This window comes from Streptomyces sp. NBC_00322, assembly GCF_036147535.1.
In the GTDB taxonomy this organism is placed as follows: domain Bacteria; phylum Actinomycetota; class Actinomycetes; order Streptomycetales; family Streptomycetaceae; genus Streptomyces.
This window is the reverse complement of sequence record NZ_CP108019.1, coordinates 1671104-2132476: the sequence shown is the minus strand read 5'-3', so window position 1 is coordinate 2132476 and position 461373 is coordinate 1671104. Positions and strand designations below refer to the sequence as shown.

Sequence of the window (461373 nt, the reverse complement as noted above, 5' to 3'; positions counted from 1 at the left end):
GGCGAGCCTGCGTGCGATGCTCACCGCGATCGGTCCTGCCCTGGCGGACCGGCCCTTCTGGGAGGTGCATCTGGCGGTGCGGCGTCCGGCGGTGGCCCGGGCCGTGCTCGACGTTCTGGCGGAGCACCGCCCGGCCAACACCCTGCCCAGACCCGGGGGACAGCCCGTTCCCGCCCCGGCGGCGGACGGCCGACGGGCTTGAATGGAAGGGGGCGCTCATCACGCGCGCGCGGCCGCGTCCTCGGACTCCCGGCAGGGAGGCAACCATGCGACGGCGGGAGGCGGCGTGGACGCCACGGCGACAGCACTGCTGGTGACGGTGGTCGGGGCCGCGACGACGACCATGACCGCCCTGATCACCCAGAGCCGGATCGACCGCTCCCGCCGTGACGATCGGCGTGAGGAGGAACGGCGAATGATGGACGACCGGTTCCTCCAGGAGCGCCAGGAGACTCTCGGCGCCCGTCGGTCTCAGTACGCCGTACTCAACACCTCCGCCCGTCAGTACCTGACGGCGCTTTCCGACTACGCGCACGCGCTGGGCCGTGGGTCCGTGGGCGAGCACACCGCCCGGGAAGCGCCGCAGCTGGAGCAGGCCCGGGCGGCTTACCGCGACTGCTACGCGGAGCTTCAGCTGACCTTGCCCGAACCGCTGTTGGCGAGTGTGCGGGCGATGAACCGCTCGCTGAACGCCACCTACGGTGTGCTGATACGGCTCACCCACGGCATGGCCCGCACGGGTGAGACGGTCGAGGGTGCACGGCTCCACATCGCCGGACTCTGGAACGAACTCGGAGAACTGCGCACCGGGTTGAGAGCGGATCTGGCCGACTGAGCCGCCCTCACGGCCTCAGCCCGGATCGATCACCTCTGTCAGGCGGTACGACTTCGTCTTGCCGGACGGCAGAGTGACCAGGACCTGTGATCCGTCGATCTCGTAGAGATAGTCCCCTTTGGGGGCCCGGTAGCCGGTGCTCGTCTCGGTGGCGGGGATGGTGATCGTGCCTGCATCGGGACTCTTCAGCAGGGCCCCGTGGTAGTACACGGTGTCGCCCGCCGTGCGGCACAGGGTGATGTCATGCCAGTTCGTGACGTAGTGGTGGAGCAGTACAGCGCCGGCGCCGTCAGGGATGTCCGCCGCGATCTCGGCCGGGCACGGAGGCGCGGCGGTGTCCGACCTCAGGTCCCCCTGCTCCTGTTGCTGCTCGTTCAGTGCCTTGTAGGCGACGCCTCCTCCCGCGGCGAGCACCAGGATCAGCATGACCGCCCACCAAGGGGAGGCGCTGTTCGAGGCCGTCCGGACTGGTGTGGCGCGGACCGGTGTGGCGCGGACCGGTGCGGCGATCAGCTGTCGAGCGGGCGTCTGCGGCGCGGGGACCGGGCGCGGTGCGGCGGGCGGAGCGGCGACCACGGGGGCGGGCGCAGGCGTCGGGGTCGCCGTACCTCTGCCCGCGGCCCCGGCCCGGAACTTCTGGGTATGCGCGTCCCGGTGCTGCTTCGCGTATGCGTCCAGCACGTCGAGAGGCGGGCGCTGGAAGTTGCCTGTGCCGTCCAGGAAGACGGAGGTGAGGGTCTGCCGCCACTGCGCCGCCGTGGGCCGTCCGTCCGTGGCGAGCGGCTTGCCCAGCGCGAGGGTGAACAAGTCCCGCAGCCGCGGGTCGAGCCTGCGCGGGAAGCCGGAGGCTCCGGTCCAGGTTCCGTTGTCATACCAGGGAGCGCCGGGGTTGAGGAAGAGGCCCTTGTACATGGCCAGCGCCAGCGCGTACCGGTCGCTGTACCGGTCGTGGGCTTTGATCTTCCCGGCCTGCAGACGAGGGTCCTCCCACCCGGGAGTACAGACACCGCTCGTCGGGGCGGGTGAGAAGGAGCGCATCCCGTCGCTGTCGATCAGGTACGCATGCGACGGTGACGGCCGCCAGACCACATTCTTCGCGGAGACGTCGCCGTGCACCAACTGCTCGGATTCGAGATACGCGAAGATGTCGCACACCCGGATCAGCACACCCACCCGGACCGATGCCTGCGGCGGGTTCGCGCGGGCGAGCGACAGGAAGTCGAGCGTGCGGGGGCTCTTGCCGTCGCGCATGAACTCGCCCGGTATCAAGGGCAGGACGACGCCCTTGACTTCGTGTCCGGAACGGACGAGGTCGATGGGCCAGTTCACCGAGGAGGAAGCCGTACCGGCGAGCGAGCGCTGGGCCTCGGCGCGGGCCACGATGTCGTGGCCCATGCGCTGGAGGCGGCTCAGTTGGGCGATGTCGGCGCTGTCGTGCAGCGGTTTCAGGTATTCCTTGTAGACCCGTACCAGGCCTTTGTCGTCACGGCAGCGATAGAGCTTCGCCTGGCCACCGCTGTTCAACTCGGTGTCCTCCACGGCGTACTGGCGGCCGGAGCCTGACATGACATGGCGCATGACCGTACCTCAGGGCCTGGGACGGGGATGCGCGGCCGCGGGATCGGCCTGGTCGGGCACGCGTGCCTCGGACACCGGGTGCGCCGATGCCGAGGCCGTGGGCCAGGCGACCAGCGCTGTCCGGTCGTCGTGGGAGCCCTGGCGGCGGTAGCGCAGCGAGTCGAGCATGCGGGCAGCGCCGCAGGGCACCGACCAGCGCGAGGCCAGCCACGTCCGTACCGAGGGCGAGTCGAACAGGTCGATGGCCAGCCCGTCGGTGGTGAGGATCACGGCTTCCACCCCGTCCAGCACGACCGGGGCGTACTCGGCCAGCCGGTGCACGTCGTCGTCCGGCAGATACCCCGTGACGAGGTTGGCGGGCCCCTCGTCCGCCGGGAAGGCGGTTGCGTACGTGCCGCGGGAAAGCGTGAAGACGTTGCAGTCACCCACCCGTACGGCATGTCCGTGACCGCTGCCCGCAGGGACCCCGCCCGGATGGATCCCCTGAGCTCCGTCGCCGGCGGCTTCGTCGTCGGCGGCCGGCAGTGGGAGCCAGCACAGGGCGACGGTGGACGCGAGGTCCGAGTCCGTCAAAGACCCCAGGACCGCGACACGATGACGCTGCACCGCGACACTGCCCGCCGCGAGGACGTCGCGGAGAACGTCCTGCGGCGCCAGGGCTATCTGCCGCCCGGTGATGTGCGAGGCGGCCTCACAGAGGTACGAGGCGAGCAGCTCCGCGCCGGTCTGTGCGGTGGCCGGCCGGGAGCCGAGGCCGTCGCAGACGACCAGAATCAGCCCGGAACCATCCTTTGTGACGGTGTACCGGTAGACGTCCTGGCCCGATGTGCCGTGCACCAGATGCGAGGTGCCGGTCATGCTGGCCGCGGCGATCCAGCAGCCCTGAAGAACTCCGCCGTCCGCGCGCATGCCGGGCAGGCTGGTGGGCACGTCGGTGAGACGGGGCACGGGCAGGTTCGCCAGCTGTCCCGTCCGAGGAGCGGAAGTGGGTAACTCCAGGTACTCGTAGCCCTGTTCGCGCTGCACCGCCGGTGCTCCGTCCGATGCGGGCGCCTGTGCCGACGCCTGGGCAGGCAGCAGCGCACCCGGTGGCTGTGCTCTGCCCGGCCGGGCAGCGGAGGTCGCCGGGGCGCCCGGCGCGGCGGACGACTCCGGGGTGGCCCCGGGCTGATCCGCCGAGGAGGCCGGGCCGGCAGGGGCAACCGGCTCTGGCCGGCTGCCCCTGGGCCACCACTTGGAAACCATCGTCGGCCCGTCAGACCGAGAGGACCGGCAGCGGCGTCAGCCCCGTGGACTGGGGAACGCTCAGCCCCGCCGCGCCCCCCGCCCGGAACGAGCCGGAGGTCGTCTTGATGCTCAGGAGCACGGTGTGCAGGATCTCCTTCACCGCCACTGCCGGATCCATGTCGGTGGCGAAGAAGGCGTGCTGGGTGGACACCTGCGCGATCACCTCCCGGTTTGCCTGGCCGAAGCCGAAACTGACCACCTCCGCTCCGTACTTGTCCTCCCTGCTCCGCAGCCGGTCGAAGTCGTCCTTCCAGCTCTGCCCGGCGTTGTGCTGACCGTCGCTGAGGAAGAAGACCACCGGCCGGTGGTACCTGGCCCCCCGGCCGAGGGCCCCGATGCCGTCCACGAGAGCCTCACGGGCGACCCTGAACCCCTCGGCGAAGTTGGTGCCGCCCTGGGGGGAGAGCGCAGGCATCTGCGCATGGGCCATGTCGCTGAGCGGCAGAACGCAGGCGGCCGAGTCGGAGAACGTGACCACCGCGATGCGGGCGATCTCACCGGTCGTCGGGTCGTCCAGGATCGCTCTCTGCATGGCGGGCAGGGCCGTGTTCATCGCTGCCATCGGGCCGCCCGACATCGAACCGGAAACGTCGATGACAAGACAGACGGGAAAGATCGCAGGTCGTTCGGATTCGGCGAATTGAGACACGAGAACCCCCAGAGTTTTCGGGCGCGAGAGAATCGCAGGGAAAGCGGACGGAGAAACGGGCGCGAATCGAAACGCAGAGCGATGGGCAACGGGTTCATGAGGCCGGGCGATTCGCTCTGCGCGAATTCCGTGCCCTGCGGCTCCGCATCCCCCGGAGTCCCCCGATTATCTCTTTCGAAGGCGCTTCGGTCGACTATGCACGACCGAGAGGTGCGTCCGGCTCATTTTTGCCTACTTGCGTGATAATTCCCGGACGTGGCCCGAACTTCGCCCAGGTTGTGCCCGGATGGCGCCCGGGTCTGACCGGTCGGGCCCGGGTGATGCCCGGGTCTGACCGGCCGGGCCGGTCCATGCCGGTCCGCGTGCGGAGCAGGGGCATGCCCGTCCGCCGCTCAGTCCGGGGGTGCGCCGACGCGTACGCAGTAGTCCGCCAGTGTCCTGTCGAGCCAGCGCATCCCCGCGCCGTCGTCGAGATCGATCGTGGTGTTCGGGACAGTTCGCAGGACCTCGTTCACGTTCTTGCCGAGGAGCCGGCCGAAGCGGTCGCCGAAGAGCACCGCGGTGGGCTCCGGGTGATCCTGCTTGGAGGTCCAGATCAACCCTTGTGCCCAGTCGGCCTGCAGCCGCAGCCAGTGCGCCCAGCGGCGGGTGAACGGATAGTCGGGTGTATCTGCCTGGATGAGCCAGGTGCCCTGGCTGACCGCGCTCATCGCGCGGCGGTCGAGCAGCGACAGGAGCGTGACATCGGTGAGCAGCTCCAGCTGGGACAGGCGCCGGTCCTCGATGGCGCTGTACGACACGGTGCGCGGCACGCCGTCGTCGATCGGCAGTTCCTTCAGCAGACTCTCGACGAGGGCCGTTTGAGCGGTGGGCGCCACGTACAGGTAGGAGTAGACGTCGTTGCGGGTGCTGTCGAACCGGGTGCCGCCGAAGTGATGATCGACCACGGTCGGGTTGAAGGTGGCGCCCGATCGGGTCTTCCTGTGCACCCGGTAGAGCCTCGTCCCGGCGGGCCAGATCACCTGGTGCGCCGTGCCCGCGAGTTTGTCGGGGAGTTTCGCCGGACGTACCACGTCAGTCCCCCTCGCCCACGGCTCGTGCCGCTGCCATCAACTCGTCGTCCGGGACGCTGCCCAGGACCTCTGCCGGCGCGGTGCCCAGCCAGTAATTGCGCCCCAGCCACCAGTCCGCGGCGCCCCACGGGTCCTTGGAAGCCCTGAGTACTTCGTTGATGGCCAGGACCAGCGGCACCGGCGTGCAGTCCTCCTGGAACTGGAAGGACGGCAGCCGCACTTCCCCGCCCTTCCGGGTCAGCCGGATCAGGTGCGGATGCCGGGGATCCTGCCCAAGGACGTCCCTGACCTGGGCCTCGGAGAGAGACGTGGCGGACAGCAGCCGGTCGCGGATGAGGTCCCACGGGGACGGCGCGAGGGACCCCTGCTGCTCCGGGCCGGGCCGGGGGGCCGCCCGCCGTGCGGTCGTGGGCCGGGCCGGTGCGGGGTGGTGACCGTGCCGTACGGCCATCCGGCGAAGCAGTCCGGGCGCCGCGGCCCGGTCGGGTGCCATGGTCGAGCGCCACTGCCGCAGGGCCGGGTCGTCGGCCGGGAGCCGGCTGCGTACATGGGACGCCACCGCCAGGCCGATCGCCCGGAGCCCTTCCTCGTCCGAAACATATCCGAACAGCCCCAGCAGCCGGTCGAGCTGTGCGAGATCAGCTTCCGTCAAACGTTCGCGTAATTCATCGGGATGTGATTCGAGGTCGGTCAGAATCGAAAGATCAATATCGTCCATGCATCGTCTCCCCTCACGGTTCAAGGCAGCGGAAGTTCTCCCCGCGAGCGTACTGGAAATGCACGGAGTGGTCCCAGGGTGCGTAATGCATTGCCAGGCTCGTACGTCACCGGGCAGAATCACGACATCGCAGTACCGTGCAGTGCTGCGGGAAAACTGCCGCAGGCGGCGCGAGGTCTTCACCGGAACGGAATTCCGGCTGCGTGATGGCGCCGCGGCAGGAGAAATGGGGGACACCATGCCTGCACCACCGAGTGACGTCCGCGGCGCGCTGCCGCTCCGCCCGCGCCGCGGGATCGGTCCGCGATGAGCGACGACATCGCCGCCCTGGAGGCGGAGATCGCCCGGTTGCGCCGGCGGGCCGCCGTACTGCACCCCGGCGGTCAGGACCGCTGGAACACCGAGGCCGACATCGCCGAACTGCTGCTTCTGCACGCCATGGAGACCGTCGACCTCTTGCCGGCACCGGCCGTGGATCCCCCGGACGGCCTCGTCCAGTCGCGCGCCCTGCTCGACCGCCTGCGGGCAGGGCACCGCACCGGCACCGCCTCCTACCATTGGGCCTGTCTGCTGGCCGCGCGGTGCGCTCAGTTCGAGGCCGACCTGACCGGCGACCCGAACGTGCTGGACACGGCGATCGAGCTCTTCGAGACCGCGATCGCGCCGTTACCCCCGCATGGGCACGCCGTCTTCCCGCCGCTTGTGGGGGAGGCGGAATGGTGGCCGCCCGGTGTGGCCGCGAACGCACGGTGCGATCTGGCCCTGGCCCTGTTCAACCGCAGTCGCAACCTTCCGGGCGAGCGCAGAAGCGGGGACCTGGACCGGATCATTGCGCTCCTGACACTTGTCGTGGACGGGCCGGAGGCAGGACTCGTCCACGACTCCGAACTGGCGCTCGCCTGCCTGGGGTTGGCGCTTGCCGACCGCTCGCGCGCCCCCGGCCCGCACACCGCGGCGCGGCAGGCCCACCGGGGCCAGGCAATCACCCGGCTAGGGGCAGCCCGCGCCGCCGCGTCGGACGCCGGGCCCCTGCCCGATGTCACCTTCCAACTTGCGCTGCTCCACTTTCTCCAGCACGACGACGGCTGCGACCTGACCGGCGACCACGGCGCGCGCTCGCGGCCGGCCCTTGAACTCGGCGCAGTGCTCGACCTGTTGCGGCCGCTGACCCGAGACCCGTCGACCGACGGCGGCGACGCGACGGATCTGGCCGTCATGGTCGCCCGTCACCTGTACGAGCACGACGGCGGACGGACCGCAGAGGAGGCCCTCATCGAGTGGCACCGCAGGGCGATCGACCATCCCGGCACGACGCGCCGCGATGTACGCGCCAACCGGGTCGACTTGGCGCTTCTGCTCATCGACCGGGCCGAACGCAACACGACCGCGCCGACGCCCGGGAATCCCGCCCCCCACAGAGACCTCGGCGAAGCCGCCGAGCACCTCGACCTGGCACTGGACGACCTGGCACTGTACGTGCCGGCCCTGCGGTCCGGGCCCGGCGAAGCATCCGAGACCGACGAGGAACGCGCCCAGGAACGGCTGAACATCCTCCACGCGCTGGTGACAGTGCTGAGCATGCTCCTGCCCGGCAGCACCGACGATGCGCGGCTCGACCGCCTGGTCCGGCGCGGGCAGGAGCTGATCGACGTCATCCCCGACGCCGACACCGACCGCGGCGATGCCTGCCTCCGGCTCGCCCTCGCCCTGTTCGAACGGACACACCGTCGCGCCCTGCCGCATCTGCACGAGCTGCTGCTCCGGGCGATGACGCCGGGCCGGGCGGACCCCGAGATCGCCCTGGCGGCCGGCGCCCCCGGTGTACGGGAGGACAACGAGCTGACGATCAGTCTGCTACGGACCGGCGTCGGCCTCTACGGCTACGAGGACGACCTCTACGAAGCGGCAGCGTGTGCGCTGGCGATAAGCCTTCTCATCGGCTATGCCATCCGGCTGCCGGTGAGGGACCGTGCGCTCATCCAGGAATCGGTGCGCTGGTTCCGTATCGTGCTCGATCGCGCGCACGAGGACGGAGACGGCTTCGCCCCGGATCCGGATTTCGACGTCCTTTTCATCGGGGCACTGGCCAACAGCATCTGGACCAGCGATCCCTTCGACCCGGCGCTCTTCACGTCCTGGGGGGAGCCGTCATGGGGTCCCGACGTCTCCCGCCACCCCAGCGTCGAGGACGACCTCCAGACCCTCAGGCACCTGCTCGAAACGTCGGCGAAGCGGCGAGAACAGCCCGTGCCCGTGTACGAACTACTGCTGCTCCTGGTCACATTCGTACGGAGCCGGGGCGAGCTGGACGACGGGGCATGCCGGCACTGGCGGGACCGGCTGCACCGGGCATCGGCGCACACCGACCAGACCGAGCAGCCACTGAAAGGATTCCTGCTGATGGCGGCAGGGGCACTCGGTCACGAGCTGGGGCGGCGCGGGTCGGCCAACCCGGCCGAGATCGCGTCGGCCGACCGGCTGCTGCGCGAGGGCCTGCGGTACATGCCGCCGGACAGCGACATCGCCCCGTGGTCCGAGCGGCTGCGGCCGGCCGGCTACGCCGGGCTGCTCCAAGGGTTGTTGGGCGCCTTCGCGGGGGGTGCCGGGAGTGTGGTGCACGGCAAGGACACATCCGTACGCTCCCCAGGCTCTGTGCGTCTCTCGGGCCACGAGCGAACCCCTGACCCTGCGCCTGCCCTCATGTCTGCTTCCGTGCCCGACGCCGAGCCGGAGGACATTCCGCTGTCCGCCGCCGCGATCCTGCCGGGGGACGGGAGCGTTTATCCCTTCACGGAGCCGGTCGGGCGAATCATCGAGATCGTCACACAGCAGACACGGCGAGGCAGCCACGATGACGGCCGCCGGCCGGCCGCCGTCATCGCCGTGCACGCTCTGGCGCTCCACCGGCGCTGGCTGCACGAGAGCGGGACCTCGGACCTGACCGACGCCATCGCCCTGACCCAGCAGGCGATCGCGACCCTGGACGACAGCGACAGACCCCTCGCCGACCGGCTGGCCATGCTCCTCGCGGGCATGCTGCTCGACCGCCACCTGCTGCTCGGCGACCGGATGGATCTCGCTGCCGCTCGGGAAGCCTATGGGCGGCTGCGTGACCGTTCGGACCCCCGCGACGCCCACCCCGAACTCGTCACTCTGCTGGCCCGGCCCGCCGCCGGGTCCGCCGTGGGACAGCCTGATCTCAGGGCCCTGCTGCGGCCGGGGCGACCGGCGCAGGCCGGCACCTTCTCCGCCGAACTGCTCGCGGCCTCCGGGCTGGTCGGTCTGCTCGCCGCCCGGCGGGACGGAGGCAGGGATCAGGCGGCAGGCCCGGGCGACGAGGCGGACCGGGCTGTGCAGGCACTCACGGAAGCAAGCTCCGCGCTGCCCGCCGAGCACCCGATGCTGCCCGCGGTGATCAGTGAGTCGGGCCTGTTCCTCGCCACCCGAGCGGCCCGCGACGGTGATGTCACGGCGCTACGTGCGGCGGTCGAGGATGTCGTCCGCGCGGCCGCGCTCTGCTCACCCGGCAGCGCGCACCGGGCGCCGCTGCTGCTCCGAGCGGCCGCCGTGCTCTGCGCGCACTCCCACGCGCTGGACGGACGCGGCCCGGCCGCCGCCACCTCTCCCGCTCGGACCTCCCTCGACCGGGGAATCGACCTGCTGGCCGCAGCCGTGGACGAGGCGGGTCAGGGTTTCCACGGGGCCCGCGCCCGCTGCCGGTACGGCCTCGGACGCCTGCTGCTCGCCCGCTTCCGACGGACGCACGACAAGGCGGACCTTCAGCGGGCGGTCGGGCTCCTGCAGGATGCGCGTACGGCCGTGCACTCCCGGCCCGGCGACCCCTTCACGGTGCTCCTCACGCGCGCGCTGGCCGAGGCGTTGCGGGCCTACGGTCCGCAGGACACGGACCGTCGCGCACAGTCGCGTGAGGCGGCCAAGTCGGTTCTGGCCGCGCACGGAAGGGCGGTTCTGCTCCAGACCGGCACCGAGGCCGCCCTCGACTCCGCCCGCACGGCCGGCGCCGACATGATGCGCCTGGTCGACTGGTGCCTCACCGACGGCTGTACCGAAGCAGCCCTGGACGCACTGGAGTTGGGGCGCGGACTCGTACAGAACGCGGCGACCGTGGCCGCCACCGTGCCCGACCTGCTGGAGCAGGCGGGCCGGGCCGAACTCGCCGATGAATGGCGCAAGGCAGACCACGGGCGACCCCCCGGAACGCCGTCCGGTGCCCCTTTTGCCGTTCCCGACGGACTGCGGCTGCGCGTACTGCAGGCGCTGGAAGGAGGCCCGGCCGAACGGCGCATCCACTCCGCACCCACGCCGTCCGAGATCGGACGTGCCCTGCGGGCCGTCCGTGCCGACGCCCTGGTCCACCTGATACCGGGCGCGGACGGGACGGGTGACGCCCTCGTCGTGACGGCCACCGGCAGGGTGGAGCGTGTACGACTGCCGGGACTGTCCGTCCCGGACGACGGCCCGGCGGCCGCCTACGGCGAGGCGCTCCTGGAGTTCAGCGCGGCCACACGCGAGCCGGGCGTGCTCCCGGCGGAGACCGATCCGCCCGTGATGTGGGAACTCCACCGGCGCAGCAGAAGGCGTGTGCGCAGGGCGTCGGACCGGTGGCGCAAGGCTCTGGACCCGCTCTGCTCATGGGCCGGTGAGGTGGCCATGACCCCGTTGATCGAACACTTCCGGTCGAGCCGGTCCCACCGGCTGCCGCGGCTGGTCCTGTCCCCGGTGGGCATGCTGGGGATGGTGCCCTGGCACGCGGCACGACTGCCCGACGGTCCCGACGGTCCCGTGTACGCCTGCCAGGAGGCAGTGATCTCGTACTGCTCCACACTCCGGCAGCTCGTGGACGTGGCGGCCCGCTCCCGGCTGCCGTGGGACGGTACGCAGGTCGTCGTCGCCGACCCGGGAGGCACGCGGGTGATGCACGACGAGGCGCGGCTGATCGCGGCACAGTATCCGAAGGCCACCGTCGTCGGACCGATCGACGACGTGCCCGAGCCCGACGGCCCGGGTACCCGTCCGCCTACCCGGGCAGCCACGGCCGCCGCAGTAGGCCCGTTCCTGCCGGGCCGCGGCGGGTCCAGCGCAGCCGTCTGCCACATCAACTGCCATGCCACCGCGCGGGCGACACCCGCCGGGTCGAGTCTCGACCTGCACCCCGCCGCGACGCCGCCCCAGACGTTGACCGTTGCGGAGATCCAGGCGCACGCCCACGGCCGCGACGCCCGGGCGCCGGGCGGCCTGTTGGTGCTCGCCAACTGCACCAGCGACCTGACCCTGGCCGACTACGACGAGGCACTGACCCTGTCCACGGCGTTCCTCACCGCAGGTGCCGCATCGGTGGTCGGCTCCCTCTGGGCGATCTCCGACGACGTTCGTACGTCGCTGGTGATGCACATGTTCCACCACTACCTCACCGGCCGGGGAGGGCCCGCACACCCGGAGACGCCCGGATCACCCGCCGACGCCCTGCGCGCCGCCCAACTGTGGATGCTCGACCCGAACCGGATCGTGCCGCCCGCCCTCGCCCACCTGGTGAAGGCGAACCCCGAACTACCTCTCGACACGCCGCAGATCTGGGCAGCGTTCACGCACCAAGGACACTGACCCGGACTCGGGCAGCAGCGCCCCGGCGTCGGCCGTCGGGGTTCACCTCCAGGCGTGTCGGATCGGTGTCGATCCGGAGGGATGCCATTCGTATGGAAGGTGGAGGACCCTTCACGCACACGCCCGGAGGATGCCATGTCGTTCACCGACGAAGAGATCGCCTACATGGGGTCACAGCCGCTCGCCCGCGTCGCGACGCTGTCTCCCGACGGCCGGCAGCCCGACGTGGTCCCGCTCGCCTTCGAGTACGACGGCACGTACTTCTGGGTCGGAGGTACCGGCTCGGCGGTCGCCAGGACCCGCAAGTTCCGTAACGTCCGAGCGGGCCACCACGAGGTGGCTCTCGTCATCGACGATCTGGTGTCCCTCGATCCGTTCGTCGCACGATGCGTACGGGTCTACGGCCGCGCGGAAGAGCCGGTCGAGCGCGTGGGGATGGTCGGCCCGGGCCTCTATATGCGCATCACGCCGACGGTCTCCTGGAGCTGGAACATGGAGGGCCGCCCGGCGGGCGGGGAGTGGTACCCGTCGCGGCGGACGGTCCACGAAGCCCCGCCTCGCGGCTAGGGCCTGTCGTTTGGATCAGGCCGGATCAGTGAGCGGGGTCTGGTGCGTGCGATCGCAGGCCGGAGGATGGGGGTCCCCCCGCCGAAGGCAGGGGGGAGCCGACGCGGAGCGTCGGCGACTGACGCAACGCAGCATGGGGGCACCTCCCGTGCCCGAAGGGCTACGGGGGAGTGCTTGCCAGGGCACGCGAGCCCGGCCTGATCCAAACGACAGGCCCTAGGTTCTGCCCGGGCGACAGCCGGGCATAGGTCGCCCCCTTGGCTGACAGAACCGTCGACCGTCCGGCGGCCGTACGCGGTTCACGCCGTGGCGTTCTGGTACTGGCCGAGACAGCGGAAGCGGCCACCGGACGCCTGGAAAAGGTACAGCCCGTCCACGTTGTAGCGGGTGCTCGATGTCGTGTAGTGCAGCCGTTTGGTGATCCCCCGGTAGTCGGTGTCGCGCAGCCGGTCCACGATCGCGCCCCGTTCTGCGCGGGATGCGCCCAGCGTCGTCATGACGTGGGCAACGAAGAGCGTCGCGTCATATGCCTCGGCGGAGTACCAGGGCGGGGCGGCGCCGTTGAAGCGTTTGCGGTAGGCAGTGACGAACGGCTGCGCGGCCGCCACGCGGGTCGGATCGAGGAAGGCGGTGGAGAAGACCCATCCCTCGGCCGCGTCGCCCGCCGAGGCGAGGAAGCGGGGGTCGAGGGCGCGCTGAGTGGCCAACCGGGTACCGGAGTAGCCGGCGGATCGCAGCTCACGGGCCAGCTTCGCGGCGCGCACGTACCCTCCCGCGAACACCACGGCATCCGCTCCCGAGTCGGTCAGCGTCTCGGCGAGGGCACGGAAGTCGTCGGCTGCGTCGCCCTTCGCGGCGAGGGTGCGCCGGGTCGTGGTGTGCTGCCCGGAGCGCATGGCCTCACTCACGCGTGTGCAGATCTCCCAGCTGAAGTCGCCCTCGGCCGTGTCGTCGACCAGCACCGTCTTGCGTGCCCGGGCGGTGCGGACGAGGTGGGCGACCAGGGGCGCCGCCAGGGTGCCGTCGGTGGGGCGGGTGGCCGCGTACACGCGGTGGGTGAAGGCGGACACGTCGTCGAGTCCGACCGACACGGAGACCATGGGGAGCAGCGCCTGCTGGTACCGGTCGAGGGCGGCCTTCGCGCAGGCGTCGGTGGTCGGCCCGATGACCGCGCGGACCCGGTCGTCGGACGCCAGTTGCCGCGCGACCCGTTCCGCCCGGGTCGTGCTGCCCGCGTCGTCGTGCACCTGGAGCGCCAGCTCGAAGTCGCGGTCGGCGCGGGAGTTGAGGTGTTCGACGGCGAGCCGGACGCCGTTCTCCTGGGCGCGGCCCACTGTCCGTTGGTTTCCGCTGAGATCGGCGTGCAGGGCGACAACGAGCTGCGGAAGCCGCGAGCGGGTTCGGGTTCCCTGAGTCGAGGCGCGGCCGGAGCGATCCGCGGTCCACCAGGCCGCCGTTCCGCCCGCCGCCAACACTCCGGCCGCCGAGCCCAGCACCAGGAAGCGGCGTCGCGTGGAGCCCTTCGGCGCCCCCTCCGGGCCGGGTACGGTCTCGTCGCCGGGCAGCGCACCGGCCGTCGTCGCCCCGGAAATCTCGGTCGCATCGACGGCGGGCAGGGCGAGGACGGCCGTCGAACCGCGTGCGATCAAGCGGGTGAGCGACTCCGGCAACCAGCCCCCGCCCTCGCCGTCCCCGCCGTGGCGCTCCGCCTCGTCCAGGGTCCGCCGTATCTCAGCCACGTTGGGGCGGGAGCCGGAGTCCTTACCCAGACAGTCCCGCAGCAGCGGCAGCAACTTCGCCGGAACGCCGTCCAGGTCCGGCTCGTCGTGGACCGTACGCACCAGCACTTCGGCCGCCGAGCCCCGGCCGAAGGGACGTGTCCCCGTCACGGCGTACGCCAGCAGACAGCCGAGCGAGAAGACGTCACTGGCCGGCCCGATCTCCCTGCCCCTTCCCTGAGCCTGTTCGGGGGAGAGGAACCCGGGGGAACCGACCACCATCCCGCTGGCCGTGAGCGCGGTGTCCTCCGGCATGCGGGCGATACCGAAGTCGATCATTCGCGGTCCGTCGACCGCGAGCAGCACATTGCCGGGCTTGACATCCCGGTGCACCAGACCCGCCCCGTGAACGGCGTCCAGCGCCTCGGCGAGGCGGGCTCCCAGGAACCGGACCGAGGCGTACGGCAGCGGCCCGCACTCCTCCACCGCCTCAGCCAACGAGGGGCCCGGCACGAATGCCGTGGCGAGCCACGGCGACTGGGCGTCCGGGTCCGCCTCGAGCAGTGGCACCACCCAGGGGCTGGAGACCCGGCCCGCCGTCTCCACCTCACGGCGGAAACGGGCACGGAAGCCCGCGTCGTCCGAATGCGCGGCGCGAATGACCTTCAGCGCGGCGAGCGAACCTCCGGTGGAGCGTGCCAGATACACCACACCCATGCCGCCCGCGCCCAGTCTGCGAAGCAGCCGGTAGTCCGCGATCCTGGCCGGGTCGGCGCCGCGCAACGGCTCCATCAACGCCCCATCAGGTGGACACCTGGAACGGCGCCACGCCCTGGTACCGGAACCGGCCGCCGGTGACCTTCCACAGGAAGACCCCGCTGCCGTCGACGACCAGAGCCCCGGTCTCCTTGTTGAACGCGAAGTTCTTCGTGATCCCCTTGTACGTCGCCGAGCGGAGCGCCGTCGTCAGGTTCTTGCGGGTGACGCCCTTGGCGGGCAGCGTGCTGAGGGTCTGCGCTGCCAGGCGGGCCACGTCGTAGGCCTCGACGGCATACCGCTCCGGCTCGGCACCGAAACGCTTGCGGTACGCCGCCGCGAACGCCTTGGCCTGGGGAGCCACGGAGGAGTCCATGACGGGGGCGACGATCACCCAGCCCTCGGCCGCGTCGCCGGCAGCGGACAGGAACCGTGTGTCGAGCACCCCCTGGGCGGCAGTCCGCGCCCCGGGGAATTCACGGTTCTTCAGCTCCCGGGCCAGCAGCGCGGCGCGGTCGTGGTAGCCGGCGAAGACCAGGGAGTCCGCGCCGCCGTCGAGAAGTGCGTCGAGGGTCGGCCGGAAATCGGTCCGCAATGCGCTGACCACCTTCGGCACGGACGGCGCTCTCTCCTTCCTCAGGATGTGGCTGAGCGTGCTGCTGATCTCCCAGGCGTGCGCGTCCGCCGCCCGGTCGTCGACGATCCCGATCGTGCGCGACTTCGCGGGGCCGCGCAGATACGCGCTGAGGTAGAAGGGCAGGATCGTGTCCGTCACGCGGGCGTGGAGGAAGGACCGGCTGCCCATCACTCCCAGCACGGTGGCTCCGGGCGACACGGCGATCACGGGCAGCAGCGCGGCGTCGTACGTCGCGAGCGAGGCCCGGGCGGTGGCATCCGTGGTGGGACCTATCACGGCCACGACGGAACGGTCGGCGACCAACCGGGCGGCCACAGCGGGCGCCTTTACCGGATCGCCGCCGTCGTCCACGGTGTTCACGGCGAGCGTGAAGGGCTTGTCCCCACGGGAGTTGAACTCGTCGACCGCGAGCCGCAGTCCCTTCTCCTGAGCCCGGCCGACCAGCTTCTGATCACCGGTCAGGTCGGCGTGCAGCCCGATGGTGTGCACGGGCCGGGCGGCCGTCGAGGCCGAGCCAGAACCGTCGCCCCTGTCCTTGCCGTCACCGGAAAGCGTCGCCCAGGCGGCCACGCCGCCTCCGACCGTGACAGCCGTCGCGCCACCGGCCAGAAGGAGGAAACGGCGTCTGCCGACGGCGCGGCCCTGCGGTGGGGCGGGAGCCGTCACGGCCGTGCTGTCCGCCGCACCGGAGCCGTTTGCCGCGGGGACGACCTCGGTGTCGTCGATACCGGGCAACGCGAGCCCGGCAGCCGACCGTTCGGCGATCAGCCGGATCAACGGCTCCGGCAACCAGTCGGCTTCGTCGCCGGAGACCTGGCCCCCGGGCACCTGGTCGGCTTCGCCCTCAGGCATCGGAGGGATCGCACCGGGCCCGTCCGAGGACTGCGAACGCACCCGCATGGCCTCCCGTGGGTCGGGAGGCGAAACGCCGGGCCCGGGAAGGAGGGGGGTGGTGGACGAGTCCGCCCCGGGTACGCCCTCCTGCTCCGAGTCGGCGTGCACCACGCCGTCCCGGCCGGAAGCGGTGGAAGCGGTGGAAGCGGCGGAGACATCGGAGGCGTCCGAGTCAGGCCCGGGGGCGGCGACCGCGAGGGTCCCCGACAGCGCCTCGGCCGTGGGCCGTAGGGACGGGTCCTTCTCCAGGCATCCGCCCACCACCTCGGCGAGCTCCTGCGGAACACCCTCCAGATCCGGCGCGTCGTGCACCGCGCGGAACAGCAGCGCGTCGAGTGTGCCGGTACCGAACGGAGGGCGGCCGGTGGCCGCGTAGGCCAGCACGCAGCCCAGCGAGAAGATGTCGGCGGCCGGTCCCAATTCCTGCCCGCCCTGGGCCTGTTCCGGTGACAGGAAGCCGGGGGTGCCGACCACGACGCCGGTCGACGTGAGCGCGGTGTCCTCCGGATCGCGGGCCACACCGAAGTCGATCAGCCGTGGTCCGTCGAGCGCCAGCAGCACATTGCCCGGCTTGACGTCCCGGTGCACGAGACCGACGGCGTGGAGGTCCCGCAGCGCCTGAGCGAGCCGGGCGCCCAGCACCCGGAGGCTCCGCGTGGGCAACGGCCCGTGCGCGGCAATGGCTTCACCGAGCGAAGGCCCCGGCACGAAGGTGGTGGCCAGCCAGGGCGCCGCCGCCTCGGGGTCCGCGTCCACGAGGGATGCCACCCACGGGCTGGTCATCCGGCGCGCCGTGTCCGCCTCGCGCCGGAACCGCTCCCGGAAGTCGGCGTCCTCGGCGTACTCGGCCTGGATCACCTTCAGCGCGACCAGTGATCCGCCGGCCGAGCGTGCCAGGTACACCACACCCATGCCGCCCGCGCCGAGCCGCCCGAGCAGCCGGTAGTCCGCCAGCTTGGCCGGGTCGGACGTACGGAGCGGTTCCATCACTTCCCCTTCAACTGCTGCTGGATGCGCGTCAGCATCTGTGCCAGGGCGTTGGTGCCCAGTTGATCGAGTTCCGGCTGGGTGCGCCCCTTCGCGCCCGTCACGGAGACGGCCACGACGACCGTGCCGAGCCGGGCGACCATCCACCGGTACGGCAGGGTGCCGCCGCCTTTCTCGATGTAGTCGCCTGCTTCGAGTACGGAGTCGTCGGCGTACTGCTGCTCGCGGGCGCCGAAGGGGGTGCCGAGCGACATCAGGCCCGTGATCCGCTCGTCGGTCCGGGGCTGCTGTTCAGGGCAGCGCAGAACTTCCTCGAGCGTGGTGCTCAGCTGTTCGTCGGCGCCGAGGACGGAGGTGTGCGCGGTGGCCGTGGCTGTCACCTTGACGGTGCCCTTGCCTCCAGCACCGGGCAGTCGGCTGTACCGGGACACGCCCGCCAGTACCCCGTGGGGGAGCTCCTCCCGCTGCCAGCGGCAGCTGCCGTCCAGCACGGCCCAGGTATTCGGAGTGCTCCTGGCCGGACTCTGGGCGACGAAGCCCCGGCCCCAGTCGCTCGGGGCGAGCACGACGGAGTCGACCAGTCTTCCCGCGTCCTTCGAGGTCCTGGGGACACGCGCGGCGTCGGGTGTAAAGCCGGAAGCAGCGCTCGGGCCATCCGAAGGGGTCGCCCCGGTTGCGGGCGAGGGGCTGTGCGAGGGCGACCCGGTCTTCCGGGACGCCGCCTCGTCCGGCTCTTTCGCCGACCCTCCCGAGCCGCCCGCACAGCCGGCCAACAGACTCACCGCCACCAGGACGGCCACCCAACTCCCCAGCACACCCCTGGCGTTGCTCTTCACCCAGTTCCCCCCGAAACTGCTCGCGTCGTCCGACTCCCCGAACGTAGACGGCTGCGAGGGAAGCAGCCTCAGTGGAAACACGTAACCGGCTACGTATTCCTCTGCGAGTCCATCAGCGTGTGGTCGTCCGTGAACTCCGTCCGCAGAACCATGACCTCATGCTGATCACCTACGATCCGGCTCCCAGCCCTATGCGGGTCATGAGGCCGGCCAGCGCCGAGCGGGACGGTACGGAGGCCTTGCGGTAGATCGACGACAGGTGCGTTTCGACGGTGCGCCGACTGAGGTGGAGCCGGGCGGCGATGTCCTGGTTGCTCAGGCCTTCCGCCACCAGGCCCGCCACCTCGAGCTCACGCGGCGTCAGTTCGGCCAGCTCCGCAGGAATCGCTGTCGCCTCCGCCATCACCTGAGGGCGAATCAATTCGGCCAGGTCCACAAGCAGGCGTGCGCCGCCGCCGACGACGATCCGGTGGGCGCGGTGCCACATCGCGACGGCGCGTGGGCCCTGACCGGCGCGCTGCACCAGGGGCGCCGCAAGCAGCAGGGAGTACGCCTCCCACAGGGGCTGGCCGCAGCGGACGTACTCCTGTGTGGCCGCGTCGAGGAGACGTACGGCCTCGCCGGTGTCGCCGCGGTGCTCGGCCAGCGCGGCACCAGCTCGCAGCGCGGCTGCGCGCTGACCGCCAAGGCCGAGCCGGCGCGCCTCGCGCGCCGCCTGTGCAGCCCAGCGTCCGGCCTGGTCGATGTCCCCGGCGGCGAGGGCCGCGCCCGCGAGGGTGTCCAGCTGGCCCGGACGGACCGACGGTTGCAGCAGGGGAAGTTCAGTGCCCCCGCCGGCCGTCATGATGGCCTCCTGGGCGCGGTGCGGGTCGCCGCTCACGAACGTCGCGTGCCCGAGCATGCACCAGGCCAGGGCGGACCACCAGCCCTTGCTCCCGCTGGTTGCCGCGACGGCCTCCTCACCGGTGGTCAGGGCGCTGCCGTCCCCCAGCGGACGGGCCAGCAGCAGCACCAGCGTCTTGATGGCGAGGGTGAACGCCAGGAGGTCACGGCTGCCCGCGGCCCGTGCGATGGACTCCGCTTCCTCGGCAGCCTCCAGCGCGGACGGCAGGCGGCAGGTGTTGAGGTGGACGAAGGCCCTGCTCGTCAGCAGGTGCGGCAGGACATGGAGCTGTCCACTGCGGCGGGCGATGTCGAGGCCCCGGGTGATGTGCCGTTCGGCGTCTGTGTAGCGCTCCAGCAGGGCTTCCGCCCAGCCCAGCCAGACCAGTGACTCGCACAGATCCGTAAGGCCGGGGTCCGTCAGGCCGTCCGCGAGTCGGCAGGCGGCGTCGGCGAACCGCGCGGCCGCTTCCGTCTCGCCCTCGTAGGCCTCTCCCAGGGCCGCCAGTGCAAGGGCCGCCGCTTCGCCCGTGGGGTCGTCGTCGGAGCGCGCGACGGCGACGGCTTCTGCGACGTCCGCGCGTACCTCGGGGTAGGACGCGGTCAGCAGGGCGGACATGCCGAGGGCGAGCCTCAGGGAGACCGCTTGGCCGGGGGACGGGCCCGGATGGCGGGACAGCTCCCGGCGCAGCAGGGCGGTGGCCTCGGGGGAATGGCCGAGGTGCCGTTCCATGACGGCGCACTGGGCGATGGCCTGCGTACGCAGCTCGGGATGGTCCTTGCCCGATGCCTCGATCAGGGTGTGCAGCAGGTTCCGGCTCTCCCGGGAGTTCCCGCTGACGCCGAGCGCACGGGCGCGCGCCAGGACGAGTTCGCCGCGCCGCCGGGTGTGGGCGGGTGTGTCCGGCATGCGCCTGAGGACGACGCCCAGCAGGTGGGCGGCCGTGGCCGGCGCGGTCGACGCGAACTGCGCAGCGGCCTCGCTCAGCACGGCCGCGGCCGCGGGATCCCAGTCGGTCAGCGACCGTTCGACGTGGTGGGCCCGCTCGGTGGCGGGAGCACCACGGCGGGCCAGTTCCTGCGCGGCGCGGCGATGGACCTCGGCACGGCGATGCGGGGCGATGTTCTCGTAGACCAGTGCCCGCACCAGCGGGTGGCGCAGGGCCCACCGGTCGCCCGGCCCGGCGCGCAGCACATCCCGCACCACCAGAGCGCCGGTCTGGTCCTCCACGTGTCGGACCGGGAGCCCGGTCGCCACGGCCAGCATGGCGGACGTGGCGTGGTCGCCGAGCGCCGCCACCGCTTCGACGACGCAGCGCTGCGGCTCGGTCAGCGCGGTCAGTTCGTCGAGCAGCAGCGCCGCGAGCCCGCTGGGCACGCCGACCGGGTCTGTGGCGTCGGCATGGGCGGTGATGCTGCGCAGCGGCGCCCCGTTGCGGTACGCGTGCAACAGCGAGAGCAGGTACAGGGGGTTGCCCTCGCTGGCGGCGTACAGCTGCTTGGCGTGGTCCTCGGGAACGTCAGAGGCCAGCGTCCGGATGGACTCCTGCTCGGCAAGCGGCTCCAGGGCGACGTGCAGTACGGCTCCGCTGTCGGCACCGCGCGTCAGCGCCGCGGTCAAGGACGTCGGTGTCTGCCGGGAGCGCCGCGCCACGACCAGGAGGACCCGGCCGTGCGCCGGGTGCCGGATCAGGTGGTCCACGAGTTCCCGTGACGCGGGATCCGCCCAGTGCAGGTCGTCGATGGCCAGCACCAGGCCGCGCTCGCCCATGCGCGCGAAGAACGCGGCGATCGCACGGTGCATCCCGAAGCGGGCAGCGGCGCCTGCGTGGGTCGCGTCGCCCGGCACGTGCCGGATGCCGTGCAGCACCGAGGCCGCTTCGGCGAGGTCTGGATCAGCGGCCGGTGAGCCGGGAGCGGCATCGGCCAGCGCGTCGGTGAACGCCTGGAAGGGAACGTGCTGTTCGTACTCCGTCGCCCGGCCGCGCAACACCGTGAAACCGGCCTGCTGAGCCCGGGTGCACGCTTCGCCGAGCAACCGGCTCTTGCCGATGCCGGGCTCACCGGCGATGTCGACGACCGCGGGCACTCCCGACTGCCCCAGCGAGGCGAGCACGGCGTCCAGCCGTGCGAGTTCGGCGGATCTGCCCACCAGTTGTGCCGCGTTCGCGCCCCCCACCGACAAACTCCCCCTGTCCAACGATCCCTGTCCCCACCGACAACCCTACGGTCAGGCGCTGACACATCGGTCACGTAGTACGAGGTCCCTCGCGACGTCCTTCAAAAGCCCCAGGTCAAGGGCCCTGACGGCGGGATGTCAGCCCCTTACACGCTCCGACAGTGGGACGAAAGAGCCCATGACTAGTTTCTTTCTCGTCGGCCGCGGACGGGGTGGTCCGGCGGTTCACGATCAAGAGATTCCGAGAGTGTCGGTGGGGAACCGCCGTGCTTTTGACAGGGGGGTTACCTGCCGATGACGGTGTTCACAAGTACCTTTGCGCCCGGTGCACAGGAGCTCGGATTCGTTCGGTCCGTCGACCGGCGTCTGCTTCATCGGCGGGCCCTGTCGGAGGTGTTCCTCACCGACACCTCGGCCGTGGACGGGCAGCGCTTTCTCGCCGGAGCCCAACTCCCCTCCTCGCACGCGTACTTCACCGATCACGTCGGCCACACGGTCGTCGACCCGGTCCTGCTCCTGGAGTGCGCCCGGCAGGCCGAGACCTACGGTGCGCACACCCACCTCGGCGTCGACGGCGACACGAAGTTCGTCCTGCAGTCGTGGTCCATGCGGCTGCCCGGCCTGTTCGTCGCGCACTCCGGCGATCCGGCGGAGCTGACGCTGCAGGTCACCACCGACCGGCCCGCCGACGCGACCGCGCCCGCCCGGTCCGTCACGTACGAGATTCGTTTCCTGCTCTCCGGTGAGGAGGTCGGCGAGGTGCGCATGGCGGTCGGCTATCTGTCGTCGGGGACGTACTCCTTCGTCCGGTCGAAGCGGCGCGGCAGCCCGCCCGTCTTGTCCGATGACGTCGCGACCGTACCGGCGACGGTCGCCCCTCAAGACCTCGGGCGCGCCAACCCGGTCAACGCCCTGCTCATCGACCCCGTGCACGACGGTGACGGAATCTCCGCCGGCGTACGGACCCCCAACGACAACCCGAGCATGTTCGACCATGTGCAGGACCATCTGCCGGGCATGGTGCTCACCGAGGCCGCGCGGCAGGCCGCACTGCTCGCCGGTGCCCGGCTCCTCGGCCGGCCGGCCGACCGGACCACGCTGGTCGGGTTCGACCTCGGCTTCGCCAAGTTCGCCGAACTCGACGTGCCGACCACGGTCAGCGCGGTCCCTGAGCGCGACCGCGACGGGATCCAGAGCTTCCGGATCGGTTTCCTGCAGAGCGGCGAGGAGGTCGCGTCCGGCACCGTGGAGACCACGGCCGTTCCCGCGTCGCACCGGAGCGCACGGTGAGTGGACGTGCGGCGGTTCTCGCGGGGCTCGGCGGCTGGCTGCCGCCGACGCGGATCACCAACGACGACCTTGCCCGGCAACTCGACACCACCGATGAGTGGATCACGACCCGCACCGGGATCCGGCAGCGGTTCGTGGTGCCGCCGGGTCTGTCCACCTCGGACGTCGCGGTCGAGGCGGGGGCCAGGGCGCTCGCCTCCGCGGGTACGGACTCGGTGGACCTGCTCGTTCTTGCCACGAGCACTCCGGACCATCCGTGCCCGGCCACGGCGCCCGAAGTGGCCAGCCGGCTCGGGCTCGGGGAGATACCCGCATTCGATGTCGCCGCCGTGTGCACGGGGTTCGTGTACGCGCTGGCGACCGCGTCGAGCATGATCCGGGCGGGGATCGCCGACAGCGCCCTGGTGATCGGCGCCGACACCTTCTCGACCATCCTCGACCCTGAGGACCGCACGACCAGGGCGATCTTCGGGGACGGCGCGGGTGCGACGGTGCTGCGCGCCGGACGCATGGGGGAGAGTGGTGCGCTGCTCGGGTTCGACCTGGCCAGTGACGGCTCCCAGGCCGATCTGATCACCGTGCCGGGCGGTGGGTCCGAGCACCGCTCGAAGGGGCTTGCCGCGCCGGGCGACGAGTTCTTCACCATGCAGGGCCGTTCGGTGTTCCGCAACGCTGTGACGCGGATGAGCGAGTCGTCCCGGCGGCTGGCGGAGCAACTCGGCTGGCCCCTCGAGTCCATCGACCGGCTCGTCGCCCACCAGGCGAACATCCGCATCCTGACCGCCGTCGGCAATGAACTCGGGCTGCCCGAGGAGAAGCTGGTGGTCAACCTCGACCGGGTCGGCAACACCGTTGCCGCCTCCATACCCCTGGCGCTGGCCGACGCCGTGCACACGGGCCAGGTCGCACCGGGCCACCGGGTGCTGCTGTGCGGCTTCGGCGGGGGCCTCACCTGGGGGGCCGCGGCTCTGGAGCTGCCCGAGGTGTCCGTCGAACCACTGCCGGGCCCCGCGGCGCCGGCTGAATCCGCCTGCGCGAAGTAACCCAGCCCGCGCGACGTGACCCAGCCCGCGCCAAGCAATCAAGCCAAGCCAAGCAAAGGAAGAAAGCCCCATCATGAGCGCTGTACAGGAAAAGCTGACCGATCTGCTCGTCTCCCAGCTCGGCGTGCCCGCCGCGAAGATCGAGCCGGTGATCGCCTACAAGGACCTCGCCCTCGACTCACTCGCGCTGATCGAGCTGACCATGCTCATCAACAAGGAGCTGGGGGTCGACCTCAACGACGACGTCCTCCAGGGCGAGACGACCATCGCGGACACCGTCGAGCTCATCGAGTCCCAGGGCGTACGCGCGTGACCCACCCATCGAAGGGGGCCGTGGCGATCACGGGGGTCGGACTCGTGACCGCCGCCGGCCTCGACGCGAAGACGAGCTGGGAGCGGGTGTGCTCCGGCCGGTCGACCGCCGCCCCCGATCCCGAACTCGCCGGACTCCCCGTCGACTTCTCCTGCCGCGTGCCCGGCTTCGACGCAGGGGCGCTGCTCGGGCCGGGCAACGCCTGGCGGCTCGACCGCTTCACGCAGCTGGCGATCGTCGCCGCCCGCCAGGCGGTGTCCGACGCGGGCCTCGACCCGGAGAACTGGGACGGCACACGCGTGGGCGTCATCGTCGGCAACTCCCTCGGCGGCACGGCGACGTGGGAGCAGCAGCACCGCAGGTTCCTTCAGGACGCGCCGAAGAGTGTCTCGCCGCTGATGATCCCCATGGGGATGTCGAACATGGTGGCGGGCCAACTGGCCATCGACGTCAAGGCGTTCGGGCCGAGCATGGTCACGGCCACCGCCTGCGCGTCCGGTTCCAACGCCATCGGCCTGGCCCGGGACCTGCTGCGGTCCGGCACCTGCGACGTGGTGCTCGCCGGGGGAGCCGAGGCCGCACTGACGCCCGCGACCATCACCGGCCTGACCCGGATGGGCGGCCTCTCGGGGCGGCGCGAGGACCCGGGCGCCGCGTCCCGGCCGTTCGACGCGGCACGCGACGGCTTCGTCGCGGGAGAGGGCGCCGGAATCCTCGTACTGGAGCGGCCCGAGGACGCGCGGGCGCGCGGTGCCTCGGTCTACGCCAACGTCATCGGCTTCGGCTCGTCGACGGACGCGTACCACGCCACCGCGCCCGACCCGAGCGGCGCCGGGATGGAGCGCGCCCTGCGCGCCGCCCTCGCCGACGCGGGAGCGGGGACGGACGAGGTGGACCACGTCAACGCGCACGGCACCTCGACCCCGCTCAACGACGTCACCGAGGGCCGCGTGCTGCGGCGGGTCCTGGGCGAGCGCCCGCTGGTCACCTCGACCAAGGGCGTCACGGGGCACACACTCGCCGCCGCGGGCGCCATCGAGGCCGTCTTCACCGCGCTGGCGCTGCGCGACGGCGTGGTCCCGCCCACGGCCAACCTCACCGAGCTCGACCCCGAGATCGACCTCAACATCACGACGGGCGCGGCGGCGGAGAGGGATCTGGAGGTCGCGGTGAGCACGTCACTCGGTTTCGGCGGCCACAACGCCGCACTCGTCTTCGCGGCCGCTTGAGATGTGCGGCCGTTCGACAACAGTCCGCGGCTCGAGAGCAGTTCACGGCCGCTTGAGAACAGAAGGAGGAAAGGTGCGCCTGAGGAATCTGGGCAACACAGGAATCAAGATCGGCAGCGTCGGCCTCGGGTGCATGGGCATGAGCTGGCTCTACCAGGAGTCAGCCCGGGACGACGAACGCTCCATCCGGGTCATCAACGAGGCACTGGACCTCGGCGGGAACCTGCTGGACACGGCAGATCTCTACGGGGCCGGCCACAACGAGACGCTGCTGGGCCGGGCAGTCGCGGGCCGCCGGGACGAGGCGGTCGTCGCGACGAAGTTCGGCATCGTCCTGGACGACCTCGAGCAGCGGGCGGCCCATCGCGACAACTCACGGGCCTATCTGCGTTCGGCGGTCGAGGCCAGTCTGCGAAGGCTGGGCCTCGACGTCATCGACCTCTATTACGTCCATCGCATCGATCCCGCCGTCCCGCTGGCGGAGACCTGGGGCGCGATGGCGGAGCTCGTCGACGAGGGCAAGGTGCGCTGGCTCGGCCTGTCCGAGCCCACGGTCGCACAGGCCCGCGAGGCTCACGCGATCCACCCGGTGACCGCCGTCCAGTCCGAACTCTCGCTGTGGACGCGCGACGCGCTGGAGGGCGAGTCGGGCGGGACGGTCGGCTGGTGCGAGAGCGTGGGGGCGAGCTTCGTCCCGTTCGCGCCGCTCGGCCGTGGCTTCCTCACCGGGACCCTGCACGCCGGCCAGTTCGAGGACACCGACTTCCGCACCGCCAACCCGCGCTTCCACCGTGCCGCGATGGAGGCGAACCAGCGCATCGTCGACGTGATCCGGGAGGTCGCCGACCGCCGCTCGGTCACGCCTGCCCAGGTCGCCATCGCCTGGACGCTCGCCCAGGGCGAGCGGGTGGTACCGATCCCCGGCACGAAGAACTCCCGCTATCTGCGGGAGAACCTCGCCGCGGCGGAGGTTTACCTCACCGAGGAGGACCTGGCCGATCTGGCCGCGCTGCCGGCCGCCGTCGGAAGCAGGTACTGAGCTCATGACAGGTACTGAGCCGATGTCAGGTACTGAGCGCACGGGTGACAGCACCGAATCCCTGGGTGAACTGCCCGTCCGGATCGCGTTCTTCGACGTCGACGAGACGCTCATCGACATCAAGAGCATGTTCTCCTTCCTGGAGTTCCACCTCGCCGATCGGGACCGATACCGCACGGCCGCCGGGGAGTTGACGCGTGCCGCGCGGGCCGGCGTGCCCCGCGAGGAGACCAACCGCGCCTACTACCGCAACTACGCGGGGGCCGGGCAGGAGGCCGTCGCCGAGAGCGGGCGCCGCTGGTTCGCCCGCGAGCGGCAGCGGGACGGCTTCCTTCACCAGGGCGTCGTTCGCGAACTGCGCCGGCTCCAGGCCGAGGGGTATCAAGTCGCCCTCGTCTCGGGGTCGTTCCGCGCCTGTCTCGACCCGATCGCGGAGCACCTCGGCGCGGACCACGTGCTGTGCAGCGAGCCAGAGGTGGCCGCCGGCCGGTACACGGGCGAGGTGCGTACCGCGATGATCGGCGCGGCGAAGGCCACGGCCGCCCGCGCCCTGATGGACCGGTCGGGCGCACGTCCCGATCAGTGCGTCGCGTACGGCGACCACGCCTCGGACCTGCCGCTGCTGACCTGCGTGGGCGGTGCGGGGGTCGTCGGGGACGACCCGGTGCTCGCCGAACACGCCGACCGGTACGGCTGGATCCGGTTGCCCGGGACCGCCGGGGCCGCAGCGGCAGCACAGGGGACCGCCGCTGCGGCCCCGGCCAGACACCCGGCCGCCCCCTCTTCGCACACCTCACCCGCTCCATCCACGTCGAGCACGGAGGAACTCACACATGCGACTCGGTAACGGGCTGGGGATCCGGGCGGTCAGGACCTGTCTGCCGGTGACCGTCGAGACCGCCCAGGACGCCCTCACGCGCGGCAGAATCAGCAATGAGGACCTGACGAACACCGGCGTCAGAGAAGTCCCGGTCTCGGGAACGGTCTCGGCGCCGGACATGGCGGTGGAGGCGGCGCGCGGCGCGCTCGCCGCGGCGGGCTGGGACGGCGCCGGCCTCGGGTTCACCGCGCACGCCTGGATCCACCACCAGGGCCACGACTTCTGGTCGCCCGCGCACTACGTCGCGCACCGGGTCGGCGCGGTGCGCGGCGTCCCGCTGGGCATCCAGGTGATGTGCAACGGCGGCGGCACCGCACTGGAGGCGGCCGCGTCCCGGCTGCGGGCCGACCCCTCCACCGGCACTGCGCTCGTCACCACCGGCGACCGTTTCCCCGACGAGGGCTTCGACCGCTGGGCGGGCGACTACGGCGTCTTCTACGGCGACGGGGCTACGGCGGTCCTGCTGCACGAACGCGACGAAGCTGTCGACGAGTTCACGCTGCTGGGTCTGTCCAGCGCCGCCGTCTCGGCGGCCGAGCAACTGCACCGCGGGCGGGACGAGTTCACCCCGTCGAGCCGGTGGATCAGCGACCGGATCGACGTCAAGCGCACCAAGAAGGCATTCATCAACGACGTCGGCCTCGACGGCTTCTACAGCGGGGTGCACGCGGCACTGCGCGGCATTGTCACGACCGCGCTGGGGGAGGCCGGCATCGACGTCGACGACCCCCGCATCCGGGTCCTCGCCCTCCCCAGGGTGGGCATCAAGGTCCGCCGCGAGACGTACCACCCGGCGGTCGAGGGCCTGACCAAGGCAAGGGTCGTCGAACTGGGCAACCACACCGGCCACTTGGGAGCCGGTGACATGGCGGCGAACCTCGCGGACATCCGTGAGCAGGAGCTGCTCGCGCCGGGCGAGATCGCCCTCGTCATCTCGGCGGGCGGGGGCTTCGGCTTCACCTGCGCGGTCGTCGCCCGGCCCGCCGGCTGATCCCCGGTTGGCCCGGCCCGCCGACTGACTCCACACGTACGCCTGTCCACACCTATCCCCCCAACAACCCCCTGAAAGGGGATGTTTCATGAGTACGGCTCGTCCGGACACCGGTCGCGGCAATCCGACACTGACGCTTGTCGCGGTCTGTCTCGCCGTCCTGGTCCTGCCCGCCTCGCTGACCGGTACCTCCGTCGCCCTTCCGGACATCAGCTCCGATCTGGACGTGGGTCTCGCCCCGCTGCAGTGGGTGGTCAACGCCTACAACCTCGCGTTCGCCTGCTTCATGCTCGGCTGCGGCTCGCTCGCGGACATCGTGGGCCGGCGGCGGATGTTCGCCGGCGGTACCGCCTTGTTCGCCGTGTCGACCCTGGTCAGCGCGGTGACGTCGAGCATCGAGGTGCTCGACGTGGCGCGTGCGCTCGCCGGGCTCGGGGCCGCGGCGGTGATGACCTCGGGTGCCGCGATCCTGGCCACGACGTTCGAGGGGGCCGCCCAGGCGCGGGCCTTCGCGATCCTCGGCTCGTCGGCCGGTGCCGGTCTGGCACTCGGCCCGTCCAGTGCGGGTCTGCTCGTCAGCACCTTCGGCTGGCGTTCGGTGTTCTTCTCGCACCTGCTCATTTCGGTGCTCGTGCTCGTCGCGGTGCCGCTGATGCCGGAGTCGAAGAACCCCGCCGCGACGAAGGTCGACTGGGTCGGCACCACCACGTTCACGCTGTCCCTGTTCTGCCTGATGTACGCCATCGTCCAGGGGCCGCAGCAGGGCTGGACGAGCAGTACGACGCTGCTGCTGTTCGCCGCGGCGCTCGTACTGATGGCACTGTTCGCCGCCGCCGAACTGCGCCAGCGGCAGCCCATGATCGATCTCTCGCTCCTCAAGCAGGGCCGGTTCATGGCGGTTTCGCTCATCCCCATCGCGCTGTCTTTCAGCTTCGTGTGCCTGCTGGTGCTGCTGCCCACGTACTTCACCGGGGTCACGGGGATGAGCACGAACGCCTCGGGCGCCACGATGCTGCTGCTCACCCTGCCGGTCCTGGCGGTTCCGCTCGTCGTCAGCAAGCTGGTCAAGAGCGGCGTGTCCACCCGGCTCATCCTCACTCTGAGCCTCGTGGCCGCTGCGGTGGGCGCGGGCTGGCTCACCGTGATCGACCCGGACGTGTCCGTGGTGGCGCTGGTCGGTCCGCTGCTGCTGCTCGGCATCTCGATGGGCATGACGGCCGGTCTGGTGGACGGCGCGGCGATCACCTCCGTGCAGCCGACGCAGGCGGGTGCCGCCGCCGGTCTCTTCAACACGATGCGGCTGGCCGGCGAGGCGTTCGCCATCGCAGTGATGAGCGCCGTGCTGCTCAACTCGACCCGCTCGCACATCTCCGACGGCCTGTCCGGGGTCGAGGGCGCGAACGGCGTCGACGCGGGCGGCGTGGCCGACCGCGTGATCAGTGGCGACCTGACCGGAGCGGCCGACACCGTCACCGGTTCCGCGCGCTCCGACTTCCTCGACCTGCTCACCGGGAGCTACACGGACGGCCTGCACCTGGTGCTGTGGGTGGTCGTCGCCATCTGCGCCGCGAGCGCCGTGCCGGTGAGCGTGATGCTGCGCGAGCGCGCCGCCCAGCCGGCCGCGCCCGCCGAAGCCGTCGCCGAGGAGGCGACCGTATGACGACCCCCGCGGGTACGTTGCCCGTGCTGGTCGCGGGCGCGGGACCGGCCGGGCTCACCGCGGCGACCGAACTCGTCCGGCGTGGTGTACCGGTCCGCTGCGTGGACAAGGCCGAAGGCCCCAGCACGCTGTCGAAGGCGCTGGGCCTGTGGCCGCGGACCGTCGAGCTGATCCACCGGGTCGGCGGGCAGGACCTGCTCGCCGCGCGTGCGCTGCCCCAGTCGCAGATGCGGTACTACTCCGCGGGCAAGGTCATCGCCAACCTCCGCTACAAGCCGGCGACCCGGCCGCTGATCTGCCCGCAGCCGGACATCGAGGAGGTCCTGCGGACCAACCTCGCATCGGTCGGGGGCAGTGTGCGGTGGGGGACCGAGCTGCTGGGCTTCGAGCAGCTCGACGACCGGGTGCGGGCTCGCCTGCGCCACCCCGAGGGCACCGAGTACGAGGAGGAGTTCGCGTACGTCATCGGGGCGGACGGGGCGAGCAGCATCGTCCGCGGTCATCTCGGCATCGGCTTCGAGGGATCCACGTACGAACTGCGGTTCGTGGTCGCGGACGTGAGGGTCGACACCCGCTTCGACCACCGCATGACGCACTACTTCTGCTCACCTCGGGGCATCCTGGTGGCCTGCGGACTGCCGGACGGCCGCTGGCGCGTCTTCACCTCGGCGCCTCCCGGGGTCAGCCAGGAGGACGTCGACCTGGCCATGGTGCAGAGCCTGGTCGACGAGCGCGGGCCCGGCGGGATCCGGCTGCGCGACCCCGACTGGATCAGCGTCTTCAACGTGCACGCGCGGCACGCCGACACGACACGGGTCGGCCGGGTCTTCCTGATCGGCGACGCGGCGCACATCCACAGCCCGGCCGGCGGGCAGGGCCTCAACACCGGTGTCAACGACGCCCACAACCTGGCGTGGAAGCTCGCCCTCGTCTGGCGCGGGCACAGCGCCGAGCGGCTGCTCGACACCTATGTGAGCGAGCGCGGGGACGTGGCGCGCGCGGTGGTGCGCCAGGCAGACGTGCAGACGAAGCTGTGGCTGCTGCGCAAGAGCCACCAGGTCGTCCTGCGCGACGGCCTGTTGCGGGTCGCGTCGGGCCTGCGCCTCTTCGACCTGGCGTACATACCGTGGCTCGCCGGTCTGCGGACCAAGTACCGGACCGAACCCTCGGCCGGAAGGAGGACGGCCGGGTTCGTGCCCGGCGCGCTGGTGCCGCTGCCGCAGCGGAACGAACTCGACGATCTCCGCCACACGTTGATCCTCACGGGGGCGCAGGACGCGTCGGTGCGGGAGCTGACCCGGTGGTGTGCGGACCGGCTCGACGCGGTACTCGACGTCCGCACCGAGGCGCGCCGCGGAAAGCCCGCGCTCGTCCTTGCCCGGCCGGACGGTCACGTGGACTGGATCGCCAAGGACACCGCCACCATGCGGGCACGACTGACGGACCTGTTCCGCCCCCTGCTCGGGGCCCCGCAGGACGAACAAGAGAAAGTGAAGGAACACACGGCATGAGTCTCATTCCGGACAGCCACAAGGATCTGCTGGAGCGGCCGCTCTTCGGTCATCTCGCCACGATCCGGGCCGCGGGCGACGGGCCGCAGGTGAACCCGATGTGGTTCTCCTGGGACGGCGAGTACGTCCGGTTCACCAACACGACGGTCCGCTACAAGTACAAGAACATCACGGCCGACCCGCATGTCGCGGTGTCGGTCAACGACCCGGAGCAGCCGTACCGCTACCTGGAGATCCGCGGCGAGGTGGTCCGGATCGACGACGACTCGTCCGGTGAGTTCTTCGCGCAGCTCGCGGAGCGGTACGGCATGAAGCTGGACGGCCCGCCGCCGGACGTCGCGCACCGCATCGTGTACGTGGTCAAGCCCACCGCGGTCAGCCACCAGTGATCCGGTCGGCCTGAGACCGGCTCGTGCCGCACCGCCGGACCGCGAGGGTCAGTTTCCGCTGACCTTCGCGGTCACCAGGTCCGCGACCACGGCGGTGCCCGCGCCGAGCGCGGTGAGGCGGTCGAGCGCCTCGCGGTGCTGTGCCTCGTCCACGCTGGCCGTGGCGTCGGAGACGACGACCACCCCGTAGCCCAGACGCAGCGCCGTCGCGGCGGTGGACGCGACACCGTGCGCGGTGGACAGTCCGGCGACCACGACCTCGGTGACGCCTTCGCCGCGCAGCCGGTCGTGGAGGTCGGTGCCCTCGAAGGCGTCAAGGCCGTGCTTGGTCACCAGGTGCTCGCCGGTACGCGGTTCGAAGCCGGAGATCAGCTGGTTGGGGGCGGCACTGATGCCGCCGTCGGCGCCGTCCTCTCGTACGTAGCGGACGAAGACGACGGGCGAGGAGCCGGTGTTCGCGAAGTGCTCGCGCAGCCTTGCGCAGGCGTCGGCAACCACGTCACCGCCTACTGGCTGCCACGGCATGTCGACGATCCACCGCTGCAGATCAACCAGGACAAGTGCCGTGCGTGCGCGGGTCATTCTGTTCCCCCAGGACGGATGATCAGCGGTCCACCGCACCCTACCAAGGGGAAGAGACAGCCCAATGGAGTGGCCAATCGCGACGCGGGACGGTCTGCGACTGTGGACGGAGACGTTCGGCAGCCGCGGCGATCCGGCGGTGCTGCTGGTGATGGGCGGCTCGGCGCCGGGCATCGTGTGGCCGGACGAGCTGTGCCGGCTCATCGCCAAGGACGGGTACTTCGTGGTGCGTTACGACCACCGGGACACCGGCAGGTCGGGGAAGTCCGACGACGAGTACGACCTGTCGACGCTCGCCGCGGATGCAGCCGACGTGCTCGTGGGGCTCGGACTTGGCTCGGCGCACGTGGCGGGCCAGTCCGTCGGCGGCATGGTGGCCCAGCTGCTCGCGCTCGACCGGCCCGAACTCGTCCGGTCGCTGGTGCTGCTGTCCAGTTCCCCGGACGCGAACGGCGACGTATGGCTGCCGCCGCGCACCGGACTGCCCGGTCCGCGCCGGCCGATGCTGGAGCACGCCGCCCGGCTCGCCGCGTCCCCGCCCCAGGGGCCCGAGGAGAGCCTGGCCGCTGCCGTCGACGGCTGGCAGGTGCTGGTCGGGTCCTACGTGCCGTTCGACCGGACGTACTGGATCGATCTGGTCAGGCGCGTGAAGGACCGCGACCACGGCCCCGACACTGCCTGGCGCCATGCGACGGCCCTGGACCGCACGCCCCCGCTCACCGGGCGGATCGCCGCCCTCGACGTGCCGACGCTTGTCGTGCACGGCGAGCGGGACCCCGTCCTGCCGTTGGAGCACGGCGAGGAACTGCGCCGGGTGATCCCGCACGCCCGCCTGTGGCGGATCGCCGGCATGGGCCACATCTTCCCGCCGCACTGGTCGTCGACCATCAGCTCGCTGGTCGTCGACCATCTGCGCAGGACATGAATGTCGCGTACGAAGGAGTCTGTGATGCGTCACGCAACCGACAGGACCGCCCCCTCGCGTATACAACCCAGGGTGCGGGTGAGTTCCGACACCGGGCGTCGGGACACGGAAACTCTGTTCCTCCAGGCACTGCGGAGTCGGCACGCCTCTTACCGCCTCGACGAGGCGTCCTTCGCGGATCCGCTGAGGACGACTATTTCCTGGTTCACCGGCACCGTATGAGCACGGTTGCCTATGGAACAAAGAGCCCGGAAGAAATTAAAGGTCAGTAGTTCGTCACGAGCCCGTCACTCCAACGCAACAGCCGTCAGGATGAGAAAATCCCGTACCGCCCAACGGCCGTGGAGCACTTCGTGGCGAAATTCCCGCGCCGCACCACTCCGCTCACTCGGGCGGACCCGGAAGGTCCCCTCTGCCACGTTCCCAGAGCCGCCCGCGCCATTGCCACAAACCCGCCCGGACAGCGTGAGTTCCGCGTCCCGGAAACCCAGCCGGATCCCGTGCAATGGATACCACGCCTTGTATGCAGCCTCCTTGGCGCTGAACAGCAGCCGGTCCACGCGGACGTGGGTGAGGAGCGCCGCCAACTCCCGCAGCCGCGCCCGTTCCCCGGCGGACGAGACAAGCTCCAGGACACCGTCACGCAACCCCAGGTTCGGCTCGGCGTCGATGCCGAGCGCCGTGATGTCGGCGCGGCGGGCGAGCACCGCGGCCCGGTACCCCCGGCAGTGCGTGATGCTCCCCACCAGCCCCGACGGCCAGACAGGAGCCCCCGTCGCGTCGGCGGGCACGGGCCCCGGCTCCTCGCCGAGCAGCTCCATGGCGCGGCGGGCGCAGCCGCGCCCGGCGGCGAACTGGTCCCTCCGCTCGGGCAACGCCGCCGCGATCAGAGCCCGTTCGGCCGGCGAGAGGACACTCTCGTCACCGGGGGCGTCACTGACGTCCTCGGCCACCGCAACACATTGCGGCAGCAGTCCTTCGATCACCAAGTCCCCCGATATCGGCCGCCGTTCAGCCCGAGCAGCGGCGGACGTTACCATGTGACCCATCGAACAAGGCGGCACCCCCGGCCCGCCTTCGGCATCCCCTAAGGTGGCAAGCGCACAACTGAACAGTCCCAGGCGCGCGTTCCGGCAATGACGCGGCTCGTAAGCGCGGGGGAGGCTGTGCACACGCCTACGGGGGATGGCAAGAACTGCATGGAACGAATCGAATTCGTCCCATCGCCTAGCGTCCCGGCGCATCGCGCCGGGGATAGCTTTGGGATACTCGGGACGCTCTCCGCGTGCGTCGCCGGCAAAGAACTGGCAATTGATTCCGGGAAGCTCCGGGTGCTGCTGGCGGCGCTGCTGCTGCGGTCCGGCGAGGTCGTCGACAACGACCGTCTCGCCGAATGGCTGTGGGACGAGCGCAAGCCGTCGAATCCACGAGGAGCACTGCACACGTACGTACGACGGCTGCGGATGCTGCTCGGCGACGCGGACCTGGTGGAGACGGCGGCCGGCGGCTACCGGATCGACGTGGCCGAGGCGGAGCTGGACCTCACGCGGTTCCGCCGCCTGGTCCGGCTCGCACGGCAGGCCGAGACGCCGGAGGAGCGGGCCCGGCTGCTGGCCGAGGCGCTGACTGTCTGGCGCGGTGCGCCGCTCGCGGACATACCGTCGGACTCGTTGCGCCGTGACGAGTCCCCGGCCCTGGAGGACGAGCGGCTCGGCGTGCTGGAGGCGTACTTCGAGACCGAACTCCACCTCGGCAGGCACGGGCAGCTGGTGAAGGACCTGCGCACCGCCGCCATGGACAACCCCTTACGGGAGAACTTCTGGAGCCTGCTGATGCTGGCTCTGTACCGCTCGGGGCGGCAGGCGGAGGCGCTGGACGTCTACCAGCAGGCCCGCCGCGAACTGGTCGAGCAGCTCGGCGTCGAACCCGGGGAGCGGCTGCGCGCCCTGCACACCGGCATCCTCGAATCGGACCCCGCCCTCGCGGCCCCGAACGGGCCGCGCCCCGGCGTCGGCGAGGCTGTCACGGTGCCCGCCCAACTCCCGCCGCTGGCCATGGGGTTCGTGGGACGGGACGACGTCGTCGACCGGGTCGAGACGATGCTTCCGCCGGCGCCGGACCGTACCGGTGTCCCCGTCGTGGTCCTGTCCGGGCCGCCCGGCGTCGGCAAGACGGCGCTCGCGGTCTGGCTCGGCAGCCGGGTGCGGGGCGCGTTCCCGGACGGACAGCTGTACGTGAACCTGCGCGGCTACGAGCAGGGCGGGGAGCACGCGCCGCTCCCGCCGGACCAGGTGCTCTCGCAGTTCCTGCGCAGCCTCGGCGTGCCCGCGGACCAGATCCCGGTCGACCCGGTCGAACAGGCCAACCTCTACCGGTCGAAGCTGACCGGGAAGAGCGTGCTGGTGGTGCTGGACAACGCGTCCAGCGTCGAGCAGGTGCTGCCACTCATCCCCGGGGACGCGGGATGCTCCGTACTGATCACCAGCAGGCGGCAGTTGCGCTCCCTCGCGGTCACCCACGGCGCTCAGGTGATCCGGGTCGGCACGCTCAGCCCACGGGAGTCGGCCGAGCTGGTTACCGGCATGATGCGGCAGGCCGCGGTGGCGATCGAGCCGGACGTGGTACGCGAAGTCGTCGCCCTGTGCTGCTACCTGCCGCTCGCGCTGCGGATCGCCGCGGCCAACCTGATCGGCGCCCCGGGCGGGCAGACCGAGGACTACCTGGAGAGTCTGCGGCGCGGCAACCGCCTCGCCGCCCTGTCCGTCGACGGCGACACCACGTCCGCCGTCTCCACGGCCATCGCCCTGTCGTACGACGCGTTGACCCCGGACGACCGCGCGGTCTTCCGCCTCGCGGGGCTCTTCCCCGGCTCCGACTTCACCCCCGCCGCCGTCTCGGTGCTCGCCGACATCAGCGAGGCGCAGGCGCGGACAGGTCTGAGCCGCCTGGAGACGGCGAGCCTGTTGCAGCAACCCGCCCCGGGCCGCTACCAGTTCCACGACCTGCTGCGCGAGTACGCGCAGGACCGCGCGCTCGCCGAGCATTCCGCGGGGGAGCGGGCCGAGGCCCTTGAGCGGCTCGGCCAGTGGTACCTCGCGGGCGCCTGCGCCGCGGCCGACGTCCTCTACTCGGAGTTCGTGCGGCTCGCCCAGCCGGAGCGGCGGAAGGCGACGTTCGACGCGCCGCAGTTCCCGAACGAGAGCCACGCGACGGCCTGGCTGCTGGCCGAGCGGCGCAATCTGATGGCCTGTGTGCGCCACTTCGGAACGCACGGCCCGCACCACCTGTCCTGGCACCTGGCCGACGCGCTGCGCGGCTTCTTCTGGACGGGCAAGTACCGCACCGAATGGCGGGAGACCACCAGTATCGGCCTGTCCGCCGCCGAGACCCACCACGACGAACGCGGCATCGCGGCCATGCATCGCAGCCTCGCCAACCTCCACAACACGCTCGGCGACTACGAGCGGGCCATCGCGCACCAGGAGAAGAGCCTCGCGCTGCACGACCGCCTCGGCATGGCCGAGGAGGTCGCGGCCACGCTCAACAACATGAGCCTCGCCCACCTCAGCCTGGGCCGGGGCGTGCGGGCCGAGGAGGCCGCACGGCGGGCGCTCGACGTCGCGCACAGCATCCGGTCACCCCGGCTCGAAGCCACCACCCAGGGCCTGTTGGGGTTCATCCACTGGACGCACGGCGACATGGCGCGCGCCACCGAATGCCTCACCGCGTCGCTGGCCACCGCAGGCGGCCTCGGCCTGCACCACATCAGCTCGTACAGCCTGCGCAACCTGGGCCTGGTGCGCCAGGCCACCGGAGAGCTGTCCGAGGCGCGGTCCTGTTTCACCCGGGCGCTGAAGGTGTCCGAGTCCATCGACTCCTCTTACGACAGGAGCATCTCGCTGTACGGGCTCGCCCTCGTCGACCTGGACATCGGCAGGCACGAGACCGCGCTCGACTCGGCGCAGCGGGCGCTGAGCTCCTTCCAGGAGTGCGGCGACCGCACCTACGAGGTGGAGACCCTGTGCCTGCTGTCGGCCATCAGCGCGGGCCTCGACTCGCTGCCGGAGTCGGCCCGTTACGCGGCCACGGCGCTCGACGGGGCCCGGCAGATCGGCTACGTCGACGGCGAGGCGTACGCGCTGGCCCGCATGGCCGTCACCGACGGCCTGCTGGGCCGTGAGGATGCCGCCGGGCACGCCGAGGCGGCCCGCTCCCTCGCCGAGGGGAGCGTGAACCACATCGCCCGCAGCAAGGTCCTCCTGGAACTCGCCCCGCTCTATCTGAGTCTGGGTGACCCGCACCGCGCCGAGGAGTGCGCACAGCTGGCGCTCGCCCTGTCGCAGCCGACCGCGCAGCGTCTGAACATCGCCAGGGCCCAGCACGTCCTCGGCACCGTCGCCACGTTCGACGGCGACCACCCGCGGGCGCGGGATTACTGGACCAAGGCTCTGGAGTCGTTCACCGAGATCGGCGTCGCCGAGGCGGACGACGTACGCGAACTGCTCGGCACCACTCCCGCCACACGCTCACAGAACGAGAGGACGGCATCGTGAACACCCTTGCCGCAGAGGCGAGTCGCGTATCCGTGAGGCGGGACCGCCTGCGGCCGGTGGTGGTCGCCTCCATCGGCAACGCAATGGAGTGGTTCGACTGGGCCACGTTCGTGACGTTCGCCGCGCTGCTCGGCCCGCACTTCTATCCGTCGGGCGATGCCACCACGAACCTCCTGCAGACCCTGTCGGTGTTCGCCGTCGGGTTCCTGTTCCGGCCGCTCGGCGGGGCGCTGATCGGCGGGTACTGCGACCGCAACGGCCGGAGCGCCGCGCTGAGGCTGTCCCTGCTGATGATGGCGGGCGGCAGCCTCGTGATCGCGCTCGCGCCGCCCTACCGGACGGTCGGCGTGCTGGCCCCGGTGCTGCTGGTGGTGGCCAGGGCGCTGCAGGGGCTGTCCGCCGGCGGCGAGGGCGCGGCGATGAGCACGTACGTGAACGAGATCGCGCCGCGCGGGCGCCGCGGCCTGTACTCGAGCGCCGTCTACATCAGCACCACCCTCGGCACGCTCGCGGCCACGCTGCTCGCGCTGCTGCTGCACCACACGCTCACCCCCGCCCAATTGGTGAGCTGGGGCTGGCGGGTGCCCTTCGCGCTCGGCGCGCTGTTCGCCGTGTACGGCTGGTACCTGCGCGGCCGGATGCGCGAGACACCCGTCTTCGACGCGGCACGGGAGCGGCCCCGCAACCCGGCGCGGCAAGTGCTGCGTACGCACCCGCGCGCTGCCGCCCGCGTGGTCGGGTTCACGCTGGGCGCGACCGTCGTCTACTACACCTTCGCCTCGTACCTGCCGCTGTACGCCCAACTCCAGTACGGCGTACCGGCGAACACCGCGCTGTGGGCCGCCGTCGTCGCGCAGGTGGTGTTCATGGCCGCGCTTCCGCTGTTCGGCATGGCAGCCGACCGGTTCGGGCGCCGTCCGCTGCTGCTGGTGTTCGGCGGGGGGTTCGCCTGTCTGTCGCCGGTGCTCTTCGGGCTCCTGTCGGGCTCGGCGGTGAGGCTGGGCGTGGTGATGACGGCGGCGCTGCTGCTGTTCGGCTGCTACGCGGCGGCCGCTCCGTCGGCGACGCTGGAGATGTTCCCGACGTCGGTGCGGTCGAGCGGCGTCGGCCTGCCGTACGCGCTGACGGTGGCTCTGTTCGGCGGTACGGCGCCCTACCTGATCGAGTACCTCGCGACGCACGGCCACGCCTCCTGGTACCGGTGGTACGTCGCGGTGCTCTGCCTGATCAGCACCGTCTCGTTCTTCCGGTACCGGGAGACGAAGGACGTGGACCTGGCGGCCGTCGGCCGGACCTGACCGCGCCGCCCATGCCCCGCCCCGCTGCAGGTCGCGGTCAGGTCTTCGGCCCCTGGAGGTGGGCCGATTCCGTCTGTCAGCCCTCCCGGATGAAGCCCTCCCGCACCAGCCAGTCCTTCGCCACCTCGTGCGGGTCCTCCCCGTCCACGTCCACCCGCGCGTTCAGCCGCTGGGCCTCCGCCCCCGTCAGCCGCTTGGTGATCGGGGCGAGGACGTCGGCGATGGCGGGGTACTTTCTCATCGTGGCGCTGTTCATCTCGGGTGCCGCGTTGTAGTTGGGGAAGAAGTGCCGGTCGTCCTCCAGCACCTTCAGCTCGAGTTCCGGAATGCGGCCGTCGGTGGTGGCCGCCACGCCGAGGGTGCAGGCGGCGCCCTTGGCGACCTGGGTGTAGACGATGCCGTCGTCCATCTTTTTGAAGTTCCCGCGCCGGAGGGCGAATCCGTACGTCTTCGCCACGCCCGGCAGGCCGTCCTCGCGCACCGAGAATTCGCTTCCGCCGCAGATCGTCGCCGCGCCCGGGTCCTTCTTCGTCAGACGTGCCACGTCGGAGAGGGTGCGCAGCCGGTACTTCTGCGCATTCGCCCGGTTCGCGACCAGCGCGTAGGTGTTGTTGAGCGCGGCGGCGGGCAGCCAGGTGATGCCGTTGCGGCGGCGGTCCTCGTCGCGTACGGCCTCCCACTGCTCGTACGGGTCGACGACCGGCTTGGTGTGACCGAGGTAGGTGATCCAGGCCGTGCCCGTGTACTCGTACATCCCGTCCGCCGCACCGGACTTGACCGCCTCGCGGGCACCGATCGAGCCCTGGATGTTCGTCCGGTCCAGGACTTCCGCGCCGGCCGCTTTGAAGACCAGCCCCATGATCTGGCCCAGGATGATCTGCTCGGTGAACTCCTTGGAGGTCACGGTCAGTTGGGCGCCCTCCAGCGGTCGCCCCTTGCCGATGGAGCCGGGCTGCACCGAGTCGGCCAGCGGGCTGCCGCTGGTCAGTCCGCAGCCGCTCAGCCCTGCGGCGGCGAGCAGCAGGGCGCCCGCTCCCGCGACGGCCGTCCGTACCCGGGTCAGGCGCATCAGTCCACCTCCAGGCCGCGTGGGCGCAGCAGCAACTCGACGAGCATCCCCAGCCAGTCCACGATCAGCGCCATGGCGACCGTCAGTACGGAGCCGAGCACCAGCACCGGCATGCGCTGGTTGGTGATGCCGGAGGAGATCAGGTCCCCGAGTCCTCCTCCGCCGCCGAAGGTGGCCAGCGTCGCGGTGCCGACGTTCAGCACGAGCGCGGTCCGTACGCCCGCCAGGATCAGCGGTACGGCCAGGGGCAGTTCGACCCGGAACAGCACCAGCAGCGGCGACATCCCGATGCCGCGCGCCGCCTCCACGAGTGCCGGGTCGGTGGCTCTCAGGCCGGCCACGGTGTTGCTCAGCACCGGCAGCACCGCGAATGCCACGATGCCGACCAGGGCGGCTCGTTGGCCGATGCCGAGCCAGATCACCAGCAGCGCCAGCAGGCCCAGGGCCGGGGTCGCCTGGCCGATGTTGGCCGCCGCGACGAACGGCGGTGCGGCCCGGCGCAGGACCCCGCGCGTCAGCGCGATGCCCAGCGGGATCGCGATGATGAGCACGAAGAAGGTGGAGATCGCGACGAGTTCGGTCTGCTGGAGGAGTGCGGTGCGCACGGCGCCGTCTGCGAGGGCGTTCCTGGCGATCGAGTCCAGCTCGGTGGTGCGGAGATACAGCGCGGTGGCGCCGAGGACGACCGCGACGAAGGCCGGCAGCGTCACCAGCTTCTGCCAGGTGATGCGGGGCGGGACCCGGTCCAGTGCGGCGAGCCGGGTCACGGGCTCGTCATGCCCTGGCCCTGGAGCCGGCCCCGGGGACCCGTAACCGGCCTCGGGGGCGGCTCCACCACCGGTCCCGACGTCGACCTCGCTCCGGCTCACGCGGGCTCACCCCGGCCGGTCGGCCGAGCCTTCTCGGCTCCCCGCTCGCCCGGCGCCCCGTGCATCGCGTTCAGCAGTGTCGACATGTCCACCACGCCGGTGTACGCGCCGTCCTGTCCCGTGACCGCGACGCGGCCCGCACCGTCGGCCAGCAGCGCCTCCAGCGCGTCCCGCAGCGTCATGTCCATCCCGATCCGGCTCCGTACGGGGGTGCCCGCCGACAACGGCAGTGGCTCTCCGCCGGGTTGCGCACTCCGGGCGCGCGTCAGGTCCTCGCGTCGCAGCCAGGAGTGCGGGCGCCGCTCCCGGTCCAGTAGCAGCAGGTGGTCGGCGGAGGCGGAGCCCGCGTCCAGCAGGTGCAGGGCGGTCTCGAGCGGGTCGTCGACGGTGGCGGTCGGGACGTCGGCGAGCTCCACCTCCCGTACGCGCTTGAGGTGCAGCCGCTTCACCCCGGCTCCCGCGCCCACGAAACCGGCGACGAAGTCGTCCGCCGGACTGGCCAGGATCGCTTCCGGAGTGTCTAACTGGGCGATCTGCGACCGGTCGCGCAGCACCGCGATCCGGTCGCCGACCTTGATGGCCTCGTCGAAGTCGTGCGTGACGAAGACGATCGTCTTGCGTAACTCGCGCTGCAACCGGATGAGTTGGTCCTGCAGGCGCTCGCGGGTGATGGGGTCGACGGCCCCGAACGGCTCGTCCATCAGCAGCACGGGCGGGTCGGCCGCCAGCGCCCGCGCCACCCCGACCCGCTGCTGCTGGCCGCCGGAGAGCCGGCGCGGATAGCGGCCGCGGAACTCCCCGGGATCCAGCCCGACCAGTTCGAGCATCTCCTCGACCCGGTCCCGCACCTTCGCGCGGGGCCAGTCGGCCATCTTCGGTACGAGCGCGATGTTCTCGGCGACGGTCATGTGCGGGAAGAGGCCCGTGGCCTGGATGGCGTAGCCGATGGTGCGGCGGAGCGCCACGGGGTTGATGCCGGTGACGTCCTCGCCGCCGATGGTGATCCGCCCCGAGGTCGGCTCGATCAGCCGGTTGATCATCTTGAGGGTGGTGCTCTTGCCGCAGCCCGAGGGCCCCACGAGGATCACGGTTTCGCCGGCCGCGACGTCCAGGGTCACGTCCTCCACGGCCGGGGCTTGGCTGTCCGGATAGCGCTTGGTGAGGTTGTCCAGCCGGATACTCGCGCCGGCGGCGGCCGGCCGGTCGGGCCCGGCGGATCGGGCGGATCCGCCGGGGCCTGCGGCGCCGGACGTCGGGGAGGTCGGTTCGACGATTTCGGCAGAGTCAGCCACGGATCCCCCGTGAGATGGTGAGCCGTCCGATCAGCACGTACCCGGCGTCGAACAGCAGGGCCAGGACGACGATTCCGAGCGTCCCCGACAGCACTTCGTTGAGCGCGTTCGCACTGCCCAGGCTGGAGATCCCGCGGAAGATCTGGTTGCCGAGCCCGGGCCCCGAGGCGAAGGCCGCGATCGCCGCGATGCCCATCAGCATCTGGGTCGACACCCGGACACCGGTGAGGATCGGCGGCCAGGCGAGGGGCAGTTCGACCCTGAGCAGCTGGGCGAACCGTGACATCCCCATGCCCTTGGCGGCCTCGACGAGGGCGGGGTCGACTCCGCGCAACCCGACGACCGCGTTACGGACCACGGGCAGCAGCCCGTACAGCGTCAGCGCGATGACGGTCGGCGCGACGCCGAGGCCGACGACCGGGACGAGCAGGCCGAGGAGAGCCAGGGAGGGGACGGTGAGGATGCTTGCGGTCGTGGTGATCGCGAGGTTTCCCGCCCATTCGGTGCGGTAGGTGAGGACGCCGATCAGGACCCCGAGCAGTGTGGCGACGACCATGCACTGGAAGACGGCGCTGGCGTGCTGATAGGCGTCCACCAGCAGTTGTTGGTAGCGGGTGCCCAGGTACTCCCAGAAGCTCACTTCTCGGTCCCTCCCTCAAGGCCGGTCCTCCAGCGGTCAGCGGTCCATACGGCGCCTGCCGCGGCGCCTGGCGCACCAGTGGAGTGATCCGGAGCGCACCGGATTCTCCAACGTGATCGCCGTCGAGGCCCGCACGTTGCCATCGAATCCCGCCATCCGGTCGATCACGCGCTGCAAGTCGGCACTTCGAGCGTGCCACCAAACGGCACAGCCTGTCACCACCCCCGCCGGCGGCGAGGAGTACGTGGGCCGCGCCCGACGGGCGATGTCGAAGGCCAGGACGGCCTGTTGCCGTGCCGCCCGGGTGACCGCCCGCCCGTTCGGGGGTGCCCGACACCGTCCGCCCGAGTTAGGGTCGGGGGCTGCGTGATGGCTGACGGCCGCACCCTGGCCTCCCGGCCCTTGTGAGGGCATATGCGTACGTGGTCTTCCCGGCCCCACCCGGGAAGGGCGCAGGGCATGCGCGCGTACGGGAACCCTCCGTACGCGCCGGGCACCGGGATGCGGCTCCGACGTCTCACGGGCAGTACAGCGGACCCCCGGGTCCGTACCCCCCACACACAAAGAGTCGCGCGTGCGCGGCCGCAGATCAGGAGCACCAGTGCAGGGCATCCCCCACATAGCCAGCACACCGCACGACGGGCGATTGTCGTCCGTACCCCCTGCCCGCAGGGAGCAGCACACGGGGCGGGACATGACACATCGCATGCCGCACCGGGTGGCGGCGCCTCGCGTGACCCCGGTGGCACAACGTCCCCAGGCCGCCGCCCCCCAACTCCCCGTCTTCATCGACCAGTCGGGCTGGCGCAGGCGGACGCTGCAAGGCGTGGCGCTGGCCGTGGGCTGCGCCTGCCTCGGGTATCTGCTGTTCGTCGGCACGCTGATCAGCGGACTCCGGCAGCCCGTCGGCACGCACCCGCCGAGTACGAACGGACCAGCGCCCTCCGGCCCGGACACCGGCAAGGCGCCGCACGGCCCCGCCGCACCGGCCCGAGCAGAGGCCCACCGGCCACCGGCCAGGGCCCACGCGGACCGGGACGACCGCCGCCGCCCGCCGGCCGGCAGATCCGTCCCGCCGGCCGGAGGCCTGAAGCAGTGAGCCGGCGCGCCGCTGTTCGCCGCCCGCCGCGCGGACACTGGCTCGTCCTCCTGCTGGTTCTCCTGGTGGTCGCCGTCACCCTCCTCTTCGAGGGCTGGACGACCCACCAGGTCGACGCCGCGCGCGCCAAGCCGCCGTGCACCCGGCCGATCCCGCGCGAGGCGGACGACGGGAAGCCGCTGCTGCGGTTCGGCCCGACGGGGGTCACCACCGCGGCCATGCGGCCGGGGACCGTCGCGCTCACTTTCGACGGCGGGCCCGACCCGGTGTGGACACCGCGCCTGCTCGACCTGCTGCGCAGGCACCACGCTCGGGCGACCTTCTTCGTCTACGGGAAGGACGCTGCCCGGCACCCGGAGCTGATGCGGCGGATCCTGTACGAGGGCCACGAGATCGGCTCGTACACCTACAGCGGCGGCGACCTCGGTGTCGCCTCGCCGCTGCGCGCGCGCCTTGAACTGTCGCTCACCCAGACGGCTTTCGCGGGTGCGGTCGGCATCAACACCACCCTGCTGCGGCTGCCGCACACCACGGCCGCGGACACGCTCTGCGGCGCCGAGTGGCCGGCCGCGAAGCGCGCGGCGGCGCAGGGGTACCTGGTGGTCGCCTCGGACCACAAGGACCGCAAGCCGTGGCGGGGGGTGGTGACGCAGCACAGCCAGACCGATCTGGGCTACCACGAGGCCGAGGAACTACTGCGGGACCACAGCGTGAAACGGTTCACCACCGTCAGCGGCGGCCTTGAACGCCCCTCCTTCATCGACCAGGTCCCGGTCGCCCAGGAGATCAAGGGCGAGGGCCTGATCTGGTCGCAGCGACTCGGGCACGCCTTCCTCACCGTGATGGTGTGGACGCTGACCCTCACGGGCGTGCTCGGCGTCCTGCGGATGCTCCTGTTCACGGTGTTCGCCCGGCTCCACGTGCGCAGGCTGCACCGGTACCGGCCCGGCGCACCACGGCTGCGCGAGGTGCGGGAGCCGGTGACGGTCCTGGTGCCCGCGTACAACGAGGAGGCCGGCATCGCCTCCACCGTGTACTCGCTGCTCGCCTCCACCCACCCGCACGTGCAGATCATCGTGATCGACGACGGCTCGACCGACGCCACCGCCGACATCGCTGAGGAGATCGACGACCCGCGGGTGACGGTGATCCGGCAGCCCAACGGCGGCAAGCCCAGCGCCCTCAACACCGGCCTGGCGCACGCCCGGCACGACATCGTCGTCATGGTCGATGCGGACACCATCTTCGAACCCGAGGCGCTGGCCCGGCTGGTCCAGCCGCTCGCCCACCCGGCGGTCGGTGCGGTCAGCGGCAACACCAAGGTCGGCAACCGGCGCCGCCTGCTGGGTAAATGGCAGCACTTGGAGTACGTCCTCGGCTTCAACCTCGACCGGCGGATGTTCGAGGTCCTGGAGTGCATGCCGACGGTGCCGGGGGCGATCGGCGCCTTCCGCAGGGACGCGCTGATGGGCGTCGGCGGCGTCAGCGACGAGACCCTGGCCGAGGACACCGACCTCACGATGGCACTCTGGCGGGCCGGCTGGCGCGTCGTTTACGAGGAGTCGGCGGTCGCCTGGACCGAAGTGCCCAGCACCGTGCGGCAGTTGTGGCGTCAGCGCTACCGCTGGTGCTACGGCACCCTCCAGTCGATGTGGAAGCACCGTCACGCGGTGACGGAGGTCGGCCCCGCCGGACGCTTCGGCCGTCGTGTGCTGCTCTACGTCACGCTGTTCCAGATCGTGCTGCCGCTGTGCGCACCGGTTGTGGACATGTTCGCCCTGTTCGGGGCGCTGTTCCGTGATCCCTTGGAGGCCGCCCTCGTCTGGTTCGGGTTCCTCGCCGTCCAGTTGGTCACCGCCGCGTACGCGCTGCGGCTCGACCGCGAACAGCTGCGCGTGCTGTGGGTGCTGCCGCTCCAGCAGTTCGTCTACCGGCAGTTGATGTACCTGGTGGTCATCCACTCCGTGACCACGGCGCTGCTCGGCACCCGACTGAAGTGGCACAGCATGAAGCGCACCGGAACCGCCGACCCGTATCTGCTCGAAATGCCGTCCGGGGAGACGTCCGGAGATCCGCTCGACGAGCCGCCCCCGCGGCGGAGCCTGTCGTCGCAGTGATCCAGGCGCGGGACGGGAGGGGAACCGGCGAGCGGCCGCGCGAGTCGGACCTGGGACATGACCAAGGGAGTTGACATGACAGACCCGCTTGACCAGCGGGCCGGACGCACCATACCCACGGGGGAGCACGGCTGGAACGGCGACGCCGGGAGCCGTCCCGTGCGCCGGGGGCCGGTGCAGATGACGGGCGAGCTGTGGCGCCCGGAGCCGAGGGCCGGGCGGGGGCCGACACCCGGCCCGGAGTCGTACGCTGCGCCGGATCCGTACGCTGGCCAGGGGCCGTACCCCGATCCGGATCCGTACGCGGCCCCGGAAGGCTCCGCCGCTCGTGAGCGGTTCGCCGAACGCCCCAGCTCCCGCTACGGGCCCCGGCGCGCCCACGCCCGGCGGCCGAAGAAGCGCAGGAGGCTGCGGCGGGCGGTGTTCGTCCTGCTGGCCGTTGTGGTCGTCGCGGTGGGCGGCACGTACGGCTGGGCCGATACCCGGCTCCAACGTGACGTCGACCTCGCGGCGTACGGGGACCGTCCGCCGCCCGGCGAGGGCACCAACTACCTCATCGTGGGCTCGGACAGCCGCGACGGGCTCTCGCCGGACGACGTGAAGGACCTGCACGCCGGCGGCGGCGGCGGGCGGCGCACCGACTCGATGATGCTGCTGCACACCGGAACCCACGGAACCAGCATGGTCAGCCTGCCGCGCGACTCCTGGATCACCGTGCCCGGCCGCCTCGACACATCGACGGGCAAGACCAAGCGGCCCGAGGGGGACAAACTGAACGCCGCTTTCTCCTACGGCGGCCCCGAACTGCTGGTGCACACCGTCGAGAAGAACACCGGGCTGCGCATCGACCACTATGCGGAGATCGGCTTCGCCGGGTTCGTGAACATCGTCGACGCCATCGGCGGCGTTCGCATGTGCCTGGACCGGGACATCAAGGACAAGAAGTCGGGCGCCGACCTGCGCAAGGGCTGTCACACCCTGAACGGCAAGCAGGCGCTCGCCTTCGTCCGCCAGCGGCACCAGGAGAAGGAGGGCGATCTGGGCCGGTCGAGGAACCAGCAGAAGTTCCTGTCGACCCTCGCCCACCAGGCCGCCCGCCCCGGCACCCTCTTCGACCCGCTGGAGATCGGTCCGGCCATGCAGGCCGGGCTCGACACGCTCATCGTCGACAAGGACATGAGCCTGCGCGATCTCAGCAGGGTGTTCCGCGCCGTGCAGAGCGTCTCGGGCGGACACGGCAAGCAGATCAACGTGCCCGTGTCCGGCATCGGCGTCCCCACGCCCAAGGGCAACGTACTGAAGTGGGACGCCGAGAAGTCGTCCCGGCTCTTCGACGACCTGCGGCACGACCGGCCGGTGACGGAGACGGGGAAAACGTCCCGGCACCGCCAGCGGCACCCGTCCTCCGGAGCGGCGAGGCGGGTGCCGTAGGTCCTATCAAATCCCCCCAGCAGTGTTCAGTGAAAGCACAGGGTAGGTCGCAGCACTGACAGTCGCGGAGCGCAAGTTGGGGCCTCGGGCCGTGTGCTGGCCGTTGCCAGTTCCCCTCGGACGCGGAGCTCGGGTAGGTGCTGGTGCGCTGCAGCGGCTCCCGGCGTACGGGAACCGTCGCAGCACCTGGTTGGTCCGACATGGGGAGCAGCGCATGACCAAGCTCTCCCCGACCTGACCCCGACCCTTGGCCGCGTCCGTCAGGCGAGCGCTGGCGCAGTTTTGCGGCCCAGGATCCGGGCTGCCAGTTCCGCCGCCTGGACGCGGATCTCCGGAATGGCGGTGGTCTCCCACAGGTTTCCGCGTCGCAACTGGCCGAGCGTCCACACGGGCGCCGCGGTGCGGGCGCCAGCTGCGGTCAGCCTCCCGTCGATTGCAGTGTCGAAGCCGAGGCCGTGCGGTCCGGGTACGGCGATCCCCAAGTCGAGCAGGCAACGGACGAGTGGATCGGCCAGCTCCTGTATCCGGCTCTCGGTTCCTGTGCAGTTGATGAGGGCACCGACCGTTGCCGACCACCCGTTGGACAGCTGTACGGACACCCCGCAGCCGTCGTCGCTCGTCCGTGCCTTGACCACTTCAGCCGCCTGGACGGTCAGCAGTCCGGCCCGCTGGGCGTCCGCCAGCGCCTGGTCGGTCGCCGGCGGCAGCCGGTGCCGGTGCACCTCCCAGTTCCGCAGCTCACCGGTGAGGAAGCGCTCCCGGTCCGCGAAGGAGAGCTGCTGCCACACCTGGGAGATGTGCGGCCGCAGCTCGTCGACGGCGGGGCGCCAGTCCCCGTAATGCCGCCGGTACAGCGCGGCACGATGTCGCACCCCGCGCTTCAGCTGCGCGAGGTCGAGCGGTCCGGTCACCGGGCCAAGCTGGAACGTCGTTCTCGACGGCGCGTCGGCGGCATGAGGGAGCGGCAGCAGACCACGCCGGGAGACGGCGTGCACTGTGCGGCCGGAAACAGCCAGCGTAAGGGCGATGTCACACATGGTCAGGCCGGTGCCCACGAGCAGCACATCGCGGTCGGTCGGTGCGTTCGCGAGCGCCCCCGGTCGCCAGGGGTCGGCGACGAAGTGGGGCGACTCCCGGAGCCCGGCCGGGATCCATTCGCCGCTGGGGGCGAGGTTCCCCAGTGCCAGGACCACCGCATCCGCGTCGAGCGCCCCACCCCCGCGCAGTTGGAGACGGACGCCGTTGTTGGTGCCCGCCGAGGGCTTGCGCTCGATCGCGACGACAAGGTCGTGCCGTCGTCGGACTGTCGCGGTACTGCCACCGGCCGCCTCGGAACGGTTCAGTGCATCAGCCAGATACGAGCCGTACCTCGCGCGTGGAACGTACTCGCCCGGGTCGACCGGGCGGGCTTCCCGCGCGGAGAGCCAGCGGACGAAATCGCCTTCGTCGTGCGGCAGCGCGCTCATCCGCCCGGCTGTAACGTTCAGCAGGTGCCGAGGGTCAGATGTGGCATAGGCGAGACCCCGCCCTGTCTCCGGCGCGGGATCGACCAGGTCGACCGCCACACCACGCCCGGCACGGACGGCGGAGTCAAGTAGCCGGGCCGAGACCAGGGTGCCTGCCGCGCCCGCCCCGACGACGACGACACGGAGAGTCCCCTCACTCATGGCTCACCCGATGCCGTCGGCCATGCCGGCCGCGAGCGTGGTGCCGTCGATTGGGTCGATGAGCAGGAAGGACCCCGTACGGCGGGACTCGGCGTACGTGTCGAGCGCAAGCGGCTCGGCGGTACGGACCAGGACCCGGCCGATGTCATTGGCCGTCAGCTGCGCCGGGTCCGCGTGCTGGGAGAGGTCTTCCAGGGTGAGCCGCGAGGGTATCTCCTCGACGATCGCCTTGACGGTACGGGTGGTGTGCTTGAGCAGCACCCGTTGGCCGACGGTGAGCGGACGGTCCGCGACATGGCAGACGATGGCACTGACCTCCCGGGTGACCGCGGGCGCCGAGTGGGCGTGGGCGATCAGGTCGCCGCGCGAGATGTCGATGCCGTCGCAGAGTCGTACGGTCACCGACTGCGGCGCCCAGGCGGTGTCCACGGTCTTGCCGAGCATGTCGATTGCCTCGATGGTGCTGGTGCGGCCCGAGGGCAGTACGGTCACCGGGTCACCGACGTGCCATGTGCCGGAGGCGATCTGCCCGGCGTAGCCCCGGTAGTCACGGTGCTCAGCGGTCTGGGGCCGGATGACGTACTGCACCGGGATCCGCGCGGGTTCGTCGTCCGGACGGTGGCCGACGGATACGGATTCCAGGTGCTCCAGGACAGTCGGTCCGCCGTACCAGTCCATGTTCCGGGAGGGCTCCACCACGTTGTCGCCGGCGAGCGCGGAGACCGGGATGGAGGTGATCTCCGGGACGCGCAACTCGTTGGCGTACGCGGTGAATTCCTTCGCGATGGCGGCGAAGACGGGTTCCGCGTACTCGACGAGGTCCATCTTGTTGACGGCGAGGACGACGTGCGGGACGCGGAGCAGGGCGGCGACGGCGGCGTGTCGGCGGGTCTGCTCGACGACGCCGTTGCGGGCGTCGACCAGGACGACGGCCAGCTCGGCCGTGGAAGCGCCAGTGACCATGTTGCGGGTGTACTGCACGTGCCCGGGAGTGTCGGCGAGGATGAACCGGCGCCGGGGCGTGGCGAAGTAGCGGTAGGCGACGTCGATGGTGATGCCCTGCTCGCGCTCGGCCCGCAGGCCGTCGGTCAGCAGCGCCAGGTCGGGGGCTTCCTGGCCGCGGTTGCGGGAGGCGTGCTCGACGGCCTCCAGCTGATCGGCCAGTACGGACTTGGAGTCGAACAACAGCCGGCCGACGAGCGTGGACTTGCCGTCGTCCACGGAACCGGCGGTGGCGAAGCGCAGTGTGTCGATTGTCATCTCTAGAAGTACCCCTCGCGCTTGCGGTCTTCCATCGCAGCCTCGGACAGTTTGTCGTCGGCACGGGTGGCGCCCCGCTCGGTGAGCCGGGAGGCGGCGATCTCGGCGATCACGGCGTCGAGCGTGGTGGCGTCGGAGTCGACGGCGCCGGTGCAGGACATGTCGCCGACGGTGCGGTAGCGGATCAGCCGCGTCTGGACGCTCTCCGACTCCTTGGGGCCGCCCCACTCGCCGGCGGTCAGCCACATGCCGCCCCGGGCGAACACCTCGCGCTCGTGTGCGAAGTAGATCTCCGGGAGTTCGATCTCCTCGCGGGCGATGTACTGCCACACGTCCAGCTCGGTCCAGTTGGACAGCGGGAAGACGCGGACGTGCTCGCCGGGCGAATGCCGCCCGTTGTAGAGCTGCCACAGCTCGGGCCGCTGCCGGCGCGGGTCCCACTGCGAGAACTCGTCCCGGAGGCTGAACACCCGCTCCTTGGCCCGCGCCTTCTCCTCGTCGCGCCGCCCGCCGCCGAACACCGCGTCGAAGCGCTCGGCCTGGATCTTCTCGGTCAACGGCACGGTCTGGAGCGGATTGCGGGTCCCGTCGGACCGCTCACGCAGCACACCCCGGTCGATGTAGTCCTGCACGGAGGCGACATGCAGCCGCAGACCGTGCCGCTCGACGGCCCGGTCCCGGTACTCCAGGACCTCGGGGAAGTTGTGCCCCGTGTCCACGTGCAGCAAGGAGAAGGGAATGGAGGCGGGAGCGAACGCCTTCAGCGCCAGGTGCAGCATGACGATCGAGTCCTTGCCGCCGGAGAACAGGATCACCGGCCGCTCGAACTCGCCCGCCACCTCACGGAAGATGTGCACCGCCTCGGACTCCAGCGCGTCCAGGTGGCTCAGGGCGCGGGGAAAGTTGTAGGCCTGGTTCCGAGTGACCTTCTGCCGCGGGCCGCCCCCCTGTTCCGAGGCCGACCCGGTCGTGGCAGCTGCCGTTGTCATGCCAGTCCCCTTTCTGTCAGCAACATGTGCAGTACCGCCGCGGATTCCTGCACGCTCTGGGTGTGGGCCTCGATCCGTAGGTCTGGGACCTCCGGATCCTCGTAAGGGTCGTCCACTCCGGTCAGACCGGTGATCTCCCCGGACGCCTGCCGGGCGTACAGCCCCTTCACATCGCGTTCGGAGCACACCTCGACCGGCGTGGCGACATGTACCTCCAGGTAGGGAGTGCCACTGCTTTCGTGGCGCTTGCGCACCGCTTCCCGGCTGTCGGCGTACGGGGCGATCACCGGCACAAGGGTGGTGACGCCGTTGCGTGCCAATACCTCCGCCACCAGGCCGATGCGCTGGACGTTGGCGTCCCGGTCCGCGCGGCTGAAGCCCAGACCCGTGGAGAGGAACGACCGGATCTCGTCGCCGTCCAATACCTCGACACGATGTCCGTCGGTACGCAGCTTCTCGGCCAGTTCGTAGGCAAGGGTGGTCTTGCCCGCGCTGGGCAAACCGGTCAGCCACACCGTCGCACCTGGCCAGCAGGTGCATATTCCTTGCTGTTTCATCGGGTCCTTTCCGATTGTGGCCGCGTCGATCGCGGTTGTGTGCCCGTGGGTGTCAGCCGACGGATTGGGCGGCTTCTTTGCCGATTCCGGGTGTCGCGGGTTTCCTTCCGATGGCGCTCTCCGCCGATCCCTCGCGGGGCAGTTGGAGGGTCAGGGCACCGAGAATCACGGCGGCCACTGCGACCACGACGTAATACCACATGAAATCGCCGGTGATGTTCTTCAGGAATCCCGCCGTGTAGTTTCCGACGATTCCGCCGATTCCCTGGGTCACATTGGTGACACCGAAGATGACCGTCGCGGCGGCGCCCGACGCCGACTTTGATACGTATGCCGGCACGAGCCCGTAGATCGGGTAGAAGGCGAGCGCGAAGAGGACACCGGATACCATCGGGAGGAATCCGACGGGGGCAACCACCAGCAGCACGGCGGAAGTAAAGAAGAGTGCGTAGCACATCACCAGTGAGGCGCGTACGCCGATCCGGTCGGAGAGCCAGCCGACCGCGAATCCGGCGAACATTCCGATGACGCCGATGGCACCCCAGACCTGGGCCGCGAAGTCGATGTCAAATCCCAGGCCCTCGCGCAGATAGGGGGAGAGGTAGTTCTGGAACGGCATGCAGGCGAACCCGTTCAGGAACTTCATCGTCCAGACGATGACCACCCAGCGCACCAGCACCATGCGCCAGCCGGCGCGGGCACTGGTGTTGTGGGGCATGCCTTCGTTGTCTGTGGAGCCGGGGTCCGCGGTGTCGGGTGTGCTCTCGTCCTCGCTGCGGAAGAGCCCGAGTCGGTGGAAGGTGAAGGCGGCCACCGCGGTCACCATCAGCGTTCCGAACCCGACCGCGTACCACAGCCCCCGCCAGTTGTCGTTCTGGACGAAGCTGGGGACCAGGAGGCTGTTGACGAAGACGCCGTAGCTGGTTCCGCTGGACACCAGTCCCAGCACCTTGCCGCGGTGCCGGTAGTCGATGACCCGGCCAACGATTTCGACCAGCGGCACGTACACGGAGGCCGCTGTGCCTCCCATGATCGTCAATAGGATCCCGATGAAGAGGATGCTGTTGCTCACCGGCAGCAGCACGAGGCAGAGTCCGCACAGCGCCACCGAGCCGATGACGACCTGGCCGCCGCCGATCCGCGTCGACAGCCAGGTGCCGAGCAGGGCGAACAGCAGGAAGCCGAGCTGCCCGGCCGCGGTGATCGTCCCGACCACCGTGTAGTCGAAGCCGAGGTCTTTGCGCATATCGGTGACGAGCTGCGCGAAGAGATAGAAGCCGAATCCGTAGGTCGCCGCTACAAAACTGGTCAGCAGTACGGTCGCGACGAATCCGGCGACTACCTTGGGACGGTTGTCGTCGGTGTTCACTTTACTCACCACCGTTGTGGGCCTTTCTGACTGCTTCATGACTCGCGGCTCACGGCTTCCGGGCGACGTGGATGACGAAGTCCACCTCGTCGATGTCGAAACTCTCCTGGAAGTCACCGAAGTTCTGGATGGTGTCGAATCCGGCTTCGATGAGCAGTGACGACAGCTCGTCCGAGAGAATGGGGTAGACCTCCAGATGGTGTGTGCTGCCGTCCGGGAAGTCGTACTGAAAGCGACACAGTTGCTCGTCGACATGTGCGACGGTCACTGTCGCCCCGGTCCCGCAGTAGTAGTAGTTGCCGGTGCTTTGGTACCGGTGCCGGCGGATCGCGTCAAAATTCCGGTGGTCGACGATGAGAATGCCGCCGGGATTCAGCGCCTCGTAGAACTCCGAGAGCACGGCACGCCGGTCGGCCTCCTGGAACAGGTGCGGGAACGAACTGCCCAGGCAGACGATCGCGTCGTAACGCCCGTCGATGTGCTCTCGCAGACTGCGCCAATCGGCCTGGAGGACGCGGAAGGACTGTCCGCGCCGCTCGGCGTTCCGCCGAGTCTGTTCGATCATCTCCGCGCTTCCGTCCGTCGCGGTGACATCGAAGCCCTGCTGTGCCAGAGCGACTGAGTGGTAGCCGGTACCCGCCGCGACGTCGAGTACACGGCGGGCCTCGGCCCCGTTCAGGAGCTCCACGAAGAAGTCCTGCTCACTCGCTTTGCGGCGGTCCCAGTCGATCAGCTCGTCCCAGCGGTCGACGAGAGTACGTACGTACTGGCCCTCGAAGTCGTCCGGAACGGCCGCTTCCGCGACGGGAACTGTGCCTGCGACCCGGGTTGCGGGTGTGGTCATTGTGATCCTCCGGCTCTCTCTGGCGGTGCGAGTCTCCGCAGACATACGGGCGTGGGACGGGCGGCCGTCCGAGGCCCAGTGCCCCGGTCGGCGTTCGGATCAGCTGAACTTCGCTGCGAACGCCCGGTACTTCAGGGCGAGTTCATCGGCCCATTCAGAGGCATCGCCGAGCTTCATGCTCAGGCACTCGTAGCCGAGCAGTCGCTTCATGACCGCCATCTCCGGCTCGGTGAAGTGCACCGTTCCGTCGTCGTCGATGCGGTCGATGCCGTCGGAGCGCTGGCACTCCTCGTTGATGCGGATCGCCTCGTCCTGTCCGAGGCCGTCGGGCAGGTCGAGCGTGCCGCCGCCCCGGTGGACCCGGACCGGATAGCCGCCGGGCAGGCCGTCCGGTGCGGGGGCGTGGGCGAGCACCCCGCTGTCGGTCGCCAGGCCCTTCAGCACCCGTACGGCGGAGGAGGCGGTCAGCAGCTGACCGTCGATGCCGCCGAGCCGCTTGAGCCGGTTGTCGAGCTGGGCGAAGAGCGCGCCGTGGTGAACCTCCGCGGTCCCGGGCCGGCCCGCCACCGTCACCGCGAGGTGGTATGCACCCTGCCCGGCGTCGCCGAAGCGCGGTACGTAGTGACTGAAGTAGTGCTGGGCGGTGAGCCGGAGCTCCACCTTCGAGGGGTGCGCGTTCAGCAGGTGTGCGGCGCCCAGGGTGAGCGCGGGGACGATGTTGGCGACGTTGCCCACACCGATCGTCGGCGCCAGGCCGACCTTGCCGAGGACCGGGCCGACCGCGTCGGGGAACGCGGCGTTGACGACCTTGGCGTCGATGCCCGCACCCCGTACCGCCTGCATCAACAGATGATTGAGCGTCAGATGCATCGGCAGCCACGGCCCGAACTGTGCCTCGTCGAGCTCCTCGAAGACCTCCTTTGGCAGGGCGGTGATGACCCGCCAGGATTGGAGCGACCCGCCCATGAAGATGATGTCGGGCCGAACCCTCGCGAGGGTCTCCGCCGTGGCGTCGACATCACGGAGGTCGACATGGACAGTGTCGACCGTGCCGTGTTGGCCGAGATTGGTGGAGGTGAAAAGCGCCAGATTGCCGCGCCTGCGGATCGTCTCGGTGTCACGGCCGGCCAGCACGACCCGGTTGGTCGCCGGGTCGCTCAGGAGCATGTTGAGCACCTTGGCGCTCAGGTCGCCCATGCCCACCAGCATGATGAGCGGCTTGCCGGAACCGTCGGTTGAGGAAGTCAAGGTTTTACCTCCAGGACGTACGGAGACGGAGACTCAGCGCGGGTAGGAGCCGTTGTCGGCGCGCAGCAAGGCGCCGGTCAGCGTCCGGGACTCGTCGCTGAGCAGGTAGGCGCACACATCAGCCACGTACTCGGGGAGGATGTCGCCGTCGAGCTGCTCCTGGCGCTTGTACTCGGCATAGCGGTAGTCCGGGATCCGGTCCGCGATGGCCGTATTCACGATGAGGCCCGGTGAAACCACGTTGACCCTGATGTAGGGGGCGAAGTTCATGGCGTTGGACTTCGTGAGACCGATGACACCGGCCTTGACCGTGCCATACAGCGCGTCCGAACTGCCGACCTCGCCCGCGACCGACGCCAGGTTCACGATGGCGCCGCGCCGCTTGGCCGGTAGCAGATGGTCCGCGAAACGGCGGGACAGCCACACCGGGCCCTTGACGTTCACGGCGATGACCCGCTCGATCGTGGCGTCGTCGTACTCCCAGACCGGCTGCCCGAGGTACAGACCGGCGTTGTTGACCAGGCCGTCCACTTCCGGGTGTGCGGCAAGTACCCGGTCCATGAAGGCATCGCAGTCCTGGTGCGAAGCGACATCGCTGACATGGGTCTCCAGCGCCCGGCCGCGATGTTCCTCGGCAAGCGACTTCAAGCCCGGTTCGTCGATGTCACAGGTGATGACGGTCTTGCCGGCGTTCAGCAGCCGGCCAACCAGGGCCCGGCCGACACCGCTGGCTCCGCCGGTGACGATGACAGTGGTCACGCTCATGTAGATGCCTCCTCTGCCGGCCGCAGCCGGTACCGGTCCAGGTGCTCGTAGAAGGGGCGGCAGTAGCGCTCGAACTCGCGCAGAGCTGGCCGCGTCTCGTATGTGAAGCGGTATTCGCGCTGCGGCGTGCTGAAGCCGCTGCTGGCCGCCACGTCCGTGTGCCAGCCGCTCCATGTGGTCCATTCGGGCTGCTCGCCCGCGGACCACTTCAGCGCTTCAGGGAGGAAGGGGATCCCGACTGCTTCGCAGTAGGCGGCGATGGTGGCCTCGGGACGGGCCGCGAGATCCGCTGCGTTGACGACCACCGGCGCGGTGCCCGTCAACTCCCGCACGAGGTCGAAGGCCTTGGCCAGCTGTTCGTACCCGAGTACCTCGCGGGTGAGCTCAGGGTGCACGGTGGCGTGGGAGAGGACGGCTTCCTCGGGATCACGGATCAGGAAGGTATTGACCTGGCCGAGCAGGTATGTGGGGTCCTTCAACAGATGGTCGAGACAGTGGTATGGGAAGTCCTTGTGGAACACCGGGCGTTCGAGCCGCGCGGCCTCCATCATGTCCTTGACCTCGAGATAGGTCAGCGGATGATCCGGATCCGGGTTCTTGTGTGGAATGGCGGCACGCTCTTCGTGCATGAAGAAGACGTAGGCGAAGGCTTCATGGAATACCTTGAAGTCGCCCCGCTCGATGAACGAGCGCTCCAGTGCGGTCGACATCGACCTGGGATGGCTCCAGAGCGCAATGGACTGTTGCATTCGGCACCTCCTCGATGATGGGGGGAATGTCAGCCTGTGGACGGCTCAGGTCAGCAGCAGGGGCTGCGCGGAGGTGGTGATGGTCTGGAACTGATGCGCGACGAAGTCGATCAACTTCCGGGTATTTGCCATGACTTCGGCGTACGTCGAGATGAATGAGCCGTAGTGGGCGAATTCCTCGGGATGCATGCCGGCCGGGTCGTACGCGCGATGGAACGACGGAAGCCACATCAGTTTCTCCAGGACGTTCGCCGGAACTTCCTGCTCGATGGCCCGCGTGTCGAAGGACGGCAGTTCATGCTCGCGGCGCATCACGTCGGCGATGAACTGGGGCTTGCAGGTATAGGCGACCGCGCCGCCGGCGCTCTGTTCCAGATGCATGCTCAGCGTGCTGCTGCCCTGGGCCGGGTCGTCGACCTCGAGGCTGGAGAGCAGCGGCTTGATGGGGTGGTCGTTCTCCTGGATGAGCGTGTGGATGCGCTTGAGAATGGCGACTTCGGCCCAGCGCAGATCGGTCTGGGAGAGTTCGATCTCGCGGATCGCCGCTTCGTAGCGGAGGTCGTTGTTTGCCCCGAAGCGCCCGATCATGTGCGTGAAGACCGCGCGCCACCGTCCGGTGTCGATTCCCTGGTCGTGCGCCCGCTTCAGCCCGGATTCCACTGCCTCGGCACAGGCCGCGAACTGCGGAACCGTATAGGAGAGCGTGGAGTTGATGGAGATTCCGCGGGCCACCAGCTGCCGTACGACCTCGTACCCCTGCTTGGTGCCGGGCACCTTCACCATGAGATTGGGGGATATTCGGGCGATGCGCAGTGCCTGTTCCAGCATGAGGTCGGCATTGAGCATGTGGCGCGGATCGAGCTGTCCGGAGACCCAGCCGAACTTGCCGTCGCTGGCCTCCCACATCGGCAGCATCTCGCGCGCCGCGCGGCGCAGCGCCTCCTCGTAGACGAGCGAGAAGGTGCTTTCCACATCAGGGGTCAGCTGATAGCGGATGAGCTCCTGGATGTCATTGCGCCAGCTCTCCGGGGACGCCAGGACACTCTGCGCGACCAGGGAGGGATTGGTCGTGATGCCACGTACCAGGGAACGTTCGGGCGTCGCCGGACACAGAAAGCGGTTGAGCTGCTCCTGCCAGCGTTCCCTGGTGTCCTGGTCGGGTGCGGTGGCCAGATGGTGATCGCACCACCGGGGAAAGTCGAGCGGTGAGGAATCCCACCAGATCTCCGCCGACTTACCGGCGTGCTGAAGCTCTTCAAGAACACTCGGCATGCGATTCATCCCTTTCCAACTCGGTGTCTCCGGAGGGCCAGGCAGTCGTCACTGGGTCGCGCGTACGGCCGGATTCCAGGTGTTCCACCCGTCCAGCAAGCGGGGAAGTTCCTTCATCGAGTCGAAGGCGATCGCTCCTTCGGCCATCAGGTCCGCTGCCGTCCCGCTCTCCTGCGGTGCGTAGGCGAACACCGACATGCCGGCCGCGAGGCCCGCCCGGACACCGACGAGGCTGTCCTCGACGACTGCGCAGTGCGCGGCGGGCACTCCGAGATCGGCCGCTGCGTGCAGGAACAGTCCGGGATCCGGCTTCCATGCGCCGACCTCGTACGCGCTGTAAATGCGGTCCTGGAAATATGGCAACAGGCCAGTCAGGCTCAGGGTGTTGAGGATCTTCTCGCGCGGTGCGCTGGACGCCGTACAGAAGGGCAGCCCAAGCTCCTCGACGACCTGCCGCACATGGGGAACGGGTCGCAGTTCGGTGGCGAATAGATCCGCGGATCTGCTGCGGAACTGCGGGATGAAACTGGCTGGCAGTGCCCGGCCCAGCCGCGCCTCAAGCTGTCCGACCCACTCTGCGACCTTTCGGCCCCGTATGAATTCGAGCGCCTGCTCCGAAGAGAAGTCGAGTCCCGCTGCGCCTGCCATTTCTCGCATGACTTGCGAGCTCAGTGTCTCACTGTCGACAAGGACCCCGTCGCAGTCAAATATAACCAGACGTTTCGTCACGGGGAACCCTTTCATTGCTTCGCGAATGCCCCGCAGTAGGCTTCCGACACCCTCTGCGGCGGGACGTCCCCAGCAAAGCAAAGCGTTCTATCGATTGGCTCATCGCTCGATACCTTGGCAACCAAGAGAGGGGGCAAAGGTGTTCAATTCGGGCACGGATGACAGAGTCACGGGCATTGCCTGGACCTGTCATTGGGGTGTAGCTAGCTTCTTCTCGGGGGCGCATGCTGATCACCCAAGTCTCAGGCATTGCCATCCCTGCCTATGTCGATCACCTTTGTTGTCGGATTCTTGATCAGGTGTCCGTGCGAGAGGGAGTTCAATGAAGTTCGGAGTCCTTGGCCCGCTGTCCTTGACGGAGGGAAGTGATTCCCTGCTGCCGTCCGCTCCCAAGACGCGTCAGCTCCTGGCTCTCCTGCTGCTCAGTGCGAACTCCCTGGTGACGCTGGACGCCTGTGTCCAGGAGCTATGGGGCGAAGCCGCACCACGCAGCGCCGTGCAGAGCGTGCACACCCGGGTGTTCCAGATTCGGCAGGCTCTGGGCGGCGGCTCTTCCGGAAGGACGGCGGACGAGAGCAAGCGCATTCTGGAGACGCATCACCAGGGCTATTCGCTACGCGTCGAGGACGGAGCCCTCGATCTTCATTCCCTCGACCAGTACTTGGCGGACTTCCGGCGAGCGCAATCACGCAAGGACGACCCTCTCGTTTCTGCGGCGCTTCGCTCGGCGCTCGGCCTCTGGCGTGGGCGCACCCTGCTGGACGTGCAGCAGGGCCCATGCATCCAGGCGTATGTCACGGGTATAGAAGATCTTCGGATGACTGCACTGGAGCAGTGCATCGATGCCGAATTGCGACTGGGTATGCACCATCAGCTGCTCTCTGAACTGAGCACCCTCGTATCCCGGCATCCGGTGCACGAGAATCTGCATGCTCAATACATGATCGCGCTCTACCGGTCGGGCCGTACAGCGGAGTCCCTCGAGGCGTACCACCGGCTCCACAAGAAGCTGACCGACGAACTCGGCATCGAACCGTCCCATCGGGTCAGGCGGCTGCAAACGGCCGTACTGACCGAAAGCACGGAACTTGATGTCACCGCGCCGGACAGAATGAGCCTTTCGCTGGGTCTCATGACAAGCCGATAACGGGGCGCGGTCATGCTGTCGGCTGCGCATTCTCTGCGGCTGGTGTCGGTCGCCTGGGCCAGGGAGACCAGAGGTCTGGAACTGGCGGAGGTCAGCCGCCCGGGCGCCCCTCACGAATCCCGTAGCACCCGCTGGCACCCCCTGAACAACTGTGATGAGGAGTTCCATGTCCCGCCGCCTGTTCACCTCGGAGTCCGTGACCGAGGGGCACCCCGACAAGATCGCTGACCAGATCAGCGACACGATCCTCGACGCGCTCCTCACGGAGGACCCCTCCTCCCGAGTGGCCGTCGAGACGCTGATCACCACCGGCCTCGTGCACGTCGCCGGCGAAGTGACCACCAAGGCGTGGGCCGACATCCCCACGCTCGTCCGCAGCAAGATCCTGGAAATTGGATACGACTCGTCCAAGAAGGGCTTCGACGGCGCCTCGTGCGGCGTCTCGGTGTCCATTGGCGCGCAGTCCCCGGATATCGCACAGGGCGTCGAAACCTCGTACGAGAAGCGCGTGGCGGGCGGCACCGCCGGTGACGACGGCGACCTGCTGGACGTGCAGGGAGCCGGTGACCAGGGGCTGATGTTCGGGTACGCCTGTGAAGAGACGCCCGAGCTGATGCCGTTGCCCATCCACCTGGCCCACCGCCTCTCCAGCCGGATGACTGAGGTACGCAAGGACGGCACGCTCCCTTACCTTCGTCCTGACGGCAAGACTCAGGTCACCGTCGAGTACCTGGGCAGCAGGGCGGTCCGGCTCGACACGGTCGTGGTCTCCTCGCAGCACGCGCCGGGCATTGACTTGGAGGGGCTGCTGACTCCGGACCTTCGGCAGTTCGTGGTCGAGGCGGTGCTCAAGGAGCTGGCGGAGGAAGGCGTCGACCTGGAGACGGACGGCTACCGCCTCCTGGTGAACCCGACCGGACGCTTCGAGATCGGCGGCCCGATGGGGGACGCGGGCCTGACCGGCCGCAAGATCATCATCGACACGTACGGTGGCATGGCCCGCCACGGCGGCGGTGCCTTCTCGGGCAAGGACCCGTCGAAGGTCGACCGCTCGGCCGCGTACGCGATGCGCTGGGTCGCCAAGAACGTGGTGGCCGCGGGCCTCGCGGCACGTTGTGAGGTGCAGGTCGCGTACGCGATCGGCAAGGCCGAGCCGGTCGGTCTGTTCATCGAGACCTTCGGCACCGCCGCGGTGCCGACCGCCGCGATCGAGAAGGCCGTTGCCGAGGTCTTCGATCTCCGCCCCGCCGCGATCATCCGCGATCTCGACCTGCTCCGCCCGATCTATGCCAAGACCGCCGCATACGGCCACTTCGGCCGTGAACTACCGGACTTCACCTGGGAGCGCACCGACCGCGTCGACGCCCTCCGCACGGCCACGGGGCGGTGAGCCGTGCTGGAGCACCACGGAAGGCGTACCGAGGCCGAGGACACCTTGCCCTTCGCCACCGGCAGTCACAAGGGCTCCTTCTCCTTCGAATTCTTTCCGGCGAAGACCGAGTCGGGAGATCGCGCGCTCTGGGAGGTGATCCGCCGGGCCGAGGCACTGTCCCCCTCGTTCATCTCGGTCACCTACGGCGCCGGCGGCTCCTCCCGGGACCGTACGGTCGAGGCCACTCGGCGCATCGCGGCCGAGACGACGCTCCGTCCGGTCGCCCACCTCACGGCGGTCGGGCACTCTGTGGCCGAACTGCGCCGGATCATCGGGCAGTACGCCGACGCCGGTATCCGGGACATCCTTGTGCTGCGCGGTGATCCGCCGGGCGACCCCACAGGCGCGTGGGCCCCGCACCCGCAGGGGCTGACCTATGCGTACGAGCTTGTCGAACTCGTATGCTCGCTGGGCGAGTTCAGTGTCGGCGTCGCCGCCTTCCCCGAACGGCACCCGCGCTCGGCCGACTGGGACAGCGAGATCCGGCACTTTGTGGCCAAGTGCCGGGCGGGCGCGGACTACGCGATCACACAAATGTTCTTCGATGTCGAGGACTATCTGAGGTTGCGCGACCGGGTGGCCGCAGCGGGCTGTGACGTCCCGATCATCCCCGAGATCATGCCGGCCACCGACGTTCGCCAGATCAGCCGATTCGCCGAGCTCAGCGGCGCGGCCTTCCCGGAAGATCTCGCGCACCGACTCGAAGCCGTCCGCGGAGACCGGGACGCCTCGTACCGCGTCGGCGTCGACCACGCGACCACCATGGGGCGCCGGCTGCTGGCCGAAGGCGCCCCCGGACTGCACTACATCACGCTCAACCGCTCCTCGGCGGCCTTCGAAATCCATCGCAACGTCCTCGACGTGCTCGATGCAAGGAGTCCACGACATGCCCTCGCCGTAGGCCACTGACCTCACGGAGCTCATGGGTTACGGGGTCGTCGGCCTTCCGGCGGGAAGGGGACCGACCGACCTCGCCGGGCATGAGATGTCCGGTATCCGCACCGGTGTCACCGCCGGGTGCGCCTGAAGAACCGGCCTCTGCCGTTGCAGAACAGCGGAGCGGCCGTCGTCGACCGCCGAGAGTGACTCCTGGGGGAGTTCGTGCGTCTTGCCATCACCGGTTCCATTGCCACCGACCATCTGGCGACCTTCCCCGGAAGGTTCGCTGACCAGCTGATACCCGATCAGCTCTCCCACATTTCCCTCTCCTTCCTCGTCGACGACCTGGAGGTCGGGCGTGGTGGAGTCGCCGCGAACATCGCTTTCGGACTCGGCCTGCTGGGGCTGACCCCGTATCTGGTCGGTGCGGTCGGACCGGACTTCGACGAGTATCGGATCTGGCTCAAGGAACACGGTGTCGACACCGAGCACGTGCGGGTGTCCAGCCGGTCGCGGACCGCGCGCTTCATGTGCACCACTGATCAGGACCAGAATCAGATCGCCTCCTTCTACGCCGGGGCGATGACAGAGGCTGCGCAGATCGATCTCTCCGTCATCTCCGGGCGGACGGGTGGAGTGGATCTTGTGCTGGTCGCCCCCAACACTCCTGAAGCCATGATCCGGCATACGCGGCAGTGCGAGGAGTTGGGCGTGCCCTTCGCGGCCGATCCCTCTCAGCAGCTCGCCCGGCTGACCCGCGACGAGGTGCGACTGCTCGTCACCGGCGCGCTGTGGTTGTTCACCAACGACTACGAAGCCGCGCTCCTATTGGAACTCAGCGGCTGGACGCGGGAAGAGATTCTCTCCCGGGTGGGTGCGTGGATCACCACGCGGGGCGCCGACGGAGTCACCCTCGCGACCGCCGACGGTACGGAGGAGTCCTTCCCCGCCGTGCCGTCGGCGGCCGTTGCGGACCCCACCGGGGTCGGCGACGCCTTCAGAGCCGGCTTCCTCGCCGGTACGAGCTGGGGGCTCGCGGTCGACGTGGCGATCCCGCTGGGCTGCGCCATGGCCACCAGGGCGTTGGAAACCGTGGGTTCGCAGCAGTACACCGTTTCGCCGACGGACCTGCTGACGCGCATCGCGGACACGTACGGCGGCCAGGTGGGTGCCCGGCTCGCCCCGTATCTGGAGCTGTCACCGTGATCGCGGAGGCCGCCATCCTCCTTTCTGCCGCGGAGTGTGGGACGTACGTCACGTTCGTATGCGGCCGCACCGTCCACTGGGACCAGTCGGCGATGACCACAGGCGCGTGGGCGTTTCCGGACCCCGGGACGGACGAGGGGGAACAGTCCGCTCCTACCCAACCAAAGGAACAGCGAGCGAGCAGTGCGAGAAGAAGAGACGCCTCGTAGGAGCACCATGCTGACGGATCTGGTCAATGAGGGAGTGTCCGTCTGGCTGGACGGTGCGAGCCGCCGGTCTCTCGCGGACGGAACCCTGAGCCAGCGGATGACAGATGCACATGTCACCGGAGCCGTACTGTCCCTGCGCGAGCTGGGGCGCGAAGTGCGCGACGGCACCGCGTACCGGGAGCAGATCGACATGCTCGGCACCCAGGGCGTCACCGCGGACGAAGCCGTGCGGGCACTGCTTTTCTACGATGCCCGCTGGGCCTGCGACGTGCTGCGGCCGAGCTTCACGGCGACACAGGGCGCCGATGGCTGGGTGTGCGCGGAGCTGGATCCCCGGTTCGCCGACGATGCCCGCGCCTCGGTCGCCGAGGCGCGCGCCGTCGCACTCGCCGTAAACCGGCCCAATCTGCTGATTGCCGTGCCCAGCACTCCCACGGGCATGACGGTGATCAGCGACTGCGTGGCCGAGGGAATTGGTGTGAACGCCCGTCACATCTATTCGGTGCGGTGCTACGGAGAAGTGATCGAGGCGTACTTCGAGGGCCTGGAACGGGCGCTCACCGCCGGACGTGCCGTCACCGCCGTTGCCTCGGTGGCCTCCTTCGAGGCCGCCCGGATGGAAGCAGCGGTGGACCTGTGCCTGAACGGGACGGAGCCCGCCGTTGCCGCGCCGCTGCGCGGCCGGTCGGCGCTAGCCCTCGCCCGAGCGGCCTACCACCTTTACGAGGAAGGGCTCGGCTCCGGCCGCTGGCGGAAGCTGCGGGCCGCCGGGGCCCGCCCGCAGCGCCTGGTCTGGCCCGGAGCCGACGCGCCGGATCCCGCGACGACGGTCCGTCAGGTCGAGGAACTGGTGGCCTGGAGCACCGTCCACGCGATGTCACAGCCCGCGCTTGACGCTGTGGCTCGGCTGGGCCGACTGCGGGGTGACACGCTTTCGGGGGAGTCCAGGGCTTCGGACGAGCTGTTGACGGGCCTGCGGCTCCAGGATGTCAGCGTCGACCGGACCGCCGTGGAGCTGGCTCGCTCGGAGCTCCGGGGGAGCGTACGCGATTGCCTGGACCTCGCCGACTCGGTACGGGACACATGGCGCCGCACGCACGGCTGAGGGGGGCTCGCCGGCTGTGTGCTGACCTTCCAGCACACGGCCGGCGAGCGCCCCTTTTCCAGCCCTTCGCCCATCCGTTCAGCGCCCGGGCGTGCTCCTGGAGACCGCCGTGGCCGGCTTGCGCCCTGGGAAGGCGCCTCCGGTCAGCGCGAGCAGTGGCTCCGCCTTGACGGCCGTCTCCTCGAACTCGGCCTCCGCGTCCGAGAGCCCGCAGGAGTCGATGAGGTTCAGATACGCCTGACGGTCGTGCCGCAGCTCCACCCGCGTACCGACGGCCGGCGGGGCGGGATCGGGGTTCGGCACCAAGCCCGCCAGGGCGTCGAGCCGGCTCGCTGTCCGGGTCAGCCAGGACCGCGCCGTGTCTTCGACCGCTACCTCCTGCCCGGCAAGGCCCGTGCCTTCGTCTGCAAGGGCGAGGAGATACGTCATTCCTTCCCGGTGGTCGAAGACCACGGCACGGTCGGCGAAAATCATCGCCGCATCCGGCTCCTCCGAGCGGTGTGTCAGGCCCCCTCCGGGCGCAGGCTTCAACTCGTACCCCAGATAGCCGACCCAGCCGAGCGCGAAGTCGAAGGGCAGTTCCGGTACCTGAGTGGCCGTGCCGCGCAGGTCCGCGTCGAGCCAGTCCAGGAACTCGCCGGTGACGATCTCCGTACCTGTGCGCGACCTGACCTGGACCTGCTGCTCAACACGTCCGCCGTGGCGACGCGGGCGAGGGGACCGGAGGCGTCACCCATGAGGGAGAAGCGGCCGAGGACGCCGTCGGTCCTGCTGCTGTCGAGCCAGAAGGAGTGCGAGCCCGCTCCGTACAGGCGCTCGAAGGCGATCTCATCACTCCAGCGGGTGCGCAACCGTTCCACACAGACCTTCAACCGACGCTGCTCCGCAGGTCGTTGTCGCATGGGCGCAGAGCTTTTCCCGGGATGACCGACGGCCTGCCGCGGAGAATCGGCCCGGGCGTCGGACGCCCACGGCGGCGTTCTCTTGGCGCAACTCCAAGAAATTCCTGAGGAGTTGCATGCCGTATTCCGTGCCGATCGACTCCGGATGGAATTGCACGCCGTGCAGCGGACGGTTCCGGTGCCGTATTCCCATCACGACGCCGTCGTAGGTCCAAGCTGTCGCTTCCAGTTCATCAGGAAGACGGGTGACGGCCAGGGAGTGGTATCGAACGGCTTCGAAGGGGGACGGGAGGCCCGTGAAAATGCCCGTTCCCGTGTGCAGCACGGGCGAGATACGGCCATGGCACGGTTCGGGCGCCAAGGTCACATGGCCCCCGCTCGCCAGGGCAATTCCCTGATGGCCGAGACACACGCCGAGCAGCGGGACCTTCGTGGAACGGATGATGTCCTGACAGATTCCAAAGTCCGCCGGGCGTGCGGGATTTCCCGCTCCTGGTGAGATGACCACCCGATCGAAATCCGCAAGATGGCGGGTGCGCCAGTGCGCGTCGTCATTCCGGACGACAGTCGGCTCATGACCGGAAATTTGGGCCAGATAGTCGAACAGGTTGTAGGTGAACGAGTCGTGATTGTCGACCAGCAGCGTACGCATCGGTAGGTTCGGTCCTCCCTCAGGGCCGCAGAGCGTGGGGGTGCGTGACCGTCAGGCGTGCACCGGCCCGGTTCCTGTCCGGCGCCGCTCCCGCCCTGTCGCGGCGCGCACCGCGCCGGGCGCCCGAGGCGGCGATCCGTTCGCTGGTACGGCTCCCTCGCTCGGCCTCGGCGAGCGGCCCCGGGAGGACTTCGAGCAGGGTGTGCTCGATCAGGTCTTGTCCTTCGAGGACCGTGCGGCGCCGCAGGACCCGCAGTTCGCGGCCGCACTCCTCGGCGATCCTCTCCAGGCCGGCGATGTCTCCGCGTTCGCAGAAATGCAGCAGCACTGACCCGGTGTCGGTCCGGTGGTGTACTGCTTCCTCGAGATATCTGCGGTGCGTGCGGTATCCGGCGTCCACGTACGCGCGTTCATGAACCGACCTGTAGGTGTAGTCCGCGGGAGCCAGTACGTAATTGGAGCTCCAGAAGATCCGGTCGAACCGGGCTCCGTCGTCGAGCGCGTCGAACACATCGCTGTGCAGCGCTGTGACGCGGTCGGAGACACCGTGCCGCTGGGCGTTCAGCCGGGTGTTTTCCACGGCATTTTCATTGATGTCCGCCGCAACGGTCGTACAACCGGCAAGCGCAGCCTGAATGGCAATCACTCCGGCGCCGCAGCCGATCTCCAGCAGGGATGACGACGGGGTCAGCGAGTTGGTTCCGGTGAGCCCGAGAAATTCGAGCGCAATGCCGGTCGACGGTGAGTAGGTCGGTGCGAATACCTCGTCCAGCAGATCCCACTCGCGGTTCACCATGGAGAACGTGCGGGGACGGTCCGGGTTTGTCATGGACCGGTTGCTGCGCTCCAGTGACTTGAGGTGACTTCGCACGTCGGACATTGAACCTCCGGGACTAGGCCGAGCACTGAATTTCTGACTCCTACTCTTCTCGGCTCGTGGCCGTCCCGGAAGGTGATCCGGTGACAAGCCGGGCCGCGCGAATGGTGGCGCGGACACCTCCCATTGCTTGTGATGTCAATCACATTTGGCAACATCGGTGAATGTTTGGGGAGGTTGCACGAGTGCACGATGGGTGGCCAACGGGTATGAGCGAAGCTCGCGTTCGCCCTACGGGGAAGGCAAGGAATAGATGAATTCGGCCGAATACTCAGGTATGAGTGAAATGCTCGACATCCTCGAACTGCTCGCCGCAGAGGCTCCGCCGACAGAGATCGAAGAACTGCTCCGGCGTGCCCGTGCGGGCGGTGCGGGCGCCGGCGTCATACCGCAGTTGGAACGGGCGGAGCGCATGGCTTTACAGGTTCACACCCTGTTCTCCCGCCGCCAGCAACGTGAGGCAGAGCTGTCCGCGCTGGTGGACACTGCCCGCGACCTGACCCTTCCGTACGACCTGGACGCCCTGCTGGAGACCATCACCCGGCGCACCCGGACGCTGCTCGGTCTGGACATGTCCTACATCAGCTTCCGCGACGCCGGGGACAGCTTCGTGCGCACTGCGGATGGCCATGCGTCGGCGCTCACCGTGGGATTCCGCGTCCCGAACTCCTACGGTCTCGGTGACGAGGCCATCAAGAAGTCCGTGCCGATATGGACTCCTGACTACCTGTCGGACGAGCGGGTGCGCCACACCGGGGTGCTGGACGAGGTGGTACGCGCGGAGGGGCTGCGAGCGATCATCGCGACCCCGCTGAAGTTCGGCGAGGACGTCTTCGGTGTGCTGTACGCCGCGGACCGGAACGTGCGGCACTTCACCATCGGCGATGTCTCCTTGATGAGCTCGCTGGGGGACATGGCCGCCGTAGCCATCGAGAAGACGCGCACGCTGGAACGCAGCCACGCCGATGTCGCCAGCCTGAAGTCTGGCTCCTCATGGGCGGAGTCACAGCTGATCGGATTCCGTAGGCTGTCGGAACTGCACATCAGGCTGGTGGACCACGCGCTCGCCGGCGGCAGCCTGAACGCCCTCGTCTCCGAGGTGGCGGAGGCGCTTCGGGGCGCGGTGCTGGTACGGGACATGGAGCACCGCCCGCTCTCGGGCAGCGGAACGATACCCGCCGCCGACGATGCCGAGGTGCTGGGCGCATGCCGAACCGCCTCCGCGCGACGCATGCCGATCGCCTTCGGCACGGGCACCTGGGTCGTGCCGGTCACGGCGGGGAACGAGGAGCTCGCCGTCCTGCTGCTGCACCCGCACGAGCCGCTGGACGACGTCGGCGAACCGCTCCTGCGGCTGGCTGCCCAGTCCATCGCGGTGCTGCTCCAGGTGCAGCGCGGCGAAGCGGCCGCGGCGAGCCCGTTTCGCGACGAGTTGTTCGAGGACCTGCTGGTGGCTCCGCACCGTCCCGCCAAGCAGTTCATTCAGCGCGCCCGCCGGCTGAGCATCGATCTCGAACGTCCCCATGTGGTCGTGGTCATCCGTCCGGAAGGCGGAGCGCAGGGCAGGGCGGCAAGCTGGGCGGCCGCGTACGCCCGGCGGATGGACGGGCTCAGGAGCATCCAGAACGGGTGTATAGCACTGCTGTTGCCCGCTGCCGACTCCAGCGCCTCGGCCGGGGCCGTGTCCGCTGAACTCACCCCGTTGCTCGGGCACCCTGTGACAGTCGGCGCGGCCGGTCCGGTCTCCAGCCCCGATCTGATCCAGCAGGCCCATCAAGAGGCCCTGCGATGCCTTGACGCGCTGGTGTCACTCGACAACGTCGGCGCCCATGCCTCCCCCGAGGACCTGGGCTTTCTCGGTGTGCTGTTGTCCGACAACCACGATGCCGCGAGTTTCATCAGTGCCACGATCGGGCCGATCCTTGACTACGACGCACAGCGGACGACCGAACTCACCAGGACGCTCGACGAGTACTTCGCCGCTGGCGGCAGCCCGACGTACGCTGCGGAGGCCCTGCACGTCCACCCCAACACCGTGTCCCGTCGGCTGGAGCGGATCACCGAACTGCTCGGCGCCGACTGGCTGAAGCCGGAACGAGCGCTTGAGGTCCAGGTGGCACTTCGGCTGCACCGGACACATGACGTGTTGCGGCAGAAACGTGACGGCGGCCCCGCTCAGGCGGACAGGCCGGAGCCATTTGCCGGGCCGGCCGATCGCAGCGCCAACATGGCGTAGGCACAGGACCCCAGCGTCATGTGGCGGTGCCAGCCCTGGAAGGAGCGGCCTTCGTAGTCCCGCAGCCCGATGGTCTCGCCCCGGGTCCGCCAGCCGCTGCTGACCGTATGGATCAGCTGTGTCATACGCAGCAGGGAGACTGCTGATGGTTGGTCAATGTTGGTGAGCCACAACTCGGCCGGGGGACGGCGGAGGTCGTGCCACACCCCCAGGAGGGTGAGGTGGCCGAGCCGACCGCGGGCGGAGCGCTCCGCTTCGCCGGAGGCGGGGAGGCGTACACCTGCCGTCGCCGTGGCCAGCGGGAGTTCCCCTGCCGGTTCATGACGTTCCTTGCGGCGCAGTACGCTGCGCAGCCGACGCGCGGGGTCGAGCACGGTGCGTGCCGGAGCCAGGTGCTCGCCGTGGCCCCCTCCCCGGCCCTGGTCGCCGAGTGTGAGCAGCGTCTGCCCGCTGATCCGTACGGCGACAGGGGATTCCCGCTCGAACAGCCCGGCCAGATGCCGCTGTTCGTCGGCTCCTCGGGCATCCATCATGACCAGACGCGTGGAGTTCCCCCACCGGCGGACGTCGTCGAGGAGACCCGTGACGCAGTCCTCAGGGGTGGCGGCGCTGAGTTCGTCGGGGTCCTCCGCCTCGGTCCTTCGCCGGTTGTCCCGGAGCCAGGCGTTGTGCAGGTTGAGGCGCCAGCTGACCGGTGCGACCACCCGCTCCGAGGCGTACCACATGCTGTACGCACGCTGGCCGTTCACCAGCTGTCCGCTGTCGGGCGAGAAGTGCCGGGACACACCCACGGTGTGCTCACCGGCCTTGGGGATGGACACCGGCAGGGCCACCCAGGCCGAGGGTAAGTCGTCTTCCTCCAGAAAGGCTGCCAGCGCCTTGCGCACCGGGTTCACGGCCCAGGGGGAACTGCTGACGAAGTGGTGCAGGCGCTGCTCGTCGCCGGGCACGCCGACCGCGGCCGCGATGTTCGCGATCGACTTGCGCCCTTCGGCACGGAGCAGTCCGTCCATGTACTGCCGCGCCCGGACGCGCTGGTCGTAGCGGCGGAACCCCGCGAACAGAGCGGCGCAGAGTTCGGTGACGATGTCCTCGGACCCAACGAGGGGAGGGGGCGTGATGCGCGTAAGGTGCGCGAGCTTCTTGAGGGATGTGTCGTCGGCCATCGCAGCGCCTCCTGTTGTACGGGATTTCTACGCCCGCACACCAGAGTTGCCGCGGCGGCCGCTTCCAGCGAGGTGTACCGGGCACACCACGGCGGGTTCGTGAGGTGACCGGACCACCGCTCGCGGACCGGAAGCCAGCCCGGAACGAGGGAAGGGCGGCTGTGGGGTGGTGATCCCGTCACCACCTCACGGTGAGCCGTGGCGCCACCAGCCCCCGGACATCACGGAACAAGCGTCACGAGATTCGCGTCATGAAACAGGCTCTACGGAAGAGCACGAAGGAAGGTCAGCAGAGCGGAGGTCAGCGTGGCGGGGGCGTCCACAGGTACGAGATGTCCGGCGTCCGGGATCACGGTGAGCCGCGCTTCGGGAATGGCCGAGGCCAGTTCATGAGCTTTGGCCACGGGAATCCAGATGTCTTCCGCGCCCCAGCACACCGTGACCGGAAGGTTGATCTGCGGGTACAGCGTCTGGATTTCGTCGGTGTATCGCTGATCAGCTTGCGCGATCTGCCGGTAGAAAGCCGCCTGGCCGCCTTCGTCCGACCAGGGTGCAATCAATTGTTCGGCCACATCGGAACGTAGTCCCGGGAAACTCGCCGAGCTGACGTATTCACGTACCAGTGCACGATGCAGAGGGGGCGGAAGCTGTTCGAATACTTCGGTGTTCTGTCCCACCAAACGGAAGAACGGAGAACCCCACGGGGCCAGGGCGACGGGGTCGACGAGGGCCAGCCCGCGGTAGGCGGCCTTGTGCAGCAGGTGAGCCCTCAGGGCGACGGCGCCGCCGAAGTCGTGCGCGATCACGCAAGGGGCCGACAGCTGCCAGTGCTCCAGCAGTTGGGCGAATACCTCGCCCTGCGCGGCCAGTGAGACGTCCTGCCCCTGGTACTTCTCGGAGGAGCCGTAGCCCGGCATGTCCCACACGAATACCTGGTACTGCTGCGCGAGCGCCTGGGCTATTTCCCGCCAGACGAACGATGAGAAGGGCGTGCCGTGCAGCAGTACGACGGACTCCCCGCTCTCCGGCCCCTGCCGGTCCCAGCGGACCGTACCGGACGTGCTGCGGAAGCTCTCGTTCAACTGCCAATTCGTCAATGCCCTAGCCCCTTCAGCGTGCGGGTAGCCCCAGGTACTTTCTCTGAAAATCGTCCGAGTTTTCGCTGCCTGTGAAAGGACAGGAGTCGCAAGGCACCGCCGCTTGGGAGGCGGCTGGCCGGCAGCTCAGCGCTTGGGTGTCCGGCGTCCGGCGGTCGATCCCTCACCGCCCCCCTGCTGACGGGCGCGGTGGTTGGCGACGTTGAGGCGGTTGCCGCACAGGCCGGGCATGCAGTAGCGGCGGCGGCCAGCCTTGCTGGTATCGACGAACATGCCGTCGCACACCGGAGAGGCACAATGCCGGAAGCGGTCATGGCTGAGGGTGTGCAGGACGCCGAGCAGTGCGGTGCCCACGAGGACGCCGAGTTCGTCCGCGACGGAGGAGCGCGGCGCGGTGGTGACGTGCCACTGCCAGCGGCCGTCGGCGTCCCGGAGCAGGGCTGGGCCGATGGCCGCCCGCCTGACAAGCGTGTTCGCGCCGTCGGCGACCTCATCCTCGGTGGTGGCCTCCAGCAGGGCGCGGATCTCCTGGCGGAGGGTGTGCACCTCGACAAGGTCGTCCTCGGTCGGTTGGCCATCCTGGGGTGTGGCGTCGAGGTGGAGGTCGTGCTCGCGGAGGAACTGCGCCAGGGCGGCCGGGTCGGTGAGGACCTCGCCGGTGCTGATGCGTACCGCGGCTGAGGTGTTGACGAGGTCGGTGGCTACGTTCGCCCCCAATGTGTAATCGGAAAGAAGCATCTTCAAGCCTTACTTCATGGCTACGGTAATCAGAGAAAGTAGATTATACCCCTTAGCTCTGGAGGGGGTGGTGTGCGCGCGAGATGCGACTGCACCGAGTGACGGAAGCACCGCCCACCCCGGCACCCATCGTCTGGGAAGGAATCGCTGCTCATGTGCGCTCTCCTCCGTTTCGCACTCCTGGTCACGAAGGACGTGGCCTACGGCATCAACGCCGGGCACGCGATCAGGCACGGCCTGAAGCCGCCCACGCCCGGCCACTCCCACGCACCGACGAGGTCGCGCTACGAACAGGTCGCGCAGCCCGCGACCTTCGCGGCACGCGGTCCGCCCCGGCCGTGGACCTGACGACGCTACGGCAGACCGCCGACTCCAGCCGATTTTCATCCGACTTCAGCTCAATGAGCTAACTCCAGGCCGCATGCAGCGACTCCCGCTTGAACCTCGCAAGGAGTACACCTTGGACAACGCAGCATTCCTCGCCTACCTCGATGGGCGCCAGGTGCGCTGGCGGCTCACCCTCGACGAATGCATCGAGGCGGCTGGCCGAGACCCGCGCGCCCGGCTGCTGGCCGTCTTCGACGCGCTCCGCGCATGGGCGCATTCGCCTTCGGGCGGCTTCCGCAGTAGTGCGTTCATCAACGCCCACTTTGAACTGGCCAAGCCGGAAAACCCTGGCCGCACCGTGATCACCCAGCACAAGCGAGCGCTGCGCGACCGGATGCTCGAACTCGCCGAGGTGACTGGCGCGCCCGAACCCGGCCCCCTCGTGGACCAACTGCTGCTGATCTACGAAGGAGCGGTCGCCAACTACTCCCTGGGTAACGTCGACGAGCCCGCGGATAAGGCGCACCGAACGGCCCGGCAACTCATCGCCGCCGCCACACCGCAGCCCATGGACGCCTTCTGGGTCGGCAACGCCGAGGGCGGCGGGGGATGCGGGCTTTGACCCGGCCTACGGTGCCCCCCGCGCGCTGCGCGAACCCGAAACGGCGGCCCAGCACCGGCTGGCCCCGGACAGGGCGGCGCTTGTCGGCCACAGCATGGGCGGCTTGGCCGCTCGGATGACCGCGGCCGCAGACACGCGGGTGTGCGCCGTAGCCTCCGTCGCGGGCTTCGACTTGGGTGCGGTGGCTGCAATTTGACCGGCGTGTGACGGGGTAGTTGGAGAGACCAGGTCCGGATCAGTGCCCCAGCGCCGTGAACACGCTCATCGCTCAGAGCAGGGGCGCGCGTGGATTTCACTGTCGGTGATGTGCCATAGGGTCGGAGACATCGCGTGGGTAGCGCCGAACAGGGATCCAGGCGAGCTCGTTGCGGGAAGCGCGAGGCGTGGGCTGCCGTTCGCTTCTCCCCGGATTCTCCCCAGCATTCGCCGGTACCCAAAAGGCCTGGTCAGGGGTCCGTCAAAAGCAGGGTGAGGAGATCACCCGCATCATTTCTCCCCAGGGGCTCCCCAGAGCCTGTTGTGGCTCTGTTTTCGGCAGGTGCGAGAGCAAACAGTGCGAGTAGCTTCAGGAGCGAGTGCAGGATCCTACAGCCAGTCCCGCCGCTTGAAAATTACGTACAAACTTGCGCAAACCACCCCCATCAGGCCGATCGCGAAGGGGTAAACGAACCGCCAACTCAACTCAGGCATGTGCTCAAAGTTCATGCCATAGATAGTTCCGACGAGCGTCGGAGCAAAGAGAATCGCCGCCCACGACGAGATCTTCTTGATCTCTTCGTTCTGCTCGATGCCCGCCTCGGCCATCGCGCGCATCTCGTCGTTCTGCTGCTGTGTCACCAGCGTCGCGTTCACGGTGAGGATGTCTGCCAGCGCCTGGCGGAAGCCGTCCACGCGCTCGCTCGTGTGGGTCACGTGGTCGGCGACGTCGCGGAGGTAGCGCTGGAGTTCCTCGTCCGTGCCGTATTTCGCGAAGCCCGCCATGAGGGCGTGCAGCATGCCGACGAGGGGGCGGGTGGCGCGCTGGAACTCGACCATTTCGCGGGAGAGTTCGTAGATGCGGCGCGACACGCCGGGTCGCCGCCGAAGACTTCGGTCTCGATCTCGTCGATGTCGTTCTGCACGCCCGCCACCACCGGGGCATAGCCGTCGACCACCGCGTCCAGGATCGCGTACAGCACCGCCTCCGGGCCCAGCGCCAGCAGTTCCGGGGTCTTCTCCATGCGGTGGCGGACCGCGGACAGGTCAGGGGCCGCGCCGTGGCGGACCGTGATCAGGAAGTCCCTGCCGACGAAGACCCTGGCCCGGGACCGTGAGCGCGCGAGCGTCGCCCAGCTGGTGGCCCAGGCACAGGCGGCGGGCAAGGCCGCTGAGGCCCAGACACGCGTGGCCAAGGAAGCGTCCGAGCGTGCCGTGGCGGCGTCGAAGCTCGCCAAGCAGCTAGCGCTCGAAGCGGCCGATGAGACCAGGAAGGCCGGCAAGGACTCGCTGAAGGCCGCGAGCGCCGCCCGCCGGGTGGCCGACGCCGCAAAGGGAGCCGCGGCTGCGGCGCAGCAGGCCATCAGCGCCGCCCAGGCCGCGAACGCCTCCCGCGCGCAGAGCGCCGCCGCCGCGGCGGCGCTCTGCGCAGGCGAGGTGGCGAACGTACGGAAGGCCTCCGAGGGCGCCCGGGCCGCGGCCGTGGGCGTAAGGAAGGCCCCCCAGGCCGCCGAACAGGCGGGCAAGGCGGCGACCCAGGCCGGCATTTCGAGCTCAACGCCTGGAGATATTTCCGGCGTTGGAGCTGGCACTGAACTTGAGCAAGAAGGGCCCGGTCATCCTGCTGACCGCATATCAGACACCTGCTGCGATCCGCCGAAGCGGGGCCAACGGATCGGGACCTGGCTGAAGAACCGCAAGGTCAAGAACGCCGCCACGCTCGCCGAGACCGTCGTCGAGGCGGCCCACTCTCAGCACACTGCACTGCCGAGAGAAGCTGGCTGCCGCGATGGTGGCCCGGATCGCGAAGGGGGTGATGGCCCTCGATGAGGAGATCGCCGAGCTCGACGCACTCATTGAGGACCGGTTTCACGAGCATGCGCACGCTGATGTGATCCGCAGCCTGCCCGGCATGGGCGCCCTACTCGGAGCCGAGTTCATCGCCGCCACGGGCGGCGACTTGGAGGTCTTCGTCGTCCTGCCCCGTAGATGGGTCGTCGAACGGACGTTGGCCTGGCTCATGCACGCCCGCCGCCACGCACGCGACTACGAACGACTCGTACAGCACAGTGAAGCCCTCATCACCTGGGCGCCACTACCCTCATGACCCCCCGCATCACCCAGAAGAAGAAGGCCCCCGGCAGTCTCCGCCGCCGACCTCACCTGGGCTGCCTGAGCCCGCAACGCAACCTCGGCAAGGAAACCCCAAGTCCCGAAACATGTCATTACCTGCTCGGATGCAGGTACTGAGTCCGGTCCGGCCTGGTTCCAATTCCTCTGTGGCAGTGCGTCAGGGCCAAGGCGCCGCAACGGGCTGGCACCCGTCAGCCTGAGACGGTGGTCCGTTCAGGGTGGTCCCGGAGGCAAGGCCGCGTGCCGCGCGACAGCCCTACGGCGAATCGGGGCCAGGTGAGAAGTATGAGGGGATAGATGGCATAGCCAACCCGGGTAGCTGGGGACAGCATGATGATAAGTCCTAGTCCGAGCGCCAGCCGGTTGGCAGCAGCCACCGTGTTGCGGGGTGGGCGCACCAGCAGCGACATCCCCAGGCCCACGGCGCTCAACAGGATGAGTGCCATAGTGACGGCCTCGCCGTTCGGAACGACGGACACGATCAGGTGCCCGAGCAGAGGGCTCTCCGCGGAGGATTTTGTGTCGCTAAGCCCGAAAGGGTAAAGGATTGCGTTCTCGTAAAATGCTCCGCTGTCTCTCAGTAGCGCAGGGAGGACCGCGAGAACGGCGATGCCCGAAGCTGCCGCAGCGCACCTGAGTGCGGCACGACGGCCGTGACGCACCGCGAGGACTGCAATCACCACGGGCAGTGCGGGCCAGGCGGTTCCCTTCAGTGCAGCCGCCACCCCCAAAACCAGGCCCGCGCGTCCCGCGTGCCCGCGCTGCGAGTAGGCCAGGGTCAGGCAGATCAGTGCGACGACCGGGGGGTCCACCCCGCCGATGGCCAGCGGTAGTGCGACGACTGGGCAGGCGATCAGCCACAGCACGCCCGTCACCCTGGCACAGTTCGCCGGAACGCCAGCCCCGGACTTCGCCGACACCCGCACGGCTGCGATCACAGCCGCGAGGAAGCCCAGTAGGGACCAGACCCGGGCGCTAGTGAACACGGAGTCGCCAAACAGGGCATGCGGTATTCCAAAGAGTGACATGCCCGGCAGATAGGGGTTGAAGTCAGGCACCGCATGCGGGTTCGGCTGGTACGGACTTCCGGAGGAGAGCAGCAACTGCGCGCCGCGCTCGACGACCCCCACCTCCATCTGTGCCCGGCCGATCGCGATCAGCCAGAGCAACGGCACGACAGCTGAGCCAATAACCGCTATGACTGCGGGCCAACGCCCCCAAGGTATAGACGACTTTGTCGCAGCCACAGTCGCGCAGGCGTACCCCAACGCGGCGGTCAGGCCCCACAATTGTTGTGACGTCTGATCGGGCGAGGATAGACCGACTGCAAGTGCCAGAACCGCGCACAGTGTCAGCGCTGCCCTATCCCATCGCCTGGACTTCTTGAGCAACCCGAGACTCCCGTCGACCGCAAACCATGAGTAGTCGCGCGATAGCCGTGGGCTGGCACCTGAATAGGCGAACCGCTTACAGGAAGCGGCAAGAAGTAGAACCACCCTTTGGTTCGAAGGAAAGGATGGGCATTTTCGCCTGAATGATAGGGCCGGATGGTCCACAAGGCCTCGAAGCTCACTGTCGCGCTGGCCCTTGCAGCCTCTTTGAGGCCCTACCTCCCCTTCCGCCCTCAGCGTCAGGGGCGCATCGGAAACAGGTACTCAGTCCCCCGATACCGCTCGCGTCGACCGACTCCCCGAACGTAGACGGCTGCGAGGGAAAGCAGCCTTAGTAGAAACACGCAGCCGGTTACCTATTCCTCTGCGAGACGGCACTCGACGACCCATCAACTACGCCCGCCCGAGGGGAGGAGGCACTTGGCACGTTGTGACTCCGGGGCCCTTCTCCGCCTGCGTCTGCAGGTGGTACGTGGCCGACAACGGGCCAGCTCCCGCTCGTGGGAGACGCTCAGTCGGCCACGTCAGGCGCAGGACATGACCTCGTGTGATCACTCACGATCCGGCTCCCAGCCCTAAAGCGTGTTGCAGAAGGCTGTGTTTGGGCGTGTCAGGGCTGTCTCTGGGGTGGTTGTGTTCATGCGGCGAGGGCGAGGTTGTGAATGTGGACCACGGCCTGGACCGCGTGGTGGAGACCGCTTCCGCGCTGTCGGCAGTCGCGCAGGATCTTGTAGTGCTTCATGCGGGCGAAGGCGTACTCGACGCGGGCACGGACCCTGCGGTACTCGGTGTTGTCTTCTTCCTCGCCGGCCAGGAGTGGCCGGCCGGGGCTTTTGCGGTGCGGGACGACGAGTCCGGTGTTGATGTACGCGCCGTCGCCCAGGACGGTGACGCCTTCACACTGCTGGGCCAGGCCGGAGTCCCGCCACGCCTTCGCATCGGCGGTGGTGCCGGGGGCCGGCCGGGCCGCGCGCCGCGCCGCCTCTTGGCCGACCGCTCACCATCGACGAGAACAGCAGTACCGGCGTGCCGTATCCCGCAGCGGACAGGCCGGACTGGACCGCCCCTTGGCTCTCATTTCCGGAGGTGCGAGAACAAAATGCACGCTGCTTGAGGAGGGAGCGGCACGAGCCTAGAGCCAGCCCCGCCGCTTGACACGCCGACAAGGGCACCTGCGCGGCTGGCGCTGACGCACGATACTCACCGGCGATGCCCGGCTGGGTGGTTGCTGATGCTGCCTGTTCTGCTTCGTCGGGTCGCGGAGAGCAGCCTGCCATCACGGACGTTGAGTCCCAGAATGGTGATGATCACGGCACTGACGAGTAGTTCGACGGCTTGAACCACAACAAACATGGTGCCGAAGTCGCGGATAGCAGCGAGCGACCGCAGGATCAGGGCGCACGGGGCGAGCGCGAGCCCGAACGCCGCAGCGGCAGCCGTACGCCGCCACTTGCGCCAGACCAGCGCCGCGCGACGCTGTGCCTTGGACAACTGCTGGCGCGAAGTGGCCAGAGAGTGCCCTGTGATCACGGCGACGGCCATGCTGCCCACAAAGGCGGGCAATACTTGGAGGTTGATGGTCTTGGCCAGAGCCACAGCGTCCTGGTCGCCGAGCATCTCGACAACGACTGATGCCGTGGCGAACAGCGTGATCAACGTGAATGCGAGGACGCCCGCCGCAGCGTGGGCACGGGATTTCACATGCTTCTCCATTACCGAGGTGAAGGGCAGGCGGAACCGACGCCTCCCCTCTGCACGGAGGGTGAGCCGGAGGTGTCAGGGCGGCGCCCGATCGGCTCCTGACACACGCAGCCTGCTGCCAGGGGAAGATGGCGGGGCACCGGGGAACTACCTGTCCCGCCACGCAGGACACCTGGGCACGCCGTTGCCCACGGCACCGACGAGCCTGACGCCGTCCGTGTGCCATCACTGCGAGCCCGGCGACACGCGACTCGGTGTTGACTGACTGATCGTGACGGCGCAGTGCCGGCCCACTGGCCGCAGCGGCCTTCGCCGAACCCGCCGAGCCTGGTGTACCGCGCGACGGCGTCCTCGCTTCCGCCAGCCTCATGCCGGGCGGGAGCCTGCGTGGCAAGCCCGTGGGCCCGCCCCAGCGGCAACGGTGCGCTCGCCGCGTGGTCGCCGAACCTGGAGGGTGACGGCGCAAGGGACCGGAACCGCGAGCGCTCGCCTGCACCCGCGGCCGCGCGCCGACCCTTGCGCCGGATCAGCGGAGGCCACCTGCCGCCTTCCCTGCCACGAGGCAGCCGTGCTCAGTCAGCGATTGCCGGGCTCACAACGGCATGAGGGCAATGTGAATGGCCGTTCTGATAAGCGCTACGACATCCTCGTCAGCGACGATCTCGACAACGACTGACGCTGTGACGAACAGTGCGATCAGCGTGAGCGCGAGGACTCCGGCCTCGGCCTGCACACGCGATGTCATGTTCTTCTCCCCATCAAGATGAAGGGCAGGCAGCACATCGACGCCTCCCTATGCACTGATGGGGAGTCAGAGCAAGAGCCTGGCCGCGGCGGCCCCATCGGCTCTTTGACTGAGACAGCATGCGGCGGGGGAGAAGAGAACGAACACCGGCAAGGTACCTGTCCCGCTACGCAGAGCATCGGGCTTCCTCGTCGTCTCGGAGCGCCCTCGGGCCACCCTGGCGCCGCGCATGCTGGCCGCCGGACGTCAGGAACCGGGCCCAAGGGCGGATGCCTTGATCCCGCGGTGAATGGACGGCCGCAGGCTCAGTCGGGGGAATCGGGCAGCACCGCCTGTGCGCAGTTCGAACCAGACGGTCTTGCCGCCCGACGTCTGCCGTGAGCCCCACCGACTGGCGAGCTCATCGAGCAGTTGCAGTCCCCGCCCATGTTCCTCGTCATGCCGGGCGCGGTGCGGCCGGGGCGGGAGGGGGCTGACGTCGGTGATACCGCAGCGCAGCCGCCGTTTCCGGGGGGACAGGGCCATGCTCAGACATATTGGACCCCGAGCGTGCGTAAGTGCGTTGGTGACCAGCTCTGTGGCCAGAAGCCCGGCGGTGTCGGCGTGCTCGTCCAGTCCCCATCGGGCCAGCTGGTCGCGGATCAGCCGCCTTGCCTGGGACGGGGCACGCGGGTTCTGGTCCAGCGGCCAGCAGACGGCGTCCCCGTGTACCCGGCCGAGGTGTCGGGCCAGGCCTTTGACCCGCACGGCAGCGGCATCTCCCCGTCGTCGCAGCAGGCGTGCGAGCGACATCACCGGGACGGCTGGGCGGACGTGACGGGTGGGACGCGTGACCGGTCCGGTTGCGGCGGAGCAGGTACGGCAATGCCCGTGGCTGAAGGTACCGCGGTCCGGTACGTCCGAGGACAAGCACAGGGGACTGGGGACACTCATGAGACCCACCTTCGTTCTTTCCGAGAGCAGAGACGCACATATAGGACTCTTCAGGCATAGGCGGGGCGACTAGGAAACTGCGCATTTCTGTACCTACTTCGATGTGGACCGCCAGATATCCGGCGAGCGGTTGACCGGCCGCACGTCACGCAGGCGGGCAACTGAACGTTCCTACCCCCCGGTTGCCGTTGAGCTCCATGAGGGACGCTGGGTCAGCCGGCCACGGCGAGAAGTCGACGGGGTGTGCTCTCGGCGAGCGGCATCCGCGAGGCCGGAATGCCGAGGCTGCGTCCTTCGGTACATCGCGACATCGCCGCGCCGAGGTCGTCGAGTGCGGTATCAGCGGTGGCTGCGGGGTGGGCCGGGCCAGTGGCGTTCCGAAGCAGGCGTGACGCCTTTGTGAAAGTGGGAGGTCGGGAGGCGGATTCGGGCATTTGGGCTGCGGGATTCCCTGGACGGATGCCTTGGGTGAAGCTGCGGCGAGCGGCGAGCGGCGAGCGGCGAGCGGCCATGGTGGGGGCGCCACGGTGGGGTGGCATCAGCTGCTCGGCTGAACCGGCCGGCACACCTTCCTCAATCTGGCCTTCGTGAACCTGGCCCTCGTGAGCGCGGGCACCCCCACCGCAGGTACCTCTGTAGGTGTTTTCCCGGGTGACGTGCCCTTCTCGGTGCGCTGATGATCTAGCCACCCTCATCGGATTCCGGCCATCGGGTCAGGCGTGACAAGGCCGTGCGGACGTACCGCGCACGGTGGCCGGGATCACCCCAGCAGACAGGAGTGATGCACCGCTACGGACGAGGCACGCGGGCCCTTTTTCTCGCCGTGGCGCCTGCGGTTGCGCCGACGACGAGATCTGGGAGCTGCCCTACCGGTCCGGACTGTGCTCGGTTGATGCCTCTGTGTGACCGTCGCCCATGCGGACTCACTCGAGGTCACGGTCTGCAGTCGCCCGCTTTCTCACGGCTTCGGCGCGTCGGATAGCCGCAAGATGATCCTCGAAAATCATACGAACCGTGTGATATACCTGGCGTTACCGAAAATCATACGAGCCGTGTGATTAGGTTGCCGTCTCCGTACTGAGAGTGAGTGCCATGTCCATGCTCAAGCGCGGACGGGGGAACCTGCCGGCCGACCTGACGAGTTTCGTGGGCCGGCGGCAGGAGGCCTCCCAGGCCCGGCAGTCCATGCTCGCCGCGCGGCTGCTGACCTTGACGGGCCCCGGCGGGATCGGCAAGACCCGACTGGCCATGCACCTGGCCCACAAGGTCCGGCGTGCCTTCCCGGACGGGGTGTGGCTGGTGGAGCTCGCCGCAGTGACAGAGGGCGCCGCGGTGGCGCGAGCGGTCTCGGCCGCCGTGGAACTGGGCACCTCCTCCCCCCGCCCGCCGCTGACCACCCTGGCGGACTACCTGGCAGACAAGCAGCTGCTCCTGGTGCTGGACAACTGCGAACACGTGCTGGATGCCTCCGCGCAGTTGGCCCACCAACTGCTCGCCGCCGCCAGTAAGCTGCAGATTCTCGCCACCTCGCGCCAGGCTCTGGGCGTGGACGGCGAATGGGTGATGCCGGTGCCCCCCATGCCGGTACCGCCCGCCGACAACCCCATGTCACCCGAGGCCGCAGCGAACAGCGAGGCGGTGCAGCTCCTGGCCGAACGAGCCACAGCACGGCAACCCGACTTCGCCGTCACCGCCCACAACGCCGAAGCGATCACCCGCATCTGCCAGCGGCTGGACGGGATCCCGCTCGCCATCGAACTGGCCGCGGCCTGGCTGCCCGTGCTCTCACCCGAACAGGTCCTCCAACGCCTCGACGACCAGTTCAGCCTCCTCACCCGCGGCAGCCGCAGTGCACAAGCCCGGCAGCAGACGCTACGGGCCATGATCGACTGGAGCTACGACCTGTGCTCAGCACAGGAACAGGCCCTGTGGGCCCGCATGTCGGTCTTCGCTGACGGCTGCGAACTCGAGGCGGCCGAAGAGGTCTGCTCAGGTCACGGCATCGCCCGCGAAGAGATCCTCGATCTGATTGCCGGCCTGGTGGACAAATCGATCCTCTCCCGCGAACAGTACGACCCCCTCGTGCGCTACCGGATGCCGCAGACCATCCAACACTACGGGCGGGACCGGCTGCGCGAATCCGGCGACGAAGCCGCCATGATCCGCGGCCACCGCGACTGGTACCTGAACCTCGTAACCCACCTGGACACCGCCTGGTTCGGCCCGGGCCAGCTCGAATGGTCCACCCGGCTGCGCATGGGGCAGGCCGACCTGCGCGGCGCACTGGACGCCTGCTTGAGCGAACCCACCCGAATCCGCTCCGGCCTGCTAATGGCAGCGACACTGTGGGGCCGCTGCCTCGGCCACGGCTTCCTCAAAGACGACCGGCGCTGGCTCGATCGGGCCCTCGCCCTCGACACCGAACCCAGTACGGACCGGGCCAAAGCCCTATGGGCCAAAGGATGGCTCGTCCTGCTCCAAGGGGACACCGAATCAGGCCGTGCCCTGCTCGCCGAATGCAGAGCCCTGGCCCAACAGCTGGGCGATCCTCTGGCCCTCGCTCAGGCCGCACAACTAGCCGGCCTCGCCGCCCTCATGAGCGACAACCTCCCCACCGCCATCACCGCCCTGGACAATGCCCTCGACCGCTACCGCAGCCTCGGCCGGCCGACCGACGAATGGAGCACCACCTGGCTGCTGGCCCTGGCCTGCACCGTGCACGACGACCCCCGCGCCCGCGCCTTCGGCGCACAATGCCTCGACCTCAGCGAAACACACCAGGCCCCGCTGAGCACATCCCATGCACTGTGGATCCTCGCCCTGCAGCACTGGCGTGCCGGCGAACCACAAAAGGCCACTGCACTCGCCCGCAAAGCCCTACGCCTCAAACAGCCCTTCAACGACCAACTCGGCATCGCCCTCTGCCTGGACGTACTCGCCTGGGCCGCCGCAGCCGACGGCCGCCACCAGCACGCCGCCATCCTTCTCGGCGCCGGCCAAATGCTCTGGCGACGCTCCGGTGCAGCACCCTCAGCCGTCTCCTACCTCGTCACTTGCCACGACGAATGCCGGAAACTGCTCCACCACACCCTGGGCGAACGAGCCCTCACCGACGCCGTGGGCCAGGGCATCAAGCTCAGCCTCAATGAGGCCATTACCTACGCCCTGCACGGCAAGACCACCCCCAACCCCACCCCCGCGGGACATTTCCCCCAGGACACACCCCCACTGACCCGCCGTGAACTTCAAGTCGCCGACCTCGTCACCCAAGGACTGAGCAACAAGGAGATAGCGGCCAAGCTCGTCATCTCCCAACGCACCGCCGAAGGCCACGTCGAACACATCCTCACCAAACTCGGCTTCACCTCCCGCGCCCAGATCGCCGCCTGGGCCGCCGCCCACACCACCCCCGCACCAGCCACAGCCGAACCACCCCGCATCCCGTAGGACATCCCAGCGAACCGCTTGCCACTCACGACCGCACACGTGCACGCCGCGGTGCATTCTTCAGACGCATCAAGGCACTTGCCCCACTGACGAGCGTCTTGAGGTGGCCCAGCTGCTGCTCGCCTTCGATGCCGAGGGCGGGGGAGCAGCGCTGATCGCTCCGTGAGCGGAGCCAGGTGTCGCGGATGCGGCACTCGTTGAAAAGGGCAGGCGTCGTCGACCAGAATCCGGACACCCGCCGTTACCGGCTGGGGTGGCGGGTCCGCGTGATGGCGGCAGGAGCGGGCGATCTGGTGCTGGTGCGCGCTGCCCGACCGTTGCTGCAGGGTCTGGTGGCTCAAACCGGCGAGGTGGCGCTGTTGCGCGTGCAGGAAGCCAACCGGTGCCTGACTGTCATGCGGGAGGAGTCGCAGAGCTCGCTGCGTGGCGGCGGCTGGGTCGGACGGCTTCCGCCATGCACTACACGGCCTCGGGTCGCGCCTTGATGTTCGACGCCGAAGACGAGCTCGTCGAGGCCCGTACGGCGAACGCCTTCGGCGCCGATCCCCGAGCGGCGCCGAACTCTCCGCGGCACTTGGGCGAGCTATCGGCGCGGCTGCGCAAGGAGCGTCAGCAGGGATACGCCGTCGCGTCGGAGGAGGTCGAGGTCGGTCTGACATCGGTCGGGGTTCCCGTCCGGAGCAGACACGGGCACATTCTGGCCGTCCTCAAGGTCTCGGGGCCGACGCCGCGTATGTCCAACCGCGTTGAGAGTCTCGCCAAGCTGCTGATATACGGCGTTCGCCGCGGGTGATGCGGGCGGCCGTGTGCAATCCGGAAGCCGGCCGCAATCTCGGCCAGGGAGTAGTGCTTGCGCAGAAACACCAGCGCCACCATGGCCCGCCCGGACGTGCGGAGCTTGCAGCGGCCGTCACCCTCCCCGGTGACGATCAGCATCGCCACCGACTCCACAAGCGCGTGCGGAAGGTCCTGTGCGGCCGATACGTAACCAACGAGGCCCCCGAGGCTGAAGAGTTGATACGCGATATGTCCAACTCAACAGCTCGAGGGCCTCGCCTTTTACGCGCCGGCAGTCGTCACCCGATCAGTGGTTCCACGGCGTCAGTTGATCGTCATCATTTTGGCTTCGCCAGCGTGTTGATCTTCATGACTTTGGCTACGCTGGGCGTCCCGTTGCCGTCAAGAGCGAAGAGCATGTAGGTGCCGGGGAGAGCCGTACCGGAGCCAGGGATACTGAGCTCGTAATTGTTAGCACCCTTGGCCTCTGATGTGAGCGGAATGCGGCGCTGGTCGTTATTGGTGGAGTGCGTGACAACTGAGGTCCGTACGAGGACGAACGACTTAACCACCTGCTTGGTGGTCACGGTGATCTTTTTGCCGTTCTCGGCAGTTGTGGGCGCAAGGTCTATTTCGGGTCGTGATCGCTTCGTGCCGTCCTTGTTGATGAGATAGGGCGGCGTAAAGATCTGCCCATCGGGATGGTTTGTTGAGCAGGTGTCGGGGCAGAGGCCGCCGCCGCCGGTGAAGATACGCCCGTCGGGCAGTAGGGTGGCTTCGCTGTGATAGGTACGCGGAACACGCATACTGGCGAGCGGGGTGAATTTTCCAGTTTCCGGGTCCCAGAGTTCGGGAGTGAGAACTGCCGCGTCGTCAGTGAAGGGGTGGGAGTAGGCCTGCCCGCCGAAGACGGCAACCTTACCGTCCGGCATCACCACACTGTTGGAGAATGTCCGGGGGAACGCCATGTCGCCGGTGCGCTGAGCCTTGACCTCGGGCTGTTTCGCATCGTCGGTATGCGTTAGTTCGAGGGTATAGGCATGGTTGGTTGCGTTGTTAAGCTCGTAGTGAGGAGCGCCTCCTAGAGTGAGGAGTTTATTGACGTCATAGGCTATACCGTTGCCGTTCATCGCGTCGCCGCTGTCTGCGCGATCCGCAGCCTTCTTGATGTCTCCATCGCCTTCGGTTTCAATCCAGTTCATTTGCTTACTCGGTCCGAACTGGAGTACGCGCCCGTTTGAGAAGGCGTACAGCCACTGATGATTGTCGCTACGGAATACTTCATCCTGCGTCAAGGTTGATGTAACCGGCACCTTGAGTCGGTGCCAGCTGCCGTCGACGGGCGACCAGACCTCGCCATCCTTGCCCCCCTTAGCGTCACTCCAGGAGCCGCCCAGAACGAAAGCCTTTCCTGTCGACAGTGGTGTCATCGCCTGGTAGCCCCGAGGTATGTTCATTTTTGTGGTCGAGGACCACTTGTCAGCGTAAGGGTCGTAGATACTGGCACTGTCGGAGTCCTTTCCGCCTGTTACAAGTACCCGCCCGTCGGCCAGTATTGCTGTGCCTGGGCAGAACATGTCGTGATGCGTCACGTTTATCCGGGATGCGGAGATATTCCCTGTGGTCAGATCCAGGATCGCGGTCTGGGTATAGCCATGATCGCCCACGAAGGAGGCAGGTCGGTTGGAGGACCAAAGCAGCAGCTTGTTGTTCGGCAGGACGGCTGCTGCAGCGGGTACCAGCGGCAAATCGATTTTCGGCCCCCAGCTGCCGTGTTCAGCTGGATCGGCGGGTCCGGCCAGGTTGATTTCTGCCGCTGATGCCCACGGTCCGCGGTTGCCCGCTTCGGTGAGGGCTATCAGTTGGACGTAGCGAGCGCTTTGGGGAGTGAATTCGAGGGTCTTCACGGTGGCGTCGTCGGTGAGTGTGCCCCGGGACACTGATGTCCAGTTTTTGCCGTCGGTGCTGAGGTTGATCTCGTACTGGCCGATCCTTCCGTTAGCCGACCCCTTGTCGGACGTGGACAGCCTGGGCTGGTACACGAGAGCAGAGACCGTCTGGGGTCGGTGCATGTCGATGGTGATGGAGCGGGGCAGCTTCTGCGGGGTCCCCGACCAACGGCTGTGCCAGATGGTGTCGGCTTTGCCGTCGAGGACATTGGCGGCCCGACCGTTTACGCCAGTGGTTTCCTCGTCGCTGGCTGTAGCAGTCCAGTCCGTGCGAGGGAGGTTCACCAGTGGAGCAGTGGGGGGAGTCAGGTTGATTTCTGCCGCTGATGCCCACGGTCCGCGGTTGCCCGCTTCGGTGAGGGCTATCAGTTGGACGTAGCGAGCGCTTTGGGGAGTGAATTCGAGGGTCTTCACGGTGGCGTCGTCGGTGAGTGTGCCCCGGGACACTGATGTCCAGTTTTTGCCGTCGGTGCTGAGGCTGATCTCGTACTGGCCGATCCTTCCGTTAGCCGACCCCTTGTCGGACGTGGACTGCCTGGGCTGGTACACGAGAGCAGAGACCGTCTGGGGTCGGTGCATGTCGATGGTGATGGAGCGGGGCAGCTTCTGCGGGGTCCCCGACCAACGGCTGTGCCAGATGGTGTCGGCTTTGCCGTCGAGGACATTGGCGGCCCGACCGTTTACGCCAGTGGTTTCCTCGTCGCTGGCTGTAGCAGTCCAGCCCGTGCGGGGGAGATATGCCGCAGTCGACACCGTTGCTGCCGCCGGAACCACCGAATGGTGGTGGCCAGGGAGTGCGTTGTGCTCAGGCACTCGCTGAATTGGTTCCGGCTGCAGCTGCATGATGAGCACGGCAGCAACGATGCTTGTGCTAGTGAACGTCAGAAGTCCCAAACGGGACTTCGGTGTATTGGGCTTCCAAGTCCGTAGTGCCTTCTCCTCTCTGCTGCCGAAAGATATGCCGTCGGGCCGACCGGGCCTTCTCATCATTTTCTGTCTCAATCAGTTGGGGGTGGCAATGGAGTTGCAAACCGGCGGCTCGACCGTGCAGCCATCGACCTTGTTTTCTTCGTCTAGGTCTAGGTATGCCGTTGAGCGGCTCGGAATGCGCATGGTGGAACACACGGCATCCGGGAGGGGCTCTGGCCTGGGACCCCTTCGACGCGCCGTCAGGAGCCGTGAGGTGGGCGTGGAGCAGTGACTCGAGGCGGCAGGAGGCGATCGTGCCGGGCCGCAGGCGGTTGACCTCGAGCAGGGCGGCGGTTCCACCCGCGGTAACGAGCACATCCGCCTCGTACACCGCGTCGGGCAACGCCGGTCCGGACTCGATGACGCGGATCCGCCGCCCCGGCATGCGGGAGGCCAGTTCCGCGGCGAGCCGACGAAGCCGTGGGCCGCTTCCCGGGAGGTTGCACAGGATCATCCCGGCCGGGGAGTGGGGGCTGCGGGCGAGGATCAGGCGCAGTGAGGACATGCCGCTGAAGCCGCAGCCGACGAACGCCCCGGTGATTTCGGGAATTTGACGGCCGGTCCCTTCGAGCGCGGCGCGGACGGTTTTCACGACCGAGACGGCTGTCATCTCGTGGCCCGTGGTGACGGAGACGACCGGAGTCCTGCGCAACTCCCGCAGGACGTCGTAGCCGTAGCTGTGAGGGAGGGGATCATGCCCGCCAGAGAGACGGTGCGTGCCCCGAGTGGCGCAGCACGCTCGACCGCGCGGGCGGAGCGTGCGGCGAGGTCCGCTCCTGAGGTGAGTTCGTCGGCGAACAGCGGCATGCAGATGAATCCTGATGTGCCGAGGGGCGTGGCGGTCTCCTCCAGCAGCTGGGCGCGGCCGTCCGGGAAGAGAAGCGTGCGCACCTGATCACGTGAGAGGGCGTGCTCCGGTAATCCGGTGAGGGCCGCGAGGTCACCTGGCGTGGGGAGGTAACCGACGAGCGCGGCGTCCAGGCCCGTGCCGGGGGCAGGGCGGCGGCGCACGGCGGCATGCCCTGTTACAACAGTCATGCCATGCCAGCCACAACGACGAGCGATGTGAACAGATGGGCATTCTTCACGAGTACCGCGGCCAGCTCGCCGGCGAAGACGAACATCCCAGCAATGACCGACGCTGCGACAAGGAACACAACCAACGCCAGTGAAATTGGGACACAGCCTGCGCGCGGCATTTCATGACCTTCCCCCATGAACAGAGACAGAGAGCATCGTTGTCTCCCTGCACGATCACCTGGGAGCCGAACGGTCAGGACGACCTCAGCGGATCCCGACTGACGCAGCATCCAGCCGCGGACAGCTGGCCGGAAACCGGGAAACCACCTATCTCGCTACGCAGCCCCCAAGTGGGGCTGCGTGAACGGCCAGTTGTGCACCACGGGCCTTGTGGGCGGAGCGGTTGTCGCGGATGACGTGGACCGCCAGCCGGGGCTCGGTCTGACGGTCGATCTTTTCGAGGAAGCCACGAATGTCGACAGCCCGGTGCTGGGCGGAAGCCTGGCATCACCAGGCTTCGCCATGGAGGCTCACCGCTGAATACGTTCAGTCTTTGGCCGATTCCTCAGTTTGCGGCTGGTCGGACTGGTTGAGGGTGGTGAGCCATTGGGCGGCGACGGCGTCGATGAACTGGTCGGTGACCTTCCGTCCTTCGATGAGGAGGCGGAAGAGGACGGGTGCGGTCAGCAGGGTGTATTCATCGGCGGTGATCTGCCGGCCGGAGGGTTCCAGCAGGGTGTTGAAGGCTGCGTGTCGGTCTTCGACGATCCGTGTCAGCGCCTGGGTGCTGTCCGGGTCGTAATTGGCCTGGGCGATCACGGCGAATGTGGCGGCGCGGGTGGGTGGGTCGCTGAGGCCTGCGCGGAGGCTGGTGAGCCACGCCGTGGCGACGGTGCGCACATCGGTGCTGGGCTCGGGGTAGGCCACATCGGGGCCTTCCAGCATCAGGTCGGAGAGCAGGTTGTCCCGGGTGGGCCAGTGCCGGTAGAGGGTCTGGCGAGTAACCTTGGCCCGGTCGGCCAACAGGGCGTAGGTCAATCCGGCCGGGCCGACTCCTGGCAGCAACTCGCGAGCGATGGCCAGTATGTGGGTGCGGGTGCGCTGGACACGGGGGTTGCTCAGGGTCGGAGGGCGACGGTGGCCGGGCGTAAGAGACACGGTCTCATTCTAGCGAAGAATCATGCATTCCGTGTGATAGATGCCATGCCTGACGACGCCGTGATCAGGGTTGCAACGGGGGCTGCTGACGGGACCGAATCCGACCGATCGCGGCAAGAGCGGATCGAAGACATCTCAGCTCTGGGCTCGCGAACTACTGAGAGGGGGACACCGTACCGGCTGCCGGCGACTGGGCCGACCTTGGGATCGATCCCGGCCTGGCCCGACGGCGCCCCGACCTCGTCCTCGACCACCTCTCCGCTTACGGGCGCATCCGGTGGTGGGTCGGAGCGGGACAGCGGGGTGAGCGTGCTTCGCCCCGTACAGCAGCGGTCACAGTGCTGATCCTGTGGGCTGCGCCTCTTGCGTCACGTGCCTCCGTCACGGCGAGCTCACCGTGCCGGTGTGGCGCACCTGCCCCTCTGGCGGAATCCTGCCCAAGCAGACGCCACCTCGGCGACCCACCCGTGCGCGCCGCCGCGATCGCCCAGGCCGTCTGCGACCCCGCAGGGTCCCAGACGCTGACACGGATCGTCGAAGACCGACGTGCAGCCTTCAATGCCCTGCTGGACCTGCGGTCGGCAGATCACCGCCACTGAATGCACCCTGCTGTCCGCACCCTGGTGCTCCGCAGACCTCTTCCTCGTGCCCTGCTTTCGACTACGGGCCGTGCGTGCCCGGCGACTCCAACCGGGGCTCCCGGGTTTGGGGGGGCGGGCGACCGCGCACGGGAACGCTGCCGGGTCCTTCCGTCAATGAGTAGGGAGACGACCGCGTGGCTGCTACCACCCGCTCAGGGGGCGGGCCCAGTGCCGGTGAATCGGCATGCACCGATCAATGGGAATGGATCATGCAGAATGTATGATTTCCCATTGCCAATCAAACGCCGAGCGTGATACACCTGAGGGGATGAATCATACGAAATGAATGATTCTTCGGTCCCGTCCCCGGGAGTGCCACATGTCCATTCCGGTCACCAACCCGCACCACGGCGGCCTGGCCCGTACCGCCCCACAGATCGAGTCTCGCCTTCTCAGTCCCAGGCTCAGCCGGCACCGGATCGGTCGACGAACAACCATCGCCCATCCGCACAGCCCCCGGACTGCCGTCGACCTGATTCCGCGAATCGTCACGGTCCACCAGAGGCTCTTTGGCCGGGGCGTGGCCAAGGTCGTCAGCGAAGGTGATAGCCCAGCCGGAGAAGATGCAGTCCTCGGCGGTCCTTCTCCGTGGCTACCGCGAGACACACGCTGCTCGACTGGCCAGCGCCAAGCCGAGGGCCCCGCGATTCGAGTCCGCGTTCCCTCTGGCGACTGTCTGCGCCTCTGCACCTGTACGCATAAGCCGCCTCGCTTCACATTCCGGTGATGGTGATGAAATCTCTGCAGCGGTTCCCCTCGTCGATGCGCGTCCTGGCTGCCTCGCACACGCAGAGGCCCACTCTCCGCCGGAGCCACCGTGCTGCCGCCTCGCGGGAACTGGCGTGCCACCCGAGTGCGGTCCTCGATGCCAGGCGGTTCGTGGGCCAGACACTGGCCGCATGGCGGCTTGCGGACGCCGACACCGCCCAGCTGCTTGTCAGCGAGCTGGTCACCAACGCTGTTCAGCACGCCGCAGGGCCGATCGTGCTCACCGTAACGATCGTTGCTTCGACCCTGCGCTGCGCCGTCAGCGACGCCGACCCAACTACTCCTCGGCAGCGGGAGGCTGGCATGGATGAAGAATCCGGTCGCGGCATGCTCCTGCTCCAAGAACTGTCCCGCCGCTGGGGCGTCCACCCGACTGGCACTGGCAAGACCGTCTGGTTCGATCTGTCCGCCAGCCTCACCTCGGAGGGCTGATTGCCGCCCTTTGACACGACGTGCGGGGGCGAAATCCCAGAAGCCCTCCAGCACGAATTGGGCCTGACCAAGGGACGCCGGCTGATCCCCCGCCACTCCTCGACAGCGGCCCGCAGGCGGAATGGGGCCATGCCAGGAGAGCTGGGCCGCCGCTCCTCACCGATGAGCAACCTCCAACCTGGCAGCACCGGTACCTCGTCGGTGCACGCACAGCAAGGCTTCAGGACAGCGCCCAGGTGCTCGACGCCACCGAGAAGCCGGATCGCGCCTGCCTGGTCGGCCCCTACTGCGACCACCTGCGCCGGCGCCGTGCAGAGCGGCCCGGTGTGTTGGTCAAGCACCTGTTCGAGGAGATCCGCGCACTCGGATACACCGGCAGTCTCAACCTTCTCCACAAGTGAGCGAGTGATCATGGCCCCGTACGCTGGCCGCGAATCGGGCTGGCTCCCCGCCTTAAAGGTATGTCTCTGGGTATTTCCACCAATGTCCTGCATCCCCGTCAGTCGCAGCCTGAAGGAGTCGCACCCAAGCGCGGCCACCGCAGCAGGCAACCAACCAATACCTGCTCGATGTGATCATCAGCCATCGTCCTGTCAATCGTTCTTGATCCTCTGCATCTGCGCATCAACTCCTTCGGCTCCAGGTTCACTTGCACACCATCTCGGACAACTCTGCGTGTCGCTGTCGAGTGCATGGCACTCGAGCGGAGGGCTGCGACACCCAATGGCAAGGCATGGCTTTCCCTTTAGGAGGCGGCGGTGATCGCATTCAATGAGCGACCGGCTGTTGGCTTCGCCGGCCCCAGCACCGCCGGAGCGCCACAGGTTCCGCATGGATGGCCGGGATGCGTGCCGCCGCCTGGTTCTCTGCGGTTCGTGCCGTGTGCCAAGGAGTGGCTGTTCGACCTGGCGCCCGGCCGGTGGCGGCTCGAACCGGTTCTGCATCGACACCCCGAGCTGCTCGCCCGCATGGTACGCAATCACCTGCGTGCGGGAATCGCGGCAATGCGCTTGAACCGCGGATCTGTCGTGGAGGGTTTGCTCGACTACCTTCCGCCCGGCTCGGTGCAGGACGCAGTCGCCATGTATGCACAGGAGAACGAGCGTGCTGTGGCCTTGCTTCAACAAGTCAAAATCGTCGAGGAGGCCCTACGTCCTCTTGCTCGCTCATCCCGACGGTCGAAGGCACGAGCCACCTTGTGACACCGCTCTGACCGGCTCTCGAAGCACACTGCAACTGCTTTTGTGAGAGATGAAGCATACGTCGCGAATGAGCCCCGGTTGTGCTTACACCCCTTGGGAGTTCCCGGTGCTCACCTCCATCACCGTCTCGCGTCACGGCGCTGCCAAGGCACTCACGTCTCGCGGGTCGAAGCACACCCTCCCCGGCCCGGCCAGGCCCGCATCCCCGTAAGGAGAGCCAGCGTCGACCCAACCCATACACGAGGTCATGCCAGCGGCGAGGCTGACGCGTGGCCGCTCGCCGGGGCCAGCCGCGTGCCTGGGCACGCACGCTGCTCCTGGGTCCGCCGTCCTCGCCCTGGCGGCTTCGGTGTCCCTGCGCGGAAACGCCGGTGGCCGCGGTGGATCGCCGCGGCGGCCACCGGCCGGACACACACCGAGACGGGACAACCGCCCGTGTCACCCCGCGAGGATCCAGCTGCCGAACGGGCTGCCCTCAACGCACATGGTGGCGGAGCAGGTCAGGCGCATGCCGTCGGCGTCGGCGAAGCGCAGCTGGGCGCCGGGGTCAGGGCGTTCCTTGCGCACAATGAGCCGTACCCCTGTCGGCGAGCCGGTGAGGCAGTCGCCGTCGACCTCGCAGACCCATGCGCCGTCGCGACCTCGCCGCAGGTCGACGGCCGGCGTCCAGGCAGCAGTCGGCACCTTCAGGACTGCCTGGTGGATGGCGTCGGTGATGGTCATCCCGACCGAGGCTCCTTGGCCATCGTCATCGGCAGCGTCCGCGAAGGCCGCTATGGCCCGCCGGTGGTACAGACCGCTGCGCGCCACAGGCTCCCCGATGTCGTCAGCCTCGAGACCGGGCCACACCTGCGGCTGGCGGGACAGGCCACCCGCGTCTGGCTGTCGAGCCCCTGCGGAGTGCCCTGCGTACGAAGCAGCCGCCACGGGTGTAGGTCGCCGGTCAGCGGCGGTTGTGGGTGCCGCAGAGGAGCACGCGGCGTTCCTGGGTGATCCGAGACGGCTGGGGGGCAGACGAGCGGAGGTTGCCCCCCGGGCTCGTCTGCGGAGACCTGCAGCGGGACCGTGGCTCGCGCCCACGGGAACCACGTAGGTACCTACATGAATGCTTCTACGCTGGTCCTTCAGACAGCCCGCCCACACACTTGACGGGTCCGACACCCGTCAAGACCGACGAGGAGAGGGGCTGGCTGCCATGTGTGAGCACGAGCCACCGTGTCCTCCATGGGAAGCACCCGACCACGAGGCAGCGCGCGTTGTGGCATCGCACCCGGAGCAAGGATGGGTGCTGCTGTGCAATAGCGTAGTGATCTTCGAGGACACCGGTGAGATTCTTCCCGACCTGCGCGTGGTGACACCGCACCGCTCGCTGCCGAAACTGCCCGCCTCACGCATGGAGGGCCGGACCACACGTGCGGCAGAGTTCATGGGCTCCTCGGAGTAGGAGGATTCTGCGGTGTCACCCGTGCTCGTTCGGTCCCCGTCGGCGCCGTCCGCGCTGAAGCCCGTCACGGTGGCCGCGTTATAGCGGAGTTCCCGCGTTGGCTGAGGAGGGTGCTGGTGCCCTGTCCTGCGGCCTTTGCTGTCGGCAGTCGGGGTCGACAACGTGGTTCGACTGCCTCGGTGGGAGCGCGGGTGGCGTACAGGCCGGTCGGGCTGGCTGGCGCGGCATTGGGGCCGGAGCCAGGACACGCGTCGGCGGAAGTGCATGAGGTCCGTGCGGCCGTCTCCGGGAGAGGTTCAAAGCCGGCGCTACCACGGCTCTGTCGGGACCCCGGTACGCCGTACCCGCGATCCGCGTGGACCTGCCCGGCACGAGTGCCACGTCCCGCGCCGCCTGACCCACCCTCGCAACGGGCCCGCCTCCGCGCCTTCACCGGCCAGGGCGAGCCCGTCCGCGTTCCGCCCGCTCGCCGTACTAGCGCTCCGGGTGAACAGCCTGCTCTTCCCCGGGGCCCGCCGATAGGAGGCCCTTGTTGGTGAGGGCCTTGAGCTTGGCGACTCCGGCCGGGGTGCTGTCGATGAGCACTGTCGCCTGGAGATTGGTGCTGATGAGGGCGACGAAGCCAGGGATGTTGGTGGCCAGCGGAGATCCAGGACGACACCCTGCTCGCGCTGGTCAACGCATCTGCTCTGAAGGCGCGTTGGCAGACCTCCTTCCAGTCGCACCTCACCGCCTCGCGTCCGTCGCCGATGCCACGGGTGCTGTCCATGAAGTGCCCACCATGTTCCGGCAGTTGAGCCGGAACGAGGGCCTGCACGACGGGGTACGGCCACGGTCGTGGAGCTGCCCTGTGCCGCCGAGCCTGGCGCGGGCGCGCCGGCGCGGGTGCGTCTGGTGCCCGGCGCGGAGGGGGCGGGGCCGACGGAGGTGCTGCCCGCCAACTGGGCGCCTCCTGAGGCGTGCAGGGGGATCGATGCGGACGTCGTCAGTCTGGCGCTGCCCCGGCTCGCGCTCCGGACGAAGGTCGATGTCACGCCGCAGCCGACTGCCTTCGGTGTGTTCCGGGCGACCTCTGCGGACGCCGACTTCTGTGGGCTTTCCCCTGAGGGCCTCGAAATCTCTCGGTATACGTACACACACGCGGAGAGGTAAACCTGAAGCCGTACCGGCCGCACCCCCGGGACACGCCTGCCCCGCCGCGGGTCGGACGGCTCCCACCAGGCCGCGGTCTCGTGTCCCCACTCCGGCCGGCGCCGTTCACCGTCTGAGCCGCACCGCCCCCGGCCGACGTACTGCCGGATGCCCGCCGATCGAGGCCGGATTGCCCGCCGAACGAAAAGGAACGCTTCTGATGCCATCCATAGCCTCCAGCACCACCGCCCGGCTCGAGACCCTCGAGGAAGCCGTCCTGCGGCGGAATCCGGGGGAGCCGGAGTTCCACCAGGCCGTACGCGAAGTGCTGGAGACGCTCGCCCCCGTGATCGGCCTGCGCCCCGAGTTGGGCGAGGCCAAGGTGGTCGAGCGCCTGGCCGAGCCCGAACGGCAGCTCATCTTCCGCGTGCCCTGGCAGGACGACCGCGGCGAGATCCACGTCAACCGCGGCTTTCGCGTGGAGTTCAACAGCGCGCTCGGCCCCTACAAGGGAGGGCTCCGTTTCCACCCCTCCGTCAACCTCGGGATCGTGAAGTTCCTCGGCTTCGAGCAGATCTTCAAAAACGCCCTGACCGGCCTCGGCATCGGCGGCGGCAAGGGCGGCAGCGACTTCGACCCGCGCGGCCGGTCCGACGCCGAAGTCATGCGCTTCTGCCAGTCCTTCATGACCGAGCTCCACCGCCACCTCGGTGAGCACACGGACGTCCCCGCGGGCGACATCGGCGTCGGCGGCCGCGAGATCGGCTATCTCTTCGGCCAGTACCGGCGCATCACCAACCGCTGGGAGGGCGGTGTCCTGACGGGCAAGGGCACCGCGTGGGGCGGCTCGCACGTGCGCACCGAGGCCACCGGTTACGGCAATGTGCTCTTCACCGCCGAGATGCTGAAGGTGCGCGGCGAGCATCTGGAGGGCCAGCAGGTCACCGTCTCGGGCTCGGGCAACGTGGCCCTCTACACCGTCGAGAAGGCCCAGGAGCTCGGTGCGCATGTGCGCACGGTCTCCGACTCCGCCGGTTACGTCGTCGACGACAAGGGCATCGACGTCGCCCTGCTCAAGCAGATCAAACAGGTCGAGCGCGGCCGTGTGAGCGACTACGCCACTCGCCGCGGTCCCTCGGCCGTCTATGTCGAGGGCGGCAGCGTGTGGGACGTGCCCACCGATGTGGCACTGCCGTCCGCGACCCAGAACGAGCTGACCGCCGACGACGCCCTCACCCTCGTCCGCAACGGTGTGAAGGCCGTCTCGGAGGGCGCCAACATGCCCACCACCCCCGCTGCGGTCCGCGGCCTGCGCCAGGCCGGTGTCGCCTTCGGCCCGTCGAAGGCGGCGAACGCGGGCGGTGTGGCCACCAGCGCCCTGGAGATGCGCCAGAACGCGGGCCGCGACAACTGGTCCGCCGACCGCGTCGAGGACGAACTGACCGAGGTGATGCGCCGTATCCACGACACCGTGTACGAGACGGCCGAACGCTACGCGCTCCCCGGCGACTACGTGGCCGGCGCGAACATCCTCGGCTTCGAGCGCGTGGCGGACGCGATGCTGGCCCAGGGAGTCATCTGACGCCGGGCTCCGGCAGCGGTGCGCGCGCAACCGCCCCCGTCCCCGGTCCACTGCCCGCGTGCAGTGGACCGGGGCGGGCGGTTCAGCGCTCAGTCCGTGACGCGGGCAAGCATGAACCCGTCGTACCCGCGGGCGCCCACCGTCCGCAGCGCCGTGGCCGTCAAGCGTTTCCAGACGCATGGCACAGCACCGGCATCAGGATCAAGAACCGCAGGGTCCACCCACTCAGCGTCTACCAACAACAGCCAGGTGTCCTCGCCGAGGCCCTGACTGCTCGTCAACCACGTCTCCGCGGTCCGAGAACACAGCAACTATCAGGCCCGTCGGGGCCAGTTCGCGGACTGGGCTCTCTCACCTGCCGACTGGACACGGGTCGTCCTCCTTGTCGCCCGCCACGACACGGCCGGCCGCATCCGCCTCAACGACCATCTCCGCGAGACCGCCTCGGCATTCGTCTGGGCTCGTCCGACCGGGAGCGAATGGCACCTCGCAATCAACGAGTTGACTGGTCTCGTCGGCCGACCGCCGGAATGGAAGGCGGCGGCCGGGCAGGTGTCCGGACTGCCGCCGTCGTGCGGCACGCGTCCACAGCATGTACCAACGCCGCGTCACCGAACGGCCGATGGGCTCGCATCGGGTCCTCGTCCGGCTGCGGGTCCGGCGATTCTTCTGCGACCGGAAGTCCTGCCACGCAGGACGTTCGCCGAGCAGGTCGACGGGCTGACAGAGCGGTACCACCGCTCCAGCATGGACATCGCGTCGCATCCCGTGCCGGGGGTTGATGCAGCGCCTCTCCCACCGTGTGCGGTGCCTCCCCAATGTCTCCGACGAACTTCAGGATCTGCAAGGTCCGCTGCTCCTGCGGCGGTTCAGGCCCGTCCGCGTCATGGGCGTCAAAGCGGTGGGCGAGGCGTATGAGGGTGTCCCACGCGGCGCGGTGCACGGTGGCGAAGCTTCTTTTCGGCGATCGGTGTCTTCGAACTCAACAAGGCAGCAGAAGGCTGAACGCGCATGATTCGACGCAGAGTTGTGATAGGAGGTCCAGGGACTCATCGCTCGTCACTGCACGATTCACCCCCCGTCCGAGCGCCGTGGGATTCAGGACATGGCCGAGGAGGTGGAGCGGAGCCGCGTGCACTCCGATCGACTCCGCCGCGTCCCGCACGCCAGGGCGCTGCGGCAGGTCGACAAGACCGTGGATCAGCGGGGGAGCGGGCGGCCCGAGACGTCTTCGAGGCGCCGTCAGGAGCCGTGAGGTGGGCGTGGAGCAGGGACACCGGCAGGAGGCGATCGTGCCATCCCCTGCCGAGGATCCGGGGCTGAGGGGGCGCCAGACCACACCATGCAGTGCCCACTTGTCAGTCCCGCGGAACAGCAGGCCCAGGTAGTCAAACAGGTAGTTACCCCCATGTCGGCACGGACTGCCGGCTCCACACTTCCTGAGTGCCTATGAGGCCCCGTCAGAAGAGGAGGTCAGTCGCCTACCCACCGTCCTCCGGAGTGTCCCAGGTGCCAGCGGGAGCATTCGCTGGCGTCAATTCGCTGGCCTTGGTGCTCAGTTGGGCGCGCCGGGGGTTCGCATGAGGTACGACTGCCCGTTGAAGACGGACTAGTCGCGGAAGTCCTGCCGGTCTCACAAGTTGGTGTAGCACGTCCACGCCGCGTCGGCACCCCCTGGGTTCCACCCAGAAGAATACGCCGACCGCACGGTCTCACGGAGGTGCAGGGAAGCGTGACTAGAGAGAGCAAGATTCCATGAACGAGAAAGAGAAGTCTTCATGCGCATGACCATGCGGAGAGCAAGACATGTGATCGGGGCCATCTTGACGGTGTGCCTGGTCGCTCTCGGAATCGCGTTATCACCGGTGACTTCCGGTAAGGCGCATGCGGCGGATGTGTGCAGTCATCCAAGCAACATCCTTGGGGTGGGTTGTGTGCCACTCGTGTCCGCGGTAGGAGGGGCAAATTTGGTCCTCAATGTTTACAACGAAAGTACTGCGGACGGCGTTAAGGTCCAGACCTGGCCCTACGCGGGTGGCCACGCAAATGAGAGGTGGGCCTTCATAAGTGAAGGGGACGGAACGTTCACGATTCGCAGTGCGAACGGTGGCAAGTGTCTCGATGCAACTGACGGATATACACCTCGCAGTTCCTGGTCAGCGGCTGGGCCGCCAATTGCCAAGAGCGGCGCATACCAGTCGACTTGTGTCGAAGGTGCAATGAATCAAAGGTGGTACGTCCAGCCGGACAATCACCAGGCCACTTGGGTTATACGTCACGTCGCCGATGACAAATGCCTCGATGTTGCGAGCGGTTGGCGAGGTGAGGGAGGCGACGTTGTTCTATGGAACTGCAAAAGAAGTGACGATGCTTCTGTAGACAATCAGATCTGGTCCACGGTTGTACCAAGCGAGAGGCTGTTGGAGGCGGCCGGGGTCTATGCCGTGAAACAGTTCGACGGTAGATCGCCGGTCATCCCCAAGGCGGAATACCGGCTCGGATCCCCTACCGGTCCAGCGACACGCCAGAACCCGCAAAGGTTGACAGACGCGAATGGGGACGACGTCTTTTCAAACGCGAGCGCAGAGGTCCCAGTTCACTATAAAGCGATCCTCAGCCAGACCACTGGTTATTCAAATGCGGTTGGCGTCACCCTCGGCGTCAAAGCCACCGTTGGAGCTGGGTCCGCGTCACCGGTGAAGGCGGAGATCGAAACTTCGCTCACAGCCAGCTACTCGCATGTATGGTCGGGATCTGAAACGTACAGCGCGGAACGGTGGATAGACATTCCTGAGGCGCCATCTCCCAGTAAGCCGATTAAGGTCTGGTATGCCCGGGCGCAGCTTTTTCAGACCCTGTCCGGCACGTGGCATGTCACCACTGACCGTGGATCGGTCTTCACTGGAATGGGTGCATCAACCATCCCCGTCCGCAATAATACAGACGGTAGGACCAGCACCGAGATCATCCTGTGTGATAAAGAAAGCCGGGACCCCCTGTGTGTAGCCACACGACCCGGAAATATCCAGTAAACGTGCATTAAAGAAGGTGCCTTCAGGCCCATAAGGCGGCGATCTGAGCCTGTCGCTCCGGCCGGAAGGCACCTTCTGCATCCTTCAGATGTGGGTGAAGATGAAATCCCTCCAGGCCCGTCCGTCCGTCGATGCGTGCCCCGGCCGCCTTCGATACCGCGGGACTGGCTCTCCGGCGGATCTATGACGCGCGCGCCTCGCGGGAGTTGGTGTGCCACGCGCGTGCTGTTCCCGAAGCGAGAAGGTTCATCCGCCAGACGCTGGCGACCTGGCAAATGGAAGACACCGATACCGCCCAGCTGCTCGTCAGCGAGCTGGTCACCAACGCCGTCCCCCACGCCGCGTGGCCGGTCGTGCTCACAGTGACGATCCGGGGAACGGTCCTGCGGTGCGCAGTCGCCGACGCTGACTGGGCCGGCCTTGGGATCGATCCGAGCCCGCGCACTGCGCGCCTGCCCGAGCCGGGGCAATGACAACGCCCGCCCCCTGACGTCCTGGCGGCGCAGCGACGCGACGCGCCCGCATCCGTACGGAGAGGGGCATTGCCGTTATCTAAGGATCAACATCGGTACCGGCGCCGCCACCAGCATCCGCAAGGTGGCCGAGCTGGTCGCCGAGCAGTACCCGGAAACCCGGTTCGTGGAGACGCCGATGCCGCCCGGTGACCCGCTCGGCGGCTACGCGGCCACCCACCGCATGGAAGCGGTGCTCGGCTGGCGGCCGGCGATCACCGTCAAGGAGTGGGTGGCCCGCTAATCGAACTGGCTGAACAAGACCCCCGAGGCGATCCCATCGTGGCTGCGGGCCGAGTCCGAGGCCCCGACCGCCTGATCAGATGACTGGTGGCCGGCCCAGGCGGATCATCCGCCACACCGTGGACCACCGCATCGGCCGACGGGGCGGGCACGGGGTGCGCAGGCCCTCGGCGAACCCGCCGAACCAGGCCCGAAGCCCTGCCGCCGATCGGGTACGGACCACGGTCAACGCGGTCCAGATGCCCAGGTAGACGGGGACGAGGAGGGCGGGAAGGTGCCGCTTGGCGAGCCAGACTCGGTTGCGGGCGACCATGCGGTAGAAGACCGCGTGCCGGGTCGGCGACGTCCACGGATGCTGGAGCACCAGCTCCGGCTCGTAGAGCACTTTCCAGCCCGCGTCCGGCGCCCGCCAAGCCAGGTCGGTCCCCTCGTGCGCATAGAAAAACGGCTCGGGCCAGTCACCGATCTGGTCCAGCATCCGCATGGACAGCCCGTGCCCGCCACCGAGGAATGTCGTCACCGGCCCGCCCCGCATCGGATCCGCCGCGCGCAGGCGGGGGACGTGACGGCGCTGGGTGCGGCCCGTTCATCGGCGACGCGGAAACTGATGACGCCCGGCCGCCCGTCCGCCGCGTACAGCTCCCAAGCCGGGTGAAGACGTCCGGGCTGATCAGCAGACCGTCATCGTCCAGGTCCACCACCACATCGACATCCCGAACTCCCGCAGCCAGGCCAATGCGGCGTTACGGCCGCCGGAGACCCCCAGGTTCTCCGGCAGTTCGACACCGGTCACCCACTCCGGCAGGGGCGGCAGTGGCGAGCCGTTGCCAACGACCACCCGCGCCGCAGGCGTGTCCGGCCCGGCAACCGATGCAAGAAGGTCGGCCAGCTCGGCGGGCCGCGTGCCCATGGTCAAGATGGCGACGCCTACGCGCGGATGACGCACAGATGAACTCTCCGTTCCTCGGGTCCGGTGCCGGTGATGCTGGCCGCCCCAAGGAACGGCCACCGACCACACACCGGAAGGCCACCGATGCCCACCATCCGCCTCGGCGACTACCTCAGCGCCCCACCAGCGGAATGCTGGACGGCCCGTACCACCAGATGGACAAGGCCGAACTGGCCGACTTCCTCGCACTCTGGGAGGACTGGCACCGCCAAGCCCTCGCCCTGCTCCCGCACCGCATCTACCCCACCGCGCCGGCTGTGTGGGTCGCTGCGCGCGGGTGGGGTTCCCGGCTTGTCTGATGCTGCGATGAACAGGGTCGGGTTCTCCCCGCTGGATGCGGGGAGAACCCGACGGTTCACTGGAATGTGTTAGTGCTTCGTCCAGTTTTCCCGGAACCAGGCGTGGTTGTCGGTTCCGCGCACAGCGACATACTCCACACCCCCGATGGAGACCGCAGTGGGCGCACCGATGAAGGTTCCGGGTTTGGTGCTAGTCCGGGGACCTTCGAGTTTGTACCAGGTTCCCCAGCCGGCGCCGTTCCAAGCTTTGCGGTACAGCTTATTGTCCGAGTTGCGGCCAAAGATGGTCAGCTGGTTTTCCTTCTTGCTGGAGATGGCAGGGCTGTCAACGAGGTACCCGTAGAGGTTCTCCCACTTGCTGCCCCACTCTCCCTTTGCATAGGAGAGGTGCCAGGCATGGTTGTCCGTGCCGCGTACCACCACGTCGATCCGTCCCGGCGCCCACGACACCGCCGCGGGCGCACCGATGAAGGTTCCGGGCTTGGTGCTAGTGGGGGGACCACCGAGGTTCTTCCAGGTTCCCCAGCGGGCTCCGTCCCACATCCTGCTGTACAGCTTATTGTCCGAGAGTCGGCCGAAGACGGTTAGCTGATTACTTCCCCAGCTGGAGATGGCAGGGCTGTCAATGAGCCACGCGCCGAGATTCTCCCACTTGCCCATCTTTCCCTTTGCATAGGAGAGGTGCCAGGCATGGTTGTCCGTGCCGCGTACCACCACGTCCCATCGTGTAGGCGACGGCAACGCCCATGTCGGTCCAGACCCCACCGCAGCGGGCGCACCGATGAACGTTCCGGGTTTGGTGAGAGTGGGGGGACCACCGAGGTCCTTCCAGCTTGTGCCCCCCTCGTTGCTCATCAGATGTCCGTTCGGGCCGCGGGCGAACATCAAAGCACAGCAGTCGTCGTCACGTATTGCGCCCGCCAGGGCAGGGCTACTCGACACCTCAGTGCCGATCTTTATATATGTGTCGCGCCTATTGTGCTGCTGTAGGGCATAGGCGGTCGCCGTAGCCTCCAGGAGCGTTGCACCCTCCGCGAAGTCTGAGGGGGTCAGCCATGCCTGGTTTCTGGCATTCGGGGCCCGGGGCGCCTTGCAGACGCTGAGATCGATAAGGCTACTATCGTAATCCCGGACGCCAAGGCACAAGTCGTCTCCGGCGTGCCTTATCTGCCAGGCAAATCTTCCCGGGTGCGAGGAGTTCTCTAGCGGCTGGATGTACCAGTCCTGTCGAGATCTACCATCGCAGATCTCCTCATGTATGGTCTGCGAAATTTCGTCAAGACAATTGCCGCTGTTCGCGTTGCGAATCGTGAAGGTCCCGTGATTGTCGGCGTCGCTCATGACGAAAAACCAACGCTGAGTGTTGCCTCCGTTGTAGAGCTCGGTCCGGGCGGCCCATTTTACGTCGAGAACTCGACTGCCGCCCTCGCTATTTACATCCGATTCGAGAACGATGCAGCGCCCCAGGTAACTACTTGGACCGCTGCATTCTTCAGTCCCCGCATGCGCCTTACTGAACGTGATTGGTGATACTGCGATTCCGAGCGTGGCAAGGCAGAGGGTCAGGATGGCCAGGAGGATGTGCCTCGCCCTCCGTCTAGGCACCACGAGGATGTGCCTCGCTCTTCGTCTAGCCATGGGCATGGAGACTCCTTTTCGTTTTTCTGTGGGGGTTGCGCTCCCGCCGTGCAATCCACACGCCCCTGCACGCGGTCGGCGTCTTCCTTCTGAGCGGGGCGAAACGGGGCTGTCGATGCGTGTGTGGATGCGACTGCATGAACCTGGTGGAGCAGGGCGGGATCAGCATCCGTGTCTTGTCGTCTTCACCCAGGGGATGTCATGTGAGACGGCCGCAGGCATCTAATGGTGAGCAAGCATCGGCAATTTGACGCGGCGTCATGCCCATGCCCAGCCGCCTTTTTCTGCGGGTGGTATCCCCTTCAGGGAGTATGGAGTCGAAGATCCCGCCTCTCGACCCGGATTAGTGCCTGTTTGACTACGCAGACGCCATTGCGCTCAGCGCCCGTTCATGGAGATTGAGGCGCGGCGGTCACCCTCGGGACGAGGGCCACGGGAGGGAAACATTCAGCCGGTGACGGGTGGTTCAGCGGTGGCCGTCTGCTCGTGCCGCGGCGGCCGGCGGCACGAGCAGACGGCCCGCCCGGCACGACGTCAGATCTGCGCTGTGCCCTGGACGATGACCTCGTTGACGTTGACGTTGACGTTGACATGACGTTGATGTTGTCCGGCTGGGATGGCGTAGCCGATGGCCTGGGCAATGACCGAGGTCGATACCGACCGCTTCTCCGGAGTGGGTGAGCTCGGTCATGGTGAGGCCGGGGCTGACGTCTGACGCGGACGTCGGTGGTCTCATGGCGCAGGCCATCGGACACGGCGCGTACGGCGAACTTCGTCGCGCCGTACACGACTCCGGTCGGGTCCACGCAGTGCGCGGCGGTGGAGACGACGTTGATGATGTGCCCGGAGCGGCGCTCGCGCATGGCGGGCAGGACCGCCGCGAAGCCATGCAGCACGCCGCGCAGGTTCACGTCGATGTTCATTCGTCGACGCGCAGCTCCTCCATGAGGGAGAGCGGCATCACGCCGGCGTTGTGAAAAGGACGTCGACGCGCCCGTGGCGGTCTTGTTGCGACGGCGACGAAGGCCTTCACGCTGTCGCGATCGGTGACGTCCAGCTGCGCGGACTCGGCGTGGTGGCCGGCCTTGGTGAGCTCGGCACTCGGGGCCGCAGGGAGCTGCGGTGTGCCGGGGTCCGCGTGGAGCAACGCCAGTTCGCGCTTTCTGCGGCGGTCAGTCGGCGGAATGTACCGGTCGTTGTGGGGAGGCGGGGGTCCCGCCGTAGGTCGAGCATGGTCATGTCGAGGTCGGTAGCGGTGCAACTGGTGTCCGGACTGCCTTCGGCGTGGCGTTTGTTGATGAGTTCGCCGTTGATCGTCGGTCTGCTGGGCATCAGGTTTCGTGCACTGCAAGCCCCGGGACCCGGAGGCCAAGGCCTGGTCGAGCGGGCCAACGGCTATCTGGAGACTCCTTCCTGCCCGGTCGACATACACCTAGCCGGTGGCGAGCGGTTTTGCAGGGGTGAGTAGCTGGAGGCTGGATTAGCCGAGAGTGGAGCTGCGCCATGACAACGCGTGCCCCCTTGATGTCCTGGAGGCGCAGCGACGCGACCCGCCCGCATCCACAGGGAGCAAGGGATTCGCTGGAGGCAGGCTGCTACGGACAGTAGCCTGCTCTATACCCGGGTGAGGATGCCCGCTTTCGCAGCTCCAGGTACGCAGATGCGTGATTGTACGGATGCCCGCGCTTGCTGCCCGGGCCACTCTCTACCCACCACATCGGATCCCTTCAGGCCTGGCCGGAGATCAGGTCTGCGGCCCGGTGTGCCCGCTTCCAGCCGAGCGCCGGGCTTGCCTCCGCCGGCAGGGCTCCCGCTCGGCGTGAACAGCATCAACCCCCCATGCCCCCACCGGAGGCGCGGACCGACGCCGGTACGCCCCGCGCCTTCGCCGGCTGTCGCCCGTATCCGCACGTCGTTCGACTTCAAGAATCCTTACGGAGTACCTCCATGCCGCAGACCACCGCCGGCCGTCCCCTGAGATCCGGGGGAACCGCGCCCCCGCGGACGTCGCCGCACCGATGGTGGATCCTCGCAGTCATCGGCATCGCCCAGCTGATGGTCGTCCTGGACGCCACAGTGGTGAACATCGCCCTGCCTTCCATCCAAGGGGATCTCGGTTTCACCGACAGCAACCGGCAGTGGATCGTCACTTCCTATTCCCTGGCCTTCGGCAGCCTGCTGCTGCTCGGCGGCCGCCTGGCCGACCTCATCGGCCGCAAGGCGGTCTTCATGGTCGGCGTCGCCGGATTCGCCTCGGCCTCCGCCCTGGCAGGCGCCGCCTGGAACTTCGAGATCCTGGTCGCCGGTCGTGCCCTGCAAGGGCTGTCCGGCGCCATGCTTGCCCCGGCGGCGCTATCCCTGCTCAACACCACCTTCACCGACGCGAAGGAGCGAGCCAAGGCGTTCGGCGTCTACGGCGCGATCACCGGCGCAGGTGGCGCGACCGGCCTGCTGCTCGGTGGCCTGCTCACCGAAAGCCTCAACTGGCGGTGGACGCTGTACATCAACCTGGTTTTCGCCGTCATCGCGCTCACCGCCGGATGGATCCTGCTGGGACGCAGTGCGCGAACCAGCCGCACCAGGCTGGACCTGCCCGGCACTGCGCTGGTGTGCGCAGGACTCTTCGCACTGGTCTACGGCTTCTCCAACGCCGACATCCACGGCTGGTCCTCTCCCGCGGCCTGGGGCTTCCTCGCCGACGGCGCGGCACTGCTGGCCGTATTCACCTGGTGGCAGACACGAGCGGCTGCCCCGCTGCTGCCGCTGCGCATCCTGCTGGACCGTAACCGCGGCGCGTCTTTTGCCGCGGTCGCCGTCTGCGGCGCGGGCATGTTCTGTGCCTTCCTCTTCCTCACCCTCTACCTGCAAAACATCCTGCGCTACAGCCCGGTCACGACGGGCCTGGCGTTCCTGCCGATGGTCTGCGGGCTGATGGTCAGCGCACAGCTGTCCAGCCGTACCCTGCTCCCGCGCCTGGGGCCCAAGTCGGTGGTGCCGCTGGGGATGGGTATGGCCGCCGTCGGAATGGTGTGGATGACCGACCTCGGACTGAGCAGCACCTACGCCGCCGACGTCCTCCCCCCGCTTCTGCTCATAGGGCTCGGCCTCGGGCTGGTGATGCCTGCGGCGATGAGCCTGGCCACCGACCGTGTCGCCGCCGAGGACGCCGGTGTGGCATCCGCCGCCGTCAGCACCATGCAGCAGATCGGCGGTGCCATCGGCACGGCCCTGCTCAACACGCTGGCCGCGAGCGCCCGCACGCACTACCTGGCGGGTGAACCGCCTACCCCTGAACGGGCAGTGCAGGCCCAGCTGCACGGCTTCTCAACCGCCTACTGGTGTGCGGCCGGGATCTTCACCGCCGGGCTGGTGGCGACTGGGCTGCTCTACCGCAAGGGCCCGGTTTCCCACGACCCGGATGTCCCAGCAGCGGTTCACACGTAACCGTGAACTCCGGGCCTCGCTGTCGGGGTCGTTTGCCGGCCCTTCGACCGGCTTCCTGAGCCAGGCCGGCGGGCGGCGGCACCGCATTTCTCGTCAATCACACGCGCTGTATGATACATAGTAGGCAGCAATCATACGACCTGATTGATTCAGCTCGTGTCTACATTCCCCTCTCTCAGGAGCATCAATGTCTACTGCGATCACCTTCTCCGAGTACGGTGCACCAGACGTGCTCACACTCTCGGAGGTCGAGACGCCGCAGCCGGGGCCGGGCCAGGTCCGGATCCGGGTGCGGGCGACTGCTGTCAACTCGATCGACGTGCGCCTCCGCGCGGGGAAGATGCACGGCTTCTTCCCGGTCGAGTTCCCGGTGGTCCCGGGCTGGGATGTGGCCGGGGTCGTCGACGCGGTCGGCGAGGGCGCCACCGCATCGATCGGGGACGAGGTCTTCGGCGTCGCCTCAGTTGGCGGCTACAGCCAGTACGCGCTGCTGGACCAACCGGTGGAGAAGCCGGAGAAGTTGTCGTTCGAGACGGCGGCCGCGATGGTCACCGTCGGCGAGGCCGCTTACCGGGCGCTGAGGCATCTCGGCGTCAAGGAAGGCCGGACTCTGCTGATACACGGAGCCGGCGGCAGCGTCGGCACGATCGCTGTACAACTCGCCGTCGTCCGCGGCATCACCGTCGTCGGCACGGTCGCCGAGCAGGACATCGAGCGCGTCACCGGGCTCGGCGCCATGGCCGTCCTGTACGGCGAGGGCTGGGTCGAGCGGGTCATGGCCGCCGCGGACGGGGTGGACTTCGTGTTCGACGCCTGCGGTGCGGGCGTGCTGCCCGACTCCGTCGCTCTGGTGGGCGATGCGGGCAAGGTCATCACAATCGCCGACCCATCGGCCCAGCAGCACAGCGTGCGATTCACCGGTATGGACCCGGCCGACCGGTTCCCGCAGGCACTGCCGCTGCTGGCCGACCTGATCGTGGCCGGCAAGGTCGATGTCCCCGTTTGGCGCGCCTACCCGCTCGCCGAGGCCGCGCAGGCCCACGCCGACATCGAGGCCGGCCGCAGCCAGGGCAAGGTCGTCCTTCTGCCCTGACTCACTGCCGTCGCGTCACCCCCGGCTGGAACGGGGCGAGGCGGCCGGTTCGGCGTAGCACCAGCACCCGACGGTTCCTCTGGAACAGCAACGGGCTCTTGCCCGAGAGCTCGCAGCAGGCACGACCCGCGGATGCCCAGCAAGACAACTTCCGGGCTGCTACCAGCCGGTGCCCCGAAGTGACTGCATGTTCTCGATCACCCCCCTCACGAAAGCGAGCACCTCTCATGAGGCGATACACCAACCGGGAGAGTTGGCCTCCCGCACCACCCTTCAGCAAGCTGCGAGGCACCGACTCGCGCCGACGGCGCCCTGTCCAGGGCTGCACTCGGCTCGTGCCCGGCCCGGTGCCGATTGTCGTCGGTGTACTTGTGCTGGCACGAATTGCGGCTCGTCGCCGCCAGGCCGGTGACGGATGGACTCTCGGGCACGGCGCCCCCCACATGTTGTGCCGACGGCAGCGCCGAGGACCTCAGGACTCCGGCCTTCGCTCGTGCCGAGACAAGGAGACACGGGGCGATGCTTCCGAAGACAAGCCCCCGACGTAGCGCCGGTGCACGAGATGAGCAAGACCGCCTCGATGGCAACGGACCGATGACGGGCGTTTGTGAATGCCCTTGACGCCGACTCTCCACCGCAGCGACTCCGGTGCCACCCCGTACCCAACGGTTCTTCCCGCGACATCCGCCCGGCCACTGATTCCTTGGAGGCTGTGATTACGCGCCATCCGAGTACGGCTTCGGATGCTTCCTGGCCCGAACCACCCGCCTGCCCGCACGTGTTCGGAGCGGCTGAGCACAAGGCGTTTGAGGGCACTAGGCGCCAACCAATACCACCCGTGCGTGGCCTGCCGTCGTGCCGGCTCTATGGCCCGACGGGCCAACACTCGCTCGCCATTCGCCTGGGATATGACACACGTCGAAGCGTTGCTGCTCGGCACCTGTTCAGAGAGGAACTGCAGAAATGAAGCGATTGCAGTATCGGCGTCGCGGCGGACCGGAAGTGCTTGAATGGGCCGAAGTCGACGGGCCGAAGCCGGGACCGAATGAGATCGTCGTCGATGTCAAAGCTGCGTCGATCAACCCGACCGACATCAAGATGCGCACCGGTGAGCTGGGCGTGGCGAACATGTTCGGGGAGCCGTTCCCGAAGGGCATGGGCCTCGATTTCGCCGGTATAGTCCGCGAAATTGGGCAGGGCGTCTCGGCAGTCGCGCCGGGTGACGCGGTGACGGGCCTGTCCGCCTCACGGTATCGGGGTTTCGCGGACCTTGTCTTGATCAAGGCAGACAAGGTGCGGCGCATCCCCGACAGCGTGACCTTCGCTGAGGCGAGCACACTGCCGATGGGCGCTGCGACTGCGGCGAAGGTTGCCTCCAAGTACCTGACACCGCGCCCCGATCAGGCCGACTATCACGTCGCGGTCCTCGGTGCTGGTGGCGGAATTGGGCTCTACACCGTGCAGTTCGCACGGGAAGCGGGGGCTCTTGTGACGGCCGTTGCCGGCGGCCTGGCCGCTGATGCGCTCCGATCGTTCGATCTCGATCGAGTCCTTGACTACCGAACAGAGACCCTTGCCGCAAGCGGTACGCGCTTCGACACCATCATCGACCTGTCCGACCGGTATACGTACCAAGATGTCGAAGCTGCCCTTTCCCGGAACGGGTGCTTCCGCACGATGACGCCGACCATGCGGCATCTGCGGACCCTCGCAACGGAGAGGCGCGCAAAAGCCGCGTTCGCGCTGGCGGACATCAGCGGCCTCGACAAAGCCATCGCGGCCATCAGCAAGAAGCGGCTGATCACCAACGTCGGCGCGACCTTCCCGATGGAGAACGCCATCGACGTGCTACGTGACTTCGAGGAGGGTCGTCTCAAGGTGGTCGGCAAGGTCGTTCTCACTCGCCCTTGACGCGACGCTGAAGATGCCGGTGTGACGCCGGTGATGGTGAGGGCAGGGCCTCTGCCAGCTCGCGGTTGTGACACCGTCCGAGTACCAGGAGGCCCTGTTCTCGAAGTTGTACCCCCACGCCTGTGGCTCACGTCGGCATTTTCTCTGCTTACCTCCGGAAGTTGCATGAAGATCTCTTTCCTTCTCCATCACGCCTACGGAGTGGGCGGCACCATTCGCACGGTGTTCAACCTCGCCGGCGCGCTGGCCGACCGCCACGATGTGGAGATCGCTTCTGTGTTCCGGTACCGCGAGTGGACCAAGTTCCATCTCGGCCCGGAAATACGCCTCACGCCCCTCACAGACATGCGCGTGGGCGGCGATGCCGAACGCCCCCTGCACAGCAGGCCCGCACGCTCTTACCCGGCCAGCGACGGTCGGTATGTGCAGCACAGCAGACTGACGGAGAATCGGATCAAGGCATGGCTGGCTCATACCGATGCCGACGTCGTGATCGGCACGCGGCCCGGACTCAACGTACTCCTGGCCCGCTTCGCGCCCCAGCACGTAGTGCGGATCGGGCAGGAACACCTCACCCACAACAGCTACCGGTTCGCCCTGCGCACCCAGCTGCGCCACTGCTATCCGCAACTGGATGCCCTGGTCACGGTTACTGAAGCAGACGCGGAAATCTACCGCCAACACATGCCCCGCGTGCGGGTTACCGCCATACCTAACAGCGTGCCCGCGCCCACAGTCGAACTCTCAAGCGGAACAGCACCGCTGGTCGTCGCCGCAGGACGACTCGTCCCCGGCAAGAGATTCGACCAGCTCGTCGATGCCTTCGCCGGTGTGGTCAGCGAACGTCCAGACTGGCGTTTGCAGATTTACGGGGACGGCCCGGAACGCAACACCATCCAAGCGCGCATCGACCATCACGCCTTGAACGACCACGTGAAGCTGATGGGAACCCACACCCCGATGGACGCCCAGTGGGCCAGCGCCTCCCTTGCCGCCGTCAGTTCCAGCGGCGAATCCTTTGGCATGACCATAGTCGAGGCCATGCGCTGCGGCCTCCCCGTCATCAGCACCAACTGCCCCCTGGGGCCGGCTGAGATCATTCACCACGGAAGCGACGGGCTCTTGATCCCGGTGAACGACCCGACCGCAATGGCCCAGGCCCTACTGAGCCTGATCAATGACAACCAGGCACGGCGTCAGATGGCCCACGCTGCCCGCGACAACGCACGATGCTTCGATCCGCACCACATATCAGCTCGATACGAAGCCCTGTTCACTGAATTGCTGCACGCCCGAAGCGCGGCTCGCCAAGGCTGGGGAAGGAGACTCTCCGCCGCCCGCACCGAAGTGATCTTTGTCTTGACAGAGCGTCTCTTCCGCGCCCTCAACCGGTCCTGAATGGCAATCCGGCATCGAGCAACGACCTGACTGATCTGCGGCCGGCGCTGCGGCGGCCAGCGCATCCTGCTGGGCCCGTGCGAGCACGGCGATGGCCTGCACGAGCTCGCAATCCGCAGGCAGTGGCCGGTGGGCGGCCGTGTCGGTCCGCAGAATGTTGGCCAGAGACGCGGCATCGACGGCGTCGGACTACGGCAAGCCAGGTGTCCTACGTGGCGGGACAGGTAGTTTCCCGGTCTCCGGTCTTCCTGCCCCGGCAGCAAGCTGCCTGCGTCAGGTACTCGCCTCCTGACGGAAGCGCCCCGCCGCCCGCCCGTGGGGGGATTCGGCAGCGGGGCGCTTCTTGCGGCTCTCCCTTAGAGGTCATCTCATTTGGTGAGTCTGCGGTAGCAGATGAGGGTGCAGGCGATGCTGGTGAAGGCGAGGAAGTGTTCGGCTTTGCGCTCGTAGCGGCGGTGGAGACGCCGGCAGCCGGCCAGCCAGGCCATGGTGCGTTCGATGGTCCAGCGGTGGCGGCCCAGTCGCTGCGAGGTCTCGATTCCCTTGCGGGCGATGCGGTGCGTGATGCCGCGTCCGCGTAACCATCGCCGCAGGTGGTTGTAGTCGTAGCCCTTGTCGGCGTGGAGCTTTCCCGGCTTGCGTCGCCGGTGTCCGCGGCGGGAGCGGATCGGTGGTATGCCCTTCACCAGGGGGATCAGGGCCTGGCTGTCGTGCAGGTTCGCCGCCGAGATTCCGACGGCCAGGGGCAGACCGGTCCGCTCGGTGATCAAGTGGATCTTCGAGCCGTACTTGCCCCGATCGACAGGATTCGGACCCGTCAGGTCCCCCTTTTCAGGGCCCGCATGTTGACCGAGTCGATCGCGCAGCGGGACCAGTCCAACTCGCCGCGGGAGCCGAGTTCGTCGAGGACCAGGCGGTGGAGCTTGGCCCACACTCTGGCTTTCGTCCACTCGGAAAAGCGCCGATGGGCTGTCGCCCCCGAGGGTCCGAACGACGCTGCGGGCAACTGCTGCCACGTGCAGCCTGACGTGGCCACGAACACGATCGCGGCCAGCACCTCCCGGTCACCATGCCGACGCCGGCCACCGCCCTGAGGTCGCAACGGCGCCTCCGGCACCACCCGCTGGAACAACTCCCACAACTCATCCGGCACCAGCCGCTCAACGATCCCCACCACGGCCCATAGCCTACCGAGTCAGCCAAATGAGATGACCACTTAGAGAAAGACGTCGATGCTGTCCGCCCTTTGTGTCCAGCACGTCGTGCAGGGCGAGGCCCTGGTTTCGGTCCAGTCTCGCAGGCGCCACAGCCCGTCACGCCGCTGCAGCGAACGTAGCTTGGGCGGAACGGCTCTCCAGTCGACGTTCCGTCAACACCGCATATGCAGTTCTCACGGACATTCCGTGATCCTGTGGCGCTGCGTGTGCGGCAGCCTTGTCACCAGCATGCACGGCCGAGCGCGCGCTCGTCGCCGTCCGGCAGCATCACATCGAGCAGGGCCACGTCCGGCCGGATGCGCCCGGCGAGCGCGAGCGCCTCACTGACGGTGCCCGCGGTCACCGGGAAGCGGTGGTAGCGCAGGGCGATCGCCAGAACGTCCGAGATGTTCTCCTCGTCCTCGACGAGCAGGACGGTGGCCCCCTCGTGCTGCCTCATTGGCGGTCATGCACACCAGTATGCGTTTCCGCCCGGGTCCGCGTCGGGCGCGGGGATCGGATCCCTCCGCCCACGGCCACAGCCGATGCTGGTGCTCAGGGGGGAAACTTGATGAAGGAGTGAAGAGCGTGACGTCATTGGCGCGGTGGTGCTATCGGCACCGGCTGCTGGTTCTGCTGGTGTGGGTGGGGGTGCTGCTCGGGGTAGTCACGGCGGTCTCCGCGAAGGGCACCGACTACGCGAACGTCTTCTCCCTGCCCGGCACGGACTCCAAGAAGGCGTACGACCTTATGGAGAAGGCCTTCCCGAAGACCGCGGGCGACACCGACACGGTGGTGTGGAAGGTCGATCAGGGGTCGGTCCGGGACGACGCCGTACGGGCTCGGATCGAGCCCGCGCTGGCGGAGATCGGGCGGAAGCCGGGCATCGGCGCGGTCGCCGGCCCGTACGCCGGTCCGGAGGGCGTGGCGCAGATCAGCAGGGACGGAAAGATCGCCTACGCCCAGATCACCTTCACCAAGCGGGCGAACGAGGTGTCCGAGCAACTCGTGCAGGACGTCGTCGACACCGCGCAGGCCGCCGAACGCGACGGTTTGCAGGTCGAGTTGGGAGGTATGGCGATCTCCCAGATCCAGAAGCCGCCCGCGGGCCTGTCCGAGTTGGTCGGCATCGCGGCGGCGGCGATCGTGCTGTTCCTGGCCTTCGGCTCGCTCTTCGCGATGCTGCTGCCGATCGCCGTCGCGGCCTTCGGCGTCGGCCTCGGACTGTTCTCCACCCAGCTGATCAGCAATGTCACGGACGTGCCCGAAATCGCCCCGCTGCTCGCCACGCTGATCGGCCTCGGTGTCGGCATCGACTACGCGCTGTTCATCGTCACTCGGCACCGGCGCGGCATTCTGCGGGGCCTGGATCCCGAGGAGTCGGCGGTCACCGCCCTCAATACCTCGGGCCGGGCAGTGCTGTTCGCCGGCGGCACGGTGTGCATCGCGCTCGCCGGGATGCTCGTGACCAACCTGCGCTTTCTGGACGGCGTTGTCATCGGCACCTCGCTCACCGTCGTGCTCAGCGTGCTCGCTGCCACCACCCTGCTGCCGGCGCTGCTCGGGCTCCTGGGACCGCGGGTGCTCAGCCGCCGGCAGCGGCGCCGCCTCGCGGCGCAGGGCCCTGAGAAGGAGCAGGTGGGCGGACTTGCCGCCCGCTGGTCGGACACGGTGCAGAAGCGTCCTCGTACGGTCGCGGCGCTGGCCGTGGTCGCCATGGTGGTCCTCGCCCTGCCCGTGCTGTCCCTGCGCCTGGGCGCCGCCGACCAGGGCAACGACGACGCCTCACTGACGACCCGGAAGGCGTACGACCTGCTTGCCGAGGGCTTCGGCCCCGGCTTTAACGGGCCGCTCCAGGTGGTCTCGGCGGGCGGGGACGCGACCGCGCTGGCCGAGGACATCCGCGACACCCGCGGAGTGGCCCGGGTCGCCGTGCTGCCAGCCGCGCAGGGTGTCACGGTCATCCAGGTCATGCCGACCACTTCGCCGCAGTCCGAGCGGACGGACGAGTTGATCGACACCCTGCGCGCGGAGGTGATCCCCAAGGCGGGCGCGACGGCCCACGTGGGCGGGGTCACGGCGGTCTCGAAGGACTTCGCGACGGTCACGGGCGACCGAATGCCGTACTTCGTCGTGACCATCATCGGCCTCGGATTCCTGCTCCTGATGATTGCCTTCCGCTCGCTCGTGGTGCCGCTGACGGCCGCCCTGATGAACCTGATCGCCGCAGCCTCGTCCTTCGGCGTCCTCGTTGCGGTGTTCCAGTGGGGCTGGGGCCTGGACCTGCTGGGCCTCGGCAAGGAGGGACCGATCCAGGCCTTCCTGCCGGTCATCAATCTCGCCCTGCTGTTCGGCCTGTCGATGGACTACCAGGTGTTCCTGGTGAGCCGGATGCACGAGGAGTGGGTGGACACCAAGGACAACGCCCGCGCGGTCCGCGTCGGCCTCACGGAGACCAGCCGGGTGATCAACTGCGCGGCCCTGATCATGGTCTGCGTCTTCCTCGCCTTCGTGCTCAGCGGCAACTCGGCAGTGGCGATGGCGGGCGTCGGGCTCGCGGCGGCGGTCGCGCTGGACGCGTTCGTGCTGCGGACGGCGCTGGTGCCGGCGGCGATGCATCTGCTGGGCCGGGCGAACTGGTGGCTGCCGGGCTGGCTGGACCGCAGTCTGCCCCACCTGGCGGTGGAGCCGCGCGAGGAGGAGCCGGACGAGATCCCGCGGCCGGTCGGCGCGACCGCGGCGCTCGGTATCGTTCGGGACGCGGAGAACGACCGGTCGAGGGTGCGGCCGTGACGCTGCTGTCGAGGGGAGGCCGCCGGCTGGACCGGGTCACGTCACTCGCGGACGGCTCCTACAACCTGTCGGTTCCGGTGCCGGGTACGTACCTCGTAGCGGTGACGGTCCCTCGTACGGATCCCGGGCCCGGCACGTCGTCGTGGCGGCGGAACCGCTGGTGTACGACGTGGAGCTGACGGGCGACGAGGTCGACGCGATGACTGAGCGCTCAGGGGCGCCTGTCCGTGGTGGGCGCCCCCGGCCCTTCCGGCCGGATCCCGAAGCGCCTTGGTCATCCCCGGCAGGAAATCCGTGAACGGCTCGTGCACTTCGTGGACGAGCGTCCCCAGCACCCGCAACCGGGCCAGTGCGATGTCCCGCGCAGTGAGGCGGGCGCCACGCTGCGCGAGCCGGTAGCTGGACTCGCAGCCCTCGGTCCGGTCGAAGATCCAGTACAGGACGAGCCGCATCTGGGCGAGCCGCATCAACTCGGGCAGCACGTCCCAGAGTTCCTCCGGCACCCTGGCCTTCGAACCAGCCAGCACCTCCCGGTGCATGCCGACTGCCTCCACGCGCGCGTGCTCGGACTCGGTGAGGCCCTACGCGGTCGAGGAGTTCGCGCCGCAAGGACTTGTGGAACCGCTCGATCTTGCCGGTTGTGGTGGATGAGCGGGGTTTGGTCAGTCGGGCGGTGATGCCGTTGTCCCGGCAGATCCTCTCGAAGAGGACCTCAGCCGGGAACGGCTTGGTGTAGCGGCCGGTGTGTTGCCGGTCAGCAACTCTGGCGGCACTCGGTACACGGTCATGGCCTCGGCGAAGGCGGTGCACACCGCGCGGCCAGACGGCTCGGCGACCACCTTGGCGAGGACGATGAACCGGGAGTGGTCGTCGATACCGACGACGAGCTTGCACTCACGGCCACTGGCCAGGAACACCCGGCCATGAGGTCGAGCTGCTACAGCTGCAGCAGCCGCATCAGGTCGGACTGGCTACCGTGCACTCCCTTGGTTGAACGACCCGTTCATCAAGAAGACTTGCGCGATGGCCTGCCCCTTGTTCAGGGAGCAGTCACCGAGAGCGGAAGCCCACCCCGGGCAGACACTCGCGCGTTCCCGAACCATGACCGGCAACACCACTTCGCGGGACACCATCCCTCGTCGGTGATGTCTCTGCCGCATGGAACATTCCGCATGCGCTTGTCGAGTGGGTGGCCATGCTGGCGGGAGGGCTGCCCGGGCAATCGTGCTGTAGCTGTGGCATCAGCCATGGCCCACCCGGGCCAGTTACCGGTCGATACGAGCGTCGGCGGCGCTGCGGGAGAACGGCTGGACGCTGGCGGAGGAGGCCGATAACACAGCCCAGCTATCCGTTGGCTGCTGGTCAGGGGCGCTCCACTGGGGCCTTCGCGGGTCGGGCACAGCCCGTCACGCTGCCGCAGCCGAGCGTAGCTTGGGCGGAACCGCGCACCAGCCGACGCTCCGTCAAGACCACAGTGTCGTAAGGATCGGCATGCAATTCTCACGGATATTCCGTGATCCTTTGGCGCTGCGTGTGCGGCAGCTTTGTTACCAGCAGCGCCGTCCCCGGACTCACCCGGTGCCTGAGCCGGATCAGCTGAGTTGTCATCAAGTGACCGTGCAGTTAGGAGTGATGGGTGCCCAACTACTTGTCCCCGGGCGTCTACCTGGAGGAAATGGAGAGCGGATCCCGCCCAGTTGAAGGCGTGGGCACCGCAGTTGCCGCCTTCATCGGGTTCGCCGATCAGGGTCCGCTGAACGAGCCGGTGCGCATCAGCAACTGGAGCCAGTTCACGAACGTCTTCGGGGACTTTTCCGAGGGCTGTTATCTCGGTCATTCCGTGTACGGATACTTCGCGAACGGCGGCGGTACGTGCTACGTCGTACGTGTGGGAGGTTCCAGCGGCGCCGCGGCGGTGGACGCCGACGATTCGTCAGCCGTGGGAACTCTCGCCGAGGCCCCCCGGCATGAGCTGGGCAGCTTCCGTGTCGCAGCGCTGCCTTCTGCCGCGGACAAGGATGTGACCGTGGAGGTGGAGCGCGCGGCGGGGAACGACACGGCGGCGAAGACGCGCCGGCCACCGGGAGTCAAGGCGGGCAAGGACACTGGGGACGGTGAGGCCGCGGGGCAGGGCGATGCCAAGGGTGTCCAGGACGGTGAGGGTTCCTACAAGCTGTCGGTGAAGGTGGGGGGCTCGCTGGTCGAGTCGTTCAACGTCTCGACCGACCCGTCCTCGGACCGCTACGTGGCGACGCAGGTCAGGGAGCGCTCCAAACTTCTGCTCGTGGAGGAGGCCACTGCTTCGACGGGGGCCGCTCTCGCGCTGCCCGACAGGCAGACACTGGTGCTGACCGCGGACGCCGCCGCTGGGGGCGAGGCAGGGATCGCAGGTGGGACGGTCGCTCGCTACGTGGGCGATGTCAGTCGCCGTTCGGGCCTTTCGGGGCTCGAGGCGATCGACGACGTGACGATGGTGGCCGCCCCTGACCTGATGACCGCATACGAGCGTGGTGACCTTTCCCGCGAACAGGTCAAGGCCGTGCAACTGGCGATGATCAACCACTGTGAGGAGATGGCCAATCGCATGGCCATCATCGACCCCCTGCCGGACCTGAATCCCACCGCAGCCTATGAATGGCGGCAGAACGAGACCGGGTTCGACTCCAAGTTCGCGGCCCTCTACTACCCCTGGATCAAGGTGGCCGACCCGTCCGACGGGGATACCTTCATGATGCCGCCGTCGGGGCACGTCGCGGGGCTCTGGGCGCGCAACGACGAGGCGCGTGGCGTGCACAAGGCGCCGGCGAACGAGGTGCTGCGCGGAGCACTGGACCTGGGAGTCCAGATCACCAGGGGGGAGCAGGAGCGGCTGAATCCGGCTGGCATCAACTGCATTAGAAGCTTCCCCGGGCGCGGCATCCGGGTCTGGGGGGCACGCACCCTCTCCAGTGATCCCGCCTGGCGCTATCTGAACGTGCGCCGGCTCTTCAACTATCTGGAGGAGTCGATCTTCTTGGGGTCCCAGTGGGTGGTGTTCGAGCCCAACGACGAGCGGCTGTGGGCGACGGTCCGCCGGAACGTCGCAGCATTTCTCGTGGGGGAGTGGCGCCAGGGCGCACTGTTCGGTGCCACCCCGGACGAGGCGTTCTACGTGAAGTGCGACGGGGAGACCAATCCGCCGGACGTCATTGAATCCGGCCAGGTCATCTGCGAGATCGGTGTGGCCCCGGTCAGGCCGGCCGAGTTCGTGGTCTTCCGGATTTCACAGGAATCACCCGGCGGAGCCGGCACGGCTGCCTAGCCGCTCTCACACAGGACGGTGCCCCTGGTGCACCCATACACACATTGAGGACCAGCAATGCCAGATACGCAGGACAACTTCGTCGTTCATGCCTTCGGTATCCAGATCGACGGCGTTCAGCTCGAGCAGCTGAAGAGCGTCAGCGGGATCAAAATGCAGCAGGACGTCATCACCAGTCAGCACGTGACCGACCAGGGCATCCCGTACGTCCGGAAGCAGCCCGGCGCGAAGGCGCCAGGGAGTGTCACGATCGCGCGCGGAAAGGACAAGAGCAAAGCCCTCACCGACTGGTTCCAGCTGACGTACGCCAACGGTGACGTGGGCAAGGCCCGGAAGAACGTCACCATCGAGATGAAGGACAACACCGGTAAAACGGTGCAACGCATCACGCTCGCGAATGCCTGGCTGAGTTCCTGGCAGACCGGGGACCTGATCGCCGGCCAGACCAACGCGGTGGAGGAGATCGTCACCATCGAATGCGAAGAGTTGAAGGTAGAGGACGCGTGAGGCGAGGGCGGGTTACGGAGGCCATGACCCCGGTGATGCCGGGGCCGACTGCTCCGGGCGAACGCGCCGCGTCGTACTCGCAGGCCTCGCCCGATGTGGCTGCGGTTGCGTCCCCCGGGCCCGTAACCCCCCGCACGGAGTTTCCCTTCACCTTGCCGCGCGGCTATGTGGATGGGGACGGGAACGTTCATCGCGAGGGCGTGATGCGTTTGGCGACGGCCCGCGATGAGCTCATTCCGCTGAAAGACCAGAGGGTGCAGGAGAACCCGGCCTATCTCTCGGTCGTGCTGCTGGGACGGCTGATCCCGCGGCTGGGGACCCTGACCGATGTGCACGCCGGCATCGTCGAGGGGATGTTCGCGGCTGACCTCGCCTTTCTTCAGAGGTTCTACGAGAAAATCAACACGGACGGCACTTCCCTGGCGACGACGGTGTGCCCGGAGTGCCGCCATGAGTTCCAGGTGGACATGGGGAGTCGCCTGGGGGAATGACGGTGTACGCGACCGAGGACCTGTATGCCGAAATCGCGTACATCGCCTACCACTTCCACTGGCCGCTGAGCGAAATCCTCGACCTCGACCATGGGGAGCGCGGGCGCTACATCCGCCAGATCAGATCCATCAATCACCATGTGGCAGGCAGGGGTTAGGAACGTGGGGCTTCGAAAGTTCCGCAGGAGTAGCGGACAGAGCGGCGCGGAACCCGCCGCCGTGGCCCGTGCGCTGACGGACAAGACCATGGAACCGAGGGACTTCGAGGACTCCCGAGGCCCTCAGGCCGAGGTGCGGATCCCCAAGATCGTTACGCCCGTCGCCACCGCCTGCACTGGAGGGGTGCGCACGGTCACGTACGCGCCCGGCGTCGCCGCATCCCTGGCCTCATGGCGCGACTGCCGCTTGAGCGGGAGCGGGCTGTCGCTGGTGAACCCGCAGGCGCCCCTCATGTTCCGGTGGGTCACCAGCATGTGGGGCGGCGTGTATCGGCATCGTCACCGCCAACCGGCGACCCTCCTTTGGGCCGACGACTTCCGCCACGACGATGCGCAGGTGTGGGAGCAGGGGGGCCGACCGGTTGTTGAGGAGGCCCGTGCCGGTGCCACTGCAGAGAAAGGCGCCGCTGCGGTGGGCGGCCTTGTTCCGGCGGACGGCGAAGGCTTGGTCGCGAGGCACATGCGTGCCTCCGGGAGTGCTGAGAGCCGTGACCACCGTGCCGCGCGGTTGCGCACAACGTGGTGGCGCCGGGCGGGTGCGCGGCTGGTCCGTACTGCCGACGGCGCGGCCCGGGCCTCTGTCACGTCTGCTCTTGAGTCCCGGGCCGCGGTGGCCGATGCTCAGTCCACCGCTGTGGATACCGGTCCGGTGGTGCATGCCGGGTCTTCACCCGCGGTGTCATACGCGACCCATGCTCCTGAAGGATACGAGGAATCCGGCGTGCCCGGCCTGACGAGCGCGCCCGCGATGTCCCCGGAGCGGCGTCAGAGAAAGCGCGCCGCCACCGAAGGCAGCCCCCGCGATGTGGGCGACGCCGGTGCACGGAGAGGGGCGGACAGTACGGCACGCGTGAGCAAGGACACTGGGCCGCGGACCGGCCGGCACGAGGGCCCGGCAGCGTACCGGCGTGCCGGGCCTGTGCGAGCGGTGTCACCCGAGCACCTGGCGGGGCACTCGGAACGGTGCGTACCTGAGGGCGAGTGGGACAGCGCGCGACACTCCGTCCGATCGGAGCCGAGTGCGGCGACGAACCTGCATCGGGATCCGGTTGCTGAACGACCTCGTGCAGGGCAGGCGAGCAGCACGCCTGGCGGGGAGGCGCGCCAGCACGGGATGGCTGCTGAACGGAGCCGTCGGGTGCCGATGCGGAGCGCACAGAAACGGCACGTCCGTGGCGCCCTGCCATCTGACGGCGGTCCGGACTCGGAGCTTGCGCCCGAGGCGGGGCCTGGTCCAGCAGCGGGCCAGGGGGGTGAGCAGGCCGGCGCGCTTCGCAACAGCGGTCGTGGCCCGAAGACCGCACACGAGGCCGAGCCGCTCTCCGACTGTGCTGCGGATGGTGTCGCAGCAGTCCGTGTGTCCTCGTCGGCCGACGCGGTCATCAGCCAAACGGCTGTAGGGCAGGGTGGGGCACCGGGTTCGCGGCATGAGGTGCACACCGCCCGGGAACTGCCGCTCGCCCCGCTGGAGGCGTTGCAGAAGCAGCACCTCGCGGAGCCTGCCCCTCGGCCCGCCAACGACCCTGGACATGAGGGGCACATCCCCGTCCCCGTCGGTCACGAACGTCCGCGGAGCGGAACGGCGAGTGGCGCAAGCCAAGACCGTACCGGTGCACGAGGGACAGATGACGACCGTCCTCCCACCCCCGTCCCCGCCCCCCGCACAGAGTCACGTGCTGCCCACACCGAAGAAGGTCTCCGACGGAGTTCCGTCAGCGGCACTCCTGCCACTGCCGATGCTTCGGGCCACAGTGCCGCAACACGCTGGGAGGAGCCGGCCCCGGGACGGCCGCAACGGCATGTGGCGCACGGGGTTGTGCCTACACCTCGCGCGGTTGCGAACCAGGTCTGGGCGCCGCCGGTCTCCAACTCGGATGCGCGGGAGAGCAGGGGGGCCCCAGGAACGGGACGCACGCCGGGTACGCCGCATCAGCCGCATGCGTCCGGCCTGCCACAGGACGAGGAGCGTTCCCACGCGTCGGTGCCTCCGTTGGTGCAGGGGCGTCCCCGCACGTCCACGCACGCGTCGGCGCACGAGCCCTCCAACGACAGGCCGACGGCTCATTCCGCTTCGTTGCCGCCAAGACGCAAGCAGGCCGAGGCAGTCAGGGCAGATGCCCAGGGCGCCGTCATGGCTGTGCCCGTCGCAGCAACCGCAGCCGACGAAGCTGAGCGGCCGCACCCCAACACCGGGGGTCGGCCCCGCCCTGACACCGGGGGTCGGCCCCGCTCGACAGGCGCGGCTGCTGTGCCGGTATGGCTCGCTCGTCCGCACTCTCCGGAAGGGAACGCAGCGGACCGGCCTCGGGCGCAACGGACCGGCACTGCTCCTCACGAGGGAGCGGCTGTGCGCGTCCGCGCGGAGGCGAAAGCGGCGGAGAGGTCGCTGAGTTGGCTGCCTTCGCACCTGAACGGCGCTGCATCCATGCCGGATGCAGCGTCCACGCGATGGACGGAGTCCTGGCGTGCACTCGACCGCATGGTCGGAGGGGCCGAGGCAGCTGTCCGCACTGGGGCAGGACGGGCTCGCATCTATGAAAGGACGACCGACCCGCGCGGACGGGTTACCTGGTTGCAGGACCGGCTGATGGCGAAAAGCGGTGATGGCCAAACCAGCGGCCCGACGAGCACGTCCCTCCCAGAAGAACGCCCGAGAACGGTGCTGACGGAGGACGACGTTGCCGATTTGCCGAGAGCGTTCTCTCCGCCCAGGGTGGCCAGTGTATCTCGGACGGTTCCCGCCGGCGCAGAGCCCTTCACGGCGCAGCGGCCGATCGGCCGGCGAGCAGCATCATCGCCGGCCAACGGACCAGCCTCGTACGCGTGGAGACCATCACAGAACGGGCAGCAGCCAGCCGCCTGGTGCGGTGGCCCGCAACACCAGGCGGCGGCGACTGCCGGGGACGCGGTCGGCGCAGAGCCGGTCCCCCACGCCGATCCGGTGCGTGCGAGGACGACGTCACGCGATCCGTCGCCGCACCGGCCCAGGACTTCCCCCGTTCCTCACAACCATCAGCGCCGTAGTGCTGTACGGGGAGGGGGACCGGCAGGACATACAGGGCTGGTCACGCCCATCGCGGCGGGCGCGCCGCACATCAGCCTGGACTCTCGGGCCGCGTACGCGAACGTACCCGTCTCCGGCGAGTGGTTCCGCAGCGGCGCCGGGCTGCCGTTCGACAGACCGGAGCCGCAGGACGTCATGGCGGGCCCGGACCGGCAGACACGGTGGGGTGTGTGGCCCGAACAACTCGCGCGCCGGCGGCCGGCCAAGGACGAAGAGCCGGCACAGCACGAGGAACGGGGCATGCATGGAGCGTAATGCGGTCGACCCGGGGACCACCCATCGGTTCCGCCTTGTCATCGACGGGATCGACCTCGGTGTGTTCACCGGGTGTACGGGACTGTCGTGCACGGTCGAGGTGGAGCAGTACGCCGAGGGTGGCCGCAACGACTCGACGTGGTATCTCCCCAAGCGCGTTTCGTTCCCGCCCCTGGTGCTGACGCGTCCGCTGACCGCCGAGGCTGAGAAGACGAGCCAGTGGGTGATCGACGTGGTCAATGACTCCCGGCAGCGCACAGGGCAGATCGCATCGCTGTCGGCGACCGGCGCGGTGCTGGCCAAGTGGGACCTGCTGAACGTGGTGCCCATCTCGTGGAGCGGGCCGAACTTCGACGTGTCGGCGCCGATGGCCGCCACGGAGGTGCTGGAGATCGTCCACCACGGCTTCTTCAAGGCAGGCACTACATGAGACGTCACGATGCAGATGACCCGGGTCGCCGTGGTGACCCGATGTTCGCCCTGCTCCTGCATGCGTGGATCACAGAAGGGAGCGGGCATGCCGGGTGAGAGTCTCGACAAGATGGTGCGGGCGTCGCTGGAGGTGTACGCCCCGCCGAGCAACGGGGGGACCGACCCCGGCGTGGGGGTGGACACGATTCACCTGCAGTTCAACCCCGCCGAACTGGCCCTCGTCAAGGAGGCCGCGTGGACGCGCCACCACGTGCGCTCCGCGCCACGGACCGCGGTGCCGGAGTTCACCGGGAGCCTGCCCCGTGTGCTGGCGATGACGGTGCTGCTGGACGGTGCGGACCAGCGCGGCGGGTCGGTCGACGCGCGGGTCACCAAGCTGCTGGAGTGCTGTGCGCCAACGGAGAACAGCATCGATGCGGACCAGCCGTCACCGCCCTGGGTCAGGTTCTGTTGGGGGGACTTCGCCTCGGTGTCCTTCCTTGCGTATCTGCGCACGTTGCAGGCGACCTACACCCGGTTCTCCTCACAGGGCAGCCCCCAGCGGGCGGTGTGCGCGATCAAGCTGGAGGAAATAGGCGGGGCGACGAAGGGTCAGAACCCCACCTCCGGCTCGCCGTCGTCGCGCCGTGCCCGGACGGTCGTGGCCGGTGATTCGCTGCAGTCCATCGCATACCAGGAGCTGGGCGGTGCGGCGGCTTGGCGGGCTGTCGCCGAGCTGAACGGGCTGTCCGATCCCTGGCGGCTGCTCCCAGGCACACAGGTCCTGCTGCCGGGCCGGCACGACGACTGACGCCGGACGGCGGCGCGGACCAGGTCGCCGTACGCCATCGCATTGTCATCGAGGCCCCCGGCCAAGGTTTCAACCACCGAGCACTCGCAGAGAAGAGGAAGTCGTGGAGCGGCACACCGCAGGACTCGACGTCCGGGCCGCCGGGCGGTCGCTGCCCCGTCCCTGGGGTCTCGCCCTGGCCTGGGCGGTCGTCGAGGAGTCGGGCCGTGAGTCGGCCTCGGCCGAGCTGGGATTCCGCGATCCGCGATGCGAGCTGCCGGCCACGCACGGGTTCACGCTCGGCGCACCGCTGAAGCTGGTGGCCCGGGACCCGCGCGGGACCACCGAATTGTTCGAAGGAGAGATCACCGGTTGTGAAGTGCGGGCAGGGGGTGCCGGCACCTTCAGCGTCGTGCGGGCGGAGGACCTGGCGCACCGGCTGAAGCGGGGGCGCAGGGTTGCCAGCTACCAACAGATGTCCGCAGGGGAGATCGCCCGCTCGCTGGCTGACAAAGCCGGGCTGAAGATCGGTCAGGTGGACGGTACCTCGCTCGTGTATGAGTTCCTTACCCAGCCCGGCATCTCCGACTGGGAATTCCTCACCCATCTCGCGCGGCAGAACGGCTTCGATGTCTTCGTGCGCGCGGGCGCCCTGCACTTCAGACCGCCGACGACGGCGTCCGCCGCGCCGTCGCGCCGGACGCGGGCCGGGCAGAGTCCGTTCGTCCTGGAGTACGGCCAGAACCTGGTGCAGGTGCGCTCCGGCGCCTCTCTTCGGGAACAGGTAACCGGCGTGGAGGTGCGGGGCTGGGACCCGGAGCGCAAGCAGCAGCTGGTCGCCGAGCGCAAGGTGGAGGCCGCGGCGACCCGGGATGTCCGGTGGAGGGCCCCCGGCACATCCGTGGCCGGCCAGCCGTTGCGGCTGTCGTCGGTGCCGCGGGCGACCCAGCACGAGGTCGAACTGGTCGCCGACGCCATGGCACAGGAGGTCGCGGCCGGTCTCACCGAACTGCATGCCGTGGTACGGGGAGAGCCACGGCTGCGGCTGCGCTCGGCGGTCACGCTCAACGGGCTGGGCAACCAGTACGGAGGCCAGTACATCGTGACGTCGGTACGGCACGAGTACCACCCGGAGACCGGCTACACGACCGAGGTCGCGGTGTCCGAGGGCGACGACCGGTCATCTGCCGGCGGCCCTGGTGACGCCGAGGGCGGCGCGCACCGGATGCCGGGCTTGGCGCCCGCCGAAGTCGTCGACATCAAGGACCCCAAGGACCAGGGACGGGTTCGGCTGCGGTACCCGTGGCTGTCGGACGACTACGTCGGCAACTGGGCCCGCACCGTTCAGCTGGGAGGCAGCAAAGGCGGCGGGGTCGTCCTTCCGGAGGTCGGCGACGAGGTGCTGGTCGGCTTCGAGCAGGGGAATCTGGACCGCCCGTACGTGATCGGCGGCCTCTACAACGGAGTCGACAAACCGAGCCCGCACCAGGTCGACCTGCTCGACAAGACCAAGGGCACCACGAACCGCCGTTCCTTCGTCTCGAAGAAGGGTCACCGGCTCGAGCTGCTGGACGCGGACCAAGGCCCGCTGGGCGTGCTGCTGGCCACCGGTGACAACAAGTTCCGCATCGATCTGGACCAGCACGGCACGCGGGTCGCCATCCACAGCGACGGCGCTGTCGTCATCGAGGCGCAACGCGCCGTGGAGGTGAAGGGCAACGGGATCACGATGGACGCCGGTTCAGGGTCCCTCAAGCTCAGCGGAAGTCAGATCAAGCTGTCCGGTCAGCAGGTCGAGGTGTCCGGCACGGACGTCAAGGTCACCGGAACCGGTGCGGTGAAGGTGCAGGGCGGCACCCTTGCCGAGATCTCCGCAGCACTGGTCAAGCTCAACTGAACAGTGGAGAACACCCCTTGCCCGTCCCCCATCCCCCGAGCAGTCCGCAAACGTCGCACGACAGCCGCGCGGCGCAGGCCATAACGAGAGGAACCGTGACCATGCCCCCCGCAGCACGGATCGGCGACGCCACCTCGCACATCCCCAACCCCACCCCCGTCCCGGTACCCGTCGGCACCGGAGCCATCACCGGACCACCTCTGGTCCCCAACGTACTGATCGCGGGTCAGCCCGCTGCCGTGGCAGCGTCGTTGGCCACCTGTATGTTCCCCGCCCATGTACCACCGCTGCCTCCCATGCCGCTGATCCCGGTTCCCACGCCCGGCAAGACCGTGCTGATCGGCGGCATGCCGGCTGCCCGGCTCGGCGACAAGCTGCCGTGCGGGGCCGCAGTCGTGGGCGGGGCGCCGACCGTGCACATAGGCGGCTGAGGTGTCGGAGTTCTTCATCGGCAGGGGCTGGGCGTGGCCGATGGGCGTGAGTCCGTCCGGCGGAGTGGCCATGGCCGAAGGCTGGCCCGAGATCGAGCAGTCGATCCGACTCATCATCGGCACCGAGCCCGGGGAGCGGCCGATGCGGCCCGAGTTCGGCTGTGCTGTACGCGACCAGGTCTTCGGCTCGTTCGACGCCTCAACCAGCGGCGCCATTGCCGGGGAGGTGCGACGGGCCCTGGACCGCTGGGAACCACGCATCGTCGTGGACGACGTGGAGGTCGTGCAGAGCGCGGACGAGCAGGACGTGCTGCAGATCCATGTGCGCTACCACCTGGCTGCCACCAACAGCCGCCGCAACCTCGTCCATCCGTTCTATGTGATCCCTCCCCACGACAGGGGCGGGACACCGGCAGAGCCGGCCACGGGTACACCCGGTGAGCCCGGTGTTCCAGGCACTCCCCACGCTCCACAAGAAGAAGACCGGAACCATGTCACTGCCTAGCCCGAACCTTGACGACCGGCGCTTCCAGGACCTGGTCGACGACGCCAAGCGGTTCATTCAGCGCCGCTGCCCCGAGTGGACCGACCACAACGTCTCCGACCCGGGAGTCGCCCTCATCGAGGCGTTCGCGCACATGGTCGACCAGCTCAGCTACCGTCTCAACCAGATACCGGACAAGATCCACCTGGAATTCCTGGACCTGCTGGGAGTGAAACTGCTGCCCCCCCAGGCAGCGCGGACGGAGCTGACCTTCTGGCTCTCAGCAGCCGTGGAGGCGGCCGTCCCCGTACCCGTCGGCGCGGAGGTCGCCACGCCGCGCACCGGGCACGGACCTGCCTGTGTCTTCACCGTCGACCGCGAACTGGACATCGTGCCCACCGCGTTCAAGCACATCGGCATGGCGGAGGCGGGCCACGGCGCGGTGCTGGTCACCGAGCGCTTCCTGGCCGGCGAGAGCGTCACCTGCTTCTCGTCCCGCCCCACGCCGGGCGACAGCCTCCTGATCGGGATCACCGAGGCCGTCCCGCGGTGCGCACTGGCGCTGCGTATCGACTGCTCGCTCGAAGGCATCGGCGTGGACCCGCGGCGACCGCCGCTGGTGTGGGAGGCGTGGTGCGGGGATGGCTGGCTCCCGTGCGAGGTCGACCGTGATTCCACCGGGGGTCTGAACCGGCCCGGTGAAGTGGTGCTGCTCGTGCCGGAGGGCCACGCGCCCTCGCTGATCGGCCGCCGCCGCGCCGCATGGCTGCGCTGCCGTGTCGTCGAGCCCGCCCCAGGGCAGCCGCAGTACTCCGCCTCTCCCCAGGTCAACGCGGTGGAGGCCTTCACCGTCGGCGGCACCACTACGGCCGTGCACGGCGAGGTCATCACAGGCGAGGAACTGGGCACCTCAGACGGCACATCAGGGCAGCGATTCGTTCTGGAGAGGGCACCTGTCGCCGCAGGCTCGCTGAGCACCGTGATCATCGAGGAGCCCGGCGGCCGGCAGGAATGGACCAGGGTTGAGACGTTCGCCGATTCCCTGCCCGATGACCGGCACGTGACGGTGGACGACGTCACCGGAGAGGTGCGGTTCGGCCCGGCGGTACGGGAACCGGACGGCACCGTCCGCCAGTACGGAGCCCCGCCTGCCATCGGTTCCCGCATCAGCGTCGCCGGATACCGCAGAGGCGGCGGGCGCGGAGGCAACGTCGCCGCACGCACGCTGACGGTCCTGCGCACTCCGATCGCACTGATCGGCCGAGTGGAGAACCGCACCGGCGCGGCCGGGGGCGTCGACGCCGAGTCGGTGACCGCGGTCAGACAGCGTGCCGCGCAGTGGCTGCGCACCCAGGACAGAGCCGTGACCGCACGGGACTACGAGGCGATCGCACGGGCCGCCTGTCGCGAGGCGGGCCGCATCGAATGCGTCACGGACACCGAGGAAGGCGGCGGTGCGCTGGTGCGCGTCCTTGTCGTACCCCAGGTTTCCGACCGTCAAGTGGTTGAGAACTGCCAGGAGTTGATGCCCTCGCAGGGCATGCTCGACGCGGTGACCGACGCCGTCGAGGCGGCGCGCCCGCTCGGCACCCGGGTGGCCATCACCGGCCCGGCCTATCAGGGCGTGACAGTGGTCGCCGAGGTCGAGCCCGTGCGGCGCAGGCAGCCGGCAGCCGTACGCGAGGAAGTGCTGCGCTCGTTGTACGCGTTCCTCAGCCCGCTGCCATCCGAAGACGGCAGACACGAGGGCTGGCCCATCGGGCGCGCCCTGCGGATGAGCGACGTCTACGCGGTGGCGGCGCGCTGCACCGGAGTGGAGGCGGTGAGGAAGGTGGAACTGTATGCCGCCGATCTGTCCACGGGAGAGCGCAGGCTCGCCGAGCAGCGGATCGCGGCGGAGCCGACGACGCTCTTTCTGCCCTACCGGCACGAAGTGGCCGTGACCAAGCCCCGATAGCAGAGCCCAGCGCCACGACACCACACGCAAGAAAGGGGGAAACCCCATGCGGAGACCAGATGACAGCTCCCGCGGGCGGGCAGCCCACGGAGGCAGCACCACCGCACCGCCACCGCCGGCCCCCGGCAGCCGTTCGCTGCGGGCGATGCTGCCCGAGAGCTACCGAGCAGGCGACTTCGCCGACCGCTTCATCGCAGGCTTTGACGACACTCTCGCCCCACTCATCGAGACCCTGGACTGCCTCGAGGCGTACTTCTGGCCGCGTACCGCACCCGTCGACTTCCTGACCTGGATGCTGCGGTGGACCGGCACGGACCTTCCTGACGCCATCGGCGCCACCGGGCGCGTGAACGCCGTGTCGCTGGGGCGTCGGCTGCACGGCCTGCGCGGGACGCGGGCAGGTCTCGAACTCCTTGCCCATGAGGTGCTGGACGCCACCGTGGACATCACCGAGTCCGGGGGTACAGTTCGCGGTCGGCAGCCTCAGGATTGTCCCGCGGCGCACGACGGTGCGGTGCATCCGTGGGCCGATGTGCGGATCGTGCTGTCTCCCGAGGCCGCCGCCCGTTGCGCGGGCCGTACTCAAGACATCGAAGCGCTGGTGGGCGAATGGCTCCCGGCCCATGTCGCCGGCCGGGTGAGTGTGTCCGTGGGGGCACCCTCTGCCCCCGCGGCGCCGGCCTCGCCCGAGGACGTGGTCTGAGTGACGAGCGGGTTCGGGGACGGCGGCGTGGGACACACGGGGCACGCCGCAAACGACTACGGCAGAGAACTGTGTGCCACCTGCGGGGCACCTGCCTACAGCGGAGAGATGTTCTGCGTGTCGTGCGGCGCCTATCTGGGATGGGACGACACGGGAACGCGCGCCGTGGTCCGCGAACAGCCGACGTCGTGGGGCACCGTTGGCGGTCCGGGGAATGCCGGCGGCCCCGAAGGAGCTCCGGGGCCCGCATCCGTGCAGCCGTCCTGGCAGCAGCAGGCAGCGCCGGTCCCGCCGTTGCCGTCGGCCCGTTCTACGCCCGCCGCCGAGGGCTTTGGCGGGGCCGGCCCGGTTGACGGGCAGGTAAACGGAATTGCCCCCGCTGTTGGCGATGCGGGCACAGGACCCGATGAGGCAGCAGCGCCTGGCCTCTTGCAGGGGCCGTACGTACCCGTGCCCTCCTACGAAGACACGGCCAGCCGCCACAGGACGTACGCACCGGTGCCGCGGGCGGTGCCCTGCCCCGCATGCGGAACGGACAACGACGCAACGCGTCACTACTGCTGCCCGTGCGGAGCCGAACTGCGCCCGGAACCGGAACCGCTGCAGCTCACCAGGTGGCAGAGGCTGCGCAAGCAGTGGGATGACCGCCCACGGCCCTGGCACATGGACCGCCGGTGGCTGCTCATCCCGGTCGTGCTGCCGTTCTGCTTCGCCCTCGGCATGACGGCCGGGCGCTCGGAGGAAGCGGTGCGCGCGGTGATTCCCGCCGTGCAGGACCGGTTCTCCCGCCAAGTCGCCGTGGCGCCGGGCACGGTCAAGGCGACCAGCGAGACGAACGGCTACCAGGCGAGCAAGTCGGTCGACGGCGTGGACAACCGGGCCTGGGCCCCGGCGCAACGGGGGCAGGGCGCGGTCGGGCAGTCCCTGACGGCCCAATTCCCCCGCCCGTTCCGCCTGACCGGGCTCGTCGTCATGAACGGAGCCTCCAAGCAACCCAAGCAGTACCTCGCCGTGGGGCGCCCCACCCGGATCACCGCAATCGCAGTCAAGGGCGACGGCACGTCCGTGCAGAGGAAGCTCAGACTGGCCGACCAGCCGGGTCCGCAGGACTTCAGGTGGGGCGTGGACGACATCGTCTCGGTACGGCTGCAGATCAGCAGGGTCCACGCCGGCCTGCAGCCCGGCACACCGGTCGCGCTGGGCGAAGTGCAGTTCTTCACCAGGCAGGACACATGACGCTCCGAGCCGAACTGGCCGCACCCGAGGGGCCCGTCGTCCCCGGCACCACGCTGAGCGCGGATCTCCACGTCTGGAACGAAGGCCGCATCGTGGACGCCTACGATCTGACCCTGCTCGCCCCGCGGGGCGAGTGGGGCGAGCGGAGGCTGGGGCAGCTGCCCGTCTACCCGGGTATGCACGAGAAGATCAAGATCCCGATCACCGTGCCCCGGAGCAGCGACCTGCGGCCGGGCCCTCTGGCGCTCGCGGTCCAGGTCGCCTCCGTGCTGGACCCGTCCCTCGTCGTCGTTCCCGAAGCCGAGATCGACATCGGTCCCTTCCGCGACGTGGAAGCGGAACTCTCCCGCCCGCAGACCGTCGGTAGATTCTCCGGCAGTAACCTCATCACCCTCCGCAACACCGGCAACGCCCCGGTCGCTGTGCGGCTCCGTACCTCGCCACAGGACGAGAAGGCACCGCTGCGCTCGCGGATGCGGCGTTCCCGCGTGGTGCTCGCGGTCGGCGAGAGAGCGCGCATCGGCGTGGTGCTACGGGCCGCGAGGCCCATTGCGGTCGGCAAGGACGAGAACTGGAACGTCAAGATCACAGCCGAGTGGGACGGCGAAGCGGTCCGCGAGAGGGTCTTCACACACCGGCGACGCCCGATCCTGACGACCGGTGGTCTGAGAGCGACCATGGTGCTGATGGCTGTTGTGGTCGCCGGTGCGGCCCTGTGGCTGTCCCCGATCGCGGGCGGTACCCGCGGGCCACGAACGCAGACAGCGGCGGGTCCCACGCAGCTGGAGCAGGTGAACTCCGCCGCGGCCAAGGCCCGGCAGCAACTGGCGCAGGAGAAGCAGAAGAACGAGCAAGACGAGAAGAACGAGAAAGCGGACGCGGCGCCGAAGAAGCGACAGCTTCAGCACCCACTCTTCGTCCAGACCACCGGCGGCAGCAAAGAGAGCGCGTACACGGTGGAGACGGGCTACCGGCTGCAGCTCACGACCGTGCAGATCACGGCCGCAGGCAACGGCACGCTCTTGCTGAGCGCCGACGGCAAACCACTGGGAAGCGTCTCCCTGAGCCAGGCCAAGGACATCACCCCCAAGATCCCCGTAACCGTGCCGCAGGGGCACACCGTACGGATCACGGTCCAGTGCGGCGACGGCACCAGCTCCCCGCCCACAGTCCTCCCTTCGCCGTCACCGTTGCCCGTGCCGACCGTAGGCGCCGCAACGTGCACGGCCACGGCACTCGTGACCGGTGAACTCATCCCGGACCAGAAGACCCCCTCCGAGGGCGACACGGCGAAGGAGAACGAGCGGTGAGCCTGGTCCAACAGGTCGACGAGACCCTTAGGGCTGAACTGATGCGCGGCCCGCTGAGGGGCACCAACATCCAGCTGTCGTTCGACACACCCGATGCGGACTGGGCCGCCCGGCGCTCCGGACCCTGCGTCAACCTCTTCCTGTACGGAGTCGAGGAGGACACCTCCCGAAGCCAGTCAGGCGGCGTCACCGTCCTCGACGAACAGGGCACCGTGATCGGCAACACCGGCCCCCCTCGCTACTTCCGCCTCACCTACCTGGTCAGCGTCTGGGCGCAATCGGCCCAGGACGAGCACGGCGTGCTCGGCACGCTCCTCGAATGGTGCGTCTGTACCGAGGAATTGGTGGCGCACGCACCCCCGGGTGGCAACGGCGGGAGCAGGCGGCTGTCACTTGGACTGCGCGAGGCCGGCGACACGCCGGAGACCACGGCCTCACGGCTGTGGCCGACCCTGGGGATCTCCGCCAGGCCCGCGCTCGATCTGGCGGTCACCGTTCCCGTCAGCAGACCCACGGAGGAGAGCGGACCGGCCCCGGCCAAGGGCATGCACCTGAGGGCGCGGCAGGTGGCGGGGAACGGCCCGGCCGGCGACGCCGGTGCTGCAACCGACGTAGGGGTCCCGCTGGGGGAACCGGGGGCCGGATCGCCCGTGCGCCGCCGCAACGTCGAGGAGATCGCATGAGTCCGCCCGACCAGAGCCGCCCCGGCGGCATGCAGGGCTCCAGCGACCTCCTCGGAAGCCGACTGGCCGTGGTCGAGGACCGGCTGCGGCTGCTCTACGCGCAGCGCACGGCCGACGACCATGGCGACGAACCAGGCGAAGGGTCCGACGAGCACCAGAAGAACCCCGCAGCCGGCGCAGACAGCTGGGACATCCGGCGGTATGGCGACGAAGACCCGCTGGTCCGCCTGTCGCAGGACTTCAATCTCAGCCCGGTGGACATCGACCTGCTCGCCTGCGCTCTGCTGCCCGAGCTCATTACTGTCTGCGGTGCCGCGTACCGGATGATGAGCGGTGCCCACTCCGCCCGCCCCACTGTCGCCCTGGCCCTGGACGTCCTGGGCATCCCGTTGGCCGAGGGCCTGGCGCGCGGGCTGCTCCGCGCGACCTCGCCCCTGCTGGCAGACGGCTTGATGGAGTACGAGAACCCCGACGCCACCTGGCCGGAACGCCTGCTGCGCGTACCGGACCGGGTCCTGACCCACCTCCTTGGAAACCGGGACAGCGCCGTGGCTGAGACCTGCGCCCCCCACCTCCAGGTAGTCAGCGCGGGAGCGGGCCCGGCGGACCCCCCTGCCCTCGCCGAGCTCCGGCCCTGCCTCGCGGACGATGCGAACGACGCCGCGCAGCCAAGGACCGTGTACCTACAGGAGGGCACCACCGGGCTGGCACTCTCCGCCGCCTGCGCGGCCCTGAGGGAAGTCGGCCAGATGCCGTTGGTGGTCAACCCTGAGGACCTGGAGCACGCCCCGGACGACTTCACGGACGCGGTGGTACGGGAGGCGCGGCTGCTGCGCGGAGCCGTCATCGTTCCGGTCTTCGTCGAACCGGACGGACGGGAGGCCACCGTGCTCCGCCGGCTGATCACAGGTCTGGCCCGGGCACCACTGACAACGGTGCTCTACGGAAACGGCACTTGGGACACCGAGGCCTGGGGCGTAACGCCGGCGGCCTTCCTCGACCTCACACGCATCTCGCCGAAACCGACGACGGAACAGGCACCCCGTCCTCCGGCAGGCGAACGGCTCTGCATGACAGCTGCCGCCGCCCTCGACCGCGCCCGGCGCCGCGCCGCAGTCCGCGCGCGCGTCCTCCCGCCCGAGGAAGCGCTGCAGATATCCCATGACTGCGCGCTGCGGGACCTCGGACGGCTGGCCCGACACGTCCGGCCGAGCGTCACATGGGACGACTTGGTGCTGCCCCCGCTGGTGCGTGAGCGACTGGAGGCACTGACCTTCCGGATCAGGCACCGGGCGCGGGTACTGGGTGAATGGCACCTGCGCCGCGGCGGCGGGCGAGGCTGGGGAGCGACCGCCCTGTTCGCGGGCGATTCCGGCACGGGCAAGACGATGGCAGCCGAGGTCGTCGCCGCCGAACTGGCCGTGGACCTCTACATCGTCAGCCTGCCGGCCGTGGTGTCGAAATACATCGGCGAGACCGAGAAGAACCTTGAAAAGATCTTCTCGGCCGCCGAATCGCTCAGCGGTGTCATCGTCTTCGACGAAGCCGACTCGATGTTCGCCAAGCGCGGCGCCGTACGCGACGCGAACGACCGCTACGCGAACATGCAGAGCGCCTATCTGCTCCAGCGCCTGGAGTCCTTCGACGGCCTCGCCGTCCTGACCACGAACCTCCGCTCCAATTTGGACAGCGCCTTCACACGCCGCTTCGACGAGGTCATCGAGTTCCAGAGCCCGGGAACGGACGTCCGGGCCCGGCTGTGGCGGAAGTTCCTCGGCCGGGAACGTGCGGACACCTGCGGCATCGACCACCTGGCGGCACGGTTCAACCTCGCCGGCGGCAGCATTCGGGCCGTCGTCGAGACCGCTGCTTTCGCCGCTGCCGCGCAGGACAGAGACCTGTCCATGAAGGACCTGCTCCAGGGCGTCGAAGTCGAATACCGCAAGCTGGGCCGACTCTTCAACGACCCCTGACCCCGGTCCCGTCCTTCTCGGTGCCACGCCGAGCATGACTTCACCAGAAAGGAGAAAGCAGATGCGCATGACACCGGTCGAAACCAGGACCGTCGCACGACCGAAGTCCACGACACCGCCCGTCCGGCAGACGTCCGAGATACCTGCCCGCCCGCCGGGCACGTCATCGCCACTTGATGTCGCAGAGTTGGGGCGCTGGAGCAGACGGGCCCCGTGCGGCGAGGCCTTGGACATGTTGAAGAGCACAGGGAACGACTGGGTGGCCGCCAAGAAGGCCTATGCCGGCCGGCCGGGAGGCCCCATGCAGAAGCTGATCGATTTCCGGAAGGCCTACGTCAATGAACTCCTCGACGCCATACTCGCGGGTTATCTAGGTGCCGAAAGGCGCGCCGTGGGAGGCACGAAAGAAACCTCGGATTACGACGTCACCCTGAAGGGCGGGCGCGGGACCTGGGCCGCCATGAAGGAGTTCAACACCGTCTTCCGCAGCGTCTGGGGGAAGGAGTCCGGAGTCGTCTTCGACACCAACGTCTATGTGGGGACGATCCCGAAGCCGGAGAGCAGCCAGGAGTCCTGGCGGGAACGCGCGCGCGCAACCCCGGAGTGGCAGTATGCCCAGGAGGCCGCGTCGCTGTCGAAGATCCGGCGGTTCATGGACACCCGGGAATGGAACCAGTACACAACCCAGGTCGCGGACGGAATAATGGGGCCGTCTCCGGCGGCCCAGCGTACGTCGGGAACCCGCTTTACGCAGGTCATGCGTGCCCGTGGAGCGTTCTCCGTAGCCGGTGCCATGTATGACGCCTACACCCGCAGCGTCGCCCGGATCCTCGCCTCGGAGGGGCACTCCCGCATGCACGCGCAGAGCGACGACGACTTCGTGCACTCCATGGAACACTGTGACGAGAACGCCGTGATGCGGGCGCGCAACATCCTTTACGCGATACACACACGGGGCGTCCAGGATGCCGAACGCCCCTACCTGGAACACGGAACGTCGCCGCAGAGCCAGGGCGCCTGGCGTTCCCCTGCAGGCATTAGCCAGCTGAACTCCCAGTCGCTGCTCTACGCGATGGAGGCGTACCACTCGGCGGGCGCTGTGTTCGATGTGGTGTACGGGCAGCAGGCAAAGGAGATCAGGGACTCGGATCTCATCCTGTCCGACTACGTCCAGTCCTTCAACGAACAGGTCGGGGACACATTGAAGGATCTCCGTCACTACGAGGAGGATCCCGGAAAGGCATTCTACCAGAGCGCCAAGTACGTACAGCGGATGACCCTCGCTGCGGGTCAGATACTGGAGCGGCGTAAGGTCACACTGGACCCCGAGGCGCATGCGCTGCTGGCCAGATTGAGCGAGTTGAGCGCCGAGAAAGGCATCCTCCTGCGGCTCCGAGGCGGCGAAGACGCCGAATTCGCCCGCATGTTGGACAAGGAGAAATCAGCCAAGGCAGTCGCATGCACCGAAGAAATCCTGGGTACCAGATCGCTCCGCGATTTCCGCCGGAGTCTGCTGCAGCTTGCCGCGGCGGTACACGTCCTGCACTACACGCAGGTGTAATGGCTCGCGGAAATCCGAAGCGCGGTGCGCAAGTCCCGTATGGAACCGCTCGGGGCAAGCGTCCTCATTGCTGTCGATGAAGGACATCCAGACCCAGCTTCCATGGTTCAAGTAAAACTCATTGACCTCGCCCACACTCTCTGTCCTGCAATGGGAGATGATCCGTGTTTGAGCCACAGAGGAATCATGTCGTTCCCCGTAGGACTCCGGCGAGGCCAAACCACGATGGCGCACCGGTGCATCCACCTGCGCCCGCTGTCGGCGCCAGTGTGCAAACGCAGAAAGCTCTCAAAGGGTGGGCGGGCAAGATCCAGGCAGACATCCGGCAGAGGCACCAACGCAAGCGTCTAGACGGGCTCAAGGAGGCGGTCAGGGTCACCGTCGAAAATACGAGTGGCAGCCTGCCGCCTGAAGCTCAAGTGACCGATACGGGCCTTACAGCCAACCACTGGGAGGCCGTGTACAAAGCGCTTCCGACGGGCTTGCAGAACCCTGACGCGGTAAAAACCCTGTGTAACGAACTCAATCCGGGGCGCCTCGCAGCGATAGGCCGCGGCTTTATCGGGAACGGGATCCTTCCCGTGTCGCAATTCGAGGGAACCAGCAAGCACTGGCGCTACTTGTGTAACATTAGCATTTCACTTACACCGACCGGCAATGCGCGGTTCAAGGGGACGACAAATGCAACGATGGACCACTCATGGCAGGACACGGGCAGTCTGGCGGACAGTCGAGCCAAAGTCACCGGCCCCACGTACACGGCGGGAGTGACCGCCGGCCACATGCCGGGTGCCACGGCGAATGCCGCGGTCGCGTACAAGAATGAAACAATAAAGAACGTCACCAGCACCAAGAGCTTCGGCGAGGTCAACCACATCACGTACTCGCCCGGTACGGCGAAGTACGAAACGGATGCGGAGCTGCGGATCACGATCAAGTACACCAAAAAGGCACGTCTGTGGTCCAAGTGGGCCCAGGGGCAGGCAGAGAAGGAGTTCATCCTGGATCAGCAAGGGCTGCGGAACCCTGATCGTACGGTCGACCCCATTGAGGGCTCCGGCAAGCTCTTCCGAGTTGCCGTCACCTATAACATGCCCGCGGATCACGTCACGGAACTGAGGAGTGCCGATGTGGGCACCGACCCCGACGATTTCTGGGTATGAGGGGTTGTGAAAGGTCGGTGTCGGCAGACGCACACTCGCCGTTACATTCCTGCTGAGGTGGCCTTGGGTAGCCGAGGGCCGCATCGGCCCGCACGCGCAATGTCTTTCTGGCGGGGCCGGGGCGCCTGGATCCCGGGCGGGCGTCGGCACTCTGGGCAGGGTTGCTCATGCACAGGCAAGCAGGGCGACGGCACATCAAGAAGCGTCCCTGGCCGTGCGGACGCCGGAGAAGATCTGTCGGCGGATGGGGTAGTCCCAGTTGCGGAACGTTCCCCGGCAGGCGACCGGCGCCACGGCGAAGGAGCCGCCGCGCAGCACCTTGTACTCGGAGCCGAAGAAGACCGCCGAGTACTCCTCGTACGGCCAGGCCCTGAAACCGGGGTACGGGCGGAAGTCGCTGGATGTCCACTCCCACACGTCACCGATCAACTGTCTTACTCCGTAAGGCGATTCACCGTTGGGATAACTGCCCACCCGGGCCGGCTGAAGATGGCGCTGGCCGAGGTTGGCGTGCTCGGCGGTGGGGGTCTCGTCGCCCCACGGGTAGCGCCGGGAGCGGCAGGTGGCGGGATCGTGCCGGGCGGCCTTCTCCCACTCGGCCTCGGTTGGCAGCCCAGCGCCCAGGGCTCGGTGTCCGTGCCCATGGTGAACGGCCCGGAGGGAATGAGGACTTCGGACGGCAAGCGATCAGTGGGGGCAGACGGCGGCGGTGCGCTGAGCGCAGCCGGGCCCTTGCGCAGCTGGTGGGTGATCAGCATGGTCTCGTCGTGCTGCTGCTCGTGTTGGGCGATCATGCCGTAGACGAAACCGGCCTCCAGCAGCGGCGTCCCCTCCAGGGGGCCGGCGTCGAGCAGCTCGAGTATCCGGCCGCGCACCTCGCGGGTGTAGATCCGGGCCTCCTTCGGCGGCAGCAGCGGCAGGCCGTGCCGCTCGGTGCGAGGGTGCCGGAAGGCGTCGTAGAGCGGGTCGATCTCGGGGTGCATGGGGTCCCGCCCGCCGACAGTGCGCAGCAGCCAGAGCTCCTCCTGGTTGCCGATGTGGGCCAGGTCCCAGACCAGCGGCGACATCAAGGGGGAGTGCTGCGCAATGAGGTCGTGTTCGTCCATGCAGTCGGTGAGCCTCGTGGTGCGCTCGCGGGCGGCCGACAGTTCAGTGGTGATCAGCTCGCGCAGCACGGCGGGGTCAGTGTGGTCGGTGTTCAGCACAGTGCGTTCTCCTCCGGCTCCTGCTCTTCACGCAGCGGGTGGAGCCCGGCCCCAAGGGCGTCCAGCTGGTCGTCGGCAGGGCAGCGGCCCCGCTCCGGGTAGCGTTCGGCGAACTCGGCAAGCCGAGCGGCCAGTTGGCCGTCGCCGTCGCGGCGGGCCAGCGCCCGCTCGGCGGCGGCGAAACGCGCGATCGCGGCGCGGCGCAGCCGTGGGTCGGCCGGACCGAGAAAGGCCGCTTGCAGCCAGAGGTCGTCGCCGGGCGCGCCGGTCTCGTCGCTCAGTGGCTCCAGCGCCTCAAACGCGGCATCGGCGGCCACCGGGTCATCCCATCAGCACGCTGACCAGCGCAAGCGGGACCATCCAGCCGTCGCCCGGCTGGGCGTCGATCATGCGCAGTTCCAGGTGGCCGCGCGGGCGAACCGGTGGGAAGAGTGTGGTGCGGTGGTAGTTGAGATCGGCCAGGGTCGCGGGCCGTTCGCCGGTGCGCAGCCAGTCGCGGAAGGTCATCCCGTCGGGCGCGGTCCAGGGCAGTCCGTCGGACCGGCGGACGCACAGCACTTTGGCAGAGCTGCGCTCTGGCGGCCGAAGACCAAGGCCGCGGCGACGACGCCGGCGATGGCCGTGAGGATGACGAACCGCCGTGCCGCTGGGTCGCCGCGGGCGGCGGCGTCGTAGCCGCGGTGGGAAATTCGGTGGGCCGGTTTGGTGGTGCAGCATGATGCGCTTCGTTTGCGGGGATTGCCGACGGGGAGGGTGCGACGGGTCAGGCCATGCCGCCGTTGACGAACAGCACCTGGCCGTTGACCCAGCGGGCGGGACCGGCCAGGAAGGCGACGCTCTCGGCGATGTCCTCCGGTTCGCCCAGACGGTGCAGGGGTGACATGCGGGCGATCTCGTCGAGCTGCTCCGGCGACTTGTCCTGCAGGAACAGAGGTGTGGCGGTCGCCCCCGGTGCAATGGCGTTGACCGTGATGTCACGGCCTTGCAACTCGCGAGCCAGGATGAGCGTCATCGCCTCGATCGCGCCCTTGGAAGCCGCGTAGCTCGCGTAGTTGGGCTGCTGCAGCCGGGTCACCGTAGTGGAGAACGTGATGAGTGCACCGCCGCGACGCAGCCTGAGCGCGGCCTGCCGACAGACCAGGAACGTGCCTCGCACGTTCGTGCGGTGCTGCAGGTCGAAGTCGGCGAGTGACGTCTCTGCCAGGGGCCCCCGCAGCTGGATCCCGGCGGTATGCGCGACCACGTCGACCCCGCCGAATGCCCGCTCAGCCCGCCTAAACAGCCTTTCGACCGCCGCCTCGTCGGCGATGTCCGCGCACACCGAGATGGCGATGCCGCCGGCGTTGGTGATCGCGCCGACGGTCTCCTCCGCTCGCCCCTTGTTGCCGGAGTAGTGCACCACCACGGCCATCCCATCCGCAGCCAGGCGCAGCGCGCTTGCGCGGCCGATTCCACCGGAGCCACCGGTGACAACGGCAACCCTGGGCGCTGCCGGGGCGTTTGCCGTTACAGCATTCGTAGTCATAGGCGTGGCCTTCCTTCAGTTGCGATCACTCCTGACGGAGGCAGCATGCGGCCTGGGCAGGAAAGCACGACACGGGGAAACTACGTAGCCGCTACGTAGTACCACCGGCCTCGCCGTTGCTCCACGGCACCGCCAGCGGACCTCGGCCCGCTGGTCACCCGGGCCGCACCACGGCTGGTCGCGCCCGGCATCGCACCGAAACCACGGGCCAGCCACTGACAACGTCGCTGACACCCCGAGCGCTTCGGCGGCGTCCTTCGCCCACCTGTGCGGCGCCGCCCGCAAGACGTCGCGCGACGCGCAATTCTCACGGAGATTCCGTGATCACCGGTGCCGTCCGGCGCGACATCCTTGTTCTCGTGGGCGCACCGCACGCCACTCGCCCGCCGTCCAAATTCCCCCCGACGGTGGGCGAGTGGCTGGTGTTGCCCGTTTGCCGTGGCGAGCGCCCTGTGACGTTGCTCGATAGCTGGCCCTGTTGATCGCTACTTGGCCACTGAGGTGACGCGAGCGGTCCCGCGCCAGCCATGACGCCGCACCCTTGCTCGGCACCACGCACGACGCCGTTCACCGCCTGCCCCGGCGCCGCCGGGCCTCCCCGCCCTGCCCCCACCCCGGCACCGCCCTCGTGCGGGAGTACCACCAACGAAAGCACCACCATGACCGCCACCTCGCCCCATCCCACCACACCCGTTATACCTGGCACGCCGGCCGGCCACGCCCGCTGGACCCACGCGGCCGCGTGGGCGCCGCCGATCGTCGGACTCGGTCTCGGAATGTGGGGGATCACGGGCCCCTCCGCGTGGACCGACGAAATCGTCACCATGGACGTGGCACGGCGGTCCGGGTCGCAGCTGGTTCAGCTGCTGGGGCACGCGGATGCGGTGCACGGCCTGCACTACGTACTGATGTACCTGGTCGGGCAGGCTGCCGGGGTCAGCGAGTTCACGATGCGGCTGCCCTCTGCGGTGGCGGTAGCCGTCGCGGCAGCCGGCCTCTCGTGGCTGGGGCGGCTGCTCGGCGGTCCGCGCCTCGGCCTGTACGCGGGGCTGCTGCTCGCCGTTCTGCCCACCGCGTCGCGCTACGCGCAGGAGGCCCGCTCGTTCGCCTTCGTCATGGCGGTGGCGGTGCTGGCCACGGGCGCCCTGGTGAAGGCCCTGTCCGGCAATGCCCGGTGGCAGGCCGGCTACGCCGTGCTGATCGCCCTGCTGGGCTGGTTCAACGTGATGGGACTGCTGCTGGTGGCCGCCCACGGCGTCACGGTGGCCCTGCTGCGTCCCTGCCGCCGCGTGGTCATGCGCCTGCTGCTGGCCCAGGCCGCAGGCATCGCCGCCGTCGTTCCGCTGCTGGTCCTCGGCTTCTCTCAGCGCTCCGCTGTGGGCGAGGCTCCACCGGTCACCGCGGGAACCCCGTACGGCTACTTCACCTGGCTGCTCACCCCCGGTCAGGACACCCTCCCCGGCGCCCTGAAACTCCTGCTCACCCTCACGGCCCTGGCCGCTGTCGCCCTCCTCATAGCCCGCCGTCACAAGGCCCCGCCCCTGGTCCTCGCCGTCGGCGTGCCCTGGCTGGCCGCGCCCCTGCTGCTCCTCCTGGCCGTCTCCCTCGGACAGCCCCTCTTTGCATACCGCTACCTGCTGTTCTGCCTGCCGGCCCTGGCGCTGCTGCTATCGGTGGCCGGCACCGTCGTCCCGCTGAGCCAGCAGCTGTTGCTCGGACTCCTGCTGGCTGTCCCGATTGCCGTCTCCCACCTCGCCGTCCGCCAGCAGGACAGCCGTTCCTGGGACACCACCGCGGTGATCACCACGCTGCAGAGCCGCGCCGCCCCCGGGGACGGAGTCCTCTTCAGCGGCGGCCGGTGCGGCCTGATCGCCTCCGCCTACCCGGAGGTTTTCGCCCAACTCCCCGACCTGGGCACGGACGAGACGGCCGCCGAGCGCGGCACCCTGGACAACCGGCCCGCCCACCGGGCCCTCCTGCACGGGCGTCTGGCCCGTGCGCCCCGCGTCTGGCACATCACCTGCTGGCACCTCTCCTCCGGCGCCCGCCAGGCCGGCGCCCGCAGGACGGCGTCCCAGGAACAGGCCCTCACCCGCGCCGGCCTGTCCCCGGCCTACCACCACAGCGCCCGCGGCCTGGACATCACCCTCTACCAACGCCGACCCCCCACTGGGCGGCCGCCGGTGGACCCGTCCACCGACCCCGGGACGGCAAGCCATGATGCGCAAGGATCACGAACACCCCCGTCCGCTCCCGTCAGAAGGGAGCGGGGACGATCGGCTTGAGCGAGGGCACCCCGAACTTGAGGACGGTGAAGGGACCGTTCATCCCGAGGTGGGCACCCAGGTCGAACGGAACAACTTGGATCTTCACGTGAGGATTTGACGCAGAGAGCATCGCCATGTGGGTGAGCTGGCCCTTCATCACCTCGGCGCTCCCCACTCGTCGCCGGAGAACTGCCTCGTTGATGATGGTTGTGAACTCCAGGGAGAGTTCCCGCGGTGAAGTACCTCTTGACGCGTCATGCGCACTGCGACCCGGCGGTCGATCTGTTCTGCCGGGAGGCCAGCATGCGCCCGCTCGAGCATCGCTCGAACGTGGGCTTCGGTCTGCAGGAGCCCTGGAACGTACTCGCTCTCGTAATTCTCCAGCTTCTCGGCGGTCTCTTCGAGTCCCAGATACGCCTTGAATCCAGGCGGGATGACGTCCCGAACATCCGAGGACTGCCACCAGTCCTTCTTCGTCTTGGTGACGGTCGCGTACCCAACCAGGATCCGCTGTTGCTCAGCTGAGGCCCCGTAGATCTGGCACAGGGCGAGCACGTCGGCAGGTTCAACGATCCCGTTGTCCGCCGTCTCCAGGCGCGTCAGCTTCGGCCCCGCCCAGGAGAGGATGCGACAAACCTCGGCCGCCTTCTTCCCTGAGCGGAACCGGAGTTGCCGTACATCGCTGCCCAGCTGGAGCCGACACAGAGCTGGCGTGGCAGCCTCAAACGCTGGCGTCGCCGACTCGACTGCCTCGATCATCCTCACACCCTCCTACGCATGCTCAATTGGAGGGTGCTGCGGAGCGGTGCGTAACGCGGTCGAAGCGGTGGTCGAGCGATCGTCGCCTGCGGGGGATGGGTTGGGCGCCTGGGATCTGCGGCGGCCGGGTCAGCTTCGACGGATCGGCGTCGCGTACCTGCGGCTTTGGAAGCTGGACGAACTCGCTGAGAGCGTCGAACTCCTGATCAGCGAGCTGGTCACGAACGCGTTCCGCCACGGCACGGGCGCTGAAGTCACCCTGCGGATGATCCATGGCGCGTCGAAGTTACGGCTTGAGGTCTGTGACGGATCGCCCGATCAACCGTACGAACGTGCAGCGGGCCCGGAGGAGGAGAGCGGCCGCGGCATGCTCATCGTCGCCTCTGTCGCCGCGAGCTGGGGCGTCAGTCCCGACGGAATCACGACGTGGTGCACCCTCACAATTCACACATCCACGCGGAGGAGCCGATGACCGTCCCCTTGACCGAGGCTCCAGTGTTCGCGGTTACGAGCGTCAGACGGTACTCGGAGGACGTCGGAGTCTAGACCCGGGTGTTAGCCAGGCTCAGGGAGTGCGCCCTTCAGGACTCGGCGGAAATCCCTACGCTGGACGCCGTGTTCGGCGACCTCGAATCCGTGCTTGGTCAACATGTCAAACTGACGGAGGACGAGGTCAAGGAGCTCACTCCCTGTTAACCCCCGACACGATCGAGTGCGCTCGCGAACTTGTGGTGGAGCGGTTCCCCAGGACTTCTTACCCGCCCGCGCACACCTCCGGCGACTGGCCATGGCTGTTGAAGACCTGTTCGACCAGTTGCTGGAGGACATACGGTGACCGCTCGCGTTCCTCGTCGTAGCCAGCATGAGCTTCCGCCGATGACGATCGCCGTACTGCCCGCGCGCGAGGCGTACGACTACGAATACTTCCGGCACCGGCTCGCAGACGTCTAGGTCCTCGAACAGAGCGTCGCCATCCGCATCTTCCGGATGCCTCTCATGGCTGTCCCTGTCGGCGGCTCACGCCGTAGCGGCTACTTCTCCACCACCAGCCTGTCCGTCGGTCTGGCGGTACGCGGCCTGCTGCAAGGTCGGCCCGGCTTCACGTCGCCGCGCTTGCGCTGGTCGCCCTGCCGGGATGCCTACCACATCGTCCAGTGAGATGAGACACCGCCCAGGTGCTGGGACGACGTCGCCCTAGGCCGCTTCTACGGCTACAGCGACACCGCCATCGCCGCATTCTGCGCCGCGCTACTGCCGCCCCTCCCCGCGGCCACATGACCCCCTCTTCGGCCTTCCGGAGCCGTTCCCCCGCAGCTTTTTAGAGCGCCGAAGAGGGCCCAACTCCACATTGAACGAGCACATCCGAAAGGAAGAGCGCACATGTGTGGGCGTCATCCCCCTGTCCTGCAGCTGAGGCGCCGGATCGCGAAGCCGCCACGGTTGTCCGGGGCTTCCATGTCCTTCTGTGCGGCGCCGCCCGCCCCGCTACCGGCGTCCTCCGGCCGGACCCATCGGCACAGGCTCAACCGTGGAGGCGACCGCCAAGCCGACCGGGCCCTGCACACCATCATGCTGATCCGCAGAGCGGCTCCGGCCACGAGGCGGAGGGCAAGACGTCCCGCGACGTGCAGTTCTCACGGAGAACCCGTGATCACCGGTGCCGTCCGGCGCGACATCCTTGTTCTCGTGGGCACACCGCACGCCACTCGCCTGCCGTCCAATTCCCCCCGACGGTGGGCGAGTGGCTGGTGATCACGCCCTCTGCCTCGAGAACAGCGGCTGCGAGGCTGTCCCGTTGCCGGAGCGGCCGGGGAAGACGTGCTCGCCGCCGCGGTCGTCGCGTACGTCGTCGCGGCGCCACTCCGCCACTACGACCTGCACGAACACCAGACCACGACTGCCCCCTTCGAACCACCTCTTGGAGAACCCCGGACCATGTCAGCCACTCCTCGTCCCATAGCGCTCGTCTCCGCCGTGGCCACGGCCGCCGCACTCGGCGCCGCCGCCCTCGCCTTCCCGGCCTTCGCGGCGGAGAAAGCCCCGGCCTCGGCGCCGGGCGCGCGGGCGCTGGAGTTGAAGGACGGCACGCTGGACTGGGGCTTCAAGGAGTCCTTCCGCAAGTACATCGCCTCGCCGTTCGCGCACGGCACGATCACCATGGGCGACGGGGCGCGGCAGGCCCCGGGCAACGGGGTGTTCACCTTCGTCGACGGCACGGGTACGTACGACACCGGCACCCACGCCACCGCCAACTCGTTCAAGGGCAGCGTGCACTTCACGGCACACGAGGGTGTGCTCGACATCAGGTTCTCGGACCTGAGGCTCTCCACCAAGGGCTCGGCCGCGCCGACCGGCGAGATCACCGCGGACGTCGTCACGAAGAAGCGGAACGGCACCTTCGAGTCGAAGAACGACGTCGCGATCGCCGCGCTCGACATGCGCGGAGTACGGCCGGGGCAGGGGACCGGCGGCGCGATGGTGTTCAAGGACATCCCCGCGAAGCTGACGAAGGGCGCGGCCGAGGCGTTCGCGGGCTACTACAAGGAGGGTGACCCGCTCGACCCGGCGACGCTCACCGTCACGGCGAAGACGCCCGGCCCGCGGCCCACCCCGACGAAGTCCGCCCCCACGAAGCCGGCCCCGACCGAGCCCGCTTCGACAAAGCCCACCGCCAAGCCGACCTCGGGCACCTCCTCCCCGGCCGCCCCTGCACCGGGCAAGGTGCTGAACGGCAGACTGACCTGGGGCGTCAAGGAGTCCTGGCGGCGGTACGTGGACGACACGTGCGGCGGCAACGTCACCCCGGCCGGCGGCGCCACCGGCAACGGCTCGGTCTACGACTTCCGGCTCGGCACGGCCGAGCTGGACCCGGCGGCTCGCAGGGCCGACGCCCGCTTCGCGGGCAGCGTCCGGTTCGTGTGCGCGGCGCACGGCATCAACTGGACCATCGGCGACCTCTGGATCAAGACCTCCGGCAGCACCGGCACCCTCGTCGCGGACGTCACCACCGCAAAGGGCACCAGGAACGACGTGACGTTCGCAAAACTCGACCTGTCCAAGGCGGACTTCACCGCCAAGAACGGTGTCGTCACCCTGAAGGACGTCCCGGCCGCCCTCACCAAGGACGGCGCCGCGCAGTTCGCCGGCCCGAACGGCGAGGCGTTCTACCAGCCCGGCACCGCCGTCGACCCGGTGACGGTCGCCTTCACCCTCGACCCGGACGCCGCACTGCCCGGCACCGCAGGCGGTACGTCCGGCGAAACCTCAGGCGGTTCCGATACGAGCGGCGCGGGAACGAACGCTGTCGGCACGGTCGGCGGGACCGGCGCGCTGGCCACTACCGGATCCATGGTCCCCGCCGACCAACTGCTCGCTGCCTCGGGCGCCGTCGCCGTGGCCGGGGCGGGCGTCGTCCTCGCCGTGCGCCGTCGTACGACCGCCCGTGCCTGACACCCTCGTGTGACGATCGCCGCTCCCGGCCGCCCTCGGCCGCGGGCGGCGATCAACGGTCTGGGGTACTTCATGCCCGGGTGAACGAACTCGACGTGCTCCAGGTCTTCTGCGCCAGCGACGGCGGGTCCGGCAACACGCTCGGTGTCGTACGCGACCCGCGCCGCTGGCCGGACGAGGCGTCCCGGCTTCCCGCTCCCGGAGCTGGGCAGCGACCCGAGCCTGCTCCGGCCACGAGGCCGAGGGCAAGACGCGCGACGCGCAATTCTCACGGAGACTCCGTGATCACCGGTGCCGTCCGGCGCGACATCCTTCTTCTCGTGGAGACACCGCGCGCCACTCGCCCGCCGTCCAATTCCCCCGACGGTTGGCGAGTGGCTGGTGATCACGCCCGCTGTCTCGAGAACAGCGGCTGCGAAGCGTCCCGGTGCGCCGCCATCGTCGAGGATATAATCATGTGTTCCGGAATTTCACGCCGAGTACTCGCCGTCGTCGCGCTCGCCGCTCTCGTGGCCGCTCCCCTGGCCTGCGACTCTCTGGTGCAACTGGACGCAGGGGGCAAGGCGAAGCAGGAGACCCCTGACTTCAACGGTGACGGTTACGCCGACCTCGCGGTTCCCGGCCCGCTCAGTACAGTGGACGGCGTCCAACTGGCAGGCGCCGTCTCCGTGGTGTATGGCTCGCGGTCCGGACCCGACACGGAGCACTCCCAGGTGGTCACCCGCGCCACCGCGGGGACCCTCGGCCAACTCGCGGCCCGCGGAACCTGGTTCGGGGGTAGTCCGGTCGCGCGTGACTTCGACGGCGACGGCTTCACCGATCTGGCGGTGACGGTGAGCACCGACGCCGATGACCTTAACGGGACGGTCGTGCTGTGGGGGTCGTCCCCGGGGCTCTCCGGCGGTACGACGCTGCCGGGCGGCTGGGGGCTGCACGGCGGCGACTTCGACGGGGACGGCCGGGCCGACCTGCTCCTCGACAACTACTACGGGAGCGGCCGGGGGGACGGCGACGGGCCGACCGTCCTGTTCGGCCCTCTCTCCCGCGACGGGAAGGCGCGCCGGAAGGACTCTCTCGGCACGAGCTGGGGCGACAACATCGTCCCGCGCGCGATCATCGTGGGCGACCTGACGGGCGATGGCCGGGACGACCTCGTCACGAGCCAGGGTTTCGAGGAGATGCAGGAGCGAGGCCGCTTCTTCGAGGGCGATGAAGACGGCCTGAAGGGGCATGCCAGCGACGACCTCAACTCGTACAGCGCGGACGGGATGATCGCCGACTTCGACGGTGATGGGTACGGCGATCTCGTCGTCCGCGACGTCGGTCTGGTCTCGGAGGACAGCCAGGACCGGCCGGGCGAACTACGTGTCTTCCGCGGCTCCGACTCCGGCCCCGGCTCCCGCGCGCAACGGATCACCCTGAAGACGTTGGGCCTGCCCGGTATCGACGAGCAGAGCGGGGGCGATGGGTTCGGCGACGTCCTCGCGGCAGCGGACGTCAACGGCGACGGCTACGCGGACCTCGCGGTGGGCCTCCCCGGCGAGGACACCGGCCAGGTCTCGGACACGGGCGCGGTCGTCCTGCTCCTTGGCGGCAAGAAGGGCCTCACCGACTCCGGCGCGCAGGTCATCACCCAGGACACTCCTGGCGTCCCGGGCAGGGGCGAGCGGGGCGACCATTTCGGTGCGGCGCTGCGGACGGGGGACTTGAACCACGACGGCCACCCCGACCTGGCCGTGGGTGCTCCCGGCGAGCACGGCAAGGTACAGCAGTCAGGCGCCGTCTGGATTCTGAACGGTACGGCGAAGGGCCTCTCGACCACGAACGTCGCCTCGTTCGGCCCGGCCGCGCTGGGTGCCCCCGAGGAGGGCTACGACGGGACCGAATTCGATGCGAAGGGTACGGACTTCGGCGGGAGCTTCACGGCCGGCGAGGGCGGCTGCGTGGCCGTCGCCCCTTCACCGGGCGGCACCCGCGTCAAGGACACCGAGAGGAACAACGACACGGCCCCCGTCCGGGCAGGGGAGAACGGCAGCCTCTCCTGCGCTCTACCCAACGATGACGGCATGAGCCGCTGGGCCGTCGCCGCCGGAATCGCGGCCGCTGTCGGCTCATTGCTGCTTGTTGTCAGGTATCGGCGCAGGAAGGCGCCCTATTCAGGTCCAGTGAAAACGCCCTGGTGGGCGTGCCTTGAACGTGAGCCGCGACCCCCTGTCGGGCAATGACAAGTGGCCTCGTCCGTGACCGTCTGGTTCGCCTCGCCAGAAGCACTCCGGTTCGGGAGCCGTGACAGGTCCTAGTGGTGCAGGCTGCGCGGTCCTCGGATGCGTTGCCGTTCTCGCGGCGGGCTCTTGGTCACGGCAGATCAGGCGTCCGAACCACCGTGCGCCCCCGCCGCGCCGGCGGTGGTGGTTGCGGTGGTGACCCTGGCGATGGCCTGGTCCATCAGGGCCACCAGGACGTCACGGCATGAGGCGCGGTCGCGAGCGTCGAACAGGCGCAGGTGGGTCGTGGGCTGGAGGGATAGAGCGGCGCGGATCTGGTCGGCGTTGTAGGGCTGGTGGCCGTGAAAGCAGTTGACGGCGACGATGAAGGGGATGGCGCGGCTTTCGAAGAAGTCGATTGCGGCGAAGCTGGTTTCCAGCCGTCGCGTATCGACGAGGACGACACCGCCGAGGGCTCCCATGGCCAGGTCGTTCCACATGAACCAGAAGCGTTGCTGTCCGGGAGTGCCGAACAGGTAGAGCACCAGATCGGGTCTGAGTGTGATGCGCCCGAAGTCCAGGGCGACCGTGGTGGATGTCTTGGGCTCGATGCCGGTGAGGTCGTCTGTGCCCGAACTCGACGAGGTGAGCATCTCCTCGGTGCGCAACGGATTGATCTCGCTGACGGAAGCAACCGTGGTGGTCTTCCCGACGCCGAAGCCCCCTGATATGAGGATCTTCACGAGGTCGGGGGTGGTGTCAGAGCCTGGCAAGACCGTCCCTCACTCTCTGCAGTAGCGCGATGTCGGGGCTGGTAGTCGGGTCGGGGGCGGCGTGGACGGGCGGCTGCGCGGTGATCCTGCCCGCCTCCAGCAGGTCGGAAAGCATCACGGTGAGGACGGAGACGGGGAGGTCGACACGAGCGGCGATCTCGACGACTGCCGTTGGGCTGTGGCAGACGCGCAGGATGCGCAGGTGTTCCGGCTGCAGAGCGACGTTCGGCGGGGCCGTCGGCTCGTCCACCGCCCTCACCAGGGTGATCAGAGCGAAGACATCGCGGCTGGGCCGGGCCCGGCCCGCAGTGACGGCGAAGAGCCGTACGAGGCGGCCGGTTCGGCTCACCGCGTCGGCCTCTCCGGTGCGGGGGAGCGGTGCGCTGTGCATCGCCGCAGTGTCGGATGGACGACCCAGGCGCGGGAGCGGCACCTCATGCGGTGGGTGCCTCGCCGGATGAGCCGGTGGCGGCTTCAGGGTGACGAGTCGGCGCGCCGAGGTGGTTGCCCATCCGCGTGACGAGCAGATTCATTTCGAACGCGACCACGCCGACGTCGGCTCTGGACGTGCACAGGACGGTCAGGTGGGCGCCGCGACCGGCCGAGGTGAGGATGAGGTAGCCCTGCCGCATCTCGATCAGTGTCTGGACGACCGCTTCGCCGTCGAAGTTGGTGCAGACGCTGCGCCCCAGGCTCATCAGACCCGACACCGTGGCGGCCAGACGTTCGGCATCCGGCCGGGCCAGGGACGTGGACTTGCTGATGACCATGCCGTCCTGGGAGACGACGAGGGCGTGGCGGACGTCGGCGACTTGGTCGGCGAGGTGGGTCAGCAGCAGGTCCAGCGGGGTGTGGTCGATGGGTGCCGAGTGCTTGGCCATATGGTGCCTTCTCCGGGCGGTGAATGTGGTTCTGGCTGCGGGTGGCAGTGGCCTTGAGCGGCGGTCACGTCCCGCTGGTGCCGGGGCTGGAGTGTCTGGCATCTGCGGTACCGCGTTGGAAAGCGGAAAGGGTGTGTGCGGCCTGTTCCGGTGAGCTGGGCTGCCCGGCCGGCTCCGGCGGGTGAGGATGTGCTGTGGGGACGAGGCCCACCTCCTGAGCAAGGCTGGCCTGAGGAATGCGTTCAGGCAAAGGTGGGGGTTCTCCCGGCGCATTGCCGTTGCTGGCGGACCCCGCGGCGGCGTCCGAGGTAACTGCGGCCGGTCCCGCGGCGTCGCGCTGCCCATTGAAAGGGCTGATCTGCCCTGTAGGACGGAGGTGGTCGGCAGGAACTGCGCCGGCCGTCGGTGCTTCGGGCCGGTTGCTGTGCTCCATGCCGTGGACCAACTCCGTGTCACGGACCAGCAGCACCTGGGGAATAAGTACCACCGCGGAGGTGCCGCCGTATGCGGACGGGCGCAAGGTGACCGTGATGCCGAGGCGGACGGAGAGATGGGTGATGACGAGCAGGCCGAGCCGGGCGTCGTCCCCGATGGAGAGCACGTCGCACGCCGGGGGTTGGGCCAGCCTGAGGTTGGCATCCGCGTAGTCCGTTTCGCTCATGCCTATACCGCGGTCCTCGATTTCGACGGCTACACCCTTGACGACTGTGTCCACCTTGACGGAGACAGGGCAGAACGGCGGCGAAAAGTTCGCGGCGTTCTCCATCAGCTCAGCCATCAGGTGTACGACGTCGCCAACAGCGGGGCCGATCAGACGGACACTGTCGTCAGCGCTCACGGTGATCCTCTGGTACTGCGAGACCTCGCCCACGGCGCTGCGAAGCACGTCGGACAGGAGCACGGGCTGCTTCCCTCGGCGTCCCGGCCAGGCCCCGCCGATGATCAGCAGGTTCTCCTCGTACCGGCGCAGCTGGCTGGTCTGGGAGTCGAGCCGGTAGAGGTCGGTGAGTATTTCCGGATCCTGGTGCTTGCGCTCGAGCTCGTCCAGGAGAGCAAGCTGGCCATTGACCAGGTTCTGGCTGCGGCGAGCGCTGAGCACAATGGCCTTCTGCAAGCCCCGGCGGGTGTCAGCGAGTTCCACAGCGCTTCGGATTCCGGTGCGCTGGACAGCATTGAACGCTTCGGCCACCTGGCCGACCTGGTCGGTGCCGTAGTCCAGATCGAGTGCTTCGGCTTCAACGTCGACTGTTCCACCGCGGTTCAGCCGGGCGACGATGGCCGGCAGCCGTTGCTTCGCGAGATCCAGCGTGGCGGCGCGGAGTCCGGCCATGCGGTTCAGCAAGGAGCGGGACACCCGCCACGAGAGCGTTGCAGAGACGATCACAGCTGCGAGCCCGGCAAGGGTTACCGCGACTTCGTGGCGCAGTGTCGTGGCGGCAGTGTGGTCCTGTGCCGAGAGCAGCTTTGCGGTGCGTGCCCGGATGAGGTCCTCCAGGTCCGCTTCCAGCCGATTGAGGTCGGACCGCCACTGTGCAGTAGCCGGGGACAGAATCTTGCCGCCTCGGGTATCCATACGGGCGGCGCCGACGGCATTCTCCACTGCAGCCATTCTCTTCCATGCGGCAGCGTTGGTTATCCGCGCCAACTCTCTCTGTTCCGCGGGTGACTGGATGCTTGCCAGGTAATTCAGCATCGACCTCTGCAGGCCCAGTGGCGTCATGAACGCCACTCGTTGATCCGAGCTCATGGTGCCGGAAGGCAGCGCTTGGGACATGAGAGTGTCTTCGAGGTGCAGGGCCTGTGAGGTGATGACGAGCATCGACAGCGGCTGAGCCTGCGACACCAGTGATCCCTGCGGTACCTGCCGGGCCTGGAACGCGGAGGTCACCTGCCTGTTGATGAGGTAGGTGAAAGGCTCCATAACCATTGACGTCGCTGCGGAACGCTGATCGATCTGCGTGCGGAGCTGCTGTAGCGGAAAGTCCCTCAGCGCAACGGCGAAGGGCATTTGGGCGGTTCGGACTATTTCCGGAGCCTGCTGGAGTTCTTGCTCCAGATCGCCGAGCTTCTTTATGGAGTTGTCGGTCATCTTCCGCTGTGATTCCAGATCCCCGGGCGACACACTCGGATCGGCCAGCCAGGTCACGCTCATACGCAACTCTGTCTCGAGATTCCAGCGCAGGGTGTCCAGCTTGGGGTCAAGAGAACGCCCCAACTCCGCCTGATTGCTCAGGTCGAGGCCCTCAGTGAGTGACCGGTACGCATTCGCCGCCCAGATGAGGATCAGCGCCGCGCTGGGAACCAAGGCGAGCATGAGCAGAGACGTCAGCAGAGACCTGCGTCGCCGCGAACGATGTTTCGGTCGTGCCATTCAGTGTCCTCGAGTCGGGCGAGAGAGGGGCAGCCGCCGAGGTTTGAAGGGGCGTTGCAGCGGACGCCTGCCGGACTGCGAGCACCGGCATGTCGACGAGCAAGGATTCCGAACCAGAGACACCTGGACATCACGGAATCGCCGTGACTTCAACAGCCAGCCGCCGTATGTCCCTTGGAACTCACCTGGCAGATTCTCGATCAACTGCCGGGGCCGGTTGCGCTGGCCGGTTGGTCCTACGGCGGCGCAAACTCCTCAACGGCGTCTGGGCCGTGGCTGTGTGGTACCGGCGACAGCCGGATGGTTCCCTCACCACCTCGGAAGTCATGTACGTCGGCTTCATTGGTGTCTCCGTGGGTGATCCTCGGTGCCGGTGACTTGCCTTGGTGGGGTCGCTGACGGGTCGTCCGGCCCGCCCGGCTTGCGGTTTGTTCATCGCGAGCAGGGCAGGAGCAGGCTCTGCCGACCGGCGACCACCAGCGGCGCTGCTCCGGCGCCCGAGGCGACGGCAAGGCGACACGGCGTACCAAGCGGGTGCGTAGCCGCGGAGCGCGTAGTGATTTGCGCACTTCCCCCCTGCCCGGTTCCCCGCTCAGCGGTGACGGTGGAGAAGTACGTGCCCTGGTGGAAACCGAACAGACCGACGAAGCGGCGGAACTCCTCGCCCTCCCCGACTGCAGCCGCCTTGAACCGGACTGGCACAGGACCCACCTCCGGGCACGCAAGCGTCGAGGCCGTGCACAGCGCTCTCGTTCGGATCTCCCGCCGGGCTTCCGTCGCCGCAGCCTCCTGACGGGCTCTGACCGATCGTGCGTCCCCGCTCGTTCCACGCCTTTCCCTTGATGAGAGTGAGATTTTCCATGCCTGCGAACAGGTCCCAGGATGAGTCGGGCGACCGGCCTGAGAACTCCCGCAGCGGATCGCGGAAGTGGAGAGCCATCTGGCTGAGTGCCGCTGCGGCCGGCCTCGTGATGGTCTGCCTGGGCATCACCAGCCTCTGGCCGGAACGCATTTCTCCGAGCGCGGCCCGGAACGCGGCGGTGTCCCAGGGCATGAACGCAATCGGCCCGGTCGACTGCCGCAACACACGCTGCATCGCCCTGACGTTCGACGCTGGCCCCGGCAAGGACACTCCCCGCCTGCTGAACCTGTTGAACAAAGAAGAGGTGCCCGCGACATTCTTCCTGCTCGGGAAGGAACACGTCGACCGCTACCCGGGCACCGTGCAGCGGATGGCAGCCGAAGGCCACGAGGTCGCCAACCACACGTGGTCGCACAGAATCCTCACCGAACTGGATGCGGACGGCATACGCAGGGAACTGTCCCGGGCCCAGAACGCCATCGAAAAGCTCACCGGACGCAAGCCCTCCCTGATGCGCCCCCCTCAAGGACGTACGAACGAGGAAGTCTCGCGCATCAGCCGGGAGCTAGGGCTCGCGCAGGTGCTGTGGAGCGCCACTGCGAAGGATTACTCCACGACTGACTCGGCCCTCATCACACGTCGGATTCTCGACGCCGCAGACCGCGACGGCATCATCCTGCTGCACGACATATACGACGGAACCGTGTCGGCCGTGCCCGGCATCATCATGGAGCTCAAGGCGCGCGGCTACACGTTTGTGACCGTGTCCCAGCTTCTCGCGCCGGCTGTCCCGGAACCGGGCAACGTGTACAAACCCTGAGATCGTCCCCGCCCCATCGAAGCCTGTGGCTGCCAGTCTCTGCCGGTGCCGGACTAGGTAGAGCAAGCACAGGCGGCACAGTCCGTCACGCCCCGGCCTCGGGCCAGCGTGGGAAGCGGTTCAGCCTTCGCCTCGACGGCGGACTCACCAATGGCCGGAAGACGGCGGGCGAGAACCAGTAGCTACCCGCTCGCCGCCCTCGGGAGGGGCGGCGAGCGTGAGCACCTTGGCGCGAATCAGCGAGTGGCCTTGGCCTGGACGACTAGCGTTCCCAGGTTCTCCGGGTCGGGTGCCTCTAGCCTCGCGCTTTCATGAAGCAGGCTGTCCGACGGGTGGTCAGGAAAACAGAAAGGGCCTCTGACCAGCGAGACTGAGGATTGTCTAGGTCCCTGTTCCCGCCCCGGTCGGAGGCACTTTCCAGGTGAGTAAGCGTATCGGGTCCTACCCGCGTGTCCGCATCGAGGGCGGCGGTCGGGCGGTGGTGTCCCAGGCCGGGGGCGTGATGCTGGTCGAGACCGTCCGTAAGACCGGGCTGGACCGGGCGACATCGGGGGCACTCGCGCCCTGGCGACGCCCTCGGGCAGTGCAAGATCCTTCTGGACCTGGCCCTGGCGGTCGCGCTGGGCGGGGACTGCCTGGCCGACGTGGGCATGCTGCGGGCCGAGCCGGCCGTGTTCGGGCCGGTGGCCTCCGACCCGACGGTCTCCCGACTGATCGACACCCTCGCCGCGGCCGGCCCGAAGGCCCTGACCGCGATCAGAGCAGCACGGGCCGAAGTGCGTGAACATGTCTGGAAGCTGGCCGGTCCATCGGCTCCGGACGCAGGCGGGCAGGTGATCGTGGACCTGGACGGGGTGCTGGTGCTTGCGCACTCCGACAAGCAGGACGCGGCGGCGACCTGGAAGAAGACCTACGGACACCATCCGCTGATGGGATTCGTCGACCACGGAAGCGGCGGCACCGGGGAACCGGTGGCCGCGCTGCTGCGGCGCGGGCACGCGGGCAGCAACACCGCAAGCGACCACGTCACCGCCACTCAACTCGCCCTGGCCCAACTCCCCAAGAGGTATCGGCGGGGCCGGTCCACCTTGATCCGCACCGACTCCGGTGGCGGCACCCACGAGTTCGTGGCCTGGCTCGCAACGCGGGGCCGGTGGCTTTCGTACTCGGTCGGGATGACCATCACCGAGCAGATTCACCAGGCCGTACTGAAGGTCCCCGCCTCCGCTTGGACCCCCGCCGTCGAACCGGGTGGTGAGATCCGCGATGGCGCCTGGGTCGCCGAGCTCGACGGCGACGTACTCAAGGGCTGGCCGAAAGGCATGCGGCTGATCGTGCGTAAGGAACGGCCCCACCCCGGGGCCCAGTTGCGCTTTACCGACGCCGACGGACTACGGCTGACCTGCTTCGCCACCAACACCGCCGACACCCCGATTGCCGCACTCGAACTGCGGCACCGTCAGCGAGCACGGGCCGAGGACCGCATCCGGGCCGCCCGCGCCACCGGCCTGCGCAACCTGCCCCTGCACGAAGCCGCGCAGAACCAGGTCTGGCTGGAGATCGTCCAGCTCGCCCTCGACCTGCTGGCCTGGCTGCCGACGCTCGCCCTGACCGGCAAGACCCGGCTCTGGGAGCCCCGCCGCCTGCGGCTGTTCTCCGCCGCTGCCCAGCTCGTCACCACCGGCCGACGCCGCATCCTCCGCCTCGCGAAGCACTGGCCTTGGACCAACGTGATCACGGATGCCCTCGACCGGCTCCATGTCTTGCCGAACCCCGGCTGACCAGCAGCTATCCCGTCCAGACGAGCCAGCAACCTCTTTGGCGATCCTGATCAGGAACTTCTTGAACTCCGCCGCCCGGTGTCGGCGATGCAGGGCGGCGGATGCCGCCTACGGTCGGGAGTGGCGGCTGCGCCGCATGCTGGAGGACGCGGGCCTCAGGTACGTGCTGGCGGTGCCGAAGTCCCAGCAGGTGCCGCGCTTCGGGCGCATCGACTGCCTCTTCGCACAAGCCCCCGATGAGGCGTGGGAGATGCTTCGTGCGGTAACGGCGCGAAGGGCCCGCGCGGACCGCCAACGGCGTCCTCGGCGTCGGTGTGCCAGGTGGCCAGGTGTGGGCGACGTCAACGATGCGGGAGACAAGCTGACGGCCCACGGTACTCGTGGGCCGTCAGTGGGTGGCTGCGCACCGGGGCAAGCTCGGTGCCAGGTCAGGCACCTCGGTGCACGCGCCTTCGATGGTGTCGTTGTGGTTTGCTCCGACGGAGCAGGTCGGTCCTGGCGGGGTGTTAAGCCGTCACCGTGCCCTTCCGCTGGGTTCGGTCAGAACTCAATGTTCCAGATCTGGTTCCAGTTTTCGCGCCAGCAACTATAGATGGCGAGTTCGGTGCCGTCGGCCGTGGCCTTGCCCGGGACGTCAAGGCACTTGCCCGAAACCGGGTTGTACAACGAGCCGTCGGACCGGGCTATCCACTGCTGGTTGGGCTTACCGGTGCAGGGATAGGTGATGACCCTTGCCCCGTCCGTCGTTCTTGCGTTTTCGATGTCGAGGCATTTGCCAGCCAAGTTCACCACGCCGTGGTGGGGGCCACTGCCTACATCGGCTTTCCAACTGCTGCAGTCCCACATCTGGCTCGTGATGTACACCGCCGCGCCGTCCGTCGAAGTACCACGGATGCACATGGTCTTGGCCGGGGTGGTGGCAGTCTTAGGCGAGATGATTTTGATTGCTCCCCTGGGGAGTGGTGTCGTGGGGTACGTGCTGAGCCCCTGAGGGTATGAGGTAAGTCCACCGCAACGAGAAATGGAGTCCCGCTTCGTCCGCACCGTGGCGTTTATCGTCGTGCCGCCATAGGAAAAGTTGTCACTAACGACCGATTCGATGTGGGTCGGCGTCGTGTAGGTCCACTCGTCCCAGCTGTTTCTGGAGAAGGTGAATGTGCCCGTCAGCTTCTCTATGACGGGCGTCAGGGCGATGAACCCATATCTTTTCGGAGGAACAAGGAGCTCATAGGTGGTGACCTCCTTCTTCACTACTAGTTCTGAGGTCTCATCCCTAGACTCCCAGACGTGCCTATAGTCGGCCCCGACTTCAACCGCAAACCCTGCACCGCCCGTCTGCCCTGGGGTGGTCCCGAACGTTGCCTTGACATAGGCTCCCACTTCATTCCTTTCGGTGCGGCCCGTTAGCTTCGATTTCCAAATCTCATTCCAGTACGTGTGAGAAACCTTTTGATCGCCCGTCACATTGTCGTTGTAGCCGAAGTCCTTATAGCAGTACTCGGGCCCCTTCGTGACCTGGGAGTCTTTTATGTTGAGTTTGCAGTATTTAAGAAGCTCATCCGTCTCATTCGTTCCGCTGCCCTTGCACTTCGCCAGGCCATACTTGGCAGCCAGAGCCATATACCGGCCGCTGGTGCCGAGGGGTTCGTGGATGGACCAGAGAAACCGGTCGGACGTCAGGTTGTCGGTGCATGGACGCGACCCAATGCCGTACCAGGTTTCCCAGTGCAGGTCCAGACAATTGCCCGTTACAGGGGTGGGACTATCGGTGTTCTGGACTTGGCGAATCATGTACCAGGACTTGTACGGCTGGATATAGAACAGCTGAGCCTTCTTTCCACTTTGGCATGGCTCCTGCCAGAGCAGGTTCGTGTACACGCTGCCATGCCATTGGGCAATCGCACACATGCCGGTCTTGACGCTTTTGATCTGGAACGTTCCGTCGTCGTTAGTGTTCAGGGAGAACTGGGCTTCAGATCTCCAAGCTGAGTAGTCCAGTTCCGGGTGGGGGTCGGAGTACGAGAACCAAGCCCCGTCATGGGTTGCCTTCATCTCTAGCCAGCGATTTTCGTGCAGGTTGCGGAGGCCGACGCATTGCATGGGCTCGCTGCAGTCGACCGCGTGTGCGGTCCCGGTGGTTGTCACGGCGACAGCGAACGTCACGGCACAGTACGCCAAGATGGTGAGGATCACCTGTATGGGTGACGGTCGAGTGATCGAACGACCTGTCATGTCAATTTCCTTTCTATTCGGCCGTTTCGACAACAGTGAGACGGGTGGGGGCCGTCAGTGTTGCCCCCTGAGCGGGTGGGAGCGGGGGCGGGTGGGCGTGCGCCCTAGGGACCGTCCGGCCGCACGGCTGGCGCAGTCGTGTCCGTGTGTCGCTCCTCTTCGCAGGCGGCGATCGCGACCTACGCATGGTCATGCGTCCGCGCTGCCAGGTCACCGGCTCCGGAGAGGGTGCGCAGATCCTCCGCTCGGGGGACCGATGCGTCACCGGGAGAAATGCGCGACAGAGTACGCATGTGTGGGTGTCGGTGTGCGAACCACCTGAAGCCCGCTGTTGTCACCGCAAGGTCCAGAGGCTGCAGGCGGCCTGGGCGAGTTCTTCGTAACTCCCCAGTCTCGTACGCTGGTTGCCGCGCACGTGTTGCTCGATCTGCTCGGCATCGGTCGATCGCCGCCCGGCAGCTGGACCCCCCTGGACGCCATCACGCTGACCCGCAGCGGCTCCGGCCACGAGGCGGCCGAGGCAAGACGTCCCGCGACACACAACGCAATTCTTCACGGAGACCCCGTGATTCACCGGTGCCGTCCGGCTCGACATCCTTGGTCCCGTGGGCGGTCCCGCCCCGGCCGCACGCCCGCCCATCAACCCCCCGACGGTGGGCCGGTCGCCGGTAATCTCTTGCCTCTAGCCTCGCCGTTTCGGTTGGGATGAGGCGGCGTCGCTGATCATCAACTGTTGGGTGGTCGAGGCGATTTCGTCGCCTGGGCATGACTGAGTCCCGGTGCGGTGGTCGGGTTCTCCAAAATCCTTCAAAGATCGTGGGTGGGTAGGGGACGGCCGTCAGCCAACTGGTTGGGGCAGTGCGGCGAGGAGGTGGAAAGCCGTGGCCAGTTCGTGTCTCCAGGGCCAGGTCGCCGAGATCCGCAGGCGGAGGCGGCGTCCGCCGCGAGTGAGGCGGGCGGCAACGTGCAGCAGCCGGTAGCGGAGTTTCTTGGGTTCAGCAGCGGCGAGTTCGCCGTCCAGCAGAAGGAAGCGGGTCCAGGCGAGGAGATCGATCGCCGCGAGGCTGAGTTCGAGCCAGATGGCGTTGACGTCGAAGTGGCGGGAGGGGAAGCGGCCGAAGCCGGTGCTCTTGCCGCACCGGATGTGGTCTTCCACGGTGGCGTGTCCGCGGTGGCGGACCTCCAGGGACTGCGCGGAGCCGCCGCCGGAGTAAGGGGTATCTGTAAGGAATACCTGGTGCCGCAGGCCCTCGTCGTGATCGAACAGCGACAGTTGGGCGCCGGGGTGCGGTCGTTCGCGCCGCACGGTGATGCGGGTGGCGGCCGGGTAGCCGGCAAGGTCAACCACGCCGGTCAGCTCGGCGACCTCGGCCCCGTCTCGCAGTGTCCCGTTCTGGTCCAGGGCGGGGTGCCAGACCTGCTCAGGCAGGGTCCGGATCGCGCGGCGGACCGGCTCGGTGACGGCGTATCCGACCGAGAATCGCACGTCCAGACCGTGCTCGCGCAAGGTCCGGATGTGGGCCAGGAAGGCTTTCGCGGATCCGGCGCTGTCGGCGCGGACCAGGATCTCGGTGCCGTGTCGGTGAGCGTCTGGGATCTGCGCGAGGGCGTCGTCCAGCACCGCAATGTGATCGGCGGCAGTGTTGGCTCCGGAGTTGCCGGGCCGCAGTCGGCCGGACACGGCCTCGCCGGTGTTCGCGAGGAAACACAGCAGCGGATGGAAGCCGAAGCCGCCCTTGTAGGTGGGTGCGGCCTGCTCCTTTTCCGAGTGGCAGGTGACCAGCGTGGCGTCGAGGTCCAGACCCAGGCCGGGAAGTTCTCGTCCGCCTGCCCGGACAGCAGGTATACCCTCGCCGGTCTCGGCGGCCTGCATCCAGGCGACTTCCCGGGCTGAAGCGCGGGCCGCTCGCAGCGAAGCGAGTGCAGCCTCGTCGGTGTCGGCGAGCAACCGCCAAGCCGTGGGCGTGGAGGCGACCGGGCCGAACACCTCGCCCTGGTCCCGCAGCACGGCCAGATCCGCGATCGCCTCACCGCCGTCGGCGAGCATCACCGCGAGATCGGTGGCGATCCGGCCCGGATCATGCCCGGTGCCGCGCGGTCGCAGCGGCCTGAGCGCAGTAGAGTACGCGGTGGTCAGACCGGTGGCCTCGGCGAGATCAGCCAGCAACCGTGCCCCGGCGTGACCGACTACCCCCGAACCGTCAGCGGAGACATGGAGCTTGGGACGAGAACCGATACCCTGCACGCAGAAAGTGCCTTCCGCTTGGACCGACAGAACCCCTCGACAAGGTTCATCGTCCCAACTCAGAAGGCACTTTCGTGTTTCCGCCCCACTTCCGGCCTCATCCCAACCGAAACGGCGAGGTTAACGCCTATATCCGGTTGAGCGTCATCATCCAGCAGCCCACGGGCGACCAGCAGCCCGGCCAGTGGGGGTAACCGGACGTACCGGTCCCGAGGGAACGCGACTGTCCTGACCGAGCAGCGCACGCCCCTGGGCCTTGCTTGCCCGGGGCCCGCCCGGGCCATAGATGAGTTCCAACCTCTCCTGGCAGGGGCGCCATCGGTGTTGCGGGGCGGAGCGACGCGGTGCGGCGATGGTGCGCGGGAGGACTGTGGTGAGTTCTTCCAGCTCCGTCGTGAGTTCGGGCGGCTGGCGGTGAGTTCGTGCCCGCCAGAACTCACCACGGCAGGTCAGCGCTGGCGATTGGTGCGCACCGCCTGGCCCAGAGTGCGCATCCGTTGCGCACTTGCGCACGTGCCGCGCGCGCACCACGCCTGAGTGAATGCGCAGCGCCGGAACGCTCGGTGCGCATCGACCGCACCGACCGCACCGAGTGCGCATCCTGCGCAGGCATAGAGCACCGCACCGAGCGGTCACTCAGGGATCCGCAGTGCTGCGGGACGGAGCCACCTCCTGCGCTGCCGTCGTGCTCTGGTCGGCCGTGACCTCTTCTCCGGCTTCGGTTGCCTTGCCATTTCTCCTTGACCATTGGTTGCCAGGAGCGAACAGACTGCGGACAAGGGGGGCTTGGTCAGGATGGCGCCCGGTTCGCGCCCCGGTGCGGCAGTTGAGCAGAGAAGCACTACGGCTGCTGTCACATCTCCGGGCGTGGCCGACCCCTTTCTGGAGCGGATGTTGCTGTCCGAGTAGAGAGGGAACGTGATCACGACCGCTGTACCGCTGCCCCATGGCTGGAAAGTCCCGGATGCCGTGGTGACCGGGAACGAACTCACCAAGGGGCGGCGCCAACTCACCACGCTGGGCCAGCCTTCCGAGGGCCCTACCGTGGCCACTGCCGGCCGCCCCTCCGAACCCACTACCGGCACCAGGCACCGACTACCGGGCGTTCTCCCTGGTCAGCACGGCTTTTCGAGCCCGGCCGGAATGTCCATAACCCTCTTATCTCCCCTTTGTTGTCAGTGATGGGTGGTGGAGTGGTGTGGAGCGGAGATCTCGGGTTCCCGGCGGGGCGCTGCGCGCGGCGGCCGTGAGCCCGGCGGGCAGCGGCCGGTGAGCCGGCCGCGACGGGGAGGGGTGTGCGCATGAGCGGGGCGAGGAAGCGATACCCGAGTGGATCGTCAGGGCCGCTACGCGCTGACGTGCTGCGCGTCCTGGGCGTGCTCAAGGTCGCGACGCCGGATCAGATCCAGCGCCTGACGCTGCCGCACCTGACCTACCGGTACACCGAGCTGCCGGAGTCGAAGCGGAAGTCGGCGCGCAACAAGGCCCACCGCGCGGCCGCGCTCGATCTGGCCAAGCACGGGCAGACGACCGAGGCGGGATTCAGCAGCGGCGGCGAGAAGCTGTGGCGGCTGACCCCGCTCGGACTGGAGGCCGCCTCGAGGGAGCTGGACCGGCCGATGGATGAGATGGGCGGCACCGCACGCGGCGCGGGCACGACCGGCGCCGCGCACGCGATGGCGGTCAACAAGACGATCGCTGCGTTCATCCAGCCCAAGCCCGATCTTTCCGAGCTCGCACGCGAACCCGAACAGGCGGTGGCGGCCGTGCAGGCGGTGCCCGTCGGGATTGGCTCCATCATCTCCTGGTCCACGGAGGTCGCGCTGCCGCCGACCGGGACGTGGTCCTCGCCGGGGAGGGGCGGTGCCCAGGCGGATGCCGTTCTGGCCGCCCCCGGGGACGACGTGCCGCTGCTGTTCTTGGAAGTCGACAACGGCTGGATGGACCCGAAGCTCATCGCGGAGAAGTTCGCCAAATACGCGAGGTTCTTCCACCGGATGGTGAAGGACACCGATGGCATGGAGCGGCCGATGTGGGCCACCCGCTGGGCGGCGTCGGGCCGGGAGGGCCTGCCGCCGGTCGCGCTGGTCTTCACCGGCCGCGGCGCCAAGAGCCTGAACCAGCGGATGACGGCGGTGAAGACCCTCAGCAGCCAGCACTGGGGGGGCAGATGGGGCTTTGAGAGGGCGTACGTCAACTACGACCGCTGTATCCCGGTTCTGGCGACCACCTTGGAGCGGCTGCAGACGAATGGGCCGCTGGGGGAGACCTGGTGGCGCTACGGCCGCGACACCTGGCAGTCCCTGACAGAGGCGCTCGACAATCCCGACGGCCAGATCATCTACCAGGCCCGCCAGCGCGCCAAGTGGGAGGAGGACCGCCGCCAGGGGGAGGAGCGTCGACGGCGCGAGGAAGCCGAGTGGCAGCGGCAGCAGGAAGAGGCGAAAGCCGATCTGGAGGCATGGGACCGCGAGGAGGAGGAGGCCGCCCGGGAACCTGACCGGCTGTGCCAGCTGTGCCAGGGGCCCCTCGACGGCGACATGCGCCTCGGGTTCGGGCCCGACCCCGACGACGCGCCACCAGAAGACGGACTCCACTGCCCCGGCTGCCGTATCCAGCTCGCCGAACCCAAGACCCGCCTCGGACGCATGCTGCGCCGCCTCGGCTGACCGCCGACTGCCCCGACTGCCCCGACTGCGCCGCAGACGCAGGGGCAGGCCTGCCTGAAACGAACGCTGCGACATGCCCGTGGGAGACTCGGCGCATGATAATCGAACGTGCATACGCACACATGGCCTCGCATGACGAGGGGGAGTGGCCTTGGTCCGTGCCCTGTGTGCGTGGGCTCCTGGCGGATGGGCTGCGCTTCACCGCGCCGGTGACCTTTCTCGTCGGTGAGAACGGCTCCGGCAAGTCGACTCTGGTGGAGGCTCTTGCGGAGGGCTACGGTCTGGACTCCTGGGGCGGCTCGCACGACTGGCGTTACGCCAGCCACCGTGCCAAGTCGGTGTTGGGTGAGCGGATCCGCTTCGACGCGGCGCCGCGCGGACGGCGCATGCTCGGCAGCTGGTCCGCTCGCAAGGGGTTCTTCCTGCGCGCCGAGACCGCGCTGGACGCCTTGGGCCGGGAAGGGTTCGGGCCGGATTCGGTCAGTCACGGTGAGGGCTTCCTCGCGGCGTTTCGGGGGAAGTTTCTCCAGGCCGGGCTGTATGTAATGGATGAGCCGGAGGCGGCACTGTCGTTCACGTCCTGCCTCGAACTGCTCGGCCATATTGACCAGCTGGTGAGCAGCGGCGGCCAGGTCATCTGCGCCACTCACTCTCCGCTGCTGACCGCGCTGCCGGGTGCGGACATCATCGAAGTCGGCGAACACGGTTTGCGCCGGGTGGCCTGGCGCGAACTCGCCCTGGTCGACCACTGGCGCCGCTATCTCGCTGACCCGCAGTCCTACTTGCGGCACATCCTCGGCTGACGGTGCCTGTCCCATGAGCGTGGGCGTCCCGGGGCCCACCCACCTGGCCCTGGTGAGTCGGCGCGACAGGGTGCTGCGTCCGTCATGACTGTCGTGCAGCGGTCTCTCCCTGCAGGAGGCCCGCCCCGTCGGCCTGTCCATCGTCCAGCTGATGGCCGCCGCCGAACGCACCCGGGCGCAGGTCCACACCGGGCTCGCGCACCTGCGCAAGGTCGCGGCCGCGCGCGGTCTGCCGCCGGTCATCTGGGACAGGAAGTGGGGATATCGGCTGCTGGACGACGCGCCGGAGGTGTGGATCGGATACGGGATGTGACACGGCTCCTCAACGGCGTCTGGGCCGTGGCTGGGTGCGTACGCCGGCTTCATTGGTGTCGTCGTGGTGATCCTCGGTGCCGGTGGCTTGCCTTCGCCGGGGTTGCTGACGGGTCGTCCGGCTCGCCTGGCTTGCGGTTGGTTCATCGCGAGCCGGGTAAGAGCGGGTTCTGCCGACCGGCGGCCATCAGCAGTGCTGCTCCGCCCGAGGCGATGACAAGGCGACACGGCGTACGAAGCGGGTGCGTAGCCGCGGAGCGGGTAGTGAGATGCGTACTTCCCCCCTGCCCGGTTCCCCGCCCGGCAGTGACGGTGGAGAAGCGCCGGATTCCAGTCAAGGTGGACGCTCAAGGACGCGGCACCCGCGGGGGGTCGGGGCACTGTGTCCCGCCGCGAGCCGCGCGACGCGACGAACCGATCACCGAACACGGGGAACATCGTCATCACCATGCGCGAGCCGTGCGAGCGGTCAAACCCGCAGTACCAGAGAGCACGTGAGTTGCACGACCAGGATGCGCCGCCGGAGGAGACCGCCGGGCATCTGCTGACCATCGAACCGACCGGCCTGCCATGGGTCCTCAGCGTTCTGCGTGCCGCCGCCCGGACGGCCACCGTGCGTGGAGAAGCCGGCGTGGCCGCCGACTACTTGCGCAGGGCCCTACAAGAACCGCTGACGGACGATGACCGTGCGATCGTTCTCGCGGAGCTGGGCCACGTCGAAGCCGGCCGTCACCCGGCAGCCGCGGTCCGTCATCTCACCGAGTCCCTCAGCCTGCTCCCAGGCCAGGCGGTGCAACGGGGCGAGGTGGTGACAGTCCTTGCCGACGCCCTGACGCGTTGCCGCCGCGGATGCCAGGCAGTTGAGCTGCTCGATCGCGAAATTCCTACCCTTGCCTCGGGGGGCGCGTCCCACCCGGACCCCGACCTGGTGGCACACCTGCACCTCCAGCGTCTGCTGATCGACCTGGACGATCCGGCAAAGCGCCCCTATGTCCTTAAGGCTGCTGACGACTTCGAGGCGAAGAATCCGCACGATGCTGCAGTCCGGCGAGGGGCGGCCGCCGTCCGGGCAAGCGCCGCCCTCGGGCAGAACACGGATGCCGCCGCCGTGGCCGCTCAGGCGCGCCGGACACTGGAGGGCGACCTTCCCCGGGGAGTGATGACCACGGCCGCCGGACAGGCCGTACTGGCCATGACCTGGTGCGACCAGCAGAAGGAAGCAGCCGCGTTCGTCGACCGCCTGTCTGGGGACACCCAACAGAACGGCGCGTCATCCCGGATCCTGGTGACGATGAGCCAGAGCGAGTTCGCGTACCGGTCCGGCGACATGCACACGGCAATCGACCTCGGCCGTGACTGCCTCAACCTCTTCTCCTCCTCCCACGGAGACAGCCGGCTCGCCCTCGCCACCGCCACCCTGATACGTGCCCTGGTGGAAACCGAACAGATCGACGAAGCCACGGAACTCCTCGCCCTCCCCGACTGCACCCGCCTTGAGCCGGACTGGCACTGGACCCACCTCCTGGAGGCCCGCGCGCGGCTCTTCCTCGCACGCGGTCACCTAGAGGACGCCCTGCAGGACCTCACCGAGTGCGGACGACGCCAGACCGCCTGGCACCGGGACAACCCCGCCGTCCTGCCCTGGCGCTCCCTGACAGCCGTCACACACCTGGCCATGGGCGACCAACGTCCAGCCGAACACCTCGCACAGCAGGAGGTCGAGCAAGCGCGTACCTTCGGCGCGCCCCGGGCTCTCGGTATCTCCCTGCGCACCGCCGGTCTCGCAGCGCGCGGCCAGCACGGACAGCGCCTTCTGGGAGAGTCCGTCGACCTGCTGGACCAGGCCGGTGCAGCTGTGGAGCAGGCCCGCTCGCTCGTCGCACTCGCCACCCTTAGGTTCGAAGCCGGTCATACCCGGATGGCGCGCGACCTCGCCCGTCGCGGGCTCCGCCTCGCCCAGCACTGCGGAGCGGCACAACTGAGCTCCCAGGCCCTCGACACACTACGTAAGTTCGGGGCACGGCCACGCACCAGCCGCGTGGTGGGAGTCCAGGCCCTGACCACCAGCGAACGCCGGGTCGCAGTCCTGGCAGCACGCGGCCTGACGAACCGTGAGATCGCCGAGCAGCTCTTCATCACGCAGCGCACGGTGGAGAACCACCTCACCAGCGGATTCCGCAAACTCGGCATCACAGGGCGACGACAACTCCCGGACAAAATCCGAGACTTGGACGCCCGCATCTGAGCGGACATGCCGAAAGCCGAACAGGAACGCCCGCCAACTGGTGCCCTTCATCTGGATGGGCCGCCGCATCGTCGAGGGCAAGACCCTCGGAGTCACCAAGTCGGTCCTCCACCCCCGAGACCAACCCCACGAACGCAGAACCAAACCCCCCATAGATACAGAGGAGTTCACATGCAACGCGCCAGACGGGCACGAAAGAGTCGGATGACCGTCGCTACCGCCATTCTGTGCTCGGCCGCCGCCTTCGCGGCCTTCGCCGCCTTCCAGGCCGAAGCCACCACCGGCACCACCTACTACCTCAACTGCGCGACAGGCAAAGACGGGGCCGCCGGCACCAGCCCCACCACAGCATGGCGGAGCCTGTCCAAGGTCAACTCCCGCACCTTCGGCCCAGGCGACCAGCTGCTCCTGGCTCGCGGCGCGACCTGCGCAGGCACTCTGTTTCCGCGCGGATCCGGGGCGAACGGGGCCCCCTTCATCATCTCCGACTACGGCACCAGTTCCAGCAAGGCCGTCATCAACGGCAACGGAACCAACACAGCGATCCACCTGCTCAACTCCCAGTACGTGGAGCTGAGCAACCTGGAAGTCACCAACCCCGTGCCACCAACAGTTCCCAACCCAATACGCCGCGGCGTCGACATCGAACTGCACGACATCGGCGTGGGCCGTCACATCGTCGTGCGGGATCTCTACATACACGACATCCTCGGCTCAGACCAGAAAGGCGAAGCAGGCAGCCAGGGCATCATTTTCCGCGTCAGCGGTAACACGGTCCGGACACACTTCGACGACGTCCAGATCCTCAGAAACCGCCTGGTTCACGTCGACCGCCAGGGAATCCTCGTAACACCCGGCGCATGGGCCTACCGTCGCGAGGAGGATTCGACAAAGAAGCCCGGGAAGGCTTGGACTCCCGCCACAGGCGTAGTGGTGCGCGGCAACTGGCTGCACAACATCGGCGGTGACGGAATCGTCATGAACACCACCGACGGTGCAAAGGTCGAGCACAACACCATCCGGGGCTTCCATATGCGCTCAGCGGGCTACAGCGCCGGAATCTGGCCGTACAACTCCGACGGCACCATCGTGGAGTACAACAACGTCACCGGCGGCGACCCGCGTGGCACCCACAAGGACGGCATGGCCTACGACGTCGACCAGGGCAATATCGACACCGTCTTCCAGTACAACTACAGTGCCAACAACGGGGGCGGCTTCTTCCTGCTGTGCCAGAACGGGCCGGGCATCATCCGCAACGCAGTGATCCGCTACAACATCAGCCAGAACGACAAGTATCGCGGCTTCGAGAACTGTGCCGGCAAAATCGAGAGCGCCTCCATCTACAACAACACCATCTACATCGGCGATGAAATCAGCCAGACCGTGGTGAACGAGAACAACACCGAATTCCGCAACGTCAAGTTCCGGAACAACATCGTTCGGAAGGTGGGGGCAGGCACGGCCGATTTCCGCCTCCAGTCCGGCGGATACACGTTCGACCACAACGCCTTCTCCCCATGGGTGAAAAAAGCCCCGCTCAACCCCTATGGCATCACGGCCGACCCGCTGTTCATGAACCCCAACGCCGCGACCAGCCGTATTCATGCGAAGGGCTACAGGCTCCAATCCGGCTCACCGGCCCTCGCCGCGGGAGCCGTCATCCCCAAAAACGGCGGTAAGGACTTCTACGGCTCGCCCGTGCCGTCCAACACGGCCCCGAACATCGGCGCCTACGAGGGTCCCGGCCGGTGACCCCAGCCCGGAACGCCGGTGGCCGCGGTGATCTGCCACGGCCACCGGCCTGACACGCATCGAGACCGGAGAACCTCCCGTGTCACCCCGCAACACCTGTTGGGCGCCGCCTTCTTGGTTTCGTCCAGCCAGAACCAGGTGGGGAGGTGGTGCTCGTAGAACAGGATCCATCCGCAGCGGCGTGCTGGGCGATGCGGTGGTTGCGCTGTTGGGCGCCGGCGATCCTGACTGCCCGTTGCTTCGCGTGGGTGACGACGTAGCCGCCGGCGGGCGGGCCGCGTCGTCCCTGCGTTATGGGCGCGGTGTGAACGGGTGGGCGGGGCTGGCTGTCGCGGGGACGTCGACAGCCAGCAATGCGCCGTCTGCAAGGGAGGCCGGCGTGAGCCGGTACGCCGCTGTGGTGATGAAAAGGCGGCGTCCGCCGGGTCCGCCGAGGCAGACGCTGGTGGGCTGTCTCGCGGGGAGGGGGACGGTCAGGTCGAGCGTGCCGTCGGGTCGGTAGCGGCGGACTTCACCACGGCCCCAGATGGCGATCCACAGGTGATCGTCATTGTCGACGGTCATGCCGTCGGGGGTGCCGGTGGCGAGATCGAGGCGGAGGAAGGGGGCAGGGGTACCGAGCGTGCCGGTGAGCGGGTCAACGGGGTAGCAGTCGACGTGTCCGCGTGCGCTGTCGGCCAGGTACATGGTGCGTGCGTCGGGGCTGAACGCCGGTCCGTTGGGGATGGTCATGCCGTCGAGTACTCGGGTGACGTCGCCGTTGGGGGCGGCGCGGTAGAGCGAGCCCGCGCCGGGGGTGGCGTCGTAGGCCATGCTGCCCGCCCAGAACCGGCCGGCAGGATCCGCGGCCCCGTCATTCATACGGGTCGGCACCGCATTGCTGTCCTCGGGGCGGTCCAGCCATTCCAGCCTGCCGCTCGGCAGCAGGTACGCGATACCGGTGCCGGCGGCCGCGACCCAGGTGCCCGGTGTGCCGGCTACCGGCGCCACCGCGCCAAGGGGAACAGCGAGCCGTGCGATCTCGCGGAGGGCGCCCGGTTTGTCGCCGGGTGCCTGCAGCAGCCGACCGGCGAGGATGTCGACGAGGACGAGCCGGTCATCGACCCACCGGGCTCCCTCGCCGAGTTCGCACTGCTGCGGGCTCCACACCATGGGTTGGGTGATCACAGTGGCTCCTGGGCTTTTGAACGGACCGGCTCACCGGACGGCGCTGCCGGGCGGGGCATCGAGCAGGGCGAGGTCGGCACGGGTCGGCAGTCCCTCCCAGTCACCGTGGGAGGCGACGGCGAAAGCCGCGGTGGTCACAGCGCGGTTCAGGCAGTCCTCGATGCCCAGGCCGTCGAGCCGCCCGGAGAGATAGCCGGCGGTGAAGGCGTCGCCGGCTCCGACCGTGTCAAGGACCGGGACGGGACGGGCGGGTCGGTCCACCGACCGAGTGCCCGAGTGGACGCAGGCGCCGTCGGCACCGCGCTTGACGATGACTTCGCTGACGCCGAGGTCGTGCAGTGCTCGGACACGATCGTGGTAGGAGGTGGCGCCGGGCGGAGCGGCGAGCGGGAGTTCGTCCTCGGACGCGACGAGCAAGTCCACCGCTGACATCAGCGGACGCAGGACCGCAGCCGCCTCTTCTCGCGTCCACAGTCGTGCGCGGTGGTTGACGTCGAGGCACACCTGGACCCCGGCCTTTCGGGCCAGCCCGACAGCGTATTGGACGGCCGTACGCGGGCCGGGGCCGAGCGCTGGGGTGATTCCAGTCACGTGCAACATTCGCGGGGCGTCCGCGAAGGCGTCGTCGACGTGGCGGGGGGACAGTCGTGAGCCGGCCGAGCCCGTGCGAAGGTAGGTGACTCGGGTCACGTGTGCGACCCGTGATTCGAAGACGACCATTCCTGTCGGTGCTACTGGGTCGGTCTCGGCCGTGTCGACATCGACGCGCTCGGCGCGCAGGGTACGCAGGACCAAGGCGCCCAGTTCGTCAGCTCCTACCACGCCGGTCCAGCGTGCGGCGTGGCCGAGGCGGGCGAGCCCGATCGCCACGTTGGCCTCCGCGCCCGCGATGGACAGCGTCGCGTCACCGCCGAGGCGCAGGGGACGAGCGGCGCGCAGCGCGGCCATCGCTTCTCCGAAGGTGACGATGTCGGTCACGAGGCGGTCTCCTGCTCTATCAGGCGGCGGTAGGTTCGGGCTCGCTCGCGCAGGGCGTCAAGGCATCCTCCGTGGGGCGCGTCGCCCAGTAGGGGTGAGCCCACACCGACAGCGATGGCGCCGGCAGCAAGGTAGGCGCGGACGGAGGCGGCTTCGACGCCGCCGACGGGGACGAAGGGGACGGTGGAGAATGGTTCGCGCAGCGCCCGCAGGTATGGCGGCCCGCCCAAGGAGGCCGGGAAGAGTTTGACCGCGACTGCGGCTCTGGTCGCGGCGACGATCTCCGTGGGGGTGAGCGCACCGGCGAGGACCGGCAGCCCGAGGTGGTCCGCCTCAGACAGGACGCCGTCGCCGAGTCCGGGTGTGACGAGGAACGATGCCCCCGCGTCCGCGGCGCGGCGCGCGTCCTGGGCGGTCAGTACCGTGCCTGCACCGAGCGCGGCGTCCGGGCCGAGTTCGGCGCGGGCACGGGCGATCACGCGAGAGGCGTCGCAACCGGTGAGCGAGACCTCGACGAGGCCGACTTGCTCCTCGGCAAGGGTGACGACGGCCCGCAGCGAGGCATCGGCGTCGCGGCCGCGGACGATCGCCAGGAGTCGCCTGCTGCGGAGTTGATCGAGCAGGTTCACGTCAGTGTCCGTTCGACGGGGGTGAGGCGGCCGCCGGGTTCTCCGCCGACAGGGACGGTGGCTGTGGGGGTCGCGCGTGGGCGAGGCCGCCCGCGTCGACGAAGGCGTCACCGGGACGCACCTGGTGACGGCGGGGGTCCTCGCGTTGCCACAGCCACTCACGGCTTCCACCGCGCAGTGACGTCCAACGCCCGCCGTGAGCAAGGTCGACGGACATGTGCAGGGTGAGGGTGGTGGGATTCATCTCACCACTCCGCGAACGAACCGTCTGTGTGGCGCCACACGGGGTTGCGCCAGGTGTGGCCGGTGCGGTCCGCCTGCCGGACTGCGTTCTCGTCGACCGTGATGCCCAGGCCGGGTGCCTGCGGCGGGCGGGCATGCCCGTCGACGAAACGGAACGGTTCCGGGTCGATGACGTAGTCGAGGAGGTCCGCGCCGGTGTTGTAGTGGATGCCCATGCTCTGCTCCTGGATGAGGAAGTTCGGGGTGGCGAGCGCAACCTGAATACTGGCCGCGAGCGCGATGGGGCCCAGTGGGCAGTGCGGCGCGAGCAAAGCGCCGTAGGTTTCCGCGAGAGTCGCGATCCGTCGCACCTCGGAGATGCCGCCGGCGTGTGACAGATCGGGCTGCACCACGGCAACTCCCGCCTGCAGAACGGGCAGAAACTCGGCCCGCGAGTACAGGCGCTCTCCCACGGCTATGGGCACCCCACTCGCCGTGACCAGCGTGGGGAGCAGATGCAGGTACTCCGGGGCGAGTGGCTCCTCGGTGAACAACGGGTGCAGCGGCACGAGTTCGGGCATGACCCACCGGAAGCCGGCCAGTGTGGTACGCCCATGGAAATCGACGGCGAGGTCACGTTCGGGCCCCAGCACGTCGCGGGCCACCTCGATCCGGTGGAGCAGCGCCTTGGCCTCCGCGGCGGTGGCCAGTTGCGACACACGTCCACAGGCGTTCATCTTCACTGCGGTGAACCCCGCTTCCACCTGCGCGGCGACCGCGTCTTCGATCTCGGCGGGCTCGTCTCCGCCAACCCACGAGTACACCCGGACCCGGTCACGCACGGGACCGCCCAGCAAGGCGTGCACCGGAGCCCGGTAGGTCTTGCCGGCGATGTCCCACAAAGCCTGGTCGATACCGGCGACCGCGCTGGACAGGATTGGTCCGCCGCGGTAGAAGCCGCCCTTGGTGAGCACCTGCCAGTGGTCCTCGATCCGCAGCGGGTCCTGTCCGAGCAGGTATTCGGCCAGGACGTCGATCGCCGCGCGCACGACCTCGGCGCGTCCCTCCACGATCGGCTCTCCCCACCCGACGACGCCATCGTCGGTCTCTATACGGCAGAACAGCCAGCGTGGCGGTACCAGAAAGGTTTCGACGCGGTCGATCTTCATGTCAGTCCTTCCTGGTAGGGCGGCTGACGCGTTTCAGGTCTCGCGTTGCCTTTTTCAGCAGAGCTCGCATGGCTTTTTCCGCTCGCGGAGCGTCCTGGTCGGTGATCGCGCTGAGCACGGCGCGGTGGCTGGGGACGGGATGGTCGTGAGGGTCGGCGCCGTGCACCAGACGGTCACGTTCGGCCAGGCCGGTCTCGATGACGACCTCCATTCGTTCCAGCAGTTCGTTGTGTGTGGCGGCGAGCAGGGCCCGATGGAAGTCAAGGTCGGCTTGTACCGCCGCAGTGGTGTCGGCGGCGACGGCCATCCCGTCCAACGCATCCTGCAGGGCCGCCAGGTCCGCCTCGGTACGGCGCTGCGCGGCGAGCTTGGCCGCGGCAGGTTCGACAATGCCGCGTACCTCGTTGAGATTGCTGAGGAACACTGGGTCGGTGCGGCCGGAGAACTGCCAGCGGATGACGTCGCCGTCGAGCAGATTCCACTCCTCGCGTGGCCGCACGAAGGTGCCGCGCTTCTGCCGTGCGTCGACCAGGCCTTTGGCCGTGAGTACTTTGATCGCTTCGCGCACGGCGGTAAGGCTGACTCCCAGTTCGCTCTGCAACCCTGTTATGTCGATCGTCTCGCCTTCACCGATTGCTCCGGTCAGGATCCTGCGCGCAATCGTCTCCACGGTCTGCCCGTGGATACCGCGCCCTGCGTAGGCAGGCACATTTCCCCCTTTTACCCTTATGGGTTGAATTGACTTCCCGGCCCTGCCGCTCATGCGGAGGCCTTCAGTACGCTCCAGCCGCCGTCGACCACGAGGCTCGCGCCAGTCACGAACGATGCCTCATTCGAGGCCAGGAACGCGATGGCCGCCGCCACCTCCTCAGGCGTGCCGAACCGTTTGACCACAGTCTCGGCGATGCTCTTCTCACGCTCTTGCGCGCCCACTCGATCCCACGCCGGGGTGCGGACAGGACCGGGAAGCACGCAGTTGACGCGCACACCGGGCCCGTACTCGACGGCGAGCTGGCGGGCCAACGCCGTCAGGCCACCCTTGGCTGCCGCATAGGCCGGGTGACCGGGTATACCGGCCAGAGCGTGCACGGACGACGTGATGACCACTGCGCCGCCGTGCCGGCGCAGGTCGGGCAGGCAGGCCCGCACGCCGAGGAACGTGCCCGTGAGACAGACGGCGAGCTGACGGTCCCACGACGTTCGGGGCAGTTCGTGCACGGCTGCCACATCGACTGCGAAGGCGTTGCTCACCAAGACCGTGACCGGCCCGAACGCAGTACGCGCTGTGTCCACGATGGCCAGCCAGTCCTGCTCGTCGGCAACGTCACCTCTGGCGAACCGGACGCATCTTCCCTCGGCTGCGAGCTCTGCCGCGACGTCGGCGCCTGCAGGCGACACGTCCACCAGGACCACCGCCGCACCGTCAGCGGCCAGCCTGCGGGCCGTCGCGGCACCGATGCCTGAGGCGGCACCGGTGACCACGGCGGTGTGGCCCGCGAACCGATCACCGAAGGACCTCATCGACTCCTCACTCATGGATGGCTCTCCCCTCTGGGCGGCGACCGCGGCCCATCGTCACGTGACAGCCGAGGCACTAGCAATAAATTAAGAATTAATCTTGACGCATGGTGGCGCCAGGGCGCAAGCTTCCTCACACCCCCGATCCGGATGGGCGTCCCGGCGCCACCGGTTGAGGAGGACCGGCTCGTGAAGCGGGTCGGCAGTCGGACCTCCATACCGCTCACTGAAGGGCTCAGCGTCATGACACGGAAGTCGCCCACTCGGCGCCACCTGCTGGCGGCCACCACGTTCCTGGTCGCCGCCCTCAACCTGGCGGCTTGTTCCTCCGGCCAGGACACGGCCGGACCTGCCGCCAAGGAAAGCAACAACAAGGCAAGCAGCACCAAGCACACCGGCACGGTTCGCATCGCGTACCTGCAGAAGCAGGGCGATCAGCAGTACTTCGTGGATCAGGCGCGAGGCGCGAAAGAGGAGGCCGCCAAGCTCGGCGCCGAGGTCACGGTGGTGAACCTCGGGACCGATGCGAACAAGGCGATGACCGAGATGGACACGGCGATCGCCCAGAAGTTCGACGCCATCGCAATCGTGGCGCCCGACCAGAAGATCGGCCCACAGATCATCGACAGAGCCCGTCAGGCGGGAATTCCCCTGATCGCCTCCGACGACGTCCTCAAGGCCGCCGACGGTACGCCGGCGCCTTTCGTCGGGTTCGACGGCCGGCGCATGGGCGAGGAGGTCGGCAAGAAGGCCGGGGAGCTGTACAAGGAAGCCGGCTGGGATCCGGCCAACACCGCCATCATGGCTGTTTCGAAGCAGGACCTGTCGGTCTGCACCGACCGCGTTGACGGCGCCCGCGACGCCTTCACTCAAGCATCCGGCGCCGATGTGAAGGTCATCCCGGTCGGCACCGACAACTCTCCCACTGACGCGCAGAACAAGGCCGCTGCCACTATCACCGCCAACCAAGGCGTCAAGCACTGGCTGGTGTGGGGCTGCAACGACGAGAGCGAGACCGGGGCCGTCACCGCACTCCAGAACTCCGGAGTGAAGCCGGCGAACATCATCGGCGTGGGCCTGGGCGCTTACCTCACGTGCAAGGACTGGGCCGCCGACCAGAACACCGGCAACAAGGCTGCCCTGTACATCAGCGGCGAAGAGGTCGGACGCTCAGCGGTGCAGGCCCTGGTGTCCGCGGTGCGCGACGGCAAGCCACTGCCACCGAAGACCATCGCGAAGACCACCATCGTCGACAAGAGCAACTGGCGGACGGCCGGGGTCGACTGCGTCTGAGCCCGACTCCTGCCCGGCCGGTGCCAACGGGCTTCGAGGCACCGGCCGGAGCTCCACCTTCCGTCCACCGAAACCGAGGATCACCATGGGCGCCCTGAACCCCACAACGGCGGGTGAGCCGCCGCTCGTCCTGAGTCTGGAGGCCGTCGGCAAACGATTCGGCTCAGTCCAGGCCCTGTCAGACATCAGCCTCAACGTGTACGCCGGGGAGGTCCTTGCGCTGATGGGCGAGAACGGCGCCGGCAAGTCCACGCTCCTTCGCACCCTCTCCGGCGACCATCAGCCCGACACCGGGCGGCTGCTGGCACACGGCCTGCCCGTCTTCGCCCAGGACGCCCCCGGCGACATGCGCGTCGTATTCCGGCCCGGTTCTGAACGGCTGGAGTACCACGGTGGACTGCGTGGATTCGCCTCCCCTCGTGATGCACAACGCGCCGGGATCCGCGTCATCTGCCAGGAACCCGAGATCATCCCGCACGTGTCGGTCGCCGAGAACGTATACGTCGGCGTCCTTCCCAGCCGGGGGCGGTTCGTCAACCGCCGCGTCCTGTTCGCACGGATGCGGGCCGATCTGGAAAAGTACGGGTTCGCCGACGTCATCTCCCCGGAAGCCCTCGGCACTCAGCTGTCGCCCGCCCAGCGCCAGCTTGTGGAGATTCTCCGCGCGCTGGTGGGGCGAGTGAAACTGATCGCCTTCGACGAACCGACGTCGTCACTGTCGCAGAACGAGGCGACCACCCTCTTCCGCCTCATCCAACAGCTGCGGAACTCCGGTGTGGCTGTCATCTACGTCTCGCACCGCATGCACGAGATCTTCGAGCTCGCCGACCGCGTCGCCGTGCTGCGGGACGGCAGGCTCGTTGGCACTCGCAGGATCGGCGGCACAACGGAGCAAGAACTGGTCCGCATGATGGTCGGCCGTGATCTGTCGGCGATGTTCCACCGGCGGCGCTGCGAGCCGGGTCCGCTCGTCCTGCAGGTCGATGGGATAGGCAATGACGACGTACACGACGTGAGCTTGCAAGTGCGGGCCGGCGAGGTCGTCGGACTCGCCGGACTCATCGGCGCCGGGCGCTCCGAACTGGCACGGGCCATCGCCGGGGACACCCGCATCCACACCGGTTGGATACGGCTCGAAGGCAAGCGCCTGAAACTGCGCACCCCGCGGGACGCGATCGAGGCGGGCATCGGCCTCGCCCCCGAGGAACGCAAAGCCGACGCGCTGCTGCTCGGGCGCTCGGTGCGGGAGAACACCTCGCTGGCCGTACTTGGCCGGCTCAGCCGACTGCGCATGGTCGATACCCGCTCCGAACGCGCCCTGGTCGAAGCCCACGTGAAGCAGCTGCGGATCCGTGCCGTCTCCATCGAGCAAGAGGTGCGCCGGCTCTCCGGCGGCAACCAGCAGAAGGTCGTCCTGGCCCGTTGGCTGGCGCGTAAACCCAAGGTCCTCATCCTCGACGAGCCCACCAGGGGCGTCGACGTCGGAGCCAAAGCCGAGATCTACCGCATCATCGACGAACTCGCGAACTCCGGCGTCGCCCTCATCGTCATCTCCTCTGAGCTGCCCGAGCTGCTGGGTATCGCCGACCGGATCGTGGTCCTTCAAGGCGGCCGCGTCACCGGAGAGCTGGACCACACGCAAGCGACCGAGGAACGCATCCTGTCCCTCGCCATGACCGACCGTCCCACCGGATAAGGAGCACCCTGGTGACGCATCCCACTGTGCACGTCGACGAGGGCCAGGCCGTGACCGAAGGCCAACGACGGCGCGTTGCACCACTTCGCCGCTTGCTGGACCAAATCGGCGTGCAGAACGTCAGTCTGCTCATCGCGCTCGCCCTGCTGGTCGCGCTGGTCGGATCACAGGACGCCAACTTCTTCCTCGCCGCGAACCTGCGCTCCATCGGCACGGCCATCACCATCACCGGCCTGCTCGCCGTCGTGCAGACCATCGTCATCATCTGCGGCGCTCTGGACATCTCCGTCGGCTCGATCGCCGGACTGGGCTCGGTGATCTGCGCGATGGCATTCGAGGCGACCTCTGACAACCCAGTCCTGGGCGTAGGCGCCGCACTGGGCGTGGGCCTGCTGTGCGGCCTGGCCAACGGAGCCATCATCGTGGTCGGCAGGGTCAACCCCGTGATTGCCACACTCGCGACACTTGCGGCGTTCAAGGGTGTCGCACAGCTCGTCTCCGACGGCCGCGCCCGTGGCTACACAGGCGCCGACGACGTGTTCGTTTTCCTGGCGCGCGGATCCGTCTTTGGCGTCACTACCCTGATCTGGGTGCTGGCCGTGGTCGCCCTTGGCGTCCACGTGATGCTCAAGACCACCGACATCGGCCGCAACATCTACGCGATCGGCGGAAACGACACCGCGGCCCGCCTGGCCGGCATCAACATCAACAAGTACCTGATGGCCGTCTATGCGCTGACCGGCGTGGTGGCTGCGGTCGCCGGCATCCTGATCACCGCTCGCACGGGCTCCGGCCAGCCCGTGTCCGGCAGCGAGGGACTGGAACTGGAAGCGATCACCGCCGCGGCCCTCGGCGGATGCGCGTTCAAGGGCGGCAAGGGCACGATCGCCGGCACACTGCTCGCCGTCCTGCTGCTCGGCGTGCTGAGCAACGGGATGACCCTGCTCGGCGTCAACCCCTTCTGGCAGAACCTGGCCAAGGGCGGGCTCCTCGTCGCCGCCGTTGTCATCCAGCAATCACGCAGCGGAGAACGCCGGATCGGCCTGCCGACCTGACGCCCGGTGAGCCACTCCGTCACCAAGCACGTGACGCATGGGATCAATGTCTGGTCGGCGTGCGGCGCTTGGCTGCATCGAGCAGGGCGAGGTCGGCGCGGGTTCGAAGGCCCCTCCCCGTCACCGTGGGAGGGGAAGCGAAAGCTGCTGTGGCACGGCGTGGTTCAGGCAGCCCTCCGCCTCACCGATGCCGGCGTTGAGGCCAGGCATGACGCTGAACGACGCGCCGACATCCGCGACGCGACGGGCGTCCTGGGCGGTCAGTACGGATCCGGTACGGAGTGCCGCACCCAGGAGCCGAGTTCGGCGGGGCGCGGGCGATGACGCGTGGGGCGTCGGTGCTGGGAGCGGACCTCGACAAGGCCAACTGCCTCCTCGGCGAGTGTCAGCATGGACCACGGCGAGGCCGTCGGTGTGGTTGCCGCATACGATCGCCAAAGCCGATTGCCGTAACCGCCCGCCGCCCCGAGTCCTGGCCAGGACTCGGGGCGGCGGGCGGTTGGAGTTGATCGAGCAGGTTTCACGGTCGTGTCCGTGTGGCGGTGAGAACGAGGCGCCAGACCAGCTCCCCGCAGGCGGGTACGACCGCAGCGTCAGCGGGACGTGCGTCGGCGAGGTTGAAGACAGCGCCGAGCATCGGCTCGACGCCGATGCTGCGGTACGGGCCGGAGGGCGGGAACCCACCGAGATTGCGCCACAGTCCCACCGATGTGGGCTGGCCATCGGCTTCGACCCGCATGTTCAGAGTGTCGGAGCCGTCTACGACCTGGACCTGTGCGCAATCGGCGAGCACCGCGCCGATCGCCGTCCCGTCGTCCGGGCCGAGCCGGTCGAGGGCGAGCCCGTGCGGTGCTGGCCACTGGCCCTCCAGCCAAGGAGCACCGGTCGGCCACGGAACGTCGAGCAGCGCTTCCGCCTCGGGGCACAGCCGCACCGGTGTGCCGGCCGGGGCCGAAAGACGGGCCGCGGCGGAGACCTCAAGGAGCGCGTGCGCCGCCCACACGAACCGGTACCCCGGTGCGGCCGCGAGACGGTAGTCGGCGACGAGCGCCCCGTCGTTGTGGCTGATGGAGCGGGTAAGCACGAATTCCGGGCAGTCGACGACGGCCGTGTCGCCGATCTGACGCCAGGGGCGTGACCAGGCATGGCCATGGTCGGGTGCGCCGCGGACAGTGGGGATGCACTCTTCGAGGCCGCCCGCGTCGACGAAGGCGTCACCGGGACGCACCTGGTGACGGCGGGGGTCCTCGCGTTGCCACAGCCACTCACGGCTTCCACCGCGCAGTGACGTCCAACGCCCGCCGTGAGCAAGGTCGACGGACATGTGCAGGGTGAGGGTGGTGGGATTCATCTCACGCGAACGAACCGTCTGTGTGGCGCCACACGGGGTTGCGCCAGGCGTGGCCGGTGCGGTCCGCCTGCCGGACCGCGTTCTCGTCGACCGCGATGCCCAGGCCGGGTGCGGTAGTGGATGCCCATGCTCTGCTCCTGGATGAGGAAGTTCGGGGTCTCGAACGCAACCTGGATACTGGCCGCGAGCGCGATGAACAACGGGTGCAGCGGCACGAGTTCGGGCATAACTCACCGGAAGCCGGCCAGTGTGGTACGCCCATGGGAAATCGACGGCGAGGTCACGTTCGGGCCCCAGCACATCACGGGCCACCGCAATCCGCTGGAGCAGCGCCGTGGCCTCCGCGGCGGTGGCCAGCTGCGACACGCGTCCACAGCAGAGCATCGATGCCCCCTCGAGCCGTTGTTGGCTCACCCGCGATGAGCACCGGTCGGGTTCTCCCCCTGCAGAGCACGGTGAGAACTCGACCGTTCACTGCAACGTGTCAGGGCCGCAGATAGATCTGGTCAGAGTCCCACCAGGACTCAACTAGGTCAACATTATTTCCCAATTTATTAATAACCTGGTCGATGTTGTGCAGCGAAGCTCCCACTACGGGCAGCTTGCCGCCCCAAGATGCTCAGTCATGTGCTCCCCTCACGGGCGGGCCGGTCCTGGCGGTCAGGGGGGTGACGTGCACCGAAAGGTCCCCGCGGGAGACAGCCCTTCGCGTCAGTGTCGGCCGTCGAAGAGCTTCAAGGGGTCGGCCAGGAGCGGGGCGAAGGCGAGTTCGGCGGCTCCGGTCAAGGCGGAGCCGCCGCCCAGCGCGGAGGTCTCCAGGCGGATCTCGTCCGCGGCGCGGCGCAGTCCGGTGTTCAGTCAGGACCGCAGGAGCCATCGGTCACCGGGAACAGGTGGCGCAGCGTTCCGCCGAGGACCACCATGTCGCGGTTGACTGCGCTGACGAGGTTGCCTCGGGCCCAAGGCCAGACAGCGGCCGATGTCGTCGACCGCGTCGCGGACTTCATGGTTGTCTCCGTCGCCGCCCTGTTTCCCGCGCCGCCTCCAGCGGCGGCCCGAACTGGCCATGTGTAGCCCGGTGAACACCTCGACCCACACCGATTTGTCCCGCTATACCCGCATGCGCAAGGGAGATGCTCTGGTCGCAGCCTTGTGTAACACGCTTGTTGTTGTTCGTGGCCTCGACCTATCCACTGATACTTCTAATTAATTAGGAAGACATCTTGACGTGGTTTGCGGGTGCGTGCCACGCTGCGCGCACGTCTCTTTCCCCTGGGCAGGCACCTCTGGCAGGCCTGATGGCTCAGGGGGATGGCTCGTGACAACGACTCTCACGATGCGGCAGCGACGGGCGGTTGGCGGTCGGACCGTGCTCACGGTGACGGCAGGCAATGCCCGTGGTCTTCGGTCTGGATCGGGCGCTGCCGCCCCAGCGCTTCCGGCGGCCGCGTACGGCGGAAGACATCGCACCGACCCACCAGAGTGAATCGAGTGCCCCATGCGGTGTGGTGGCGAGCGGGATGAGGATCTGGGACGAGGGGGCCGCCCACGACGGCTTCGCCTCTCGCCTTTGCTCTGCCGGATGCGGCCACGGGGTGCCGCAGACAGCGTCCCGGGCTACCTGGGGCAGCCGGAACCGCGTCCACCCATTGGTTTGCCGCCGATGTGCTGCGCCTTGCGCTTGAGCGAGGGGGAGTTCGTGTCCATGCCGGGTCACCTTCGATGTTCGACCTCGGTGGTTCTGCGTGCCGCCTCGGTGGTCCTGCCCGGGTGCCGGTCCGGCAACCGGGCCACGGCCGCCGGCTCGGTGATCCTGAGCGGCGGCAGGCTGATCCAGACCCTGCCCAGGCAGGGACAGCGCAGGGCCCGCTCCCAGCCGGCGCCGTCGGCAGCCTGCAGCAGCACCCCTCACACCCCGGATCTGTCCACTCACCCACTCACCCACGACCCCGCCGTCAGCGTTCGCGCGCCGCCCACAGGTGAGGAGAAGCCGACGCGGCGGACGGCCGCAGCAGATACGCACCGATCCCCCTTCTTCATTCACCCTTACGACGAACGGAACGAAACCATGTCCGCCTCAGCGCCCCCTTCGCCCCACTCGCTCAGACCCCGCCCACCCCGTCCACGCGCCCGCCGTGCGGTCAGTGTGTTCGCCGCCGCCGCTCTCGCGGCAACCGCCCTGACAGCCACCGCCTTTTACGCACCGACGCCCGCCGAAGCCGCTCCGAAGGCCGACCCGGTGGCCAAACCGCCGATGGGCTGGAACACCTGGTACACCTGGGAGTGCAACAAGGAGGGGCAGCTCACCGCAGCCAACATCAAAAAGGCTGTCGACGCGATAGCGGCGGAGAGGCTGGTGGGCGTCGCCCCCAACGTCGTGGACAAAGGCAGCCTGAAGGACGCCGGCTACACGTACATCGGCGTCGACGACTGCTGGCAGGCCGCCGGACGCTACACAGCCACCGACCCCGAGGTCAAAAACGGGAACGCTGTCGCGGGCGCCCTCAAACCCGATCCCGTCCAGTTCCCCCTCGGGATGAAGGAACTCGGCACATACATCCACGACAAGGGCCTCAAGTTCGGCCTCTACTCCGCACCCGGGACGACGTGCGGCGGTGAGGAGGGCAGCCTCGGCCACGAGGTCGAGGACGCCAAGGAGTTCGCCCTCTGGGGCGTGGACCTGCTCAAGTACGACTGGTGTCAGCAGTCGGGCGACGTTAAGACTATGCAGTCGGCGTTCGACGTCATGCGCAAGGCGCTCAAGGCCACCGGTCGCAAAATCGTGTACAACATCAACCCTGGCTCCAATAACTACTCGGAGTTCCAAAACACCAACGACTTTGGCGACTACGCGGACACCGTACGAGCCGGCGAAGACCTTGAGACCGGATGGTGGCAAAACTACCCGGTCCCGATCCCAGAGAAAAAGTTCGCGCCCACGCTCGACCTCGTCGACGTCGCCGCCCAGGAGGTGTTCCGCAGCGCGCCCGACCGCTGGGTGGACTGGGACTACGTTCAACTCATGCGCCAAGCAACAACTCAACGCCCCCTCGGCGAGGACCGCGCCCAGTTCGCCCTGTGGGCGATGAGCGGTGGCCCGCTGTTCTTCGCCGCCAATCCCGCCACTTTGAATTGGGACGAGGTTACGGAAGCCGAGAAATCTACAACGCAGGTCGAGCCCGCGGAATACGCGAAGAAGATCACGCAAATCCTGACCAACAAGGACCTCATTGAGGTCAACCAGAGTTGGGGCGGCTCCGGCGGACGCCGGATCAGCCGTGAACAGGACCTTGAAACGATCAGTGGTTATAAGGACGCTGAAGTGTGGGCCAAGCCGCTGGAGAACGGCGATGTCGCGGTAGCCCTGCTCAACCGGGGCGAGGGCGGCAAAGAAATCACCATCTCCACCGGCGCAACCCGAGTCGGACTGGGCGGCTACTCGTCCTACACGCTCAAGGACCTCTGGACCGGCACGACCTCCAACACCAGCGGGGCAATCTCCGCCAAGGTCCCCCCCAAGGACGTCGCCGTCTACCGCCTCAGCCCCAACTCGTCCCTGACCACGTTCCACAAGGACGCAGGCACCTACCAGCTCAGCGATCTGAGCCCGTGGCAAACGGTCGGCGGCTATGGACCGCTCGAGAAGGACAAGTCCAACGGAGGGCTCGCCTTGAACGATGGTGGAACCCTCAAGATCGGCGGCACCCCCTACACCAAGGGTCTCGGCACCCACGCCGACTCCGGCATCTACTACTGGCCCGGCGGCACCTGCTCGCAGTTCTCCGCCAAGGTGGGGATCGACGACGAGGTCGACTCCACGGTTCCTGCCGGGTTGGGCCACGTCCAGTTCGGCGTCTACGGCGATGGCCGCCTGCTCGCCTACACCGACGACAAAACCCCCGAGCAAGCAGCCACCACGCTCAACGTGCCCATCGCGGGTGTGAAGCTCCTCGAACTCCGCGCGATCCCCACGAACGACCACACGTACAGCGCCTACGACCGCAACGCCTACGACCACGCCGACTGGGCGGACGCGAAGATCACCTGTCAAGGAGGAACAGCAAAGGCGGCGTCCTTCTCGTCCGACCGCGATTGGTCCGCGGAGCCATACCAAGGCTGGGGACCGGCAGAACGAGACCAGTCCAACAACGATAAACCGGCAAAGGACGGGCGCCGGATCAAGGTCAACGGCGTCTACTACCCCAAGGGCATCGGCGCCCACGCCTACTCCGACATAAGGATCAACGTGAATGGCTGCTCCCGCTTCACCGCGGTTGGCGGCGTCGACGCCGAAACCGAAGGCGGCGGCAGCGTCAAGTTCTACGTCTTCGGCGATAAAAATGACACCCCCGACATCACCACCGACGACATCCTCCTCCACGCCAGCGACCACATCGTCAAACCCTCCGAACCGGACTTCATCGACGTCGACACCACCGTCGACACCACCACCAAGTACAAGGCGATCCGCCTCGTCGTCGACGGCGCCAACCTCGACGGCCATTACCTCGACCATGCCGACTGGGCAGGCGCTGTCCATTCCTGCTAGGTAGCCAATCCGCACAACCGGCACAACGTCAGGCAGACCGCCGCCTTGAAGAGGTGGCGGTCTCGCCGTGCGTGCGGACTGTCACTGCGATGACGTCCGCAGAGCAGTACACGGCGGGTCTGGCGGCCCTCCACCACCCGGGTTGCCAGGACTGTCAGGGATTTCGGGTATGCACCGGTGTGTTCTCTAGGGCATGAGACATGGTCTCTGCCGGGAATGATGCGCCCTGGGGATCAAGGGCGAGCGCCCTCGCGCGAACGCGAACGTCGTAAGGACGGGGCGGAGTTGGCGAAGCCGCGGATCCGCACGGGGACCCGGCCGCGCAGTTGGTGAGCCGGGCCCGCAGCGGCGGGTTGAACCCGGTCGGCGAGAACGGTCCGCTCCAGGGGCTGGTGATGCTGGTTCTGGAGGACGCGCTGGAGGCCGAGATGACTGACCTTCTCGACTATGACAAGCACGATCCGGCAGGCAAGAACGGCGCCAACTCCCGCAACGGCAAACGCGGCAAGACCGTACTGACCGACATCGGGCCGGTGGAGATCGCCGTGCCTCCCGACCGGGACGGCACCTTCGAACCGAAGATCGTCAAGAAGCGGCAGAAATGGCTCACGGGCGTCGACGAGATGGTCATCTCCCTTGCCGGGAAAGGCCTGACGACCGGCAAGGTCCAAGTTCACGTGGCCGAGGTGTCCCGCCAGACCATCTCGACCATCACTGACAGTGATAGTGGTATCCGGGTTCCCGGTGGTCGTGGCTCGATCACTGACTGACGTCCTGCTGGGCTGTCTTCACCTTGGTCTGTCCGGCTGCCGGGGCCCGTTCCCGAGGCCCGGCCGGGTGGATCATGACCTCATAGGAGCCTGGCCAGAGGCCCCATCACTGTCCTGTCTGCCCCACCCGGCTGGAGCCACCTCCGGTCAGGAAGGCATCTCCAGCATGACAGGAACGGACACTGCAGCAGTCGTCGAACACGTGGTGATCGGCGGCGTGGATTCTCATGCCGACACTGTCCACGTTGCCGTGGTGACCGACCGCGGTAGGCAGATCGCCGATGCCGAGTTCCCCACAACGGCCGCCGGATACACGGCTGCTCTGGCTTTCCTGGCTGCTCACGGCACCGTTGCCGCCGTCGGTGTGGAGGGCACGTCCTCCTACGGGTCGGGGTTCACGCACGCGGCCCGCGAGGCCGGTCTGACCGTGGTCGAGGTCAACCGGCCGGACAAGGCCGAGCGTCGCAGGATCGGCAAGTCCGATCCGATCGACGCCTATGCCGCGGCTCGTGCGGTCATGTCCGGACGGGCCACCAGTGCCCCCAAAGGCGATGCCGTCGCCGGGATCCGGGCTCTGCACAACGCGGCACGATCCGCGATCAAGGCCCGTACGGCATCGCTGAACCAGATCGGACACATCCTGATCAGCGCGCCCGAGAGTATCCGCGCGAAGTACGAGGTGCTGCGGGGTGACAAGCGCATCGACGCCCTGGTCCGGCTCCGGGTCAGCAGCGATCCCGTCCACGCTCCGATCCTGACCGCCCTGCGCACGCTCGCGCGACGCGTCCAGAGTCTGACCGCCGAACACGCCACTCTGACCGAGGAGTTAGGCACTCTGGTCACGGGGCTCAACCCCGGCCTGCGCGCCGCCTACGGCGTCGGTCCCGACACCGCTACGCAACTGCTGATCACCGCTGGTGACAACCCCGCCCGCCTGCGCACCGAAGCGTCCTTCGCCGCCCTATGCGGTGTCGCCCCGGTTCCGGCCTCCAGCGGCAAGACCAACCGTCACCGGCTCTCGCGCGGCGGTGACCGCGCGGCGAATGGGGCCCTCTACCGCATTGCGCTCGTCCGCATGCGCCGCGACCAGCGCACCCGTGACTACGTGGAGCGTCAAACCAAGGCCGGCCGGACGAAGAAGGAGATCATCCGGCTCCTCAAACGTGCCATCGCCCGGGAGGTGTTCCGCCTCTTGACCACCACAGTCGAAGTCCCCGAGATCGCGGACCTCAGGCCCGCCCGCCAGGCCAAGAACATCACGCTCACCGCCGCAGCGAACCACTTCGGAGTCTGGCCCGCCGTCATCTCCAACATCGAACGGGGCCTTCGCCGTGATGACACCTTCGCCGACTCCTATCGCAGCTGGCTCTCTGCCGCTTGACTAACGATAGGAGCATCAAGGTTCTGGAAGGCATGACGGAGCGGCAGAACCGGCCGCTGGAGGCCGTCTATCCGGTCATCTTCATCGCCGCGATCCATGTGAAGGTCCGGGTTCTGTCGACGATCTCGTGATCCGGACGGTTGAGCGGCGTGTTCCCACCGTTCGCAATCATGCATCGCGTGCTCTCGTGATGTGCTTTTGGAGCTGTTTCCGTACCTGTCCGAGTTGCTCATCGAGGAGGTCGAGCGACGCCCGGACAAGGTGGTGTTGAGGACGCGGGTGCGGGCGAAGTGCGGGTCCTGCCGGTGCGGTCAGAGCTCTGCTCGGGTGCACGGCCGGTACGTACGCAAGCTGCGTGACGTCGCCGTGGGCAGGCTCGGCGTGGTGATCGAGTTACGCATACGCCGGTTCCGCTGCGAGAACACTGCTTGCACGGCGGTGACGTTCGCCGAGCAGATCGTGGGACTGACGACCCCGCACAGTCGCCAGACCCCGCTATTGCGCGGGGTGCTGACGCGGATCGGACTGGCCCTGGCCGGCCGGGCAGGAGCCCGGCTGGCCTCCGCGGTCGGCATCACCGTGGGCAAGGACACGCTGCTGCGGCTGGTCAGAGCCCTGCCCGAACCGGAGGTCGGCGAGGTGGAGGTGCTCGGCGTCGACGACTTCGCTTTCCGTAAGGGCCGTCACTACGGCACGGTGCTGATCGACATGGCCACCCACCGTCCACCGCATCTCTACGACGGGCGCGAAGGCGAAGAACTCGCCGCATGGCTCCGCGACCACCCCGAGGTGAAGGTGATCTGCCGGGACCGGTCCGGCGGTTACGCGGAGGGCACGCATCGGGGCGCCGCAGGCCGAGCAGGTCGCTGATCGCTACCATCTGTGGGCCAATCTCGGCCAGGCGGTCGAGAAGACGGTAAACGGTCATCGCTCCCGTCTGGCCGAACCGCCTTCGGAACCCGCAGACACTCCCGACGAACCGCAGGTAGTCCAGCCGCCGACAGAGCTGAAGATCGTGACTCGGCTCCGTGAACAGCATGCTGCCGCCCACGAGCTGTGGCAGCAGGGGATGTCGAAGGCGGCGATCGGCCGGAAACTCGGACTACACCAGGCCACCGTCCGCAAACTGGTTAACGCCCCCTCCGCTGACGACGTCGTCGCCAAAAGCCTGCAGCGGGCGCACGTCGTCGACCCGCATGTCAGCTACCTGCACCGGCGCTGGAACGAAGGCGTCAGAAACGCCACCCAGCTCTACCGCGAGATTCAGGAACAGGGATACCTCGGAGGCGAGTTGGCCGTCCAACGTCATCTGCGGCAGTACCGCACCGGGCGCGGACACGCACCCGATCCGGGACCGAAGCCTCCGTCGGTCCGCGAGGTCACCTCATGGATCATGACTCACCCCGAACACCTGCGGGACGAGGACGCCGGTAAGCTGCACCGGCTGCGTGAACGCGATCCCGAGCTGGACCGGCTCACCGGGCACGTCAGGAAGTTCGCCGTCATGATGACCGCACGCCACGGCGACCGCCTCGAGGACTGGATCACCGAGGTCGAACGAGACTCCCTCGCCCCACTCGCGGGCTTCGCCCGCAACCTCCGCCGCGACTTCGACGCCGTCCGCAACGGACTGTCCCTTCCCCACAGTTCCGGCGCCGTCGAAGGCAACATCAACCGGCTGAAGATGCTGAAACGGCAGATGTTCGGCCGAGCCAGCCTCGATCTCCTTCGCAAACGCGTCCTGCTCGCGCAATGAGTCCAGCCCGTCCGGATCACGAGATCGTCGACAGAACCCCGTTTGGCCCTGTCTCACATTCGGTGGTGACGGAGGGTTGTGATGGGTCGTTGGCATGGCGTGCGTGATGTCAACGAGCTTGTAGATGTGGTGTTTTCGGGTCTGTCGCCGCTGGCCATCGAGGATGTGACCGACGAGGCCGAGCGGATTCTGGTGCGGGCACGGACGCCGGAGGAACCGGTGCCGTGTCCGGGTTGCGGGGCGCCGTCCGATCGTGTGCACGGCTTTCACCTGCGGACCGTGGCCGACGTACCGGTGGACGGGCGGCGGGTGGTGGTCCGTGTGCGGGTGCGGCGCCTGGTGTGTCCCACGCGCGGCTGCCGTCACACCTTCCGCGAGCAGGTGCCTGGCGTGCTGGAGCGATACCAGCGACGCACAGCCCGTCTGACCAGGCAAGTCAAGGCCGTGGTCAAAGAGTTAGCGGGCCGGGCGGGGGCACGTTTGCTTTCGATACTCGCGGTGGGCTTGTCGCGTCACACTGCCCTGCGCGCCCTGTTGCGCATCCCGTTGGCCGTCGGGCGGGTGCCTCGCGTGATCGGCGTCGACGATTTCGCTCTGCGCCGGCGGCACCGCTATGCCACCGTGGTGATCGACGCCGAGACCCATGAGCGGATCGACGTACTGCCCGACCGCACGGCCGACGCCCTGGAATCGTGGCTGCGGACCCATCCGGGCGTCGAGATCGTGTGCCGCGACGGCTCGGCCACCTACGCCGAGGCCATCCGCCGCGCCCTGCCCAAGGCAACACAGGTCGCTGATCGCTGGCATTTGTGGCACAACCTGTGCGAAGGCGCCCTGAGCGAGGTCAAGGCGCACAGCCGCTGCTGGGCCACCGTGCTGGACGCACCCCTGTACGACGGGCCCCGCGCCCAGACCACCCTGGAGCGCTGGCACCAGGTCCACGACCTCCTCGAGGCGGGCGTGGGCCTGCTCGAATGTGCCCGCCGCCTGCAACTGTCCCTGAACACCGTCAAGCGCTACGCCCGCGCCGACCGACCCGAGCGGATGCTCCGCGTCCCCAAGTACCGGGCCAGCCTTGTCGATCCCTACCGCGAGCACCTGCGAAAACGCCGGGCCGAAGACTTCGCCGTCCCCGTCCTGCACCTCTTCGAAGAGATCAAAGCCTCGGGTTCACGGGCTGCGTCAACCTGCTTCACAAGTACATCAACCAAGGCCGCGCGGACGCCGAACGCAGCCACATCTCCGCGCGCAGGCTCGCCCGGATGCTGCTCACCAGGCCCGACAACCTCACGTCAGAGCATCACGGCCTCCTCGCCCGGCTCACCGCCGCCTGCCCCGAGGTGACACAACTGGCCGCCCACATCCGGACCTTCGCCCAGCTCCTGAAGCCACACCCAGGAAATGCCGACACGCTCGAGTTCTGGATCGCCCAGGTCCGCGCGGCCGATCTGCCGCACCTGCACGCCTTCACCCGAGGGCTGGAGCGAGACCGTGACGCTGTGATCGCCGCTCTCACCCTCCCGCACAGCAACGGACCCACCGAGGGCGTCAACACCAAGACCAAGCTGATCGCGCGGCAGATGTACGGCCGGGCAGGCTTCCCGCTCCTCCGCCACCGCATCCTCCTCGGATAGCGTCACCCTCCGCCACCACCGAATGTGAGCCAGGGCCGTCCGTTTGACAGACCCCTTACTCACGGTGTCAACAGGCCCGCGCGCCGCCGGTTTCGGTCGGCGACGCGCGGGCGGGCGGGATGGGACTCGTCGGGCCCTATTGACTGGTCAGCCTCCTCACATAGGTGTGGTCGTCCGTACCGCGGACAGCGATGTGAAGCTGATTACCGCCGAGCGATACCACAGCCGGCGCGCTCTCTTCTTTGAACGTGTTGCTGTTGGGGCCGCCTAGCCAGGTCCAGCCGGGTTGCCAGCTACTGCCGTTCCAGTGCTTCTGGTAGAGGGCGCCAGTTGTGCCCCGGACGAAAACATCGAACCTGTCCTTGCTCACGCTGCTGATCGCCGGGTCACCCGTCACGGTACCGCCGAGGGGTTCCCAGGTGGTGCTCCAAGTGCCGCCCCGGTGGGCAAGGCGGTAAATGTGGTCGTCCGTACCACGAACGACGACGTCTATCTCTCCTGGAGCGTGGGAGACGGCTGCCGGCTTGCTGGCTGGTTTGAACGTGTTGCTGTTGGGACCGCCGAGTTTGGTCCAGTTGCTCAGTGTGGTGCCGCTCCAGCCCCTGTGCCAGAGGGCGTCATCTGTGCCCTGGGCGAAAATATCCCATGTGTTCGGGCTCCCGCTGCTGATCGCCGGGGAACCCTTCAATTCACCGCCGAGGTCTTCCCAGGCGTGCCAACTGCCGCCCCAGTAGGCACGGTGGTAAACCTGGTCGTCCGTACCACGAACGGCGACGTCTATGCGTCCTGGAGCGTTGGAGACGACCGCCGGTGCGCCGAGGAAGGTGTTACCGGTGGGTCCGCCGAGATTGGTCCAGTCATTGGGGTTAGTGCTCCATGCGGTGCCGGTCCAGCTCTTCTGGTAGAGGGCACCGTCATTACCCCGGACGAACGCGTCGCTGCTGTCCGGGCCTCCGCTGGCGATCGCGGGGCTGGAAGACTGGATGCCACCGGTGGGGCCACCGGTGTCGGTCCAGGTGCTGGACTCGGTGCCGGTGGCCTTCAGCATGACGGTGGAGTACGGAGGCACGCTGGTGGTGTAGCTGGGGGTGAACGTTCCGGCGAGGTTGGTTTTGGTCCACAGATTGCGCAAGGAAACGGGACCTGTCAGGCCGGTATCAGCGAAGTTGACGGTGATATTTGCTGCCGTCCCGGTTCGGTTGAACAGCGCGATGGCCCGGGTGTTTGGGGTAGCCAGTCGCTTGGACCATACCTGCAGGCCAGGGCTTGTTTCGGCGACCTTCACGCCTTGAGCGCCGAGTTCGTCCTGGTCGACGGTGATGACTTCACTGTTCGTCAACGTTTCCACGGAGGCGTCCGACAGGGTGCTGGCTTTGGTGCCGATGACGAGCGGGGCGGCCATCATGGCCCACATGCTGAACTGTGACCTGGACGCGGCGTCGGTGGAGGCGGCGGGGACACTGTCGAGGGCGTGGCCGGTGAGGAGATAGTCCGGGTCGTTGAAGTGACCGGGTCCTGCCATCTCCGGGTGTTGGGCGTTGGTGTCCAGGTTCCGCATGACCTTTGACCACCAAGAGAATTGGCCGGAGCCAGCCGTGTAGGAGCCATCGTCGTTGACGGCGGCGATGTCAAGGTCCGTCCGCCAGGAGTTTGCCGTCGTAGGCTGGTAGTTGCGGTACGCCCAGCGGCAGAGGTTGAAGACCATGGTTCTGCCGCTGGCGTTGTTCAGGATGGCCTGACGGTATGTCCAATAGGCGTTGGCATCGTCCATGCCGGCGGCGAGGCCTCCACAGAAGTCGATCTTGACGGCGTCGTAGCCCCAGGCGGCGAATGCGTTTATGTCCTGTTGTTCGTGACCGGCGCTGCCGTCAGGGAGTTTGCTGCAGCCTGTGGGACCGGCGTCGGTGTACATGCCGGCTTTCAGTCCCTTGGCGTGGATGTAGTCGGCGATGCCTTTCATGCCGGCTTGGTAGATGGTGGTGCCGACGGTGAAGCTGGGCCACTGGGTCGTGTCGACCGTGATGTTTCCGTTCGCGTCGCGGGAGCCATCCCACCAGCCTTCATCGAGCCAGACCGTGTCGTATCCGGCGGCTTTCAACCCCATGGTGACCAGCGCGTCGGCCTCGGCCCTGATGGTGGTGCTGTTGATGTTCCTAGCCGTGATGTTCGCTTTGGTGTGGGCGCCGGAGAATTGGAACCCTCCATATCCGTACCACGAGTTCCAACCCATCGTGGGCTTCGGTGCCTGCGCGTACAGCTTGGTCACCGGATCCGTCGTGGTTGCTGCTGCGGCGGGGCCGGCGTTCAGGATGGGGGCGGCGGACAGTATCAGTGCGGCGGCGATGAAACTGGCTGTCCATGGCCGTCTTTGGCCGCGTGGCGCAGGCCGTGGCCAGGGGGATGGGGACATGGTTCATGCTCCTTCTGGGTGCGTTCCCGGATGCGGGGTGACTTCCGGCAGCTGTGCCACGGGCCGGTCAAGGCAGTGCTTGTGCGCGGCGGCGATGGTGTCTGTGCGTTCGTGGTTTTCGCTGTCGGCGACTTGTTGGCCGGAGCCGGTGCGGGGACTACGACCGCGGCCGTAGCGATGGGGGCCAAGAGGGCGACGAGGATCCGTGGTGCTGTGTCGGCAGACCGACGGCGCGCTGGCCTGTGGACGCTGCTGGATGACGACGACGACGGCGGCGAGGAGGAGGAAGAAGAAGAAGAGGAGGAGGCCGTGGGTGACGTTCTGCCAGACGGTGTTGAGGCCTTCAACGGTCAGGCCGTTGGGCAGGGCACCGAGGAGGGCGACGGCGGGGACGGGCTCGGAGCGGCCGGCGCCGGCCAGCCCGGCGAGGGCCGCCGCCTCGCCCGACCGGACCTGGAGGCTCACATCGTGCACGTCGTCCGGTCGCGAGGTTCTCGACGGTGAGCACGACGTGTCCGGTGGCGGGCTGCTGCCGTTCGAACAGGGTCGACAGGCCGCAGCCGGCCATGAGCTGTCAGGTCGGGGTCGATGACTGTGTCGAAGCCGAGTCGGGCAAGGCCGGCGGTGATCCGCCGGCGCAGTTGTGACCGGTCCACACTCCGCCCGGGCCGACGGGGGGAGGCGGCAGGCCATGGAGACCTTCCCATCGACCTTCTTCACCTTGCCCGCGCCGACTGCAGACTGACCGGAAGAGCAGGCGCCCGGCACCAGCATGGCGGCGAGCCCGACGACAGAAGCGGCCCGGGTTCTTGCAGGGACCATGCCACGGCTCCCATCGAGGCGAATTCTTCGAAGTGGGACTGAACGGCCACGTCATGGCCGGCCAGGGGGGAGCATCTGGATCACGGATGGACTCCCGCTGAAATCAACGGCATTGGGGGCACAGCGACAGTGGCCGCAGTGCACACCACGGGACTGTGCTGCAGGGCAGCACGAGTACGACCTGCGCGGGGCATCGCCGTCACGGGCCTGCCTGCACCGCATCGTGTGGCCACCGACATAGAGTTGTCAAGATATTTAATAAATAACGTGAACTCGAAAATCCGGGCCCCGCAGCCGGTGACGCATCGATACATCGGGCGACATGTGGACATATTGAGGAGAACGCGATCAGCAGCGCGGCATGGGGTCTGCACCGCCAGGCGTGTAGGTGATCGGCACCAGCATCATCCGCGGGGAGTACCAGCCCGAGGGCGCCCTGCACCCCGACAAGATCGAGCAGGAACTCGGTGTCAGCAAGACCGTTGTGCGCGAGGCGCTGCAGTACCGGCATCCGAGGGGCTGATCGAATCGCGCCAGAAGCGCGGTACGTCCGTTGGTCCCCGACTCGGCGCTGGGAAGTCCTGACGGCGCATTCTTCGACAACCTGGCCGAAGTCCGCGCAATCTTCGAGCCAGCCGCGGCCACCCATCAGGGCAAGCGCCGTTGCAATACTAGGGACGGGGTGGAGTTGGCGAAGCCGCGGATCCGGACCGGGATCTGGCCGAGCAGTTGGTGATCCGGGGCCCGCAGTGAGGGGTTGAACCCGGTCGGCGAGAATGGTCTGCTCCAGGGGCTGCGCAGGAACTGAGGGGCGGGCGCAAGGTTGAGTTGTCGATCTCCTAGTTCTGTCGCTGGGTGCGGGCCACGCTGCCCGGCGGGGTGAGCCGGTCGCAGGGCACCGTCCTGCGTGATGAGGTCGAGCCGGGCGAGGTGGCCCGGTTCGGCTACGGGATTGGGGGCGGTGGGCCAACCCGCGCGCCGGCAGTGCGGCACCGGGTCTGGGTGTTGGTCCGCGGCTCCGTCGCCGCCCTGTTTCCCGCGCCGCCTCCAGTGGCCGCCCGAACTGGCCATGTGTAGCCCGGTGAACACCTCGACCCACACCGATTTGTCCCGCTATACCCGCATGCGCAAGGGAGATGCTCTGGTCGCAGCCTTGTGTAACACGCTTGTTGTTGTTCGTGGCCTCGACCTATCCACTGATACTTCTAATTAATTAGGAAGACATCTTGACGTGGTTTGCGGGTGCGTGCCACGCTGCGCGCACGTCTCTTTCCCCTGGGCAGGCACCTCTGGCAGGCCTGATGGCTCAGGGGGATGGCTCGTGACAACGACTCTCACGATGCGGCAGCGACGGGCGGTTGGCGGTCGGACCGTGCTCACGGTGACGGCAGGCAATGCCCGTGGTCTTCGGTCTGGATCGGGCGCTGCCGCCCCAGCGCTTCCGGCGGCCGCGTACGGCGGAAGACATCGCACCGACCCACCAGAGTGAATCGAGTGCCCCATGCGGTGTGGTGGCGAGCGGGATGAGGATCTGGGACGAGGGGGCCGCCCACGACGGCTTCGCCTCTCGCCTTTGCTCTGCCGGATGCGGCCACGGGGTGCCGCAGACAGCGTCCCGGGCTACCTGGGGCAGCCGGAACCGCGTCCACCCATTGGTTTGCCGCCGATGTGCTGCGCCTTGCGCTTGAGCGAGGGGGAGTTCGTGTCCATGCCGGGTCACCTTCGATGTTCGACCTCGGTGGTTCTGCGTGCCGCCTCGGTGGTCCTGCCCGGGTGCCGGTCCGGCAACCGGGCCACGGCCGCCGGCTCGGTGATCCTGAGCGGCGGCAGGCTGATCCAGACCCTGCCCAGGCAGGGACAGCGCAGGGCCCGCTCCCAGCCGGCGCCGTCGGCAGCCTGCAGCAGCACCCCTCACGGCCCGGATCTGTCCACTCACCCACTCACCCACGACCCCGCCGTCAGCGTTCGCGCACCCGTCGTGTGGTCAGTGTGTTCGCCGCCGCCGCTCTCGCGGCAACCGCCCTGACAGCCACCGCCTTTTACGCACCGACGCCCGCCGAAGCCGCTCCGAAGGCCGACCCGGTGGCCAAACCGCCGATGGGCTGGAACACCTGGTACAGCTACAAGGACAAGATCAGCTACGACAAGATCATGGATGCTGCCAAAGCAATAGCGGCGCCGAGGCTGGTTGGCGTCGCCCCCAACGTCGTGGACAAAGGCCTGAAGGCCGTCGGCTACGAGTACATCGGCATCGACGACGGCTGGTCGGCCGGACGCTACAAAGCCGGCGACCCCGAGGTCACCAACAATCCCGCTCTCGAGGGCACCCTCAAGCCCGATCCCGTCAAGTTCCCCAACCGCCATTCCGAAATAGCAGGGATCTCCAACGGGATGCAGTCACTCGCCTACGACATCCACAAGCTCGGCCTCAAGCTCGGCCTCTACGCCGCACCCATGACAAAGACGTGCGCTGGTTATGTGGGCAGCTTCGGCCACGAGCACCAGGACGCCAACACGTTCGCCGACTGGGGCGTGGACCTGCTCAAGTACGACTGGTGTAACAGCTACGGCAACCTTGCATACCAGCAGACGCAGTTCGCCCTCATGCGCGACGAGCTCAAGAAGGCCGGCGACCGCGTCGGGCGCAAAATCGTGTACAACATCAACCCTGGCTCCATGCACACGGCGGAGTTCGCCAACTTCCACGACTTCGGCGACTACGCGGACACCGTACGAGCCGGCGAAGACCTTCTGACCACATGGTGGGAAAACAGGCCGGTCCCATCGCAGGGGCTCTTGGGCACGCTCGACCTCGTCGACGTCGCCGCCCAGGAGGTGTTCCGCAACGCGCCGGACCGCTGGGTGGACTGGGACTACGTTCAGCTCGGCCGAGTTAAGGAGGACGTCGGCCTAGTTATGCGCTCCGACGGCGAGGACCGCGCCCAGTTCGCCATGTGGGCGATGAGCGGTGGCCCGCTGTTCTTCGTCGCCGAGCCCGCCACTTTGAATTGGGACGAGGTTAAAACGGACGATTCCGAGAAGGAGAAATACCTGAAGAAGATCACGAAAATCCTGACCAACAAGGACCTCATTGCCGTCAACCAGAGTTGGGGCGGCTCCGGCGGACGCCGGATCAGCAAAGTCGGTGACGCTGAAGTGTGGGCCAAGCCGCTGGAGAACGGCGATGTCGCCGTAGCCCTGCTCAACCGCGGCGAGAAAGCTGATAACCAGACAATCACCGTCTCCACCGGCGCAACCCGAGTCGGACTGGGCGGCTACTCGTCCTACACGCTCACGGACCTCTGGACCGACACGACCTCCAACACCAGCGGGGCAATCTCCGCCGCGGTCCCCAGCAGGGACGTCAAGGTCTACCGCCTCCACCGCACCGACATGGCCACCCTGGTCCAGCCGCCCAAGGCCCAAGGCACCTACCAGCTCGATGGGAACTGGTGGAGCACGGTCGGCAGCTATGGAACGGTCCCTGTCGAGGTCAACAAGTCCTTCGGCCCCAGCGGCCAGGCCGACGGTAATACCCTCACGATCGGCGGCAAGACCTACCCGAAGGGTCTCGGCACCCACGCCGACTCCGGCATCTACTACTGGCTCGGCGGCTCCTGCCAGCAGTTCTCCGCCGAGGTGGGGATCGACGACGAGGTCGACTCCACGGTTCCTGCCGGGCAGGGCAGGGTCCAGTTCGGCGTCTACGGCGACGGCCGCCTGCTCGCCTACACCGACATCAAGACCCCTCAAGATCCAGCCACCACGCTCAACGTGCCCATCGCGGGTGTGAAGCTCCTCGAACTCCGCGCGATCCCCACGAACCACACGTATCAGGTCCCGGACGACACGACACCGGACCCGAACGACATGAAGTACACGAACGACCGCGAGAGGAACGACCACGCCGACTGGGCGGACGCGAAGATCACCTGTACAGGAACAGCAAGGGCGGCGTCCTTCTCCTCCGACCTCGTCGTCAACTGGGACGCACAGCCCAATGGCTGGGGACACCCAGAAAAAGACCGGTCCAACAACGGCTGGAACCCAACGGACGGGAGCCGGATCAAGGTCAACGGCGTCTACTACCCCAAGGGCATCGGCGCCCACGCCAACTCCGACATCACGATCAACAAGACTGGCTGCTCCCGCTTCACCGCGGTCGGCGGCGTCGACGACGAAACCGAAGGCCGCGGCACCGTCAAGTTCAAGGTCCTCGGCGTCCCGGCGGACGGCAGCGCCGCCAAGGAGCTCTACGCTAGCCCCACCGTCACCCCCTCCAAACCGGTGTTCATCGACGTCCCAATCACCGGCTACGACAAGATCCGCCTTGTCGCCGACGACGCCGGCGACGACAATACGTACGACCATGCCGACTGGGCAGGCGCCGTCCATTCCTGCTAGGTAACCAACCCGCACGGCTGGCACAACGTCAGGCAGACCGCCGCCTTGAAAAGGGTGGCGGTCTCGCCGTGCGTGCGGACTGTCACTGCGATGATGTCCGGAGGGCAGTACACGGCGGGTCTGGCGGCCCTCCATCACCCGGGTTGCCAGGGCTGTCAGGGATTTTGGGTATGCACGGGTGTGTTCTCTGCGGCGTGAGACATGGTCTCTGCCGGGAATGATGCGCCATGGGGATCAAGGACGAGCGCCCCTCCCGCGAACGCGAACGTCGCAGGGGCGGGGCGGAGTTGGCGAAGCCGCGGATCCGGACCGGACCTGGCCGAGCAGTTGGTGAGCCGGCCCGCAGCGAGGGGTTGAACCTGATCGGCGAGAACGGTCTGCTCCAGGGGCTGGTGATGCTGGTCCTGGAGGGCGCGCTGGAGGCCGAGGTGGCCGACCTTCCCGGCTACGAGCGGGGCGACAAGGCCGACGCCATGTTGAGCAACTCACCCTGTCGGCATGCGAGTTGAAGTGCAGAGTCTTTATCCAACCGTCGAGGTCGAACCGCCGTGGGGCGGCCGGAGCCCGATCGGGAGAAGATGAAGTTCCCGCTCATCCTCACCACGACGTACGGCAACGCCAACGCCAACGCTTGCTCGGCTGGTCGCGGCATCGTCGGCAGGTTGGCCACTACTCGCCGTGATGGTTGTGCTCCCGGGTGCCACCGCAGCAGCGAGGCTCTTCGGAGGGTGACGCCCGCGATCGCGTAGACCGCCCGGAACGGAGCGCGTTTCATTCTCCCCACCCCAGCGACCTCAAAGGCGTCGTCGACGCCTGCGATCGGGACGGCGACTACTCAGAGCCAGTCCCGCCGCTTGAAGATGATGTACAAACTGGCACATACAACCGCCATCAGGACGATGGCAAAGGGGTATCCGAATACCCAGTGCAACTCCGGAATGTGCTCGAAGTTCATCCCGTAGATCGTCCCGACCAGCGTCGGAGCGAACAGGATCGCCGCCCACGACGAGATCTTCTTGATCTCTTCGTTCTGCTCGATGCCCGCCTCCGCCATCGCCCGCATCTCTTCGTTCTGCTGCTGCGTCACCAGCGTCGCGTTCACGGTGAGGATGTCCGCCAGCGCCTGGCGGAAGCCGTCCACGCGCTCGCTCGTGTGGGTCACGTGGTCGGCGACGTCGCGGAGGTAGCGCTGGAGTTCCTCGTCCGTGCCGTATTTCGCGAAGCCCGCCATGAGGGCGTGCAGCATGCCGACGAGGGGGCGGGTGGCGCGCTGGAACTCGACCATTTCGCGGGAGAGTTCGTAGATGCGGCGCGATACCGCCGGGTCGCCGCCGAAGACTTCGGTCTCGATCTCGTCGATGTCGTTCTGGACTCCGGCCACGACCGGGGCGTAGCCGTCGACCACCGCGTCCATGATCGCGTACAGCACCGCCTCCGGGCCCAGCGCCAGCAGTTCCGGGGTCTTCTCCATGCGGTGGCGGACCGCGGACAGGTCGGGGGCCGCGCCGTGGCGGACCGTGATGAGGAAGTCCCTGCCGACGAAGACATGCAGCTCGCCGAACTCGACCTCTTCCTGGGCGTCGAGATAGCGGGCAGCGCGCAGCACCACGAAGAGGGTCTCGCCGTACCGTTCGAGCTTGGGGCGCTGGTGGGCCTCCAGCGCGTCCTCGACAGCCAGCTCATGGAGGTCGAACTCCTCGGCGAGCGAGAGGACTTCGGCCTCGGTGGGGCGGTGCAGCCCGATCCACGCCATGCCGTCGGGGTACTCGCGCAGCTGGCGGAAGGTCTGGGCGAGGGAGTCGGGCGTCGCGACGCGGCGGCCGTCGCGGTAGAGCGCGGCCTGGACGACGCTGCCCTGGTCCTTCTGTACGGGGGCGGGAGCGACGGGCTCCGCGGGCACGGGAGTGGCGGGCGGCGGGTTCGCGGGAAGGAGGGGGCGGCGGCGCCATTGGTGCCTCTTCGGGGACAGCGGCATCGTGTCTCTCACCTCCCACCTCGGAAACTGCGCGGGTGTCGTCCGCGCCCGTACGGCCACGGAGCAGGATATCCGGGTCGAATTGCCCCGGCATGACGGGGGCGACCAGCGGGATTCCCTCGGGATCCCTCCGGGATTCCTTGAGGACAGAAGGTGTCCGCAAGCCTGAGTAGCGTGGGGCGCATGACCTCGAAGACGACCTACCCCGTGCTCGGCAACCGCGCCCTCAACCGCGCCACACTGGAGCGCCAGCTCCTGCTGCGCCGTGCGCCCAGGTCCGCGATGTCCGTGAAGGGCGCCGTCGGACATCTCGTCGGCCTCCAGGCGCAGAACGTGAAGCCTCCGTACCACGCGCTCGCCGCACGCCTGGAGGGCTTCGACCCCGAGGAGCTCTCCGGGCTGATGGCCTCCCGCGAGGTCGCGCGCCTGGTCACGATGCGTTCCACCATTCATACGCACACCGCCGAGGACTGCCTCACCCTGCGGCCGCTGGTCCAGGCGGCCCGCGACCGGGAGCTCAAGCAGTTCCGTACGGGCCTGGCCGGCGTCGATCTGGTCCGGCTCGGAGCCATCAGCCGGGAACTGGTCGAGGAGCGGCCCCGGACCATGAAGGAGCTGCGCGAGGCGCTGCTGATGCAGTGGCCGGACGCCGATCCGTTCGCCCTCTCCGTCGCCGCGCGCTGCGTGCTGCCGCTGGTGCAGGTCACCCCGCGCGGCCTGTGGGGCAGGAGCGGCCAGGTCGCGCTCACCACCGCCGAGCACTGGTTCGGGCGGACGTCAGAGCCCGCGCCCGCGCCCGACGCCACCGTCCTGCGCTACCTGGCGGCCTTCGGGCCCGCATCGGTCAGGGACATGCAGACCTGGTCCGGACTGACCCGGCTGCGGGAGGCCTTCGAGCGGCTGCGGCCGCAGCTGGCCGTCTTCCAGGACGAGAACGGCGTCGAGCTCTTCGACCTCCCGGACGCACCCCGGCCGGACGCCGACACCCCCGCGCCGCCCCGACTGCTGCCGGAGTTCGACAATCTGCTGCTCTCGCACGCCGACCGCACCCGGGTCGTGCCCGAGGAGTACCGGCAGCGGACCTGGAAGGGCAACCAGGCCCACTGCACCTTCCTCGTCGACGGTTACCTCGCCGGGATCTGGCGGCTGACCGAGACCAAGGACAGCGCGCAGGTGATCGTGCAGGCCTTCGGCAAGCTGACCCGCGCGCAGCGCGAGACCGTGGCCGAGGAGGCGGAGCGGATGCTCACGACCCTGTCACCGGCCACCGCGCACGACATCGAGTTCGGCGTCTTCAGCGAGTAGAGGTCATTCCGTACACCTCTGCCGGCGCCGCAAAGGGGCGCGACTCAGTCCGCGCTGCCCGTCGCCGCCACCGTCACGCCCAGGCCGATCATCGCGAACCCGCCCGCGCCGCCCACCATCGACAGGCGGCGCTCCGAGCGGGCGAACCAGTTGCGCGCCGCCGCCGCGCCCAGACCCCACAGGGTGTCCGTGACCAGGCCGATCGAGATCGGGACCAGGCCGAGCAGCAGCATCTGCGCGGGCAGGTTTCCCGCCGCGTGGTCCACGAACTGCGGAAGGACGGCGGCGAAGAAGACGATGCCCTTGGGGTTGGTGACGCCCACCAGGATGCCGTCCACGACCGTACGGAGATCGCCGCGCGCCGGTCCGGACGGGGCCTGCATGTCCGAGACCTTCATGTCCTTGCGGTGCCGGAACGCCTGCACCCCGAGGAAGACCAGATACGCCGCGCCCGCCAGCTTCACCGCCATGAACACCGCCGCCGAGCGCTCCACGAGCGCGCCGATGCCCAGCGCGACGGCCACCACCAGGACGTACGAGCCGAAGACATTGCCCAGCGCCGTGGCCACCGCCGTGCGGCGGCCGTGGGCCAGAGCCCGGCCGATCACGAAGAGCACGCTCGGCCCCGGGATCACGATCACCAGCAGCGACATCGCGGCGAATGCGAGGAAGCGGTCTGTGGACACCATTTGCACATTCAACCTCAATGCCGGGCGGCGCCGCCAGGGCTCGCCCCGGACCGATTGAGCTACGGCAGCAGGCCCGCCCGCCGCGCCGCCACCACCACCTCCAGCCTCGTGTGCGCCCCAGCTTCCGCATCGCCGCCCGCAGATACCCCTTCACCGTCTCCGGCTTCAGCCCCAGCCGCTCTCCCGCCGCCGCGTTCGTCGAGCCCACGGCCACGCACGCCAGCGCGCGCAGCTCGCCGTGCACCTCGCGGACCTCCTCCCACGCCCCGGGTCCCGCCACAGCGCCTGCTCCACATCGCGCGCCGTGGCCACCGCAGCGTCGATGGTCCGCTCGCCGAGCGTCCGCAGTTCACGCAGCGCGGCCGTACAGCACACCCCGCACCTTGCGCCGTACGACGACGGGCACCGCGAGCACCGAGCGCAGTCCCTCCGCCGCGACCGCCGCGTCGTACTCGTGGCTGATGTGCCGCGCCGAGGGATAGTCCGTCACAGCGCACGGTCGCGAGAGTGCGATCGCCTTGCCGCCGAGGCCGTTGCCCGCGCTGACCGCCAGACCGCGCAGCGCTCCCGTAGTCGCGCCGCTCAGCTCGGCGATCCGCAGCTGCCGCGCATCGAGCAGCAGCCCGCCGAAGGCGACCGGCAGCCCGGTCGCACGGCGCAGCCGCAACAGCGCCGCTCGCAACTCCACCGCATCGGCCGGCTCGGACACTTGCTCTCCCCTTCCTCGCTGGGTGTCACCCCCGTACGGGGGTAATGAGACCTGGGTCACTGATTACACGATGTCATTGACTTCCGCTCGCAGCCCTAAGGGGCGGGGATTCCTACCACGGTCGTCTGACCGTCTCGGTGGGTTCCTGCTTCAACGCGCTGTGCCGGTACGAGTACCGGTCTTACCTGCGCTCCACAGGCTGACACCGCCAGTCCGGCGGCCTTGGCGACGTTGACCGCCGCATTGATGTCCCGGTCGAGGACGGTTCCGCAAGCCCCGCACGTCCATTCCCGGATGTGCAGGGGCTTGGGGCCGTCCTTGACGCCGCACGCCGAACAGACCTGAGAGGTCGGTTCGAACCGTCCGATGCGGTGGAAGCTGCGGCCGAACTTCGCGGCCTTGTACTCCAGCATCGTGACGAACGCGGACCATCCCGCGTCGTGCACGGACTTGGCCAGACGCGTACGGGCGAGTCCCTTCACCGCCAGGTCCTCAACGGCAATCGCTTGGTTCTCGCGAATGATCCGTGTGGAGAGCTGGTGGTGGAATTCGCGCCGTGCGTCGGCCACCTGTGCGTGAGCGCGGGCGACCTTGATGCGGGCCTTGTCCCGGTTGTTGCTGCCCTTGGCCTTGCGGGACAGGCGGCGCTGTTCCCGCTTGAGCTTCTTCTCCGCCCGGCGCAGGAAGCGCGGGGCGTCGATCTTCGTGCCGTCGGAGAGGACCGCGAAGTGTCCAAGACCGAGGTCGATGCCGACGACCGGTTCCACGTGGGGCAGCGTCTGGGGAGCGGTCTCGACGACGAAGGACGCGAAGTACCTGCCGGCTGCGTCCTTGACCACGGTCACCGTGGAGGGGACCGAGGGCAGAGCGCGGGACCACTTCACCCGCACATCGCCGATCTTCGGCAGCGACAGGTCACCGCCGGGGGTGATCTTCCACCGGGCGTTCGCGGTGAAGCGGATCGAGTGCCGGTAGTCCTTGCGTGACTTGAACCGGGGCTCTGCGATCTTCGGCCCCTTGCGGGTGCCGTTCATCGACGCGAAGAAGTTGGAGTACGCGGTGTCCAGGTCACGCAGAGACTGTTGCAGCACCACGGCGGAGACCTCACCGAGCCAGGCGCGGGACTGGGTCTTCTTCGCCTCGGTGATGACCTGCTTTGACAGTTCGCCGGTCCTCGGGTACGGCCTGCCCTGTTCGTGGGCATCCTTGCGGGCGCGCAACGCGTCGTTGAAGACGACGCGGGCGCACCCGAACGCCTGGGCCAGCGCGGCGCGCTGAGGACCGTTCGGGTACAGGCGGAAGCTGTACCTCAACTGCATGCCGATCACCGTACTACCGTTGGTTTATGGCTGAGTATCAGAACATCCGTACTGTCGGCACTGCGCTTTCGTCCTCCACACGCACCTGGTTTTGGTGACGAAGTACCTGCGCAAGGTCTAGAAGGACGTACACCTGACGCGCAACCACCGGGCTGAAGCCCGGTGCACTGCGTTAGTCCCGGTAGCCGGTCCCGCGATTAGGAGGACAAATGACGTCACGCAGCGCGACGGAGAGTTTCCGGGCCGCCCGGGACTTCCTGCTACGGCACAGGGAGGACTACGCGGCTGCGTACGAGGGGTTCTCCTGGCCCCGGCCCGAGCGCTTCAACTGGGCACTGGACTGGTTCGACGAGATCGCCGGCGGCAATAGCCAGACCGCGCTGCACATCGTCGAGGAGGACGGCCGGGAGATCACCGTCTCGTTCGGCGAGATGTCCGTGCGCTCGAACCAGGTCGCCAACTGGCTGCGGGACCGTGGCGTGCGGGCCGGGGACCGGATCCTCGTCATGCTCGGCAACCAGCAGGAACTGTGGATGATCGCTCTCGCCGCGATGAAGTTGCGGGCGGTCGTCATCCCCGCGACACCGCTGCTCGGCCCGGTGGACCTGCGGGACCGGATCGACCGCGGACGTGCCCGGCATGTCATCGCGCGCGTGGCGGACTCTGCCAAGTTCGGAGAGGTGCCGGGGGAGTACACCCGGATCGCGGTGGCGGACCGGGGTGCGGCCGATGTGCCGGGCTGGCTCGATTTCGACGAGGTGTTCTCAGCACCGGGGGAGTTCGAGCCGGACGGTGTGACGCGGGCGGACGACCCGCTGATGCTCTACTTCACCTCCGGCACGACCGCCCGCCCGAAGCTGGTCGAGCACACTCATGTGTCGTACCCGGTGGGCCACTTGGCGACGATGTACTGGATCGGGCTGAAGCCTGGCGACGTGCATCTGAACATCTCCTCGCCCGGCTGGGCCAAGCACGCCTGGTCCAATCTTTTCGCGCCCTGGAACGCCGAGGCGACGGTCTTCATCCACAACTACACGCGCTTCGACGCGGCCCGGCTGATGGCGGAGATGGACCGCGCTGGTGTCACCAGCTTCTGCGCTCCGCCGACCGTGTGGCGGATGCTGATCCAGGAGGATCTCGGCCTGTTGCGTACGCCTCCGCGCGAGGTCGTCGCCGCCGGGGAGCCGCTGAACCCTGAGGTCATCGAGACCGTGCGCCGCGAATGGGGGGTGACCATCCGGGACGGCTTCGGGCAGACGGAGACGGCCGTGCAGGTCGCCAACAGCCCCGGCCAGTTGCTCAAAGCCGGGTCGATGGGCCGTCCGAGCCCCGGCTACCAGGTGGTCCTGCTGGACCCGGTCACGGGCGAGCCGGGCGCTGCGGAGGGTGAGATCTCGCTGGATCTGTCGGGTGATCCGGTCGGCCTGATGGCCGGTTACCACGGGGACCCGGAGCGTACGGCCGAGGCGATGGCAGGCGGCTTTTACCGCACGGGCGACATCGGCTCGCGAGACGCTGACGGCTACATCACCTATATCGGCCGCTCCGACGACGTCTTCAAGGCGTCCGACTACAAGATCTCGCCGTTCGAGTTGGAGAGCGCGCTCCTGGAGCACGAGGCGGTGGCCGAAGTGGCGGTCGTGCCCGCGCCCGACCCCGTACGGCTGGCCGTGCCGAAGGCGTACATCGTGCTGGCGGAGGGCTGGGAGCCGGGGCCCGACACGGCGAAGCTGCTTTTCGAGCACTCGCGCGCGGTTCTTGCGCCGTACAAGCGCATCCGGCGGCTGGAGTTCGGCGTGCTGCCCAAGACCGTCTCGGGCAAGATCCGCCGGATCGAGCTGCGCGAGCGCACGGCCGAGGGCTCGACGGCCGAGTATGTGGAGGGAGATCTGCGATGAGCCTTTCCTACGCGCACGGCACCGGCACGACAGCGCTGCTCGGCGACACGATCGGCCGCAATCTCGACCGGGCGATCGCGGCGTGGCCGGACCGCGAGGCGCTGGTCGATCTCGGCATGGATGCTCGCTGGACGTACGCCGAATTCGGCGCTGCGGTGGACCAGTTGGCGCGAGGCTTCCTCGGGATCGGTGTCGCCAAGGGGGACCGGGTCGGGATCTGGGCGGTCAACTGCGCGGAGTGGGTGCTCGTGCAGTACGCGACCGCCCGGATCGGCGCGATCATGGTCAACATCAACCCGGCGTACCGGGCGCACGAACTCGAGTACGTGCTGAAACAAGCCGGGATCTCGGTGCTGTGCGCCTCGCAGCGGCACAAGACCAGCGACTACCGGGCGCTGGTGGACCAGGTGCGGGCCAACTGTCCCGACCTGCGGTCCGTCCACTACATCGAGGACGGCTCCTGGGACGTACTCCTGGACGCGGCGCCTGCCGTCTCGGACGAGCAACTGGCGGCCCGCGAGGCGGAGTTGTCCTGCGACGACCCGGTCAACATCCAGTACACCTCCGGCACCACCGGCTTCCCCAAGGGTGCGACGCTCTCGCACCACAACATCCTCAACAACGGCTATTTCGTGGGCGAGATGATCGCCTACACCGAGCAGGACCGCATCTGCATCCCCGTCCCCTTCTACCACTGCTTCGGCATGGTGATGGGCAACCTCGCGGCGACCTCGCACGGTGCCTGCATGGTCATCCCGGCACCGTCCTTCGACGCGGCGGCCACCCTGCGCGCGGTCGCCGAGGAAGGCTGCACCTCGCTGTACGGCGTACCGACGATGTTCATCGCCGAGCTCAACCTCGCCGACTTCGCCTCGTACGACCTGTCCACGCTGCGCACCGGCATCATGGCTGGCTCGCCCTGCCCGGTGGAGGTCATGAAGCGCGTCGTCGCCGAGATGAACATGGCCGAGGTCTCGATCTGCTACGGAATGACGGAGACCTCGCCGGTCTCCACGCAGACCCGCCGGGACGACGATCTGGAACGCCGCACCGGCACGGTCGGCCGGGTCCTGCCGCACGTCGAGGTCAAGGTCGTCGCCCCCGTCGGCGGGGTGACACTCCCGCGCGGCGAGGCGGGCGAGCTGTGCACCCGCGGCTACAGCGTGATGCTCGGCTACTGGGACGAGCCGGAGAAGACGGCCGTGGCGATCGACGCGGGCCGGTGGATGCACACGGGCGATCTGGCGGTGATGCGTGAGGACGGCTATGTCCAGATCGTGGGCCGGATCAAGGACATGATCATCCGGGGCGGTGAGAACGTCTATCCGCGCGAGATCGAGGAGTTCTTGTACGCCCACCCCAAGATCGCGGACGTGCAGGTGGTCGGGGTCCCCGACGAGCGCTACGGGGAGGAAATCCTGGCCTGCGTGATTCCGCGGGATGCGGGGGATCCGCCGACGCTGGAGGACATCGCGGCGTACTGCAGGGAGCAGTTGGCGCACTACAAGATTCCGCGTCGGCTGGAGGTCTTGGGCGAGTTCCCGATGACGGTGAGCGGGAAGGTGCGGAAGGTGGAGCTGCGCAGGCAGTACGGCTGAGGGGACGATGCGCACACCTGCCGGTACGGCGCGAGCCTGCCGCGATGACGCCCACGGCCGTGCACAGAAGGCGACCCCGTGACCGGACCCGCTCAGGGGGTCGCACCGCGGCCGGGGAGGTGTCCGGCCGGCTGCGCCAGTCAACGTGGCCAGCGGGACGATCCTCAGACGCGCTCCGGCAGCAGGCTCTGCTGCCGCGGAGGGTGTTTCGGCCGTGGCGGGAGGGCTGTCCGTGGATCCGGGTGTGCCGCTGCGAGACGATGGTCGTCACTCGTGACGGTCCGCGGCTGCGCACCCTCAGCCTGTGGCTGATACGGAGCTGGAATCGAGGTCGCGGCGCTCCAGTTCCTGGCGGAGGCGGGTGAGTGCCCGGTGCAGGGTGCTCTTGACAGTGCCGGTCGACATGCCGAGGGCGGCGGCCGTCTCTTGGGTGGATATCTGCTCCCAGTGGCGCAGCAGGACGACGCTGCGCTGCCTTGGGGGGAGCACTTTGAGGGCGTCCATCAGCTGGGCGCGGTCGGCGTGCTGTCCGGTGAAGTCCTCGACGGATGTGTCCGGGAGCTGCTCCGTGGGGATCTCCTCCAGCTTGCGGGCCCGCCACCACTCGGTTCGCGTGTTGATCATCACGCGGCGCAGGTAGGCGTCCGTCAGGCGCTTGTCCGTGATGGCGTCCCAGCGGCCGTACGTGCGTACGAGCGCGGTCTGCAGCAGATCCTGCGCGTCGAGCGGGTCGGCGACCAGACGCCGGGCGCTGCGCAGCAGCGCGTCCTGCCGTGTACGTACGTACTCCTCGAATTCCAGCACCTTGTCCTGGTGCTTGCGCAGGTTCACGTGTCGGTTCCTTACGTTGCCAATGGGTGATTTCGGTGGCTCATGCCTCGAAGAGCCCGGGCAGAGCGGCGAGCTGGGCGCGAATCTGCTCGTACGGCGGTACCGGGCTGGTGATGTCGTCACGGACGGCGGGGCCGGCGTCGTCAGTCCAGGGCCTTGCGGACGGCGCTCAGGATGGCTTCGGTGTCGGCACCCAGAGCGCGGGCGGCTGCGGTGAAGTCCCCGGCCAGCGTGGCGAGTTGAGCCGGATCAGGATGCTTCGGCGCAGGCGGGAGTGCTGCGACCCGGGTGCCTGCCCCACGGCGGGTGCGGATCAGCTTGGCGGTCTCCAGCTCACGGTATGCGCGGGCCACGGTGCCCGGTGCCAGGCTCAGGTCGGTGGCGAGCTGACGCACGGTCGGCAGGCGTTCGTCCTCGGTCAGTCGGCCTGTGGCGATCAGCGCGGCGAGCTGGGCGCGGATCTGCTCGTACGGCGGTACTGGGCTGGTGGTGTCGACGCGGACGGCGAGTGCGGTCATCGCCGGGCCGCCCGGGGCACCGCCACGGTGAACAGGGACCATGCCAGGGTGAACAGGGGCAGCAGGCCCAGGGGGTAGATCGCCAAGGAGGTGACGGAGCCCATCGTGCTGGCGCAGTTGTCCGTCAGCCAGGTGGCGATCATCAAAACGACGAGCAACAGCAGGGCCGAGACCAGCACCCCCCAGGCTGCGACGATCGCCCACGAGCGGTCGCGGCGCTGCTGGTCGTCGCCCGCACGACGGGCGACACGGCGCAGGGCCCAGGCGCAGGCGACTGTGCCGATGGCGAGAGAGCCGAGGATCTGGCGGCTGTGGAAGATGCCGGGCCAGAGGATGACAGGTGGTTCGGTCCCGTCACAGCCGCCGTCACCAGCCATAGCACCGATCGCCCGCTCCATGCCGCCTTGGGTGGCCGTGGCATCCCCGATGCCCACCAGCACGACGAGGAATACCGCCTGGAGGAGAAGGAGACGGGTGATACGGGGCGGCACGTGGTCCCGGACCCGGCGCGGGGTGAGGCTGGCGGTGCGTACCGCCTCCCGAGGACGGGGGGTGAGGGCGTCGCCGAGCAGGACGCCGCCCACCGCGCACAGGCCGAAAGCGGTGACGTAGCTCACCCAGGGCACGCCGATGTCGTAGAGGGGGTAATTGGTGATGTCTACGGTGGCCCACAACGGTGCAGCCACGACGCCCACGGCCAGACCCGCCCAGCGGGCGTAGCGGTCGGCGTGGGCACGGAGGCGGGATTCGGGCCGATCAGTGTCGAGCATATGGGGACCCCAGTGAGTGGTGACGGCTGCGCGGCTTGCACCCGGCGGTAGCGGGCGCTGCTTGCCGCAAGCCCTGTTTGTATCGAGTGGTTAGTACAAGATGCACCGGGACGGAATCTTGTGTCAATAGCTCGATACAAGCTGAGGCGAGTGGCCATGCCAAGCACTGCACAGCACGCCCCCCGCCTTCGCGTGCTTCGTCGGCGAGCACGCAGGCGAGGAGGTCGAAGGCTGTAGCGGGACGGCCGTACCGACTGACGCGCTCTCGCGGGGGAATCTTCCGGAGGCCCACGAGATGTTCGTCTGCGGTAACCGCATCGCGGGCGCGCGGTTCTCTCTGGCCATGCCTGACTGGCCGCACCTCTGGGTCGGAATGATGCGCTGCCACGAGTCCCGGCAGGCGTGCGCCAGGTCTCGTGTGCCGGCAGTGGCTGGCCTCGCGTGGATCTGAGGCGGCGAACGGCGACCGGTCGATCGGCTCGCCCGCCCTCCCGACGTGGCGGCACAGGTAGTTTCCCGGTCTCTGGTCTTCCTGTCCCGGCCGCAAGCTGAGGTATTCGCCTCCTGACGGAAGCGCGCCGCTCGCCGTCCCTGCGAACGAAGGCAGAAACCTGATGCGGATCACCATGCCCCGCGAAAAAACCCCGGCCCGCAAGGACTCCGGCGGTCTCTCGGACCCTCCTGGCCCGCAGCGTGCTCGGCGATGCGTAGGTGCGCTGTCCCTGATGCTCAGGGTGCCGGCGGGCCTGGCAGTCGCGGTGCCCCTGGCCGCCCGTGCCGCACCAGCCCTGCTCCAGATCTATCCAGTTTGGTCGGTCCACCAGGCGTCGCCCGACAACCGGCTGACCATCAACGGGAAGCGGATGCCGGTCATGGACCATCCGGGATACGACCCGCAGTTGGCCGACGTCCACGTCCGGGTGCCGGAGGGCGTTGTCAACGACTGGATGCCCTCTGCTGGGACTAATGACGTGCCGTGATGCTGATGGCACAGCACATACAGCACCCGGCTACCCGCTTCACCAGACCAAACCAGCCCGACATGCCGTGCGTGATCATCACGATGGACCGCCAGGGGACCGCACCGCTGCTGCGGAGCATGGCCAACGCCGGACTGACGCCGCCGCTGGTCCAGACATGGGGCTCACACGCAGCCTATGAACAGCTCCTGGCACGTCCACGTTCGCTCGCGATCGTGGACGTGCCAAACCCTCGCTGGCTGCCGACTCTCCACCAGCGGATCGGTCCCCTGACCAGGCTTTCACCGGTGGTGCCCCTTGTACCGAGCGGCGCCGATGCGGCGGCGCTACTCGACATCGGCGCCGCGAACGTCCTCGATCGGAACATGTCGGTCCGTGAGTTGGCCGCTCGGCTTGTCGCTGAGCAGCGCTGGCTCATATCCACCGCGGCGCGTCCCACACCGTGCTCGCCGTCCTCCGCGAACCCGCTGTCCTCGTCACCGCGGCCGATACATTGCTCCCAGCGACTTCTGCTCTGCCTTCTGGTCCAGCACCGACAGCCGTGGTGCTGCCACGACCTCGCTTGGCTGCTCGGAACCCCCGAACAGCCGCTGCGGCGGCCCGCGTTGCGCGCCCGGCTGGCCCGGCTCAAGCCCCACCTGGCACGTCTCGGGCTGGAACTGTCGACGGGAGGAGACTGGGGACGCACACGGTACGAGGTGCGGCCACACACTCTCCGCATCGCCGACTCAAGCAGCGCTGGACTGCCCCCGAGGGCCTCTCTGAACTTCTTCGGCACACGCCAGGCCGGCGCCCACCAGGATCGCCGGTGCGGCCGACTGTCTGCGTGATCCATGTGGTCGGCTGGTGCTGGTGACCGCGGCGAGCGTGCAGGACCGCGATGCGGCCGTCGGGCTGCTTCAGGGGGTGCGTACGCTGTACTTCTCCATCCGCCTCGTCTGGACAGACAGCGGCCGGCTTGTCGACTGGGCGGCCGGCACCGACACCGTCCGCACCGAACCGTCCGCGCTGGGCGGCGGAAGACGTGCCCGCGCCGCGGCTTCGTAGGCTTCCCAGGGCCGTTCGACCACCGCTTCCGGCGTATCGGTGAGCCCGCGGCGAGCAGCTCATGCAGCAGGGCCTGGCTGTCCTCGCAGTGGAGAAATCCACCTGCTGGGCTGCCATACCCTGCGGAAGCTCCATGTCGATGCCAGGACCGGTGAGTTGATAGGAGTTCGAACTATCGGGCCGACGCCTGCTCGGCGTCGTCCGGCCCCGCGTCGACGATCACTCCAGCGATGACCTCGGCAAGCACGGCGTTCGGGCCCCCTCCCGGCGGGCCTCGAAGCCCGGTACGGCGAAGATGGCCATTGCCGTCCTCTGTGGATAACTCGTACCGAATTTTGGCGACTTGGCCCCCGGCTCCCGTGAGCCGACCGACTTCCAGGGGGTTGGGGGGTGCCTTGCTCCTCGCACGGTCGGCCGGCGGCTGGCCGGAGCACGCAGAACGCAACGTGCCCGGAGAATCAGCATGCTCAGAACGAACTGACTCTGAGCAAACGCTCCTTGCCTGCACGGATAGGCCCGGCCCATGATCCGAGTGCAGTGGACGATGGAGAACGCAAAGTGGGGACCCGAAGAAGCGGCCTCCTTGGGCCTTGCCCCACCGCGTACGCTGGCCGAGAGGTGATTCGATGTCGTCGCTCCAAGAGAACGTCCGGAACCACCGACGCCGGACGGGAATGAGTCAGGAACAGCTTGCCGAAGCGGCGGGCCTTTCCGTGCAGGTGGTCCGCAAGGCCGAGCAGGGCGGGAACCTCCAAGTCGAGACCATCCACATGCTTGCCAGAGCTCTGGGCACCACGACGTCGAGCCTCTTCGCCACCGAGGCGCCCGAACCCCTCCAGATCAACGACGGCGACGGCCCGAAGCTGTCCGAGCTGCGCCGGGCTCTGATGCCGCCGGTCGGGCTGCGGGAAGTGATCGTCGAGGCCGAGCTGGCGCCCGCTCTGTCCGCGATTCAGTGCGACATCGACGACAGTCACTCCCTGTACCACGCCGACCGCTACGACAGCGTCGCCAAGCGCCTGCCGGGCATCCTGCGGGATGCCGAGGCAGCCGTGACCCTCGCCGAGGGCGACGAGGCCCGCCAGCAGGCCATCGTGGTGCGCGCGAGCGCCTTCCTGCTGGCCGGTAAGTACCTGACACAGGTGCGGCGTTACGACATGGCCTATCACGCGCTGTCGCTCGGTATCCGGGATGCTCGGGAGGCCGGCGAGAAGCACATCGCCGCCACGGGTGTCGTCGGCATGGGCTGGCTCCTCCTCCGGCAGGACCGCTTCGACGAGGCCGAGCGGCTGGCTACCGTGACGGCCGAGGAGATCGAACCGCGTATCTCCGGCGCCACGGCAGGCGAACTCGCGCTCTGGGGCGAGCTGCTCCAGCGTGTCGCCTCCGCCGCGATGCGGAACAACCGCCCTGACGTGGCGAAGGAGGCCCGGCGCATGACGGCGACCGCCGCGAGCGCGCTGGATGTCGAGCACGTCAACTTCCGGGAGCACTGGACCACGTTCGGGCCGGTGACCGCCGAGGCGAAGGCGATCGAAGACCTGTCGCTGATCGGGGACGCCCGTGGAGTGCTGCGGCGAGCCGATGAAGGCCCGGTCGGGCGGAAGGCGTTGAAGCGGTTCGGTCGGCCGAGTGCGAACAACTGGGATCGGCACCGGCTGGACGTTGTGCGGGCTCACACGCTGCTCGGGTCGCATCAGGATGCGATGGAGGAGTTGAGTACGATCCGGCGGTCGTCGCCGGAGTGGCTGAAGCATCAGGCGATGGCCCGGCGGATCATGGGGGACATCCTGAGCAACCGGAAGCGGACCCTGACTCAGGACATGCGGGAGATGGCCTCTCACCTGGGCGTTGCGGGGTAACTATCATGCCGGGTGGTAGTTCCTGACGATCTGTCGGGCAACTACTACGGGCCATGTCTGGCTGGCCGTGATCGCCGCCCGTAATTTCATGGTCATGGGGAGTGATGAGGAGACCAGACCGGGAGTCGGCGAGCTCGCCAAGGACACCGCCAGCGGGAAGATCGGCGTGGTGATGGGCGAGTGGGCGGGGCGTGTGCACATGCGCCCGGCCGGGGGCGGTGTGGAGTGGGATGCCCTGCCGCACCATGTTGTGGCGCCTTCGGCGCGCGAGGAGTTGAGCGCCAGGCTGGCGGTGCGCAACGAGATGACGAGGTCGCGCCCGTGAGCGAGCCGAAGACGGTCATTCGACATGTCACGTGGCATCTACGGCCCGATCAGGAGCCGGATGCCGAGCCGTCCACGTTCGCGTTCATGTGCGTGGTGTGCGGGGAGAACTCCCGAGCCAGCGAGGGGTGGGAGGAGCCGCAGGCGTGGGTCCTTGGGCACTGCGGACGTAACCCGTCGCACCTGACCTACCGGGAGGTACTCACGCGCCCCTGGAAGACGTGGATGACCCCCTGAACCGGCCCCGCTTTCGCGCTTCCCCCGTGGCGCTTGGGTGGGGCCTCCTCATGCGCGAAGACCCCCAGAGCGCCGGCCTGGGGGCTTCGTCATTGGTGTGTTCGGGCCGTCGCCCTGCGCTACTTTGTAGGAGTCACCGCCCCGCAAGTAGTGGGGGCCGACAGGCGAGCAGGTAGCAGCAACCGCCCGGCACCGCCAAGGAACGAAGGAAGCGCCCCCCTCTGTATGGGGGCCAGGAACCATCCGCCACACGGGTTCTTGTTGAAGGCTGCGCAACAAGGCTCGACCCCGAGGGATCTCGGCGCGCCAGCGCCGCGGCTCCTCAACCACCGTTTTCGTTTTCGGTGGCTGGTCGAGTCTTGTCATCACCAGCCACCCTGCTTTTGGGAGGTTGTTGTGAAGGTCAGTCGCGGAGCCGTGTTCGCGGATCACCGTCTGTTTCATGCTCGCTGTGATCGCGGGTTTCGTGTGCGGTACCGTTGCGGCCCTGCTTCGGGAGCCCGTGGCGACCTGCTTCTTGTGGGCGGGGGGCACCACGGTCGGCACGCTCAGCCTGGCGGCGCTCGGCATCTACTACATGGCCGGAGGCGGTACGCCCCCCGCCGACTCGCAGCGGGGGGCGTCTGGGCCTTGATCAGCGCACAGGGCGGGCCCCGGTCGCGCAGTCCTCGTCGGTGGAGTCCTCGATCGAGGTCACCGTAGGTGGTGAACTGCTCAGCGGTGATCCGTTCGTACGGGCCTGCTCTCGGGTGCCCTCGACCATGATCGTGGTGCCCCTTCATGTCGGGCAGCCAGCGCTTGATCACGTCCATCGTCTCGTCCGCGTCCAGGCCCTCGGGCACGTTCGCGGTATAGCTGACTGGGTTGTCGGCGTACTTGGTTTGATACATCGCCTGGAGGGCGAGCATCTGGTCGAGGGTGAGCTCGTCGGCGGACTCGACGATCGTCGTGTTAGGGCGTGTGTGACGTCGTGATCAATCTTGCCGATCCGGATTCGTTTGGAAGCCGGATCCGGTAGGAAGACGATCGTGACGCGCAGGCAACTCACCGACGAGCAGTGGAAGTTGATCGAGCCGTTCCTGCCGATAGGCGAGTACGGCCCGTACCCCGAGCGGCTGCGTGAGCAGTTCGAGGGGGTGATCTGGCGGTTCCGCACCAGCAGTCAGTGGCGGGAGATGCCGGGCGAGTTCGGCCCGTGGCCGACGGTCTACGGCCGCTTCCGGGTCTGGAGGGACGCCGGCGTCTTCACCGCGCTGCTGGAAGGCGTGATCGCTGAAGCCGCCCGCCAGGGGCAGACGGACTTGTCCCTGGTCAGCGTGGACTCCACCACCGCCCGCGCCCACCACGACGCCGCCGGGATGTGCATCGGCAAGGAGGTCATGGAGGCCCTCGAGGAAGCCGCCGCTGACCAGGAACGGCCCCGGCAAAAGGGGGCGGCCCGCCGGAACAGAACGGACAGGACGGAAGGGACGCCCCCGGCCAGGACGAGCGGCGGCACATCAGGCGACGGCGCAAGCTCCGCTTGAAGGAAGCCCTGCTCGGCAGGTCCCGTGGCGGGTTGACCAGCAAGGTTCATCTCGCCGCTGACCCCAAGTGCCGTCCGTTGTCGTTCGTCCTGACCGCAGGACAGGCCGCCGACAGCCCGCAGTTCGTCCCCGTGCTGCAGAAGGTGCGGGTCCGTCTACCGGTCGGCCGTCCCCGGACCCGGCCTGACGCTGTCGCCGCGGACAAGGCCTACTCATCCCGCGCCAACCGCGCTTACCTGCGGAAACGCAACATCAAGGCAGTCATCCCGGAGAAGAAGGACCAGGCCGCCAACCGAAAGAAGAAAGGCAGCCGGGGCGGCCGGCCCACACGCCACGACGCCGAACTCTACAAGGGGCGGAACACCGTCGAGCGCCTGATCAACAAGCTGAAAGCCTGGCGGGGCATCGCAACTCGATACGACAAGACACCCGAGAGCTACCTCGCCGGCCTCCACCTCCGCGCCTCCATGATCTGGATCAACGACCTGCTGAAGGCAACTGATTGATCACGACGTCACACAGGCCCTAAGGCCCATCGCCTCGACCCCGGCGACGAGCTTGTCCTTCGTGGGGAAGGTGACGACCATCGTGTTGCCGGACTGGTTAAGGATGTCCGGCTCCACTTGGTCGCCCTCGAACTCGAAGCAGGCCACGTTCGCGGCCTGCGCCAGGTCCGTCATCGAGAAGCGGACGCGGCGCAGGAAGTGCCGGCCGTAGATTGGGTGGATGCCTTCGCTGACTCCGGGCATCTTGGCGAAGGTGCCGGTCGGCGCCACGGTCGTTACTTTCACGGGCTCGGGATGCGGAGAGTGAAGGCGTACTCCCGAGCCTGCTCGCGGACGGTGTCGTGCATGTCCCGCAGGCGGCGCGGAAGTTCTCGTTGTAGGACGCTGTGGAATGGGCTCACGCCCCAGCGGAGATCAGCTTATCCGCCGCCGCGTTCACCGGCTGAGGGCTCCCCGTCAGGTCCATGACGAAGAGCGGGACGCCAAGGTCGTCCGCCCGGGACCTCGCGTCGTCCGCGTATCCCGCGAGGGAGAAGAAGACGCCGGCCGCGGAGATGCTCAGCCCGTTCAGCCACAGGCACTCGACGTCGCGCAGGGTGGCCGGGTGGGTGGAGGGGTCGACCTGGGCGACCAGGCCGGGGCCGCGCAGGTCGATTCGGGAGGAGGGTCGTACCTCCGGCTGGACGACGTCCTGGAATCCGAGCCACTTCAGATAAAGCGCCGCCGCGGTCACCGCGTCGCGCGCGGTACGGATCGTGACCGGCCGGAACGAGGGGCGCGGCACGGTCGCCGTGCGCGGCAGCGGGATGTGCGACGGGCGCGCGGCGAAGTACATCGTGTCCGGCGCGCCGGGGCCGGGGGCGCTCACCGGGCGGACCGGGATGCGCAGCACCGTGCCGCAGGGACAGCCGAGCTCGGGCTGCGGCCAGTGGTCCTGGCGACCGCAGGCGAGGCAACGCACGGTCACCCAGTCTTCCGTCCAGGTGCGGTGCGTGATCCGTTCCGGCGGGGCGTGCAGCAGCGGCGGCGCGAGCGGGGCGCCGCAGGCGCAGGGATAGACCGGCGACACGAACACGTGGTCGCGGCGGCAGGACGGACAGCGGACCGGCACCGTATCGGCCATCGCGCTCCCCCTTTTCCGTTCGTACTGCCGTCCATCGTCCACCAAGCGGGATGCCTTGGGGCGGGACTTCGGTCATCCCTTGACGCCGTTCTGTACGCGCCTTAGATTGCTTCCGTATAGCAGAACTAAACTTCCGCATTACGGAATCGCTGCTCTGGAGTGACGCGAAAGAGCCCGAGTCCGACCGGCCGAAGCAGGAGCACCCATGCCTCGTATGACCGCTGCCCGAGCGGCAGTTGAGATCCTCAAGCGCGAAGGCGTCACGAACGCGTTCGGTGTGCCGGGCGCGGCGATCAACCCCTTCTACAAGGCCCTGCAGGCCGGCGGCGGCATCGACCACACGCTCGCCCGCCATGTCGAAGGCGCCTCCCACATGGCGGAGGGCTACACCCGCGCCAACCCCGGCAACATCGGGGTCTGCATCGGCACATCGGGCCCCGCGGGCACCGACATGATCACTGGCCTGTACTCGGCCATCGGCGACTCCATCCCGATCCTGTGCATCACCGGCCAGGCGCCGACCTCCGTGATCCACAAAGAGGACTTCCAGGCCGTCGACATCGCCTCGATCGCCAAGCCGGTCACCAAGGCCGCGACGACCGTCCTGGAGGCCGCGCAGGTCCCCGGCGTCTTCCAGCAGGCCTTCCACCTGATGCGCTCGGGCCGCCCGGGCCCGGTCCTCATCGACCTGCCCATCGACGTCCAGCTCACCGAGATCGAGTTCGACCCCGAGACGTACGAGCCGCTGCCGGTCTACAAGCCCGCAGCGACCCGCGCCCAGGCCGAGAAGGCGATCCGGTTCCTGCTGGAGTCCGAGCGCCCGCTGATCGTCGCCGGCGGCGGCATCATCAACGCCGACGCCTCCGATCTGCTGGTGGAGTTCGCCGAGCTCACCGGTACGCCGGTCATCCCGACCCTGATGGGCTGGGGCACCATCCCCGACGACCACGAGCTGAACGCGGGCATGGTCGGTCTGCAGACCTCGCACCGCTACGGCAACGCGACCTTCCTGGAGTCCGACTTCGTCCTGGGCATCGGCAACCGCTGGGCCAACCGCCACACCGGCTACAAGCTCGACGTCTACACCAAGGGCCGGAAGTTCGTGCACGTCGACATCGAGCCCACCCAGATCGGCAAGATCTTCGCCGCCGACTTCGGCATCGCATCCGACGCCAAGGCCGCGCTGGAGCTCTTCGTCGAGGTGGCCAAGGAGCTGAAGGCCGCCGGCAAGCTGCCCGACCGCTCCGACTGGGTCGCCTCCACCCAGGAGCGCAGGGCCACACTGCTGCGCCGCACGCACTTCGACAACGTGCCGATGAAGCCGCAGCGCGTGTACGAGGAGATGAACAAGGCCTTTGGCCCCCAGACGCGCTACGTCACCACCATCGGCCTCTCCCAGATCGCCGGCGCGCAGATGCTGCACGTCTACAAGCCGCGCCACTGGATCAACTGCGGCCAGGCGGGCCCGCTCGGCTGGACCATCCCTGCCGCGCTCGGTGTCGCCACCGCGGACCCGGAGTCCCCGGTCGTCGCACTGTCCGGCGACTACGACTTCCAGTTCATGATCGAGGAGCTGGCGGTCGGCGCGCAGCACAGGATCCCGTACGTCCATGTCCTGGTGAACAACGCCTACCTGGGCCTGATCCGTCAGGCGCAGATCGGCTTGGACATCAACTTCCAGGTCAACCTGGAGTTCGAGAACATCAACGCCCCCGAGCTGGGTGTCTACGGCGTCGACCACATCAAGGTCGTCGAGGGCCTGGGCTGCAAGGCCATCCGGGTCACCGAGCCCGACCAGTTGCTGCCTGCCTTCGAGGAGGCCAAGAAGCTGGCCGCCGAGTTCCGGGTGCCGGTCGTCGTCGAGGCGATCCTGGAGCGCGTCACCAACATCTCGATGAGCAAGACGGCCGACATCAGTGATGTCACCGAGTTCGAGGAGCTGGCGACGGAGCCCGGGCACGCGCCCACGTCCATCAGGACGCTCAAGGTCTGAGCGCCCGCGCGAGCCACGAGCGGCGCCCGTCCCGGAATCACTCCGGGGCGGGTGCCGCTTCGTGCTCTGCGCGCAGGACGCCGACGACCGTCGCGATGCCCGCGCGCTCGCCGAGACTGCCGAAGCCCAGGACGAGTTGGGCCGGATCCCTCGCGCCCGACGAACAGCTCGTACGCATCGCCCTGGCGGTCGTCCCCGTGGAACACCGCACCGAAGGCCTGACCTGGCTGACGACGGCGGCCTCGGCGGGCACTGCGCTGGGCGCGCCCCTGTCGGGCCACCTGATCGACGCGTACGGCCCGGGCGCGGGCTAACTCTTCGCCTTTTCGGCGCGGGCCTGATCGCCTTGACGGTCACCGTCCTGCGGCGCAACTGCCTTACGGCATAGCCGCGCAAAGGAGAGCGCCGAGCTGCGGGCCCCTCCGCAACTCGGCGCTCTGGCTGTGCAGTTGGTACCGCCCGACGACACGCTGGCGCGATTGGACGTTCGTGTCGCCGGGCGGAGACTAATGGGTGCGGTGAAAGGCCACTCGCCCACGGCCGTGGGGGGATGGAACAGCGCGCGAGTAGCCAGGGGTTGATCGCCCCACGGGAAGAGAATGCCCAACTGGACGGCGTCGGTGATCACGGAACCTCCGTGAGATTTGGTTCCTCGTCCCGACGCCGTCGTTGGGTTCACGCGCAGCCCGCAGCCCGCAGCAGCATCGAGGACACCATCGCCCACACCGGTTGCCCGGCGGGCCCACAGCAGCTCTGCCCGGGCGGCAGGTCCTCAGGCGAGCCAGGTCGGTGCATGATCACGGCGCGGATTTCTCGGCTGTTGCGGCTCACCCTGAACCCATGCCGGTGGTCGGAAGTCGTCGGCCACGGATACGCCACGTTGCGTGCGGTCCGTTGGGACGAGAGCGAAGCATCGTCCCGAACTCCGGCCCCGTCCCTCGGCAACGAACCATCACCCTCGGCCGGCGTCCCGCGAACCCCGCCCGGCGGCACCTGCTGGCGCCGCCCCACCTCAGTCGGAGGCGCCACCCGTCGTAACAGCACCCATGACGCGCGGCACCAGCCGCTCCTCCGTACGCCCCGCACCTTCAACTCCCCACAAGGGTTGAGAGACGACATCCAAATCTCCCGGACATTCCGTGATCCCCGGGTGTCTCCCGTTCGGCAGTCTTGGTCACCGAGAGCGCCGTCCGCTCGTACACGGCTGAGCCTCACTCGAGTGATCTTTCAGCAAGGAGCGATGGGTGCCCAACAACTTGTCCCCGGGCATTTACCTGGAGGAAATGGAAAGCGGATTCCGCCGAGTTGAAGGCGTGTGCACCGCAGTTGCTGCCTTCGCAGGATTCGCTGACCAGGGCCCGCTGAACCAGCCCGTGCGGATCAGCAACTGGAGCCAGTACACGAGCGTCTTCGGAGACTCCGCAGAGAGCTGTTGTCTCGGTCATTCTGTCCACGGGCACTTCGCGAACGGCGGTGGCACCTGCTACGTCGTACGCGTAGGAGGTTCCCGCGGGGCCGCGGCGGTGGACGCCGACGATTCGGCAGCCGTGCGAACTCTCCCCGAGGCCCCCCGGCATGAGCTGGGCAGCTTAAGGAACTCTCGCTGTCGTTGACGTCCTTGGCATCGCCCTGCGTCGCGACCCCCCCTCCTCGGTGTCCCGGGCCGCCTTGGCTCCCGGCGGCCGACGCGTCTTCGCCGCCGCGTCGTTCCCCGGCGCCGCTGTGCGCTCCACCTCCACGGTCACATCCTTGTCCGCGGCCAAAAGCAGTGCTGCGAAACGGTTCAAGCTGTCGGTCAAGGTCGGGCGCTCGGCGTCAGCGAGGTCCGCCGCCGCCCCGGCTCTACGCGGGGTCGGCCGACGCAACCAGTCGTGGCCGACGTTGCGCCACCGTGCCGCTGAAGCGCGGCTGGGCCGCGTTGTTGCCAAGCGTAGGGATTGCGGGCTCGCGCAGGCGCGAACAGACCCGACACGATCACGGCGAAGCCCTCTGCGGACATCGTCCGCCAGTCAAGCGTGCACCCCGCCGTCCCAGGCCGACACGGTCCCTTCATAACGAAGCGCCGCAGTGACCTCATGAGCTGCGCGTTCACTCGCTCCTGTCCCGACGACGGATCGGGTTCCCCACCACAGCGGCCGGAGTGAGCCATGACGACCACCTCTCCCTACGAACGACAGCAGAGCGCACGGCGGCCGTCGACGACCGCACCCGGCGCCGGCTGGGACGGTCGGACGCTCCTCGCGTACGCGGGCCTGACCGGCTCAGTGGTGTTCGCCGTATGGCTCCACCTGGGGCCGGGGCGGTCGCTGAACCCGGTGAGACGGACGATCAGTGACTATGCGCTCGTCGACGGGGGAGCGGCCCTGTTCAACGGGAGCATGCTGTGTCTGGGCATCGGCTCGGCAGCTGTCCTCGCGGGCCTGACGGGATCGGGGCTCACACGCGGTGGTCGGCGCACGGGCATACCGCTCGGCGCAGGGTGCATGGCGTTGCTGCTCGTCGCCGTGTTCCCGACCGATCCGCCCGGCTCTCCCTCGTCGATGGACGGGCTCGTGCACCGATACGCCGGTGCCGTCGCGTTCGCGAGTCTTCCGCCTACCGGCCTGCTGCTCGTCGACCGGCTGCCGCGGCGCCCGTCGTGCCCGGGCCCCATCCGCCGCGTGCGACTGCTGTCGCAGGCGAGCGCAGCAGGCGCCGTGCTGTTCTTCGCCGCGCACCTCGGCGCCACGTATCCGGACTTCGCCGGGGCGAAGCTGGTCGGCAGCGCGCTCGGACTGACCGAACGTCTGCTTCTGTGCATGGAACTCGCGCTGTTGTCCTCGCTGGCCGACCTGGTGCGGCTCGGACGCGGATCCGCTTCCCGGCTGGGAGCCTCCTCGTGACCGAAGTGGCCGTAGCCCTGGCGATCGCGGCTGCCTGGTGCTTCGCCGCGGCCGCGCGGCTCCAGCACCACGCGGTGCGGGAATCCGCCTACGGTCGTCGGACGCGTTCGCCCCAGTACAGGAGGCTGCTCCGCGACCGGCGCTGGCTCACCGGGCTGCTGATGACCGGCGGCGGTGCCGTACTTCACGCCGCCGCGCTGGCCCTCGCCCCTTTGACGGTCATTCAGCCGCTGGGCGTGCTGGCCGTCGTGATCACGGCGGTGTGGAACACACGCGTGGACCGCACGGCGCGGTGGCGCTCCGTATGGCCCGCGGTCGCCGCGACGACCACCGGTGCCGGCGCATTCGCCGGCCTCGCCGCGAGCCGCGTCGCCCCCACCGGCGTACCGGCCGGGGCCGAACTGCGCGCAGTCCTCCTCGTCGCCGGTGTGATGGTGCTCTGCGCGGCGATCGGCGTGAGGCGCCGGTCGGAGTGGGGTGCTCGGGTCCGCAGCCTCGCCTGCGCCACCGGCGCAGGCGCGGCGTTCGGGCTGGTGTCCGTCCTCATGCGCGCCGGCTTCCAGCACGTTGCCGCGGAGGGCATCGTCGCCGTGGTCGTCATCGACGCCGTCGCTGTGGCGGCCGCCCTGGTGGCCGGTGGCTGGTTCTTCCAGTACGCGTACGCGACCGGCCCACCGGAGGTCGCGATGGCATGCGTGACCGTGATCGACCCACTCGTCGCCGTCGGCACGGGTCTGGTGCTGCTGGGCGAAGGCGCGGGCCTCGGCCTGGCAAGTGCCCTCGGCTCGGCGGCCTGCGCCGCTCTGGCACTGAGCGGCGTGATCGCGCTCTCTCTCACAGTCCCTCCCTCCGGTCCTCCCCGACAACGACCGGCATCCGCCGTACCCGCCCGTCCAACCCCAAGGAATACGCCATGTCCGACGCCCCCGTCCCCACCTCTCCGCGCTCCCGCACGCTTCGGATCGTCATCGGCGCCGACACCTACCCGCCCGACGTCAACGGAGCGGCCAACTTCGCGCACCGCCTCGCCCACGGCCTGGCCCGACGAGGCCACGAGGTCCATGTGATCTGTCCGTCGACCGGGCCGAGGACGGTCACTTCGTCCGTCGACGGCGTCACCGAACACCGCCTGCGTTCCCACAGGATCCGCCTGCATCCCACGTTCCGCCTCTGCCTGCCCTGGCAGACGACCGGTCCGGTCACCGGGCTCCTTGAGGAGATCGGACCGGACGTCGTCCACGTGCAGTCACACTTCCCGGTGTGCCGCGCTCTGGTCGGCGCGGCCCTGACCCGCGGTACGCGCGTCGTCGCCACCAATCACTTCATGCCGGAGAACCTCCTCGGCTACGCGAGAGTCCCCGACCGCCTGGCGGCAGCGGTGAGCAGGCTGGCCTGGCGCGACCTGGTGCGTGTGTACCGCCAGGCTCAGGTGGTCACAGCCCCGACCCCGCGGGCCGTGCAGCTGCTGCACGACAACGGTCTGCCGGTGCTCGCACACCCCGTCTCCTGCGGGATAGACCTGCGCCGCTTTGGCCGGCTCGGCTTCCGCGCGCCCGGCGATGACCTCCGCCGCGTGCTGTTCGTAGGCCGGCTGGACGAGGAGAAGCGCGTCCATGAACTCCTGCATGCTGTGGCCCTCGTGCCCCGGACTCTGCCGGTCTTCGCGGAGATCGTCGGCGACGGACGCTGCCGCCAGACGCTGGAGGAGCTCACCGACCAGCTGGGTATCCGCGACCGCGTTGTCTTCCACGGCCTGGTCAGCGACGCCGATCTGCTCGTCGCCTACGCGCGCGCGGATCTCTTCTGCATGCCCGGTATCGCCGAACTTCAGAGCCTTGCCACCATGGAGGCAATGGCCGCGGGAAAGCCGGTGATCGCCGCGGACGCCATGGCCCTGCCGCACCTCGTCAAGCCGGGCCGCACCGGCCTGCTCTACTCTCCCGGAGACTTTCACGCCCTTGCGGGACACCTCACGGAGCTCCTCCTCGACCCCCGTCTGCGCGCGGAGCTGGGAGCGGCCGCCCGATCCCTGGTCGCCCGGCACGACATCGACCACACACTGCGCACGTTCGAGGACCTGTACCTGCCTCTGCGACTCGCGGCACCCCCACGCATCGACGATGGCCTGGCCTCCCGGGCGAGCCAGGTCTGACAGCGCAAGGGCGTACCGCCCGGTCGATCAGGGTGCGTCCCTTGCGCGACGTGCTGTGCTGCGGGCCAAGTTCGATCAGCTCCTGCCGCATCTCGACGAGCGGCGCCGTCGGCTCCACCTGGCGAGCGAGGCCATCGCTATCGGCCACGGCGGGATCACATTGGTGGCTGCGCCTCCGGCACCTGCGCCAGCACCATCGCACGCGGTATCACCGAGCTGGCCGGACACCCGGCGCCGACGCGGCGGATCCGGGCTCGGGGAGCCGGCCGCGAGCCGCTGACGGTCACCGACCCCGGTCTGCTGCCGGCGCTGGAGGAGCTGATCGAACCGCACACCCGGGGTGATCCCGTCTCCCCGTTGCGGTGGACGACCCTGTCGCTGTAACCCTGGCTTCGGCCCTTACCGCGCAGGGCCACGGGGCCAGCGCGGCTACTGTCGGGTACCTGCTCCACGGTCTGGGATACAGCCTGCTGGGCACGGTCAAGACCACGGAAGGCGACGCCCTTCCGGACCGCGACGCCCAGTTCACCCACCTCAACGCCACCGCCACCGACTTCCTCGACAGCGGACAGCCGGTGATCAGCGTCGACACCAAGGCCAAGGAATGGCTCGGCGACCGCGACCGGCCCGGCCGCACCTGGCGTCAGGGCAAGGACCCGGTCTGGCGACCACCCGGACGCCACCCGGCTGCTGATCACCGCCGACGCCGGCGGTTTCCAACGACCCCCGCCGCTGGACATGGAAGAAGCACGTGGCCGCCTTCGCCCTGGAAAGCGGGCTGGAGATCACGGTCTGCCACCTCCCGCCCGGCACATCTAAATGGAACAAGATCGAACACCGAATGTTCTGCCACATCACCGCGAACTGGCGGGGCCGTCCACTGATCCGCTACCAGGTCGTCATCGAAACCATCGCCGCGACGACGACCGGGAAGGGGCTGACCATCAGAGCCGAACTGGACACGGGTGACTACAGGCTCGGTATCACGGTCACACCCGCCGAGTTCCACGCGCTGCCAATCATACCCAACACCTTCCACGGCAACTGGAACTACACCGTGGCCCCCGTTCCTCCCCGAACCCCCGAGGCACCTGCGACCGTCCGACGGGTCGATCCCGCCCTGACCACGATGCTCACCGACCTGTCCCTGACCGGCATGTCACGGCCCGCCTTCGGACGCCTGGTGGCGGTCTCGGAGCCGTACTGGGACGCCCTGGCCGAGGCGGCCTTCCAGCGGCGCTTCCACCGCCCACGCGGATACCTCCATCCACAAACCAGCAGTCTGGACCACTTCCACCGCCTCCTGACAGCCCTGTTACGCCGCCGCGGAGCAGTCACCAGCACATTCCTGGCCCAGCTGCTGGGGGTCAGTCGCACCAACCTGTCCAACCAGTTCCAGGACGGCCAACGCCTCCTGGACCTGCACCGCGTCGTCGTTACACCACTACCCGGATCACCCGCCCGCACCCTGGAACAGATCCGAGCCCGCTCGACGCCCACCGACGACGGTCCAACAGATCAACTCTGACACCTATTCAATTACAAGCCCCGGCAGTGCCGAGAACTGCCAGATCGGCGACTTTGCCGCCTACTCCTCGTCCAAGGGACGGGCGCTGGTGGACTGAAGCTGTATCTGCCGAGGTCCTGGACGGACGACCCGGATCGCTGCCGGACCGCCCGGGTGCCGGCCGAGCGGGCGTTCGCCACCAAGGGTGAACTGGCCCGTGCTCTGGCCCTGCGGGCGCTTGCTTCCGCACGGCCCACCGCGTGGGTGACCGCCGGCAGCCTTTACGGGCAGGAATGGCGCTTTCGCCGCACCCTCGAGGAAGCCCAGGTCGACTATGTGCTGGCCGTGCCGAAACCACGTCCTGCTGTGGTCCAGCGAAGTGGTCGTCTCCCACGGCCGCATCGAGATCGCCGCCACCCGCGTCTGACCACCAAGGGCACCGGCTGGTCGTACTGGACCACTTTCTGGACCTCAAAGCCCGGAGCCCCGGCCAAGCTCCGAAGCAATCGAACAAGCCCGCCGCAAGGGCAACCTTCACCTTCCATACCGCGATGACACTGGGCATGGCCGGGAGGGGCGGCGGGGGCCCTGGGCTGCAGGCCCGTCGTGTCGGCGGTGTGCACTGGGGGTGATGCACCCCCAGTGCACGCGCCTTGTCATGTTTCTGCTGTCCTGTTGTCTGAGGGAACTGCACAAGGCGGCAGGCTGGGTTCCTGCCACCGTGCTGTAACGCGGGATCTGGTCAGAATGGCAGATGCCAGACCTGGTTCTGGCCGTCCCAGCAGTCCCAAATTACAAGTTGAGCTCCCGTCGCGGTGTTAGCGTCGTAGTCGTCCAGACACTTGCGTGAATACGGGTTGAACAAGTGTCCATCAGGCTGAATGATCCACTGCTCGTTAGGCTCCCCGCCGCAATCCCACAAACCGACCAAGGCGCCGTTGTTTTTGGAGCCGCTCTGGACGTCCAGGCACTGGTTCACGCCCGCCAGGGAGTTCATGCCCACCAGGGACAGACCGTTAGTCGACGATTTTTTCCAGATCATAGAAGCTGGTGTGGTGCCGGAGGACCAGCCGCTGCAAGGCCCGATTCGGACGGGGTATGTTTTGGCCGAAAAGCCGGACACGCACAGGTCTGTCCTGCTGCCAGGGCCGGCGATTTTCCCACTGACCGCAGGTGATGCGGCTGTGATAAGGCTGTCCTCGTCCAGTGCCGGCAACCCGCCGCAATATGGGCCGTTGACGGGGCCCTCGCCGGTGTCAAATTCGGTGTTTTTGCCGAAGCCAGTCGGGACCGGTATGTCGAGGACGCTGTCACCGGCGTAGTCCCACTGGCCAAAGTCTCCGTAGGAGAACGTCCACGTGCCCTTTTCGCTCTGCCGGAGCGGCTTCACTTTGATCCATGCCTGCTTGTAGGCAGGTACGGCTAGATCGTGCATTTCTTCTGTCGTCTGCTGCCAGGTGTTGACCGTCTGGTACGTGTGTTCCCACGAGCCAGAGAGGGTTAGCCCTACCTCGACTTTCCCGGGGCTTTTTTCCTCTCCCCCATTCTTTCCCCCCCCGAGGTTACCTTTGATTCCGACCTCGAACCCTACCCGCCAGTTTTCACCCGTCAGAATCGACTTGGCGTACGATTCCGTGTACTTGTAGTGTTTCGTCTGCGGTACACTGGTCTCGTTTCTGCTGCTTTTCCAGCAGAACCACTGGTCGGTCGATTTGACTTCGGTGGTGTTGGGGTAGGCCGTAAACTTGCAGTAGGAGTTGTTGCTCCCGGCTGTGTAGCCCTTATTGCAGTGCGCCATGGCATACTTGGCGGCCAGATTCACGTAACGGTGGCTGATGGGATCGGCTGTGTCGTAGATCCACCAGAGTCCGTATCCCTCGTCCCAGTCGCTACCTGAAGCTTGACAGGGCCACCCGCCAGCACCCCACATTGTTCCCCGATGCCACCACAGGCAGTTATCCTTAAGCTGATCGGCGTCGCTGTTTTGGACTTGCCGGATCATGTATGCATTTTTGTAGGGCTGCACATACCACCACTGCGACGTGCGTGACGCATTGCACGCCTCCGCGTAAACCATGTCCATTCGGGGCCCGGCATCCCAATACGTGTCCACGCACCGTCCGGTCTTGGTGCTGACCATCTGGAAGGTCCCGTCGTCGGGCTCGTGCGGACGCAGCGTGACGCCCCAGTCGGGTTGGTATTGGAATAGATTATTCTCCCAGGCTGCAGATGTGACCTCCATCCTGCTGCCCTGGCTGACACCGGCGGTGAGGTGCGCCCAGCGCGTGTTCCCGGAGCTGGGGTCAATAGCCTTGTTGTAGAGGGTCACACACTGCATTGGTTGACTGCAGTCGGCGGCGTGGGCTGTGTGGGTGGACAGCGGGGACAGGACGGAGCCGAAGGCTGCGATGCACAGTGCCAGTACGGATAGGATCACCCGTGTGGGTGTTGGTCGCGCGACCGAAGAACCGGTCATGTCAACTTCCCTTCGATACGGGCCGCGTCCACCGTAGGGCGACGGCCCCGGGGGGGGGTAGCGATTGGTTCGCTGACCCATCTGGTGATGGCTCGGCGCGCGGATGGAAGGGCTATCGCGGCGGTGTCCGCGCGGCTTGGGTGCCATCGCGTATGTGCGCGCAGTAGTTTCATGGGCGGCCGCTCGAGGAGTTAACGCTTGTCCGTGTGCCCGTCGGTCGGCGGCGATCTCGTCCGTTTCCACGGGGGGTAGTGGCGCATCAGTGCCGCCTCGTCGTGTCGTTGGTCCCGTTTGACGGGCGTGGTCTCCGATCCCGCAGCGTGGCGGGTCGGCGGATCTCCGAGGAGAGGATGATGGACCGAGGGGGCCGCTGTGCCTACCCGGAAAGTCACGGGTTTTGATACCTACGTACCGGGTGGGAGCCCGAGAGGCGTCGGACGGCGGGGTATGCCGGACAGGGGTCTTTGCCCCTGCTCGCGTGTGCACCGACGGGTGGTGCGGCCGTGAGCGGCAAGCGGTAGGACGCCTTACGTCCACTCGCTCGTCAGACAGCGGAGAAGCTCAGGCAGGGCAGTCCCGATGGGCTCGTGGATGACCTCGTCCGCGCGGTCGTCGTGCGGTGTGGGCTCGGCGTTGACGATGATCAGCCGTGCGCCTTGGTCGGCGGCGATGCCTGCGGGGCCGGCGGCGGGCTGGACCTGGAGGGTGCTGCCGACGGCGATGAACACCTGGCAGGCCTTGGTGATGGCCACGGCCTCGCCGAGCACCGTTCGCCGAACATCACGGTGGCGGATTTGAGGATGCCGCCGCACTCCAGGCACGGCGCATCGTCCCCGTCGGCCTCGACCCGGGCGAGGGCGTATCCACCATGGGCCCGCGCGTGGTACTGCGTACACACGTCGCTGCGTACGGTGCCGCGCAGTTCCAGCACCTTGCGGGTGGGCAACCCGGCGAGCACCTCGAGACCGGGCCACCGTCTGTGGCTGGCGGGACAGGCCACCCGCGTCTGGCGGTGGGCCCCTGCGGAGTGCCCTGCTACGAAGCAGCTGCCGCGGGTGTAGGTCGCCGGTCAGCGGCGGTTGTGGGTGCCGCAGAGGAGCACGCGGCGTTCCTGGGTGATCCGAGACGGCTCGGCGGGGCGCAGAGACGTGCGGAGGTTGGCCCCCGGGCTCGTCTGCGGAGAGCTGTACGGCGGCCGTGGCTCGCGCCCACGGGAACCGCGTAGGTACCTATATGACTGCTTCTACGGTGGTCCTTCAGGCAGCCCGCCCACACGCTTGACGGGTCCGACACCCGTCAAGACCGACGAGGAGAGGGGCTGGCTGCCATGTGTGAGCACGAGCCACCGTGTCCTCCATGGGAAGCACCCGACCACGAGGCAGCGCGCGTTGTGGCATCGCACCCGGAGCAGGGCTGGGTGCTGCTGTGCAATAGTGTAGTGATCTTCGAGGACACCGGTGAGATTCTTCCCGACCTGCGCGTGGTGACACCGCACCGCTCGCTGCCGATACTGCCCGCCTCACGCATGGAGGGCCGGACCACACGTGCGGCAGAGTTCACGGGCTCCTCGGAGTAGGAGGATCCGTCGGAATCTCGGGGGCCAACCTGCACGACAGCCAGGCCCTGATCCCCCTGGTGAAGGGCATACCCCCGATCCGTTCCCGCCGCGGGCGGCGGCGACGCAAGCCGGGAAAACTCCACGCCGACAAGGGTTACGACTACTCCCACCTGCGGCAATGGTTACGCGAGCGCGGCATCCCCCACCGCATCGATAGAGCACTCTCCAGCACTGCGGCGCGGCCCATCCACCAGATTCGGCAGACCGCTGACGACTCACGGGGCTTCAACCACCAATTCAGTTTCCTTGCACCCATTCCGTCTTCGCTTGTGGGCACGAACCATCTGGTGGTGTCGGGGTGTCGGTCCGCCCCTACGTTGTCGAGGCCGCTTCCAGCCTCACCCCCGACCCAGGGCTCCGCCTGCCTCCAGCTTCAACCGGTCACTGCGATGACCAGCGGCGGGTTCTCCCTCCCGCTCGATTCGTCAGCGCCTCGTGGCGCGCACCCGGTCTCGTCCACGATCAGCACCCCGCCTGGGCAGTTGATACCGCCCGACGACGCGAGGCTGGCGCGACAGGACATTCGTGTCGCCGGGCGGAGACTGTGTGGCCGACTGCCTCAGGGAGAGGCCCGCGGCGGCGGCGATGGGGACCGAGGGTTCGCTTCCTTCAGGTCAAGAAGCGGACTCCGGTGCCTTGACCACCGCACTGGCATCGCACTACCGCCGCGGTCCTCGGCCTGCCCGTTCCGCATGACCACCCCTCATCCGGGTCCGCGGCACAGGCGGCGCCCGGTCCTGACCTCTCGTCAGGGGCCGGGCGCAGCTTGTTCGTTCCTAGTCCTCGCGCAGGGCGCGGACCGCCTCCTCGACGCGCTTGCCGTAGTCGGCGTCGGCGGCGTGGAAGTGGGCGAGGTTCTTCTCGATGACGTCGTCACGGGTGACCTGCGAGAGGCCGCCCGCGATGTTGGCCACCAGACGGGACTTCTCCTCCTCGGACATCAGGCGGTACAGCTCGCCCGCCTGGAAGAAGTCGTCGTCCTTGTTGTGCAGCGGCGCGGCGTGCGTGCCCGTCCAGCCGTGGATGGCCAGCGGGGCCGACAGCGCGGAGTCCGTCTGCGCGGGACCGGCGTACGAGTTGGGCTCGTAGTTCTTGTCGTGGCGCGGGCCGTTGCGGGTGGCCATCAAGCCGTCGCGGCCGTAGTTGTCGGGGGACCCCCCAGGAACAGCCTTCGGCGCGTTCACCGGCAGCTGGGTGTGGTTGACGCCCAGGCGGTAGCGGTGTGCGTCCGCGTAGGCGAACAGCCGGCCCTGGAGCATCTTGTCCGGCGAAGGACCGATGCCCGGCACGAAGTTGTTCGGCGAGAACGCGGCCTGCTCGACCTCGGCGAAGACGTTGTCGGGGTTGCGGTCGAGGACCAGGCGGCCCACGCGCTGCAGCGGGTGGTCGCTGTGCGGCCACACCTTGGTGAGGTCGAAGGGGTTGAAGCGGTAGTCCGCCGCCTCGGCCGCCGGCATGACCTGGACGTACAGGGTCCACGAGGGGTTCACACCGCGCTCGATGGCCTGGAGCAGGTCCGTCTGGTGGCTGTTGGCGTCCTTGCCGGCCTGCTCGGCCGCCTGCTCCGAGGAGAGGCAGCGGATGCCCTGGTTGGTCTTGAAGTGGTACTTCACGAAGAAGGCCTCGCCGGCCTCGTTCGTCCACTGGTAGGTGTGCGAGCCGTAGCCGTTCATGTGGCGGTACGAGGCGGGGATGCCGCGGTCGCCCATCAGCCAGGTCACCTGGTGCGTCGCCTCGGGGGCATGCGCCCAGAAGTCCCAGACGTTGTCCGGCTCCTGCTTGCCCGTGAAGGGGTCGCGCTTCTGGGAGTGGATGAAGTCCGGGAACTTGATCGGGTCCTTGATGAAGAACACCGGGGTGTTGTTGCCGACGAGGTCGTAATTGCCCTCTTCGGTGTAGAACTTCAGCGCGAAACCGCGCGGGTCGCGGACCGCGTCCGCGCCACCCAGCGAGTCGGCGACGGTCGAGAAGCGGATGAACGTCTCGGTGCGCTTGCCGACCTGGGAGAGGAAGTCCGCCTTGGTGAAGCCGGTGACGTCGTCGGTCACCTCGAAGTAGCCGTACGCGCCGCTGCCGCGGGCGTGCACCACGCGCTCCGGTATGCGCTCCCGGTTGAAGCGGGCGAGCTTCTCGAGCAGGTGCTGGTCCTGCAGGAGGAGGGGGCCACCGACGCCTGCGGTGGCGGAGTTCTGGTTGTCGGCGACCGGGGCGCCTGACTCGGTCGTAAGCACACGCTGCGTCATGGTGGCGGGATTGACCTTCCGTGCTGGAGCTGCTGGCGGTGCGAGGAGCGTAGATTCGCCTCGAACATCACGTCAACAGTTTGTTGAAAGCGAAGTGTGGTGTTCCGGACGGCGTCGGCGCCTGGGCGCGACAGGACAGGTGTCAGCGCCGACACCGTCCGGAAATCTGGGGGCCCGGTGCGGGCCCGGACTCAGACCTGCTGCCCGGAGAGGCGCTCGACGGCGCGCAGCAGAGCGGAGTGGTCGAGGCCGCCGTCGCCCTGCGCGCGCAGGGAGGCGACGAGCTGGGCGACGACCGCACCGACGGGCAGCGCGGCGCCGACGTTGCGGGCGGCGTCGGTGACGATGCCCATGTCCTTGTGGTGCAGGTCGATCCGGAAGCCGGGCTTGAAGTCCCGGTTCAGGAAGTTGTCCTTCTTGCGGGACAGGACCGTGGAGCCGGCCAGACCGCCGTTCAGGACATCCAGAGCGGCCTGGAGGTTCACGCCGGACTTCTCGAGGAAGACGACGGCCTCGGCGCAGGCCTGGATGTTGACCGCGACGATCAGCTGGTTGGCGGCCTTCACCGTCTGGCCGGAGCCGTGCGGACCGCACAGGACGATGGTCTTGCCCAGCGCCTGAAGGATCGGCAGCGCGCTGTCGAAGTCGGCCTGCTCGCCGCCGACCATGATCGACAGTACCGCCTCGATCGCGCCCGCCTCGCCGCCGGAGACCGGGGCGTCCAGTACGCGGATGCCCTCCTCGGCCGCGGCCTTGGCGAGGTCCACGGAGGTCTGGGGGGTGATGGAGGACATGTCGATCAGGAGGGCGCCTCGCTTGGCGTTCTGCAGGATGCCGTTCTCGCCGTACGAGATGGCCTCGACCTGCGGGGAGGCGGGCACCATCGTGATGATGACGTCGGCGTCCTTGACGGCATCGGCGATCGAGGAGGCCGCGGTGCCACCGGCGGCGGTGAGGCGGTCCAGCTTGTCCTGCTCCAGGGTGAAGCCGGTGACCTGGTAACCCGCCTTCAGCAGGTTCTCGGACATGGGGGAGCCCATGATGCCGAGGCCGATCCATGCGATCTTGGGGGTGCTCATGAGGGTGCCTCTCTCAAAACTCTTGTACGTGACGTCAGTTGGCCGCGCGGGCCTCGGCCGGGAGCCAGCCGAAGGACTCGGCGCTCGGGCGGTCGCCGGCCTTGTACTCGAGGCCCACCCAGCCGTCGTAACCGGCCTTCGTCAGCTCGTCGAGAAGCCGTTCCAGCGGCAGTGAGCCGGTGCCCGGCGCGCCTCGGCCCGGGTTGTCCGCGATCTGGACGTGGCCGGTCTTGTCGGCGTAGGCCGCGATGACCTGGCTGACGTCCTCGCCGTTCATCGACAGGTGGTAGATGTCGAGGAGGAACTTGGCGTTTCCGAGTCCCGTCGCCGCGTTCACCTTGTCGACGACCTCGATCGCGGCCGGGGCGCTCACCAGCGGGTAGAGCGGGGACTCCGGCTTGTTGAGCGTCTCGACCAGCAGGATCGCGCCGATCCGGTCGGCCGCGCGGGCCGCGAGTACCAGGTTCTCCAGGGCGAGTTCGTCCTGGACGGCCGGGTCGACGCCCTCGACGCGGTTGCCGTACAGCGCGTTGAGCGCCCTGCAGCCCACCGAGGCGGCGAAGTCCGCGGCCACCTCGATGTTGGCGCGGAAGCGGCCGGACTCCTCGCCGGGCACTGAGAGCGCGCCGCGGTCGGGGCCCGGCAGCTGCCCGGCGTAGAAGTTCAGGCCCACCAGCTGGGTGCCCGCGTCGTCGAGCGCCTTCTTGAGGGCGTCGAGCTCGGCCTGGGGCGGGGTGGGGGTCTCGATCCAGGGCCACCACAGCTCGACCGCGCTGAAGCCCGCCGCGGCTGCTGCCGCGGGGCGCTCCAGGAGCGGGAGTTCCGTGAAGAGGATCGAGAGGTTCACATCGAAGCGCTGGTCCGTGCCGCGCTTATTCGTGAAAAGAGGGGCCATGAGGGGTTCTGCGCTCCTTCCGTATTGCGGAAGTCAGTTTCTGCTTAACGGAAGATTGCCTGGGGTGGGGGAGGGCTGTCAAGAGCGGGCAACGAAAAAGCGCCCCCCGAGCGGGGGACAGAGGGCCTGTTCAGGCTCCTGTCCCCGGCTCGGAAGGCGCTCAGGGGCTTTCCGCGGGCGAAAGGGCTACAACGCGTCCACCGCGCTCACCTTCCAGCCCGCGGACGTACGGGTCAGAGTCATCCGCACCCGGTTCAGGTCGAGACGCGGCCCCGTCACCTGCGTGCTCGTGGTCACCTGGTTGACGAAGAGCAGCACGACGGCCCTGTCCGGCGAGGCCGACACCACCGAGGCCGCCGGTGCGCCGCCGCCCGGCGGCTTCACCACCGTCGCCCTGACCACCCCGTGGTACTTCGCCGCGGTCGGCGCCACCACCCTCGCCGTCGTCCTGGCGTACTCGTCACGGAACGAACCGGTCAGATGGCCGCGCGCCGCGGCGAAGTCCTTGTCGAGCCGCCGGTAGTCGTACGACAGCACCACAGGCGCCGCTTTCCGCGCCGCGGCGAGCGCCTGCGCCCGCGCCCCCTGCGTCCGCAGGCCGTCCCCGTACTCCCAGCCGAGCACGGCGACCGCGGCCAGCAGCGCCGCCACCAGCACGGCCAGCACGGCGCAGAACCTGCCTCGCCGTCGCCCGCGGGCGGCAGCGGCCACCGGTTCGTCGGCGACCAGGACGGGCCCGGCCTGCTGTTCGACCGCTTTCCGTCCCTGGCTCGCGTCGTCCGGTGCCTCCAGAGGCAGCTCGTCCGGTTCCTGCGCACGCGTCTCGTCCCCTGCCTGCGGACGCGTCTCCTCGGGACTGCGGGTCGCGACCCGTTCCGTACGCCTGGCCGCCGCGCGGGCGGCGGCCGCCATCGAGCGACGGCCGGGGGATGCGGTGCCGGGGCCTTTGCCGGTCGGGTTCGCCACGGTGTTGCTCCTCACTGCCTTGCTCCTCACTGCAGGTGGTACGGGTGTGTGGCCGGGCACGCGGTCAGCCGACAAACTCGACGTCGGACGTCAGCCAGCGGCCGTTCTCATGTACGAGATCGAGCTGCAGCCGATAGGTGCGGGCCTGGCCCCCCGGGGCGGCGGTGTTGGTCACCTTGCTGTCGGCGACGACCAGTACGCGGGCCGTGCGCTCGTCGGAACGTGTGATGCCCGCTTCGAGCACCTGCCCCTGCGACACCGATTTGTTGGCCGCGACCAGCTTCGTCAGTTCGTTCGTCTGCGCGGAGAACTGCTCCTTGAAGTCACCGGTGGCGCCCTTCAGTACGTTCTCGCTGTCCTGCGCGTAGTGCCGGTAGTCCAGCGAGGTGAAGTTCAGCGCGGACTGCCGGGCGGCGGCCAGGATCTCCTGGTGCCGCTGTGCCTCGGCGCGCTGCTCGTACACCTGCACGCAGAGCCAGCCGCTCAGCGCCGTGGTCATGACTGTCGCCACCACGAGCGCCGCCGCCGTCGTTCTGCCCTGCCGGGCGGAGGCCGCCGTTCTGGTGCCGAGCAGGCGCAGCGAGCGCGTCAGGCGCGCGAGGATGCCCGCGTTCATGCCATAGGTCCGACGAGCAGCCATTGCCACGAGTCCTTTCCGAGCACGCTCTGTTCGCCGCCCGTCGAGCCGATCTCGACGAGCGTTCCGTCCGGACCGGCGACGATGCCGGTCTCGGGGTCGTACGGGGTGACATACGCCGCCCGGCCGGCCCCCGCCGCCGTCGCGCCGGGCACGTTCTGTGCGCCGCGGACCGAGGTGGCGCTGCCGCGGGGGGCCGTGCAGTGCGCGCCCGTGTTCGCGGGGCGCTCGGCGGTGTCCGCGGGGTCGCGCCGCTGGGTGCCGTATCCCTGGCGGCACGGCGGCGGATCGTCGGCTCCGGCGACCAGCCCGAAGTGGGTGGTGCCGTCGCCCGGGATCACGGTGGAGCTGCCCGCGACGACCACCGGGAAGGTCACCAGGGCCTGTTCGACGCCGGGCAGCCTGGCCACTGTGATCTGGCCGCCGCTGATCAGATTTCCCAGCAGTACGGGCAGTTGGGTCTCGTTCGCCTTGAGCAGCGAGTTCAGCTCCTGCGCGGCAGGCGCGGCCGAGCCGATCAGCTTGCGCAGATCCCCGTCGCTCGACTTCAGCTCGGCGGTCAGGGCCGCCAGGTCGTGCGAGAAGGACTTGATGGCCGAGCCCTTGTCGACCTGCGTCTTGAGAACCGTGCGCGAGTCCTCGATCAGCGAGACGGTCTGCGGCAGTGACGCGGACGCCGACTCCACGAGGCTGTTGCCCGAGTCGACAAGTCGGCTCAGATGGGGGCCGGTTCCGGCGAAGGCCTTGCCGAGCTCGTCGACCGTGATCCGCAGATCCTCCTTGCCCACGGAGTTGACCAGGCGGTCCAGGCTCAGCACGACATCCGTGGTGGGCAGCGGCACCCGGGTGTCACCGCGGCCGATCACGCTGCCGTCCCGCAGATAGGGGCCGTCGCTGTCCCGCGGCTGCAGGTCGACGTACTGCTCGCCGACCGCCGAGCGGTTCGCCACGACCGCCAGCGTGTCGGCCGGTATCCGCACCCCGTCCTCGATGTCCAGCGTCACCTGCACCCCGTCGGCGCCCGCAAGTCGCAGTTCACCGACGCGGCCGACCGGCACCCCGCGATAGGTGACCTCCGCCCCCGGGAAGACGCCTCCGGACTCGGTGAACTCGGCGCGCACGGTGTAACCGCGGTCGAGAAGCATGTCCGCCAGGCCCGTGTACTGGGCTCCGACGTACGACACCCCGACGGCGGTGATCGTGGCAAAGGCGAGCAACTGGGCCTTGACCGTACGAGTGATCACGGCTGCATCCCCTTCAGCATGAGCTCGGCGAGGGCGGGTGAGACCCCGGCCGGAAAGCGTTCGGCGTCCCCGCCTCCGTAGGCGGCGTAACTGCCGGTGCACACCGGCGGGCACAGCGGATCCGGGTCGACCGGCGGGGAAGAAGGTGTCGAAGGCGCGCCCGGGACCCTCGGCAGCGAGGTGGGCAGCGGTACGCCGGGCAGCTCGGGCAGGTCCGGCAGCCCGGGCTTGTCCGGTGCGCCCGGCTTCTTGGGCTCCTCGGCGAGATTGCCGTAGATGCTCGCGAGATCGAGATCCGCGGTGATCTTGAGATTGACGTAGTCGCCCTTGATCGCGCCCGTCACATTGCGCGGGAACGGATATGTCGTCAGCAGCTCCAGCGCGTTCGGCAGATCACTGCCCGCCTTGTTCAACTGCGCCAGGATCGGCCGCAGACTGCGCAGATTGGCGACCAGGTCGGCCCGCGAGGCATTGACCACCTTGGTGCCCGCCGTGCCGAGCTTGGAGAGCGAGGTGAGCATCGCGGTCAGATTGCGGCGCTGGTCGGCCAGCACCTTCAGGGCGCCCGGCATGGTGTCGACCGCCGTGGCGATGGTCTTCTTCTCCCGTGCAAGACGCGCGGCCAGCCGGTCGATGCCTTCGAGCGCGCGGACGATCTCCTTGCGCTGCCCGTCGAGGCCGCCGATGAAGGTGTCCAGCTCGCTCAGCAGGGACTTCACCCGGTTCTCCCGGCCCTCCAGGGCCTTGTTCAGCTCCGTGGTGACCGTCTTCAGCTGGGCCACCCCGCCGCCGTTGAGCAGCGCCGACAGTGCGGACAGAACCTCCTCGATCTCCGGGTTGCGCCCGCTGCGCGACAGCGGGATCCGGTCGCCGTCGCCGAGGCTGCCCGTTGGGGCGCTGTCCACCGGTGCGGACAGCGCCACGTACTTCTCGCCGAGCATGCTGGTCTGGCGCAGCTCGGCGATCGCGTTGGCCGGCAGCTTCACCTTGCCGTCGACCCGCAGCCGCACCCGGGCGTGCCAGCCGGCCAGTTCCACCTTCTCGACCGCGCCCACCGTGACGTTGTTGACCTTCACGGCCGACTGCGGCACCAGATCGAGTACGTCCCGGAACTCGACGGTGACCCGGTAGGCGTTGCCGTCGTCGGCGGCGCCGCCGGGCAGCCCCACGTCGTACAGACCGTTGAACTCGCAGCCGGTGAGCACGACCGAGCCCATCGCCGTCCACAGGGCCGCGGCCCGGCCCCCGCGCAGCACTCTGCTGAACCTCATGCACCGGCCTCCAGGATTCCGCCGAGCGTCCGGTCGACCGGTCCGGTGCCCGACACCGGTGCGGCGGTGGGCAGTTGGGGCAGCGTGTCGAAGAGCTGCTGGAGCTCCTTGCAGTCCGGGTTCTTGCCGCCCGCGTCCCCCGTGGTGCGCAGCAGCGAGCACAGCAGCGCGGCCGGATCCTGTGACTGGTTCAGGTTGTTACGGGTGTCGAGGGTGCCGGACGAGGGGTTGTAGGCGTTCTGCAGATTGGAGAGCCCGGCCGGTGCGACCTCCAGCAGTTCCGCCAGCGCGGCACGCTGGGTGACCAGCACTCGGGTCACCTTGCTGAGTCCCTTCACATCGGCGGTCAGCGCCTTCTTGTTGCCGCGTACGAACGCGGACACGTCGCCGAGCGCCACCCCCAGATTCCGCAGCGCCGCCGCGAGGTCCTTCCGTTCGCCTGCGAGCTGGTCGGCCACCTGGGCGAGGCTGTCGTTGAACGACCGCACGTTCTTGTCGTCGGCGGCCAGCGCCGCGGTGAACACCTGCAGATTCCGTACGGTGCCGAACAGGTCCTGCCTGCCATCGGACAGGGTGGTGACCGCCAGCGACAGGTCCTCGACCGTCTGGTGGAGCTTGGCGCCCTGGCCCTCGAGGTTGTCCGCGCTCACACCGAGCAGCCGGGACAGCGAACCGTCCGCGTTGGCGCCCTTGGGGCCGAAGGCCTCGGCTGTCGTGTGCAGGCTGTCGAAGACCCGGTCCAGCTCGACCGGCACGGCCGTGCGGCTCAGCGGAATGACCGCGCCGTCCTTCATCGCGGGCCCGCCGCGGTAGACGGGGAGCAACTGTACATAACGGTCGCTGACGACCGAGGAGTTGATGATCGCGGCCTGCGCGTTCGCGGGGATCCTGCGACCGGGCTCGTACTCCAGCTCCACCCGCACCCGGCCGCCCTCCGGCGTGATCTTGCCGACCTCTCCGACGCGGACGCCGAGGACGCGTACGTCCGAGCCGGGGTGGATGCCGACGGTGCGCGGGAAGTACGCGGTGACATGCACCGGGGACGAGCGCGGCCACAGGACGACCGCGGTCGTGCCCGCGACGAGCGCGAACGCCACGGCCAGTGCCACGCGCCGGGCTGGACGTCCTCTCCATACGAGCCGGGCGTTCATCGCGAGCCTCCCGTCCGCGGAGCCACCGGAGTGGCGACCATGTTCTGGATATAGCTGTCGAACCACCGCCCGTTGCCGAGGGTGTTGGTGAACACCCGCACATAGGGCGCCAGCAGCTTGATGCTCCGGTCGAGGCTCGCCTGGTTGCGTTCGAGCATGGCGACCACCGAGCCCAGGCCCTTGAGCGCCGGGCCGATCTGCTTGCGGTTGTCCTCCACCAGGCCCGAGAGCTGGACGCCGAGTGCGGCCGAGCTCTTGAGCAGTGAGTGGATCGCCGCCCGCCGCGCGGCGATCTCCTTGAAGAGCTTGTCGCCGTCCTTGACCAGTACGGCGAACTCGTCGGAGCGGTCCTTCAGCACGCCGGTGACCCCGTTGGCGTGATCGAGGAGTTCTCGCAGCGACTGATCGCGGGAGGCCACCGTCCGGGAGATCTTCGAAAGACCCTTGATGGACGCCCGTACCTCGGCGGGCGAATCCTCGAAGGTGGTGGAGATGGTGTCGAGCGCCTTCGCCAGCCGGGCGGTGTCCACCTTCTCCGTGGTGGTCGTCAGATCGCTGAACGCCGCCACGACGTCGTACGCGGGAGTTGTCCTGTTGAGCGGGATCTCACTGCTGGGCCGCAGCTGCCCGGATCCCTTCGGCTGCAGCGCGAGGTACTTCGCGCCCAGAATCGTCTTGACCCTGATGGCGGCCCCGGTCCGGGTGCCGAACTCCGGCTCGCCCTTGACCCGGAAGGTGACCTTCACATGGTCACCGTCCAGGTCGACCTCGTCGACCTTGCCCACCTTGACCCCGGCGATCCGCACCTCGTCGCCGGGCTTGAGGCCGCCCGCCTCGGAGAAGGCAGCGCTGTACGTCTCTCCGTCGCCGATCAGCGGCAGGCTGTCGGCGTTGAACGCGGCCAGGGCCAGCAGCGCGAGCGTGGTGACGCCCACGGCTCCGATCACAGAAGGATTTCTCTCGCGGAACGGGATCATGAGCACCTCGCGCGGGCGACATGGAGCTCGGGGGTGATGACCTCTTTGGTCTTCGGCAGCACGATCCGGCCGTCGAAGTCACAGAGGTAGAAGTTGAACCAGGAGCCGTACGAGGCGGTCCCCGTCAGCTTGTTGAGCTTGTTCGGCAGCCGTTTCAGCACGCCCTCCACGGTCTTCTCGTTCTCGTTCAGCGTTCCGGTGAGCTCTCTCAGCCCGGCGATGTCGCCACGCAGCGGCGGCCGGGCGTCCTGGAGCAGACCCGAGGTGGCCTCGGTCAGCCCGTCGATGCCCGCCAGCGAGGCACCGATCGGCTTGCGGTCGGCGGACAGCCCGGAGATCAGCCGCTGCAGCTGCTTGAGCAGGCCGGAGAAGCGGGCATCGCGCTTGTCCAGCGTCCCCAGCACCGTGTTGAGGTTGTCGATCACGGAGCCGATCAGCTCGTCGCGGTCGGCGATCGTCGTGGTGAGCGACGCGGTGTGGGCGAGCAGGCTGTTAACCGTCCCGCCCTCGCCCTGCAGGGTCTTGATGATCTCGGTGGCGAGCTGGTTGACGTCATTGGGGCTGAGCGCCGCGAACAGCGGCTTGAACCCGCCGAGCAGCGCGTTGAGATCGAGCGCGGGCTTCGTCCGGGACAGCGGGATCACCCCGCCCGCCTCCAGGCGCGTGCCGTTGCCCGCGCCCTCGGTCAGCGCGACATAGCGCGAGCCCACCAGACTCCGGTAGCGGATGACCGCGCCGGTGCTCGCCAGCAGCGGCCGGTCATGGGCGACGGTGAACGTCACCTCGGCGAGCGTGCGGTCCTTGATCGCGATGTCCCGGACCTCACCGACGCGCACTCCGGCGACCCGGATGTCGTCGCCCTCCTCCAGGCTGGTGACATCGCTGAACACCGCCCGGTAGGTGTCCTCCTTCGCAAACGAAATATTGACGATGGTGGCCGCGAGCAGCGCGGTCGCCAGCACCGTCACCACGGCGAACACACTGAACTTGACCAGCGGCGCCATGGCCGCGGTGGCAGGTGCCCTCCTCATGCGACACTCACCGCCGTTCCGCGGGCCATCGGTCCGAACAGCAGCGTCGTGACCGCGGGCACCCGGTCGGCCGGCACCCCGAGGACGGGGGCCACGAGCGAGCCGACGGCCCGCTGCTCGGCCGCGGTGGCCGACACCCCGGCTCCGCCGGGCAGCCCGCCCGCGCCGGTCCGCTTCGTACCGTCGTCGAGATGGACATCCGGTGCCGGGACATGGGGGCTGGGCAGACCTCTGCAGTCGGGTCCTGAGCGCTCTGCATAGCGCGGTTCCTCACCGGGTCGGTATGCGGGCCTGGGGCGGACGAATTCGAGCGTGATGCGCATCTCCCCGCCCGCGAACGCCTTTTCGGATGCCGCCTCCTGGCGCACCAGGCCGTCGAGGAGGCAGGGGTATTCGGGGGAGTAGCGGGCGAACAGCGCCAGCGTGGGCCGGGAGACCCGGCCGAGCGTGATCAGCCGGTCGCCGTTGTCGTCGAAGAACTTCTCCGCGGTGCCCGCGACCGTGGTGGTCGCCTTCAGGGCCTCGGCCAGCCGGTCCTGCTGCTCGACGAGCGTGCGGCTGGTGGTGACGGAGTTGCGCAGGATCCGCATCAGATCGGGTGCGGCGTCGCCGTACACCTCGGCCACATCGGCGAAGCGCGCGATGTCCTCCTTGATGGACGGCATATGGGGGTTGAGCTCGCGCAGATACCCCTCGACGCGGGTCAGATTGGCGCCGACACGGTCGCCGCGTCCTTCGAGTGCGGTGGCGAACGCGGACAGGGTGGCGTTGAGCTCCGCGGGCCGTACGGTGCGCAGCAGCGGCAGCAGGTCGTTCAACAGCTGCTGCACCTCGATGCCGACCGTGGTGCGGTCCTGGGTGATGACATCACCGGCCCGGATGGGCCGGACACCGGACCCGCGCGGCGGCACCAGCTCGACGAACTTCTCGCCGAACAGCGTCTTGGGCAGCAGCCGGGCGTGCACGTCGGCCGGGATCCGGGCGACATGCTCCGGCTTGAGCGCGATGTCGACGGTCGCCTTGCGGCCGTCGGCCCGCACCGCGCGCACCTCGCCGACCAGCAGCCCGCGCAGCTTGACGTCGGCTCGCGGATCCAGCTGGTTGCCCAGTGTGTCGGCCTCCAGCGTGATGCGTACGACCGAGGTGAACACCTGCTGGTACACGGCCACGGACAACGACAGCAACAGCCCCATCACCACGATGAAGGCGACGCCGTACAGCTTCAGTCTCACGGTCCGCATCGGCCCTACCCCGCAATCCGTACGGTCGTGTTGGCGCCCCAGATCGCCAGACTGAGGAAGAAGTCGAGGATGTTGACGGCGACGATGGAGGTGCGCACCGCACGGCCGACCGCGACGCCCACGCCCGCCGGGCCGCCGCTCGCGTAGTAGCCGTAGTAGCAGTGCACAAGGATGATCACGACGGCGAAGACGATGACCTTGCCGAAGGACCACAGCACGTCGACCGGCGGCAGATACTGCTGGAAGTAGTGGTCGTAGGTGCCGGTCGACTGCCCGTAGTAGCCGGTCGTGATGGTGCGCGCGGCGAGGTACGAGGACAGCAGCCCGATCACATACAGCGGGATCACGGCGACAAAACCGGCGATCATCCGGGTGGTCACCAGGAACGGCAGCGAGGGAACGCCCATCACCTCCAGCGCGTCGGTCTCCTCGCTGATCCGCATCGCGCCGAGCTGCGCGGTGAATCCGGCGCCGACCGTCGCGGACAGGGCGAGACCCGCCACCAGCGGTGCGATCTCACGGGTGTTGAAGTACGCCGAGAGGAAGGCCACGAAGTTCGACGTGCCCAGCTGGTTGAGGGCCGCATAGCCCTGCAGGCCGACCTCGGTGCCGGTGAAGAAGGACAGGAAGGCGATGACACCGACCGTGCCGCCGACGACGGCCAGCGCACCGCGGCCGAAGCTCACCTCCGCGAGCAGCCGCAGGGTCTCCTTCTTGTAGCGGCGCAGGGTCCGGCCGGTCCACGCCAGCGAGCGCCCGTAGAAGGTCAGTTGGGTGCCCAGTTCATCGAGCCATTGCGTGAGCGCCATCGTCATCCCCTCTGCGGCACGATCTGGAAGTAGGCGGCCGTCATCACGAAGTTGGTGACGAACAGCAGCATGAAAGTGATCACGACCGACTGGTTGACGGCGTCGCCGACACCCTTCGGGCCGCCCTTCGCGGTGAGCCCCTTGTACGAGGCGACGATCGCGGCGATGGCGCCGAACACCAGGGCCTTCAGCTCGGCCGCCCACAGGTCGGAGAGCTGGGCGAGGGTGGTGAACGAGGCGAGATAGGCGCCGGGCGTGCCGTTCTGCAGGATCACGTTGAAGAAGTAGCCGCCGGCCACGCCGACGACCGAGACCAGTCCGTTGAGCAGCACCGCCACCAGCATCGTCGCCAGCACCCGCGGCACGACGAGCCGGTGGATGGGGTCGATGCCCAGCACCTGCATCGCGTCGATCTCCTCGCGGATCTTCCGCGCCCCGAGGTCCGCGCAGATCGCGGTGCCTCCCGCCCCGGCGATCAGCAGCGCGGTCACGATCGGCGAGGCCTCGCGCAGCACCGCAAGGACGGACGCGGCACCGGCGAAGGACTGCGCCCCCAGCTGCCGGGTCAGGCTGCCGATCTGCAGCGCGATCACGGCGCCGAAGGGAATGGACACCAGCGCGGTCGGCAGGATCGTGACACTGGCGATGAACCAGGCCTGCTGGATGAACTCCCGTGCCTGGAAGGGGCGTTTGGGTATCGTCCGCAGGACGTCGAGACCCATCGCGAAGAGGTTGCCCGTGTGCCTGAGGGCTCCGGTGGGCGACAGGCTCATGCGTCGGCCCCCCTTCCGCGCACCGCGGCACGCATCTGTCGCAGTGCCTCGCGTTCGGCGATCGCCTCCCAGCGCGGCGGACGGGTGATCCCCGCGGTGGGCAGAAGGCGCGGCGTCAGCTCGGGCAGGCCTTGCGGTACGGGGTCGGCGGCTTCGCCGAGCTGTGCCAGCTCCTGCTCGACCTGGGCCGCGTCCTTCTCCTCGGCCATGCCGATCGGACCTTGCATCCGGCCGTTCAGGAACTGCCGTACCACCGGCTCCTCGCTGGTCAGCAGCTTCTCGCGGGGGCCGAACATCACCAGTTCGCGGCGGAAGAGCAGACCGATGTTGTCCGGGACCTGCCGCGCGGAGGCGATGTCGTGGGTGACGATCAGAAAGGTCGCGTCGATCTGCGCGTTGAGGTCGACGATCAGCTGGTTGAGATAGGCCACCCGGACCGGGTCGAGCCCCGAGTCCGGCTCGTCGAAGAGGATGATCTCCGGATCGAGCACCAGCGCCCGGGCCAGTCCCGCCCGTTTGCGCATACCGCCGGATATCTCGCCGGGCAGTTTCTCCTCGGCGCCGATCAGGCCGACCATGTCCATCTTCTCGAGCACGATCCGTCTGATCGCGCTCTCCGGCTTGCGGGTGTGCTCCCGCAGCGGGAAGGCGATGTTGTCGTAGAGGTTCATGGACCCGAACAGCGCGCCGTCCTGGAACAGCACGCCGAACAGCTTCCGCACCTCGTACAGGTCGTGTTCGCGCAGGGCGGTGATGTCGGTTCCCGCGATCCGGATCGACCCGCGTTCGGGCCTGAGCAGCCCGACGAGCGTCTTGAGGAACACCGACTTGCCCGTGCCCGAAGGGCCGAGCATCACCGACACCTCGCCGGCGGGCAGCGTCAGCGAAACGTCCTGCCAGATGACCTGGTGACCGAAGGACTTGGTCAGTCCTTCCACACAGATCTCGACACCCATCCGGTTCACCCTTCAGCCGTGGAGCAGCTCCGACATCTGCTCTACGGGGAGGGGCGGCCGGTCCGTCGCTGCGGGCCGAAGAATTTTTCCGGGAGGTTTCCTACGGGTGAGGAACGGGCGACTCGGCGTCCGACATGTCCACGGGAAGGTCCCCGGTGGGAAGGTCCTGCGTGGGCAGGGACGCCGACGGCACGGATGCCGACGGCAGGCCGGACAGGCCGGGTACGGGAATCTCCGGCACCTCCGGCACCTCCGGCACCTCCGGCACCTCCGGCACCTCCGGAACACCCGGGACGTCCGGTACGTCCGGTACGGCCGGAGCGGTCAGCGGCAGCGGCGGCAGAGGGGGCAGCGAAAGCCGGGGCAGGGACGTGAGCAAGGGGCCGCCGGAAGGCCGCCCGGTGTCCGCATCGGCCTGCGGCGAGGCGGTGGGAGCGGTCGGCGCAGGGCCACCGCCCGACTCCCGCGCATCCCCTGCCTGTGACACCGCGGGGGACGCGGGACTCGGCGAACCGGGCCCGTCGCTCTCGTGGACGTGCGGCAGCAGGATCAGGCCCGCGAACGCCAGCGTCGCCGCCGTCGAGGCCACCGCCACCGCCTGGGCATGCCCGCCGCGCGGGCGGCCGTGCCCGATCAGCCACAGGGCGCCGCCCAGCGTGGCGGCCAGCGAATGGCGCAGGGTCCTGCGGGCCCGCGCCAGCAGCGATTCGACCGTCCGGTAGCTCAGCCCCATCTTCACGGCGACCTGGCTGACATCCAGATCCTCGGACTTCAGCCACAGGGCCTCGGCCTGGCGGGCGGGCAGCTCACCGCTCCGTACGGCGAGCCACCGGGCCTCGGCGCGGTCGCAGACCGCCTCCTCGACCGGCACCGGGACCGGTGTCAGGAGCGTCGGTTGGCTGCGCACCTCGCTCTCCCGGTTGACCTGCCGGTAGCGGTCCACGCACAGCCGCATCGTCACCGTCGTCAGCCACGCGCCGAGGCGCTCGTCGTCCAGTTCCGGGTGCTCGGCGGCGCGCAGCATCGCCTCATGCACGGCGTCCTCGGCATCCTCCAGACTCATGGACCTGCGCCGGGCCACCTTGAGCAGCTGCTCGCGGTGGCTCCAGGCGCGCTGCCACCGGTCGTCGGCCGCGTCTGTGTCCGTCGCCATGAGGGCCCCTTCGCGCTCACCCGGCCGGGCAGGTGCAGAGGCCCGGCGCGGGGGAGATTACCGCCCGGTATCCCGGCTTGTGGAGGGGGAGGCGCGCATCGATTCCGTTCCGTTGCTGGTCAGCCCGCCGAGCCCGGGCAGCTCGCCGATGGGGTCCGGGACGGTCGGCAGCGGCAATGAGGGCTCCGCGGCGGTTGTGCCGCTCTTCGAAGGCGAAGGTGAAGGGGCGGGCGTGGGCGAGGAGTTGGGCGCGGCGGACGCGCCGACCGGGCGGGCGGGAGCCGTGGATGACGCAGTCGGCCGCGGCTTCTTGGGCGCCGTCGGCTCCGGGCGGACCGCCGGTCCGTCACCCTGGTCCGGCACGACCCGGTGGCCTTCGAGGTAGTACGCGAACCACGCCCTGACCGTGCGCAGATACGCACCGGAGCGGTTGTAGCCGAGAATCGCGCGGTCCAGGTCCGCCGCCCGGGAGAGATCGCGCCCGCCCGCGCACAGGTAGCGCCCCGCCGCGAGCGCCGCGTCGTAGATGTTGCCCGGATCACTGTGTCCATCGCCGTTGCCGTCGGCGCCCCAGACATCCCAGGTCGAGGGGATGAACTGCATCGGGCCGACGGCACGGTCGTACGCGGAGTCCCCGTCGTACAGCCCGCCGTCGGTGTCCCTGATGACGGCGAACCCGTTGCCGTCCAGCCGCGGGCCGAGGATCGGGGTGAGCGTCGTGCCGTCCGCCCGCACCCGGCCGCCGCGCGCCTGCCCCGACTCGACCTGCCCGATCGCGGCGAGCAGCTGCCAGCGCAGACGGCACCCCGGACTGCTGTCCGCGAGCTCGTCCTCGGCCTGCCGGTAGGCGGCCAGGACGGTGGCGGGCAGCGCCCCGCCGACCGGTGCGCCGCTCTCGGCGTCGTGTGCCGCACCGTGCGCCCGCAGTGGCGGAAGCTCGGTGCGGTATGGGGCGTCTCCGGAGACGCTCGGCCCGGGCGGGGCCGGGCGAACCCTCGCCGGGGCGGGTGCGTGCGCCGCCGTTCCCGGTGCCTGTGATGCGGTCAGTGCCGCCATGGCCGCCGTGACGACCACGCTCGCGTGGACACCTCTGCGCTTGCGTCCAGTCATGATGCAGACCCCTCCCAGTACCGCTGCTCTGCGCCCCGTTCACCTGCTCTACGCGGCAGCGGCGTCCGTCCGTCGCGACGTGTCGTACCTTTTCCGGAGCTTTTCCGGGCCGGGAGGCCGACGACTGCGCCGAAGGGCGCGGCTAACGTGGGGGCATGGTGCGACTGAGAGTGGAGTTCACGACCGAGCCGTTCGATCTGGACGAGCCGCCGGCGCACGCGCTGGCCGTCCGCGAGGTCGTCCAGAGCGCGGATCTGGACAAGGTGGATGTGGGCCCCTTCGGTAATACGGCCGAGGGCGGCGCCGACGAGGTGCTGAGCGCGGTCGACATGCTGCTGCGCAGGGCCCTGGACGCCGGGGCCACCCGGGTCTCGCTGCAGGTCAACGTGGTGGAGGGCGAGGCATGACCGAGCCCGCCGACCACGCACTCGCACAGGCCGTCAAGCCGCTCGTGGACGCCATGGGTGGCGAGCTGCTGGCGCCGGGTGAGGCCCGCGAGGACGACGTCGTACTCAGCTGGGAGGGCGAGGAGGTCCTCGCCGTCCGGCTCCCGCAGCTCGCGGACTCTCTCGACCACATCCTGGCCGCCATGGAGCGCCGGCACGGCATGCCGCTGTCCGAGCTGGACCGCAAGACCAAGCAGCTGGTCGTGCGAACCCTGGAGGCGCGCGGCGCGTTCTCGGTACGGCACGGTGTGGAGACGGTGGCCGGTGCGCTCGGCGTCAGCCGATTCACCGTCTACAACTACCTGAACCGGGAAACAAAGACGCGGGCGGAGAGCCCGTAGGCGGCCGTCGGTTCCCCGGGGAGCCGACCGTCCTACAAATTCGCGTGCATCTCTTCCGGTTTCCATTCAAGGCATTTGCACGCACTCCATGACGGAGCTTCATTCCGCTGGTCCGGCGACGGAATGATCTTGGCTGCCGACGGCGAGGGCAATGGTTCCAGAGGGAAAGTGGTCTGCGCTGCGAGAACTGCCCTGAGACGTCGGCGGCGTTCCAGCTCTCGCAGGTCCGTGCGCCACATCCGGCTGGCCGGAGGCGGAGACACGGCCGCCAGTACGGTGCAAACCGCACCGAAGATCAGAGCGGTCCACAGCAGGATGTCTTTCACAACAGTTCTCTCCCATGTGAGGGCATGCTGAGAGGCGAATTGCCTTTACGGGGGTGGCGGGGGCGGGCATCGGCCGCCTGCTCGGCGTCTTCTGGGCGCCGGTTTGCGATGACATCCACATAACGCCTTGGTCTATGCCAAGTTACGTGAGGGCTGTGCGATGTGGGCCGTTAGGGGTAGTTCCTATTTATGGCCCAGTGGGCGGCATTTATTAATGTCCGTCCGTACGACGCCGGGCACGGCGCCCTGACACCCCTCCCGCTGTGAGCTGGGCATGCCAACCTGCTCGCCCGGCGGTTCTGTGTCACCGTGGACCTGCTGGATGTCCGGACAGCGGCTTTTGCGTTGCCGAGTTTTCAACAAAGTGTTGACGTCGTGTTGCCGGAGGGCGTTAGCTACTCGCAGCCCGTCCAACGCACCAGCGAAAAAACAGCCACGGAGGCTCCCGTGACTTCAGGCACACACCCCTTGTCGGGGGCGGCCCCCGAACCCCCAGCGGGCCTCGCCCGGTTCAACGCCTCACAGGACAGCGCGGCCCTGGCCGCACTGCACGAGGTGTGCGCCAGTTCGGCATGGGGGAGCAAGCTGCTCGCCCAGCGTCCGTACGCCACCATGGAGGCTCTCTTCGACGCCAGTGACGCCGCCATGGCCGAACTGACCGTCGAGGATCTGGCCGAGGCGATGGCCGGGCACCCGCCGATCGGCCGCCCGAAGCCCGGGGACCCGACCTCCTCCCGCGAGCAGAGCGGGATGTCCGGGGCCTCCGAGGAGCTCAAGGCCGAGATGCTCGAACTGAACCTGTCCTACCAGGACACGTTCGGACACGTCTTTCTGATCTGCGCCACCGGCCGGACCGGTGAGCAGATGCGCGACGCGGTCCGTGAGCGGATCGGGAACTCGCCCGAGCAGGAGCGGGAAATCGTCCGCACCGAACTGGGCAAGATCAACCGTATCCGGCTGACTCGTCTCGTAGAGGAAGAGAGCGCATGAGCACGGAAACCACCGCCTCGGTGTCCACGCACATCCTGGACACGAGCGTCGGACGCCCCGCCGAGGGCGTCGCCATATCGCTCGCGGCCCGCAGCGGCTCCGACGCGGAGTGGATGGCGCTCGGCGGATCAGCGACCGATGCGGACGGGCGCTGCAAGGACCTGCCGGCACTGCCGGAGGGCACCACCCACGTACGTCTCGACTTCGAGGTCGAGCAGTACTTCTCCAAGAAGCAAGCCGAGGCGCAGCAGGACGCCCCCCGCGTAAGGGACAGCGGTGCGTTCTTCCCCGAGGTGACGATCACTTTCGCCGTCACGCCGGGCGAGCACTATCACGTACCGCTGCTGCTCAACCCGTTCGGCTACTCCGTTTACCGAGGGAGCTAGCAGACATGCCCACGATTCTCGGCCAGAACCAGTACGGCAAAGCAGAGAACCGCGTCGTCAAGATCACGCGGGACGGCGACACGCACCACATCAAGGACCTGAACGTCTCGGTCGCCCTCTCCGGTGACATGGACGACGTCCACTACTCCGGCTCCAACGCCAACGTCCTGCCGACCGACACCACCAAGAACACGGTGTACGCGTTCGCCAAGGAGTACGGCATCGAGTCGGCCGAGCAGTTCGGCATCCACCTGGCCCGTCACTTCGTGACCAGCCAGGAGCCGATCCACCAGGCGCGCATCCGCATCGAGGAGTACGCCTGGGAGCGCATCGAGACCTCGGACAACAACTCCAAGTTCATCGGAGCCGACGAGGTCAAGCACTCCTTCGTCCGCAAGGGCCAGGAGACCCGCGTCACCCAGATCACCTTCGACGGTGAGAAGTGGCAGGTCATCTCGGGTCTGAAGGACCTCGTCGTGATGAACTCGACGAACTCCGAGTTCTGGGGCTACGTCAAGGACAAGTACACGACGCTCCAGGAGGCCCACGACCGCATCCTCGCGACCCAGGTGTCCGCCAGGTGGCGCTACAACTGGTCCTCGGACGAGGAGCGCATGCCCAACTGGGAGAAGTCCTACGAGCAGGCCAGGAAGCACATGCTCCAGGCCTTCGCGGAGACGTACTCTCTCTCGCTCCAGCAGACCCTGTACCAAATGGGTTCGCGGATCATCAACAGCCGCAGCGAGATCGACGAGATCCGCTTCTCGCTGCCGAACAAGCACCACTTCCTGGTGGACCTCAAGCCGTTCGGGCTGAAGAACGACAACGAGGTCTACTTCGCGGCGGACCGCCCCTACGGTCTGATCGAGGCCACAGTCCTGCGGGACGGCGTCGAGCCGCAGATCCCCCTCGACATGACCAACCTGTAGTACCTGCTCAAAACCCCCGACGCGTGCGCCGGCGTCAGGGGGTGTCTCTCGGATCAGGCCGGATCAGCGAGCGGGGTCTGGCGCGGTGCATCGCAAGGCGGAGGATGGAGCCCACGCGGAGCGTAGGCGACTGACGACAACGCAGCGAGGTGCCGTGCCAGGGCACGCGAGCCCGGCAAGATCCGAGAGACACCCCCTAAGTCCAGGGGGAGAGCGGGGGCATCTGCGCAACAACAGCACCGCGGATCCGGTCGTCACCCCGCTCGACCCCCGGGTCCGTTCCACCAATGGGAAGAACGAGGACCCGCCATGGCGGCTTCGCGCATCGTCATCGAGAACTGTGCCATCGCGACCGTGGACGCGAACGACACCGAGTACGCCTCGGGTTACGTCGTCGTCGCGGACAACCGGATCGAGTCCGTGGGCGCGGGCAAGGCCCCCGAAGGCCTGGAGAATGTGGTCCGCCGCATCGACGGCACCGGCCATCTCATCACCCCCGGCCTGATCAACACGCACCACCACTTCTACCAGTGGATCACCCGGGGCCTGGCCACCGACCACAACCTGTTCAACTGGCTGGTCGCGCTGTACCCGACCTGGGCGCGGATCGACGAGCCGATGGCGCGCGCGGCGGCCCGGGGCTCCCTCGCGATGATGGCCCGCGGCGGTGTCACCACGGCCATGGACCACCACTACGTCTACCCGCAGGGCTCCGGCGACCTGTCCGGCGCGATCATCGGCGCGGCGAGCGAGATGGGTGTCCGCTTCACCCTCGCCCGCGGTTCCATGGACCGCGGCACGTCGGACGGCGGCCTGCCGCCGGACTTCGCCGTCGAGACCCTCGAAGGCGCGCTCGCCGCCACCGAGGAGACCATCGACAAGCACCACGACGCCTCCTTCGACGCGATGACGCAGATCGCCGTCGCGCCCTGCTCGCCCTTCTCCGTCTCCACCGAACTGATGCGCCAGGGCGCCGAGCTGGCCCGCCGCAAGGGCGTACGGCTGCACACGCACGGCTCGGAGACCGTCGAGGAGGAGGAGTTCTGCAAGGAGCTCTTCGGGATGGGCCCGACCGACTACTTCGAGTCGACCGGCTGGCTCGGCGCGGACGTGTGGATGGCCCACTGCGTCCACATGAACGACTCGGACATCGCCGCCTTCGCCCGTACGGGCACGGGTGTCGCGCACTGCCCGTCCTCCAACGCACGCCTCGCCGCGGGCATCGCCCGCGTCCCCGACATGCTGAAGGCGGGCGTCCCGGTCGGCCTCGGCGTCGACGGCACCGCGTCCAACGAGTCGGGCGAACTGCACACCGAGCTGCGCAACGCGCTCCTCATCAACCGGCTCGGCCCCCACCGCGAGGCGGCGCTGAACGCCCGCCAGGCCCTGCGCCTCGGTACGTACGGCGGCGCCCAAGTCCTCGGCCGCGCCGACCAGATCGGCTCCATCGAGGCCGGCAAGCTCGCCGACCTGGTGCTGTGGAAGCTGGACACGCTCGCTCATTCCTCCATCGCCGACCCGGTGATCGCGCTCGTCTTCGGCGCGGCCGCCCCGGTGACGCTCTCCCTCGTCAACGGCAAGACCGTCGTCGAGGACAACCACCTGACCACGGTGGACGAGGACGCCATCGCCCGCTCCGCGCGGGACGAGGCACAGCGCCTCGCGCGCATCGCCGCGCAGGACTGACCACAAGAAGTCCGGTCGAGGGGGACGGCCCTCGACCGGAGGCCGTGGACCCGAGCGGGGTCCATGGCAGCCGTGACCGGGTGGTGCGGCACCGCGTATCGGTGCCGCACCACCCGGGACGGTGACTCGTGTCTTCACACCCCGGAAGCACCGGGCTCACCGCTGCACCATTCGCACCACCTCCCTGCACCCGCGTCACCGCCAGACGCGCCACCGACCGGAGGAATCACCCGTGGCCGCACAGCCCAGGTTTCCGAAAGATGCAGTCGCAGAAGCAGCAGTTGCAGAAGAAGCAGTTGAAGCAGATGCAGTCGCAGCACCGGAGGGACAGCATCCGGTCGATGAGACCCTGCCCCCTCTGAAAATGTTCACCAGCGGACTGCAGCATGTGGCCGCGATGTACGCGGGCGTGGTGGCCCCACCCATGATCGTCGGGCCCGCCGTGGGCCTCAGCGCCAAGGAGACCGCCTTCCTGATGGGGGCGAGCCTCTTCACGGCCGGTATAGCCACCCTCCTTCAGACCCTTGGCTTCTCGAAGGTCGGCGCCAGGCTCCCGTTCGTCAACGGAGTCTCCTTCGCCGGTGTGACGCCGATGATCGCCATCGGCAAGGACCGGGGAGCCGACGGCATCACCGTCATCTTCGGCGCCATCATCGTCGCCAGCCTGCTGGGCTTCGTCCTGACTCCGTACTTCTCGAAGCTCGTACGCTTCTTCCCGCCCGTCGTCACGGGCACCGTCATCACGCTGATCGGTCTCTCGCTGCTGCCGGTCGCGTTCCGCTGGTCCCAGGGCGGCAACTCGACAGCCTCCGACTACGGTTCGATGAAGAACATCGGGATGGCCGCGCTCACCCTGGTCATCGTGCTCGCCCTGCGCAAGTTCCTGCGCGGGTTCCTGCAGCAGATCGCCATCCTGCTCGGTCTGGTCGTCGGCACGGTCATCGCCGTCCCGATGGGGATGACCAGCTTCGACGCCATCAAGAACGCGGACGTGGTGGGCTTCCCGACGCCGTTCCACTTCGGCGCCCCGCAGTTCGAGATCGCCGCGATCGTCTCGATGTGCATCGTGATGCTGGTCTGCATGACCGAGTCCACCGCGGACATGCTCGCCCTCGGCAAGATCGTCGACCGGCCGGCGGACCAGCGGACCATCGAGGGCGGTCTGCGCGCCGACACCCTCGGCAGCGCGATCAGCCCCCTCTTCAACGGCTTCATGTGCAGCGCCTTCGCCCAGAACATCGGCCTGGTCGCGATGACGAAGGTCCGCAGCCGGTTCGTCGTCGCCGCGGGCGGCGGCATCCTGATCCTGCTGGGGCTGTGCCCGGTCGCCGCATCCGTGATCGCCCTGGTCCCGCTGCCGGTCCTCGGCGGCGCGGGCATCGTGCTCTTCGGCTCGGTCGCCGCCAGCGGCATCCAGACGCTGGCCTCGGCGGCCCTCGAGAAGGGCGAGAACGCGCTGATCGTCGCGGCCTCCGTCGGCATCGGGCTGATCCCGATCGCCGCGCCGGAGTTCTACCACGCCTTCCCCAAGGACGCGCTCGTCGTCCTCGACTCGGGAATCTCCACGGGGTGCATCGTGGCGATCGTCCTCAACCTCGCCTTCAACCACCTGGGGAAGAAGCGGAGTCCGGAGAGCTCGGTGACCACCCAGACCGGCCACGAGGCGGTCGCGGTCCACTGACGCGGACGGAGGGCCGGGTGTCCGCGCGGACACCCGGCCCTCCGTCCTTGCCGTGAGCACTCGATGCGTCAGTCGATGTGGAAGCTCTCGCCGTACACCTTCCAGTCGAGCGGCGTGTTGAGGTTGAAGTTGTTCTTCCTGACGAAGACGCGCTGGGCCGTGTCGACCCGGCTGGTGTCCTCGTGCGCCTCCTCCTGCTTCATCGCCCAGACCCGGGCGTCGAGGAAGGCGTTCAGATACGTCTTCTCGTCGCCGCCCTGAGCCGGTGTCTTGGCCTTGGCGAGGGCCCTCTTGCGGATGCTGCTGAAGCTGGTGCTGTCGCCGCCGTCGCCGTGCATGACGATCGCGTCGTAGTAGATGAACTGGCCGAGGACCCCGATGCCGTCCTGCTTGCCGCGGTTGACCGCGGGGTTGAAGTAGACCCGGTCGCGCTCGTCGTTCTGGGCCTTCTTGAACTCCGAGTCCTGGGCCGCCTTCTTCCAGTCCTTGGTGAAGTTCGGGTCGAGTCCTGCGTGCGAGTCGCTGCCGTCGACCTCGCGCAGCGCGGGCAGGTACTTGGCCAGTACGTTCCCGGGCTTGCGGTCGGTGTAGAGCTCGACCAGATCCAGCATGTCGCCGGTGCCGGAACAGAAGCCGATGATTCCCGCGGTGTAGCCGCGGCCGTCGTCGATGTCCTCGATGTACTTGTACTGGGCCTTCCAGTCCAGCGAGGAGTTCTCCGCGCTGGAGACGATCTGCATGGCGATCTCCTTCTTCGCCGGGTCGTCGAGGCCGATGGCGGCCGGGGCAGGGGCCGATGACACCTCGGTGGCGTCGGACGTGGCCGCGACGGCGGTGGCCGGCACGGCGAGAAGTGCCACGCCGAGGGCGATACGGGGGAGGAACCTGAGCGGACGTGGGGCGCGTACGTGGGGGGTGGGCACCTTGCCTCCATAGGGAGTTCGTCGTTCCGGTGTTCTGTTAGGAAGCTTTCCTATCAGAGTGCGGAAGTGTCGTACACCCCTTCGCCGTACGGAAGTTGGGCGCAAGCAAGGCCCGGGAGTTCGGTCGAGGACTTCAGCCCGGAGTTCAGCCGAGGAGTTCGGCGCTGCTCGAAGGCTCCACCCGTGGCTGCCCGTTGAGACGGTGCCGCTCGATGGACGAGCGGCGGTACACCTCCTCGCGGACCCGCTGGATCTCACCGATCGGCCGGTGGTCCTCACGGGTACGCCACGGCGTGATCGACGTGCCGTCGGCGGCGGCCAGGTTCTCCTCGCCGCCGATGTCCTGCCGCGGAATGGCAATCGTCGCGACCGTCACCCAAGGCGACAGCTGCTCGGGCCACTCGACTGAAGTGTTGTCCACCGGCATCCGCGCCAGATCGGCATTCAGCTGCACCTGCAGCTCGAAGACATGGTCACGCTCGGCGGCCTCCGCCACGAGGGTGTTGCGGAACGCCTCGCCGTCCGCCCGCACATCGACCGTCAGATGCGTGACGGGCGAGACCGGCACCGTGCGCACCTTCGCGATGTGGTCGCCGTGGCGGAAGGCGCCCATGCTGTTGTACGTGTACGAGAGGAGGTTCTGCCGCGGGACCTGGGTGAAGGACAGCATCGCGAACAGCTCGTCCCACAGCCACTCGTCCGAGGTCTCCAAGGTCCCCCGCCTGGTGAGGAATTCGCCCATCCACAACTTGCGCCGCGCCGGGTTCACCAGGGCGTCGGGCAGCTCGGCGAAGAGCTCCTCGATGACCATGTAGTCGTACGCCGTGTTGGCGAAGAAGACCTTGTTGTTGATCAGGTTGAGGTCGAAGGTCGTCGCCTCGGCCTCGTCGGCGAGCAGCGACGTGCCGGGCACGCCGAACATCTTGATGCCCATGCCGCAGGCCGCGCCCAGCAGTGAGTCGGCCCGCAGATGGCCGAGCCCGTTGGAGTAGCGCACGACCGCGTCGTAGGTGCCGGGTCCGGCGAAGATCCCCTGGGCGTACGGGCCCGGAACCTCACCGACCGTGACGGTGGCTTTGACCAGCCCGTAGGTCTTGCCGTGGGCCGTCCTGACCGCGCGGCCCACGTGCTGCCGCTCGACGGACTCCCGGGTGCGCGTGGCGACATTGCGGACGACCTCGTCCAGTTCCTGCTGGTAGGTGGGCCGTTCGACGGGGGCGTACGTCTCGTACCTGACGAATTCCATGGCGGGCTTCTCCTTCGCCGCGTCCTGCATGGCTGTGTCCTACAGGCTCTACAGGAAAGGTAGCCCGCTATTCAGTTGTACACAACATAACTGCTTGTGATGGACCCCACTCGATGGCACCCGCGCATCCCTACTCCGCGTCGATGCGGTCGATGCGGTAACTGTCGCCGTACACCTTCCACTCCAGCGGCGTGTCGAGGCCGAAGTTGTTCTTGTCGACGAAGACGCGCTGGGCCGTCTCGATGCGGCTGGTGTCCGTGTGCGAGGGCTCGCGGCCGATCGCCTCGACGCGCGCGTCCAGGAAGGCATTCAGGTACGCCCTCTCGTCGCCGCCGCTCGCGGGCGGCTTCGCGGTCCCCAGGGCCTGCTCGCGCATGGTGCGGAAGCCGACCGACCCCTCGCTGTCGCCCGACCCGTGCATCACATAGGCGTCGAAGTAGATGAACTGCCCCAGCGCGCCCAGCCCGTCGAGCTCGGCCTGGCGCACCGCGGGCGTGAAGTACAGCCGGTCCCGCTCGGCGTCCTGCGCGGCACGGAACGCCGGGTCCGAGACGGCGGCGCGCGCCCATGCGTCGGTGAAGGGCTGCCCGAGGCCCTCGTGGGAATCGCTGCCCTTGACCGAGCGCAGCGCGGGCAGGTGCTTGGCCAGGGCGTTGGTGGGCCTGGCCTTCGTATAGCGCTCGACGACGGCGAGCATGTCGCCGGTGCCGGAGCAGAAGCCGATGATTCCGGCGGTGTACCCGCGGCCGTCGCCGATGTCCTCGATGTACTTGTACTGGGCCTTCCAGTCCAGCGAGGAGTTCTCCGCGCTGGACACCAACTGCATCGCGATGTCCTTCTTCGCGGGGTCGTCGAGGCCGACGGGCGCGGCGGGTTTGTGGTCCCCGGAGCCCGCGCAGGCGGCGAGCGTCAACAGTGACATCAGTGTCAGCGCGAGCAGCGCTCTGACCATGGACTTCACGGCACAACCCCTTCCTGGGGTCAGCGCCCCGGCCACGCCATGAGGTTACTGAACAGCTCCGCCTGCTCGATCGCGTCGTCCAGCGCGTGATGGGTGTGTCGCCGCCGGGAGAGCAGCTCGCGCGGCATCGTGCCCTTGGCGACGGCACGCAGCGGGAGCCGCGCCTTGGTCGCGTACAGGGTCTTCATGTCCAGGCATCCGGAGTGCCCGAAGGGGCTCGCCCCGGTGAAGCGGATCAGATACCAGTACAGAAAGGTCCAGTCGTACGAGGCCGGATAGCCACACATCACAGGCTGGGCGCCCACGCTCACCTCACGCACCCAATTGCCGAACTCGGCCAGCGCGGCGGCCGGTTCACTGCCCTCGGCGATCAGCCGGTCCCGGTCGAGCCCGCTGACGGCCAGGGCCTCCGGCACGAAGTCCTCGCTGATGGGGCGCAGTTCACGGTAGAAGGTGAGCGCCTCGGGGTCCTCCGGTACATAACCCTCGGCATCCTGGCGACCGGCAACCGCCGCCCCGAAGCTGATCATCGAGTAGGGGCCGGGGATCGGGCCGTCTGCCTCGATGTCGACGGAGATGTAGAGGCTGGGTTTCACGCGACGTGCCATACCGGGAGCATCGCATCGGCGCTGCTCCCGGCACATCGGGTTTCCCGCGAGCCGCCCGGCCCCGGTCGCGCTCAGGCCCGGGCCAGGCGCCGGCCGCCCGCCCCGGTCAGTCGCCCGCCCCGGTCAGTCGCCCGCCCCGGTCAGTCGCCCGCCCCGGTCAGTCGCCCGGCCGCCAGTCGGGCCGGCGGCCGCTGAAGCCGATGACCTGGTCCAGCAGCGGCGCGTCCTCGGGCACGGCGACGACGGGGCCGAACATCCCGTCCCGGCTCGGGTCGTCCCCCGTCGGCTTCATCAGCTCGTACGAGACCTGAAGGCTCGCATCGGACGGCAGGTACTCCTGGCCGGTGGCGCGGGCCAAGTCCCAGCCGTGGACGACGAGTTCGTTGATGGCGACCCGTCCGGCGACGGCCGCCGGGAGCGCGACGCCGCCCGCCCGGGTGTGGCCGTCCCATGCGCCCGGCTGCTGCCAGGCCTCCGCCAGCTCGTCCAGTCGCCGCGGAAGCACCGTGCGCCAGTCGTCGTGGAGCACCGGCAGGACGGAGCCCGGGTCGGTGTCGGTCGTGGGCCCGAGGTCCTTGCGCGCGGCGTCCCGGAAGGCGGTGGCCAGGCCGACGAGATGGCCGAGCAGCTCCCGTACGGCGTACTCGGGACAGGGGGTCGGATCCCCGAGCCGCTCGTCGCCGATGCCGTCGATCAGCTGCGCAACGGCGTGGGCGGCGGGGCGGAGGGCGGGGAAGGCGGTCTGTGCAGTGGTGTCCATACAGAGGCAGACCGCACCGCCCGCCAAAACTCATCGCCGACCCGGACGTCCCTGGCTAGGACTTCCGCGGCTTGTGAGCCATGAGGAAGGCCTGTGCGGGGACGGCCTGTTCAGGCGGCGACGACAGGTTCGCCGCTCAGCGCGACACCGGCCCGGCGCAGCTCGGCGAGTGCGGTGCGCGTGGTGTCGGCGGCGACGCCAGCGGTGTAGTCGAGCAGGACCCGCACCGTGAAGCCCGCGCGCACTCCGTCCAGTGCGGTGGCCTTCACGCAGTGATCGGTGGCGATGCCGACGACGTCGAGGCGGGCGATGTCGCGGGCCTTCAGCCAGGCGGACAGTGTCGTGCCGTCCTGGGCCGAGCCCTCGAAACCACTCTTCGAGGCGGAGTGCGCGCCTTTGAAGAAGACCTCGTCGACGTGCCCGGAGTCGACGGCGGGCACAAAATCCGGATGGAACTCACCTCCCTCACTGCCGACGACGCAATGCACAGGGAACGAGTCCTGGAAGTCGGGGTTCTCGGAGAAGTGGGCGCCCGGGTCGATGTGGTGGTCACGGGTGGCGACGACGAAGGCGTACTGCCCGTCGGCGCGCCGGACCAGCTCGGCGATCGCGGCGGCCCGGTCCGCGCCGCCCTTCACCGGAACGCTGCCGCCCTCACAGAAGTCCTTCTGCACATCTACGATGATCAATGCACGACGCATGGAAAGCCCTTCCCTCGGCTGAACCTTTCCCCGATGGTTGCCCTTCCGCCGACGGGCGGGCGCGCCACTCGCGGGTCGATCACCCGACCGGCGCAGCGCGCACGGCAACGAGGTGCAGCGGGCCTCCGTTCTCCACGCGGGGACCACAGGGAATGGGAGTGGTGGGTCGGGCGGGTCGCCGGTCAGGGTGATACCGCGATTGTTCGTGGTGACGCCGAAGATCGCCCCGCGTAGGTCGCTACTTCAGATCCCTGGCTCCGCTCTCAATCACCCCGACAGCCCCGGCAGAAATCTCACTCCTACCTGTAACACCCCAGGTCAGCGGCCCGCCTTCGGCAAGATCTCATAAGAAGGGGCATGATCGTTCACACGTCGCAGCGCTGATCCATGTCTCGATCCATGCAGCGATGCCCTGGCGCCACGGATGGCGGCGATGACTGAGTGGGCCCAGTCGGCTGGGGGCGGGGTGTTGAGCAGGCCCTCCAGGCGTGTGATGTGCGCGGCGCGTTCGTGCACCGTCATGGCCAGTGCGGCGCGCAAGGTGTCGACCAGGTCCTGTGGCCGCAGCGGATCGGTCAGCAGGGCCGCGGTTCCCAGGTGCTGCGCAACTCCCGCGTGACGGGACAGGATCAGAACACCGGGACGGTTGAGGGCGTGGCACGCGGTGATGTATTCCTGGGCCGTGAGGTTCATCCCGTCGGCGAGTGAGGTCACCCAGAACACGTCGGCTGCCAGGTAGTGGTCGACGACCTCGGGGAAGTCCAGATTGCGGGGGATGTAGTCGACGGGCTCCCACCCGTGCGTGCCCCAGCGGTGGTTGATTCGGTTGATCGCGTTCTCAAGTTCCGAGCGGGTGAAGTCGTAGGCACGGATGCCGAGCTCCGGCGGTGGGCAGACCAGGCGGTAGCGCACGTGTCCCCGTAGCCGGGGCGAGCTGGCCAGGAGGGCGTCCAGTGCGCGGATCTTGTGGACGGGCGCCTTGGCGTAGTCGAGCCGTTCCACGGACAGCACCAGCTGGCTGCCGTCCTTCCCTTGCCGCGGCCGGGGGCGCGTCCTGGCGAGGTCTGCGACGGCATGGCGGTCGATGCCGAGGGGGTGCACGCCGACGCGCGGCGTGGGCCCAGCGGTGCCGGCCAGGAGCTGGCGGAAGTTGTCGGCGCAGTCGGCGGTGTGGAAGCCGGCCCAGTCCAGGCATGCAAGGGAGTCGAGCAGCTGCCCGGCTGCAGGAATGCGGCTGAAGACGTCCGGTCGGGGGAACGGCGTGTGGTGGAACAGCCCGATGGCCAGATCCGGCCGCTGGGCCCTGAGGTCGGCCGGTACGAGCCACAGATTGTAGTCGTGCAACCAGACCGTGCCTCCCCGCGCGGCGAGAGAGCCGATACGGCGGGCGAATGCGGCGTTGACCTCCTCATAGTCGGCCCAGTGGGCAGGCCGGTCCTGGATGAGACCGGGCTGGGACATCAAGGCCGGCCAGAGCGTCTCCTTGCAGACGCGGTGAAAGTAACCCGCCCACCGTTCGTCACGCAGCGGCAGCAGGGACAGCGGCAAGCCGTCGACGGCCGTCATGGGCTCGGCGGGCGGCGGCGCCTCGCCGATGTAGGCGGCTGCCCACACAGCGTCCAGGCGCTCGTCGGTGAGAGCGGCCTGCAAAGTCGGCAGGATGCCGTTGGGACTGGACGGCGGCCGCCAGCCGCCGTCGAGCCAGCGCACGGGTGGGCGGTGATAGCCGACGACCACCGATCGGCGGACCAGCCAGCCGAGGCGTTCCATCCCCTCCAGGACGGCGGCAGCTCCGTCCAGGGCGGAGTGGTGGACGTGCTTGCTCGGTAGGACGCCGGCAGCCAGAGCGGGCTCGGCATTGGCGACCACGACCGCGTGCGTGCCCTGGGAGAACAGCGAGAGGTCATTGAGGGAGTCCCCGGCCACGAGCATCGCCTGCCGGGGCCACCCCAGCCTGCGGCCGAGCAGTCGCAATGCACGTCCCTTGCTCGCCCTGGCCGGCAGGACGTCAAAGTACCGGCCCGAGGCGTACGAACAGGAGCATCCCAGCGCCTTCACCGTGGCCTTGAGTTCGTCCGAGAGACCGTCGGGGTTCAGATAGAAGGAGCAGCGTCCCTCCTGGGGTACGCCTTCCTGGTACACGAGCTGCGGAAACTGCCGCAGCGCCGCTCGAACCCGGTGGGCGCCCGGCCATCCGGCGCGCAGCTTCCCCTGTATGTCGTCGAGGTGGACCATCCGGATGGCGTCGATGACGCTGGCCCCGACGTCGGCGATGATCCAGCGCGGGGACGGGACCAGGGGATCGTCTCGCAGGAGCGCCTGTACGGAAGCAAGACTGCGTCCGGTCGCGAAGACCACTGTGATGTCCGGGTGCCGGTTCAGGACGTCGCGCAGACGCCGCCGATCGTGTCCATCGCCTCCCAGCAGCGTGCCGTCCAGGTCGGTCACGAGCACCCTGGCCGGGCCGGTGTTCTCGCCCACAGGCGGTCCCTTCAGGTCCTGACCAACTACAGCTGCGCGAAAATCCGCCCTTGTGCCGGAGCGTGTGGACGCTTCACCAACCAGGGTCGTGGGTCACCGGGTCGATGACAGCCCCCGCATCAGCCGCGTCCGGGCGCGATTGGGCTCTCTGAACGTCCCGGATTGCCTGCCCAAGTCGCGTCTCGCGAAAGTCGTCGCTTTCCACGAGCCGATCAATCAGGCCGGCAGGCGCATGGCGCGCGGCCTGCACTAGTCGATCGATGGCAGGGTCGGCTGGCGACACGGGGACCTCCAAGATCACGACATGGCGACATCGGCGCGGCGTGGAAGCCACCTCAGCCGCGCGCATGGTCCGATCCGATCGGGCCGTTGCGACAACACACGCAACGATCGTTGTCCAAAGGTCTAGCCGCGCGTGGCCCCACCTCATTCACGGGGCCCTGATTTTCACTCCGCTGCCCTGGGCCACCGACTACACCACGAGACACGACCGCCACGCGGCTCAGCGATGGGCTTCCGCAGCAGTTGCGGGGGGTGGCCCCGCTCGGGTCCGCCACCCTGGGCGTCCTGGTGGTTCCAGCGCCGGGTCAGGACCCCGGTGGTGTCCGCGTAAATGATCTCGCCGGGCATGGGGTTCTCGACCGTGTCGGGTTCGCTGAGGGGGGTCAAGGACTCGGTGCCGTCCGCGTACCGGATGTCGACGTCGCGGGCGACATGCTCCAGGTCGAAGGCGCCGGCGGGCTGACCAGGTCGGCTGGAGATGGAGGCCGTGGGCACAGGCGGGTGATCTCGTTGATGAGTTGAGGGAAGGACCATCCGATGGCGTTGGCTGCGGTTGCAAAACCACCGCCGGTTCGCAGAGCAGGGCAGGCGTTCACTTCAAGGCAGTGGGGCTCTCCGTGGTTGTTGCAGCGGAAGTCGACGCGTGAGTATTCAGCGGGGCCCAAACCTACTGAGCGATGGGCGCGTAGCGCTTGTTCCTGCAGGCAATCCCGGAGTTCGGCGGCGATTTCAGCGGGGCACAGACGCTGCGATGCTCCTGACCGGTTCTTCGCTTCAAAGTCGTATAGTGGACCGTTGTATTCAAGCTCCACCACCGGAAGTACGTGATCGCCGAGGACGCTGACCGTGAATTCCCTCCCCGACAGAAACGGTGAAATAAGCCAGTCTTCGTCCGCTGAGGCTTCCGCGAGAGCGGCAGCCAATTCATCGGCATCTTCGGCCACAAATAGGGTTGAGAAGCTGGTACCGGTGAGGCACTTCACCACCACAGGGCCAGCATCGAGCATGCTCAGCGCGCCAGGCTGACGCTCGTTTTTGCCCGTTCGATGAACCTCCCAAGGGCTCACAGTAACGCCTGCATCCCGCAGGACACGTAGTGTTCGCTGCTTGTCCCACGCCAAACTGCACGCCGCGCTCCCCGCACCCGTGAAAGGTACATCGGCCATTTCCAGAAGTGCTTGGACATGCCCGTCCCCACCCCAACCCCCGTGCAGCGCCGGAAATACCACATCTGCGAGTTTCAGTTCAGCGGCCATCGCTTCCGACGTAAGCGTAGCGAATATATTCTTCCGGCTCATGGGCACATCAATGACCGGAAGTTCGGTGGTGACTGCAGTCTGTGGCAGATCTCCGGGGTCACAACTCGATCGACACACGAATGGCTCATCTGCGGCCGGATCGACCACCGTAACGTCGTAACGCAGATCTATGAGCGCGCGAGCTACCGACATTCCCGAGTCGAGAGACACGTCTCGCTCGGCACTTTCCCCGCCACACAGCACGACAGCCTTCATGCAGTAGGTTATATGCCTCCCAGGGCGTGAACGCCTTTCTTACTCAGCCTTCTGGCTAGCGCTGCCTGTAGCGCTGAACCCGATCCCGGGGCCATCCGGTGCGTCCCCTGGGACAGCTGCCCCTCGCATAGCTCGGCCTGCGGGGACCGTACGGCGGTCGTGACAGGAAACGAGCGGCTCCAGATCGGTGCAGCGCTCGGACTGGAGGTCTCGACACGCGACGGCGCGCGCCACCATCGCCGCGCGATGTGACGGACCCTTGGCCCGTCCTTGTGCTGTTGGCGAGGGAAGGTTCGGTCAGGGGCGAGGGCAGTAGTCCGCTGCCCCGTGTCGGCTGTCAGCCGCCCTGTCTCGGCCCGATCACCAGCTCGCGGACCTGCTCCCCGTGGCCCGGCTCGCGGGACCCCTCGTCCTCCACCGTGAAGTGCTCCTGGAGGCCTCGAACGAGCCGCTCGATGTCCTTCGGGCGACCGTAGACGAGCGCGCGGACGGCTTCGGAGAGCAGAACCGGTTCGTGGAGGGCGCGCTGCCTGCGTACGTCGAAGGGCAAGGCGGACACCACGGGGCCGCCGCCGTCCGAGACGATCCGACCCGCCCCGGGAGGCGCAAGCGCAAGCTCGAAGATCGCGCTCAGCGTCTCGTAGACGAGACCACCTGCCCGAGTGGGGTCGATGTGCACGCCGACGGTTCCGGGTGCGTGGTGGCGCGCGGACTTTCTTTCCTTCGGTCGCAGCCGCATGCCTCAAGCATCTGACCGGCGGCGTCCATCCGCCAACCGGGGTGGGTGTGCCGTCATGTCGTCGCGGCTGTGCGACTTCGTACCGCATCGCGTTGTCACCGTCGGCGAGTAGTCGCGCCGGCCGTGATCAGGCGGCTCGGTCCTCGAAGCGGAATCCAGGGGTGGGTGAACTCGTGAGTGGTTGCGGGGTCGTGAACGAGCCCCACGGGCGGGGTGGTTGCCGGATTCATGCCGCCAACGCTTCCGCCTCGCCACCGCCGTTGACCAGCTTCGACGTGCGGACGGACATACGGTGTACGCGGGTGTCTGCCGAATGTACGCGGCGTACGAAGTGCCCTGCCCGGCTTCCTGAGTCCCCACCCCCGGTGAGCGCCACGCGCCAGGGCGGACAGGGCAGCCTGCCAACAAGCCGGGCCGGTAGACGGAGCGTAGGATCTTGAGGTGGAAGCGACGAGTCCGGCGGCAACAGCGCCGAGGCTGGGCGAGTGGAGCCGCCGATCCTCAGCGCGAGCTGGTCGGCGCCGCTCGCTCGCCACCCACCTCGGGCAGGGGGCAGTCGAACCAGCCGATCCCCGACCGTCTTGGCATCTCCGCCAAGACCGCCGACATCACGTCCAGCCCGTCTACGAGAAGGCCAGCTTCCACAGCCGCGCCACCGTGACACTCCGGGCGTTCGACAAAAACCTCGTCCACGGGTCGTAGGGCGGCGTTCACCCGATGGCGCCCGAGCCGCGATCCGGACACACTCGCGCCACCGTCGGCGTCGAGCGCTGACGCCAATAGCCGCAGAGGAGGCGAGAGGTGATCCGGCGACGACGGTCCAGAAGGCTTCGGAGAGATCTGCTCGACCAGAGGAGCCGCGAAGCGACAGCAGCGTGGATCCAAGTGCCCGCGCGTTTTTCGCAATCCCGACCAAAGCGCCTTCAAGGACGACCTGCGGCGCGTGCTCATCGACGAGGACCGTCGGGCGACAGGAGCGATGTTCGTCGCTTCTGAGGATGTGACACACCAAGGGAGGACGCCGAGATGAAGTACATGATCAGCTGGTTCGAACGCCCGCAGGGCTCGCCCATGGAGTACGAGAACGCTCAGAAACGGATTCTCGAAGTGTTCACTCAGTGGGAGGCGCCCGCCAACTTCAAGATCGAGGTGTTCGTCGTGCGCGTGGGCGAATGGGGAGGACACATGCTGGTGGATTGCGACGATTCGTTGACCGTCCACAAGTTTTGCTCGACCTTCCCTGCTTTCACGATGGAGGCGCGACCCGTCGTTCCCGTCATGGACGCGGTCCGGGTCGAACTCGAGGCGATCGCTTGGCGTGATGGGCTGAAGGGAAGCTGACATTCGAGGGGATCACCCTTGAGCTCCTCAAGCGTTACCGACGACGATCACCCTCGTTCGCGAAGGTGGGCAGGGCCCGCAGGCTGCCGGCGTCCGCCAATGCCCTGAGCAGGCGGGCCGCATCGTCGGTCCGGCCACCACGGACCAGATCGATCGCGTGAAGGTGGGATTCGTACACGAACGTCCGCGTGTCCTTGGCGGGCGGCGGCCCCAACGCCGTGTAGGCGGAGGCCCGGTGACGTCTCAAGCGCTCGTGGAAGTCGTCGGCCCTGTCGTGCCCGTCGGCCGGTGGATGACCGGGGGCGATGACGTCCAGTGCGCCATCCAAGACGTTCCGCCACGCCACTGGCCACCCAACCCCACGTCAAGCCGGATACCCCAATGCTTTGGAGCGAAGGGCCAGTTGAGTGCTGCGAGTATGCATCTGCTCCGACGATGGACGACGAGCAGCAACAGGCGCGGAGCAGGGGCCCGGGTCGGGCATCTTGCATGTGTTCGGGCGGCAGTTGAAGCGGTTCCGTGAGTGTACGGAGTACGACCGGGCGGCATTCGGCTCGGCGACGGGGTACTCAGCCTCGACGATCGCGTCCTACGAGCAGGGGCGGCGGGTGCCGCCGCCACGCTTCATCGAGCAGGCGGATGAGCTGCCGGGGGCGAGCCTATTCACCACACCTTCGTCGGCTTCGCGGCAGAGCGTACGTAACCGGAACCGGTAATACCCATCCAACGACCCGCAGGGACCCGCGCCGTTTCCTACCCTGGGAGTTGTGACCACAAGCCTTACCCCCAGCGCAGGCCTTGATCTCTTCCTCCGGGAGGCCACCGGTTTCGGCAGCCCTTCCTCCGCCCGGATCGCCGACGCCGTGCTGACCCTGCTCGTACTCAGAGGTGCGGACCGCCGGACCGGCCTGCCGGAGCCGACCCCCGAGCTGGTCCGGCAGGTGCTCCACCAGGATGTGCCGGTCCTGGTCTGCGTGACCGAGTCCGAGTTGTCCGTTGCCCCCGCCGCCCTGCGCGTGCTCGCCGACCTCGTACGGGCCAGGGGCAGGCTGAACACGAAGCGTCACGCCCGACTGCTGGCCGCGATCGACGAGGCCGTGCCGGAATTCCGGCGGGCGATGGCCGATCCGGGCAATCTGACCTGGCCGCGCTGGTACGCGTCGCTGATGCTTGCCGACGGAACTCCCGTCGACGACCCCGAGGCGGTGCTGCGCCGGCTCGACGCGCATGAACGCACTCCGCGGGCCGACCGCCCCGCCCTGCCCGCCGGGGTGGAGCGGGCGGATGTCACCGGACGAACCGTCTTCACACAGATCCTCCTGGCCGAGACCCTGCTGAGGGCATTCGCCCGCGATCTTGAGCAGCCCTCGCCCGCCGGGCCCCTGCTGCCCGGTCTGCCCCTGGAGGCGGTGGACGTGGATCCGGAGGAAGGGCTGCCGGGCGAAATGCGCCGCATCGCGGGCACGCTGATGGACCGTTGGACGGCTGCCGGACTGTCCGACGCCTTCTCGGGGCCGTACGCGCATCTCGCCCCCGGCCCCGAGGACTCGCCCCACCTCGTCCTTGCCGACGCGCTGCTCGATCAGCACCTCGGCTACTACGGCGACTCCGGTCTCCCGGTCCCGCCGCCACCCGAGCTGCCCGCGCCGCAGGAGGTGCGGGGCCTGCTCCTGGAGGCCCCGCTGCCCGCCCTCCTCTCGGCGGCCGCCGACGGGCCGGAGCTCGTGGACGAACAGGTGCGTCACCTCGCGGTCGCCTGTGGTCTGCTCCAGCAGGACGGCATGCTGACGACACCGGGCCCCTCCGCCGGAATCTGGGCCGATGGCACCCCGCAGGAACTCACCGAACTCGCGGCCGACATCCTCGCAACGGCCGTCGGACGTCTCACGGAGGATCCGGCTCTGGACCCGGAGTACGCCGACGACGCGGCGCACCTGCTGTACGCCCTGTACGAGCGCGGCTGCACCGCCGACTCCGTGGCGCGCAAGGCCGCCGAGTACAACGACTGGCTGATCGATCCGGCCGTGGAGAACAGGCCTGTGCCGGTCCCGGACAGCGCCCCGGCCGAGTACGCGACCCCGGCTCCGCATGAGCTGTCCGACCTGCTCGGCCTCCCCGGCCTGGATGACGAGGACCGGACGGAGCTCGACGCTCCCGCCCGGGCGCTCGCCGCCGTCGTCGACCGGCTTTGCGCCACCGGCGCGGTCTTCCGGACCGGCGACGCGTTCGGTCTGACCCCCCTCGGTGCCGCCGCGGTCCGCCACACGCTGAAGGCCGGTGCGGTCGCCGCGCCCGACCGGGACACGGTCACCGGCTGGGACGCGGCCACCCTCGTCGAAGCGGCCCGGCTCTGGCCCCGGGACGCGACCACCCGGGCCTTCACCGACTGGCTGACCGCCCGCGAGACCACCGCCGGGGCATGGGACGAACTCCTCGGCGCCCTCGCCGCCACCAAGCCAGGCACCGACGAAGCGAGCCTGACCCGCGCCCTGTTCACCTCTCTGGACACCTCGGCCGCACCGCCGGAAGCCCTGCGCGGACAGCTCGCCGACCCCGCGCTCGGCGCGTACGCCCTCCAGGCGCTGCGTGCCCGCGGCGAGCAGGCGGATGAACTGCAGGTCCCTTTGAGCGCGCGTGCTGCCCTCGTCCTGGACGACCTGTACGCGGGCCACCACGAGGACCGCCTGGCTGAACCCGGGCTCACCCCGAGTTCCCTGGTGACCGCGTTCGACGCGGTCGGCACCACGTGGCCGGGCGGCCCCCTGGCCCTGATCGCCGCGCTCGCCGACGCCGATGCCAACCGTGCGCACCGGGTGCTGGCTGACCTCGGTGACCGTCATTCGGACCCGGGTATCGCGGCGGCCGCACGTCGCACCGCCGCGGCGACCGACCCCCTGAGGCCGCGGTCGAAGAGGACCCGCAGACGCTGAACCGCCCGGACGACCGGCGTTGGTCCCGTCAGGAGAGCGGGGGCAGATACATTCGGGCGGGTCCGGCGCCGGCCGATCCGGGGTCGGTCCGACGTCGGGACGCCCTCAGAAGGACGTCTCCCGCACACTGGCCCGGTCCGAGGGAACGGTCGATGCCGTGATCTCCGAGCGGTGCCGGTCGCCCGCGAACGTCACCGTCAGAGTGTCCGGCGCGCTCTGTGTGGTGCTCGCCGTGAAGCCCTGGTTCGGCACCGCCGAGATGAGGCACACCCCTCCGCTTCCGTAGCGCACGGTGGCATTCCCTCCCTGGGAGGTGATGGTGTGCACACCCGAACCGCCCTCTTCGCAGCCCTCGCCGCCCGAGTTCGCATCCGACGGCTCCTCGGGCGTCGGAGGAGTCGTGCGGGCCACGGGCGACGCTGTAGGGGGTCTGTCGGTCTTCCTGGGCGGCTTCGGCCTGGGCTTCGACCGGCTCGGGGTGGGATCGGGGCTCGGGGAGGCGCTGGGAGTCGCCGAGGCGTGCGGCGAGGCGGCGGTGAAGTCCTTCGCCGCCGACTGGGCGACCGGCGCCGTCGGCCTGGTCGAGCCCACCACGAAATGGACCGTGATCATGACGGCCGTGACGCTGGCCGCCGTGCAGGACAGCCAGATGAGCACGTAGCGCAGGTACCGGGACACGACACCATCTTGGCGGACCCGCTAACGTGCCTGCTCATGGCCTCCGTACTTGTCGTCGAGGACGACCCAGTCATCCGGGCCGCGCTGATCGAGGTCCTCACCGGACACGGGTACGCGGTGAAGACCGCTCACCAGGGTTTCGAGGCGCTGCGGCAGATCACCCAGGGCCCGCCCGACATCGTCGTGCTCGATCTCGGACTGCCCGACCTGGACGGTCTCGACGTGCTGCGGATGATCCGGGGCATCTCACGGGTACCCGTACTGGTCGCCACGGCCCGCGACGACGACACCGAGGTCATCAGGCTCCTCAACGCCGGAGCCGACGACTACATGGTCAAGCCATTCTCGGGCGGCCAGCTCGCCGCCCGGCTCGCGGCCGTACTGCGGCGGACCGGACCGGCCGCGGACGACGGCAACCGCCAGCAGGTCCTCCAGGTCGCCGGTCTCAGGATCGACCCGCTGGCCCGAACCGCACACCTGGACGGCGGTGAACTCTCCCTGACCCGACGGGAGTTCGACCTGCTCGCCTACCTCACGCAAAACGCCGACCAGGTCATATCCCGAAAGCGCATACTCGCCGAGGTGTGGCAGCAGCCCTATCTCGAGGACCAGACGGTCGATGTCCACCTCTCGGCACTACGCAGGAAGCTGGGTGAAAAGGCCTCGCATCCGCGCTATCTGCACACCGTGCGCGGTATCGGGATCAAGCTGGTCGCCTCGCCGTCATGAGACGCGCCCTCGCAGGGATCTCCCTGGCCGCGACGCTGATGGTCGCGCTGTCCTTTCTCGTCCCGCTCGCCCTGCTCGTACGCGACCAGGCCCGGGACCGGGTGACCACTGCCGCCGAGCAGCGTGCGGCCGCTCTGTCGCCCGTACTGGCTCTGACCACCAGACCCGCCGATGTGCAGCAGGCGGTCTCGGGCCTGGGCTCGGACGACCGGCTCGCCGTACGGCTCCCGGACGGCGGGCTCGTCGGCACCCTGCACGCACCGCAGGAGGCGCTGAAACGCGCGGTGGGCAAACGGGAGACCCTGGCGCTCGACACCGCCGAGGGATGGGTCTATCTCCAGCCCGTCGTCCTCGCCGAGAACCGGGTGGCGGTCGTCGAGGCCTACGTGCCCGCCGGGGATCTGACCCGGGGCGTGTGGGCTTCGTGGGGCGTCATGTCGCTGCTCGCGCTCGGCCTGGTGGGCGGCTCGGTGCTGGTCGCCGACCGGCTGGGCGCCCGGGTTGTCCGTTCTTCCAGGAGCCTCAAGCGTGCCTCGCTGGCCCTGGGGTCGGGGGACCTCGACGTACGGGTGGACCCGGACGGTCCGCCGGAGCTCCAGGAAGCCGGTGCCGCGTTCAACACCATGGCCGACCGGGTCGTGGAGCTGCTCGCCATCGAGCGGGAGATGGTCGCCGACCTCTCGCACCGGCTCAGGACCCCGCTGACCGCGCTGTACCTGGAGGCGGATCTGCTGGGCGGTTCGCCGGGCGCCCGACGGATCACGGAGGCCGTCGCGCAGCTGGAGAGCGAACTCGACTCGATCATCACAGCCGCGCGCACCCCGCTGGCCGCCGGCCCCGCGAACGGGACGATTCCGGCGCGCCCCAGCGAGCTGACCGAAGTGGTGGCGATGCGGCTCGACTTCTGGTCGGTGCTCGCCACCCAGCAGGAGCGGCTGTACGAACGCTCCTTCACGCCGCGCCGGACGCCCGTACGGTTCCCCGAGGACGACCTCGCCGCGGTCGTGGACGCACTGATCGGGAACGTCTTCCGGCACACTCCGCAGGGCACTGCCTTCGCCGTACGCGTGGAGCGCACCAACCGGCACGTGCTGCTCACGGTCGAGGACGCGGGTCCCGGCGTTGCCGACCCGGACGCCGCGCTCACCCGGGGCGTCAGCGTCGGCGGCTCCACGGGCCTCGGCCTGGACATCGTGGCGCGTGCGGCCCATGCGGCGGGCGGGGAGCTGGAGATCACCCGCGCGGCGATGGGCGGGGCCCGGGTGCGGGTGTCGTTCGGACTTGCGGGCGACGAGCTGTAGCCGGTCCGGCTACCTGCTACCTGCTACCTGCTAGCGGCTTGCGCCGAAGTCCTGCGTCCACCAGGGGCCACCGTCCCCGAAGTGCACGCCGATGCCTATCTCCTTGAAGGAGCAGTTGAGGATGTTGGCGCGGTGGCCGGGGCTGTTCATCCACGCGTCCATGACCGCCGCGGCATCGGACTGCCCCTGGGCTATGTTCTCGCCCAGCGTGGACCAGGCGTATCCGGCCGCCTCGACGCGGCCGGTCATCGTCGATCCGTCGGGCCCGGTGTGGGACATCACGCCGGCGTCGGCCATGACGTCGCTGTAGTCGTCCGCGGCCTTGGTGAGCTTCGCGTTGGACGTGAGCGGCGAGCAACCGGCCGACGCGCGCTCCTTGTTGACGAGTGCGAGGACCTGCGCCTCGGCGCCGTTCGACGACCCGCCGCCGTCGCCCGAGCCGCTGCCCGACCGCGCGGTCGGCCGACTCGCACCACCGGTGCTGCTCCCGCTCTTGGCCTGCACGGTCGGGGTGGCGGTCGGAGTCGCCGTCCGCTTCGGCTTGGCGGAAGCCGTGACACGCGGGCTCGGGGAGGCGGTGGCGCTGGGTATCGCCGAGGGAGAGGCAAGGGGCGACGCGCTGCCCGCGGCGGCCTGGCCGTCCGCCGGTCCGGGAAGGTCACCGGCGGCATCCGTCGTCACCCGGCCCGCCGACCCGCTGTGGCCGCCGCCCGTGGCAAGGGTGACGCCGACGCCCGTCGTGACGGTGATCGCACCCAGTGCCAGAACGACATTGCGCGCCCGCAGCCCGTTCTTGGGGCGGGCGTGGGAATGGGGCTGGGGGCGAGCGGCTCTTCGGGAACCCATACGTGCAACACCTCGGGAGTGTGTCGAGCTCGGGAAAACCCCGGCAGGCGCGTGATCGCGCCCACCGGGTGTGGGGGGTTGGCAAGAGCGTATGGGTGTCCGGGGCCGGGAACGGCGTTCGAAAGGCCTTCTTCAAGAAGCCCTAAGAAAGCCCTAAGACTTCCGTTGGTCACGTCGGTTACTCATCGTCAGCGCGACGAGACGAGTCGGCCGCGTGCTCACGCGGACAGCGTGGTCGCGGGCACCGGCTTCCGTGCCGGATGGTGTCGAAGCGCCACGGTGGCGGGTCACCTGCGACTCCGGCTGCTCTGGTCTTCGGTACGGCAGGACTCTACGGCCAGGGTCTGACATCGGACTGCCTGCCCTCTTGTGGGGCGGGCCGCGGTGTGCCATATAGGTCTGGACCATTGCCGTCGTCCGCGGAGGTCAGACCGTGCAACGTCCCCCCACACTCGCCGCGTTGACCTGCGCGGCCGTCCTTGTCCTCACCGCCTGCGGAGGCGGGGGCAAGGACACCGAGAGTCCCACGACACCCGCCGGGGTGACCGCCCAGGCGGGCAGCGCCACCTCGGCCCACGTCATGTGGAACCAGGCCACCGACAACAAGGCGGTCACCGGCTACGAGGTCTTCCAGAAGGGCGCCAGGGTCAAAACGCTCCCGGCCACCAGGAACATGGTCGACATTGACCAATTGACACCCGAGACCTCGTACACCTTCACCGTCCGCGCGCGCGACGCCGCGGGCAACCTCTCCGAGCCGAGCGCCGCCGTGCCCGTCACCACACCGGCCCCCACGCCGGAGGACCACAAGGCGCCCTCGCGACCGCTGAAGCTCACAATCCGGGCCGACGGGAGCCGTGCGGCCACCTTGTCCTGGGTGCGGGCCGGCGACGACGTCGGCATCACCTCGTACGACATCTACCAGGAGGACTCCCGGATCCACAGCGTGAGCGGAAACGAAACGAGCGCGCACATCAACGGACTTCGGCCGGGAACCGTCTACACCTTCACCGTCCGGGCACGCGACGCCGCCGAGAAGTCATCGGCCGACAGCAACGCCGTCGATCTCACCACGCCGTCCGCACCCGGAGCGCCTCCCAGCACTGCGCCCACCGGGCTGCAAGCAACCGCCCGGAAAGGGAAAGTCGACCTGAGCTGGACGCCGCCGCAGACCAGTGGTCCGGTCAAGGAGCATCAGCTGTTCCTGAACGGGAAGTTGGCCACAACCATCGTGTGGGGTGCCACCCCGCCCGTCGGGACGGCGACGTACACCATGACGGTCACGGACAAGCCGGGCACCCGCTACAGCATCAAACTCCGGGCCAGGCTCCCCGACGGGAAGTGGGGCGACTTCTCCGCACAACGCACGGTCGTGGTCCGCTAGCCCGTTCGCGCCGCGTCGCGCCAGCCGCGGCGGCAGGCCACCTGCCTGATCCAAACGACACGGCCCTGACGCGCGGCCTTCTCACCCGTCGAGTGCCGCCGCCATGTTGTCGAGGTCGGCGAGGAGCTCGGCGAGACGTTGCTCCGGGACGGCGTCGGTCATGCGCTGGTCGATGGCGTAGACGGCGGACCGTGCCGACGCGAGGCGACGGTGGCCCTCCTCGGTGAGGTGGGCGGGCAGAGCGCGGCCGCGGTCGGTGGTGGCCGGCCGGGAGATGAGGCCGGCCTCCTGCAGTCCGCGAAGGACGACGTTCATGGACTGCCGCGTGACGAACGTGCCGCGGGCCAGCTCCGCGTTGGACAGGCCCGGGCGCTGGTCGAGGAGTTCGAGGCAGGCGTACTGCGGCACCGTCAGGCCGTACTCACGCAGTGCTCTGTCCATCGCGCCGCGCAGCGCCGCGGCGGCGCGCTTGAGGCGGTACCCCAGGCGCTCGGTCACGTCGGCGGCGGGCGGGGCCTGGCTGGAGGGAGTCGCGTCATGCATGTCAGGAGTTTGACATGTGTGCGCCGTGTCGCCTAACTTCTGCATATGTCAAAGTCCTGACATGCAACACGATCGAGGAGTACTCATGACTGTCACCGTCGGCGGGCCGGACTTCATCGCTCTGCAGGTGCGCGATGTCGACGCGGCCGCCGCGTTCTACGAGGAGCAGCTCGGGCTGCGCCGGGCGCCCCTCTCGCCGCCCGGCGCCGTGGTGTTCGCCACCGAGCCGGTTCCGTTCGCCGTCCGCGAGCCGCTGCCGGGAGTGGATCTCGACTCCGTCGAGCGGCCCGGACTCGGCGTCGCCCTGTGGTTCCGGACCACTGACGCGCAGGCTCTGCACGACAGGCTCCACGCCGCCGGGATCCCCATCGTCAAGGAACCCGAGGACGGTCCGTTCGGCAGGATGTTCACGTTCGTCGGCCCCGAGGGCTACGCCATCACCACGCACGAAGGCTGACCATGACCGCCATCGCCATCACCCCGCGCGGGCCGTTCTCACTTGCGGCGAGCATGCGGTTCCTGGAGGGCTTCACACCCGCCGGGTACCGCGACGCATCGGACGGCAGGGTGCTGCGCCTGGCCTTTCCCGCCGACGACGGCCACTCGACGGTGAGCGCGGAGGTGAGGCAGGCGCAGGGCTCGGATGGCACCGTACAGGCGGATGTGACCGTGCTCACCGGGAATCCGGGCAACGACGGGAAGGGCGCGGCATCAGCGGAATCGGATGGTGTGAGCACGGTGCGGGCGCAACTGGCCCGCATCCTCTCGCTCGACGTCGACGGCAGCGGGTTCCCACGGCTCGCCGAGGGCGATCCCGTCGTGGCCGAACTCATGGCGGCGTACCCGGGGTTGCGGCCGGTGTGTTTCTACTCGCCGTACGAGGCCGCGGCCTGGGCGGTCATCGGCCACCGCATCCGGATGGTCCAGGCCGCCGCGATCAAGGCCCGCATCGCCCAGCACCAGGGACAGCGCGTCGCCGTTGCCGGGGAGTCGCTGCACGCCTTCCCCACCCCGATGGTCCTGCGCGGACTCAGCCGTGTTCCGGGCCTGCCCGAGATGAAGGTCGAACGGCTGCGTGCCCTCGCCGACGCGGCTCTCGCCGGTGATCTCGACGCAGCCCGGTTGCGCGCGATGCCGGTGGAAGACGCCCTCGCTCATCTGCGGACTCTGCCCGGTATCGGCCCCTTCTCCGCAGAGCTCATCCTCATCCGCGGCGCCGGACACCCCGACGTCTTCCCCCGCCATGAACGCCGGCTCCACGCCTCGATGGCCGAGGCCTACGGCCTCAGCGACCCTGACGCCTCCGATGTGCGCCGGCTCGCCGAGATCAGCGACCACTGGGCGCCCTACCGCAGTTGGGTCGCGCTCCTGCTGCGCACCCGCCGTGAGGAGCAGGCCGGGCCGGCAGCCCGCGGCCGGTCGGTGCGCTAGGCCCGGCGGCGGTCTCGAACCAACCACGACGCCCCCGGTGCTGTGCGAAACCGGGGGCGTCGTGAAGACGTACAGACAGATTCAGCCGGCCAGTTGCTCGTACGCGGGGAGCGTCAGGAAGTCCGCGTAGTCGGCGTCGAGTGAGACGTGCAGCAGCAGATCGTGGGCCTGCTGCCACTTGCCGGACGCGAACGCCTCCTCGCCGATCTCCGCGCGGATCGCGGCCAGTTCCTGCGCCGCGACCTTGCGGGCCAGCTCCGGGGTGGCGAGTTCGCCGTTCTCGAAGACGACGCCCGCGTTGATCCACTGCCAGATCTGGGAGCGGGAGATCTCCGCGGTCGCCGCGTCCTCCATCAGGTTGAAGATCGCGACCGCACCGAGGCCGCGCAGCCATGCCTCGATGTAGCGGATGCCGACCTGGACGGCGTTGCGCAGGCCCTCGTACGTGGGCTTGGCGTCGAGGGAGTCGATCGCGATCAGATCGCCGGCCGCCACCGAGACGTCCTCGCGCAGCCGGTCCTTCTGGTTGGGCTTCTCGCCCAGCACCGCGTCGAAGGAGGCCAGCGCGATCGGGACCAGATCGGGGTGGGCGACCCAGGAGCCGTCGAAGCCGTCGGCCGCCTCGCGGTCCTTGTCGGCCTTGACCTTCTCGAAGGCGACCTTGTTGACCTCGGCATCGCGGCGGGAGGGGATGAAGGCCGCCATGCCGCCGATGGCGTGGGCGCCGCGCTTGTGGCAGGTGCGGACGAGGAGTTCGGTGTACGCGCGCATGAAGGGGGCGGTCATCGTCACCGCGTTGCGGTCCGGAAGCACGAACTTCTCGCCACCGTCACGGAAGTTCTTGACGATGGAGAAGAGGTAGTCCCAGCGGCCCGCGTTGAGACCGGCCGCGTGGTCGCGGAGCTCGTAGAGGATCTCCTCCATCTCGTACGCCGCCGTGATCGTCTCGATCAGAACGGTCGCGCGGACGGTGCCCTGCGGGATGCCGACGTAGTCCTGAGCGAAGACGAAGATGTCGTTCCAGAGGCGGGCCTCAAGGTACGACTCCGTCTTCGGGAGGTAGAAGTAGGGGCCCTTGCCGAGGTCGATCAGGCGCTGGGCGTTGTGGAAGAAGTACAGGCCGAAGTCGACCAGCGCGCCCGGGACCGGACGGCCCTCGAACTGCAGGTGACGCTCGTCGAGGTGCCAGCCCCGCGGGCGCATCACGACGGTCGCGAGCTCCTCGTTCGGCCTGAGGGCGTAGGACTTCCCGGACTTCGGGTCGGTGAAGTCGATCTTCCGCTCGTAGGCGTCGATCAGATTGCGCTGGCCGAGGACGACGTTCTCCCAGGTGGGAGCCGAGGCGTCCTCGAAGTCGGCGAGCCAGACCTTCGCGCCCGAGTTCAGGGCGTTGATGGTCATCTTGCGGTCGGTGGGTCCGGTGATCTCCACCCGGCGGTCGTTCAGCGCCGCGGGGGCCGGGGCGACCTTCCAGGAGTCGTCCGCGCGGATCGCGGCGGTCTCCGGGAGGAAGTCCAGGGTGGAGGTACGGGCGATCTCGGCGCGGCGCTCGGAGCGGCGGGCGAGAAGCTCGTCACGCCGCGGTGTGAACCGCCGGTGCAGCTCAGCCACGAAGGCGAGGGCCGCCTCGGTGAGGACCTCTTCCTGCCGGGGCAGGTGCTCGGCTTCGACGATGGCCAGCGGGGACGGCGCTGGTGCGGACATGAGCTGTCACTTCCTTCAGCGGGCGGTGCCTGACGGCCGCCGGGCGTGCGGTTACGGCACTCGGTGCCGCAAGAGCCGAGGTGCGGTCGCGGGCGCCGTCTGGGGTGTCGGGCGCTTCTGACCAGTGGATAGTAGTTTCCTCATGGTGGAAGTTCAATGGTTTGTTGATATCGAGATTCTCTGGGTCGACAGACCATGGCGCTGAGTGCCACGCCGTTCACTCAAGGTGCGCCAGATCCGCCGCCGTGTCGATGTCGTACGCCTCGGCCACATCGCCGCACTCGATCAGCGCGAGCGAGGACTCGTGCTCCTTGAGATAGGCGCGGGCGCCGCGGTCGCCGACCGCGCTCGCCGTGATCTCCTGCCAGCGCCCCGCGCCGAAGAGAACCGGATGGCCGCGCTCGCCTCCGTACGCGGCCGCCGCGAGCGACTGACGAGAGCGGTAGGCGGCCCGCACGCGGGCCACCGCCTCGGCGCCGATCCCCGGTTGGTCCACAAGAGAGAGGAGCGCCGCGTCCGCCGCCGTGGCGGACAGCGACTGAAGACCCGCGCGCAGCGAGGAGCCCATGCCCTCCTCCCAGCCGGGGTTGTCGACCAGTACGCAGCCGGACAGATCTGCCTCCTTGCGTACGCGGTCGGCAGCCGCACCCAGCACCACATGGACCGGAGTGCAGCCGCCCTCGCGCAGGACGCGCACCGCGTGCTCGACCAGCGGCCGCCCGCGGTGTTCCAGCAATGCCTTCGGCCGTCCGCCGAGTCGCCGCCCGCCGCCCGCGGCGAGCAGCAGACCGGCAACGACCGGCTCCTTCGATGGGTGGGGAAGTGGGTGTGCCATAAGGACTCCTTACCTCATAACCGGTCGAAGTGCCGAGCGATTCACGGCCCGCCGGCCGTGTTGTGCAACCGAGCCGGCGCCATCGGTCGTCCGACGTGGAGAGCGGGGCGAGCCTTGGATAGGGTTCCCTCCGATACTGAAGTTCGGCATGGGGGACGAGAGTTCAATGAGTGGGCGCGCACACGAGGGAACGGTCTTCCAGCCTCTGGCCGAAGACGATCCGAAGCACGTCGCCGGATACAAGCTCGCCGCCAAGCTCGGCGCGGGCGGCATGGGCAAGGTGTATCTGTCGTACACGCCCGGCGGCCGTCCCATCGCCATCAAGGTGATCCGGCCCGACTTCGCCCAGGACGCGGAGTTCCGCCGCCGGTTCGCCCAGGAGGTGCAGTCCGCGCAGCGCGTGCAGGGCCTGTACACCGCGCCGGTCATCGACGCCGACGCCGCGGCCAAGCAGCCCTGGCTCGCCACGGCTTACGTCCCCGGGCCCTCGCTCGCCGACGCGGTCCACGAGCACGGCAAGCTGCCGGTGGAGACCGTGCTGCTGCTGGTCGCCGGAATCGCCGAGGCGCTCCATGTCATCCATGGAGCGGGAATCGTGCACCGCGACCTCAAGCCCGCCAACGTGCTGCTGTCCTCGGACGGTCCGCGCGTCATCGACTTCGGCATCGCCCGCGCCGCCGACGCCACCTCGCTCACCAGCAGCGGCGTCACGATCGGCACGCCGTCCTTCATGGCCCCCGAGCAGGCCGCCGGCAGCCAGGTCACCTCGGCCACCGACATCTTCGCGCTCGGCCAGATCGCCGCGTTCGCGGCGACCGGCAAGGCGGCCTTCGGTGAAGGCACTTCGCACGGTGTGCTCTACCGGATCGTGCACGAGGAGCCCGACCTCACCGAACTGCCCCACCAGTTGCGTGAGTTGGTGACCCGCTGCCTGATGAAGGAGCCGGACGGGCGGCCGTCGGTCGCCGAGCTGCTCACCATCTGCCAGTCCGCCAATGCGGAAACGGTGCTGCGGCGTCCCGAGGAGTGGCTGCCGCGCGCGGTGGCGGCCGAGATCACCACGCGCACGGCGGCGCCCGCGCCGCCGGTGACACCGCCGGCCGGGCATGCCCCGGTTCCGGCCCACCCGCCCACGCAGGCTCCCGTCCAGCAGCCGCCGGTCCAGTCGCCGCACTACGCGCCCACGCAGACCGCGGGCCCGGCTCAGACGCAGTCACCCGCTCCGGTTCCGCCGCCCACAGCGGCCTCCGCCCCGGCGACCCCGCCGCCCGGCTTCGGACCGCCGCCCCAGAACCCGACCTACGGCTACCCGCAGGCGCATGCCGCCCCGCACGCTCATACCGCGCCCCAGCACGTCCGCCCCCCGCAGCCGTATCCGGTGCAGCCCTACCAGACGGCTTCCGGGCAGCTCGCGCCCGGCGCGCCCAAGAAGAAGAGCAGCACTCTCGCCACCGCCGTCGTCATCACGCTGGTGCTCGGCGCGCTCGTCGGCGGTGGCGTGTACGTCGCTCAGTCCGGCCAGGACAAGGACAAGGGCAGCCAGTCCCAGGGCCAGGACAAGGGCGGCAGCACGCCGGACACGAGCGGGAACGGCGCCACTGACAGCGCGGGCGGCAACAAGTCCACCAAGCCCTCCCGACCGGTCGCGGACCCGAAGCCCAAGACGTACAACGGCCTCAACGTGGCGGACGACTACGGCATCAGCCTCGGCGACGAGCCGGTCAAGCCGATTGCGAGTGAAGGCGCCGCCAGCCTCGACTTCGAGCACGAGTACTACATCGGCACGATCGACGCCAAGAACGCAAAGCTGGTCCTCCTGGGCCCGGGCCAGAGCCCTGACCTGGCGACCTGCAAGAGTGACACCCGGTTCGCCTCTTCGCTCAAGATCGAGAATCTGTCGAAGGGCGCGAAATTCTGTGTGCTCAGTGATACGGGGAACGTCGGCCTGGTGACCTACCAGGGCAGGTCGCCCGAATCGGATCCCAGCCACTACATGACCGTCGATGTGACGGTCTGGCGCGGTGCGATGGACTCCGTGCAGCCCTCCTACTGAATTCCGTCCATGGAGTGGCGCGTACCGCATCGGATGGCGTAGCTTGCCCGCGACCCTCAGTGTCCGACCAACTGCTGACGGTCGTCGAACGACCCTAAGGACCTGCGAGGGGGCGGGCTTTGTTGCGGAGCGTAGGGCAGACGCGGGTGACAGTGAGCGGCGAGGACCCCAGGGCGGCGGAGCTGCGGGCTGCCGTCTCCCGGCTCCGCCGCGAACTGGCCGGTCATCCGGGAGAGTTCCCCGACCGGGGGATCGCCGAGGACGAACTGGCGGTGCTGGCGGCGATGGTGGCGGCGGGCGATCCCGAAATCCCGCGGATGCGGCGCTCGTTGCTGCTGATCGCGGGGGCGATCGGGTCGGTGAGCGCGCTGGCGCCGGGGCTGATGGCGGTGCGGGAGGCGGTCGACCTGTTCGGCGAGGTGCCGCGCTAGGTCCTGTCCGGGAGTCTGAGGCTCAAACGCCGGACGGGCTGAATGCGGGACGGGCTCAGCCGCGGATCAGGCGGCGCGTCCTCGCCGCCGCCACCGCGGACGTCCGCGAGTCCACCCCCAACTTCGCGTAAATGTGCACCAGATGGGACTTCACGGTCGCCTGGCTCAGGAACAGCTCCTTGCTGATCTGCAGATTCGACAGACCGTCCCCCACCAGCTGCAGCACCTCAAGCTCCCGCTTCGTCAGCGCCTGTGAGGGCGTTCGCATCCGGTCCATCAGCCGGTGCGCCACGGCCGGGGCGAGCGCCGACCGGCCCGATGCCGCCGTACGGACCGCCGCGGCCAGTTCCTCCGGGGGTGCGTCCTTGAGGAGGTAGCCCGCCGCGCCCGCCTCCACCGCCGCCAGGATGTCCGCGTCCGTGTCGTACGTCGTGAGGACCAGGACCCGGGGCGCTTCCGGTAGCGCGCTGATCGCCGCTGTCGCCTCGGATCCGTGCATGCCGGGGCCGAACTGAAGGTCCATCAGCACCACGTCGACGCCGCCCGCGGCGGCCCGGCCGACGGCCAGTTCCGCGGTGGCCGCCTCCGCGACGACGGCGAAGTCGGGCTCGGTGTCGAGGACCGCCCGCAGCCCCGCCCGTACGACGGGATGGTCGTCGGCGAGCAGCAGGCGGATCGGCGCGTTCATGCGGAGACCTGTGCCGGAAGAGGCAGTGTCAGCGCGAGCGCCGTGCCCTGGCCCGGGGCCGACTCCACGCTGAGCGTTCCGCCGAGCGACCGCGCCCGCGACCGCATCGCGGGCAGTCCGAAACCGCCGTCCCCGTCCGGCACCGGCGCCGCGGTCGTGGGGTCGAAGCCCCGGCCGTCATCGACCACGTCGAGCGAGACCGAGGTGTCCATGAAGCTGAGCGTGATCTCGGCCCGCCCGGCGGCGGCATGGCGCACGGTGTTGGCGAGCGCCGACTGCGCGGTACGCAGCAGGGCGACCTCGTACGGAGTGGGCAGCTCGACGGGCGTACCGCTGATGCCGAACTGGACGGCGGGCCCGGGCGCCCCGGCGCACAGTCGCTGGAGTGCCCCGGCCAGCGAGCCGTGCTCCAGGTCGGGCGGCGTCAGGGCGCGTACGAAACGGCGTGCCTCGGCGAGGTTGTCCTGCGCGGCCTGCCGGGCCCGGCGTACATGCGCGGCGGCCGGAGCGTCCTCGGGCAGGGTCCGCTCGGCCGCGCGCAGCAGCAGCTGGATGCTGGACAGCCCCTGGGCGAGGGTGTCGTGGATCTCCCGGGCCAGCCGCTCACGTTCGGCCAGCACCCCGGCGTGGTGCTCCGCCTCGGCGAGCTCCGCCCGGGTGGAGACCAGTTCCTCGATGAGCTCGCGCCGGCTCTCGCTCTCCCGGTACAGCGCGCGATAGCCGAGCACGGTCGCGACGGCGACGGCCGCGCCGAGCAGCGGCCCGATGAACGTGCCCGGGGTGATCGTCCTGCCGTGCAGCAGGAAGCTCCCGATGGCGGCGGCCGCGGTCACGGCGACCGCGGGCAGCCCCCAGCGCACCGGCAGCAGATGCAGCAGCAGGAAGTACAGCGGGAAGGCGGCCCACAGGCCGTCGGGGGAGAGGGCGAGCAGCGCCAGCCACGCCGCGCCGAGTGCGGCCAGCCAGAGCGCGGCGGCGCGCGGCGAGCGGTTTACAGCCGGGCTCAGCACACCGGCTGCGTACACCACGGCCATCACGGCGGCGGCCGCCACGACGGCGTAGGCGTGCGGGGTGCCGTCCGCCGCGGCCCGTATCGCGGCGAGCGTGAGCAGCCCGGCCAGCAGCGCGTGCAGGCACAGGCGCAGCACGCGCAAGACGGGGGTGAGGGGGCGGGAATCCATGGTCGTCCCAGCGTAAGCGGGGTGCGGGGGCGGGAGGTCAATCAAAGGATTGATGTGAGTACGCACCGCGGCGCGATGTTCGCGAGGGCCGCGTACCCGAGGCTGGGCTCATGTTCGTCGCATGGAGAGATCTGCGGTTCGCCAAGGGCCGGTTCGCCCTGATGGGCACGGTGGTCGTGCTGATCACGCTGCTGGTGGGCCTGCTGTCGGGGCTGACCGCCGGGCTGGCCCGGGAGAACACCTCGGCCGTCACCGGCCTGCCCGCCGACCACATCGCCTTCGCCGCCCCGCCCGGCGGCCGGCCGGTGTCCTTCACCAACTCGTCCGTGAACGAGGGCCAGTGGGCGAGGTGGGCGAGGCAGCCCGGCGTCACGGGTGCCCACCCCATCGGCATCCGTACGCTGAACGCCGCCGCCGGGGACCGCAGCGCCGCCGTGTCGTCCTTCGGCGTGGAGCCCGACTCCGGGCTCGCGCCTCAGGGCCTCGCGCCGGGCCGTGTCGTCCTCTCCGGGAAGGCGGCCGAGGAGCTGGGCGTCGGCGGGGGCGACCGGGTCAGGATCGGCACCTTGGAGGAGACAGTCGCGGCGGTCGAGGGCGATGCCTCCTTCAGCCATACGCCGGTGGTGTGGACGGCGCTCGACGACTGGCAGCGGATCGGGAACTCCGGAACCACGACGCAGGAACAGGCCACTGTCATCGCACTCACGGAGTCGGGCGGCTTGGGCGGCGCGGACCTCGCGGCTGGTGACGAGGCCGCCGGTACGAAGACACTCGGCGTCGACGAGGCGCTGACCGCGATCGGCTCCTACCAGGCCGAGAACGGCTCGCTGCAACTGATGCGCGGCTTCCTCTTCGTCATCAGCGCCCTCGTCACCGGGGCCTTCTTCACCGTCTGGACGATCCAGCGCAGCGCCGACATCGCCGTACTGAAGGCGCTCGGCGCCTCGACGCCGTATCTGCTCAAGGACGCGCTGGGGCAGGCGGTGACGATGCTGGCCGCCGGAACGCTCCTCGGTACGGCTCTGGCCGCCGCGATCGGCGCGCTGATCAGCGGCGGTGACGTGCCATTCGAACTGGCGGCGCCGACCGTGCTGCTGCCCGCCGCCGTGATGAGCGTCCTCGGCGTCCTCGGCGCGGCCCTGTCCATCCGGCGGATCACCGCCGTCGATCCTCTGACCGCCCTCGGGAGCGCACGATGACCTCTGCGAACCTGCTGCTCGACGACGTGACCCTGACCTACCCCGACGGCGACGGGCGGCTCACCGCGCTGGACTCCGTCTCGCTGGAGGTCACGGCGGGCTCGCTCACCGCCGTCGTCGGCCCGTCCGGCTCCGGGAAGTCGAGCCTGCTCGCTGTCGCGGCGACCCTGGTCACCCCCGACCGGGGCAGGGTCGTCGTGGACGGTACGGACACGGCCGGCCTGGACCGGGCGGGCCGGGCCGCGCTGCGGCGCGAGCGCATCGGCATCGTCTTCCAGCAGCCCAATCTGCTGCCGTCCCTGACGGCGGCCGAGCAGCTCCAGGTGATGGCCCATGTGTCCGGGCACGGACCGCGCGAGTCACGGGCCAGAGCCCTGGAGCTCTTGGACGCGGTCGGCCTCGCCCGCGAGGCGCACCGCCGTCCGCACCAGCTCTCGGGCGGACAGCGCCAGCGCGTGAATATCGCCCGGGCCCTGATGAACGAGCCCGCCGTCCTGCTGGTCGACGAGCCGACGAGCGCCCTGGACCATGAACGGGGCGCGGCGATACTGGACTTGCTGGGCGCCCTGACACGGGAGCGGGGGACTGCGACCGTACTGGTCACCCACGACCGGGCACACCTGGAGCGGACGGACCGCACCGTCACGATGGCGGACGGGCGGCTCGCGGCGCTGCCGGTGGCGGGCTGAGCCCGGTGCCGGGTCCCGGCCGACGTCCTCAGAGAGGAGGCGTATCTGCGCCGGCGTGACGCACGCTGGCGGGCGTCTGGCGAGCCATGTCGACGCCCGGCCCAATGACGCCGCGGAGGCTGCGGACGAGAACAAGATCCTCGCCGTCTTCGACTGGCTGCAGTCGTGGTTCGAGGAGCCCGACTTCCGCGGCTGCGCCTTCGTGAACTCGTTCGGGGAGCTGGGTGCGACATCGGACGCGGTGGCGGCCGCGGCCCGCGATCATGTTGACGCGCTACGGAGCTATCTCGCGGGCCTGGTGGCCGCCGCGGGCCGTCCCGCCTCGCTGGCCGAGCCTCTCCTGCTGCTGGTGGAGGGCGCGATCACGACGGCCGCCATAACGGGTAGCAGCGCGACGGCGGGGCAGGCCAAGGAGGCCGCCCGAGTGCTGCTGGAGGCGGCCCGCTCGTAGGGCACCCAAAGCCGAACGCCCTGCTCCTGCGGCAACGAGCCGGGGGAGCAGGGCGCGGGTGGTGTCGCTTGGATCAGCCCTGCGCCGCCGTGTTCGCCAGCGCCGTCGAGAGATCCTTCGCGACCTCCTGGAGGATCGGGACGATCTTCTCGGTGGCCGCCTCGGTGACCCGGCCCGCGGGACCGGAGATCGAAACCGCCGCCGCCGTGGGGGAGTTGGGCACCGAGACCGCGAGGCAGCGGACCCCTATCTCCTGCTCGTTGTCGTCGACTGCGTAACCGGCGCGCCGCACCTGTTCGAGCGCTTCCAGGAAGCCCTCGGGTGTCGTGATTGTCTTCTCGGTGGCCGCGGGCATGCCGGTACGGGCGAGCAGCGCGCGCACCTCGTCCGGCGGGGTGTGCGCGAGCAGCGCCTTGCCCACGCCCGTGGAGTGCGGCAGCACGCGCCGGCCGACCTCGGTGAACATCCGCATGGAGTGCTTGGAGGGCACCTGCGCGACGTACACGATCTCGTCGCCGTCGAGCAGCGCCATGTTCGCCGTCTCGCCCGTCTCCTCGACCAGCCGGGCGAGATAGGGGCGGGCCCACGTGCCGAGCAGCCGGGACGCGGACTCTCCCAGGCGGATCAGCCGGGGGCCGAGTGCGTAGCGGCGGTTGGTCTGCTGGCGTACGTAACCGCAGGCCACCAGCGTGCGCATCAGCCGGTGGATGGTGGGCAGCGGCAGGCCGCTGCTGGCGGAGAGTTCGCTCAGCCCGACCTCGCCGCCCGCGTCGGCCATTCTCTCGAGCAGGTCGAAGGCGCGCTCCAGCGACTGCACGCCGCCGCTGGATGCGGGCTTGGCGGCGTCGGTGGTGCTGGCGCTGGACGTTGGCACGTCAACGGTCCTTTCGGGCAGGCGGGCAAGTGAGCAGCCTACCGGGCGTCCGGGTCGGGCACACTGGAGTCGTGAGGGCGTCCATGCCGGTCAGGGGGCGTTTGCCCACGTCTCGGCAGTCACTTCCCATGGTCCCTTGCCGACCTGCTCGGTGAATATCACCTTCTGCTTTGTGAAATTCTACTTCCACTTTGTGGAAATATCCAAGCCCTCCGGCCGGAACGAGCGGGTCTTGACGGCGAGGACCGCGGAGTGAAGACTCCTTCAACAGTTCGTTGAATTTCGCAGCGCGGTCCGCTGTACGGTCCGCTCGACCGGACGGAAGTGAGGGGCACGGGTGTCCAATGTGGACGTGAAGCTGGTACTGCGCTCGACGCGCGTGATCACCCCGGACGGCACACGGCCCGCATCGGTCGCCGTAGCCGCCGGAAAGATCGCGGCGGTGCTGCCGTACGACGCCGAGGTGCCGGCCGGCGCCCGGCTGGAGGACTTCGGGGACGACGTCCTGCTCCCCGGCCTCGTCGACACCCATGTCCATGTGAACGACCCCGGCCGCACCGAGTGGGAGGGCTTCTGGACCGCCACCCGCGCGGCCGCGGCGGGCGGCATCACCACCCTGCTGGACATGCCGCTCAACTCCCTCCCGCCCACCACCACCGTCGCCAACCTCACCACCAAGCGGGAGGTGGCGCGCAGCAAGGCGCACATCGACGTCGGCTTCTGGGGCGGCGCGATCCCGTCCAATGTGAAGGATCTGCGGCCGCTGTACGACGCCGGAGTCTTCGGCTTCAAATGCTTCCTCTCGCCGTCCGGCGTCGAGGAGTTCCCGGAGCTCGACCAGGAACAGCTCGCCAGGTCGATGGCCGAGATCGCCGGTTTCGGCGGACTGCTGATCGTGCACGCCGAGGACCCGCACCATCTGGCCGCGGCGCCGCAGGAGCCCGGACCCGCGTACGCGAACTTCCTCGCCTCCCGGCCGCGCGACGCCGAGAACACCGCGATCGAAGGGCTGATCGCACACGCCAGGCGGCTCGACGCCCGCGTACATGTGCTGCACCTGTCCTCCTCCGACGCGCTGCCTCTCATCGCGGCCGCCAAGCGCGAGGGCGTGAAGATCTCCGTCGAGTCCTGTCCGCACTTCCTCACCCTCACGGCCGAGGAAGTCCCGGACGGGGCAACGGAGTTCAAGTGCTGCCCGCCGATACGCGAGGCCGAGAACCAGGACGCCCTGTGGGAGGGCCTGGCCGACGGGATCATCGACTGCATCGTCTCCGACCACTCGCCCTGCACCACTGACCTCAAGACCCCGGACTTCGCCTCCGCCTGGGGCGGTATCTCCTCCCTGCAGCTCGGCCTCCCCGCCATCTGGACGGAGGCCCGCAAGCGCGGGCACACCCTTCAGGACGTCGTCCGCTGGATGTCCGCCGCACCCGCGCAGCTCGCGGGACTGGGACACAAGGGCGCGATCGAGGCCGGACGCGACGCCGACTTCGCGGTCCTCGCGCCCGACGAGACCTTCACCGTCGACCCGGCCGAGCTCCACCACCGCAACCAGGTGACCGCGTACGCGGGCAAGACCCTGCACGGAGTCGTCAGATCGACGTGGCTGCGCGGCGAGCGCATCGTGGAGAACGGCACCCTGGCCGAGCCGACCGGCCGGCTGCTCGAAAGGAACAACTGATCGTGTCCATCCCTTCCTTCACCGGTGACGCCAGTCCGTTCGGCGGCGGCGACCCGTACGCCGACTACCGCACGGCGGACTTCCCCTTCACGCACTACGCCGACCTCGCCGACCGGCGGCTCGGCGCGGGCGTCATCGCGGCCAACGACGAGTTCTTCGCCGAGCGCGAGAACATGCTCAAGCCCGAGGCTGCCGAGTTCGACCCCGAGCACTTCGGCCACAAGGGCAAGATCATGGACGGCTGGGAGACCCGCCGCCGCCGCGGCATCTCGGCCGAGCAGCCGCATCCCACGGACGACGACCACGACTGGGCGCTCGTACGCCTCGGAGCGCCCGGCGTCGTACGCGGCATCGTCATCGACACCGCCCACTTCCGCGGCAACTACCCGCAGGCCGTCTCGGTCGAAGCCACCGCGGTGGCCGGGTCCCCGGCGCCCGAGGAACTGCTCGCCGACGACGTGAAGTGGACGACGCTCGTGCACCGTACGGCCATCGGCGGCCACGCGGCGAACGGCTTCGCCGTCGACGTCGAGCAGCGCTTCACGCACCTGCGCGTCAACCAGCACCCCGACGGAGGCATCGCCCGCCTGCGCGTCTACGGCGAGGTCGCGCCCGACCCCGAGTGGCTCGGCGTGCTCGGCACCTTCGACCTCGTGGCTCTGGAGAACGGCGGCCAGGTCGAGGACGCCTCCGACCGCTTCTACTCCCCGGCCACCAACACCATCCAGCCCGGCCGCTCCCGCAAGATGGACGACGGCTGGGAGACCCGCCGGCGCCGGGACAAGGGCAACGACTGGATCCGCTACCAGCTGGTGGCGCAGTGCGAGATCCGCGCGGTCGAGATCGACACGGCGTATCTCAAGGGCAACAGCGCCGGCTGGGCGTCGGTTTCGCTCCGCGACGGCGAGACGGGGGAGTGGACACAGATCCTGCCGCGGACGCGGCTGCAGCCGGACACGAATCACCGGTTTGTGCTGGGCGCGGGGGCAGTGGGAACGCATGTACGGGTGGACATCTACCCGGACGGGGGGATCTCGCGGCTGCGGCTGTTCGGTTCACTGACAGCGGAGGGGGCGGCGCGGCTTGCGGCGCGCCACCAGGAACTGGGCGGCTGATCCCTGCGGGGCTCGTTCCCCTACCCGCCTTCCCTTGAGACTCCGTCCGGGGGACCTCCAACCTCCCCGTAGGCGACCTTCGGCCGCATGTCCTCAAACGCCGGACGGGCTGAAGTTTCCGCCGGCGTTTGAGGCGCGGGGGTCCTGGGCCAGCGCCCCGCCACGCGGCGGAGCCGCAAAATGTCACAGCGGGAAGGGGCGGGGTGGGGAACAGGCCCGCCGCAGGCGCTACGCCGCCGACGTAAGGAAAGCGGCCCTGCCTCCTCCGTGCCGACGCCAAACGGACGTTGAATCACCGTGTGACCCTTCAGCAAGAGATCGTCGGCAACGCCATGCAGATGGCGGTCGTCTCCCTCCAGCCGGGCCAGACCGTCTACTGCGAGGCCGGAAAGTTCCTGTTCAAGACGTCCAACGTGACGATGGAGACCCGGCTGTCCGGCCCCGGCGGGGGCGGGGGCGGCGCAGGCGGCCAGTCCGCCGGCGGCTCCGGCTCCGGCGGCATGGGCGGAATGCTGCGCCAGGCCATGGGCACCGCCATGCAGGCCGGCCAGCGCGCCCTCGCCGGTGAATCCCTCGCCTTCCAGTACTTCACCTCCACCGGCGGCGAAGGCACCGTGGGCTTCGCGGGCGTACTGCCCGGCGAGATGCGCGCCCTCGAACTCGACGGCACGCGCGCGTGGATGGCCGAGAAGGACGCCTTCGTCGCCGCCGAGTCCACTGTCGAGTTCGGCATCGCCTTCCAGGGCGGCAAGACAGGCCGCAGCGGAGGTGAGGGCTTCATCCTGGAGAAGTTCACCGGCCGCGGCACGGTCATCATCTGCGGCGCGGGCAATTTCATCGACCTCGATCCAGCCGACTTCGGCGGCCGTATCGAGGTCGACACCGGCTGCATCGTCGCCTTCGAGGAGGGCATCCGCTACGGCGTCCAGCGCATCGGTGGCCTCAACCGCCAGGGTCTGATGAACGCCGTCTTCGGCGGCGAGGGCCTCTCCCTGGCCACCCTGGAGGGCAATGGGCGGGTGATCCTCCAGTCGCTGACCATCGAGGGTCTCGCCAACGCCCTCAGGAAGGCCCAGGGCGGCGACAAGCAGGGACCGACCGGCGGGCTGTTCTCCACGGACGCCGGCTAGTACGTGCCGAGGCGCGCCGGGCCGACCGATGATTTCCTGGTACGAGGGGGGTCTCAGCTGATGACCGGAACGCCGCAATCCCGAGCACCCCGAAAGAGGAACCTGTCATGGCTCAGCTCTCGATCACCAGTTTTGTCACCCTCGACGGTGTGATGCAGGCCCCCGGAGGGCCTGAAGAGGACACCAGTGGCGGCTTCGCGCTGGGCGGCTGGTCCGTGCCGTACGGGGACGAGGACTTCGGCCGGTTCATCAATGAGGTCTTCGACAAGGCGGGTGCCTTCCTGCTCGGCCGCCGTACGTACGAGATCTTCGCGGGATACTGGCCCAAGGTGACCGACCCCGCCAATCCGATCGCCTCGAAGCTCAACTCCCTTCCGAAGTACGTCGCTTCGACCAAACTGGAGAAGGCCGAGTGGGAAAACAGCACCATCATCGACGGCGATCTCGTCAAGGAGGTCAACGCGCTCAAGGAGCGCACGGACGGCGAGCTCCAGGTCCACGGCAGCGGGGCCCTGGCCCACTTCCTGATGGCGCACGATCTGATCGACAAGCTCCATCTGCTCACCTTCCCCGTCGTCCTGGGCACGGGCCGCAAGCTGTTCGCCAGCGGCGCCGTCCCGACCGCCTTCCGGCACACCGCGTCCCGGGTCACGGGCGCGGGCGTGGCCATCCACACGTACGAGCTGGCGGGCCGCCCCGAGTACGGAAGCTACTAGGCAGCCCAGTAAGCGTGTAGCGGTCACGCACCAGCGCCGGGGTACGGTGATCGCTCCGTCTCGTGATGAGGCCGAACACCTGGCCGCGGCCCGTCTGTTGGGCGCGGCCCTGGTCCCGGCGGGCACGGCGTGGGGCCGCCGACCAGCGGGCACCGGGGCTTGCTAGGTTCGTGCGCCATGCGATCACTGACGTACGACATAGAGTTCCGCGCGCGTGCCAAGCGCACCCGGGCGTGGGGTCTCGGTCTGCTGTCGCTTGCCGCGCTGCTGTGGGTGTGGTTCGGCGTTCTGCTGCTCATGCCGTACGACGCGGGGTACCAGACCGACTGCGAGGCGCGGCTGTTCACCGACCGCTCCACGGCCAACGAAGGGGCGGGCGAGAACAGGTGCACCGCCGAACGGGACTGGCCCGAACTCCTCGGCGTCCTCGGCCTCTCCGCGCCCGTCTCCGTCGTCGGTGCCGTGCTCTTCACGAGCGGCAGCCTCAGCAACCGCATGGCCGAACACCTCGCCGAGGTAACCCGGCTGACCGAGGCCGCCGACCGGACATGAGCCCGCCGCCTAGGCCTTCCTGTACTGGTCCGCGATCATCAGCACCGCGAAGCCGACCACGCCGATCACCACGTTCGCGTATATCTCCCGGCCGTGCAGGAAGCCGACGTTGTCCGTGACGAAGCGCGTGAAGCCCATGAAAGGGAACCAGCCGGTCAGCTCGCGCAACACCCCGCAGGCACCCGCGACCAGCAGCACCATCCCGATGCCTTCGAGAATCTTCTTCATGCGCCGATCGTGGTCCGGGACGCGGGGCCGTCGCGTCGGCCCTCGGGATGCGGCGCGGATCCGAAAGTCTGAGCCTGAGCGACTTTGGTAGCTTCCCGCCGACAGGAGCCCACATCCCCGCTCCCGCCTGCGTAGCTTTGCCGATATGACGCGCACGGAATACCCCTGGCTGCTGCCCTCGGCCATGTCGCAGGAGGCGGACCTGCCCGGCGCCCGGGCCGGGTCCAGGCCGCGCCGTACCGTACGCGACTGGGTCGTCGACACCTTCGCCTTCATCATCGCCGCGCTCATCGGCATCCTGGCCTCCGAGGCGAGCCGGCAGGCAGACAACTCCGAACTGGTCGTCTTCGCCGACCAGATGGTGGGCGTGCTCGCCTGCTGCGCACTGTGGGCCAGACGCCGCGCGCCGCTCGGGCTCGCGCTCACCCTGCTCGTCGTGAGCGTGGTGTCTCCGGTCCCGGCAGGGGCACTGCTGGTGAGCCTGTTCAGCCTCGCCGTGCACCGCCCCTTCAAGCCCGTCGCCATCGTCGGGGCCCTGGCCGTCGCGGGTTCGGCAGCCGCGGCGCTCGTACGCCCCGATCCGGGCATGTCGTTCCTGGCCTCGCTCCTCACCGGCGTGATCCTGATCCTTCTGGTGATCGGCTGGGGCATGCTCGTACGCGCCCAGCGCCAGCTCGTCGTCGCCCTGCGCGAGCGCGCCCGGCGGGCCGAGAGCGAGGCCGAGCTGCGCGCCGAGCACGCCCAGCGGCTCGCCCGCGAGGCCATCGCCCGCGAGATGCACGATGTGCTCGCCCACCGGCTGACCCTGCTGAGCGTGCACGCGGGCGGACTCGAATTCCGGCCGGACGCGCCCCCGGCCGAGGTCGCCCGGGCCGCCGGAGTGATCCGCGACAGCGCCCACGAGGCTCTGCAGGATCTGCGCGAGATCATCGGGGTACTGCGGGCCCCCGGCGAGGGCGAAGGCGCCGACCGGCCGCAGCCCACGCTCGCCACCCTCGACGCCCTGGTCGCCGAGTCCCGGCAGGCGGGCATGAAGGTCACCCTCGACAACCGCATCACCGACCCCGCCGTCGTCCCCGCCGCCACCGGCCGCACCGTCTACCGCATCGCCCAGGAGTGCCTGACCAACGCCCGCAAACACGCACCGGGCGCCGAGGTCACCGTCGTTGTGAGCGGCCGACCGGGCCACGGCCTCACCGTGGACGTCGCCAATCCCGCCCCGATCGGCGAGGTCGAGAAGGTCCCCGGCTCCGGTCAGGGTCTGATCGGTCTGACCGAACGCGCCACGCTCGCGGGCGGCAGGCTCGAACACGGAGCGAGCGACGACGGCGGTTTCCGCGTCCGGGCCTGGCTACCGTGAGCCGCATGACTATCCGGTTGCTCGTCGTCGATGACGACCCTCTCGTCCGCGCGGGACTCGCCTTCATGTTCGGCGGAGCCGACGACCTCGAGATCGTGGGGGAGGGGGCCGACGGCTCGGAGGCCGTGGCACTCGTCGACCGGCTCGCGCCCGATGTGGTGCTGATGGACATCCGGATGCCGGGGATGGACGGCCTCACCGCCACCGAGGGACTGCGCCGCCGCCCAGACGCCCCCGAAGTCGTCGTCCTCACCACCTTCCACGCGGACGAACAGGTGCTGCGGGCGCTGCGCGCGGGAGCCGCCGGATTCGTCCTGAAGGACACCGCGCCCGCCGAGATCGTCGCCGCGGTACGGCGGGTGGCGGCGGGCGATCCGGTGCTCTCCCCGGCCGTCACCCGCCAGTTGATGACACAGGTCGCCGACCGCGACCCCGGCACCCGCAGGAAGTCCGCCGCCGAGCGGATCGCCTCGCTCGCCGACCGCGAACGGGAGGTGGCCGTCGCCGTCGGCCGCGGCCGGTCCAACGCCGAGATCGCCGCGACCCTCTATATGAGCGTGCCGACCGTCAAGACGCATGTCTCGCGCATTCTGGCCAAGCTGGACCTGAACAACCGTGTCCAGATCGCGCTGTTGGCGCACGACGCGGGCCTGCTCGACGAGGACGAGCCGTCGTAGCGGACGTACGCTGGCGCGATGACAATCGTTGATCTGGGGGAGTACGGAGCGGAGTTCACCGCGAATCCATATCCGTACTACGCGCGGCTGCGCGAGTCGGGCCCCGTCCACGAGGTGCGCATGGCGGGCGGCGAGCTGTTCTGGCTGATCGTGGGTCACGAGGAGGCGCGGGCCGCGCTCGCCGACCCGCGCCTGTCCAAGTCGCCCGCCACGGTCGGCGCGATGATGCTCGACGAGGAGGTCATCGGACCGAATCTGCTGGTCCTGGACCCGCCCGACCACAGCAGGCTCCGCAAACTCGTGACACGCGAATTCACCGGGAGGCGGGTGGAGAGCCTGCGCCCGCGCATCCAGCAGATCACCGACGAGCTGCTGGACGCGATGCTGCCGGCCGGGCACGGCGATCTGGTGGACGCGCTGGCCTTCCCGCTGCCGATCATCGTCATCTGCGAGCTGCTCGGCATCCCGGCCGCCGACCGCGACGCGTTCCGCAAGTGGTCCAACGAGGTCGTGGCCCCGACCGGAGCGAATGCCGAGGCGGACGCCATCCACGGCCTGGCCGCGTACCTCGACGAACTCATCGAGGACAAGCGCTGCGCCGGGCCCGCCGACGATCTGCTTTCAGCCCTCATACGGACCCGGGCCGAGGACGACGACCGGCTCTCGGCGGCCGAACTGCGGGCGCTCGCCTATCTGTTGCTGATCGCCGGCCATGAGACGACGGTCAACCTCATCTCCAACGGCGTACGGGCCCTGCTCACCCACCCCGACCAACTGGCCGCCCTGCGCGCTGACTTCGGGCTCCTGGACGGTGCGGTCGAGGAGATGCTTCGCTACGACGGCCCTGTGGAGAACGGCACAACCCGCTTCGCCGCCGAGCCGGTCCCGGTCGGGGACCGGGTGATCCCGGCCGGCGCGACGGTGCTGGTCGGCCTCGCCGCGGGCGACCGCGACCCGACCCGCTATCCGGCCCCGGACACCTTCGACATCCGGCGGGACACCCGGGGCCATCTCGCCTTCGGGCATGGCATCCACTTCTGCCTCGGGGCGCCGCTGGCCCGTATGGAGGCCCGCATCGCGATCCGCACCCTGCTGGAACGCTGCCCGGACTTGGCGCTGGACCCCTCCGGCGGCCCGCTCGACTGGCTGCCGGGTCTGCTGATGCGCGGCGTGCGGCGGCTTCCGGTGAGCTGGTAGCCGGGGCCGGGCCCCGGCTCGGGCCCGGCCCCACCGCCGCGCTCTGTCCGCCGGGACGCCGCGCTCAGTCCGCAGGGATCTCCTCCAGCCGGACCGGCCGGTGCTCGCGGCGGGACAGCTCGCACGCCTCCGCGATCCGCAGCGCCGTCAGCGCCTCGCGGCCGTCGCAAGGGTTCTCGGCCTCGCCCTGGACCATCCGGACGAAGGTGTCCAGCTCCGCCTCGTACGCGGGGGCGAACCGCTCCAGGAAGCCGGGCCACGGCTTGGTCGCGGGCGGCGGGCCCTTCGGCTCGGTCGAGGTGATCGGCGTACGGTCGTCCAGGCCCACCGCGACCTGGTCGAGCTCACCGGCGAGTTCCATGCGTACGTCGTAGCCCGCGCCGTTGCACCGGGTGGCCGTCGCCGTGGCCAGCGTCCCGTCGTCCAGGGTCAGCACCGCGGCCGCCGTGTCGACATCGCCCGCGTCGCGGAACATCGCAGGGCCCCCGTCCGAGCCGGTGGCGTACACCTCGACGACCTCCCGGCCGGTCACCCAGCGCAGGATGTCGAAGTCATGGACCAGGCAGTCCCGGTACAGGCCACCGGAGAGCGGCAGATACGCGGCGGGCGGCGGCGCCGGGTCGGAGGTGATGGCCCGTACGGTGTGCAGCCGGCCGAGCCGTCCCGAGCGCACCAGCTCGCGGGCCGTGGTGTACCCCGCGTCGAAGCGGCGCATGAAGCCCAGCTGGAGCTGGGTGCCCGCGGTCTCGACCTCGCGCAGGGCGCCGAGCGTGCCCGGCAGATCCAGGGCGATGGGCTTCTCGCAGAAGGTGGGCAGCCCGGCGCGGGCGGCCCGGGCGATGAGGTCGGCGTGGGCGGCGGTGGCGGAGGCGATCACGACGGCGTCAACGCCCCACTTGAAGATCTCGTTGGCGCTGGGCGCGGCGGTGGACCCGGTGCGCTCGGCGACCTCGGCCGCCCGCGCCGCGTCGGTATCCGCCACGACCAGTGAACCCACCTCCCGGTGGCGGCTGAGCACGCCCGCGTGGAAAGTGCCGATACGTCCCGTTCCGATCAATCCGATGCGCATGGCCCAAAGGTGGCGGCGGGCCGGTCGCCATGTCAAGACTTTGTCCTGACAACCGAACTTCACGACTTCCCGTCAACATTCCGTGCGACTACGCTCACCCCGTGCCCAAGCAGCCCAGACACGTGACGGACCCGTCCCTGTCGCTCCAGCTGAGCGTGGACCGCACCAGTCCGGTCCCGCTCTACTTCCAGCTGTCACAGCAGCTGGAATCCGCCATCGAGAGAGGGACCCTCACCCCCGGCAGCCTGCTCGGCAACGAGATAGAGCTGGCCAACCGGCTCGGCCTGTCCCGCCCGACCGTCCGCCAGGCCATCCAGTCCCTCGTCGACAAGGGCCTGCTGGTGCGCCGCCGGGGCGTCGGCACCCAGGTGGTGCACAGCCAGGTCAAGCGCCCGCTGGAGCTCAGCAGCCTCTACGACGACCTGGAGGCGGCCGGCCAGCGCCCGGCCACCATCGTGCTGCGCAATGCCGTCGAACCGGCGAGTGCCGAGGTCGCGGCCGCCCTCGGGGTGGCGGAGGGCAGCGACGTGCAGCTGATCGAGCGGCTGCGGTATGCCCACGGCGAGCCCATGGCCAGGCTGCGCAACCACCTGCCCGCGGGCCTCTTCGACTGCGACACCGAGCGGCTCGAGGCAACCGGCCTGTACCGGATGATGCGATCCGCGGGGATCACCCTGCACAGCGCCCGGCAGTCGGTCGGGGCGCGGGCCGCCACCGAGCTCGAGGCCGAGCTGCTCACCGAGGCGACCGGGGCCCCGGTGCTGACGATGGAGCGCACCACTTTCGACGACACCGGCCGCGCTGTCGAGTTCGGCTCGCACATCTACCGGGCCTCGCGCTACGCCTTCGAGTTCCAGCTCCTCGTCCGTCCCTGACGGCCCCGAGAAGGCTCGGGGCAGGTCACGTAAGAATGTCATTCGCGTAAGAATGTTCGGACAAAGTCTTGACGGGGTCGCGTGGCCGCCGTAAAAACTCACCCAGCCGCAATCGGGCGGCCGGGAGAGAAGGCGGACCCACCATGCGTACCACCCGCACGGCAGCAGCCCTGCTCGCCGCAAGTGCCCTGGTCGTCGTCGCCGGATGCAGCAGTTCCGGTGGCAAGGAGGCCAAGGACAGCCCCTCCAAGGAAGGCGGAGGAGGAGTTCCCGCCGCCACCGGACGTCTGAAGATCGCGATGGTGACGCACTCCGGCGAGGGCGACACCTTCTGGGACATCGTCCAGAGCGGCGCCAAGGTCGCCGCCCGCAAGGACAACGTCGAATTCCTCTACTCGGCCAACAAGGAGGGCAAGGAGCAGGCCCAGCTCGTGCAGGCCGCCATCGACCAGAAGGTCGACGGCATCATCGTGACCCTCGCCAAGCCGGAAGCAGTCCAGGACGTCGTCAAGAAGGCCGTCGCGGCAGGCATACCCGTCGTCACGATCAACTCCGGCGCCGAGTTCTCCAAGTCGCTCGGCGCGCTCAGCCACATCGGCCAGGACGAGTCCGTCGCCGGCGAGGCCATCGGCGAGGAACTCAACAAGCGCGGCAAGAAGAAGGCCGTCTGCGTCATCCACGAGCAGGGCAACGTCTCGCTCGAAGCGCGCTGTGCCGGAGTGAAGAAGACTTTCAAGGGCACGGTCGAGAACCTCAACGTCGACGGCACCAACACACCCGCGACCACCTCGTCCATCGAGGCCAAACTCCAGGCGGGCAAGGACATCGACTCCGTCGTCGCCCTCGGCGCCCCCATCGCGGCCGCCGCGGTCAAGGCCAAGGACGGCGCGGGCTCCAGCGCCGAGGTCAACACCTTCGACCTCAACGCCGAAGTGGTCAAGCAGCTCAAGGCCAAGCAGATCGGCTTCGCCGTGGACCAGCAGCCCTACCTCCAGGGCTACCTCGCCATCGACGAGCTGTGGCTCAACAAGGTCAACGGCAATGTGATCGGCGGCGGCAAGCCGATCCTCACCGGTCCCGCGCTGGTCACCGAGAAGGATGTGCCCGCGCTGGAGAAGCTCACCGCCGACGGAACCCGATGACGTACGCGGTACACCCGGTGCCAACCCTCCGACCTGCTGTGACACATACTTGGGCGGCCGGGGCGCGACACCACGCCCCCCGGCCGCACCGAGAAGCACAGCGAGTACGGCAAGAAGGGCACGGCGTCGTGGCTAGGGCAAGGACAGGGGTACGCGCGCTCGGCGCGGTGCTGGCGGCGGTACTCGGAGCCTCACTGGCGGGATGCAGCAGCACGGGCGGAAAGCGCGCCGCCGACGCCCGCAAGGCGCAGGCCGCGGCCGGCAAGTCCGCGGTCACCACCCCTCGCTGGACCTTCGCGATGGTCACCCACTCCGGCGACGGCGACACCTTCTGGGACATCGTCCAGAGCGGCGCGGAGCAGGCCGCCGTCAAGGACAACATCAACTTCCTCTACTCGCACAACGACGAGGGCCAGCAGCAGGCCCAGCTCGTCCAGGCGGCCATCGACAAGAAGGTCGACGGACTGATCGTCTCGCTCGCCAAGCCCGACGCGATGAAGGACGTCGTCGCCAAGGCCGAGAAGGCCGGTATCCCCGTCATCACCGTCAACTCGGGCTCCGAGCAGTCCAAGGCGTACGGCGCGCTCACCCACATCGGGCAGGACGAGAACGTCGCGGGCGAGGCCGTCGGCGACGAACTCGACAAGCGCGGCCGCAAGAAGGCCCTGTGCGTGCTTCACGAGCAGGGCAACGTCGGCCATGAACAGCGCTGCGCGGGCGCGAAGAAGACCTTCGGCGGCGAGCTGCAGAACCTCTACGTCGACGGCACCAACATGCCCGACGTCCAGGCGTCCATCGAGGCCAAGCTCCAGGCCGACCGCTCCATCGACGCGGTCGTCACGCTGGGCGCACCGTTCGCGGACGCCGCCGTCCAGGCGAAGAAGACCGCCGAGAGCACGGCCGAGGTCGACACCTTCGACCTCAACGCCAAGGTGGCCACCGAACTGAAGGCCGGGACGCTCGGCTTCGCCGTCGACCAGCAGCCCTATCTCCAGGGGTACCAGGCCGTGGACCTGCTGTGGCTCTACAGGTACAACGCGGACGTGCTCGGCGGCGGGCGGCCCGTCCTGACAGGACCTCAGATCATCACCATGACCGACGCCGCCGAGCTGCAGGAATACACAGAGCGGGGGACACGATGAGTGCGACCGCACCACCTGCCACCACACCACCACAGAAGAGCGACGAGCGGCTGCTGCGCACCTCGCCCATGCGCAAGCTGATGGGCAGACCCGAACTGGGCTCGGTCGTCGGCGCCGCGGCGGTCTTCATCTTCTTCTCGATCGTCGCGGACTCGTTCCTCCAGGCGTCCAGCCTGTCCACCGTCCTGTACGCGGCATCGACCCTCGGCATCATGGCCGTACCGGTCGCGCTGCTGATGATCGGCGGCGAGTTCGACCTGTCGGCCGGTGTCCTGGTGACCAGCTCCGCGCTGATCTCCTCGATGTTCAGCTACCAGATGACGGCGAACGTCTGGGTCGGCGTCTTTGTCTCTCTGCTGGTCACGCTGGCCATCGGGGTCTTCAACGGCTTCATGCTGACCCGTACGAAACTGCCCAGCTTCATCATCACGCTCGGCACGTTCCTGATGCTGACCGGCCTCAACCTCGGCTTCACCAAGCTGATCAGCGGCACGGTCTCCACGAAGTCCATCGCCGACATGGAGGGCTTCAGCTCCGCGAAGAAGCTCTTCGCCTCGCAGCTGACCCTCGGTGACGTCACCCTCAAAGTCACCATCCTGTGGTGGTTCGCGCTGGTCGCCCTGGCCACGTGGATTCTGCTGCGTACCCGCTTCGGCAACTGGATCTTCGCGGTCGGCGGCGGCGCGGACGCGGCCCGCGCGGTCGGTGTCCCGGTCAGCAAGACCAAGATCGGCCTGTACATGGGCGTCGCCTTCGCCGCCTGGGTCTCCGGTCAGCATCTGCTGTTCTCCTTCGACGTGGTGCAGTCCGGCGAAGGCGTCGGCAACGAGCTGACGTACATCATCGCGGCCGTCATCGGCGGCTGCCTGATCACCGGCGGCTACGGCTCGGCGATCGGCTCGGCGGTCGGTGCGTTCATCTTCGGCATGACCAGCAAGGGCATCGTGTACGCGGAGTGGAACCCGGACTGGTTCAAGTTCTTCCTCGGAGCGATGCTCCTTCTCGCCACCCTGCTCAACGCATGGGTCCGCAAGCGTGCGGAGGCAAGCAAATGACGGCCCTCGTCGAGCTCGACAACGTCAGTAAGTACTACGGCAACATCCGCGCCCTGGAGGGCGTCTCGCTGGAGGTGCACGCCGGGGAGATCTCCTGCGTACTCGGCGACAACGGCGCGGGCAAGTCCACGCTGATCAAGATCATCGCGGGTCTGCACCAGCACGACGCCGGAACCTTCCTCATCGAGGGCGAGCAGGCGAGCCTGGCCAGCCCGCGCGAGGCGCTGGACCGCGGTATCGCCACGGTCTACCAGGACCTCGCCGTCGTACCGCTGATGCCGGTCTGGCGGAACTTCTTCCTCGGCTCCGAGCCGACGAAGGGCGTCGGCCCCTTCAAGCGCCTCGACGTCGAGCTGATGCGCGAGACGACCCGGTCCGAGCTGCTGCGCATGGGCATCGACCTGCGCGATGTCGACCAGCCCATCGGCACGCTCTCGGGCGGCGAGCGGCAGTGCGTGGCGATCGCCCGGGCCGTGTACTTCGGCGCGAAGGTCCTGGTCCTGGACGAGCCGACGGCCGCGCTCGGCGTGAAGCAGTCCGGTGTGGTGCTGAAGTATGTGGCTGCTGCCCGGGATGCGGGGCTGGGTGTCGTGCTGATCACCCACAACCCGCACCACGCGTATCTGGTCGGGGACCGCTTCATCCTGCTCAAGCGCGGCACGATGTCCGCCAGCCACACGAAGAGCTCGGTGACGCTGGACGAGCTGACGCGCCAGATGGCGGGCGGGAGCGAGCTGGAGGACCTGAGGCACGAGCTGGAGAGGGCGCCGGTGCCGACGCATCTGGGGGGCCACCCGGTGAAGGACGCGGACGCCTCCTAGCGCCTGCGGCGGGCCTGTTCCCCCATCCAATTGCGCGCGGGAAAGGGACAGTTCCGAAACGGCCGCCGCCACCTGCTACGGCGAGAGGGGCCGGACCGTGCGAAACGGTCCGGCCCTTTCGCCCGGTCCGGTGGCCGGTGGTGGCGTCAGCTTCCGGGCTGCAGGATCGCCCAGGCGTCCCCCTGGGCCGTTCGAAGGACCGGCGGGAGTGGCGCGTCCGCCCGGCCCGAGGCAGGCTCCTAGCGTTTCCGGGCATGACGAACGCACCCTCAGAGCGAGCGGCGAGGCCCACCCGACGGGGGGCGCTCGCCGGCCTGGCGGGCGGAGCCGGAGCGGCCCTCCTCGCCTCGGCGCCGACGGCCTCAGCGTTGGCACCCGCCCGAGCCCGAGGGCCGGCCGCGGCCGCGTCGCCGACGCCCGGAGCGATGCAACTGTTCACGGACCCGGCTCTCAACTTCTCCGCGCTGCTGGCCCTGGGCGGCGCCGGGTTCGGCTCCAGCGAGGTCGGCGAGGTCCTGACCGCCGTCAACGCGATCAACGCCGCCGGGGCGGACCAGCAGACGTTCACCGCGGAGTTCCGGCGCTGGGGGGACCGGCTCGCGGCCACCGCGACCCGTCATCCGCAGACCCGGCGATTCCGCTCGCTGCGGGCGGCCCAGTACTACGGCCAGGCGCTGTTCTTTGTGCTCGGTTCACAAACCCCCGGCGACGAGGAGGATCTCTACCTCGCCGGGCGTAGCTCCTGGGACAGCTTCGCCCGGTTGTGCACACCGGCGGCGATCACCGATCGGGTCCGGTACGAGGGCCGGACCTCGCTCCCTGTCTGGTTCTTCCGCCCCGATGCCTCCGGCAGGGCCAGGCCGACCGTCATCCTCACCAACGGCAGCGACGGCCAGAATGTCGACATGTGGACGTACGGGGTCTCCGCCGCGCTCGCCCACGGGTGGAACGCGCTCGTGTACGACGGACCGGGCCAGGGCGAGCTGCTCTTCGTCGACCAGGTCGTCTTCACCCCGCGCTGGGAGCGGGTCGTCTCCCTTCTGGTGGACTGGCTGGAGCGCCGCAGGGACGTCGACGAGCGGCGCATCGCCCTGACCGGGCTGTCGATGGGCGGCGACCTCGCCCCACGCGCAGCGGCCTTCGAGCGCAGGATCGCAGCGCTGGCCGCGATGCCGGGAGTGCTCTCGCCGTGGCTGGGTTTTCCGGCGGAGCTCCGGAGCATCGTGACCCCCGACAAGGCGGAGACCAACCGCATCTGGAACGAAGAGGTCGTCCCCCAGCTGAGCCCGGAGGAAGCGGCGACGATTGAGAAGCGGGTCGAGCCGTTCTCGGTCCCGGCGATGCTGGCCGCCCGTCAGGGCCGGATCTTCACCGACTTCTGGACCCCGGCCCAGCGGATCATGGCGCTCGACATCACCAGCGTGGTGAGCCGTATCAAGTGCCCCACGCTGGTGCTGGACTACGACGACGAGCAGTTCTACCCCGGCCAGCCGCGCGCGTTCTACGAGCTGCTGCGTGCCCCCAAGGAGTACGAACTGCTGACGGCGGCCACCGGAGCCCAGCTGCACTGCTCGCCGATGGCACCTCAGCAGCACTGCGAGGTCGTCTTCGACTGGCTGGAGGACACCCTGCGGCGGGGCGGCCGCCCGTAGGCACCGGGGGACCTCCGCGGGGCTGGAATGTGCGGCTGGACCGCACATTCAGCCCGTCCGGCGTTTGAGGACCTGCGGCCGAAGGTCGCATCCGGGGTCTGGGGCCTGCCCCCAGTTCGGGATGGGGCGGGTCGGGGAACAAGCCCCGCCCACGGGCCCCGCCCACCGGCGCCCGGCGCCCCGCGCCGCCGGATGGCAGAATCGGCCCCGGTGGGCGCTGCCCATCGCCGGGGACATGACAGCCACCGGCCCCGCCCCCGAGACCCCGCAGGGACATGAGCACCTACCGCGACTTCGCGCACCGCGGCTCCGCCCGCGCCACCGTCCTGAAGACCGTCGGCACCCGCGAGCGGCGCTCGCATCTCACCGCGCCCCGCGTCCCCACCGTCGGCATCGACATCGGCGGTACGAAGGTGATGGCGGGTGTCGTCGACGCCGACGGCGTGATCCTGGAGAAAATCCGTACGGAGACGCCGGACAAGTCCAAGAGCCCCAAGGTCGTCGAGGACACCATCTGCGAGCTGGTCCTCGACCTGTCCGACCGGCACGACGTGCACGCCGTCGGCATCGGCGCGGCGGGCTGGGTCGACGCCGACCGTTCCAAGGTTCTCTTCGCACCCCATCTCGCCTGGCGCAACGAACCCCTGCGCGACGCCCTCTCGGCCCGGCTCGCGGTCCCCGTCCTGGTCGACAACGACGCCAACACCGCCGCCTGGGCCGAGTGGCGCTTCGGCGCGGGCCGCGGCGAGGACCACCTGGTCATGATCACCCTCGGTACGGGTATCGGCGGCGCGATCCTGGAGGACGGCCGGGTCAAGCGCGGCAAGTACGGCGTCGCCGGCGAATTCGGTCATATGCAGGTCGTGCCCGGCGGCCACCGCTGCGCCTGTGGCAATCGCGGCTGCTGGGAGCAGTACAGCTCCGGCAACGCGCTGGTGCGCGAGGCGCGCGAGCTCGCCGCCGCGGATTCCCCGGTCGCGCACAGCCTCATCGAGCGCGTCGGCGGGAACATCCCCGAGATCACCGGCCCGGTCATCACCGAGCTCGCCCGCGAGGGCGACGCCATGTGCATCGAGCTCTTCCAGGACATCGGCCAGTGGCTCGGCATCGGCATCGCCAATCTCGCGGCCGCCCTCGACCCGTCCTGCTTCGTCATCGGCGGCGGTGTCAGCGCGGCCGACGACCTGCTCATCGGCCCCGCCCGGGACGCATTCCGCCGTCACCTCACGGGCCGCGGCTACCGCCCCGAGGCGCGCATCGTCAAGGCCCAGCTCGGCCCGGAGGCAGGTATGGTCGGTGCGGCCGACCTCGCGCGGCTCGTGGCCCGCCGTTTCCGCCGGACCAACCGGCGCCGTGTGGAGCGCCACGAGCGTTACGAACGCTACGCGCAGGCCATCCGCAACTCCGGCACCACCCGCCCCACCCAGGAACCGTAGTCATGACCGTGCCCCGCCAGTCCACCTCAACGGACGAAAGCGTCCGCCCCACCGAGGACCACCGCCACATGGTCCTCCGTCGCTGGTTGACGGCGATCACCATCGTGCTCCTCGTCGGCATCCCGGCCGGCTATCTGGTGATCTCCGCGGAGCAGAGTCGTGACAGCGGGCGGGACAAGGAGTCGGAGTCCTCGGCCACCGGCCTGCGCAACACCTGGCCCTCCCAGATGAAGCGCCGCGTCTTCGAGGTGCCGATCCCGGAGAAGTCCACGCAGGTCGCGTACTACGAGACGAGCAACTGGAAGACCAGCCGGCTGTACGTGCAGTTCCGTACGACCTCCGCCGGGCTCGACCAGTTCCTCAAGGGCGTCGGCACGAGCCGCGCGCAGCTCGACGACGGCGAGGTCAGCATCGGCGCGCGTGACGCCGAGACCGTCGCCTGGCACTTCGGCGCGAGCGAGGGCGACTGGGCGGGCACCAGCCATACGCAGAGGGACCCCCGTCCCTCCCAGGACATCACCGTCGATCTGACCGACAGTTCCCACCCCATGGTCTTTGTTGTCTCGACAGCGACCCCCTGACCGGAGGCCGTGCTTCCAGTCATTTCGAGGCGGCTCACGTGGTTTCGCGAAACAGGGCGCGACTCACAGTCCGTGACTGTCCGACAGCGGTTTGCCGCGACCGGATTGTTGGTTAGGGTGACAAGCAGAGGCTGATCCCGATGCCTTTGGCCAGGGCGATGGCCAGGCTGGCGAGTTCGGGGCTGCACAGGCTTACGGCTCCCGCGGAGTCGCGGGTGTCCGCGGGGCAGTCGTGATCGCTGCAGGGTGGGTCGGACACGACGGGGGGCTCGCGTTGGATCGCCTGGCCGGAGCAGACCTGGAAGTCGGCCCAGCCCAGTTCGTGCTTGACGGGTTTGTCCCGACGCTGCGCACGGCAGACAAGAAGGTCACAACCGCAGGTCGACCGGATGCGGTGGGCGTGTGACCGGCCGGCCGGCGCCCGCGGGGCTGCCCCCGTCGCTGCGCGTATGGCTCGGGCTGATCGCGGTCCTCGCCGCGCTGGTGATCGTCGTGCTCGGGGTCCTGTATGCCGGCCACAGTGAGCCCGGCAGGGTGGACGCGCGGATCTGGGCGGCGGTGGACGGTGTGGGGCCGCCGTGGCGGCAGGTCGCTCTGGCCACGGACTTCTTGGGGGAGCCCGTGGGAGCGGCGACGCTGGTCGTGGCCACCGTGACGGGCTGCCTGCTGCTTCGGCGTCCTCGCGCAGCGGTGCTCGTCGTTGCCGGGGTCGGCATGACCGTGGGGACGACGACGCTGCTCAAGCACCTGGTGGGACGCACCATCCACGGCGGGTACCTGTCCTACCCGAGCGGGCACACCGCCTTCTTCACCGCGCTCGCCCTCATGGTGGCGCTGCTCGCGACCGGCCGGCTCTGCCTCGGCAGGACGGCCGGCACGTTACTCGTGCTCGCCACGGCGCTGGTTGCCGGCGCCGCCATGGGCTGGGCGCAGGTCGCACTGGGCGCGCACTACCCGACCGACGTCCTCGGCGGCTGGTGCACCGCGCTGGCGGTGATACCGGCGACCGCGTGGCTGGTCGATCGGATGGCCGACTGGCTGGTCGATCGGATGGCCGGCGCCGGTCGGCGGCAGCGTCGCTGACGTCACGTCACGCCAAGCGGCGGAATACGGGCTTCACCGGCCGCCCGGCCAGCCAGGGGGTGGGGTCAGCGGCATCCAGTGCCTTCCGGTACACCGCACATGCCTGGGCCACCACGTCGACGGTGCGGTCGATGTCGGCGTCGCCGAGCGCGCTGCTCACCACGAATGACGGGGCCAGTACTCCGCCCGCGAGGAGCCGGCGCAGGAACAGGGTGCGGTACTGCTGCGACGGCTGCCGGTTCGCGTCGAGGGTGGCGAAGACCAGGTTGCTGGCCCGGCCCCGGACGACGATGTGGTCGCCGACGCCCATGCCGGCCGCGGCCTCGCGGACACCGGCGGCCAACCGCTCGCCGAGGGCGTGCAGCCGCGCGGTGATGCCCTCCTCGACGTAGGTGGTTTGCACGGCCATCGCGGCGGCCAGCGAGTGCGTTTCCGCACCGTGCGTGGTGGACAGCAGGAACACCCGGTCGCCGGAGTGACGCAGCCCGCCCCACTCCATCAGGTCGCGGCGCCCGGCCAGCGCGGAGACGGCGAACCCGTTGCCCAGCGCCTTGCCGAACGTGGAGAGGTCGGGCACGACGCCGTACAGGCCCTGCGCGCCCGCCTCGGACCAGCGGAAGCCGGTGATCATCTCATCGAAGATCAGTACGCAGCCGTACCGGTCGGCCAGCTCGCGCAGGCCGGCGAGGTATCCGGGCGGCGGCTCGGCGTGGCCGGCAGGTTCGAGAATCAGGCAGGCGACCTCGTCCTGATACCGGGTGAGCAGCTCCTCCGTGGCGGCCAGGTCCCCGTAAGGGAACGCCACGGTGAGCTCGGTGGTCGCCGCCGGAATACCGGCGGACATCGGCGTGGTGCCGATGAACCAGTCGTCGACGGAGAAGAACGGATGGTCGCCGCAGATGGCCACCCGCGGGCGCCCGGTGACGGCACGGGCGAGGCGCACCGCGGCGGTGGTGACGTCGGAGCCGTTCTTCGCGAACTTCACCATCTCGGCGGTCGGCACCGTGGCAAGGAAGCGTTCCGCGGCCTCGACCTCCACGATGGACGGCCGAACGAAGTTGCTGCCGCGGTCGAGTTCCCGCCGCACCGCCTCGAGCACGCGTGGGTGGGCGTGGCCGAGACTGACCGACCGCAGTCCGGACCCGTACTCGATGTAGCGGTTGCCGTCGATGTCCCACACGTGGGCACCGCGGCCGTGGCTGATGACCGGGGCCAGGTTCTCGGGGTACTGGTCGTCGCCCTTGGCGTAGGTGTGCGCGCCCCCGGGGATCATGGCGTGCAGCCGCTCGTTCGCCATCCGCGACCGGGGCAGGAGGAACTCTTCGGTGTCCACGCTGACTTCAGCTCTCTTTCTGCTTCAGGGCCTCGGCGAGGCTCGGCGCCTCCCGGTCCCGCTGGGACATCGATGTGGCCGGCAGTGGCCAGGGAATGGCGAGCTCCGGGTCGTCGAAGGCGATCGTCACGTCCTCGGCCGGATCGTGCGGGCGGTCGATCCGGTACGAGATGTCGGCGGTCTCGGTCAACGCCTGGAAGCCGTGCGCGCACCCCGCCGGGATGTACAGGGTCACCTGCGTCTCGCCGGACAGGTCGAAGAAGGCCACGTTGCGGTAGGTCGGCGAGTCCGTCCGCAGGTCGACGACGACGTCGAAGATCCTCCCGTACGAGCACCGCACGAGCTTGGCCTCGCCTGCGCCGGAGCGCAGGTGCAGGCCGCGCAGCACGCCCCGGACCGAGCGGGACAGGCTGTCCTGGACGAAGGCGTCCGGGTCGAGGCCCACCGAGCGGACCACGTCGGCGTCGAAGGTGCGGCAGAAGAAGCCGCGCTCGTCGGCGTACGGCGTCGGCTCGAAGAGGTACGCGCCGGTGATCTCCGGGACTTCGGTCGCCTTCATGGAGCCTTCCGCAAGGTGTGGGCGTGGTCGGCCGCAGGGAACAGGGCCGCGGTCAACGAGTTGAACTGGTGCTCGAGGCGCTGGGCTGCGGCCAGGTTCCGCTGGGTGAGGGTCTGGCGCAGCTCGGCCGAACGCTTCTCCAGCGCACGGAACTGCTCAAGCAGCCGGTCGGCGTCGACCTCGCGCGCCGGGTGGCAGTACGCGCCAAGGCCCATCTCCGCCATGAGCGCGTCGCTCTTCGCCGCGTAGCAGAGAGCGAGCACCGGCGTACCGGTCTTCAGCGCGCAGATCAGATTGTGGTACCGGATCGCCACCACGGTGTCGGCAGCCGCCATCTCCTTCATCAGGTCGGCCAGTGAGGACGGCTCGGCAGCGGTGACCAGCGGTGAGTCCACCGCGTCGAGGATCGCGGCGACCACCGACGCATCGCACTGGTCGCCGGTGAGCAGCCGGACCGGCCTGCCCTCCTCGACCAGCGTGCGGACGAACCGGATCGTCCCGTCGAGGTAGCGCCGGTATATCTCCTCGGCCCGGGCGCGGTCGTCATTGCCGCCGTGGAAGTCCATGACGCCGACACAGACCGCGCCCGGCGGGCCCGAGGGCGCGCTCGCCCGCGGCGTCGGCAGGGCGAACGCGAGGTCCGGGTAGACCTCGTCACGCGCGGTGTCCACGCCCATCGCCCGCATCGCGTCACGGGACTGGGCGTCCCGGTACGACCGGTAGGTGGCCAGCCGCGCCGACCAGCGCACCAGGGCCCGGGTGGGCCGGTTGCCGATCTCGGCGGCGCCGACGCTGACCAGCGCGACCCGGGTGCGCAGCAGCCGACCGCTCGCGCAGAGCAGGAACAGCGAGTACGGAAAGCCCCACGGCCGCAGCGGCAGTGTGGCCTCCAGGACGCCCATGCCCGGCACGATCACCACGTCGTGCCGGCGCACCCAGGCGGCGGTGCGGAAGGCGTCGACGAGTTTGCCCAGACCCTTCGCCGCGATCGCGCCCGCGCGTGACGCGGTCCGGTACTCCCCGCGGTACCAGTGCAGCCGCGTGGCGGGGATCCCGAACCGGGTCGTCACGGCCTCGGGCCCGCCGCACAGCGCGTCCACGACCGCCTCCGGGTGCTCGGCGCGGAGGTACCCGAGGACGGCCTCGAGCGACCCGTCGTTGCCGAGATTGCCGGAGCCGAGCAGGCCGAACACCCCGACGCGCACCGGAGTTTCGTCCGCGGACGTCATGCCTGCCTCCCCTCACGGCCGGCGACGAGGGCGTCGACGGAGACCGTGAGCTGGGCCGGGTCGACCGGGGCGCGGTCCTCGACCCGCTCGCCGGCGCCCGGCCGGACCCGGCTGGTCATCCACGCGGCCAGGTGGCGGTAGCACGCGCGCCGGTCGGCCGGGGACAACGGCGCCCGGCGGATCGCCGAGGCGAAGCCCCAGATGTACTCGGCGAGCAGCCGGGGCGTCGGGTGCAGCGGGCCTGCCCGGCGCGGGTCCAGGTTGACGCACCGGGAGCGCTTGGAAGGGTTCGCCCGCTCGGCGCGGGTGGGGTGGTCGCGGCGGAAGTACAGCAGCTCCGGCACCTGGTGGAAGGGCCCGTGCAGGGTGATCTCGGCGACGAACGTGCGGTCCGCGTGGTGGTAGCTGTCCATCGGTTTCACCCGGCGCAGCATGTCGGCCCGCATCACCCCGTAGAAGTCGTCGCCACCCGGCTCGACCAGCAGACTGCGGAAGCGCTCCGGCGCATGCGGGGAGTCGGTGGCGAGCCCGTACTCGTAGGGGACCTTCACCTCGCCGTCGCCGTCGATGACCGCCTGGCCGGTGTGCGCGAGGATCACCTCCGGCCGCTCGTCCAGCGCTTCCACGCAGCGCCGCAGCAGGTCGCGGCCGTACAGGTCGTCGTGCGAGGCCCACTTGAACAGCTCGCCGCGGGACTCGGCGAACACATGGTTGTGGTTCGGCGTGGCGCCGATGTTCCGGGGCAGCCGGAGGTACCGGATGCGCGAGTCCCGCGCGGCGTACTTGCGGCAGATCTCCTGGGTCCCGTCGGTCGAGGCGTTGTCGGAGATGACCAGCTCGAAGTCCTCGTAGGTCTGGCCGAGCAGGGCGTCGAGCGACTCGGCCAGGTACTCCTCGCCGTTGTACACGGGCAGGCCGATGCTCAGCCTGGGTTGGGCGGTCATGAGGTCCTCACTTCGGGGATGGGATTGCGGTGGCGCTCGCGCAGGGCGGACCGCAGTTGCAGCCACCACACGGCCGAGCCGCTGATGGTCGCGGCGGCGACGCCCCAGGCCGAGCCGACCGTGCCGGCGGCCGCCGCCCCGCCGAGCCCGCCGCTGACATAGCAGGCGGAGGCGAACAGCTGGCAGCGCAGGCTGCGCCGGGCAGCGCCGAGTGCGCGCAGCCCGGCCGCCGCGCCGGTGCCGAGGCCCGCGCCCGCGACGCCGAGGGTGATCGGCACGATGAGCTCCGAGGCGGAGTGCCAGACGCCGCCCAGCACCAGCTCGCCGAACCGGCCAGGCATCAGCAGCAGCGCCCCGCCCCAGAGCAGCGCGCCGGCGGCCTGCCCCCCGCCCAGCAGGAGGCAGAAGGTGCCGAGCCGGTGCGGGGCCTGCCGCAGCACCCGTGCCGCCTCCGGGACGGTGACCAGCGAAAGCCCCATGAGCACCGCCAGGAACGGGCCGAGCAGGAGCTCGGCGCCCCGCACCGCACCCACCGCGCCGACCCCGACGATCGCGCCGAGCCCGTACGCCCGCAGTTGGCTCGCGCCACTGAGGCTGACGTTCTCGACCAGGTACCGGTAGCCGAGATCGCGCTGCTCGCGAAGCCATCCGCGCGCCTCGGTCATCCGGGGCCGGATGCCGGACTGGATGTAGCCGTACCCCGCCGCCACCGTGGCGGACGCGCCCCAGGCGAGCACGAAGGCGGCCACGCTGCCCGCACGGGCCGCCACCACCATGGCCGGGACAAGTGCGACACCCCACACGACGTCATTGACGAACGCCTTCCGCCCGGCGCCGACGGCGAAGAACGAGAACCGCCAGGCGTCCTGGAGCAGCAGCCCCGGCAACATGACACCAAGGGCGGCGAACGCGGGCCCCACGCGGCCGCCGAGGCCCAGTCCGGCCACCAGACACGCCGCGCCGAGGGCGGCACCGACGCCGAGCGCGGTACCCGTCGACCGGGCCACCGCCCCGCGCCAGGACGCGTCCGGCACGCCGCTGAAGCGCACCACGAGCGGATCGGTGGCCAGCCCGCGGGAGACGTTGAGCACCACGCCGTAAGTCACCCAGGCGAGGCTGAACACACCGAACGCGGTCACCCCCAGCGAGCGGGCCACGTAGATGCCCACCGCGAAGTTGCTCACGCTGGAGGCCGCCTGGTCGGCCAGTCCCCAGGACAGCCGGCCGACGAGGGCCCGCCTGGCGGATCCGGCCGGTGCCGTGGTCTTCTCCCCCTCGGTGGTCATCGGCGTCATGCCTTGATCAATTCGGCGCCGCACAGGGCGCCGGCCGCGGCGGCGACGGTGTCGAACGGCAGCCCGGACCGCTCGGCAACGTCCAGCAGACTGTGCTCGCCGTCGGAGAGGTTGAGCACCCAGAGCATGGCCATCTGGGCCTGCTTGGTGTCGCTGCGGCCGCCGAGTGCGTCGTACAACCCACGCCGGCCCAGCTGTGGCTCGCCGTAGGGGCTGAGGTTGAGGTACCGCCGGTTGCGGTCGAGGACGGCGAATGCCTCGCGGCAGACGGCGAGCGTGTCCGCCATCGCCTTCGGGGAGACGAAGTCCAGGTTGTCCGCCGAGGTGTGGTACTCGGGGTAGCCGGCGTACGGGGTCCGGGTGAGCGAGCCCACGCCGAGATTGAACCCGGGCGAGCAGTACTGCCGCTCGTCGTAGCCGTACGGAGTGAACTCCTTGACGTGGTGCGGGCGTTCGGAGGCGGCCAGCACGTGCCGCATCACCCGGTCGATCTCCGCGTCGCCGCGCCTGCTCTGCTTGTACGTCAGTTGGCCCGGGTCGCCGGCACAGGCCAGCACCAGGCCGTGCTTGACCCGTTCCACCCGCTCCGCGTTGCGGGCCAGCCAGGTGATCGCCCCGATGGTGCCGGGCGCGTAGATGAACCGGTAGGTGTAGTACGGCGTTTCCTGCGCGAGCGCGCGTGCCAGGAACGTCGCCACCGCGATGCCGGCCAGGTTGTCGTTGGCCAGCGACGGGTGGCAGGTGTGGCAGGAGACGATCACCTCGTCGGCGACCTGCCCGGGGACCACGTGCTCGGCGTAGGTGAGGTGGCCGTCGGCGAGTGTGGAGTCGATGCGCACCTCGTACTCGCCGTCCGGCAGTGCGTCCAAGGTGTCCTGGGCCAGACAGAATCCCCAGTCCGGCTTGTAGTAGCTGGTGCGGTAGGGCACCCAGGCCGGGTGGTCCGGCAGGGTGTGCAGGTGTCCGCGCAGCTCGGCCAGCGGCATGGTCGCCGACACCGGCACGCTGTAGCCGAGCACGTGCAGGCTGGACGCGGCGAAGTCGACGACCCGGTGGCCGACGGTGTCGGCGATGTACGCGTCCCGGATGTTCCACTCCTGCGGCACCGTCCAGTCGAGCACCTGCGTCCCGGTCGGCACCTCGTGCACCTGCAGCGGGAGGTACTCGCCGACGATCTGCAGGGTGGCGCGCACACCGTCGCCGGTGATGCTCCGGCAGAGCGGGTACAGCCGCTCCACCAGCGCGTACATCTCTTCGCCGGCGTCGGTCATCGGCGCCACCGCAGGGTGTCGTCGACGGTGCCGGCGTCGGACGCCGCGCGCAGCACGGCAAGGCGGGTGAAGCGTCGCTCGAAGTCCTCCCGGGTCAGCCCGTGTTTCCGGTAGGCGTCGGCGAGTTCGAGCGCACCTTGCTTCACCGTCCACTCGCAGTCGAAGCCGGGCACCGCGGCGCGGAACCGGGAGAAGTCCACCCGGTACGACCGCGGATCGGCACCGTTCTCCCCGGTGATCACCACCTTCGCGCCGGACACCGCCTCGGCGACCTGCTCGGCGATCTCGGCGACCGTGACGTTGTTGATCTCGCTGCCGATGTTGAACGCCCGGTCGTGCACCGCTTCGCGGGGCGCGGTCAGCGCGGCCGTGAAGGCCCGTGCGATGTCGGCGGCGTGCACCAGCGGGCGCCAGGGGGTGCCGTCGGAGAGCACCAACACCTCGCCGGACAGGAGCGCGTGGCCCACCAGGTTGTTCAGCACGATGTCGGCGCGCAGCCGGGGCGAGTAGCCGAAGGCGGTGGCGTTGCGCATGAACACCGGGGTGAAGTCGCCGTCGGCGAGCGCGTGCAGGTCGTCCTCCACCCGCACCTTCGACTCCGCGTACGGCGTCACCGGGCGCAGCGGGGCGTCCTCGGCCACCAAGTTCGACAAGTCGGGGTCGCCGGAGGCGCCGTAGACGGAGCAGGTCGACGCGTACAGGAAGCGCCGCACTCCGGCGTCGCGGGCCAGCCGGGCCAACCGTACGGAGGCGTGGTGGTTGATGTCGTAGGTGAGCTCCGGCGCCAGCGATCCCAGCGGGTCGTTGGACAGCGCGGCCAGGTGGATCACGGCGTCCACCCCTGCCACGTGTTCGGCCGTGACGTCGCGCAGGTCCACCCGGTGCCCCTGCGGGTCCGCGGGCGTCGGGCCAAGCACGCAGTCGGCGAACAGGCCGGCATCGAGGCCGACGACCTCGTGCCCGGCGGCCGCGAGGACCGGGGCCATCACGGTGCCCAGGTAGCCCTGGTGTCCGGTCAGCAGTACGCGCAAAGTTCAGTCCCCCAGGTTGAGCGTGAGTTTGGTGACGGCGAACGCCTCCGCATAGCGGGCGTGGCTTTCGATGCCGCGGATCCGTGCAAGGCCGAGGAAGGCCTCCCGGTCGTACCAGGGCCGGTGCCGCTGCGAGGGGTAGTGCTCCTGCAGAAGTCGCACCTTGTGTTCGGCGATCTCCGGCGACAGCGGCTGGTACGCCGCCGGACGGCCGAGATCGCCGTCCCACTTGACGATCTCGTAGCCGAGCACGAGGTGGTCGCGGAACGCGGTGGGCAGCAGCTGCGCCAGGCCGCGGTGATCCTGGTGCGCGTCATCGGCACGCGGGGCCAGCACGAGATCCGGCTCGGTCCGCTCGCGCAGCTCCTCGACCGCGGCCTTGGCCTCCTCCCAGTGGGCGGGCAGCCGGCCGTCCGGCAGCTTGAGCACGGTCAGCCGCAGGTCGGCGCCCGGGCAGAAGGCGGCGAGCGCGGCCCGCTCCTCCTGCTCCCGCTCGCTGCCACCGCCGGAGAGCACCAGCGCGTCGACACGGGTACCCGGGTGCGCGAGGCACATCGTCAGCAGCGTGCCGCCGGCGCCGATGGCGATGTCGTCGCAGTGCGCCCCTACCGCGACGATCCGGTCCAGGCGCCCGGCCCCGAGCCGGATCACGCCCTCACTCCGGCACTCGCCCCGGCGCCGCCTTGTTCCCACACGGCCCACGGACGGTCGCCCCGGACGTAGGCGTCGTCGAGCGCGGCCCGCTCCTTCACGGTGTCGGTCGGCTTCCAGAAGCCGCGGTGCTGATGCGCCACCAGCCGTCCGCGCTTGGCCAGTTGGGCACATCCATCAGCGACCAGGTCCCCGTTCTCCGGTATGTGGTCGAAGACCTCCTGGCGGAGCACGAAGTAGCCGCCGTTCTCCCACAGCGGCATGTCGCTCACCGCGGTGATGCCCCCCACCAGGCCGTCCTCGGCCAGGTCCACGCAGTGGAACGACGACTGCGGCGGCACCACCATCATCGACGCACCGGCATCGCGCCGGGCGAAACGGTCGATCATCTCCGGCAGCGGGGCGTCGGTGAGCACGTCGGCGTAGTTGGCGAGGAACATCTCGTCGCCGTCCAGGTGGTGCCGCACCCGGCGAAGCCGCTCGCCGATCGGCGACTCGATGCCGGTCTGCACGAACGTGATCGTCCAGGAGGCGATGTCGGTGGACAGCAGCTCGGTCTGCCCGCCCCGCAGCACGAAGTCGTTGGACGTCGTCTCCTCGTAGTTGAGGAAGAAGTTCTTGATGTGGTGAGCCCCGTACCCGAGACACAGGATGAACTCGGTGTGCCCGAAGTACGCGTAGTAGCGCATGACGTGCCAGATCAGCGGCCGCGGGCCGACCATCGCCATCGGCTTGGGCATGTCGTCGGAGGCTCCGCTGCGCATACGCAGCCCATAACCGCCGCAGAACAGTACGACCTTCATGGCTTGACCTCGACAATGCTCAGTTCCGGGATGGGAAAGACCAGCCGGCCGCCCCAGGCGTGCACGAAGGACAGTTGCTCGACCAGCTCCTCCCGCAGATTCCACGGGAGGACGAGGACGTAGTCCGGTCTGTCGGCGGCTATCTGATCGGGCGGCAGGATCGGGATGCGGGTGCCCGGGGTGAACCTGCCGTGCTTGTAGGGGTTGCGGTCGACCGTGTACGGGAGCAGATCGGGCCGGATGCCGCAGTGGTTGAGCAGGGTGTTGCCCTTGCCCGGGGCGCCGTAGCCGACGACCGTCTCGCCGCGCTCGGCCGCCTCGATGAGGAACCGCAGGAGGTCCCGGCGCACCTTGGCCACCCGAGCGGAGAACTCGGTGTACCCGGACAGCTCCTGCAGCCCGGCGGCCTTCTCCCGGTCCAGCACATCGGCCACCCGCTGGGTCGGCTCGCCGGCCACGTCGGTCGGCCGGGCCCACAGCCGGATGGAGCCGCCGTGCGTGGGCAGCAACTCGACGTCCACGAGCGCGAGTCCGCCGCTCGCCAGCGCCCGGGTCGCGGACGCGACCGTGTAGTACTGGAAGTGCTCGTGGTAGATCGTGTCGTACTGGTTCTCCTCGATCAGGGTCAGCAAGTGCTGCACCTCGATGGAGACCCAGCCGTCGTCGGCGACCAGGGCGCGCAGCCCCCGGGTGAACCCGACCACGTCGGGGATGTGCGCGTACACGTTGTTGGCCACGACCAGGTCCGCCGGGCCGTGCTCGGCGCGGACGGCCGAGCCGGTGGCCGGGTCCAGGAACTCCGTGAGCGTAGGCACACCCGCGTCCCGCGCCGCGGCGCCGACGTTCACCGACGGCTCGATGCCGAGGCAGCGGATCCCCCGGTCCACCATGTGCCTGAGCAGGTACCCGTCGTTGCTCGCGACCTCGACCACGAAGGCGTCGGGGCCGAGACCCAGCCGCTGCACGGCGTCGGCGACGAACGTGCGTGCGTGCTCCACCCAGGAGGTCGAGTAGGAGGAGAAGTACGCGTACTGCGTGAACGTCTCCTCCGGCGTGATCAGCGGCGGGATCTGCGCGAGCCAGCAGTCGGTGCAGACCCGCAGGTGCAGCGGGTACGCCGGCTCCGGCTGGTCCAGTTGGTCCGCGGCGAGAAAGCTCTCGCACGGCGGGGTCGCCCCCAGATCGACGACGCTCCCCATCGCCGCCGAGCCGCAGAGTCGGCATCGTGTCATGTACTGCCCCCATCCCTGCTCGCGCGGGTGCCCCGCCGCGAGCCAGCGTTTCCGTTCCCTACCGGCGGCGCGCTGTGCCCGCCGCCGGACCGACCCGCGATCGCGGTGCGGTATCCCTCCACCAGGCGCTCCAGCCCGACGGACGGGCTGAAACCCTGCTCGTAACGGCGCCGGGCCGCCTGGCCCATCTCCCGGTTGCGGGCCGGTTCGGCCGCGATCCGGCGTATGCAGGACGCGAGCGAGGCGGGCTCGCCCGGCCGGTGCAGCAGCCCGGTCACGCCGTCCTCGACGAGTTCGACGAAGGCGCCGTGACCAGCGGCGACGGTCGGGACCCCGGCCGCCATCGCCTCCACGACCACCAGGCCGAACGCCTCCAGCCACGTCGAGGGAGCCACCACGGCGACCGACCGCGCGACGGCCTGACGGCACTGAGCCGGGTCGTACAGGCCGACGTACCGCACGTCGTCCCGGCCCGCCGCCCAGGCGGTCACCTCCGGCTCCAGTGGCCCCGCCCCGGCGATCACGAGCGGTACGCCCACCCCGCCGTCCGCGGCGATCTCGTCCCACGCGGCCATGAGCAGCCGTACGCCCTTGGCCTCCGCGAGTCGGCCGAGATAGAGCACATGCTCGCCGGCGCCCGCTCGGCAAGTGCCCGGGTCGGGCACGAAGTTGTGCTTCACCGCCAGCCGCTCGGGTGGCATACCCGACCGCACCAGCACGTCGCGCTGTGCCGCGGAGATGCAGAAGAACCGCTCCACGCCGGACCACCACCGCCGCCGGTTGACCGACATGCTGACAGCGAGCGGCACCGTCGCCAGCCGGGAGTTCCGGTAGCAGCCGTGCCGGACCGCGGGCAGCGGCGCCGACCCGACGCACTCGGTGCACGGCCGGCCGTCCCGCTGCAGCGTGCCGGGCGCGCAGACCTGGGTGTAGTTGTGCAGCGTGGCGACGGCGGGCACGCCGGCGTCGGCGCAGGCGGCCAGTACCGCGGGCGACAGGAGCGGGAAGACGTTGTGGACGTGGACCACGTCCGGCCGCTCGGCGCGAAGCCGGGCGGCGAGCTCCGCGCGGACCGCCGGGTTCCACGGCACAAGGAGCGGCACCGCGGCCTTGGCAAGCAGGGACCGGGCGGCGATGTCGTCGCTGCGCCGTTCGAACACCTCGACCCGGTGGCCGGCCGCGCGCAGCAGCTCCACCTCCTGGTCGACGACCTTGTTCTCCCCGCTCGGCTGTGCCGAGGCGTAGCGGTTGTGCACCACGAGGACGTGCATGGTCAGATCACCTCCGATCTTCGGGCCCATCGCGGGATGCGTCGTCGAGGGGCTTCGGGCGTCGAGAGGGGAGCGGCCGCGGCAGGTGCCGCGAGCAGCGAGGCGGCCAGAGCCAGATGCAGCAGATACGGCGAGGCGTCGCCCAGGCCGGCCTCGGTGTACGACGCGATCGCGCAGTAGCTGATCAGGAAGATCGCGCAGGCCCTCGGCAGCGACGGTGGCCGCAGCAACGCGACGCCGCCCAGCACGATGATGATCGCCGCCACCAAGGTGACGCCGGTCAGGCCCTGCTCGTGGTAGACGGCCAGCCAGCTGTTGTCGATCGGCAGCCCTCCGAACGACTTGTCGCCCAGGCCCACGCCGAACACCTCGTCCGCGGTCGTCCGGGGCGCTGCCAGCAGGGCGTCCCAGACCTTGGCCCGACCGGTGAGGCTGGTGAAGTTCTCCTGGTTCTGTCCGCGCAGGAACCACGCCTGGAGCGCGGAGCCGAACCCCACCGCGGCCACCGCGGCACACAGCACCGCCCAGATGAAGAACCGGCGGGCCGCGGTGCTGGTCAGGATGAGCGAGCTGATCGCCAACGCCAACCCGATGAACAGGCCGAGCGTGGCCGTCCGGGTATGGGTCAAAGCGAGCAGGATGAGTGACGGCACGATGACTACCGCGGCGCCGGCCCTGTCGGTCCGGCGGCCCAGGACGAGCAGCACGGTGAGCCCGATGATCACCGCGGCGTACTGTCCGATCTGCGGCGGGGTGAGCGGCCACAACGCGCCGACCAGCCGCCCGCCGTAGAGCTCGGGCATGGCCGCGCCCGGTGAGATGGCCAGGCCGGCGGCCACCGACCCGAGCACCGCGAAGTACATGCGGATGTGGTGCCGGACGAACGTCAGGCTGCCGTCCCACCAGCGGCTGAGTAGCCACAGCGTGCCGATGAAGAGAGCCAGCCGGGCGCAGCGGAACAGCGCGCCGAACCCGGACTCCAGGTTCGCGCTGGAGATCACGCTCGGCACCAGCAGCAGGGTGAGCAGGAACACGAAGGCGCTGGGTCGGATGCGCAGCTGGAGATTGACCGCGAGCGCCAGCGCGAACGCGGCGACCAGCGCGCCCATGGTGACCATCTGGATGAGGGAGCGGGGCAGCGGGATGACGGTCCTCGCCCCGGCGGACCCGAGCGTGTTGAGGACCAGCAGCCCCCAGACCGTCCCGACGATCTTCGACGTGTGGTCCGCGCCCATCTCAACCACCGTCCCGGGTGCGGAAGGTGCTGCCCGCGTCCTGCTGGTACGGCGTACCCTGCCACTGCCCGGAGTCGAGTATCCGGCTCGGGTCGTGGGCGACGAATTTCCATGGTCCGACGTAGACGTTGTCGTGCCAGCGGTTGTGCTGGTTGCCGGTGATCGCCTCGGCCACCAGCTCGCCCTGGTACGGCGACCAGTCCGGATAGGTGCCGTAGTTGGCGAGCACCGCCATTCGGTCGCACTTCACCGTGCAGTCGACTACCGACGTGTCCAGCACGAAGCGGTTGCCGTGGATGTCCACCCGCTGCGTCTTCCACCGGCAGTCGGCGTAGAGCGGCGCGGTGGCGATCGCCGGCTGTGCGCAGCGGTCGGTGTCCTTCACCAGCAACGTGCAGTCACCGGAGGAGGTGTTGGCCGGGCTGTTGCAGAACCGGTCGGCGTTTTCCCACAGGGTGATCCCGGCCCAATTGTTCTCCAGCACGTTCCGGTAGATCTCGATCTTGTCGGTGCGGGCCCGGATGCGTGGTTCGCCACCGGACTCGGACAGGTAGATGGTCCCGAACGGGAAGCTGTCGCCACGGTCGGCGTACCTGCGGCCCTCGACCCAGTTGTTCCGCCGGATCGTGTTTTTCCGGATGACCGCGTTGTAGCTGGTCTCGTAGATCAGCGCGGCGCCGTCGTTGGCCTCGAGCACGTTGTTCTCGATGCGGAAGTCGTTGTTGTTGGTGTCCGCCCACAGCCCTGCTCCGCGGTTGTCGTGCACCCAGTTGCCGCGTACGTCGGCGCCGTTGACGGCCCAGAACTTCACGCCTCCGGTGCAGCCGCAGCCCGGTCGCCGCCGTTCCCAGTCGCCGGTGTTGTTGCCCACGATCTCGTTGCCCTCGACCACCAGGCCGCGGATAGGGTTGCCGGCCTTGTACGCGTTCATGCCGTACTGTCCGTTGCCGCGCAGGCAGCTGGCGCGGACCTGCTGGCGGGCACCGGCCATCAGCCCGGCGCCGGAGTTGTTCTGGATCGTCGCGTGCTCGATCACCCACCCGTCGGCCGAGTCATGGTTGACCACGCCCTCGTTCTGCGGTGCGACGAAGCCCTGCACGGTCAGGTGGCGGATGGTGACGTTGCGGGCGTTGCCGCTGAACGCGTACTGGTTCTTCTTCCGGCCGTCGAGCACCGCGCCTGGCGCACCGAGGTAGCGGTTCCCCTCCTTGGGGATGACCTGGGCGTAGCGGTCCGGGGCGAGCCTGTGTTTGCCCGGCCGAAGCCAGAACGTGGTGTTCGGGGGGCTGCTGTTGGTCTTCGCTGCCAGGTCACCGACCACCGCGGGGTCGACCGTCACCGCGCCCGCCGGCGCCTTCGCCGGCCCGGCCGCCGGCTTGGCGCAGACCCGGGCCAGGGGCTTGGACGGTGCGGCGGTCGGCTTCGCCCGGGCGCCCGGCGTGCTCTCACAGCCGCTCGCCGCCAGCAGAGCCAGCGCCAGCGGTGCCGCCGCCAACGCCCAGTGCCGCCTCTTGATCCCCACGCGCCCCCCTAGCCGCGGAACCTGAGTACGGTGGTGAAGCCCCCCGCGCCGTCGGCGAAGCCGGTGCCGACCAGCGTGCTGGCGGGTTCCTTGCGCCCGAATCCGGCGGAGTACCAGCCCAGCGGCGGGTCGGTCTCGCCACGATGCTCCCGCCAGCACAGCTGCCCGGGCAGGTCGAGCACCGCGGAGCGCCCCTCGCCGTCCCGGGTCCAGGCGAGCACTGCCCGGTTCCCCACCAGGTCCGCGGCGATCGCCGGGCCGAGGTGGAACGCCAGGCGCACGGCCCGGCGCGGGCCGCGCACCTCGTCAACCACCCTCAGCTCCTGGCTCGCGGCCGTCAGCTCCACCCGGCGGCGGTGCACGGAGCGCTGATAGCCGTCGTGCTCGGCACACCAGCGGGCCGTCCCCGCGTCGGAGGCGTCGGATGTGTCCGCGGCCAGGACGCGGCTGTGGGCGTGTCGGGTCCACAGGAACGGGCCGCCGGAGACGGACTGGTCACCGCCATCCAGCTGCAGGGTGTTGTGGCCGAGGGTCGACCGGAAGTACTGCCGCCACTCGGGTTGCCCGTGATAGCAGAACGTCCCCGGGTCGGCCAGCACGTCGACCCCGTCGTGCCGGACCTCAACGGACAGCGCGTCCGCGTGGGCATGTGCGGCGATGGACAGGAAGCCGTGCGGACCACCGTCGCAGCGGCACCAGATCTCTGCCGGACCGCGCAGGATGGTCATGCCCGCGTCGGCGAAGTGGGCCGGTCGGCTTGCCGGGCGGGTCACGGCCTGTGCCGTGGGCCGGATGAGCGCGGACAGCAGCGGGGTGCGCACATCGGTGCCGGTCACCGCCGGCCACCAGGCGAGCCGACCGAACACGGCGTCGCCGGTGGCCAGCAGCGAGGCCCACCGGTCGGTGCCCGCGCCATCCAGGACAAGACCGTGCCCGTCGTCCGCGTCACCTTGGCGCGGCGGCCGCAACCGGCTGTCCACGACGGCCGCGAGCGCGTCGGTCATCCGCAGCAGTACGAGCCGGATCGACGCGGGGACCGGCACGTCGGCAGCATCCGCCTCGGCCACCGCGGCCAGGCCGAGTTCCAGCACAAGTCCGTGATACTCGGTGGCCAGCTCGCGGTTGAGGCCGGAGTCGAAGGTATTGCTTCGCAGGTGCCGCTCCAGCGACCGCAGAGCGTCGGCTCGCCAACGCGCCGAGGAGGGGAACCACCCGAACGCGCAGGCCGCTGCGAACTGTCCGGCGGTCTCGGCGATGACGTGGTTGTTCGCCGAAGACCCCCGGCTGGGGAAGGCGGCCAGCCAGCGCTGGTGGTGCCAGATCTGGTTCAGCGCCACCGGGTTGCCCTCGAACAGCCCGGCTACGCCCGGCCAGCCGTCGAGCAGCCGGCGGATCCACACCCAGGACAGCAGTCGGATGCCCAGCTCGATGCCGCTGATCCAGTGCACGCCGCGCAGCGGTGGGTTGGCCACCCACCACGACCGCAGGTGCTCGGCCACTCGCTCGGCGTACCGCTCGTTGCCGGTGATCGCGTAGGCGGCGGCGAGCACGGTGAGGTACTGATGCCGGGACAGCTCCCAGATCTGCTTGATGTCCCCGACCGCGTCCTCGTTCCGGTACGGCACGTCGAAGGCGTAGCCCCACGGAGCCCGGCGCCCGGTCTTCGGGTCGCACCACCAGTCCGGGTCGACCAGGTCGTCGCGGACCACCCCGAAATACTCGGCGTGCCCGTCCATCAACCGGTCCGCCTCGGCGATGAGACGTTTCGCGGCGTCCGGAGGTATCGCGGCGATCGTCCCGGCGGGCAGTACCGCGGTGAACCGGGCGCCGGTCACGCTCGGGCAGTTGGGCCGCGCCGATCGCCACCGCCGCCTGCGCACCGCGTCGGCCGCCCGGCCGCCGACCTCCCGCGGTCCCATCCGGGACAGCCGGCGCAGGTACCAGCCCGCGCTCATGGTCATCGTGCCCTCGCCAGCGTCACCGGCGCGCCGCCGGCCAGGCCGGCCTGCACGGCGAGGGTGGCCGACGTGGTGGCGACGAGCGACTCCAGCGGCACCGGCATCGGCCCGCCGGTCCGCACGGCCTTGATGAACGCGGCCAGCTCGGCGGACTGGCCCTTGTCCCGGGCCTTGGGCAGCCGCGAGCTGACCCACCGCTTGCGGCGGCCATCGTAAACAGTGGCACGGACGAAGTCGTCGAGCCGCAGCACCTTGCCGTCCGCGACAAGGTCCAGCGTCTCCTTGGGGAAGCCGGCCGCTCCGGTCGTGACGTAGCTGATGGTGGCGGTGGACCCGTCCGGGTAGCGCAGCACGACCTGCAGGTCCTCGTTGCCGGACGTGGCGACCGCGTACACCGAGACCGGGTCGGCCTCGAGCAGCCAGCTCGCCGTGTCGATGAAGTGCCCGCCCTCGCCGGCGAACCGCGAGCCCTCGGTGCCCTGTTGGAGATACCAACTGCCGTGCTGCAGCCGGCCCGCGTTGACCAGGTAGCGGAGGCTCGCCGGACCGGTCCGGGCGCCGAACCGCTTCCTGGCCTCCTGCAACAGCGGCGCGAACCGGCGGTTGAAGCCCACCTGCAGCCGGTCGTTGCCGGACTCCTCCACCGCTGCGAGCACGCCGGCCAGGTCGTCCTCGGTGAGCGCCAACGGCTTCTCCACGAACACCGTCTTGCCGGCCAGCAGGGCCCTTTGGGTCAGTTCGGCGTGCGAGCTGTGCCGGGTGACCACGAACACCGCGTCGATGGACGGGTCACCGAGCACGGCGTCGAGGTCGGTGGTCGCCTCGGCGAAGCCGAACTTCCGCTTCGCGTTGGCCGCGGACAGCGCCGTCGTGGTGACGACTGTCGACAACGTGACGCCGTCGCGCTCTGCCAGGTGCGGCAGCAGCATCGACGTCGCGTAGTTTCCCGCGCCGACGAACGCAAGGCGCACCGGCGCCTTGGCGGACCGGGCCGGGGCGGACGCTTTGCCGCTGCGTCGCACCGCGGGCACGGTCACCGCCGGGGCCTGCGCTTCCTCCTTCTGTTCGGGGTACCGGAACAGCACAGCCACGGCCTTCAGATCGCCGTCCTTCAGGCTCTGGTACGTCTCGACGGCATCATCGAAATCGGCGATGTGGGAGACCAAGGGCTCCACATCGACGCTGCCGCGGGCGAGGAGATCGAGGAAGCACGCCAGGTTGCGGCGCTCGGTCCACCGCACGTAACCGATCGGGTAGTCCCGCCCCTCGAGCTCGTACTCCGGGTCGTAGCGCCCGGGGCCGTACGAGCGCGAGAACCGGACGTCGAGCTCCTTCTCGTAGTACGCGTTCCACGGCAGGTCCAGGCGGCACTTGCCGATGTCGACGACCCGGCCGCGGTCCCGGCAGAGCCGGGCGGCCAGCTCGACGGGCTGGTTGCTGCCGCCGCCGGCGGCCAGGTACACCTGGTCCACGCCGTGGCCGCCGGTGAGTTCGGCGACGGCGGCTTCCACGGCGGCGGACGAGGGATCGCCGCAGGCCGCGGCGCCCAGGCGCTCGGCGAGCTCGCAGCGCACCGGGTCGGGGTCGACCCCGACGACGCGGACCCCCGAGGCGGTGAGGAGCTGCACCACCAACTGCCCGATCAGCCCGAGGCCGATGACCAGCGCCACGTCGCCGAGCTGTGACTCGCCGCGGCGGACGCCCTGCAACGCGATCGACCCGACGGTGCCGAAGGCCGCGTGCCGTGGCGCGAGGCCGTCCGGCACCCGGGCGTAGAGGTTCTTCGGCACCCAGTTCAGCTCGGCGTGCAACGCGTGCTCATTGCCGGCGCAGGCCACGAAGTCGCCGACCTTCACATCGTCGATCCCGGTGCCCGCCTGCTCGACCACCCCGCACAGCGAGTAGCCCAGCGGCGTGTAGGAGTCCAGCTTGCCCATCACCTTGCGGTAGGTGGCGGGCACCCCGTTGGTGGCCACGCTCTGCATGACCTTGGCCACCTGATCCGGACGGGAGCGGGCCTTGCCGAGCATCGACATGCCGGCCTCGGACACCTTCATGAGCTCGGTCCCGGTGGATATCAGCGAGTAGGCGGTGCGGACCAGCACACCGCCCGGCTTGCACCCCGGCACCGGCACGTCGAGCACCGCCAGCTCGCCGCTCTTGTAGTTCTGAACAACCTGTTTCACCCGAGCTCCTCTTGTTTCTACGCCGTCAAGCCGCTTGGCTCTGGCCGGAGCCAGAGGTCGCGTCGCGATACCAGTACTCGAGCGTCAGCACATGCCACAGATGCTTGGAGAAGTCCCGCTGCCCGGCGGCGTCCTCGGCGACCATGCGCGCCAGCGCGTCGCGGCGCAGGATCCCGGAGTTGACGAGCACGCCGTCGTTGACCACCTCGCGCACCAGCGGTGCCAGATCCCGGCTCATCCAGGCGCGCAGCGGCGCGCTGAACAGGCCCTTCGGCCGGTACACGATCTCCCGGGGCAGGATCGAGGTGGCCGCCTCCTTGAGGACGGCCTTGCCCTGTCGTCCGACGATCTTGCGATCGCCGGGCACGGCGAACGCCGCCTTGACGACCTCGACGTCCACGTACGGCACCCGCACCTCGGTCGAGGCGGCCATGCTCGACCGGTCCGTGTAAGCGAGGTTCAGGCCCGGCAGGAACATCCGGGCGTCGCTCAGGCACATGCGGTTGACGAAGTCGTCGAGGTCGTTGTCCTGGTAGATGTCCGCATGTTCGGTCAGCACGTCGTCGACCGTTCCGGCCAGGTCCGGATCGATCAGGGCGAGCAGCTCGTCCTGGTCGTACATGGTGTAGCTGCGCCGGAACGCGGTCTCCTCCGGCAGGTCGGCGAAGGAGAGGAACCGCTTCGCGAAACGCACCGACCGGTACCCCCGGCGGGCCGTGGCGACCGGCAGCCGGTCCACGGCCCTGGACACCCCGCGCCGCAGGGGTCGCGGGATGCGCTGGTAGCGCAGCGCGATCAGGTTGGCCAGGTGCTTGCGGTACCCGGCGAACAGCTCGTCGGCGCCCATCCCCGAGAGCATCACCTTGACCCCGGCCTCCCGGGCGGCCGAGCAGATCAGGAACGTATTGATCGCGGCGGGGTCGCCGATCGGCTCGTCCAGGTGGTACGTCATCCGCGGCAGCAGGTCGAGCACGTTCGGAGCGATCTCGATCTCATGCAGGTCGACGCCGAACCGCTCGGCCACCCGCCGGGCATAGCGCAGGTCGTCCGGCATCGCCTCGAACTTGGCGTCCTCGGCGCGGAACCCGATCGTGTAAGCGGAGATCCCGGGCTGGTGACGGGCCGCCAGCGCGGTCAGGTAGCTGGAGTCGAGACCGCCGGAGAGGAAGGTCGCCACGGGTACGTCGGAAAGCAGGTGGCGACGAGTCGACTCCTCGACGATGGCGGCCAGGTCCGGCTGCTCGCCGTCCCGGGCCCGCTCCCGGCCCTCGGTGGCGACGTCCCTCAGGTTCCAGTACTGGCCGCGCTCCACCCGGCCGTCGGGCCGGCACCGGAGCCAGCTCCCCGGCGGCAGCTTCTCCGCTTCGCGGAACGCGCACCGTGAGTCCGGCACCCAGTAGTACAGCAGCGAGGCCACCAGCGCCGCATGGTCCACCTGCAGCGACCCGCCGGTCGCGGCGGCGAGCGCCTTGAGCTCGGAGGCGAACACCAGCCCCGCACCGCGCCGGAGCAGGAACAGCGGCTTGATGCCGAGCTGGTCGCGGGCGAGCACCAGGTCACCGGTTCGCTCGTCGAAGATCCCGAACGCGAACATGCCGCGCAGCCGGGGCAGGCAGTCCGTGCCCCAGCGCCGCCACGCCTCCAGCAGCACCTCGGTGTCGGAGGTGCCGCGAAAGCGCACCCCAGCGGCTGCCAGCTCGGCACGCAGCTCGGGCGCGTTGTACAGCTCGCCGTTGTATGTGAGGGCGAGGCCGTCCGAGACCATCGGCTGGGCGCCGGTCCCGGACAGGTCGATGATGGCCAGCCGGCGGTGCCCGAGCTGCACGTCGCCGTCACCGACGCGGTGGCTGTACCGGCCCGCCCCGTCCGGACCGCGGTGGGCGAGGGTATCGGTGAGCCGGTCGGTCACGACCTTCCCGTCCGGCCATCGGTAAGTCCCTGCGATGCCACACATGTCCTACCGCGCCTCCTGGTCGTTGTCCGGGACCTGTGCGGCCCACATCGGCAGCCGCTCCGTCCGCGGCCGTCCCGTCCCGTTCTGCCGGGCCGGCCGCTCGTTCCGGCCGCGCAGCGCGGTGTGCAGCCCGTCCCACAGCGTGCCGTCGGTCCGGTCACGCGGATCGGGGTCGATCAGCACCACACCGATCACCGGAATGCGCTGGTCCGCGAGCTGCCGCGCCACGGTGTGCAGCCATGCGGCGCTGCCGTGCCCGGCACGCACGACGAGCACGGCCTGGGTGCCGAGGTACTGGAGGTCGGTCCACGCCGCGCCGGGCGCCACCGAGCCGACGCCGAGCCGGCGCTCCTGACGCGACACGGCCGCGGCACGCTCGCCGCTGACCACGGTCGGGTCTCCTGGCTTCGGGCGGCGGTTGGCGAGCTGGGGGCCGGGCAGACCATCGACGATGACCGCCGGCCCCTCCGCCGCCAGCGCCCTGGCGACGTCCAGGGCGATCACGCTCGTCCTGCGCGCACAGCCGAGTTCCAGCAGCGACACCGGCTCCGCGGAGCCGCGCACGGTGCGGGCCAGGGTCCCGGTGAGCCTTGTCCGTGCCGCCCGGGTCCGTCGGCGCTGCCACAGCCTGCCCGACCGGCGGGGCAGTTCCGCGATGACCGAGGCGCCCAGGTTCGCCGCGATGTCCCGGCGCAACACGGGGCGGTCCGCCACCACCGTGCCGACCGCGGCCAGCGCGAGCCCGAGGACGAGCCCGAGGACGAGCCCGATCGCGGCGTTGGTGACAGCGGCCTTGGGCAGGGAGTGTCGCAGCGCGCGCGGGGCGTCCACGATCTGCGTGCCGACGATGACCTTGGGCGTGCCGGTGCGCGCCTCCGCGGCGCGCTGGTCGAAATCGGCGATCCGCGAAGTGAGCGCGGCCCGGCGGGCGAAGAGCGACTCCAAGTTGGCCGACGTCTTCGGGCCGCTCTCCGGCGAGCTGTCGCCGATCGCCTTGTTGACCTGGGCGAGTTCGGTCTGCATACGGTCACGCTGGTCGAGCAGGGCCTTGGCCTCGGCCTTCGCGGCCTCCCGCAACCGCCTCACATGGTCCGCGACGAACGCGTCGGCCAGGGCCTTGGCCCGGGCCACCGCTTCCGCGTCGCTGTCACCTGTCACATCGATCTGCAGCAGGTTGTTGGTCAAGCCGGTACCTCGGTAGTCCCGCATGAAGTCCTCCGGGTCTTCCGGGGACTTGAGGGACTTCAGGGCCTTGTCGGCGATCCGCGTGGTCCCCAGCAGCTGGACGTCGGTGCGGATCAGCGTTCCGGTGTCGTTCGGCTGGTCCTCCTGATGCGCGACCAGCACCTTGGTCACCGCGGTGGGCGGTGGCGGCCGCAGGACCGCCACCGCCGCGCCGACCAGCAGCCCCAGCAGGGCCATGGAGTACCAGAGGCGGCGGCGCCTGCGCACCGCCACCACCAGCGCCTGCAGGTCCAGCAGCGGAGTGGCGGCCGACGACTCCGCAGTCTTGCTCGTCGTCACACTGAACCTCCCGTCGCGTGGCCGCGAACCGCGAGCGCCTCAGTGGCCTCATCCGCAGGACGGCCGGCAGTCCGCGTCGGACGGGCTCGGACCGTGCCGGCGACGACGATGCCGACGACCTCATGCCCTGCGTCCGCACACGCCTCGGCGATGTCGGCGAGCTCCTCTGCGGTCCAGTTGCCCGCGCTGAGCAGGACCAGGGCACCGGACTCGGTGTCGCGGTCCGGCACCAGCGGCCGGGACACGGAAACCCCCACCACCCGCAGCAGCGGATCGTTCTCGGCCTCGGCGACGAGCTGCCCGGCGGCCCTGCGGGCGATCTCGTCGCCGTCCGGTACGACAACCAGCAGCCGCCGGGGCGCAGGCAGTTGGTCCCGGAGGCGAGCGCACACCCGCCGGTAGCGGATCTGTCTGCCGGCCTCGCCGCCGGACGGCTGCGGGGCCGGCATGTCCCACCGGGTGTCGAGGTCCAGCAGCCGGCGGATCCAGGCCCGCGGGCCACGGCCTTGCGGCCGGTGCGCGGGCCGTTCACCAGGTACGTCGACGGTACCCAGCAGCGCCGAGCCCAGCGCCGCGGCGATCTCCGGTTCGGTGCGCAGTCGCCGATTCACCCGTGCGGCGGCGAGATGGCCGATGACCGAGAGCAGGAAGAACAGCAGCGCCCCGGCGGCGATGAGCTGCATCCTCGTCGGAGCTGCCTCGCCGGTCGGCCGGGCCGCCGGCCCCATGACGACCAGGTTGGCCTTGTTGGTCGCCGGGTCGGCCTCGTCCAGCTTCTTCATGGCCTCCTGCAGCGCGGTGCGCAGCTGCTCGAGTTCGGTGCGGGCCTGCACGCTCTCCACGGTCTGCCCCGGATCGGCCGCATTGGCCAGGTCGGTGATGCGGCGGTTGGTCTGCGCCACCTTCTGCCGCAGTGCCTCGGGCCCCGCCGCCGCGTCGGGGTCGGTGCTGTCGCCTGCGAGCCGCGCGGCGAATGCGACGAATTGCTGGGCCACCTGGTCGGAGAGCTGCTGTGCGCGCTCCGGGGTGTCGGCTGTGCCCGAGATCTTGATGATGTTCCCGTCGGCGGCCTTGGCGCTCACTCGATCCCGCAGCTCGCCGCCGCTGATGCCCGTCCAGTCGAGCGTGGCAGCCGCTCGGTCGACCACCGCCGAACTGGTCGCGATATCCACCTGAGTCAGCAGCCCGCGCTCGTCCCACTGCCCCGGCAGCAGTACCGATGCCGATGCCGTGTAACGCGGCGGGAACAGCACCGAGGTGCCATAGCCGACGAGCGCGCCCACCACGGTGAGGACGGCCAGAAGCCGCCACCGCCGACGGAGAATCCGTCCGATCGTGACCAGGCGGATCGTGTCATCGCTCAATGGCGCGGCCTCTTCCCTGTGCGGACCGGGTCGCCCGCCGAAACCGGAGTGTGGTCACGGCACGCAGCGGCGTAGGCGGAGAGCAGCGATCGCTGGGAGTTGCGCCAGGAGAGCGGTCCGCTGATCCGCTCCTGACCGATCTTGCCCATCTGGGCCCGCTTCTCCGGATCGTCGAGGAGCAGCGTGATGAGCTTGGCGAACTCGGCCTCGTCGTTGGCGGGCGCGTAGACGGCGGCGTCACCGGCGGAGACTCGCGCCTCCCGGAGGTCGAACGAGACGATCGGCCGGCCCATCACCATGTACTCCAGGACCTTGTTCATGGTCGACACGTCGTTGAGCGGATTGCGCGGGTCGGGGGACAGACAGACGTCCGCGGTGGACAGGTAACGCACCAGGTCGGCGTCCGGGATGCGACCGGTGAACTGCACCTGCTCCGAGAGCCCGAGCCGCCGGGACAGCTCCACCATCGCGTCGAAGGCGTCGCCGGCGCCGACGAACACCGCGTGCCAGTCGGTACGCCCGCACTCGTCGCGCAGCTTCGCGAGGGCCCGCAAGGCGTAGTCGACACCGTCCTGCGGGCCCATGACACCGAGGTAGCACAGCAGATGAGGCTTGCCGCTCTTCAACTCCGGCTCGGGCGGCACCGGCTGGAACCGGTCGGTGTCGGGCGCGCTGCGCACCACGAAGACATCCCCCGGCCGCCGACCGCCACGGCGCAGCGCGACGTCCCGGTAGCTCTCGTTCGTGGCGAGCACGACGTCCGCGGCTCGGTAGGTCCGCCGTTCCAGCGCGCACACGGCGCGGTACAGCAGATCCTTGCCGCGGTCGAACCGGGAGAGGTACAGCTCGGGCACCAGGTCGTGCTGGTCGAAGACGAACCGCGCGCCGCGCCGCTTCAGCCACAGTGCCGGCAGGAACAACAGGTCGGGCGGGTTGCAGGCGTGGACCACGTCGACCGGGCCGACCTTGCGGGCCAGCCGGGCCGTATGCCACAACGCCGATCCGTACTCCCGCAGATAGCCGGCCGGCCCTCCGGTGGCCGCGCGCAACGGGTAGCGGTGGATCCTGACCCCGTCGATCTCCGCCTCCGGCTCCGTGTCCCGCTTTTCCCCCCGGGGACAGATGACGTGCACGTCCCAGCCCGCGTCGCGCAGTGTCGTGCACTCCTGCCACACCCGCCGGTCGAACGGCACCGACAGGTTCTCTACGAGGATCAGCGCGCGCCGGGCAGGCCCGGCGCCGCTGGTTATGTCACCAAGCAAGGCCCACGTACCCAGGTTCGGCCCGGCGCGTCTCGGCGTCGGGAAGGTGGATGAGGTCGACGATCACCGGGCCGTCGCCATGGGGCAGCGCCGACAGCACGGCAGGGTCTCTGGTCCCGACCAGGCACACCTCGGCGTGCTTGAGCACTTCGTCGACGGAATCCGCGAGCAGCTGGGCGAGGTGCGGCAGCCGGGTCTCGATGTACTCGCGGTTCGCGCCGATCAGCCGGGAGAGGCTCACGTTGGCGTCGTAGATCCGCAGGTCGTAACCCTTGCCGAAGAGTGTCTCCGCCAGCTCCACGAGTGGACTCTCGCGAAGGTCGTCGGTGCCGGGTTTGAAGGACAGCCCGAACAGGCCCACCCGGCGCTTGCCGGTGCGCTCGACCAGTTCCACCGCGCGCTGCAGGTGTGCGGAGTTGGAGGGCAGCACGTGGGCGAGTATGGGCACCGAGACGTCGGCCCGCTGCGCCGCGTGGACCAGGCTGCGAAGGTCCTTGGGCAGGCAGGAGCCACCGAAGGCGAAGCCGGGCCGCAGGTAGGCGGAGCTGATGTTGAGCTTGCGGTCGGCCAGGAACACGTCCATCACCTGGTGCGAGTCCACCCCGAGCGCCTGGCACACCGCGCCCAGCTCGTTCGCGAAGCCGATCTTGAGGCCGTGGAATGCGTTGTCCGCATATTTGATCGCCTCGGCCGTCGGCACCGGCACCCGGAACACCTCGCCGGGCAAGCCGTCATACAGTGCCATGACCGCGTCGCCGCTTGCCGGGTCGAGCTCGCCGATGACGGTCTTGGGCGGGTCGAAGAAGTCCCGCACGCTGGTGCCCTCGCGCAGGAATTCAGGGTTGACCGCGACGCCCAGGTCCACCCCGGCCGTGCCGCCGACGTACTTCTCCAGGATCGGCAACAGCAGGTTCAGGCAGGTGCCCGGGAGCATGGTGCTGCGGAACACGACGGTCTGCCGCCCACCCCGCTCGGCCAGCACGGCGCCGATCTGCTCGGTGACCCGCTCCAGATACGTGGTGCACAGGCTGCCGTTGGGCTCCGACGGCGTGCCCACGCAGACCAGCGAAATCTCGCTGCCCATGATCGCCTCGCGGACGTCGCCGGTGGCGCGTAGCGCTCCGGTCCGCACGACCTCGGCGATCAGCTCGCCGATCCGTTCCTCGACCACCGGGGCCTTGCCGTCGTTGACCAGGTCGACCTTCACCTGGTTGACGTCCACCCCGATGACCTCGTGACCCATGCTGGCCAGGCACGCGGCCGACACGCAGCCCACGTAGCCGAGCCCGAAAACGCTGACCTTCATGACCCGTCCCTCTCCCCAGGCAGGCCCTTGCGGCCTGCGGTCCGCGCGCCGGCCGACCAGTTGAGCCGCAGCCCCCCGCGCATCAGTAGGCCCCCTGCCCCTGGAGCACCGCACGCAGCGTCTTCCACAAGATCACTGTGTCGAGGGCGAGCGACCAGTCCTCCACGTACCGCAGGTCGAGCCGGACCGCCTCCTCCCATGGCAGATCGCTGCGTCCGCTGATCTGCCACAGGCCGGTGAGCCCCGGCTTGACCAGCAGCCGCCGCCGGATGTCCGGGCCGTAGGCAGCGCACTCCTCCGGCAACGGAGGCCGCGGGCCGACGAGCGACATCGATCCGCTGAGTACGTTGAAGAGCTGCGGGAGCTCGTCGATCGAGTACCGGCGCAGCACTGCTCCCACCCGGGTCACCCGCGGATCCCGGTGGAGCTTGAACAGCAGGCCGGCGCCCTCGTTGCGGTCGGCCAGTTCGGCACGTGCCCCGTCGGCCCCGGCGACCATGGTGCGGAACTTGAAAATGGTGAACTCGCGGCCGTCCTTGCCGACCCTGCGCTGGCGGTAGACCGTCCCACCCCGACTGTCCACCAGCACGAGCAGCCCGACGAGCACCATCAGCGGCGCGAACAGCATCAGCAGGACCGCCGCGCCCATCCGGTCGACGACCTCTTTGACCGCCCGGCGGCCGCCGGTGAAGGTCGGCATGCTGACCCGCAGCAGCGGGATCCCGAGCACCGCGTCGACGTGCAGCCGCGGGCCGGCCACCTCCATCAGCACGGGGGCCACGACCATCTCGGCATCGCTGCCTTCGAGGTTCCAAGCCAGCCGCTGCAGCCGGTCCGGTGACCAGTGCGGGTCCGGTGTGACCGCGACGACACGGTAGCCGTCGCGGCAGACGTGGCCCGCGACGTCGGCCAGTCGGCCGACGACCGGCACTCCGTCCAGTCGGTCACCGTCGAGCCCGAGACCGTCCGGCGTGCACACCGCCTCCACCCGCCAGCCGAGGTGCGGGAACTTGCGGGTTCGGGCGATCAGGTCGCGCACGGTGGCCGGGCTCCCGGCAGCGAGCACCGGGCGCAGGCACCGTCCCTCTTTCCGCTGTTTATGCAGCCAGAGGCGCAGCAGATACCGCTCGGTCATGGTGATGAGCGCGATCGCCGGGATCGCGACGAAGATCCAGAGCTTGATGTTGCGCGAGGTGAGGGCTATCCCGCCGAGCGCCAGTACGACGGCCGCCGTGAACAGTGAGCGTCCGAGCCGGCGGAATTCCTCGGCGCCCTGGCCGAGCACGGCCGGAGCCCACGACCGGCTCACCGCAAGCGCTCCCAGCACCAGCAGCTCGGTGCAGAAGGCGAGAATTCTCCACTTCTCGTGCCAGTTGGCCGCGTCCCGGACCCCGAAGAAGCCGCCGATCGCCGCCACCACGAAGGCGGTGGCCACGGTGTCGCTGGTGATCACGGTACGGCGGTACCGCTGCTCCCAGTCGATCGCCGACCGGCTGATTGCCCGTTTCGCCAGACGCCCGCGCGCCGATGGAAACGGGCTGACCAATTCCCCCTGCTGCATAGCCCCCCCCAGGGCGCCAGTGGGCTCGACGTGTTTGCTCCACACGGTTCCTCCCCCCGGGAGGCCCCCGCCCCCCGCACTGTTCCTCCCCTCGGGAGGCACCGCCCCCCGCGCCGCGCTGTTCCTCCCTCCGGGAGACCCACGCCCCCCGCGAATGACGTACCGGCTATTGCAGCGCTACTTGAGAACCCCACCCAGGCGGTAGCGGACTCGCATGTCCTTCCAGAGTCTCGAGGTGCGCGGGAACCCGTCGAAACCTCGGGTGCTTCCCACACCCAGGGCCCGCTCTCGGGCTCCAAGCATTGATCACCCCCACGTCTGGCGCCGGGGACGCGGCTGCTGGCCGTCCGTAGCGGCGGACCTATAGATCATTATTTGTCGCCTCGTGTCCAAGCATGTGAAGCGAAGCACGGTCAATCTAGACCATCGGGACCCGTCTGGAGAGGGGAATGTGTGCAATTTGTGCTCAAGCTTTGAAGGTGGATCCACCGATGGGTGACCGCCTGCGGGTGCCTTGACGACGGAGAGGTGCTGTGACCTGTGGGGACGGGAGTTTTCCGGGCTGCCGGCACCGGCAACCGAGGCGTCCCGGCCCTGCCGGCTGGGCCGCGCTCAGGGCATGCGGCGGAGCGCCCGACGGCTGGGACGGTGCGGCGGGCCGGGGTAGAGGGGACCGGCTCCTTCGGGGCGGCCTTGTCCCGCTACCTGTCGTCGACCGCCCGAGCCTGCGGGAGGAGCTGGCCGGGCTTGGCAATGCGGAACTCTTCCGCACCTGCGCACGGCTCGCCGACGAGCGCAGCAGTACGAACGGCGCATCAAAGAGGGAAAGACCCGGAACGAGGTCGTCCGATGCCTCGAACGCTAAGTTGCCCGCGAGGTCTTCCACCTGGTCAGGCCCCCACGGTCACGAACCCCGCTGTAGGGGCAGCTGTGAGATGTGGGAGCGTGAGCAGGTGAGTGAGACGACGGCTAAGACCCTGCAATACCGCATTGACGGGCCAGAAGACGCACCGGTCCTGATCTTGGGACCCTCCCTCGGCACTACATGGCACATGTGGGACCGGCAGATAACCGATCTCTCCCGCCGGTGGCGGGTGTTCCGGTTCGATCTGCCCGGCCACGGCGGTGCCCCCGCCCACCCCGCGACCTCCGTCGCCGAGCTCGCCGACCGGCTGCTCGCGACCCTCGACGGGCTGGGCATCCAGTTCTTCGGCTACGCCGGCTGTTCCATCGGCGGCGCGATCGGCATGGAGCTGGCACTGCGCCACCCGCACCGGGTGGCCTCCCTCGCGCTGGTGGCCGCGTCGCCGCGGTTCGGGACCGCCGACGAGTTCCGCCAGCGCGGTGTGATCGTGCGGACCAACGGCCTGGACCCGGTGGCCCGCAGCGCGCCCGAGCGCTGGTTCACGCACGGCTTCGCCGCCGCCCAGCCCGCGATCGTCGAGTGGGCGGTCCAGATGGTCCGCACCACCGACCCCGGCTGCTACATCGCCGCCTGCGAGGCGCTCGCGGCCTTCGACGTACGCGGCGAACTCGGCCACATCGGCGTCCCGACCCTCGTCCTGGTCGGTTCCGAGGACCAGGTCACCGGGCCCGCCGAGGCCCGCACCCTGGTCGCCGGAATACCGGACGCCCGGCTCGCGCTCGTGCCCGGCGCGTCGCACCTCGCACCCGTCGAGCAGCCCGGCGCGGTCACCGACCTTCTCGTACACCACTTCTCCACCGCCTGGCAGAACGCATCCGATTCGACTACGGGGCTCACACCCATCCCGGCCCCGCCGATCACGCCCGCCCTGTCCGCCCCGGTCACGCCCATCGGGGAGATCGCCGCCGCCTCGCCCTCGCAGCCCGAGGCGGTGCAGCCGGGACGCCCCGATCCGTACGTCGCCGGGATAAAGGTGCGCCGCGAGGTGCTCGGCGACGCGCATGTCGACCGGGCGACGGCCGCGGCCGAGGCCGACGACTTCACCGGCGACTTCCAGGAGCTGATCACCCGCTACGCCTGGGGCGAGGTGTGGACCCGCGAGGGCCTCGACAGACGCACCCGCAGCGTGGTGACGCTCACCGCGCTGGTCGCGGGCGGGCACCTGGACGAGCTCGCCTTCCACACCCGCGCGGCGCTGCGCAACGGACTCACCCCCGCCGAGATCAAGGAAGTCCTGATCCACGCGGCGGTGTACTGCGGCGTCCCGGCGGCGAACTCCGCCTTCCGCGTCGCACACAAGGTCATCCAGGAGGAGACCACCCCCTAATGCCCTGTCCGGCCGGACAGGGCCTGGCGTAGCAGGATGGGCCCATGAGGCTCACGAAGAAGACGCATGCCTGCATCCGGCTGGAGAAGGACGGGCAGACGCTCGTCATCGATCCCGGCACCTTCAGTGAACAGGACGCCGCCATCGGCGCGGACGTCATCCTGGTCACCCACGAGCATCTCGACCACTTCAACGAGGACCGGCTGCGGGCCGCGATGGAGGCGAACCCGGGCGCCGGGATCTGGACCCTGCGGAGCGTCGCCGAGAAGATCTCGGCGGCGTTCCCCGGCCGCGTCCACACCGTCGGCCACGGCGACACCTTCACCGCGGCCGGGTTCGACGTGCAGGTGCACGGAGAGCTGCACGCCGTGATCCACCCGGACATCCCGCGGATCACCAACGTCGGCTATCTGGTGGACGGTTCGGTCTTCCACCCCGGCGACGCCCTCACCGTCCCCGACCATCCGGTCGAGACGCTGATGCTCCCCGTACAGGCTCCCTGGAGCAAGATCTCCGAGGTCATCGACTACGTGCGCGAGGTGAAGCCGCGGCGCGCCATCGACGTGCACGACGCTCTGCTCACCGATCTCGCCCGGCCGATCTACGACCGTCAGATCGGCGAGCTCGGCGGCACGGACCACGGCAGGCTGACACCGGGCGAGACGACCGACCTGTGACAGCCGCGAGCCCGGCTGTCAGACCGCCCGGCTAGGCTCTTCGCATGCGCATCGCCACGTGGAACGTCAACTCGATCACCGCCCGACTGCCGCGCCTGCTGGCCTGGCTGGAGAACAGCGGCACGGACGTGCTGTGCATCCAGGAGACCAAGACCACGGAGGAGCAGTTCCCCTCCGACGAGCTGCGCGAGCTCGGTTACGAGTCCGCGGTCCACGCCACGGGCCGGTGGAACGGCGTCGCGCTGGTGTCCCGGGTCGGCCTCGACGACGTGGTCAAGGGCCTGCCCGGCGGCCCGGAGTACGAGGGGGTGCAGGAGCCCCGGGCGATCGCCGCGACCTGCGGCCCGGTCCGCGCCATGTCGGTGTACGTGCCGAACGGCCGCGAGCCCGGGCACGCGCACTACGCGTACAAGCTGCAGTGGTTCGAGGCCCTCAAGGCGGCGGTCGCCTCCGACGCGGCGGCGACCCGCCCCTTCGCGGTCCTCGGCGACTTCAATGTCGCCCCGACCGACGACGACGTCTGGGACCGCGAATTCTTCGAGGGGCAGACGCATGTCACCCCGCCCGAGCGCGCGGCGCTCATCGCGCTCCAGGAGGCGGGCCTCACCGATGTCGTGCCGCGCCCCCTCAAGTACGACCATCCGTTCACGTACTGGGACTACCGCCAGCTGTGCTTCCCCAAGAACCGCGGCATGCGCATCGACCTGGTCTACGGCAATGATCCTTTCGCCAAGGCGGTCAAGGACAGTTACGTCGACCGCGAGGAGCGCAAGGGCAAGGGCGCGTCGGATCATGCGCCTGTCGTTGTGGATCTGGACATCTGACGTTGGTTGACGCGCGCCCTGTGGTGCGCCGGGCGGCAGGGATGCGAGGCTGAGTGGTATGAACATCCCTTTCTTGGACAACTGGCTCAAGCGGCACGACGCCGAGCAGGTGCAGGGCGAGCCCGCCGCGGAGTTCGACCCGGAGCGCGAGGCGGCCATCGCCGAGCTGCTCTCGGAGTGCGAGCTGCTGCGTGTCCGAGCAGGGCAGGCCGGGCTCGAACTGGACGACAGCCCCGCCTCGTTGGCCGCCCTCGACCAGCTCCCGCCGCGCTGGCGAGACGACCCGGAGGAGCTGCCCTGGCTGGGCAATGACGCGGGTCTCTACCTCGGCACCGTGATCGTCCGCACCGTCCCCGGGGCGGCCTGGCACATCTGGCCGGGCGGTCATCCCGTGGTGCAGCTCGCCTCCGGCCGGGAGATCAGCGTGGTGGAGGCGGGCCTGGACTGGGCGGTCAACGGGGCGCCTCAGCTGTCTCAGGTGTACGCAGAGGCTGCAGAAGCCTGAGCTGCACAGACTCCATTAATACGGCTTATGCCCTATTTATGCGTGTCGAGTGTGAAGTCCCTTGTCCGGCTGGATAGTTTGCGCTGACCTCGACACAGCCGAGAGTGGGTAGGTCAGCGTATGGTCGTCGATCCTTTGATCGAACTGCGTGACGTCAACACGTACGACGGACAGGTGCACGTGCCGCGGGACTGACGGGGGGTGCAGGACCCATGACGCGACTTCTCTTCCACCTACGCTGCGGCGCTCTCGCCCGCGCCGCGCGGAAACCTTGCCATCGGCAGCCGCTTCGACCACCGGATCTCGACTACGATGTGCCGTTCATCCCCGTGGTGATGGCGATCTCCCCGCGTACCAAGGCCGCGGATCCGGCTCCGGCCGGACCAGGGACGCTGCTGCCGGGTGGGGGTCCCCCCACGGCCCCCGGGCCGTAGGGGGAGCAGCAGCTCAGGGCCATTCCCGCCCGGCGGCAGCCGGTGATCACTTCTCGCGCAGCGGGACCGACAGATAGGACGGGTCGGCTGCGGACGAGGAGAAGGTCAGCTGCGCGCCGGACGGGTTGTGCTCGATGTAGAGCGGGTCGACAGTGTCGACGACCAGGGCGAGACGGTGGCCCGCCGGGACGTCGTAGGCGGTGGAGAAGAGCTCCAGGTCGACGGCGAACGGCTTCCCGGGTGTCATGCCGTGGAAGGTGTACGGCGCATTGCTGACCAGCTTGCCGAGGCCGAGCGGGCCCACGTCGTAGAGGTATGCGACGAGGGTGCCGCTCTCCTTGGTGCTTGTGACCGTGGTGTGCATCCTGGCCGTGCCGCGGATCTGCTGCTCGGAGCCGTAGCGCTCGGACTGCCAGACGGCGGCGAAGAGACGCGGCAGCAGCGGGATCGACGCCATCGGGGGCAACTTGGCGAACTGGTCCAGGATGCTGGACAGGAAGATGACCCCGCCGTTGGCGCCCGAGTCGATATTGGCGAAGATCCGCTTGGATCCGCCGAGCTCGATCTTCCGTTCGGTCGCGGCCACCGACTTCCAGTCGGGGTAGTTCTCGTATCCGCCGGTGGAACGGGACTTGATGCGAACCGGCTGCTCGCTGTCGACGCCGTTGTCGGCACCCTTGAGGTAGTGGTCGAGCCAGCGATGGGCGCTGGTCCAGGTGTCGTTGGGCAGACCGAGCAGACCGGCGGCTTCCGCCGTCGCATGGTCGCCGGGGCGGAACTCCAGGCGCTTGGGACCGGTGAGCTTCTCGTAGAAGTCGGCGTACTGGTTGGGCGGGAAGATCGAGTCGCCCCAGGCGTTGCCGAGCATGATCGCCGCACCGTTGGCGTTGATCCGGTCCAGATAGGTCGCGGGGGAGCGCTTCTTTCCCCAGTCGATCAGCTCCTGCTCCTTGGCGAGGTTGGAGGAGAAGAAGTCCGCCGTGATCTGCCGGAACTCCTCGCTCGGCCGGCCGGTGAGGTACCCCGCCCCGCTGAGCATCGCGGTGGCCTGCAGATGCTGGGTGCGGCCGCTGTAGATGGACTCGACCAGGTCGGCCCAGCCGCTGAGGGCGGCAACCGCCTTGATGCGCTTGTCGTGGGCGGCGGCAAGGAGGGTGATGCCCGCGCCGTACGAGACGCCGGCCATGCCGACCTTGCCGGGGTCGGCGGGGGTGTTCGCGAGCGCCCAGTCGATCACCTTGGAGGCATCGGCGATGTCGGGCGGCCCCGCCACTTCTATGGTGCCGCCCGACTGCCAGAAGCCGCGGGTGTTGTAAGTCACCACGACATAGCCCGAGTCGGCGAGCTGCTTGGCCTGCGCGATGTATTCGATCTGGGGCAGCCCCCAGCTCGTGGGCAGCACGATCACGGGGTATCTGCGCATGCCGTCGGAGCCCGCGGGCGTGACGACATTGGCCTTGAGTACGGTGCCGCCGTCACCGGTGATGTCGACGAACCGTACGTCCGCGGTGGCGGATTGGGCCTGGCCGCCGGCCATCGGGACCGCGGGAGCCACCCCTGCGGCCGGTCCGGCGAGAAGCGCGGCGGAGACCGTACCGATCGCGGTTGTACGCAGGGCCTTGCGCGACTGTCCCACGGGTCACTCCTCACTCGTGTCACTACAAAGTGACCCGACGGTAACCTAGAGGACTTACTTGGGGTAACTCCCCGGTAAGTTACGCGAGGGTAACGATATTGGACGTGGTGTCAGTTGGCGCGTGAGCCCCTGGTGTTCTTGCGGACGGAGCGGCACGCTCGCGCTGTGGACGAGACGACGGATCGGACGACCCTGCAACTGCGGCTGAGACGGCGGGTGGAGTGGGTGCCCGTCGCCGCGCTCGTGCTGCTCGTCGTATGGGGCATCGCCGTGGCGGCGATCGTCGAAGGACCCAACGGCACGGCGGGCGGGATCGCCCTGTCGGTGCTCGGCGTGCCCCTCGCCCTCATCGCGGTCAGCTGTGCCGCGCATCTCGTGCGGCCGCTCGGGCTGACGGTCGACGCGGACGGACTGACCGTACGGCTGCCGGCCTGGCCCGCGAGAACCGTGTCCTGGTCCACGGTCCGAGGGGTGAGCGCCTCCTCCGGCTACGTCTTCGTCGACTGCGAGGCTCCCGTCGGGAAGCTTCCGCGCACCTGCCGACTGCGGGCCGCGCACCGCAGGCTCGGCCCCGAGCTGGAGCGTCCGGGTGGCGACGGGCTCTGTTTCGAGGCACAGGTCTTCGATGTCGATCCGGCCGAACTGCTGGACGCCATCAGGCAGTACGCGCCGACAGGGATCACGATCACGGATGAAACGCCGCGGTAGACGGGTGTCCGCGTACGACAATGGAGGAATGACGAGGCCCGAAGAGCGCGAGCCCGATCCGAGCGTGGCCGGTCCGGGCGTGGCCGGTCCGGGCGTGCCCGATGTCTTCGACCCACGGATCTACGCCGCCGGTCTGCCGCACGCCGCTTTCCGCGAGCTCCGCGATCGCCACCCCGTCGCCTGGCAGCAGGAGTACGAAGTCCTCGGCTGGCCCCCCGGCCCCGGCTTCTGGGCCGTCACCCGCCACGCCGACGTGGTCGGGGTCCTCAAGGACTCCGGGACCTTCTCCTCGCACCTCGGCGCCACCCAGATCCGCGACCCCGACCCGGCCGACCTGCCCTTCATTCGGCGCATGATGCTCAACCAGGACCCGCCGGACCACGGGCGCCTGCGACGGCTGGTGAGCCGTGCCTTCACCCCTGGACGGATCGACCGGTTCGGCGCGGCCGCGCGAGCCCGCGCCCGCCAACTGCTCACCGCCGCACGCGACAGCGGCCCCGCCTTCGACCTGGTCACCGCCGTCACCGACGACTACGCCCTGCTCAACCTGGCCGATCTGCTGGGCGTCCCGGAGAGCGACCGCGGACTGCTGCTGAAGTGGACCGAGCGCGTCATCGCCTACCAGGACCCCGACGAGCCGCCGGTGCTCGGAGCAGACGGGCGTCCGGTCAACCCCCGCTCGCCGGCCATGCTCCAGGAGATGTTCACCTACGCCCAGGAACTCGCCGCGTACAAACGGAAGAACCCCGCCGACGACGTCATGACCTCGCTCGCGCAGTCGGAACTCTCCTACGCGGAGCTGGAGATGTTCTTCTTCCTGCTGACGGTCGCGGGCAACGACACCGTGCGCAGCGCCGCCCCCGGCGGTTTTCTGACGCTGGCCGAGCACCCGGACGAACAGCGCAGGCTGCGGGCGGGCGATGTGGACCTGGACCGTGCCGTCGACGAGCTGCTGCGCCGCCACCCGCCCGTCCTCAGCTTCCGCCGGACCGCGACCCGTGACACCACGCTCGCCGGGCAGCACATCCGCGGCGGCGACAAGGTGGTCGTCTTCCACGCCTCGGCCAACTACGACGAGCGGGTCTTCGACCAGCCGTACGGGCTCGACCTCGGCCGTTCCCCGAATCCGCATGTCTCCTTCGGCGACGGCCCGCATGTCTGTCTCGGCGCACACTTCGCCCGGCTCCAGCTGCGGATCCTGTACGAGGAAGCGATGGACCTGCTGCCGCCGCTGGTGATGGCGGGCCCGCCGCGGCGGCTCGTCTCCAACTTCATCAACGGCGTGAAGTCGCTGCCACTGACCGTCTAGGGCCTGTCGTTTGGATCAGGCCGGATCAGTGAGCGGGGTCTGGTGCGTGCGATCGCAGGCCGGAGGATGGGGGTCCCCCCGCCGAAGGCAGGGGGAGAGCCGACGCGGAGCGTCGGCGACTGACGCAACGCGGCATGGGGGCAGCTCCCGTGCCCGAAGGGCTACGGGGGTGGGGGCCCCTCCCACGCCGAAGGCTGTGGGGGAGCGTGCCAGGGCACGCGAACCCGGCAAGATCCAAACGACAGGCCCTAGGTCGCGGCGCGGTGGGAGCTGCTGCGCGCGGCGGGGACGGGAGTCTGCGCCGTCCGCGTCACATCGGAGACCAGCTCGACCACATCGGCGCCGTATGCCTGGGAGTTGACGACCTTCAGCAGCAGACAGAAGGAGTTGCCGCCGTGCTTGCGGGCGAGCTTCTCGTGTTGGCGCGCCAGATAGCGGGTGGCCGCCTGGTTGGTGATGGCGCGCTGGCCGCAGAAGAGAAAGACGGGCCGGGCGTCCTGGCCCGCGGTGAGCCGGGCGAGCAGGACGTACTCCGCGACGCCCGGCTCCATGCGGTAGCGCTCCGGGCCGATCTGGAACGCGCCCTGGTCGGGGCCCGGCTCCGGATCCGTGTTGATCTTCACGCCGGGGAGCAGCGAGTGCAGATGCGCCGCCATCCGCCGGTTCGAGACCGGACCGCCGACGCAGAACTCCGTGCGCTCGCCGAAGCCCTGCTGGGCTATGTCGTGCCAGACGATCTGCGCGTTCGCCCCGCAGTCCTTGATCAGCGCGGAGAGTTCGAGCAGCGCGAAGACGTCGAAGCGGTGCACGGAACCGTCCCGGCCGGCCTCGCGATTGACGACGAGCAGCGACTCGGAGTTCCCGGGCAGCCCGAAGAAGTCCTGCTTGCGGCGGAGTCTGCGCCGCCACAGATAGGTGCGGGCGAGCCAGCCGAGGGTGGCGCTGATGCCGGCGGCCATCACGCCGAGCACGATGTTGCGTACGTCGTCAGTCATGGGCGCGCATGTTAGCGGTGTTTGCGGACCATTGTTCGAGACGGTCCTGACGGGGCGGTGGCGGTGAAGTTACAGTGCGCGGACGTACGTTGACTGGAGGTACGGATGCGTCGCTCAACCGCACGGAATGTGCCGGTTCTGGCCGTTGCCGCGGCCATGGTCTCGACCGTGGTCTCGATCGGAGCGGCACCTCCGCCCCCGCACGCCCCACCGGCCGGGAGCCCGGTCAAGACGCCCGTCGCAGTGGGCTACGGCGGCGCGGTCGCGAGCGTCGACGCCGATGCCTCGGCCGCGGGCATCGAGGTGCTGCGGCGCGGCGGCAACGCCGTGGACGCGGCGGTGGCCACAGCGGCCGCCCTCGGCGTCACCGAGCCGTACTCCGCCGGCATAGGCGGTGGCGGCTTCTTCGTCTACTACGACGCCAAGTCCCGCACGGTCCACACCATCGACGGCCGCGAGACCGCGCCCCGCACCGCCGACGCCTCCCTCTTTGTGGAGAACGGCAAGCCGATCCCCTTCGAGGAGGGCGTGACGAGCGGCCTCGGCGTCGGCACTCCGGGCACCCCGGCGACCTGGGAGTCGGCGCTCGACGCCTGGGGCAGCAGATCCCTGCGGACGCTGCTGAAGCCGGCCGAGCGACTGGCGAAGGACGGCTTCACCGTCGACTCCACCTTCCGTGCCCAGACCCAGGCCAACGAGGCGAGATTCCGGGACTTCCCGGACACGGCGGAGCTCTTCCTGCCGGGCGGCGAGCTGCCGGTGGTCGGCTCCGTCTTCAAGAACCCGGATCTTGCGCGGACGTACAAGGAACTGGGCCGCAAGGGCGTCGGCGCGCTCTATCGCGGCGCCATCGCCGACGACATCGTCAGCACTGTCCGCACACCACCCGTGGCCGCGGGCACGACGCGCAAGGTACGCCCCGGCGATCTGACGGAGAAGGATCTGCGGTCGTACGAGACGATCCGGCGCGCGCCCACCAAGATCGCCTATCGCGGTCTCGACGTGTACGGCATGGCGCCGGCCTCCTCGGGCGGCACAAGTGTCGGCGAGGCGCTCAACATCCTGGAGCGGAGCGACCTTTCGAAGGCCACGCAGGCGCAGTATCTGCACCGATTCATCGAGGCGAGCAGGATCGCGTTCGCCGACCGGGGGCGCTGGGTCGGCGACCCGGCCTTCGAGGACGTGCCCGTGAAGGAACTGCTGTCGCAGCGCTTCGCGGATTCCCGCGGCTGCCTGATCAAGGACAACGCGGTGCTCACCAGCCCGCTGGCTCCGGGCGACCCGCGCAAGCCCGAGGCATGCGGTACGTCGGGAACGGCCGCCCCCACCACGTACGAGGGCGAGAACACCACCCACCTGACGGCCGCCGACAAGTGGGGCAACGTCGTGGCCTACACCCTGACGATCGAGTCGACCGGCGGCAGCGGCATCACCGTGCCGGGCCGCGGGTTCCTGCTCAACAACGAGCTGACCGACTTCTCCTTCGCCCCCGCGAACCCCGCGGTCCACGACCCGAATCTGCCGGGGCCGGGCAAGCGCCCCCGCTCGTCCATCTCGCCGACGATCGTGCTTGAGAACGGCCGCCCGATCCTCGCCCTCGGCTCACCCGGCGGCGCGACGATCATCACGACGGTGCTGCAGACGCTGACGGGCCATCTGGACCGGGGCCTGCCGCTGGTCGAGGCGATCGCCGCGCCGCGCGCGAGCCAGCGCAACCAGACGACCACGGAGCTGGAGCCCGCGCTGTGGAACAGCACGCTGCGCGCCGAGCTGGAGGCCATCGGCCATGCCTTCCGGCAGAACCCGGAGATCGGCGCGGCCACAGGCATTCAGCGACTGCCCGACGGGCGTTGGCTGGCGGCGGCCGAGAAGGTGCGCAGGGGCGGGGGTTCGGCGATGGTCGTGCATCCGTTCGGTAATCCGTCCGGCGGCTGACTGATCAACCCGACAGGGCATAGCGCGCGGCGAGCGCCTAGAGCGCGGTCAGGATGCGCGGGCCGTCGTCCGTGATCGCCACCGTGTGCTCGGCGTGGGAGGCACGGCTGCCGTCCTTCGTACGGATCGTCCAGCCGTCCCCCGCCGTGTGGTGCTCGTCCGCGCCGCCGCCGATCACCATCGGTTCGATCGCGAGCACCATGCCGTGACGCAGCGGCATGCCGCGGCCCGGGCGGCCCTCGTTGGGGACGCCCGGGTCCTCGTGCATTTGGCGGCCGATGCCATGGCCGCCGAAGCCGTCCGGGATGCCGTATCCCGCCGAGCGGCAGACCCGGCCGACCGCGTGGGCGATGTCGCCGATGCGGTTGCCCACGACGGCCGCCGCGATACCCGCCTGGAGGGCCTCTTCTGCTGTGGCGATCAGGCGTACGTCCTCGGGGCGGGCGCGGCCGACGGTGAAGCTGACGGCCGCGTCGCCGACCCAGCCCCGGAGGGTCGCACCGCAGTCGATGCTCACCAGGTCGCCGTCGCCCAGCCGGTAGTGGTTGGGGATGCCGTGCACGATCGCGTCGTTGACGGAGGTGCAGATGACGGCGGGGAAGGGGGTGGGCGCCCAGTTGGGGCGGTAGTCGAGGAAGGGTGAACCGGCTCCGGCTTCGGCGAGGACCGCGCGGGCGGCGCCGTCCAGCTCGCGCAGGCTGACGCCGACGGCCGCGGCCTCGCGAACCGAGGTGAGGGCCTGGGCCACGATGCGGCCCGCCTCGCGCATCGCGTCGATCGACATATTGTTCTTGATCTCCACCATGCCAATTACTGTACCGGTTCTGGCGGTATTCAAATACCGGCATTAGAGTAACGGCATGGTGCGCACCCCTCTCACCCCCCAAGAGCGCGAACGCGGCGAGCGGCTCGGACAGTTGCTGCGGCAGGCGCGCGGTGACCGGAGCATGGTGGAGGTGGCGGCCGTGGCGGGGCTGTCACCGGAGACCTTGCGCAAGATCGAGACGGGTCGCGCGCCGACGCCGGCGTTCTTCACGGTGGCGGCGGTGGCGGCGGTGCTGGGTCTGTCCATGGACGAGCTGGCGGTGAGCTGCGCGCCGACGCGGGCGGCGGCGTGACGCCTGCGGCGGGCCGGGATGTACGGCAGGGCCGCGCATCCAGCCCGTCCGGCGTAGGCTCGCCGCGTGAATGCCGAGGACTTCGCCAGCGCCAGATACGTCAGCCTCACCACCTACCGCAAGGACGGGACGGGCGTCGCAACACCCGTCTGGTTCGCGGTGGACGGCGGTGAGCTGTTCGTCTGGACCCGGTCCGACTCCTGGAAGGTCAAGCGGCTGCGCAACAACGGCCGCGTCGCCGTCACGGTCTGCGATGCGCGCGGCCGGATATCCGAGGGTGCCTCGAGCGCGGAGGGTACGGCGCGGCTGCTGGACGACGAGGGGACGGGCGCCATCCGTAAGCTGCTCTCCCGCAAGTACACCTGGCAGTTCTGGCTTGTCGACTGGCCGGCCATGGTCGTACGGCTCGGTAAGCGGCCGCACACCGGTATCGCGGTGACCATCTGAAAACACTGCGTGACAGCGTCGTAACACTCCTGCGGTCGAATGCCTGCGGACTGGAAGCTTCCAGACTGGAGGGTTCCATTCGACGGTGGGGCAGGGGCAGCGATGACGGTGTATCAACTTCCGGTCGAGACCGGCGTGTTCGCGCGATACCTTAAGGGTCTCGCGGCGCTCATCGACCCGGGCAGCGGCTGGTACGGAATCTTCTGGCAGCGTGATCCCGAGGGCATGCGGGCCTGTCTGGACGGGACCGAGATCCCGCCCTGGGACGTGGTGGAATCGCTGCTCCAGGACCTCGCGGGGATGCGCGGCAGACAGTTCTCCGAGATGGAATCCGTACGCGCGCGCCAGCTCCACGCGGCCTCGGCGGCGGCCCACGACCGGCTGCCGGGCGGCCGCGAGGCGCTTGAGGAGCGGCTGGAGCTGATGCTCCGGGAAGAGGTGTACGCGACAGGCCGCGCGGACGAGTTGCTGCGCCGCCTGGCGGGGGAGCCGGAGGGCAGCGCGGCAGCGGAACAGCTGGCCAACGAACTGGAGTGGACGCGAGACGACTACGCCCGCGCGATCGCCCGGGTGAGCGAGCTGCGAGCCCGCCATACGGCGCTGTGCGGGGACGCGACGCGGGTGGCCCGACCGGAGCACGGCCGCGAGCCGGAGGAGTGGTCGGGCTTCGCAGCGCGCACGGCGTACGAGGCTCCGGGTACCGAGGCCGACGACTGGAACGACCTCCGGGAGCGAGCGGGCTCGCAGTACGAGGCCGGTGCCCACGCCGTCGTGCCGCAGCGGGGCGCGCCCGCAGGTCCGGCGTACGACGCGAACAGCGCTGCCACGGTGCCGCCGCAGCCGGGCGCGCCCGTGAGCCCCGCCGAAGCCCCCGCCCCCGGCGTACCCGCTCTGCCCGACGACTGGTTCCGGCCCCAGCCCGCCGCACCCCACGACGGCCCGCCCGCCCAGGCGGACGCGACGGCTCCGGAGGCCGAGCACCCCGAGGACCGCGCCGCCGACAAGAAGAAGCGGCGCCCCCGCGGCGCCCGGTTCGCCGGGGTCGAGGGGGGTGGGGACGAGGTCGCCGCCGTGCCCGTGCTGCCCGTCGTCGGCGACACACCCCGCGGGGCGCGGTTCGGTGGCGCACCCACGGAGCAGCAGTCGCCCACCGCGCCCGAGCCCCCTGCCGGGGCTCGGCAGGCTGCCCGTGACACCGTCGCCACGCTCGGGCGCCTACGGGCCGAGGGCCGCAGCGGCGAGGCGCACGCCGTCCTCTGCGAGGCGGCGGCCCGGCCCGCCCCCTGGCTGCCCGTACTCGCCGCCGAGCTGCACCGCGCGGGCCTCGCCGCCGACTGGACCACCCTGCTGTGGGAGGCCGCATCGCAGCCGGCCTTAAGGCTGGCGGCCGCCGCGGGCGCACTCGCCGCCGCCGGCCGCACCGACGACAGCCGCCGGCTGCTGCGGCAGGGCGTGACCCGCCCCGCCGACGACATCGCCGCGGCCGTGCTCGCCCTGGAGGACGAGGGCCGCGATCCCGAGGCGCGGGCTTTACTGACCGCGTTCGTCCAGCTCCACTCCGCCGAGGACACCGTCAGGATCGCCGACCGCGACCCGCGCAGACTGGTACCGCAGCTGCTCGACGCCGCGCGCACGATCTCCACGTCGCATGAGCGCGATCTTGTCCACGCGCTGCGCGTGGCGGGCCATCTCGGCGCCTGACCCTGTGCCTGGCCCCCGGGCCTGGCCCCGTGCCTGAGCCGCGGCTGATCACCGCATCCGGGGCCGAAGCCGTTCGGTGTGGACCGCTCGGGTGTGAAACATGATCGACTCTGCCGGTTAACGACGATGGTCTTGCCCCAGTGTGTGACGGGGCTTACGTTCTCCTCCTACGCAAGCATCTACGTGCGTAGAAGCTCTCTGGCCCCGCGTCGAAGGAGCAGCTCATGGCCAACGTCGTACGCGCCGCACTCGTCCAGGCGACCTGGACCGGCGACACCGAATCCATGATTGCCAAGCACGAGGAACACGCCCGTGAGGCGGCCCGCCAGGGCGCCAAGGTGATTGGTTTCCAGGAAGTATTCAACGCTCCCTATTTCTGCCAGGTCCAGGAGCCCGAGCACTACCGCTGGGCCGAGCCCGTCCCGGACGGCCCCACCGTCCGCCGGATGCAGGAGCTCGCCCGCGAGACCGGCATGGTGATCGTGGTCCCGGTGTTCGAGATCGAGGGCGCGGGCTTCTACTACAACACCGCCGCGGTCATCGATGCCGACGGCACCTACCTCGGTAAATACCGCAAGCACCACATTCCCCAGGTCAAGGGCTTCTGGGAGAAGTACTACTTCAAGCCGGGGAATCTGGGCTGGCCGGTCTTCGACACGGCGGTGGGCAGGGTGGGGGTGTACATCTGCTACGACCGGCACTTCCCGGAAGGCTGGCGTCAACTGGGCCTGAACGGCGCCCAGTTGGTCTACAACCCGTCCGCGACCTCGCGCGGTCTCTCCGCGTACCTCTGGCAACTGGAGCAGCCCGCCTCCGCCGTCGCGAACGAGTACTACATCGCCGCGATCAACCGCGTCGGCAAGGAGGAGTACGGCGAGAACGATTTCTACGGCACCAGCTATTTCGTCGACCCCCGCGGCCAGTTCGTCGGCGAGGTCGGCAGCGACAAGGAGGAGGAACTGCTCGTACGCGACCTCGACTTCGATCTGATCGATGTCGTACGCCAGCAGTGGGCCTTCTACCGCGATCGCCGCCCGGACGCGTACGAGGGGCTGGTGCAGCCGTGACCAGCCTGTACGACCGGCACCGGGCCGTCATCCCGGACTGGGTCGCCCTCTACTACAAGCAGCCGGTCGAGATCACGCACGGCGAGGGCCGCCATGTCTGGGACGCGGACGGCAACCGCTACCTCGACTTCTTCGGCGGCATCCTCACCACCATGACCGCCCACGCCCTGCCCGAGGTCACCAAGGCCGTCAGCGAGCAGGCCGGGCGGATCGTCCACTCGTCCACGCTGTATCTCAACCGCCCGATGGTCGAGCTCGCCGAGCGGATCGCGACCCTCTCCGGCATCCCCGACGCCCGGGTCTTCTTCACCACCTCCGGCACCGAGGCCAATGACACCGCCCTGCTGCTGGCGACCGGACACCGCCGGTCCAACCAGGTCCTGGCGATGCGCAACAGCTACCACGGCCGGTCCTTCTCGGCGGTCGGTATCACCGGCAACCGGGGCTGGTCGCCGACCAGTCTCTCCCCGCTGCAGACGCTGTACGTGCACGGCGGCGTCCGCACCCGCGGGCCCTACGCCCAGCTGTCCGACGCGCAGTTCATCGAGGCCTGCGTCGCGGACCTGGAGGACCTCCTCGGCCAGACCCGCGGATCGGTCGCGGCGCTGATCGCCGAGCCCATCCAGGGCGTCGGCGGCTTCACATCCCCGCCCGACGGTCTGTACGCCGCGTTCCGCGAAGTCCTGAACCGGCACGGCATCCTCTGGATCACCGACGAGGTGCAGACCGGCTGGGGCCGCACCGGCGAGCACTTCTGGGGCTGGCAGGCGCACGCCGACAGCGGGCCGCCGGACATGCTCACCTTCGCCAAGGGAATCGGCAACGGCATGTCGATCGGCGGTGTCGTCGCATCCGCCGAGGTCATGAACTCCCTTGACGCCAACTCCATTTCGACCTTCGGCGGCTCCCCGGTCACCATGGCGGCGGGCATCGCCAACCTCTCGTATCTGCTGGAGCACGACCTCCAGGGCAACGCCCGCCGCGTCGGCGGCCTGCTGATCGAGCGGCTGCGAGCCATCGGGGCGGGCATCGCCGCCGTACGCGAAGTGCGCGGCCGCGGCCTGATGATCGGCATCGAGCTGGTCAAGCCCGGCACCGACGAGGCGAACCCGGAGGCGGCATCGGCCGTCCTGGAGGCCGCGCGCGAGGGCGGCCTGCTGATCGGCAAGGGCGGCGGCCACAACACCAGCGTCCTGCGTATCGCCCCGCCGCTCTCACTGACCGTCTCCGAGGCGGAAGCGGGCGCCGTAATCCTCGAACAGGCCCTGCACAGCGTGTAGTCGACCGTACGCACGAGAGGGAGCGCACCACCATGAGCAGCACCCGCACCCTGATCCGCGGCGGCCTGGTCGTCACCGCCGCGGACGAGATCCACGCCGACGTACTGATCGAGGACGGCCGGATCGCCGCTCTCGCAGCGCACGGCTCCGCCGTCGCCGGGGGCTGGACCGCCGACCGCATCATCGACGCGACCAACAAGTACGTCATCCCGGGCGGCGTCGACGCGCACACCCACATGGAGCTGCCGTTCGGCGGGACCTTCGCCTCCGACACCTTCGAGACCGGCACCCGGGCCGCCGCCTGGGGCGGCACGACCACCATCGTCGACTTCGCCGTGCAGTCGGTCGGCCATGCCCTGCGCGAAGGACTCGACGCCTGGTACGCCAAGGCCGACGGCAACTGCGCCATCGACTACGGCTTCCACATGATCCTCTCCGACGTGAACGAGTCCTCGCTGAAGGAGATGGACCACCTGGTGGAGGAGGGCATCACCTCCTTCAAGCTCTTCATGGCCTACCCGGGCGTCTTCTACAGCGACGACGGGCAGATCCTGCGGGCCATGCAGCGCTCCGCCACCAACGGCGGGCTGATCATGATGCACGCCGAGAACGGCATCGCGATCGACGTCCTGGTGGAACAGGCACTCGCCCAGGGCCGCACCGACCCGCGCTACCACGGCGAGGTGCGCCAGGTCCTGCTGGAGGCGGAGGCCACCCACCGTGCCATCCAGCTCGCCCGGGTCGCCGGCGCCCCGCTCTACGTCGTCCATGTGTCAGCCGACGAAGCGGTCGCCGAGCTCGCGGCCGCCCGCGACAAGGGCCTCAATGTCTTCGGCGAGACCTGCCCGCAGTACCTCTTCCTGTCCACCGACAATCTCGCCGAGCCGGACTTCGAGGGCGCCAAGTACGTCTGCTCGACGCCCCTGCGGCCGCGTGAGCACCAGGCGGCGCTCTGGAGGGGACTGCGGACGAACGACCTCCAGGTCGTCTCCACCGACCACTGCCCGTTCTGCTTCAGCGGCCAGAAGGAGCTGGGCCGCGGGGACTTCTCCAAGATTCCCAACGGGCTGCCGGGCGTGGAGCACCGGATGGACCTGCTGCACCAGGCCGTCCTGGACGGGCACATCACCCGCCGACGCTGGATCGAGATCGCCTGCGCCACACCGGCCCGGATGTTCGGCCTCTACCCCAAGAAGGGCACCATCGCCCCCGGCGCCGACGCCGATGTCGTCATCTACGACCCGCACGCCGAACAGACTCTCTCCGTCGAGACGCACCACATGAACGTCGACTACTCCGCCTACGAGGGCAAGCGGATCACCGGCCAGGTGGAGACCGTGCTCTCGCGCGGCGAAGTGGTCATCGACCAGCGGGAGTTCACCGGCCGGGCGGGACACGGCCAGTACACCCCCCGAGGCACCTGCCAGTACCTGAACTAGGAGCACCACGTCATGGACTTCGGACTTGTCCTGCAGACCGACCCGCCGGCCTCGGCCGTCGTCTCGCTCATGCAGCGCGCGGAACGCAACGGCTTCCGCTACGGCTGGACCTTCGACTCGGCAGTGCTCTGGCAGGAGCCCTTCGTCATCTACAGCCAGATCCTGGAACACACGCAGGAGATGCACGTCGGACCGATGGTGACCAACCCAGGGACCAGGACCTGGGAAGTCACCGCCTCCACCTTCGCGACGCTGAACGACATGTTCGGCAACCGCACGGTGTGCGGCATCGGACGAGGGGACTCGGCGATGCGCGTCGCGGGCCGCAAGCCCAACACCCTGGCCCGGCTCGGCGAGGCGATGGGCGTCATCCGCGATCTGGCCGAGGGCCGGGAGGCCGAGGTCGACGGGCAGCCGCTGCGGCTGCCGTGGGTGCGCGACGGGAAGCTGCCGGTGTGGATGGCGGCGTACGGACCGAAGGCACTGGCGCTCACGGGCCAGAAGGCCGACGGTTTCATCCTCCAGCTCGCCGACCCGTATCTGACCGCGTCGATGGTCACCGCCGTACGCACGGCCGCCTCCGACGCCGGACGCGACCCCGCATCCCTCACCATCTGCGTCGCCGCGCCCGCCTATGTCAGTGACGACCTGGCGCACGCCCGCGAACAGTGCCGATGGTTCGGCGGGATGGTCGGCAACCACGTCGCCGATCTGGTCTCCCGTTACGGCGAGCACTCCGACCTGGTGCCCGAGGCCCTCACCGCGTACATCAAGGCGCGCGAGGGCTACGACTACAGCCACCACGGCCGCGCCGGGAACCCGTCAACGGACTTCGTCCCGGACGAGATCGTCGACCGCTTCTGTCTGCTCGGCCCGGCCGAGGCGCACATCGAGAAGCTGAAGGCGCTGCGCGAACTGGGCGTGGACCAGTTCGCCGTGTACAACATGCACGACGCGAAGGAAGCGACCATCGACGCGTACGGCTCCGAGATCATCCCGGCACTCAACCGCTGAAGGGCCAGCCGCCAGTGACTGCGACCGTCCCCTCCGGAGAACCCATAATCGACCAGGCCGGCCGCGTCGAGCTTGCGCCCGGCGCGGCACCTTCCGACAACCGCTTCGTCAACGACGATCTGCTGCCCGTACCGGTCGCGCAGCGCCGCTGGACGACGTACAACTTCGCGGCCCTGTGGGTCGGCATGGCCCACAACATCCCGTCCTGGCTGCTCGCCTCCGGACTCGTCACGCTCGGCATGGACTGGAAGCAGGCGGTGTTCACCATCGCCCTGGCCAATCTGATCGTGCTGTTCCCGATGCTGCTGACCGGGCACGCGGGACCCAAGTACGGCATCCCCTTCCCCGTTCTCGCCCGGGCCTCCTTCGGCCTGCGCGGGGCGAACCTGCCCGCGCTGATCCGGGCGGGGGTGGCCTGCGCCTGGTTCGGCATCCAGACCTGGATCGGCGGCCAGGGCATCTTCGTCCTGCTCGGCAAGATCTTCGGTGGCTGGGCCGGGGCCGCGGAGGTCGGCGGGCAGCCGTGGACGCTGTGGGTGTGCTTCGTGCTCTTCTGGGTGCTCGAACTGGCCATCATCTACCGGGGGATGGAGGCGCTGCGGCGGTTCGAGAACTGGGCGGCGCCCTTCGTCATCGTCGGCGCGCTGGTGCTGCTGGTGTGGATCGCCACGAAGGCGGGCGGCCTCGGCCCGCTGCTCGACCAGCCGTCCAAGCTGGGCTGGGGCGCGGACTTCTGGACGGTCTTCTTCCCCTCCCTGATGGGGATGATCGCCTTCTGGTCGACCCTCTCCCTGAACATCCCGGACTTCACCCGATTCGGAGCCGGTCAACGTGCCCAGATCTGGGGGCAGTCGCTCGGACTGCCGACGACCATGACGCTCTTCGCCCTGCTGTCGGTCTTCGTCACCTCCGGCTCGCAGGCCGTGTACGGCGCGGCCGTCTGGGACCCCGTCCAGCTCGCCGCCAAGACCGACAATGTCTTCGGGCTGCTCTTCGCCCTGGTGACCGTGCTGATCGCGACGATCTCGGTGAACATCGCGGCGAACGTCGTCTCACCGGCGTACGACCTGGCGAACCTCGCGCCGAAGCTGATCAACTTCCGTAGGGGAGCGCTGATCACGGGCGTCGTCGGGGTGCTGATCATGCCGTGGAAGCTCACCGAGACACCCGAGCTCTACATCTTCACCTGGCTCGGTCTGGTCGGCGGGCTGCTCGGCACGGTCGCCGGCATCCTCATCGCCGACTACTGGGTCGTCCGCCGGACCGTGCTCGACCTGCCCGGTCTCTACACCCCGGGCGGCCGTTACTGGTACGCCTCCGGCTGGAATCCGCGCGCGGTCGCGGCCTTCGCGGTCGGCGGTGTGCTGGCGGTGGGCGGATCGCACTCCGCGCCCGGCAAGGGGCCCTTCCCCGAGGACGGCCTCATCCCGTTCCTGAAGCCGCTCGCCGACTACGGCTGGGCGGTGGGGCTGGCGGCTTCGCTCGTGCTCTACATGGTGCTCATGCTGCCGGAGCGGGCCCGGCTGAGGGCAAGCTGAACGGCGCATGCAGTGGCGCGAGCGTGCACATCGGTGCCCGCTCGCGCCACGCGCCGGCCTAGGGCCTGTCGTTCGGATCTTGCCGGGTTCGCGTGCCCTGGCACGCGCGCTCGCTGCGTTGCGTCAGTCGCCGACGCTCCGCGTCGGCTCTCCCCCTGCCTTCGGCGGGGGGACCCCCATCCTCCAGCTTGCGATCGCACGCACCAGACCCCGCTCACTGATCCGGCCTGATCCAAACGACAGGGCCTAGGTCGTGTCTTCAAAGTCCCTCCCCCAGAGCTTCGCCTGGGAGGTACCCCCACCTGGCGACGCCTGGCACGCACGCTCGCTGCGTTGTCGTCAGTCGCCGACGCTCCGCGTGGGCTCTTTCCTCCGCCTTGCGATCGCACGCACCAGACGCCGTCAGGCCCGCCCTTCGGGCGGACGACGCTACTTTGAAGACACTCCCTAGCGGCTGGGGCGCTGGGACTCCACGATCTTGCGGATCGTGGGCTCGGCCCCCGACCGCCGCTGGACCCGTTCGGCGAAGCCCGGGAACTGGCCTGCGATCGCGCTGAGGATCTTCAACTCCAGGGGCGCGACATTGATTTCGGCGACATCGCGCTCGACGGCCCGCACCACACCGTTCACGACCTGCCGCGGCGAGACCGTACGCACACCGGCGGGAGTACCCGAGCCGGTCGCCGCGAACATCCCCAGGTCCCGTACGAAACCGGGCTGGACGATCGAGACGCCGACACCTGTGCCGTGCAGATCCTGGCGCAGGGCGAGCGAGAAGCCGCGCAGCGCGAACTTGGTTCCGCTGTACAACGACGAGGACTTGGTCGCCGCCTTGCCGGAGAGTGAGCCGACGAAGGCTATGTGGCCCCGGCCCGCGTCGACCATGGCGGGGGCGAGCAGCCGCGCCAGGAGCGCGGGAGCGCGGAAGTTGACCGCGATGGCGCGGTCGATCTGCTCCGGTGTGTAGTCCAGCAGGTCACCGCTGGAGGGCAGTGCGGCGTTGGCGATCAGGATGTCCGTACCGGCGGCCTCGTCCGCGAGCCGCCGTACATCGTCGTCGTCCGCGAGGTCGGCGAGGATCGTGCGCGCCCCATAGCGGTCGGCGAGCGGCTCCAGGGCCTCGCGGCGGCGGCCGGTCAGCACCAACTTCGCGCCCTTGGCGGACAGTTCGGCGGCGAGTGCGCCGCCGATGCCGCCGGTGACGCCGGTCAGCAGAACGGTTGCTCCGGTGATGCGCATCTGGTTACCCTCCAGTTCTGTTCGTTCGAACGAACAATAGGGAGGCGGGGCGGTCGTGTCCACAGACGAATTCGGCGGACTGGCAGAACACATAAAGGTTTTGAGGAGTGGTCAGACCTCCTCCGAGGAGCTCGTGAGAGACGCGCTCAAGCGCATCGAGGCCAGCCAGTCCACCATCAACGCCTTCCGCTGGACACGCGGCGAACGGGCCGTCGACGAAGCCAAGGACGCCGACCGGCGGCTCGCGGCAGGGGAGCGGCTGCCGCTGCTCGGTGTGCCCGTCGCCGTCAAGGACGACACCGATGTGGCCGGGCTGCCGACTCTCTTCGGCTGCTCCGGCGAACTCGCCCCGGCCGAGCGGGACGGAGAGGCGGTACGCCGGCTGCGCGCGGCCGGCGCCGTCATCGTCGGCAAGACCAACTCCTGCGAACTCGGGCAGTGGCCGTTCACCGAGGGCCCCGCCTTCGGCGCCACCCGCAACCCCTGGTCCACCGACCACACCCCCGGAGGCTCCTCCGGCGGCTCCGCGGCAGCCGTCGCCGCCGGGCTCGTGCCCGCCGCCCTCGGCTCCGACGGCGCGGGCTCGGTCCGTATCCCGGCCGCCTGGTCCCATCTCGTCGGCATCAAACCGCAGCGCGGACGCGTCTCCCTCCACCCCTACTCGGACGCCTTCCAGGGCCTCGCCGTCAACGGCCCGCTCGCCCGCACTATCGCCGACGCCGCCCTGCTGCTCGACGTCGTGCAGGGCCCGCATGCCGAAGACCTGCACCAGCCGGCCGCGATCGACGCTTCGGCCGCGGCCCGCCGCGACCCGGGCCACCTGCGCATAGCCCTCGCCTGGCGGCCCCCGCTCACCCTCACCCGCAGCATGCCGCACCCCGAAGTACGCCGCGGCGTCACCGCACTTGCCGAAGCACTCGCCCGGCTCGGCCACCATGTCGAGGAGGCCCGGCCGCGCTACGGGCTGATCGGCCTCGCCTTCGTGCCGCGCGCCACCGCGGGCATCGCCGAGGTCGCGTCCCTCCACCCCGAACCCGCACTCCTCGACCCGCGCACCCGCACCGCCATGCGGCACGGCCGGACACTCGGCGGGCGCGTCGTGCGGGCCGCCCGCGCCCGCGAAGTCCGCCAGCACCGCCGGATCGGCGCGATCTTCGACTCGTACGACGTCGTCCTCACGCCCACGACCGCGGCCCCGCCCCCGCGCATCGGCACCTTCGACGGCCTCAGCGCCTGGCGCACCGACGCGACCATGGCCGCCGCGTGCCCGTACGCCTGGCCCTGGAACGTCCTCGGCTGGCCCGGCGTCAACGTCCCCGCCGGTCTCACGACCGACGGACTGCCCGTCGGCGCCCAACTGCTCGGCCCCGCAGGCAGCGAGGAACGGCTGATCTCGCTCGCCGCCCAACTGGAGGCCGACCTGCGCTGGTACGAGAAGCGCCCGCCCGCCCCGCTGATCCCCGGGAGCGTGCCGGTGGAACAATGACCGCCATGTCCAGCCCCGCCCGCTCCGCCCCCACCCGGCAGCGCATCATCACTGCCGTCCTGCACATCATCGGCAAGGACGGGGTCGCGGCGGTGACCAACCGGCGGATCGCCAAGGAGGCCGGGGTCTCGCTCGGCTCGGTCACGTACCACTTCGAGACCCAGCACGAGCTGCTGCGCGAGAGCCTGCTGCACTTCGTGCGCGAGGAGACCCGCCGCTTCACCGAACTCGCCGACCAGTGCCAGAGCGACGGCGTCGACATCGACGGCGCGGCCGCCCTGGCGGGCCAGGTGGCGGGCGGCACCGCCTTCGACAGCGAGCACATCGCGCCCTTCGAGCTGTACGTCGAGGCCGGGCGCGACGAGCGGCTGCGGGAGGCCGCGGCGGAGGCCTTCGCGGCGTACGACCGGCTGGCGACGCAGATCCTCACCGGCCTCGGCGTCCCGGACGCCGAACACCTCGCCGCGACGACGGTCGCGCTGGTGATGGGCCTCCAACTGCGCCGCCTGGCGACGGGAGGCCCGGCGCAGGACCTGGTCGACGCGCTGCTGCTGCTGGCGCGGGGGGCGGTGGGGCGGTAGGCGGCGGGGAGGTGCCGCCTGCGGCGGGCCGGTTCCCCTACCCGCCCCTACCCGAACTGGGGCAAGCCCCAGACTCCGGACGGCCTTCGGCCGTGTCCTCAAACACCGGACGGGCTGGATGTGCGGCCCTGCCGCGCATCCAGCCCCGTGGGGGTCCCCCCGGACGAAGTCTGGGGGAGTTTGAGGCGCGGGGGCCCGGGGGCAGCGCCCCCGGTTACGGGAAGGGGCGGGTAGGGGAAAGAACCACTCGGCGAGCCAGGTCAGCCGGCTGCCAGGACCAGGTCCACGACCGGCCGGTACTCGCTCTCCGCGGCCTCGTCCAGGCTCTCGTGCGTCGCGATACGGAAGATCAGCGCGCGGACGAGGAGTTGACGCCAGTCCGGCAGATGCGACCAGCGCTCCAGCAGCGCCACGTCGGCCGCGGACCAGCACAGCGCGTCGACGGCGACGATCGCCGAGGCCCAGGCCGCCGGGCGCCAGTACGGCTGCCAGTCGGTGATCGCGGGCGGCAGGCCGGGTTCGAAGAGGACGGTGCCCAGCAGATCGCCGTGGACGATCTGGGCGGGTGCCTCGACCCGGCCGCGGGCGGCCAACAGCGGCTTGAGCAGCGGGAAGTCCGAGACCTCGTCGGTCTCCTGCCAGGCCAGCCGGTCCGCCCGGGACCACGGGTCCTCCCGTACGGTGAGGAAACGCGGGCGGGGCAGGTCGCTGAGCGCCGCGTGGAACGCCTCGCCCGCCCGGATGACGTCGTCGGCGCGGTGCGGATCGGCGGATCCGCCGGTCAGCCGCCAGGCCTCCCAGCCGTGCGCCGCCCAGCCCCCGTCCGCCGCCGGGACGGGGCGGGCCACCCGGAAGCCGTGGGCCCCCGGCAGATGGTGCAGCACGCCCGCGCGCCATACCGTCTCGGGCTCCGAGGCGGCGGGCTTCAGCACCAGCGGTCCTGAACGCCAGGCGGAACCCTGGCCACCGGGGAGCGGGACGGGTGCTTCGGATGCACCGAAAGCCGTGAGTACACGAGCGGACGGTGCGGGGGACTGGGTCATGGCCCCGGAGCGTAGGCGGCTGGCTTGCATGGATGCCGAACTTTCCCTTCGTACCGGATGAATTCGAGGTGCCGAGCGAAGTCGAGGGCGGCTGCATTCCGCCTCGCACCGCTGCCCGGTGACACCCCGTCAGTTCAGTAAGGGTGCCGGTCGGGCTTGGTGCTCCATGCCTCGTAGGCCTTCGCGCCCATCTCGGGGTGGATCTGCTCGATCTGGATCCTGCGCTCGTCGAGGGGCTTCATGAAGTCCTCGTACTGGAAGGCGTCATCGAATCCGATCTCACGCGTGGCCTTCAGATCGCAGCTGAAATAGACGCTGTCGATGCGCGACCAGTAGATGGCGCTCATGCACATCGGGCACGGGGCGCCGCTGATGTAGATCGAGCATCCCTTGAGCATGCGGGCTCGCTCCGGTACTGGGTCGGGGGATCCTGCCGGGCGCTGCACGTATGCGAGCGTGCTCTCGTTCTGGTGATCCTCCGATATGGAGGGTGCCTCGGGATTGAGCCGCTGAACCGCTTTGCGAATGGTCTCCACTTCGGCGTGCGCGGTGGGGTCGCCGGTGAGGAGTACGCGATTTTGGCCGCGGGCGAGGATCTCGCCGTCACGGGTGATGACCGCGCCGAAAGGGCCGCCCCATCCCTCTTCCACGGACTCGGTGGCCAGCCGTATCGCCTCCGACAGAAACTCCTTGTGCCCCATATCGAACCTCCGCTTCGCCCTATACCGAGGTGTGATTCCCCCATTTGTCCGATAACTCCCCTACGTAGTAGGCTACTCCGTATGGGTGTTACTGCAAGCCGTGTCCCGGGCGGCGACGGTGCCACCGTCGTGACCTCCCAGAAAGTCCGGGAGGGCCGGGTTGACGCCTATAAGCGCTGGCAGGAGAAGACCAACCACGTGGCCGAGGGCTTTGACGGCTTCGAGGGCGCGGAGCTGTATCCACCGGACTCCGGCGAGGAGAACGAGTGGGTGGTGGTCTTCCGGTTCTCCCGTGTCGACCAGTTGACCACATGGCTCGACTCCGGCGCGCGCCGCAGACTCCTGGACGAGGCACAACTGCTGTTCGATGGCGCACCGACCCAGGAGGTATTGGCCGGCGGAGCGCCCGCCCCTCAGGAGCAGCAGGCTGTCACGGCGGTCATCTCCCATTCCGTGCGGCCGGGGAAAGAGCGCGACTTCATGGGCTGGCAGGACAAGGTCCTGAAGGCGCAGGAAAAGCATCCCGGTTTCATGGGGACCGAGTTGTTTGAGCCGGTCGAGGGGATCCAGGACAAGTGGGTGGTCGCTTTCCGTTACGACACTCGTGGCAACCTCGACGAATGGCTCGCCTCTGCCGAACGCGTAAAGCTGCTGGACGAGGGGCGCCAGTACTTCTCCTCGTACGAGGTACGCAAGATCGGGTCGGCGTTCAGCGGCTGGTTCCGCTTCGGGGAGGGCGACGAGGAAGGGATTCCGTCCAACTGGAAACAGGCCATGTCCGTCGTCCTGGCGCTCTATCCGACGGTGATGGTTCTGAATCTGACGGTGGGAAAGGAATTCGACGACTGGGGCATACCCGGGTATCTGGGCCTGTTCATCTCCAATGTGCTGAGTGTCTCCATCCTGACCTGGGTGCTGATGCCGCTGGTCAACAGAGCTCTCGCGTTCTGGCTGCTGCCCGACCGGGCACGTTCCGCGCGTACGCATGTGGGGGGCGCGTTGGTCGTGATGCTGTGCTGGGCGGTCTTCATCCTGGTATTCGGCCTGACCACTGACTGAGGACCGAATGACGACGGACTGACGACTGGTCAACCAATGGGGTCATCGTGGGCGGACAGACGCAGGCGCGGCGTATCGAGGGAGACATCGTCCGGCGGGGCGATGCCGGATACGAGAGCGTCCGGCAGGGCATCCTGTGGAACGGGCTCAAGCCCGATCGGTTCCCCGAATTGATCGTCCGGGTGGCCTCGCAGCGCGATGTCGCGGAAGCCGTGGCACTCGCCCGCTCCGAGGGGCTGCGCATCGCCGTACGGGCGGGCGGGCACAGCTGGTGCGGCTCGCCACTGCGCGACGGGGGCATGCTCATCGACCTCGCCGCACTCAACCGGATCCACATCGACCCGAACTCGGCCACGGCGACCGTCCAGCCCGCCGTCACTGGGGGCGCACTCGCCTCCGAACTCTCCCGGCACGGCCTGGCCTTCCCCACCGGGCACTGCGGATCCGTCGCCCTCGGCGGGTACCTCCTCAGCGGCGGTCTGGGCTGGAACTCCGGCGCGCTGGGACCGGCTTGCGCGAGTGTGCGGCAGATAGAAGCCGTCACAGCCGCCGGTGAGGTCGTCCAGTGCGACGCTGAGGAGAACTCCGACCTGTTCTGGGCGGCGCGCGGAGCCGGCCCCGGCTTCTTCGCGATTGTCACCGCCTTCCGCCTCGCCCTGTACCCGCTCCCGGAGGCGATCGTCACGACCACGTACGCCTTTGCGCTGGCGGACGTCGTACCCGTGACCCGCTGGGTCAGCGAGGCCGTCACCGAACTCCCGCCGACCGTCGAACTGTCCTTCCTGATGGGCACCGCCGACCCGGTCATGTCGGCGGCCACGCCGAGGCCCAAGGTGGTCGTCGTCGCGGCCACCGCCTTCGCGGACAGCCAGGACGAGGCGATCCGCTCTCTCGAGCCGCTGCGTGCCTGCCCGCTCGACGACCGTGCCATATTCATCCAGGCCGACGAGCCGGCCTCCTTGGAGGCCCTTGACGAGTCCTCCGGGACCCTGTGGCCGGCGAGCTACCGCTGTGCCGTCGACACCCTGTGGTCGGACGCGGACTACGAAACCCTGCTGTCGAGGCTCGCCGCTGTTGTCGCCGCGGCACCCTCGGAGAAGTCCCTCGTACTCGCCCCCGTGTCACCGATCTCACGGGACAAGGCACGCCAGCACGAGATGGCCTTCTCGGTGCTCGGCGACAGCTATGTCGTCCCGTTCGCGATCTGGGACTCCCCGGCGCAGGACGACGCCAACACGCGCTGGCTGCGCGAAGCCATGCGAGTCGTCGAACCCCTCGGCACGGGCCATTACATCGCCGAAGCCGACCTCACGGCCGATCCCTCCCGTGCCCGGCGCTCCTTCAGCCCGTCCGACTGGGACCGCCTGGAACGGCTCAAGGCGCGCTACGACCCCGAGGACGTCTTCTTCTCCTATCTCGGGCGATGAACTGCGGATCGTTGTCGTGACGTCACTTTCGGTGACAACAGGTCTTCAGGTCGGAGGGCAGGCTCTGCGGGGTGGCCGGGGACCCGCGCGCCGGCGTGCTCCCCGCCGGAGAACCCGAGGGGAATGCAGGGTTACGCCGTGGGGCGCCGAGCGGACAGCGCGATGTCAGCGGGCCGTGCTTTGCTGGAGAAATGATCGATGACTTCTTGAACGGTGATCTTTCCGCAGTCGAGGAGGCGGTCCGCAAGGCGGCCGCCACCGAGATCACGCCGCGTTACCGCCAGCTCGCCGCGCACGAGATCGTCGAGAAGACCGGCCCGCACGACCTTGTGACGACGGCCGACCGCAATGCCGAGGAGCACCTCACCGCCTCGCTGACGGCGCTGCTGCGCGGCTCCGTCGTGGTGGGCGAGGAGGCCGTCCATGCGGACCCGTCGGTGTACGAGGCGCTGCAGGGCGACGCGCCCGTGTGGATCGTCGACCCGGTGGACGGCACGCGGCAGTTCGTCCGCGGCGAGCCCGGATTCTGCACGCTCGTCGCTCTCGCCCAGCACGGCGAGGTGCTCGCGTCCTGGACGTACGCGCCGGTCCTGGAGGAGATGGCGATCGCGATACGGGGCGGCGGCGCACGGCTCAACGGCACGCCGATACGGTCGGGTTCACCGACGCCGGGCGCGGTGCTGGAGATCGCGATGTCCCACCCGGACTACACCACCCCGGACCAGAAGCATGCCCTGCTCGGTCTGAACACTGATGGCGTCCACGCCCGCCCTTGTGGATCGGCGGGCCTGGAGTACCTGTCGGTGGCCCGGGGAGACCTGGACGCGGTGGCCTTCTCCTGGGAGAACGCATGGGACCACGCGGCGGGCCTGCTCCTTGTGACGGAGGCGGGCGGGGCGCAGCTGACGGTATCGGGGGAGCGGTTCCGTATCGGGGGAGGAAATGCGCTGCCGTTCACGGCGGCGAGGGATGGGGGGACGGCGGAGAGGGTGCGGGACCTGTTGCGCGGGTGAGGGGATTTCCCGACCCCGCCCCTTCCTGCTGTGACATTCGCGGCTCCGTCCCAGGGCCATGTGGGGCTGGCGGCCCCCACATGCGGGGCTGCTCCGGCGGCTTCGCCGCGCGAGAAGAGCGACGCCGCCGCGGCCGTGGGGGGCGAAGGGGCTGGCGCCCCGAAGCCCGTGCTCCACCGGCTTCGCCGGGACGCGCAGAACGCGGGGCTGGCGCCCCCGCACCCGACTGGTGCCCCTGCGCCGCCCCGTTCGGCGAATCCGGCGCCGGCAAACAGCCCGTCCGGCGTTTGAGGACCGGGGTCCGGGGCAGAGCCCCGGTTGCGGGAAGGGGTGGGGAGGGGACAAGGCCCCGCCCAGCGGCCCCGACCCGCACCCTGCGGCAGGCCCGCGCAATGAACCCGCAAGGCCCGCGCAACGCAGTCGGCCCGCGCAACGAACCGCCAAGGCCCGCGGCCGCCGGCACACCGGACCCCACCCCCCGCGCCGCTAGGCCAGCCGCGACCTCGCGTCGGCCACCAGCGCGTCCGCCGACTCCACCGCCCCCGCGTCCAGGCCCCGCAGCGCCCCCGACACCCTCGACGCGAAGTCCTCCGGCGCCGCAGGCAAGGACGTCGCCGTCCGCAGCGCGCCCTTTTCGTTCAGGCACCACACCCTCGCGTGCGCGTGCAGCGACTGGACCAGGACACCGAACGCCCTGCTCAGGCACAGCGACTCATGCAGCACGTCCCCCTCGCCCACCGACTTCCGCGCCGCCGCGACCGAGAAGTCCGCCTCCCATGCCGCGTCGATCAGAGCGCCGCGCAGTGGCTCCGGGTAGCCCTGGGTCTGGGTGCGCAGTGACGTCAACTCGCCGTCCGCGTCGGCCAGTACGCGGCACAGCGCCACCTCGCCCGCGTACGCGGGCGACCAGAATCCCAGGGGGTGGCCCGCCTGCATTCCCGTCTCGTACCGGCCCGCCCGGCAGTCCGCCCAGACCGCCTCGACGCGGTCGAGGTCGCGCAGGATCCAGTCCACCTGGACGCCGTCCACCGACAGCCACGCGCCGCCGTTGACCCAGGGACCCCAGCCGCCAGGGCCCGCGATGTCGACCTGGGCGCCCGTCATCTCCTCGGCGAGGGCCGCCAGCGCCCCGGTATCGACCGAACCCCGGTAGTAGACGCCGAGGTCCCAGTCGGAGTCCGGGCGGTGCGTTCCCCGGGCGCGGCTGCCCCCCAGGGCCACCGCGCGCACCCCGTGTACCGCCATGAGCTGCTGCGACATCACTTCGATCCGGGAAATCATCGCTGCGGAGCCTACCGCCGCCCCCGCTGTCGGTGCTCCGCAATATCCTGGGGGCCTTGGCCATCGGCTGACAAAGGAGTCCGAAGGTGCCGTCGATGCTCGATGCCGTCGTCGTGGGGGCGGGGCCCAACGGGCTGACCGCAGCTGTCGAATTGGCCCGCCGCGGCTTCTCGGTGGCGGTGTACGAGGCGATGGACACCGTCGGCGGGGGAGCGAGGACCGAGGAGCTCACCCTCCCGGGTTTCCGCCACGACCCCTGCTCCGCCGTCCATCCGCTCGGCATCGGCTCACCGGCTTTCGCCGCCATGCCGCTGGCCCGGCACGGCCTGGAGTGGCTGCACCCCGAACTGCCCCTCGCGCACCCCTTTCCGGACGGCACCGCGGCCGTGCTGAGCCGGTCGGTCGGTGAGAGCGCCATGTCGCTGGGTGCCGGTGACGCCGGGGCCTACCGACGGCTCGTCGCGCCCTTCCTCGGGCACTGGGACACCCTCGCCGCGGACTTCCTGCGCACCCCCTGGGACGGCCTGCCCCGCGACCCGTACCGTCTCGCCCGCTTCGGGACGGTCGCGCTGCAGCCCGCCAGCTGGGTCTCGCGCCGTTTCGAGGGGGAGCGGGCCCGCGGTCTGTTCGCCGGGCTGGCCGCCCATGCCATCGCCCCCACCAGCGGGTTCGCCACCGCCGGGATCGCCCTGTGCTTCGCGCTCGCCGCGCACGAGGTCGGCTGGCCGGTGCCGCGCGGCGGTTCGCAGGCGATCTCGGACGCCCTCGCCTCGTATCTGCGTGAGCAGGGCGGCGTGATCCACACGGGCACGGAGGTCAAGCGGCTGGACGAGCTGCCCCCTGCCCGTGCGTATGTCTTCGACACCTCGCCGACCGCGGTCGCCAGGATCGCGGGCCTCGGCCAGGCGTATCAGCACTACCGCTACGGCGCCGCCGCTTTCAAGATCGACTACGCGCTCTCGGGGCCCGTTCCCTGGACCGCGAAGGAGGCCCGTACGGCAGGGACCGTGCACATCGGCCCCACCGTCGGCGAGATCGACGCGGCCCTGACCGCCGCCGTCGCGGGCCGTGACCCCAAGGTCCCCTTCCTGATCACCGCCCAGCCCAGCCTGGTGGACCCCTCCCGCGCCCCGGCGGGCAAGCATGTCCTGTGGGCGTACGGCCATGTTCCGGCCGGCTGGGAGGGCGACGCGACCGAGGTCATCGAGCGGCAGCTGGAGCGTTTCGCGCCCGGCTTCCGCGACCTCGTGCTGGCCCGCGCCGTCGCGGGCCCGCCCCAGCTCGCCCGGCGCAACGCCAACTACGTCGGCGGGGACATCGCCTGCGGAGCTTTCGCCGGACTCCAGACGCTGATCCGTCCCAGGCTCGCCCGCGTCCCGTACGCCACCGCGCACCCCGCCGTCTTCATCTGTTCCTCCGCGACCCCGCCGGGCCCCGGTGTGCACGGCATGTCCGGCCACCACGCCGCGAGGGCGGTCTGGCGCAGTCTGCGCAGGGTGCACTCTGCGTAGGCCGAAGCCGCAGGTGCACTTACGTAGGCTGAAGCCATGGTCGAGATCACCCTCGTGCGCGGAGACATCACCCGGCAGCATGTCGACGCCATCGTCAACGCCGCCAATTCCTCACTGCTCGGCGGCGGTGGTGTCGACGGAGCCATCCACCGTCGCGGCGGACCCGAGATCCTCGCGGAATGCCGCGCCCTGCGCGCCTCGCACTACGGCAAGGGCCTGCGCACCGGGCAGGCCGTCGCCACCACCGCGGGCCGCCTGGACGCCGACCATGTGATCCACACGGTCGGCCCCGTCTGGTCCCGGCAGGAGGACCGGTCCGGCCTGCTGGCCTCCTGTTACCGCGAATCGCTGCGCGTGGCACGGGAGCTGGGGGCGAGCACCGTCGCCTTCCCCGCCATCTCGACCGGCATCTACGGCTGGCCGATGGACGACGGCGCGCGGATCGCAGTCCGTACGGTCCGCGAGGCGGCTGCCGCGCCGGTCACCGAGGTACGTTTCGTGCTCTTCGACGAGCCCGCGTACAAGGAATTCGAGACCGCCCTGGCAGAGCAAGGCTGATGTCGTTTTCTCGCTAGCACCGGCCCTGGCGCTGCCGGATGCTTGAGCCATGCACACCGACACCGAGCGCTGCGTACGCGCCGTCCAGTCGAAGGACGCCCGATTCGACGGCTGGTTCTTCACGGCCGTGCTGACCACGCGGATCTACTGCCGCCCCAGCTGCCCGGTGGTGCCGCCGAAGGTCGAGAACATGACCTTCTACCCGAGCGCCGCCGCCTGTCAGCAGGCCGGATTCCGGGCCTGCAAGCGCTGCCGCCCCGATACCAGCCCCGGCTCTCCGGAGTGGAACGCCCGCGCGGACACCGTCGCACGCGCCATGCGTCTCATCCGCGACGGAGTCGTGGACCGCGAAGGGGTACCGGGCCTCGCCGCCCGCCTCGGCTACTCCACCCGGCAGATCGAGCGCCAGCTCCTCGCCGAGCTGGGTGCGGGACCGCTCGCCCTGGCCCGCGCGCAGCGCGCCCAGACCGCGCGCCTGCTCATCGAAACCACCCCGCTCCCGATGGCCGAGGTCGCCTTCGCGGCCGGTTTCGCCTCCATCCGCACCTTCAACGACACCGTCCGCGAGGTCTTCGCACTCGCCCCCGGCGAACTGCGCACCCGCGCCGCCCGCAGCCGTACCGCACCCCCGCAGACCCCCGGAGTGATCTCCCTGCGGCTGCCGTACCGCGCGCCTCTCAACCCGAGCAACCTTTTCGGCCACCTCGCCGCGACCGGCGTACCCGGTGTCGAGGAGTGGCGGGACGGGGCCTACCGCCGCACCCTCAACCTCCCCTACGGGCACGGCATCGTCGCCCTCACCCCGCAGCCCGACCACATCGCCTGCCGGCTCGCCCTCACCGACCCGCGCGACCTCACCATCGCGATCAGCCGCTGCCGCTGGATGCTCGACCTGGACGCCGATCCGGTCGCCGTCGACGACCAGCTGCGTACGGACGAGCTGCTCGCGCCGCTGGTCGACAAGGCGCCGGGGCGACGTGTGCCGCGCACCGCCGACGCGGCGGAGTTCGCCGTACGGGCGGTGCTGGGCCAGCAGGTCTCGACGGCCGCGGCCCGCACCCACGCGGGCCGCCTGGTCACGGCCCACGGCGAGGCGATCGAGGACGCAGAGGGCGGCCTCACGCATCTCTTCCCGTCCTCCGAGGCGCTGGCGACGCTGGACCCTCAGACCCTGGCGCTGCCCGGCACCCGCCGCACCACCTTCATGACCCTTGTCGGGGCGCTGGCCGACGGCTCACTGCAGCTCGGCGTCGACAGCGACTGGGACAAGGCCCGCGCGCAGCTGACCGCGATCCCCGGCTTCGGCCCCTGGACGGTGGAAGCGATCGCGATGCGCGCCCTGGGCGACCCGGACGCGTTCCTGCCCGGCGACCTCGGGATGCGGCGCGCCGCCGCCGAACTGGGTCTGCCCTCGACCCCGGTCGCGCTCACCAACCGCGCCGCGGCCTGGCGGCCCTGGCGGGCGTACGCCGTCCAGTACCTCTGGGCCACAGACGATCACCCCATCAACCGCCTCCCCTCATAAGGAAGTTCAGCCATGACCAAGCAGCACACGGTCGTCGACAGCCCCTACGGACCGCTGACCCTCGTCGCCACCGACGGAGTGCTGAGCGGGCTCTACATGCCCCAGCAGCGCCACCGGCCCGACGAGGAGACCTTCGGCGAGGAGGATCCCGCGCCCTTCGGCGAGGCGATCCGCCAGCTGAAGGCCTACTTCGCCCGCGAGCTCAAGGAATTCGACCTGCCGATGCGGCTGCACGGCACGGACTTCCAGCAGCGCGTCTGGGAACAGCTGCGGCAGATCCCGTACGGCGAGACACGGACCTACGGCGAACTGGCCGAGGCGCTCGGCAACGCCGGCGCCTCCCGCGCGGTGGGTCTGGCCAACGGCAAGAACCCGATCGGGATCATCGTTCCCTGCCACCGGGTCATCGGCTCGACGGGCAGCCTCGTCGGCTACGGCGGCGGACTCGACCGCAAGCAGCGGCTGCTGGCGTTCGAGTCCGGCACGCCCGAGGACGCGCTGTTCTAGGCACGGGCCCCGGCGATCTCACAGCCGTTTGAACGAGGCCGCGAGATGGGCATCCGCGCGGGCGGACGCCGCCCACTCATCAACGGCTTCCCAACAGGGCGATAGGTTTTCTTCGGGAGCGCGGCGTGAGGTGGGGCAATGCGGCATGCGGCAGTAGGCGTCGACATCGGTGGTACCAAGTTGCTCATGCTCGCGGAGGGGCGGGATCTTGAAGCGCCGCTCATTCGGCGCCTGGCCACGGGTCCTTCGGTCGTTCCTGCAGACATCGAAGCCGCTGTCCGGGCCTTCATCGCCGAAAACGCCCTGAAGCCGACGGCACTGGGGATCGCCGTGCCCGGCCTCGTCGAGAACGGTCAGGTCAAGATCTCCGATGTGTTGCCCCAGCTCACGGGCTGGGAGGGACTGCACGATGACGGCACCCCACAGCTGCTGGTCAATGACATCCGAGGAGCTCTCGCGCAGGAGTCGGCCGGCCTCTCCAAGGCCTCGTCCGCTGTGGTGATCGTCTGTGGGACCGCAGTGGGCTCGGCCTACCTGTGCGAGGGACGGGTCGTCCGCGGCTCGCGAGGATGGGCCGGTGAGATCGGCAGCATGCCCATTTCGACGCCCCAGGGTGTCAAGCGGCTCGACGACCTCGCCGGTGGCGGTGCGATCGTACGCGCGGTCGGCGAGCGTCCGGAACAGATCCATGCCGCGCTCGCCACGGGTGATCCTCGGACCCGGCGCATCGTGCGGCCCCGCCGACCATGCCATCGGGCGCTCCCGCGGTGGGCTGACCACCAAGGTTCACTTGGCGGCGGATGGGTGTTGTCGGCCGCTGTGCTTCGTCCTCACGCCTGGCCAGGCGGGTGACGCGCCCGCTTTCGAGCACGTCATGGCTGGGCTGCGTGTTCCGAGGGAGGCCGGCCGCCCGCGCACTCGCCCGGTGAAGGTGCTGGCCGACCGCGCCTACTCGTCCCGGGCCATCCGCGAGCACCTGCGAAGCCGCGGGATCAGGGCTGTGATCCCACAACCCGCCGACCAGATCGCCAACCGCAAGCGCAAAGGCCGCCGCGGCGGCCGCCCTCCTGGCTTCGACCGCGAGGCATACAAGCAGCGCAACACCGTCGAACGATGCATCAACCGCCTGAAGAACTGGCGCGGCCTGGCCACCCGCTACGAGAAGACCGCCGCCATATTCAAAGCAGGCCTCCACATCGCGGGCATCTTCATCTGATCAGCGAGATGATCCGGGGGAATCGGCTTCGGCGCCTTTCCGCAGAATCGGCGCGCCGGGCGCTTTAAACGCAGGGGCCGGGCGGCCGAGGGCTCGAGGTGGAGCTGCTCGATCGTCTCGATCACGAACCAGGCGAGGTGGTCCTCGGGCAGCCAGTCGCGCAGGTCAGGGGGCTGCAGGGGTGCAGCAGCGCGTGGTCTCGATCGCATGTGAGGATGTTCTGTGGCATGCCCCGATGGTCCAAAACGGCCTGGACAGCAAAGGTTTGTGCGACAGCCTCCTTGAGAATCAGGTGCCAGAGTTGTCGACGAACCCCACGATATCGAGATATTCGATTTTGGGCGGGACGCCATAAATCCCCGTCACCTTGTCGACGAGCTCCTCCGTGAAGAAGGCGCGGCCTTTCTCCTCGTCATCCCACACGTAGAAGTTCCTTGCCTGATCGCCGTCTTCGTCGAGCATGAAGCTCTTGAAGCGAAGGCCGGCCATGCCTTCGAACGGTCCTCGGAGTTCGCCGGCAATCTTTGCGATAGTTGAACGATCGAACTTGTCGGTCTGCGCGAAAGTCACGAGCACGCCGATCATCGGGCCTCCTATCGATCGAGTGATGCTAGCGGCGGATCCTAGTACACGCGGCCGGAAATTCTGGTCGTCAGGCCGCGAGTCGGAGGTGCGGCTCGCGGTCGGCGATGCGGGCCAGGAGCGCGTCGAGCTTTGCGTGCGTGAACGCCTGCTCGAACGGGCGGGCGATTTGGCGGTGCAAGGACACCCGTCTTCCCCCGCGCCCCGGCGGCCGGGCAATAGCCCTGCCTCCCGAGGGCTTGCTGATCCGGAAGAAGCGGCCTAGCTGCCCAATCCCCAGCGCATGCCCGCTACAACTCCCAGCAGCAGGGCAGGGACCACCCATCCCCACCCCATGACCCGCCGCACCGATGGAAACAGCCACAACCCCGTCGCCGCACCGGCAGCTCCGATGGTGAAGACACACGACAGGACGATGCCGGTGTACGCCTCGTCGCCCCAAGGACCGGACGGTCGCATGGTGAGTGCCGTCCAGCAGAAGAACGCGGCGATGAGGGTGAGCAGGGTGAGTGGTACGGCGAGGACCAGGCACAGGCAGCCGCGGTCGTCGTCCGGTTGGGAAGGGCTGGTCATCAGCGCAGTGCGCTCCTTGCCTCGGCCAAGTTGTTCTTGAAGCCACGCCCGTAGGCCTGGGCATCGTCGGTCTGCCAGTACGGGCGGCCGTTGTACCGGGGCGCGAGCTCCTGATACTGAGCCGGGGTCATCTCCTCGGACGGCACGTCGGCGGAATCATTCTCCGCCTTGAGCTGGGCGAGATGCTCCGAGGCGATGCTCGCGGCGTAGCCTCTCGCCATGAAGTCCCTCATCACGGCCATCGACTCGGTGTCGCCGGTCAACGACCTGAAGTGCAGCATGCACGACAGCACGAGTCCGAACTGCAGCGGTCCAGTTGTGGCTCTGGTGACGTTCGATGACGCGGTCGCCAAGGACAACCAGTGGAAGGTCTGCCAGTGGTGGCTCCACAACAACTCTGACGCGGCCGCCTTTCAGCAACGCCAGTAGCCCGAAGCCCTGGGGAACGACTCTCAGCTCTCGGTGCCCAGCCGGCGCAGGAGTTCGGGTAGGGCGGTGCCGATGGGCTCCCGGACGACTTCGTCGGCTCGGTCGTCGTACGGGGTCGGCTCGGCGTTGACGATGATCAGCCGGGCGCCGTGGTCGGCGGCGACACCGGCAAGCCCCGCGGCGGGCTGCACCTGGAGGCTGGTCCCGACGGCGATGAAGACCTGGCATGCCTTGGTGATCGCGAGAGCCTCGCCCAGTACCACGGGGTCGAGCCGCTCGCCGAACATCACCGTGGCCGATTTGAGGATGCCGCCGCACTCCACGCACGGCGGATCCTCCTCACCGGCCTCGACTCGCGCGAGCGCGTCCTCCATCGGTGCCTTGGCTTGGCATTCGGTGCACAGCACGGTCTGTGCGGTGCCGTGCAGTTCGAGGACCTTGCGGGCGGGCATGCCGGCCAGCTGGTGCAGCCCGTCCACGTTCTGCGTGATCACCCGAACCGGAACCCCGGACCGCTCAAGCTCCGCCACGGCCCGGTGCGCCGTGTTGGGCTCGGCCTGCAGTGTCCGGTTCTTCCGCCGCATCTGCCAGGACCGACGCCGGATCTCCGGATCGGCCATGTAGTAGTCGTAGGTGACGAGCTTCTCGGCATCCGGATCGCGCCGCCACAGGCCGTTCGGCCCGCGGTAGTCGGGGATGCCCGAGTCCGTGGAGATACCGGCGCCGCTCAGGATCGCGACGAGAGGCTTGTTCATGGGCCGAGGGTAGGACGCCTGTCCGCACGGGGCGAACGGATATCGGGGCGCGACCATGGCTGTCCACCACCCCGCTGGAGTGGTCACTGAGTGGGCACTGCCGATCGGATGGGTGGAGGCTGGAGGAGGGGCGACGTCGGGCCCCGCGGTCACCAGCGATGCCCCTGCGGCGGCGGTCGCGCAGGCGGGCAGGAAGGAGAAGCCCATGAGGGTCGGTGTGCTGACCGGCGGTGGCGACTGCCCCGGGCTCAATGCCGTGATCCGCAGTGTGGTGCGCAAGGGCGTCCAGGAGTGGGGGTACGAATTCATCGGCTTGCGCGACGGCTGGCTCGGCGCGATCGAGGACAGGGTCGTCCCGCTGGACATCCCTGCTGTACGCGGAATCCTTCCCCGAGGGGGGACCATCCTCGGCTCCTCCCGTACCAATCCGCTCAAGAAGGAGGACGGGGAAGGCCGAGTGCGGGACACCCTTGCTGCGCACGGTATTGACGCGCTGATCGTGATCGGCGGCGAGGACACGCTCAGCGTCGCCACCGAGCTGAGCCGCCGGGGGATCAAGGTGGTGGGGGTACCGAAGACCATCGACAACGACGTGTCCGGGACCGACTACACCTTCGGCTTCGACACCGCTGTCGGCATCGCCACCGAGGCGATCGACAGGCTGCATACCACTGCCGAGTCGCACATGCGGGCGCTGGTGGTCGAGGTGATGGGGCGGCACGCCGGCTGGATTGCCCTGCACGCCGGCGTTGCGGGTGGCGCCAACGCGATCCTCATTCCGGAGCGGCCGTTCGACATCGATCAGGTCTGCCGCTGGGTGGAGAGCCGATTCAAGATCAACTATGCGCCGATCGTCGTCGTGGCGGAGGGAGCGGTGCCCAAGGAGGGCCAGATGGTTCTCAAGGACCGGACGGTCGACGAGTTCGGGCACGTACGGCTGTCGGGCATCGGTGAGTGGGTGTCCCGGGAGATCGCCGATCGCACCGGGGAGGATGCCCGCACCACGGTCCTGGGCCACGTCCAGCGGGGCGGCACGCCGAGCCCGTACGACCGGTGGCTCGCGACGCGCTTCGGTCTGCACGCGGTCGATGCGGTCAGGGACGGGGCCTTCGGCATGATGGTGGCCGTACGCGGTACGGACATCGTCCGCATCCCCCTCGCCGATGCCACGGCCAAGGCCAAGACGGTCGATCCTTCGCTCTACGACGAGTTCGAAGTCTTCTTCGGCTGACCGGCCGGGTCTCAGTTCCGGTCGCGGTCAGCCGGCGTGCGGCACGATCGCCACCGGGCATCGGGCGTGGTGCAGCACCGCGTGGGCGACCGGCCCGAGCCGCCCCTCCGGCGCCCGTGGCTCAGTGCGCCGCCCGATGACCAGCAGGTCCGCACCCGAGGACGCGGTCACCAGCGCCATCGCCGGATGGAGCAGCCGGACATCGGGCTGCACGGCGACCTCGGGGTACTTCTCTCGCCACGCCCGCAGGGCGTCGGACAGCAACAGGAGTTCCTGATCCTCCCAAGTGGCGCGGTCCTCCTCGGTGAGGTCGAGCATCAACGGGGACACGGAGGTGGCGGGAAGGGCCCACGCGTGCACCACCCGCAGGAGGGCGTCGTGCCCCCGGGCGGCAGCGAAGGCGAAGTCCGCTGTCTCGTTCACCGGTTCGTGCGCGTCAAGACCTGTCACCACGCGCGCCGAGCCGTCCGCCGCCGGGGGCTCCTCCTCGTCACCGGTATCCACCGCCTGCCCGGGAACCACCACCACGGGACAGTCGGCGGCCGCTGCGGTGCGCAGCGCCACCGACCCCATCACGAGGCCGTCGAAGCCGCCCGTACCCCGGGCTCCGACGACCAGGAGCCCGGCGCTCGCCGCAGCCGACAGCAGGGTCTCGGCCGGACGCCCGGACACGTGCTCGCTCCGTACGACGAGGTCCTGGTACCGCTCACCGAGGTCGGCGACCGCGTGCTCGAGTACCTCTTCCCCGACTTGCTGCCACGCCTCCGCGGCAGTCACCGGCATGACCAGACCGGGCGTTGACGGTGTGGCGTGCACCAGCCGGAGCGGCGCCTGGCGAAGCGCCGCTTCCCGGGCAGCCCAGTCGGCCGCTGCCAGGCTGCGTGCGGAGCCATCGATCCCCGCCACCACCGGCAGTCTCATCGCGCCTCCTTCGCCTCGCCGGATACCGCGAACGCGCCGCACACCCGAGCCGGTACTTCCACTGTTCCACGGCCGGCCCCATCCAGCCGCTCCTGCCGAGCGGGCGGTCCCAGGGGCCCGGCGAGCCGTTCGACCTCCGCGTCGGCCGTCGACCCCGCCGGTCCTCGCCGCCGCGAGCCGATCAGGCGGGCGGCAGTCCGTTCTCCAGCTCCACCGTTCCGCTGCCCTTCTCCAGGACGTCCAGAGCGGCCAGCACCCGGTGACCCAGCGAGCCCAGGAAGAGAGCCGGGATCTCGTCGCGGGACACCAGCCGCCAGGAGACCAGCTCCTCCTCCTGCAGTCGGATCGCCGCGAACTGCTTCTCGGTCAGCACCCCGCCGTCGTACACATACGCCGCGATCGGCGGCCGATCGGCGCCCTGCACCCAGTCCACCGCCAGCAGCGCGCCCGGCTTCACGTCGAGTCCGATTTCCTCGAGCGTCTCCCTGCGGGCGGCCTGCCGCGGGGTTTCGCCCAGATCCGACTCGATGGTCCCGCCGGGCAACCCCCAGCCGTCGCGGTAGTTGGGCTCGACGATCAGCACCCGACCCTCGCCGTCACGGATGAGAACGGCGGCACCGGCGAGAATGTGGGGCAGGGAGGCGATGTACGTCGCGTAGTCAGAGGAAGTCACTCGGGGAAGCGTAACGGGGGTGCGGGCGTGAGCCCTTGGCGCCAGGAGGGCGTTTCCGGCCGGGTTGCGCGTCAACTCGCGGAGAATGCCGCCAACCGCACCGTACGCTCCGCCAGTTCGCTGATCCGTACGCCGTCGAATCCGAACACCGCGGTACGCAGCCGGTCCTCCAGAGGCTCCGTCCACTGTGCGGGGATGGCGGCCGCTCCGCTCAGCACACCCGCCACCGAGCCCGCCGTCGCCCCGTTGGAGTCGGTGTCGAGGCCACCGCGGACCGTGAGGGCGATGGTGGCGGTGAAGTCGCCCGCGCCGTACAGCAGTCCGGCCGTGATGACGGCGGCGTTCGGAACGGTGTGGATCCAGCCCAGGCCGCCCGTCTCCGCGGCCAGTTCGCCGAGCGTGTCGGACCAGGACGTACCGGAGGCGTGCAGGGCCACGGTGTGGCGCACCGCGCGCGCGAGCCGGCAGCCCGCGGGGATACGTTCCAGAGCCGCCTCGACCGCATCGCGCGGGATGTTCGCGGTGAACGCGGCGGCGATCAGGGCCGCCGCCCACATCGCCCCGTACACGCCGTTGCCCGTGTGGGAGAGGACCGCGTCGCGGCGGGCGAGCGCGGCGGCGCGGTGTGGGTCGCCGGGGCAGGTCCAGCCGAAGATGTCGGCGCGGATGAGTGCGCCGATCCACTCCTGGTAGGGATTGTCGCGCGTGGCGCTGACGGGAGGCTTGAGACCGTTCGCGAGATTGCGGTACGTGGCCCGCTCGGCGGTGAACGTCTGCAGAAACGGCAGATGCAGCAGCCAGGCCTCGCCCACCTGCTCGGTGGTGAATCCGAAGCCGTGGCTCTCCAGCAGATGCAGCCCGAGGACCGTGTAGTCCACGTCGTCGTCCCGGCAACTGCCGTGGATCCGGCCCCGTACGCACTCGCGCCACTCGGGACGCAGCTCGAATTCGCCGGGCATCGCGTCCGCCGGCGGCCCGGGCAGGTAGTCGGTGAGCGGGAGCGCGTCGGTGCGGCGCAGATACCGGTCGATGCGGTCGCGGGTCCAGTAGTCGCCACGCTCGACGGGCTTGCCGAGCATGTTGCCGGCGACCCGGCCCAGCCAGCCGCCGAGGATCCGGTCGGCGAGGTCGACGTGCTGTAGGCCCATACGTCCGGTTTACCGAATCGGCGCCGGAACCGCGCGGCAGTGCCCCAGTATGGTCCGAAATGTCAAGCCACGATGCGGTGGCAGACCGTCTGAACGTCCGGATAGGGTCAGGGCGGCGCGACTGCCTGTTCGAAAGCAAGGGATAGCAAGTGACGAACGGAGCAGTTATTCAGCCCGCGCGTGTGCTCGTCGCGGCTGACAAGTTCAAGGGCTCGCTCACGGCCGTACAGGTCGCGGAGCGGGTCACCGCAGGTCTCCAGCGAGTCGTACCCGGTCTGGCGGTCGAGACCCTGCCCGTCGCGGACGGCGGCGACGGCACGGTCGCCGCGGCGGTGGCGGCCGGGTTCGAACGCCGCGAGGTCCGGGTGACCGGGCCGCTCGGCGAGTCCCTCACCGCGGCGTACGCCCTGCGGGAGGGCACCGCGGTGGTGGAGATGGCGGAGGCCTCCGGGCTCCAGCACCTGCCCGACGGGGTCTTCGCGCCGCTCACCTCGACGACGTACGGCTCCGGCGAGGTGCTGCGCGCCGCGCTCGACGCGGGAGCCCGGACGATCGTCTTCGGCGTCGGCGGCAGCGCGACCACGGACGGCGGCGCGGGCATGCTCGCCGCACTCGGCGCGCGCTTCCTGGACGCGGACGGCGAGCCGGTCGGCCCCGGCGGCGGCGGTCTCCGCGACCTCGCGTCCGCGGACCTGTCCGGCCTCGACCCCCGGCTCAAGGACGTCGAGCTGGTCCTCGCCAGCGACGTCGACAACCCGCTGACGGGGCCGAAGGGCGCGCCCGCGGTGTACGGCCCGCAGAAGGGCGCGACACCGCAGGACGTCGCCACGCTGGACGCGGCGCTCGTCCACTACGCGTCCATCCTCGGCCCCGAGCAGGCGCAGCTCCCCGGCGCGGGGGCGGCGGGCGGCATCGGCTACGGCGCGCTGGTCGCCCTCGGCGCGAGCTTCCGGCCCGGCATCGAGGTCATGCTCGACGTGCTCGGCTTCGCGGCCGCGCTGTCCCGCGCGACCCTGGTGATCACCGGCGAGGGCTCCCTCGACGAACAGACCCTCCACGGCAAGGCCCCTGCGGGCGTCGCGGCGGCGGCCCGCGCCCGGAACATCGAGGTCGTCGCGGTCTGCGGCCGCCTGGCACTGCCGCCCGAGGCGCTGGGCCGGGCGGGGATCCGCAGGGCGTATCCCCTGACGGCGCTGGAACCGGACCCACGAAAGTGCATGGCGGAGGCGGGGCCGCTGCTGGAGCGGGTGGCGGAGGGTATTGCGCGGGATTTCCTGCGGTAGGGGGTTGTTCCCCCACCCCGCCCCTTCCCGAAACTGGGGGCGAGCCCCCAGACCCCGAGGGGGAGGGGGAACGTGGGGGCTGACGCCCCCACTCCCCCCGAGGGCCAGCTTCGCGGCGCAAGCCGGGCATCCACTTCCCGCGGCGCGGGGCCACGCACCTGCGATCACGGGCAAGGGGGCCGCGGAGCGGGTGGAGTCGGGACGTAGAGCGTGATTTGTGGCGCGGGGACGCCTGTGCCCTGCGGTACGGCTGAGACGCGCCGTAAATCATGCAGTCCCGGCTCTACCCCGGAGCGGACCCCAGGCGCCCACCCCGCGGCACCGGGTAACCCCGTGACCTGCGCCCCGGACGGTCACCGGCACCGCACCGGGTAACCCCGCACCCCGCGCCCTGGACGGTCACCGGCACCGCACCGGGCAACCCCGCACCCCGCGCCCCAAACGCCGCGCGGCACCGGGTAACCCCACGACCCGCTACCCCCGCCGCGCCCTTGTGCCGGTGCACAATGCGCGCGCCGCATCGCTGGTCATACGCAGCGATTCGCGCATACCGGCTGGACGGTACGGCGGACCGGTGCTGGTCTGTGCCCCCACAGGGCAATTCGAACAAGCCCGGAAAGGGGGTCCACATGGCTGCCACCTCGCTCGAAGTGCGTGCGCTGTCCGTCGGCTACGGGCCGGTACGGGCACTGCGCGACGTCTCCGTCGATGTGCCCGAGGGCGCGATCGTCGCCGTCCTCGGCGGCAACGGTGCCGGCAAATCGACCCTGCTGCGCGCCGTCTCCCGCACCCTCGGTTTTCAGCGTGGCCGCGTCACGTCCGGCAGCATCAGCTACGACGGCCGTCCGCTGGAAGGGCTGAGCGCGGCCGCGGTCGTCGCCGCGGGCGTCGTCCAGGTCCCGGAGGGACGGCAGGTCTTCGCACGGATGACCGTCGCCGACAATCTCCGGGCGGGTGCACTGGGCGCGACCGGCGGGCGCCGGTCGAGTGCCGAGGCTCTCGCCCGGGTGCATGAGCTCTTCCCCGTCCTCGCCGACCGCGCGCACCAGCGTGCCGGACTGCTGTCGGGCGGCGAGCAGCAAATGCTCGCGATGGGACGGGCGTTGATGGCCCGGCCACGGCTTCTGCTGCTCGACGAGCCGTCGCTCGGCCTCGCCCCGCTGATGGCGGCGCGCATCGCCGAGACCGTTCAGGAGATCAACGCCGCCGGCACATCGGTCCTGCTGGTCGAGCAGAACGCGGCGATCGCGCTGCGGCTGGCCTCGACGGCGTACGTACTCGACGTGGGCGAGGTCGCCCTCTCGGGCCCGGCGGACGAGCTCGCCTCCTCGGACGAGGTACGCCGCCGCTACCTGGGCGTGGTCGACGAGACGGCTGCGGCCGACGCGGTCAGCGCGGAAGCGGCGGCGCCGACGCTGAGCAGGTGGTCGGCATGAGCGCACCCCGTACCGCCGGGGAGGGCACGACGACACCCCCCGCTCCCGCGGTCCCCGCCCTGACCGTCACGGACCTCACCGTCCGCTTCGCCGGGCTCACCGCCCTCGACTCCGTCTCCTTCACCGTCGCACCCGGCAGCGTCCACGCCCTCATCGGCCCCAACGGCGCCGGCAAGTCCACCACCTTCAACGTCCTGTCCGGCGTCTACCGGGCCACCTCCGGCAGTGTCCGCTTCGGCGAGAGGGAGCTCACCGGGCTCCCTCCCGACCGCATCGCCGCCCTCGGTATCGCCCGTACCTTCCAGAACCTCGCGCTTCCGCCGCACGCCACCGTCGCCGACAGCCTGCTGCTCGGCAGGCACCGGCTCACCCGCGCCGGGTTCCTCGCCGCCGGGCTGCGGCTGCCGTCCGCCGCCCGCGAGGCGCGTCAACATCTGGACCGGGTATGGGAGATCGCGGAGTTCACCGGACTCGGCGGCGATCTGGACCGGCCCGCGGGAGCACTCCCGTACGGAAAGCAGAAGCTCGTCGAACTCGGCCGCGCCCTGTGCATGGAACCGCGGCTGCTGCTCCTCGACGAGCCCGTCGCCGGGATGACCGCGGACGAGCGGCGGCAGACCGCCTCCGTCATCGCGGGCGTGCGCGACAGCCTCGGCATATCCATCGTGCTCGTCGAACACGACATGGGGGTGGTGATGCGGCTCGCGGACGCCGTGACCGTACTCGACTTCGGGCGCCGGATCGCCGACGGCACCCCCGCCCAGGTACAGAGCGACCCGGCCGTCGTACAGGCCTATCTCGGAACGGAGGCGCAGGTATGACGACCTTCGTCGAACTACTCCTCGGCGGACTCTCCATCGGCTCCGTCTACGCGCTGATCGCGCTCGGCTTCGTCGTCATCTTCAAAGCCACCGAGGTCGTCAACTTCGCCCACGCGTCCCTGCTGCTCGCGGGCGGCTATGTCACCGCCGTACTCCACGACGACATCGGCTTCTGGGCGGCGCTCGCCGTCGGCATCGCGGGCGCGGCCCTGGTGGGCGCGGCCGTGGAATTCCTCGTCATGCGCCGCTACCGGGGTTCCGACCACAGCGTCCTGGCCATCGTCACCATCGGCGTCGACATTCTCCTGACCACCGAACTCACCCGCCGTATCGGCACGGACGTCCTCGCGCTCGGTGACCCGTGGGGAGACCACGTCGTCACCATCGGGGACATCACCATCGCGCAGACCCGAATCGCCGCCTTCGTCTCGGCGGCCCTGCTCATCACCGTGTTCCTGCTCGCGTTCCGGTACACCTCGTGGGGCGTGTCGATGCGCGCGGCGGCCGAGAATCCCGAGACCGCCGCACTGATGGGGGTACGCCTGGGCCGGGTCTCGCTCGCCGCCTGGGCGGTCGCGGGCGCGCTCGCCGCGGTCGCCGCGCTCTTCCTCACCGTCTTCCCGACGCCGGGGCTCGAACGCGCCACCTCGCTCGCCGCACTCAAGGCCTTCCCGGCGGCGATCCTCGGCGGGCTCGACTCCACGACCGGCGCGCTCGCGGGAGGTCTGATCGTCGGCGTCACCGAGTCCTTCGCCACCGGGTACCAGAGCGAACTGTCCTTCCTGGGCCGGGGGATCGGCGATCTCGCGCCGTATCTGGTGATGGCGCTTGTCCTGCTCATCAGGCCCGCCGGTCTCTTCGGGACAAAGGAGCCGGCTCGTGTCTGAGACGCTGAAGAACCCCAAGGCGTACGTTGCCAGGAGCGTCAAGGCGTACGTGAAAAGCCCCAGGGCGTACGTGAAGAGGGCCAAGGCGTACCTCTGGATCGCCGGCACCGTCCTGCTCCTCGCCCTGCCCTTCTACCTCGACCGCTTCTGGCTGCAGGCCGGACTCTTCGCGATGGCCGCCGCGATCGGCGCGATCGGCATCAACCTCCTCACCGGTGCCACCGGACAGCTGTCGATGGGGCACGCCTTCTTCCTCGCGGTGGGCGCGTACAGCTACTGCGTCCTGGCGGGCGAGAGCGGAGTCGAGAACGGCCACCGCCTCACCGGCCTCGGCCTGCCGACCTGGCTCGCCGCGGTACTCGCGGTGCTCGTCGCGGGCGCGGCAGGCGGTCTGTTCAGCCCCATCGCGGGGCGGCTGCGCGGCGCGTATCTCGGCATCGCGACGCTCGCGCTGATCTTCATCGGCCAGCACGTCCTCTTCAACGCCCGTGACCTGACAGGAGGATTCAACGGCCGGGCCGTTCCGCCCCTCTCGCTCTTCGGTATCGACTTCGACGACAGCGAGACGGTCATCGCAGCCGTTCCCTTCGAGTCAGCCGAGAAGCTCTGGTACGTGGCACTGCTCGCCCTCATCGGCTGCGGCCTCTTTGCCCGCGGAGTGCTACGGGGCCGCCCCGGCCGCGCCATGAACGCGATCCGCGACCACCGCATCGCCGCGGGCGTCATGGGCGTACCGGTCGCCCGCTACCGGGCCGCCGTCTTCGTCCTGTCCTCGATGTACGCGGGACTCGCCGGTGTACTGATCGCCCTGGTCTTCCAGCGCACCGTCCCCGAGTACTTCGGGGTGATCCTTTCCCTCGAATTCCTCGCCATGATCGTGATCGGGGGCCTCGGCACGGTCGCCGGCGCCGTCGTCGGCGCGGTCTTCGTCTCCCTGCTGCCCCAGATCCTCACCCACTACAGCGACACCCTCCCGCTGGTCTCCGCCCCCGGCACGGGCGGCGTCGCACCCGGTGAGGCATCGCGCTATCTGTACGGCGCCGCGGTAGTCGCGGTCGTCCTCTTCCTGCCCGGCGGACTCACCCGTCTCATCACCTCACGCAAGACCCCAAGGGAGTAGACATGAAGCCACGTCTGTACGCGGCGGCGCTGGCCGCGGCCCTGGCCCTGACCAGCTCCGCCCTCGCCGGATGCAGCTCGAAGGCCACCGAGGGCGGCGGCGACGAGAAGGACGCCGGAGGGGTGAAGACCGGCGAAGGCGTCACGGCCAAGGCCATCAACCTGGGCGTGCTCACCGACATGACCGGCGTCTACGCCTCGCTCGGCAAGAGCGTCACCCAGGCGCAGCAGCTGTGGGCGAAGCAGACCAACGCTGCCGGCGGCATCTGCGGCCGCAGCATCGAACTGACCATCCGCGACCACGGCTACGACCCGCAGAAGGCCGTCGCCGGGTACACCGAACTCGAACCGAAGGTGCTCGGCTTCTCGCAGTTCATCGGCTCGCCCTTCGTCGCTGCGGTCAAGGGCCGCATCGACGGCCAGGACAAGGCACTCGTGGTGCCCCAGGCCTGGTCGGCATCGCTGCTGGGCAGCCCGTACATCCGGGTCGTGGGAGCGACGTACGACATCGAGACGATCAACGCCGTCGACTATCTGCTCAGCCAGAAGCGCATCGCCAAGGGCGACAAGATCGGCCACGTCTACTTCGAGGGCGACTTCGGAGAGAACGCGCTGAAGGGCTCCAAGTACGCGGCGCAGCAGGCCGGTCTGACCGTCGTCGAGCAGAAGATCAAGCCCACCGACAACGACATGTCCGCTCAGGTCGCCGCGCTCAAGAAGGCAGGCGTCAAGGCGGTCCTGATCAGCGCCGGACCACGCCAGGCGGCCTCGCTTGTCGGCGTCGCCGCGGCGGGCGGGTTCAACGTCCCCATGGTCGGCAACAACTCGGCCTTCGCTCCGCAGCTGCTGGGCACCCCGGCGGCGCCCGCGCTGACGAAGGACTACTACGTCGCCGCCTCCACCCTCCCCATCGGAGACCCGGGCGCGGGTCCGGCCAAGCTCGCCAAGGAGTACAAGGCCGCGTACCCCAAGGACGGCCTCGACAACGGCGTGGTCGCCGGTTACACGGCAGCGAGTGTCTATGGCGAGGTGCTGAAGAAGGCCTGCGCGGCCAAGGACCTGACACGGGAGGGCATCGACAAGGCGCTGCTCACCATCTCCTCGTACGACAACGGCTTCGGCATCACGAACAACTTCTCCGACCCCGCGGCACCGTCGACCCGGCAGAGCCTGATCATGAAGCCGGACCTCAAGGTGCCGGGCGGTCTGAAGGTGGTGCGGCCCGCGACCGTTGCGAAGGCGGCGGAGTCCTACAAGGCGGGTGGCTGAGGGGAGTTTCCTCAGTCGCCGGACGGGCTGAACATTCGGCTCCCGGCGATTGAGGCGCGGGGTGGACGCCTAAGGTCGCCGTGTGTGGATACGTGACGCCCGTCCCGATGAAGCCGATGCCCTGACCGCCCTGGTCCTGCGTTCCAAAGCGCACTGGGGCTACGACGAGGCATTCCTGGCGGCGTGCCGCGACGAACTCGCCATCCGAGCGGGGGAGTTGGCGGCACGCCGCATCGTCGTCGCGGAGAACGACACCGCGGTGCTCGGCGTCGCATCTCTGGAGGGCGAGGCACCCGACGGTGAGCTGGGCCTGCTGTTCGTCGAACCGTGGGCGATCGGCGGCGGAGTCGGCAGGACCCTCTACGCGTATGTCCTCGACACCGCACGGCAGTTGGGCTTCAAGCGGCTGGCCATCGACGCCGACCCGAACGCCGAGCCCTTCTACCGGGCGATGGGCGCACGTCCCGTCCCGGACGCCGGGCGGGAGCTGCCGCGCCTGGAGGTGACGCTGACCCCGCGCCCCGGCTGGGCGCAGGCCTGGACGGACGGGCGGCGGGCGGTGCATCTGGGCAATGTCGCGGAGTTCCAGGGCCAGTTCGGCGAGGTGACGGACGAGGCGCGGCGGGCGGCCGACCACTACGCCTGCTTGGCCGCCTTCGCGAGCCCGCACCCGGCGGCGCTCGTTCTGCCCGGGACCGTACCCGGCGGGTGGATCGACATGGTCGGTCGGCAGCTCGGCTGGGGCATGGTCGAGGTGTACGAGGGCCTCACCGGCCCCGAGGTGCTGGCCCGCCCCGCCCTGGTCCGGAATCTGCGCGCGCTCGGTCTGCCCTTCGTGCCCTGGGGCCACACCGAGGCGTCCGGCGAGCTCTCCGGACGCCGACTCCCGCCGGACGCCCTGCGCTACGAGTCCAAACGGGCCTCCCACGCCCTCTTCCGGCAGCTCGCCCCCGAGCATCCCGCCATCGTGGTGCCCGAGCGGTGGACGCCCGCCACCCGCCGTGTGGCGGCCCGGCTGATCGCCGCAAGGGCCCGCGCCGGTGCGGCCACCGTCGTCAAGACCGAGCACGGCGCGGGAGGTTCGGGCACCCATGTGCTGACCGGCCGGGCCCGGGCGCGCACGCTGCCGCGCGGCCCGCTGCTCCTCGAGGAGTTCATCACGGGCGACTGGACGCCGAGCGATCCGACGTACGACGGGCTGATCGACGCCCAGGGGCAGGTCCACGATGTGGGCGTCGCGGCGATGGATGTCGAGGACACGGTGTACCGCGGGGCGACCGTGGGCCCCGCAGCCGTGCCGGACGAACTCGCCTCGCATGCCCTGCGGTTCGGGCACGCGGTCGGCCGGGAGCTCGCGGCGAGCGGCTACCGCGGCTGGTTCGACGTCGACTTCGTGACTGGCCCCGACGGGCGGCTCGCCCCGACCGAGATCAATCTGCGCCTCACGGGTCCCTCGGCCGCGTTCATGGTGAAGCTGCGCCTCGATGAGATCCGCGGCGGCGACCATCTCGTACGGTCACTGGACCGCGTTCCGCTCGGCGCCCGTCTGCCCGAGCCGGAACTGATGCTGTTCCTACGGGAGTTGACGGGCCGCTGCGCGGGGATCGACGCACGTCTCGTCCCGTCGATCCCCACAGCAGGCTACGAACCCGATCCGTACGTGGGTGTGCTCATCGCGGCCCGTACGGCAGCGCGGCTGGACGCGGCAGAGGCCCTGGTGCGCGCCGCGAGCCACGACCTGGCCCGGATCTTCGACTGATCACTTCTGGTCTTCCGGATCGGACTTCAACGCTCCCCACGTGGCCCAGGTCGCCACCACACCCGCCGCGATCATCAGCGGCACATTGAAGGTGTAGACGAGCGCCGCCTGCCGTGGCCAGTCCGCCTTGGCCGCCAGCCGGTACAGATTGTCCTGCGGCCACCAGGAGGCGAGCAGATAGACGATGGCCAGATGGGCCGCGGTCGTCAGTCCCTTCGGCCTGCCCAGGCTCGACATCAGCCTTCGCCCGCCGATCAGGAACCACACCCCGGCCGCGAGGGCCAGGCTCTCGGCGACGTACAGCCCCCGGAAGAACCAGGCCCATGGGTCGGGCACCAGGGAGAGATCGGTGGAGCCCGGCCAGATGACGTCGGTGAAGAGGAACGACATGATCGCGACCGGGAACGCCACGGCCAGCCCTGCGACAGCCCGGTCCTCGGCCGTGAGCGCTCCGCCGCCACCCTTGCTGCCGACCGACCTGCTCGAGGCGGACCGGGCCGGCGGGCGCACCAGCGCCTTGCGGTCCACCTTCCCGGCGCTGTTGCGCGGCAGCGACTTGATCGGCACCACCGTGCGCGGGATGTCCGCGGCCGGTACGACGCCGGTGAGATGGCTCCGTAAGGTCTCCGCCCCCGGGGACGCACTTCTCGGGGCCGGCAGCACATAGGCGATCAGCCGCCCGCCGCCCTCCCCGACGACCGCCTCGTCGACCCGCGGATGCCCGGCGAGCGCCGCCTCCACCCGGTAGGTGTCGACGGTTCGCCCGTCGACCTTGACCCGGTGCGCCATCCGGCCCCGGAACTCCAGCGGCCCCGAGCCTTCCCGCCGCCCGAGATCCCCCGTGGGCACCGCGTCACCGCCGCCGGGCGGCGTGAGCCAGATCTGCCCCTTGCGGATCCGCGCTTCGCAGCCGGGGAACGGCTGCCCGAGGTAGGCGTGCCGCTCGGGATCCTCGACCGGCCCCGGCAGCTGGCCGGTCTCGAACCAGGTCCCGCACCCGGCGACCTCGGTGGGCCCGTACACGCTGATCAGCCGCGCGCCCGGGGCGAGCCTGCTTCCCAGCCGCACCTGTTCGTCGAGCCGGAGCCGTTCTCCGCCGATCGCGACCAGCCGCAGCCCCGGCCTCTCGGTGCCGTCCAGCAGCGATGCCGCCGTGACCGGATCGGTGTCGGCCACGGTGAACGCCTCGCGCCGGGTGAGCACCAGCGTGGCGCCCGCGCCCAGGGTCCGTATCCAGCCGCTGTTGAACTCGGTGGTGTCCGGCGCGGCCGTCACCAGGACCTGGTCGTCGCCGGAGAGCCGGTAGGCCTCCGCCCAGGCGTCGTACGCGGCCCTCAGTAACTCGTGCGAGACGGGCACGCTGCGGCGCGCGCCCGTCGTCCCGGCGGTGAACAGCACCGCAGCCTGCGCCCCCGTGGCCGCGGGCTCGTCGAGCGGATCGCCGGAGTGGGCCTCGATGGCCGCGGCGTCCGTGTCCAGGCAGATGACAGGCCGCCCGCTGCCGTCGTCGACGCGGGCCAGATGGGCCTGGTGTGTGATGAGGGCCCGGGCATCGAGGCCTGGCGGCTCGGTGCGCTCGGGCCCGATGACGGCGTATGCTCCGCCCGCCTTGAGCACGCCCAGGACGGCGACCAGCGCATCCGGGGTGCGTACGGTGCGTATGGCGACGAGGCCACCGGCCGGCAGTCGCACGGTCTCGGTCAGATGCCGGGCCAGCCGGTTGGCCCGCTCGTCCAGCCGGCGATAGCTCAGCCGGGCACGGTCGGTGATCACGGCGGTACGGTCCGGCTCGGCCCGCACCCTGTCCTCGAACAGCTGATGAAGCGCTCCCCCTGGCATGGACCGATCTTTCCAGAAGGCATGGGACATGACGAGGGCCCGGGAGGGCCCGGATGCGGATCGCACCCGGGCCCTCACCTTGCTCACAGGCTGCTCTAGGGGAGTTGAGCAGCCCTTGCCTCGCGGTTCTCGCGCCGGTTGTCACGGAACGTGTTCACACGTCGTGCCGTCGCGAAGAGCGGAATCGTCGCCGCCATCACGATCTGCAGCGCGCAGCCGGTCTGGAGCAGCACCTGACCGCCGGGGGCGTCGAACGCCCACGCCGCCAGCATCCCCATCGCAGCAACGATCCAGCCGAGCATCGCCACCGCGAGGACACCTCGCGGCTTGGGGTACTCGACCCGGCTCACCATCAGCCATGCCGTGCCGATGATCGCCAGCAGTGTCGGGATGAACGGCAGCTCGAGCAGCACGATCGAGACGACCGTGAGCGCTCCGAAGGGGCTCGGCATGCCCTGGAACATGCCGTCCTTCATGGTCACGCACGAGAATCTGGCAAGCCTCAGCACCACCGCCAGCAGCACGACGATCGCGGCCACTGCCGAGACCTTCTGCTGGGCGTCGTCCGCGACCATTCCGTACACGAGCACGAAGTAGGCCGGGGCAAGACCGAAGCTGATCAGGTCGGAGAGGTTGTCCAGCTCCGCGCCCATCGGCGAGCTGCGCAGCTTGCGCGCCACGAGCCCGTCGCAGAGGTCGAAGATCGCGGCCAGCAGCATGAGGATCACGGCGGTCGCCGCGCTGTTGCGCGCCATGCCGCTCTCGTTGCTGCCGGTGAGGTGCGGGATCAGGATCCCGGTGGTGGTGAAGTACACCGCCATGAAGCCGCACGTGGCGTTACCGAGCGTGAGGGTGTCGGCTATCGACAGCCGCAGAGAGAGCGGCATCTCCTCCGCGTCGTCCTCGGCCTCTGCCTCGGCGACCCAGCCCGCCTGTGTGTCGGGATCAATCACGGTCAATTCGAGTCACCCCCGCGGTCGTGGTCTGACCGACCTCGACGGCGACGTCGACACCTTCCGGCAGGTAGATGTCAACGCGCGATCCGAAGCGGATCAGACCAATGCGCTCGCCCTGCTCGACCTTCGTCCCCTGGGGGATGTACGGCACGATGCGCCGGGCGACAGCCCCCGCGATCTGCACCATCTCGATGTCGCCGAGCTCGGTGTCGAAGTGCCAGACAACGCGCTCGTTGTTCTCGCTCTCCTTGTTGAACGCCGGCACAAAGCCGCCGGGTACGTGCTCGACGGACGTCACCGTGCCCGCGAGGGGGGCGCGGTTGACGTGAACGTTCAGCGGGCTCATGAAGATCGCGACGCGGGTGCGTCCGTCCTTCCACGGCATGATGCTCTGCACCACACCGTCGGCGGGGGAGATGACGCGGCCCTTGGCGATCTCGCGCTCGGGGTCGCGGAAGAACCACAGCATGCCCGCCGCGAGCGCGGTGGTGGGCACGGCGATGGCCGCCGCACGCCGCGAGCGGCGCGAGCGGGCCAGGCTGAGGGCAGCGGTGGCGACGGTCGGCAGAAGCCACGGCGATGCTCCGCGCGCAAGGCGGACGCGGCCGCGTGGTGCAGAGGTTTGGCTGTGGGGCATGGATGACCTTCGTAGCGGATGATGCCGCGCTGGCAAGGGGGGACGGCGGCTTTCGGGCGATGCTATCGGTTGCGGGCCGCAACTGGGAAAGCCAGAGCCCGAGTCGGCGGCCGGAAGACGATGACAGGCTGTGATCGTCTTGGCGGCCGATCCGGCTCAAACGCGACAATCAACCCTGGAATCGGTACTCCTCGAGCAGCCGACGACCGATGATCATTTTCTGGATCTCGGCGGTACCTTCGCCGATCAGCAGCATCGGAGCCTCACGGTAGAGGCGCTCGATCTCGTACTCCTTGGAGAAGCCGTAACCGCCGTGGATACGGAAGGCGTCCTCGACGACTTCCTTGCAGTACTCGGAGGCGAGGTACTTCGCCATCCCTGCCTCCAGGTCGTTTCGTTCCCCGGAGTCCTTTTTGCGTGCCGCGTTCACCATCATCGCATGCGCGGCCTCGACCTTGGTAGCCATCTCGGCCAGCTTGAACTGAATCGCCTGGTGCTGAGCGATCGGCTTGCCGAAGGTGTGACGCTGCTGGGCGTAGGAGACGCCCAGTTCAAAGGCACGCTGCGCGACGCCGCAGCCACGTGCCGCGACATTCACGCGGCCGACTTCCACCCCGTCCATCATTTGGTAAAACCCTCGGCCGGTGGTGCCGCCCAGTACCCGATTGGCCGGAATGCGCAGTCCGTCCATGATGAGTTCGGTCGTGTCGACGCCCTTGTAACCCATCTTGTCGATCTTGCCGGGGATGGTGAGGCCGGGGCGGACCTCTCCGAAGCCGGACTCCTTCTCGACGAGGAAGGTCGTCATCGACTTGTGGGGGGCTGTGCCCTCCGGGTGTCCTTCGTCACTCCGGCACAGGACGGCCACCAAAGTGGACGTTCCGCCGTTCGTCAGCCACATCTTCTGGCCGTTCAGGACGTACTCGTCGCCGTCCTTGACGCCCTTGGAGGTGATGGCCGACACATCGGAGCCAAGACCCGGCTCCGACATCGAGAACGCGCCACGCACCTCGCCCAGCGCCATCCGCGGCAGGAAGGTGTCCTTCTGTTCCTGGGTGCCGTGCTGCTTGAGCATGTACGCCACGATGAAGTGCGTGTTGATGATGCCCGAGACGGACATCCAGCCACGCGCGATCTCCTCGACGCACAGTGCGTAGGTGAGCAGCGACTCGCCCAGGCCGCCGTACTCCTCCGGGATCATCAGCCCGAACAGGCCGAGTTCCTTGAGGCCTTCGACGATCTGCGTCGGGTACTCGTCGCGGTGCTCCAGCTCGGTCGCGACCGGGAGGATCTCCTTGTCGACGAAGTCCCGGACGGTGGCCAGGATTTCCTGCTGGACGTCGGTCAGACCGGCGGTCTGGGCGAGACGGGCCATGGCTACTTCTCCTGCTGCTTCAGCTGGGGGCGGCCGGGCTGCTCGCCGCCGCGCTCCTTGATGTACGTCTCGGTCGGGACCATCACCTTGCGCCGGAACACGCAGACGAGGGTGCCGTCCTGCTTGTAACCCTTCGTCTCGACATAGACGATTCCGCGGTCGCTCTTGGAGCGGGAGGGGGTCTTGTCGAGGACGGTGGTCTCGCCGTAGATCGTGTCGCCGTGGAAGGTCGGCGCGACGTGCTTCAGCGACTCGATCTCCAGGTTGGCGATGGCCTTGCCGGAGACGTCCGGGACAGACATGCCGAGGAGCAGCGAGTAGATGTAATTGCCGACGACGACGTTCTTGCCGAAGTCCGTCGTCTTCTCCGCATAGTTGGTGTCCATGTGGAGGGGGTGGTGGTTCATGGTGAGCAGACAGAAGAGGTGGTCGTCGTACTCCGTGACCGTTTTTCCGGGCCAGTGCTTGTAGACCGCGCCGACCTCGAACTCCTCATAGGTGCGTCCGAACTGCATGATCAGGCCTCCGGGGCTTCGAACTTAGAGGTGCGCTGCATGCCGGCGGCGCGGCCCTTGCCGGAGATGACCAGCGCCATCTTGCGGCTCGCCTCGTCGATCATCTCGTCGCCGAGCATCGCCGAGCCCTTCTTGCCGCCCGCCTCGGAGGTGTAGTACTCGTACGCGTCCAGGATCAGCTCGGCGTGGTCGAAGTCCTCCTGCGAGGGCGAGAAGATCTCGTTCGCGGCGGCGACCTGGTCCGGGTGCAGGACCCACTTGCCGTCGAAACCGAGGGCGGCGGCGCGCTGGGCGACCGCGCGGTAGCCCTCCTGGTTGCGGATCTGCAGGTACGGGCCGTCGATCGCCTGGAGGTTGTGCGTCCGGGCGGCCATCAGGATGCGCATGAGGATGTAGTGGTACGCGTCCGCCGGGTAACCGGGCGGCTGCTCGCCCACGACCAGCGACTTCATGTTGATCGATGCCATGAAGTCGGCCGGGCCGAAGATGATGGTCTCGACGCGCGGCGAGGCGGCCGCGATGTCGTCGACGTTCACCAGGCCCTTCGCGTTCTCGATCTGCGCCTCGATGCCGATCTTGCCGACCTCGAAGCCCATCGTCTTCTCGATCTGCGTCAGCAGGAGGTCGAGAGCGACGACCTGCTGGGCGTCCTGGACCTTAGGCAGCATGATGCAGTCGAGGTTCTGCCCGGCGCCCTCGACGACCGTGACGACGTCGCGGTAGGTCCACTCGGTGGTCCAGTCGTTGACCCGTACGACCCTGGTCTTGCCCGTCCAGTCGCCCTCGTTGAGGAACTTGACGATGGTGTGCCGGGCCTCGGGCTTGGCCAGCGGTGCGCAGGCGTCCTCCAGGTCCAGGAAGACCTGGTCGGCCGGCAGGCCCTGGGCCTTCTCCAGGAAGCGCGGGTTCGAGCCGGGAACCGCCAGGCACGAGCGACGCGGGCGGAGACGGTTGACGGTCATGCGGGGACCTCCAGAGGGTCGAGCTTGTTCGCTTTCCGGATCTCGTCGACGATACGGCCGATGATCTCGGTGATGCCGAAGTCCTTCGGGGTGAACACGGCGGCCACTCCCGCCGCCTTCAGATCGGCGGCGTCGGCGTTCGGGATGATCCCGCCGACGATCACCGGAATATCGGCCGCGCCGGCCTCGCGCAGCCGCTCCAGTACATCCGGTACCAGCTCGGCGTGCGAGCCGGACAGGATCGACAGGCCCACGCAGTGCACGTCCTCGGCGAGGGCCGCGTTGACGATCTGCTCGGGTGTGAGCCGGATGCCCTGGTAGACCACCTCGAAGCCCGCGTCGCGGGCCCGTACGGCGATCTGCTCGGCGCCGTTGGAGTGCCCGTCCAGGCCGGGCTTGCCGACGAGGAGCCGCAGCCGTCCTGCGCCGAGCTCGTCGGCGGTACGCGACACCTTCTCGCGTACGACAGCGAGCGGCGTGCCCGCCTCGGCGGTCACGGCGACCGGTGCGCTGGAGACGCCCGTCGGCGCGCGGAACTCGCCGAAGACATCGCGCAGCGCCCAGGACCACTCGCCGGTCGTGACACCCGCGCGGGCGCACTCGACGGTCGCGGCCATCAGGTTCGTGGATCCCGCGGCAGCCTTCTTCAGCGCGGCCAGCGCCTCGGACGCCCGGGCCTCGTCGCGGTTGTCGCGCCACTCGTGGAGCTTGTTGACCACCCGCGCCTCGTTGGCCGGGTCGACCGTCATGATCGCCTCGTCCAGGTCCGCGGTGAGCGGATTGGGTTCGGTGGTCTCGAAAATATTGACGCCGACGATCTTCTCGTCGCCCGATTCGATCCGGGCCCGCCGCTCGGCGTGCGAGGAGACCAGCTGCGACTTGAGATAGCCGGACTCGACGGCCGCCATCGCGCCGCCCATCTCCTGGATCCGGGCGATCTCGGCGAGGCACTCGTGGACCAGGGCGTCCACCTTGGCCTCGATGACGTGCGAACCCTCGAAGATGTCCTCGTACTCCAGCAGGTCGCTCTCGTGAGCCAGCACCTGCTGGATACGCAGCGACCACTGCTGGTCCCACGGGCGGGGCAGGCCCAGGGCCTCGTTCCAGGCGGGCAGTTGGACGGCACGCGCGCGTGCGTCCTTCGAGAGTGTCACGGCCAGCATTTCGAGGACGATGCGCTGGACGTTGTTCTCCGGCTGGGCCTCGGTCAGGCCGAGCGAGTTGACCTGGACGCCGTAGCGGAAGCGCCGCTGCTTCTCGTTCTCGATGCCGTACCGCTCGCGGGTGACCTTGTCCCAGATGCGGCCGAAGGCGCGCATCTTGCACATTTCCTCGATGAAGCGGACGCCCGCGTTCACGAAGAAGGAGATACGCGCGACCACATCGCCGAACTTCTCGGCGGGCACCTGACCGGAGTCGCGGACGGCGTCCAGCACGGCGATCGCGGTGGACATCGCGTACGAGATCTCCTGGACCGGTGTGGCGCCGGCCTCCTGCAGGTGGTAGCTGCAGATGTTGATCGGGTTCCACTTGGGGATGTTGGCCACCGTGTACGTGATCATGTCGGTGGTCAGCCGGAGCGAGGGGCCGGGCGGGAAGACATGCGTCCCGCGCGACAGATACTCCTTGACGATGTCGTTCTGCGTCGTCCCCTGGAGCTTGGTGGCGTCGGCGCCCTGCTCCTCGGCGACCACCTGGTAGAGCGCCAGCAGCCACATCGCGGTGGCGTTGATCGTCATCGAGGTGTTCATCTGCTCCAGGGGGATGTCCTGGAACAGCCGCCGCATGTCACCAAGATGCGAGACGGGGACCCCGACCCGGCCCACCTCGCCGCGGGCGAGGATGTGGTCGGGGTCGTAGCCCGTCTGCGTCGGCAGATCGAACGCGACCGACAGGCCGGTCTGGCCCTTGGCGAGGTTGCGCCGATAGAGCTCGTTGGACGCCTCGGCGGTCGAGTGACCGGCGTACGTCCGCATGAGCCACGGCCGGTCCTTCTGACGCTCTGTCATGTGTGCGTCTCTCAGACGTTACGGAAGCGGTTGATGCCGTCGATGTGCTTGGCGCGCAGCTCCTCGTCGCGGACGCCCAGACCCTCGCGCGGGGCGAGGGCGAGCACGCCGACCTTGCCCTGGTGGAGGTTGCGGTGCACGTCGTACGCGGCCTGGCCGGTGTCGTCGAGCGAGTAGACCTTCGACAGCGTCGGGTGGATCTTGCCCTTGGCGACCAGGCGGTTGGCTTCCCACGCCTCGCGGTAGTTGGCGAAGTGCGAGCCCACGATCTTCTTCAGCGACATCCACAGGTAGCGGTTGTCGTACTCGTGGTTGTAGCCGGAGGTGGAGGCGCACGTCACGATCGTGCCGCCCTTGCGGGTGACGTACACGCTCGCGCCGAAGGTCTCGCGTCCCGGGTGCTCGAAGACGATGTCGACGTCCTCGCCGCCGGTGAGCTCACGGATGCGCTTGCCGAAGCGCTTCCACTCGCGCGGGTCCTGGTTGTGCTCGTCCTTCCAGAACTTGTAGCCCTCGGCGTTGCGGTCGATGATCGCCTCGGCGCCCATCGCGCGGCAGATGTCCGCCTTCTGGGGGCTGGAGACGACACAGATCGGGTTGGCGCCGCCGGCCAGCGCGAACTGGGTGGCGTACGAACCGAGTCCGCCGCTCGCGCCCCAGATCAGCACGTTGTCGCCCTGCTTCATGCCCGCGCCGTTGCGCGAGACGAGCTGGCGGTACGCGGTGGAGTTGACCAGGCCCGGAGCCGCGGCCTCCTCCCAGCTCAGGTGCTGCGGCTTGGGCATCAGCTGGTTGGACTTCACCAGCGCGATCTCGGCCAGACCGCCGAAGTTGGTCTCGAAGCCCCAGATGCGCTGCTCGGGGTCGAGCATCGTGTCGTTGTGGCCGTCGGAGGACTCCAGCTCGACGGACAGGCAGTGCGCGACGACCTCGTCGCCGGGCCGCCAGGCGTTGACGCCGGGGCCGGTGCGCAGCACGACGCCCGCGAGGTCGGAGCCGATGATGTGGTACGGCAGATCGTGCCGCTTGGTGAGCTCGGAGAGCTTTCCGTACCGCTCCAGGAAGCCGAAGGTGGCCATCGGCTCGAAGATGGAGGTCCAGACGGAGTTGTAGTTCACCGAGCTGGCCATCACCGCCACCAGGGCCTCGCCCGGCCCGAGTTCGGGAACCGGCACGTCCTCGACATGGAGGGACTTGCGGGGGTCCTTCTCGCGGGTCTCAAGACCCGCGAACATCTCGACCTCGTCCTTGTGCACGGTCACCGCGCGGTACGAGTCGGGGATGGGCAGTGCGGCGAAGTCGGCGGACGTGCTGTCCGTCGACTGGATCGCGTCCAGGATTTCCTTCACGGGGTGCCTCCGGCGAAGCGCGTTTCGGGGAACGCTGAGGGGAACGTCGGGATGCTGCTGTGGAGGTGTGCCGTCGGTTCGGCGGGGGTGGAGCTTTGGCAGCGCTGGTGGGCGCGGGAGGTTGCCTGTGACGCAGGCGTCCGGGCGCACAAGCCGATGGTTTGTGGGGACAGCCGGCGTACGAGTGGTCTCTGCACGCCGGCCGCCCGGACTCTCCCAACGTATGGCACGCCGTGCCAGCTCGCAAGACACTGCGTGCCAGTAATTTTTCTCGGATGTCATCTGGCGGGCACGTGTGAGCAACAACGGCCGCCTCGGGAGAGGCGGCCGTTGCGTTCTGTGTTCGGTTGCGTGCGGGTGGTATGCGCGGAGCGTTCTTTTCCCCACCCCGCCCCTTCCCGAATCAGGGCTCCGCCCCGAACCCCGTACGCGCTTCGCGCGTGTCCTCGAACGCCGGACGGGCTGAACATCCAGCCCCGAGGGGGTCCCCCCGGACGAAGTCTGGGGGAGTTTGAGGCGCGGGGGTCCGGGGGCAGCGCCCCCGGTTAAGGGACGGGGCGGGGTGGGGGCTAACCGCGCAGCGCGCGCTCGATCGTGCGCATGACCTCGTCCAGCGGCGCATCCGTCCGCGCCACCGTCACCAGCACGTCGTCGCTCGTCCGCGTCGAGACCGCCGCCGGCCCCGTCCGTTCGCCCTGCGGCGCGCGGCCCGCGCCGATGCCCGTGCCGAACGCGTCGCGGACGATCGCGAAGGCGTGGTCCAGCTGGGACTCGACGTCCCCCTGGCCACCCGCCCGCAGCCAGCGGCGCAGCACGTGGTTGTGCGCGGTGACGACCGCGGACGCGGCCACCTCCGCCAGCAGCGGGTCGTCGTTGCCGTCGTGGTGGTCGCGCTCGTCGAAGTGGCCCAGCAGATAGCGGGTGAACAGCCGCTCGTAGCGGGCCACCGAGGCGATTTCCCGCTCCCGCAGCGTGGGCACCTCACGGGTCAGGCGGTAACGCTCGACGGAGACCGCAGGGGAGGCCGCGTACATCCGCATGACCTCCTTGATGCCCCGGCACACCGTGTCCAGCGGATGCTCGTGCGCCGGAGCCGCGTTCAGCACCGCCTCGGCGCGTACGAGCGTGTCGTCGTGGTCCGGGAAGATCGCCTCTTCCTTGGAGCGGAAGTGGCGGAAGAAGGTCCGCCGCGCGACCCCGGCCGCCGCGGCGATCTCGTCGACGGTCGTCGCCTCGTAGCCCTTGGTCGCGAACAGCTCCATGGCCGCGGCCGCCAGCTCCCGCCGCATCTTGAGGCGTTGGGCCGCGGCGCGAGAGCCCGCGGCACTTTCCGGAGCGTCGGGAGTGGCTTTGGTACGGGTGGGCTTGGCGGGCTGGGGCATGAGCTGAACGTACTGCATTCGTGCAGCCGAGCGCGCCTGCGGGTGCCGTGCCCCGGGGGCATCGGGCGGGCCGCCCGAGGGATCGAGCAGCCCGCCCCAGCCCGCTTCGCGATCAGCGCCGGGCATATTCGCGGAAACCGCGACCAGTCTTGCGGCCGAGGCAGCCCGCGGCCACCAGGTGCTCCAGCAGTGGCGCCGGGGCCAGGCCCGGGTCGCGGAACTCGCGGTGCAGCACCTTCTCGATGGCGAGCGAGACATCGAGCCCGACCACGTCGAGCAGCTCGAAGGGGCCCATCGGATAGCCGCCGCCCAGTTTCATCGCGGCGTCGATGTCGTCCAGGGTGGCGTAGTGCTCCTGGACCATCTTGATCGCGTTGTTGAGGTACGGGAAGAGCAGGGCGTTCACGATGAAACCGGCCCGGTCGCCGCAGTCCACCGGGTGCTTCCTGATCTTCGTGGTGACCTCGCGGACCGTGGCGTGGACGTCGTCGGAGGTGAGGACCGTACGGACCACCTCGACCAGCTTCATCGCCGGGGCCGGGTTGAAGAAGTGCATTCCGATGACGTCCTGCGGGCGCGAGGTGGCGCGGGCGCAGGCGACGACGGGCAGCGAGGAGGTGGTGGTGGCGAGCACCGCGCCCGCCTTGCAGATCTTGTCCAGGGTGCCGAAGAGCTGCTGCTTGATCTCCAGGTCCTCGGCGACCGCCTCGACCGCGAGGTCGACATCGGCGAAGGCGTCGAGTGAACCGGCCGGGGTGATCCTCGCGAGCGTCTCCTCGCGCGCCGCGGCCGTCATCCGGCCCTTGTCGACGGAGCGCGAAAGCGACTTGGCGATACGGAACTTGGCGGTCTCGGCCTTCTCCAGGCCGCGGGCGGCGAGCACCACGTCGTAACCGGCCTTGGCGAAGACCTCGGCGATGCCGCTCGCCATCGTGCCGGAACCGGCGACGCCGACGGAGCTGACCTTGCGGCCGCCCGACGCCTCGGCCGCCGGCTGCGGGGTGAGCGCGTCCGGCACCACGTCCCCGGTGCCCGGGGCGGCATAGGTGTAGAAGCCGCGGCCCGACTTGCGGCCGGTCAGGCCCGCCTCGCTGAGCTGCTTGAGGATGGGTGTGGGGGCGTGCAGCCGGTCGCGGGACTCGGCGTACATCGCGTCAAGGACGGTACGGGCCGTGTCGATGCCGATCAGGTCGAGCAGGGCGAGCGGGCCCATCGGCAGTCCGCAGCCGAGCTTCATCGCGGCGTCGATGTCCTCGCGGGAGGCGTACTTGGCCTCGTACATCGCGGCGGCCTGGTTGAGATAGCCGAACAGCAGCCCGTCGGCGACAAAGCCGGGCCGGTCGCCGACCGCGACGGGCTCCTTGCCGAGCTCACGGGCGAGCACGGTGACCGCTTCGACGGCGGCCGGAGCGGTCAGCACCGAGGAGACGACCTCGACCAGCTTCATCGCCGGGGCCGGGTTGAAGAAGTGCAGGCCGAGCACGCGCTCGGGGTGCTCGGAGTCGGCGGCGAGCCGGGTGACCGACAGCGCGTTGGTGCCGGTCGCGAGGATGGCGTCGGGGCGGACGACGGAGTCCAGGGCGCGGAAGACCTGCTGCTTGGCCTCGTACGACTCGGACACGACCTCGATCACGAGGTCCGCATCGGCGGCGGCCTGCAGATCGGAGAAGGTGCGGAAACGGGCGAGGGTGTTCCGGCGCTCCTCCTCGGTCATCCGCTCGCGCTCGACGGCGCGGGCGGTGGAGGCCTCCAGGGCGCTGACGGCCCGGCGGGCGGCGGCGTCGCTGATGTCGATGCCGATGACCTCGCGTCCGGCGCGGGCAAGGACCTCGGCGATGCCGGTGCCCATGGTGCCGAGGCCGACGACGGCAATGGTGTGGAGAGGGGTGTCCATCGGGGGACTCCAGGGATGAGTGACGACTGATGAGGGGAGCCGCGCAGGCGGAGCGCGGGCAAGAACGCCAAGGGGCGTTGGGCGCACGGAGAAATCACCGCACCGGATGACATACGTGTCGTGGTGCGGGCCGACGGACTCTGTCCCGGAGTCGCGTCGTACGTCGTGCAGGAACTGCCGAACCGACAAACACTCGCGGCGGCTGCGTCACCAGGCCACCGTGAGCTGTGCGGGGGTTACCCGCTCACTTGAGATTAACTCGCGAGTAACGAGCGCGCCAGGGGTGAGGCGATGTGATCTGGATCGCCGACGTGGCGCGGCTACCCTGGCCGCCATGGATGAGGAGTTACGGGCACTGGCGCAGCGGCTTCGCGGCGAGTCGGGCGGCTCGGTGGCATACGAAAGACTGCTGACCACCGAGGACCGGGAGGAGCTCGCGGGCGTCCTCACGGAACAGGAAAGGCCCCTGTGGGTGCGCGAGATGGCCGCCTTCCGGCTCGGCTGCGCGGGGGACCGGCGGGCCTTCGAGGCCCTGGTCCTGCTCCTGAACCACCGCGACCCCGAACGCTGTGTCTCGGCCGCGCACGCCCTGTCCCGGCTGGCCGACCCCCGCACGCCGCGTGCCGCGGCCGCCCTCGCCACGAACGAGCTGCGGGTCGCCTATGCGCTGGTCCCCGTACGCCTGCTCACGCGCTTGAGGGCACCCGAGTCCCTGCCGGCCCTGGTCATCGTCCTGCGGCGAAGGCTGGCCCCGGGCGACCCGCACTGGAGACTGGCTCTCGCGTGCGTCGAGGGCCTGGGCGCGCTGGGCGACAAGCGGGCGGGGGAGATTCTCAGGTCGGCGCGGGCGCATCCGCGTCTGACCGCGGCGGCGGAGGCGGCGCTGGCGCGGCTGGCGTGACGTGGGGTCGGCGCCTGCGGCGGCCTGTTCCCCTACCCGCCCTCCCCCAGACTCCGTCCGGGGGGACCCCCAACCTCCCCGCGCCTCAATCGCCGGCGGAAATTTCAGCCCGTCCGGCGATTGAGGACATGCGGCCGAAGGTCGCATACGGGTCCGGGGCGAAGCCCCGTCCGGGGGTCTGGGGGCTTGCCCCCAGTTACGGGATGGGGGTACCTCCCACGGCCGCCAGGCCGTAGGGGGAGGGCGGGGTGGGGGACACCCCAGCAACGGCCTAGCCGTTGAGGCGTCGCGCGTACCGGACTTCCGGGACCTTGACGCCCTCCACCTCGAACGGCTCCTCCGCGCCGTCCGGGGCGAAGCCCGCCTTGCCGTAGAAGCGGCGGGCGCGGTCGTTCTCCTTCAGGACCCACAGCAGCATCCGCTCAAAACCGTCCGCCTCGGCCCGCCCCGTCAGCTCGTCCATCAGCGCCCGCCCCACCCCCGTGGAGACCCGGTCCGGCAGTACGTATATCGCGTAGAGCTCGCACAGCCCGGCCGGCCGGCCCTCGTCCCTGCTCGGTCCGAAGCAGCCCCAGCCGACCACTTCGCCGTCCCGCTCGGCGACCAGATTGGTCACCACGCTGCCGTCCTTGAGGAATTCGCGACGCCGCGCCGCGTCCTCCTCCACGCTCATCGCGTCGAGATACGACGCCGGCATCAGCCCGTCGTAGGCGAACTGCCAGCCGCGCACCCGGATGGTCGCGACGGCCTCGACGTCGTCGAGCGTCATGTCCCGCACCCGGACGTCCATCACTCGCTCTCCCCGACGAGCGCGAACGCCTCGATCTCCACGAGCAGTTCGGGCCGGAAGAGCGCGGCCACCTGGACCGCCGAGCTCGCCGGGAGCCGTCCCGCGTCGATCACCGCGTCGCGCGCCGCCCGGACCGCCGGCAGATGCGCCACGTCCGTGACGAAATAGGTCAGCTTGACCACGTCGTCGAAGGACGCGCCCGCCGCGGCCAGACAGCGGCGGAGGTTCTCGAAGACCTGCGTGGCCTGCGCCGCCGGGTCCCCCTCGCCCACGACCTTGCCGGCCTCGTCGAGGGCGCACTGCCCGGATACCGCCACGAACCGGCCGGTGCCCCAGACGACATGGCTGTATCCGGTGCCGGGGGCGACGCCTTCGGGGGCCTGTACACGGGTGAGTCGCGAAGTCATGCGTCCATCCTTGCGTACGGCACTGACAATCCGGCTCAGAGCAGCGTCAGCTGCGTCGGCTCCGGAAGAGCCGCCGGATCCGGCTCCTGCGGCACCGGAATGCGCCGCGGCATGCCCCGGTCCGCCGGCCCTATCCCGAACTCCGTGGCCAGCTCATGGACATGGCGCGTGATCCGGCGCTGGTACCACTTCGGGGCGTACGCCCCCTCCGCGTACAGCCGCTCGTAGCGCTGCACCAGATGCGGATGGTGCTGCGCCACCCAGGCCATGAACCACTCGCGTGCGCCGGGCCGCAGATGGAGCACGAGCGGGGTCACCGATGTCGCCCCGGAGGCGGCGATCGCCCGGACTGTGGCGCGCAATTGATCCGGGTGGTCGCCCAGGAACGGGATGACCGGCGCCATCAGCACCCCGCAGCCGATGCCGTTGTCGGTGAGGGTGCGCACCACGTCGAGGCGGCGCTCGGGCGAGGGCGTGCCGGGCTCGACGGTGCGCCACAGTTCGCGGTCGGTGAAGCCGACGGAGACGGAGATGCCCACCTCGGTCACCTCGGCCGCCTGCCGCAGCAGCTCCAGATCGCGCAGGATCAGCGTGCCCTTGGTGAGGATCGAGAAGGGATTGGCGTGGTCGCGCAGGGCGGAGATGATGCCGGGCATCAGCCGGTAGCGGCCCTCTGCGCGCTGGTAGCAGTCGACGTTCGTCCCCATCGCGACATGCGCGCCCTGCCACTGCCGGGAAGCGAGCTGCCGGCGCAGCAGCTCCGGCGCGTTGATCTTCACGACGATCTGGGAGTCGAAGTCGAGCCCGGTGTCGAGGTCCAGATAGCTGTGGGTCTTGCGGGCGAAGCAGTAGACGCACGCGTGCGTGCAGCCCCGATAGGGGTTGACGGTCCACTCGAACGGCATTCGCGATGCGCCCGGCACCCGGTTCAGGATCGACCGGGCGCGGATCTCATGAAAGGTGATGCCGCGGAATTCGGGTGTGTCGAAGGTTCTGGTGGTCACCGCCGACGTCGCGAAGAGCGCGGTGTCCCCGGCCGCCCGGGGGTTCTCGACCAGATTGTCCCAGCGCATGGACGCCTCCTCGGTAGCACTGACCACAGAATAGAACACTTGTTCCCTTGATCACCGCAACCCTGTTCCCCGAACCGACCCGAACCGGACCCGAACCGGACCCGGACCGGACCCGAGGCGGATTTGGGCGGCCGCATCCGAGGTGATTGGCTAGCAGTCACGCCCGAAGAACGAAGTGCTGGAGGAACAGGAATGGCGCAGGTCGAGGCCACCACGGAACGGATCATCTCGGCGGACGCGGAGAAGGTGTTCGACGCGCTGGCCGACTACGAGAACACCCGCGCGAAGCTTCTGCCCGAGCACTTCAGTGAGTACGAGGTCCGCGAGGGCGGCGACGGTGCGGGCACCCTCGTCCACTGGAAACTCCAGGCGACCAGCAAGCGCATCCGTGACTGCCTCCTCGAAGTGACCGAGCCGACCGACGGTCAGCTGGTCGAGAAGGACCGCAACTCCTCGATGGTCACCACCTGGACGGTCACCCCGGCGGGCGAGGGCCGGTCCAAGGCCGTCGTCAGCAGTGTCTGGAACGGCGCGGGCGGCATCGGCGGATTCTTCGAAAGGACCTTCGCCCCCAAGGGACTTGGGCGGATTTACGACGCGGTGCTCGCCAAGCTGGCCGCCGAGGTCGAGAAGTAGCCGAGAGGTAGCCGAGAAGGAATCGACTCCAACTCTCACCGTCTCTCACCGTTTCGAGTGGTTTTCCCCGCGGCTCCGTGATGCGCCCGCGCGCCACGGGTCGCGGGAAAGCCCCTGATGAGGGCCCGACGCGCGCCCCGCCAGGGCGAGTTGGACCGCACGACGCGCCCCCGTTCTCAATAACGTCCCGCTTGCTCCCCGTTGGCGTGTAATGCGAAGAATTACGCCGCGCAGTCGCGACGAGGGGAGCAGTGACGTGGGCGGGATCACTCTGGTGCAGGACGAACAGGCCGCTCCGGCCGCCGCACCGCCACCACCGCCCGGACCTGCCGAGAGCACCGCGCTCAGCCCCCGCCGGGTACGCCTCGTCTTCACCGGTCTGATGCTCGCGCTGCTCCTCGCCGCGCTGGAGCAGATGATCGTCGCCACCGCCCTGCCGAAGATCGTCGGCGAGCTCCAGGGCCTGGAACGGATGCCCTGGGCGATCACCGCCTATCTCCTCACCGCCACCATCGGCCTGCCCCTCTACGGCAAGCTCGGCGACCTCTTCGGCCGCAAAGGCGTCTTCCAGTTCGCGATCGTCGTCTTCGTCATCGGCTCCGCACTGGCCGGCCGGTCGCGCAGCATGGACCAGCTCATCGCCTTCCGCGCCATCCAGGGCATCGGCGCCGGCGGCCTCATGATCGGCGTGCAGGCGATCATCGCGGACATCGTCCCGGCCAGAGCGCGCGGCCGCTTCATGGGAATCATCGGCGCGGCCTACGGACTCGCATCCGTCGCGGGACCCCTGCTCGGCGGCTACTTCACCGACCATGTCTCCTGGCGCTGGTGCTTCTACTTCAACGTGCCCCTCGGCCTGGTCACCCTGCTCGTGATCACCGCGGTGCTGAAGCTCCCGAAGCCCGCGGCCCGCGGCCGGCTCGACATCCTCGGCGCGCTGTTCCTCGCCGCCGCCTCCACCTTCCTTGTTCTGCTGACCAGTTGGGGCGGCACGCAGTACGCGTGGGGCTCGCGCGTCATCCTGGGACTGGCGGCCGGGGCGGTGGGATGCACCCTGCTCCTCATCGTCGTTGAGAACTACGCCCCCGAACCGATCATCCCGCTGCGGCTGTTCCGCGACTCGGTCTTCACGGTCACCAGCCTCGTCGGCGCGGTCGTCGGCGTCGCACTCTTCGGCGTGGCCAGCTATCTGCCGACCTTCCTCCAGATGGTCGACGGCGTCAGCGCCACCGAGTCCGGGCTGCTCATGCTGCCCATGATGGGCGGCATCGTCGTCGCCTCGATCGTGTCGGGCCGGCTCATCACCCGTACCGGCCGCTACAAGATCTATCCGGTTCTCGGCAGCGCGGTCTCGGTCGTCGGGATGTGGCTGCTGTCCCGGCTGGACAGGGACACCCCGCGGCTGGACCACAGCATCGGGCAGGCCGTGCTCGGTGTGGGCATCGGACTGGTGATGCCGGTACTGATCCTGGCCGTGCAGAACTCCGTACCGCCCGCCGACCTCGGCACCGCCACCAGCGCCAACAACTACTTCCGGCAGATCGGCGGCAGCGTCGGAGCCGCCGTCTTCGGCACCCTCTTCGCCGACCGCCTCACTCGCGCCCTCGCCGACCGCCTCCCGGCCGGCGCCGACCTGCCGGACCCGCAGTCCATCACTCCCCAGCTCGTCCATGCCCTGCCGCCCGCGCTGCGCGACGGCTATGTCCAGGCCTACGCAGACGCGATGCCGCGGATCTTCCTCTTACTGGTGCCGGTGCTCGCGCTCGGCCTGTTCATCGCCTTCTTCCTCAAGGAGAAACCGCTGGTGTCCCACATCGCCTCCGCCGAAACCGCGTCCGTGCCCAAGGCCCGCAGCGCGCCCGCGTACACCTCCGGCGTGCCGGTCTGCGGAACCGTCCAGCACCACGACGGCAGCGGCGTCCCGCGCGCCGCCCTGACCCTGATCGACGTGTACGGAAGCCAGATCGGGCGCGGTGCGAGCGGCGAGGACGGGCGGTACGCGCTGAGCGTGCCGGGCTCCGGCTCGTACGTGATGATCGCGGCGGCCGGCGGGCATCAGCCGCAGGCGGTCACTGTCACCGTCGGCGACCGGCCCGTTGAACTCGATGTGGTACTCGGCGGTGCCGGACGCCTCGCCGGGACCGTCGTGACGGCGGACGGCTCACCCGTGCGGGACGCGGCCGTCACGCTCACCGACGTACGCGGCGATGTCGTCGCCTCGACCCGCAGCGGCCGCGAAGGCGGCTATCAGTTCACGGAGTTGGTGGCGGGGGAGTACACCCTCGCGGCGAGCGCCCCCGCCTTCCGTCCCGCCGCGCTCCCCGTGAGCGTGCAGGCGTCCCGCGAGACGAGGCAGGACGTCGAGCTGGCGGGGGGTGCGGTACTCAAGGGCACGGTACGGGCCGGTGGCGGCCGGCCGGTCGAGGATGCCCGGGTCACTCTGCTCGACGTGGCGGGCAATGTGGTGGACACCCTCACCACCGGCCTCGACGGCACCTTCCGATTCGTCGACCTCTCCTCGGGCGAGTACACGGTCATCGCCGCAGGTTACCCGCCGGTCGCCACAGTCCTGCAGGTCGCGGGCGGGGGGCGCACCGAGCGCGATCTCCAGCTGGGACACGAGGACTGATCCGGCGTCAGTTACGAGCGGGCGCACAACCTATTCCTCTGTTGCCCGGCGCAGGGCGTGCGCGGCGCCGTACCGTGGTGGTAAGGCCGCAGGAACTGCGGCGGGGAAGGAGCCTTCCACCCATGGACAGTGGTGTTCCGCCGACACCGCCGCAGCAGTACGCCGTGGCCGGCCGGATTCCGCTCGCCGTGGTCGTCGTGGACGGTGACGGCTTGGTCTCGCACTGGTCGACCGGTGCGCGGCGGCTTTTCGGCCCCACCAGGGAGGAGGCGGTGGGCAGGCCCGCCGTCGACCTGCTCCCGGTCACCGGAGCGCTGGCCCCCGAGGGCGAGTACGACTCGTACGACGGCTATGGCGGCCTCGGCCCCGGACTCGACGCTTCCCTGAACGGCCTCACGTCCTATCCGGCGGCGGGCAGGGCCCGGCTCGCCGAGCCAGGACGGGCGCGGGTCGATGTGCTGTGGTGGGCGTATCCCATGGTCGGCCCCGGCGAGGAGCGGCTGCTCGTACTGGCCGCGGACGCCGCGCAGTTCGTGGGCGAGGACCAGAGAGTCGAGCGGATAGCTCCGGGTTTCGCCCTGCACACCGAGTTCCCCGGATCCGACGAACTGGCGCGCAGGCTCCCGGAGATCCTGCCGAGCATGAGCGTCCAGGAGTCGACCCGGATCGTCTCCCAGGTCCTCGATCTCGGCTATCCGGTGCTCGAGTTCAGCCATCACGACCGGGTGCCGGTCACACCCGACTGGGGAGTGCCCCGCCGCGCGGAACGCAAGGCGCGGCAGCAGGCCGCCGAAGCCGCGGCCGCCGCGGGCCGGGCGGTGGACACGGCCGATCTCGAGCAGGACCTCGAATACGCCGCAGTGCGCGAACGGCTCGAATTCCTCAACGAGGTGAGCGGCCGCATCGGCTCGTCCCTCGACCTCGCCCGTACGATCCAGGAAGTCAGCGCCGCCGTCGTGCCGCGCTTCACCGATGTCGCGGGCACCTATCTGCGCGAACAGGTCATCGCCGGCGAGGGCTTCCCGGACGGACCGCCCGACGCGACGACGATGTGGCACCGCGTCGCGCTCGAGCATGTGGACGAGCCGGGCCGCTGGGACGATGTGGTGCCGGTCGGCGAATCCATGCCGTTTCCCGAACACACCCCGTTCTTCCAGTGCATGACCACCGGCGACCCGGTCCTGGTGCCGCGTATCAGCGAGCAGATGGGCACGGCCATCGCCTCGCAGTTCGAGAAGCGTGACATCCGGCCCCTCATCAGCGGACGTTCCATGCTGGTCGTTCCGCTGAAGGCGCGCAATGTGGTGCTCGGCTTCATGATTCTGCTGCGCCACCCCGAGCGCGCCCTGTTCAACGACATGGACCGCGTCACGGGGGCGGAACTGGCCGCGCGCGCCGGGCTCGTCCTCGACAACGCCCGGATGTACACCTACCAGGAGAATGTCGCCGAGACCCTCCAGGACTCGATGCTGCCGCAGGTCACCCCGCGGATGGCCGGATGCGACACGGCCACCCGCTATCTGCCGGGCACCCTGCTCGGCCGGGTCGGCGGCGACTGGTTCGACTCCATCAAGCTGCCCGGCTCGCGTACGGCGCTGGTGGTCGGCGATGTGATGGGCCACGGCCTCAATTCGGCCGCGATGATGGGCCAGTTGCGTACGGCCGTGCAGACCATGGCCGCACTGGATCTGCCGCCCGAGCAGCTCCTGCGCAATCTCGACGACCTGGCCCAGCGCCTGGGCGAGCACTATCTCGCGACCTGTCTGTACGCGGTGTACGACCCGATCGGCAATGAGCTTCAGATGGCGAACGCGGGCCATGTACCGCCAGTGATCGTCCGCGCGGCCGACGGGCGCAGCGAACTCCTCGATCTGCCGACCGGAGCGCCGATCGGTGTCGGCGGAGTGCCCTTCCGATGCGTCCGCGTGCCGGTGGCGCCCGGCGACCGCCTGGTGATGTGCACGGACGGCCTGGTGGAGGTGCGGGGCGAGGACATCGGCGTCGGGCTCGCGACGCTCTGCGAGTCGGCCGCGCACCCCGCGGCCTCCATGGACGACGCCTGCGACACCATCATCCGCTCGCTGAACACCCGCGGCGGACGCAAGGACGACGTGGCCCTGCTGATGGCACGGCTGAACGGCATCGATCCCGAGGACGTGGCCGTCTGGGAGCTGTCCCGTGAACCGCGCGAGGCGGCCAGGGCACGGCGCCTGGTCCGCGGGCAGCTGCGCTCCTGGGGGCTCGCCGAGCTGACCGAGACCGTGGAACTGCTGGTGAGCGAAGTCGTCACCAATGCGGTGCGGCACGCGAGCGGCCGGAGCGCGGAGCTTCGCCTCGTCCGGGCGGGATCCCTGCTGTGCGAGGTGGCCGACGAGGACCACAACCTGCCGGCCATGCTGGACGCGCGCCCGGCCGACGAGCTCGGGCGCGGACTGCGGGTGGTGAGCAGCCTGGCGCGGGAGTGGGGCACGAGCCGCACGACGGAGGGCAAGACGGTCTGGTTCGAGCTGGCGCTGCCGTAGGTGATGTGCGAGGGGTCTCGGCCTGTCGCTCGAACGCCACGTGAAGGAATGCGCTGGGTGCTTGTCGCCGCAACCCCGGAGCGGTAGACCGATCTTGACGCTGTGTCATACCCGTGGGGAGCTGGTCATGAGCGTGACGAGTCGGTACAAGAACGCCTGGGAAGGCTTTTGGAGCGAGGTCTCCGGGGAGCCCGGATCGGTCTTCTGGGACGCGGAGCCGGCGCTGACCGCGGGACTGCATCTCGCGCTCTACGAACCGCTTGTGGACCATCCCGGGCTGACGCTCCTTGACCTGGGCTGCGGTAACGGCACCCAGACGCTCTTCCTGGCCGACCGCTTCCCGAAGGTGCTCGGCGTCGACCTGTCGTCCGCCGCGATCGAACTCGCCAGGAGGCAGGACAAACAGGGCGATGCGCTGTTCCGGGTGATCGACGCCGTGGACGCGGACCAGGTGGCGCGGCTGCATACGGAACTGGGCGACGCCAATGTCTATATGCGCGGCGTCCTGCACCAGTGCGACCCCGAGGACCGTCGGCCGCTGGTCGACACGATCGCCACACTCGTCGGCGAGCGCGGACGCGCCTTCGTGGTGGAGCTCGCCGAGGCGGCCGGCCAGAAGCTGATGGGCCTCGCGAAGTTGCCGTCGGGCCCCCCGCCGAAGCTCCAGCCGGTCTTCAAGCACGGCATCGTGCCCGGCGCGGTGGCCGACGCGGAAGTGGCCGAGTTGTTCCGTACCGCCGGTCTCGAGGTGCTCGGGAGCGGTGACCTGCCCCTGACCACAACGGAGTACGCGGCGGACGGCTCCCGGATCGAACTCCCTTCGAAATGGCTGATCGTCGGCCGGAACGGATAGCGCTACACCGCCCTCTTCCCGGTCGAGAGACCGCTGAGGAGAAGAGTGCCGTGTTCCGTAGAGCAGCCCGCGTCGCGGCCGTCACCGGTCTTTGCACACGTCGCACATAAGCGAAAGTAGCCGGGAGGGATCCCCGACCGGGCTTCCGCCGACCGGACCACTGGCACCCCCATCAGTCCTGGCCCGGTTGTTGAACGACGCGTACCGTGATGCCGTGAAGATCCTCATCAGCGCCGACATGGAAGGCGCCACCGGTGTGACCTGGCCTGCCGACGTGTTGCCCGGCACGCCCCAGTGGGAGCGCTGCCGGACCATGTTCACCTCGGATGTGAACGCGGCGGTGCTCGGGTTCTACGACGGTGGCGCCGACGACGTTCTCATCAATGAAGCGCACTGGTCCATGCGCAATCTGCTGCTGGAGCGGCTGGACGACCGGGTCGAGATGCTCACCGGCAAGCACAAGTCGCTGTCGATGGTCGAGGGTGTGCAGCACGGCGACGTGGACGGCATCGCCTTCGTCGGGTACCACACGGGCGCGGGCACCGAGGGTGTGCTCGCGCACACTTATCTCGCCAACTCGATCACGGGCGTGTGGCTGGGCGGCATGCGAGCGAGCGAGGGGCTGCTCAACGCGCATGTGGTCGCGGAGTACGGCGTGCCGGTGGTGCTCGTCACCGGAGACGATCTGACCTGCGTGGACGCCGACGCCTATGCGCCCGATGCCCGGAAGGTCGCCGTGAAGGATTACGTGTCCCGCTACGCGGCGGTGTGCCGCACTCCGGGCCGGACCGCTTCCGACATCCGCGCGGCGGCCAAGGAGGCGACGGCCCTGGCCGGGCGCCACGAGCCGGTGCGCGGCGGCCCGTTCACCGTGGAGCTGGAGTTCGACGCGGAACATCTCGCGGCCGCGGCCACCGTCGTGCCGGGAGTCGCGGGCAGCGGTGAGCGCAGGGTCGCGTACACCAGCGAGACGATGTATGAGGGCATTCGTACCTTTAAAGCGGTCACAACGATCGTGTCGGCGGCAGTGGAGGAGCAGTATGGCTGACGTGACAACGCCCATCGACTGTCAAGCGCTCGACGAGGTGGTTACCTTCACCTCCGAGCTGATCCGGATCGACACCACCAACAAGGGCGGCGGCGACTGCCAGGAGCGGCCCGCCGCCGAGTACGCCGCCGAGCGGCTCGCGGGTGCCGGACTTGAGCCCACCCTGCTGGAGCGCACCCCGGGGCGCACCAATGTCATCGCCCGGATCGAGGGAACCGACCCCTCCGCCGACGCCCTTCTCGTCCACGGTCATCTGGACGTGGTGCCCGCCGAACCCGCCGACTGGGCCGTGCACCCCTTCTCCGGGGAGATCCGCGACGGCGTCGTATGGGGCCGCGGCGCGGTCGACATGAAGAACATGGACGCGATGATCCTCGCCGTCGTCCGGGCCTGGGCGCGGGCCGGAATCCGGCCCCGGCGCGACATCGTGATCGCGTACACCGCGGACGAGGAGGCCAGCGCCATCGACGGCTCGGGCTTCCTCGCCGATCACCACCCCGGCCTCTTCGAGGGGTGTACGGAAGGAATCAGCGAATCCGGGGCCTTCAGCTTCCACGCCGGACCCGGGATGACGCTCTACCCGATCGGCGCCGGTGAGCGCGGCACGGCATGGCTCAAGCTCACCGCTCACGGCACGGCCGGACACGGCTCCAAGGTCAACCGCGCCAACGCGGTGACCCGGCTGGCCGCGGCAATCACGCGGATCGGCGAGTACGAGTGGCCGCTGCGCCTCACCCCGACCGTACGGGCCGCGCTGGCCGAGCTAGCCCGGCTGCACGGCATCGATGTCGATGTCGAGGCGGACGGCTTCGACGCCGACGCGCTGATCGCCAAGCTCGGCCGGGCCGCCGCCCTGGTCGAGCCCACCGTCCGCAACAGCGCCAACCCGACGATGCTCGAAGCCGGTTACAAGCTCAATGTGATCCCGGGGCACGCGACCGCCTATGTCGACGGGCGGATGCTGCCCGGCGGCGAGGACGAGTTCAAGGACACCCTCGACCTGCTGACCGGTCCGGACGTCGACTGGGAGTTCCACCACCGCGAGGTGGCCCTGCAGGCCCCCCTCGACTCCCCGGCGTACGCCAAGATGCGCGCGGCCGTCGAACTCTTCGACCCGGACGGCCATGTCGTGCCGTACTGCACGCCGGGCGGCACCGACGCCAAGCAGTTCTCCCGCCTCGGCATCACCGGGTACGGATTCTCGCCGCTGAAGCTCCCCGTCGGCTTCGACTACGCGGCCATGTTCCACGGGGTCGACGAGCGCGTCCCGGTCGAGGCGCTGCACTTCGGGGTCAAGGTTCTCGACCACTATCTGCGGTCCGCATAGGGGGAGTCGGTCATGGTACCCACGGGAGCCTACGGAACCTGGCCGTCGCCGATCGACGCGGTACTCGCCGCCTCGCACGACGGGCGCCCGGAGTTCCTCGGCATGATCGGCGACGAGGTGTGGTGGACCGCGCCGCGCCCCACCGAAGGCGGCAGACGTGCCCTGGTGCGCCGACGGGCCGACGGCGCGGAGGAGTCGGTGCTCCCCGCCCCGTGGAATGTACGCAGCAGGGTCATCGAGTACGGCGGGCACCCCTGGGCCGGGGCCCGGCGCGCCGGCGGCGGGCCCCTCGTCGTCTTCGTGCACTTCCCCGACCAGCGGCTGTACGCGTACGAGCCGGATGCACCGGAGGCCGCCCCGCGCCCGCTCACCCCCCTGTCCCCGGTCGGCGGCGGACTGCGCTGGGCCGACCCCCAGCTCCTCCCGGAGCGGGGCGAAGTCTGGTGCGTACTGGAGGAGTTCACCGGCGAGGGGCCCACCGACGTACGCCGGGTGATCGCGGCCGTGCCCCTGGACGGCTCCGCGGCAACGGACCGCGGGGCGGTGCGGGAACTCTGCGACGACCGGCACCGCTTCGTCACCGGGCCGCGGCTCTCGCCGGACGGGCGGCACGCCGCCTGGATCGCCTGGGACCATCCGCAGATGCCCTGGGACGGCACCGTCGTCATGCTCGGCGAGGTGAGCGAGGACGGGCCCTTCGGCGGGGTCCGGCCGGTCGTCGGGGACACGGACGAATCGGTGTGCCAGGTGGACTGGGCCCCGGACGGCTCGCTCCTCTTCGTCTCCGACGTGAGCAACTGGTGGGAGCTGCAACGGGTCCGGCCGGACGCGCTCGGGCCGGGCGCGGGGCCGGGCTTCGTGCCCGGCACCGGCCTGTGCCCCGGCCGCGGGGAGGAGTTCGGCGGGCCGCTGTGGAAGATCGGCCTCAAGTGGTTCCACCCGCTGGAGAACGGACTGATCGCCGTCATCCACGGCAAGGGCACCACCGCCCTCGGCATACTCGACCCGGAGACCGGTGAGCTCGTCGACGCCGCGGGGCCCTGGACCGAGTGGGCGTCCACCCTCGCCGTGCACGGAGACCGGGTGATCGGAGTCGCGGCCAGCCCGCGCAGCGCGTACGAAGTCGTGGAGCTCGACACGCGCACCGGGCGGACCCGGGTCATCGGCTCGGCGCACGACGACCCGGTGGACCCGGTGTACTACCCGGAGCCGCAGATCCGCACCTTCACCGGCCCCGACAACCGCGAGATCCACGCCCATATCTACCCGCCCCACAGCCCCGACCGGATCGCTCCCGACGAGGAACTGCCGCCCTATGTGGTGTCGGCGCACGGCGGCCCCACCGGTCATGCCCCGCTCGTCCTCAATCTGGAGATCGCCTACTTCACCTCGCGCGGCATCGGCGTCGCCGTGGTCAACTACGGCGGCTCCACCGGGTACGGCCGCGAGTACCGCGAGCGGCTGCGCGAGCAGTGGGGCGTCGTCGACGTCGAGGACTGCGCGGCCGTCGCCGAGACCCTGGCCGCCGAGGGCACGGCGGATCCCGCGCGCCTGGCCATCCGCGGCGGCAGCGCCGGCGGCTGGACCACTGCGGCCTCCCTCGCCACCACCGACATCTACGCCTGCGGCACCATTATCTATCCGGTTCTCGACCTGATGAGCTGGGCGGACGGCGAGACCCACGACTTCGAGTCGCGGTATCTGGAGTCGCTGATCGGCCCGCCCGCCGAGGTGCCCGGCCGCTACCGCGAGCGCTCGCCGCTCCAGCACACCGACCGGATCGCCGTCCCGTTCCTGCTGCTCCAAGGGCTCGACGACGTGATCTGCCCACCGGTGCAGAGCGAGCGTTTCCTGGCGCAGATGGCCGGCCGCGGCATCCCGCACGCCTACATCGCCTTCGAGGGCGAGGGCCACGGTTTCCGTCGGGCCGACACCATGGTCCGCGCGCTCGAGTCCGAACTGTCCCTCTACGCCCAGACCTTCCGCATCGTCCGCCGCGACGTCCCGCTGCTGGAGCTGAAGAAGTGACCCTCAAGCCCCTGACCCGGCCGGAGAGACTGAGGCCCGGGGCCAAGATCGCCGTCGTGTCGACCAGCGGTCCCGTCCCCGACGACCGGCTCGAAGCGGGCCTGGAGATCCTGCGCGGCTGGGACCTGGATCCCGTCGTGATGCCACACGTCCGGGAGCGGCACCCGCAGCTCCCGTATCTCGCGGGGACCGACGAGGACCGCGCCCGTGATCTGACCCGGGCCTGGTGCGATCCGTCGGTCTCGGCGGTGATCTGCGCACGCGGCGGATACGGCGCGCAGCGCATGGTCGACCTGCTCGACTGGAGTGCGATGCGCGCGGCCGGTCCCAAGATCTTCGTCGGCTGCAGCGACGTCACCGCGCTCCATGAGGCCTTCGCCGTCCGGACGGGCCTGGCCACACTGCACGGGCCGATGGCCGGCGCGCTCACCTTCCTCAAGGACGAACGCACCCGGGAGTCGCTGCGGGCCACGCTCTTCGAGCCCGAGTCGGTACGCACCCTGGGCCTGGAGACGGCCCGCACCATGGTCCCCGGCCGGGCCCGGGGCGTCACCCTCGGCGGCTGTGTGAGCCTGCTCGCGGCGGAACTCGGCACCCCGCACGCCCGGCCGTCGGCACGCGGAGGTCTGCTGCTGATCGAGGACGTGGGCGAGGAGGACTACCGGCTCGACCGGATCCTCACCCAACTGCTGCGCTCCGGATGGCTGGAGGGCGTCGCGGGCGTCGCGCTCGGATCGTGGGAGGAGTGCGGTCCGTACGAGAAGGTACGGGCGGTGCTGCTCGACCGGCTCGGCGGCCTTGGCGTACCGGTCGTGGAGGAGCTGGGCTTCGGGCACGGGGCGCCGGCGCTGACGATGCCGTTCGGGGTGGCCGCGGTGCTGGACGCGGACGCGTGCACACTGACGCTGGACGAGCCGGCGCTGCGGTGAGGGGGTGCGGGGGTGCGGGGGTCCGCCTGCGGCGGGCTTTCCCCTCCCCGCCCCTTCCCGAACTGGGGGCAAGCCCCCAGACCCCGGACAGGGCTTCGCCCCGGACCCCGTATGCGACCTTCGGCCGCATGTCCTCAAACGCCGGACGGGCTGAATACTCAGCCCCGCCGGCGTTTGAGGCGCGGGGTCCGGGGCGGAGCCCCGGTTACGGGAAGGGGCGGGGTGGGGTGAAGCCCGCCGCAGGCGCCGCGCTTCCCGGACGGGGACTAGCCCGCCGACAGTGCCGCGTACCCGGGACGGATCACCTCGTTGATCAGACGGCGCCGCTCCGGCAGCGGCAGGAACGCCGACTCGACCGCCGCGACGGTGAACTCCTCGAAGACCTCGGGCCCGTAGCCGAACGCGTCCACCATGTGCCCGAACTCCTGGCTCATCGTGGTGCCGGAGACCAGCCGGTTGTCCGTGTTCAGCGTGATCCGGAAGCCGAGGCGGCGCAGCAGGTCGATGGGGTGCGTCGCATAGTCCTTGGCGGCGCCCGTCTGGAGGTTGGAGGTCGGGCAGACCTCCAGAGCGATGCGGTTGTCCCGTACGTACGCGGCCAGGTGGCCCAGGTCCGCGGTGCCGTCGTCGTGCACCGTGATGTCGTCGGTGATGCGGACGCCGTGGCCGATCCGCTCGGCGCCGCAGATCTGCACCGCCTCGTGGATGGACTCGGCGCCGACGGCCTCGCCCGCGTGGATCGTGAAGTGACAGTTGTGCCGCTTCAGATGCTGGAACGCGGGCAGATGGCGGGACGGCGGGTTGCCGATCTCGCCGCCCGCGATGTCGAAGCCGGCCACCCCGCGCTCGCGGTGGGCGACCGTCAACTCGGCTATTTCCAGGGAGCGTTCCGTGTGGCGCATGCCGGTGAGCAGGGCGCGGACCGTGATCCGGCCGCCGGTGCGGCGCTCGCCCTCGCGGAAGCCGGCGTTGACCGCGTCGACGACCTCGTCGAGGGTCAGGCCGCGCTCCAGGTGCTGCTCGGGGGCGTACCGCACCTCGGCGTACACGACCCCGTCCGCCGCCAGGTCCTCGGCGCACTCCGCCGCGATGCGCTCCAGCGCCTCGCGGGTCTGCATCACCGCGCAGGTGTGGGCGAAGGTCTCCAGATAGCGCTCCAGGGAGCCGGAGTCCGCGGCGTCGCGGAACCAGACCGCCAGCTCGGCCGGGTCCTCGGTGGGCAGCTCGCGGTAGCCGCACTCCCGGGCCAGCTCGATGATCGTGGCGGGGCGCAGACCGCCGTCCAGGTGGTCGTGGAGGACCGCCTTGGGTGCGCGGATGATGTCAGACAAGTGCATCCCGGGAGTGTACGGCACGTCCGGGGACGGTGCCGTGACGGGCGTCTCCCCCCGCTGGGCCCCCTCAGTTCGACTGGAGTACGGGCATGGCGGGCGCCCCGGTCGGCAGCATGTGCTTGGCGGCCAGGATCGGGGTGTCGTCGACCCGCACCACCTGGGTGACCAGCACCGCAGGGGTGTCGGCCGCCCGGCCGAGCTGCTCGCCGCGCCGCTGTCCGAGCAGCGTCGCGCTCACCCCGCTGTGACCGGTCAGCGTCAGCCCGCGGGATGCCCCGACCAGGACGGCGAGCATCGAGAAGGCCGGAGCGGGCGCGGCCCGCAGTGCATCGGCGAAGGCCGGATGCGCCAGGTCCAGGACCTCCTCGGCGGCCGCCCACTCGTGGCTCAGCGCCGCCGCAGTGCCCTCCCCGGCCAGCAGCGACTCCCAGAACTGCAGCTCGGCCCCGGCAGGCGCGAGCAGATGCTGGGTGGTGAAGTCGGTGGGCTCCTCCACGGCACGCAGCAGGGGCCGCACCCGTAGCGGTGAGCCGGGTGACAGCAGCTCTTCCAGCGGCTGGATGTGCTCGTAACCGCGCCGCGGAGGGCGGTCGTTGACCGTCCGGCCCACTCCCCGGCGTACCGAGAGCAGCCCGTCCTCCTGGAGCAGCAGCAGCGCCTCGCGCAGGGCGGGCCTGCTCACCCCCAGCTCGCCCGCGAGCCTTGGCTCGGACGGCAGGGTGGAGCCGGGCGGATAGGTGCCTTGGTGGATGGCGTCCGCGATCCGCTCGTACAGGACGACGACCGGCCTTCGCTGCTGCCCGCTGACTGCCACTGACCCTCCTCGGCTCACTTGTCAGCAAGTAGATACCAATCTATGTGGCTGCTACTTGTCAGACAAGGTTGATCGATACGCGGGACGAGCTGCAGCTGGTGCTCCCCACCACTGACGCACCGGGCGCCTCACCCGTACGGCCCGCTCCACCGCCCTCGTGGGACCAGGATCCGATTAGGCTGGCGCGATGGCCGAGACCTCCTCCGCCTCCCCGTACCTCACCACGGGCCCACGGGTCGGCATCCGCCACTACACGTACGAGGACGGCGAGGAATTCACCGAGCTGGTGCGCCGGAGCACGGAATACCACCGGCCCTGGCTCTTTCCGCCCGCCACGGCCGAGACCTACGCCCTCTACGCGCAGAAGCTCATCGAGGACCCGACCAAGGCCGGATTCCTCGTCTGCGAACGGGAGTCCGGCGGGATCGCGGGCTTCATCAACATCAACAACATCGTCGCGGGCGGCTTCCGCTCCGCGGCGATCGGCTACGGCGCCTTCGCGCACGCCGTCGGCCGCGGCCTGATGGGCGAGGGCCTCGGCCTGGTCGTGCGATACGCCTTCGGCGTGATGGGCCTGCACCGTCTCGAGGCCAATATCCAGCCGCTGAACGCGGCTTCCATCGGGCTCGTGCGCGGTGCGGGCTTCCGCCTGGAGGGCTTCTCGCCCGCCTTCCTCTTCATCGACGGCGCCTGGCGCGACCACGAACGCTGGGCGATCACCAGCGAGATGCTCGACCGCTGACCGTCAGTGCATTGAAGATCCGCAGAACGGGCGTGAGGATGGAACGCATGCGGAACATCGTGATCGTCGACGCTCCCTCCAATCTGGGCCTGCGGCCTCCTGCTCCCGGTACCGTCCCCGGCTGCTACAAGCTCGCGGGCGCCCTGCGCGAACAGCGGATAGTGCAGCGGCTCGGGGCTTTCGAGGGCGGGGTGGTCGTGCCACCGCGCTACGACCGCGGCGACTGGCAGGAGGGTGACGGGGTCTTCAACGCCGCCGCCATCGCCTCGTACACCCCCAAACTCGCCGACCGGATCGAACGGCACGTCGGCGCAGGGGACTTCCCCCTGGTCCTCGGCGGGGACTGCTCCATCCAGCTCGGCGCCGCGCTCGCGCTGCGCCGCCTGGGGCGGTACGGCCTGGCGGCCATCGACGCCTCCGCCGACTTCCGTCACCCCGGTAACTCCGATCACGTCGGCGCGGCAGCCGGAGAGGAACTGGCGCTCTCGACCGGGCGGGGACAGGGGGACCTGACGGACATCGAGGGGCTGCGGCCCTATCTGCGCGACGAGGACGTACGGCTGCTCGGAATCAGGGACTACTTCGACGAAGACCGGGCCGAACTCGCCCAGTTGAAGATCCCGACCACCACGGTGGGGGAGCTGCGCGAATGGGGCGTCGCGGACGTGGCCGGGGTCGTGGCACAGTCGCTCGAAGTGCCCGCACTGGACGGCTTCTGGGTACATCTCGACGCCGACGTACTGGATCCGAGCGTGATGCCCGCCGTCGACAGCCCCGACCCGGACGGACTGTTGGCGCCCGAAGTGACCACTCTGCTGCGCCGATTGGTGCGCTCCGAGCGCTGCGTCGGACTCAATGTGACCGTCTACGACCCCGATCTCGACCCGGAGGGCACGGCCGGTGAGCTGCTCACGGACCTGATCGTCGCCGCCTTTGCCGAAGCCTGACCGAAGTCTGACCTGCGGAGCCCCTGGTCAGGGCGGCGACCTGCGTGTTCCATGGTCGTCATGACAACCGTGCGGCGTACCGTACTGACCCTGCCGGCCGCCCCCGTGGGGCCGCCGAATCCGCTGCCCGCACTGCGTCCGCTCGACGAGATGCACGCCATCGACGAGCGCGCCAAGCAGGAGCTGCCGCGCGAGATGGCACGGCAGATCGGCTACGAGCCACTGCGCACGCTGCTTCCGGTGCGGGTGCTCGACGGGTACGGCCGCCGGCGCACCGAGACCCCGCTCGACGCCATCGTGATCGAGAACGAGCGGCTGCGGGCGACGGTACTGCCGGGTCTCGGCGGCCGTATCCACTCACTGCACCACAAGCCGACCGCGCGTGAACTCCTCTACCGCAACCCCGTGTTCCAGCCCGCCGACTTCGCGCTCAACGGCGCCTGGTACTCCGGCGGCATCGAGTGGAACATCGGCGCCACCGGCCACACCACGCTGTCCTGCGCACCGCTGCACGCCGCCGTCGTACCCGCGCCCGACGGGGGCGAGATGGTCAGGCTCTGGGAGTGGGAGAGGCTGCGCGATCTGCCCTTCCAGGTCGATCTGTGGCTGCCCGAGGGCTCCGACTTCCTCCATGTCGGCGTACGGATCCGCAATCCGCACGAGCGGCCCGCGCCCGTCTACTGGTGGTCCAACATCGCCGTCGAGGAGCACGAGACGACCCGGGTGCTCGCACCCGCCGAGGAGGCCTGGCACTTCGGATACGAGCGCAGCCTGCGCCGGGTGCCCGTGCCCGAATTCCGGGGCGCGGACCGTACGTACCCCCTGCGCGGCGAGTATCCCGCCGACTATTTCTACGAGGTGCCCGCCGAGGCCCGCAAGTGGATCGCCTCGCTGGACGCGGACGGTCACGGCCTCGTCCAGACCTCGACCGACGCGCTGCGCGGCCGCAAGCTCTTCCTCTGGGGCTCGGGGCGCGGCGGACGGCGCTGGCAGCAGTGGCTGACGGAGCCCGGCACGGGAGGTTACGCGGAGATCCAGGCGGGGCTCGCGCGCACCCAGCTGGAGCATGTACGCCTCGACGGGGGCGGGGAGTTCAGCTGGCTGGAGTCGTACGGACCGCTCGCCGCCGACCCCGCGGCCGTCCACGGCGAGGACTGGGACGCGGCCCGCGCCGAGGTGGAGACCCGGCTGGCGCAGGCTCTGCCACGGGAGGCGGTGGACGCCGCGTACGAGGCCTGGCGGCCCTGCGCGGACGCCGAACCGGGCGAGCAACTCGCCACCGGATCGGGCTGGGGAGCACTGGAGGTGCTGCGCGGCGGACACAAACTGCCCGGCACGCCCTTCGACGAGTCGACACTCGGCGAAGAGCAGGCGCCCTGGCGGGAGTTGCTGAGGACCGGCGTCTTTCCGGCCCCTCGCAGGGTCGTTCCGCCCGGTCCCTCGCTCGTGGCACCGCACTGGCGCGACATGCTGGAGACCGCGCCCGCCGAACCGCTGACCGAGTACCACCTCGGTGTCGCCCAGTGGCACGCGGGCGACCTGGCCCAGGCCGTACGCAGCTGGGAACGCGGCCTGGGACTCGCGCCCTCCCGCTGGCCGTTGCTGCGTTGCCTCGCGGTCGCCGACCAGGAAGGCGGCCACACGACGCGCGCCGCCGACCGCTACGCCGAAGCCTTCGACGACCTGTGCCAGGAGCGACGCGACGACGGCGCGATGTGGACGTCGGCGACGGCAGCGCTCGGGCGCGAGGCCATCGCGGCCCTGCTCGCCGCCCGCCGCACCGGGGAGGCTCGCGCGGTCTGGGACCGCCTGCGGCCGGCGGTCCAGCAGCGCGGCCGCTTCCGGCTCGTCGAAGCCCAACTCCTCATCGCCGAGGGCCGCAAGGACGAGGCCCGCGCGATTTTCGACGCGGGCTTCGAGGTCGCGGACCTGCGGGAGGGCGCGGAGATCCTCGAAGAGGTGTGGTCCCGGATCACCGACGAGCCGCTGCCCGAGGCGTACGACTACCGGATGCGCCCGTCAGCGGGCTGAGGACGGCGACCGCAGGTCACACGGGGGCCTTGCGGTCGACGTACTCGAACACCGCACCGTCCGGGTGCACGGCGATCAGATTGCGGCCCACCGGGGTCGGCACCGGACCCGCGACGACCCTCGCGCCGACCTCGGAGAGCGTGGCGTACGCCTCGTCCACGTCCTTCACCGCGATCGTCGCCGTCACCTTGCGCAGCACCTCCAGCTCCGACTCCGGTCCGCTCATCAGCAGGAAGCAGCCGACGGCCGCCACCGAGACCCCGCCGCGCTCGAAGCGCAGGGGCGTGGCTCCGGTGAGCCGCTCGTAGAAGGCGGCCGCGGCCTCCAGGTCGTCGACGCAGATGCGAAGCGTGGTTCCGAGGATCTCCATACGAGCGAGCGTAGTTCGCGGCGGCGGACGGCGAAATCGATTGCCGGATTGTTCTCGCTCAGGCTCGGCAGAGCACTTCGCCGTGCGGAACCATGAACCAGGCGTCGTCCTGGCCGCCCCATTCCCGCCAGCCGTCGGAGATCGCCGCCAGCTGCTCCGCTGTCGCATGCCCGCCGTCGACGGCGAGCTCCGCGTACACCGACGCGGTCGTACGGTCCGCCCACAGGCCACTCCACCAGGCGCGCTCGTCGGGCCCTGCGAAACACCAGGCCGCGGCGGACGAGGTGATCTCGGTGAAGCCCGCCGCCCGGGCCCAGGACAACAGCCGGCGGCCGGCGTCGGGCTCGCCGCCGTTCGCGCGGGCGACGCGCCGGTACAGCCGCTGCCAGTCGTCGAGCGCGGGGAGCTCGGGGAACCACGTGAACGCGCCGTAGTCGCTGTCGCGCGCCGCGACGATGCCGCCGGGTCGGCAGACCCGCCGCATCTCGCGCAGCGCCTGCACCGGATCGCCGACATGCTGCAACACCTGATGGGCGTGGACGACGTCGAAGGAGTCGTCGGGGTAGTCCAGCGCGTGGACATCGGCGACCTCGAAGCGGACGTTGTCGACGCCCCGCCCCGCGGCGGTCTCGCGCGCCTGGACCAGTACGTCCTCAGCCGCGTCGACCGCTGTCACCCGGCCCGGCGCCACCAGCTCGGCAAGATCGGCCGTGATGGTGCCCGGACCGCAGCCCACGTCCAACACGTCCATACCCGGCCGGAGTTCACCGATGAGATACGCGGCGGAGTTCGCGGCCGTCCGCCAGCGGTGAGAACGCAGCACCGACTCGTGGTGCCCATGGGTGTAGACGGCACTCTCCCTCGACATGGCAGAACTCCTTCTCCGGAAGCGGGTACGGCAACCGTACGCCGCAGTCCCGCATGACGAGACCCGCGTCTTGTCATATGGGACGAGTCTGCGTCAGGAAGGCCGTGGGCTCACGGCGAGATCCGCCTGCCAGCGCACCTCGCCGTCCCGCACCCGGTCGGTGGGCCTCAGCCCGGCCGCGGCGGCGACCGCCGCCGATGCGAGATGGTCCGGGTGCACATGGGCGACGGCCGTGTGCACCGACCGGTCCGCGAGCCAGCCGACGAGCGCGCGTGCCGCCTCGGTGGCGACACCCCGGCCCTGCCAAGGCATGCCGACCACCCAGGCGACCTCGGCCGTGCGGCCATGTCCCGAGCGGCTCACCGTCGCCTGGACGGTGCCCGCGAGACAGGACTCGGCCCGGAGGCTGATGACCCAGTTGCACCAGGACACGGCGGGATCGGGCGCACCCGCCAGCATGCGGGCGTAGCGCGAACGCAGGGCTTCGACCGTGTCGGGCGCACCGCCGACGAAGGTGTGCAGGGACGGATCGGCCAGGGCCTTCGCCATCTCGTCCGCGTGCTCGACGGCAAGCGGCAGCAGCACCAGCCGTTCGGTGCGGATCGGCTCGGCGCCGAGCCGTCGCAGCAGCGTTCGCCGGTAGCGCAGTTTGATCAGCGGGAGGCCGGAGCTCGTGTCCACCTCCACGGCGCCGTCCTGGCGCCAGCCCGACGCCTCGTAGAACCGGCGGGCCCGGTCATTGGCCTCCAGCACCCACAGCGTGGCCCGGGTGCAGCCCGCCTCCGTGAGCTCGTCGACGACGGCCGCCAGCAGGCTTGAGCCGACGGTGCCCCACACCTCCGGCAGCGCGTACAGCATGCCGATCTCCGCGGTGCCCGCGGTGCGGCGCGGGGCGTACGAGGCGAAGGCGACGATCCCCTCAACGGTCTCGGCGACCAGCACACCCGCGGCGGGTCTTCGGGGCTGGGTGAGCCGTCCCGTCCAGGTCAGTGCCTCACGCGCGGGATCGAGCGCGTCGAGATGCTCCTGAGGCACGAGACCGGAGAACGCCGCCTGCCAGGACCGTACGTGGACCGCGGCGATCCCCGGTGCGTCATGGGTCTGCGCGCGGCGGATCTGCATGCGCTCATGGTGCGGGACGCAGGCCGAGCCCGTCGATCCGGTTTTCCGCGCGAGTCCCGGGGCGAGTGGGCTTCAGAGCAGGGCCTGCGGGCGGTAGACGGTCAGCGCCTCGACCTGCTTGTCCACCACCAACTCCCGTGGTGCTGCGGTCACTTCACCGTCGTATGCCATCGGTGTGCCCGGCGCGAGCCCGGAGATACGCAGCTTGTGCAGCTTCTGCGCCGCGTGCACCGGCGAACGGCTCAGCGGTCCGGCGAGCGCCGCGGCCAGCAGCCGCAGCCCCGGCCAGCGGCCGCCGTGCACCACGCGCACATCCAGCAGGCCGTCGGCCAGAAACTGGCGGTTGCCGGGCGTCGGTCCCATCGGCTGGTAGATGCCGTTGCCGGCGAACAGCAGCCACATCGGGCGGCGACGGCCCTCGACCTCGGCCTCCAGCGGGTGTTCGCCGCGCAGCACCCGTGCCGCCGCGAGCACCCCGGCCGGCCAGCCACCGATACGCGGCGACCAGCGCTCACGGATGCGCACCAGCTCCGGATAGACGCCCAGGCTGAAGGTGTTGAGAAAGTGGCCCGGTTGGGCGCCGCCGCCGGGTCCCGGGGTGAAGCGCCCCAGATCGACGCGGACGGCCTCGCCGCCCGCGAGAGCCCGGCAGGTGTCCTGGACCGTTTCGATGCCCAGGTCGTACGCGAAGTGGTTGAGCGTGCCGCCCGGGAAGACGGCGAGCGGCACACCCAGCGTGGCGGCGACGGTCGCCGCCCGGTTGACGGTTCCGTCGCCGCCGAGGACCCCCAGCACCCGGCCGCGTCCGGCCGCCTTCTCCAGCTCCGCCGGCAGCTCGTCGGGTGCGCACTCCACCACCTCGGCGAGCGGCAGCAGCTCACGCACCAGCCGGGCCGAATCCGCCGAGCCCGCCTGCCGGTTGACGACGACCGCCAGGCCCTCTCCGTTGCGCAGCGCGGGTGCGTCGGCATGTGGCCGGCCGGGCGGCGGAAGCTGCGAACGGGTCGGCACCGCGCCGCGCAGCGCGAAGGCCGCGCCCACCCCCAGCGCCGCGCCCACCAGCACGTCGCTCGGATAGTGCACGCCCGTGTAGACGCGCGAGAAGGCGACAGACGCGGCCACCGGCGCGACGACCGCGCCCCAGCTCTTCGACTCCAGCGCCACGCCGGTCGCGAAGGCCGCCGCCGAGGCGGCGTGCCCGGAGGGGAAGGACGTAGTGAACGGCTGCCGCTTCAGCTGCCGTATCACGGGCACCGCGTCGAGCAGCGGCCGTGCTCTGCGCACCGAGCGCTTGCCGATGGTGTTGATGGCGGCGGAGGCGAGCGCGAGCGACGCCACGCCCCGTACGGCGGCGCGCCGCGAGCGCGCGCCGCGCCCGAGCGCGGCCATTGTGGCGGCCGTGCCGAGCCAGAGCAGCCCGTGGTTGGCGCTGCGGCTCAGGCGTGGCAGCACCGGCTCCGCGAGCGGCCAGTGCCGGGCGGCGACGGCGTGGTGGACCTGCCGGTCCCACGCGCCGAGCAGCCCCGTGACTCGGGCGCGGACCTGCGGCATTCCCTGTGTGTGAGCCTGTGCGTGAGCGTCTGACATGGAACGCGGGTACCCGGTGGGCGCCGTCGCCACGCAGGAGGGGACCCATTCACCCACCAGGAGGCGGCCCGTGTGGGGTGTCGAGCCCGCGGTCCGCCCCGGTCACCGTCGCCCGACACCGTCGTCCGACGCCCGGCCGATTGCGGTTCCCGCGTGGGCTTCCGCGCGGCGAGCTCGCGCAAACCTCCGTATAAAGGGCTCGTGGGCCGGTGACCGGTCCTGTAAAGGGCTCGTAGGCCGGTGACCGGTCCTGGGGACACGCGGAGGTGACGGCAATGCAGCGGACGGCACCGGAAGACCGTGGCCCTGTCCGTTACGGACCGCCCGCCCCCGAGTCCGGACTGCCCGTGCTGCCCGAGCTCGTCGATGTGCTCGCTGCCGCGTCGGGCCGCGCCGAGGGGGAGCCGCCCGGCGGTGGCCCCGAGCTGCGCGAGGCGGCCTGCGGCTACTGGTGGCGGCGCGGGCTGCGCTCCCGGCCCGAGGAGGTGGCCGCGGCTTCCGGCGCGCAGCCCCTGCTGCTCGCCCTGATCGGGGCGTACGAAGGCGATGTGCTGATGCCGCGCCCGTGCCCCGCTTGGTGGACTCCGCAGGTCCGGCTGCTCGGCAGGCCCGCCTACCATGTGCCGACCCCGGCGGAGTGCGGCGGTGTGCCCGACCCCTTCGCCCTGCTCGAGACCGTACGCAGAGTCCGTGCCGAGGGTGGCATGCCCCGGCTGCTGCTGCTCTCCGTCGCCGACGACCCCACCGCGACCGTGGCCCCGCCCGAGACCGTGCGCGAGGCGTGCGAGGCCGCCGTCGGTGAGGGGCTGCACATCATCAGCGACGAGACCTGGCGCGACACCCTGCACCGGCCCCACGAGACGGTGCTGCTCAGTCCCGCGGAGATGTGCCCCGAGGACGTGACCATCATCAGCGATCTGGCCGGAGCGCTCACGCCCGCCTCCTGGCCGGTGGCCGTCGCCCGTTTCCCCCGCACCGACGAGGGCGCGCTCAGGCGGGCCAGGACCCTCGACTTCCTGACCGCGCTCGGCGCGGTCGTCGCCGAACCGATCGCGGTGGCCGCGACCCACGCACTCGACGAGCCGGGTCCGGTCATCGAAAGGGCCGAGCGGGCCGCAGCCCTGCACGCGCGCGTGGCCTCGGAAGTGCACCGCGCGGTGCTCGCCGCCGGGGCCCTGGCCCGGCCGCCGCAGGCGGGCCGCCACCTGTACGCCGACCTCGGGCCGCTGCGCTCACGCCTCGCTGAGCGGGGTGTGAACGACTCCATGGAGCTGGAGGAGTATCTGAGCGACCGCATCGGGTCGCCCGTTCCCGGCGGGCACCGGTTCGACGACGAGCTGGGGGCGCTGCGGGTACGGCTGGCCACCGGGCCGCTGCTGGGATCCACTCCCGAGCAGCGGCAGGAATCACTCACCTCACCGGCACCTCTGGAATTGCCGCACGTGGCGGGGGCGTTGAGCATTCTTGGAACGGCCTTCGACGAACTGCGTTGAACGGAGCCCCGGATGACGGAACAGACGGAGCAGGCGGAGCACTCGGGCCAGGCAGACGACGCGGCACACGCAACCGACGGGGCACGGACGACCGCCCCCGCACGGGCCAACGACTCCGCACAAGCGACCGCCCCCGCACAGCCACCTCACCCCACACCGCTGAACCACCCCGGCGTACGCTCCCGGCCCCGCCCCCTCGGAGAGATCCGCACCTGGCCGAGGACCTTCGCCGACCGGCTCACCGCGCCCCTGCCCGGCGTACGCGCCATGGCCCGCCTCGCCACGGAGGGCGCCGTGCGCCCCGGCCCCGACGGGCTGCGCGACATTCCGCTGCTGCCCTTCGCACCGGGGCCGCTGCCCGCCGTGGACACCGCGACCGTCGCCGTCACCTGGGCGGGACACGCCAGTTGGGTGCTCGGCATCGGCGGGCTCACCGTCCTCACCGACCCCGTCTGGTCCCGCCGCATCTTCGGCACCCCGGCCCGGATCACGCCCGTCGGAGTGCGCTGGGAGGACCTGCCGCCGATCGACGCGGTGGTCATCAGCCACAACCACTTCGACCATCTGGACGCCCCCACCGTGAAGCGACTTCCGCGCCACACCCCCGTCTTCGTCCCGGCGGGCCTCGCCCGCTGGTTCCGGCGCCGCCGCTTCACCCACGTGACCGAACTGGACTGGTGGGAGTGCGCGGAGCTGGGTGGCGTCCGCTTCGACTTCGTTCCTGCCCACCACTGGTCCAAGCGCACCCTCATGGACACCTGCCGCTCCCTCTGGGGCGGCTGGGTGCTGACCGACCGGCTCGGCCAGTCCGTGTACTTCGCGGGCGACACCGGGTACGGCCACTGGTTCAAGGAGATCGGCCGCCGCCACCCGGACCTCGATGTGGCGCTGCTGCCCATCGGCGCGTACGACCCGCGCTGGTGGCTCAGCGATGTGCACACCGACCCCGAAGAGGCGGTATGTGCCTTCGAGGATCTCGGCGCGCGCCACATGGCCCCGATGCACTGGGCGACGTTCGTGCTCTCCGCCGAGCCGGTCCTGGAGCCGCTCAGCCGGGTCCGCGCCGCCTGGGAGCGCACCGGCCGGCCGCGGGACCGGCTGTGGGACCTGCCGGTGGGCGGCTCACGCCTGCTGGCCGGTTGAGCCCGCCGAGCCGGGGCGCGACCCGCGCCGGACCCGGCGCCACAGCGTCGGCGCCCCGCTGATCACCACGGTCAGCGTCACCGCCACCGCCACGCCCTTCCACGGCTCGTCGAACAGCGAGCCGCCGAGAATCCCGATCAGCTGATACGTCGCCGCCCAGGCCAGGCATGCGGGGATGTCGCCCCGCACAAAGGAGCGCAGCGGCATCCGGCTCAGCAGGCAGGCCAGCATCACCGGGATCCGCCCGGCCGGCACCAGCCGGGAGAGCACAAGCACGGTCACCCCGTGCTCGTCCAGCTTGCGCTGCGCCTGATCGAGCCGGTCGGGCGAGGCACGGTCGCTGAGCGCCGTGAGCCACCGCGAGCCGTTCTTCGAGCGGAACCCGCGCTGGCCGAGCCAGTACAGCGTCACATCGCCGAGGAACGCGGCGAGCGAAGCCACCAGAAACACGAACAGCAGCGACAGCGGGGCCGTCTGATGGAAGGCCACCACCGCCGCCGAACTGACCACCGCCCCCGTCGGCACCACCGGCACCAGCGCACCCAGCACCACCAGCAGAAACAGCGACGGATAGCCGACCGCCTGCTGCGTCGACTCCGGCGGCAGCTTCCCGACGATCTCGGACAACTGCCGGAGCGACTCCCAGGGCTTCGAACTCACCGGGCAGCCTCCGGCCTGACCCGCTCGCCGTGCCCCAGCCGGTGCACCGCCACCTGCGGAGCCAGCCGCGCCGCCTTGCGTACGAACTCCTCGCCCGGGGCGTAGAACTCGTGCGGCCGGATCCCGTCCATCCCGATCGGCCAGTACGTGCCGTAGTGCACGGGCACGGCCGCGCGCGGTGCCAGCGAGGCCAGCGCCTGCGCCGCCCGGCCCGGGTCCAGATGCCCGTGGCCGAGAAACGGCCCCCAGCCGCCCACCGGCAGCAGCGCCACATCGACCGGGCCGACCTCGTCGGCCATCGAGTCGAAGAGCCCGGTGTCCCCGGCGAAGTACGTACGCGCCTCGCCGCTGATCACATAGCCGAGCGCCGGCGAACGGTGCGGCCCGAGCGGCAGCCGCCGCCCGTCGTGCAGCGCGGGCACGGCACGCACCACCAGGTCCTGGACCCGCACCTCGTCACCGGGCGCCATCTCGGTGACCCGCAGACCCAGCCGGGCCAGCCCCGGCACGGACCGTGTCGCGGCGCGCGGCACCACCAGCCGGGTGCCCGGAGCCAGCCGCGCCAGCGAGGGCAGATGCAGATGGTCGGAGTGCAGATGCGACACCAGGACCGCCTCGGCAACCGTCGCCTCCGCGGGCGGCAGCTCACCGCGCCGCCTGCGCAGATGCGCGAGCCGGCGAACGAAGAGCGGATCGGTCAGCACCCGGACGCCGGAGTCCTCGACCGTGCAGGTGGCATGACCCCACCAGGTGACCTCCACGCGCGCCTCCTCCTTGCACCCGTACGCCCCGAGCCTAGGTCCTGTCCGGCCGGTCTTGCCGGGCTCGCGTGCCCTGGCACGCACTCCCCCGTAGCCCTTCGGGCACGGGAGGTGCCCCCATGCCGCGTTGCGTCAGTCGCCGACGCTCCGCGTCGGCTCCCTCCTCCGCCTTGCAGCTGCACGCACCAGACCCCGCTCACTGATCCGGCCTGATCGACCGGACAGGACCTGGATGCCGGGTCCCGGAGCCCGGAGTAGGGTCGTCGGCCAGTGACCGAGAGTGCAGGGGGATCACATGTCCATGGAAGGCTTACGCGTGGCGGCCATCGCCAGCCTGACCCCCCTTGAGGAACTCGACCGCGATCCCTTTCTGGTGGATACCCGGAGCCAGCACGCGATGTGTGCCCGCTGGGCCGCCGACAAGGGCTATGTCGTCACCCGGCAGCTCCTCTTCTACGGACTGCGCCCCGACCACTGCGCGCTGTGGACCGACGTCGGGGCGGGCAGCGTGGATCTGTTCGTCGCCCCCAACGAGCGGGTGCTGTCCCGCGCCGTGACGTCGTTGCCGGACTTCCTCGCCGAGTGCGAACGCAGAGGCGTACCGCTGGAGACGGCGAACCTCGACGAGCCCGTCTACGACGCGGCGATGAAAGCCAGTGTGCATAGAAGGCTCTCCATGCCGACCGCCGGTTATAGCGGCTGCTGACCGCTCCGCCCGGCCCCGCCCATAACCTCGCCGATACCCCGCCGGACAACCTGAGCCCCTGTGCCAGGCTGGAGACCTGATCCAAGGGTGAGGTGAAAGCGGCGTGGTCGAGGGGCGATGGCGTACGGCCGGCAGAGCCCTGGTGCGGGTGATCGTGGTGTGGGCTGTGTCCACGCTGACGATGCTCGCGCTCGCCGGGCTGCTGCCCGACTTCCAGCTGCAGTCCGACGACGGGGACTCCATCACCAGGACCGCCGTCACCGCCGCCTGGGGCGCGGGTGCCTTCGGTCTGCTGACCGCGCTGGTCTGGCCCGTCGTCGTACGTGCGCTGCTGCTCGTACCGGCCCTGGTGCTCGGCCTGTTGGTGTTCTTCCTGAACGGCTCGCTGCTGCTGATCGCGCTCTGGCTGATCCCCGACGGGCGCGGCGCGGCCAACCCGGAGACCGCCGTCGTCGTCGCCGCCGTGATGTCCGCCGTCGCGTCGGCGACCTCCACCGGGCTCGCCGTCCGCGACGACAATGCCTACCGCCGCCGGCTCTCCCGGCTCGCCGACCGCCGAAGACGCAGAGGCGGCGAGGACGACGAGCCCCCTCGTACGCCCGGCACCGTCTTCCTGCAGCTCGACGGGGTCGGATACGAAGTCCTGCGGAACGCGGCCGACGACGGCGTCATGCCGACCGTCGCCGGATGGATCGGCACGACCCACCGGCTCAGCCACTGGCGCACCGACTGGTCCAGCCAGACCGGCGCCAGCCAGCTCGGCATCCTGCACGGCTCCAACCACGACGTCCCCGCCTTCCGCTGGTACGAGAAGGACAGCGGCCGGGTCATGGTCAGCAACCGGCCCGCGAGCGCTGCCGAACTCCAGCGCCGCGCCATCGAGCGCACCGGCGACGGCGGACTGCTCACCGTCGACGGCGCGAGCCGCGGCAACCTCTTCAGCGGCGGTGCCGACCAGCTCGCGCTCGTCCTGTCCATGGCCGCCAGACGAGGCAAGGCCAACCGCTCCAGGGCGGGCTACTTCGCGTACTTCTCCGACCCTGCCAATGCCGTGCGTACCGCACTGTCGTTCGTCGCCGAAGTCGCCCGTGAGATAGGGCAGTCGACGCGGGCACGCCTGCGCGGCGACCGTCCGCGGGTCGGGCGCGGCGGGCTCTACCCCTTCATCCGGGCGTTCGCGACGGTCATCGAGCGCGATGTCGTGGTCGCCGCGGTGATGGGGGACATGCTCGCCGGGCGCACCGCCGTCTACGCCGACCTCGTCGCGTACGACGAAGTGGCCCACCACTCCGGGCCGCACAGCAAGGACGCCTCGCTGGTGCTCGAACGCCTCGACCGGTCGATCGCGCTGATGGCCAAGGTCGCCGAACACGCGCCCCGCGACTACCGGATCGTGCTGTTGTCCGACCACGGCCAGAGCCCCGGAGAGACCTTCGAGAGCGTGTACGGACTCACCCTCAAGGATCTTGTGCGCGCCGGGTGCGGACTGCCCGTCTCGCGCCGGGCGGAACGCTCCAAGAGCGGCGCGGAGGCACGCGACGCCGTGGGCGACGCCCTGCGCATGGCGCTGCACCGGCAGCGAGCCGAAGGAGCGGACGAACATCCGCAGGCGGGCTCCGACCCGATCGTGCTCGCCTCCGGCAACCTCGCGCTGATCTCCTTCCCCGACGCGAAGGAGCGCCTCAGCCGCGAGCAGATCGAGCGCCGCCACCCGGCGCTGCTCCGGACGCTCGCCAGCCACCCGGGCGTCGGCTTCCTGCTGGTACGCAGCGAGGAGCACGGCTCACTGGTCCTCGGCGCCGACGGCGGCGAGGTACCCGTCAGCCGGCTGACCGACTACGGCCCGCTGACCGACTCCGGCCCGCTGAGTGTCTTCGGCCCCGGCGCCGCGGAGGCCGTACGGCGCACCGACTCCTTCCCGCACGTCGCCGACATCATGGTCAACTCGATGTACGACCCGAAAACGGGCACCGTGCACGCCTTCGAGGAACAGATCGGCTCGCACGGCGGGCTCGGCGGCGAACAGTCCCAGCCCTTCCTGCTGTCGCCACTCGACCTGTCGGCGCCGGCCGAGCCCGGCACCGAACTGTTCGGCGCCGAGCGTGTGCACCGCGTGCTGCGGCGCTGGCTGCGCGAGTGCCAGGGGCCGCAGGTGCCGATCGTGTCTGCCGCAGAAGCCTCCCCTCCGGATACGTTGACGCCGTAGCAGATACAGCGAACCGGGAGTGTGCCCCTTGCGTGCTGTGGTGTTCGAGGAGTTCGGCAAGCCGCTCGACGTACGCGAGGTCCCCGATCCCGTGGCGGCCCACGACGGAGCGGTGATCAGGGTCGAGGCGACCGGGCTGTGCCGCAGCGACTGGCACGGCTGGATGGGCCACGACCCCGACATCACCCTCCCGCACGTCCCCGGGCACGAACTGGCCGGAGTCATCGAATCAGTGGGCGACCGCGTCGCCCACTGGCGGCCCGGCGACCGGGTCACCGTGCCGTTCATCTGCGCCTGTAGCCGGTGCGCGGCATGCGCGCGCGGCGCCCAGCAGGTGTGCGAGCGCCAGGAGCAGCCCGGCTTCACCCACTGGGGGGCCTTCGCCGAGTACGTCCCCATCCACCACGCCGACACCAATCTGGTCGCCCTGCCCGATGCGATGTCCTTCAGCACGGCCGCGAGCCTGGGCTGCCGGTTCGCGACCGCCTTCCGTGCGGTGGTGGCGCAGGGCAGGGTGCGGCCGGGGGAGTGGGTCGCCGTCCACGGATGCGGCGGCGTGGGCCTGTCCGCGGTGATGATCGCGGCGGCCTGCGGGGCCAGGGTCGTCGCGGTCGATGTCTCGCCGGACGCGCTGGAGCTCGCGCGGACCTTCGGCGCTGAGGTGTGTGTGGACGCGTCGGCCCTCGGCGCGGGCGTCGCGGACGCGGTCCGCTCCGCGACCGGCGGGGGTGTCCATCTGTCACTGGACGCGCTGGGCGCGCCGGTGACCTGTGTCAACTCCGTCCAGAGCCTGCGCCGCCAGGGACGCCACGTCCAGGTCGGCCTGCTGCCCCAGGGCGTCCACCTGCCGATGGACCGGGTCGTCCCGCTGGAGCTGGAGATCCTCGGCAGCCACGGCATGGCGGCGCACGCGTACCCCGAGATGATGGCGATGGTCGCCTCGGGGTCGCTGCGGCCGGGCTTGTTGGTGACGAGAACGATCGGCCTGGTGGAGGCGCCGGGGGCGCTGGCGGCGCTCGGCGGGGGGTCCGGGGCCGGGGTGACGGTGATGGTCCCGCACGGGCGTTAGGGGGTGCGGGTTCGCCTGCGGCGGGCCTTGTCCCCCTACCCGCCCTCCCCCTACGGCCTGGCGGCCGTGGGAGGTACCCCCATCCCGAACCGGGGCTCCGCCCCAGATCCCGCGCCTCAAACTCCCCCAGACTTCGTCCGGGGGGACCCCCACGAGGCTGACATGTGCGGCAGGGCCGCACATTCAGCCCGTCCGGCGTTTGAGGACACGCGCGAAGCGCGTACGGGGAGGTTGGGGGTCCCCCCGGACGGAGTCTGGGGGAGGGCGGGGTGGGGAACAGGCCCGCCGCAGGCGCAAACCGACACCGCCCAACCCCCGCACCGCCCACCCGTTTTGGCTCGCCGCGCGATCATCAATACCATCCGGTGATGATCACAAGAAAACGGCTGGCGGCCGCTACCTGCGGCCTGCTCGCCGCCCTGGCCGCCGCGCTCCCCCCAGCCGTCGCCGCCGCCGACGAACCGGCAGCCAAGCCACCGTCCCCCAAGGTCGAGCTCGTCCTCGACGTCAGTGGCTCGATGCGCGCGCGGGACATCGACGGCCAGACCCGCATGTCGGCCGCCAAGCAGGCGTTCAACGAGGTCCTCGACGCGGTTCCGGGCGAGGTCGAGCTCGGCATACGCACCCTCGGCGCCGACTACCCCGGCAAGGACAGGAAGGTCGGCTGCAAGGACACCAAGCAGCTCTACCCCGTCGGGCCGCTGGACCGGACCGAGGCGAAGACCGCCGTGGCGACCCTCGCCCCCACCGGCTGGACCCCGATCGGTCCCGCCCTGCTCGGCGCGGCCGAGGATCTCAAGGGCGGTGACGCGACCCGGCGGATCGTCCTCATCACGGACGGCGAGGACACCTGTGCCCCGCTCGACCCGTGCGAGGTCGCGCGCGACATCGCCGCCAAGGGGATCCATCTCGTCATCGACACACTGGGCCTGGTCCCGGACGCCAAGACCCGCAACCAGCTCAGCTGCATCGCCGAGGCCACCGGCGGTACGTACACCTCCGTGCAGCACACCGACGAACTCTCCGACCGGGTGAGCCAGTTGGTGGACCGGGCCGCCGAGCCGGTGGTCACGCCGGTGGCCACCGAAGGCGCGGCGGAGTGCGCGAAGGCCCCGCAGCTCAAGGCCGGTCTCTACAGCGACCGCGAGAAGTTCGGCGAGCACCGCTGGTACCGGGTGGACGTCCTGCCCGGCCAGGAGCTGCGCGCCTCGGTGAGCGTCGCGGCCGACCGGGCCGTCAACAACGACTACGGCGTGCTGCTGCGGGCCGTGACCGTCCACGGCCGTGAGATCGTCCGCGGTTCGGAGGCGGGCGACGGACGCACCGATGTGATCTCCACCGGGCTGCGCTATCCGAAGGCCGAGTCGGAGGATTCCGACGGGGTGAAGCCGGCAGCGGAGACCGTCTGCCTCCAGGTCGGCAACTCCTTCTCGGCGCCCGCGTCGGTGAAGACGGACCCCGGCCTGCCCGTCGAGCTCACTGTCGACGTCGTGGACGCGCCCGACGAGGCGGCCGACGTGGCCGCCTTCGGTCTCGGCCGTGGCTGGTGGCTGCTCGCCGTCCTGGTGCTCACCGGCCTGGTGGCCGGTCTGCTGTGGGGCTGGATCTCACGCTGGCGCGTCGCCGTATGGAGGACCAACTGATGCGTATCGCACGTGTGTTGACGACCGCGCTGCTGACCGCCACCGCGCTGACCGGCACGGTCGGCTCAGCCGTGGCGGACGACCCGTCGCCCAGCCCGAGCAAGAGCGGGGATGCGGCCGGACCGACCAAGGCGGGCACCGGATTCCGTGACGCGACCGCCGTCGAGCAGGGCCACAAGGCCACCGCCGAGGCGTCCGCGGGCGACTACCTCTACTGGGTGTTCCCCGCCGACGCGGGCCGCCGGGCCACCGTGAAGGCCACGGTCACGCTGCCCGAGCCGGCGGCCCGGCACGGCGCGTCCACCTGGCGGCTCGATGTGTACGACGGGCTGCGCAGGCGCCAGTCCTGCATCTACGGCATGCAGGGCAGGGGCGCGGCCAAGGAGGCCACGTCGGTCGAACTGTCCTGCACGCTGCGTACGGTCCGCTCCTGGGCCGAGCCGTGGGACAACGACCCGCTGCCCGGCAGCTATTACATCCGGCTGACGGTCACCGATCTGCCCGCGGAAGACCTCGGCCTGCCGGTGAAGGCCGAGGTCGAGGCCACATCGGTCGACGCGGGCGGCGCGCACGCGGGCGGCGGTTCGCTCTCCGCCCCGCTGGTGCCGGGCACGGCCACCCGCGCACGGGACGACGAAGGCAGCACGCCGAAGCAGGCGGCGGCCACCATCAGCGAGCCGGACGGCGGCTGGTCGGCGGGCTGGTGGTCCGACCGCTGGCTCTGGACCGCGGCAGGAGGGTTGCTCGGCGCGCTGGCGGCCATCGGCGGTTACTCCCTCACCCGCGGATCCGGACGCGCCTCTCGCGTACCACCCGCGGCCTGAACAGTGCGGTGGCCACGGCAGCGATGCCGTGGCCACGCGTACGTCACGCGTCCTGGAGCGCCGCGAGCTGTCGGGCCAGCGTCTCCTTCGACTGGAACGTCGCCCCGAACAGAGCCACATGCTTCCAGTGCAGCGTCCCGTCGGCCGCTATGACGAAGACGGCACGCCGCAGCCCGATGCCCGGTGCCGCGATGCCGAAGGCTCGTGAGACGGCCCTGTCGGTGTCGGCGAGCAGCGGCATGCGGAGCCCGTACTTGCGGGCGAACGACTCATGGCTGTCGACGCTCTGCGGGCTGACCGCCCAGACCTCGGCGCCGCAGTCCGTGAACGTCTCCAGACCACTGGAGTACGAGCAGAGCTGCTTGGTGCACACGGTGGTGTCGTCGCCGGGATAGAAGGCGATGACCAGCGGGCGGCCCCGCTGCTCGCTGAGCGTGAAGTCGCGGCGCTCGAAGACGTCGTCGACCAGAATCCCACCGGGGAGGGTGAAGTCGGCGACGGACTGGCCGTGTTCAGGTGATGCTGCCAAGGGGACTCCTGCGGCTACGAGTGCGGACGGACGGGCGTACTGCCTTGCGGCCCCTCGTCGAGGGCGTCGTCGAAGGGCCGCGTACCCACACAGTCCACGCCGAAGCAGGTCCCGGATGGAAGACGAACCGGCGATCGTGGCCGGGTTGCAATCGAAGGTCATCGGCGGAACCGATGATGTGAAACGCCAGCCGCCTGCCGCCCGGGAACAGGTCGCGGATCTCCTGGAGGGTCAGCTCCCAGTCGTCGGCGAGCGCGCCGACATCCACGAACAGCACGGTGAACCCCTCGGCCTCCCGCAGGCGCAGGGCCCCGGTCAGCATCGGAGCGGTGGACCGGGCCAGCCGGCCGCTCACGGCGAGCCACACCTGTGGCCCGTCCTCCGCCAGTACACGTACCCGTATCGTCGCTCGCACCTGCGCCCCCAGAGCCGGTCCGCGCACCGCCGACCGGTGCGCTGCCACACGACTGTCATTCGGCGCCGGTGAGGCCGGGGATTGCTCAGAATCCGGTCTCTTTGCCCGCGAGGGAACATTCTTCGAGCAGCGTGCCCGGACCGGCACCTTCCGGACGGGCCACGGTGCGGCTCGGCACAGGCTGCCTGCCGTGTCCGATCCATGCCTCCAGAGCTCTGAAGGCCGAGCGGTGACAGGGCGTCAACGGCCGGAGTTTGTCCGGAAAGACGTCGTACAGCGAGTCGACATGCGTACCGCCTTCGATCCGGTAGTAGCGGAAGAGCCCGCTGCGGCCCGCGTCGCGCACCATGCGGGCGTACACATCGGAGTCCTGGCCGATGGGCAGCAGGACATCGAGAGTGCCGTGCAGGGTGATCAGCGGCTTTCCGATCCGGCCGGTCAGCCCGATCGCGGCGACGGCACGGCGGACCTCCGGGGGCCGGGAGGCGTACACATAGTCCGCGTCGCAGGCGGGCGTGCCGGGCGCGCAGTACGGGGTGCCCGCCTCGGTGGAGCCGTCGTAGCCCGGGTCCAGCTCCTCGCGATAGATCCGCTGGGTCAGATCCCAGTAGTACTGATGGTGGAACGGCCACAGAAACTCCGACCCCGCCGGATATCCGGCGGCAACCATGGCTCGGTGCGCCTCGTCCGCGCCGGGTCCGCCCGATGCGTAGAGCGGATAGTGGCGCAGCGCGGGTGGCAGGAAGGTCAGCAGGTTCGGGCCGCTCGCCCGCCAGAGCGTTCCCTCCCAGTCGACGCCGCCGTCGTACAGCTCGGGGTGGTTCTCCAGCTGCCAGCGCACCAGGTAGCCGCCGTTGGACATGCCCGTGGCGAGGGTGCGGGAGGGCGGGCGGTGGTAGCGCTGGGTGACGACCGCGCGGGCTGCCCTGGTCAACTCGGTGACCCGGTCGTTCCATTCGGCGATCGCCTCGCCGGGCGCGTCGCCGTCGCGGTAGAAGGTGGCTCCGGTGTTGCCCTTGTCGGTCGCGGCGAACGCATAGCCGCGGGAGAGCATCCAGTCACCGATCGCCCGGTCGTTCGCATACTGCTCGCGCACGCCGGGGGAGCCCGCGACGACCAGTCCGCCGTTCCAGCGGTCGGGCAGCCGGACGACGAACTGCGCGTCGTGCTTCCAGCCGTGGTTGGCATTGCCGGCGGACGTGTCGGGGAAGTAGCCGTCGATCTGGATGCCGGGCACACCGGTGGGTGTGGCAAGGCCCGCCGGGGTCAGCCCCGCCCAGTCGGCCGGGTCGGTGTGACCGGATGCGACCGTCCCCGCAGTCGTCAACTCATCGAGGCAGGACGCCTCTTGGTGCTCGGCACCCGGCACATGCAGCCGGGCGATCCGGGTGCAGTGGCCGGAGGCAGAGGTGTCCTGCTGATGGACGACGGCCGGGAGCGCGGCGACGGAGAGCAGCAGCGCGGCCGCGTAGGGAACGGCGAGGGGCAGGGGCACGGAGAGACCTCCTGGGGCGTACGGACCGTGGGGTCAGGGGCAGTTGCCGTCGGCGACGACGTAGTGGCCGATCGGGGATTCCTTGAGCGTGTGGGTGACGAAGGTGTTGTAGAGGCCCATGTCCTGCCGGGAGCCCTTGGCGTAGGCATGGCTGCCGTCGGTGGTGGCCCGCGCCGCCTGCACCTGGTGGTAGTTGTCGGTGGTCCAGCAGGCGGCGGTCGCCCCGCCGGTGGTGGTGGCACTGACCAGCCCGGAGCGCGCGCCTGCAGTTCCGGCGGCGTCGCGGGCGGCCACGCTGTAGCCATGAGCAGTGCCCGGGCTCAGACCCGTGTCGGCGAAGGACGCGGCCGCCGGGGTCGCGACACGCGTCCCGTCCCGGTACACCGCGTAACTCGACGCTCCCTCAACTGCCGTCCATGTCAAGGAGATTGAAGTGTCTGTGACACCTGTGGCCGTGAGCCCGGAAGGTGCCGGGAGACTGCCGGGACCCGGAGCGGGCGTGGAGCCGGCCAGGCCGAAGAACTCGGTGATCCAGTAGCCGGAGCAGATCGAGTCGATGAAGTTCGCGGTACCGGTCTGCCCGCACTGCTGCGGCCCGCTGCCCGGATCCACCGGTGTCCCGTGCCCGATCGCGGGCACCCGGTCGACCTCGACGGCGACCGTCCCGCTGCCGTCCGCCGCCAGGTACTGCTCCCGGCGTGTCTGATTCGGCCCGATCGTGGACGTACGGTCCGGGTTCTGGTCCACGCCGTGCACCGCTGTCCACTGGTCCCTCAGCTCATCGGCGTTCCTCGGGACGACCTTCGGGTCGTTGTCGCCGTGCCAGATCGCCACCCGCGGCCAGGGCCCTGAGTACGAGGGATAGGCGTCCCGGACCCGCTGCGCCCACACCGCGGGCGTACGGTCCACACCCGGGTCCATACAGGTGAGGGCGCCCGTGTCCTTGGTGCAGTCGTACGGCAGCCCCGCGATCACCGCGCCCGCCTCGAAGACGTCCGGATAGGCGGCGAGCATCACCGCGGCCATGCCGCCCCCGGCCGACAGACCGGTGACATACGTACGCGCCGCGTCGGCGCCGTAGGCACTTTCCGCATGCGCGACCATCTGGCTGATGGAGGCGGCCTCGCCCTGTCCGCGCCGGTTGTCGGTCGTCTGGAACCAGTTGAAGCAGCTGCTCACGTTGTTCGCGGAGGTCGTCTCAGCGAAGACCAGCAGGAAGCCGTGCCGGTCGGCGAAGGTCGTGAGACCGGAATTGTCGGCGTAGACCTGGGCGCTCTGCGTGCACCCGTGCAGCGCGACCACGACGGCCGGGTGCGCGGGGAGACCCGCGGGCCGGTAGACGTACATGTTCAGGGCGCCGGGATTGGCGCCGAAGCTGCTCACTCTCTCCAGAGGCACGGCCGCCTGGGCGGCGGGCGCCGGCGCCAGCCACAGGGCGGCCGCGAGCAGGACGAGGACGACGGCCAGACGGCCGGCCGGCTTGGACAGGCGTTCACGCAACGGCATCAGGGCCTCCCGCAGGCGTACCGAGGTGCGGTCACAGTAGGAACGGTGCCGGTGCGGGAGGAATGGTGACGGGGCCTATAGCGCGGGGGGCGGACGGCGGTGCGGGGACTGTTGCGGGTGCGGGGGTGGGGTGCTAGGCCCTGTCGTTCGGATCTTGCCGGGTTCGCGTGCCCTGGCACGCTCCCCCACAGCCTTCGGCGGGGGAGGGGCCCCCACCCCCGTAGCCCTTCGGGCACGGGAGGTGCCCCCATGCTGCGTTGCGTCAGTCGCCGACGCTCCGCGTCGGCTCTCCCCCTGCCTTCGGCGGGGGGACCCCCATCCTCCGGCCTGCAGCTGCACGCACCAGACCCCGCTCACTGATCCGGCCTGATCGACCGGACAGGACCTAGGCGGTGATCACCGTCTCGATGAGGCGACACACCCGGCGCGGGAGGAGGCGGAGCCGGCGATCGCGGGCGGCACCCATTTTTCGGTCACGATGAGCTCAGTCCGATAACTGACTACTTTTCATATGTGGAGGAACGGTATTGATTGTGGAGTTCGCGCATAGAGATCCATGAATCTGGAGGTACCACCATGGTCCGTCTCCGTTCGGCCTCGCTGGCCCTGCTGACCGCTGCCGCATGCGTCGCGCTCCCCGGGCTATCGGCCTCGGCCGCCCCCGGCGACACCGCGACCATGTGCTCGAGCTCCTTGACGCCGTCCGGCTGGGTCGATGTGCAGTGGTGGAACAGCTGGGCGTGCGGCACCACGTTCAACCCCAATATCAAGAAGATCCAGCAGGTCTCCGGCATGCCCATCGGCTCCACCGTGAACGCCTGCTCCTCCACACTGCCCCCGGCGGGCTGGGTGCAGGTGAACCGCTTCTACAGCGGCGCCTGCCAGTACTCAGCTGTGCCCAGCCATGACCCCAACACGTGGACGATCAAGCGGGTTTCCTGAGGCCGGAAGTCTCCCTCGGGAGGGAGAACGCCGGGTAGGTCAGAGGGGCAAGGAGACTTGTACGGCCTTGCCCCGTCGATCAGGGTCGCAGCGGACTTCCAGGGTGCCGTCGACCTCGGCAGCGAGGTCGTGGACCAGCCGAAGGCCCCGTCCTCCGATGTCATCCGGGTGCGAGGAGGGCAGCACGCGGGGGAGGCGGGGGTCGCGGTCGTGGACGGCGATCGTCAGACAGTGCTCGTCGGTCACGAGAGTCAGGTCGGCACGGGGGGACAGCCGGGCGGCGTGCTTGACGGTGTTGGCCACCAGTTCGGTGATGATCAGCAGCGCACGGTCGAGGCAGTCATCCCTCATGCCCGGAGTGCCCCCTACGAGCATGGCTTTGGCCGCGCGACGGGTGGCGGGGACTGAATGAGCGTGGGTCTGGAAGGTCATTTCATAGCGGAACCGGGGGGCGGCGCTCAGGGTCCGCACCAGCGACTCCTGTGCCGCCACACCATCTGCGCGGCCACTTTGAACCTGGGTTGTATACATTTCCAGTGACCGTCCTGAATTGTGTCGGACTGGAGTGCGATGGATCGCGATCGGCCTGATGTCCCGCAGAGAAGAGCGAGGCTGCGGCCGTGCGGTGTCGGCGGTGGAGGGGGCACCTCTTAGCCGGAACCTGGAGTTATGCATACATGTTAAGTAGGTGTGTGGGGGGCGTGTCAATGGCTGCCGGTGAAGGATCAAGATGTTATGTCCGGCAATGTCGGGCATCGCGACCGTCCGCGCAGTCGGCAGGAAGGCGCGTGCCGGCTGGCGCGCTCAGGGGAGCTCAGCCCCTGCGCACGATGGCCCGCAGCTCGTGTGCCAGGCGGGTGACCGCTTCATCCGAGGTCTGCCGGCCTGCGAGGGCGTCGTGAGCGACTGCCTGGACAGCCAGACTCACCTGCTCGTAGTGCGGACTCTTGGGGCGCGGCTTGGCTGTCAGGACGCTCTGCTTGAGCGTCGGCAGGTAGGGGAACCTGCGTACCAGGGCGGGGTCGGAGTACAGGGCCGCGCGTACGGGTGGCAGTGACCCCTGGGTGAGCACCTGGCGTTGGACGCGCTCGCTGGTGAGGTAGGCGATCAGCTCGGTTGCCGACTTCTGGTGCTGCGAGTTGGCGTTGATGGCGAGGTTGGAGCCTCCGAGGATGCTCGAACCCTGGCCGTTCGGTCCGGGCAGCGGGACGGCGCCGACCTTCCCGGCTGTCTTGGAGCCCTTCTCGTTGGCCAGGTCGTACACATACGGCCAGTTGCGCAGAAAGAGAAGGTCGCCGTTCTGGAAGGCACGCCGGGATTCTTCTTCCTTGAACGTCAGGGCATCCCGGGGAATCCAGCCGTCGCGAACGCCACGGGCGAGGAAATCAAGGCCCTCGCGGGCGGCCGGGGAATCGACGGTGACCCGTGCTCCCTCGTCGCTGAGGATCTGGCCCCCGGCAGACTGCATGACCTCGGCGATGTTGACCGTGAGCCCCTCATAGGGAAGGTATTGGCCGGCATAGCCGTCGAGGCCGTACTTGGGCGCGATCGACTTCGCCATACTCTCGAGTTCGCGCCAGGTACGTGGCGGCTGCCTGCCCTCTCGCTGGAGTAGATCCTTGCGGTAGTAGAGCAGTCCCGCGTTGGTGACATAGGGGACGGCGTAGAGCTCCCCCCGGAAGGTGGCGGTGTCCACGACCGGAGGCAGGAAGTCGTCGAGCGGGAACCGGTCGGCGTCGAGCGGGGTGATCCAGCCGGCGGCGGCGAATTCCGAGGTCCACGTCACGTCGATGTTGAGCACGTCGAAGCGGCCACTGCCCGAAGCCAAGCCGGTTGCCATTTGTGCGCGTACCTCGTCCGCAGCTTCCGGCAGCTCGATGACCTTCACCTTTTCGGCTGGGTGCGAGCGGTTCCACTCGCTCAGCACGTTGCGCAGATAATCTGTCAGGTCACCGCCGGTCACGAACGTCATCGGGCCGGTGTCAGCGGGCCGTTGTCCGCCGCCGTCCCCGGTGCAGCCTGCGAGGAGCAGGGCTCCGACCATGAGCCCTCCACTGGCGGCCCGCGCCCACCGCATGGATGCCTCCTTCGCGCGCCGCGTCGGTCGCTCTCCCGGCGTATGCTCTATGCATACCTGTTAGCCATGACGGATAGCGGACACCCGGTCGAAAAGGGAAACGAAGCCGGAGGAAGTCACAATCGCTTCCCTGATCCGCGGCGAGGGGAATACACAGAGTGCGTCTCGCCCTGCTGGTGCTCTTGTTCAAGGGGCCGGCTCATGGATATGAGCTGAAGCAAGCTCTTGAGAAGCTCATGGGTGCAGCTTACTCTCAGCCCAACATCGGGCAGATTTATGTCACTCTCAGTCGCCTGGAGAATGCGGGTCTGATCCAGGGGGAGGACGTCACTCAATCCAGTCGGCCGAACAAGCGCATCTACCGGCTCACCGAAGCCGGGCGGGAAGCGGTGGCTGACTGGTTTGAGGAGCCGGCAGAGCCCAAGATCCGGGACGATTTCTTCATGAAGCTCGCGCTCGCCCACGAGACGGGAGCGGCCGACCGGATCGGATTGATCAACAAGCAGCGTCGCCATTGCTTGAATGCCATGCGTGATCTGTCCAGGCTCGCGGCCTCGGAAGACCATGACAAGCGAATCTCGCAATTGCTGATCGAGGGTGCGATGCTGCACCTACAGGCTGACCTCGACTGGCTGGAACGCTGTCAGGAGGAGCTGGAATGAGCCGCGATGTCTCCTCAGCTGCTGATCCCCAGTCTGCTGCTGATCCCCAGCCGATGGTGAAGGCGCAGGGCCTGGTCAAGACGTACAGGGCGGAAGGCGCCGAGGCAAGGGCGGTGCGTGGCGTCGATCTGCAGGTGGAGCCGGGCGAATTCGTTGCCGTCACAGGGCCCTCTGGCGCGGGTAAGTCCACACTGCTGCATTTGCTGGGTGGTCTGGACCGCCCGGACAGCGGGAAAATCTGGCTGGACGGCCGACAGGTCGACTCGCTGAGCGAGGCTCGCTGGGCAGTGCTGCGCCGACGCAGCATCGGAATCGTCTTCCAGTTCTTCAACCTTGTCTCCAACATGACCGTGACCGACAACATCGAGCTCCCGGCTCTTCTGGCCGGCAAGAGTCCACGGCAGGCAAGGGCGAGCTGCGAGGAGCTGCTCGCTGAGCTGAGCCTGGAAAGCAAGCAGCGCAGCATGCCCGGCGAGCTGTCCGGAGGCGAGCAGCAGCGGGTGGCGCTGGCTCGTGCCCTGGTCAACCACCCACGCCTGCTCCTCGCCGACGAGCCGACCGGCAGCCTGGACAGCAAGGGAGGCCGCGATGTCCTGCGGTTGCTCACCCGCTTCCATCAGCGCGGCCAAACCATCCTGCTGGTCACCCACGACGCGAGGGCTGCCAGCACGGCGGACCGAGTGATCAGTTTCTTCGACGGCCAAGTCGTCGACGACGCGGTCCTCGGCGGTCCTGAGCATGTGCCGAGCAGTGTCGCCGACATCTTGAGAATCAAGGGTTGACTGATGCGGGCCACCGTGCGGTGGGCGCGCGCCGACCTTCGGGCCAACCGCGGCGAGGCACTGTTCATCATCCTGGCCACCGCAGGCATCATCGCCTCCCTACTGCTGGCGGGCGCGCTCCTGCAATATGCGGCCAACCCATGGCAGCGCGTCTTCACCGAGTCCTCCGGCGCGCACGTATGGATCCACACCAGGGCAGACGCGCTCACCGAGAAGCTGACCGACATCGACGGCGTCGCAGCCTTCTCCGGGCCCTTCCCAACTGCCCCCGCCACCGCCGAAATCCGCGGCGCGAAAGTGTCGCTGGAGCTGCGCGGTGCCCAAACCGAACCCCCCAAAGCGGCTCGCCCACTGGTTGACTCCGGACACTGGCTGGAGGACGACGTCCCCAATGGCATCGTGCTCGAGCGATCGGCCGCCGATGCGCTCTGGGTCAAGCCCGGCGACACTCTGCGGGTCCGCGGCAGCGACGGCAGAGTTACGACTCTTCAGGTCGTGGGGCTCGCGGACACCGCAGAACCGCGCTTCGTCCGTGGTGTGATGCCCGGCGTCGCCTGGCTGCTGCCCTCACAGCTTCACCGGGTCGAACCCGACAGCCGCCGTGTCGGTCAGACCGTCGGACTTCGGCTGGCCGATCCCCAGGACACCGATTTCGCCGTGCAGCAGGCGGTGACATTGATCGGTGCCGACCAGGTTGCCAAAGTCTCCACCTGGGAGGAGGCGCGGGACGAAGCGGAGGGCGACAACCGCCTCCTGGGACTACTGCTCGGCTCCTTCGGCCTGGGGGCCTTGCTGGCTGCCGCCCTCGCGGTAACCGGAGCCATCAGCACCCGAGTTCGGGGACATCTCCGGGACATCTCCGTCCTGAAAGCCATCGGCTTCACCCCCGGTCAGGTCGTCCGCGCGTTCCTGGTCGAGCATGCCGCCTTCGCGCTGATCGGCGTTGCCGTCGGGGCGACCGTCACGGAGACGCTGGGCCCACGGATTCCCGGCCGCATCGGGGACGCGATGGTGCTGTGGCGTGACCTGCCCGAGCATGCCTGGAGAGTCCTTGCCACATCACTCGGGGCGGTTCTCGTCATTGCGACAGCTACCGGCCTTGCTGCCTGGCGTGCTGGTCGCGTCTCACCTGTTCCCATCGCCCGAGGAGCCATCAAGAGCGGCCGCCGGCTGTCCAGAACTGCCAGATTCGCTCTGCGGCTGAGAACGCCCCCCGCACTCGTGCTCGGCTGGCGCGGGGCATTCCACCGCCCGGCGCGCGCCGCAGCGGCCGTGGGGCGGCTCGCGCTCCCACTGCTGATGATCACGATCGCTCTGGGAGCCTGGTCGACCCTCGACCGCTTCGAGAGCCGACCCGAGGACGTGGGACTTGCCGCAGAACTTCGCGCGAAGCCGGAGGGCATCGACGACGCGACGGCACGCAGGCTGCTGTCCGATCAACCGGGCGTGTCCGCGGCCCACCCGGGCGTCGAGGTTGCGGCGCTGGTCCCTGGCCAGACAAGGACGATCACGCTTCGCGGCCTGGGCACCGTAGGACACCCCTACCCCTTCACCATTGCTGAAGGCCGCACGATCCAGAACTCGGACGAAGCAGTGGCGGGCCAGGGACTTCTTGACCTCCTGGGAGCGGAGGTCGGTGACTGGGTCCGCATGACCGTCGGAGGCAGCCCGCAAGTCCTCCATATCGTAGGCCGCAGTATCGAGCCACAGGACGGCGGCCGCGTGATCTCCACAACCGTCGACACGCTTCGGGAGGGGGACGCCTCGCTGCGGCCCGAGTTCTACAACCTGGTCCTGACGCATGCGGCTGACCCCGATGCGGTGAGCAGTGCACTGGCCGAGTCGTCCCACGGCGGTCTCGAGGTGCGGAAGAACACCAATCCCGCCGACCAGCTCTCCGCCGCCCGCGGGGTCATCATCGGACTCGTCGGAGTGCTCGCCTTCATCGGTCTGGCCGAACTGTTCACGGTCATCGCCGCGGGACTTCGCGAACACGGCCGCGACCTTCTCGCCCTCAAAGCCATCGGGCTGACCCCCCGTCAGATCACCGCGGTGATTGTCACCAGCACGGGGTTCATCGCTGCGGCAGCAGCCCTGACGGGAACCATCCTGGGTGTGTACGTATCGACGTGGCTGATCGACCTGCAGGGGCGATCGAGCGGGCTCGGCGCGGGCATTGCCCAGCCTCCTTCCCCGGAAGTGCTGCTCCTGCTCGGCGGAGCGGCCGTCGCTGGGGCGATCGCCGTCTCAACCCTGCCGGCCGCGCGGGCCTCCCGACGCAGGCTGGCGGACACGCTCAGCGATGTCATGTGAGCTCACGGCACGCCCGTTACTGAGGGGAGTGCGCGATTACCTCCCGCGTAATCGACGGCCCCCGCCGAACCCGCCACCCTTGCGGTACCGGAACTCGGGCGGCGCACTCCGTTCGAGTTCCGGGTCCCCGACCAGCCCGTACGACCTCGATGGAGGCTGATCCGCCATGTCCGCCACCCTGCTCGCCGGTATCTCCCGCACCACCGAGCCGCAGACGATGCTGCGCCGGTTCCTCGCTCTCGACGCCGTCGTCACCACAGTGAACGGACTGGCATACGCTGCGGCATCCGGCCCCCTCGGGCGGCTGCTCGGAGTCGACTCGGACCTGCTCCTCGAACTGGGCGTGTTCCTCGTCCTGTTCGGGGCCGGAGTCGGCTACCTCGCCTCCCGCCGCCGGCCCCCGCAGCTGCCCGTGAAGTTCGTCATCGACGCCAACCTGCTGTGGGCCGTCATCAGCGTCGCCGGGCTCGCGCTCTGGTTCGACCCCACGACCGCCGGAGCCGTCTGGATTCCGCTGCAGGCCGTGACCGTCGCCGGGTTCGCGGCTCTGCAATGGTCGGCGCTGCGCGCGGCCGCTACGGAGTGAGCGACTGCAGGTACTTGACCGTCGCCGGATCCGCCGGGAGGAGGGTCTCGATGGCCAGCTCGGCGACGGTCACGTCCATCGGGGTGTTGAAGGTGGAGATGGACGAGACGAACGACAGCACCCGCCCTTCGTGCTCGATCCGCAGCGGAAGCGCGAAATACGGAGGGGGCACGGGTTCCTCCCGGTCCTCGGCGTCGGCGCCGTTCCCGGGAAGGGGATAGGCGGCGACCTCGTCGTACAGCGCGCGCAGCGGCTCGGAGCGGGCCAGTGCGATCTGCCGCTCCATCTGGGCCAGCAGATGACCGCGCCACTCCCGCAGATTGCGGATCCGCGGAGCGAGGCCATCGGGGTGGAGTGTGATCCGCATGGCGTTGAGAGGTGGCGTGAGCAGATGCTCCGGAAGCCCCTCCAGCAGCATCGCGATACCCCGGTTCGCGGCTACGACGGTGTACGAGCCGTCGACGACGGTCGCGGGATACGGTTCGTAGCCCGTGAGCAGCCGCTCCATCCCCTCACGCAGGGCGCCCATCGACGGATCGTCGAGCGGCGTCTCGGTGAATCGAGGCGCGTAACCGGCGGCCAGCAGCAGGGCGTTGCGCTCCCGTACGGGAACGTCGAGGTGCTCCGCGAGGCGCAGGATCATCTCCTCGCTCGGGCGGGAGCGGCCCGTCTCGATGAAGCTGATGTGCCGGGCGGAGGAGTCGGCCCGCAGGGCCAGCTGCAGCTGGCTGATCCGGCGCCGGTCGCGCCAGCCGCGCAGCAGCGGACCTACTCCGGTGTCGGACGCGACAGTTGTCATACCCGAAACCGTAATACGGCACGTCGACGGCGTGCGAAGTCCATGCGGACGGCGGGCGGGGTGAATGTGACCTGCATCACAAAATTTGCGAAGCCTGGGGGTTTGCTGGTTAGGCTCGGCAGCTTCGTATTCATCACAAATGGGACAGGAGTCTCCTTATGTCCGAGGGTCCCTCGGCCTTGGGCTCGGACGCCTACGTGCGGCTGTGCGCAGAGCAGCAGCCGCGGCTCGTCGCGTATGCCCGCTCCCTCACCAGTAATCCCTGGCTGGCCGACGATCTCGTCGCCGAGGCGCATTTCCGGGTCTGGCGGCGGTTGTCCTCGGGACACTCGGTCGACGACGTGCCCGCGTATCTGGCGACCACTGTGCGTAACCTCGCCGACGCGGACGGAAACCCGGGCCGCCGGATCGCGTACGTCGGACTCCTGTCGCGCGTCCTGCGGCAGCTGCCCGAGCGCTGGGTCAAGGCGCTCTGGCTGGCCGAGGCCGAGGATCACCCCCTCGACGTGGTCGGACACCGTGTGGGCGCCGGGCATGGAGCGACGGCGGTGCTGCTGCACCGGGCGCAGGAGGGTTTGCGGCACGCGTTTCTGCGCGCGCATCCCGGGATACCGGACGACCCCGCGTGCGAGAGGCACTGGAAGCGGATTCCCGCCCATGTGGGGGAGGCCCCGGAGTCACCGCGACAGGCCGGGGAGCTGTGCCTCCACCTGGAGGACTGCGGGGACTGTCGCGCCCGGCTGGCCCTGCTGACCTGTGTGAATGACCGGCTGCCCGCGCTGGTCGGCCCCGCGCTGCTGGTGCTCGAGAGAGAAGCCCCGGCCGGAACGGGGGTTTCCGGCCGGGGCGGCACAGGGTGGGGACGCATCGCGTCTCCACGTATAGGTGAACGATAAACCGTCCCGGCCCGTTCCCTGTTACCCGGGGTCAGGCCTGTGACGGACGTAACGTTCCGTTACTGTCCGCTGCCCCTCGGCACCACCGTCGCGAGCACCGACGGCAGCGGGTACCAGTCGGCCGAGACCGCGCTCGCGTAACGGCCCGCCAGCAGGTTGACGCGGTCCCGCGCCTGCGCCTCGGTCGGGTTCGTGCCGTCGATCGCGGGCGCCACGTTGTGTGCGTCCGTCATGACGACGAGGTAGTGGTTCCGGTCGTACCACGAGGTGTCGACGGTCCCGCCCGCGTACGTACCGGCGTCGCCGTCGAAGAGGACGAACCAGGGGCGGATGCCCGCGTCGGCGTACCGGGTGCGGGGATCACCTGCGGCGGCGCCATGCACGGCCGGGAACGCGGCCGCGTCCCGGAGGCGCCCCGCGGCGGCCAGATCACGCAGATGCATCGCGTACTCGCGGTCGGTCCACAGTGAGTCCGCCGGGTTGCCCTCCTCCACCGTGCCGGGGATGAGCTCGACCACGAACTTGCCCGCGAGGGCCGAGCGGGCGGGCCAGCCGTTCGTCCTGACCGCCGTGTCGAGCTCCGGGAGGCCCCCCGCCAGATCGGCCGGACGGAACAGTGCGTCGCCGAGCCTGGCGGAGAGCAGCGCGTCGAGCGCGGCGGGGCCGCGGCCGTAGTTGTTCTGGAAGCCGTCCTTCATCTCGACCTTGATGAGGATGGGCCGGTGCCCGGGGTGGGCGTCGTGCCACGCCCTCATGTCCGAGAGGCAACCGCCGAGGTCCTGGTTTCTGGCCTTGGTGCGCAGCTGGGCGGGGCTGGAGGCGTTCTCGCAATTGTTGTTGTTGCCAAGCGGGTTGCTGTGCGAGACCCGCCACGACCGGCCGAACACATTGGTCCAGACGTCGAGTTCGAGCATCCCGGCGCCGGAGTCGAGGGCGTCGGCGAAGTACGGGTACTTGGCCTTCTCGTAGGCGTTGTGGACGCCCACCCAGGTGGCGGAGGAGTAGGGCAACTGCCCCGGATCCACCGAACCGGGCGTTGCCGCCTCTGCCGGCGCGAGCGCGCCGGCGAACAGCCCGGCCGCGACGGTGGTCGTCAGGGCGGCGCGCTTGAGGTTCCCCATGGTCCCCTGCCTTTACGTCGATTGGGTCGATGCGATCAAGTCGACGGAAGGGTAGGGGAGTTGAGTGAACCGTGGGGAGACGGGGACCGGCCGTTACGGATGCGGCGGATGCGTGTTAACTGCTCCGCGACCTGTGGCGGGCCCGCTTCACCACTCCCGGGTAGGCCCGGGCGCGCCGCGAGGGCGCCCTGAAGTTGGGTCAGCATCTGTCCGAAGGGGTACGGGTCCCCCCGCGACGACCGGAGGCCCCCGCCAGGGAAGTTGACGCATTGCCAAGTGGGCCGTGGACCCCGTGCTAACGACTCCCCGCCTCCCTCTCGAGATCATTGGCTCTGCACGGTTCGGGCAAGGGCTCGAGCCGCCTGGAAGGAGTCGTTACACATGCGTTTGGCTGCCCGTATGGGTTCCCTGGCCGCTGCCGGGTCGATGCTCGCCGGAACGTTCCTGATCGGAGGGGCCACTCCCGCGAACGCCGCCGGCATCACCTTTGATTCGTTCTACTACGGCAACGGCCGTCAGATCACCGCCTACATCAACGGTCAGTACGCCGCCACCGCCGAGTGGGTCCAGGATCCCCCCGCCTCCGGGGGGCCGGGCGACTACCTGTGCGTCACCGACGACCGCAGCGACGGCTACTACGCGCAGGCAGGGATCAGCGCCAACCGGATCGTCAGCAGCAGCGGGAAGCCCGCACCCTCCCGCACGTGCAAGGGCGGTGATCTGCCCGAGGACAAGACGCTCTCCATGAAGCTGTGCGTCAGTAACGGCACTCAGGCAGCGTGCTCCAAGGCATACGACATCAGCTCCTGACCCGGAGAGAGCAACAAGCAAGGAGCCTGCGGCGTCTTCGCCATCACCAACCAGGCCTCTGCGGCGACCGTGGAAAACGACCGCGCCACCGAGGTCGGTGGTCCCACTGTTGATCGTCGGCGACCATGCTTTTGTGGGGCCGTCCGTCACCGACGGGCGGCCCTCGCTCAGCTGTGAGCAGACTTCGGGCCATTGATCGCGTGGTGCCGGTAGTCCTTCGGCGGAAGGCTGTACGCAGTGCGGAACGCGCGGCTGAAGTCCGCTGCGCGGGGGAAACCCCAGCGGGCGGCGATGGCGTGGATGGGAGTGGAGTGCAGTGCCGGATCGGTGAGGTCGCGGCGGGCGGCCTCCAGGCGCCGCAGGCGGATCCAGGCAGCGACTGTGGCCTCTTCATTCTCGAAGAGGCGGTGCAGATAGCTGGTGGAGATGTGGTGCGCGGTAGCGATGACGGCCGGGGTGAGCTGCGGGTCGTGCAGGTGCTCCTGGATGAAGTTCTTGATGCGCAGGATGAGGGTTCGCCGGTGGGTGTCCGTCGGGAGGATGCTCTCGGCTTCGAGGGCGTGGGCGAAGAGCGCGGCGACCAGATCGGTCAGGACCGTTCCCAGCCGGGCCCCGTCGGACGGCTGGTAGGGGGTGGTGTCCGCGATCAGTTGGGTGAGGAACTGCGCCAGCAGCGCGCCGATCCCCGCCCGGGCCGGTACCCGCCGTGGGACCGTGCGGCCGGCCATGCCGCGCGGCAGTGGCAACAGCGACTTGGGGACCTCGAGCCCCACAGCCGTGACCGGGGCCCTGCCGGTGCGGATCTCCCACGGCACGGACGAATCGTTGATATGCAGGTCGGACGGCCGGTAGACGGCCTCGTGGCCGTCCCAGTTGCCAATCCCCGTCCCGCCCACGACAAGTGAGAGGTGGTACAGCTCCGGGTCGGACTGACGGATCAGTTTCGGCGTGCGCCGGATGACCAGCTGTTGGAACGTGGCCGGCCACACGGACACGGCACCGAGGTCCAACACACGCTGGGTGGCGTGGAAGTCGTGGGCGTGGTCGCTGCTCATGCGCACAGGAGCATGGGTTTGCCCCACACGCTCAGCCCAGTAGGCCAACCGGTCCGCCGCCGGCACATCCTCACTCCGGAAAACCATCTCGTTCAGCACGCGTTCTTCCCCCTGGATTGTGAGTCTCAGAGGATCACACAGGGCGTCGATAAGCGTTTGATGAACGGATGCGCGCAGCGCACAACGCGCCCGAAAGACAGGGCGCGCTGATCAGCCGGACCTCTGCCCGGCCACGTGCTGGTTTGGCGCGTTTCCAGGGTTGGCGGAACCCGCGCACCGCGGCCCGTCCGGTGGCGAGGGGGCGTGCAGGGTCGTCCCCGCGTTTCCAGCGTCCGTGGTGAAGCTGAGCCAGGGGGCGTTGGTGGTTGCTGCCCGGTGGGTGGCTTCTCGGGCGAACCGCCGGACCCCGCACCACGCGGCACCGGGCACCCGCACCGCCCAGAGCCGCGCCGCGGGCCCGCACCGCGTGCGCTCGTCCTCGCCGCGAGGGACCATGGCCGCATGCTTCTCGTACGGGTCGCCGATGTGTCGCGCGACGTCGCCGCCACCTCCGCCCGCTCGCGGAAGATCGCCGCGCTCGCGGGGCTGTTCGCCGAGGCCGAGCCCGATGACGTCGGGCTCGTCATCTCGTACCTCGCCGGGCGCCTCCCGCAGGGCCGTATCGGCATCGGCTGGAGCGTGCTCAAGGAACCCGCACCTCCCGCCGAGGCCCCCAGCCTCACCGTCGCGGACGCGGACGCGGCCCTGACCCGGCTCGCGAGCGTCGCGGGGCCCGGGTCCCAGGCCGAGCGCAAGCGCCTCGTGCGTGATCTGATGGCCGCCGCCACGGCCGGGGAGCAGGAGTTTCTGATGCGGCTGCTCATCGGCGAGGTCCGCCAGGGCGCGCTCGACGCGGTCGCGCTGGAAGCCGTCGCGAAGGCCGCCGCTGCGCCCGCCGCCGATGTGCGCAGGGCCGTCATGCTCGACGGGTCGCTGCCCCGCGTCGCCCGCGCCCTGCTCGCCGACGGGCCGACCGCCCTGGCGCGGTTCCGGCTGCGCGTCGGTACCCCCGTCCTCCCGATGCTCGCCCACACGGCGAAGTCCGTCACCGAAGCCGTCGAGGCGCTGGAGACGGCCTGCGTCGTCGAAGAGAAGCTCGACGGCATCCGCGTCCAGGTGCATCGCGCCGGTGAGGACATCCGTGTGTACACCAGATCCCTCGACGACATCACTGAGCGGCTCCCCGAAGTCACCGCCGCAGCACGGTCCATGACGGATGATCAGTTCATCCTGGACGGCGAGGTCATCGCTCTGGACGCGAGCAGCGGACGCCCCGTCCCCTTCCAGGACATCGCCTCCCGCGTCGGCTCCCGCGTCGACGTGGACGCAGCCAGGGCCACCCTCCCGCTGTCGCCCGTCTTCTTCGACGTGCTCGCCGCCGACGGGGAGCCGACCCTCGACCTCACAGGGGCCGAACGGCACACCGTCCTCGCCCGCCTCGTACAGGAGCCGATGCGTGTACGTCGTACGGTCGTCGAGGACCCGGCGGACGCGGGGCAGGTCGCCGCCGCCGAGGAGTTCTTCGCCGAGACTCTGCGCCGCGGCCACGAGGGCGTGCTGGTCAAGGCTCTCGACGCGCCCTACACGGCGGGCCGCCGTGGCCGCTCCTGGCTCAAGGTCAAGCCGGTCCACACCCTCGACCTCGTCGTCCTGGCCGTCGAACGGGGCCATGGCAGGCGCACCGGACTCCTGTCCAATCTCCACCTCGGCGCACGGGCCGCCGACGGTTCGTACGTCATGCTCGGCAAGACCTTCAAGGGCCTCACCGACGAGATGCTGCGCTGGCAGACGGAGCGGCTGCGCGAACTGGCAACCGGGGACGACGGGTTCACCGTCACCGTCCGTCCCGAGCTCGTCGTCGAGGTCGCGTACGACGGAGTCCAGCGTTCCCCGCGCTACCCGGCCGGCGTCGCGCTGCGCTTCGCGCGCGTACTGCGTCACCGGCCCGACAAGCCCGCCGAGCAGGCCGACACCATCGAACAGGTCCTGGATTCGCGCGCCTGAACCCGGGTCGGCGCAGTGCCCCTTTTCGACGGCTCACCCGCCGCAAGACCCGTTCTGCCGAACGCCGTGACGCCGCCCCCGGCTACGTGATGCCCGAAGCTGCCTGATCAGTCCTCCGGACCGCCGAACCCGACGAGTCCGTTCAGACGCAGCCTCTTGGCAAAGAGAGGCAGGGATTCAGGGCAGTTGGCCTTGACGTTCGTCAACTGCCTGAAGGGAAGTTGGCCGCGACCACTAGGGCCCGTCCGGCGGATCTTGCCGGACGGGCCCCTGGTCCCGAGGAGGGCTCAGCGTTTGAGCGTGAAGGTGAACCCGGCGGAGAGCTTGCCGCTCAGCCGGACTGCCGAAACGAGTTTCCCCTCCGTGATCAGTCTCTCGACCTCGGCCCGCGAAAGACCGCAACCTTCAGCGATCAGTCGCACCGGCCGGACAGGGATCCGCGCCGCAAAGCGGACCGAGACGTCGATCACCTCGCGGTCCAGGTAATCCGATCCGCCGGTGTCGAGGCGCCAGGCGTTGTCCCAGTCGAGGGCGATGCGATTACGGCGCCGCACGACCGGATCCTGGAGCAGCTCAGCTGTCAGGCCAGGGTCGTTGTCATGCAGCCGGTCCAGCAGCTCGGGTCGTACGGAGCGCACATTCATCCGCTCCAGGACCGTGAGCTTTGCCGTTTCCCCGCAAGCGGTACAGAGCGCGAGGAGCCAGGCGTCGATGAGCTTGTGGTTTGCGTTGACGCGAAATTTACCGCTTGCCCGGAAGTGCTCGGACGCGCACGCGTGGCAACGGCGGAGAACGAGCGGCAGGCAGGTGGGCACGACCACCCAGTTTTCGAGCACAGAAGTACACCGGTTTCAGTGAGAAGTCCGCAGCAAAAAGGAGCGCGGCGCACAGGCGCGACGCGCGACGATTCAGCGCTCGGGAGGTCTCACAGGGTGTACAACGGCACGTCCTGGACTAGACGACTTGGTTCGGCAGCACGGTAATGGCGCACAGCGGCGCTGCTCCACTGGTTTTCGAAGCACCTCACCGCCAGGTTCTGTCCGGCGGATCATGGACGAAGCCCCAAACGGCAGCTCAGCGCAGGCCCATCACCTTGTCGGCGAAGGCCGTCAGGTTGTCGACCGTGCGAGTGATCCGTTCGTCCAGGGTGAGAGTCTCCTCGTGCAGGCCGCCGCGCAGCTTCGGCAGCTTCCGCCCGCGGATGTAGAGCGAGCAGGCGAGGTCCGCGCAGAGATACGTGCCCACGGTGTTGCCGTCCCGGCCCGCCGCGCCGGCCAGGGGCGCGGCGAAGAGGGTCACCCCGGACGAGGCGTGCCCGGTGAGGCAGACCTGGCACATGCTGGACTTCACGGCGCTGGTCCGTCCGGTGGAAGGCACCCGGAGGGTGATGCCGACCGGCCCGTCCTCGCGAGGTAGGACGATATGCGCCCGCAGGGGAGCGCCCGGATCGGTCCAGCCGAGGAAGTCGAGGTCGTCCCAGGGGAGTTCGGCGAAATCGGCGGGTAGCTTCATACGCGTGGCCTCACCCTTCGTGCAGTTGACGAAGGATCCGCGTATCTGCTTTTCGGTCAGTGCATCCACCGGTGGAAGGTACACAGAGCGCGTTCGGGCGGGCATCCCATTTATGGTGGCCGAAGTCGCCGCCGTTTCCCGAGCCGTTTCCTGTGCCACTTCCTGAGCCGTTTTCCGAAGGGATCCTGGTCATGCCCACAGAGCCGCTGTCGCAGAAGGAGATCGAGGACCGCCTGCGGGAGCTCCCCGGCTGGTCCCAGAAGGGCGACCGCATCGCCCGCGCCTACCGCCTCTCCACTCATTTCGCGGCGACCGCGATGGTCGTGCACATCGCCCAGATCCAGGAGGCGCTGAACCACCACTCTGATCTGACGCTCGGCTACAACACCATCGCCCTGTCAGTGAACAGCCATGACGCGGGCGGCGCGGTCACCGAAAAGGACTTCGAGCTGGCCCAGCGCGTGGAAGAGATCGCCGCGGGCCACGGCGCGAGCTGACGGGCGGGGGCCGGGTGACCCGCCCGGCCCCCGACCTAGGGCCTGTCGTTTGGATCTTGCCGGGCTCGCGTGCCCTGGCACGCACGCTCGCACGCACGAGACCCCGCTCACTGGTCCGGCCTGATCCAAACGACAGGCCCTAGCCGCGGCGGACCGATTCCATCACCCAGTTCGTCAGCCACGTCTCCTCGCCGTCGACCGAGAACGCCTGCTCCCATGTCGCCGTCGTCGCGGTGATGTCCGACCAGAGGAAGCGGACCCGTACGTCCTTGCCCTGGTAGGTGTCGTCACCGTAGAACACTCCGCGCCCCTCCGGCCCGAACCTGCCCACCACGGGCGGGTCCAGCACGCCCCGGCGGTCGTTCGACCAGTACAGCGACCACTCCTCGCGCTCGGTGTCGTACAGCCGCAGCGTCAGACCCTTGAAGCCCATCGTCGGGAATTCGATCTCGTCGAAGTTCGCCCAGTGGCGCGACGCGCGACTCACCGCGGTGAACTCCTCCCACCCGCTCCTCTCTTCGAGGAAGTCCTTGAGGCGGCGATTGGCCACGGTCCACTCGCCCTGGTAGAAGTCGAAGTCGGTCGTGCTCATGAGCGGTCTCCTGTCGTGCCGTCGGGCAGTGAGTCGGCGAGATAGGCGTCGAGATCAGGACGGTCCGGCGCGAGCATGTGCCGTACCCACGCGTTGCGTTCGTGCTGGATCGGCGGCAGTTCCCAGACACAGCCGATCCATGGCCGATCGGCTCTGTCGAGCCGGACGAAATGGGACGGGTCGCGGTCCGGGCAGTCCAGCACCGGCTGTCCGGCGGCCGCGCCGCCGAAGTGCAGGACGTTGTCCCACACCCAGCTGTACGCGTTGACGTACGCGCCGTCGTCCCCTCCCCTGTGGAGGACGACGAACGTGGCCGGCGGTGTGCCGTCCGGCTCCGGCAGGAGTTCGGGGAGCATCGCGTACGCGGCCTTCTCGACCGCGGGCTCGATTCCGCCCGGGTCTCCCGTGACGTGGTACCGCTTGATGCGGCGGCCGCCGACCTCGATCGGGGGCAGTGCCCGCAGCAGCTTCTCGGTGAAGGTCATGGCAGGACGCTAAGCCCGCTTCACTGACATCATGTGTCAGTGAAGTCCAGCCGACTTGTCTCGATCCTCCTGCTGCTCCAGACCCGCGGTCGGATGACCGCCGCCCAGCTCGCGCGGGAGCTGGAGGTGTCCGTACGAACCGTCTACCGCGATGTCGAGGCGCTGCACACCGCCGGTGTTCCGCTGTACGGGGACGCCGGCCACGCCGGCGGATACCAGCTGCTCGCCGGCTACCGCACCCGGTTGACCGGCCTGTCCGCGGGGGAGGCCGAAGCGCTGTTCCTCTCCGGGATCCCGGGACCGGCCGCCGAGCTCGGCCTCGGTTCGGCGCTGGCCGCGGCCCAGCTCAAGCTCCGTGCGGCGCTCCCGGCCGAGTTGCGCGACCAGGCCGACCGGATGCGGTCCCGCTTCCATCTGGACGCGCCCGGCTGGTACGCGTCCGACGACGAGGTGCCGTATCTGACGGCGGTCGCGGACGCGGTCTGGCACAGCCGAGTGCTCGACATCCGCTACCGCCGCTGGAAGGAGCCGACAGATGTCGACCGGCGCCTCGAACCGTACGGCCTGGTGCTGAAGGCGGGCCGCTGGTACGTCGTCGCCGGGCCGGGCCCGCGGACGTTCCGCGTCGACCAGATCCTTGAACTCGCGGTAGGAGAAGGGGAGTTCGAGCTGCCGGTCGACTTCGATCTGGCCGCCTACTGGCAGCGCTACCAGGCCGACTTCCACGCCCGGCTGCACGGCGGCGATGCGCTTGTGCGTCTCTCGCCGGCCGCGGCCGCGCGGCTGACGGGCGCGGCGGCCCGGGCACTGGCCGACACCGGCGCGGAGGAGGCGGACGGCTGGACGCGGGCGGTGCTGCCGATCGAGTCCGTCGATCACGCGCATCGCGAATTCCTGGGCATGGGGGCGGAGATCGAGGTGCTGGGGCCGCCTGAGCTCCGGGCCCGGCTTGCGGCGACGGCTCGTGCGCTGGCGGAGCGGTACGCGTGCGGGTAGGGGCGCCTGCGGCGGGCCCACGCGGCGGAGCCGCACATCGATACAGCCCCTACCCGCCCTCCCCCTACGGCCTGGCGGCCGTGGGAGGTACCCCCACCCCGAACTGGGGGCGGGCCCCCGGACCCCCGTACGCGCTTCGCACGTGTCCTCAAACGCCGGACGGGCTGAAATGTGCGGCCGAGCCCCCGGCCTTACCCCCACGCCCCCACGCCCGCCGCGTCGGTCGCGAAGGCCGTGAAATCCCTCGGCTCGCGGCCCAGCACCCGCCGCACCCCGTCCGTCAGCGACGCGTTGTGGCCGTCGAGCAGCATCGTGAACAGGTCCGACAGCCACTCCGACTCCGGTCCGGGGAACCCGAACTGCTGCAGCATCTCGGCGTATTCCACCCCGGACACCGGGACGTACCGCACCTCGCGACCCGACGCCCGGCCGATCTCCGCGGCCACCTCGCCGAAGGTGAGCAGCCGCGGTCCCGTCAGCTCATGGACCCGTCCGGCGTGACCGTCCTCGGTGAGCGCCGCGACCACGACGTCCGCCAGGTCGTCGGCGTCTATGAAGGGCTCGGCGGTCTCGCCGGCGGGGAAGGGGAGCTCTCCGGCGACTACCCCCTCGTACATCGCGCCCTCGCTGAAGTTCTGCGCGAAGAAACTGGCCCGCACGACCGTCAGGTCCAGGCTCGATTCCCGCAGCGCCTCCTCCGCGACCACCGCGTCCGGCTCACCGCGGCCGGAGAGCAGCACCAGACGCCTCACGCCACTCTCTGCCGCCACCCGGCCGAGGGCCCGCATCGCCTCGGGCGCGCCGGGGGCCGCGAGGTCCGGGAAGTACGCGACGTAGGCCGCGTCCGCGCCCCGCAGTGCGGGTCCCCAGGTCGACTCGTCCTCCCAGTCGAAGAGGACCGATCCCTTGCGCGATCCGGTCCGCACGTTCACGCCGCGTGCCGCGAGGCGCTCCGCGACCCGTCGTCCGGTCTTGCCCGTGGCCGCTGTCACCAACACCGTTTCCTGCTTCAGGTTCTCTGTCATGCCTCAAGGTTCGCGGCCACGGTCTGGACTCTCCATGTGCGAGAAGCTCAATGCCATATGCGTCCGTCTACGCTGAGGACCATGGACGCTCTCGCCGGACTTCTCGACGGACCGCGCGCCAGGGGAGCCTTCCTCCTGCGGATGGTGATGGAGCCGCCGTGGTCCGTACGCATCGAGGACAGGGCCCCGCTCTCCCTGCTCTGCATGACCGCGGGCGAGGCCTGGATCATGCCCGACGACGGTGACCCGGTGCTGTTGCGTCCCGGCGATGTCGCGATCGCACGCGGCCCGGGACCGTACACCGCGGCGGACCAGGTCACCCGCGAGCCGACGGCGCTGATCGGTCCCGGCGGCACCTGCCACACCCTCCAGGGCGAACCGCTCGCGGAGTCCATGCACTTGGGCGTACGCAGCTGGGGCAACGACCCGCACGGCTCGGCCACCATGCTGGTCGGGACGTACCAGATGAAGGGCGAGGTCAGCGCGCGGCTGCTCGACGCGCTGCCCCAGCTGCTCCATCTGCCCGCCGACGTCTGGGACTGCCCGCTGATGCCGGTGCTCGACGACGAGATCTCCCGGGACGAGCCGGGCCAGAGCGTGGTGCTCGACCGGATCCTGGATCTGGTGCTGATCGCCGTGGTGCGGGCCTGGTTCTCGCGCCCCGGCGCCGAGGCGCCCGCCTGGTATCTGGCCATGGGTGACCCGGTGGTGGGCCGGGCGCTGCGGTTGCTTCAGGACGACCCGGCGCACCCGTGGACGGTGGCCTCGCTGGCCGCCAAGTGCGGAGCCTCCAGAGCCGGGCTGGCCCGCCGCTTCAACGATCTGGTGGGGGAGCCGCCGATGGCGTACCTCACGGGGTGGCGGCTCGCGCTCGCGGCGGATCTGCTGCGCGACACCGACGCGACGGTCGAGGCGGTGGCCAGAAAGGTCGGCTACAGCGGCTCGTTCGCGCTGAGCACCGCATTCAAGCGGGTACGGGGCATCAGCCCGCAGGAACACCGCACCGGCGCAGCTTTGCCGGAACGGCAACAAGAGTCGCGCTGAGGGCGCCGTGGCGCGACGCTGAGGGCATGAGTCATCACCACGACAATCACGACGGCACGCACATCGACTGGGACGAGATGAGCGGCCTGCTCGAGCGCAACGCACAGTTCCAGGGCCCCCTGTACGAGCAGGTGGGGGCCTGGCTGGGTGAGTTGCTGCCGGTGGCCGGGGTCCGGCGGATCCTGGACATCGGCAGCGGCCCGGGAGTGCTGACCCTGCTGCTGGCTCGGGCGTTCCCGTACGCGGAAGTGGTGGCCGTGGACGCCACCGAACCGTTGCTCGAACGGGCCCGCGCCCGCGCCGAGCGCGCCGGGCTCGGGGACCGCGTCCGTACGCACCACGCCGAACTCCCGGACGGAATCGACGAGTTGGGCGAGGCGGATCTGATCTGGGCGGGTAATTCGCTGCACCACATCGGCGACCAGCGCGCCGCGCTCGGCGGCTTCGCCCGGCTGTTGCGCCCGGGCGGGCTGCTCGCGATCGCGGAGGGCGGACTGCCCGCGCGTCAGCTGCCGCGCGACATCGGGATCGGCCGCCCGGGTCTGGAGAGCAGGCTGGACGCGGCGCAGGGCGAGTGGTTCATCGAGATGCGGGCCGGGCTGCCCGGAGCGAAGGACGAGGTCGAGGACTGGCGGGCACTGATGGCCGCCGCGGGCCTCTCGCCCAGCGGGACGCGCTCGTTCCTGCTCGACATCCCCGCGCCGGTGCCCGAGGCCGTACGCGAACATCTCGTCGGCGCCGTCGGCTGGCAGCGCAGGATGCTGGACGGACGGCTGGCGACGGACGATGTCGCGGTGCTCGACCGGCTGCTCGACCCCGAGGACCCGCAGGGTCTGCTCCATCGCCCGGACGTGTACCTGCTCACCGCGCGCACGGTGCACACCGCACGGCGGGACTGAGTCAGGAACAGGGCTCCAGGCGCCACCACTGGCCGGGGGAGTCGGTGTCCTCCCACTGCCGCACGTTCGCGCCGTCCTCGGTGCTGCCGCCCTCGACCTCTAGCAGCAGACCGCTGATGAAGCTGACGACGGTGACGGTGCCCGGCGCGTCCAGGTGCTGCTCGACGATCCATTCCTGGGCGCCGAAGTTGTTGGCCTTCCACTGCTGGATGTTGGCGCCGTTCTCGGTGGATGCGTTCGCCACGTCCAGCCGCTTTCCGCTGGCGGCGTTCACGAAGTGGTGGAGCCCGCTGCCACCCGGCACGGGATCGATCTGCCACTGCTGGGCCGGGGCTCCGCTGTCCTTGCCCTGCTGGACGTTGGCACCGCTGCCCTTGGCTCCGCCGTACACCTCGAGGAGCAGCCCGCTGCCGATGTTGCGCACCAGATAGAGCCCTGGTGCCAGTGCCCCGCTCAATGTTCGTACCTCTCGGTCGACCCTGTCGCGTTCGCGCTGACCGATCGTACGAGAGGGGCTGGGCGAAGCCCTCGCCGGACGCCTGACGGCGGCGAGGGCGACACCTGCCGGTTAAGCCGTGCCGGACTCAGTGCACCCGCACCTTGAGGGGCGGCGACGCGATGCCTCCGCCGACGATCCGGAGCGTGTTGCGGCCCTTGAGACCGAGGTAAACCCGCATCTTGTAGGTCGACCGCTGCGTGAGGTTCATGGAGGCGGGCAGGGTGACCCACCTGCCGTTCTGCTTCTGCTGCAGCGTGACCCGGGTCCCGGGAGGCAGTTGCCGGGCCTTGCCGTACACCCGGAACTCCTGCCACGCCTGGACGCCGTCGGTCGTGGCTCTGGCCGTCAGCGTGGGTCCTGCGTGGGCCGGTCTCGCGCTGTCACGGCCGGTGTCCGTCGCCGGTGGCGCGGGGGAGACAACGGCCATGGCCACTCCGACGGAACCGGCCAGCACGGCGGCCGTCGCGATTCCGGTCACCGACGCACGCTTGAAACGCTCCATGGGATCACTCCAGAGGGAAGGGGGACTACGGATCACCAACCCTAGGCATATGGGGCGTAAATATGAGGAATCGACGCGCTCGTGGTGAAACGGCCCTTGGTTGCGCTACGGATCAGTCGCAAGCTCGCTGGACCGGTGGCCCCCGGGCAGTGCGACATACCTCGCGTAGGCCTCCCGGCAGTCGGGCACGAAAGGCCACTGATCGAGTGCCTCCCGCAGCGCGGGTTCGGGCAGCCAGGCGTGCCACGCGATCTCCCGCGGGTCCGGCGTCAGGTCGCCCTCGATCACGGCCTCGTGCAGACCGAGCCAGTACGGGCTGATCGTCCCGTGGCACAGGAACTTGAGGACGAACCGGACCTGGGCCCGTATCCCGGCTTCCTCGGCGAGTTCCCTTCCGGCGGCGTCCGCGTAGGACTCGCCCGCCTCAACCGCTCCGCCGAGCATCCAGTTGTACTGGCCCGGGAAGCGCGCGGCGCTTCCCGGTCGCCGGTGCACCAGGATCCGTCCCGTCGCGTCCCGGCACACGACGGTCGCCACCCGGTGCAGCCACCGGTTGCGGATGGCCTCATCCCGGTCGACGACGCCCAGCTCCCGGTCCTGCTCGTCCACGCGTTCCACCCGTTCGGACATGGTGCCGGTCACCGGCCGCCGGAGACCCTCAGGACCGTGCCCGTCGTGTACGAGGCGTCGGGCGACAGCAGCCAGGCGACCGCCGCGGCGATCTCCTCCGGTTCGCCGGGGCGGCCGAGCGGGATCGTGGTGGCCGCCTTGGACGGGCGGTCGGGGTCGCCCATGGTGGCGTGCATGTCGGTGTTGATGACGCCGGGCGCGACCGCGTTGACCCGGATGCCGTCCGGGCCGAGTTCCTTGGCCAGGCCGACCGTCAGGGCGTCGGTGGCCGCCTTCGTCGCGGCGTAGTGGACGTACTCGCCGGGGCTGCCCAGCGTCGCCGCCGCGGAGGAGATGTTGACGATGGCGCCGGAGCCGAGCGCCGCCATGTCGCGGGCGGCCCGCCGGCAGCACAGCAGGTAGCCCAGGAGGTTCACCTCGACCACCCGGCGCAGGTCCGAGGTGCGGGTGTCGGCGAGTCTGCCGAGCGGGCCGGTCACTCCGGCGTTGTTGACCAGGCCCGTCACCGGGCCGAGTTCGCGCGCGGCGGTGTCGAACAGCCGCTCCACGTCCGCCTCTTCGGACGTGTCCGCCTGCACCGTGACGCAGCGGGCGCCCGCCGCACGTACAGCGGCTGCGACCTCGTCCGCCGCCGCGCTGTTGCTGAGGTACGCCAGGGTCAGGTCGTGGCCGTCGGCCGCCAGCCGGACGCATGTCGCTGCGCCGATACCCCTGCTGCCGCCTGTGACGATGGTGACCGGACGTGACACGTGCTGCCTCCTGTGCTTGTTGCGTGGTGCGTTCGACAGCAAGTCGTAGCCCATCAGGGGCCCGCCGACCCGAGCGGGCCCCGAAGGGCGTGCCCCTGGCTGCTGAACAGCAGCCAGGGGCACGCCCTTTGCGTCGATCAGGGACGTCAGTTCCAGTCGAAGCCGTCGGGGTCGGGGCCCAGTCGCTTGCCCTCGTCCAGGGCGGCCATGGCGAGCATGTCCTCGTCGTCCAGCTCGAAGCCGAACACATCGAAGTTCTCGGCGATACGCGACGGAGTCACCGACTTGGGAATGACCACGTTCCCCGTCTGCAGGTGCCAGCGCAGCACCACTTGGGCGGGCGTCCTGCCGTGCTTCTGCGCGATCGCGACGACCGTCGGGACCTCCAGAAGGCCCTTGCCCTGGCCCAGCGGGGACCATGCCTCGGTGCGGATTCCGTGCTCGGCGTGGAAGGCGCGCAGCTCCGCCTGCTGGAGCTGCGGGTGCAGCTCGACCTGGTTGACGGCCGGTACGACGCCGGACTCCTCGATGACGCGACGGAGCTGCGGCACCTTGAAGTTGGAGACGCCGACCGCCTTCGCGCGGCCGCTCTGCTCGATCTCGGTGAACGTCTGCCAGATCGTGAGGTAGTCCTCGCGCATCGCGCGCGGCCAGTGGATCAGGTAGAGGTCGACATGGTCGAGGCCCAGCTTCTTCAGCGAGGCGTCGAATTCACGCAGGACGGCGTCACGCGTCCATGTCACGGACGAGCCGTTCCACAGCTTCGTCGTGATGAAGAGTTCCTCGCGGGCGATTCCGGAGGCGGCCACGGCATGTCCGGTGCCCTCTTCGTTCTCGTAGATGGCCGCGGTGTCGATGCTGCGGTAGCCGGCTTGCAGAGCCGTGCCAACCGCTTTCGCCGCCTCGTCGTCCGGCACCTGCCAGACACCGAAGCCGAGCTGCGGCATCGCGACGCCATTGTTGAGGGTGAGGGAGGGGACCTTGCTCACGAGCGGTCGATCCTTACGTCGTCGGTTGGTACTCCCATCGTCAACGATCACCTTCGTAGACGCATTCCCGACGCCGAAGTTGGCCTGATACAGCTCCGACCTTATCGGTCCGGACCATTGACCACGTCTCCTCAAGACGCAACTCTATGGCACATAACTGAACGCCGGACACTCATGTGAACGGATGCTTCAGTCCTGCTCCACCATGCGTCACCGGGCAATCGCTCCTGAATCACTCCTGACCCCCACATCTCAGGAAGGCAGGTACGGCTCATGCAGGACAACAAGGAAACATCGGAGGAGACGGCCACCTGGCAGACCCCCGAGTACACGGTCGTCGAGACCGCGCTCGAGGTCACCGCCTACGCCCTCACCGACCGGTAGACCCCGCCGCCATGCTGCTGCAGGTGCTCGGCACCGCGGCGGGCGGCGGACTGCCCCAGTGGAACTGTGCGTGTCCCGGCTGCGCCGGGGCACGCGCACACCCGCACCGGCGCCGCCGTCACGCCTCACTCGCACTGCGCGCGGACGAGGGCCGCTGGTTTCTCGTCAACGCCACCCCCGACATCGGCGACCAGATCGAGGACAGCCACGCGCTGCGGCCCGGGCCGGGGCCGCGCGAGTCCCCCGTGGCCGGAGTGATCCTCACCGACGCCGAACTCGACCACACCCTCGGGATCGCCCGGCTGCGCGAGGCCGACGGCTTCGACATCCTCGCCACCCGGCCGGTACGGGACGCGCTGCTCGGACGACTAAGGCTCGGCGAAGTGCTCGCCCCCTACACCCGTATCGAGTGGCGGGAGTTGAGCCACGAAGCGGAACCGCTGACCAAGAGCGGCACCGTGGAGATAGCTGCCGTACCCCTCTCGGCCAAGCGACCGCGCTACGCCGCTGGCACCGGAGGGGACGAGCGCACCTGGGTCGTCGCGCTCCGGCTGCGCGAGAGCACGAC

General features: G+C 69.3%; 389 protein-coding genes and 35 pseudogenes (2 of these 424 only partly in view). 219 read left to right on the top strand and 205 right to left on the bottom strand.

The features are described from left to right. Together OG905_RS09650 and OG905_RS09645 are read left to right on the top strand one after the other, a co-directional pair. A protein-coding gene (locus OG905_RS09650; RefSeq protein ID WP_328667314.1) for a hypothetical protein crosses the window boundary here: on the top strand, positions 1-202 show its end. It extends 1055 nt beyond the left edge of the window; 202 of the gene's 1257 nt are visible here — the last part of the coding sequence; its start codon lies beyond the left edge, outside the window; its stop codon occupies positions 200-202. A gap of 84 nt (positions 203-286) precedes the next feature. After that, a complete protein-coding gene (locus OG905_RS09645; RefSeq protein WP_328667313.1) occupies positions 287-835 on the top strand; it encodes a hypothetical protein in 549 nt (182 codons plus the stop codon). 15 nt (positions 836-850) lie between these two features. Here OG905_RS09645 and OG905_RS09640 read toward each other — a convergent pair whose 3' ends face one another. The 5 genes from OG905_RS09640 to OG905_RS09620 form a co-directional block, all read right to left on the bottom strand. Continuing rightward, on the bottom strand, positions 851-2401 hold the full coding sequence (locus OG905_RS09640; RefSeq protein WP_328667312.1) for a hypothetical protein: 1551 nt from the start codon (positions 2399-2401) through the stop codon (positions 851-853). 21 nt (positions 2402-2422) lie between these two features. Next, the gene (locus OG905_RS09635) at positions 2423-3439 is read right to left on the bottom strand and encodes a protein phosphatase 2C domain-containing protein (RefSeq protein ID WP_328667311.1); all 1017 of its coding nucleotides are present in this window, start codon (positions 3437-3439) and stop codon (positions 2423-2425) included. Between the two features lie 229 nt (positions 3440-3668). Further along, positions 3669-4349: a vWA domain-containing protein gene (locus OG905_RS09630; protein WP_328667310.1), complete on the bottom strand. Its 681-nt coding sequence runs from the start codon at positions 4347-4349 to the stop codon at positions 3669-3671. Between the two features lie 392 nt (positions 4350-4741). After that, the gene (locus OG905_RS09625) at positions 4742-5422 is read right to left on the bottom strand and encodes an RES family NAD+ phosphorylase (protein WP_328667309.1); all 681 of its coding nucleotides are present in this window, start codon (positions 5420-5422) and stop codon (positions 4742-4744) included. A 1-nt stretch (position 5423) separates the two neighbouring features. Beyond that, positions 5424-6074, bottom strand: a complete 651-nt coding sequence (locus OG905_RS09620) for a DUF3168 domain-containing protein (RefSeq protein WP_328667308.1) — start codon at positions 6072-6074, stop codon at positions 5424-5426. 372 nt (positions 6075-6446) lie between these two features. Here OG905_RS09620 and OG905_RS09615 point away from each other — a divergent pair, with 372 nt between their 5' ends. Next, positions 6447-11762: a CHAT domain-containing protein gene (locus tag OG905_RS09615; protein ID WP_328667307.1), complete on the top strand. Its 5316-nt coding sequence runs from the start codon at positions 6447-6449 to the stop codon at positions 11760-11762. A 135-nt stretch (positions 11763-11897) separates the two neighbouring features. Then, positions 11898-12329 (top strand): PPOX class F420-dependent oxidoreductase, encoded by a 432-nt coding sequence (locus tag OG905_RS09610; RefSeq protein WP_328667306.1) that lies wholly within the window; start codon positions 11898-11900, stop codon positions 12327-12329. A 299-nt stretch (positions 12330-12628) separates the two neighbouring features. On the opposite strand, the gene OG905_RS09605 is transcribed toward OG905_RS09610, so the two are convergent. The 4 genes from OG905_RS09605 to OG905_RS09590 all read right to left on the bottom strand — a co-directional run bounded on the left by OG905_RS09605 (position 12629) and on the right by OG905_RS09590 (position 21218). After that, the gene (locus OG905_RS09605; RefSeq protein ID WP_328667305.1) at positions 12629-14839 is read right to left on the bottom strand and encodes a bifunctional serine/threonine-protein kinase/ABC transporter substrate-binding protein; all 2211 of its coding nucleotides are present in this window, start codon (positions 14837-14839) and stop codon (positions 12629-12631) included. A 10-nt stretch (positions 14840-14849) separates the two neighbouring features. Continuing rightward, entirely contained in the window at positions 14850-17321 is a 2472-nt protein-coding gene (locus OG905_RS09600; RefSeq protein WP_328667304.1) for a bifunctional serine/threonine-protein kinase/ABC transporter substrate-binding protein, read from the bottom strand. Beyond that, complete coding sequence (locus tag OG905_RS09595) at positions 17321-18157, bottom strand: hypothetical protein (protein ID WP_328667303.1); 837 nt, start codon at positions 18155-18157, stop codon at positions 17321-17323. The genes OG905_RS09600 and OG905_RS09595 overlap by 1 nt, the downstream gene beginning before the upstream one ends. A 169-nt stretch (positions 18158-18326) precedes the next feature. Further along, positions 18327-21218 (bottom strand): helix-turn-helix transcriptional regulator, encoded by a 2892-nt coding sequence (locus OG905_RS09590; RefSeq protein WP_328667302.1) that lies wholly within the window; start codon positions 21216-21218, stop codon positions 18327-18329. 294 nt (positions 21219-21512) lie between these two features. On the opposite strand from OG905_RS09590, the gene OG905_RS09585 reads away from it, so the two are divergent. The 10 genes from OG905_RS09585 to OG905_RS09540 all read left to right on the top strand — a co-directional run bounded on the left by OG905_RS09585 (position 21513) and on the right by OG905_RS09540 (position 31563). Next, on the top strand, positions 21513-22508 hold the full coding sequence (locus OG905_RS09585) for an AfsA-related hotdog domain-containing protein (protein WP_328667301.1): 996 nt from the start codon (positions 21513-21515) through the stop codon (positions 22506-22508). Beyond that, complete coding sequence (locus tag OG905_RS09580) at positions 22505-23551, top strand: beta-ketoacyl-ACP synthase III (RefSeq protein WP_328667300.1); 1047 nt, start codon at positions 22505-22507, stop codon at positions 23549-23551. Before OG905_RS09585 ends, OG905_RS09580 begins: the two co-directional genes overlap by 4 nt. Before the next feature lie 73 nt (positions 23552-23624). Further along, positions 23625-23864, top strand: coding sequence for an acyl carrier protein (locus tag OG905_RS09575; RefSeq protein ID WP_328667299.1), 240 nt, complete (start codon positions 23625-23627; stop codon positions 23862-23864). A gap of 20 nt (positions 23865-23884) precedes the next feature. Then, positions 23885-25093, top strand: coding sequence for a beta-ketoacyl-[acyl-carrier-protein] synthase family protein (locus OG905_RS09570; RefSeq protein WP_328667298.1), 1209 nt, complete (start codon positions 23885-23887; stop codon positions 25091-25093). 73 nt (positions 25094-25166) lie between these two features. Next, the gene (locus OG905_RS09565; protein WP_328667297.1) at positions 25167-26132 is read left to right on the top strand and encodes an aldo/keto reductase; all 966 of its coding nucleotides are present in this window, start codon (positions 25167-25169) and stop codon (positions 26130-26132) included. Positions 26133-26154: 22 nt separating this feature from the next. Then, on the top strand, positions 26155-26979 hold the full coding sequence (locus OG905_RS09560) for an HAD family hydrolase (protein ID WP_328667296.1): 825 nt from the start codon (positions 26155-26157) through the stop codon (positions 26977-26979). Next, positions 26966-28003, top strand: a complete 1038-nt coding sequence (locus OG905_RS09555; protein ID WP_328667295.1) for a 3-oxoacyl-ACP synthase — start codon at positions 26966-26968, stop codon at positions 28001-28003. The genes OG905_RS09560 and OG905_RS09555 overlap by 14 nt, the downstream gene beginning before the upstream one ends. A gap of 88 nt (positions 28004-28091) precedes the next feature. Next, positions 28092-29663: an MFS transporter gene (locus OG905_RS09550; RefSeq protein ID WP_328667294.1), complete on the top strand. Its 1572-nt coding sequence runs from the start codon at positions 28092-28094 to the stop codon at positions 29661-29663. Continuing rightward, positions 29660-31174, top strand: a complete 1515-nt coding sequence (locus tag OG905_RS09545) for an FAD-dependent monooxygenase (RefSeq protein WP_328667293.1) — start codon at positions 29660-29662, stop codon at positions 31172-31174. Before OG905_RS09550 ends, OG905_RS09545 begins: the two co-directional genes overlap by 4 nt. Further along, positions 31171-31563, top strand: coding sequence for a PPOX class F420-dependent oxidoreductase (locus OG905_RS09540; protein ID WP_328667292.1), 393 nt, complete (start codon positions 31171-31173; stop codon positions 31561-31563). The genes OG905_RS09545 and OG905_RS09540 overlap by 4 nt, the downstream gene beginning before the upstream one ends. A 48-nt stretch (positions 31564-31611) precedes the next feature. On the opposite strand, the gene OG905_RS09535 is transcribed toward OG905_RS09540, so the two are convergent. Continuing rightward, complete coding sequence (locus OG905_RS09535) at positions 31612-32145, bottom strand: cysteine hydrolase family protein (protein ID WP_328667291.1); 534 nt, start codon at positions 32143-32145, stop codon at positions 31612-31614. A gap of 64 nt (positions 32146-32209) precedes the next feature. Between OG905_RS09535 and OG905_RS09530 the strand changes: the two genes are divergently transcribed. Then, a complete protein-coding gene (locus OG905_RS09530; protein ID WP_328667290.1) occupies positions 32210-33070 on the top strand; it encodes an alpha/beta fold hydrolase in 861 nt (286 codons plus the stop codon). 287 nt (positions 33071-33357) lie between these two features. Here OG905_RS09530 and OG905_RS09525 read toward each other — a convergent pair whose 3' ends face one another. Further along, positions 33358-34023 carry a 4'-phosphopantetheinyl transferase family protein gene (locus tag OG905_RS09525; protein WP_328667289.1) on the bottom strand — a complete coding sequence of 222 codons (666 nt, stop codon included), beginning with the start codon at positions 34021-34023 and terminating at the stop codon, positions 33358-33360. A gap of 378 nt (positions 34024-34401) precedes the next feature. On the opposite strand from OG905_RS09525, the gene OG905_RS09520 reads away from it, so the two are divergent. Together OG905_RS09520 and OG905_RS09515 are read left to right on the top strand one after the other, a co-directional pair. Continuing rightward, on the top strand, positions 34402-37623 hold the full coding sequence (locus tag OG905_RS09520; RefSeq protein WP_328667288.1) for an AfsR/SARP family transcriptional regulator: 3222 nt from the start codon (positions 34402-34404) through the stop codon (positions 37621-37623). Further along, entirely contained in the window at positions 37620-38921 is a 1302-nt protein-coding gene (locus tag OG905_RS09515) for an MFS transporter (RefSeq protein WP_328667287.1), read from the top strand. Before OG905_RS09520 ends, OG905_RS09515 begins: the two co-directional genes overlap by 4 nt. A 76-nt stretch (positions 38922-38997) precedes the next feature. Here OG905_RS09515 and OG905_RS09510 read toward each other — a convergent pair whose 3' ends face one another. The 5 genes and pseudogenes from OG905_RS09510 to OG905_RS09490 all read right to left on the bottom strand — a co-directional run. Next, entirely contained in the window at positions 38998-39990 is a 993-nt protein-coding gene (locus tag OG905_RS09510) for a glycine betaine ABC transporter substrate-binding protein (RefSeq protein WP_328667286.1), read from the bottom strand. Next, positions 39990-40859: an ABC transporter permease gene (locus OG905_RS09505; protein ID WP_443043916.1), complete on the bottom strand. Its 870-nt coding sequence runs from the start codon at positions 40857-40859 to the stop codon at positions 39990-39992. The genes OG905_RS09510 and OG905_RS09505 overlap by 1 nt, the downstream gene beginning before the upstream one ends. Beyond that, positions 40856-42151, bottom strand: coding sequence for an ABC transporter ATP-binding protein (locus OG905_RS09500; RefSeq protein WP_443043915.1), 1296 nt, complete (start codon positions 42149-42151; stop codon positions 40856-40858). The genes OG905_RS09505 and OG905_RS09500 overlap by 4 nt, the downstream gene beginning before the upstream one ends. Then, positions 42144-42791 carry an ABC transporter permease gene (locus OG905_RS09495; RefSeq protein ID WP_328667285.1) on the bottom strand — a complete coding sequence of 216 codons (648 nt, stop codon included), beginning with the start codon at positions 42789-42791 and terminating at the stop codon, positions 42144-42146. The genes OG905_RS09500 and OG905_RS09495 overlap by 8 nt, the downstream gene beginning before the upstream one ends. A gap of 64 nt (positions 42792-42855) precedes the next feature. Continuing rightward, a pseudogene (locus OG905_RS09490) lies at positions 42856-43017 on the bottom strand (Lrp/AsnC family transcriptional regulator); the annotation flags it as partial. A gap of 516 nt (positions 43018-43533) precedes the next feature. Between OG905_RS09490 and OG905_RS09485 the strand changes: the two are divergent. The 3 genes from OG905_RS09485 (at position 43534) to OG905_RS09475 (ending at position 47438) form a co-directional block, all read left to right on the top strand. Then, the gene (locus tag OG905_RS09485) at positions 43534-43890 is read left to right on the top strand and encodes a hypothetical protein (protein WP_328667284.1); all 357 of its coding nucleotides are present in this window, start codon (positions 43534-43536) and stop codon (positions 43888-43890) included. Further along, positions 43887-46007 carry a bifunctional polysaccharide deacetylase/glycosyltransferase family 2 protein gene (locus OG905_RS09480; RefSeq protein WP_328667283.1) on the top strand — a complete coding sequence of 707 codons (2121 nt, stop codon included), beginning with the start codon at positions 43887-43889 and terminating at the stop codon, positions 46005-46007. The genes OG905_RS09485 and OG905_RS09480 overlap by 4 nt, the downstream gene beginning before the upstream one ends. 75 nt (positions 46008-46082) lie before the next feature. Further along, positions 46083-47438 (top strand): LCP family protein, encoded by a 1356-nt coding sequence (locus tag OG905_RS09475; protein WP_328667282.1) that lies wholly within the window; start codon positions 46083-46085, stop codon positions 47436-47438. 260 nt (positions 47439-47698) lie between these two features. Here the strand turns inward: OG905_RS09475 and OG905_RS09470 are convergent, their stop codons facing one another. The 11 genes from OG905_RS09470 to OG905_RS09420 all read right to left on the bottom strand — a co-directional run bounded on the left by OG905_RS09470 (position 47699) and on the right by OG905_RS09420 (position 58902). Next, positions 47699-49105 (bottom strand): FAD/NAD(P)-binding protein, encoded by a 1407-nt coding sequence (locus OG905_RS09470; protein ID WP_328667281.1) that lies wholly within the window; start codon positions 49103-49105, stop codon positions 47699-47701. A 3-nt stretch (positions 49106-49108) separates the two neighbouring features. Beyond that, a complete protein-coding gene (locus OG905_RS09465; protein ID WP_328667280.1) occupies positions 49109-50365 on the bottom strand; it encodes a sulfate adenylyltransferase subunit 1 in 1257 nt (418 codons plus the stop codon). A 2-nt stretch (positions 50366-50367) separates the two neighbouring features. Then, complete coding sequence (gene cysD / locus OG905_RS09460) at positions 50368-51354, bottom strand: sulfate adenylyltransferase subunit CysD (protein ID WP_328667279.1); 987 nt, start codon at positions 51352-51354, stop codon at positions 50368-50370. Next, the gene (gene cysC, locus OG905_RS09455; RefSeq protein ID WP_328667278.1) at positions 51351-51911 is read right to left on the bottom strand and encodes an adenylyl-sulfate kinase; all 561 of its coding nucleotides are present in this window, start codon (positions 51909-51911) and stop codon (positions 51351-51353) included. Before cysC ends, cysD begins: the two co-directional genes overlap by 4 nt. Before the next feature lie 52 nt (positions 51912-51963). Continuing rightward, complete coding sequence (locus OG905_RS09450) at positions 51964-53280, bottom strand: MFS transporter (protein WP_328667277.1); 1317 nt, start codon at positions 53278-53280, stop codon at positions 51964-51966. Between the two features lie 49 nt (positions 53281-53329). Next, complete coding sequence (locus tag OG905_RS09445) at positions 53330-54124, bottom strand: class I SAM-dependent methyltransferase (protein WP_328667276.1); 795 nt, start codon at positions 54122-54124, stop codon at positions 53330-53332. A gap of 99 nt (positions 54125-54223) precedes the next feature. Beyond that, the gene (locus OG905_RS09440) at positions 54224-55372 is read right to left on the bottom strand and encodes a hypothetical protein (RefSeq protein ID WP_328667275.1); all 1149 of its coding nucleotides are present in this window, start codon (positions 55370-55372) and stop codon (positions 54224-54226) included. A gap of 33 nt (positions 55373-55405) precedes the next feature. Further along, the gene (locus tag OG905_RS09435; RefSeq protein ID WP_328667274.1) at positions 55406-56137 is read right to left on the bottom strand and encodes an SDR family NAD(P)-dependent oxidoreductase; all 732 of its coding nucleotides are present in this window, start codon (positions 56135-56137) and stop codon (positions 55406-55408) included. Continuing rightward, positions 56134-56886, bottom strand: a complete 753-nt coding sequence (locus OG905_RS09430) for a hypothetical protein (RefSeq protein WP_328667273.1) — start codon at positions 56884-56886, stop codon at positions 56134-56136. The genes OG905_RS09435 and OG905_RS09430 overlap by 4 nt, the downstream gene beginning before the upstream one ends. A 45-nt stretch (positions 56887-56931) precedes the next feature. Next, positions 56932-58158: a transaldolase family protein gene (locus tag OG905_RS09425; RefSeq protein ID WP_328667272.1), complete on the bottom strand. Its 1227-nt coding sequence runs from the start codon at positions 58156-58158 to the stop codon at positions 56932-56934. A gap of 48 nt (positions 58159-58206) precedes the next feature. Next, entirely contained in the window at positions 58207-58902 is a 696-nt protein-coding gene (locus OG905_RS09420; RefSeq protein ID WP_328667271.1) for an HAD family hydrolase, read from the bottom strand. Positions 58903-59209: 307 nt separating this feature from the next. Here OG905_RS09420 and OG905_RS09415 point away from each other — a divergent pair, with 307 nt between their 5' ends. From OG905_RS09415 to OG905_RS09395, 5 genes are all read left to right on the top strand, one after another. Further along, positions 59210-60034 carry an AfsR/SARP family transcriptional regulator gene (locus OG905_RS09415; protein ID WP_328667270.1) on the top strand — a complete coding sequence of 275 codons (825 nt, stop codon included), beginning with the start codon at positions 59210-59212 and terminating at the stop codon, positions 60032-60034. A gap of 166 nt (positions 60035-60200) precedes the next feature. Beyond that, on the top strand, positions 60201-61424 hold the full coding sequence (gene metK, locus OG905_RS09410) for a methionine adenosyltransferase (protein ID WP_328667269.1): 1224 nt from the start codon (positions 60201-60203) through the stop codon (positions 61422-61424). A 45-nt stretch (positions 61425-61469) separates the two neighbouring features. Continuing rightward, positions 61470-62375, top strand: a complete 906-nt coding sequence (gene metF, locus OG905_RS09405; RefSeq protein WP_328682139.1) for a methylenetetrahydrofolate reductase [NAD(P)H] — start codon at positions 61470-61472, stop codon at positions 62373-62375. 192 nt (positions 62376-62567) lie between these two features. Continuing rightward, positions 62568-63551 carry a carbohydrate kinase family protein gene (locus tag OG905_RS09400; protein ID WP_328667268.1) on the top strand — a complete coding sequence of 328 codons (984 nt, stop codon included), beginning with the start codon at positions 62568-62570 and terminating at the stop codon, positions 63549-63551. A gap of 216 nt (positions 63552-63767) precedes the next feature. Then, positions 63768-64865, top strand: a complete 1098-nt coding sequence (locus OG905_RS09395; RefSeq protein WP_328667267.1) for a transaldolase family protein — start codon at positions 63768-63770, stop codon at positions 64863-64865. Between the two features lie 78 nt (positions 64866-64943). Here the strand turns inward: OG905_RS09395 and OG905_RS09390 are convergent. The 3 genes and pseudogenes from OG905_RS09390 to OG905_RS09380 all read right to left on the bottom strand — a co-directional run. Then, positions 64944-65537 (bottom strand): annotated as a pseudogene (locus OG905_RS09390) (hypothetical protein); the annotation flags it as partial. Between the two features lie 159 nt (positions 65538-65696). Beyond that, positions 65697-66419, bottom strand: a complete 723-nt coding sequence (locus tag OG905_RS09385) for an anthranilate synthase component II (protein WP_328667266.1) — start codon at positions 66417-66419, stop codon at positions 65697-65699. 19 nt (positions 66420-66438) lie between these two features. Continuing rightward, positions 66439-67248 (bottom strand): methyltransferase domain-containing protein, encoded by an 810-nt coding sequence (locus OG905_RS09380; RefSeq protein WP_328667265.1) that lies wholly within the window; start codon positions 67246-67248, stop codon positions 66439-66441. Positions 67249-67573: 325 nt separating this feature from the next. Between OG905_RS09380 and OG905_RS09375 the strand changes: the two genes are divergently transcribed. Then, entirely contained in the window at positions 67574-69532 is a 1959-nt protein-coding gene (locus tag OG905_RS09375) for a helix-turn-helix domain-containing protein (RefSeq protein ID WP_328667264.1), read from the top strand. On the opposite strand, the gene OG905_RS09370 is transcribed toward OG905_RS09375, so the two are convergent. From OG905_RS09370 to OG905_RS09360, 3 genes are all read right to left on the bottom strand, one after another. After that, positions 69472-70698, bottom strand: a complete 1227-nt coding sequence (locus OG905_RS09370) for an IS701 family transposase (protein WP_328667263.1) — start codon at positions 70696-70698, stop codon at positions 69472-69474. The two genes, OG905_RS09375 and OG905_RS09370, sit on opposite strands and share 61 nt — an antisense overlap. Before the next feature lie 263 nt (positions 70699-70961). After that, complete coding sequence (locus tag OG905_RS09365) at positions 70962-71795, bottom strand: alpha/beta fold hydrolase (protein WP_328667262.1); 834 nt, start codon at positions 71793-71795, stop codon at positions 70962-70964. Positions 71796-71921: 126 nt separating this feature from the next. Then, complete coding sequence (locus OG905_RS09360) at positions 71922-72533, bottom strand: CGNR zinc finger domain-containing protein (protein ID WP_328667261.1); 612 nt, start codon at positions 72531-72533, stop codon at positions 71922-71924. A gap of 153 nt (positions 72534-72686) precedes the next feature. Between OG905_RS09360 and OG905_RS09355 the strand changes: the two genes are divergently transcribed. Together OG905_RS09355 and OG905_RS09350 are read left to right on the top strand one after the other, a co-directional pair. After that, positions 72687-72881 carry a hypothetical protein gene (locus OG905_RS09355; RefSeq protein WP_328667260.1) on the top strand — a complete coding sequence of 65 codons (195 nt, stop codon included), beginning with the start codon at positions 72687-72689 and terminating at the stop codon, positions 72879-72881. A 112-nt stretch (positions 72882-72993) separates the two neighbouring features. Then, on the top strand, positions 72994-73482 hold the full coding sequence (locus tag OG905_RS09350) for a TetR family transcriptional regulator (protein ID WP_328667259.1): 489 nt from the start codon (positions 72994-72996) through the stop codon (positions 73480-73482). A gap of 585 nt (positions 73483-74067) precedes the next feature. Here OG905_RS09350 and OG905_RS09345 read toward each other — a convergent pair. Then, positions 74068-74777 (bottom strand): annotated as a pseudogene (locus OG905_RS09345) (magnesium and cobalt transport protein CorA); the annotation flags it as partial. On the opposite strand from OG905_RS09345, the gene OG905_RS09340 reads away from it, so the two are divergent. Together OG905_RS09340 and OG905_RS39130 are read left to right on the top strand one after the other, a co-directional pair. Then, positions 74749-75507 (top strand): hypothetical protein, encoded by a 759-nt coding sequence (locus tag OG905_RS09340; RefSeq protein WP_328682849.1) that lies wholly within the window; start codon positions 74749-74751, stop codon positions 75505-75507. The pseudogene OG905_RS09345 and the gene OG905_RS09340 sit on opposite strands and share 29 nt — an antisense overlap. Positions 75508-75646: 139 nt before the next feature. After that, positions 75647-75784: pseudogene (locus tag OG905_RS39130) on the top strand (IS5-like element IS4811 family transposase); the annotation flags it as partial. Between the two features lie 217 nt (positions 75785-76001). Here OG905_RS39130 and OG905_RS09330 read toward each other — a convergent pair. From OG905_RS09330 to OG905_RS39125, 5 genes and pseudogenes are all read right to left on the bottom strand, one after another. Continuing rightward, positions 76002-76985: a glycosyltransferase family 87 protein gene (locus tag OG905_RS09330; protein WP_328667258.1), complete on the bottom strand. Its 984-nt coding sequence runs from the start codon at positions 76983-76985 to the stop codon at positions 76002-76004. Positions 76986-77838: 853 nt separating this feature from the next. Then, a pseudogene (locus OG905_RS09325) lies at positions 77839-78171 on the bottom strand (transposase family protein); the annotation flags it as partial. A 230-nt stretch (positions 78172-78401) separates the two neighbouring features. Then, positions 78402-78914 carry a hypothetical protein gene (locus OG905_RS09315; protein WP_328667257.1) on the bottom strand — a complete coding sequence of 171 codons (513 nt, stop codon included), beginning with the start codon at positions 78912-78914 and terminating at the stop codon, positions 78402-78404. Between the two features lie 580 nt (positions 78915-79494). Next, positions 79495-79683, bottom strand: a complete 189-nt coding sequence (locus OG905_RS09310; protein ID WP_328667256.1) for a hypothetical protein — start codon at positions 79681-79683, stop codon at positions 79495-79497. Between the two features lie 210 nt (positions 79684-79893). Further along, the gene (locus OG905_RS39125) at positions 79894-80439 is read right to left on the bottom strand and encodes an ATP-binding protein (protein ID WP_443043914.1); all 546 of its coding nucleotides are present in this window, start codon (positions 80437-80439) and stop codon (positions 79894-79896) included. A 1233-nt stretch (positions 80440-81672) separates the two neighbouring features. On the opposite strand from OG905_RS39125, the gene OG905_RS09305 reads away from it, so the two are divergent. The 3 genes from OG905_RS09305 to OG905_RS09295 all read left to right on the top strand — a co-directional run bounded on the left by OG905_RS09305 (position 81673) and on the right by OG905_RS09295 (position 84820). After that, complete coding sequence (locus OG905_RS09305) at positions 81673-84027, top strand: ATP-binding protein (RefSeq protein WP_328667255.1); 2355 nt, start codon at positions 81673-81675, stop codon at positions 84025-84027. Between the two features lie 185 nt (positions 84028-84212). Continuing rightward, positions 84213-84512: a hypothetical protein gene (locus OG905_RS09300; RefSeq protein WP_328682848.1), complete on the top strand. Its 300-nt coding sequence runs from the start codon at positions 84213-84215 to the stop codon at positions 84510-84512. Further along, positions 84512-84820, top strand: coding sequence for an IclR family transcriptional regulator domain-containing protein (locus tag OG905_RS09295; protein WP_328682137.1), 309 nt, complete (start codon positions 84512-84514; stop codon positions 84818-84820). Before OG905_RS09300 ends, OG905_RS09295 begins: the two co-directional genes overlap by 1 nt. Here OG905_RS09295 and OG905_RS09290 read toward each other — a convergent pair. The 4 genes and pseudogenes from OG905_RS09290 to OG905_RS09275 form a co-directional block, all read right to left on the bottom strand. Further along, a pseudogene (locus OG905_RS09290) lies at positions 84820-84963 on the bottom strand (IS5/IS1182 family transposase); the annotation flags it as partial. The gene OG905_RS09295 and the pseudogene OG905_RS09290 overlap by 1 nt on opposite strands. Positions 84964-85142: 179 nt before the next feature. Continuing rightward, on the bottom strand, positions 85143-87596 hold the full coding sequence (locus OG905_RS09285) for a discoidin domain-containing protein (RefSeq protein WP_328682135.1): 2454 nt from the start codon (positions 87594-87596) through the stop codon (positions 85143-85145). Positions 87597-87624: 28 nt separating this feature from the next. Then, the gene (locus OG905_RS09280) at positions 87625-88332 is read right to left on the bottom strand and encodes a hypothetical protein (RefSeq protein ID WP_328667254.1); all 708 of its coding nucleotides are present in this window, start codon (positions 88330-88332) and stop codon (positions 87625-87627) included. Beyond that, positions 88329-88760, bottom strand: coding sequence for a hypothetical protein (locus OG905_RS09275; RefSeq protein WP_328667253.1), 432 nt, complete (start codon positions 88758-88760; stop codon positions 88329-88331). Before OG905_RS09275 ends, OG905_RS09280 begins: the two co-directional genes overlap by 4 nt. A 342-nt stretch (positions 88761-89102) precedes the next feature. On the opposite strand from OG905_RS09275, the gene OG905_RS09270 reads away from it, so the two are divergent. Then, entirely contained in the window at positions 89103-89282 is a 180-nt protein-coding gene (locus OG905_RS09270; RefSeq protein ID WP_328667252.1) for a hypothetical protein, read from the top strand. 6 nt (positions 89283-89288) lie between these two features. On the opposite strand, the gene OG905_RS09265 is transcribed toward OG905_RS09270, so the two are convergent. After that, positions 89289-89900 (bottom strand): TetR/AcrR family transcriptional regulator, encoded by a 612-nt coding sequence (locus OG905_RS09265; protein WP_328667251.1) that lies wholly within the window; start codon positions 89898-89900, stop codon positions 89289-89291. Between the two features lie 1367 nt (positions 89901-91267). Between OG905_RS09265 and OG905_RS09260 the strand changes: the two genes are divergently transcribed. The 3 genes and pseudogenes from OG905_RS09260 to OG905_RS09250 all read left to right on the top strand — a co-directional run bounded on the left by OG905_RS09260 (position 91268) and on the right by OG905_RS09250 (position 92943). Beyond that, on the top strand, positions 91268-91741 hold the full coding sequence (locus OG905_RS09260) for an ATP-binding protein (RefSeq protein ID WP_328667250.1): 474 nt from the start codon (positions 91268-91270) through the stop codon (positions 91739-91741). A 263-nt stretch (positions 91742-92004) separates the two neighbouring features. Then, positions 92005-92139: pseudogene (locus OG905_RS09255) on the top strand (IS21 family transposase); the annotation flags it as partial. Positions 92140-92499: 360 nt separating this feature from the next. After that, positions 92500-92943, top strand: coding sequence for a hypothetical protein (locus OG905_RS09250; protein ID WP_328667248.1), 444 nt, complete (start codon positions 92500-92502; stop codon positions 92941-92943). A gap of 486 nt (positions 92944-93429) precedes the next feature. Here the strand turns inward: OG905_RS09250 and OG905_RS09245 are convergent. After that, positions 93430-93675 (bottom strand): annotated as a pseudogene (locus tag OG905_RS09245) (IS1380 family transposase); the annotation flags it as partial. A gap of 463 nt (positions 93676-94138) precedes the next feature. Between OG905_RS09245 and OG905_RS09240 the strand changes: the two are divergent. The 6 genes from OG905_RS09240 to OG905_RS09225 all read left to right on the top strand — a co-directional run bounded on the left by OG905_RS09240 (position 94139) and on the right by OG905_RS09225 (position 100888). Then, on the top strand, positions 94139-94387 hold the full coding sequence (locus OG905_RS09240; RefSeq protein ID WP_328667247.1) for a DUF5999 family protein: 249 nt from the start codon (positions 94139-94141) through the stop codon (positions 94385-94387). Positions 94388-95738: 1351 nt separating this feature from the next. After that, entirely contained in the window at positions 95739-97100 is a 1362-nt protein-coding gene (gene gdhA, locus OG905_RS09235) for an NADP-specific glutamate dehydrogenase (protein WP_328667246.1), read from the top strand. A gap of 505 nt (positions 97101-97605) precedes the next feature. Continuing rightward, complete coding sequence (locus OG905_RS39120) at positions 97606-97824, top strand: transposase family protein (RefSeq protein WP_443044065.1); 219 nt, start codon at positions 97606-97608, stop codon at positions 97822-97824. A 1054-nt stretch (positions 97825-98878) separates the two neighbouring features. Further along, entirely contained in the window at positions 98879-100132 is a 1254-nt protein-coding gene (locus tag OG905_RS39115) for an RICIN domain-containing protein (RefSeq protein ID WP_443043913.1), read from the top strand. Positions 100133-100263: 131 nt separating this feature from the next. Next, positions 100264-100605, top strand: coding sequence for an ATP-binding protein (locus OG905_RS09230; RefSeq protein ID WP_328667245.1), 342 nt, complete (start codon positions 100264-100266; stop codon positions 100603-100605). Further along, entirely contained in the window at positions 100553-100888 is a 336-nt protein-coding gene (locus tag OG905_RS09225) for a hypothetical protein (protein ID WP_328667244.1), read from the top strand. The genes OG905_RS09230 and OG905_RS09225 overlap by 53 nt, the downstream gene beginning before the upstream one ends. Positions 100889-100963: 75 nt before the next feature. On the opposite strand, the pseudogene OG905_RS09220 reads toward OG905_RS09225, so the two are convergent. Next, positions 100964-101833: pseudogene (locus tag OG905_RS09220) on the bottom strand (glycosyltransferase family 2 protein). Between the two features lie 2 nt (positions 101834-101835). On the opposite strand from OG905_RS09220, the gene OG905_RS09215 reads away from it, so the two are divergent. Further along, positions 101836-102135 carry a hypothetical protein gene (locus tag OG905_RS09215; protein WP_328667243.1) on the top strand — a complete coding sequence of 100 codons (300 nt, stop codon included), beginning with the start codon at positions 101836-101838 and terminating at the stop codon, positions 102133-102135. Between the two features lie 69 nt (positions 102136-102204). Here OG905_RS09215 and OG905_RS09210 read toward each other — a convergent pair whose 3' ends face one another. The 3 genes from OG905_RS09210 to OG905_RS39105 all read right to left on the bottom strand — a co-directional run bounded on the left by OG905_RS09210 (position 102205) and on the right by OG905_RS39105 (position 104920). Continuing rightward, positions 102205-103773: an RICIN domain-containing protein gene (locus OG905_RS09210; RefSeq protein WP_328667242.1), complete on the bottom strand. Its 1569-nt coding sequence runs from the start codon at positions 103771-103773 to the stop codon at positions 102205-102207. Between the two features lie 389 nt (positions 103774-104162). Further along, positions 104163-104636, bottom strand: a complete 474-nt coding sequence (locus OG905_RS39110; RefSeq protein ID WP_443044064.1) for an SDR family NAD(P)-dependent oxidoreductase — start codon at positions 104634-104636, stop codon at positions 104163-104165. A 56-nt stretch (positions 104637-104692) separates the two neighbouring features. Beyond that, on the bottom strand, positions 104693-104920 hold the full coding sequence (locus tag OG905_RS39105; RefSeq protein WP_443043912.1) for a hypothetical protein: 228 nt from the start codon (positions 104918-104920) through the stop codon (positions 104693-104695). 800 nt (positions 104921-105720) lie between these two features. On the opposite strand from OG905_RS39105, the gene OG905_RS09200 reads away from it, so the two are divergent. From OG905_RS09200 to OG905_RS09185, 4 genes are all read left to right on the top strand, one after another. After that, a complete protein-coding gene (locus OG905_RS09200; protein WP_328667240.1) occupies positions 105721-107217 on the top strand; it encodes an MFS transporter in 1497 nt (498 codons plus the stop codon). 187 nt (positions 107218-107404) lie between these two features. Continuing rightward, positions 107405-108310 (top strand): NADP-dependent oxidoreductase, encoded by a 906-nt coding sequence (locus OG905_RS09195; protein WP_328667239.1) that lies wholly within the window; start codon positions 107405-107407, stop codon positions 108308-108310. Between the two features lie 963 nt (positions 108311-109273). After that, positions 109274-110221, top strand: a complete 948-nt coding sequence (locus OG905_RS09190) for a quinone oxidoreductase family protein (RefSeq protein ID WP_328667238.1) — start codon at positions 109274-109276, stop codon at positions 110219-110221. Between the two features lie 165 nt (positions 110222-110386). Next, the gene (locus OG905_RS09185) at positions 110387-111619 is read left to right on the top strand and encodes a glycosyltransferase family 4 protein (RefSeq protein WP_328667237.1); all 1233 of its coding nucleotides are present in this window, start codon (positions 110387-110389) and stop codon (positions 111617-111619) included. Positions 111620-111649: 30 nt separating this feature from the next. Here OG905_RS09185 and OG905_RS09180 read toward each other — a convergent pair. From OG905_RS09180 to OG905_RS09170, 3 genes and pseudogenes are all read right to left on the bottom strand, one after another. Continuing rightward, positions 111650-111808: pseudogene (locus tag OG905_RS09180) on the bottom strand (IS110 family transposase); the annotation flags it as partial. A 179-nt stretch (positions 111809-111987) separates the two neighbouring features. Next, positions 111988-112787, bottom strand: a protein-coding gene (locus OG905_RS09175; RefSeq protein ID WP_328682134.1) for an IS5 family transposase whose coding sequence is annotated in 2 segments (ribosomal slippage) — positions 111988-112449 and positions 112452-112787 — 798 coding nt in all. Because the reading frame shifts where the segments join, the coding sequence is not laid out codon by codon here. A gap of 281 nt (positions 112788-113068) precedes the next feature. Beyond that, positions 113069-113275, bottom strand: a pseudogene (locus OG905_RS09170) (DNA-binding response regulator); the annotation flags it as partial. A gap of 137 nt (positions 113276-113412) precedes the next feature. Here OG905_RS09170 and OG905_RS09165 point away from each other — a divergent pair. After that, positions 113413-115906: pseudogene (locus OG905_RS09165) on the top strand (MMPL family transporter). On the opposite strand, the pseudogene OG905_RS09160 reads toward OG905_RS09165, so the two are convergent. Beyond that, positions 115860-116180: pseudogene (locus OG905_RS09160) on the bottom strand (TetR/AcrR family transcriptional regulator); the annotation flags it as partial. The pseudogenes OG905_RS09165 and OG905_RS09160 overlap by 47 nt on opposite strands. Before the next feature lie 4 nt (positions 116181-116184). Continuing rightward, positions 116185-116531 (bottom strand): annotated as a pseudogene (locus OG905_RS09155) (IS481-like element ISMva2 family transposase); the annotation flags it as partial. A gap of 713 nt (positions 116532-117244) precedes the next feature. Here OG905_RS09155 and OG905_RS09150 point away from each other — a divergent pair. The 17 genes from OG905_RS09150 (at position 117245) to OG905_RS09070 (ending at position 138043) form a co-directional block, all read left to right on the top strand. Beyond that, positions 117245-118909, top strand: a complete 1665-nt coding sequence (locus tag OG905_RS09150) for a phage tail sheath subtilisin-like domain-containing protein (protein WP_328667236.1) — start codon at positions 117245-117247, stop codon at positions 118907-118909. Between the two features lie 57 nt (positions 118910-118966). Next, complete coding sequence (locus OG905_RS09145) at positions 118967-119416, top strand: phage tail protein (protein ID WP_328667235.1); 450 nt, start codon at positions 118967-118969, stop codon at positions 119414-119416. A 23-nt stretch (positions 119417-119439) separates the two neighbouring features. Next, positions 119440-119907 carry a hypothetical protein gene (locus OG905_RS09140; protein ID WP_328667234.1) on the top strand — a complete coding sequence of 156 codons (468 nt, stop codon included), beginning with the start codon at positions 119440-119442 and terminating at the stop codon, positions 119905-119907. Next, on the top strand, positions 119904-120065 hold the full coding sequence (locus OG905_RS09135; RefSeq protein WP_328667233.1) for a DUF6760 family protein: 162 nt from the start codon (positions 119904-119906) through the stop codon (positions 120063-120065). Before OG905_RS09140 ends, OG905_RS09135 begins: the two co-directional genes overlap by 4 nt. A gap of 3368 nt (positions 120066-123433) precedes the next feature. Further along, a complete protein-coding gene (locus OG905_RS09130; protein ID WP_328667232.1) occupies positions 123434-123874 on the top strand; it encodes a phage tail protein in 441 nt (146 codons plus the stop codon). Positions 123875-123961: 87 nt separating this feature from the next. Beyond that, entirely contained in the window at positions 123962-124666 is a 705-nt protein-coding gene (locus OG905_RS09125; protein WP_328667231.1) for a CIS tube protein, read from the top strand. Between the two features lie 103 nt (positions 124667-124769). Next, positions 124770-126542 carry a VgrG-related protein gene (locus tag OG905_RS09120; RefSeq protein WP_328667230.1) on the top strand — a complete coding sequence of 591 codons (1773 nt, stop codon included), beginning with the start codon at positions 124770-124772 and terminating at the stop codon, positions 126540-126542. Between the two features lie 101 nt (positions 126543-126643). Further along, on the top strand, positions 126644-126973 hold the full coding sequence (locus OG905_RS09115) for a PAAR domain-containing protein (RefSeq protein WP_328667229.1): 330 nt from the start codon (positions 126644-126646) through the stop codon (positions 126971-126973). Position 126974: 1 nt separating this feature from the next. Further along, entirely contained in the window at positions 126975-127478 is a 504-nt protein-coding gene (locus OG905_RS09110; RefSeq protein WP_328667228.1) for a GPW/gp25 family protein, read from the top strand. Further along, on the top strand, positions 127465-129414 hold the full coding sequence (locus OG905_RS09105) for a putative baseplate assembly protein (RefSeq protein ID WP_328667227.1): 1950 nt from the start codon (positions 127465-127467) through the stop codon (positions 129412-129414). The genes OG905_RS09110 and OG905_RS09105 overlap by 14 nt, the downstream gene beginning before the upstream one ends. A gap of 46 nt (positions 129415-129460) precedes the next feature. Beyond that, entirely contained in the window at positions 129461-130117 is a 657-nt protein-coding gene (locus tag OG905_RS09100) for a hypothetical protein (RefSeq protein WP_328667226.1), read from the top strand. Positions 130118-130780: 663 nt separating this feature from the next. Next, positions 130781-131353 (top strand): NADase-type glycan-binding domain-containing protein, encoded by a 573-nt coding sequence (locus OG905_RS09095; RefSeq protein ID WP_328667225.1) that lies wholly within the window; start codon positions 130781-130783, stop codon positions 131351-131353. Then, entirely contained in the window at positions 131350-132663 is a 1314-nt protein-coding gene (locus OG905_RS09090) for a COG1470 family protein (RefSeq protein ID WP_328667224.1), read from the top strand. Before OG905_RS09095 ends, OG905_RS09090 begins: the two co-directional genes overlap by 4 nt. Further along, the gene (locus OG905_RS09085) at positions 132660-133346 is read left to right on the top strand and encodes a DUF4255 domain-containing protein (RefSeq protein WP_328667223.1); all 687 of its coding nucleotides are present in this window, start codon (positions 132660-132662) and stop codon (positions 133344-133346) included. The genes OG905_RS09090 and OG905_RS09085 overlap by 4 nt, the downstream gene beginning before the upstream one ends. Beyond that, positions 133343-135319 carry an ATP-binding protein gene (locus OG905_RS09080; protein WP_328667222.1) on the top strand — a complete coding sequence of 659 codons (1977 nt, stop codon included), beginning with the start codon at positions 133343-133345 and terminating at the stop codon, positions 135317-135319. Before OG905_RS09085 ends, OG905_RS09080 begins: the two co-directional genes overlap by 4 nt. A gap of 259 nt (positions 135320-135578) precedes the next feature. After that, on the top strand, positions 135579-136880 hold the full coding sequence (locus OG905_RS09075) for a hypothetical protein (RefSeq protein WP_328667221.1): 1302 nt from the start codon (positions 135579-135581) through the stop codon (positions 136878-136880). Positions 136881-137116: 236 nt separating this feature from the next. After that, entirely contained in the window at positions 137117-138043 is a 927-nt protein-coding gene (locus OG905_RS09070; protein ID WP_328667220.1) for a hypothetical protein, read from the top strand. Between the two features lie 195 nt (positions 138044-138238). Here OG905_RS09070 and OG905_RS09065 read toward each other — a convergent pair. The 4 genes and pseudogenes from OG905_RS09065 to OG905_RS09050 form a co-directional block, all read right to left on the bottom strand. Then, positions 138239-139191 (bottom strand): annotated as a pseudogene (locus OG905_RS09065) (SUMF1/EgtB/PvdO family nonheme iron enzyme). 50 nt (positions 139192-139241) lie between these two features. Next, entirely contained in the window at positions 139242-139565 is a 324-nt protein-coding gene (locus OG905_RS09060) for a hypothetical protein (RefSeq protein WP_328667219.1), read from the bottom strand. A gap of 4 nt (positions 139566-139569) precedes the next feature. Continuing rightward, positions 139570-139806 carry a glutamate-cysteine ligase family protein gene (locus OG905_RS09055; protein WP_328667218.1) on the bottom strand — a complete coding sequence of 79 codons (237 nt, stop codon included), beginning with the start codon at positions 139804-139806 and terminating at the stop codon, positions 139570-139572. Positions 139807-140011: 205 nt separating this feature from the next. Further along, complete coding sequence (locus tag OG905_RS09050) at positions 140012-140773, bottom strand: SDR family oxidoreductase (protein WP_328667217.1); 762 nt, start codon at positions 140771-140773, stop codon at positions 140012-140014. Positions 140774-141432: 659 nt separating this feature from the next. Between OG905_RS09050 and OG905_RS09045 the strand changes: the two genes are divergently transcribed. Further along, on the top strand, positions 141433-143058 hold the full coding sequence (locus tag OG905_RS09045) for a glycosyltransferase family 39 protein (protein ID WP_328667216.1): 1626 nt from the start codon (positions 141433-141435) through the stop codon (positions 143056-143058). On the opposite strand, the gene OG905_RS09040 is transcribed toward OG905_RS09045, so the two are convergent. Then, a complete protein-coding gene (locus OG905_RS09040; protein WP_328682132.1) occupies positions 143030-143242 on the bottom strand; it encodes a Scr1 family TA system antitoxin-like transcriptional regulator in 213 nt (70 codons plus the stop codon). The genes OG905_RS09045 and OG905_RS09040 overlap by 29 nt on opposite strands. Continuing rightward, on the bottom strand, positions 143197-143799 hold the full coding sequence (locus OG905_RS09035; RefSeq protein WP_328667215.1) for a Scr1 family TA system antitoxin-like transcriptional regulator: 603 nt from the start codon (positions 143797-143799) through the stop codon (positions 143197-143199). The genes OG905_RS09040 and OG905_RS09035 overlap by 46 nt, the downstream gene beginning before the upstream one ends. Positions 143800-143845: 46 nt before the next feature. Here OG905_RS09035 and OG905_RS09030 point away from each other — a divergent pair, with 46 nt between their 5' ends. From OG905_RS09030 to OG905_RS09025, 3 genes and pseudogenes are all read left to right on the top strand, one after another. Continuing rightward, a complete protein-coding gene (locus OG905_RS09030; RefSeq protein WP_328667214.1) occupies positions 143846-144271 on the top strand; it encodes an ATP-binding protein in 426 nt (141 codons plus the stop codon). Positions 144272-144511: 240 nt separating this feature from the next. Beyond that, positions 144512-144634 carry a hypothetical protein gene (locus OG905_RS39100; protein WP_443043911.1) on the top strand — a complete coding sequence of 41 codons (123 nt, stop codon included), beginning with the start codon at positions 144512-144514 and terminating at the stop codon, positions 144632-144634. A 128-nt stretch (positions 144635-144762) separates the two neighbouring features. Continuing rightward, positions 144763-144957: pseudogene (locus OG905_RS09025) on the top strand (DUF6302 family protein); the annotation flags it as partial. A 594-nt stretch (positions 144958-145551) separates the two neighbouring features. Here OG905_RS09025 and OG905_RS09015 read toward each other — a convergent pair. Then, a complete protein-coding gene (locus tag OG905_RS09015; RefSeq protein WP_328667213.1) occupies positions 145552-145680 on the bottom strand; it encodes a hypothetical protein in 129 nt (42 codons plus the stop codon). 54 nt (positions 145681-145734) lie between these two features. On the opposite strand from OG905_RS09015, the gene OG905_RS09010 reads away from it, so the two are divergent. Together OG905_RS09010 and OG905_RS09005 are read left to right on the top strand one after the other, a co-directional pair. Then, on the top strand, positions 145735-147249 hold the full coding sequence (locus OG905_RS09010) for an HtaA domain-containing protein (RefSeq protein WP_328667212.1): 1515 nt from the start codon (positions 145735-145737) through the stop codon (positions 147247-147249). Between the two features lie 455 nt (positions 147250-147704). Continuing rightward, positions 147705-149474: an FG-GAP and VCBS repeat-containing protein gene (locus OG905_RS09005; RefSeq protein ID WP_328667211.1), complete on the top strand. Its 1770-nt coding sequence runs from the start codon at positions 147705-147707 to the stop codon at positions 149472-149474. Positions 149475-149614: 140 nt separating this feature from the next. Here the strand turns inward: OG905_RS09005 and OG905_RS09000 are convergent, their stop codons facing one another. The 4 genes from OG905_RS09000 to OG905_RS08985 all read right to left on the bottom strand — a co-directional run bounded on the left by OG905_RS09000 (position 149615) and on the right by OG905_RS08985 (position 153421). Further along, a complete protein-coding gene (locus tag OG905_RS09000; RefSeq protein WP_328667210.1) occupies positions 149615-150226 on the bottom strand; it encodes a GTP-binding protein in 612 nt (203 codons plus the stop codon). Next, complete coding sequence (locus OG905_RS08995; RefSeq protein ID WP_328667209.1) at positions 150213-150617, bottom strand: DUF742 domain-containing protein; 405 nt, start codon at positions 150615-150617, stop codon at positions 150213-150215. Before OG905_RS08995 ends, OG905_RS09000 begins: the two co-directional genes overlap by 14 nt. 43 nt (positions 150618-150660) lie before the next feature. Then, positions 150661-151107 (bottom strand): roadblock/LC7 domain-containing protein, encoded by a 447-nt coding sequence (locus OG905_RS08990; protein WP_328667208.1) that lies wholly within the window; start codon positions 151105-151107, stop codon positions 150661-150663. Between the two features lie 64 nt (positions 151108-151171). Beyond that, on the bottom strand, positions 151172-153421 hold the full coding sequence (locus tag OG905_RS08985; protein ID WP_328667207.1) for a sensor histidine kinase: 2250 nt from the start codon (positions 153419-153421) through the stop codon (positions 151172-151174). Between the two features lie 1028 nt (positions 153422-154449). On the opposite strand from OG905_RS08985, the gene OG905_RS08980 reads away from it, so the two are divergent. The 3 genes and pseudogenes from OG905_RS08980 to OG905_RS39095 all read left to right on the top strand — a co-directional run. Beyond that, a complete protein-coding gene (locus OG905_RS08980; protein ID WP_328682131.1) occupies positions 154450-155160 on the top strand; it encodes a polysaccharide deacetylase family protein in 711 nt (236 codons plus the stop codon). A 421-nt stretch (positions 155161-155581) separates the two neighbouring features. Beyond that, a pseudogene (locus OG905_RS08975) lies at positions 155582-156941 on the top strand (IS1380 family transposase). Positions 156942-157038: 97 nt separating this feature from the next. Further along, positions 157039-157226 (top strand): annotated as a pseudogene (locus OG905_RS39095) (IS701 family transposase); the annotation flags it as partial. Positions 157227-157481: 255 nt separating this feature from the next. Here the strand turns inward: OG905_RS39095 and OG905_RS08970 are convergent. After that, complete coding sequence (locus tag OG905_RS08970) at positions 157482-159134, bottom strand: RICIN domain-containing protein (RefSeq protein WP_328667206.1); 1653 nt, start codon at positions 159132-159134, stop codon at positions 157482-157484. Positions 159135-160011: 877 nt separating this feature from the next. After that, positions 160012-161448 (bottom strand): IS1380 family transposase, encoded by a 1437-nt coding sequence (locus OG905_RS08965; protein ID WP_328682128.1) that lies wholly within the window; start codon positions 161446-161448, stop codon positions 160012-160014. 1271 nt (positions 161449-162719) lie between these two features. Here OG905_RS08965 and OG905_RS08960 point away from each other — a divergent pair. From OG905_RS08960 to OG905_RS08940, 5 genes are all read left to right on the top strand, one after another. After that, positions 162720-164087, top strand: a complete 1368-nt coding sequence (locus OG905_RS08960; RefSeq protein WP_328667205.1) for a replication-relaxation family protein — start codon at positions 162720-162722, stop codon at positions 164085-164087. Positions 164088-164182: 95 nt separating this feature from the next. Then, positions 164183-164890 carry an AAA family ATPase gene (locus OG905_RS08955; protein WP_328667204.1) on the top strand — a complete coding sequence of 236 codons (708 nt, stop codon included), beginning with the start codon at positions 164183-164185 and terminating at the stop codon, positions 164888-164890. A gap of 151 nt (positions 164891-165041) precedes the next feature. Next, entirely contained in the window at positions 165042-165203 is a 162-nt protein-coding gene (locus tag OG905_RS08950; RefSeq protein WP_328667203.1) for a hypothetical protein, read from the top strand. Positions 165204-165650: 447 nt separating this feature from the next. Next, on the top strand, positions 165651-167447 hold the full coding sequence (locus OG905_RS08945) for a helix-turn-helix transcriptional regulator (protein ID WP_328667202.1): 1797 nt from the start codon (positions 165651-165653) through the stop codon (positions 167445-167447). 204 nt (positions 167448-167651) lie between these two features. Beyond that, entirely contained in the window at positions 167652-169202 is a 1551-nt protein-coding gene (locus OG905_RS08940; protein WP_328667201.1) for a right-handed parallel beta-helix repeat-containing protein, read from the top strand. 291 nt (positions 169203-169493) lie between these two features. On the opposite strand, the gene OG905_RS08935 is transcribed toward OG905_RS08940, so the two are convergent. The 7 genes from OG905_RS08935 to OG905_RS08905 are packed head-to-tail and all read right to left on the bottom strand — an operon-like array spanning position 169494 to position 174903. Beyond that, positions 169494-170369 (bottom strand): SMP-30/gluconolactonase/LRE family protein, encoded by an 876-nt coding sequence (locus tag OG905_RS08935; protein WP_443043910.1) that lies wholly within the window; start codon positions 170367-170369, stop codon positions 169494-169496. 30 nt (positions 170370-170399) lie between these two features. Further along, positions 170400-171347 carry a sugar kinase gene (locus OG905_RS08930; RefSeq protein WP_328667200.1) on the bottom strand — a complete coding sequence of 316 codons (948 nt, stop codon included), beginning with the start codon at positions 171345-171347 and terminating at the stop codon, positions 170400-170402. Continuing rightward, positions 171344-171976, bottom strand: a complete 633-nt coding sequence (locus OG905_RS08925; protein ID WP_328667199.1) for a bifunctional 4-hydroxy-2-oxoglutarate aldolase/2-dehydro-3-deoxy-phosphogluconate aldolase — start codon at positions 171974-171976, stop codon at positions 171344-171346. Before OG905_RS08925 ends, OG905_RS08930 begins: the two co-directional genes overlap by 4 nt. Before the next feature lies 1 nt (position 171977). Continuing rightward, a complete protein-coding gene (locus OG905_RS08920; RefSeq protein WP_328682845.1) occupies positions 171978-172220 on the bottom strand; it encodes a hypothetical protein in 243 nt (80 codons plus the stop codon). Between the two features lies 1 nt (position 172221). Continuing rightward, positions 172222-173367: a galactonate dehydratase gene (gene dgoD, locus OG905_RS08915; RefSeq protein ID WP_328667198.1), complete on the bottom strand. Its 1146-nt coding sequence runs from the start codon at positions 173365-173367 to the stop codon at positions 172222-172224. Between the two features lies 1 nt (position 173368). Then, positions 173369-174076 carry a FadR/GntR family transcriptional regulator gene (locus OG905_RS08910; protein ID WP_328667197.1) on the bottom strand — a complete coding sequence of 236 codons (708 nt, stop codon included), beginning with the start codon at positions 174074-174076 and terminating at the stop codon, positions 173369-173371. 50 nt (positions 174077-174126) lie between these two features. Then, positions 174127-174903, bottom strand: a complete 777-nt coding sequence (locus OG905_RS08905) for an SDR family NAD(P)-dependent oxidoreductase (protein ID WP_328667196.1) — start codon at positions 174901-174903, stop codon at positions 174127-174129. Here OG905_RS08905 and OG905_RS08900 point away from each other — a divergent pair. The 3 genes from OG905_RS08900 (at position 174856) to OG905_RS08890 (ending at position 178929) form a co-directional block, all read left to right on the top strand. Continuing rightward, on the top strand, positions 174856-176178 hold the full coding sequence (locus OG905_RS08900) for a substrate-binding domain-containing protein (RefSeq protein ID WP_328667195.1): 1323 nt from the start codon (positions 174856-174858) through the stop codon (positions 176176-176178). The genes OG905_RS08905 and OG905_RS08900 overlap by 48 nt on opposite strands. 85 nt (positions 176179-176263) lie before the next feature. Continuing rightward, the gene (locus tag OG905_RS08895) at positions 176264-177874 is read left to right on the top strand and encodes a sugar ABC transporter ATP-binding protein (protein ID WP_328667194.1); all 1611 of its coding nucleotides are present in this window, start codon (positions 176264-176266) and stop codon (positions 177872-177874) included. A gap of 26 nt (positions 177875-177900) precedes the next feature. After that, positions 177901-178929 (top strand): ABC transporter permease, encoded by a 1029-nt coding sequence (locus OG905_RS08890; RefSeq protein WP_328667193.1) that lies wholly within the window; start codon positions 177901-177903, stop codon positions 178927-178929. A 520-nt stretch (positions 178930-179449) separates the two neighbouring features. Here the strand turns inward: OG905_RS08890 and OG905_RS08885 are convergent. From OG905_RS08885 to OG905_RS08870, 4 genes and pseudogenes are all read right to left on the bottom strand, one after another. Next, positions 179450-180280 carry a hypothetical protein gene (locus OG905_RS08885; protein WP_328667192.1) on the bottom strand — a complete coding sequence of 277 codons (831 nt, stop codon included), beginning with the start codon at positions 180278-180280 and terminating at the stop codon, positions 179450-179452. Between the two features lies 1 nt (position 180281). Beyond that, positions 180282-180492: pseudogene (locus tag OG905_RS39090) on the bottom strand (galactonate dehydratase); the annotation flags it as partial. Positions 180493-181134: 642 nt separating this feature from the next. Beyond that, the gene (locus OG905_RS08875; protein WP_328667191.1) at positions 181135-181287 is read right to left on the bottom strand and encodes a hypothetical protein; all 153 of its coding nucleotides are present in this window, start codon (positions 181285-181287) and stop codon (positions 181135-181137) included. Positions 181288-181993: 706 nt separating this feature from the next. Further along, positions 181994-182185, bottom strand: a complete 192-nt coding sequence (locus tag OG905_RS08870) for a hypothetical protein (protein WP_328667190.1) — start codon at positions 182183-182185, stop codon at positions 181994-181996. Between the two features lie 241 nt (positions 182186-182426). Here OG905_RS08870 and OG905_RS08865 point away from each other — a divergent pair, with 241 nt between their 5' ends. From OG905_RS08865 to OG905_RS08840, 7 genes and pseudogenes are all read left to right on the top strand, one after another. Continuing rightward, positions 182427-184829, top strand: coding sequence for an NPCBM/NEW2 domain-containing protein (locus OG905_RS08865; RefSeq protein ID WP_328667189.1), 2403 nt, complete (start codon positions 182427-182429; stop codon positions 184827-184829). Between the two features lie 326 nt (positions 184830-185155). Then, a pseudogene (locus OG905_RS08860) lies at positions 185156-185548 on the top strand (transposase); the annotation flags it as partial. 217 nt (positions 185549-185765) lie between these two features. Continuing rightward, positions 185766-186980 (top strand): IS110 family transposase, encoded by a 1215-nt coding sequence (locus tag OG905_RS08855; protein ID WP_328667188.1) that lies wholly within the window; start codon positions 185766-185768, stop codon positions 186978-186980. 17 nt (positions 186981-186997) lie between these two features. Continuing rightward, positions 186998-187090 (top strand): annotated as a pseudogene (locus OG905_RS39085) (transposase); the annotation flags it as partial. 82 nt (positions 187091-187172) lie between these two features. Further along, positions 187173-187850 (top strand): transposase family protein, encoded by a 678-nt coding sequence (locus OG905_RS08850; protein ID WP_328667187.1) that lies wholly within the window; start codon positions 187173-187175, stop codon positions 187848-187850. A gap of 145 nt (positions 187851-187995) precedes the next feature. Then, positions 187996-188736, top strand: a complete 741-nt coding sequence (locus OG905_RS08845; RefSeq protein WP_328667186.1) for a transposase — start codon at positions 187996-187998, stop codon at positions 188734-188736. Between the two features lie 81 nt (positions 188737-188817). Next, positions 188818-190370: pseudogene (locus tag OG905_RS08840) on the top strand (ISL3 family transposase). Between the two features lie 136 nt (positions 190371-190506). On the opposite strand, the gene OG905_RS08835 reads toward OG905_RS08840, so the two are convergent. Then, complete coding sequence (locus OG905_RS08835) at positions 190507-192636, bottom strand: hypothetical protein (protein WP_328667185.1); 2130 nt, start codon at positions 192634-192636, stop codon at positions 190507-190509. A gap of 147 nt (positions 192637-192783) precedes the next feature. Further along, positions 192784-193245 (bottom strand): hypothetical protein, encoded by a 462-nt coding sequence (locus tag OG905_RS08830; protein WP_328667184.1) that lies wholly within the window; start codon positions 193243-193245, stop codon positions 192784-192786. A 745-nt stretch (positions 193246-193990) separates the two neighbouring features. On the opposite strand from OG905_RS08830, the gene OG905_RS08825 reads away from it, so the two are divergent. The 3 genes and pseudogenes from OG905_RS08825 to OG905_RS39080 all read left to right on the top strand — a co-directional run. After that, the gene (locus OG905_RS08825; protein ID WP_328667183.1) at positions 193991-194125 is read left to right on the top strand and encodes a GntR family transcriptional regulator; all 135 of its coding nucleotides are present in this window, start codon (positions 193991-193993) and stop codon (positions 194123-194125) included. A 1457-nt stretch (positions 194126-195582) separates the two neighbouring features. Beyond that, a complete protein-coding gene (locus tag OG905_RS08820; protein WP_328667182.1) occupies positions 195583-198006 on the top strand; it encodes an NPCBM/NEW2 domain-containing protein in 2424 nt (807 codons plus the stop codon). 315 nt (positions 198007-198321) lie between these two features. Continuing rightward, positions 198322-198494 (top strand): annotated as a pseudogene (locus tag OG905_RS39080) (IS256 family transposase); the annotation flags it as partial. Between the two features lie 347 nt (positions 198495-198841). Here OG905_RS39080 and OG905_RS08810 read toward each other — a convergent pair. Then, positions 198842-199981: a magnesium and cobalt transport protein CorA gene (locus OG905_RS08810; protein ID WP_328682124.1), complete on the bottom strand. Its 1140-nt coding sequence runs from the start codon at positions 199979-199981 to the stop codon at positions 198842-198844. Between the two features lie 183 nt (positions 199982-200164). Between OG905_RS08810 and OG905_RS08805 the strand changes: the two genes are divergently transcribed. Next, positions 200165-201286 (top strand): winged helix DNA-binding domain-containing protein, encoded by a 1122-nt coding sequence (locus tag OG905_RS08805; RefSeq protein WP_328667180.1) that lies wholly within the window; start codon positions 200165-200167, stop codon positions 201284-201286. A gap of 44 nt (positions 201287-201330) precedes the next feature. Here the strand turns inward: OG905_RS08805 and OG905_RS08800 are convergent, their stop codons facing one another. The 3 genes and pseudogenes from OG905_RS08800 to OG905_RS08790 form a co-directional block, all read right to left on the bottom strand. After that, positions 201331-201975 carry a LysE family translocator gene (locus OG905_RS08800; RefSeq protein ID WP_328667179.1) on the bottom strand — a complete coding sequence of 215 codons (645 nt, stop codon included), beginning with the start codon at positions 201973-201975 and terminating at the stop codon, positions 201331-201333. A 59-nt stretch (positions 201976-202034) separates the two neighbouring features. Further along, positions 202035-202684, bottom strand: a pseudogene (locus OG905_RS08795) (response regulator transcription factor). Positions 202685-202779: 95 nt separating this feature from the next. Continuing rightward, positions 202780-204003 carry an RNA-guided endonuclease InsQ/TnpB family protein gene (locus OG905_RS08790; protein WP_328667178.1) on the bottom strand — a complete coding sequence of 408 codons (1224 nt, stop codon included), beginning with the start codon at positions 204001-204003 and terminating at the stop codon, positions 202780-202782. A 209-nt stretch (positions 204004-204212) separates the two neighbouring features. On the opposite strand from OG905_RS08790, the gene OG905_RS08785 reads away from it, so the two are divergent. Both OG905_RS08785 and OG905_RS08780 read left to right on the top strand, forming a co-directional pair. Beyond that, positions 204213-205901, top strand: coding sequence for an AMP-binding protein (locus OG905_RS08785; protein ID WP_328667177.1), 1689 nt, complete (start codon positions 204213-204215; stop codon positions 205899-205901). After that, a complete protein-coding gene (locus tag OG905_RS08780) occupies positions 205898-207499 on the top strand; it encodes an AMP-binding protein (RefSeq protein ID WP_328667176.1) in 1602 nt (533 codons plus the stop codon). Before OG905_RS08785 ends, OG905_RS08780 begins: the two co-directional genes overlap by 4 nt. A 297-nt stretch (positions 207500-207796) precedes the next feature. Here the strand turns inward: OG905_RS08780 and OG905_RS08775 are convergent, their stop codons facing one another. The 3 genes from OG905_RS08775 to OG905_RS08765 all read right to left on the bottom strand — a co-directional run bounded on the left by OG905_RS08775 (position 207797) and on the right by OG905_RS08765 (position 209618). Further along, positions 207797-208324, bottom strand: a complete 528-nt coding sequence (locus OG905_RS08775; protein WP_443044063.1) for a SigE family RNA polymerase sigma factor — start codon at positions 208322-208324, stop codon at positions 207797-207799. A gap of 149 nt (positions 208325-208473) precedes the next feature. Beyond that, positions 208474-208848 carry a GntR family transcriptional regulator gene (locus tag OG905_RS08770; RefSeq protein ID WP_328667174.1) on the bottom strand — a complete coding sequence of 125 codons (375 nt, stop codon included), beginning with the start codon at positions 208846-208848 and terminating at the stop codon, positions 208474-208476. Then, entirely contained in the window at positions 208845-209618 is a 774-nt protein-coding gene (locus OG905_RS08765) for a hypothetical protein (RefSeq protein WP_328667173.1), read from the bottom strand. The genes OG905_RS08770 and OG905_RS08765 overlap by 4 nt, the downstream gene beginning before the upstream one ends. 725 nt (positions 209619-210343) lie before the next feature. Between OG905_RS08765 and OG905_RS08760 the strand changes: the two genes are divergently transcribed. The 6 genes from OG905_RS08760 to OG905_RS08740 all read left to right on the top strand — a co-directional run bounded on the left by OG905_RS08760 (position 210344) and on the right by OG905_RS08740 (position 214702). Further along, positions 210344-210598: a hypothetical protein gene (locus OG905_RS08760; protein WP_328667172.1), complete on the top strand. Its 255-nt coding sequence runs from the start codon at positions 210344-210346 to the stop codon at positions 210596-210598. 846 nt (positions 210599-211444) lie between these two features. Beyond that, on the top strand, positions 211445-211645 hold the full coding sequence (locus OG905_RS08755) for a hypothetical protein (RefSeq protein WP_328667171.1): 201 nt from the start codon (positions 211445-211447) through the stop codon (positions 211643-211645). A 626-nt stretch (positions 211646-212271) separates the two neighbouring features. Next, a complete protein-coding gene (locus OG905_RS08750) occupies positions 212272-213507 on the top strand; it encodes a helix-turn-helix domain-containing protein (RefSeq protein WP_328667170.1) in 1236 nt (411 codons plus the stop codon). A 94-nt stretch (positions 213508-213601) separates the two neighbouring features. Next, complete coding sequence (locus OG905_RS08745; RefSeq protein WP_328667169.1) at positions 213602-213832, top strand: hypothetical protein; 231 nt, start codon at positions 213602-213604, stop codon at positions 213830-213832. Beyond that, complete coding sequence (locus tag OG905_RS39075; protein WP_443043909.1) at positions 213733-214068, top strand: DUF7848 domain-containing protein; 336 nt, start codon at positions 213733-213735, stop codon at positions 214066-214068. The genes OG905_RS08745 and OG905_RS39075 overlap by 100 nt, the downstream gene beginning before the upstream one ends. Positions 214069-214510: 442 nt before the next feature. Beyond that, positions 214511-214702, top strand: coding sequence for a hypothetical protein (locus OG905_RS08740; protein WP_328667168.1), 192 nt, complete (start codon positions 214511-214513; stop codon positions 214700-214702). Here OG905_RS08740 and OG905_RS08735 read toward each other — a convergent pair whose 3' ends face one another. Then, positions 214703-214831 (bottom strand): hypothetical protein, encoded by a 129-nt coding sequence (locus tag OG905_RS08735; RefSeq protein WP_328667167.1) that lies wholly within the window; start codon positions 214829-214831, stop codon positions 214703-214705. It lies immediately after the preceding gene. A 265-nt stretch (positions 214832-215096) separates the two neighbouring features. On the opposite strand from OG905_RS08735, the pseudogene OG905_RS08730 reads away from it, so the two are divergent. Beyond that, positions 215097-216100 (top strand): annotated as a pseudogene (locus tag OG905_RS08730) (IS5 family transposase). On the opposite strand, the gene OG905_RS08725 reads toward OG905_RS08730, so the two are convergent. Both OG905_RS08725 and OG905_RS08720 read right to left on the bottom strand, forming a co-directional pair. After that, entirely contained in the window at positions 216101-216385 is a 285-nt protein-coding gene (locus OG905_RS08725; RefSeq protein ID WP_328667166.1) for a hypothetical protein, read from the bottom strand. Between the two features lie 112 nt (positions 216386-216497). Beyond that, positions 216498-217223: a hypothetical protein gene (locus OG905_RS08720; RefSeq protein WP_328667165.1), complete on the bottom strand. Its 726-nt coding sequence runs from the start codon at positions 217221-217223 to the stop codon at positions 216498-216500. 205 nt (positions 217224-217428) lie between these two features. Here OG905_RS08720 and gcl point away from each other — a divergent pair, with 205 nt between their 5' ends. The 7 genes and pseudogenes from gcl to OG905_RS39070 all read left to right on the top strand — a co-directional run. Continuing rightward, a complete protein-coding gene (gene gcl / locus OG905_RS08715) occupies positions 217429-219216 on the top strand; it encodes a glyoxylate carboligase (protein ID WP_328667164.1) in 1788 nt (595 codons plus the stop codon). A gap of 95 nt (positions 219217-219311) precedes the next feature. Continuing rightward, the gene (locus tag OG905_RS08710) at positions 219312-219530 is read left to right on the top strand and encodes a hypothetical protein (protein WP_328667163.1); all 219 of its coding nucleotides are present in this window, start codon (positions 219312-219314) and stop codon (positions 219528-219530) included. A gap of 1833 nt (positions 219531-221363) precedes the next feature. Continuing rightward, complete coding sequence (locus OG905_RS08705) at positions 221364-222098, top strand: DUF998 domain-containing protein (RefSeq protein ID WP_328667162.1); 735 nt, start codon at positions 221364-221366, stop codon at positions 222096-222098. Beyond that, positions 222095-223165, top strand: coding sequence for a DMT family transporter (locus tag OG905_RS08700; protein ID WP_328667161.1), 1071 nt, complete (start codon positions 222095-222097; stop codon positions 223163-223165). Before OG905_RS08705 ends, OG905_RS08700 begins: the two co-directional genes overlap by 4 nt. Continuing rightward, positions 223060-224250, top strand: a complete 1191-nt coding sequence (locus OG905_RS08695; RefSeq protein ID WP_328682122.1) for a glycosyltransferase — start codon at positions 223060-223062, stop codon at positions 224248-224250. Before OG905_RS08700 ends, OG905_RS08695 begins: the two co-directional genes overlap by 106 nt. Before the next feature lie 55 nt (positions 224251-224305). Next, positions 224306-225798: pseudogene (locus OG905_RS08690) on the top strand (ISAzo13 family transposase); the annotation flags it as partial. Further along, positions 225783-226147, top strand: a pseudogene (locus tag OG905_RS39070) (transposase); the annotation flags it as partial. The pseudogenes OG905_RS08690 and OG905_RS39070, both read left to right, overlap by 16 nt. 352 nt (positions 226148-226499) lie before the next feature. Here the strand turns inward: OG905_RS39070 and OG905_RS08680 are convergent. Then, a complete protein-coding gene (locus tag OG905_RS08680; RefSeq protein WP_328667159.1) occupies positions 226500-228086 on the bottom strand; it encodes an RICIN domain-containing protein in 1587 nt (528 codons plus the stop codon). Between the two features lie 674 nt (positions 228087-228760). Beyond that, positions 228761-229200, bottom strand: a pseudogene (locus OG905_RS08675) (Sir2 family NAD-dependent protein deacetylase); the annotation flags it as partial. Positions 229201-229560: 360 nt separating this feature from the next. On the opposite strand from OG905_RS08675, the gene OG905_RS08670 reads away from it, so the two are divergent. Beyond that, the gene (locus OG905_RS08670; RefSeq protein WP_328667158.1) at positions 229561-229809 is read left to right on the top strand and encodes a DUF5999 family protein; all 249 of its coding nucleotides are present in this window, start codon (positions 229561-229563) and stop codon (positions 229807-229809) included. Then, positions 229803-230009, top strand: a pseudogene (locus OG905_RS08665) (transposase); the annotation flags it as partial. The gene OG905_RS08670 and the pseudogene OG905_RS08665, both read left to right, overlap by 7 nt. A gap of 618 nt (positions 230010-230627) precedes the next feature. On the opposite strand, the gene OG905_RS08660 reads toward OG905_RS08665, so the two are convergent. The 16 genes and pseudogenes from OG905_RS08660 to OG905_RS08585 all read right to left on the bottom strand — a co-directional run bounded on the left by OG905_RS08660 (position 230628) and on the right by OG905_RS08585 (position 247387). Beyond that, positions 230628-232094 (bottom strand): catalase, encoded by a 1467-nt coding sequence (locus OG905_RS08660; RefSeq protein WP_328667157.1) that lies wholly within the window; start codon positions 232092-232094, stop codon positions 230628-230630. 191 nt (positions 232095-232285) lie between these two features. Further along, positions 232286-233176: pseudogene (locus OG905_RS08655) on the bottom strand (2-hydroxy-3-oxopropionate reductase); the annotation flags it as partial. A gap of 31 nt (positions 233177-233207) precedes the next feature. Beyond that, a complete protein-coding gene (locus tag OG905_RS08650; protein WP_328667156.1) occupies positions 233208-234068 on the bottom strand; it encodes a TIM barrel protein in 861 nt (286 codons plus the stop codon). A gap of 186 nt (positions 234069-234254) precedes the next feature. Beyond that, the gene (locus tag OG905_RS08645; protein ID WP_328667155.1) at positions 234255-235049 is read right to left on the bottom strand and encodes a hypothetical protein; all 795 of its coding nucleotides are present in this window, start codon (positions 235047-235049) and stop codon (positions 234255-234257) included. Positions 235050-235098: 49 nt separating this feature from the next. Further along, positions 235099-235533 (bottom strand): hypothetical protein, encoded by a 435-nt coding sequence (locus tag OG905_RS08640; protein ID WP_328682120.1) that lies wholly within the window; start codon positions 235531-235533, stop codon positions 235099-235101. Positions 235534-235646: 113 nt separating this feature from the next. Then, a complete protein-coding gene (locus OG905_RS08635) occupies positions 235647-236915 on the bottom strand; it encodes an MlaD family protein (protein ID WP_328667154.1) in 1269 nt (422 codons plus the stop codon). Then, positions 236912-238186 carry an MCE family protein gene (locus tag OG905_RS08630; protein ID WP_328667153.1) on the bottom strand — a complete coding sequence of 425 codons (1275 nt, stop codon included), beginning with the start codon at positions 238184-238186 and terminating at the stop codon, positions 236912-236914. The genes OG905_RS08635 and OG905_RS08630 overlap by 4 nt, the downstream gene beginning before the upstream one ends. Further along, positions 238183-239295, bottom strand: coding sequence for an MCE family protein (locus OG905_RS08625; protein ID WP_443043908.1), 1113 nt, complete (start codon positions 239293-239295; stop codon positions 238183-238185). Before OG905_RS08625 ends, OG905_RS08630 begins: the two co-directional genes overlap by 4 nt. Before the next feature lie 38 nt (positions 239296-239333). Then, positions 239334-240314 carry an MCE family protein gene (locus tag OG905_RS08620; protein WP_328667151.1) on the bottom strand — a complete coding sequence of 327 codons (981 nt, stop codon included), beginning with the start codon at positions 240312-240314 and terminating at the stop codon, positions 239334-239336. Beyond that, on the bottom strand, positions 240311-241345 hold the full coding sequence (locus OG905_RS08615) for an MCE family protein (RefSeq protein ID WP_328667150.1): 1035 nt from the start codon (positions 241343-241345) through the stop codon (positions 240311-240313). The genes OG905_RS08620 and OG905_RS08615 overlap by 4 nt, the downstream gene beginning before the upstream one ends. After that, the gene (locus tag OG905_RS08610; protein WP_328667149.1) at positions 241342-242586 is read right to left on the bottom strand and encodes an MCE family protein; all 1245 of its coding nucleotides are present in this window, start codon (positions 242584-242586) and stop codon (positions 241342-241344) included. The genes OG905_RS08615 and OG905_RS08610 overlap by 4 nt, the downstream gene beginning before the upstream one ends. A gap of 5 nt (positions 242587-242591) precedes the next feature. After that, positions 242592-243395, bottom strand: coding sequence for an MlaE family ABC transporter permease (locus OG905_RS08605; RefSeq protein WP_328667148.1), 804 nt, complete (start codon positions 243393-243395; stop codon positions 242592-242594). Positions 243396-243397: 2 nt separating this feature from the next. Continuing rightward, a complete protein-coding gene (locus tag OG905_RS08600; protein ID WP_328667147.1) occupies positions 243398-244168 on the bottom strand; it encodes an MlaE family ABC transporter permease in 771 nt (256 codons plus the stop codon). Further along, entirely contained in the window at positions 244165-245124 is a 960-nt protein-coding gene (locus tag OG905_RS08595) for an ABC transporter ATP-binding protein (protein WP_328667146.1), read from the bottom strand. The genes OG905_RS08600 and OG905_RS08595 overlap by 4 nt, the downstream gene beginning before the upstream one ends. A 100-nt stretch (positions 245125-245224) precedes the next feature. After that, a complete protein-coding gene (locus OG905_RS08590) occupies positions 245225-246277 on the bottom strand; it encodes an RNA polymerase sigma factor (RefSeq protein WP_328667145.1) in 1053 nt (350 codons plus the stop codon). Between the two features lie 57 nt (positions 246278-246334). Continuing rightward, positions 246335-247387: a lytic transglycosylase domain-containing protein gene (locus OG905_RS08585; protein ID WP_328667144.1), complete on the bottom strand. Its 1053-nt coding sequence runs from the start codon at positions 247385-247387 to the stop codon at positions 246335-246337. Positions 247388-247545: 158 nt separating this feature from the next. Between OG905_RS08585 and OG905_RS08580 the strand changes: the two genes are divergently transcribed. The 7 genes from OG905_RS08580 (at position 247546) to OG905_RS08550 (ending at position 254172) form a co-directional block, all read left to right on the top strand. Further along, a complete protein-coding gene (locus tag OG905_RS08580; protein WP_328682118.1) occupies positions 247546-247794 on the top strand; it encodes a hypothetical protein in 249 nt (82 codons plus the stop codon). After that, positions 247791-248174 (top strand): helix-turn-helix domain-containing protein, encoded by a 384-nt coding sequence (locus tag OG905_RS08575; RefSeq protein WP_266482699.1) that lies wholly within the window; start codon positions 247791-247793, stop codon positions 248172-248174. The genes OG905_RS08580 and OG905_RS08575 overlap by 4 nt, the downstream gene beginning before the upstream one ends. Positions 248175-248947: 773 nt before the next feature. Next, a complete protein-coding gene (gene uraD, locus OG905_RS08570; RefSeq protein WP_328667143.1) occupies positions 248948-249490 on the top strand; it encodes a 2-oxo-4-hydroxy-4-carboxy-5-ureidoimidazoline decarboxylase in 543 nt (180 codons plus the stop codon). Next, positions 249487-249876 (top strand): hydroxyisourate hydrolase, encoded by a 390-nt coding sequence (uraH, locus tag OG905_RS08565; RefSeq protein WP_328667142.1) that lies wholly within the window; start codon positions 249487-249489, stop codon positions 249874-249876. Before uraD ends, uraH begins: the two co-directional genes overlap by 4 nt. A 5-nt stretch (positions 249877-249881) precedes the next feature. Beyond that, positions 249882-250805, top strand: a complete 924-nt coding sequence (gene pucL / locus OG905_RS08560) for a factor-independent urate hydroxylase (RefSeq protein ID WP_328667141.1) — start codon at positions 249882-249884, stop codon at positions 250803-250805. A gap of 309 nt (positions 250806-251114) precedes the next feature. Next, complete coding sequence (locus OG905_RS08555) at positions 251115-252491, top strand: 8-oxoguanine deaminase (RefSeq protein ID WP_328667140.1); 1377 nt, start codon at positions 251115-251117, stop codon at positions 252489-252491. 232 nt (positions 252492-252723) lie between these two features. Continuing rightward, complete coding sequence (locus OG905_RS08550) at positions 252724-254172, top strand: nucleobase:cation symporter-2 family protein (RefSeq protein WP_328667139.1); 1449 nt, start codon at positions 252724-252726, stop codon at positions 254170-254172. A 68-nt stretch (positions 254173-254240) separates the two neighbouring features. On the opposite strand, the gene OG905_RS08545 is transcribed toward OG905_RS08550, so the two are convergent. The 10 genes and pseudogenes from OG905_RS08545 to OG905_RS08500 all read right to left on the bottom strand — a co-directional run bounded on the left by OG905_RS08545 (position 254241) and on the right by OG905_RS08500 (position 264387). After that, the gene (locus OG905_RS08545; RefSeq protein WP_328667138.1) at positions 254241-255095 is read right to left on the bottom strand and encodes a chitosanase; all 855 of its coding nucleotides are present in this window, start codon (positions 255093-255095) and stop codon (positions 254241-254243) included. Between the two features lie 145 nt (positions 255096-255240). Further along, positions 255241-256371: a catalase family protein gene (locus tag OG905_RS08540; RefSeq protein WP_328667137.1), complete on the bottom strand. Its 1131-nt coding sequence runs from the start codon at positions 256369-256371 to the stop codon at positions 255241-255243. A gap of 100 nt (positions 256372-256471) precedes the next feature. Continuing rightward, the gene (locus OG905_RS08535) at positions 256472-257293 is read right to left on the bottom strand and encodes a chitosanase (protein WP_328682115.1); all 822 of its coding nucleotides are present in this window, start codon (positions 257291-257293) and stop codon (positions 256472-256474) included. Positions 257294-257322: 29 nt separating this feature from the next. Next, positions 257323-257910 carry a 3'-5' exonuclease gene (locus tag OG905_RS08530; protein WP_328667136.1) on the bottom strand — a complete coding sequence of 196 codons (588 nt, stop codon included), beginning with the start codon at positions 257908-257910 and terminating at the stop codon, positions 257323-257325. Positions 257911-258067: 157 nt separating this feature from the next. Next, a complete protein-coding gene (locus OG905_RS08525) occupies positions 258068-258670 on the bottom strand; it encodes a TIGR03086 family metal-binding protein (protein WP_328667134.1) in 603 nt (200 codons plus the stop codon). A gap of 110 nt (positions 258671-258780) precedes the next feature. Next, the gene (locus OG905_RS08520; protein WP_328667132.1) at positions 258781-259371 is read right to left on the bottom strand and encodes an isochorismatase family protein; all 591 of its coding nucleotides are present in this window, start codon (positions 259369-259371) and stop codon (positions 258781-258783) included. A 318-nt stretch (positions 259372-259689) separates the two neighbouring features. Further along, on the bottom strand, positions 259690-261852 hold the full coding sequence (locus tag OG905_RS08515; RefSeq protein WP_328667130.1) for a trehalose-6-phosphate synthase: 2163 nt from the start codon (positions 261850-261852) through the stop codon (positions 259690-259692). Between the two features lie 561 nt (positions 261853-262413). Next, a pseudogene (locus tag OG905_RS08510) lies at positions 262414-262611 on the bottom strand (phenylalanine--tRNA ligase beta subunit-related protein); the annotation flags it as partial. Further along, complete coding sequence (locus tag OG905_RS08505) at positions 262518-263648, bottom strand: D-alanine--D-alanine ligase family protein (protein WP_443043907.1); 1131 nt, start codon at positions 263646-263648, stop codon at positions 262518-262520. The pseudogene OG905_RS08510 and the gene OG905_RS08505, both read right to left, overlap by 94 nt. 337 nt (positions 263649-263985) lie before the next feature. Continuing rightward, entirely contained in the window at positions 263986-264387 is a 402-nt protein-coding gene (locus OG905_RS08500; protein WP_328667128.1) for a hypothetical protein, read from the bottom strand. A 1026-nt stretch (positions 264388-265413) separates the two neighbouring features. On the opposite strand from OG905_RS08500, the gene OG905_RS08495 reads away from it, so the two are divergent. After that, on the top strand, positions 265414-265728 hold the full coding sequence (locus OG905_RS08495; RefSeq protein WP_328667126.1) for a DUF3303 domain-containing protein: 315 nt from the start codon (positions 265414-265416) through the stop codon (positions 265726-265728). A 34-nt stretch (positions 265729-265762) separates the two neighbouring features. On the opposite strand, the gene OG905_RS08490 is transcribed toward OG905_RS08495, so the two are convergent. Then, the gene (locus OG905_RS08490) at positions 265763-266056 is read right to left on the bottom strand and encodes a hypothetical protein (RefSeq protein WP_328667125.1); all 294 of its coding nucleotides are present in this window, start codon (positions 266054-266056) and stop codon (positions 265763-265765) included. A 94-nt stretch (positions 266057-266150) separates the two neighbouring features. On the opposite strand from OG905_RS08490, the pseudogene OG905_RS08485 reads away from it, so the two are divergent. Both OG905_RS08485 and OG905_RS08480 read left to right on the top strand, forming a co-directional pair. Continuing rightward, a pseudogene (locus OG905_RS08485) lies at positions 266151-266375 on the top strand (helix-turn-helix domain-containing protein); the annotation flags it as partial. Positions 266376-266495: 120 nt separating this feature from the next. Then, entirely contained in the window at positions 266496-268658 is a 2163-nt protein-coding gene (locus tag OG905_RS08480) for a hypothetical protein (RefSeq protein WP_328667123.1), read from the top strand. A 105-nt stretch (positions 268659-268763) separates the two neighbouring features. On the opposite strand, the gene OG905_RS08475 is transcribed toward OG905_RS08480, so the two are convergent. Then, a complete protein-coding gene (locus OG905_RS08475; protein ID WP_328667122.1) occupies positions 268764-269069 on the bottom strand; it encodes a hypothetical protein in 306 nt (101 codons plus the stop codon). Between OG905_RS08475 and OG905_RS08470 the strand changes: the two genes are divergently transcribed. From OG905_RS08470 to OG905_RS08460, 3 genes are read left to right on the top strand one after another with little or no spacing between them, the layout of a single operon-like run. Next, positions 269059-269319, top strand: coding sequence for a hypothetical protein (locus tag OG905_RS08470; protein WP_328667120.1), 261 nt, complete (start codon positions 269059-269061; stop codon positions 269317-269319). The genes OG905_RS08475 and OG905_RS08470 overlap by 11 nt on opposite strands. Positions 269320-269372: 53 nt before the next feature. Beyond that, positions 269373-270065: a response regulator transcription factor gene (locus OG905_RS08465; RefSeq protein WP_328667119.1), complete on the top strand. Its 693-nt coding sequence runs from the start codon at positions 269373-269375 to the stop codon at positions 270063-270065. Continuing rightward, positions 270062-271366, top strand: coding sequence for a sensor histidine kinase (locus OG905_RS08460; RefSeq protein WP_328667116.1), 1305 nt, complete (start codon positions 270062-270064; stop codon positions 271364-271366). Before OG905_RS08465 ends, OG905_RS08460 begins: the two co-directional genes overlap by 4 nt. A 30-nt stretch (positions 271367-271396) precedes the next feature. Here the strand turns inward: OG905_RS08460 and OG905_RS08455 are convergent, their stop codons facing one another. Then, entirely contained in the window at positions 271397-272212 is an 816-nt protein-coding gene (locus OG905_RS08455) for a CAP domain-containing protein (RefSeq protein ID WP_328667115.1), read from the bottom strand. Between the two features lie 433 nt (positions 272213-272645). Between OG905_RS08455 and OG905_RS08450 the strand changes: the two genes are divergently transcribed. Further along, the gene (locus OG905_RS08450) at positions 272646-273596 is read left to right on the top strand and encodes a fibronectin type III domain-containing protein (RefSeq protein WP_328667114.1); all 951 of its coding nucleotides are present in this window, start codon (positions 272646-272648) and stop codon (positions 273594-273596) included. 81 nt (positions 273597-273677) lie between these two features. On the opposite strand, the gene OG905_RS08445 is transcribed toward OG905_RS08450, so the two are convergent. Further along, a complete protein-coding gene (locus tag OG905_RS08445) occupies positions 273678-274139 on the bottom strand; it encodes a MarR family winged helix-turn-helix transcriptional regulator (protein WP_328667111.1) in 462 nt (153 codons plus the stop codon). An 85-nt stretch (positions 274140-274224) separates the two neighbouring features. On the opposite strand from OG905_RS08445, the gene OG905_RS08440 reads away from it, so the two are divergent. Further along, positions 274225-274596: a VOC family protein gene (locus OG905_RS08440; RefSeq protein WP_328667109.1), complete on the top strand. Its 372-nt coding sequence runs from the start codon at positions 274225-274227 to the stop codon at positions 274594-274596. A gap of 2 nt (positions 274597-274598) precedes the next feature. Further along, positions 274599-275570 (top strand): DNA-3-methyladenine glycosylase family protein, encoded by a 972-nt coding sequence (locus tag OG905_RS08435; RefSeq protein WP_328667106.1) that lies wholly within the window; start codon positions 274599-274601, stop codon positions 275568-275570. 81 nt (positions 275571-275651) lie between these two features. On the opposite strand, the gene aceB is transcribed toward OG905_RS08435, so the two are convergent. After that, entirely contained in the window at positions 275652-277274 is a 1623-nt protein-coding gene (aceB, locus tag OG905_RS08430; RefSeq protein ID WP_328667104.1) for a malate synthase A, read from the bottom strand. Between the two features lie 217 nt (positions 277275-277491). After that, on the bottom strand, positions 277492-278109 hold the full coding sequence (locus tag OG905_RS08425) for a nucleotidyltransferase family protein (protein ID WP_328667102.1): 618 nt from the start codon (positions 278107-278109) through the stop codon (positions 277492-277494). A 166-nt stretch (positions 278110-278275) separates the two neighbouring features. On the opposite strand from OG905_RS08425, the gene OG905_RS08420 reads away from it, so the two are divergent. After that, entirely contained in the window at positions 278276-280162 is a 1887-nt protein-coding gene (locus tag OG905_RS08420; RefSeq protein ID WP_328667100.1) for a serine/threonine-protein kinase, read from the top strand. 119 nt (positions 280163-280281) lie between these two features. Beyond that, the gene (locus OG905_RS08415; RefSeq protein WP_328667098.1) at positions 280282-280593 is read left to right on the top strand and encodes a DUF5955 family protein; all 312 of its coding nucleotides are present in this window, start codon (positions 280282-280284) and stop codon (positions 280591-280593) included. A 55-nt stretch (positions 280594-280648) separates the two neighbouring features. On the opposite strand, the gene OG905_RS08410 is transcribed toward OG905_RS08415, so the two are convergent. Together OG905_RS08410 and OG905_RS08405 are read right to left on the bottom strand one after the other, a co-directional pair. Beyond that, complete coding sequence (locus OG905_RS08410; protein WP_328667097.1) at positions 280649-281281, bottom strand: response regulator transcription factor; 633 nt, start codon at positions 281279-281281, stop codon at positions 280649-280651. Continuing rightward, positions 281278-282462, bottom strand: coding sequence for a sensor histidine kinase (locus tag OG905_RS08405; protein WP_328667094.1), 1185 nt, complete (start codon positions 282460-282462; stop codon positions 281278-281280). The genes OG905_RS08410 and OG905_RS08405 overlap by 4 nt, the downstream gene beginning before the upstream one ends. A gap of 110 nt (positions 282463-282572) precedes the next feature. Here OG905_RS08405 and OG905_RS08400 point away from each other — a divergent pair, with 110 nt between their 5' ends. Genes OG905_RS08400 through OG905_RS08390 form a run of 3 tightly spaced genes read left to right on the top strand, consistent with a single transcriptional unit; the run spans position 282573 to position 284801 of the window. Beyond that, positions 282573-283661 (top strand): ABC transporter permease, encoded by a 1089-nt coding sequence (locus OG905_RS08400; RefSeq protein WP_328667092.1) that lies wholly within the window; start codon positions 282573-282575, stop codon positions 283659-283661. Next, complete coding sequence (locus tag OG905_RS08395) at positions 283658-284350, top strand: ABC transporter ATP-binding protein (protein WP_328667090.1); 693 nt, start codon at positions 283658-283660, stop codon at positions 284348-284350. The genes OG905_RS08400 and OG905_RS08395 overlap by 4 nt, the downstream gene beginning before the upstream one ends. Before the next feature lie 55 nt (positions 284351-284405). Further along, entirely contained in the window at positions 284406-284801 is a 396-nt protein-coding gene (locus OG905_RS08390) for a TetR family transcriptional regulator C-terminal domain-containing protein (RefSeq protein ID WP_328667089.1), read from the top strand. 73 nt (positions 284802-284874) lie between these two features. Here the strand turns inward: OG905_RS08390 and OG905_RS08385 are convergent, their stop codons facing one another. After that, the gene (locus OG905_RS08385) at positions 284875-285675 is read right to left on the bottom strand and encodes an IclR family transcriptional regulator (protein WP_328667086.1); all 801 of its coding nucleotides are present in this window, start codon (positions 285673-285675) and stop codon (positions 284875-284877) included. 337 nt (positions 285676-286012) lie between these two features. Here OG905_RS08385 and allB point away from each other — a divergent pair, with 337 nt between their 5' ends. From allB to OG905_RS08360, 5 genes are all read left to right on the top strand, one after another. Further along, positions 286013-287356, top strand: coding sequence for an allantoinase AllB (gene allB, locus OG905_RS08380; RefSeq protein WP_328667085.1), 1344 nt, complete (start codon positions 286013-286015; stop codon positions 287354-287356). Continuing rightward, the gene (alc, locus tag OG905_RS08375) at positions 287356-288471 is read left to right on the top strand and encodes an allantoicase (protein ID WP_328682113.1); all 1116 of its coding nucleotides are present in this window, start codon (positions 287356-287358) and stop codon (positions 288469-288471) included. The genes allB and alc overlap by 1 nt, the downstream gene beginning before the upstream one ends. 299 nt (positions 288472-288770) lie before the next feature. Beyond that, the gene (locus OG905_RS08370) at positions 288771-289601 is read left to right on the top strand and encodes an AIM24 family protein (RefSeq protein ID WP_328667083.1); all 831 of its coding nucleotides are present in this window, start codon (positions 288771-288773) and stop codon (positions 289599-289601) included. A gap of 107 nt (positions 289602-289708) precedes the next feature. After that, positions 289709-290317, top strand: coding sequence for a dihydrofolate reductase family protein (locus OG905_RS08365; RefSeq protein ID WP_328667081.1), 609 nt, complete (start codon positions 289709-289711; stop codon positions 290315-290317). Positions 290318-290494: 177 nt separating this feature from the next. Continuing rightward, positions 290495-290869, top strand: coding sequence for a hypothetical protein (locus tag OG905_RS08360; protein ID WP_328667079.1), 375 nt, complete (start codon positions 290495-290497; stop codon positions 290867-290869). 9 nt (positions 290870-290878) lie between these two features. Here OG905_RS08360 and OG905_RS08355 read toward each other — a convergent pair whose 3' ends face one another. Continuing rightward, a complete protein-coding gene (locus OG905_RS08355) occupies positions 290879-291097 on the bottom strand; it encodes a hypothetical protein (protein ID WP_328667077.1) in 219 nt (72 codons plus the stop codon). 145 nt (positions 291098-291242) lie between these two features. Between OG905_RS08355 and OG905_RS08350 the strand changes: the two genes are divergently transcribed. The 3 genes from OG905_RS08350 to OG905_RS08340 are packed head-to-tail and all read left to right on the top strand — an operon-like array spanning position 291243 to position 294331. Beyond that, positions 291243-292457 (top strand): sensor histidine kinase, encoded by a 1215-nt coding sequence (locus OG905_RS08350; protein WP_328667075.1) that lies wholly within the window; start codon positions 291243-291245, stop codon positions 292455-292457. A 5-nt stretch (positions 292458-292462) separates the two neighbouring features. After that, positions 292463-293134, top strand: coding sequence for a response regulator transcription factor (locus OG905_RS08345; RefSeq protein WP_328667073.1), 672 nt, complete (start codon positions 292463-292465; stop codon positions 293132-293134). Positions 293135-293152: 18 nt separating this feature from the next. Further along, positions 293153-294331, top strand: a complete 1179-nt coding sequence (locus OG905_RS08340; protein ID WP_328667071.1) for a cytochrome P450 family protein — start codon at positions 293153-293155, stop codon at positions 294329-294331. 64 nt (positions 294332-294395) lie between these two features. Here the strand turns inward: OG905_RS08340 and OG905_RS08335 are convergent, their stop codons facing one another. Then, positions 294396-295400 carry a Gfo/Idh/MocA family protein gene (locus tag OG905_RS08335; RefSeq protein ID WP_328667070.1) on the bottom strand — a complete coding sequence of 335 codons (1005 nt, stop codon included), beginning with the start codon at positions 295398-295400 and terminating at the stop codon, positions 294396-294398. Positions 295401-295555: 155 nt separating this feature from the next. Here OG905_RS08335 and OG905_RS08330 point away from each other — a divergent pair, with 155 nt between their 5' ends. The 9 genes from OG905_RS08330 to OG905_RS08290 all read left to right on the top strand — a co-directional run bounded on the left by OG905_RS08330 (position 295556) and on the right by OG905_RS08290 (position 305187). Then, positions 295556-296275: a GntR family transcriptional regulator gene (locus tag OG905_RS08330; protein ID WP_328682111.1), complete on the top strand. Its 720-nt coding sequence runs from the start codon at positions 295556-295558 to the stop codon at positions 296273-296275. 143 nt (positions 296276-296418) lie between these two features. Next, entirely contained in the window at positions 296419-297417 is a 999-nt protein-coding gene (locus tag OG905_RS08325; RefSeq protein WP_328667068.1) for a substrate-binding domain-containing protein, read from the top strand. A 128-nt stretch (positions 297418-297545) separates the two neighbouring features. Further along, positions 297546-298559 carry a sugar ABC transporter substrate-binding protein gene (locus tag OG905_RS08320; RefSeq protein ID WP_328667065.1) on the top strand — a complete coding sequence of 338 codons (1014 nt, stop codon included), beginning with the start codon at positions 297546-297548 and terminating at the stop codon, positions 298557-298559. Further along, on the top strand, positions 298556-299614 hold the full coding sequence (locus OG905_RS08315; RefSeq protein ID WP_328667063.1) for an ABC transporter permease: 1059 nt from the start codon (positions 298556-298558) through the stop codon (positions 299612-299614). The genes OG905_RS08320 and OG905_RS08315 overlap by 4 nt, the downstream gene beginning before the upstream one ends. Further along, a complete protein-coding gene (locus OG905_RS08310; RefSeq protein ID WP_328667061.1) occupies positions 299611-300435 on the top strand; it encodes an ATP-binding cassette domain-containing protein in 825 nt (274 codons plus the stop codon). Before OG905_RS08315 ends, OG905_RS08310 begins: the two co-directional genes overlap by 4 nt. A 425-nt stretch (positions 300436-300860) precedes the next feature. Next, positions 300861-302087 (top strand): alpha/beta hydrolase family protein, encoded by a 1227-nt coding sequence (locus tag OG905_RS08305; RefSeq protein ID WP_328667060.1) that lies wholly within the window; start codon positions 300861-300863, stop codon positions 302085-302087. A 275-nt stretch (positions 302088-302362) separates the two neighbouring features. Beyond that, positions 302363-303523, top strand: coding sequence for an ROK family glucokinase (locus OG905_RS08300; protein WP_328667059.1), 1161 nt, complete (start codon positions 302363-302365; stop codon positions 303521-303523). Between the two features lie 2 nt (positions 303524-303525). Further along, positions 303526-304104 carry a hypothetical protein gene (locus OG905_RS08295; RefSeq protein ID WP_328667058.1) on the top strand — a complete coding sequence of 193 codons (579 nt, stop codon included), beginning with the start codon at positions 303526-303528 and terminating at the stop codon, positions 304102-304104. 402 nt (positions 304105-304506) lie between these two features. Next, positions 304507-305187 carry a phosphatase PAP2 family protein gene (locus OG905_RS08290; protein WP_328667057.1) on the top strand — a complete coding sequence of 227 codons (681 nt, stop codon included), beginning with the start codon at positions 304507-304509 and terminating at the stop codon, positions 305185-305187. Positions 305188-305194: 7 nt separating this feature from the next. Here the strand turns inward: OG905_RS08290 and OG905_RS08285 are convergent, their stop codons facing one another. The 21 genes from OG905_RS08285 to OG905_RS08185 all read right to left on the bottom strand — a co-directional run bounded on the left by OG905_RS08285 (position 305195) and on the right by OG905_RS08185 (position 332678). After that, positions 305195-306520 carry a glutamate-1-semialdehyde 2,1-aminomutase gene (locus tag OG905_RS08285; RefSeq protein WP_328667055.1) on the bottom strand — a complete coding sequence of 442 codons (1326 nt, stop codon included), beginning with the start codon at positions 306518-306520 and terminating at the stop codon, positions 305195-305197. A gap of 7 nt (positions 306521-306527) precedes the next feature. After that, the gene (gene rfbC / locus OG905_RS08280) at positions 306528-307079 is read right to left on the bottom strand and encodes a dTDP-4-dehydrorhamnose 3,5-epimerase (RefSeq protein ID WP_328667053.1); all 552 of its coding nucleotides are present in this window, start codon (positions 307077-307079) and stop codon (positions 306528-306530) included. Then, complete coding sequence (locus OG905_RS08275; protein ID WP_328667051.1) at positions 307076-308308, bottom strand: polysaccharide pyruvyl transferase family protein; 1233 nt, start codon at positions 308306-308308, stop codon at positions 307076-307078. The genes rfbC and OG905_RS08275 overlap by 4 nt, the downstream gene beginning before the upstream one ends. Then, complete coding sequence (locus tag OG905_RS08270; protein WP_328667050.1) at positions 308305-309252, bottom strand: glycosyltransferase family 2 protein; 948 nt, start codon at positions 309250-309252, stop codon at positions 308305-308307. The genes OG905_RS08275 and OG905_RS08270 overlap by 4 nt, the downstream gene beginning before the upstream one ends. Beyond that, on the bottom strand, positions 309249-310538 hold the full coding sequence (locus OG905_RS08265) for a hypothetical protein (RefSeq protein ID WP_328667049.1): 1290 nt from the start codon (positions 310536-310538) through the stop codon (positions 309249-309251). The genes OG905_RS08270 and OG905_RS08265 overlap by 4 nt, the downstream gene beginning before the upstream one ends. Before the next feature lie 5 nt (positions 310539-310543). Beyond that, positions 310544-311827: a DUF4910 domain-containing protein gene (locus OG905_RS08260; RefSeq protein WP_328667047.1), complete on the bottom strand. Its 1284-nt coding sequence runs from the start codon at positions 311825-311827 to the stop codon at positions 310544-310546. Continuing rightward, positions 311815-312849, bottom strand: coding sequence for an NAD-dependent epimerase/dehydratase family protein (locus OG905_RS08255; protein WP_328667044.1), 1035 nt, complete (start codon positions 312847-312849; stop codon positions 311815-311817). Before OG905_RS08255 ends, OG905_RS08260 begins: the two co-directional genes overlap by 13 nt. A gap of 3 nt (positions 312850-312852) precedes the next feature. After that, a complete protein-coding gene (locus OG905_RS08250) occupies positions 312853-313500 on the bottom strand; it encodes a PIG-L deacetylase family protein (RefSeq protein ID WP_328667042.1) in 648 nt (215 codons plus the stop codon). Next, on the bottom strand, positions 313497-314303 hold the full coding sequence (locus OG905_RS08245; protein ID WP_328667040.1) for a glucose-1-phosphate cytidylyltransferase: 807 nt from the start codon (positions 314301-314303) through the stop codon (positions 313497-313499). Before OG905_RS08245 ends, OG905_RS08250 begins: the two co-directional genes overlap by 4 nt. Next, positions 314300-315535 (bottom strand): class I SAM-dependent methyltransferase, encoded by a 1236-nt coding sequence (locus OG905_RS08240; RefSeq protein WP_328667039.1) that lies wholly within the window; start codon positions 315533-315535, stop codon positions 314300-314302. Before OG905_RS08240 ends, OG905_RS08245 begins: the two co-directional genes overlap by 4 nt. Continuing rightward, positions 315532-316806, bottom strand: coding sequence for a glycosyltransferase (locus OG905_RS08235; RefSeq protein ID WP_328667037.1), 1275 nt, complete (start codon positions 316804-316806; stop codon positions 315532-315534). The genes OG905_RS08240 and OG905_RS08235 overlap by 4 nt, the downstream gene beginning before the upstream one ends. Positions 316807-316808: 2 nt before the next feature. Further along, positions 316809-318041 (bottom strand): O-antigen ligase domain-containing protein, encoded by a 1233-nt coding sequence (locus tag OG905_RS08230; protein WP_328667035.1) that lies wholly within the window; start codon positions 318039-318041, stop codon positions 316809-316811. A 1-nt stretch (position 318042) separates the two neighbouring features. Further along, positions 318043-319563: a right-handed parallel beta-helix repeat-containing protein gene (locus OG905_RS08225; RefSeq protein WP_328667033.1), complete on the bottom strand. Its 1521-nt coding sequence runs from the start codon at positions 319561-319563 to the stop codon at positions 318043-318045. Between the two features lie 8 nt (positions 319564-319571). Next, entirely contained in the window at positions 319572-321524 is a 1953-nt protein-coding gene (locus OG905_RS08220; RefSeq protein ID WP_328667032.1) for a heparinase II/III family protein, read from the bottom strand. Next, positions 321521-323707, bottom strand: a complete 2187-nt coding sequence (locus OG905_RS08215; protein ID WP_328667031.1) for a bi-domain-containing oxidoreductase — start codon at positions 323705-323707, stop codon at positions 321521-321523. Before OG905_RS08215 ends, OG905_RS08220 begins: the two co-directional genes overlap by 4 nt. 25 nt (positions 323708-323732) lie before the next feature. Continuing rightward, complete coding sequence (gene asnB, locus OG905_RS08210) at positions 323733-325661, bottom strand: asparagine synthase (glutamine-hydrolyzing) (RefSeq protein ID WP_328667030.1); 1929 nt, start codon at positions 325659-325661, stop codon at positions 323733-323735. 3 nt (positions 325662-325664) lie between these two features. After that, positions 325665-327185, bottom strand: a complete 1521-nt coding sequence (locus tag OG905_RS08205) for a Wzz/FepE/Etk N-terminal domain-containing protein (RefSeq protein WP_328667028.1) — start codon at positions 327183-327185, stop codon at positions 325665-325667. Continuing rightward, positions 327182-328549, bottom strand: a complete 1368-nt coding sequence (locus OG905_RS08200) for a Wzz/FepE/Etk N-terminal domain-containing protein (protein WP_328667027.1) — start codon at positions 328547-328549, stop codon at positions 327182-327184. The genes OG905_RS08205 and OG905_RS08200 overlap by 4 nt, the downstream gene beginning before the upstream one ends. Next, entirely contained in the window at positions 328546-329811 is a 1266-nt protein-coding gene (locus tag OG905_RS08195; protein ID WP_328667026.1) for a glycosyltransferase family 4 protein, read from the bottom strand. Before OG905_RS08195 ends, OG905_RS08200 begins: the two co-directional genes overlap by 4 nt. Then, a complete protein-coding gene (locus OG905_RS08190) occupies positions 329801-331117 on the bottom strand; it encodes a nucleotide sugar dehydrogenase (protein WP_328667025.1) in 1317 nt (438 codons plus the stop codon). Before OG905_RS08190 ends, OG905_RS08195 begins: the two co-directional genes overlap by 11 nt. 82 nt (positions 331118-331199) lie before the next feature. Further along, the gene (locus OG905_RS08185; protein WP_328667024.1) at positions 331200-332678 is read right to left on the bottom strand and encodes a sugar transferase; all 1479 of its coding nucleotides are present in this window, start codon (positions 332676-332678) and stop codon (positions 331200-331202) included. 953 nt (positions 332679-333631) lie between these two features. Here OG905_RS08185 and pcaDC point away from each other — a divergent pair. The 5 genes and pseudogenes from pcaDC to OG905_RS08160 form a co-directional block, all read left to right on the top strand. Further along, positions 333632-334930, top strand: a complete 1299-nt coding sequence (gene pcaDC / locus OG905_RS08180) for a bifunctional 3-oxoadipate enol-lactonase/4-carboxymuconolactone decarboxylase PcaDC (RefSeq protein ID WP_328667023.1) — start codon at positions 333632-333634, stop codon at positions 334928-334930. 44 nt (positions 334931-334974) lie between these two features. After that, complete coding sequence (locus tag OG905_RS08175; RefSeq protein ID WP_328667021.1) at positions 334975-335607, top strand: MBL fold metallo-hydrolase; 633 nt, start codon at positions 334975-334977, stop codon at positions 335605-335607. 44 nt (positions 335608-335651) lie between these two features. Next, on the top strand, positions 335652-336431 hold the full coding sequence (locus tag OG905_RS08170) for an exodeoxyribonuclease III (RefSeq protein ID WP_328667020.1): 780 nt from the start codon (positions 335652-335654) through the stop codon (positions 336429-336431). A gap of 58 nt (positions 336432-336489) precedes the next feature. Beyond that, on the top strand, positions 336490-336936 hold the full coding sequence (locus OG905_RS08165; RefSeq protein WP_328667018.1) for a DUF6278 family protein: 447 nt from the start codon (positions 336490-336492) through the stop codon (positions 336934-336936). A gap of 275 nt (positions 336937-337211) precedes the next feature. Then, positions 337212-337370 (top strand): annotated as a pseudogene (locus OG905_RS08160) (amino acid ABC transporter permease); the annotation flags it as partial. A 46-nt stretch (positions 337371-337416) separates the two neighbouring features. Here the strand turns inward: OG905_RS08160 and OG905_RS08155 are convergent. Then, complete coding sequence (locus OG905_RS08155) at positions 337417-339006, bottom strand: CocE/NonD family hydrolase (RefSeq protein WP_328667017.1); 1590 nt, start codon at positions 339004-339006, stop codon at positions 337417-337419. Between the two features lie 165 nt (positions 339007-339171). Between OG905_RS08155 and OG905_RS08150 the strand changes: the two genes are divergently transcribed. Both OG905_RS08150 and OG905_RS08145 read left to right on the top strand, forming a co-directional pair. Further along, the gene (locus tag OG905_RS08150; RefSeq protein WP_328667015.1) at positions 339172-339714 is read left to right on the top strand and encodes a hypothetical protein; all 543 of its coding nucleotides are present in this window, start codon (positions 339172-339174) and stop codon (positions 339712-339714) included. Between the two features lie 28 nt (positions 339715-339742). Continuing rightward, positions 339743-341023 (top strand): cytochrome P450, encoded by a 1281-nt coding sequence (locus OG905_RS08145; protein ID WP_328667013.1) that lies wholly within the window; start codon positions 339743-339745, stop codon positions 341021-341023. Between the two features lie 248 nt (positions 341024-341271). Here the strand turns inward: OG905_RS08145 and OG905_RS08140 are convergent, their stop codons facing one another. Continuing rightward, positions 341272-342018 carry a hypothetical protein gene (locus OG905_RS08140; protein WP_328667010.1) on the bottom strand — a complete coding sequence of 249 codons (747 nt, stop codon included), beginning with the start codon at positions 342016-342018 and terminating at the stop codon, positions 341272-341274. Positions 342019-342123: 105 nt separating this feature from the next. Between OG905_RS08140 and ggt the strand changes: the two genes are divergently transcribed. Continuing rightward, entirely contained in the window at positions 342124-343953 is a 1830-nt protein-coding gene (ggt, locus tag OG905_RS08135) for a gamma-glutamyltransferase (RefSeq protein ID WP_328667008.1), read from the top strand. Positions 343954-343990: 37 nt separating this feature from the next. Here the strand turns inward: ggt and map are convergent, their stop codons facing one another. Beyond that, the gene (gene map / locus OG905_RS08130; RefSeq protein WP_328667007.1) at positions 343991-344758 is read right to left on the bottom strand and encodes a type I methionyl aminopeptidase; all 768 of its coding nucleotides are present in this window, start codon (positions 344756-344758) and stop codon (positions 343991-343993) included. A gap of 55 nt (positions 344759-344813) precedes the next feature. Here map and OG905_RS08125 point away from each other — a divergent pair, with 55 nt between their 5' ends. The 8 genes from OG905_RS08125 (at position 344814) to OG905_RS08090 (ending at position 353557) form a co-directional block, all read left to right on the top strand. After that, positions 344814-345071 (top strand): helix-turn-helix domain-containing protein, encoded by a 258-nt coding sequence (locus OG905_RS08125; protein ID WP_328667006.1) that lies wholly within the window; start codon positions 344814-344816, stop codon positions 345069-345071. Positions 345072-345137: 66 nt separating this feature from the next. Continuing rightward, a complete protein-coding gene (locus OG905_RS08120) occupies positions 345138-345518 on the top strand; it encodes a PPOX class F420-dependent oxidoreductase (protein WP_328667004.1) in 381 nt (126 codons plus the stop codon). Positions 345519-345620: 102 nt separating this feature from the next. Continuing rightward, on the top strand, positions 345621-347219 hold the full coding sequence (locus OG905_RS08115) for a hypothetical protein (protein ID WP_328667003.1): 1599 nt from the start codon (positions 345621-345623) through the stop codon (positions 347217-347219). Positions 347220-347443: 224 nt separating this feature from the next. Next, on the top strand, positions 347444-348286 hold the full coding sequence (locus OG905_RS08110; protein WP_328667002.1) for a nitrilase-related carbon-nitrogen hydrolase: 843 nt from the start codon (positions 347444-347446) through the stop codon (positions 348284-348286). Then, positions 348283-349566, top strand: a complete 1284-nt coding sequence (locus OG905_RS08105; protein ID WP_328667001.1) for an aspartate aminotransferase family protein — start codon at positions 348283-348285, stop codon at positions 349564-349566. The genes OG905_RS08110 and OG905_RS08105 overlap by 4 nt, the downstream gene beginning before the upstream one ends. 32 nt (positions 349567-349598) lie before the next feature. Further along, positions 349599-351005, top strand: a complete 1407-nt coding sequence (hydA, locus tag OG905_RS08100; protein ID WP_328667000.1) for a dihydropyrimidinase — start codon at positions 349599-349601, stop codon at positions 351003-351005. Positions 351006-351017: 12 nt separating this feature from the next. Next, positions 351018-352019, top strand: coding sequence for a TIGR03842 family LLM class F420-dependent oxidoreductase (locus OG905_RS08095; RefSeq protein WP_328666999.1), 1002 nt, complete (start codon positions 351018-351020; stop codon positions 352017-352019). A 14-nt stretch (positions 352020-352033) separates the two neighbouring features. Further along, positions 352034-353557, top strand: a complete 1524-nt coding sequence (locus tag OG905_RS08090) for an NCS1 family nucleobase:cation symporter-1 (protein ID WP_328666998.1) — start codon at positions 352034-352036, stop codon at positions 353555-353557. A 447-nt stretch (positions 353558-354004) separates the two neighbouring features. Here the strand turns inward: OG905_RS08090 and OG905_RS08085 are convergent, their stop codons facing one another. After that, positions 354005-354796, bottom strand: coding sequence for an SDR family NAD(P)-dependent oxidoreductase (locus OG905_RS08085; RefSeq protein WP_328666997.1), 792 nt, complete (start codon positions 354794-354796; stop codon positions 354005-354007). Positions 354797-354875: 79 nt separating this feature from the next. On the opposite strand from OG905_RS08085, the gene OG905_RS08080 reads away from it, so the two are divergent. Then, a complete protein-coding gene (locus OG905_RS08080) occupies positions 354876-356282 on the top strand; it encodes an amidase (protein WP_443044062.1) in 1407 nt (468 codons plus the stop codon). 5 nt (positions 356283-356287) lie between these two features. Then, a complete protein-coding gene (locus tag OG905_RS08075) occupies positions 356288-356863 on the top strand; it encodes a TetR/AcrR family transcriptional regulator (protein WP_328666995.1) in 576 nt (191 codons plus the stop codon). Positions 356864-357123: 260 nt separating this feature from the next. Here OG905_RS08075 and OG905_RS08070 read toward each other — a convergent pair whose 3' ends face one another. Further along, entirely contained in the window at positions 357124-357906 is a 783-nt protein-coding gene (locus tag OG905_RS08070) for a TIGR02569 family protein (RefSeq protein ID WP_328666994.1), read from the bottom strand. Positions 357907-358040: 134 nt separating this feature from the next. Continuing rightward, positions 358041-358607 (bottom strand): nucleoside deaminase, encoded by a 567-nt coding sequence (locus tag OG905_RS08065; RefSeq protein WP_328666993.1) that lies wholly within the window; start codon positions 358605-358607, stop codon positions 358041-358043. Positions 358608-358688: 81 nt separating this feature from the next. Between OG905_RS08065 and OG905_RS08060 the strand changes: the two genes are divergently transcribed. The 3 genes from OG905_RS08060 (at position 358689) to OG905_RS08050 (ending at position 362106) form a co-directional block, all read left to right on the top strand. Next, the gene (locus tag OG905_RS08060; protein ID WP_328666992.1) at positions 358689-359666 is read left to right on the top strand and encodes an antibiotic biosynthesis monooxygenase; all 978 of its coding nucleotides are present in this window, start codon (positions 358689-358691) and stop codon (positions 359664-359666) included. A gap of 47 nt (positions 359667-359713) precedes the next feature. Beyond that, complete coding sequence (locus OG905_RS08055) at positions 359714-361093, top strand: FAD-binding oxidoreductase (protein WP_328666991.1); 1380 nt, start codon at positions 359714-359716, stop codon at positions 361091-361093. A 191-nt stretch (positions 361094-361284) separates the two neighbouring features. Continuing rightward, positions 361285-362106: an inositol monophosphatase family protein gene (locus OG905_RS08050; RefSeq protein ID WP_328666990.1), complete on the top strand. Its 822-nt coding sequence runs from the start codon at positions 361285-361287 to the stop codon at positions 362104-362106. A gap of 486 nt (positions 362107-362592) precedes the next feature. On the opposite strand, the gene OG905_RS08045 is transcribed toward OG905_RS08050, so the two are convergent. Beyond that, positions 362593-363387 carry a nucleotidyltransferase family protein gene (locus OG905_RS08045; RefSeq protein WP_328666989.1) on the bottom strand — a complete coding sequence of 265 codons (795 nt, stop codon included), beginning with the start codon at positions 363385-363387 and terminating at the stop codon, positions 362593-362595. An 86-nt stretch (positions 363388-363473) separates the two neighbouring features. Here OG905_RS08045 and OG905_RS08040 point away from each other — a divergent pair, with 86 nt between their 5' ends. The 6 genes and pseudogenes from OG905_RS08040 to OG905_RS08015 form a co-directional block, all read left to right on the top strand. Next, positions 363474-364898, top strand: a complete 1425-nt coding sequence (locus tag OG905_RS08040; RefSeq protein WP_328666988.1) for a phytoene desaturase family protein — start codon at positions 363474-363476, stop codon at positions 364896-364898. 36 nt (positions 364899-364934) lie between these two features. Next, positions 364935-365456, top strand: a complete 522-nt coding sequence (locus OG905_RS08035) for an O-acetyl-ADP-ribose deacetylase (RefSeq protein WP_328666987.1) — start codon at positions 364935-364937, stop codon at positions 365454-365456. 49 nt (positions 365457-365505) lie between these two features. Next, positions 365506-366981, top strand: a complete 1476-nt coding sequence (locus tag OG905_RS08030) for an AlkA N-terminal domain-containing protein (protein ID WP_328666986.1) — start codon at positions 365506-365508, stop codon at positions 366979-366981. Positions 366982-366993: 12 nt separating this feature from the next. Then, positions 366994-367488, top strand: coding sequence for a methylated-DNA--[protein]-cysteine S-methyltransferase (locus OG905_RS08025; protein WP_328666985.1), 495 nt, complete (start codon positions 366994-366996; stop codon positions 367486-367488). A 138-nt stretch (positions 367489-367626) separates the two neighbouring features. Next, on the top strand, positions 367627-368340 hold the full coding sequence (locus OG905_RS08020; RefSeq protein ID WP_328666984.1) for an ROK family protein: 714 nt from the start codon (positions 367627-367629) through the stop codon (positions 368338-368340). Beyond that, positions 368228-368704: pseudogene (locus OG905_RS08015) on the top strand (IS5 family transposase); the annotation flags it as partial. The gene OG905_RS08020 and the pseudogene OG905_RS08015, both read left to right, overlap by 113 nt. A gap of 288 nt (positions 368705-368992) precedes the next feature. Here OG905_RS08015 and OG905_RS08010 read toward each other — a convergent pair. From OG905_RS08010 to OG905_RS08000, 3 genes are all read right to left on the bottom strand, one after another. Then, positions 368993-369289, bottom strand: coding sequence for a hypothetical protein (locus tag OG905_RS08010; RefSeq protein ID WP_328666983.1), 297 nt, complete (start codon positions 369287-369289; stop codon positions 368993-368995). Positions 369290-369547: 258 nt separating this feature from the next. After that, the gene (locus OG905_RS08005; RefSeq protein WP_328666982.1) at positions 369548-369859 is read right to left on the bottom strand and encodes a hypothetical protein; all 312 of its coding nucleotides are present in this window, start codon (positions 369857-369859) and stop codon (positions 369548-369550) included. Beyond that, the gene (locus OG905_RS08000) at positions 369859-370080 is read right to left on the bottom strand and encodes a hypothetical protein (RefSeq protein ID WP_328666981.1); all 222 of its coding nucleotides are present in this window, start codon (positions 370078-370080) and stop codon (positions 369859-369861) included. Before OG905_RS08000 ends, OG905_RS08005 begins: the two co-directional genes overlap by 1 nt. Between OG905_RS08000 and OG905_RS07995 the strand changes: the two genes are divergently transcribed. After that, positions 370079-370288 carry a hypothetical protein gene (locus tag OG905_RS07995; protein ID WP_328666980.1) on the top strand — a complete coding sequence of 70 codons (210 nt, stop codon included), beginning with the start codon at positions 370079-370081 and terminating at the stop codon, positions 370286-370288. The genes OG905_RS08000 and OG905_RS07995 overlap by 2 nt on opposite strands. 23 nt (positions 370289-370311) lie before the next feature. Here the strand turns inward: OG905_RS07995 and OG905_RS07990 are convergent, their stop codons facing one another. Further along, the gene (locus tag OG905_RS07990) at positions 370312-371043 is read right to left on the bottom strand and encodes an SIR2 family NAD-dependent protein deacylase (protein ID WP_328666979.1); all 732 of its coding nucleotides are present in this window, start codon (positions 371041-371043) and stop codon (positions 370312-370314) included. 205 nt (positions 371044-371248) lie between these two features. Here OG905_RS07990 and OG905_RS07985 point away from each other — a divergent pair, with 205 nt between their 5' ends. Then, positions 371249-372274 (top strand): 6-phosphofructokinase, encoded by a 1026-nt coding sequence (locus tag OG905_RS07985; RefSeq protein WP_328666978.1) that lies wholly within the window; start codon positions 371249-371251, stop codon positions 372272-372274. 27 nt (positions 372275-372301) lie between these two features. Here OG905_RS07985 and OG905_RS07980 read toward each other — a convergent pair whose 3' ends face one another. The 3 genes from OG905_RS07980 to OG905_RS07970 all read right to left on the bottom strand — a co-directional run bounded on the left by OG905_RS07980 (position 372302) and on the right by OG905_RS07970 (position 375016). Further along, complete coding sequence (locus OG905_RS07980) at positions 372302-373195, bottom strand: universal stress protein (protein ID WP_328666977.1); 894 nt, start codon at positions 373193-373195, stop codon at positions 372302-372304. Positions 373196-373376: 181 nt separating this feature from the next. Then, positions 373377-373868 carry an NUDIX hydrolase gene (locus OG905_RS07975; protein ID WP_328666976.1) on the bottom strand — a complete coding sequence of 164 codons (492 nt, stop codon included), beginning with the start codon at positions 373866-373868 and terminating at the stop codon, positions 373377-373379. A 71-nt stretch (positions 373869-373939) separates the two neighbouring features. Further along, on the bottom strand, positions 373940-375016 hold the full coding sequence (locus OG905_RS07970; protein ID WP_328666975.1) for an ADP-ribosylglycohydrolase family protein: 1077 nt from the start codon (positions 375014-375016) through the stop codon (positions 373940-373942). A 167-nt stretch (positions 375017-375183) separates the two neighbouring features. On the opposite strand from OG905_RS07970, the gene OG905_RS07965 reads away from it, so the two are divergent. The 7 genes from OG905_RS07965 (at position 375184) to OG905_RS39065 (ending at position 383590) form a co-directional block, all read left to right on the top strand. After that, positions 375184-376299, top strand: a complete 1116-nt coding sequence (locus tag OG905_RS07965) for a glycerate kinase (RefSeq protein WP_328682110.1) — start codon at positions 375184-375186, stop codon at positions 376297-376299. Between the two features lie 629 nt (positions 376300-376928). Then, positions 376929-377735 carry an ABC transporter ATP-binding protein gene (locus tag OG905_RS07960; protein WP_328666974.1) on the top strand — a complete coding sequence of 269 codons (807 nt, stop codon included), beginning with the start codon at positions 376929-376931 and terminating at the stop codon, positions 377733-377735. Continuing rightward, entirely contained in the window at positions 377732-378556 is an 825-nt protein-coding gene (locus OG905_RS07955; protein WP_328666973.1) for an ABC transporter ATP-binding protein, read from the top strand. Before OG905_RS07960 ends, OG905_RS07955 begins: the two co-directional genes overlap by 4 nt. Beyond that, entirely contained in the window at positions 378553-379443 is an 891-nt protein-coding gene (locus OG905_RS07950; protein ID WP_328666972.1) for a branched-chain amino acid ABC transporter permease, read from the top strand. The genes OG905_RS07955 and OG905_RS07950 overlap by 4 nt, the downstream gene beginning before the upstream one ends. 49 nt (positions 379444-379492) lie before the next feature. Beyond that, on the top strand, positions 379493-380563 hold the full coding sequence (locus OG905_RS07945) for a branched-chain amino acid ABC transporter permease (protein ID WP_328682109.1): 1071 nt from the start codon (positions 379493-379495) through the stop codon (positions 380561-380563). A gap of 2 nt (positions 380564-380565) precedes the next feature. Continuing rightward, entirely contained in the window at positions 380566-381831 is a 1266-nt protein-coding gene (locus OG905_RS07940; protein ID WP_328666971.1) for an ABC transporter substrate-binding protein, read from the top strand. Between the two features lie 82 nt (positions 381832-381913). Then, positions 381914-383590, top strand: a complete 1677-nt coding sequence (locus OG905_RS39065) for a GNAT family N-acetyltransferase (RefSeq protein ID WP_443043906.1) — start codon at positions 381914-381916, stop codon at positions 383588-383590. On the opposite strand, the gene OG905_RS07930 is transcribed toward OG905_RS39065, so the two are convergent. The 10 genes from OG905_RS07930 to OG905_RS07885 all read right to left on the bottom strand — a co-directional run bounded on the left by OG905_RS07930 (position 383591) and on the right by OG905_RS07885 (position 396508). After that, positions 383591-385429 (bottom strand): AMP-binding protein, encoded by a 1839-nt coding sequence (locus OG905_RS07930; protein ID WP_328666970.1) that lies wholly within the window; start codon positions 385427-385429, stop codon positions 383591-383593. 95 nt (positions 385430-385524) lie between these two features. Then, on the bottom strand, positions 385525-386382 hold the full coding sequence (pssA, locus tag OG905_RS07925) for a CDP-diacylglycerol--serine O-phosphatidyltransferase (protein WP_266484421.1): 858 nt from the start codon (positions 386380-386382) through the stop codon (positions 385525-385527). Continuing rightward, a complete protein-coding gene (locus tag OG905_RS07920; RefSeq protein ID WP_142212906.1) occupies positions 386375-387022 on the bottom strand; it encodes a phosphatidylserine decarboxylase in 648 nt (215 codons plus the stop codon). Before OG905_RS07920 ends, pssA begins: the two co-directional genes overlap by 8 nt. Positions 387023-387191: 169 nt before the next feature. Continuing rightward, positions 387192-388397, bottom strand: coding sequence for an acyl-CoA dehydrogenase family protein (locus tag OG905_RS07915; RefSeq protein ID WP_328666969.1), 1206 nt, complete (start codon positions 388395-388397; stop codon positions 387192-387194). 2 nt (positions 388398-388399) lie between these two features. Continuing rightward, positions 388400-388912, bottom strand: a complete 513-nt coding sequence (locus OG905_RS07910) for a MaoC family dehydratase (RefSeq protein ID WP_328666968.1) — start codon at positions 388910-388912, stop codon at positions 388400-388402. Between the two features lie 2 nt (positions 388913-388914). Continuing rightward, positions 388915-389874, bottom strand: coding sequence for an HpcH/HpaI aldolase/citrate lyase family protein (locus OG905_RS07905; protein WP_266482990.1), 960 nt, complete (start codon positions 389872-389874; stop codon positions 388915-388917). Further along, complete coding sequence (locus OG905_RS07900) at positions 389871-391883, bottom strand: protein meaA (RefSeq protein ID WP_328666967.1); 2013 nt, start codon at positions 391881-391883, stop codon at positions 389871-389873. Before OG905_RS07900 ends, OG905_RS07905 begins: the two co-directional genes overlap by 4 nt. Before the next feature lie 11 nt (positions 391884-391894). Further along, positions 391895-393232 (bottom strand): crotonyl-CoA carboxylase/reductase, encoded by a 1338-nt coding sequence (gene ccrA / locus OG905_RS07895; protein WP_328666966.1) that lies wholly within the window; start codon positions 393230-393232, stop codon positions 391895-391897. Positions 393233-393801: 569 nt separating this feature from the next. Further along, the gene (locus OG905_RS07890) at positions 393802-394632 is read right to left on the bottom strand and encodes a TetR family transcriptional regulator (protein ID WP_328666965.1); all 831 of its coding nucleotides are present in this window, start codon (positions 394630-394632) and stop codon (positions 393802-393804) included. 94 nt (positions 394633-394726) lie between these two features. Beyond that, positions 394727-396508, bottom strand: coding sequence for a 3-hydroxyacyl-CoA dehydrogenase family protein (locus OG905_RS07885; protein ID WP_328666964.1), 1782 nt, complete (start codon positions 396506-396508; stop codon positions 394727-394729). Between the two features lie 334 nt (positions 396509-396842). Here OG905_RS07885 and OG905_RS07880 point away from each other — a divergent pair, with 334 nt between their 5' ends. Then, on the top strand, positions 396843-397409 hold the full coding sequence (locus OG905_RS07880) for an adenylosuccinate lyase (protein ID WP_328666963.1): 567 nt from the start codon (positions 396843-396845) through the stop codon (positions 397407-397409). A gap of 271 nt (positions 397410-397680) precedes the next feature. On the opposite strand, the gene OG905_RS07875 is transcribed toward OG905_RS07880, so the two are convergent. From OG905_RS07875 to OG905_RS07865, 3 genes are read right to left on the bottom strand one after another with little or no spacing between them, the layout of a single operon-like run. Beyond that, complete coding sequence (locus OG905_RS07875) at positions 397681-398199, bottom strand: GNAT family N-acetyltransferase (protein ID WP_328666962.1); 519 nt, start codon at positions 398197-398199, stop codon at positions 397681-397683. Beyond that, complete coding sequence (locus OG905_RS07870) at positions 398199-398606, bottom strand: RidA family protein (protein WP_328666961.1); 408 nt, start codon at positions 398604-398606, stop codon at positions 398199-398201. Before OG905_RS07870 ends, OG905_RS07875 begins: the two co-directional genes overlap by 1 nt. A 35-nt stretch (positions 398607-398641) precedes the next feature. After that, a complete protein-coding gene (locus OG905_RS07865; RefSeq protein WP_328666960.1) occupies positions 398642-399679 on the bottom strand; it encodes an Rv2578c family radical SAM protein in 1038 nt (345 codons plus the stop codon). A 192-nt stretch (positions 399680-399871) separates the two neighbouring features. Between OG905_RS07865 and OG905_RS07860 the strand changes: the two genes are divergently transcribed. From OG905_RS07860 to OG905_RS07825, 8 genes are all read left to right on the top strand, one after another. Next, a complete protein-coding gene (locus OG905_RS07860) occupies positions 399872-400315 on the top strand; it encodes an SRPBCC family protein (RefSeq protein ID WP_328666959.1) in 444 nt (147 codons plus the stop codon). A gap of 256 nt (positions 400316-400571) precedes the next feature. After that, positions 400572-402944, top strand: coding sequence for an MFS transporter (locus tag OG905_RS07855; protein WP_328666958.1), 2373 nt, complete (start codon positions 400572-400574; stop codon positions 402942-402944). A gap of 122 nt (positions 402945-403066) precedes the next feature. Next, on the top strand, positions 403067-405466 hold the full coding sequence (locus OG905_RS07850; protein ID WP_328666957.1) for an ATP-binding SpoIIE family protein phosphatase: 2400 nt from the start codon (positions 403067-403069) through the stop codon (positions 405464-405466). A 127-nt stretch (positions 405467-405593) separates the two neighbouring features. Beyond that, positions 405594-406319 carry a class I SAM-dependent methyltransferase gene (locus OG905_RS07845; protein WP_328666956.1) on the top strand — a complete coding sequence of 242 codons (726 nt, stop codon included), beginning with the start codon at positions 405594-405596 and terminating at the stop codon, positions 406317-406319. A gap of 214 nt (positions 406320-406533) precedes the next feature. Next, positions 406534-407367 (top strand): M55 family metallopeptidase, encoded by an 834-nt coding sequence (locus tag OG905_RS07840; RefSeq protein ID WP_328666955.1) that lies wholly within the window; start codon positions 406534-406536, stop codon positions 407365-407367. Continuing rightward, positions 407360-408694, top strand: coding sequence for a M20/M25/M40 family metallo-hydrolase (locus tag OG905_RS07835; RefSeq protein WP_328666954.1), 1335 nt, complete (start codon positions 407360-407362; stop codon positions 408692-408694). The genes OG905_RS07840 and OG905_RS07835 overlap by 8 nt, the downstream gene beginning before the upstream one ends. A 12-nt stretch (positions 408695-408706) precedes the next feature. Further along, the gene (locus OG905_RS07830; RefSeq protein WP_328666953.1) at positions 408707-410722 is read left to right on the top strand and encodes a S9 family peptidase; all 2016 of its coding nucleotides are present in this window, start codon (positions 408707-408709) and stop codon (positions 410720-410722) included. Next, positions 410719-411651, top strand: coding sequence for a S66 peptidase family protein (locus OG905_RS07825; RefSeq protein ID WP_328666952.1), 933 nt, complete (start codon positions 410719-410721; stop codon positions 411649-411651). Before OG905_RS07830 ends, OG905_RS07825 begins: the two co-directional genes overlap by 4 nt. A 266-nt stretch (positions 411652-411917) precedes the next feature. On the opposite strand, the gene OG905_RS07820 is transcribed toward OG905_RS07825, so the two are convergent. Next, positions 411918-412988: an adenosine deaminase gene (locus tag OG905_RS07820; RefSeq protein ID WP_328666951.1), complete on the bottom strand. Its 1071-nt coding sequence runs from the start codon at positions 412986-412988 to the stop codon at positions 411918-411920. A 64-nt stretch (positions 412989-413052) separates the two neighbouring features. Next, positions 413053-413799 carry a GntR family transcriptional regulator gene (locus OG905_RS07815; protein ID WP_328666950.1) on the bottom strand — a complete coding sequence of 249 codons (747 nt, stop codon included), beginning with the start codon at positions 413797-413799 and terminating at the stop codon, positions 413053-413055. A 187-nt stretch (positions 413800-413986) separates the two neighbouring features. Here OG905_RS07815 and OG905_RS07810 point away from each other — a divergent pair, with 187 nt between their 5' ends. The 3 genes from OG905_RS07810 to OG905_RS07800 are packed head-to-tail and all read left to right on the top strand — an operon-like array spanning position 413987 to position 417519. After that, positions 413987-414541 carry a GNAT family N-acetyltransferase gene (locus OG905_RS07810; RefSeq protein WP_328666949.1) on the top strand — a complete coding sequence of 185 codons (555 nt, stop codon included), beginning with the start codon at positions 413987-413989 and terminating at the stop codon, positions 414539-414541. 47 nt (positions 414542-414588) lie between these two features. Continuing rightward, entirely contained in the window at positions 414589-415488 is a 900-nt protein-coding gene (locus OG905_RS07805) for an arginase family protein (protein WP_328666948.1), read from the top strand. 51 nt (positions 415489-415539) lie between these two features. Further along, positions 415540-417519 (top strand): DUF5107 domain-containing protein, encoded by a 1980-nt coding sequence (locus OG905_RS07800; protein WP_328666947.1) that lies wholly within the window; start codon positions 415540-415542, stop codon positions 417517-417519. 16 nt (positions 417520-417535) lie between these two features. Here the strand turns inward: OG905_RS07800 and OG905_RS07795 are convergent, their stop codons facing one another. The 5 genes and pseudogenes from OG905_RS07795 to OG905_RS07775 form a co-directional block, all read right to left on the bottom strand. Continuing rightward, the gene (locus OG905_RS07795) at positions 417536-417889 is read right to left on the bottom strand and encodes a VOC family protein (RefSeq protein ID WP_328666946.1); all 354 of its coding nucleotides are present in this window, start codon (positions 417887-417889) and stop codon (positions 417536-417538) included. Between the two features lie 58 nt (positions 417890-417947). Continuing rightward, a complete protein-coding gene (locus OG905_RS07790) occupies positions 417948-418757 on the bottom strand; it encodes a class I SAM-dependent methyltransferase (protein WP_328666945.1) in 810 nt (269 codons plus the stop codon). A gap of 93 nt (positions 418758-418850) precedes the next feature. Beyond that, entirely contained in the window at positions 418851-419384 is a 534-nt protein-coding gene (locus OG905_RS07785) for a GNAT family N-acetyltransferase (protein ID WP_328682103.1), read from the bottom strand. 90 nt (positions 419385-419474) lie between these two features. After that, a pseudogene (locus tag OG905_RS07780) lies at positions 419475-419879 on the bottom strand (GNAT family N-acetyltransferase); the annotation flags it as partial. Positions 419880-419951: 72 nt separating this feature from the next. Further along, positions 419952-421466 (bottom strand): bifunctional phosphatase PAP2/diacylglycerol kinase family protein, encoded by a 1515-nt coding sequence (locus OG905_RS07775; protein ID WP_443043905.1) that lies wholly within the window; start codon positions 421464-421466, stop codon positions 419952-419954. Positions 421467-421741: 275 nt separating this feature from the next. On the opposite strand from OG905_RS07775, the gene OG905_RS07770 reads away from it, so the two are divergent. Continuing rightward, on the top strand, positions 421742-422959 hold the full coding sequence (locus OG905_RS07770; protein WP_328666944.1) for an aminotransferase class I/II-fold pyridoxal phosphate-dependent enzyme: 1218 nt from the start codon (positions 421742-421744) through the stop codon (positions 422957-422959). 12 nt (positions 422960-422971) lie between these two features. Continuing rightward, a complete protein-coding gene (locus tag OG905_RS07765) occupies positions 422972-424102 on the top strand; it encodes an MBL fold metallo-hydrolase (protein ID WP_328666943.1) in 1131 nt (376 codons plus the stop codon). Here the strand turns inward: OG905_RS07765 and OG905_RS07760 are convergent. Beyond that, entirely contained in the window at positions 424082-424762 is a 681-nt protein-coding gene (locus OG905_RS07760) for a DedA family protein (RefSeq protein WP_328666942.1), read from the bottom strand. The genes OG905_RS07765 and OG905_RS07760 overlap by 21 nt on opposite strands. Beyond that, complete coding sequence (locus OG905_RS07755) at positions 424759-425523, bottom strand: MBL fold metallo-hydrolase (RefSeq protein ID WP_328666941.1); 765 nt, start codon at positions 425521-425523, stop codon at positions 424759-424761. The genes OG905_RS07760 and OG905_RS07755 overlap by 4 nt, the downstream gene beginning before the upstream one ends. A 301-nt stretch (positions 425524-425824) precedes the next feature. On the opposite strand from OG905_RS07755, the gene OG905_RS07750 reads away from it, so the two are divergent. The 5 genes from OG905_RS07750 (at position 425825) to OG905_RS07730 (ending at position 431971) form a co-directional block, all read left to right on the top strand. Then, on the top strand, positions 425825-426229 hold the full coding sequence (locus OG905_RS07750) for a hypothetical protein (RefSeq protein ID WP_328666940.1): 405 nt from the start codon (positions 425825-425827) through the stop codon (positions 426227-426229). Positions 426230-426332: 103 nt separating this feature from the next. After that, on the top strand, positions 426333-428435 hold the full coding sequence (locus OG905_RS07745; RefSeq protein ID WP_328666939.1) for a phage holin family protein: 2103 nt from the start codon (positions 426333-426335) through the stop codon (positions 428433-428435). A 28-nt stretch (positions 428436-428463) separates the two neighbouring features. Beyond that, entirely contained in the window at positions 428464-429504 is a 1041-nt protein-coding gene (locus OG905_RS07740; RefSeq protein ID WP_328666938.1) for a zinc-dependent alcohol dehydrogenase family protein, read from the top strand. Positions 429505-429872: 368 nt separating this feature from the next. After that, a complete protein-coding gene (locus OG905_RS07735) occupies positions 429873-431147 on the top strand; it encodes a VWA domain-containing protein (RefSeq protein ID WP_328666937.1) in 1275 nt (424 codons plus the stop codon). Next, positions 431147-431971: a hypothetical protein gene (locus tag OG905_RS07730; protein WP_328666936.1), complete on the top strand. Its 825-nt coding sequence runs from the start codon at positions 431147-431149 to the stop codon at positions 431969-431971. Before OG905_RS07735 ends, OG905_RS07730 begins: the two co-directional genes overlap by 1 nt. A 43-nt stretch (positions 431972-432014) precedes the next feature. Here the strand turns inward: OG905_RS07730 and OG905_RS07725 are convergent, their stop codons facing one another. From OG905_RS07725 to OG905_RS07710, 4 genes are read right to left on the bottom strand one after another with little or no spacing between them, the layout of a single operon-like run. Further along, entirely contained in the window at positions 432015-432500 is a 486-nt protein-coding gene (locus OG905_RS07725) for a peroxiredoxin (protein ID WP_328666935.1), read from the bottom strand. Beyond that, complete coding sequence (locus OG905_RS07720) at positions 432484-432963, bottom strand: hypothetical protein (RefSeq protein ID WP_328666934.1); 480 nt, start codon at positions 432961-432963, stop codon at positions 432484-432486. The genes OG905_RS07725 and OG905_RS07720 overlap by 17 nt, the downstream gene beginning before the upstream one ends. Before the next feature lie 37 nt (positions 432964-433000). Beyond that, positions 433001-434410 (bottom strand): tannase/feruloyl esterase family alpha/beta hydrolase, encoded by a 1410-nt coding sequence (locus OG905_RS07715; RefSeq protein ID WP_328666933.1) that lies wholly within the window; start codon positions 434408-434410, stop codon positions 433001-433003. A gap of 33 nt (positions 434411-434443) precedes the next feature. After that, positions 434444-435916 (bottom strand): extracellular catalytic domain type 1 short-chain-length polyhydroxyalkanoate depolymerase, encoded by a 1473-nt coding sequence (locus OG905_RS07710; protein WP_328666932.1) that lies wholly within the window; start codon positions 435914-435916, stop codon positions 434444-434446. Positions 435917-436492: 576 nt separating this feature from the next. On the opposite strand from OG905_RS07710, the gene OG905_RS07705 reads away from it, so the two are divergent. Beyond that, positions 436493-436858, top strand: coding sequence for a hypothetical protein (locus tag OG905_RS07705; RefSeq protein WP_328666931.1), 366 nt, complete (start codon positions 436493-436495; stop codon positions 436856-436858). Positions 436859-436897: 39 nt separating this feature from the next. Here OG905_RS07705 and OG905_RS07700 read toward each other — a convergent pair whose 3' ends face one another. Continuing rightward, on the bottom strand, positions 436898-437290 hold the full coding sequence (locus tag OG905_RS07700; RefSeq protein ID WP_328682099.1) for an ATP-binding protein: 393 nt from the start codon (positions 437288-437290) through the stop codon (positions 436898-436900). A 382-nt stretch (positions 437291-437672) separates the two neighbouring features. Then, positions 437673-438935, bottom strand: a complete 1263-nt coding sequence (locus tag OG905_RS07695) for an ABC transporter substrate-binding protein (protein ID WP_328666930.1) — start codon at positions 438933-438935, stop codon at positions 437673-437675. A 158-nt stretch (positions 438936-439093) separates the two neighbouring features. Between OG905_RS07695 and OG905_RS07690 the strand changes: the two genes are divergently transcribed. The 4 genes from OG905_RS07690 to OG905_RS07675 all read left to right on the top strand — a co-directional run bounded on the left by OG905_RS07690 (position 439094) and on the right by OG905_RS07675 (position 443278). Then, complete coding sequence (locus OG905_RS07690; RefSeq protein WP_328666929.1) at positions 439094-439597, top strand: PadR family transcriptional regulator; 504 nt, start codon at positions 439094-439096, stop codon at positions 439595-439597. Then, positions 439594-440379: an ABC transporter ATP-binding protein gene (locus tag OG905_RS07685; RefSeq protein WP_328666928.1), complete on the top strand. Its 786-nt coding sequence runs from the start codon at positions 439594-439596 to the stop codon at positions 440377-440379. Before OG905_RS07690 ends, OG905_RS07685 begins: the two co-directional genes overlap by 4 nt. Positions 440380-440382: 3 nt before the next feature. After that, on the top strand, positions 440383-442692 hold the full coding sequence (locus tag OG905_RS07680; RefSeq protein WP_328666927.1) for an ABC transporter permease: 2310 nt from the start codon (positions 440383-440385) through the stop codon (positions 442690-442692). Between the two features lie 166 nt (positions 442693-442858). Continuing rightward, on the top strand, positions 442859-443278 hold the full coding sequence (locus OG905_RS07675) for a hypothetical protein (protein ID WP_328666926.1): 420 nt from the start codon (positions 442859-442861) through the stop codon (positions 443276-443278). On the opposite strand, the gene OG905_RS07670 is transcribed toward OG905_RS07675, so the two are convergent. Beyond that, positions 443268-444077 carry a helix-turn-helix domain-containing protein gene (locus OG905_RS07670; protein WP_328666925.1) on the bottom strand — a complete coding sequence of 270 codons (810 nt, stop codon included), beginning with the start codon at positions 444075-444077 and terminating at the stop codon, positions 443268-443270. The genes OG905_RS07675 and OG905_RS07670 overlap by 11 nt on opposite strands. A 158-nt stretch (positions 444078-444235) precedes the next feature. Between OG905_RS07670 and OG905_RS07665 the strand changes: the two genes are divergently transcribed. Beyond that, a complete protein-coding gene (locus OG905_RS07665) occupies positions 444236-444973 on the top strand; it encodes an RNA polymerase sigma factor (RefSeq protein WP_328666924.1) in 738 nt (245 codons plus the stop codon). Between the two features lie 59 nt (positions 444974-445032). Here the strand turns inward: OG905_RS07665 and OG905_RS07660 are convergent, their stop codons facing one another. Further along, complete coding sequence (locus OG905_RS07660) at positions 445033-446094, bottom strand: phosphatidylinositol-specific phospholipase C domain-containing protein (protein ID WP_328666923.1); 1062 nt, start codon at positions 446092-446094, stop codon at positions 445033-445035. Between the two features lie 381 nt (positions 446095-446475). On the opposite strand from OG905_RS07660, the gene OG905_RS07655 reads away from it, so the two are divergent. After that, on the top strand, positions 446476-446904 hold the full coding sequence (locus tag OG905_RS07655; RefSeq protein ID WP_328666922.1) for a hypothetical protein: 429 nt from the start codon (positions 446476-446478) through the stop codon (positions 446902-446904). Between the two features lie 167 nt (positions 446905-447071). Here the strand turns inward: OG905_RS07655 and OG905_RS07650 are convergent, their stop codons facing one another. Then, positions 447072-448058, bottom strand: a complete 987-nt coding sequence (locus tag OG905_RS07650) for a helix-turn-helix domain-containing protein (protein ID WP_443043904.1) — start codon at positions 448056-448058, stop codon at positions 447072-447074. A 402-nt stretch (positions 448059-448460) separates the two neighbouring features. Here OG905_RS07650 and OG905_RS07645 point away from each other — a divergent pair, with 402 nt between their 5' ends. Next, on the top strand, positions 448461-450002 hold the full coding sequence (locus OG905_RS07645; protein WP_328666921.1) for an ATP-dependent DNA ligase: 1542 nt from the start codon (positions 448461-448463) through the stop codon (positions 450000-450002). 287 nt (positions 450003-450289) lie between these two features. Here the strand turns inward: OG905_RS07645 and OG905_RS07640 are convergent, their stop codons facing one another. Then, the gene (locus tag OG905_RS07640) at positions 450290-450838 is read right to left on the bottom strand and encodes a DUF1062 domain-containing protein (RefSeq protein WP_328666920.1); all 549 of its coding nucleotides are present in this window, start codon (positions 450836-450838) and stop codon (positions 450290-450292) included. A gap of 238 nt (positions 450839-451076) precedes the next feature. After that, positions 451077-451583 (bottom strand): FBP domain-containing protein, encoded by a 507-nt coding sequence (locus tag OG905_RS07635; RefSeq protein ID WP_328666919.1) that lies wholly within the window; start codon positions 451581-451583, stop codon positions 451077-451079. A 122-nt stretch (positions 451584-451705) separates the two neighbouring features. Between OG905_RS07635 and OG905_RS07630 the strand changes: the two genes are divergently transcribed. Continuing rightward, positions 451706-452011, top strand: coding sequence for a 4a-hydroxytetrahydrobiopterin dehydratase (locus OG905_RS07630; RefSeq protein ID WP_328666918.1), 306 nt, complete (start codon positions 451706-451708; stop codon positions 452009-452011). Between the two features lie 139 nt (positions 452012-452150). Here the strand turns inward: OG905_RS07630 and OG905_RS07625 are convergent, their stop codons facing one another. Next, the gene (locus OG905_RS07625) at positions 452151-452603 is read right to left on the bottom strand and encodes a hypothetical protein (protein WP_328666917.1); all 453 of its coding nucleotides are present in this window, start codon (positions 452601-452603) and stop codon (positions 452151-452153) included. Next, complete coding sequence (locus tag OG905_RS07620; protein WP_328666916.1) at positions 452600-453088, bottom strand: hypothetical protein; 489 nt, start codon at positions 453086-453088, stop codon at positions 452600-452602. Before OG905_RS07620 ends, OG905_RS07625 begins: the two co-directional genes overlap by 4 nt. A gap of 39 nt (positions 453089-453127) precedes the next feature. Here OG905_RS07620 and OG905_RS07615 point away from each other — a divergent pair, with 39 nt between their 5' ends. Further along, a complete protein-coding gene (locus OG905_RS07615) occupies positions 453128-454084 on the top strand; it encodes a helix-turn-helix transcriptional regulator (RefSeq protein ID WP_328666915.1) in 957 nt (318 codons plus the stop codon). Positions 454085-454275: 191 nt separating this feature from the next. Here OG905_RS07615 and OG905_RS07610 read toward each other — a convergent pair whose 3' ends face one another. After that, positions 454276-455109, bottom strand: coding sequence for an NAD(P)H-binding protein (locus OG905_RS07610; protein ID WP_328666914.1), 834 nt, complete (start codon positions 455107-455109; stop codon positions 454276-454278). Between the two features lie 81 nt (positions 455110-455190). Here OG905_RS07610 and OG905_RS07605 point away from each other — a divergent pair, with 81 nt between their 5' ends. Together OG905_RS07605 and OG905_RS07600 are read left to right on the top strand one after the other, a co-directional pair. Continuing rightward, positions 455191-456153, top strand: a complete 963-nt coding sequence (locus OG905_RS07605; RefSeq protein ID WP_328666913.1) for an AraC family transcriptional regulator — start codon at positions 455191-455193, stop codon at positions 456151-456153. A 26-nt stretch (positions 456154-456179) separates the two neighbouring features. After that, positions 456180-457052, top strand: a complete 873-nt coding sequence (locus OG905_RS07600; protein ID WP_328666912.1) for a class I SAM-dependent methyltransferase — start codon at positions 456180-456182, stop codon at positions 457050-457052. Position 457053: 1 nt separating this feature from the next. Here the strand turns inward: OG905_RS07600 and OG905_RS07595 are convergent, their stop codons facing one another. From OG905_RS07595 to OG905_RS07575, 5 genes are all read right to left on the bottom strand, one after another. Continuing rightward, positions 457054-457509 carry an RICIN domain-containing protein gene (locus OG905_RS07595; protein WP_328666911.1) on the bottom strand — a complete coding sequence of 152 codons (456 nt, stop codon included), beginning with the start codon at positions 457507-457509 and terminating at the stop codon, positions 457054-457056. A gap of 127 nt (positions 457510-457636) precedes the next feature. Then, positions 457637-458053, bottom strand: a complete 417-nt coding sequence (locus tag OG905_RS07590) for a hypothetical protein (RefSeq protein WP_328666910.1) — start codon at positions 458051-458053, stop codon at positions 457637-457639. A gap of 105 nt (positions 458054-458158) precedes the next feature. Beyond that, entirely contained in the window at positions 458159-458683 is a 525-nt protein-coding gene (locus OG905_RS07585) for an NUDIX hydrolase (RefSeq protein ID WP_328666909.1), read from the bottom strand. Between the two features lie 8 nt (positions 458684-458691). Continuing rightward, positions 458692-459432 (bottom strand): SDR family NAD(P)-dependent oxidoreductase, encoded by a 741-nt coding sequence (locus tag OG905_RS07580; protein ID WP_328666908.1) that lies wholly within the window; start codon positions 459430-459432, stop codon positions 458692-458694. Positions 459433-459578: 146 nt separating this feature from the next. Beyond that, on the bottom strand, positions 459579-460421 hold the full coding sequence (locus tag OG905_RS07575; RefSeq protein WP_328666907.1) for an aldo/keto reductase: 843 nt from the start codon (positions 460419-460421) through the stop codon (positions 459579-459581). 273 nt (positions 460422-460694) lie between these two features. Between OG905_RS07575 and pqqA the strand changes: the two genes are divergently transcribed. Both pqqA and pqqB read left to right on the top strand, forming a co-directional pair. Next, entirely contained in the window at positions 460695-460805 is a 111-nt protein-coding gene (gene pqqA, locus OG905_RS07570) for a pyrroloquinoline quinone precursor peptide PqqA (protein WP_328666906.1), read from the top strand. Between the two features lie 11 nt (positions 460806-460816). Continuing rightward, on the top strand, positions 460817-461373 hold the 5' portion of the coding sequence (gene pqqB, locus OG905_RS07565; protein ID WP_328666905.1) for a pyrroloquinoline quinone biosynthesis protein PqqB. 340 nt of this gene lie beyond the right edge of the window; only the first 557 of its 897 coding nucleotides appear in the window; it begins with the start codon at positions 460817-460819; its stop codon lies off the right edge, out of view.

Bases quoted from the DNA above. Each gene is read 5' to 3' on its own strand.
- OG905_RS09640 (WP_328667312.1), bottom strand. From the start codon at position 2,401: ATGTCAGGCTCCGGCCGCCAGTACGCCGTGGAGGACACCGAGTTGAAC.
- OG905_RS09615 (WP_328667307.1), top strand. From the start codon at position 6,447: ATGAGCGACGACATCGCCGCCCTGGAGGCGGAGATCGCCCGGTTGCGC.
- OG905_RS09610 (WP_328667306.1), top strand. From the start codon at position 11,898: ATGTCGTTCACCGACGAAGAGATCGCCTACATGGGGTCACAGCCGCTC.
- OG905_RS09605 (WP_328667305.1), bottom strand. From the start codon at position 14,839: ATGGAGCCGTTGCGCGGCGCCGACCCGGCCAGGATCGCGGACTACCGG.
- OG905_RS09600 (WP_328667304.1), bottom strand. From the start codon at position 17,321: ATGGAACCGCTCCGTACGTCCGACCCGGCCAAGCTGGCGGACTACCGG.
- OG905_RS09585 (WP_328667301.1), top strand. From the start codon at position 21,513: ATGACGGTGTTCACAAGTACCTTTGCGCCCGGTGCACAGGAGCTCGGA.
- OG905_RS09575 (WP_328667299.1), top strand. From the start codon at position 23,625: ATGAGCGCTGTACAGGAAAAGCTGACCGATCTGCTCGTCTCCCAGCTC.
- OG905_RS09560 (WP_328667296.1), top strand. From the start codon at position 26,155: ATGTCAGGTACTGAGCGCACGGGTGACAGCACCGAATCCCTGGGTGAA.
- OG905_RS09555 (WP_328667295.1), top strand. From the start codon at position 26,966: ATGCGACTCGGTAACGGGCTGGGGATCCGGGCGGTCAGGACCTGTCTG.
- OG905_RS09550 (WP_328667294.1), top strand. From the start codon at position 28,092: ATGAGTACGGCTCGTCCGGACACCGGTCGCGGCAATCCGACACTGACG.
- OG905_RS09545 (WP_328667293.1), top strand. From the start codon at position 29,660: ATGACGACCCCCGCGGGTACGTTGCCCGTGCTGGTCGCGGGCGCGGGA.
- OG905_RS09540 (WP_328667292.1), top strand. From the start codon at position 31,171: ATGAGTCTCATTCCGGACAGCCACAAGGATCTGCTGGAGCGGCCGCTC.
- OG905_RS09535 (WP_328667291.1), bottom strand. From the start codon at position 32,145: ATGACCCGCGCACGCACGGCACTTGTCCTGGTTGATCTGCAGCGGTGG.
- OG905_RS09530 (WP_328667290.1), top strand. From the start codon at position 32,210: ATGGAGTGGCCAATCGCGACGCGGGACGGTCTGCGACTGTGGACGGAG.
- OG905_RS09510 (WP_328667286.1), bottom strand. From the start codon at position 39,990: ATGCGCCTGACCCGGGTACGGACGGCCGTCGCGGGAGCGGGCGCCCTG.
- OG905_RS09475 (WP_328667282.1), top strand. From the start codon at position 46,083: ATGACAGACCCGCTTGACCAGCGGGCCGGACGCACCATACCCACGGGG.
- OG905_RS09470 (WP_328667281.1), bottom strand. From the start codon at position 49,105: ATGAGTGAGGGGACTCTCCGTGTCGTCGTCGTCGGGGCGGGCGCGGCA.
- OG905_RS09465 (WP_328667280.1), bottom strand. From the start codon at position 50,365: ATGACAATCGACACACTGCGCTTCGCCACCGCCGGTTCCGTGGACGAC.
- cysD (WP_328667279.1), bottom strand. From the start codon at position 51,354: ATGACAACGGCAGCTGCCACGACCGGGTCGGCCTCGGAACAGGGGGGC.
- cysC (WP_328667278.1), bottom strand. From the start codon at position 51,911: ATGAAACAGCAAGGAATATGCACCTGCTGGCCAGGTGCGACGGTGTGG.
- OG905_RS09445 (WP_328667276.1), bottom strand. From the start codon at position 54,124: ATGACCACACCCGCAACCCGGGTCGCAGGCACAGTTCCCGTCGCGGAA.
- OG905_RS09435 (WP_328667274.1), bottom strand. From the start codon at position 56,137: ATGAGCGTGACCACTGTCATCGTCACCGGCGGAGCCAGCGGTGTCGGC.
- OG905_RS09430 (WP_328667273.1), bottom strand. From the start codon at position 56,886: ATGCAACAGTCCATTGCGCTCTGGAGCCATCCCAGGTCGATGTCGACC.
- OG905_RS09425 (WP_328667272.1), bottom strand. From the start codon at position 58,158: ATGCCGAGTGTTCTTGAAGAGCTTCAGCACGCCGGTAAGTCGGCGGAG.
- OG905_RS09420 (WP_328667271.1), bottom strand. From the start codon at position 58,902: ATGAAAGGGTTCCCCGTGACGAAACGTCTGGTTATATTTGACTGCGAC.
- OG905_RS09415 (WP_328667270.1), top strand. From the start codon at position 59,210: ATGAAGTTCGGAGTCCTTGGCCCGCTGTCCTTGACGGAGGGAAGTGAT.
- metK (WP_328667269.1), top strand. From the start codon at position 60,201: ATGTCCCGCCGCCTGTTCACCTCGGAGTCCGTGACCGAGGGGCACCCC.
- OG905_RS09395 (WP_328667267.1), top strand. From the start codon at position 63,768: ATGCTGACGGATCTGGTCAATGAGGGAGTGTCCGTCTGGCTGGACGGT.
- OG905_RS09385 (WP_328667266.1), bottom strand. From the start codon at position 66,419: ATGCGTACGCTGCTGGTCGACAATCACGACTCGTTCACCTACAACCTG.
- OG905_RS09380 (WP_328667265.1), bottom strand. From the start codon at position 67,248: ATGACAAACCCGGACCGTCCCCGCACGTTCTCCATGGTGAACCGCGAG.
- OG905_RS09375 (WP_328667264.1), top strand. From the start codon at position 67,574: ATGAGTGAAATGCTCGACATCCTCGAACTGCTCGCCGCAGAGGCTCCG.
- OG905_RS09370 (WP_328667263.1), bottom strand. From the start codon at position 70,698: ATGGCCGACGACACATCCCTCAAGAAGCTCGCGCACCTTACGCGCATC.
- OG905_RS09360 (WP_328667261.1), bottom strand. From the start codon at position 72,533: ATGCTTCTTTCCGATTACACATTGGGGGCGAACGTAGCCACCGACCTC.
- OG905_RS09355 (WP_328667260.1), top strand. From the start codon at position 72,687: ATGTGCGCTCTCCTCCGTTTCGCACTCCTGGTCACGAAGGACGTGGCC.
- OG905_RS09315 (WP_328667257.1), bottom strand. From the start codon at position 78,914: ATGGAGAAGCATGTGAAATCCCGTGCCCACGCTGCGGCGGGCGTCCTC.
- OG905_RS39125 (WP_443043914.1), bottom strand. From the start codon at position 80,439: ATGTCGCTCGCACGCCTGCTGCGACGACGGGGAGATGCCGCTGCCGTG.
- OG905_RS09305 (WP_328667255.1), top strand. From the start codon at position 81,673: ATGTCCATGCTCAAGCGCGGACGGGGGAACCTGCCGGCCGACCTGACG.
- OG905_RS09300 (WP_328682848.1), top strand. From the start codon at position 84,213: ATGCGGCACTCGTTGAAAAGGGCAGGCGTCGTCGACCAGAATCCGGAC.
- OG905_RS09295 (WP_328682137.1), top strand. From the start codon at position 84,512: ATGTTCGACGCCGAAGACGAGCTCGTCGAGGCCCGTACGGCGAACGCC.
- OG905_RS09285 (WP_328682135.1), bottom strand. From the start codon at position 87,596: ATGCAGCTGCAGCCGGAACCAATTCAGCGAGTGCCTGAGCACAACGCA.
- OG905_RS09280 (WP_328667254.1), bottom strand. From the start codon at position 88,332: ATGACAGCCGTCTCGGTCGTGAAAACCGTCCGCGCCGCGCTCGAAGGG.
- OG905_RS09275 (WP_328667253.1), bottom strand. From the start codon at position 88,760: ATGACTGTTGTAACAGGGCATGCCGCCGTGCGCCGCCGCCCTGCCCCC.
- OG905_RS09260 (WP_328667250.1), top strand. From the start codon at position 91,268: ATGGTGATGAAATCTCTGCAGCGGTTCCCCTCGTCGATGCGCGTCCTG.
- OG905_RS09240 (WP_328667247.1), top strand. From the start codon at position 94,139: ATGTGTGAGCACGAGCCACCGTGTCCTCCATGGGAAGCACCCGACCAC.
- gdhA (WP_328667246.1), top strand. From the start codon at position 95,739: ATGCCATCCATAGCCTCCAGCACCACCGCCCGGCTCGAGACCCTCGAG.
- OG905_RS39115 (WP_443043913.1), top strand. From the start codon at position 98,879: ATGCGCATGACCATGCGGAGAGCAAGACATGTGATCGGGGCCATCTTG.
- OG905_RS09230 (WP_328667245.1), top strand. From the start codon at position 100,264: ATGCGTGCCCCGGCCGCCTTCGATACCGCGGGACTGGCTCTCCGGCGG.
- OG905_RS09215 (WP_328667243.1), top strand. From the start codon at position 101,836: ATGAACTCTCCGTTCCTCGGGTCCGGTGCCGGTGATGCTGGCCGCCCC.
- OG905_RS09210 (WP_328667242.1), bottom strand. From the start codon at position 103,773: ATGGCTAGACGAAGAGCGAGGCACATCCTCGTGGTGCCTAGACGGAGG.
- OG905_RS39110 (WP_443044064.1), bottom strand. From the start codon at position 104,636: ATGCGCGAGCGCCGCTCCGGGCACATCATCAACGTCGTCTCCACCGCC.
- OG905_RS09200 (WP_328667240.1), top strand. From the start codon at position 105,721: ATGCCGCAGACCACCGCCGGCCGTCCCCTGAGATCCGGGGGAACCGCG.
- OG905_RS09195 (WP_328667239.1), top strand. From the start codon at position 107,405: ATGTCTACTGCGATCACCTTCTCCGAGTACGGTGCACCAGACGTGCTC.
- OG905_RS09190 (WP_328667238.1), top strand. From the start codon at position 109,274: ATGAAGCGATTGCAGTATCGGCGTCGCGGCGGACCGGAAGTGCTTGAA.
- OG905_RS09185 (WP_328667237.1), top strand. From the start codon at position 110,387: ATGAAGATCTCTTTCCTTCTCCATCACGCCTACGGAGTGGGCGGCACC.
- OG905_RS09145 (WP_328667235.1), top strand. From the start codon at position 118,967: ATGCCAGATACGCAGGACAACTTCGTCGTTCATGCCTTCGGTATCCAG.
- OG905_RS09140 (WP_328667234.1), top strand. From the start codon at position 119,440: ATGACCCCGGTGATGCCGGGGCCGACTGCTCCGGGCGAACGCGCCGCG.
- OG905_RS09135 (WP_328667233.1), top strand. From the start codon at position 119,904: ATGACGGTGTACGCGACCGAGGACCTGTATGCCGAAATCGCGTACATC.
- OG905_RS09130 (WP_328667232.1), top strand. From the start codon at position 123,434: ATGGAGCGTAATGCGGTCGACCCGGGGACCACCCATCGGTTCCGCCTT.
- OG905_RS09125 (WP_328667231.1), top strand. From the start codon at position 123,962: ATGCCGGGTGAGAGTCTCGACAAGATGGTGCGGGCGTCGCTGGAGGTG.
- OG905_RS09115 (WP_328667229.1), top strand. From the start codon at position 126,644: ATGCCCCCCGCAGCACGGATCGGCGACGCCACCTCGCACATCCCCAAC.
- OG905_RS09105 (WP_328667227.1), top strand. From the start codon at position 127,465: ATGTCACTGCCTAGCCCGAACCTTGACGACCGGCGCTTCCAGGACCTG.
- OG905_RS09100 (WP_328667226.1), top strand. From the start codon at position 129,461: ATGCGGAGACCAGATGACAGCTCCCGCGGGCGGGCAGCCCACGGAGGC.
- OG905_RS09095 (WP_328667225.1), top strand. From the start codon at position 130,781: ATGGACCGCCGGTGGCTGCTCATCCCGGTCGTGCTGCCGTTCTGCTTC.
- OG905_RS09090 (WP_328667224.1), top strand. From the start codon at position 131,350: ATGACGCTCCGAGCCGAACTGGCCGCACCCGAGGGGCCCGTCGTCCCC.
- OG905_RS09080 (WP_328667222.1), top strand. From the start codon at position 133,343: ATGAGTCCGCCCGACCAGAGCCGCCCCGGCGGCATGCAGGGCTCCAGC.
- OG905_RS09050 (WP_328667217.1), bottom strand. From the start codon at position 140,773: ATGACTACGAATGCTGTAACGGCAAACGCCCCGGCAGCGCCCAGGGTT.
- OG905_RS09045 (WP_328667216.1), top strand. From the start codon at position 141,433: ATGACCGCCACCTCGCCCCATCCCACCACACCCGTTATACCTGGCACG.
- OG905_RS09035 (WP_328667215.1), bottom strand. From the start codon at position 143,799: ATGATCGAGGCAGTCGAGTCGGCGACGCCAGCGTTTGAGGCTGCCACG.
- OG905_RS09010 (WP_328667212.1), top strand. From the start codon at position 145,735: ATGTCAGCCACTCCTCGTCCCATAGCGCTCGTCTCCGCCGTGGCCACG.
- OG905_RS09005 (WP_328667211.1), top strand. From the start codon at position 147,705: ATGTGTTCCGGAATTTCACGCCGAGTACTCGCCGTCGTCGCGCTCGCC.
- OG905_RS08995 (WP_328667209.1), bottom strand. From the start codon at position 150,617: ATGCACAGCGCACCGCTCCCCCGCACCGGAGAGGCCGACGCGGTGAGC.
- OG905_RS08990 (WP_328667208.1), bottom strand. From the start codon at position 151,107: ATGGCCAAGCACTCGGCACCCATCGACCACACCCCGCTGGACCTGCTG.
- OG905_RS08985 (WP_328667207.1), bottom strand. From the start codon at position 153,421: ATGCTCGCCTTGGTTCCCAGCGCGGCGCTGATCCTCATCTGGGCGGCG.
- OG905_RS08980 (WP_328682131.1), top strand. From the start codon at position 154,450: ATGGTCTGCCTGGGCATCACCAGCCTCTGGCCGGAACGCATTTCTCCG.
- OG905_RS08960 (WP_328667205.1), top strand. From the start codon at position 162,720: ATGAGCGGGGCGAGGAAGCGATACCCGAGTGGATCGTCAGGGCCGCTA.
- OG905_RS08955 (WP_328667204.1), top strand. From the start codon at position 164,183: ATGATAATCGAACGTGCATACGCACACATGGCCTCGCATGACGAGGGG.
- OG905_RS08950 (WP_328667203.1), top strand. From the start codon at position 165,042: ATGGCCGCCGCCGAACGCACCCGGGCGCAGGTCCACACCGGGCTCGCG.
- OG905_RS08945 (WP_328667202.1), top strand. From the start codon at position 165,651: ATGCGCGAGCCGTGCGAGCGGTCAAACCCGCAGTACCAGAGAGCACGT.
- OG905_RS08940 (WP_328667201.1), top strand. From the start codon at position 167,652: ATGACCGTCGCTACCGCCATTCTGTGCTCGGCCGCCGCCTTCGCGGCC.
- OG905_RS08920 (WP_328682845.1), bottom strand. From the start codon at position 172,220: ATGAATCCCACCACCCTCACCCTGCACATGTCCGTCGACCTTGCTCAC.
- dgoD (WP_328667198.1), bottom strand. From the start codon at position 173,367: ATGAAGATCGACCGCGTCGAAACCTTTCTGGTACCGCCACGCTGGCTG.
- OG905_RS08905 (WP_328667196.1), bottom strand. From the start codon at position 174,903: ATGAGTGAGGAGTCGATGAGGTCCTTCGGTGATCGGTTCGCGGGCCAC.
- OG905_RS08895 (WP_328667194.1), top strand. From the start codon at position 176,264: ATGGGCGCCCTGAACCCCACAACGGCGGGTGAGCCGCCGCTCGTCCTG.
- OG905_RS08885 (WP_328667192.1), bottom strand. From the start codon at position 180,280: ATGAATCCCACCACCCTCACCCTGCACATGTCCGTCGACCTTGCTCAC.
- OG905_RS08875 (WP_328667191.1), bottom strand. From the start codon at position 181,287: ATGAAGTCCGCGACGCGGTCGACGACATCGGCCGCTGTCTGGCCTTGG.
- OG905_RS08855 (WP_328667188.1), top strand. From the start codon at position 185,766: ATGACAGGAACGGACACTGCAGCAGTCGTCGAACACGTGGTGATCGGC.
- OG905_RS08810 (WP_328682124.1), bottom strand. From the start codon at position 199,981: ATGCCGCTGTCCCCGAAGAGGCACCAATGGCGCCGCCGCCCCCTCCTT.
- OG905_RS08805 (WP_328667180.1), top strand. From the start codon at position 200,165: ATGACCTCGAAGACGACCTACCCCGTGCTCGGCAACCGCGCCCTCAAC.
- OG905_RS08800 (WP_328667179.1), bottom strand. From the start codon at position 201,975: ATGGTGTCCACAGACCGCTTCCTCGCATTCGCCGCGATGTCGCTGCTG.
- OG905_RS08790 (WP_328667178.1), bottom strand. From the start codon at position 204,003: ATGCAGTTGAGGTACAGCTTCCGCCTGTACCCGAACGGTCCTCAGCGC.
- OG905_RS08785 (WP_328667177.1), top strand. From the start codon at position 204,213: ATGACGTCACGCAGCGCGACGGAGAGTTTCCGGGCCGCCCGGGACTTC.
- OG905_RS08780 (WP_328667176.1), top strand. From the start codon at position 205,898: ATGAGCCTTTCCTACGCGCACGGCACCGGCACGACAGCGCTGCTCGGC.
- OG905_RS08770 (WP_328667174.1), bottom strand. From the start codon at position 208,848: ATGACCGCACTCGCCGTCCGCGTCGACACCACCAGCCCAGTACCGCCG.
- OG905_RS08765 (WP_328667173.1), bottom strand. From the start codon at position 209,618: ATGCTCGACACTGATCGGCCCGAATCCCGCCTCCGTGCCCACGCCGAC.
- OG905_RS08760 (WP_328667172.1), top strand. From the start codon at position 210,344: ATGCTCAGGGTGCCGGCGGGCCTGGCAGTCGCGGTGCCCCTGGCCGCC.
- OG905_RS08750 (WP_328667170.1), top strand. From the start codon at position 212,272: ATGTCGTCGCTCCAAGAGAACGTCCGGAACCACCGACGCCGGACGGGA.
- OG905_RS08745 (WP_328667169.1), top strand. From the start codon at position 213,602: ATGGGGAGTGATGAGGAGACCAGACCGGGAGTCGGCGAGCTCGCCAAG.
- OG905_RS08740 (WP_328667168.1), top strand. From the start codon at position 214,511: ATGCTCGCTGTGATCGCGGGTTTCGTGTGCGGTACCGTTGCGGCCCTG.
- OG905_RS08735 (WP_328667167.1), bottom strand. From the start codon at position 214,831: ATGGTCGAGGGCACCCGAGAGCAGGCCCGTACGAACGGATCACCGCTG.
- OG905_RS08720 (WP_328667165.1), bottom strand. From the start codon at position 217,223: ATGGCCGATACGGTGCCGGTCCGCTGTCCGTCCTGCCGCCGCGACCAC.
- gcl (WP_328667164.1), top strand. From the start codon at position 217,429: ATGCCTCGTATGACCGCTGCCCGAGCGGCAGTTGAGATCCTCAAGCGC.
- OG905_RS08710 (WP_328667163.1), top strand. From the start codon at position 219,312: ATGCCCGCGCGCTCGCCGAGACTGCCGAAGCCCAGGACGAGTTGGGCC.
- OG905_RS08705 (WP_328667162.1), top strand. From the start codon at position 221,364: ATGACGACCACCTCTCCCTACGAACGACAGCAGAGCGCACGGCGGCCG.
- OG905_RS08670 (WP_328667158.1), top strand. From the start codon at position 229,561: ATGTGTGAGCACGAGCCACCGTGTCCTCCATGGGAAGCACCCGACCAC.
- OG905_RS08660 (WP_328667157.1), bottom strand. From the start codon at position 232,094: ATGACGCAGCGTGTGCTTACGACCGAGTCAGGCGCCCCGGTCGCCGAC.
- OG905_RS08650 (WP_328667156.1), bottom strand. From the start codon at position 234,068: ATGGCCCCTCTTTTCACGAATAAGCGCGGCACGGACCAGCGCTTCGAT.
- OG905_RS08640 (WP_328682120.1), bottom strand. From the start codon at position 235,533: ATGACCACGGCGCTGAGCGGCTGGCTCTGCGTGCAGGTGTACGAGCAG.
- OG905_RS08630 (WP_328667153.1), bottom strand. From the start codon at position 238,186: ATGAGGTTCAGCAGAGTGCTGCGCGGGGGCCGGGCCGCGGCCCTGTGG.
- OG905_RS08620 (WP_328667151.1), bottom strand. From the start codon at position 240,314: ATGATCCCGTTCCGCGAGAGAAATCCTTCTGTGATCGGAGCCGTGGGC.
- OG905_RS08615 (WP_328667150.1), bottom strand. From the start codon at position 241,345: ATGAGGAGGGCACCTGCCACCGCGGCCATGGCGCCGCTGGTCAAGTTC.
- OG905_RS08610 (WP_328667149.1), bottom strand. From the start codon at position 242,586: ATGCGGACCGTGAGACTGAAGCTGTACGGCGTCGCCTTCATCGTGGTG.
- OG905_RS08605 (WP_328667148.1), bottom strand. From the start codon at position 243,395: ATGGCGCTCACGCAATGGCTCGATGAACTGGGCACCCAACTGACCTTC.
- OG905_RS08600 (WP_328667147.1), bottom strand. From the start codon at position 244,168: ATGAGCCTGTCGCCCACCGGAGCCCTCAGGCACACGGGCAACCTCTTC.
- OG905_RS08595 (WP_328667146.1), bottom strand. From the start codon at position 245,124: ATGGGTGTCGAGATCTGTGTGGAAGGACTGACCAAGTCCTTCGGTCAC.
- OG905_RS08590 (WP_328667145.1), bottom strand. From the start codon at position 246,277: ATGGCGACGGACACAGACGCGGCCGACGACCGGTGGCAGCGCGCCTGG.
- OG905_RS08585 (WP_328667144.1), bottom strand. From the start codon at position 247,387: ATGACTGGACGCAAGCGCAGAGGTGTCCACGCGAGCGTGGTCGTCACG.
- OG905_RS08575 (WP_266482699.1), top strand. From the start codon at position 247,791: ATGACCGAGCCCGCCGACCACGCACTCGCACAGGCCGTCAAGCCGCTC.
- uraH (WP_328667142.1), top strand. From the start codon at position 249,487: ATGAGCACGGAAACCACCGCCTCGGTGTCCACGCACATCCTGGACACG.
- pucL (WP_328667141.1), top strand. From the start codon at position 249,882: ATGCCCACGATTCTCGGCCAGAACCAGTACGGCAAAGCAGAGAACCGC.
- OG905_RS08555 (WP_328667140.1), top strand. From the start codon at position 251,115: ATGGCGGCTTCGCGCATCGTCATCGAGAACTGTGCCATCGCGACCGTG.
- OG905_RS08540 (WP_328667137.1), bottom strand. From the start codon at position 256,371: ATGCAGGACGCGGCGAAGGAGAAGCCCGCCATGGAATTCGTCAGGTAC.
- OG905_RS08535 (WP_328682115.1), bottom strand. From the start codon at position 257,293: ATGGTCAGAGCGCTGCTCGCGCTGACACTGATGTCACTGTTGACGCTC.
- OG905_RS08530 (WP_328667136.1), bottom strand. From the start codon at position 257,910: ATGGCACGTCGCGTGAAACCCAGCCTCTACATCTCCGTCGACATCGAG.
- OG905_RS08525 (WP_328667134.1), bottom strand. From the start codon at position 258,670: ATGGACACCACTGCACAGACCGCCTTCCCCGCCCTCCGCCCCGCCGCC.
- OG905_RS08520 (WP_328667132.1), bottom strand. From the start codon at position 259,371: ATGCGTCGTGCATTGATCATCGTAGATGTGCAGAAGGACTTCTGTGAG.
- OG905_RS08505 (WP_443043907.1), bottom strand. From the start codon at position 263,648: ATGAAGGCTGTCGTGCTGTGTGGCGGGGAAAGTGCCGAGCGAGACGTG.
- OG905_RS08500 (WP_328667128.1), bottom strand. From the start codon at position 264,387: ATGCGGCTGCGACCGAAGGAAAGAAAGTCCGCGCGCCACCACGCACCC.
- OG905_RS08495 (WP_328667126.1), top strand. From the start codon at position 265,414: ATGAAGTACATGATCAGCTGGTTCGAACGCCCGCAGGGCTCGCCCATG.
- OG905_RS08465 (WP_328667119.1), top strand. From the start codon at position 269,373: ATGGCCTCCGTACTTGTCGTCGAGGACGACCCAGTCATCCGGGCCGCG.
- OG905_RS08460 (WP_328667116.1), top strand. From the start codon at position 270,062: ATGAGACGCGCCCTCGCAGGGATCTCCCTGGCCGCGACGCTGATGGTC.
- OG905_RS08455 (WP_328667115.1), bottom strand. From the start codon at position 272,212: ATGGGTTCCCGAAGAGCCGCTCGCCCCCAGCCCCATTCCCACGCCCGC.
- OG905_RS08445 (WP_328667111.1), bottom strand. From the start codon at position 274,139: ATGCATGACGCGACTCCCTCCAGCCAGGCCCCGCCCGCCGCCGACGTG.
- OG905_RS08440 (WP_328667109.1), top strand. From the start codon at position 274,225: ATGACTGTCACCGTCGGCGGGCCGGACTTCATCGCTCTGCAGGTGCGC.
- OG905_RS08435 (WP_328667106.1), top strand. From the start codon at position 274,599: ATGACCGCCATCGCCATCACCCCGCGCGGGCCGTTCTCACTTGCGGCG.
- aceB (WP_328667104.1), bottom strand. From the start codon at position 277,274: ATGTCCGCACCAGCGCCGTCCCCGCTGGCCATCGTCGAAGCCGAGCAC.
- OG905_RS08425 (WP_328667102.1), bottom strand. From the start codon at position 278,109: ATGGCACACCCACTTCCCCACCCATCGAAGGAGCCGGTCGTTGCCGGT.
- OG905_RS08420 (WP_328667100.1), top strand. From the start codon at position 278,276: ATGAGTGGGCGCGCACACGAGGGAACGGTCTTCCAGCCTCTGGCCGAA.
- OG905_RS08410 (WP_328667097.1), bottom strand. From the start codon at position 281,281: ATGAACGCGCCGATCCGCCTGCTGCTCGCCGACGACCATCCCGTCGTA.
- OG905_RS08405 (WP_328667094.1), bottom strand. From the start codon at position 282,462: ATGGATTCCCGCCCCCTCACCCCCGTCTTGCGCGTGCTGCGCCTGTGC.
- OG905_RS08400 (WP_328667092.1), top strand. From the start codon at position 282,573: ATGTTCGTCGCATGGAGAGATCTGCGGTTCGCCAAGGGCCGGTTCGCC.
- OG905_RS08395 (WP_328667090.1), top strand. From the start codon at position 283,658: ATGACCTCTGCGAACCTGCTGCTCGACGACGTGACCCTGACCTACCCC.
- OG905_RS08365 (WP_328667081.1), top strand. From the start codon at position 289,709: ATGGCTCAGCTCTCGATCACCAGTTTTGTCACCCTCGACGGTGTGATG.
- OG905_RS08360 (WP_328667079.1), top strand. From the start codon at position 290,495: ATGCGATCACTGACGTACGACATAGAGTTCCGCGCGCGTGCCAAGCGC.
- OG905_RS08355 (WP_328667077.1), bottom strand. From the start codon at position 291,097: ATGAAGAAGATTCTCGAAGGCATCGGGATGGTGCTGCTGGTCGCGGGT.
- OG905_RS08350 (WP_328667075.1), top strand. From the start codon at position 291,243: ATGACGCGCACGGAATACCCCTGGCTGCTGCCCTCGGCCATGTCGCAG.
- OG905_RS08345 (WP_328667073.1), top strand. From the start codon at position 292,463: ATGACTATCCGGTTGCTCGTCGTCGATGACGACCCTCTCGTCCGCGCG.
- OG905_RS08340 (WP_328667071.1), top strand. From the start codon at position 293,153: ATGACAATCGTTGATCTGGGGGAGTACGGAGCGGAGTTCACCGCGAAT.
- OG905_RS08335 (WP_328667070.1), bottom strand. From the start codon at position 295,400: ATGCGCATCGGATTGATCGGAACGGGACGTATCGGCACTTTCCACGCG.
- OG905_RS08325 (WP_328667068.1), top strand. From the start codon at position 296,419: ATGCGTACCACCCGCACGGCAGCAGCCCTGCTCGCCGCAAGTGCCCTG.
- OG905_RS08315 (WP_328667063.1), top strand. From the start codon at position 298,556: ATGAGTGCGACCGCACCACCTGCCACCACACCACCACAGAAGAGCGAC.
- OG905_RS08310 (WP_328667061.1), top strand. From the start codon at position 299,611: ATGACGGCCCTCGTCGAGCTCGACAACGTCAGTAAGTACTACGGCAAC.
- OG905_RS08305 (WP_328667060.1), top strand. From the start codon at position 300,861: ATGCAACTGTTCACGGACCCGGCTCTCAACTTCTCCGCGCTGCTGGCC.
- OG905_RS08300 (WP_328667059.1), top strand. From the start codon at position 302,363: ATGAGCACCTACCGCGACTTCGCGCACCGCGGCTCCGCCCGCGCCACC.
- OG905_RS08295 (WP_328667058.1), top strand. From the start codon at position 303,526: ATGACCGTGCCCCGCCAGTCCACCTCAACGGACGAAAGCGTCCGCCCC.
- rfbC (WP_328667053.1), bottom strand. From the start codon at position 307,079: ATGAAGGCGACCGAAGTCCCGGAGATCACCGGCGCGTACCTCTTCGAG.
- OG905_RS08275 (WP_328667051.1), bottom strand. From the start codon at position 308,308: ATGACGTCCGCGGACGAAACTCCGGTGCGCGTCGGGGTGTTCGGCCTG.
- OG905_RS08270 (WP_328667050.1), bottom strand. From the start codon at position 309,252: ATGACCGCCCAACCCAGGCTGAGCATCGGCCTGCCCGTGTACAACGGC.
- OG905_RS08265 (WP_328667049.1), bottom strand. From the start codon at position 310,538: ATGACCACCGAGGGGGAGAAGACCACGGCACCGGCCGGATCCGCCAGG.
- OG905_RS08245 (WP_328667040.1), bottom strand. From the start codon at position 314,303: ATGAAGGTCGTACTGTTCTGCGGCGGTTATGGGCTGCGTATGCGCAGC.
- OG905_RS08240 (WP_328667039.1), bottom strand. From the start codon at position 315,535: ATGACACGATGCCGACTCTGCGGCTCGGCGGCGATGGGGAGCGTCGTC.
- OG905_RS08235 (WP_328667037.1), bottom strand. From the start codon at position 316,806: ATGCACGTCCTCGTGGTGCACAACCGCTACGCCTCGGCACAGCCGAGC.
- OG905_RS08230 (WP_328667035.1), bottom strand. From the start codon at position 318,041: ATGGGCGCGGACCACACGTCGAAGATCGTCGGGACGGTCTGGGGGCTG.
- OG905_RS08220 (WP_328667032.1), bottom strand. From the start codon at position 321,524: ATGACCATGAGCGCGGGCTGGTACCTGCGCCGGCTGTCCCGGATGGGA.
- asnB (WP_328667030.1), bottom strand. From the start codon at position 325,661: ATGTGTGGCATCGCAGGGACTTACCGATGGCCGGACGGGAAGGTCGTG.
- OG905_RS08190 (WP_328667025.1), bottom strand. From the start codon at position 331,117: ATGAAGGTCAGCGTTTTCGGGCTCGGCTACGTGGGCTGCGTGTCGGCC.
- OG905_RS08185 (WP_328667024.1), bottom strand. From the start codon at position 332,678: ATGCAGCAGGGGGAATTGGTCAGCCCGTTTCCATCGGCGCGCGGGCGT.
- OG905_RS08175 (WP_328667021.1), top strand. From the start codon at position 334,975: ATGAGGCTCACGAAGAAGACGCATGCCTGCATCCGGCTGGAGAAGGAC.
- OG905_RS08170 (WP_328667020.1), top strand. From the start codon at position 335,652: ATGCGCATCGCCACGTGGAACGTCAACTCGATCACCGCCCGACTGCCG.
- OG905_RS08165 (WP_328667018.1), top strand. From the start codon at position 336,490: ATGAACATCCCTTTCTTGGACAACTGGCTCAAGCGGCACGACGCCGAG.
- OG905_RS08145 (WP_328667013.1), top strand. From the start codon at position 339,743: ATGACGAGGCCCGAAGAGCGCGAGCCCGATCCGAGCGTGGCCGGTCCG.
- OG905_RS08140 (WP_328667010.1), bottom strand. From the start codon at position 342,018: ATGACTGACGACGTACGCAACATCGTGCTCGGCGTGATGGCCGCCGGC.
- ggt (WP_328667008.1), top strand. From the start codon at position 342,124: ATGCGTCGCTCAACCGCACGGAATGTGCCGGTTCTGGCCGTTGCCGCG.
- map (WP_328667007.1), bottom strand. From the start codon at position 344,758: ATGGTGGAGATCAAGAACAATATGTCGATCGACGCGATGCGCGAGGCG.
- OG905_RS08125 (WP_328667006.1), top strand. From the start codon at position 344,814: ATGGTGCGCACCCCTCTCACCCCCCAAGAGCGCGAACGCGGCGAGCGG.
- OG905_RS08115 (WP_328667003.1), top strand. From the start codon at position 345,621: ATGACGGTGTATCAACTTCCGGTCGAGACCGGCGTGTTCGCGCGATAC.
- OG905_RS08110 (WP_328667002.1), top strand. From the start codon at position 347,444: ATGGCCAACGTCGTACGCGCCGCACTCGTCCAGGCGACCTGGACCGGC.
- hydA (WP_328667000.1), top strand. From the start codon at position 349,599: ATGAGCAGCACCCGCACCCTGATCCGCGGCGGCCTGGTCGTCACCGCC.
- OG905_RS08095 (WP_328666999.1), top strand. From the start codon at position 351,018: ATGGACTTCGGACTTGTCCTGCAGACCGACCCGCCGGCCTCGGCCGTC.
- OG905_RS08085 (WP_328666997.1), bottom strand. From the start codon at position 354,796: ATGCGCATCACCGGAGCAACCGTTCTGCTGACCGGCGTCACCGGCGGC.
- OG905_RS08075 (WP_328666995.1), top strand. From the start codon at position 356,288: ATGTCCAGCCCCGCCCGCTCCGCCCCCACCCGGCAGCGCATCATCACT.
- OG905_RS08070 (WP_328666994.1), bottom strand. From the start codon at position 357,906: ATGACCCAGTCCCCCGCACCGTCCGCTCGTGTACTCACGGCTTTCGGT.
- OG905_RS08065 (WP_328666993.1), bottom strand. From the start codon at position 358,607: ATGGGGCACAAGGAGTTTCTGTCGGAGGCGATACGGCTGGCCACCGAG.
- OG905_RS08060 (WP_328666992.1), top strand. From the start codon at position 358,689: ATGGGTGTTACTGCAAGCCGTGTCCCGGGCGGCGACGGTGCCACCGTC.
- OG905_RS08050 (WP_328666990.1), top strand. From the start codon at position 361,285: ATGATCGATGACTTCTTGAACGGTGATCTTTCCGCAGTCGAGGAGGCG.
- OG905_RS08045 (WP_328666989.1), bottom strand. From the start codon at position 363,387: ATGATTTCCCGGATCGAAGTGATGTCGCAGCAGCTCATGGCGGTACAC.
- OG905_RS08035 (WP_328666987.1), top strand. From the start codon at position 364,935: ATGGTCGAGATCACCCTCGTGCGCGGAGACATCACCCGGCAGCATGTC.
- OG905_RS08030 (WP_328666986.1), top strand. From the start codon at position 365,506: ATGCACACCGACACCGAGCGCTGCGTACGCGCCGTCCAGTCGAAGGAC.
- OG905_RS08025 (WP_328666985.1), top strand. From the start codon at position 366,994: ATGACCAAGCAGCACACGGTCGTCGACAGCCCCTACGGACCGCTGACC.
- OG905_RS08020 (WP_328666984.1), top strand. From the start codon at position 367,627: ATGCGGCATGCGGCAGTAGGCGTCGACATCGGTGGTACCAAGTTGCTC.
- OG905_RS08010 (WP_328666983.1), bottom strand. From the start codon at position 369,289: ATGATCGGCGTGCTCGTGACTTTCGCGCAGACCGACAAGTTCGATCGT.
- OG905_RS08005 (WP_328666982.1), bottom strand. From the start codon at position 369,859: ATGACCAGCCCTTCCCAACCGGACGACGACCGCGGCTGCCTGTGCCTG.
- OG905_RS07995 (WP_328666980.1), top strand. From the start codon at position 370,079: ATGAAGTCCCTCATCACGGCCATCGACTCGGTGTCGCCGGTCAACGAC.
- OG905_RS08000 (WP_328666981.1), bottom strand. From the start codon at position 370,080: ATGGCGAGAGGCTACGCCGCGAGCATCGCCTCGGAGCATCTCGCCCAG.
- OG905_RS07990 (WP_328666979.1), bottom strand. From the start codon at position 371,043: ATGAACAAGCCTCTCGTCGCGATCCTGAGCGGCGCCGGTATCTCCACG.
- OG905_RS07985 (WP_328666978.1), top strand. From the start codon at position 371,249: ATGAGGGTCGGTGTGCTGACCGGCGGTGGCGACTGCCCCGGGCTCAAT.
- OG905_RS07980 (WP_328666977.1), bottom strand. From the start codon at position 373,195: ATGAGACTGCCGGTGGTGGCGGGGATCGATGGCTCCGCACGCAGCCTG.
- OG905_RS07970 (WP_328666975.1), bottom strand. From the start codon at position 375,016: ATGGGCCTACAGCACGTCGACCTCGCCGACCGGATCCTCGGCGGCTGG.
- OG905_RS07960 (WP_328666974.1), top strand. From the start codon at position 376,929: ATGGCTGCCACCTCGCTCGAAGTGCGTGCGCTGTCCGTCGGCTACGGG.
- OG905_RS07955 (WP_328666973.1), top strand. From the start codon at position 377,732: ATGAGCGCACCCCGTACCGCCGGGGAGGGCACGACGACACCCCCCGCT.
- OG905_RS07950 (WP_328666972.1), top strand. From the start codon at position 378,553: ATGACGACCTTCGTCGAACTACTCCTCGGCGGACTCTCCATCGGCTCC.
- OG905_RS07940 (WP_328666971.1), top strand. From the start codon at position 380,566: ATGAAGCCACGTCTGTACGCGGCGGCGCTGGCCGCGGCCCTGGCCCTG.
- OG905_RS07930 (WP_328666970.1), bottom strand. From the start codon at position 385,429: ATGCCAGGGGGAGCGCTTCATCAGCTGTTCGAGGACAGGGTGCGGGCC.
- OG905_RS07920 (WP_142212906.1), bottom strand. From the start codon at position 387,022: ATGCCCCACAGCCAAACCTCTGCACCACGCGGCCGCGTCCGCCTTGCG.
- OG905_RS07915 (WP_328666969.1), bottom strand. From the start codon at position 388,397: ATGGCCCGTCTCGCCCAGACCGCCGGTCTGACCGACGTCCAGCAGGAA.
- OG905_RS07910 (WP_328666968.1), bottom strand. From the start codon at position 388,912: ATGCAGTTCGGACGCACCTATGAGGAGTTCGAGGTCGGCGCGGTCTAC.
- OG905_RS07905 (WP_266482990.1), bottom strand. From the start codon at position 389,874: ATGACCGTCAACCGTCTCCGCCCGCGTCGCTCGTGCCTGGCGGTTCCC.
- OG905_RS07900 (WP_328666967.1), bottom strand. From the start codon at position 391,883: ATGACAGAGCGTCAGAAGGACCGGCCGTGGCTCATGCGGACGTACGCC.
- OG905_RS07890 (WP_328666965.1), bottom strand. From the start codon at position 394,632: ATGCAGTACGTTCAGCTCATGCCCCAGCCCGCCAAGCCCACCCGTACC.
- OG905_RS07885 (WP_328666964.1), bottom strand. From the start codon at position 396,508: ATGGACACCCCTCTCCACACCATTGCCGTCGTCGGCCTCGGCACCATG.
- OG905_RS07880 (WP_328666963.1), top strand. From the start codon at position 396,843: ATGGATGAGGAGTTACGGGCACTGGCGCAGCGGCTTCGCGGCGAGTCG.
- OG905_RS07875 (WP_328666962.1), bottom strand. From the start codon at position 398,199: ATGGACGTCCGGGTGCGGGACATGACGCTCGACGACGTCGAGGCCGTC.
- OG905_RS07870 (WP_328666961.1), bottom strand. From the start codon at position 398,606: ATGACTTCGCGACTCACCCGTGTACAGGCCCCCGAAGGCGTCGCCCCC.
- OG905_RS07865 (WP_328666960.1), bottom strand. From the start codon at position 399,679: ATGCGCTGGGACAATCTGGTCGAGAACCCCCGGGCGGCCGGGGACACC.
- OG905_RS07860 (WP_328666959.1), top strand. From the start codon at position 399,872: ATGGCGCAGGTCGAGGCCACCACGGAACGGATCATCTCGGCGGACGCG.
- OG905_RS07850 (WP_328666957.1), top strand. From the start codon at position 403,067: ATGGACAGTGGTGTTCCGCCGACACCGCCGCAGCAGTACGCCGTGGCC.
- OG905_RS07845 (WP_328666956.1), top strand. From the start codon at position 405,594: ATGAGCGTGACGAGTCGGTACAAGAACGCCTGGGAAGGCTTTTGGAGC.
- OG905_RS07835 (WP_328666954.1), top strand. From the start codon at position 407,360: ATGGCTGACGTGACAACGCCCATCGACTGTCAAGCGCTCGACGAGGTG.
- OG905_RS07830 (WP_328666953.1), top strand. From the start codon at position 408,707: ATGGTACCCACGGGAGCCTACGGAACCTGGCCGTCGCCGATCGACGCG.
- OG905_RS07820 (WP_328666951.1), bottom strand. From the start codon at position 412,988: ATGCACTTGTCTGACATCATCCGCGCACCCAAGGCGGTCCTCCACGAC.
- OG905_RS07810 (WP_328666949.1), top strand. From the start codon at position 413,987: ATGGCCGAGACCTCCTCCGCCTCCCCGTACCTCACCACGGGCCCACGG.
- OG905_RS07805 (WP_328666948.1), top strand. From the start codon at position 414,589: ATGCGGAACATCGTGATCGTCGACGCTCCCTCCAATCTGGGCCTGCGG.
- OG905_RS07800 (WP_328666947.1), top strand. From the start codon at position 415,540: ATGGTCGTCATGACAACCGTGCGGCGTACCGTACTGACCCTGCCGGCC.
- OG905_RS07795 (WP_328666946.1), bottom strand. From the start codon at position 417,889: ATGGAGATCCTCGGAACCACGCTTCGCATCTGCGTCGACGACCTGGAG.
- OG905_RS07790 (WP_328666945.1), bottom strand. From the start codon at position 418,757: ATGTCGAGGGAGAGTGCCGTCTACACCCATGGGCACCACGAGTCGGTG.
- OG905_RS07775 (WP_443043905.1), bottom strand. From the start codon at position 421,466: ATGTCAGACGCTCACGCACAGGCTCACACACAGGGAATGCCGCAGGTC.
- OG905_RS07770 (WP_328666944.1), top strand. From the start codon at position 421,742: ATGCAGCGGACGGCACCGGAAGACCGTGGCCCTGTCCGTTACGGACCG.
- OG905_RS07765 (WP_328666943.1), top strand. From the start codon at position 422,972: ATGACGGAACAGACGGAGCAGGCGGAGCACTCGGGCCAGGCAGACGAC.
- OG905_RS07750 (WP_328666940.1), top strand. From the start codon at position 425,825: ATGGAAGGCTTACGCGTGGCGGCCATCGCCAGCCTGACCCCCCTTGAG.
- OG905_RS07735 (WP_328666937.1), top strand. From the start codon at position 429,873: ATGATCACAAGAAAACGGCTGGCGGCCGCTACCTGCGGCCTGCTCGCC.
- OG905_RS07730 (WP_328666936.1), top strand. From the start codon at position 431,147: ATGCGTATCGCACGTGTGTTGACGACCGCGCTGCTGACCGCCACCGCG.
- OG905_RS07710 (WP_328666932.1), bottom strand. From the start codon at position 435,916: ATGCCGTTGCGTGAACGCCTGTCCAAGCCGGCCGGCCGTCTGGCCGTC.
- OG905_RS07705 (WP_328666931.1), top strand. From the start codon at position 436,493: ATGGTCCGTCTCCGTTCGGCCTCGCTGGCCCTGCTGACCGCTGCCGCA.
- OG905_RS07700 (WP_328682099.1), bottom strand. From the start codon at position 437,290: ATGACCTTCCAGACCCACGCTCATTCAGTCCCCGCCACCCGTCGCGCG.
- OG905_RS07695 (WP_328666930.1), bottom strand. From the start codon at position 438,935: ATGCGGTGGGCGCGGGCCGCCAGTGGAGGGCTCATGGTCGGAGCCCTG.
- OG905_RS07685 (WP_328666928.1), top strand. From the start codon at position 439,594: ATGAGCCGCGATGTCTCCTCAGCTGCTGATCCCCAGTCTGCTGCTGAT.
- OG905_RS07680 (WP_328666927.1), top strand. From the start codon at position 440,383: ATGCGGGCCACCGTGCGGTGGGCGCGCGCCGACCTTCGGGCCAACCGC.
- OG905_RS07675 (WP_328666926.1), top strand. From the start codon at position 442,859: ATGTCCGCCACCCTGCTCGCCGGTATCTCCCGCACCACCGAGCCGCAG.
- OG905_RS07670 (WP_328666925.1), bottom strand. From the start codon at position 444,077: ATGACAACTGTCGCGTCCGACACCGGAGTAGGTCCGCTGCTGCGCGGC.
- OG905_RS07665 (WP_328666924.1), top strand. From the start codon at position 444,236: ATGTCCGAGGGTCCCTCGGCCTTGGGCTCGGACGCCTACGTGCGGCTG.
- OG905_RS07660 (WP_328666923.1), bottom strand. From the start codon at position 446,094: ATGGGGAACCTCAAGCGCGCCGCCCTGACGACCACCGTCGCGGCCGGG.
- OG905_RS07655 (WP_328666922.1), top strand. From the start codon at position 446,476: ATGCGTTTGGCTGCCCGTATGGGTTCCCTGGCCGCTGCCGGGTCGATG.
- OG905_RS07645 (WP_328666921.1), top strand. From the start codon at position 448,461: ATGCTTCTCGTACGGGTCGCCGATGTGTCGCGCGACGTCGCCGCCACC.
- OG905_RS07630 (WP_328666918.1), top strand. From the start codon at position 451,706: ATGCCCACAGAGCCGCTGTCGCAGAAGGAGATCGAGGACCGCCTGCGG.
- OG905_RS07625 (WP_328666917.1), bottom strand. From the start codon at position 452,603: ATGAGCACGACCGACTTCGACTTCTACCAGGGCGAGTGGACCGTGGCC.
- OG905_RS07620 (WP_328666916.1), bottom strand. From the start codon at position 453,088: ATGACCTTCACCGAGAAGCTGCTGCGGGCACTGCCCCCGATCGAGGTC.
- OG905_RS07610 (WP_328666914.1), bottom strand. From the start codon at position 455,109: ATGACAGAGAACCTGAAGCAGGAAACGGTGTTGGTGACAGCGGCCACG.
- OG905_RS07605 (WP_328666913.1), top strand. From the start codon at position 455,191: ATGGACGCTCTCGCCGGACTTCTCGACGGACCGCGCGCCAGGGGAGCC.
- OG905_RS07600 (WP_328666912.1), top strand. From the start codon at position 456,180: ATGAGTCATCACCACGACAATCACGACGGCACGCACATCGACTGGGAC.
- OG905_RS07590 (WP_328666910.1), bottom strand. From the start codon at position 458,053: ATGGAGCGTTTCAAGCGTGCGTCGGTGACCGGAATCGCGACGGCCGCC.
- OG905_RS07585 (WP_328666909.1), bottom strand. From the start codon at position 458,683: ATGTCCGAACGGGTGGAACGCGTGGACGAGCAGGACCGGGAGCTGGGC.
- pqqA (WP_328666906.1), top strand. From the start codon at position 460,695: ATGCAGGACAACAAGGAAACATCGGAGGAGACGGCCACCTGGCAGACC.